The organism is Leifsonia shinshuensis, assembly GCF_031456835.1.
Classification (GTDB): domain Bacteria; phylum Actinomycetota; class Actinomycetes; order Actinomycetales; family Microbacteriaceae; genus Leifsonia; species Leifsonia shinshuensis_C.
The window spans coordinates 2,920,006-3,368,760 of sequence record NZ_JAVDVK010000001.1 but is presented as its reverse complement, the minus strand read 5'-3'; the positions used below and the strand labels follow the sequence as shown (position 1 = coordinate 3,368,760).

The following is a 448,755-nucleotide window of genomic DNA, read 5'->3' as shown; positions in this document are numbered from 1 at the left end:
GAGGGGCGGGGCTGCGCGGTAGGTGGTCGGCGCGGGTGGTTTCGTCGGGCGGTCTCTTCTGTCGAACCGATTCGACCACGCGCTCGTACGCCCCTTGAGCGTAACTGCGCCCGTTTGGAACGGTTGCGGTGTGGCGAACAGCCGCGAACGTGCCGAGAGGCCGCAGCCGGGCGCGGGCACTGGCGCGCCGCATCCCTCGGGGCCCGGCGGGCGAACCGATTCGACGTATTGCGGCCGCGCAGCGCGCCCCCGCGAGGTGCCGCGTGACAGAATCACGGGGACGATCCTGTGATGCGGGGGTCGCCCGCAGCGCCCACAGCGAGGAGGAAGCATGGCAGCGACCATCGGCGACGTCGCCCGCGTCGCCGGCGTCTCGCGCAGCACCGTCTCGTACGCGCTGTCCGGAAAACGCGCCATCTCCGAGGAGACCAGGACGCGCATCCAGGCCGCCATCGACGAGCTCGGCTTCACCCCGAACGCCGGCGCGCGCGCCCTGGCTACCGCGCAGACGAACGTGCTCGGGCTGTACCTGCAGTTCCAGGAGGACGAGTTCGCCCCCGCGATGCTGCAGTACGTGCTCCCCGTCTCCACCACCGCGCGCGAGCACGGCTACGACCTGCTGATGGTGACGGACGCCGACCGCGTCAACGCCGTGCGCCGCACCACGTCGTCGGCGATGATCGACGGCGTCGTGCTGCTCGACGTCACCTACGACGACTCCCGGCTGGAGCCGCTGCGGGAGGCGCCGCAGCCCGCCGTGCTGATCGGCTACGCCCGCAACGGCGAGGGATTCGACTCCTACGACCTCGACTTCGGAGAGGCTGCGCGGATCGTGGTCGACCACCTCGCCGACCTCGGGCACCGCGACATCGTGCTCATCACGCCTCCGCGCCACGTCTACGAGCGCGGCGGCTCCTACGCCTGGCGCTTCCGCGACGCCGCCGTCGAACGCGCCGCCCGCTACGGGATCCGTCTCGTCGCCCACGAGGGCGACTCGCGGCAGCCGGGGATTACGGACTCCCTGGATGCGGCGCTGGCCGCATCCCCCCACGCCACCGCACTGATGGTCCACAACGACGCGACGATCGCCGCACTCCCCGCATACCTCGACAAGCGGGGGATGCGCGTGCCCGACGACCTCTCGGTGGTCGGCGTCTTCTCGCAGGAGTTCGGCCAGGCCTTCTCACTGCCCTACACCGCCGCCGAGACCTCCCCGGACCGTCTCGGGCAGGAGGCGGTGCGCCAGCTCATCCGCCGCATCCACTCGCCCGAGGAGGCCGGGGAGCCGCGCGTCCGCTTCATCGAGCCGGAACTGGTCGACCGCGGCAGCACGCGCCCCGTCGCCTGAGCGCGGCGCGGCCGCGCGCTTTGCGCCGGGCGCGATTCGTGTCGAATCGCGGCTTTGCGGCGAAGCTGCCCGTGATTCGGCACGAATCGTCGCCCGCGCCCCCGCCGACATTCGTCACGAATGTCGCGTAAGGCAGGCGCATACGCGACTTTCGTCACGAATGTCGCGTAAGGCAGGCGCATACGCGACTTTCGTCACGAATGCCGCCACGGCGAGCCGCACCGATGCCCTCCGTTACAGCGGCATTTGCCACGAAGGTCCGCTCAGCCGCGCGCTCAGGCGACATTCGTGACGAACGTCGCGTTGTGCAGGCGCGGAGGCGACATTCGTCACGAATGTCGCGTGACGTAACCGCAGAGGCGACAGTCGTCACGAATGTCGCACCGACCCCCGCCTCACGCGCCCTTTGCCGCGAGATTTGTGCCAAATCGCGGTTTTGGCGGCCAGATTCCCATGATTTGTGCCAAATCGCAGCACCGCCCACCGCGGTAGCGCGCAGGACGGGCCCCATCCCCCAATCGAACCGCTTCGACTTGTGGCGGGCGCGACAGGGCGCTACAGTGATCGAACCGGTTCGACGATGACGGCCTGAGGAGGTGCCCGTGGCGATCACGATCACAGACGTCGCCCGCCACGCGGGCGTGTCCCCGAGCACCGTCTCGTACGCGCTTTCGGGCAAGCGGTCCATCTCGCCGTCCACCCGGGCGCGCATTGACGAAGCGATCTCGGCCCTCGGATTCACCGCCAACGCGGGCGCCCGCGCCCTCGCCACGTCGCAGACCATGGTGATCGGGCTGCTCACGCAGTTCCACCAGGACGAGTTCGCCCCCGCGATGCTCCAGTACGTGCTCCCGGTGTCGGACACCGCCCGCGAGTTCGGCTACGACATCCTGCTGGTCACCGAGATCGACGCCACGGCCGCACTCCGCCGGGTGACGAGCGCCGGGATGGTCGACGGCGTCGTCCTGCTCGACGTCGTCCACGACGACCCGCGCCTCGACACGCTCCGTGCCGCCTCGCAGCCGGGAGCCCTGGTCGGCCTTCCCAAGCGCACCGAGGGCCTCGACGTCTTCGACCTCGACTTCGGGGAGTCGGCGCGCATCCTCGTCGACCACCTGTACGGGCTCGGCCACCGCGAGATCATCGTGGTGTCGCCTCCCAAGCATGTGTTCGAGCGCGGCGGAGCGTACGGCTGGCGGTTCCGGGATGCGGCCCTCGAGCGGGCGGCCCGCTACGGCATCCAGATGCACCCGTACTTCGGCGAGGCGCAGCAGCCGGCCATCGGCCAGAGCGTCAACGCGATCCTGGATGCGCGGCCCACCGCGACGGCGCTGATCGTCCACAACGACGCCACGATCGCTGCGCTCCCCTCCGTGCTCGCCGCCCGCGGCACCCGGGTGCCCGCCGACCTGTCCGTGGTCAGCCTCTACTCCAAAGACTTCGGTCGAGCGTTCTCCCTGCCCTACACGGCGGTGGAGAGCTCGCCCGATCAGCTGGGCCAGAACGCGGTCCGGCAACTGGTGCGCCGGATCACGTCGCCCGAGCTCGCTGGAGCTCCGGTGACGAGGTTCATCGCACCGGAGCTCACCATCCGCGGGAGCACCCGATGAACCCGAGACCACACGCAGCGCCGCACACCGCAGGGCGCTCCCCGCAGACGACACATCAGCACTGCACGATTCAAGGAGGAATACTGTGATCGCACACAAGAGCGCCCGCCTGGTGGGCGCGGCGGTTCTCGCCGCAGCCGTCATCGGCGGCGTCGCGGCCTGCTCGGGCTCCGGCTCGGGCTCCGGCTCCGGCAGCAGCGCCGGCGGCACCTACACGTTCTGGGACCCGTACCCGCAGTTCGACGCCTCGGCCGACTGGACGAAGCTGGTCGAGCAGTGCGGCACGGAGGCCGGCGTCACCGTCAAGCGCACCGGCTACGACACCAGCGACCTGACGAACAAGGCGCTGCTGGCCGGACAGCAGGGCAGCTCCCCCGACCTGCTGCTCGTCGACAACCCCGTGGTTTCGACGCTGGCCGAGGCCGGCATCCTCACCAGTACGTCCGAGAACAAGCTCGACACCGGCGACATCCAGAAGAACATCCTCGCCGCCGGGCAGCTCGACGGGAAGACGTACGGCGTGCCGATCGGCGCGAACACCCTGGCGCTCTACTACAACAAGAGCGTGCTCAACGCCGCCGGTGTCGACATCTCCACCGTGAAGGACTGGAGCAGCCTCACCGACGCCCTGGCCAAGGTCACCGCCGCCGGCAAGAAGGGCATCACCTTCTCGGCGATCGGCACCGAGGAGGGGAGCTTCCAGTTCCTGCCCTGGTTCTGGGGATCCGGCGCGGATCTGAAGCACCTCGACTCCGCCAAGGCGACCCAGGCGCTGACGCTCTGGACGGACTGGGTCAAGAAGGGCTACGCGCCCAACTCGGTGATCAACAACACCCAGACCACGTCGTGGCAGGAGTTCGCGACCGGCGACTTCGCGTTCGGCGAGAACGGCACCTGGCAGCTCGGGAACGTCAAGAAGGCCGGCATCGACTACGGCATCCTGACGATCCCCGGGGCCGACGGCAGCGCGGCCCCCGCTCCGACGGGCGGCGAGTTCATGACGCTCCCCGTCCAGAAGGACACCGCCCGGTACGCCACCTCGAAGAAGATCGCCGAGTGCCTGACGAGCACGAAGAGCTTCGTGAAGACCGACACGACCCTCTCGTACATCGCGCCGACCGAGGCCGCCCAGAAGGAGCAGGTCGCCGCGAACCCCGAGCTGAAGCCGTGGGTGGATGCGGTGGCCGCCGCCAAGGGCCGCACCAGCGACAACCTGGGCACGAAGTACCCGAAGATCTCGCAGCAGCTGTGGGGCGCCGTGCAGAACGCTCTCAGCGGTTCGCAGTCCCCCGAGGCGGCGCTGAAGGCCGCGCAGAGCGCGGCAGAGGCCGCCACCAAGTAACGCACCTCCCCGAAAGTACCGAGACATGACGACGACACAGACAGCGCTGCACGAATCGGTGCGGGGCACAGGCGGGGCGGCCGGCACGGCCGCCCCGCCGCGGGCGCGCACCCGGCGGTCGGGCCGGAGACGGTCCGGCCAGTGGGCCGCCTGGGCTTTCCTCGCTCCCGTGGTGATCTACCTGATCGTGTTCTACGCGTTCCCGCTCTACCGCAACATCGAGCTGAGCGTGCGGGACTACACCGTCCGGTCCTTCGTGCAGGGCGGCGCCCCGTTCGTCGGGCTGGACAACTACGTCAAGGTGTTCCAGAGCCCGACGTTCGGGCCGGCCATCCTGCACACGGCGTTGTTCACCGTCGTCTCGATCGCGTTCCAGTTCACGATCGGCATGGCCCTCGCCGTCTTCTTCCACCAGAACTTCCGGCTCTCGGCCACGCTGCGAGCCCTGTTCCTGGTGCCCTGGCTGCTCCCGCTGATCGTGTCGGCGTCCACCTGGTCGTGGATGCTGAACAGCGACTCGGGCGTCGTGAACGCCGCCCTCGAGGCGTTCGGCCTCCCGGGCATCAACTGGCTGACCTCCCCCGACTGGGCGCTCACCAGCGTCACCATCGCCAACATCTGGATCGGCATCCCCTTCAACCTGGTGATCCTCTACTCGGGCCTGCAGAACATCCCGTCGGACCTCTACGAGGCGGCCTCGCTCGACGGCGCGAACGGCTGGCAGAAGTTCTGGAAGGTCACCTTCCCGCTGCTCCGGCCGGTCTCGGCGATCACCCTGCTGCTCGGCCTCGTCTACACGCTGAAGGTGTTCGACATCATCTGGATCATGACGCGCGGCGGCCCCGGAACGTCGTCCACGACGCTCGCGACCTGGTCGTACCAGCTCGGCTTCGCGTCCACGCTCCCGGACTTCAGCCCGGCGGCGGCGGTCGGCAACGTGCTGATCATCATCGCCCTGGTCTTCGGGATCATCTACATCCGCACGCAGCGAAAGCAGGACATCGCATGAACGGCCGGCGACCCTGGTGGAAGACCGTCGTGGGCGTCGTGCTCACCCTCGTGATGCTGTTCCCGGTCTACTGGATGATCAACGTCTCGCTCACCCCCACGACCGAGATGCGCAAGAGCCCGCCGAACCTGTTCCCGATTCACGCCACATTCGAGGGCTACCAGGCCGTGATCAGCCAGCAGCTGCCGTACCTCGGCACGAGCCTCCTGATCGGGCTCGGCACCGTGATCCTGACGGTCGCCCTGGCGGCGCCGGCCGCGTACTCGCTCGCCAAGCTGCGGCCGCGCGGCCGCGGTGCGCTCAACTTCGTGCTGCTGATCGCCCAGATGATCCCCGGGATCATCATGGCGATGGGGTTCTACGCGATCTACCTGAACCTCGGCATCCTGAACACGCTGTGGGGACTGATCATCGCGGACTCCACCATCGCGGTGCCGTTCGGCGTGCTGATCTTCTCGGCCTTCATGGCCGGCATCCCCGACGAGCTGATGAGCGCGGCGAAGATCGACGGCGCCGGAACGTGGCGCACGTTCCGCTCGATCGTGCTGCCGGTGAGCCGCAACTCCATCGTGACGGTCTCGCTGTTCGCGTTCCTCTGGGCCTGGTCCGACTTCATCTTCTCGTCGACGCTGAACAGCGGCGGTGCGTTGCAGACGATCACCCTCGGCATCTACAAGTACATCGGCAACAACAACCAGGAGTGGAACGCGATCATGGCGACCGCCGTGGTGGCGTCCATCCCGGCGGCTGTGCTTCTCGTCATCGCGCAGAAGTACGTCGCTGCGGGCGTGACCGCCGGGGCGGTGAAGGACTGAGGATGAGCGCCTTCGACGACTTCTCGTTCGACATCGCGGAGATCCCGTTCTCGCGCCGCGGCGCGTGGCTGGACCTGTCGCGCGTCGTCGCCCTGCACACCGTCGCGGACGACCTCCACCTGGTGACGCACACCGGCGGGATGCACGCGGTGCTCCGGCTGGAGCCCCGGAGGGATGGACGTCCCGCTGCCACGGACGTCCGGGCGACGCCGGGCGTGCTTACCTGGAGCGCCGACGGCGGTTTGGTCGAGGCGGCGTTCGACGACGCCGGCATCCGGTTCCGCGGTCGCGGCCTGGGCCTCGCCTTCGTCGCCCCCGACGAGCTGACGCCGTTCACCGGCGCCTATCTGTTCGTGGATCCGCTGGACGGCTCCCCGACCCTCACCAGTTACGAGTCCGGTCGCCGGTACCGCTTCACGGTGCTCCGCGGTGAGCCGGAGGTGGTCGGCGCCGAACGCGTCGGCGTGACGCCCCGCGCCATCGCCTTCGGCTCGGACGACGACTGGGAGGTGCTCGTCGAGGAGCTCGAGACGAGCGCGCCCGCGGTCGCATCGGTCGCCTCCTTCGACGCCGTCGTCGAGGCGCGCCGGGCGGAGTTCCACGCGTACAGCGAGCGCCTCCTCACCGGCACGCCCTTCAGCGTGGACGTGAAGGCCTGCTACGTGATGTGGTCCGCCACGGTCTCCCCTGCGGGCTTCGTGACGCGGGAGGCGGTGCTGATGTCCAAGCACTGGATGGACAAGGTCTGGAGCTGGGACCACTGCTTCAATGCGATCGCCCTGGCCGCCGGCGACCCGCAGGCGGCGCTCGACCAGTTCCTGCTCCCCTTCGACCACCGGGACGCCACCGGCGCGCTGCCCGACTCGATCACGCACTCCGAGGTGCTCTACAACTTCGTCAAGCCGCCCATCCACGGCTGGGCTTTCGCGCAGCTGCGCGCACGGGCGCCGCGACCCTTCGAGCGGGCGCAGCTCGAGGAGGTGCACGCCGGCCTCGCCGCGTGGACCCGCTTCTGGCTGCGCCAGCGCCGTGCGCCGGGCCACGCGCTCCCCTATTACCAGCACGGGAACGACAGCGGCTGGGACAACTCGACCACCTTCGACCACGGCGGCGTGATCGAATCGCCCGACCTGGCGGCCTTCCTCGTGCTGCAGCTGGGGGTGCTCGCGCAGTTGTCCGAGGAGCTCGGGCTACCCGCGTCGGAGTGGATCGAGGCCGAGAGCGAGGTGCGCACCGCCCTGTTCCGTGAGTTCTGGACCGGCTCGGGCTTCATCGCCCGCTCCGTGGCGACCGGAGATCCGGCCCCCGCGACCAGTCTCCTGAACTCTCTCCCGATCGTGCTCGGGGAGCAGCTGCCGGAGGACGTCGCCGACCGGCTGGCCGCATCCATCACCCGGCACCTCACCGAGTGGGGTCCTGCCACCGAGCCGGTCGACTCGCCGCTCTATGAGGACGACGGCTACTGGCGCGGACCCATCTGGGCGCCGTCCACGATGCTCATCGAGGACGGCCTGCGGCGCGCCGGCCACCGCGAGCTGGCGGACCGCATCGCCCGCTCGTTCGCCGCGCTCTGCGACACCTCGGGCTTCGCAGAGAACTTCGACGCGCGCACCGGCGCCGGCTTGCGCGACCGCGCCTACAGCTGGACGGCGAGCGCCTACCTCACCCTCCGTTCCGACGCGCTGGCCCGCGCGGAATCCGCGATCCTGGCTGGAGCAGAATGACCGACACCCTCGACCGCACGCGCCTCGGCGGTCCCGTGAACCCCAGCGCGTCCCTCCTGCGTCCGCTCGGCCCCTCGGAGGTCCGCATCGCCGGCGGCTTCTGGGGCGAGAAGCAGGAGCTCAACGCCGGGTCGATCATCGGCCACTGCCTGACCTGGATGGAACGTATCGGCTGGGTGGGCAACTTCGACCGCGCCGCGGACGGAACCGTCGCCGAGCACCACGACGGCATCGAGTTCGTCGACTCGGAGGTCTACAAGCTGCTCGAGGCGATGGCGTGGGAGCTGGGCCGGACGCCGGACGGTCCGCTCGAGACCGTCTACCGGGAGCTCGTCGAGCGGGTCGCGGCCGCCCAGGAGCCGGACGGCTACCTGCACACCTCCTTCGGTCGTCCCGGTCAGCCCCCGCGCTACTCGGACCTGGAGTGGGGGCACGAGCTGTACTGCTTCGGCCACCTCTTCCAGGCGGCGGTCGCCCGCTACCGCACCGGTCACGATGACACCCTCGTGGCGGTCGCCCGCCGGCTCGCCGACCACGTCTACACGGAATTCGGTCCGGAGGGCCGGGACGCGATCTGCGGGCATCCCGAGATCGAGACGGCTCTGGTCGAGCTCGGCCGCGCGCTCCGCGAGCCGCGGTACATCGAGCTCGCCGGCCTGTTCGTCGAGAGGCGAGGACGCCGGACGCTGAAGACGACGCTGTTCCAGGGCAGCGAGTACTTCCTGGACGATGTGCCCGTCCGCCGCGCGGACGTGCTCCGCGGCCACGCGGTGCGGGCGATGTACCTGTCCGCCGGCGCCGTCGACGTCGCCACCGAGTCCGGCGACGCGGAACTCCTCGACGCCCTGCGGCGCCAGTGGGACAACACGGTCGCCCACCGCACGTACGTCACCGGCGGCATCGGCTCGCACCACCAGAACGAGGAGTTCGGGAGCGACTTCGAGCTGCCCGCCGACCGGGCGTACGCGGAGACCTGCGCGGCCATCGGATCCGTCATGTTCAGCTGGCGCCTGCTCCTGCAGACCGGTGACGCGCGCTACGCCGACCTCATCGAGCGCACGCTGCTGAACGCGGTGCTCGTCTCGCCGCGCGAGGACGGTCGCGCCTTCTACTACGCGAACACCCTGCACCAGCGCGTTGCCGGCAGCGAGCCCGACGAGGACGAGGTCAGCGAGCGCGCCGAATCCAGCATGCGGGCGCCGTGGTTCGAGGTCTCGTGCTGTCCGACGAACGTGGCGCGGACCCTCGCGAGCGTCTCGTCGTACGTCGCCACCGCGACGGACGACGGCGTGCAGCTCCACCTGCTGGCGGATGCGGAAGTGGAGACGACCGTAGAGACCGGCGCGGTCCGGCTGGCCGTCCGGACCGGCGGTTATCCGTACGCGGGCTCGATCGAGATCGACGCGGAGTCGGAGGGCGAGGTCGAGGTGCGGGTGCGCATCCCGGGCTGGGCCGCCGGCGCGGTCGCGCGCTTCCGGGGCGAGGAACTGCCCGTCGTGGACGGCTACGCGCGCGCCCGGGCGCACTTCGTGAGCGGCGACCGCATCCACCTCGACCTGCCGATGGAGCCGCGGCTCACCTACCCGGACGCGCGGATCGACGCGCTGCGCGGGACCGTGGCCGTCGAGCGCGGACCGCTCGTGCTGTGCGCCGAGTCGACGGACCTCCCCTCGGGCGTCGACGTGAGCCGGATCGCGCTCGACGCCGGCGTGCCGCTCGGCTACCTTCCGGACGGCGCGACCGTCGCGATCGCGATCGCCGAGCCCCGGGATGCATCCTGGCCGTACGGTGACGCGGAGAGCGACGAGACGGTCACGACGGCGACGGCCCGGCTCATCCCGTACCACCGCTGGGCAAACCGCGGTCCGAGCACCATGCGCGTGTTCCTGCCGGTGACAGCCGCCCACTGATCGCACCTGAACGACCCTGGTCCTCGAACGGTAGCGACGGTTAGGTTGGACGTGCGCCGACCTGTTCCGCAGCACCATCCCCCACAGCATCGCTTCGCCATTCCTGGAGGGAACCATGGGCACTGTCACCACATCCGACGGAATCGAGATCTTCTACAAGGACTGGGGAACGGGTCAACCGATCGTCTTCAGTCACGGCTGGCCGCTGTCCGCCGACGACTGGGACACGCAGCTGCTGTTCTTCCTGCAGCACGGCTACCGTGTGGTCGCCCACGACCGGCGCGGCCACGGCCGTTCCACTCAGAGCGGCGACGGTCACGACATGGACCACTACGCCGCCGACCTCCGCGCGGTGGTGGAGGCGCTCGACCTGCACGACGCCATCCACGTCGGCCACTCCACCGGAGGCGGCGAGGTCGCGCACTACATCGCGACCTATGGCGAGGACCGGGTGGCCCGGGCGGTGCTGATCAGTGCCGTGCCGCCGATCATGGTGCAGACCGAGAACAATCCCGGTGGTCTGCCGAAGAGCGTGTTCGACGACCTGCAGGCGCAGCTCGCGAAGAACCGGTCCGAGTTCTACCGCGCCCTGCCGTCGGGCCCGTTCTACGGGTTCAACCGGCCAGGAGTCGAGTCGTCCGAGGCCATCATCGAGAACTGGTGGCGGCAGGGGATGATGGGTGGCGCGAAGGCGCACTACGACGGGATCGTCGCTTTCTCGCAGACGGATTTCACCGAGGACCTGAAGAAGATCTCGGTTCCGGTGCTCGTCATGCACGGCGAGGACGACCAGATCGTCCCCTACGCCGACTCCGGCCCCCTGTCGGCGAAGCTCGTTCAGAACGGGACGCTCAAGTCGTACCCCGGCTTCCCGCACGGCATGCCGACCACGCAGGCCGACACGATCAACGCCGACCTGCTGGAGTGGCTGCAGTCGTAGCGGGAAGACGACGTCGCCGGTTCTCGCGGAATGCGGAAGCGGCGACGTCGTCGTGTGGGCAGCGAACTGCTGGGGTCAGCCGCAGCTCGCGTCGACGGCGTTGAAGGCGCTGCCCAGCTCGCTGCTCAGGCGGCGGAGTTCCTTCTCGTCGAGGTTCACCACGGCGGCCGGGTCTTCGGCGACCGGAGCGACGTAGGCGATCAGAGCATCCAGGCTGCGGGAGGCCGCGGTCGCCGATGCGCGCACGTCGGCGTCGGGCACGGTCGCGGCAGCGGTCTTCCAATCGGCGGAGAACTCGCGGAGCGCGGAGACGGCTTTGGGCGGATCCGCCGCGAGCGTCGACAGGTCGCTCAGTGCGGTGCGGGACTCGGTGACGGCGTCGGCGAGGACCTGGCACTGCGCACTGGTCGTCAGCGCCGAGGGAAGCGATCGCTCGAGCGTCGACCCGGCGGAGGTGTGGGCGGCCGCGACCAGAGCGGCGACGAGCCCCCAGGTGATGATGCCGACCACGATGTTCACGGCGCCTATCACGATGGCGCTGATCGCCAGGCCACGGCCGCGCTCGCCCGTGCGGGAGACCTTCTGAAGCGACACGACGCCGAGGATGATGCCGAGCAGGCCGCCGATGAAGGACAGGATGAAGGCCACGATCGCGAGCACGTTCCACTTCGGAGGCGCTGCCGGGTATGCGGGTTCAGAGGCCGGGGCCGCGGGTGCCGCCGGGGCGCCGGGCGCCGGTGGGGTGGTGGATTCGTCGAGCATGGATCACTTTCGTTCGTGCGAAGGGGTCGGGCGGAGAGCTCCTACGTAGGAAGACGCAGAGGCGCACCGTACGTGACGCGAACGGGCCACCTGTCCGCAATTCGCATGCATTACGCGCGATTGAGTAGCGTTCGTGCTGACATACCAGCACCGATACGTTGCGGAGGAACGGGCCGATGACCGTCGATCGTGGAGGGTTCCATGTGCGAGCACGAGACTTCATCCGTGACCGGTTGCGGGAAGGGATCCTGGACGGGACGCTTCAACCGGGCGAGGAAGTGGCCGTAGCGGAGGTGGCGAGCTGGCTGGGTGTCCCGGTGACGCCGGTCCACCCGGCCATGGTGGCCCTGGAGATGGAAGGCCTCCTGGAGGTGGGCCAGTATGCCGCGCGCGTCGCCGTTGTCGACTCGGACCGGATCGACGAGCACCTGTATACGCTCGGTCTCCTGCGCGCTGGTGCGATCGAGTGCACACTTCCGGAGTTGTCGCCGGTCGCGGAGGCCGCGATCGTCGACCTCGTAGACCGAGCACGGTCGGCCGCCGCAGATGGCGACCTCCCCGAACACGACACATCCTCCGCCGAACTCTGGCAGGTGTTCGTGGACGCGTGCCCGAATCAAGCGCTCCGGCGGGCTTACGCCACCACGGCGCCCGGGCTCGTGCACAAGTCCCGGCTCGCCGGTCCGATGTCCCCCGAGAACAGTGACCGATTGGCCGAGGGGTACGACGCCCTCCGTTGGGCGGTGACGACCCGCGGTCTGGCTCACGCCGTCCGGGCCACCCAGCGAGTACACGCGCTGGGAAGCTGAGATCGGGCCACCCGCCTTCCGACGGGTGGCCCGATCGCGTCACCGCAGGTGCCGGGCGAAGAAGCGGGCGGCGTCCTCGCCGGCGAACGCCGGGACGCCGCGATGGCCGCCGAGGTTCGCCTGCAGCGTCTTCTGCGACGAGCCGAACGCGTCGAAGAGGTCGAGCGCGGCCTGCCGGTCGTTGCCCTCGTCGTCCCACTGCAGCAGGACGTGCACCGGGATGGTCACCCGCCGCGCCTCCTCCAGGATCGTCGCCGGGACGTAGCTGCCGGCGAAGAGACCGGCCGCGACGATCCGCGGCTCGGTCACCGCGAGCCGCACCCCGACCGAGATGAAGCCGCCGGAGTACCCGACCGGCCCACCGATCCCGGGGAGCGCGAGCGCCGCATCCATCGCCGCCTGCCACTCGGGCACCGCCGCGTCGACCAGCGGCAGGACCAGCCGGTCGACGAGCTCCGGTGGGACCGGGTCGCCGGCGGCGAGCGTCCGCCGCAGGTCGGAGCGCGCCTGGTCCAGTCCCGCCGACGGCGGCCGGTCGCCGCTTCCCGGCAACTCGATGGCGAGCGCGGCGAAACCGTCGGCCGCGGCGCGCTGCGCCCGGCCGAGGAGCCGCGGATACATCCCGTCGATGCCGCCGGGATGCCCGAGCAGGATCAGCGGAGCGGGAGCGGACGGTGTCGCGGATGTGGGCGTCCAGAGGATGCCCGGGATTCCGTCGAGGGTGAATCGGCGCTCGACGACGCCGGCGCCGGAGCGCGTTTCAGAAGTGAAGTCGAAGGTCATGGTCGTGCCTTTCGGGAGTGCCGGAAGGGCGCCCCCGGACGACCTATCGCCCGACCGTGTCCCCAGAGAGGAGCACCCACGTCATAGCGTTCATGGGTATCACCTCCTCGATCTGCTGCACGGACCGGGGCAGCGTAGCACGGAGCCCGCAGGCCCGTCATCCCCGCCGGGCAGAGACAAGGGCCGGACGGTCGGGAGTCCCCGAACCGTCCGGCCCTTGTCGTCGCTGGTTACGCCCGCGGCGCCTTGCTGGCCTTGACCGCGGCGAAGTACTCGTTCGCCGGCTTCAGGAAGATCAGCACGGTCGCGATGACGCCGACCACCACGCGGGCGGCACCCAGGCCGAACCCGTCGAGGATGCCGAAGAGCGACAGGACGGTGACCACCAGGAGCACGATGCGCGCCCAGTTGGCGCCGCGGCGCATGAACACCGCGAACAGCACGTAGGCGGCGATGTACAGGATGCCGAAGACGATCGCGAAGGTGATGCCGATGCCGACGGCCGCATCCACGGCGCCGTTGGGGACCTGCTGACCCTGCGACTCGATCTGGCGCTGGATCGCGTCACGCGACGCACCGATCGTCACCAGCGAGACGATCAGCGACAGGAGGCTGAGCGCGGCGCCGACGATGTACAGCCAGAACGCGATGTTCACCTGCTGCGGGGGTGCCACCGGCGCGCCGGCACCCGGGGCGGGCGACGACGAGGCGGGGTAGCTCGGGGGCTGGTTGGGGTCGGTCACTGTGGTCTCCTTCGTCGATGCTGATCTGCGGCGGCTGGCCGTCTGGCCGCTGGGCCGCTGCATTTGAGCGCCATTCACGGTATCCCTTCAGGACATTGTTGGCAATGCCTCAGAAAGCTGGCGCGCATCCCGGACGAGGGAGAGTTCGGCCAGCACCGACTGCGCGACCCGGTCGTTCTCGCGGAACGAGAGGGCGTTGGTTCCCGGCCGGGCGAACGCACCGGCGAAGGGCGCGTCGGTGAACGGGCCGATCGCCCAGCGGCGCGGATGCGGTCGGCCCGAGCCGTCGAGGACCCGCGCGTCCGCCGGCGAGACGCGCAGCATCCCGTGCCGGAAACCTCCGTCGCCCGAGCGCGCGAGGTCGCGCAGCGCCGGGTTGTCGGAACGCTGCGCATCGGTCGCCGGGAGCCACGCGTCGACCAGGGCGTCGACGGGGCGGGAGCCGTCGACCGACGCGCTGGAGACGCGGAACGTTCCGGCGTCCTCGTCGGCGTCCACGTCGAAGCGCGCGCCGGCGAACTCGACGATGCCGGCCTCGGAGAGCGCGAGCAGCTCCTCGAGGCGGTGACCGGGCGGCCCGGAGGCGACGTAGCTGAAGTACGCGGGCCACCACCCGTGCAGGTCGCGGGTGCGCGACTCCTCCGTCCAGGCGGCGGAGGCGCCGATCGGCGCGAGCGCGAACATGGTGTGCAGCAGGGCCAGGAACAGCCCGAGGGTCTCCGAGTGCTCCGGGGCGGTCCGGCGGTGCAGGTCGTCGCGCAGGTGGGCCCGCAACGCGTCCTGCAGCTCGGCGCGATCGGCGAAGCGCAGCCCGTCGAGCGGCCGGTCGAAGGCGTCGAGGTGGAGGTGATCGCGCGGGTCGGGAAGCGCGGAGCTCACCAGCTCGTCGTACACGGCGGACCGCAGGTCCACGGTGTCGAGGCGGTCGCGGAAACGCTCCCAGGGCAGCCGGGTGCGCTCGGGATGGCCGGTGAACAGCTCGCGGTAGTAGCCGTGGAGGAGTTCCCGCTCCACGCGCGGGAACACGTCGCGCCGGAAGTCCAGCGTGCCGGGCTCGCGGGTGAGGGCAGCCAGCACCTCGGGCGTCAGGTACCGCAGCGCGGGCTGCTCGCCGACGAGCGCCGAGGAGATCTTCGAGCGGTACGGCACCCCGCGCCGCGAGCCGATCAGGATGCGCGGCTCGCGCCCGCTCGGGCGGTAGCGCAGGCCGCCGGGATCCCGCTCGAAGCGGCCGCCGCGTCCCTCCGTGAGGAGCACGACGAGGTCGACGGCGGCGAGCCCCATCCCGCGGACGGCGACGGGACGGCCGGGGCGCAGGGCCGAGAGGTCGGCGTCGGCCGTGAAGGCGGGCGGCTGGTAGTGGAGGCCGTGGCGCTCCGCGAAGGCGGCGAGCGCCGCCGATTCGCCGGACGGTTCGCTGCCGGTGTGGCCGAGGGCGTACACGACGGAGTCCGCCCGCAACACCGTGCCGTCGGCGAGGCGGACGCGCTCGGCATCGACGCCGGACTCGACCGCGACGACCTCCGACGCGTGTGCGGCGACCACCGCATCCTCGTCGAGGGACGCGATGGTGCGTCGCAGGAACCAGTCCAGGTAGTGGCTCTGCAGCCGGCGGGTCGGAAAGTCTCCGCGCGACAGCCTGCGGAGCTCGGCCGCCACCTCCGGGTCGGCGGGTTCGGCATCCGGCACGCGCCCGTCGCGGACGCCCTCCGCCCACTCCAGCAGCGACGGCCCGGCGACGACCGGTCCCTCGACCGCGCAGGAGGCGTCGGTGAACATGGTGACGTCCTCGGCCATCGAGTTGAGCTTCAGCAGAGCGGACTGCTCACGGCGCCAGATGCGGCCCGGGCCCGGCGGATACGGATCGACGAGGTGCACCACGACCGGGACCCGGTCGGGGGCGACGGACCGCGCCGCGGCGAAGCGCTCCAGCCAGCCGGCGGCCCGCGGACCGGCGCCGACGACCACCACCGAGGCACGGCGCGGGGAGGAGGCAGCGGAGGACATCGCGCCACCCTGCACGGGCCTGGCGGGATCGGACAAGCCACCGTGACGCCGTGTTTCACGCCGCGACGCAAACCGTAACCGAAGCTGTCGCGATCGTCCGGACCGGTTCTACGGTCATCCGCAACATCCACCCACCACCCCGCGATTGGAGGCATCGGTGACCGTCACGAACGTCGACGCCGACGAATTCCGCTATGTCGAGGCCACGGACGAGCTGGCCCGCCCGCTGCTCGCCGAGCTCGAGTACGAGTACGACATCCGCTACGGCGACTTCTTCGGCGAGCGCGCCTCGACCGAGCTGAGCCGCTATCCGGCCGAACTGTTCACCGCCGCCCTTGGTGGCGCTTTCGTGCTGCTGCTCCGCGACGGCGAGCCGATCGCCGGGGGTGCGTACAAGCGCTACGACGAGCGCACCGCCGAGCTGAAGCGCATCTGGACGAGCTCCGCCCACCGGCGGCAAGGCCTCGCCCGCCGGGTGGTCGCGGAGCTCGAGTCGGAGGCCGTCCGCCGCGGGTACACCCGCGTGTACCTCACCACCGGACCGCGCCAGCCCGAGGCGAAGGCGCTGTACCTCGCGGCCGGTTACCGCCCGCTCTACGACACGGCGCTGCCGCCGGAGGAGGTCGGCATCCATGCCTTCGAGAAGACCCTCGGGGTGGAGCGATGACCACCGCGACGACCGCCGCGACCGTCGAGCGGCCGGCGGCAGCCACCCCACGCGAGGCGGCACTGCCCGACGGCATCGACCTCCGGCGGCTCGCCGAACGCCCGGTGCTGCCGCTGCGGCATCCCGGCCGGTGGGTCGCCGCAGCGCTCGTGCTCGTCGTGCTGCTGAACGCGGGCCAGACGCTGTTCACCAACCCGTCGTGGGAGTGGGCGAAGGTCGGCAAGTGGCTGTTCAGCCCGGCCATCCTGACCGGACTGCAGCTCACCCTCGCCGCGACCGCGATCTCCGCCGTGGTCAGCTTCGCGGGCGGCATCGTCGTGGCCCTCGGCCGGCTCTCGGCCAACCCCGTCCTGAGCTCGGTCAGCTGGCTCTACGTGTGGCTGTTCCGCTCGGTTCCGCTCATCCTGGTGCTGATCTTCCTGTACAACCTGGGCAACCTGTACCCGACGATCGGGATCGGCATCCCCTTCGGTCCGCAGGTCGAGGTGAAGACCGTCAGCGTGCTCTCGGACCTGACGCTCGGAGTCATCGGCCTGAGCCTCAGCGAGATCGCCTACAGCTCGGAGATCGTGCGGGCGGGCGTCCTCTCGGTCGACCACGGCCAGCACGAGGCCGCGAAGGCGCTCGGTCTCCCCCGGGCTCGGCAGTTCCGGCGGATCGTTCTGCCGCAGGCGCTCCGGTCGATCGTCCCGGCGTACGTCAACCAGATCATCGGCCTGCTGAAAGCCAGTTCGCTCCTCTTCTATGTGTCGCTGCTCGACCTGTTCGGCGTCGTCCAGAACCTGGGCAGCACGTACCCGACGGACATCATCCCGCTGCTCGTCGTCGCGACCATCTGGTACCTCGTGCTCACCAGCGTCGTGTCGGTGATCCAGTACTACGTCGAGCGCTACTACGCGCGGGGCGCGGTGCGCACGCTCCCGCCCACGCCGCTGCAGCGCCTGCGCCGCCGCGTCGCCGCGATCGGAGCCCGGCGATGACCGCGGGCATCGAGATCGCGAACGCGACCAAGTCGTTCGGCGACCGGCCGGTGCTGCGCGGCGTCGACCTGACGATCGAGGCGGGAACCGTCACCGTCATCCTGGGCCCCTCCGGTTCGGGCAAGTCGACGCTGCTGCGGGCGATCAACCACCTGGAACCGCTGGACGAAGGGTATGTCGTCGTCGGCGGCGAGCTGATCGGCGTGCGCCTGCACCGCGGGCGGCTGAAGGAGCGGAGCGAGCGCGACATCCTGAAGCAGCGTGCGCGGATCGGTTTCGTCTTCCAGAACTTCAACCTGTTCCCGCACCTGACGATCGTCGAGAACATCAGCGAGGCGCCCATCGCGCTCGGGACGCCGCCGGCGCGGGCCCGGGAGCGGGCCCTGGCCCTGCTCGAGCGTGTCGGCCTCTCCGAGAAGGCGGCCGCCTACCCGCGGCAGCTCTCCGGCGGGCAGCAGCAGCGGGTCGCGATCGCCCGCGCCCTGGCGCTCGAACCCGAGGTTCTGCTCTTCGACGAGCCCACTTCCGCCCTCGACCCCGAGCTGGTCGGCGACGTGCTCGAGGTCATCGCCTCCCTCGCCGGCAGCGGCGTCACCCTCGTGGTCGTCACCCACGAGATCGGCTTCGCCCGGCAGGTCGCCGACCGCATCGTCTTCCTCGACGACGGCGTCGTCGTGGAAGAAGGCGCACCGGACGACGTGCTCGACCGGCCGCGCAACCCGCGGACCCGGGAGTTCCTGAGCCGCGTGCTCTGAGCATCCCGGGCCGTTCGCACCATCCCGTTCGCAACACCCACACCGAGGAGAACATCCATGTCACATCGCACCCACCGCCGACGATTCGGCACCGCAGGCGCCGTCCTCGCGTCGGCCGCCCTCGTCGTGTCTCTCGCGGCCTGCTCGGGGCAGGCGTCAGCCGAGACCGACGGGTCCGCCTCCGGCACCGTCACCATCGGTGCCCACACCAACGGCGCGGGCACCGAGACCACCCTGAAGGTGGCGACCGTCGAGAAGGTCCGGGACGAGCTGCCCGCCTCCGTGAAGTCGAAGGGGACCCTCGTGATCGGCGTCGGCGCCCTGCCCGCCGGCTTCCCGCCGCTCGCATTCACCGGCGACGACCAGAAGACCCTCACCGGGTCGGAGCCCGACCTCGGCCGCCTCGTCGCGGCGGTGCTCGGCCTCAAGCCCGAGATCAAGAACGCCACCTGGGACAACCTGTTCGTCGGGATCGACACCGGCGCCACCGATGTCGGATTCTCGAACATCACGGACACGGAGCAGCGCAAGGAGAAGTACGACTTCGCCTCCTACCGCAAGGACGAGCTGGCGTTCACTGTGCTGAAGAAGAGCACCTGGCAGTTCGAGGACGACTACCGCACCCTCGCGGGGAAGACGGTCGCGGTGTCATCCGGCACGAACCAGGAGAAGATCCTGCTCGAGTGGAAGACGAAGCTGGCCGCCGAGGGCAAGACCCTCGACATCAAGTACTACCCGGACGCCAACTCCACGTGGCTCGCCCTGAACTCCGGCAAGATCGACGCGAGCTTCGGCCCGAACCCGACCGCGGCGTACCAGAACACGCAGAGCGCGTCGTCGGCCAACCCGACCCGGACCGCGGGCACCTACTCGGGCGCCGGCGCGAGCCTCCAGGGCCTCATCGCGGCAACCGTGAAGAAGGGCAGCGGCCTCGACAAGCCGATCGCCGACGCCATCAACCACCTCATCGAGACCGGCCAGTACGCGAAATGGCTGAAGGCGTACAACCTCTCGAACGAAGGCCTGCCGACGTCCGAGGTGAACCCTCCCGGACTGCCGCTCGACAACCAGTGACGTGAGGCGGAGGGCCGGGGCGCGTGCGTCCCGGCCCTCCGTGTTCGCGGACGCCCCCGCAGCAGAGACCACGGCCGCTTTCGCCGCGGCGAACATCCGCTTGGCGCACATCATCGTGCAGCCGGACTCGCGGTCCCTGCACGAGATCGCCCGGTTGCTCGACGCCGGACGGTTGACGGTCACCGTGACGCGCACCTACCTGTACGGCGAGGTCGCCCGTGCGCACGTCGACCGGGAAGCGGTGCATCCCGGCGGCAAAGCCGTGCTGACCTTCCCCGCTCGACTAGAGCCGGCCTTGTTGCCGACGCGCGCACAGCGACTCGACATTGTGGAAACTAGGGTCGAGATGTGAATCGCACCGACCGTCTCTACGCACTCGTCGAGGAGCTCAGGGCGGTGGCTCCGCGCCCGAGGAGTGCCCGGTGGCTCGCCGACAAGTTCGCTGTCAGCTCCCGGACCATCGAGCGGGACTTGTCGGCGTTGCAACAGAGCGGGGTCCCCATCTGGGCAGAACCCGGCCGCACCGGAGGCTACTGCCTCGATCCCGGGCACACGCTGGCGCCCTTGGGGTTGACGGTCGACGAGGCACTCGCCGTCATAGTCGCTCTGGGCACTCTGGCCACCAGCCCATTCCGCGATGCGGCCACGTCGGCGCTCCGTAAGGTCGTCGCCGTCACAGACGATCGCAGCCTCAGAGAGACGGCTGAGCTAGCGACCCGCATCCACCTGCTCGGCGAGCGCAGGCCGAATGACGCGCCGCGCGAACTGGCCGACGCACTGCGAACCGGCCAGGTTCTACAGATCAGCTATACCGATCGCAACGGCGTCGCGACCTCGCGAAACGTCGAACCCATGGGATTCGTCGGAAAGGGCAGCGACTGGTATTTGATCGCCTGGTGCCGGCTGCGCGACGGCGTGCGCGCATTCCGAGGCGACCGCATCACCGAGGCGAAGCCTACGGGTGAGCGACCACCGCGGCGCCCGCTGCGCGTGGAGGATCTCGGCATCGTCGAGGGAGAACTCCGGATGGTCGGCGTGAGCGAAAAAACGCCCTAAACGCCGACAGGACGTTGTCGCGCGTCCGGCCCATCCTGAACATGTCGAGCCGAACGGCCGGCCGAAAGGAAGACCATGGACCTCGCATCGATCCGCATCATCACTCACGACGTCGACAGGCTCGTTCGTTTCTACGAAGCCCTCACGGGAACTCTCGCTGCGCGTCCGGCTCCCGTCTTCGCGGAGTTCCGAACGGCCGGCGGCACCCTCGCGATCGCGAGCACAGCAACCGTCGCGATCCTCGGCGACGACGCCCCGAAACCGGGCAGCAACGACACGATCATCGTCGAATTCCTCGTGACGGACGTCGACGCGGAGTTCGCTCGACTGCACGAGGTGATCGAGGACATCGTGCTCGTGCCGACCACGATGCCCTGGGGGAACAGGTCCACCCTTTTCCGCGATCCTGACGGCAACCTGGTGAATCTCTTCTCACGCCCCGCCCCCTGAGACCGATCGTTGTGGACCGATACATTCGATGACATGACCGACATCGACTGGAACTCAGGCACGTGGACGACCGAGCCCGCCCACGTGGTGGTGGCCGACGACGGGATGCGCGTCACCGCCGTGGAGGGAAGCGACGCCTGGCGCATCACCTCCTATGGTTTCGTCCACGACACGGAGCACGCACTCCTCACCTCGTTCGATCAGGACACCGCGATGGAGGTGTCGTTTCTCCTCGACTTCTCGGCTCAGTTCGACCAGGCCGGCATCTTCGTCAAGGTCGACGACAGCACCTGGACCAAGGCTGGTGTGGAGCGCAGCGACGGCGAGGACAGCCTCGGCGCGGTCGTCACCCGCGGCTTTTCCGACTGGTCACTCTCGCCGGTGCCCGGCTGGCATGGTCGGCTTGTCACGATGCGTGCCAGTCGGTCTGGTGACGCCCTGACCGTCCGCGCCCGAGTGGACGACGAACCGTGGCGCCTTGTGCGGGTGGCGCCCCTCGACCCCGGCGCCGCAGTGACCGCGGGCCCCCTGTGCTGCTCCCCGTCGCGGGCCGACCTCACCGTCCACTTCACTGCCTGGCGGATCGGGCCGGCGGACACGAGCCTGCATCCTGACGCCTGAGGCGTGGGCAGCCGCGGCGGTCGGTCTGTGCGGCGCGAACCGATTCGTGCGTACCTCGACCTCATGCTCGCCAGTGCGCCTGCCCGGAGGCGGATCCTTGTCTGACCGGTCGTCTAAGCGCCGAGGTTGTCGAACTCTCGCCGCAGATACTTCGGAGCCTGTACACGCCACGCCTCCGTCACGAGTTCCACAAGATGGTCTTCCTCGATGCCGGCCATTCGGAAGGCGACCTTCGGCTGACCCCAGGGGGTTGTGGTGCGCAGGAACACGTCGGGCGCCATTTCGATAAGAGCCAGCGCGTCCATTCGGTCGGCCACTTTCACCCCGACGACGAGCTCGGCCGCGACTATCTCGCGCATGTCAGCGGGGACGCTCGGCCAGGGATGGCACTCCCACGCATACGGCTTGCCGCGAACGAACCACGCAGCACCGCCCGTCGTCGCTCGCTCCTCGCTACCGGGCAACACGGCGGCGGTCCGGCGCAGGTCATTGAGAGTTGCCACGGCTTTGACCGTAATTCGCACCACCGACACGAAAGCACGAGGCAGCAGTCGGCGATCCGTGATCAGCGGCAGAGCCACGGTCGAGTATTGGGAGGGCGATCATGGCTACGTCTTTGATGCCGCCTGGGGCGTGGATCCAGGAAACCTCTATGTGCCTGCGCCTGAGGATTGGGAAGCTACGACTCCTGAGTGGATGAACGGTCGTCGCGACGAGATCGTGGCGCGCTTAGTCGCTTTCTCTCACCACAATGTCGTCGAGCTTGCACCCAGCGGCGGCGAGCTGTTCCCCTGGCGACTACTGACTGCTTGATCCACTCCACCCACGCCCGCAGGCGGATCCTCGAGCGCACGGCGTTCGGCGTCACCGCGGCAGTTCCTGACTCCCGCAAAATGCCCGGTGGAGGGGCGCCAAACGTTACACGCTCGCTGCGCCCCCCTCTGCCCTGCCGATAGGCCGGTAGGAGGTGCTGCCAGCGACCATGCAAGTTTCAGCACCCCACCGCGATCCGGCTCAGGCCTCGGCCGCAACCAGCGCCAGGTCGCGGAGGCTCTCGGCAGTCTCGACGATCGTCTCGACAGCCGGTCGCGGACGGAAGCCCAGTTCCTGCTTCGCACGCTCGTTGTGGATGACGAGGGGCGTGGGCTCGTCGCCGGGCACCTCCGCCGTCGGGACGCGCGAAGCGAAGGAGCCGAGTTCGGCGCGCAGCGTGTTCGCCACATCCAGGAACGTCATCGTCGGGCCGTCGGCCAGCAGCAGGTACCGCTTGCCCGCCGCCCCCGGAGTCGCCATCGCGGACAGGTGGGCCGCTGCGACGTCGCGGATGTCCGCGATGCCGAACCGCTGGCGCGGGACCGCGGTCATCGTGCCGTCCAGCATCCCGGTGAACACGGCCAGCGACGAGCGGGCGGAGGCGGTCAATGTCGGACCGGCGATCCACGTCGGGTTGAGGGCCACGAGCTCGAGGCCGTCCCCTTCCCGCTCGACGAAGTCCCACGCCGCACGCTCGGCCACCGCCTTCGACAGCGGGTAGGCGGGCAGCCCGGGCGTCTGCGGGTCGGTCCAGTCGGTCTCGTCGTAGTCGCGGACCGGCTTGGGCGAGTAGCCGACGGCCGCGAACGACGACGTGAGGACGACGCGCCGGGCGCCGACGTCCCGGGCCGCGCGGAGCACCCGCAGGGCTCCGTCGCGCGCCGGGATGAGCACCTCGTCCCGGTCCGCGGTCTGGATCATCGGGGACGCCGTGTGGTACACGTCCTCGATGCCGGCGAGAGCGGCGGCCCAGCCGTCGTCCTCGGTGAGGGATGCGGCGGCGAAGGAGAGGCCGCCGTCGTCCACGCCCGCGCGGCGGACGGCGGCACGCACCTCGTCCTCCCGGTCGAGGGAGCGGACGGTCGTGCGCACGGCGGCGCCGGTGGCGAGCAGGTCGGCGAGCACTCGCGTGGCGAGGTAGCCGGTGCCGCCGGTGACGAGGACGGTCGGGGTGGTGGTGGTGCTGTTCATCGGAAGGTCTCCTCGAGTAGGGGAAGGATGGAGTGGAGCTCGGTCTGCGCCTGGGCCTCGGCGTCCGCGTCGGAGCGCTCGCGCGCATCCCACAGGGCCGCCTTGACCCGCAGATAGTCGAGGTGGATGCGGAGCGTCGCGATCTGCTCCTCGACGCGTTCGGTGTGGCGGAGCAGGATGTCGCGCTGCTCCCCCGCCGCCGCGTGGCCGCGTCGGCGGTTCGCCTGGTAGGTGCGCATGTCCTCGATGCCGACGCCCATGGCGCGCAGGCAGGCGAGCACCTGCGCAGCGTCGAGGTCGCCCTCGCCATAGCGGCGGTGGCCGCTCCGCTCATCACGGGCGATCGGGCCGAGCAGGCCGACCTCCTCGTAGTAGCGCAGCGTCGGCTCGCTCAGCCCGCTCTGCCGGGAGACGTCCTGGATGGTCAACGTGGTCATGTGCCCATCAGAACAGACTTCAAGCGCTTGAAGTCAAGCGCGACCGTTACGGGACGTGTCGACGGACCTTGCCCGCCGCCCGGGGCGGTCCGTTACGGTCCACGCATGACCATCGCATCCGACATCACGACGACCGGCTTCGAGGACGCTTGGCGCGCCTGGCACGCGGAGCACGAGGCCGAGCGGGCATCCGCTCACGGCTTCCTCGCCATCACCGCCCTGCACTGGCTGACCGCCGAGCCCACGCGCTACGACGGCCTCCCCGGAGCCTGGTCCACCTCCGCCGACGGCCCGGTGGTCCTGCTCTCCGACGGCGAGAGCCTGGAGGTCGACGGGCGGACCATCACCGGCGAGGTCGGGTTCGGCCCCATCCCGGAGCGCGGCGGACTCGTCGCGAGCTCCGGCGATACCGTCATCGAGATCGCCAAGCGCGGAGGATCCGACCTGCTGCGGCCGCGGCACCCGCAGCATCCGACCCGCACCGGCTACGCCGGGACGCCGTCCTACGAGCCGGACCCGCACTGGGCGCTGCCGGGGCGCTTCACGCCGTTCGACGAGCCTCAGGATGTGACGGTCGGCTCGGTCGCCGAGGGTCTCGAGCACGTCTACTCCTCCCCGGGAACGGTCGAGTTCGAGCACGACGGCGCGACGCACCGTCTGACTGCCTTCAACGGCCCGACCCCCGGCTCGCTGTTCGTGCTGTTCACGGATGCGACGAGCGGCGTCACCACCTACCCCGCCAACCGGTCGCTCGCCATCGCGGCGCCGGACGCCGAGGGACGCGTCGTGCTGGACTTCACCCGAGCCGTCAACCTCCCCTGCGCCTACACGGAGTTCGCTACCTGCCCGCTGCCCCCGGCCGGCAACCGCCTCCCGTTCCCGGTCGATGCCGGCGAGCGGCTCCCGCGGAAGGGCGGCCTCCGATGAGCGGCTTCATCCTCGGCGTCGAGCTGGACGGTGACGGCGCGCATCCCGCCGCCTGGCGCGCGAGCGCCCACGCTCCCGCGGACGTCCTGAGCGCCCGCGTGGTGGCCGAGCGGGCGCAGACCGCGGAGCGCGCGGGATTCGCCTTCGCGTCGTTCGCGGACGCTGCTCTGGCGCCCGAAGCCCCGGAGGGTGTGCGTGCCCGCCTCGACGCCGTGCAACGGGCCGCCTTCGCGGCGCCCCTCACGAGCGCGATCGGCCTGGTGCCGGAGGTCGGCACCGTCTACACCGAGCCGTTCCATGTGGCCACGCAGCTCGCGTCGCTCGACATCGTGTCCCGCGGGCGCGGCGGCTGGGTCGCCACGGCGACGGACGACGAAGGGACCGCGGCCCTCTACGGACGCCAGGGGCAGCCCGGGAAGCCGGGCGACGCCGTCGAGGTGGCCCGACGGCTCTGGGACTCGTGGGAGGACGACGCGGTCATCCGCGACGCCGCCACCGGCCGCTACCTCGACCGCGAGCGGGTGCACCACATCCGCTTCGCCGGGGAGGACTACGCGATCACCGGCCCGTCGATCGTGCCGCGGCCATCGCAGGGCGCCCTGCCGGTCTTCGGTGCCTCGGAGCTGGCAGGGACCGCCGAGCTGGATGTGGCGCTCGTCGAGGCGTCGGCGGGAACCGGCGACGTACGCGAGCTGACGGAGCTGGCCGCGCAGACCGCCCGCCCGCTCCGCGAGGCCGGGCTGCTCGTCGTGCTCGACCTCGACGTCGCACTCGACGCGGCGGGCGTGACCGCCGCCGACCGCATCCACGCGCTCGATCAGCACACCCCGTGGCATTCGAACCGTGGCCGCTATACCGGCGATGCGGCCGGGCTGATCGAGCTGCTCGCCGCACTCGCCTCCGTCGTCGACGGGGTGCGCCTCCACCCCGCGGTGCTCGATACCGACCTCGCCGAGTTCGCGTTCGCTGTCGCTCCGTCCCTCCGCCGCCAGGTGCCGCTCGCCGTCCCGCGCCCGGGCGACACCCTCCGCGACACCCTCGGCCTGCCGGCCGCCGTCAACCGTTACCAGGAGTCCGCATGACCGCACCGACCGTCCTCCGCTTCGGCGTCTTCTTCCAGGGCGTCAACTTCTCGACCGTGTGGACCGAGCCGGAGAGCGGCTCGCAGACGGACTTCGAGAGCTTCCGCCGCCTCGCGCAGACCGCCGAGCGCGGCCTGTTCTCAGCGTTCTTCCTCGGCGAGGGGTTGCGGCTGCGCGAGCACCTCGGGCGTCTGCACGAGCTGGATGTGGCCGGTCGCCCCGACGCGCAGACCCAGCTGGCGGCCCTGGCCGCGGTCACCTCGCACATCGGCCTGGTGGCCACGCAGAACACGACGTACAACGACCCGCTCGACCTCGCGCACCGCTTTGCGAGCCTCGACCTGATCTCGGGAGGCCGCGCCGCCTGGAACGTCGTCACCACCGACAACGCGTGGACCGGCGAGAACTTCCGCCGCGGCGGGTACCTCGACCACGCTGACCGCTACCGCCACGCCGAAGCCGTCGTCGAGGCGGCGAAGGCGCTCTGGGATGCCTGGCACGCTGAGATCGCCTCCAGTCCCGACGCCGCGGCGTGGTCGGACGCCGTGCCGTCCGACGAGGTGGAGGCGCGCACCGGCCACTACACGGCGCGCGGCCGCAGCCGGCTGCCGCAGAGCCCGCAGGGGCGCCCGGTGATCTTCCAGGCCGGCGACTCGGCGGAGGGACGCGACTTCGCCGCCCGTCAGGCCGACGTCATCTTCTCCGCGCACAGCGCCTTCGACGCGGCGCAGACGTTCGCCGCGGACATCCGCCAGCGCACCCTCAAGGCGGGGCGGCCCGCGGGCGACGTCAAGATCTTCCCCGGCCAGGAGTTCATCCTCGCCGACACGGACGCCGAAGCGGAGGAGAAGGCGCGCTGGGTGCGACGGCACCAGGTGACGCCGCAGACCGCGATCGCCTTCATCGAGAACGTCTGGGGCACCGACCTCAGCACCTTCGACCCGGACGGTCCGCTGCCCGGCTTCGACCCGGTCCAGGAGGTGACCGGCGAAACCCGCGGAGCGGGCTTCCGTGCCGCCCAGGCGAAGGCGACCGCCGACGCCTGGCGCGAGCGGGCCGAGGCCGAGGGTCTCTCCATCCGCGAGCTGGTCATCGCCCTCAACTCCGGGCGCGGGTTCGTGGGCAGCCCGGCCACGGTCGCGGCGACGCTGCAGCGCTACGCCGACGCGGGCGTCGTCGACGGCTTCAACATCACCCCGTGGCTCGTCCCCTCCGGCCTCGACGACATCGTCGACCGGCTCGTGCCCGAGCTCCAGGAGCGCGGGATCTACCCGACGGAGTACGCCGGGAGCACCCTGCGCGAGAACCTCGGGCTCGAGCCGGTCGCGGTCCGCGAGGACCGGAGGAGGACGGCCTAGGGCCTGCCGTGTCCGCCGACCGCCATAACGGCCGAGCCGTCCCGTGTCGGATGACCCCACTAGTGTGAGCGCAATCGGGCGCGATCGCGCGCCCGGCAGGAGGGAGCCCCATGACCCGCGTCCGCATGGACCTGTTCGTCTCGCTCGACGGTTACACGCCGTCACCCGAGGACCCGCCGGGCAACCCGATGGGCGAGGACTGGGGGCGCCTGACCGAGGCATACGTGGCGACGCGAACCTTCCGCGAGAAGGTCTTCGGCGACACGAGCCGCGCCGGCACGACCGGGGTCGACGACGCCTTCGCATCCGCCTTCTTCGAGGGCGTGGGCGCCGAGATCATGGGCGCGGCGATGTTCGGGCTTCACTCCTTCCCGGATGACCCGGACTGGAAGGGCTGGTGGGGCGACACCCCGCCGTTCGGCACGCCGGTCTACGTGCTCACGCACCAGGCGCCGAAGGAGCCGATCGCGATGGACGGGGGCACGACCTTCCACTTCCGCGCCGGCGCCATCGAGGACGTGCTCGCGGAGGCGACCGGGGCCGCCGGCGACCTCGACGTCCGCATCGGCGGCGGCTACCGCACGGCGCAGGCGTTCCTGCGCGCCGGCCTGGTGGATGACCTGCACCTGCAGGTGGCCCCGATCTTCCTCGGCCGCGGCAACCGCCTCTGGGACGACCTCGTAGGCCTCGACCGGACGCACACCGTGACATCGCAGGTGGCCGAGAGCGGCGTCATCCACGTGGTCGCCAGGCGCTGACCCGGCTCCCCTACCGGCCTTCCCGCATTTCCAGGATACCGGCCGGGCGGGGGCTTGCCGCAAGGGCCCCCTCATCCACCAGAATGGCTGGTCGCGCGCGGAATCGTGACGCGTGATGCGAGGCGGAAGGTGGGATGCGCATGGGTTCGGAACAGTTCGACGTCATCATCAGCGGCGGAGGCCCGACCGGGATGATGCTGGCGAGCGAGCTGCGCCTGCACGACGTGCGGGTGCTGGTGGTGGAGCGGGATGCGGAGCCGACGACCGCGGTCCGCTCGCTGGGGCTGCACCCGCGCAGCGTCGAGATCATGGACCAGCGGGGGCTGCTCGACCGGTTCCTCGCCGCGGGGACCCGGTACCCGGGCGGCGGCCGGTTCGCCGGCATCCCGAGCCCGCGTCCCGTGGAGCTCGACACGACGCACGACTACATCCTCGGGATGCCGCAGCCGGTCACCGACCGTCTGCTCGCCGAGCGGGCGGCGGAGCTGGGCGCCGACATCCGGTGCGGCCGCGAGGTGACCGGATTCGAGCAGGACGCGACGGGCGTCACGGTCGAACTCGCCGGCGGCGAGCGCGTGCGCGGCGGCTGGCTGGTCGGGTGCGACGGCGGGCGCAGTCTCGTGCGCCGGAAGCTCGGGATCGGGTTCCCGGGCGAGGCGGCGACGACCGAGTGGATCCTCGGCGAAGCCGAGGCGACGGCGCCGGCGGACGAGATCGCCGCGACCTCGGAGCGGGTGCGCGCGACGCACCGCGGATTCGGGATCGGACCGAGCGGCGACGGGCTCTACCGGGCGGTGGTGCCCGCGGCGTCCGTGTCGGAGGATCGTACCGTCGCTCCGACGCTCGAAGAGTTCCGCACGCAGCTGCGCGCGTACGCGGGGACGGACTTCGGCATCCACGCGCCCCGGTCGATCACACGGTTCACGGATGCCACGCGGATCGCCGAGCGGTACCGCTCCGGTCGCGTGCTGCTCGCGGGCGACGCGGCGCACATCCACCCGCCGCTCGGTGGCCAGGGGCTCAACCTCGGCATCCAGGATGCGTTCAACCTCGGCTGGAAGCTCGCCGCCGAGGTCCGGGGCTGGGCGCCCGCCGGCCTGCTCGACTCCTACGAGAGCGAGCGCCGGCCCGCCGGGGAGGAGGTGCTGACCCTCACCCGCGCGCAGAGCGAGCTCATCTCACCGGAACCCGGCCCGCAGGCCGTGCGCCGCATCCTCACCGAGCTCATGGACATCGACGCCGTCGCCCGCACCCTGGGAGCGAAGGTCGCCGGGATCGCGGTGCGCTACGACCTCGGCGACGGGCCGGAGCTCGTCGGACGACGGCTGCGCGACATCCCTCTCTCGTCCGGCCGGCTCTACGATCACCTGCACGACGGTCGCGGCCTTCTCCTCGATCGCACCGGCGGCCTCTCGGCGGCGGGGTGGACGGGGCGCGTCGACCACCTGCCGGACGCCGGGGCCGATCTCGATGCGCCCGCCGTGCTGCTGCGGCCCGACGGTCACGTGGCCTGGGCGGGCTCCGAGCAGACCGAGCTGGACGAGCGGCTGGCCCGGTGGTTCGGGCCGCGGGAGTAGCGCCGCCCGCCGCTCGCCGCCCGTCGCTCGTCGCTCCTCGCCCGTCGCTCCTCGCCCGTCGGTGGCACGCGCTAGCCTGCGACCATGTCGATCGACGTCCTCCCCGCCACGGGGCACTGGGACGACTTCGCCACGTTCATGGTTCCCCGCAAGCCGGGCGGTGGAGGATGCGTCTGCATGTCGTACCGCGACTCCCGCCTCGACATGCCGGGCCGGATCGCCTACATGCACGACGAGTGCCGGACGGAGCCGGGCCCGGGCGTGCTGGCCTATCTCGACGGGGAGGTCGCCGGCTGGTGCTCCGTGGCCCCGAAGTCGACGTATCGACGGCTGATGAACTCGCGCACCATCCCGCACCTCGACGAGGAGCACGACCCCTGGTCCATCGTCTGCTTCGTGGTGCGCGGCGGCTTCCGCAAGCGCGGCCTGATGCACGACCTCCTCGACGGGGCCGTCGCGCACGCCCGCGACTCCGGGGCGGCGATCGTCGAGGGCTACCCGGTCGACACCGGCGGCGAGAAAGTGGATGTGATCAGCGGCTACGTGGGAACGGTCGAACTGTCCATTCCTAGCCACCAGGACTCCCCACTGCTCTCACAGCGGTCATCCTGTGCTTGCTGCAAGTGAGCCGTCTGCGGAGAGGTCCAGATTTACTTGGAGGGTAGTCGCGCATCCGCACGGGCTCGGTCTGCAGGGCGCCTGCGTCGGCGTTGCCGTGCTGCGGGTGTGGAGGATGCTTTTTCCGGCCGTCGTAGCGTCGACCGTGACCGGATACGACGACGCCGACGGGGTGGATGCGTTGATGATGCGCAGGGGCCACGCCGCGGGGGAGTACTTCGAGCCGGTGTTGATGGTCGAGCATTCAGTCCCGAAGCAGACGGTGAGCTCGGTGTCGGGGTGGGCGCTCGCCCAGTCTTTGGCCGTAAAGTTGAGAGTCGGGCCGGCCGGGACGGCGGATCCCGCGCAGCTCACTGTGGTGCATCCGGTCAACGCGAGGGAGAGAGCGAAGGCGAAGCTGAGGAGCGCGGCCGCGCCTTTCTTGCAGTGTGCTCGCACGGCCGCGCTCCTCTCCGCTTAGTGATGCTGGGCGAGCCTACGCCGATCGATCGTGACGGCGTGATGGCTCGGCTGATTCGTTATCCCAATCGATACCATTGGTCGGAGAAGGACGCCCCGTCCGAGGACAACGATCCCGGCGCGGCCAAGGTCTGATTGGCGGTGTTCACCATCGTGACGGGGAATGCGTTGGACGAGCCTGCCGTGTAGGCCAGCTGCCCGTTTGGGGTGAGCTGGAATGCCGCTTGGGAGATCGTCACGTTGCCGAAGTTCGGCAGGGCAGGGTATCCACCGGACGCGAGCGTTGGCCGCTCGACGACCCACTCCGCGCTGCCGGTAGGAGCTGGGGAGGATTGCGTTCCGGTGAGGCACGTGTTCTGGGTGTAGTCGCAGAGTGCGAACGAGGCAGTGCTGTTGGACCAGCTGACCGTCGTGGCCAGGCTATCTCCCGGATTCGGGATGAGATTTGTCACCAGCTGCATCTGCTCTTGCGGGAAGACTTCGAACCAGAAGTAGTCCTGTTGTAGATAGCTGCTGCCGCTGGCCTGGTCGAACTGGAGGGTTCCGTCCTGGATGAGCTGGCATTGGTCGCAGTACCCGCCGAGGCCGGGCCAGATGACGCTCTCTGCAGAGTTGGTGCCGCTAGGCAGGCTAACCGAGGGCTCGGTCCACGCCGCCTGGACGTAGTTGGGCGTGAATCCCGTGGTCGTCACGTATCCCGACCAGTTGAGGGTCTGCGCGCCCGCGGATGCAGGTTCGAGCGTCGGGTGTGGGCGAGCGTGCGCCTTGCACGTGATCGTGGATAGCCAGTGCACGTGGCGGGCAGCCGCTTCCTTGAACAACGGAGTGTCCGTAGACAGGCCGACGTCGGTACCAGAAAGTGCCTGCCCTTCCCGCGCCGGCGTGTGGAGGGTGATCGGCTGTCCACAACCGGTTTCTGTGTGATTCGACACCGTTGGAGAATCCGCCGCATTGGCTGGGGCCGCAGCGAGTGAGAGGGCAAGAGCGAGAGTGAGGCCGCCTGCGAGGCTCGCCACTGAACCAAGTGTTCTCTTCATAGGCCAGACGCTACGGTCTACCCCTCACGGCCGGAAGTCATACGAAGTGCTGACTGGTTGTTAACAAACGTTAAGCGTAATCTCCGCAACGTTCCTCGCGCTAAAGCCCTAGGAGGAAGCGTTCTGCTTCGTCCTCTGACATGAGCATCATCGCGCCTGAGCGCAGTTGCCAACGTGGCAGCAGTTGGTAGAAGCCCGCTGCCACCTAGAGGCGCTGATTGTCTATGCGGGATTTCCAATAGGAGCGCTCGAATGGCTGCACTACAGCAGCGAACTGCCCAGGCCGCCCCTCCTGCTGAAGTGCAACTCGCCAACCGGAACCATTTCCGGGTACTGGCTCCACGACGGAGCCTCCGACGAGAACACCGTGAGTCTCCACGCCGGGCTTAACACCCCGAGAGTTCACGGTCGTTCCCTCGAAGCGCACATACACACCGACAGCATGACCGGTGCCGGTCGCAGAGAGCACGAGCCCAAGTCATTCCAGGGAACGAGGGTCGCCGGAACCGGACATGATCAGCGGAAACGCTCTTACGCCCACTGCGCGGGAGTTTCTGCATCTAGTGCAACTCCCGTCAGTCAAGCGCTAATAATATATCTTATGTCAGTCTAACTTGAGAAGGGAACCGATGACGGCTGCCGTATTCCGAGCACGAAAAACGATCGTTGAGTTGTCCAGGTATTCCATCGTCGTTGCCTTCCTGCGGACGCCGCGCAGGCGATGTCATGGTTTGACCCGGTGTTTGCCGGGTAGACGAAGGAGTCAGGAGCACTCATGTTCACCAAACGCCTATTGGGGCTTGGCGCGGCAGCGCTGCTTGGCCTCACGGGGGTGACCGCCTCGGCGCTGCCAGCATCCGCTGCATCCGAAGCCGTGACCACCGCAACAACCTCGGACACTCCGACGGCACCGGTCTTGGGCGCCACACCGTACGCCGGATGGAACACCTATTTCGGCCTCGGCGGCGACTACACCGAGGCGCAGGTACTCGACGTTGCTGACCACCTTGTTTCCAGCGGGTTGGCGAAAGTTGGATATGACATCGTCTGGCTTGACGGCGGTTGGCAGTCCTCCACGCCTCGCGGCGCCGGCGGACAGCTGCAGGGCGACCCCACGCGCTTTCCGCAGGGCATGGCCGCCCTCGCCGCAGCCATCCACGCCAAGGGCCTCAAGGCCGGCATCTACACCGACGCCGGCCCGTACATCCCCGGCTCCTGCGGCCTGGGAAGCTACGGGCACTACCAGACCGACGCCGACACGTTCGCGTCCTGGGGTTATGACGCCGTGAAGGTCGACTTTCTCTGCGGTATCGCCGCCAACCTCGACCCCAAGACCGTCTACACCCAGTTCGCCGACGCCCTCCGCCACAACAGCAGCGGCCGCCCGATGATCCTGAACATCTGCAATCCGGTGACCTCGCCCGACTGGGGCAATTATCCGGATTCACAGCAATCGACGAACACATGGAGCTACGCCCCGGCGATCGCACAGTCGTGGCGCACCTATACCGACGTCGGCTTCGTGAACTCGATCAGATACGCCGATGTTCTCCGGAACTTCGACGCCAACGCGCGTCATCCGGAGGTAGCCGGACCAGGCCACTTCAATGATCCCGACTACCTCGGCCCGCAACTCGGGATGACGGATGAGGAGTTCCGGTCGCAGATGGCGCTGTGGTCGATTTCCGCAGCTCCGCTGGTCGTCGGCAGCGATCCCCGCACGTTCACCCCGACTACCGTGGCGACCTTGACGAACCCGGACCTGCTCGCCATCGACCGTGACGCTCTCGGCAAGCAGGCGGTGCGCGTTGGCCCGGCCGGCAACGCTGAAGTGTGGGCGAAGCCACTGGCCGACGGGTCCACCGCAGTTGCGCTGGTCAACCGGGGCGACTCTGCCACCGAAATCTCCACCACGCCCGCGGCCGTTGGGGTAAAGGCAGCACGGGTGACTGTCAAGGATGCCTGGACTCACGCGTTCAGTGAAGCAAAAGACGCGATCCGCGCTGACGTGCCGTCGCACGGCGTTGGCGTGCTGATTGTCTCTAAGGGCACTGGACAGCCGGAGAGCCCTCGAGTCCTGGTGAGCGCCCCGATCGTGACTGCGGTCAACGGCGCTTCAGTTACCCCGAGCGCAAACCTCCTGGCTGCTGCCGGATCCAAGTTGAGCGTCCAGGTTGGCGTCCGCAACGACGGAATCACGCCTGCGACGATCGGAAGCATAAGTTTGGTGGCTCCGGAAGGATGGACTGCCGCTGCTGACGCTAACCAGCCGCAGCAGCTCGCGCCTGGCCAGACAGGACGCGTCACATTCGCCGTGACCGTGGCACCGAACGCAGCCGATGGCGATTTCTCGGTTGGCGCGTCAGTGCAGTTCAGTTCTCTGCGCGGTGCGGTCACAGTCACTTCCCCGTCGTCCACCGTGACGGTCGCTCCTGCGCCTCCCTCGGGTTCGAATCAACCACTGTCTCATCAGCCGTGGATCTCTGCGACCAGTGGCTGGATGACGCCGGCGGTCGATCAGAGCGTTGGCGGGGGCAACCCGATCCGCCTCGCAGGGACGACCTATGCGACCGGCCTCGGCGTCGCCAGCCCGTCCGACATCCGCTACTACGTGGGCGGCGTCTGTACCCGGCTGACCGGCGCGGTCGGAATCGACGACGTGGTGAACAATGTCGGCCCGGAGGGCGGCACGGCCACGTTCTCGCTGGTCGCAGACGGCAAGACCGTCTGGGAGAGCGGAACGGTGTCGCGCGGCACGGCGGTTCCATTCGACGTCGACCTGACCGGCGCCCGCGAGCTGGTGCTGCACGTCGGGGACGCTGGTGACGGCGGTTACAACGACCGCGCGGACTGGGCTGCGCCGCTGATCAGCTGCAGCTGAGCACCGCGACGGAACGGGGTGTGGGGATGACCTCACGCCCCGTTTCGGCGTTTAGCGCAGTGCGACTCCCCAGCGGAGGTCCCAGCGGGCGTCTACTCCGAGCCACTCCAGGTCGCTGCCAGAGTTGAGAGCATCCGGAGGAGCAGTCATCGGCTCAAGCGCGACAGCGACCTCCCCCGCCTTCAGGCCGGGCAACTCATCAGTCACGTAGATCTGCGCCCAGCGAAAGCGCGGCTCGGCCCAGACTTCGGCCGCGCGGCCGGTACCTCGATCGCTCAGCGTCAGCCGGACGTCGCCGTGGACGAGGTGCAGCCGCGTGTACGCAGCGTGCGCCGGAGCGGCGACGAGCGGCGTCGGCGTGCGCAGGTCGAAGGACGTGCCCGAGACGGCGAGCTCGCCCCGCGGGAGGTTGTCGTCCCCGAGCAGCAGCGTGCGCTCGGCCTGGACCGTGAGGAGGAGGTCGTCGCTCGCCGCTGTACCGACCCGCAGATACGGGTGGACTCCGACAGCGACCGGCGCCGCTCCGGGCCCCCTGTTCACGACGGAAATGGTCGACGCAATCCCGGAGGGAACCAGTCGATACGAGACGATGACGTCCAGATCGAAGGGGTAACCACGCGGATGTCGCACCGCGGCGGCGAACTCCACGGCGTCCCGCTCGTGTCTGACGACCGAGAACGTAGTGGCCGCGACGAGGCCGTGGAGCGCGTTGCCCGACGAAGGCTCGGTTGGGTCGAGCCGCTGCGGCTCACCGTTGAGGATCCACCGGCCTCCGCGCACGCGGTTCGGCCAGGGGACGAGGACGGCCCCGGACGCACCGACGGGACCGCTCGGCGAGCCACAGACCAAGTCGACGCCGTCCACCCTGAGCTGCTGGAGGCTCGCGCCGACGGGCGACACCAGCGCCTGGGCGTCCCCGCCGGCCTCCCCGCCCAGACGTACTGGCTCAGACCTCTCTGACATGCAGCAGGACGGAGCGGTCCGGATCCAGCGACGGCATCTCTAGCCCGACCAGCCGCAAGACCCGGCCCGGGAGGGTCGTACCGTTGGACAGCCACGGCGGCTGGGCTCCATGCGGTGGTGATCCAACGGGGAAGACGGCTTCCACGAGATATTCGCGCTCGTCGTCGAGGCCCGGAATGCCCACGCGGCCGACCGGCCAGGCGCGGGGTCGTTCCGTGATCGAGAAGGCGAAGAACGCCTCGCCGCGGGTCGGGGTGACGACGCCCTCGAGCCGCGCTGCCGACTCGGTCAGGTCGGCGTGGACGCTCACGCCGCTGTGCAGCAGTGCCCGGTGTTTCTTGTGGAACGCGATCCATCCAGCCAGCGCCGCCTTGGTCGCCTCGTCGGCTGTGATCAGGTCGGTCTCGACGCCGAGGTGGCCCCAGATCGCCTTTTCCGCCCGGTAGGCCATCGGGTGCGAGCGGTGCGTCGTGTGTGACTCCTCCGCGCCGATGTGGGTGCCCTGCAGTTCCGGCGGGACGAGAAGCCCGGTCCACCTCTGGATCTCGAGGCGCTCGTGCGGGTCGTTGCAGTCGCTGGGCCATACGCGCTGCGTCCGCTCCAGGACGCCGAGGTCGATGCGACCGCCGCCGCTGGCGCACGACTCGATCTCGAGCCGTGGATGCCGGCGGTGGAGTTCGTCCATCAGGCGATACGCGGCGAGTGTTTGCGCGCGCAGCCCAGGCCGGCCGGAGGGGGTGTGCCCGGCGTCGAGCAGGTAGCGGTTGTGGTCCCACTTCACGTAGGCGATGCCGACCTCGCCGATGAGTTCGCTCATCCGTTCAAGCACGTAGGCATAGGCGTCCGGGTGCCCGAGGTCGAGCACGTGCTGGTGGCGCGAGGCCAGTCCCGGTCCGTGGCCGGCGTCGAAGATCCACTCGGGATGCTCCCGCGCCAGTCGGGAGTCGAGGTTGACCATCTCTGGCTCGAACCAAAGCCCGAAGTCCATGCCCAGCTCGCGGACACGGTCGGCGAGCGGCTTCAGACCATCGCGCCAGCGCTCCAGGTCGACGACCCAGTCGCCGAGGGAGGTGGTGTCGTCACGGCGGCCGACGAACCAGCCGTCGTCCACGACGAAGCGCTCGGCGCCGATGGCGGCCGCCTCCTCGGCGAACCGCAGGAGGCTGTCGACGTCCTGCTCGAAGTACACGGCCTCCCACGTGTTGACCAAGACCGGTCGCGGCCCGACGGGGTGGGCGGCCGACGCCCGCAGGTGCCGGTGGAAGCGCGCCGCGAGCTCGTCCAGCCCGTCGCCCCATGAGCCGTACTGCCACGGGGTGACGTACTCGTCGGCCTCGGCGAGTTCCACCTCGGCGGGTGCCAGTCCTTCCATAGCCGAGAGGCGACGGATGTTCGCCGGGGTGCGCTCGGCGGCGAGGATCTGGTTGCCGCTCCAGGCGAGGTGCGTCGCCCACACGCGGCCGCTGCGGAATCCAAATCCGGGCTGCCCGGCCGCAAGGAGCAGCGTGTGCTCGAGCCCCGGTTTACCGCCACGGGAGGCGCGGACCCACTCCCCTACGTCGAAGGCTCGCCGCTGCGGGACCCTCTCCAATGACCAACGGCCGGTTAGGTCGAGCAGCTCGTCGGCGTCGGCGGGCACCGGAAGCGCCAGCTCCAGGCCCTCCACGCGGAACGACTCCGCGTGGTCGTTGCGCAACGCGGCGCGCTGACGGACGAGCCCGCTGGCCTCGAGCACCTCGAGTTCGAGGCCGAGCGAGAGTCCGTAGGCGTCATCCCGGGCCGTGACCCTGAGGGCGACGCGCTCGGCCGTGATCGACAGGTCGGCTTCGGTCGTCACGAACACAGGAGCCCAGCGGCGACCGCCCGAGTCGCCGAAGAGTCCCGGCCGTCCCAGCCAGCCCTCGTGAAGCTGCCCGAGCACGGGCACCGGCTGAGGGTACGTCACCGCACTGTCGCCGACCGCCGGCTGAGCGGTCAGGGCGACCTGACGCAACGCCTCGTCGCTCAACTCGCCCAGATCCTCTCCCCAGTGCACAATGCGAGGAAGGCGGTGCTGGTCTAGCTGGACGACGACGCTGGTTCCGCCGGCCCTCAGGTGGACGTTGTCCGAGTCGATACGCATAGGTGCCTATTTCACCGATCCGAGGGCGAGGCCCCCGATGAAGCTCCGCTGGAACAGCAGGAAGACGATGGTCGAGGGGACGGCCGCGACCACCGTTGCGGCGGCGATGACGGACCAGCTGGAGACGTATTGACCCTGAAGGGAGAGGACCGCCGCCGTGATCGGCAGCTTTTCCGACGTCTGCAACAGAGTGATCGACCAGAGGAGGTCGTTGAACACCCACGTGAAGGACAACGCGCCCAGCGCGGCGAGCGCCGGGCGGGTCAACGGGAGGATGACCTGGAGGAAGATGCGGAGGGTGCTCGCGCCGTCGAGGGTGGCCGCCTCCTGCAGTTCGTTCGGGATGGTGCGCATGAAGCCGTAGAGCACGAACGTGTAGAACCCGATACCGAAGGCGACCTGCACGGCGATAAGAGCGCCGAGCGTGTCATAGACGTTCAACTGCTGGGTAATCCGCGCAACCGGGATGAGCAGCATCTGCACGGGCAGGAGGTTGCCCGCGAGCATGAGCAGCAGGATGGTGCGCCGGAACGGGATGCGGAAGCGGCTGAGACCGAACGCCGCGGCCGCGGACAGAAGCAACGTCAGCACAACCGTCGGGATGGTGACGATCATGCTGTTCACGAGCGCCTGGAAGAGGCCGCCCTGGTTCCAGGCCTGCACGTAGGTCGAGAACGTGAACGTGTGCGGCACGCTAGCGATGCCGTTGGCGGAGATGTCGTCGAAAGTGCGGAACGACGTGACCAGGACGACGAGGATCGGCGCGAACCACGCGAGCGAGATCAGGATGCCGCTGGCGTGGAATCCGACCGTCGCCGCGGTCTTGCGGCTGCTGCGGCGGCGGACCGTCGTGCGCACCGGCGCGGTCGCGGAGGTGCGTGCGCGGGAAGCGGTAGTGGTCACGATTCCTTCTCCTCCGAGAGTGCGCGAACGAGGTACGAAACGATGACCGCGATCGCGAGGACGAAGATGACGACCGCGATGGCCGAGGCATAGCCGAGCGCGCGCGACCCGAACGCGGTTGAGAACATGTACGTGCTCAGCAGCTCGGTCGAGTGGTACGGCCCGCCGCGGGTCATCGCCCAGACGATGTCGAAGGAGCGCAGGGAGTCGATGATGAGCACCGACAGCACCACGAGGTTGACGCTGCGCAGCTGGGGCATCGTCACGCTCCAGAACCGCTGCCACGCCGACGCGCCGTCGACCTTGGCGGCCTCCTGGACCGCCGGGTCGAGCGCCTTGAGGCCTGCGATGAAGAGAACCATCACGTAACCGATCTCGCGCCACAGGGCGGCGACGATCACCGCGTACAGGGCCGTGCTGGAATCGCCGAGCCAGACGTGCGTCCAGCTGTGCAAGCCCACCGCGTCCAGGACGTTGTTGAGCACGCCGTTCGGCTGGAAGAACGCACCCCAGATGAGCGCTGTGACGACCAGCGAGAAGACGATGGGGAGGAACAGAGCCGTGCGGTAGATGCCGACGCCCCGGCGCTCCGACTGGAACAGCAGGGCCACACCGAGACCAGCGGCGAACGAGATCCCGCCGAACAGCACGATCCAGATGGCCGTGTTCTTCAGAGCCGTGAGAAAGATGGGATCCGAGAACAGGTCGATGTAGTTCTGCGCGCCGACCGAGGTGGCCGGCCCGACCCCGTTCCAGTGCAGGAACGAGAGGCTGATGCCCTGGAACGCCGGCCAGAACACCCCGACCGCCTCGATGAGGAACGGGACGAGGACGAGGGCGAACACGATCGGCGGCGGAATGGAAATCCGCCGCCGACCGCGAACAGTGGTGAGAGTGGTCACGAAGTCGCCCGGATCTTCTTCGCGGCCGCATCCCAGTCCTTCAGGATCTGGTCGATGTTCTCGGGATGGGCGATGAAGCTGGTCAGCGCCGTGTCGGCCGGGGTCTGCTGGGCGTCGCCCGCGTCACGGTTGTAGAACTGGGTGATCTGCTTGGCCGACTCCAGCATGTCCTTGCCCTGCTTGGAGAGCGTGTCGAGCTGCAGTGTCGCCTTGGTGTTCGCCGGCAGGTACGTGCCCTGCTGGCTCTTGGCCAGGTCGGACTGCGCCTCGGCACTCGCAACGTACTCGAGGAACTTCTTCGTCAGGTTGGGCTTGTTCGTCTTCGAGCTCGCGATGAACCCGTCCGTCGGGCCTTCCTCGGCCACGGGGACCTTCGGGTCGATCATCGGGAACTGGAAGAACGCGAGGTCGCTCAGCTTGTCCGCCGGAACCGACGGCTGAGCCCACGCGCCGAGCAGGTACATGGCGACCTTCCCCTGCGAAAAGTCGCTCATCGCCTGGTTCTGCGTGGTGCCGAGCACAGCCGGGTCGAAGTAGGGCAGCACCTGCTTGAAGGCAGCGAACACCTTCTTCACCTCGGGACTGTCGTACTTTTCCTTGCCGGAGAGGAGTTTGAGGTGGAAGTCGGCGCCGTTGATCCGGAGGTCGAGGTAGTCGAACCAGGCGGACGCCAGCCAGGCGTTGTCGCTCAGGCCCGCGGTGAACGGGGTCACGCCCTGGCTCTTGATCTTCTCGGAGGCGGCCAGGAACTCATCCCAGGTCTTCGGCGGGGTGATGCCCAGCTTCTCGAAGTCGCTCTTGAAGTAGTAGACCCCCCACCAGTAGTAGCCGGTCGGGACGAACACCTTCTTGCCCGAGGAATCCTGGCTCAGGGTCTTCAGGGCGTCGGGGAAGTCGTTGCCGTGGTCCTTCCAGACGCCGGAGAGGTCGAGCAGTTGGTTCTGATCCGCGAAGTCACGCGTTGCCTGCCCGGCGTACCAGGTGTAGACATCCGGTGGGTTCTTGGCGGTGAGGTAGGAGGGCAGCTGCTGGTTGAACGTGTTGGTCGGGATGGTGTTCACCTTGACCTGGCCCTCGCCCTTGGCGTTGAAGTCCTTGACCAGCTGATCCAGCCCTCCCTTCTCCGCGTCGGTGAAGCGGGACTGCAAGATCAGCGGCCCAGACGCGTCCGGTCCCGCCTTGGTCTGCTGCGCCTCACCCGAGGTGGACACGCATCCCGCGAGGAGCGCAGTGGCGGCAACCGTGCTGCCGAGCGCCGCCAGCCAACGGGTGGTCTTTCGGGTCATCTTCGACTCCATTTCGTGAGTGATCGCTAGGAGGCCCGGCCGAAGGAAGATCCTACGACCGAACCTGATCCACGGTATGTCGATGACTCAACGGTTCGTAGCAGAAACCTGCTGTGTATCTGGACATTTCGCTTTTCGTGGTTGAGAATCGTGCAATGCTCATTCCCGACGGCTTCCCCGGTCAGCGCATGTTGGTGCTTCCTCGTCCGCGCGTCCGGGAGTTCCAGAATCAGCCCGGTACCGCAGGGTTGATCGTGACGGACTGCGGTTATTTTCCTCGCGCTGATCTCCATGGGCGCCGCCGTACGCAACCGGTTGGGCAAGCCGTGGTCATGGCGTGTGTCGACGGTTCCGGCTGGTGCGAGACCGAAGCTGGACGATTCCCTGTGAATCAAGGCCAGGTAGTGGTCCTTCCGCCTCGCCAACCGCATGCGTACGGCGCTGACACGAATAACCCCTGGACCCTGTGGTGGTTCCACGCCGCCAGCCGCGAAGTAGAAGACTTCCTGACCGCGGCAGGCATGACGACTGAAAACCCGGTGCGCCGTCCACGCGACCTGTACCCGGTCGTTTCTCTTATCAGCGAAGTGGTCTCGTGGATGGAGCGCGACACGACCACGACGAGTCTGAACGCGGCTGCCGGCGCCGCCTGGCATGCGCTCACCCTCCTCGCATCGGAACGCGTAAGAGGCGACGAAGGCGGGGATGTGATTGAGCACGCGACGGCCTACCTTCGCGCACACATCGCCGATCGAGTGACAGTCCCAGAGTTGGCCGCAATGGCCTCACTCAGCACCTCCCATTTCAGCGCCCTTTTCAAGCGTCATGTGGGTTACCCGGTGCTGCAGTATCAGACCATGTTGAGGATGTCGCGTGCACGCGAACTTCTGGACACCACCTCCGCCACCGTCGCAGCGATCGCCGCAGAGGTGGGGTATCCGGACTCGTTCTACTTCGCGAGGCAGTTCAAGAAAGTGCATGGCATGACCGCGCGGGAGTACCGGGACCAGCACAAGGGCTGATCCCGGCACCGACAAGCTCAGCCGACGTACGCGCCTTCAGCGGAGGCGAGCAGTTCCCTGACCACAGGGGAGGCTGGGTCGCGCTCCGCAAGGGCTGAGAGGATTGCGTTCGCACGAGCCACGTCATCCTTCAGCAGCGCCAGCTCGGCCTCCATGATCGCAACCAGGTCGTCATGGGTCTGCTGAATGTCTTCCCTGAAGATCAGCATCGTGGGTAGAGAAGTTGCGAAATAGTCGATTTTGGCACGCTGCTTTCGTGCAACCTCGACATAGTCGGCGAAGTCCGAGGTCAGCTGTTGGGCGCGCAAGTTGTCGCCCAGGCGTCGGGCCGCTAGAACCGAGTAATAGGACATCGGCGAGTGTGGGACTACGGACATCGTGGTGAAGTCACCGGCACTGCTGGCCGCTGCCCTCCATGCTTGCTTAGCTTCAGCCGTGAGTCTTGCGGCCTGGTTCGCATCGCCGAAGGCCAGGAGAAGGTCAGAGCGGTTCGCTAGCGGGTGAGGGGCTTCCCCCAGCTCCGCCGGAACATGGACAGCTGACTCCAAGGCGCCAACGGCTCCTCGCGCGTCGCCGAGGCGGAGCATCTCGGATGCGGCCGCGCGCTGCGCCAATGTCCACACCCTGATCACCTCCCCTTCACCACCTTCCCATGGGCTGAACCGCCGGGAGGACATCAGATTGATCGCCTCCCCGTGCCGGCCAACGAGAACAAGCAGCTCCGCGTACGCTAGTGCCAGATCATCACGCTCCGCAATCAACTCACCCACGTCAGCCAATGCGTCCAGCCGCTCCTGCGGTGAACTTCCCACACGCCGCGCGAGCTGGTCGGCCTCGAAGCGCAGCTTTGCGTCACCGGGCGCGGCGGCCACCGCGCGCCGATACAGCTGCACAGCCTCGTCCGCTCGACCGCGGACGTTGTAAGCGGCAAGTCCGAGCCCTCGTAGCGCAACCGCATCACCCGGGTTTTCTTCGACAGCCCGGCGAAGGTGGAACTCCGCCTCGTCGTATCGACGGTTGAAGTAGAGCCAGTGACCGAGAATGGCGTGTGCTCGCCCGTCGCCGCTACGTTCAATCCGCCGCTCGAGTAGTCGGGCATCATCTCGGCTCCCTGCGAAGCAGCGGTCGGCCGACACAGTGCGAGCCATCGCCAACGCCTCGCCGGCCTCTCCAATTCGGTCAAGCTCGTCGAGAAGCTCCGCCCGCTCGTATTGGATCAGCACGAGCGGATCGCCTGCGCCGACGACGGGCCGGTCGATCGCTGAGGCGGCCGCCTTGCCCAAGATTCGAAGCGCTTCTGCGGAGAGTCCCAGGGATCGATACTCGCCCGCGAGGTCACGAAGCATCCCCGCGTCCGTCGAATTCTCCTCGCCCGCAAGATCGCTCAGCCACGCGTCAAGCGGGTCGAGGGCCCGGGCCGCGCTGAGCACTCGGGCCGCCTCTTCACCCCGTCCGAGCTTCCGAAGCGCGATGACTCGGATCGCTGCAGCCTGCAGGTGATCGGCATCGAGTCGCGCGGCGAACTCAGCATGCCGGAGTGTGTCGAGCCATCGCTCGGCGCGGGCGGCGATACGGGAGCGGGCGACCGCAGACGGTGCCCTCCACGCGTAGGTCCATGCCGCCTTAGCGAACGCATCGTCAGCTTCACGGTCTCGGCCAGTCTCTGCCAGGACGACCCCGAGCAAGTATGAGGCTTCCCCGTCCGCCGGGTTCGGGTTTCGGCGCGTCTGGCGGCGGAGCGCCGTGCGAAGATGAGCTTCTGCCTCGTCCAATTCTCCGGCGCCAAGGCGCGCACATGCCATTGCAACGTTAGCGCGGGAGTCATCGGGGTCGCGGCGCAGCGCCTCTTGCCAATACGGCTCGGGCGAACGTGTGGCGTGGCGATACTGCGCGAGGTGCACACCAGTCAGGTACAGCTCATCGATCGAGTCGATCTCTGATGGCGCCGGAGGCTCAGTTGCAGTTTCGAAACCACCGGGTGCGGCGTCCCGGTATTTGCTCGTGGCCCGCAGGGTCCCACCGTCGGGTGCGACGGCAAGCAAATCCACGTCTCCAGCTGCCGCGAACGGAACGCTTACGCTGACCGGCTGACCGGGGGCAACTGTGACACGGCCCCTCCACAGAACGTCGCTGTCCGCATTAATCAATTGCAGGTTGACTTCATCGAGCGGTCGCGTCGCAGCAACTCCAACCTTCGCCAGTCGCTCGAGCCCGTCTCCTTCGACGACGACCAAGCTCAGCGCCAGGTCGGTCGACGCCTGCGTCAGCGGGCCGATCCCGTGATACGGGAACCAGAACTGGCTGAACGTCTTCGTTTCCCCAGGGGCAAGGTAGGAGAAGTCAGGCTGATTGTCGGTATAGACACCCGCCATCAGCTCCACATATGCACTCTGGTCGTCGCTGAGGTTTGCGTCCCACGCCCAACCAAACGGAGCGTTGCCCCATGTCCATTGTTTCTTCCCCGGAGCAACATGGTGGTCGGCGACGTGCGCGAAGCCAAGCGCGGTTGAGTGGTCATAGCCGCCAAAGAAGTCATCCTCACTTGCTACGCACATGTACGAGGTGGGAACCGGGATGTTGCGATACCAGTCGATCCGATCAGCGTCGTCCGCGACGAAGTCGGGATTGTTGCGGTCTGCGCGAGCTGCGTAGTCGATGCCGTAATAAGGGCGATCGGCGGCGGGGAAGGAGGTTGCCGCCCGTTTGGCATGATCGGCAACAATGTGCACATCCGTTGGAAAGAAGGACTGATACTGATCGTGCACGCGCACGGCGACATTCGCCCACCAGAGGAACGTCTGGGTGACTTCCGTACGGTTGAACAACCGGACTCGGGCCTCCAGCACGGCGCTGCCGGGCCGGAGGCGAATACCGTGCATCCCTTTCATACGCGCGAACGGGTCGTGGTCGGAGCACCAGACTGTGACGGATCCATCTGGTTCTCGTTCGATCGTCCAATCCATCGGGAGGAAGGTGGCTGGCCGGTGGTGTTGCGGCCAGTTGAATTCGATTCCTCCCGAGATCCACGGCCCAGCCAATCCGACGAGCGCCGGTTTGATTACGTCGTTTCGGTAGAAGAAGTCCTGCCCAGTGGTCTTGTCGATGGCAATGTGTACGCGCCCACCGAGTTCTGGCAGGATGACCAGACGCAAGTACTCGTTCTCCATGTGCACGGCTTGCCACGTGTGGACAGTCGCGTTGTGGCTTACGGACTCTATGAAGGGAAGCGGGTAGACGCGCCCTGACGACCCCTGGTAGACGCGCGACTCCAGGAAGGCTGGCAGTTTCCCCGGTTCGCCCGGCTCGTAAGTGCGAACGGCGACCGGCTCGCCCCAAGCCGCCACGGCGTCATTTCGCTGGTCGTCCGGAACTTCGGGCAGAGGAAAAGAAGTCTGATCATGGAGCATAAGCAGGACCCTATGCGGCAGTGGGTCGAGCGGAGAAGATGCGTTCCCACGCTTCATCTGGACGATTCGCTTCTTCGGCGCATCGACAAGACGGCGATGCGCCGATGTGTGGGACGCTTCGATTCCCTCGCGAGGCACCAGGGAGATTCGATTCAACAAGATTCGGTTACCTGTCCTGGGTAACGCGCTTCTGCGCCCGTTGCTCCGCGTGTTGTTTGGGATAAGCCGTCATCGTTCGCCAGGTGCCCCACAACTCGATGGTCGTGGCTTAGATCGCGGGGCGGGAAGTTGATGATCCAACACTCCTTGATGGTGCCGCCCTCAAGTCGATACGTAGGCTTGCGAACGTAATCCATGCGGGCACCGTCGGCCTCGCGCTCGAGAGGTTCCTCGATTACCAAGGTGACGCGTTCGGTGCTTCCGACGTCGATGATGCTTCCGAATTCCATGTTGAAGGGTGGGAGAAGGTCAATGAACTCCTGAATGCCGCGTATGCCGCGGTGCTCTTTGCGGTCGTAGTAGAGCACCGTCTCGTCGTCATACGCGTCGAAGTGTTTCGCAGGTACCTGTCGTGCCGCCCGCAGCGTCGATCTTTGCATCGGCGCCTCAGACATAATCAACCAGCTAGGCCACGTTTTCTTCAGGGGTCGGCGAATCCATGTTTTGCTCTTCGACAGGCCCACCTGCATGTGGCGATCCTGTTCGACTCCTGCACTCGGGCCGTTCCGCAGATTTGACCGCCAGCTCGGCCCATGAGTCAGGCGGAAGCGCCGGGCATCGAAGTGAATCGGCCTCCGTTTGGCTGGCGATCATTGATGAAGGACAAGCGCCACTACGTCTCGCGGTTCTTTCTCCGAAACTCTAGGTTTGGGTCATGAACTCCGATCAGCTCAGAAACCGCATCGTCGGCGGCGTCGCATTGACCGAATGCAGTGCTGAGGAACCTCTCGCCCGCACCCCTCTCGTGTTCGTTCACGGAGGGCTACACGGATCTTGGCAATGGGCACAGAGCCAGCGCTGGTTCCTCGCCGCTGGCCGCTCCTCGGCGGCCCTCGACTGGTACAACCACGGCACCTCACAAGCGCTCGACACTGTGGCGTGGCTGGACCGCGGCATCACGGATGTGCGCACGGAGATTGGTGTCGCCGTGGAGCAGGCCGGCACCGCGCCCGTGCTCGTCGGGCACAGTATGGGGGGTCTGGCCTCCCTGGCTTACGCTGCCGCTCATCCTGACACCATCGCAGCGCTCGTGCTGTTGACGCCGGTGGTACCGTCACAATTCGCCGGTGCGACGATCGAGTTGCCGGTCGACCTCTCGGCCCCGTGGGGGCCGCCTCCACCGCCCGTCGCTCAGCGTCTCTTCTACGACGGCGCGCCCGAGAGGGAGTGGGGCGAGATCTACGCACAGCTGCAGCCCGAGTCTCCGCGAGCCGTGTGGGAGGCCACGCGTTGGACCGCCGAGGTCGACACCGGCACGGTGACGATGCCCACCCTCGTCGTCGCCGCGCAGCAGGACGAGCTGTGCCCCGCCGACGTCGTCTCCTCACTCGCGCGCGGTCTCGGAGCAGAACTCATTACCCTCGCGCATTCCGGACACGGTGTGACGTTCGGCCTCGCGTGGGCGGAGCTGCAGGAGCGGATCGAGAACTGGATCTCCGACGTGCTCGGCGAGCCGACGCGCTGAACCGCCCCGGTCGAACACCGTCGCCAAGGGTCACACCAAGGAGTGTCCTCCTGCACGCGGGCCCCAGGCGCCGACCCGTCAGTCTTACCGTTGGTTCCTGCGACAGACTGATACAGAAGAAAACGGTCCGTTGGGTCTGCAAGTCGGAGGTCTAACCTGCACATGAGGTCGCTGGACGCCGCGAAAGAGGGTCCTCAGACGGCCGATCTCAGCAATTCGGTGACACTCGTGTCGAGCTTGCGTGCGTGGACCAGCGCTTCCGCCGAGAGCTCGCTTGCGACTGCGCTGGTAAGCGTGTCATAGCGCACGTGCACCCCGTCGGGGCTTTCGAAGATCAGGATCGTCACCGGTGCAAACGCTCCGGCCGCGGGAGATGTTCGCACCATCGACTCCATCGTCACCGGGTTGCCCGCGATGATCCGCACTTCACGGAATCCGATTGCCTGGGGATCCTTTCCGACGACTCCACCGAGATCGAGTTCCAGGAATACCATCAGACCGGAAGGACCCGCTTCCGCGGCGACAGCCGCCTTGAACTCCTCCCAATCGTTCAGTTGGGCTATGTGCCGAACGAACTGGCCGAAGTCCGGATGGCCGAGACCCCGGTGCACGCCGTCGAGCACCTGTTGAAACGGCTTACGGCTGATGAACTCGATGCGCTCAACGGGGACGGTAATGGTGGTGACGTTGGCCATTGTTGCCTCTCAATCAGTCGACCGCGTCGGGAGGGGTGATCGTCCACGAGGACCTGTGTCGTCGCCGCGCGTGAAGATGGTCGAAGGCTACCTTTTCCGTTGCGGTGGCTTCGGTCCCATGCATAGCGTGCATGTCGGTGACCAGGGCCCGACAGGCCTCTCCCAACAGCGCAGTACGCCGTTGCGATCAGTGCCATGCAGGTTTGGCATTGGCTGCGCGCGCCGTCCGCGTCTCAGACTCGGTCTATGACTTCTTCCAGCAAGCCCACTATCGTTTTGGTTCACGGCGCATGGGCGGATTCCGCCAGCTTCGCGGCGGTGGCCGCGACCCTCCAGGTTGAGGGCTACAACGTCCTTTCGGCACCCAATCCCCTGCGGAGCATTGCGTTGGACACGAAGGTCGTGAGTGATTTCATCTCGCAGGCGACCTCGGGGCCTGTGGTCCTCGCGGGCCACTCCTACGGCGGCGTTGTGATCACCGGGGCAGCGGCGGCTTCGCCCCGCGTGAGGGCGCTGGTTTACATCGACGCCTACGCGCCTGACGACGGCGAGAGCGCAACCAGTCTCACCAACGCTTTGCCCGGGTCTCTCCTCAATGTGCCGGACCCGACCGCCGTCTTCGACTTCGTGCTCCCGGCTCCCGACGCCGCACAGGGCGACTACGACAGCTACATCAAGCGTGACAAGTTCCACGAGATCTTCGCGGAGACGCTCCCCAAGACGGAATCGAACGTCCTGGCCGCCAGCCAGGCACCTGCGACGTTGGGTGCCCTGGCAACGCCGTTCACCGGCACCCCCGCATGGAAGACCCTGCCGAGCTGGTACTTCGTCGGCACAGTTGACCGGGTGATCCCGGAAGCACAGCAGCGCGCGATGGCTGAGCGCGCGGGAAGCGTCGTCGCGGAGGGTCACGCCCCCCACCTGTCTATGCTGGCCGAACCCGTGAAGGTTTCGAGGCTCATCACCGATGCGGCGAAGTCGATCAGCGAGAGCTGAGAAACGCGACGTCATCCGTCGGCTTGATCCTTCTCACACCGGCGCCCGCGGATGGGCAGCACCCGTCTGACGCCCGTGCTGCCAACATCGCCGATGTGACGACCTGCCCGACCCGAAGGACGCAGGTCTTACCGGCGACCTTACGCGGCCGGCAAGAACCAAGCAGATACCGAACTCACCGACATCACCACCGTCTGGGGCATCCCGGGGTCCCAGCAAGTAATCGACGTGCGTCCGGCGGCTGTTTAGCTTTGGTTCTCATCCGCCTGGGAAGTCAATGCCCGTGAACCCCGTGCCCGCTCCACACAACGAGGGCGCTGGACCCGGCCCCGAGGACATAGCCGCCGCCATTTCGCAACTCGACCTTGATGTGCGCAATGCTCTGACCCGCGCGTTTTACCTTCAACAGAGCACTGCCACGATCGCGCGCGAACTCGGCACCTCTGAGACCACCGTCAAAGCCCATCTGCACACAGCTCTTCGCACCCTGCTCGGCCGCGCATCGACGTCCCCAGGCGAGATTCCGTAGAAGCACTAGAGAACTCACGTGTTCGAGGCAGACGGAAGTGAGCTGTGTCGTTCAGGCCAGCGCAGGGAAAAGGTCACCCGCGAGTTTAAGGAAATGCCGAACAGCAGTGGAAGCGTTCCCCGGATGCCGGGCGAACGCTACTGTGCGCTGAATCGGCTTTGGCGGTACTGCCAAGTCGAGTCCCTCGGCGCGGCCGATCATTGCGACCGGACGCGGAACGACTGCCACTGTCCGGCCGGAGTGTGAGATGGGCATCAGCAGGCTGCAGTCCGAAACTTCCATACGAGACGTGGGCTGCATGCGCAGCATGTCATAGAGGATCATGCCGCGCGGCTTGGAGACCTGCGAGGGTGGAAGATGGACCATCGTGCGGCCGTCGATCATCGCTGGCGTGACGGCCGGGATGGGCATGGTCGACGGAGTCTCCGTCACACCCGGGCCCAGGACGACGAGAAAGTCCTGGGTGGCGACGCGGTGGGCGACAAGACTGTCCGACACGAGGGGCAGGTCCACGATCGCGAGATCGTGCAGGCCGGCCTCCACCATGCCGACCGCTGCGGCGGTCGTGTTGGCGGACGCTAGGCGAAATTCGACTTCGGGCATGGCTTCGTGGAAACCCGCGATCAGGCTGCCGAGCCCGGTGGTCAGATTCGTCGTTCCCACCAAGCTGAGACTGCCGGACGTATCGGAGCGTGCGCGATCGATCGCCCCTCGGATCGATTGCGCTTCCCGGATGGCTCGACGCGCCGGCTCGATCAGCGCCCGCCCCGTATGCGTGATAACCGCTCCGTGCGGAGTGCGAACGAAAAGGCGCGTGTCCAATTCGCGCTCGAGCTGGGCGACCCGGCGTGTCAGCGCGGGCTGGGAGAGAAACAGCGCAACAGCGGCGGCCGAGAAGGAACCGTTCTCGTAGACGGCCACGACGGCCTCCAGACCTCTCAGATCCACGATGCGTCCTCCGCTCCCGCCCGGGTCAGCAGTGTGATTACTTTAGAAATTCGTCGCTGCAATGTACAGGCCGGCCCCGTTAGGCGACCGATTCGGCGAGGTAGGCCGCCAGCTCCTGGGGTGGGGCGTCGATGATCCAGCATTCCTTGATCACGCCGCCTTCGATCCGGTAGGTGGCGGTGCGGACGTACGTGAATCGCACCCCGTCACTCTTACGCTGAAGGGTCTCCTCGATGACGAGCGTGACGCGCTTCTCGTTGCCGAAGACGTCGATGATCTCGCCGAACTCGATCTCGAAGGGTGCCAGCAGATCTATGAACTCCTGGATCCCCGCCCTGCCCCGGAAGGCCTTGCGGTCGTAGTAGAACACGGTCTCGTCGTCATACGCATCGAAGTGCTCGGCCGAGATCTCGGTGGTGCCGCCGGCGGCGTCGATCTTCGCGTCGGCGCCCCGCACGTAGGCCACGAGCCAGGAGACGTTCGCATCAGGTGTAGGCATCATTGCCCTCTTTCTCATGTCTTCGGCGTTGTTTTCACACCGCTGTTGTGGCCGAGCGGATTCGCTCGAACGCTTCGGTGACGGCGTTCAGATTGCCGTCTTCCCATCGATTCGTCGTCGAGATGGCCGAGATTCTCCACCCTTCGGGTGTCCGCAGGAGTTCCTCCCGGTAGCGGGCGCGGAGCAGGTAGTAGGAACCGCCCGGCGAGTCCTCGAGGAAGTGCTGCGCGAACATGTCCGAGGCGCAGATCGCGACATCCGGTTCGCTCTCGTCGAAGATGACGAGGTGGTTGGTGCTGAGGTGCTGGGTCGAGCGGAAGGCGGGAAGCGCGCCCTTCACCATCTCCACGAATTCGGTGCCGGAAAGTTCTCCCGAATCGGTGCGCACGGTCGCTGCGAAGCACTCGGCGTACAGATCCCAGTCCCGGCTGTCCACGGCGACGCAGTAGCGGACGACCACGTCGACGATTGCTTGGCGGTCTTCCAGCCTGCGCAGTCTGTTGCTGATGTCGTCCATGCGGTACCTCCGTCGAGTGTTCCATCCGGTCGTAACAAGATTATCCGACCTCGGACTATCTGGCAACGGTTATAATCGGGCTGTGAACGCTCCTGACCCGCGCGACTCTCCCGATCCGAGCCAAGACCTCTCCTGGCTCGCCCAACGAGCTGCGGACTCGCTGGCCGAGTCGTTCAACGCGGTCACCCGCGACGCCGGTCTGGTCGACTTGAGGGACTGGCTGGTGCTCGCCCTGATCAGCGACGGTGGAGAGCGCACACAGGGCCAGATCGCCGCCGAACTCAGCATCGACAAGACCACCCTCGTCGCCCTGCTCGACCGACTGGAGGCGGGCGGTCTGATCAACCGAAGCGTCTCGCCGCGCGACCGCCGCGCCCGAATTCCTCAGATCACCGCAAAAGGGTTGGAGGTCAAAGCCACAGTCGCCGTAGCCAAGGAAGCCGCCATCGACCATCGTCTCTCCGCCATCCCCGCCGAAGATCGCGCGTGGTTCCACATGATGCTGGGCCGGATTGTGCAAGGAACGAACCCTGACACCAGCGGCGGGCCGCGTCCCTAAGCCCGTTCGTCCTATTGAAGTCGGGCACCCAGCGGATTGACCATTTCAGGAGCCATCGCTGCTGTACGCGAGTGTGAGCGGTTGGCCGCCGCCGGGGCATGTAGATTCGCTGCGCTGGCTGCCCGCGCAGCGCGACCTCGGCATCAAGATGACCAATTCGCTGCCGAGTCGGTGGGCTTGTAGCGGTCCTTCGCGTGGTCTCATCCGATTGCTTCCCGGATGATGCGCTCGGACGAATTGAAAGGTCCTGCGCCTCTGCTAACTATCGCCGTCCGGCTATCGAAACTGCCGCGCATACCATGCGTTTCCTGCATAAACTTTCCGTCTGCAGCGCCACCATACTCGGAACCATGAAGCCACACACCCGCTCCCGACGCATCAAAGTCGCAGCCGTCGCTGCTGCCATTGCCGGCCTGCTCGCCGTCGCCATCCCAGCCCAGGTCAGCAGCGCCGCGGTCGCCACCAAGCACGCCGCCACCGCTTCCTCCACCACAAAACCGACCATCGTGCTCGTGCACGGAGCGTGGGCCGACGCCTCCAGCTTCGCCCCCGAAACCGCGGCTCTTCAGGCTGCGGGCTACACAGTGCTCGCCGCGCCGAACCCGCTCCGCGGGCTCGAGACGGACACCAAAGCGGTAGCGGACTTCATCCAGCAGCGCACCACCGGCCCCGTCGTATTGGTCGGCCACTCTTATGGGGGAATGGTGATCACCGGAGCAGCGCTTGCCGATCCGGACGTCAAAGCTCTGGTCTACATCGACGCCTTCGCGCCGGACAACAACGAGAACGCTCAGACTCTCACCAACGCATCGCCCGGGTCGCTGCTGAACGTTGCAGACCCGAGCACGGTCTTCAACGTCGTGCTGCCCATACCCGACGCTCAGCAGGCCGACTGGGACAGCTACATTCGCACGGACAAATTCAAGTCGGTGTTCGCTGCGAGCCTCCCCTCCGCAGTCACGGATGTGCTCGCAGCCGGGCAGAGCCCGGTGACCTTCGGCGCACTCGGCACTCCGTTCGTCGGAACGCCGGCCTGGAAGACCATCCCCAGCTGGTTCGTCATCGGCACCGCCGACCGGCTTCTTCCGCCCGCCGAGCAGCGACTGATGGCTCAGAGGGCGCATGGAACCGTCACCGAGGTCAACGCGCCACACCTCTCCATGCTCGCGAAGCCGCTGCAGGTGACGAAGGTGATCCTCGACGCTGCCCATTCCGTCCACTGAACACGCAAGCACGGTGTCCCGCTGACGATGAGTCAGCGGGACACCGTGCTTCTTGCGAGCCTCTAGGCACAGCGGATGGTCTGCACCGTGGCGACCCACCCCACCATGAGGAATAAGTCGCTTCGCAACTCGGGCCGCCCCGGGATTGTGCCTGCTGGAATACGTGGAACTCATGGAACGGCTACTGCGTCACTTGAGGCGACCGGGACGGATCAGGCGGTGCCCGCGACGTCGGTCCAAGCGCGCGACGCTGAGGACCGAGCGACTGCGTCAATAACGCGGGTGGCACGCACGCCGTCGGTGAAGTCAGGGAGTCCCTCTGGGCGCGTACCCCGTATGGCGGAGAACGTGTCGGCCACGAACGCGTTGAAGCAGTCCTGGTAGCCCTGGGCGTGGCCGGCTGGAAGGTAAGAGAGCCGCGATTGGTCTGGTGATAGCGGCTGGGTTCCTCGAGCGGTGATTCTGACACCATCGAGTCCGCCGAGCCAGGCGGTTTCGGGGTTTTCCTGGTCGAATGCGGCTGACCCTTTCGACCCGTCCAGTTCGAACCACAGTCGGTTTCGGCGGCCTGCAGCAACCTGCGAGACGATGACGTTGGCTGGCACGCCGTTGCTGGTGATGAAAGTTGCTATCGCGATGTCCTCCGTCCTCACGGGGGCCCACCACGTACTGGCTTGCCCCTGCGCGAAGGCAGCCGTCGAGCGTACTGGACGGTTTGGAAAGGCGGTCGAGAACACCGCGCTGGTTGATGCGATTCGTTCCCCGCTGACGAACTCCACTAGATCGCACCAGTGCGAACCGATGTCAGCGAAGGCGCGCGAGGCTCCGCCGGCTTTGTCATCCACTCGCCAGTTTCCCGCTCCCGGGTGCAGCAACCAATCCTGGGTGTACGAGCCATGCAGTGCGTTCCAGTCTCCGAATTCGCCCCCGATACGCCGCGCGCGGAGCTCACGAATAATCGGGTGATAGCGGTACACGAAAGGCACGGTCGCCACCAGGTTGGAGGATATTGCTAGGTCCGCCAACTGCTCGGCGTCCTTCACGGAGGTGGCCAGCGGCTTTTCGCAGATGACGTGTTTGCCGCTTCGCAGGGAAGCCTTACTGTATGCGACGTGCGTGCTGTTGGGCGTGCACACCTGCACGAGATCAACGTCGGCGCCGAGCAACGCCTTTAGATCAACGAATTCGGCTGCGTCCCATTGTGCCGCGAGATGCTTGGCGCGCCCCGCCCGTGACCCGAGGAAACCGACGATCTCGCCGCCGGCCGCGCGCACCGCCCGCGCGTGCACCGCGGCGATCATTCCTGTCCCGATGATCGCCGTGCGGATCGGCCGAGGTCTCATCGGGCTGCGTGTGCCGCGCTGCTGAACTCGTCGGCGAGCGATGTCGCGACTTCGGTCGCCGCTCGCCAGGCGAGCGCGAGCATGGTCAGGGTCGGGTTCGCTGCGGTCGCGGTAGGGATCACCCCGTTGCCGCCGAGGTAGAGGTTCTCAATGCCCCACACCTTCAGCTGGGCGTCGCACACGGAGTTGCCGTCGTCGAAGGCCCCCATCCGCACGGTCCCTTGGTAATGCAACGAGGAGCCGCCCGCGGCGAGGGTCGGCTGCTCGTTGAGCGTGCCGATCAGGGCGGCAGAGCGCAGGGAGTTCTCCCGCATCTGCGCGATGGTCATGAGGTCGCGCTCGGTGCGTGAGTACTGGATGGTCATCTTCGGCATGCCGTAGTGGTCGGTCTCGGTGTCACTGAACACCACCGCGTCCTCAAATCGGATGTCTTTCGCCGCGTACCAGGCGACAATGCCAAGTCGCGAGGCTGCGGCGTCCGCTCCGAGAGGAAGGGCGTAGGGCGATCCGGCAAGAGCCATGACGCCGCCCTGCATCGGGCGTGCGTCGGAGAACGGGATCAGGACGTTGCCGAGCCGGGTCGGATCGCGATCGAACCGGGCCGGGTCGAATTCGTCGCTCAGCTGCACGAACGACGCCATCTGGTAGTGCTCGTTGAGGTAGTGACCGAGAGCGTCGGGGCGGATTCCGGAGGCGAACAGGACCTGCGGCGTGCGCAGCCCATCGGCGCACACGATCACGCGGGCAGCACGGACGGTGTAGACCTCTCCCGAGCTGAGGTCGCGGAGCTGCGCCCCGACCGCGACACCGTCATCATCGACGAGAACCCGTCGGCAAAGCGTCTCTGGTCTCAACTCGAAGCCCGGAACCGTTTTTTCGATGTCACCGAGGATCGTGCCCGTGCCCGAGAACGTCAGGCGTCCCCCTTCCCAGCGAATTGCGTTGGGCATGAAGCCGACCGGCGTGAGACCGGGCCCATCGAACTCCGCTGCCATAGCCGCGTAGATCCGGCCGGGCAGGCCCCTTCCGGGAGGTGTCTGTTTCGTCACCCCGAGCACGTCTTCTGCGTGGAGGAGGGCGGCATCCATTTCGGCTCGCGGGATGAAGGGGATGCGCTCTGACTGGTGGGGGCGCGGGGTCGATGCACCCCAGTGGATGCCCATGCCCCCGACACCCGTCGACATGCTCGCCGCCGGCAGCCCAACGTCCCCCGGCCGCAAAGCAGGCTGGGAATCGACGAAGTGCAGGCCGGGGAGGATGGTCTGCCGAAACTCCAGGCTTGGATCGAGCCCCTCGGCGATGTCGATAAGGGCGGCATCGCGCTGAAGACCCGCGTCGGGGCCTTGCGTAAGCAACTGCACGGCCGATCGCTCATCATCAGTCATGTTCTGTGTGTGGTCGCCGCGAATGCCAGGCACGCTCGGACCCGCCTCGACCATGAGGATGCGGGCGTGGGGGGTTAATTCGCCGATGGTGCGCGCATACATCGATCCGGCTGGCCCGCTGCCGACGATCAGAACGTCCACGCGGTCTCGGTTTTCTATTGACATTGCATCTTCCTTGCTGATGGAGCGGATCATCCGGCGGTGACGGACGCGGTGAGTTGCAGCACGCGGTAGGTTTTGCCCCAGGGGTCGCCGCCATCGCCCTCGTATTCGACCGTGAGAGGCCCCTCGTACTGGTGCGCGCTGAGGATGGCAAGAGCACGGGGCAGGTCGATGATGCCGACGGTTCCGTCGTCGCCGACCCGGTGGGCCTTCACGTGCACCAGTTCGGCGCGCCCGGCAAGCGCCTTGATGCCTTCGTATACCGGCTCGAGATCGATGCCCGCGAACGGATCGGTCGGCGCCTCCACGGCGGTGTCGAGCATCGCGGCCATCAGCGGGGCGATGATGGTGTCGAAGTTTCCTAGGTCGAGGAGCAACCCGAGGGATTCCGGTCCCACGGAATCCAGCAGGGCGTTCATCCACGCGGGGTCGCTCGAAGGGCCACCGTGATTCTCGACGAGCAGTCGTACTCCGCGCATGCCGGCGTATCGGCCTAGCTCGACCAGCGCTTCGACGAGATGCCTCGGAGGAACCTCCCCGTGGTGCGCGCTGAACGGCGACCCGGGGTTAATGCGCACGAATCGGAACCCCAGGTCCGCGCACCGTGCGATCCACGTCTTCAGTTCAGTGATGTCAGCGGTTCGCTTGCCGAGGTCGGTCTGCAGCAGATCTCCCGTGTCGACTGCGATGTTCAGCAGCTCGACGCCCGCGCTCCGAGCCGAGGCGGCGAAGAGGTCGAGGTTGGCATCCTCGACACCCGTGAACTGGAACGCCGCCGCTTCGACCGCCCGCACCCCGAATCTCTGCGCAGCGATCGCCGGATAATCGGCGAGCTCGACGACCTTCGGAAAATCGAACACGAGGGTCTGCGGTGCGCCTTCCCCGTCGACGTAGGAGAAGGACGCCGGCCCGAGCTGTTCACGCACGCTGTAGGACGAAACGGACAACAGATTCATGGAGGCTCCCTCTTCGGTGGTCCGGTTCACGCTCTAACCGCCGACGGGCGGGTGATGGCAGCGAAACGGGGGTCGGATTCGCGGCCGACCTCCGGGATGCGGATGACTGCGACGGCGCCGAGGATCGCCGCGATGCCGAGTGCGATGTATAGGGCGCCGAAGCTCCCGAGTGCAAGTAGCGCCGGGGCGACGAACGGAACGATGGACTGCGGGAGGGTGTTGGCCATGTTGACGACGCCGAGGTCCTTGCCCGCGTTCTCCTTGCTGGGCAGCACCCGCACGCAGAGGGCGAGGTCGACCGATGACAGCAGCCCTGTCGCGATGCCCAGACAAGCGATGGCCACGAACACGAGGCTCATGTCGGAGGCGACGGCCATCAGCGTCATGGCGCCGGCCGCGAGGATTCCTGCAGCGATGGCGAAGGGCTTCTGGCGGCCGAGCCGATCGGAGAGCAACCCGGCGACGACGCTGGTCAAGGCGAGAAGGGCGACGTTGATCAGCGACAACAGGAGCACAGAACCAGCCACTGCGGCCGGGGTCACCTTGAATCGATCGATGAGGAAGAATGCGTTGTAGCTGGATGCAGCGATGGCGCAGGTGATGAGGAATCGCGCGAGCCACGCCCATCCGAATGCCGGGTGGTGCCACGGATTGAGCCACAACGATTTCACGATCTCAATCAGACCCAGGCGCCGCTGGCCTGCCGGTAGGCGATGCTGCCGATCACGGAGGAGCAGAACGGCGACGGTGCCGAGCCCGGCCGAGGCCACCGCAGTGACGATCCATTGGGCCGCCGGATCGCTGATTGCGCTCACCGCGGCGATCCCGAGCAGCGGTCCGACGGCGGCGGAGAGCCCTATCACGCCCGAGGCTGTGCCTCGCCGCGTCTGAGGCACTTGATCGGCGATCAGGGCGCTGGTCGCGGCGAGCTGAAAGTTGAACAGGAGCTGGGTCGCACACCAGATGATGGCCATCTGCCACACCGCCGTGGTGAAGCTCATGCCGACCACGGTCAATGATCCACCGACGGCGCCGGTGAGAATCCAGGTGCGGCGTCGGCCGAAGCGCGCAGCCGTGCGATCGCTGATACGACCACCGAGGGGGTTTCCGATGAGGGCGAAGAGCGCACCGAATCCTGTGACGACGCCGAACGCTGCGGCGGCCTCCGGTCCGGCGATGCGGGTGAGGTGGAGGGTCATTAGCAATTGCAGTGGAGTGAGTAAGCCGACGAACGCGCTGACGTTCGAGACGAACAGAGCTGATAGCAGGCGCGGCAGAGGGGTTCGGTCCACCGCAGCCGATCCCACCTCACCTCCTGGGGTGGTAGCGGAAATAGTCATGGGAACACTCCTTTGTGCAAGAGGGATAAACTACGTTTCGGTAGTGACTACCGAAAATAAGCGTCTACCGATGGGAAGTCAAGTCCGATTGCAATACGATGCAGGTATGGGGTTGCGTGAGAAGAAGGCGGCTCGCATGCGGGAGCACATGGTCGACGTGGCAATCGATCTGTTCCTGCGCGACGGGTATGACGAGACGACTATGGAGCAGATCGCCGAACGGGCTGAGGTCGGCACCACGACGCTCTACCGCTACTTCCCTAGCAAGGACTTGCTTTTGCTGGACAGGTTGACCGCCACGTTCAGCTTCGGTGCTTACCTCCGGGCCCGACCGGAGCGTGAGCCGCTGGGATCGGCGATGGCCGAAGCGCTTCGGGCGATGGCGGCTGAGACGGACAATCCAAAGAATCGGGTCGCACAGCTGCGTCGCGTCGTCGATGACATCCCCGCCGTGCGGGCGAAGGTTTGGGTCATCTTCCTTGAAGCTCGCGAAGATCTCGAAGAAGCGATCGCGCAGCGGATGGGGCTGCAGGTCTCCGATTTGAGTGTTCGCACCACCGCGGGGATGATGATGGACATCCTTCAGCTCGTCGACGATACCCGCAAGCGCGCCGACCCGCCGAAGCACTCAGTCGACATCCTCGACCACATCCTGCGAGAACTCCCCCACGCGCACACCGTGCTGCCGGAGTTGTCCTAGCGAGAGAAGTGGAACCCCTGGCGCGCACCGCCACTTGTAATTTGCGAACACGATCCCCACTTCCCTGGGGGCCTGCAGATCACTTGGGGTCGTGGGCATCACGATGTCACTTTCGCCTCTCGAGGCGCGGATGGGGCGGTAATGTCGGCGCGCTGCCGAGGAATGTCATTGTCGGCGTCCGCGCAAAACAGGACGGCCCAATACCCCGCGTCCCGCAAATCGGCGGCTAAGGGTTGCCCCAGCTGGGTCATGTTGACTCTCGCCTCACGAGCCATGCGTCCGAGATGGAATCGTGGGGAGGCTAGTCGTGGTCGGCTCGCTGCCGGAATGGCGAGTGTTACCACCTGGGGCGGGGTCGCACGGAGGCCAGCCCTGCTCGCCGATGCAGAAGAATCGCGCACACGCCTGCACTGCTCCTGCTGGGCGTGCCGCAGCTCCGTCTCCGAGAGTCCGATCGGGGACAACCGATAAAGGTGGACCCAAGTCCACTCCGAGAAGCACCCCTGCCGACGTTAGCGATGCCGAGAACGAACGTCTAAGCGCGGCCGCCACCTTCGCGCGGGGCCATAGCTAGAGCACTCGCCGCCTACGGTAGACAGCCTCCGCGGCCAATGGGGAGCTCGCCGACCGCCGAACGGGCAGCCATCCGATGCTCGATCAATGTTGACCGGGCGAACAATCTATGGCCGCTCCGATGCGTCAGTGCTAAACAGTGATAGCCTATGACGACTGGTATACGGCGAAGACGCGTCCTGGCGCGTCTGTTCAAAGGAGAACGCTCACGATCATCGATTCTGCCGATCTGGACCCCACCTCGAGTTACAAACTCCTGATTGGGACGGTGCTTCCTCGGGCCATCGCCTGGGTCAGCACACGTTCGACCGACGGCGTGGGGAACATTGCGCCCGTGTCGTTCTTCACGGTCGTGGGCCGGATGCCTCCGATGCTCTCAATCTCGTTACAGCCACGCGCTGACGGCGAGACGCTGAAGGACACCTACCTCAACATTCGCGACACGGGCGAGTTCGTGATCAACATGACCACGCTCGAGAATGCTCACCGCGTTCACCGGTCGGCCTTCGAATTCGCCTCCGACGTAGACGAGTTCGAGGCTCTCGGCCTCACCAAGGGCAATTGCGAGGTCATATCAGCGCCCCGGATCCTCGAGGCCCCGGTCGCGTTTGAGTGCACGGTGGACCGGATCATCCCGACGCCGCCCCTGCCCGACCACGTCGTCTGGGGAAGAGTCGAGCGGTTCCATATCCGGGACGATCTCTACTTGCCCGGAGGGCGCATCGACGTGGGCGCGACCGGTGCATTCGGCCGGCTCGCCGCCGAGTACACCCTCGTCGACAACATCTTCACCACTCCGCTAGCCGACGAGGTCGTCGAGCACTGGCGGACACACCGGGCGCCGCGGCTGGACGACCGTCCCGCCGACTACTCGCCCCTCGACACGACGGCATGGTCGCCGTCCGGTTCTACGACAGGAGAGCAAGAATGACTGAAACAATCCACTCGGTGCCCGTAACACGTGATGGCACCGCCGACCCCAGTACGACCACCGCGATCCTGCTGCACGGGTTCCTCGACGACGCAAACGCCTGGGGCGCTGTCGTGGATCAGCTGCAGGGTTCGGTACCCACGGTGCGGGTGGACTTCCCGGGGTCTGGCCAGCGCTCGGGCGAGCCCGGTCCGTTCAGTTTGGATCGTTTCGCCGCCGAGGTCGTGGCGATCATCGATGGCCTTGAATCTCCTGTGGTGCTCGCCGGCCAAAGTATGGGTGCCCAGGTCGCCGAGCTAGCAGCCGAGCGTCGCCCGGATCGTGTCGTCGGTCTGCTGCTTGTCACCCCGGTGCCATTCGGCGGCACGCGGTTGCCCGCCGAGGCAATCGCTCCTTTTACGACGCTCGGTGGAAACCTGGAGGCGCAGCAGGCGGTGCGCCTCCAACTCGCCCCCAACCTCGCGCCCGCAGCTCTGGACGTGCTGGCTGAGGGCGGCAAACGAGTCGCACCGGAGACAGCTGCGGCATATGTGCACGCGTGGAATGACGGAGTTACTGCAGCGTCGCCCGAGACCCAATTCACCGGCTCGGTCATCGTCGTCACCGGCGAGGCCGACGGGTTTGTATCACCGGAACTCGTTCAGGCCGCCATCGTCCCGCACTTTCCAGGCGCCCGCTTCGAGGAGCTGGCCGGGGCAGGCCATTGGCTCCACGTCGAACGTCCGGAGCGCGTTGCGGATCTCCTTCGAGACCTTGTTGACGTTTCCGAGCGTATTGCTGGCGCAAACTGGACCGGCGCGTTCGCCGACAAGTCGGCCGATAGCTTCGCCGCCAGTTTCGCGGAGAACGTTGTCCTGGAGGCGAGCGCGCTGATCGAGCCGATACATGGCCGCGAACAGGTGGCGGCCACGATGGGACGGGCCAGCAACATTTATGAGAATCTCGAATTCACCGCGAGCGCCGATGCCGGGGACACGAGCTATCTACAGTGGACGGCTGTCGCCCTGGGCGGACTGAAAATGAACGGCGTGACCATCCTGACGAAGGATTCGGAAGGACTGATCGTGCACGCCGCCATTCACCACCGGCCTCTCGGTGCTGCAATGCGGTTCTCTGCGGAACTGGGCCGGCGCCTTGAAGGTGTCGTCGATTCCTCACATTTCTATCAGGAGCAGGAGGGCAGCGCTCACGTGGCTTAAGCTCGGTGTATCACTGCACCACAGTGCACCCTTTTCGGAGCTGCAATGACCACAACGCCCACGGCCGCCTGGGCCTCCTCCTCTCGTTACGGCGTAGAGGACGGCCCAGGCGGCCTCGCGTTCGTTGAGGCGTTGCTCAACACGACGTCGGGGAGCCGGCCAGGGCAACCCGATCTTCTGACAGACCAGCCTTCCGCACAGAGTTGGCTGCGTGACGGGCTAGAACAGTTGCGTCACGTCGATTCGCTCGCCCCGACCTTCGACATTGTGATCGACGAGGATGGTGTAGAAACACTCCGTCACCTGCGATCCGAGCTGCGCCTCGCCATCGTCGCATCCTCCGACCCGGGCATGGTCGAACATCCGATCATGAGCGCGAGTACCTCGATCAGTCTCGAATCCGGTGAGGTGAGGCTACACGCCACGGGTGGGGGGTTGGACCTTTTGCGGTCCTACCTGCTCGTGCAGCTGGTGAAGGCCTCGTATCGCGACACGCTGCGGCGGCTGAAGATTTGTGCAGCACCGGATTGCGACATCGCCTTTTTCGACCGCTCCAAGAACTGCAGCAAACTCTGGCACGATGTGGCGACGTGCGGCAACGCTTACAACGCACGCGCGTACCGAGATCGTAAACGAGCACAGCAGCGCGAGCGGGGCACGGCGGCCTGAACCGCCTCCCGCCGGCGGTCGTTTCTACGCGGCGTCCGCAACGCGGGTCACCACGCTGCGCCAGAGCGCCTTCGGGTTCGCGTACCCGGGAAAGCGTCGCATCATCTCGTCGAAGAACTCCTCGCGCGTACAGCCGCCCTGCATGAGCAGCTCGGCGAAAGTGTCGAGGTAGATGCGAGTCCGCTGGACCGCCCCGCCGTCGTCCGGCTTGGTCACGTCCTTGTGGCCCGCCACGGCATAGCGGGGATTCAACGCCTCGATGATGTCCAGAGCGCGATACCAGGACTCAAGGCCGCCATCAGCCGATTCGTTGAGGTACTGATGGCAGTGGTTGTAAACAGAATCACCGGCGATGGCAAGTCGGATCGACGGCACCCACAGCGCCGTCGTCTGGTCGGTGTCGGTGTGCCCGAGTTCGATCGGTAGCAGTTCCCGACCTTCGAGCTCGAGGCCCTCCGGACCGATGATTCGGGGTTCGATGGCACCAGGTGATACTTGGCCGGGGAACCGGCGACCCCAGCGCTCCTCCATGTGCTCCTCCTCGTCTGCGATGTATGCCGCAGTCCCGGCGGTTGAGTAGACCGCCGCCTCGGGGAAGCGTTCGATTAGAGCCGCCGTGCCGCGCCAGTGGTCGGCGTGGCCATGCGTGATGTAGATCGCCGTCAGCCGCTTGTTGAACGCCGCGATCCAGTCGCTGATGACTCGCACATGCTCGATCGTCCACGGGGTGTCGACCAGCACGGCGTCATTTTCGCCGGAGATGAGTGTTGATGACACCGGCGACGCGACGGCCGGGTAGCCGTGCGGCACGGGAGGGGTCCCCGTTTCTGGTGTGGGAGCCGCAACGTGCACGTCGAAGCGAAGGTCCTTGCTCATGAGTTGCCTCTTTCGCTGAAGGGGTGCAGGTACTCGGTGAACCACGCGGCCGCGCCACCTCCGGCGGTCTCAAAGTGGTCCACGTAGCCGCCGAAATGGCCGCCCTCGAACGTTATGAGTCGCTTGGGCTCGCCGGCGCGTTCAAAGGCCGCACGTTGCAGATCTGTCGGGGTCATGGTGTCCTGCGTACCGCAAATCATGAGCAGCGGCGTGGGGGCGATGCGTTCGACCCAAACGCCCGGATCGTACATTTGGGCCTTCAGCGTCGAGCGCAGCGTGATCTTGTGGTCGAACCGACCGAGATCGTCCATTGGGAACTGTTCCTCGTACTCGATCATGCCCGGGTCCTTGTACACGGACGGAACATCCGGATCGGTCGTGACAAGCAGCTGCCGCGCGGGCTCTTCTCCTCGCAAGCGGGCGCGCTCATCGGCGATGAACCGATCCCGCAGCGCCTGGGTAGCCTCAGGAGTGGGATTGCGCCGTAGCCCTTGCTCATACCCGCTGATCGTCGGCACTTGAGCAACTACCGCTTTGATCCGACGGTCGCTGCCGGCGAGCACGAGCGCGTGACCTCCGCCATAGCTGGAGCCGAACAGACCGATCCGGTCAGGATCCACATCGGGCAGCTGCTGGAGGTAAGTGATGACGAGGCGCCAGTCGAGAATCTGCTGCCACGGGTCGATGTCCTGACGCGGCCAGCCGCCACTGCGGCCGAACGTGCGGTGGTCGTGAATGATCGAAACGAAGCCAGCGTCGGCGAACCGCTCTGCATAGTGCATCAGGCCACCTTCAGCGAGGCCGCCGAAGCCGTGCGCCACCGTAACTGCCGGCGAGTCCGCGGGCAGGTCCCGGCGATGCAACACCCAGGCATGCAGGCTGACTCCTCCGTCAACGGGAATCCAGTGTTCGTGGCGCTCGAGTTCGGGAAGGCCCGCTCGATCGTAGGGGGACGGCGTCATCCTGGGAGCCCTTCCGTCGGGGCGCTGAGCCGGGGAACCGATCCGCGCCGATGAATTCGTACCAACTATAACCCGATTGCTTATTACGTCCAAGTGGAACATCTTCGATTCGCGTGCCCGCAAACCGCGCCCCCGCTTCAATTACGAACAACGGTCGCAACCTGCACATGCCGGGGCGACCGGAGGCCAGCCGACAAGAAACGCATGTTCTTCGCCGGCTGGCCGCAGGCGTCGCCTGTCCTCCCGAGTCGTCAGAACAAAGTTGGCGAGCGTGATGGTCGCTAAAGCGACTGGGATGCGAGCCAAGACAATGACGCATCAGCGACGGCGCGCCACCCGGAGTCGAGGACGAGCGAGTGCCCACGGTCTGGGAACACCCGGAAGTCGGTAACAGCCCTCGACCCCGCATACAACCGAAAGGCGGCCTTAGCGACCACCTCCGGCACGGTGTGATCTTTGCCTCCCGCGATGATCAGCAGCGGCCCGCGGTCGGACCTGATTGTGTCCACCGCTGCGGGAGAACTTTTGCTGAAGTTCGCTGCGGACGCTTCAGAGAGCGGCCGACCCGGGCCTGGGATGGTCCATTCCGAATACAGCGAGTTCGACTCGGTCTCGCTGATCGCATTCCCGAAGCCGTAGCGGAACTGCTTGGAAGTGAGGGAGACGGCGCGATTCCTGTTGGCCGGATTCTTCAGCACCGGCAACCCCGAGCGGATTTGCGCGAACGGCAGAGGCTTGACGCCCTTGATCTGGGCGGGATCGATCGCGATGGCGGCGCGGGCCTCCCCGGAGGCGAGGAGCTTCTGGGCGATCAAACCGCCGAAGGAATGGCCGATCACGATCGGCTTCGCCGTGAGAGCCGCGATGGCGCGGCTGTATGAAGCAGTGATCTGCTCGATACCGACCCCTGCGAGTTCGGCCGCATTGGCGCGGGTCTCTGCAACGGTCGCTTTGTCGCCCGGCCATCCCGGGGCGCTCGGCTCGTAGCCTGCCTCGCGGAAGACGTTCTGCCAGGGCAGCCATGCGCTCGAGTGGATCCACAGACCGTGGATGAAGACGACAGGTGTGGAAGTGGGAGTAGACATCGATTATCTCCTTCAGACATGTAGACTAACTAGTAACTCTACGAGAGAATGCCGTACTGACAGCTGGAGCGCAAGCTGGAGAATCGACTTCGGCATCTCAACGGAAAAGAAGAGCAACGAGGTGAATTGAGTGACGACCACCACAACCGCAACCCGAGGCGGCCCCGCCACGCGCGAGCGGATCATCGACGCCGCCACAGAGCTGTTCTACGCGAACGGCCTGCGCGCCGTCAGCGCTGATCGCATCATCGAGAAAGTGGGCATAACGAAAGTCACTTTCTATCGGCACTTCCCGACAAAAGACGACCTGATCGTGGCCTACCTGGAGAAGCGGGCAGCGTGGGAGCGCGGCGCAATCCAGGGTGCCTGTGCCGAGGCAAACCATCCGCTCGAAGCGTTGCGGATGATCGCCAACGGCATTGGCGAGGAAAGCTGCTCGCCCGGCTTTCGCGGATGCCCGTTCATCAACGCGGCGGCCGAATACCCCGACCCCTCGCACCGCGTCCGGCTGGTGGTGGATGCGCACCGGCGATGGTTCAGAGATGCGACCCGCGGACTCCTCGACCAGGTCGGGGTGGCGGACTCCTCCCGCAAAGCCGACCAGCTCGTCATGCTCCGAGATGGCGCAATGGTCGCCGGGTACCTTGGCGACGCGACCACGGTCGCCGCCGCTCTTTGCGCCGCAGGCTGGGCGGTCATCCGGCCTGCGAATCGCTAACGATCTGGCGGGACCTGCGGTCCGGCGCCGAACTGTGCTCGTCGCGAGCATTGAGTGGCGCGCACTGCATCCCAGACGGCTTCCGTCGTGGCTCGGAGCTCGCACCGGTCCTGATCACCATGCGGAGCCGCATCGCCTGATCAAGCGGCAGGGCCGGTCGCGGTGATACTGAGTTCACCTCGGCGATGTCAATTTCGGGGCTGAGCGGGCGGCTCCGCACATCGAAGAGAGACCACGGACCCCTTGGTGGCTAAGGCATGTGTCTTGGCCCTCCGCCTGCTTCGACCGCGGCCTCATCGGACCGGAACAGCCGGGAGACGATGTCGTCCACGCTGGCGTCGCCGAGTGTCCACGGCTCGAAGAGGACTCGAGTGATGATCGGGGCAATTACAACGTCCATCACGTCGCTGACGGTGACAGACGATACGGGGTGCCGGGCGAGCAGCTGCTCAGCTTCGGCGCGCCTGGTGCGCAGGCAGTCGGATGTGCGCTCGCCGGAGGTGGCGACACCGCCGCGAAGGAGGGCGGCGTTGAGCGGCTTTTGGAAGTGCGTCCTGATGCCCTCGGCCCAGCTGATGAGGTCTTTGCGGAGGTCGCCGCGCGTGACCATGGGACGGTCCGGATTCAAGTGATAGGCCGCGATGTCGTTGAGCAACGTGGGAAGGTTGCCCCAGCGGCGGTAGATGCTGGTCGGGTTTACGCCGGCGCGTTCGGCGATCATCGGGACGGTGACCCGCTCTCCGCATTTTTCTTGGATGAGGTCTTCAACGGCGGCGTGCACCCCGTGGATGACCGCCGCACTGCGTCCACCCGTCCGTCTCGCAGGCGTGCTCGTGGACATGAGATGCAGCCTAAAGCAAATGTTGCGGCCTTCGGCTTCTCGGAGCGGAGGTCGTGCGGCCGGGCTGTCGCATGTTCGCAAGATGTACAAAAGGCTTGCTTGGTAATTCCTACTCAACTAGTCTGCTGCCATGAAGGCGTTATCTCCCGTGAACGAGCGATGCGGCGTGGCACGGTCACTGGTCGTGCTCGGCGAGAGATGGACTCTGCTGATCGTCCGCGACGTAATGATGGGGATCACCCGGTTCAGCGATATCCGAGCGCGGTTAGAAGTCGCGCCCGATATCTTGTCCGATCGCCTTGCGAAGCTCATCGAATTAGGGGTGCTCGAGCGGCGCGTCTACAAGGCGGACGGTGCCCGCACGCGGGAGGACTATCAACTCACGCCGATTGGTCGACAACTCAGTGTGGTCCTGTGCGGGTTGCAGGATTGGGGCGACCGCAACGTGCCCAATGGACGTGCACCGTCTTGGCAATACATCGACGCGCGCTCGGGCGAACCGGTGAGGGTCGAATTCGTTGGCCCTGATGGCGTCGTCGAGACAGATCAGGTGACCATGCAAGTCCTCGAACCTGAAACCGACGCAGCGAGTGCGCTTGGAGCTTTGACCCCGACCGCCATCAAGCCGAGGGCAGCGGATGGCTGACCGGCTCAAGACCGGATCGGTCCGCCATTCCCCCGTTGGCGGGCCCATCCTCCCCTCACGTGGAGATAACCATGACATTCATTCTCGACCGAACATCGAGCCGGCACGGCATCCGAGCGGACATTGCCCGCTCGTGGCTGCTTGTCTCGGGTCTGCGACCCGACACGTTCGATGCGGCACACGACTCCGCGGCGGACCAAATCATTCTCGACATCGAGGATGCTGTCGATCCTGCGTTCAAAGCCGGTGCGCGGCGCGGCGTCGTTGACTGGTTCCTCGGCGGTGGGAGCGCCTGGGTGCGCATCAACGCGCGCAGCACCAGGTACTGGCGCGACGACGTCGCAGAGTTGGCCGGTGTCCCCGGCCTTGCCGGTGTGATGCTGGCCAAAACGGAATCTGTCATCGACGTTGAGGACACCGCGCAGCAACTGGGTGGGACAACGCCGGTTATCGCGCTCATCGAGTCCGCACTCGGCATCGAGAACGCCGTGACGATCGCCCAGAGTGGTGGCGTGTTCCGTCTGGCATTCGGCAGCGGCGACTACCGTCGCGACACCGGCGCAAGCGCGGACGATCTCGCGATGGCGTACCCGCGCTCCCGCCTTGTGGTTGCGAGTCGCATCGGGGAACTCCCCGGACCGATCGATGGTCCGACGGTCGTCGCCGGATACCCGGCCTTACGCCAGCAGTCCGAGCATGCGGTCGCATTGGGTCTCACCGGGAAGCTCTGCCTCCGTCTCGACCAGTTGCCGGTCGTGAACGAGGCGATCAGTCCGACAGCCGCGGACGTGCTCTGGGCCCGCACCTTCCTGGAGGACTTCGCCGCGAGCGGCGGAGTGGTTCGCGACGGAAGCGACCTGCCACGCTTGGCCCGCGCCCAGAAGATCCAGGGCCTGGCCCACGCGTTCGGAATCAGCCCGTCTTAGAATCCCGCAGAGCCAGCGCCCGAATGTGCCGCTGTTGGCCGCTGTCCTCCACGGCCGAGACGACATGCGCGCTGCCGCCCACAGAAAAGCTAGTTCGCGGCGCCGTGAGGCCACTTTTCGGGCAGTCTGTCGAGCGAGAGGAAATGGTCGACGATGACATCCACCGGGGAACGACAGGGCGTCAATCGCCCTCATTTCGACGCGTCGGGGCAACGTGACTGATGAGATGCGTTTGAAGGCCGAGGTGCGCGCGGCGTACCCGGATGGGGTGAACCTGAAACAATCTTCCCTGAGCGGGTTGTCTCAATCGAGAAGTGAGGTTGCAGTATATGCGTACTCTCGTTGTCGGAGCCGGTGCTGTCGGCGGATTCTTCGGTGGCTGCCTTGCCCAGTCCGGCGCTGACGTCACCTTCCTAGTCCGGCCCGGCCGGCACAACCAACTCGCCCAGAGCGGCATCCGCATCGCCGAAGCCGTTGGGAGCGAGGTCGCGATACCCGTATTGACGGTGACCGCGGCCGAACTAAGCGGCCCATACGATCTGGTGCTCTTGGCCACCAAGGGAACGGCCCTCGGAGCGGCTGTCAACGACATCGCTCCCGCCGTCGGTGCGGAAACCGTCATCCTGCCCCTGCTGAACGGAATGCGGCACCTTAACGTGCTTCAAACCCGATTCGGCGCTGGTCGTGTGCTCGGCGGCGTGTGCCTGGTTGCGACCGAGTTGCAACCGGATGGGGTCATCCGGCAGGTCGCGCCGGGGGCGAGCATCGCGTTCGGGGAGCTCGACGGCTCCGCGAGCGATCGGGTCCGTGCGGTCGAGGCGCTTTTCGCGCCTGCAGACTTCGAGTCGCGAGTGTCCGAGACGATCGTGCAGGAGATGTGGGAGAAGTGGTTCTTCATGGCCGCCGGCGGAAGTGCAACGATCCTCCTCGGCGGGCCAGCCGGAGCAATCCTCGCCGTCGAGGATGGCCCGGCGATCATCGAGCAGGTAATCGAGCAGGTCGCTGCGGTGATCGCGGCGGAGGGGCACCCGGTCCGGGCGCAGGCCCGTGCGCAGGTTGCGGCGGCGCTCACTACACCTGGCTCACGGTTCGCCACATCCTTGTATCGCGATTTCCGCGCCGGTCGTCGCACCGAGGTGGAGCCGATCCTCGGGGACCTCTATACCCGAGCGCTCGCTCACGCCCTCGACGCGACACTGCTCGGCGCGGCAACGGTCCGGCTCCGTGTTAGCGAGGCTGCAGCGTCCTGAGGATACAGTCGTCAAAGTCCGATAATCAGCGTGACAGTACCGCCTGGTGACTTCGGCCGTCAGGCAGGTTCACCCCGAGCCGAATCTGCGCGTCCGGACCGGGTCCGCCCTTGCGGAGAACGAGTGTCAACGGAGCACGGGGTCGCCGATTCCGGCGGTGAACTGCCGGACCTCCCGAAGTGTGGGGCTGGACTCCCAGTCGCCGGGGGTCATGCAGAGCATCGCTCCGCAGACGTTGGCGCGGTGGAGGCGTGCCGCGACCTCCGATCCGTCGAGGAGGCCGCTCAGGTACCCGGCGACGAAGGCGTCGCCGGCTCCGACCGTGTCGACGACGTCGACGACGAACCCCGGGGCCTCGACCGTCCGCGTCGCGAGCACGGCCGTGGCACCGTCGGCGCCGCGCTTGAGCACGACCTCGGCGGGTCGATGCGCGAGGAGGCGCTCGCACGCGGCCGCGGCATCCGTGCCCGGGTAGAGCAGTTCGAGCTCCTCCGTACCCCCGAACACGATGTCGGCCCGTTCGGCCACATCACGGAGCCACGGTCCCGCCACGGCCGGGGAAGCGAGAGAGGAACGGTAGTTGATGTCGAAGGTCACCACGACGCCGGCCGCGCGGGCGCGGTCGATCGCGACCGAGAGGGTCTCGCGGGCCGACTCGGAGATGAGCGCCGTGATGCCCGTGAGGTGCAGCAGATCGGCCTGTTCGATCCAGCCGTCGGGCAGATCGCAGGCCGACAGCCGCGATCCGGCCGAACCGGCTCGGTAGTAGAGCACGCGGGTCGACGCCGGGGTCGGACGCTCCTTGAGCATGAGCCCCGTTGGTGCGTCCGCATCCACGACGGCGCGCGCGTCGACCCCCTCCGCGCGGATCTCGCGCACGACGCGCTCCCCGAGCGAATCGTCGCCGACCCGACCGAGCCACGTGACGTCGAGGCCGAGCCTGCGCAGGGCGATCGCGACGTTGCTCTCGGCGCCGCCGATGCCGAGAGCGAGGTCGGACGCGTGCCGGAGGCTGCCGATGTCGCGGCTGCGCACGAGGGCCATGGTCTCGCCGAGCGTCGCGACCCGTCGGCGGTCGGACACGGTGGTCATGCCCTGCCGCCCGCGGCGACGGCGACGAACGCCCTGGCCCGCTCGCGCAGGGCGCCGAGGTCGCCGCCCTGGAACGCGTCGCCCAGCAGCGGGCCGCCGACGCTCACGGCCGCGGCACCGGCCGCGAGCCACTGCGAGGCAGTCTCGAGGTCGACGCCTCCGGACGGCACCACCTCGATGTCGGGGAACGGTCCGCGCAGGTCCTTGACGTATCCCGCACCGAGCCGTCCGGCAGGGAACACCTTGACGGCGGAGGCGCCGGCCGACCATGAGGCGAACAGCTCGGTCGGCGTGAACCCGCCGGGCACGAGCGGCACACCGGCCTCCACCGCCGCGGCGAGGAGCGCGGGAACCGTGATCGGGGTGACGAGGTAGCGGGCGCCCGCGTCCACCGCACGCCGGAGCTGGTCGGTGTCGGTCACGGTCCCGATCCCGATGTCGGCGTCGTCGCCGAAGCGCTCGACCAGCCTCGGGAGGTGCTCGATCGTCCCCGGTGTCGTGAGGGTCAGCTCGACGCTGCGGATGCCGGCGTCGATGAGCACCTTCAGCACGGGGTCGTAGTCCTCGGCGCTGCGGGCTCGCGCGACGACGATGAGTCGCGACTGCGCGGTCTTCTGCGGGAGCGAAAGCCGCGCGATGTCACCAGTCATGGACGGTCCCGTCCGTGAGCCGGTTCACGGGGAGGTAGGCCTTGGTGTACTCGAAGGCGGCCGCTGCGTCCTCGTCGAGCTCGACACCGAGCCCGGGCTGCTCCCCCGGGTGAAGGAAGCCGCGGTCGAACGTGAACGACGTCTGGAACACTTCCAGCGTCTGCTCGTTGTGCGGCATGTACTCCTGGATGCCGAAGTTGTGGATCGCGAGGTCGAGGTGGAGCGCCGCCGCCATCCCGACGGGCGAGATGTCGGTCGGACCGTGGATGCCGGACTTGATCCCGTAGATCGCGGCGAAGTCGAGCAGCTTCTTCATCGCGGTGATGCCGCCGGTGTGGGTGACGGCGGAGCGGACGTAGTCGATGAGGCGCTCGGTGATGAGCGTCTGGTAGTCGAAGACGGTGTTGAAGACCTCGCCGATCGCGAGCGGCGTCGTCGAGTGCTGGCGCACGAGGCGGAGCGCCGTCTGGTCCTCGCCCGGGGTGCAGTCCTCGAGCCAGAACAGGTCGTACGGCTCGATGTCCTTCGCGAAGCGCGCGGCCTCGATCGGCGTCATTCGATGGTGGCCGTCGTGGAGGATCCTCAGGTCGGTGCCGAAGTCCTCGCGGATCTTGGCGAAGATCCCCGGCATGTGGTTGAGGTAGTTGCGCGTGTCCCAGGTCTCTTCGCTCGGACGGCCGTTCTCGGCGCGCTTGGCCGGCTCGTAGTCGTAGCGGACGCCCGGTCCGGCCGCCGAGACGCCGTAGATCTGACCGAGCCCCGGCACGCCGGTCTGCACGCGCACGGCGGTGAAGCCGAGCTCCCGATAGCCCGTGATGGCGTTCGCGAGCGCGTCGTAATCGGTGCCGGAGGCGTGGGCGTAGACGCGGACTCCCGAGCGGCTCGCACCGCCGAGGAGCTGGTAGAGGGGCATCCCGGCCTTCTTGGCCTTGATGTCCCACAAGGCCATGTCGACCGCGGCGATGGCCGCCATGGTGACCGGTCCGCGCCGCCAGTAGGGGCCGCGGTAGAGGTACTGCCAGGTGTCCTCGATGCGGTCCTCGTCACGGCCGATGAGGGTCGAGGCGACGTGGTCCCTCAGGTAGGACGCGACCGAGAGCTCGCGTCCGTTGAGGGTGGCGTCGCCCCAGCCGACGATGCCGTCCGAGGTCGTGATCTTGAGGGTGACGAAGTTCCGTCCGGGGCTGGTGATGTTGATGTCGACCTGGTCGATGGTCACTGATCGTCCTTCCTTGTCACATCGCGGCGCGCGGGTCGGTGAGGTCGCGCCCCGTCCACTCGGGCGCCACGACCGCGGCGACCAGTGCACACACGGTGTAGATGCCGAGCAGTACCATCACCGGGATGATGCTGCCGGTCGTCGCGGCGACCCAGGCCGCAGCGATGATCGGGCCGATGCCGGTGGCGATGATGGCGGCGATCTCGCGCACGATGGCCGTCAGCGTGTAGCGGTTCCGCGCTCCGAAGATCTCGGGGATCGAGATGTTCTCCATGGATGCGAGGCCCAGGACCGAGACGTTGTGGATCACGGCGTAGCCGACGAAGATCCAGCCGACCTCCTTCGTGTTGATCGCGAGCATCGTCGGGATGATCAGCACGAGCGAGAGCGACGTCATGATGATGTACATCCGCCGTCGGCCGAACAGGTCGCCGAGCCAGCCGACGAGCGGGATCGTGCCGAAGCCGATGAGCGAGGAGACGATCACGATCTCGGGGCCGACGCCCTTCTGGACGGCGAGCGTGATCGTGATGAAGGAGATCATGTAGGTCTGGATCAGACCCGAGTTGCCGGCCTGGCCGAAGCGGAGGAAGAACGACACGAGCGTCGCCTTGACGGGCTTCTTCCGCAGCGCCTCGAGCGCGCGGAGGTCGTTGCTCTTGGTCGCGAGGTCGACCATCTCGTCGCGTGAGAGCGCCTTGCCGTCGACGACGTCGGTGCGCTCCTCGAAGACGGGGCTCTCCTTGAGGCGGAAGCGCACCCAGACGGCGAACACCATCACGATGGAGCTCGCGATGAAGGGGATCCGCCAGCCCCAGGCGATGACGTCGTCCTCCATCATGACGGCGAGGAGGAGCGCCCAGATCGCCGAGGCGAAGAGCGTGCCGCAGTTCGTGCCGAGCGCGACGAGGGAGGCGATGATGCCGCGGCGACGCGCGGGAGCGTACTCGGCGAGCATGACGCCGGCACCCGAGATCTCCGCGCCGGCGCCGAAGCCCTGCGCGAGACGCAGCACGACGAGCATGATCGGCGCCAGGATGCCGGCCTGCGCGTAGGTGGGCAGGAAGCCGATGAGCGTCGTCGCGAGCCCCATGAGCAGGATCGTGTAGAACAGGACCCTGCGGCGGCCGACCTTGTCGCCCATCCGGCCGAAGTACCAGGCGCCGAGCGGACGCGCGATGTAGCCGACGCCGTAGGTCGCCATGGCGAGGACGACGGCCATGCCGGGCTCCTCTCCGGCGAAGAAGAGCTGGCTGAAGACGAGCGCGGCGGCCAGGGAGTAGAGCTGGAAGTCCATGAACTCCAGCGCGGTGCCCAGCCAGCCTGAGACCGCGGCCCGGACGAGGTCGCCGGTCGATCTCTCGACCGTCTGCGGCGCCGCGGAGGCGTCCACACCGGGGACGTTGGAAGTGCTCATCGTTACTCCTTCGTAAATGAGTGGGGGGAGGTGGAGGTGGAGGGTCAGAGACGCAGGAGGACCTTGGCCGACGCGGACGAATCGCGCGCGACTCGGAAGGCGTCGACGGCGTCAGCGGCGTCGATGGTGTGAGAGATGACGGAATCGAGGGTGTCCGACTCGGCGAGCATCGCGACGGCGTCGTCGATCTCGGTCGAGAAGCGGAATGCGCCGCGGAGCGTCAGCTCCTTGGCGAGCATCGGCGCGAGGTTGACGCCGATCTCGGCGTCGGCGAGCATCCCGACCTGCACGACGGTTCCGGCCCTGCGGGCCGCGCGGACGGCCTGGGTGACCGACACGGGGACGCCGGAGCACTCGAAGACGACGTCGTACGACTCGTCCGCGATGGAGTCGCGGCCGACGAGCACGAGCTCGCTCGCGCCCAGCGCCGTGGCGCGATCGAGGGGCTCGGTGCGCACGTCGCTCGCGCCGACGGTGGCAGCGCCCGCGTGCACGGCCGCCGAGACGACGAGCAGCCCGATGGGGCCGGCGCCGATGACGAGCACGCGCTTGCCGCTGACGTCGCCCGCCAGGTTCACGGCGTGCAGGGCGACGGCGAGCGGCTCTGCGAGCGCCGCGCGCTCTAGCGGAAGGCCCTCGGGGAGAACTCGGATCATGTGCTCTTCGACGATGAGGTACTCCGCGGCGCCGCCCTGGCGATGCGGCATGGTGGCGGCGCTGCCGAAGTAGTCGCCACCGGGCCGCAGGTGCGGCCTGTCCTCGAGACCGGGCACGTCGGCGCCGTAGCGGGCCGGGTGAACCGTCACGGGTGTCCCGGCGGCGAGGCGCCCCGACGGGTCGAGGTCGACGACGGCCGAGAACTCATGGCCGGGGGTCAGCGGCTCCCGGATGGTGTACTCGCCGTTCGCGCCGTGGAAGTAGTAGTGCAGATCGGAACCGCAGATGCCGACGTACCGGACGCGGAGTCGCACCTCGCCGGACGCGGGCTGAGGCACCTCGCGGTCCTCCCAGCGGATGTCTTCCCTGCCGTGGATGGCGAGCGCCTTCATCGTCGCGCCTTCCTCGTGATCGTGGGTCGGGTTCACCGTGCTCATGCCGGGACCTCCGATGCTCGTGACCGCATGTCGGTCTCCGCCGCCGTGACGCTCTCGGTAATCGCCGCCGAGACGCCGTCACGGCCGATCGTGTCGACAAGCTCGCCGACGCGCTCGATGAACGCCGGGCGGTTCGCGAGGTCGGCACCGAAGAGCCGGAGGTCCGTGATCGAGGCCTCGGCCAGGTCGGCCCCGGTGCGTGCCGCCCTGGCGAGCGGGATCAGCCGCTCGCGGGCGGCATCCTTCATCGCGGCCGCGAAGGGACCGGGATCGAATCCGGGCCGGGGCGCGATGCAGGAGAGGTAGGCGGCCACGGTGAGGGCGATCATGTGCGGCATCTCGCCGCGGTCGAGCAGCCGGAGCGCCGGCTCGGGGATGCGCTGACGCAGTTTGACGGAGCCGTCCGTGCCGACCTGGCTCGTCTTGTGCCCGAGTGCGGTGTTGCCCCATCGGAGGAACAGCTGGCGCTCGTACTCCGCGATGTCGACACCCGACGGGACCTGGATCGACGGCGTGTACTCGTGGGCGAGCACCGCGCGCGCTGCACGCTCGGTCGCCGGCCGGCCGACGGCGTCCGGAATCGTCTCGGCGTTCTGCAGCGCACCCAGGTAGGCGATCAGCGAGTGCGTTCCGTTGAGGAGCCGCACCTTCATGTCCTCGTAGCGGCCGACCTCCGTGCTGAAGACCGCTCCCCCGGCTTCCCACGCGGGCCGTCCTGCGGCGAAGTCGTCCTCGATCGCCCACATCGTGAAGGGTTCGGCGGGGACGGGGATCTCATCCCACACACCGAGGAGCGACGACACCTCGCTGCGGAGGGCAGGCGTCGTGGAGGGGACGATGCGGTCGACCATGCTCGAGGGGAACGAGACCGAGGACTCGAGGAAGGCGAGTGCTTCGGCGGCCTCGGTGGCGGGCAGCGCCTCCAGGAACTCGCGGACGAGAGCCTTCGTGCGGGCGCCGTTGGCCGCGAGGTTGTCGCAGCTGAGCACCGTCAGAGGCGCTCCGGATGCCGCGGCCCGCCGCTGGATGCCGCGCGCGAGCTGTCCGATGGTCGAACGAGATTGGCCCCCGCGCAGGTCGGAGACGATGGTCGGGTCGGCAGTGTCGAGGTGACCCGTCGCGGGCGAGGAGCTGTAGCCGTTCTCGGTGACCGTGAGCGTGACAATGCGGATACCGGGGTCGGCGATGCTCTCGACGACGCGCTGGGGCTCATCCGCCGCGACGAAGGCGTCGGTATGCACGCCCGGGATGCTCAGCGACATTCCCTCGGGCGAGATCGTCGCGACCGAGGAGAGGAGATCCTGTGCGCGCATCGCATCGACGACGGTCCGCGATCGCGAGGCGACGCCCACGATGCCCCAGTCACCGCCGTCGGCCGCGACGGCCGCGGCCGTGTAGACCGCCTGGTGCGCGCGGTGGAAACTGCCGAGGCCCAGGTGGAGGATCCCCGCACGGGCGGGGGTCCTGGGGACATGGACAGCGCCGTGGTGCGACCGCGACAGGCGCTGCGGAGTGCCGCTCACGAGTGCACCCCGGTTCGAGGTGCCCGTCGGCGGGTCCTGGGATCTTCGATGATCGGCATGGAAAAGAGTGTGAATGACTTGTACAAAATTGTCAAGACGCATTCCATGTTGCAGGATGAGCCATGATGGAACAACTGTTCCCGCGACACCGGAGAGGCGGCAATGGGTGCGACGCTGACTGACGTGGCGCGACGCGCGGGCGTCTCGATCGCCACGGCATCCCGCGCTTTCGGAGAACCCGATCGCCTCGCGACCGCGACGCGAGACCGGGTGCTCCAGGCCGCCAACGACCTCGGTTACGACAGCCCGCAGGTGGCGACCGCCACCCGCTCGTTCGGCGTCGTCGTGCCGGACGTCGCCAACCCCGTCTATGCGACGCTCCTCAAAGCCATCCACTCCCAGGCGTGGCACGGCCGTCACCGCACCGTGCTTTTCGACACCGACGAGGATCGTTGGCGGGAGCGCGAGCAGATCGAACAGGCGCGCAAGCTCGACGGCATGCTGCTGTGCTCACCCCGGCTGCCGGACGACGAGGTGCTTACGCTCGCCGGAGACACCCCCTTCGTCATCGTCAACCGCCTCATCGAGGGCGCCCCCTGCGTGCTCATGGACATGGAGAACGGGCCGCAGCAGGCGGTCGAGCACCTCGCCGCACTCGGCCACACGCACATCGCCTACGCGGCCGGACCGACAGGATCCTGGGCCGACGGCCAGCGCGCCGCGACGATCACGAAGGCCTGCGAGCGGTTCGGCATCCGCCTCACGCACCTGAGCCACCAGGCTGCGTCGATCGAAGGCGGGCGGGCCGCAGCCGCGCCCGTGATCGCAAGCGGGGCGACCGCCGTCATCGCCTACAACGACCTCGTCGCGCTCGGCCTCGAAGCCGGCATGTCGGACATGGGCAAGTCCTGCCCGGCCGACATCAGCATCATAGGAATCGACGACATCGACATGGCGAGCGCCGTGAAGCCTGGGCTGAGCACGGTCAAGATGCCGATCGAGCGATGTGGCGCGCTTGCCGTCGAGCTCCTGCTTCAGGTCTTGGCCGGTGCCACGCACGCGGAAGCCACAACGCTCGGCTCGCAACTTATCGTCCGAGGAACGACAGCTGGCCCTTCACGCTGAGCGCGCAAGTCGCGCAAATCCGGCGTCGAGCCAACCTGCAAGTAAGGCTGGCGCATTCGCGCGGATGCAGGGGGTCGCTCTCCTCCTGCTGTGTTGACCTATAGTGACCTGGCCAACACATCCGCGCGGGCAGCCTATAGCACGAGTTGATGAACGTGCGCGTCTCTCCCCTTGACGACAATCCATGCGGTGCCGGAACTTCCGTTCGTTGCGCCGACAGCACCGGCCAAGTTATCGCTTCCGAACTCGGTTCGCTTCGTCCATCCCTCCCCAGCTGGAGCTGGAGCTGGAGCTGGAGCTGGAGGTGTGCCATGTGGTTTGCCACAGCGTGTAGTCGCTGGCTCGGACGAACAGGTAAATGCCGCCACTGGTGGCGAGCAAGGTAGGGCTGCCGCTGACGATGCCGCCGACCGGCGAGCGGCAGGAAAGGGCCCTCGGCGGTCGAGCCGCCACGTTTACAGACAGTCAGATCCATTCGGCGATCCGGGAACCCCTACCGGAGCTGGCTCCTTTCTGACTCGGGGGCGAAGGGCGGTTTCGAGCAGGGCTGATCCAGTCGAGCCAATGGCAGCTCGAGCAGATGCGCGGAGAGGGTCTTACCGTGCGGGTCAGCCGAAGCCGAGCGGGTAACTCCCCCGTCGAGCCGGTGCGGAATCACGAGCGAGAACGCGGAGAGCGCCGGTACTGACCGCACCAGGATGGTCGAGGCGTCGACGTGGAAGTGTTCGGCCAGGCGATCCGGTGACACGGCCGCGTTGACGGCGTCGTAGTCGGCAGGGTCATAGGGCGCGAGAACGATGATCGACGAGTCGCCCTTGTCGCCTGCACGGGCATGAGCGATATCGCCCAGGCGGTGGATCGCCGTCACGAGAGCAACACCCTGGTGGCGACGGCTTGGCGATCGATGAGGGTGGATACGATCCCGATGGTCTCCTTGATGGACGTGGTCACGCCACCGCCTCCGAACGGCCCGTTGGTATAGAGGGACTCGACTTCGTCGCACAGGAGGACGGCCCGGACGCGATCGAAAGTTCGGACCGACATCCGGAGGCGCACTTCCGACGGATGAGCTCTGGCACCCGTCCACCAGGGGCGGGTCGCGTCGAGACCGACGAAGCTGACGCTGAGATCGACGGGGTCCAGACCGTACACACGCTCCCACCGCTCGCACACAATGGACGCAGCTAATTCTCCGCGCTCGACGCAGTCGGCTCCGGAGTAGGCGATCTCCGCTACGGCGAGGAAGCCGTCCCGGACGCCCACGCTGACTTTGAGGGTCTCCGGGCGTCCCGCCGGGCGGACGCCGGCCACGTGGACGAGGTCGTCAGCCAGCTCGTCGATGGTTACGGCACTGAAGTCCATCGTCACATCCGGGGTCTTGTAGGCGGAGGGCTCGTCAATCTCGTAGAAGAGCTGCTCCAGCACTGTCCGTCGGTCGATCATCCCCCCGGTGCCCGGGAGCTTGGAGTACACAGCTGAGCCGTCGGAGGACACCTCCGCGACCGGGAACCCGATGTTCCACGCGTCCATCACTTGCTTCCGACGCGTATCGGAGAAATAGCCGCCGGTGAGCTGGCCGGCGCACTCGAGTAGATGGCCGACGAGGCTCGCGTTCGCGACAGCATCGAGATCGTCTAGCGACCACCCGAAGTGGTGGGCGATCGGAGCGACGAAGAGCGCAGCATCCGAGCAGCGGCCTGCAACGACGACGTCGGCGCCATGAGCGAGTGCACTCATCAGCGGCTCGGCGCCGATGTATGCGTTGGCGGAGATGACGCGATCGCGGATGTCCCACAGAGTGTCGTCTGTACCAAGGATGCGTGCCGACTTCAGATCGAGGGTGTCGAGCACGTCGTCGCCGACCACCGCCGCGACGACGCCATCTAGCCCGAGTTCGTCGAGCAGGTCTCGCGTCGCGGCAGCTGCGGCGACTGGGTCCGCAGCGCCGGCGTTCGTCGTCACGACAGCACGCGACGGTAGCAGGAAGGGCAGAGTCCCGGCCAGACGTCGGAGGATGCGCGAGTCGAACCCTGTTCCCGTGCCCTCACGGCGCGCCTGTTGGGCGACCCCGATGGTGCGCTCCGCGAGGCACTCGAACGCCATCGCGTCCAGTGCGCCATCGCGCGCAAGTTCCTCGGCCGGCTGCAGGCGGTCGCCCGCGAACCCGGCTCCAACCCCCATCCGGAAGGTGCTCGTGCTTTTCTCGATCACGGTCGATCGACCCCTTCCCAGCGCTGCAGCATCGACGCGAACTCGCCTTTCGCCGCGTGTCGCGTCGCGCTGAGGCGCATGATCTCGCCCTCCGGCGAACGGAACGGCGCCCAGTCGGGCTCCTCCCCACGAGTGAAACGGCCCGCGGTGCCACGCACCACAGCGCTCCCCGGCGTGAGCGGATCATCGTCGGACAGGTTGCCGAAGAACACACGCGGCGGGATGTCGTGTGACGCGTTCGAGCCGTCGGGCCCGTCGATCTGCGCGAGCCAGGCGCGTCCCCCTGCCGCGTTCTGAGCGAGCGCCGTGCGGGCTGCCGGGAGCCGGTAGATGAAGTCGGTGAGGATACTCTCACGTTTCTCGCCGGGGTCGCCGTCATAGCCGTCCACGATGGAAGCCGGGTCCGGCGCATGCCAACCGGCGATCTCGCGGACGATGGCGCCTTCGTCCGCGGGAACGAACTCAGGGTCCGGTCCACGTAGGCTCGCCACCTCGGCACCGGCGACGATGAGGAGCAGCGGGATATCGACGGCCTCTCCGCGAGCGATGATGTCTTGGGGATGTGCGGAGAGCACAGGCTCGGGCGCTCCGATGTCCAGTACGACACCGAGCGCATCGGGGACGGGGGCGTTCCGCGCGCCGATTTCGTTGGATCCGACGGAACGCTGCGCAGCGATGATGTCCTGCGCACTGAGCGCGAGCAGGTCGGTTCCCGAGCCGGCTCCGGCTGCGCGCAGCAGCTGATCGCCGAGCTGCTCCGCCCGGCGCCGGGGGACGATTCGGGAGGCGCCGCCGGAGATCAGCACCAGCCGCGCGAACGATCGCCGCGCCTCCGGTACCGCCAGCAGCGCAGCGGCGAGGAAGGCGCCGGAGCTTTGGCCGGCCACAGTGAGTTGCGCGGCGTTGCCGCCGAACGCGGCGATGTTCTCCTGTACCCAGGCGAGCGCGGCCACGACGTCCCGGAGTCCGAGGTTCGACGCCTCAGGCAGGCCCCGGTGTGTGAGTGACGCGAACCCCAGCGCCCCTGTGCGGTGATTCGCCGAAACGACGACGAGTCCCTCTTCCGCGGCAAGTCGGGCGCCGTCGAAGGTGGGCACTGCCGAGGAACCGCCGGCGAAGCCGCCTCCGTAGATCCAGAACAGAACGGGCCGTTCGCTCGCCCCCTCGGGTGTCCAGACGTTGAGCGTCAGGCAGTCCTCGGAGAGCGGCAGTCCCTGCGTGTACGGAGAGCGCTCCTGCATCGGAGAATCGCCGAACCGATCGGCGAGAAGAGGCCGGTCCCAGCCGGAATGCGGCTGCGGGGCACGGAATCGGAGATGCCCGACCGGCGGCCGGGCGAAGGGTACGCCGAGGAACGCGGTCACACCGCGACCGGCGTCGACGCCGATGATCTTCCCGGCGGAGGAATCGACGAGACTCTCAGCGCTCACGGGCAAGACTCCCTTCCGCTTGCCGCTCCCGCACGTCGGGAAGACTCGGGATGGCGTCCAGCAGCCGACGCGTGTACTCCGTCCGCGGGGAACGATAGATAGCGTCCCGGTCGCCCTCCTCGACGAGGTCGCCGAGAAGCATCACACCGATGTGGTCGCTGATGAATTCGACGACCGAGAGGTTGTGCGAGATGAAGAGGTATGTGAGTCCGAGCTCGTCCTGGAGGTCCTTGAGCAGGTTGAGCACCTGTGCCTGCACGGAGACGTCGAGAGCCGAGACGGGCTCGTCGGCCACGATGAGGCGCGGCTCGAGGGCCAGCGCACGGGCTATCATGATGCGCTGCCGCTGTCCTCCGGAGAACTCGACCGGCTTGCGCTCGAGCGCAGATGACGGCAGTCCCACGCGGTCGAGCAGAGCGGCAGCGCGTCGTCGCCGGTCGGCGACCGTGTGGAGCCGGTGCACCGCCCACGGTTCGGAGATGAGTTGAAGGACGCTCATCCGCGGGTTGAGGGCACCGTACGGGTCCTGGAAGATCATCTGGACGTCGCGCCGGAACGCCAGAAGCTCTCGGCCGCGGAGTCCTGTCGTGTCACGGCCGTCGAAACGGATGGTCCCGCTGGTGGGCGTGGTGAGATGAGCGACCATGCGCGCGACGGTGGTCTTGCCCGACCCGGACTCGCCCACGAGACCGTAGGAGGCCCCCGCTTCAATCGAGAGCGAAACGCCCTTGACGGCCTGGAAGGTCTGCCGGCGGAAGGGTGGTCCGACCACGAAATCCTTCGTGACCTGATCGATCTCGAGCAGTGCGCTCACGCGGCCACCTCCTCGACGGTCTCACGGATCCACCGGTCGGGGCCGATCTGCCGCATCGTGGTCCGTGGCCACTTCCCAGGGTCGACCTCGCGCAGGTCGCGCAGCCACGGCGCAGTGCTGGTGATCGACGGGAGCCGACGGCGGGTGTCGCCGAGTCGCGGCGACGCTTCGAGCAGTGCCGTGGTGTATGGATGTGCGGGATCTGCCATCACCTCGGCGGTCCGTCCGCTCTCGACGATCTCTCCCGCGTACATGACGGCGAGGCTCTCGCAGGTCTCGGCGACCACTCCGAGGTCGTGGGTGATCATCATCAGGCTCAGGCCCAGCCGCTGCTGCAGGCCGCGGAGCAGGTCCAGGACCTGCTTCTGCAGGGTCACGTCGAGCGCCGTGGTGGGCTCATCGGCGATCAGCAGTTCGGGCTCGCAGGAGATGGCCATCGCGATCATCACCCGCTGCCGCATCCCGCCGGAGAGCTGGCCGATCCGGTTCCCCAGGATGTCGCGCGACTGGGTGAGCCCGACCAGCTCGAGGAGTTCGCGAGCCCGTTCCCGGCGCTGGACGCGGGAGAGGTCGGTGTGGGCGCGCAGTCCCTCGGTCAGCTGAACCCCGATCGGGAGGACAGGGTGCAGCGCGGACATCGGTTCCTGGAAGATGAATCCGATCGAGGAGCCGGCGAGGGCGCGGCGGCGTGCCGGTGGCATCCCGATCAGCTGCTCCCCCCGGAATCGCGCGGAACCGGATGGTGTCAGATTGTCAGCGAGCAGTCCGGCGATAGCGAGGGCTGTCAGGGTCTTGCCGCTGCCCGACTCGCCCACCAGGGCGAGAGTGGAGGCGCGCCCCAGCCGGAACCCGACGTCCCGGACGGCGGGGTAGGCGCCGTCCGAGCGGCGGGCGGTCACCGTGAGTCCTTCGACCGCCAGAGTCGGTTCGTTCTCTGTCACTGTGATTTCGCTCCGTACTGGACTCGAGGATCGACGACGGCGTAGAGGATGTCGATCACCAGGTTGACGAGGATGATCGTGATGCCGCTGAACAGGACGATGCCTTGGATGAGGTTGTAGTCGCGGTTCGACACCGCGTTGAACATGAGCTGCCCGATCCCGGGTATCCCGAAGATGTTCTCCACGACGACGCTGCCGGAGATGAGGCTCGCGGCGAGGAGGCCGACGACCGTGAGAACGGGGAGGGCTGCGAGGCGGGAAACGTGGATCCCGGTGATGCGCGCCTGCCGCACGCCGAGCGAACGTGCCGTTACGACGAACGGCTCGCCGATGACGTCGAGGAGGGACCCGCGCGTGATCCGGCTGACGAACCCCACCTCGGCGAGCCCGAGTGCCAATGAAGGGAGGATGAGCGACTGCAGATGGGGGCCGAAGCCCCCCGATGCGGGTACGTAACCGCCGACCGGGAACCAGCGCAGCGAGACAGCGAACACGATGATCAGTACGAGCGCGATGAAGTAATTGGGGAGCGAGATCCCGAGGATCCCGAGGTTCGTCGCCGCGCGGCCGGCGAATCGGCGCCGCCGGAAAGCGGCAATCGCCCCCAGCACGATGCCGAACACCAGCGCCCACACCAGCGCGAGCGCGGATAGCTCCAGCGTGACGGCGGCGTAGCCGGGCAGGACGGAGAGCACCGGGCGCTGCAGGAAGGAGCTCGTCCCGAGGTTCAGTGTCACGATGTCGCCGAGGAAGTGCCCGAACTGGACGATCAATGGCTCATCGAGTCCCATCTGCTGGCGCAGCGAAGCCACTTGGGCGGCTGTTGCCTGGTCTCCGAGGATGATTGACGCAGGGTCGCCCGGCGCCAGCCGGATAAGCAGGAAGACCAGGATGAGCGGAACGAGCACGGTCGGGAGCAGGGCGAGCAGGCGTTGGAACAGGTACCACAGCATGGGTCAGTGCTCCGTCATCCGCGGGTCGAGGAGGTCGCGCACGTCGTCGATGAGGACGTTGGTCGCCAGCACAGTGCCGACCAGGGCGGCTCCAGGGAATGCCCACATCCACCAGGCTGTGGCCAGGTAGCTGCGCGAGGCGGCGAGGCTGGCGCCCCAGCTCGGCACGTCGGGCGGCAGCCCGGCGCCGATGAAGCTGAGCGCCGACTCCACGAGAATGGCGACCGTGAAGACGATGGCGCCCTGCACCAGGATGGGAGTCATGCAGGCAGGCAGCACGTAGCGGAGGAGGATACGGGTCCGCCCGGCGCCCGCCGCACGAGCGGCATCGAGCATGGGCAGCTCGGCGACCACCAGCGCCGTGCTCCGAACCACCCGCGTCACGCCGGGGAACAGCACGATCATCAGACACAGATTCACCGTGAACAGGCCGGGGCCGAGGATCGCTACCATGGCGAGGGCGAGCACCAGGATCGGGAACGACATGACGCCGTCGACGATCCGCATGACGATCAGATCGAACCATCGCGACATGCTCGCCAGGAGCGCGACGGCGGTCCCGAGGATCGTCGCGCCCAGCCCGCTGACAACGCCGACCAGGAGTGACGAGCGCGCTCCGTAGACGACCTGGGCCAGAACGTCCCGGCCGTAGTTGTCCGTTCCGAACCAGTGCTGCGACGATGGCGGCTGCAGCCGGGCGGAGCCGACGAACGCATTCGGGTCGCCGACCAGCAGGGGGCCGAAGAGGGCACCGGTCACGACCAGCAAGAGGAAACACACGGCCACCACGGCGGGCGGACGCCCGGCCAACCGTCGCCATAGGGACCGCGACCGGGGCCGGGCGACGTCCGGCGCGGTTCCGGACGTCGTCACTGTGCTCGTACTCATCGGATCCGCTCCGGCCCGCCTACTTGGAGGACTTCCAGTAGTTGAAGTAGAGCTGGTTGCTCGCGTTCGCCAGACCGTCCAGCGTGTGGACGTTCTTGGCGACCGCGATCGTCCCTCCCGACACGGTCCCGAACTTGAGGAAGGGCACATCGGTGTAGATCAGGGTCTGGAGTTTGCCCCAGGCCACCTCTCGGTCCGCCGCCTTCGGCGAATTGGACAGGGTCGCGAGTAGCGCATCGCGCTCGGTGCTCTTCCAGCCCCCGGGGAAGGTGCTCTGAAGGTAGGGCAGCAGGAGCGGGTCGGCGTATGTAGGGATCGCCGAGGAGAAGATGTCGTACTTCGTCGGGTCTGTGCGGCGGGCGATGATCGTCGCCTGGTCGACCACCTGGAGGTCGATGTTGAAGCCCAGCTTCTTGAGCTGCTGCTGCGCGGGCACGGCGGGGCCGTACCAGGTCGGGTCGTCCTGCGTCGTGTACCAGGTGATCGGCTGGCCCTGGTATCCGGCCTCCTTGAGCAACTTCTTCACTGTTGCTGCGTCGTGGGCGTTGTACATCCCTTTGGTGCCGGCCTCCGTGTGCCAGGTCTTGTTGTCCTTGGTGAAGATGCTTCCATCCACGTCGAAGTTGGCCGGATCTCCGAAGCCCGCCGCCATGATGTCGGTCATGTTCAGCGCGGCCTGGAAGGCCTGGCGCATCTTCTCGTTCGCCATCACACCGCTGACCTTGTTGAAGACGACCGTCGGGCTCGACTGCTTCGCCATCAGAGAGGCGGTCACAGCAGGGTTGGCCTTGGCGGTGTTGTAGTCGTCGAGGGTGCCGGCCGCCCAGTCGACCAGGCCGGTCTGGACCGCCTGCATGCGGGTGGAGTCGGTCGGGATGGGCTTGAACACGATGGAGTCCAGGTAAGCGTGCTTCGCACCGGTCGCGCCGCTGGATGCGTCTGTGCGCGAGGTGTAACCCGACCACTTCTTGAGCGTGATCTGCTGACCTGCGACGTTGGACGAAACCTGGTACGGACCGGTGCAGTCCAGCGTCGGCAGTGCCTCGGTGGCCGCCCGTCCCCCGACAACCGACGCGGGCATGATGTACGCGGTCGTCAGCAGCGTTGGCACGAGCAGGCTTGGCGCCGTGAGCTTCAGCGTCACCGTATCCGTCGACGTGGCCTCAACCGAAGCGAGCAGCGACTTGAGGATCGACCCGTTGCCCGGTGTCTGCTCATAGCGAGTCAGGCTGGCGATGACATCCTGGGCGGTCAGCGGCTGGCCGTCCTGGAACTTCACCCCGCTCCGGAGCTTGATCACGTACGTCTGCTTGCCGTCGTAGTCGGAGCTTTCCGCCAGCACCGGCTTGACGCCGAACGAGGTGTCGACGTCGAACAGCGGTTCGCACACGTTTCGGGCCACGATCCAGTTGGCCTGGAGCGATGTGGCGTAGGGATCGATCACCGCCGGGAGGGCGGAGACGGCCACCGTCAGCGTACCGCCGGAAACCGGTTTTGCCGACGCGGCCCCGAAGTCGGAGGGCGCGGGGGTCGAGGTGGGGCTGGTGCAGCCGGTTACAAGCATGGCGGCGGCGGCACCGACTGCCGCGAGAGGAATGATCCGCCGGCTGCGTCGGTATCGCGTCAGGTGAGTCTTCATTGCTTCTCCTGTCTGTAGGCATCGTCGCCTCTTCGACGCATTGAATACGTCGTAGCCATTGGATACAGTACATCCAGCCACTAGGATCGTGTCAACATCGGTCGGCCTCAGGGTCGCCGGGCGCGCGAGCAAAGGAGTTCCGCAGATGTCACCAGAAGCGATAGCCGAGCTGATTCGCCGAGCTATTCGCGAGAAGGTCTTCGCCCCTGGGATCCCGCTGGTGCAGGAGGACCTCGCCCAGCGATTCGGCGTCAGCCGCAGTCCCGTCCGCGAGGCGCTCCGCATCCTCGGGACCGAGGGTCTGGTGGTCATCCAACCCGGCGAGGGCGCGACGGTGAGGCGGCTGTCGCGGGCCGACCTCGAGGAGATCTACGATCTCCGGCTCGCGCTGGAGCCGCTCATCGCCTCGGCCGTCATCTCCGAGGCCCGGGGTCGTGACATCGCCCAGCTCGCATCGCTGGTGGAGACGATGGCCGACACCGAACGGCTCGACCAGTGGATGCGCGCGAACTTCGAGTTCCATCAGCGGATGTACCAGATCACCGGCCTGAGCCGAACGGAGGGCATCCTGTCCGGTCTGCTGAGCGCGGTGCAGCCGTACTCGCAGGAGAACATCGGGCAGCTCGGCGGCCGACACGCCGCCGATTCGGAGCACCGCGGCATGATCGAGGCCATCCGCACAGGCGACCAGGCAACCCTGGCCGCGCTGATCATCGCGCACCTGCAGGCCGCACGGGATCGCTTGGCGGAGGCGTACGAAGCCGTCGAAACACCCGACCCGCTTCGCGCGCTACGCCCCGCTCGATGACGTGGACTGGCATGGACAAGACATATGGATCTGCGGCCGACGCGGTCGCGGACATTCCCGACGGCGCCACCCTCGCGGTCGGCGGTTTCGGTCTATCAGGAGTGCCGGTCACGACGATCCGCGCGTTGCTCGAACGCGGCGTGAGCGGTCTCGAGGTGGTCAGCAACAACTGCGGCGTGGACGGCTGGGGCCTGGGTGAGCTGCTCGCGGCCGGGCGTATCCGCCGAGTGATCGCCAGCTACATCGGCGAGAACAAGGAGTTCGCCCGCCAGTACCTCGGTGGCGAGGTGGAGGTGGAGCTCACGCCGCAGGGGACACTCGCCGAGCGCCTGAGGGCGGGCGGCGTCGGCATCCCCGCGTTCTTCACGGCCACCGGCGCGGGCACGGCCGTGTCGGACGGCGGGATGCCTAACCGGTACGCTCCGGACGGCTCCGTCGCGGAGGAGAGCGCGCCTAAGGAGCTGCGACCGTTCGACGTCTTCGGATCGGTGCGCGAATACGTGCTGGAGACCGCCATCCGCACCGATTTCGGGCTCGTGCGCGCCGCGGTCGGCGACCGCCATGGCAACCTCCGCTTCGAGAAGTCGACCCGCAATTTCAACCCGCTGGCCGGGATGGCCGGTCGGGTGACCATCGCCGAGGTGGACCAACTGGTCGAGCCGGGAGTGCTCGGCCCGGACGACATCCACCTTCCGGGCATCTACGTGGACCGCGTCATCGCCCTCACCCCGGAGCAGTCCGCGGACCTTCCGATCGAGAAGGTCACTGTCCGTCCCCGATCCGAGGGAGCCTGACATGGCACGCAGCCGCGACGAGATGGCCGCCCGCGCAGCCCGGGAGCTGGAGGACGGCACGTACGTCAACCTGGGCATCGGCCTGCCCACGCTCATCCCGAACCACCTGCCGGAAGACGTGCATGTCGTGTTGCATTCCGAGAACGGCATACTCGGTGTCGGCCCCTATCCGTGGGAGGGCGAGGAGGATCCGAAGCTGATCAACGCGGGCAAGGAGACGGTCACGGTCCTTCCGGGCGCGAGCTACTTCGACTCGGCCACCTCGTTCGGGATGATCCGCGGTGGCCGCATCGCCACCGCCGTGCTCGGCGCCATGCAGGTGTCGGCGGGCGGCGACATCGCGAACTGGGCTGTGCCCGGAAAGATGGTCAAGGGGATGGGCGGGGCCATGGACCTCGTCAACGGCGCCGAGCGCGTCATCGTGGTGATGGAGCACGTCGCCAAGGACGGTTCGCCCAAGCTCGTCGAGCAGTGCACGCTCCCGCTCACGGGGCGCGGGTGCGTCGACCGGATCATCACCGACCTCGCGGTCATCGATGTCACACCTGAGGGCCTCGTCCTCCGCGAGCTCGGCCCTGACGTCACGACTGAACAGGTGCTCGCCGCCACCGATGCGCCCGTACTCATCGCGCTGGATACCAACGCTCGCGAGCGCTGATTCGTGACCATCGAAATGTTGGCTACACAGCGACTCGGACCCGGGACGAGATTCCCGCCAGAGCTGAACGGCCTGTAGCCACCCTGCGCACCCCGTGAGCGGGGACGATCTCGCCGATACCCGTCGTTATGTCACATTGGGCCAGCCTGATGGAACGCGCAATTCAAGATCTGTGTGCACTGTGGGGACGACTGTTCTGAGTGTTGTGCGCTCAGTCGTCCTAAGCTTGCAGCATGAGCGCAACGCAGGTCACTCCCAATGTGACACGGCGAAAGCCTCGCGAGGATCGCCGACACGAGATCATCAATGCGGCGTGCAATCTCGCGCTCTCCGAAGGCCTCGGTGCCATCACTGCGCGACGGGTTGCTAGCCAGGTAGGCGTCGGGTTCAGCCTGGTCACGCACTACTTCTCATCGATTGACGAACTCGTCAGCGCGGCCTTCTCGAAGGTGGTTGCGGATGAGCGCACCAGCATCGCGGACTACGTGCGCGATCGCGAGACTGTCACAGAGCAGCTCCGCGCCACTTTCGCCGCCTACACCGTGGCCACCCGCGATCCGATCGGGCTCCTGTGGCTCGATGCATGGCGGCAAGCTGCCGACCGGCCCCTCATTCGGGCGGCTGTCGTGCAGCAGATGGAACTGGACCTGGTCGACATGAAGGCGACAATCGACGCGGGTGTCGCCTCCGGCGAGTTCGAGCTTGCTGACCCCTCCTCTGTCGTCGCGATGCGCATCCTCGCGCTTCTCGATGGTCAGGTAGCGGCCTCGGCCGTCCGTGGGGCCTTGGTCGAGTCGACGTTGGACTATCCCGCGGTCGAGGACCTCCTCGCTGCAACGGCAGAGAGAGAGCTCGGTCTTCCCGTGGGTGCGCTCGCAACCGACTGATCACCGCGCCCCCAGGCGGGTTGTTACGACACGGCATCTGTCGAGCTGCCAGCGCCGAACAATCCACCGGCGCCTTATTGCACAACCGTGCAACTGCGGCTATAGTCCACCCAATCGCTAATTGCACACAAGAGCAATTAGTGCCCGGTGTGGGGTGAAGGAGCGGACATGTCGGATTTGGGCGTCGCGGCCGATCGCGTGGGCAGGGTTGAAACGCACGGCGCAGATTACGTACCCGAGAGCGAGCGGCACGGATCACCGCGCTCACTGTTTTCTGTCTGGGCCGGATCGAACATCATTTACCTCTATTTCGTCCTCGGCAGCCTCATGGTGATTCTCGGTCTCAACATCTGGCAGTCAATTCTTGTGGTGGTTGCCGGCAACCTAGTTTGGATAGCGGTCGGCTATCTCGCAATCAGCGGCCCAAGTTCGGGAAGCCCCAGTGAGGTCATCAGCCGGGCATTCTATGGGGTCAACGGCAACCGTGTCATGCAGATCCTGATCGGCTGGTTGGTTGGCGTGCTGTATGAGGCCATCAACCTCTCGGTCGGAGCCTTGGCAGGCGTCGCGCTTGTCACTCATTTTTTCGGCTCGGCACCCGTGCTCCTTCAAGCGGCGATCGTTATTGGCCTTGCCCTCGTCACGTTCACAATCAGCGTCTTTGGTCACGCCACTATCGTGAAGCTCGCCCCCTGGTTCACGTGGATCCTGCTGGCGGCGCTCGTGGTGCTTGCCGTATTCGTCGCCGGGCAGGCGAACTTCGGCTACGAGCCCAAGGGCGGCGCGCTATCCGGGCCGGCCTTGTGGGGCGTTGCCGCAACCTGTTTCGCTCTGATCGCCTCCGCGCCCCTCTCCTGGGCCGTCGGCGCCGACTACTCCCGCTACCTTCCAACCCGGACCAGCGCGAGAGCGACAGCCTTCTGGACCGGTTTCGGCGGCTTCATCCCCTCCACCGGAATCGCAATCCTCGGCGTGCTCGCTGCCACCGCCGTCGACATGAGCAACCCCGAGATCGCAATGGCAAAGCTGGTGCCGCCGTGGTTCTACGTCGTGTTCCTGCTGGTAATCATCGTCGGCTCGATCTCGAACAACGCCCTTACTGCCTACAGCACCGGACTGGCGCTTCTGGCAACCGGGCTGCCGTGGCGACGATCGATCACCATCATCTTCGACGCGGTCGTGGCGATCGCGGTCACGCTCTACGCACTTTTCATCTCGAACTTCCTGGACACGCTCTCGGGGCTGCTCGAGGTGAGCATCGCTGTGTTGGCCCCGTCCATGGCAATCTATGTGGTCGATATCTTCCTGCGACGTAACCGATACGACGGGCCGGCCCTGCAAGTCACGAACTCCAGCAGCCTCTACTGGTTCGCCGGCGGATTCAACATCGGTGGCTTCGGCGCGCTCGTCCTCGGAGCGATCGCCGCCACCTTCTGCTTGAACACCACCTTCTACGTGGGACCCGTTACTCAGGCCCTCGGCGGAGCTGACATCTCCGTATTTGTCGGTGCGATCGTCGGCGGGGGCGTGTACTGGGCGACGCAGCGGCGACGCGTGAAGCTGGCCGCAGATACCCCTCAGTCAACCAGCTCACCTCTGAACGTTGCGCAGGGGGAAAGCGCAACCGCATGAGAGAAATGCACCTCCTTCCAGTCTCCCCGACCTGGTATCGACGAGAGTGGAGCGGCGTCGGCATCGAGCGCATCGATGAGCCGCATGTTCACGAGTTCCTTCGGGCGAACATCTGGCACGTCGTCGGTCGCGACCGTGACCTCGTCGTCGATGCTGGGCTTGGGGTAGCGAGTCTTCGTGAACATCTTCCTCACCTCTTCACACACGACCCCGTGTTGGTGGTCACTCATGCGCACCTCGACCATGTCGGCTCCGCACACGAGTTCGTCGACCGTCGAATGCACCGTGACAGTGTGGTCGACCACAACATGGCAGCGACGCTTCGCGGCCCCGAACTCGCTCACCTACTCGGGGCGGACTGGCCAGGCATGCCGCCGCTGCTCGTCGACGCTACGCCGCCAGGCTTCGACATCGGTTCCTACACCATCACCGCAGCGACTCCCACCGCGACGCTCGAGGACGGCGACACAGTCGATCTCGGCGACCGCCGGCTTCGCGCGCTGCACCTGCCCGGTCATACCCGCGGCAGCCTCTGCTTGTTCGATGAAGAAGCCGGAGCTCTCTTCAGCGGGGACGTCATCTATGACGACATTCTGCTCGATGACCTCCACGAGTCCGACGTCGACCAGTACGTAGCCACCATGCTGCGCCTTCAGGACCTGCCCGTGCAGACGGTCTATCCCGGACACGGCGATCCTTTCGACCGGGCGCGGATGCTCGAGATCATCGCCGATTACCTCCGCACCCGCGCTCCCCAGCTGCTCACCGACGAGCTCCACGTTGGGCCCCTGGATCAAGGCCCAGCATGATCGGACCTATCGACTCCTCGACAACTCCGCGCTTCACCGGGCGTGACGGGTTCGCACGGCTTCCGCGGCTAGACCAGGTGGGTTACGCAGACATTGTTGTGGCGGGCATACCGTTCGACGGTGGTGTCTCCTACCGACCGGGATCACGTTTCGGCCCAAACCATATCCGTGAGGCGTCACGGCTTCTGCGGCCGTACAACCCCGCGTTGGCCGTGGCCCCCTTCGAACGCAAGCAGGTCGCGGACGCCGGGGACATCGCGGTGAATCCGTTTGACATCCGCGAAGCCATCGAGACGATCCAAGCCGGAGCTTACGACCTCACGTCCAGCGGCGGGCGCCTCGTCACGCTCGGAGGCGATCACACCATCTCCCTGCCGCTTCTGCGCGCGGCGGCCGCGCGCCACGGACCCATCGCGCTCCTGCACTTCGACGCTCATCTCGACACCTGGGACACCTATTTCGGCGCAGAGTACACTCACGGGACGCCGTTCCGACGGGCGGTCGAAGAGGGCATCCTCGACACTGAGGCCCTCAGCCACGTCGGCACCCGCGGACCCCTCTACGGTAAGAAGGACCTCGACGACGACCGCCGCTTCGGCTTCGGCATCGTCACCAGTGCGGATGTGTATCGCCAGGGCGTCGACGAGATCGTAGCCAAGCTTCGCGGCCGCATCGCTGATCGGCCGCTCTACATTTCGATCGATGTGGACGTCATGGATCCCGCCTACGCGCCAGGAACCGGTACACCAGAGGCGGGAGGCATCTCGAGCCGCGAGCTTCTCGAAATCATCCGGGGATTCGCTGGCCTGAACGTCATCGGTGCCGATGTAGTGGAGGTGGCACCCGCCTACGACCACGCCGAAATCACCGGGATCGCGGCCTCCCACCTCGCCTACGACCTCGTCTCGATCATGAGCCTGGTCCCTCACCGGACCACCGACTGAGCGCTTCGCCTCCGACAAGAAGGAAGCTCGTGAACCACCTATTGGACACTGTCCTTGTAGCGCCCCATCTGCATTCGTTGGCACAGACTTACCGTGGAGCCACCGCAATCGGGATCAGCCACGGTCGCATCGCGCGCGTCAGCAGCGCGGATTTCGCACACGATTGGATGGCACGCGAGAGGATTCAACTACCCGCCGGCTCAACACTTCTGCCTGGTCTGGTCGTCGGCCATGAGATCGTCGGTAGCGCGGCTGCCGGATCTGGGGCTCTCTGCCAGGAGGCCAGCAAGCCCACCAGGGCCCCAACCGCCAGAGTTGCCAGAATTTTCGACAATCTCGATCGCTATAGGGAAGGGGCGGGTTGAAGCCAGGAGCTTCCGTCCGGGTACGAATACTGCGCGACGGACTCGTCGAACATCTCGGCGCTGTACCCGGGCTTCGACGGGAGCGTGTAGTTGCCGTCGACGACGATGCACGGGTCGGTGAAGTGTTCGTGGAGGTGATCCACGAACTCGGTCACCCGGTTCTCCAGAGTCCCCGAGACCGCGACGTAGTCGAAGATGGAGAGGTGCTGGACCAGTTCGCACAGTCCGACACCGCCGGCGTGCGGGCAGACCGGCACGCCGAACTTCTTCGCCATCAGATACACGGCCAGGATCTCGTTGACGCTCGCCAGCCGCGCGGCATCGAGTTGGCAGAAGTCGATGGCTTCCGCCTGGAACATCTGCTTGAACAAGACCCGGTTCATGCCGTGCTCACCCGTGGCGACCCCGATGGGCGCGACGGCCTTCCGGACGGCGGCATGGCCGAGGACATCGTCCGGACTCGTCGGTTCCTCGATCCACAGCGGCGTGAACTCGGCGAGCCGCTGCACCCATTCGATGGCCTCCGGCACATCCCACACCTGATTGGCGTCGATCATGAGCGCGGCATCCCAGCCGATGACCTCGCGTGCGATCCGAAGCCGACGGATGTCGTCATCCAGGTTTGCGCCGACCTTGAGCTTCACGTGCCGGTAGCCCGCATCGACCGCCTCCCTGAGCAGACGACGGAGCTTGTCGTCGCTGTAGCCGAGCCAGCCGGCACTGGTGGTGTAGCAGGGATAGCCTCCGCGTGCTTCGAGCTCGGAGATGCGCCGAGCGCGGGTCGGCGCCATCTCGGCGAGGATGTCGATCGCCTCGTCGCGAGTGAGCGCGTCGGACAGGTACCGGAGGTCTGCGGCGCCGACGAGCTCCTCCGGTGTCATCTCCGCCAGGAGACGCCACAGCGGCTTGCCTGCGTGACGGGCGGCGAGATCCCAGACGGCGTTCATGACGGCGGCCATCGCCAGGTGCACGACGCCCTTCTCCGGGCCGAGCCAGCGCAACTGGGTGTCGGACGCGAGCAGACGATATGTTGCGCCGAGATCGCCGACGACCTCCTCCACCGAGCGGCCGATCAGCGGAAGCGCCCGCTGGCGAGCGGCCTCGACGCACAGGTCGTTTCCACGGCCGATCGTGAACGTGAACCCGAACCCGCTGAGCTCGGCGTCATCCGTGTCGAGCACGACGTAGGCGGCCGAGTAGTCGCCGTCCTTGTTCATCGCGTCCGAGCCGTCGAGACTGAGCGACGTGGGAAAGCGCACGTCGTAGACGCGGGCGCCGGTGATCGTGGTCACGGTGGGGCCTACAGTGCGAAGACCGACGCCACGGCCCACGGGGCCAGAGCGAGGTCGATCTCGAGGGTCCCGTTCTCCGAGGCGATCAGGGTCTGCCGCTGAAGAGCGTCGCCCTGCTCGCGCAGGTAGGTGGCCTGGGCACGGGAGAGGTTGAGGGGGCGGCCAATGGCACTCCACGCTTCGGCCGCGTCGCCGTGCCCGGGGGCGAGGATCTCGACCGCGAAGACGGCGCCCGGCTCCAGGCCGCCGATGGTGTGCCGCACGCGCTCGTCGGCACCAATTCCGATCAGATCGCGCGTCGCCGCATAGGAGGTGCGCGAGCCGACCGAGCGGCCGTTCATGTCGTCGGGATAGTTGTAGAAGACCGCGGCCAGCTTTCCCGTCGCACTGTGCTGCGAGACGACGCCGCGTTCTGTGGAGGCGATCAGCCGATCGCCCAGCCGGTTCAGCATCTCGAAGGCGTGGAAGGTCGGCTTGTGGATGCCCTGCTCGTTCACCAGGCCGAATCCGCCGTGGAACGGACCGATCCCGGCGCCGCCCTCCTCGAAGATGTCGGTGAAGGTCCAGTAGGAGATGGAGTCGGCCAGGTCTGCGCAGCGGAGATAGGCCCGCGTGATGTAAGTGGCGGCGAACACCGTGTCGTGGATGTGGTCACGGCTCGACGGTGAGCTCGACCACTCGGTGATGTGCACCTCCGCGCCCGGGTAGGCGCTCTGGCCGATCAGCTGCCGAAGCAACGTCAAGTCGTCCGAGGTTGCATCCGCGTAGCGGGTGAGACTGACGGCCTCGCCGTTGGCTCCGAAGGCGAAGTCGGTGGGGTACAGGTGCGTCGAGATGAAGTCGACCGGGAGCTCCCGCTCAGCGCACCAGGCAAGGAAGTCCTCGATCCACACCGGCCGCCAGTCCAGTGCGTCCGGGTCGGATGCTGCGGCGGTGGCGTGCTCAGCCGAGCGGTCCTCGGTCTCTCCCGCGTACCGCTCGTCCGGCACGAAGACGCTGGTCGACGGGCCGCCGACCTTGAGTTCGGGATCGATGGCCTTGATGGCCTGCACCGTCCGGGCATACAGCTCGAAGTACTCGGTCTTCGTTCCGGTCCAGAAATGCGGAACGAGGTTGGGTTCGTTCCAGACCTCGAACCGCCACTCCCGCACTTCGGCGAGACCGTAGCGCTCGATCCAGTGCTCCACCGAACGCACCACCAGTTCCACCCAGCGATCCATGTCCTTCGGCGGGCTGCAGTGCGCACCCCACCAGAACACCGTCTCGGTCTGGGTGGCGAGCTCGCGCGGCATGAAGCCGAGCTCGACGAACGGCCGCACCCCCAGATCGATCAGGAAGTCGAACACCTTATCCACATAGGAGAAAGTGTGCACCGGGGTCTCGAGAGGCACATCCGGCCCGAAGCCTCCGCCATAGGAGCCGCGGTATACGAACATGTCGTCGTGGAAGACGCCGTGGAAGCGGAGGTAGCGGAACCCGAGGCGATCCACGGCCTCACGGAACTGCTGCTGCCAGTCGGCCCGAAGCGCTTCATTGGCCCGGCCCGCCCCCGCGCAGAGGCTCCAGACGGGCGGGAGAACGGTCGACTCGGTGACGCGGTCGTCGACAGTGATGACGGGAAGCGAGGCGGGTGCCATGGGAATGATCTCCAGATGGTGGTGTGGGGAAACTGTGGGTGTGGAGCGACGATCACACGTCGACTTCGTGCACGTACTGCGTCGCCAAAGCCGCCGGATCCTGCCCTTCGCGAAGGGGAAGGACGCGGTAGAGGAGGGCATACGGTCCTTTGTCCGGCGTGTTGCTGTACTTGTCCGGGCGCGTCAGCAGGTCCCAGTTGCCGCCGAGGACGCCTTCCTGCGCAGCGTCTACGCGAACGACGGTCCGCCACGATTCCGGAACCTCGTGCCAGTGACGGTGTCCGGCGAGTTCAGCCGGACTGCTCGGTTGGACGTTGAGGTACATGCTTCCCTCAGCCACCAGCAGCAATCCCCTGCCGGCATCGTCGGTGACGGCAGCCCAGCGGGTATCGGCCTTGTTGCCCGTGTCCTGCGGCCGGCTGTATCGCGTGACCTGATCGGCGACCGATCCCGAGTATCGTCCGAAGAAGGCGGAACTCCGCCGGTCAGCGGTCGACTCCCACGGGCCGCGGCCGTACCATTCGACGGTTGCGAATTCTGCCCGAAGCCCGAATGTCGTACCGACGACCTGCGGATTGGGCGTGCCGGGTACCGGCTCGAACGTCGACAGCACATCCACCTGCCCGTTGCCGTAGATGGTGTACACGATCGACTGCGGCGAGGTGGTGATGCGCTGGCTGGGACGGAACGGCTTCGTGGTGGTGACGCTTCCGCGCACGGTTACGCGGACACCACCAGCAAAGGACGACGTTTCGATCTCGCTAACGGCCCAGTCTTCCCCGACGCCGCGCCACGGTCCGGACGGCTCCGGCAGGGTCGCTCTGAATTCGGGTATCGACAGCTCCGGATCGTTCGGGGCACGCCAGTAGTTCGGCATCAGGTCGCTCGCCAGCATTTCGCGGCCGTCGTATCGCAAAGACGTCAGCCGGCCGGTGGAGCGGTCGATCCTGACCGCGTAGCCTTCGCCGGCCACCTCGATCGATTCCTGTGACTCGCGGACGTGCGGCGAGGGGAGCTCCGCCGACGGAATGAGCGGAGGAGCGGTCGCGACGACGGGAAGGGCATACTGTGCGCGCGCCACGACGTGGCCCGTCTCCGCCCACGACGTAGGAGCGTCGAGAACGATCGAGAGCTCCAGCCGGTATTCGGAACCCGCCCGCAGCTGCTCCGGCAGCGAGCACGGAAGTGTGATGTCCGCCGTTTGCAACGGTCCTATCGGGAGCTCATGGCCGGGGATCGTTCCGCTTCCGATCGCATTTCCATCCTCCGTGACCGCCCATTCCAGTCTGTGACCATCCAGGCTCGTGAACAGGTACTCGTTCGTGATCCTGACGGTCCAGGTGTCCAGGTCCGAGAGGGCGAAGCTCACCGGCTGGTAGGCCAGCTTGGCCTCCTCTACCTTCGGTGTCGGTGTTCGGTCGGACAGCAGCAGGCCGCTCATGTGTGCGCCTTCTTCGTTGGGATCGTCGCCCCAGTCCCCGCCGTAGGCGAGGAATTCCTCGTCCGGCCGTCCAGGGACCTTCCACCACAGCCCCTTGTCGGCCCAGTCCCACAGGAAGCCACCCAGCACCTGGCCCGGATTCTCGCGGATGGCCGCCCACGTCTCATCCAAATAGCCAGACGTGTTCCCCTGGCTGAACGCGTACTCGACGAGCAGGTAGGGCCTCGGATCGCGGCCGGCCCGGTCGATCAGCTCGGGCACCGGCGGGTAGAAGTCACCGTCGAAGTCGGAGATGTCCGAGGGAACGATCGGCGAGCCGGAGCCGTTCGGATCCTGATAGCTCACCGGGCGGGTCGGATCGTACCCCTTGGCCCAGTCGTACATGGCCTTCAGGTTCGAGCCGACTCCTGACTCGTTCCCGATCGACCAGGCGATCACGCACGCGTGGTTCTTGTCGCGGTCGACCAGATTCCGCATCCGCCACAGCAGGGGCGCCCGAAGTTCCGGGCGATCGCCCGGGATATTCGGTCGCCCTTCCGTGTCGACGCGGTTGATGTGGGTCTCGTTGTTCGCCTCATCGAACACGTACAGTCCGTACGCGTCGGCGAATTCGTACCACCGCGGGTCGTTCGGGTAGTGGGAGGTGCGGACGGCGTTGATGTTGTTCTGCTTCATCAGACGGATGTCGGCGACCATGTCGGCCGCGCTGAGGGTGCGACCGGTTCGCGGATTCCACTCGTGTCGATTGACGCCTCGAAGCGAGATCGGCCTCCCATTGATCCGGTACACGCCGTCGACGATCTCGACGCGACGGAAGCCGACGCGGGTGGAGACGCGATCCACGACCGCACCTTCCGCGTCGCAGAGTTCGACGACCAGTGTGTACAACTCCGGGCGCTCAGCGGACCAGAGCCGAGGCGACACCACCGGCTCCGTGAGCGCCGCGGACACATCGCGACCGAGAGCCACCGGCTCAACCCGGGCGGATCGCGACCAGACCTCGACAGCCCCCGCATCCGTTCCGTCGAAGAGCGTCGCCCTGACCTGGAAGTCCTCCCCCGTGTGCGCACCGGAGTAGTCCCGCACCTCGACGGCCAGCTCGAGTGCCGCCTCGGAGAAGTCGTCAGCGAGCGGAGTCCTGACGGTGAAGTCCCGGATGAGGACCGGCGGGCGCGAGACCAGAAGCACACTGCGGAAGATGCCCGAGAGCCGCACATTGTCCTGGTTCTCCAGGTAGGACCCCGTCGACCACCGGTAGACCTCGACGGCCACCACATTGCGCCCGGTGTGCACGTACGGGGTCAGGTCGAACTCGCCACGGGTATAGCTGTCTTCGCGGTATCCGATCCGCTGGCCGTTGATCCACACGTAGTACGCGGACTCCACGCCCTCGAACTGGATGAACGTGCGTCGGCCGGCCCAGCCCTCAGGGAGTTCGAACGTCGTCCGGTACTGGCCGACCGGGTTGTAGCGCGTGGGGGCGTGCGGGTAATCGCCGGTGGGAGCGGGCTGCTCGTTTTTGCCGTTGGCGCCGGTCCAGGGCAGGACCGTGTTGACCCCGATCGGGTAGTCGTACCCGTGCAGTTGCCAGCTCGAGGGAACGGGGATGAGGTCCCAGCCCGTATCGTCGGTGCTCTCGTCAGCGAAGGCGGGCAGTCGCGATTCCGGGTTCGGGGACCACCGGAACTTCCAGTCTCCGTCGAGGCTGAGCAGGAAGGGCGATGCCGAGCGGTCTGCCTGCACCGCCCGCGTCAGCGTGTCGTACGTCACGAGAGTGGCATGAGCGGGTTCACTCCCCCATTCGAAAACCGTGGGGTCGTTCCACTCGGGCGTCGCAGTCATTGTCTCCTCGAATCCGGTCATATGTTCAGGCGCGGCTGCTTAGGCCGCTTTCGCTCAGTCGAGTGGCTTTGCAGCGTCGGACGGGAAGCCCTACCGCGTCAGCGCAGACCGATCGTGAGCAGCAGGTTGCCGTACAGGCGTTCGTCCCCGGTGGCGATGACGACGCCGACGTCGGGAGAGCGCACGCGGTCGTAGAACGCGAACCGGTCGACTCTCTCCATGGGCACGTCCGGGCCGAGCCTGCGTTCATAGTCCTCCTGCGCCGGGGCGGCGACCCCGGGCGGGGTCTGCATCACGGTCGCCGATTCGATGTTGACGACGGTGAGCACGGCGTCGAGCACCGATGCGACGTCGAGCAGGCCGGGACGCAGATTGAGATGGATGAGGCGCACGCCCGGTCCGGTGGCGGTCAGGTACGGGTAGTTCCCGTCGGCGATCAGCACCCCGGAGCCGTGGCCCGACGAGGCGAGCGCCTCCAGGAGCGGAGGATGGACGAGCGGGCCGGTGATCATGCGGACACCTCCGCTGCCGCGCGGCCGGCCGCGCGATCCGCGGCGTAACCATCCCAGCTCGGGATCGTGCCGTCGACGTCCCACAGGTCCAGCCAGCTGCCGGCCCCGGGCCACAGGAACACCTGACCCTTGATGAGGCGGTTGTTCTGTTCCGCCGATCGCAGCTCCTCGAGCTCGGCAGGGGTCAGCGGGTCCTCGATGACTGACCGCAGGTTGGCGATCAGCTGCGACTCCTTCACCGAGAAGGGGATCGGGATCTGGCCGCGCTGCACCGCCCACTTCAGGCAGATCGACGCCGGATGCACGCCGTGCGCACGGGCGATCGACACCACGACGGGATGCTCCATGTCCGATACATCCGAGAGGACGCGGTCGCGTTCGGGTCGCGACGGCGAGCCCAGGGGCGAGTAGCCAACCGGCTGGATGCCGTGATCGAGGCAGAACCGGAAGAGCTCGGGCTGCTGGAAGCAGGGGTGCAGTTCCATCTCGTTCAACGCCGGTGCGATCCGCGCATCGGCGAGGATCGCCGTCAGCTTCGGGATGGTGACGTTCGAGGTCCCGAGGTGCCGCACGATCCCCTCGTCGACGAGGCCCTCCAGCGCGTGCCAGAGCGCCATGTACTCCTCGTGGATGTACGGGCGCGCGTCCGGGTCGCGGTCGGCCGCGTCGGCGAACGGTGCGTGATGGTTCGGGAACGGCCAGTGCACGAACACCGCGTCGAGCACGTCCAGGCGCAGGTCTCGCAGCGAGCGGCGGACCGACGCCACAGCCGCGTCGGGCTCGTGCGCGTCGTTCCACACCTTCGACATCACGAACAGCTCGTCACGGGGCACGCCGCTGGCGATCGCGTCCTGCAGGACCACGCCGACCTGTGCCTCGTTGCCGTACACGGACGCGCAGTCGATCAAACGGTACCCGGCTCGGATCGCGCCGGCCACGGCAGCGGCCACCTCGTCCGGCCCGTAGCGGTCGGATCCGAACGTCCCGACGCCGATCGCGGGCATCACGGCCCCGCTCGCGAGGCGGCGGGTGGGCACGGTGTCGTTCGTGGTCATGTGTGTTCTCCGTTTTCGATGTCAGAGGTTCAGGCCGTGGAAGAAGTCGATGCGCGTCTCGGCTGTCTCCGGCGCCAGCTCGATCCGCACCACGGCGCCGCCGTCTCCGCTGGTCTCGAAGGCGGGCAGCACGACCTCCAGGTGCTCTCCCGTGCGGGTCCACTCTGGCTGCTCGCGCGAGCCCAGGACCCGCACGTCGACGATCGGACGGTCGAGGAACCGGCTGCCCGACCCGAAGCTGCGGATGCGCATACGCCCGTCCTCGGGCCGCACCATCCCGATCGCGTACACGTAGTCGTGGCCGACCTCCGTCATGCGGGTGAAACGGAGGTCCTCCGGGGTGTAGACGGGTGCCGCTTCGTCGGTGAACGAACCGGCGGCGGGAGCCGTCGGTCCCTCGCCGAACACGACCCACGGGCTAGATCCGTAGATCGCCTCCCCGTGCACGGACAGCCAGTCTCCTACCGCCTCCAGCAGTACGACCTCCGACTCGGGGATCGTCCCGTCGGGACGGGGGCCGACGTTGAGCAGCAGGTTTCCGTTCTTCGACACGACGTCGACGAGCTCCTGGATCAGCTCCGAGGGGCTCTTGTAATCGTGATCCTCCACCCAGCCCCACGACGTCCGCGACACCGACGTACCGTTCCGCCAGCCATCGGGCCGGATGCCGCCCATCGTGCCGCGCTCGATATCCAGCATCGCCGAGCCCGGCGCGAACGACTCCCACTTATAGTTGATGACGACGTCGCGGCCCCACTCCGCCGCACGGTTGTAGTAGTACGCGGCGAGTCTGCGGATGTAGGGCTCGAACGACGGCTCTTCGATTCCGGTGTCGAAGGAGAGGATCTGCGGCCGGTAGGAGTCGATGATCTCGACGGTGCGCAGCAGCCAGTCCTCGAGGAACCGCTCGGTCGGGTTCATCTCCTTGCGCAGGGCCGGACCGTACAGGTCGGCGTACGCAGGGTCGCGGACGTCGGAGTCGAACTCCGCTCCCCCGTTCATGAAGAACCAGTGCTCCGCCCGGTGCGTCGACGCACCGGGGATCAACCAGGCCTGGTCGACCGCCGAGAGAAGGTCGCCCATCACGTCGCGCTGCGGGCCGACCTGGGTTACCTTCCAGCGAGAACGCGCCGTGTCGTACATCGCGTAGCCGTCGTGATGCTCGGCGACCGGCACGACGAACTGCGCGCCCGCGCGCTTGAACAGTGCGACCCATTCCTGCGGGTCGTAGTGCTCCATCCGGAAATGCGGGAGGAAGTCCTTGTAGCCGAAGCGATCCTGCGGCCCGTAGGTCGCCAGGTGGTGGTCGAACGCGGGCGTGCCGCGCCGGTACATGGTGCGCGGGTACCACTCGTTCGCGAACGCCGGCACCGAGAACGCTCCCCAGTGCAGCGAAATCCCGAACTTGGCGTCCCGGTACCACTGTGGAGGCCGGTAGCGGGACAGCGACTCCCAGGTGGCGTCGTATGGCCCGGCGTCGATGACGGCGTCGACCATCGCGAGCGCCGGACGGTTGTCCGAGACGTCGACGGGCGCAGGAAGGGTCGAGGGGTCGAGCGGTTCGAGATTCATATGTCTCCGTCGGTGCGGGTCGGCACCCTGTCGATCGCTGTCATGTGTGGTTCTCCGTTCATCGCCGTCAGATGTTGAGGCCGTGGAAGAAGTCGATGCGCGTCTCGGCAGCGGCCGGCTCCAGCTCGATGCGCACCACCGCGCCGCCGGGTCCCGAGGTCTCCGCGGACGGGAGCACGACCTCCAGGTGATCGGCCGTGCGCGTCCACTCCGGTCGCTCGGACGAGCCCAGCACGCGCACGTCCACGATCGGCCGGTCGACGAACCGGCTCCCCGACCCGAAGCTGCGGATGCGCATGCGGCCGTCCTCCGGCCGCACCATCCCGATCGCGTAGACGTAGTCGTGGCCGACCTCCGTCATCCGGGTGAAACGGAGGTCCTCCGCCGTGTACACCGGTGCGGCGGCGTCGGTGAACGATCCGCCGGCGGGAGCGGTCGGCCCCTCGCCGAAGACGGTCCAGGGGCTGGAACCGTAGATCGCCTCGCCGTGAACGGCCAGCCAGTCGCCGACCGCCTCCAGCAGCGCGACCTCCTCCTCGGCGATGGTCCCGTCGGGCCGCGGGCCGACGTTCAGCAGCAGGTTCCCGTTCTTGGCGACGACGTCGACGAGTTCCTGGATGAGTTCGGACGCGTCCTTGTACTCGTGCCCTTCGACCCAGCTCCACGACGTCCGCGACACGGAGGTGTCGTTCTGCCAGACGTCGTCGCGGATGCCGCCCATCGTGCCGCGCTCGATGTCGAGCACCGCGGATCCGGGGGCGAACGCATCCCACTTGTAGTTGATGACCACCTCGCGGCCCCATTCGGCGGCCCGGTTGTAGTAGTACGCGGCGAGGCGGCGGATGTAGGGCTCGAACGACGGCTCCTCGATGCCCGTGTCGAAGTACAGGATCTGCGGACGATACGAGTCGATGATCTCGACCGTGCGCAGCAGCCAGTCCTCGAGGAACCGCTCGGTCGGGTTCATCTCCTTGCGCAGGGCCGGCCCGTACAGGTCGGCGTACGCAGGGTCGCGGACATCGGAGTCGAACTCCGCTCCCCCATTCATGAAGAACCAGTGCTCGGCCCGGTGCGTCGAGGCACCGGTGACGAGCCAGGACCGGTCGACGGCCGACAGCAGGTCGCCCATCACGTCGCGCTTCGGCCCGATCTCCGTGACCTTCCAGCGCGAACGGGCGGTGTCGTACATCGTGTAGCCGTCGTGATGCTCCGCGACCGGCACCACGAACTGCGCGCCCGCCCGCTTGAACAGGGCGACCCACTGCTCGGGGTCGTAGCGCTCCATCCGGAAGTGCGGCAGGAAGTCCTTGTAGCCGAAACGATCCTGCGGCCCGTAGGTCGCCACGTGGTGCTCGAACGCGGGTGTCCCCCGCCGGTACATGGTGCGCGGGTACCACTCGTTGCCGAACGCCGGCACGGAGAAGGCCCCCCAGTGGAGGAAGATGCCGAACTTCGCGTCGCGGTACCACTGCGGCACGCGATACCCCGAGAGCGACTCCCAGGTGGCGTCGAACGGGCCGGCGTCGATGACGGCGTCGACCTGCGCGAGCGCGGCGCGGTTGTCCGACACGTCGACGGGCGCGGGCAGGGTCGAGGGGTCGAGTGGTTCCAGGTTCACGTGTCTCCGTCCGTCGCGGCTCAACGGCCGCCGAAGGCGCCCGCGCCGATCGCGGCCACCAGTTGTCTCTGTGCGAACGCGACGACGAGCACCACGGGGGCGATCGTCATCACGCACGCGGCCATGAGCAGCTGCCATTGCGTGCCGGTCTGGGTCGTGAATCCGGCGATCCCGATCGGGATGGTCCACTTCTCCGCGCTGTTGAGGATGATCAACGGCCAGAGGAAGCTGTTCCAGCTGCCCAGGAAGGCGAAGATCGCCAGAACCGAGAGCGCCGGCCGCACGAGCGGCACGATGACGCTGATCAGGATGCGCCAGGTGGATGCGCCGTCGAGACGGGCGGCCTCCTCCAGCTCCGCGGGGATCTGCAGCATGAACTGCCGGAGCAGGAACGCGCCGAAGGCCCCGAACAGACCCGGCAGGATGAGAGCCACCCAGGTGTCGGCCAGTCCGGCCTGGTCGAAACCGAGGAACAGGGGGACGACGGCGACCTCGCTCGGCAGCGTCAGCGTGATGACGAACAGGAGGAAGATCGCGCTGCGTCCGGGGAAGCGCAGCCGCGCGAACGCGAACGCCGTGAGTGTCGCCACGATCAGGGTGAGCACCGTCGAGATGGCCGCGACGACCAGGCTGTTGATCATCAGCCGCCCGAAGTCGACCTCGGTCCAGGCGTCCACGAAGTTGGACCAGAGCACCTTCGAGCCGATGAAGGTGATCTGCGCCGCGAACACCTCGTTCGCCGGCTTCAGCGCGGTGAAGAACGTCCAGATCAACGGGAACGAGAACACCAGCGCGAACAGCCACGCCGCCGTGGTGTTCGCCGCGAACCCGATGGTCCTCCCGCGACGGCGCCAGCGCGAGCCGGGGGCCGGGAGCCGGTTCTCAGTCATAGTGGACCCACTTCCTCTGTCCCCAGAGTTGGAACAGCGTGAAGACCGCGATGATCACGAACAGGACGGTCGCGATGGCCGACGCATAGCCCAGCTGGTTGTTCGTGAAGGCGGTCTGGTAGAGGTACAGCATGATCGTCATCGTGCTGTTGCCCGGGCCCCCGCCGGTGATCACGTAAGCCTGGGCGAAGGTCTGCCAGGCGCCGATCACGGTGAGCACGGTGGTGAAGAACAGGGCAGGGCTGACCAGCGGCAGCGTGATCGAGAAGAAGCGACGGAACCGGCCCGCCCCGTCGATCCGCGATGCAGCGATGACGTCGGGGCTGATCGAATCGATACCAGCGCCGAGCACGATCATGTTGTACCCGAAGGACTGCCAGAGCGAGACGCCGATCACGACGGCCAGCGCCCAATTCCCGTCGCTAAGCCACGGGATCGGGGCCAGTCCGATCCCCGCCAGCGCCTGGTTCACGGCGCCGTCCTTCTGGAACAGCAACCGGAAGACCGCGGCGTTCGCCACCATCGGTGACAGCGCCGGGATCAGGAAGATCACGCGGAGCCAGTTGCGGCCCGCGATGCGCGTCTTCAGCCACAGCGCCATCGCCATCGAGATCGCGATGTTGGCCGGGACGTAGATGAGCACGAAGATCGCGGTCACCAGGACGCTGTTGAGGAACTGCGGGTCGCTCAGCAGCCGGACGTAGTTCTCCGTGCCGGTGAACTGGGTGCCTCCCAGCAGGGTCGAATCCGAGAAACCCAAGATCAGCGAGGCGACCTGCGGAATGACGATGAATACTGCCAGGCCGATGAGCCCGGGGAGCACGAAGACCCACCCCACCCAGCGGGGGCCCCCGAGGAGCCGGCGACGAAGCCGGCCCCTCGGACGCTCCGGTTGGGCGACGGACCCCTCGGAGACCTCTTCCTCCGCACGGTCCAGACGCACGAACGTCATTGCCCGAGGCCGGCCTTCACCTGCTGCAGCACTTCGGCGACCGTGTTCTTGCCCGAGAACGCATTCACCTCGTACTGCGTCAGAAGGGTGTCGATCTGAGCCTGGTTCGAAGGAACAGGCGACGGAGTCGCGTCACCGGTCATCTGCTTGATGACCGCGGTGAATTCCGGCGACCCGACGTTCTTGGACCAGGCATCGAGCGAGTCGAGCCGTGCCGGGACGGAAGCCTGCGACTTCGTTACGAAGTCCAGCCCGCTCTTGCTCGTCATCGCCTCGATGGCCTTGAACGCCTTCTGCTTGTCACCGCACGTCTTCGTGATGCCGAAGCCCGAACCGCCGATGAACCCCTTCGAAGTGCCGCTCTTGCTCGGAATGACCGCGATGCCGACGTTGTCCTTGCCGAGACTCTGCTGGGCGTGCTGCAGATCCCACAGTCCCTGCATCTCCATGGCCGACTGACCGGTGTTGAACGCGTCGATGTCCGGGAAAGTGCCGCCCGCGGCCGCCTCGAGCGGCTTCGCCACCTTGTACTTGTTCGACAGGTCGACGAGCAGTTGCAGCGCGTCGCGGAAGTTCGGGTCGTCGAGCTTCGGGCCCTTCTCGTCTGCCCAGGGGTGGCCATCAGCCGCCATGAGGGTGCTGATGGGGTTCGAGCCCTGCGGGATCGCGAAGCCGTACACGCCGTTCCGCGTGGTCGCCTTCGCTGCAGCGATGAAGTCGTCGGTCGTCCAGTTGTTGGTGGGCTCAGCCACCCCGGCGTCCTTGAACATCTTCTTGTTGTAGAGGACAACGGTCGGACCGGCATTGAACGGGATGGAGTAGAGCTTGCCGTCGACGCTGAGCTGCTCGAGCATCGCCGAGCTGTACGCCGACAAGTCGACCTTGTTCTTCTTCGCCAGGTCGTCCAACGGCTCCAGCCCCTGCACGTACTGGCCCACCCGGCCGTTCTGGAACGTGACCAGGCACGGCGCGCTGCTGCTCCGCATCACGGTGGGCAGCTTGGTGTAGTAGTCACCGATCGGCGGGCCGGAGAAGCTCACTGCCATGTCTGGGTCGGCGTGCTTGCCTCCGGCGATGTAGTCGCTCCACTGCTGCTTGTCGGCCTTGCCGCCGATCCACGTGTACATCTTCAGCGTCTTGCCGTCGAGGCCCGACGTTCCACCGCCGCCGCCGGAACAGGCGGCGAGAGCGAGGGCCAGAACGCTCGCGACCGCGACGGCGACGCCGACGCGTCCCCGTCGCCTCGGGCTTTTCAACCGTGACTTCATGAACTCCTCCTTGAGTATGAGAGCGAAACGTTACGACTTCAGTGATGGTAAGAGCACCAGGAATGCGAAGTCAATAGATAACACCGGTCACTAAACGTTTCGTTCGCTCGGTTTCAGCAGATCGTGCGCCAGGATGGTCTCGGCGACGGTCATCGTCTTCAGCGCATCGCCGAAGTGCGACGAGGGAAGACGGCGCGAACGCACCGCCTCGATGAATTCGGCGCTCTTGGCGAGGAAGCCTCCGCGGACATGGAGGTCCGGCGAGCCCGCCACCTCGCCGGCATCGAGCTCCTCCCGCCCCTCCGCGTCCCAGATGGTGGCCCCGACCTCGAGGTCGCCTTCCGCCATGATCCCCGGCCCGTGCACCTCCACGCCGAACGTCCTGCGGCCGCTCGTCCAGTTCGTGATCATCACCCCGACGGCGCCCGTGTCGAACTCGAGCGTCGCCGCGACGAAGTTGATCTCGTCGACGATGACCCTGCGCGTCACATCCGAGACGGCGACGACCTCGCCGCCGCAGAGGTGCCGGAGGGTGTCGATCACATGGACGCCGTCGTCCATCATCCTGTCGCGTGCCGACACCATCGGGGTCGGATCGTTCTTGTAGAACCGGCACACGGCATGGACGACCTCGCCCCGCTCGCGGACCCGCCCGACCATGCGCTCCAGGAGCGCGGACGAACGCCGCTGGAAGCCGACCTGGGTGATGCAGTTGTTCTCGTCGGCGAGACGGGCGAGCGTTCTCGCCTGGTGGACGGTCAGGCCCAGCGGCTTCTCGACGAAGAGGTCGAGCCCGCGAGTCAGGCAGTCACACCAGATGCCGAACATGAGTTCGGGGGGACCGATGACATAGACGGCATCCGGGCGCGTCTCGTCGAGCATCGCCGACCAGTCGTCGAACAGAGCGGAGATGCCCCAGCGCTCGCCGGTCGCCCGGAGGCGCTCCGGTGAGAGGTCGCAGATACCCACGATCTCCACGTCGGGCAGCGACGACAACGACGGGTAGTGGACGAGGTTCGCCATCTGGCCGGCGCCGATGACGGCAACGCGCACCGGCCGGGTGCCGCCGGCGGTCATCGGGCCACTCCGGCGCCGGCCGCGGCCCGCAGACTCTGCGCGTATTCGAGATCGCGCGTCACCTTCGCCACGAGGTCGCTCTCGTCGGTGTACTCGGCGGTGAGGCAGATCGGCCCGGCGAACCCGCGCTCCGCGAGGTAGGCGAGCGCGCGACCCCACTCCGCCATGCCGCTGCGGGCGTCGGTGAACACCGGCTCCCAGACCGGGTCCCCGAACGCGGACGCCGGTTCGTCGATCCGCTCGTAGTAGGCGCTCTTGAGATTGACGATGCCGAGCCAGGGCCAGAGCAGTTCCAACCCGTGCTCGGGCCGCTTCCTCGCGAGGGCGTCGTGAGCCGAGTCCCAGATCGCCGCGACGTGGCGGGGGTCGACATCCTGGAGCAGAGCGAAGAGCTCCGAGGAGTCGGCGATGTAGTCGTCGTAGTGCGGCTGGACGGCAACGCGGACCCCGTAGCGTTCGGCGCGCTCGGAGAGACCGGCGAGCACACGGCGGATCTCCGTACCGGTCGCGGCGTAGCCGTTCACCCCGATCGGCACCATGATCCGGATGAACGGCACGCGCGCATCCGCGCAGGCGGCGAAGGTCGCGTCATCCGTTCCGGAGGCGATGCTCGCGACCCTCACACCTGAACGCGCAAGCTCGCGCGCCGCGGCGGGCAGAGCTGTCGACACCTCGTCCGGGGTGACCTGGTAGCCGGGGCGCACCGGAAGCTCGACGGCGTCGAATCCCATCCCCGCGACCAGCTCACCGAGAGCTCCGACCTGCGGCTCGCGCCACGGTTTGGTGAAGACACTCCACGTCGTCTTCGGATCATCATGGGGCATGGCGAACTCCTTTGTCGGGACGTCGGGGGGAATTTTGTGCAACGATACAGTGGTTTGTGCAACGATACAGTGATTCCAAATCACGTCAACAGGAAGTCAGGTGAGAGCGATCGCAACGATCAGGGATGTCGCCCAGGCCGCCGGAGTCTCACCCTCCACGGTCTCGAACCTGCTCAATGCGCGCGAGCACCTCATGCAGCCGGAGACGCGCCGACGCGTGCTCGAGGCGATGGAGTCGCTCTCCTACCGGCCGAGCCGTGTGGCACAGCAGCTCCGCGGCGCCCCCAACCCCACCCTGGGTCTCATCGTCCCCTCCGTGGCCAACCCGTTCTGGGGATCGTGGGCCGCCCATCTCGAAGCGGCGTTCCACGCGCACGGACGGCAGATATACCTCTGCAACAGCGAGCGCGATCCCGAGCGCGAGCGCGCCTACGTCGAGCAGCTCTGGGCCGACGGCATCGAGCACATCGTGCTCTCCACCTCGCTCCCGTCGCTCGAACACCTGCGCCCCGCCATGGACGCGGGCGTGCAGATCATCGCGTTCGACCGCGAACATCAGCAGACGGACCCGCCCGAGCTTCTGAACGTCAGCATCGACAACGAAGCCGGCGCATGGATGGCGACGCAGCACCTCCTCGGGCGAGGTCACACCCGCATCTCCTTCGTCTCCGGTGCGATGCGCACGATCAGCCGCCAGCGGCGCTTCGCCGGCTACCGCCGGGCGCTCGACGAGAGCGGCATCCCCTTCGACGACGCCCTCGTCCCCCGCTCGCCCGACTTCGGGGACGCGGACAGCAGCCCGCTCGCACGGGACGCGGTGCACGCCCTGCTGGCGCTCGACCAGCCGCCGACGGCCCTGGTCGCCGTCAACGATATGTTCGCCCTCAGTGCATCCGCCGCCATCCGGGATGCCGGCCGCGATATCGCCGAATTCGCCGTGGTGGGCTTCGACGACATCCCGATCGGCAAGCTCGTATCGCCCGCCCTGACGACGATCCATCAGCCGCTGCGCGAGATGGCCGAGGCCGTCGTCCGGCTGACGGCCGGCGGAAGCGGCGACCGCGAGACAGGTCCGTCACTCGTCTTCCCGCCGACCCTCGTGGTGCGGGCCTCCAGCGAACGGAGAATCGCATGACCGCATCCGGAGCCCGAGTGCTCGTCGCGGGAGCAGCCGGCGGTGTCGGCCGCGCCGTCGCCCGTGCTGCGGCGGCGGACGGCGCGACCGTCCTGCTGCTCGGGCGCGACCGGAGCCGTCTCGAGGAGGTGCGAGCAGACGTTGCCGCTGTCGGCGAGACCGCGCACGTCGCGGTCGCCGACACGACCTCGGCGCCCCAGCTCAACGACGCCGTGTCATCTCTGCGGCACGACGCGGGCGGCATCGACGTCGTCGTCAACGCCGTCGGCGTCAACCTCAAGGGCCGCCGCCTGGACCAGCTCGAGATCGCCGGCTGGCGGTCGGTGCTGGAGAGCAACCTCGACTCCGCCTTCCTCCTCACGCAGGCGGTACTTCCCGGGTTCCGCGCGGACGGCGGCGGCCTGCTCATCCACATCTCCTCCGTCGCCGCTCTCGTCCCCGACATGTCGGGAGCCGCCTACCAGGCCAGTAAGGCCGGTCTCGCGGCGCTTGCGCGCGCCACCGCGCTGGAAGCCGGTGCCGACGGCGTCCGGGTCACGACGATCTCACCCGGGCTCATCGACACCGACTTCGTCCGCCACCGCCCCACCGCGCCGACGCCCGACGAACTGGCGGGGGCGCTCCGCCCGGAGGACCTCGCCGATCTGTGCCTCGCCGTCATCCGATTGCCCGCCCGGGCGACCGTCAGCGACATCGTCGTGCGGCCTTCCGCGCGCTGATCGGCGTCGACCTCCCCTGTACCGACCGACCGAGACGGATATCTCCATGACCGCACCCTCCACCGCACGAAACGTCCTGATCACCGGAGGCGCGACCGGAATCGGCCTGGGCATCGCCGAGGCGTTCCTGGACGCGCGCGACCGCGTGGCGATCACGACCAACGCCTCGCCCGTGCCCGAGCACGTGGCCGGGCGGGTCGTCGCCGAGCGGATGGATGTCACCGACAGCGCTCAGGTGAAAGCGGCCGTGGCGCGGATAGGCGAGGCGCTCGGGGGCAGGATCGACGTGCTCGTCAACAACGCCGGCGGCCTCGTCGCACGTCGTCCCCTGGAGGACGCGGACGACGAGCACTGGCACCACGTGATCGAACTCAATCTCTCCAGCGTCTTCTACGTCATCCGCGCGGCCCTGCCCGCGATGGCCGAGGGCGGCCGCATCGTGAACATCTCGTCTCTGGCGGCGCACAACGGAGGCGGCCAGGGAGCTTCGGCCTACGCTGCGGCCAAGGCCGGCGTCGAGGGCCTCACCCGCGCTCTAGCGAAGGAACTGGGGCCACGGGGGATCGCCGTCTCCGCTGTAGCCCCTGGCCTCATCCTCGAGACGCCGTTCCATGAGCGCTTCACCCCGAAAGCCGACCAGCGTGCCACCATAGCCGCCACGCCACTTCGCCGAGCCGGCACACCCGCCGATGTCGCCGCGGCGACGATGTACCTCGCGTCGGAGGCAGGCGGCTTCGCGTCGGGAACAGTGGTCGCGGTCAACGGCGCTGCCGCCTTCCACTGAGCGAAGCGACCTCCGCGCCTCCGCGGCGCCTACCGGAAAGAGAGCACACATGCGCATCGTCGTCATCGGAGCAACAGGCCACATCGGCGGCTATCTCGTGCCGCGCCTCATCCAGGATGGGCACGACGTGGTCGCGATCACGCGCGGAAACTCGGCGCCATATCGCGAGGACCCGGCCTGGGAGAGGGTCGAACGCGTGATCGCCGACCGCGAGGCGGAGGATGCCGTCGGCATCTTCGGCTCGCGCGTCGCCGAGCTCGAACCGGACGTGGTGGTGGACATGATCTGCTTCACCCCGGAGTCCGCCCGGCAGCTCGCCGATTCCCTCCGCGGACGGGCGCGTCAGCTGGTGCACGTCGGCACGATCTGGACGCACGGAACCCTCACCGAGGTTCCGGCTCCCGAGGACGCCGTCAAACAGCCCTGGGGTGAGTACGGCACCCAGAAGGAGGCGATCGAACGTCTGCTGCTGGCCGAGTCCCGACGCCAGGACGGCCTTCCGGTGGCGATCGTGCACCCCGGCCACATCTCCGGTCCCGGCTGGCCCATCATCACCCCGCAGGGCACCACCGACCTCGAGGTGTGGCGGACCCTGGCGAACGGGCGTGAGCTCCTGCTGCCGGGATTCGGGCTCGAGACCGTGCACCACGTGCACGCCGACGACGTCGCACAGCTGATCCGACTCTGCCTCGAACAACCGGACGAGGCGAACGGGGAGGCGTTCCACGCCGTCTCCGAGCGCGCACTGACGCTGCGCGGCTTCGCAGAGGAGGCGGCTCGGTGGTTCGGGGCGGAAGCGAGGCTGCGCTTCGTACCGTTCAACGAGTTCAGCGCCTCCCTTCCCGAGGAGCACCGCGATTCCGCCTTCCAGCATGTCGCCCGCAGCCACGCGATGAGCATCGAGAAGGGGAGGCGACTGCTGGGCTATGCACCGGCGTACTCCTCGCTCGCTGCCCTGGCGGAGTCGGTGGAGTGGCTCCGCCAAGCCGGCCGTCTGGGCGACGGCATCCCGCCCGTCCGATTCGGCTGAGACGCCGCCGGGTCGACATCGTCTCTCTCGGCCGAAACGATTCACGCCGCGCTGACGCTGGATTATGCTGAGCGAACGCTACGCTCAGGCATCGGCGACCGTGGAGCTTGTGGGCGGCAACACTAGGAAAGACGGGGATGTGACGACATACAAGGACATCCAGCGGGCAACGGGACTCTCGCTCGCAACGATCTCCAAGTACTACAACGGGCGAAACGTTCTCGAGGCCAATCGAGAAGCCATCGAGGCGGCGGCACGCGAGCTCGACTTCCGGCCCAACCAGTTCGCCCGGACGCTGCGCTCCCGCCGATCCCGGACGGTCGGGGTGCTGCTGCCCGCGCTCGACAACGACTTCCACCTGACGATCATCGCCGGCGTCGAGGAAGCTCTCCGCCCGCGTGGGATCAGCGTCATCGTGGCCGCCAGCCCCGACCCGAGCGAAGATCCCGTCAACCTTCTGATGGACCGGATGGTGGATGGCATCGTCGCGGTCACCCCGCCGCACGATGTGCCCGCACTGCGTGCAGCGGCCGCGCGCGTTCCGGTCGTGATGGTCGACTGGTACATCGATGACGTCGCCGCGGACGGTGTCTTCATCGACAATGCGGCGGCCGGAGCGCTCGGCGGCCGGCACCTCGTCGACCACGGCCATCGCCGTATCGGGCTCGTCGGCGGCGAACCGGTGATCTCCTCGATGCGCCTGCGCACCGAGGGGTTCGAGCGGGCACTGGCTTCCGAGGGGGTTCAGGTGGACCCGTCGCTGGAGCGTCTGGTGCCGCTGACGATCGAAGCGGGCTACCGCGCCGCCCAGGAGCTCCTGGCCCTGTGGCCGCGGCCCACCGCGCTCTTCGCCACGAACTACGAGCTCACCCTGGGCGCAGTCACGGCCGTCAACGATTCCGGGCTGCGCATCGGACGGGACATCTCGGTCGTCGGGTTCGACAGTCGGGAGCTCGCCCAGGCGCTCGTGCCGAAGCTGACGGTCATCGTGCAGCCGACTCGCAAGATCGCCAAGCACGCGGCGCGCCTGATCGCCGACCACATCGAGTCGCCGGACGAGCGCCCCGCCCCGACGATCGAATACCTCGACGCGCACCTCATTCCGGGCGCCTCCGTGACGCGCCTGGACGACTGACGCGCTCGCGCGGACAGCGGGACGTTCGGTCAGAGGGCGCCGAGGAGCCGGGTGAGGAAGGGATTGCGGAAGACGCCCTCGGGGTCGAGGCGCTCGGTGAGGGTACGAAAGTCGTCGAGTCGTGGGTAGAGGTCTGGGACGACCGTGTCTCGGTCGAGGTACAGCTTGCCCCAGTGCGGTCGGGCGCCGAGCGGCAGCAGCGCAGCCTCTAGGGCCGGCAGCACCGCCTCCACCCCGGCTTGGTCGCGCAGCCATGTGAAGTGGAGGCCGACCACGTCGGCTCCGTATGCGCTCGACAGCCAGAGGTCGTCTGCCGCGACCGTGCGGATCTCGCTGATCTGAAGCACGGGGGCGATTACTGGGGCGAGCTCGCGCACTGCACGGATGGCATCCACCGCGTGCGCCCGCGGCACGAGATACTCGGACTGGATCTCTTCGCCGTCGGAGGGTGCGAATTCGAACCGAAAATGGGCAAGCCGCTCGCTCCATGGACCGACGACGCCCAGCTGTTGCGTAGTGTCGCGGGCATCCATCGCTGGAATCATGTGCCGGGGCTCGGTGAGTGCCGGGGCGCCGAAGAAGTCGCCGCCGATAGGCGTGTCTGCGCCGTCGGGCTCCTTCAGCCAGGCGAGGGCGACCGCGTCCTCGTCCCAGGTCGTGAAGAGCGAGACGCTGTAGGCGGCGGAGGTGACGGCATCGAAGTCGTCGAGCACGACGTCCCATGGAACGCCGCCGAAGAGCCGCTGCCGGACGTCGAAGGTCGGGCGGATGTCGAGGGTGACCTGCGTCACCACTCCGAGGGCGCCGAGCGAAACGGCGGCGCCCGCTCCGCGGCCTCTCAGTCTAGAGATGTGACCGTGCAGTTCCTCGAGCAGCGCGCTAGGAAAGGTCGACCGTGAGGCATGACGCCCAATCATTAGGGCGGCCGACCACCCCCGGCTTCCGTGCGAAGCGGGAATCTTGGTACTGCCGATTGCCGCCCACACCCCGCAGGAGTCGGACGGCCACTAGTGCTAGCGTCGCCGCCGCGTGCCGGCTTGGCATCGACCACCCCATCGATCCGACTGTACGAGAGATAGACCCGACGGTAAGGTCATATGTATGGTGCTTGAACCGTCGCCCGCGTCGCAGCTCATTCCTTCGCGACTCCCGGCTGAGCGCCTCGGTGTCGCGGTCGTCGCCGAGTTGGTGGAACTCATCGTCACCGGGCAGCTCGAAGAAGGGGCTCTCCTTCCGCCGGAGGGCCCGCTCAGCGAACGATTCGGGGTGAGCCGCACCGTGCTGCGGGAATCGGTGAAGCGCCTGGAGGAGAAGGGCCTCGTGACCGTATCGCAAGGACGAGGCACCCAGGTGCGCGCTCCCGGATACTGGAACATGCTCGACCCCGTGGTGCTGTCGGCTCTCATCGATAACGACCAGAGCCTCGGTGTGCTCGACCAGCTGACCGTGGTGCGGGCCAGCCTGGAAGCCGCGATGGCCGGCTCCGTGGCCGCTCGGCACTCCCCCGAGGAGCTGCGACGTTTGGAGAATGCACTCACCGCGATGCGCGAGAGCGAGTCCGAGACCGATTCCTTCCGGCAGGCCGACGTCGTCTTCCACTTCGCCCTCATGGAGATCTCGATGAACCGGCTCGCCGAGAACATCGCCAAGCACCTCTACAAGCGCGCCGTCGAATCGAGCCGGTACCAGGGCATCAATCCCCCGGATGCGGTCTCGCGCACGCTGCAGGAGCACGCCGACATCGTCGACGCGATCGCGCGCGGCGACGTGACCGGCGCTGAGAAGGCCATGCACGACCACATCCACACCTCGTGGGAGCGGCGCCGCCTTCCCGACCACGCGCCTCGTACGCGAGCCGGGGCGGCGGCAGTTCAACCGACCGAGTAGATTCTCGGCGGTTGCGCCGCCGAGATCCGCCGCGCTCGAGGCAGGCCCGAAGCGAGCACGGGACACGTCGTCACCACATTCGGGTGGTGGCCCGGTTTCGGCCTGCGGCGCTCGCGCGCCGATACGCCCGCCGGGTGCCGACGCCGTCGAAAGGCGAGCTGTTCGCGCGGCCGGTTACCGGACTCCCTGTGTCGCGCGCCTCTCGCTTCTACTCTAGAAGGACGCGGACGTCCCATGGCCCCAGTTCGATCCGCGCATCGGCCTCCAGCGGCTCGGAGGAGAGGAGATCCGTGACACCGGTCGGCAACTGTATCGAGCGGGCCTCCCACGACCAGTTGTGCAGCACTCGCAGCCGACGCCCCGCGGCCGTTGTCGCTGAGGTCGCCGTGAGCGAACCGGTCGTCAGAGAGTTCCAAGCATCCCTGTCGGCCGGCACTGCCCACGACATCAGCGCACGCGCCAGTTCGGCATTGGGCACGGTACCGACGACGGTGACGCGCCCCAGCCCTGCCTCAGCGGTAGTGATCGCCGGGTACGGGCCGAACGCCGGATGCTGATACCGGGCCAGGATCTGGACCGAGTCGTCCGAGACGTGCAAGTAGTCGACCCACGCTGTGCCGGCGGAGGCGTCGGACAGGTCCAGTGCGCCGTCCGAGCCCGTCACGCGCACCGGGGTCGCCAGGTTGCTGAACTCCTGGTATCCGACACCGGCGATCCCGGCGAGTCGCGCCGGCTTGACGTCCGTGCGCGCTCGGGCTTCGGTGTCTGCATATCCGGTGCGCGGTCCGAGCACCAGGTGTCCGCCAGCCTCAGCGTAGTCGCGCAACCAGTCGAGCAGCGCGTCGCTGGCCACGTAGAGCGCCGGCGCCAGCAGGACGGGCAGCTCGGCCGCGACATCGGCCGGTTCGCGGAGCCGCGTGCCATCGCCCCGTTCGACCAGCTGGACGTCGTGGACGATTCGCACCGGCGCACCGGCCTCGAACGCTCCCCGATAGAAGGCGTTCACTATTCGCTGGTAGCTGCCGGGGTCCTCGGAGCCGTCGTCCCGGGCGAGTGCTGGCTGACCTTCGAGGCCCCACATCGACTCGTTGGACCACAACAAACCCACGGTGGCATCTGGCACCAGTCCGCTCAGGTGACCCTCGGCAGACTTGATCTCTGCACCCAGCGCGGCCAACTGCTCGTATACGCGCCCGGGCCGCTGGTCGTGCGGGAGGATTCCGACCCAGAACGTCTCGTGACCGAAGTGCAATGTGTGCCAGTGCCAATACTCGATCATTCGAGCGCCCCGCGCGATCATCGCCCAGGCCGCCTGCCGCCACTGGCCATCGAACGCGGGCGCGTTCATGGCCGGTCCACCGATCGCCCCGGCATTCGTCTCAGTGACCAGGAACCGCGCCTGCTTCGAGGAGTACATCCGGTCCGCGCTGTGGAAGATCGCCCAGGTCCCGCTCGTAGTCCAGCCGGGCGTGGGATGTTCGGTGGAGGAGAGAGCGAGACCCTCCTGCATCGAGTAGTACGGATTGCCCGCGGTGACATCCAGCGCTGCCGTCAGCTCGGGGTCCTGCACTCCTGGCCTGTCGTATGCGATGCAGGTGGTCACGAACTTCTCGCCGCCGGCGATCTCCCGGACGATCTCCGCCTGCCAGCCGATGAACTCGGTGACCAACCGGGCCTGGAACTTCCGCCAGGCGAGATCGTACTGGGGCTGGGCGTTGTTGTCCGGTCGCCAGAGATCCGCCCAGGTAGTGAGCCGATGCGACCAGTAGACCAGCCCCCACTCCCGGTTCAGGGTCTCCACGTCGCCGTAGGTGCGGCGCAGGTCGTCGACGAAGGCCTGGAACACACCCTCGTTGTACAGCAACTCGAGACCGGGTTCGTTGTCAACCTGGAACCCGATCACTGCAGGATGATCGTGGTAACGCCCGACGACGGCACGGATCACGCGCTCGGCGTGGAAGCGGTAGGCGGCGTGCGTCAGATCCACTTCTTGACGGGCCCCCCACCCGATGCGCTCTCCCGTGCGTCGCTCTCCGGCGATCTCGGGGTATTTGCGCGTCAACCACGGGGGTACGGCGTAGGTGGGTGTACCCAGCACGACGGAGATCCCTCGGGAACGGGCACCGTCCAGTACTGGCTGCAGCCAGTCGAGGTCGAACACTCCATCCTCTGGCTCCCAGGTGGACCAGGTGGACTCCCCCACCCGGATCACGGTGAACCCGGCTTCCTGCATGAGATCCAGGTCCTGGCCGAGCCGAGGGGAGGGCTGGTACTCGTGGTAGTACGCGGCACCGAAGAGCACGCGGTTGTCGATGTCTGTCAAGGCAATGAGGTCCTAATTCGGAGGGGTGGGTGAAGCGGGCGACGCTGAGGTGCCCCCGCGCCTGGACGTCGCGGGGGCACCTCGGTCGTGGTGGAGCGTCAGCTCGCGGTGAACGCGAGCGTCTTGGTGTCGCCGGCCGCGAGGGTCACTTTGTCACATCCGCCGGGCACCGCGGGTCGCCGCCGAAGTTGACGTTGAGATCCGTGCGGTACTTGGGGTCGACGCCCGCCGCGCAGATGACCTGCAACGCAGCGTCGGGCCAGTTGCTCCCGCTGACCTTCACGTTGTTGATCAACTGGTTATTGCGCTGAGCGGCGTTCGGCATCTGGGCACCGCCGGAGTTGTACCAGTTCTCCTTCAGCGTGTTGTCGTTCGTGCCGTTACCCGCGTCGTACGCGTTGGTGAACACCCACGTGTTCAGGCCGCTCAGGACGTTGTGCTGGGAGAGGATGTAGCGGCTACCCTCATCCAGATAGATGCCGACGCCGGAGACGTTGTACATGTAGTTGTTCTCGATCACCGTCCCCGGGCTCGCCGACAGGTTGTAGATGTTGCCCGAGTCGGCGAAGGAGGCCTTGATGTCGTGCACGAGGTTACCCGCGACCAGGTTGTCCTTCAGCGTCGTGGGCGTCTGGTAGAGCGGGTTGTACTTGTAGTACCCGCGGTTGAGGTACGTCTGCGAGCCACCCGCGTCGTTGATCCCCCAGCCGTAGCCGGTGTCGATCGCATAGGCGAGGTTCTCGACCTCGTTGTGGACGATCTGCGCCCGAGTCACGTAGGTGCTGAGAATGCCCGAGTTGTCCTTGTACTCCACGGCGACGTGGCTGATGGTGTTGTTGTCGATGAGGATGTCCTGGTTCGTCATCCGGGGGTCGCTGGGATGGTGCGCGTTCGCACGGATCCCGCCCACGAACAGGGCGTGGCCACCGACCTGAGTGAACACGTTGCCGGTCACGTCGATGTTGCTGGCGCCCAGCCCGATTCCGGTGAGCGTCGCGTTGTCATCGTTGCCGATGCCGAGACCCGACGACCCGAGGTTCCGGAAGGTGTTCCCCTCGAACGTGATGTGGTCGGCGGCGGACACCTGTACGGCGGAAGGCTCCTGGAACCAGGTGTTGCGCGTCCGTTCGTACTGCTCGCAGCCGCGGCTGCAGCTGGTGAAGGCGTCGGCTGGGCGGTAATCGTACGTGCCCTTGAGGTAGCCCCCGTTCTGCTGGCTGGCGTAACCGTCGGCCGAGGACGGGCCGAGCCAGGAGGTCCCAGTGAACGTCAGACCGCTGAACTCGAGGTGGGAGACGGGAGCGTCATAGGTGCCGCCGACGCTGACAAGGGCCTGCACCCGGGGGAGCTCGATGTCGAGGTCCTGCGGGTTAACGCCGTCTGCGGGCTTGTAGTAGAGCTTCCCCGCGTCGGGGTCGATGTACCACTCCCCCGCCTGGTCCAGGAAGCTGAGCGAGTTGTCCAGGTACCAATGCGGCTTGGCGAGCAGCGAGTACTGCGCCGTGTCCCAGCCCCACGTGTTGTTGTCCCAGGCGGGCTGGGCCATCGTGATCGTGTTGCCCGCGATGCTCTGCACCGGAGAGTAGCGGTCGGTGAAGTCGCCGAGCGACTCGAACTCGATCCGGTTCTGCTGCGGCAGGTTCGCCAGGTAGGCGAGTGCCGGGTTGTTGATCGTGATCCCCGTCGGGGTGAGCGTCAGGTCACTCAGCGCCACGCTGGTCGATGCCCGCGGAGCGTCGACGCCGTTGACGTAGAGCTGCCGGGTGTCGAGACCGACCGGCGTGTTCGTGACGTAGATGTTCGCGGCCTTGTCGTACTGCTGCCAGCCTGAGAGTTGGGTCGCTCCCGAGATCGTGGGGTGCGCACCCGCAGCAGCCGTCCAGCGTACGGTGTACCCGTTCTGGCCGCTGTCCTCCGCACGGAACGCGAGCGGGTGGTCGATGCGGTAGGTGCCGTCGGCGAGCACGACGGTGACATCGCCCTTCCCCTTCGCGGCGGTGTGTCGCACGACGTCCTGGACGTGCTCGATCGAGCACGGGAGCTGCACCTGGCACTCCCCTACGTCGCGACCGTCGGGCGACGCGTAGAACACGCTGTCTTTTTCCGGTGGTGCCGCTTGGGCGACCGTTGCGCCCAGGCCGCTCACGACCAGGGCTGCAGCGCCGGCAAATCCGGCAGCCGCTCGCCACCAGCCGTTCCTTCGAGCAGAGACTTTCCGCGTTTGTGACATCAATGTCATGGCTATTCGCTTCCGTGATGTTGAGGAGGGCTGCTTTGCCCCAGGACCCTAGGAAATCATACGTGTGACGTATGCGCAAGAGTCTTCGGCTGACGTGACAGTTAAGCAGCAGTCCGAGCAGCGCACCCGTCGCCCTCGAGCCGCCGACGCGTCGGCGTTCGCGCTGCGCCCTGCGAAGCAGCGGCTCTGGCGTGCGACGGAACCGGTTGTCGGCGGCTCCCAGTGCAACGAGGGGTCACCGAAGTTAACCGGCACGTGTCGCGGAAGGATCCGGCTCAGGGGGCCGCGGGATGGGCGCCGCGCCTGGTCGGCAGCCGACGGCGCCGCCAGGAGTCGATGATGTGAGCCTTCATGGCCGACTGCGCGGCCGCGGCGTCTCCGGCCTCGATCGCGTCGTACACCCGCCGGTGCTCCGAGAGCGTCAGCTCGTGGGCCTCTGCCGCCTGATTGGCAGAGAACCGTACCGTCTGCCGTGCATGCTCGAAAAGGATCCTCGTGATATTGGTCGCCAGGTGGTTGCCCGAGAGAGTCATGACGAGGAAGTGGAAGTCGACTTGGCCCCCTCGAGCGCGCCTCGGATCACCGCAATGTCATCGAGCACGCGGAGCGAATCGTCGTTCTCCAGCATGAGAGAAAGCACGGCCGGGTGGAGGATGTTCCACGAGGCGGGTGGCTGGACCGTCGTGCCTCGACCGGACTCCAGGGTGATTAGGCCCTTGTCCTCGATCCGCTTGACCGACTCGCGGATTACCGTTCGGCTCACACCGAACTGCTTCGCGAGACGCTCCTGAGAAGGCAGCGTGTCTCCAGGCGGAACCTCGCCGCTCACGATCGCGGTCAACAGGTCGTTGACGACTGCCACGCCGAGGTGGGCAGTGGGTGTCCGGGACGACGCGGGCTCCGCTTGCGGGGTGTCCCCGGTCATCACGCGCTCAACCTACCGGCGCTTCGGACCGCATCATGCGCGTTCCGCGCGATCGTCCTCCGCGACGAGGCGCAGCCCCGCCCGATTCGGACGCACGTGAGGCCCCGCTGGAACGAGCCAGCTCGCATCCCGTTGGCTCGCCACGATCCCCTCCTCGTCGATACTCACCCCGTGACCCGGCGCATCGCCCAGCACGATTCCCCCGTCCACGATCTCCTGATCGATCGTCATCCCAAACGGCGAGCCCAGATCCTGCACCTCGGTCACCAGGTGGTTCGGGACCGCGGTTGCGGCATGCGCGACCGCCTGATTGGAGGTCAGCCCCACGGGGCTGATCGGAAGGTCATGAGCATGAGCGAGGTGCGCAACCCGAAGGAAGTGCGTGACCCCCCAGACGCAGCCAACCTGCACGATGTCGACACCGCCGGCATCCAGCAAGGGGCGGAACTGCTCAAGTCCTGTCAAGTTCTCGCCCGTGGCGACCGCAGCTCTGACCGCATTGGACAACCGTGCGTGACCCGGAGCATCCCACCGTCGCAGCGGCTCCTCGACCCAGGTCAGATCCGTGCCGTTTTCGAGCGCCGTCACATATCGCACCGCCTGCTTGAGGTTCCAGGACTCGTTTGCGTCGAGCATGAGAGCGGGGTGACGCGTGTTCGATCGGAGTTCATCTCCGATGATCTGCAGCCGGCGCCGGTCGGCGTCGAGATCGCGGCCGCCTTTGAGTTTGGCGCTGGTGAACCCCAACTCGGCCATGGTCTTGTAGAAGGCGGCGAGCTTCTCGTCGTCCAAGGCGATGTCGAGCCCCGAGGCGTACCCGCTGACAAACCTGTCCCTGCCGCCCAGTACCCGCCAGAGCGGTTCCCCGGCGATCTTGGCCTTCAGATCCCACAGCGCCATGTCCAGCGCGCCGATCCCCCCGAAGGTCGCGCCCGCGTGCCCCGCCTTGAAAACGCGTGCCAGCATTCGATCGTACAGAGCCGTGACCGCGCGCGGATCTTCCCCTTCGAGTGCCGGGAACAGCCGGTCGATGTCCTGATTCGAGCCGGTACCGATTCCGGTGATGCCTGCGTCCGTCTCCAGAATCACGATAGGCACTTCGGTGAGCCCGCTGTCGATGTATCCGTTCACGTCACCGATAGGACGTCCCCAGTCGCGGTATGTGCGGATGCATCGGTAACCAGTGATCTTCATTATCGCCCTTGACTTCCCTTGCCCTAAACTAAAAAGAGCATACATCACATGTTCAATCTGCCCAGTGCGGAATGAATCACGCAGCGGGCGAGCCCCAGAGGAGCATCCATGAAGTCTCGACGAATCGACCGCGGCCTTTCCCTGACAGAGGTCGGCTTTGGTGCCGCGCAGCTCGGCAACTTTAGTCGGGCTGTCTCGGACGAGGACGCTCGCGCGGCTGTAGACGCCGCGTGGGATGCCGGTATCCGGTATTTCGACACCGCGCCGCACTACGGTCTGGGTCTGTCCGAGAGGCGTCTCGGCGCCGCGCTTCGTTCGCGTGACCGTGACACTTATGTGCTCTCCACTAAGGTCGGACGCCTGCTCGAGCCCAATCCGGCGGGAGCGAACAGCCTGGACGACGACGGCTTCCTCGTCCCAGCGCTGACGAAGCGCGTGTGGGACTTCTCGCGCGACGGTGTCCTGCGCTCCATCGAGGACAGCCTCGATCGTCTGGGGCTCGACCGCATCGACATCGCGTACCTGCATGACCCGGACGATCACTGGCAGGCCGCGTCGACGACGGGGATCTCAGCGCTCATCGAGCTTCGCGACCAGGGCGTCATCGGCGCGATCGGAGCGGGTATGAACCAAGCGGCGATGCTGGCGGAATTCATCCGACGCTGCGACGTCGACGTCATGATGGTCGCCGGCAGATACACACTTCTCGACCAGTCGGCGGCGGACAAGCTGCTGCCACTCGCGGAGGAGCGCGACGTCGCGCTCGTCGCCGCGGCGGTCTACAACTCCGGTCTGCTCAGCACGGACCGACCTGCCGATGGTGGGCGTTTCGATTATCGAGAGGCTGACGAGCAGACCCTCGCCCGTGCACGGCGGATCGCCGATCTGTGCGATCTGCACGGCGTCACGCTGCCCGCTGCCGCGATTGCCTTTCCTCTGCTGCAGCCGCAGGTCGCGTCGATCGTCGTCGGCATGCGCAGCGCCGCTCAGGTCTCCTCCACGCTCGAGCGCTACCGTGCGCAAATACCGGCGGCGTTGTGGCAGGAGCTGCGTGACCAGGGGGTTCTGCGCGCATGAACCGCATCGTCGACGCCCACCACCACATCTGGGACCTCACGGCAGCCCACTATCCGTGGCTCGGCCCGGAAGCGGGGCCCCTCTATCGCTCTTTCGAGCTCGACGAGACCGCTGGGGCGAGGCAGAGCCACGGAATCGACGCCGTCATTCTCGTGCAGGCGGCGGACAATGACGAGGACACGGCGCATCTGCTCTCGGCGGCCCGCGCGAAGCCCGATGTTGCGGGGGTCGTCGCGTGGACGCCTCTCGACGATGGCGAAGGCACGCGCAGACGCCTGAGCGAGTGGGCGCACCAGGATGCTCCTGTGGTCGGCATCCGGAGTCTGCTCCACGAACGCCAGGACACCCGATGGATTCTGAGTCCGGCTGTCGAAAAAGGGGTCCGAGCGATCGCCGACGCGGGAGTGCCGCTGGATTACGTGACCGCCGACCACAACGCGCTCGCCCACCTGCCGGAACTGACGGCACGGCATCCCGATCTCGTCGTCGTCGTCGACCACTTGGGCAAGCCGCCCATCGGCGGGGACCGGGAGTCGTTCGCTGACTGGCGACGCTTGTTGCTCGCCGCGGCGCGCTCCCCACGTGTGCACGCCAAGCTCTCGGGTCTCTACCCCGCCGATGGCCCACTGGACAGCTGGCAGGTGAAGGACATCCGTCCGTTCGTCGACACGGCGATCGAGATCCTCGGCCCGTCCCGCCTTCTGATGGGGAGCGACTGGCCGATCTCGGAACTGGCGGGAGGGTATGAGCGCACATGGGATGCGCTGGCCTCGACAGTCGCGTCCCTGAGCGAAAGCGAGAGACGCGATGTGATGGGCGGCACGGCCGATCGGGTCTATGGACGCCGGGGCGCCGAGCGAGGCTCCCTCGACTGAAGCCAGCGGATCGCCGGGCGATCAGTCGAGGTGCCATGCTTCCTCGAGCGGCTGCCAGTTCGGCACGTCCGTGTCCGCCGTGAACGGCAGTTGGCACGGTGCAGTGCGCGCCCACCACTCCTGTAGCACGGGATCGGCCGCCATCCGACGCTGATCCGCGTCAAAGTCCTCGCCGATGTACTCGTAGTAGCCGAAGAGCACATCTTCGATCGCGTAGATCGAGAAGTTCCTGATGTTGCCCTGCCTGGTCATGGCCTCCACGCCCGGCCAGACATCGCGATGCAGAGCGAGATACTCCTCGCGCTTGTCCGGTCGCATGCGGCACACCATCGCATAGCGTTGCATCCGCGTCAGCCCTTCGTTCCGCCGGCAGTCATTCCGGAGACAAGGAATCGCTGCGAGAACAGGAAGATGATCAACACCGGTGCCACCGAGATGATCGTCGCCAGGGCGAGTGTCGGCACCTCGATGTTCACCGTTCCGGCGGAGGTGGGATTGAACAGTGGAACGTTGGAGATCAGCTCGGCGAGTCCCACCTGAATCGGCGCATTCGTGCCGGGCACCATCACGAAGGGCAGGAAGTAGTTGTTCCAGTTGCCGACGAAGTTGAAGAACCCGACCAGGGCGATGACCGGGGTGGCCAGGGGCATTGCGACTCGCCAGAACACCCGGAACTCACTGGCCCCGTCGATGCGGGCGGCATCCAGAAGGTCTCGGGAGATGCTGGTGGAGAAGTAGATGTAGGTGAGGTAGACCCCGAACGGGAAGAATGAGAACGGCAGGATGACCGACAGCGGGTTGCCGATCAGCCGCACGGCGCTCAGCTCGAGGAAGATCGGCAGCACCAGGGCGGTGTTGGGAATGAGCATCACAACCAACGTCGTGACCAGGAGCGTACGACGGAGGCGAAAGTCCGTCAGCGCAAGGGCGTAGCCCACCGGGATGCTGACGACGAGCGTGAGGACGAGCGCCGCTCCAGAGTAGAAGGCGGCGTTTCCCAACCAAGTCCAGACGATGCCGTCCTGGAACGCGGACAGGCTCTGCCAGTTCTTGACGACCGTGCCGATACTCCCGAACATGAACGGGTTCTGGGTCAGCAGCTGCAAAGGTGTTTTCGTGGGCGCCAGCAGAAGCCAGATCAACGGCAACACAAAGAACACCACGAAAACTAGCGCAACGACGATCGCAAGAGCGCGTCCGAGCCAGCCGCGCGGCGACCTCGCCGTTCGGCGATCGCGGGTCAATACGGCATTATTCGCGCTCAAAGAGGCCTCCACGGAAGACGAAGTATGCGGCCAGTCCGACAGCGACCACGAGAAGGATGAGGGAGATCGCCGCAGAGCCGTTGAAGTCGTTCTGCCGGAACGCGTACACGTAGGCGAGCTGGTTCAGTGAATAGTCGCCGGGCACAACGCCCTTGCTGGCTTGAGAGAGGATGGCGGGCTCGACGAAAAGCTGCGTTCCCGCCGCGAGCGTCATGATGCCCATGTACGAGATCCATTTACGCAGCAGTGGCAGTTGGATATACCAGGCGGTCTTCACCGGACCGGCGCCATCGACGCGCGCCGCCTCCATCACTTCCTGACTGATGTTGTTGAGCGCTCCGTACATGATGACGATCCACCCCCCGGCGCCGGTCCAGAAGGAGATGATCGTGAAGATGACCGGAAGATTCTCGAGCGAGACGGTCTGGACGAAGCTGTTCAGGCCGAGAGCGTGCAGGATTCCGGCGGCCGGGCTGACGGTGGGGTCGAGGAGGAACAGCCACAGAATCACGCTGGACGCGCCGGCCAGCGCGCCAGGGATGTAGTACACGAACCGGGTCGACATCGACAGCCACCGAGCGCCGAACGCGTGGACGATCAGTGCGAGGAGGACGACGAAGATCGTCTGGAAGATCAACCAGATCACCAGGTACACCGCGACGTGCTGCACGGCGGGCCAGAATCGGTAGTCGTTGAACACCCTCACGAAGTTGTCGAGGCCGACGAAGCCGTTTTGGCGGGTGAACGCCAGGAAGATGGCGTACAGCGTAGGGAGCAGGCCGAACAGGAGCAGCAGGATGCCGTATCCTGCGCTGAACGTGTAACCCATTCGCGCCTGTGCGCGGTTCGGGTTCTTGCGTCTGGTGCGCGGCTCCCGCCGCCGACCATTCAGCTGGTCGACGGCGGGAGCCTTCACAGTAGAGGTAGCGATGAGCTTCTTCTTTCAGTGATGGACGATCGTTACTTGGAGACGGTGTAACCCTGGACCTGCGCCTCGTTCTTCATCTCCTGCTCCCACTGGGGCGCGACCGACTTGATCGTGTGACCGGCAGCGATCGCGGGCAGGACGACCTTCGAGTACCCGGTCTCGGCGCTGAAGCTCGGGTAGCCCCAGCCGCTCCAGACCTGGCCTGCGGCTTGCACCACCGTGTTCTGGAAGTCTCCGACGAAGTATCCGCCAGTGGCCTGTTTCGCGATCCACTTCTTAGCCGCGGCGGCGTAGGCGGGGTAGCCGCCTGCCAGCTTCACCTGGTAGTCGTCCGAACTCGTGACGAACTCCATCAGGGTCTTGACCGCTTTGAGGTTCTTCGTGTGGCTGGATGCGAACCACGTGCCGCCGCCCACGTTGCCGGTTCCGATCTTCTCGCCCTGCCAGTGCAGGGGCGTGCCAGCGCCGATCTGACCGGCGGGAACGTTGAGGCTGTCGGGGTTCTGGAAGAGGGCGCCGGTGAACCAGACCGGTCCCGGCATGCCGAGCGCCTTACCCTTGTACTTCTGCACGAAGTCCGAGCTGAACACGCTGTCCTTGGTCAGAGTGCCGTTCGCAATCATGTGGTCGAGCATTTCAGTCATCTTCGTCGAGTTCTTAGCCGAGACGTCGCTGTTGAAAGTGTTGCCCTTGACTTGGAAGACGGGAGCCTGTGCACCCCAGTAGTAGACGTCCATTCCGACGAACGCGTCACCCACCGAGCCGAGGATGTAACCCGGGTGCTCGGCAGCGAGCTTGTCGCTCAGCTGCTCATATTCCTCCCACGTCGTCGGGATCTTGTAACCGAACTGATCGAACAGCGCCTTGTTGTACCAGAACACCGACTGGGCCAGATCGTTGCGCAGACCGTAAACGGTTCCGTTGACGGTGAGCGGGTCGAGCGCTCCCGGCGCGAAGCCGTCCAGGAAGTCCTTATCGAACCACCCCTTGTTCAGGGGGGCCGCGAAGGCCTGAACGCCGTTGTTCTCCTTGGAGGCCCACGACGCGTCGTTGTTCTGCGTGGAGAAGACGACGTCAGGCCACCCTGAGCCGGCCTGGTCGAAGAGCGAGATCTTGGTCTGGAAGCTGTTCGAGCCGCTGGCGTTCCCGTCGTACGTCTGGACATTGAGCTTGATGTCAGGATACTTCGCCTCGAAGGCTTTGATCGCCGGTTCGCGGGATGCATCCACCCACACGGTTATTGGGCTGTCCTTGACCTGCTTGGCGGGGGTGAATCCGAACTCGGAGCTGTTTCCGCCGCCGGACGGCGTGCACCCGGAGAGGGCGACGAGCGCAGCGGCAGCCACCGCAACGGCGATTGTTCGGGCGAATCGGGGGAAGCGACGTTGCTGTGAAGCCATTTCGGGTCCTTGTCTGGTCGACGACTTTGACGACGAGCCGCGCTCCGCGGCCCACCACGTCATTAGATCATACATGTGACCTATGCACAACGAGCGTCTCCCGCCCTGCCGAACACGGTGCTAGTCTCATATGACGTCATACCAATGGAGAACTTATGCGCGCTCTGCAATACCTCTCCGCTCAGCAGCTCGCTGTTGCGGATGTACCTGAATATCCGCCCCGCCGGGGCGAGGTGCAGATCTCGGTGGCTTTCGCCGGTCTGTGCGGTACTGATTTGCACATCTATCACGGCCATATGGATGCGCGAGTGGAGACCCCTCTGACATTCGGCCACGAGATGAGCGGCGTGATCACTGCGGTGGGCGAGGGCGTCGAGAACTGGACCGAGGGTGACCGTGTCACGGTCATGCCGCTCTCCTGGGATGGCACCTGCCCGGCCTGTCTCGCAGGCAACGAGCACATCTGCCAGAACCTCGACTTCATTGGGATCGACTCTCCCGGAGCGCTCCAGGAACGCTGGAACGTCCCTCAGGAGACTCTGGTGCGCCTCCCGGCCTCGCTGGCCCTCGATGAGGCGGCGCTCGTCGAGCCGGTGGCCGTCGCAGTGCACGACGTCCGGCGGTCCGAGCTCGTCGCGGGCGACCGGGTGGTGGTGCTCGGTGGCGGGCCGATCGGAGTGCTCATCGCCACTGTGGCTCGCAACGAGGGTGCCGAGGTCGTCGTCGTCGAACTCGACGAGCGCCGCCGGGCGCAGATCGCCGATCTGGGCTTTCGCACGCTCGACCCCGCAGCACAGGACCTCACACAGGCTGTCAACGAGTGGACCGGCGATGCCGGCGCTGATGTGGTGTTCGAAGTCTCCGGCGCTGCCGCCGCGGTCGCCAGTGCCACGTCGCTGCCGAAGGTGCGCGGCACGCTGGTGGTCGTCGCCATCCACCCGCAACCGCGCGCCGTCGACCTGCAGCGGGTGTTCTGGCGCGAACTGCGCATCCTGGGGGCGCGCGTATACACGCGCGCCGACTTCGAGAGGGCAGTTGAACTGGTCGCCGGCGGGGTCATCCCCACCGGCGCGCTGATCAGCCGCATCGTCGACCTGGCGCAGACCAACGAGGCTTTCGGTGCGCTCGAGTCGGGGGAAGCGATGAAAGTGCTGGTTGATGTTTCCGGCACGGGCGTCGCCCGATGACGGCGCTGTTCGACCTAACGGGGACCACTGCCGTCGTCACCGGCGCCAGCCGGGGCATCGGGCGCGCGATGGCGGAGGCGCTCGCGTCAGCGGGAGCCCACATCATCGGGGTGAGCGCGACGCTCACCCCGGGTAGCGATGTCGAGCGTGCGATCACCTCGGCGGGCGGATCGTTCGAGTCGGTCTCGTGCGACTTCGCGGACGCTGATGCCATTCGCTCGCTCGCGGAAGACCTCTCCCCCCGGCGCGTGGACATCCTCGTCAACAACGCGGGAACCATCGAGCGCGCTCCCGCCGCGGACCACCCCATGTCGTCATGGGACCGCGTGCTGCAGGTGAACTTGACGAGCCAGTTCCAGCTCACCCAGCAGGTCGGCCGGGGAATGCTCGAACGCGGACGTGGCAAGATCATCTTCACGGCCTCTCTGCTGAGCTTCCAAGGGGGCATCAACGTGCCCGGGTACACGGCCGCGAAGTCGGGCATCGCGGGTCTGACCAAGGCGCTCGCCAACGAGTGGGCTGCCAGCGGCGTGAACGTCAACGCGATCGCGCCCGGGTACATCACGACCGACAACACCGCGGCATTGCGCTCCGACGCGGACCGCTCGCGCAGCATCCTGGAGCGGATCCCCGCAGGTCGCTGGGGCGAACCGGGCGATCTCGCAGGCGCGACGGTCTTCTTGGCATCCCGCGCATCGGACTACGTCTCGGGCATCGTGCTCCCGGTCGACGGAGGGTGGCTCGGCAGATGAGTGACGTATTCGAGTGGCCTCCGGTGATTCCCGTCGTCGTGATCGAAGACGCTGCTGCGGCAGTCGAACTCGCGCACGCGCTCATGAGCGGAGGAATCCTCTGCGCAGAGATCACCCTGCGTACACCCGCCGGCGTGGCCTCCATAGCCGCTATCGCCTCTACGCTGGGCGACGTGTTCATGGTCGGTGCCGGGACCGTCGTGCATCCGGGCCAACTGAAGGAAGTCGCCGCGGCCGGAGCGCGCTTCGCGGTCAGTCCGGGCTTCGACGACGAGCTCGTCGAACGGATGCAAAGCAGCGGGCTGGAACCACTGCCCGGCACCGCAACCGCGACCGAGGTGCAACGCGCCATGCGGGCAGGAATTGACGCTGTCAAATTCTTTCCGGCGGACCGGTTGGGCGGTATCGAGACGATCCGTGCGCTGTCAGCACCGTTCCTCGGTATGCATTTCATTCCGAGCGGCGGTGTGTCTCCGCAAAACCTTGCGGAGTATCTTCGCCATCCCCAGGTTCCCGCAGTGTGCGGTAGCTGGATGGTGCCCGCGGAGCTGATTCGCGCCGGACGATTCGATACGATCGCGCAGCGGGCGCGCGAAGCGACTGAGTTGGCGGCGACCGCCATGGGACCCGGTCTCGACCGGCAGACAGTCCTGTGATGATGGATTCTGAAGGGACGCCGACCCTCGTGACCCTCGGCGAGACGATGGGACTGTTCCGCGCCTCGCACAGCGGCCCCGGCGAACTGGTCGACCAGTACCACTTCGCGATGGGCGGTGCAGAGAGCAACGTCGCGATCGGCGTCGCGCGGCTCGGCGTCGGAGCAGCATGGATCGGACGCGTCGGCGACGACGCGGCCGGCCGAAAGATACTGAGAGAATTGCGCGCCGAGGGCGTCCGCACCCACGGGATCATCGATCCACTTGCCCACACCGGCCTGATGGTGAAAGAGACACGCATCCCCGGGCACAGTGCCGTGACGTATGCGCGAGCGCACAGTGCGGGTAGCCGCCTGGATGTCGACGACATCGAGGCGAGCCTGCTCTCCGGTGCAGGCGTGCTTCACGTCACCGGGATCACACCCGCGTTGTCCGACTCGGCAGAGAGAGCCGTGTTCCGCGCCATCGATTTAGCTTCCGATGCGGGCGTCGCGGTGTCGTTCGATGTCAATCACCGCAGCGCGCTGTGGCGCGGGCGGAACCCGAGGATCGTCTACCAGCGAATAGCTGAGCGATCCCAGATCGTCTTCGCCGGCGAGGCCGAGGCCGAACTACTGGTCGGCCCCGGCAACCCTGACGCTCTCGCCGAGCGAATCTGCGCGCTCGGACCATCGACGGCGGTAATCAAGCGCGGAGCTGCCGGCAGCGTCACGCTCTCGGAGGGGCGGCACGTGGCGTTTCCCGCCGCACAGATTCGCCCGGTCGACACCGTCGGGGCGGGTGACGCGTTTGTCGCCGGCTATCTGGCCGAGCTACTTCTCGGTGGCGATCTCCTGGCGCGCCTGGAGACCGCCACCCGCGCAGGCGCGTTTGCGTGCCTGGGGCTCGGAGACTGGGAAAGCTATGTGCGGCCCGGCGAGCTAGAGCTAATGGAGCAGGTTGACCCTGTTTCGCGCTGAGCGCGGCCAGTCATCTTGGCGTCACGCTTCGGATGTGGATGAACCGGTCGGCCATTCTGTTTGAACGCTTTTTTGGCGCATGGCGAGCACATCTCAGAGAGCGCCCGTATCCCCCGGAATACTTCGGTGACTTTGCTGCCGCTTCAAAATACAAGCGGGCGCGAGCGGAGGACAGATCAGGCGGCTAGATTGCCCAGCGAGAGCCAAGAGCTCATTCCAGGCCGCGCGTATCGCATCCCGGAGGGATTCCTCGCCCCAAGCCTATCGAGATCACGCAGCCCGACGGGCTGAGCTTCGGGGTCGACGTCCAGGCGATTTAGTGGGAGAACTGGAAGTTCCGGGTCGGTTTCAACGCGCACGAGGTCTGGTGCTCAACAAGGTTACCCTCCGCGACTTCCAGGAGAACCGCTTCTCTGAACCGGGCTCCAGTCGCGGAGATGGCCATCCCGTACGGCGACACCACACCGGCCCGGTTCTGGATCACCTACTTCTCCGCGTGAGCCGCGCTGTGCCCGACCACGGCTGCCACCGCGCTAATGACAGCGGCGAGCCCGAGCGGCGCCGCGATGTTCAGACGGAGAAGAAGGGCGCCGACGAGAGCTCCCAGAGCGATCAGCGCAACGGCCGCGACTCGACGGCGCCAGGGCTGGCCGGAGCCGCCCGCGAGCCGCGAGTCCGCCGCGAGGCCGGTCAGCGTCGAGGTCACCACCACCGTGGTGACATCCTTCACGGCGAGGTGTCGGGCGACTGCGGCCTGGAAACCCATGGTCGCCGCCAGCAGCGTCGTAATGGCGAACTCCCACGGCTTGGGCGGGACTCCTCCCGTCACGATCGTCACCGCCGTGAGCAGCAGGAGGGCGACGGCGACAGCGGTGAACGACCAGCTGGTGCGGGTGTTCCACCCCGTCGACTCCCGACGCAGCGTCCGCCCGCCGATCACCGCGCCGGCCATGAAGGCGAAGAGGGCGATGAGGGGGCCCACCCAGGGCAGGCCGTCCGCACCGGCCAGCGCCATGCCGAGCACCACGACGTTGCCGGTCATGTTGCCGGCGAAGACCTTGTCCAGCCCGAGGTAGCCGACAGCATCCACGATCCCGGTGGAGAAGGGTGAGCGCGAGCATCAGCATCACGGTCAGGTCTCGCTGTCGCGCATTCCCGTCCGCCATCATGCAGCTTCCGCGGGATACGAACGCACGCTGGCCGCACCATCGGAGCGCGGGTCACTCCCCGCATCCATTGACCCGGCGTGCCCGACCACGATGAGGTTGGCGTGGCCCACCAGCTCGCTGAGGCGGGGCGTCGGGGTGATGCTGAGGCCGGTGCGGTCGAGCGAAAGCCGGGCACCAGCGGCGAGATCGTCCTCCGCGTAGACCGCTGACGCCCGGTCCCCGTCTCGCTGCGCGCCGACCACGGCCCGCGGGGCGGAGACCGCTTCGACTGCCGTCATCCCGGCCATCGCCTGGAGCAGGGTCTGGGCATGGATCTGCGGCTGCCCCTGCCCGCCCATCACAGCCGAGACGTAGCGGACAGCCCCGCCTTCGGTGACGATCACCGGCATCAGGGTGTGCAGAGGTCGCTTTCCCGGCGCCAGTGCGTTCGGCGAGTCCGGGTCGAGCGAGAAGCTGGTGCCGCGGTTGTGCAGGAGGATGCCGGTGGCCGGCTCGACGACGGCGGCGCCGAAGGCGTGGTACACGCTCTGGATGAGCGACACCGACCAGCCCGAGGAGTCCGACGCCGCAATGCCGACGGTGTCACCCCGGGGCGGCCGGAAGCCCGGCGCGACCGCCTCCGTCGACGCCTCGGCGGTCTCCTCGAAGAGGGAGGCCGTGCTGCCGTGGCTGAGACGCGGGTCGCCTAGGTACTCGTCACGAACGGCGTTGGCTTCGAAGAATCGTTCCATCATCGTCCCGAACGACGCCCCCAACGGGTCGAGGACACCATTTCTCTCCAGTTCTTCCAGTACGCGCAGGAGCACGAACCCGTGGGTGTTCGGCGGGCTGGTGAGCAGGTCGAGGCCGCGGAAACGGCCGGACAGCGGCTCGGCGATCTCCGGGTGGAAGAGCATGAGGTCCGCGTACCCGATCGGCGAGCCCAAGGCGGTCAGCCCGCCGACGAAGGAGGCGGTCAACGACCCGTCGTAGAGTGCCGATGCGCCCTCACTGCGCAGCGTGTCAAGGGTGTCGGCCAGCGCGCTCTGACGCAGGACGTCCCCCAGAGCCGGCAGGCGCCCGCCGGGCAGGAACACCTCCCCGAACCCCGGGTCGAATCGGATGGCGTCCCGCTCCTCGGCGAACGCCGCAGCCAGCGAGCGCGAGACGGTCATGCCGTCGCGCGCGGCGGAGACCGCGTCGGCGAAGAGTTCGTCCCACGGTCGCTGCCCGCCCATCCGGTGGATCGCGTCCCAGCCGCGCACCGCACCAGGCACCGTAACGGTGTCGATGCCGCGATACGGCAGGGTCTCGCCGTGCGCATCACGGAGCCTGGCCGGGTCGACCGCGTACCCCGTCGGGCCGGAGGCGTTCACGCACAGGGTGCGACCGGAGGGATTGCGTACCAGCGCGATGAGGTCGCCGCCGATGCTGACGTTGTGCGGGTAGACGACGCTGAGGGTGGCGGCGGCGGCAAGCGCGGCATCAAGGGCGTTCCCACCGCGCTCGAAGGCCCGCTCCGCTGAGCGGGTGGCCGCGGAGTGCGGAGTGGCGACAGCGCCGGTGAGGGTGGTGGCAGGCATGGTTCTTCCTTGTTTCGGAGGCAGCGGTGGAGCAGCCGGTTCGCTCAGAGGATCTTCGACAGGAAGGCCTGAGTCCGTGGATGCTGCGGGGAAGCGAAGAGGTCGGCCGGTGTGGCGACCTCGATGATGCTGCCCGCATCCATGACGACGACGCGGTCCGCGACCTCGCGGGCGAACCCCATCTCGTGGGTGACGACGACCATAGTCATGTCGACGGCGGCGAGCTCCCGCATCACGTCGAGCACCTCGCCGATCATCTCCGGGTCGAGAGCACTGGTCGGCTCGTCGAAGAGCATCAGCCGCGGGCGCATGGCCAGCGCTCGGGCGATGGCGACACGCTGTTGCTGGCCGCCCGACAGCTTGTTCGGACGGGCATCGGCCTTGTCGGACAGCCCCACCCTGGCGAGGAGCGCCTCGGCTTGCGCGAGCGCCTCCTTCTTCGCCACGCCACGAACCCGCACGGGGGCGTGCCAGATGTTCTCCAGCGCCGTCATGTGGGGGAACAGGTTGAAGTGCTGGAAGACGAAGCCGATCTCCTGCCGCTGCCGCATGAGGGCCGTGCGGGATGCGGCCGTGCGCTTGCCGTCGCCAGTCACCCGGTAGCCGACCGGCTGCCCGGCGACGAGGAGGTCGCCCCGGTCGATGGTCTCCAGGCCGTTCATGGTGCGGAGGAAGGTGGTCTTCCCTGCGCCGGACGGCCCGACGAGCACGACGACCTCACCCGGCCGGACCTCGAGGGAGACCTCACGGAGGATCTCTCGACCGCCGAGGCTGCGACAGACGTTGTGCGCGCTGACGAGGGGGGCCGCATCCGCGCCCATGGTGTTCGTGTCGTTCACGTCAGAGCTCCTGCTGGGGGACGGCGATGGGGGTGAGCGGCACTCCGCGGCGGCCGCCGAAGAGCCGCTGCCACGGCGAGACCGTCGCTTCGATCCCGACGCGCGCGTTCAACCGCTTCTCGATGGAGGCCTGAACCACCGTCCAGACGGTGGTCAGTGCGAGGTAGTAGATGGCGACGACCGCGAAGATCTCGAAGGTGCGGAACGTGGCCGCGCTGATGCTCTGGGAGACCAGGAACATCTCGGAGACCCCGATGACGCTGAGGATCGACGTGCTCTTCATCAGCCCGTTGAACGAGTTGCCCAGCGGCGGGACCATCAGCCGGAGGGCCTGCGGCAGGATGATCCACCGCATCGCCGAGCCTCCCGACATCCCGAGCGCCTCAGCCGCTTCGCTTTGCCCGATCGGGACCGAGTCGAGGCCGGCGCGGATGATCTCGGAGATGTAGGCGCTCTCGTTGACGACGAGTCCGACGATGGCGGCCTGTACTGCCGCCTTCACCAGGAGACCGCCCAGCTCCACATCCTCGAACCGGAAGACGTTCGCCGCCGCGAACCCGGTGTAGATCAGGACGAGCTGCACGAGCAGCGGCGTTCCCCGGATCAGCCAGATGTAGAAGCTGGCGACGACCTTGAGCGGAGCGAAGCGCGATCGCCTCATCAGTGCGATCACCAGACCGACCACCAGGGCGCCGACCATCGCCAGCACCGAGATCACGATTGTGAGGACGAGCCCCTGCAGGAAGGGTGCACCAGGTGTCAGCAGGTTCTTCCAGAAGAACGCCCAGTCGAAGCTCACGCGTCAGCCCTTCTGTGCGTAGGCGAGCTGGTACTGGCCCCACTGTGTGAGGATCTTCTTGTACTCTCCCGAGCTCACCAGATCGTCGAAGGCTTTCTGGATGGCGGTGTGCAGATTCGAGTCGCCCTTAAGCGTGGCTGCTCCGATGTCGACCGAGTCGGTCGGCTTCCCCGCCAGCTGGATGCCTGCGGTGCCCTGCTTCTGGTAGTAGCCGATCAGCTCGGCCGTGTCCATGTAAGCGTCGATCTGACCGTTCACCAGCTGCTGGAAGCCGACGGTCGCCTGGTTGTTGGTGCTGATGTCGAGCGCGCTCTTTCCTGCGCTGGTGCACTTGGTGGACTGCGCTTCGGCGAGCGACTGCGCGGTCGTACCGACGGTGACCATGACCTTCTTGCCGCATAGGCTGTCGTCCAGTCCGGTCACCCCATTCTTGGAACCCTTCTTCACCGCGACGCCGGACGCCGAGGTCAGGTACGGGACGAAGTCGACGATCTTCTCACGCGCCGGCTTGATGTACAGGGACGACATGATCACGTCGCACTGCTTCGCTTGCAGGCTCGGGATGAGGGCGGAGAAGTCGACCGTGACGAAGTCGGGCTTGAGTCCCAGGCGACCCGCTAGGGCCTTCGCCAGGTCGATCTCGCTTCCGATCAGTGCGCCGCTGGCATCGGTCGAGACGTTCGGCGGCGAGCCGAGGTTGGTCGTGCAGATCGACAACGTGCCTGAACTCCGGATGGCCGGCGGCGCAACCGTTGCGACGGCGGTGCTCCCGCCTCCGGATTGGCCGGAAGCGGCCGAACAGCCGACAAGCGCGAGGGCGGCTGCGGTCGCGACCGCAGCGGCTATGAAGCGTGTGGTGGTGTGCATGGGATCTCCGTCGATGCTCGATGCTCACGGCTCGGATGAGCCGTGAGCAGACTATCAATCGATAGGTTCTTCGTCTATCAATTGATAGATCACGATTGTTGCCAGCCTGTTTCGAGGAGGTCTCGGCTCGGAGAAGAATGAAAAAGCGTACTTCGTTAGCCGCGGTCTACGGCGTCCAGCCGCGACTCCGTGGCCGCACGAACGGCGCCCAGCCGGGCCGGGTCCGAGAGGACGGCGCGCAGGATAAAGTCAGACAGCTGGAGCGGCCGCTCGGACACTGGGGCGGTCGCGTTCGTCTCGCGCTCGCGCATCCCCTCGAACTGCAGGCCGGTGATGGCCCGTTGGATGAACACCGGGTCGACCCCGAGGAACTCCCCCGCATCGACGCCGGCGCTCACGAGCTGCTGCGTCCGCTTGTGGAAGCGCTCGATTTCCAGCCGCTGGTCCTGGAATTCCGGCTCGGTGAAGATTGCATCGCTGTAGTAGCCGCGGGCGTCGTACGGAAGCGTCAGATAGTCGCGCGAACTCGCCGCAAGGAAGAAGTGGAACCGCTCAGCCCAGGATGTGTCGAACGACTCCGCCTGCGCCAGTCGGCCCATGGTCTGCCGTAGATCCGCATCTACCAGTTCGGCGAGGATCTGATGTTTCGCCGAGAAGTGGTAGAAGAGCGATGGCTGGCGGATTCCTACCGCGTCCGCGATGTCGCGGGTGGTGGTTCCGTAGTATCCGTGCCGGCCGAACAGGCGCGCGGCGTGCAACAGGATCTGCTGCCGCGTTCTGGAACCCGTCATGCCTTCACTCTAGCCAGCACTAGTTGGCGGTCCATGGACTAGCGAATCATTTTGTGGCCTGTGGCGAGTGTTCCGCGCGATCACGCATCCTCTGCGCAGTGGCTCAGCACTCGTGAGCTGGCCGTCGCTATTCGGATCTGGCTGCCGTTTGCGAACTTACCGGTTCTTCCGACGCAGGTCGGGGAACAAGCCGTCGACGGGAGCTTCATAGGGCAACGGCTCGCCGCGCTTGTTCTGATCGTTGGAGGCCGCGAACGGTCCGCTGGGGCTGAGCAACACAGGCATGTGGTGGTCCGCGTGGTCGCGCCACCAGAGGCTCATCCCGGTCGCGGGGTCAAGGCGTAGATGTTCCCACGCGCGCCAGAGCGCGTCAAGGCGGCTGAGCGCTTCGGGGTACTCCCACCAGCGAGCGGCCCATTTCATTCCGCCCTGAGCGCCCACGGGGCGCCGGTAGACCTTGATCAGGTATTCGCGCACGAACTCGTCGACTGACCCGTAGAAGAGATCTGGCTCGGGTGTCTCGCCGGTGCTGTCGAGCGCGGTTCCTTGTTCGTCGAACTCGTCGTCGCGCATGTCGTCCTCGTAGCTCACGGCCGGTCCTGTCGGGACCCGGCCGCGTCGAGCCGGGCCTGTGCTCCAGCGGAGCCGAAGCCGCGCCGTGGAGGAGAGGTTCTCGATCGCCGCTTTCGCGTCAGCGACGCGAGAAGGGTCGGTCACCGTGGCGGTGACCACCATGCCGAAGTTCACCAGGCCTGCACCGTTGGCCTCCTCTTCCGCGGTCGCCATCGCGGCCCGCGTTCCCACCACATCTCGTGCGGTGGGACGCTCGCTCGAGGTCATGTTGAAGTTCGCAGCGCGCAGATCGGCTTGCACGATCGCCGCCGCACGGGCGACGTCGATCGGCCGGTACAGCCAGGTCACGCGCTTGCGCGCAATATCCCGGTGCGGGGCCAGGAACCGGGTAAGGATGTTTGCCTGCACGATGCCGCGCGGGGCCTCGGTCATCTGCCAGGTGACCGAGAGCGCTGAATCGTGCCGGTAGCTGTCCCAGTTCGCCTGAGCGCCGGATGGGCCCACGTCCGACCAGCGCAGCTCGAACGGCTCCCCCGACTGGTGGGCGTCGTCGACCAGCTCCGCAATCTCCGGGTCGTACGCGATCCGGATTCGAGAAGCACGGCTTCTCACGGGTCGTGGCGACGCACGCGCACTCAGGAGGCCGGGTGCGCTGGCTGATGAGGCGGGAGCTGGACGCCTGACGCCGGCGTCTGCCGCAGCTCGAGCAGCGGGCAGCTGAACGGGTCCTTGTCCCCCAGCCCCACCCGGTTGATGTGGCGCGTGACGATCGCGTACGACTGCAGCAGCCCGGTCTCGGTGTACGTGACCTCGTGCTCCGCGCAGAACGCGCGGATCGTGGGGGCCGCTCGACGCAGGTGCGGGCGCGGCATCGACGGGAACAGGTGGTGCTCGATCTGGTAGTTCAGGCCGCCCATCAGGAAGTCGAGCGTCCTGCTCCCCCGGATGTTGCGGCTCATCAGCACCTGCCTGCGCAGGAAGTCGAGCTTCATGCCGTGCGGCACCAGCGGCATCCCCTTGTGGTTGGGGGCGAACGACATCCCCATGTAGAAGCCGAACAGGCCGAGCTGCACGGCGAGGAAGACCGCCGCGATCCCCGGCGAGAGCACCAGCAGCACGAGGGTCAGGTACCCGACGATGCGCACGGTCAGGAAGGCGATCTCGACCGGCCGGCGGGCGACCGGTTCGCGGGCGAGCACCCGGCGCACGCTCGAGGCGTGCAGCGACAGCCCCTCCAGCAGCAGGACGGGGAAGAAGAACCATCCCTGGTGCCCGATCAACCAGCGCAGCGCCGCGGGGCGGTCCTGGGCCTGCCGCGGGGTGAAGGCGATCACCGGCAGCTCGATGTCGGGATCGACGCCCTCCTGGTTCGGGTTCGCGTGGTGCCGCGTGTGCTTGTGCTGCCACCAGCCGTAGCTCATCCCGACGAACAGGTCGCCGACGACCAGGCTGGTCCAATCGTTCCAGCGTCCGGAGCGGAAGATTTGCCGGTGCGCCGCGTCGTGCCCCAGGAAGGCGATCTGCGTGAACAGGAACGCGAAGCCGACGGCGGTGAACAGCTGCCACCAGGTGTCCCCGATCAGCACGAACGCGAGCACCGCCACACCGGTCAGCAGCGGCACGAGGATGAGCTTGGTCCAGTAGTAGCCGTAGCGGCGGCGGAGCAGCCCGGACTCACGGATGATCGCGGCCAGCGCCGTGTACTCGTTGCCGGCGTGGGCCGGCTGCGGCCGGCCGGTGGAGACCTCGGACATGATGAACGCCCCGTTCGATGCTGATGGCGTCGAGGTCCGGGGCGCTTCCCTCCAGCGTACGCGCGTCCGTCGGTGCGGCGACTGTGAGTGCCGATATTGGCGCCCCCGTCGTTGCGGCGCGGTTTCGCGGGTACCGTTGGCGGCATGTTGACAGTGATCGTGATCCTGCTGGTCGCCTGGGCCGTGCTGGTGGTGGTCGGGTTCGCCATCAAGGGACTGCTCTGGCTCGCGATCATCGGCATCATCCTCTTCATCGGCACGCTCGTCTTCGGTTTCGTCCGGAGGAGCGCGCGGAGGAAGAAGTCCGTCTGACCTTCGCGTCGGAGTGAGGACCGCGGTCAGCCCGCGCTCCGCCGCACCTCCAGGGCGCGCCCGACTCCCTGGACGTAGCTCTCCGGCGCCTCCCAGGCGGCGAAGTGGCCGCCGCGCGGGAACTCGAACCAGTCGACCACCTCGAAGAACCGCTCCACGAAATGCCGGGGTGCGTTGACGAGGTCCTTCGGGAACACGGTGATGACCGTCGGGATCTCGATCCTCGGCCAGTCCTTCGCGGCAGCGGCGGCGTACGGGGTGAAGGATGTGGCGATCGTCCCGGTGAACCAGTAGGCCGAGATCCAGGTCAGCGCCTCGTCGAGCGTGAACGCCGCCGACAGGTCGCCTCCGGAGTCCGTCCAGTCGACCAGCTTCTCCAGGATCCACGCAGCCAGCCCTGCCGGGGAGTCGCCGAGGCCGGCCGCGAGGGTGAGCGGCCGGGTGGACTGCTCGTGCATGTAACCGCCCTCGCGACGCTGCCAGTCGTGCCCCCGCCTCACGTACGCGGTCTCCTCCGCGGTGAGGTCGTCGGGCAGGCCGACGAGGAAGTGGTACTGCGACAGGTCCGTCAGATGCAGGGCACCGACGTGCCGACCGTGGCGGGCGGCGATGGCCTCGCCCACGTCGCAGCCGACATCGCCGGCCGAGATCACGTAGCGGTCGAAGCCGAACTCGGCCATGGCGTCCGCGACCGCGTCCGCCATCTCGACCGACGACATGCCCCCGTTCTCGACGGGCGCGGCGAAGGGGAACCCCGGCAGGGCGGGGACGACGAGGGTGACATCCCCGAGCAGCGGGAGGATGCGCTCGAAGCGGAGGACGGAGTCCGGCCAGCCGTGCAGGAGCAGCACCACCGGCGCATCGTCGCGGTCGGCGGCCGCGATCATCGCGCGGACGGGCACCGCCGTATGCTCCGTCTCCCACCAGGGCCACGACGCGATCCGGTCCTCGTGGAGGCGCCAGTCGTAGTCCTCACGCCAGTGACGCATCACCTCGGCGACCAGACCCGGGTCGACACCGCCCAGGCCGTCCCGCCGGGGCAGGGGGACCGACCGGAAGCGGTCGATCCGGGCGTGAAGATCCGCGATGGCCTCGTCCGGAACTCGATCGAACGAGTACCGCTTCATCGTCCCTCCCCCTGGGCCGGTGTCCGCGGTGCGGTCATGCGGAGGCCGTCCGGATCCTCACCTCGCGCTCCATGCGCTTCTCGTGGCGCTGCCGACCCTTGGCGGCCTCCAGCTCGCGGCTCTTCGGCGGCGCGTTGGTGACGAGCTGGTCCAGCATCCGCCGCGTCGCCTCGGCGATCTCGTCGATGGCCTGCTCGAACGCCGCGGCGTTCGCCCGCGATGGACGCGTGGAGCCGCTCACTTTCCGCACGAACTGGAGGGCGGCCTCCCGCACCTCGTCGTCGGTCGTCGGGGGCTCGAAGTTGTGAAGGCAACGGATGTTCCGGCACATGCCGAGACGATAGCGCCGATCGAGGAAGGATGCAGCCCCTGCGCTCCGCGCTCGAGGTGACTAGGACTCGTGAGGCTCGCACCTTCCACCGGTTCACGGATGGTGCGAGACTGAGACCATCGCCCCAGACCCCGGCGGTGCTGTCTCCGAATCATTTCGGCGCATCGCCCGGGCCCAGCCCGGACGGCTCCGTTTCGGGTACGGCGCCATCCGGGCTCCGAGGCCCGGAGCAACCACTCCCGAGTCCTCTGCGATGTTCCGTGCGACTGTCGCAGATCCGAGGAGCGACGATGCCCCTCCGGCGGGGGCCCGGTGACCCGAACCCGAGCCCTCGCCGATACCGCGCGGCGTCGTCCCTGCCGTACCGTGGACCCGTGACGACTGATGCCGGCTCCGCCTCGGTGGTGCGACGTGCGGCGGTCGTCGTCAACCCGAGCAAGGTCCAGGTCGCAGCGCTGCGCTCGGCGGTCGCGGCGGCGGAGGCGACGGCCGGCTGGGCGCCGTCCGGGTGGTTCGAGACCAGCCCGACGGACGACGGACGCAGCGCGGTGCTTGCCGCCCTCGCCTCCCATTCGGCACTGATCGTCGTGGCGGGCGGCGACGGCACGCTCCGGACGGCGGCGGAGTCGCTGGCCGGGACGGGCATCCCGATCGGCCTCGTCCCGTCCGGGACCGGCAACCTGTTCGCCCGGGAGCTCGGCTTGCCGCTCAACCTCCGTGCGGCGGTCGACCTCGCCTTCGCCGGCAGCGACCGCATGGTCGATCTGGCGACCGCGGTGCTGGAGAGACCCGACGGCGAGCGCGAGGAGCACGCGTTCCTCGTCATGGCCGGAATCGGCCTCGACGCCGAGATGGCCGCCAAGACGAATCAGCAGTTGAAGGCGCGCATCGGCTGGCTGGCCTACTCCGACCCGATCGCCCGCAGCATCCTGGGCAACAAGCAGTTCGACCTCACGTACGCGCTCGACGACGGCCCGGAGGTGGAGACGCGGGCGCACACGGTCATCGTCGGCAACTCGGGCAGCCTGACGGCCGGGATGCTGTTGCTGCCGAACGCCGTCGTGGACGACGGGATGCTGGACGCCGTGATCATGCGGCCGGGTCGCGGCGCGGGATGGACGGACATCGGCTACCGGTTGGCCTTCAACCGCGTGCTCCACCGCACCGGTTTCGGCCGCTTCGTCGGGCGGTTCTCCCGGGAGACGCGCGCGATCCGGTACGCGCAGGCGCGCACCATGAAGGTCCGGTTCGCCGAGCCGCAGGGCATCCAGCTCGACGGGGATCCGCACGGCGACGTCATCGCGGCGACGCTGACGGTCCGGCATCACGCCCTCGCCGTGCGGGTCCGTCACTGATCTCGCGCCCGGGAATACTTCTCCTCCCCTTTTTGTACTAGTCGATACACAACAAGGAGGAGGAGCCATGAACGAGCTCACAGGCAAGACGGCATTGGTCACGGGCGGGACCTCGGGTATCGGGCTGGCGGTCGCACGCCGGTTCGCCGCGGAGGGCGCGCACGTGATCGTGACCGGCCGCGCGCAGGACAAGCTGGACGCCGTGAAGGCGGAACTCGGCGAGTCCGTGACGACGGTGGCAGCGGACGTCTCATCCCTCGACGCCCTCGACGCGCTCTTCGCGGTCGTCGCGGAGCGCGGAGAGGGTCTGGATGTCGTGTTCGCGAACGCCGGCGGCGGCGAGTTCGCCGCGCTGGAGGAGGTCAGCTGGAAGCACTTCGCCGACACCTTCGAGGCGAACGTCGGCGGCACGGTGTTCACCGTGCAGAAGGCGCTGCCGTTCCTGTCGGCGGGGTCGTCCGTGATCCTCACCAGCTCGAACATCGACGTGAAGGGGAGCCCGTCGTTCAGCGTGTACGCGGCCTCCAAGGCGGCGATCCGCAGCTTCACCCGGAGCTGGGCGGCCGAGCTGGTGGACCGCGGGATCCGCGTCAACGCGATCGCACCGGGACCCATCGCGACGCCCGGGCTGAGCGGCCTGGCGGGCGCGCCGGAGCAGGAGCAGGCGCTGCTGGACGGGCTCGCGGCCGGCGTGCCGATGAAGCGCCTGGGATCGCCCGACGAGATCGCCGAGGCGGTGCTGTACCTGGCATCGTCCCGGAGCTCCTACGTGACCGGTTCCGAGCTGTACGTGGACGGCGGCGCCAGCCAGGTCTGACCGGGACCGGAGCCCGCGGGCATGATGGATGGCGAGGGAGAGGAGCAGCGATGGCAGCGACGAGGGGCAGACCCCGCGAGTTCGACGTGGACGCTGCCCTCGACCGGGCGATCGAGGTGTTCTGGCGCCAGGGTTACGAGGGCACCAGCCTCAGCGACCTGACCGAGGCCATGGGCATCAACCGTCCGAGCCTCTACAACGCCTTCGGCAACAAGGAGGAGACCTTCAAGCGGGCGGTGGACCGGTACGCCGTGGTCGACATGGCGTACGTGGATGCGGCGCTGGCCGCTCCCACGGCCTACGAGGTCGCCGAGCGGTACCTGAAGGACAACGTGGCGGCCGTCACCACCCCGGGACGGCCGCCCGGCTGCCTGTCCATCCAGGGCGGGCTCGCGGGTTCGCCCGAGGACGACCGCGTCATCCGCTTCCTGGCGGAGCGGCGGCAGGCGGGCGAGGCGCGGTTCGCCGAGCGCTTCGCCCGCGCCGTCGCCGACGGCGACCTCCCGGCGTCGGAGGACCCGGCCGACCTTGCGAAGTACCTCAGCACGGTGTCGGCCGGTCTCGCGGTGCAGGCGGCCGCGGGCGCGACCCGCGCTCAGCTCATGGGCGTGGTCACGCGGGCGCTCCGGAGCTTCCCGCGCTGAGGACCCCGGCCCGCTCGCTCCTATGATCGGAAGCGCCGCCGGTCGAGTCTGCCTGTTCGTGACGTCGCTCGACCGCTGACGCCGTCAGGCCTTCGACGCCCTCGCCGCGGGCTCGGCAGCCGACGCGCCCGCAGCCGCATCCGGCCGGTCGGGCCCGGACCGGCCGATGGCACGCAGGCTGCGGTCGAACACCGTGATCAGCAGGAACACGACCGAGATGCCGATCACCACCCAGCCGAGCACGTGGAGGCCGCCCGTCGTCGCGTGCGCGCCGTAGACGTTGCCGTAGACGACGGATGCGACGATCGCGCCCAGGTAGAAGAACGTCCGCAGCAGGCCGGCGGAGGAGGCGATCCGCTCCGGCTGCGCCTGGTGGTACAGGGTGTTCTGGATCGCGAGGTTGTTCAGCCCCTGCGGGATGCCGAGCACCAGCATCGTGACCACCAGGAACCAGATGGGCGTCGCGCCGCCCATGAAGAGGACGAGCACCCCGGCGGCCAGCTGGGCGATGGAGCCGATCAGCAGCTTCCACAGCACCTCCGGGCGACGGCCGAAGGCGAGCGCGACCCCGATCCCGGCGGCGAAGACCGGCAGCAGCACGAGACCGGCCGCGGTCGGGTTCAGCGCGCGTCCCTCCTCGAGCCACTGGGTGAAGCCGTACACGAACAGGTACGAGATCGTCGCCGTCAGCAGCGAACGCGTGTAGGTCAGCAGCAGTGGGCCGTTGCCGCCGAGCACGCGCAGGTCGATGAAGGGCGCATCGACCCGCAGCTCCCACCAGACCAGCGCGGCGCCCGCGAGCAGAGCCACGGCGAGCATCCACAGGGTCGCCACCGAGATGTTCTGCAGGAAGATCAGCAGCGCGAGCATCGCGACAGCGAAGAAGAGGATGCCGAGCCCGTCGATCCGCGGACGCTCGTCGCGCGGCGGCTCGAGTCCCGTCGTCCGCGGGAGCAGGATCCAGCCGAGGATGACGCTGGCGACACCCAACGGGAGGTTGACCGCGAAGGTGGCACGCCATCCCCACGCGCCGATGAGGAGGCCGCCCAGCGTCGGGCCGATCACCGCGACCGTCTGCGTGGTCACCGAGAGGACCGTGAGGATGACAGCGGGCGACGCGACGCCCGTGCGGCGCCCTTCGGCACGGATCAGGTGCATCGCGGCCGGGTAGCCCGCGCACGTGCCGAGGCCGAGCACCACGCGCGCGACGACGAGCCACCAGATGCTGTCGTGGGTCACGGGGATGACGAGGCCGATCGCGCCAGCGACGGCGACCAGCGCGCCACCGGCGAGGAAGAGCCGCTTGACGCCGTAGATGTCGACCAGCCGGCCGACCAGCGGCTGGCCGATCGCCGTGGCGAGATACAGCGCGGACACCAGCCACACCGTCTCGGAGGCCGGGGCGCCGAGCGCGATGCCGATCGGTGCGAGGGCGACCGCGATGATCGCGGTGTTGATCGGATTGAGCACCGCGCCGAGCATCATCGGCGCGAGCAGGCGCCGGTCGAACCGGCCGACAGGCGGCGGCTTCTGCGGCATCAGTCCAGGATCCGTTCGAGGACGGCGGTCGCCGCGGCGAGCGTGATCAGCTCGGCCTCCGACACCTGCGTGGCCAAGGTCTCGTCGAGCCAGGCGAGGCCCGCCTCCTTCTGCCCGGCGACATGCGCCCATCCCTCGTCGGTCAGCTCGACGATCTGGCGCCGGCCGTCGGTCGGGTCCTGGCTGCGTGTGACATAGCCCAGCGCCTCCAGCGCCTCCACGATCGCCGCCATCGACTGCGGCCGCACACGCTCGGCATGCGCCAGTGCGCTCACCGTGGAGACGCCGCCCTTGCTCAGCCGCGACAGCGCGGACGCCTGGGAGGGGGTGATGGCGTCCGTCGTCGCCTCGCGCAGCTTGCGGAGCAGCCGCGCGAGCACCGCCCGCAGGTCGACGGCGATCTGCTGCGGGGTGATGTCGGGTTTCGCGGAAGCCATATCGACAGCCTAGACTGCACAGTTGTAACTGTCCAGATTGGAGAGGACCCCGATGACCACCGCACTGCTGCTGATGGACTTCCAGAACGGCATCGCCGGCCGGCCCGGCTTCGAAGGCACCGTCGACACGGCGGCCGAGGCGCTCGCCGCCGCGCGTGAGCACGGCATCCTGCCGATCTTCGTCCGGGTCGCCTTCCGCCCCGGCTACCCGGAGGTCGCCGCCTCCAACCTCGCCTTCAGCCGGACAGCGGGCGCCGGGGACGCGATGCACCTCGACAGCCCGGCGACGCAGATCACGGACCGTCTCGCGCCACGAGACGGCGAGCCGGTCGTGGTGAAGAAGCGCGTCTCGGCCTTCGCGGGCAGCGACCTCGCGGTGCTGCTGCGCGGCCTCGGCGCGGACGAGCTGGTCCTCACCGGCATCGCGACCAGCGGCGTCGTTCTGTCGACCGTGCGCCAGGCGGCCGACCTCGACTACCGGATCACGGTGCTGGCCGACGCCTGCGGCGACGCCGACTCCGAGGTGCATCGAGTGCTGACGGAGAAGGTCTTCCCGCGCCAGGCGTCCGTCACGACGGTCGCCGACTGGGCCGCGTCGCTTTGACGCCGCCCAGCGGCGACAGCGGTCAGGCCGCCGAACGGTCGGCGGCCGCCCGCCGACGGAGGGACGCGTCGCCGACCTCGGGCCCGCGGTAGACCATGTCCATCGCGCCGATGCTCTCGCCGGGCGGCACGATCGCGTCGATCCGGTCGAGCACCTCGTCGGACAACGAGACGTCGGCCCCGGCGAGGGTGTCCTCCAGCTGCTCCATGGTGCGAGGACCGGCGATGGCCGAGGTGACTCCGGGATGCGCGATGACGAAGGCCATCGCCAGGTGGGTCAGACGGACGCCCGTCTCATCGGCGAGCGCGATCAGCTCCTCCACGGCGGCGAGGCGCCGCTCGTCGCGGAAGTGGCGCATCCCCGTCCGGGTGGAGCGGAAGTTGTCGTTCTCCTGGCCGGCGCGGTAGCGGCCGGTGAGCGTGCCGCCGGCGAGCGGGCTGTAGACCAGCGTCCCCATGCCGTACCGCTGCGCGACCGGGAGGATCTCGCGCTCGATCTCCCGGTCCAGAATGGAGTAGTTGGGCTGCTCGGTGCGGAACCGCTCGTGACCGCGGCGCTCCGACATCCACTGGGCCTCGACGATCTCGGACCCGCGCATGGACGACGAGCCGATCGCGCGGACCTTGCCCTGGCGGACCAGGTCGCTGAGCGCCGAGAGCGTCTCGTCGATGTCCGTCTCGGGATCGGGCCGGTGCAGCTGGTACAGGTCGATGTGATCCGTCCGCAGGCGGCGGAGGGACCGCTCGACGGCCTGCATGATCCACCGCCGCGATGCCCCGCGGTGGTTGATGTCGTCGTCGACGGGGCCCCAGAACTTGGTGGCGAGGACGACCTCGTCCCGACGCCCTGCGATCGCCTCCCCCACCACCTCTTCGGAGTCGCCGTAGCGGTCGGCGGTGTCGATGAAGTTGATTCCGCCGTCGAGGGCGCGGTGGATGATGCGGATGCCCTCGGCACGGTCGGGGTTGCCGAGCGATCCGAGCATCATGGCGCCCAGCGCGTAGGGGGTGACTTTGATGCCGGTGCGGCCGAGCGTTCGATACTGCATTGCCGTGCTCCAAACTGAGTCGATCTCTGCACGGAGGGACGCCGCGCCGTAGGATTCGGAGAAGCGGAACGTCACTCCGGATACGTTCCGACTGTAGCGGAACACTGTTCCGGATACAACACCCTGCGCGTCAGCGCGCCGAAACGAAGGAGCTGCCATGCCCGCACGCACCGGCACGATGGCGAGCGCTGCGACAGACGGCGACACCGGAGCGGCACGCCGCCCGCAGCGCGCGGACGCCCGGCAGAACGTCACCGCGCTGATCGACGCGGCGAAGACGGTGTTCGCCGCGGACGGCGTCGACGCCCCCGTGCGGAGCATCGCCGACCGGGCCGGCGTGGGCGTGGGGACGCTGTACCGTCACTTCCCGCAGCGGTCCGACCTGATCTCGGCCGTCTTCCGCTCCGAGATCGACGCCTGCGTCGACGCGGCGCCCGCCCTCGAGGCCGCCTACCCTCCCGGCGAGGCCCTCGACCTCTGGATCATGCGCTACACGCAGTTCGTGGCGACGAAGCGCGGACTGGCGGCCGCCCTCCACTCGGGTGATCCCGCCTACGAACCGCTCGCCGACTACTTCTCGACGCACCTCGCTCCCACCCTCGAGCGCCTGCTGGCCGCCGCGAGGGCCGCGGGCGACATCCAGCAGGACGTGGATGCGACGGAGCTCCTCGGCGCCGTGGCGAACCTCAGCCACGGCGGCGGACCGGGCGGCGCGGTGACGCCGCGGACCGACCGGATGGTGCGCATCCTGCTGGCGGGTCTTCGGGCCGGATAGCCCTCGCGGGAATCCGCGCGGCCCGTTCGTGCTTGGATGGTTCCGTGCTCCGCACCATGTTCGCATCCAAGATCCACCGGGCCACGGTCACCCACGCCGACCTGCACTACGTCGGCTCGATCACGATCGACCTCGACCTCATGGAGGCCGCCGATCTGCTGCCCGGCGAGCAGGTCGCCGTCGTGGACGTGACCAACGGCGCGCGCCTGGAGACCTACGTGATCGCCGGAGAGCGCGGCAGCGGGGTCATCGGGATCAACGGCGCCGCGGCGCACCTCGTGCACGTGGGAGACACGGTCATCGTCATCTCGTACGTGCAGCTCGAGGATGCGGAGGCGCGCACGTTCGCGCCCCGGATCGTCCACGTCGACGGCGGCAACCGGATCGTGGCCGTCGGGAACGACCCGGCCGAAGCGCTGGGCGGCGACGCGCTGACTCCCCCGCACGCCCTCTGAGCACGCCACGGGCCGGCTTTCCCTAGGATCGACGCATGTCGCCGTTAACGATCCTCGCCTTCGCCGGACTCTGTCTGGTGCTCGCGCTCACGCCTGGACCGGACACGTTCCTCGTCCTCCGCTACAGCATGGGCCGTGCGCGAGACGGCTTCGCGGCGGCGGTCGGATGCTCGCTGGGCTCGCTGGTCTGGGCGGCGCTCGTGGCCGTCGGCCTGGCGACCCTGCTGGAGCAGTCCGCCGAGGTGTTCCGCATCGTGAAGATCGTCGGCGGGCTGTACCTCATTTATCTCGGGGTGATGGCCTTCATCGCGACCCGCCGCAGCGCCCGGGCGGCGGCAGCGTCCGGAGACGAGGGACCGGACCCGCGCAGTGGAGAGCCGGCCACGGCGGGCGTTCGCGGCTGGTCGGCCCGGAGCCTCCTGGCCGGGGCGCTCTCCACCCTCCTGAACCCGAAGGTGGGCCTGTTCTTCCTGGCGGTCGTGCCGCAGTTCGTCCCGGCGCACGCCGGGATCGGCGAGACCATGCTGCTCGGCGCCGTCGACGCGCTCGTCTCGGCGGCCTACCTGGGGGCGGTCGTGCTGCTGGCCTCCCGGATGGTCGCCTGGCTGAAGCGCCCGCGGGTCACCCGGACGCTCGAGCGCGTCTCGGCCGGCATCCTCGCCGCGCTCGGGATCGGCACCGTTGTCGCCGGCGCCGAAGGCTGACAGACGCTTCGGACCCCCGCTACAGCTCCTCCGCTGTGCCGGTGACCCGGATGCGCCCGTCCACCGGGATGTGGACCTCGATCAGCGACGGGTGCCCGGTCTCCGCGCCCTGCTCCACGTGGATGGTCGCCGGCGTCGCGACGTGGCCTCCCGCTCGGAGGTAGGACCCCAGTCCAGCGGCCGCGGATCCGGTCGCCGGGTCCTCGCGGATGCCGCCGCGCGGGAACGGGTTGCGGGAGACGAACCGCTCTGCCGAACACCGTCGGACCACCGGCACCGTGCCGTCCCAACCGAAGCGGTTCTGGACTGCGAGCACGGCCTCGTCGTCGTGATCGAGCGCGGGCAGCACGCCGTCGACGACGAACAGCAGCGGATGCGGGTTGCCGCCCCGGACGAACGCCGGCGGAAGTGCGGGGTCGAGGTCTGCGGGACGGAGCCGCAGCGCTTCCAGGAGCGCGCCGAGCGCCACCTCGTCGAGTGGATGGACGTCGGTCTCGACCGCTGTGAGCGTCGCGGTGCGCGGATCGACCGCGACGGGCACCGCGCCGGCGCGGGTGGCGAACGTGACGGTCTCGCCGGCTCCCCGCCGGGCGAGAGCGACCCCGGAGGCGATGGTCGCGTGTCCGCAGAAGGCGATCTCGTCCCGGGGGGTGAAGTACCGGACGCGGGCCAAGCCAGGTGTGACGTCCATCAGGAAGGCCGTCTCGCTGAATCCCAGTTCCGTCGCGATCGCCAGCATCTCGTCGCGTTCGAGTGCGTCCGCGTCGATCACCACGCCGGCCGGATTGCCCGAGCGGCGGTCGGCTGGGGTCGTGAAGGCGCGATACGACAGGATCTCCATGCCGGGATGCTAGCGGCGGCCCGGGCCGGCGCTCGCGGGCCAATCCGGGACCGGTGGCCCTCTCGATGCTGCGAGGATGGGAGCCGATGACCCGGACAGCCGCCTCCTTCTCGCGTGGACTCGCGCTGCTGGTCGCCGCGACGTTCTTCATGGAGAACCTGGACGGGACGATCATCCAGACCGCCGCGCCGACGATGGCGCGCGAGTTCGGGGTCGCCCCCGCCGAGCTCAGCATCGCGATGGTGGCCTACCTGCTCGCGGTCGCCGCCGGCATCCCGGCGACCGGCTGGCTGTCGACGCGGATCGGCGTGCGGCCGGTGCTGCTGACCGCGATCGTCGTGTTCACCGTCGCATCCGTGCTGTGCGCGTTCGCGCCGACACTCACGCTCCTCACCCTCGCCCGCGTGCTGCAGGGCATCGGCGGCGCGCTCATGGTGCCGGTCGGGCGGCTGGCGGTGCTCAGCGAGACGGAACCGCGCGACCTCCTCGACGCGATCGCCTACCTCACCTGGCCCGCGCTCATCGCACCGGTGATCGCGCCGGCGCTGGGCGGCATCCTGACCGACACCGTCGGCTGGCGCTGGATCTTCCTCATCAACGTGCCGCTCGGGATCGCCGCGGTGATCGCCGGGCTGCGGCTCATCCCGCACTCGGAGCCGCAGCGCGGTGCGCCGTTCGACCTCCGCGGCTACCTGGCGATCGCGTTCGCGCTCGTCCTGCTGACCGCAGGGGCGGAAGCGCTGAGCGCCGACGACCCGCTGCTGGAAGTGGTCGGCGCGGTCGCGATCGTCGCCTCGGCAGGAATGGTCTGGGCGAACATCGCGACCTCGCGCGAGCGGGCGCACGCACTGTTCGACTGGAGCGTGCTGCGCCGCTCCACCTTCCGTGCGGGCAACCTCGGCGGCGGGGTGTACCGGATGATCATCACCGGGGCGCCGTTCCTCTTCACTCTGCTGTTCCAGCTGGCCTACGGGTGGAGCGCGACGGTCGCCGGCCTCCTGGTCATCGCGGTGTTCGTCGGCAATCTCGGGATCAAGCCGTTCACCACACCGCTCATCCGCAGGTTCGGCTTCCGGCGCATCCTGATCTGGTCGAACGCGCTCGGGATGCTGGTGCTGCTCGCCTTCGTGGCGATCGGTCCCGAGGCGCCGGTCGCCCTCCTCGTGCTGCTGCTCATCGTCAGCGGAGTGTTCCGCTCGATCGGCTTCAGCGCCTACAACACCCTCCAGTTCGCCGACATCGAGCCGGACGAGACGACCAACGCGAACACGCTCGCCTCCGCTTTGCAGCAGGTCGCCGTCGCGCTGGGCCTGGCCGTCGTCGCGGTGTTCGTCCGCGCCTCGACCGCGGTCTCCGAAGGCCTCACGGGGTCCGCGCTCCCGGGGTACCACTGGGCGTTCGCCCTCGCTGCGGCTCTGCTGCTGCTCCCGCTGGTGGGCGCGCTGCGGCTGCCGCACGACGCGGGCACCCGGGCGATCGCCGCGCGCTGACGGCTGCCGCCGCCGCGGACTCGGCAGCATTCATCGACTGCCGCACTCAATCCGAGAGCATTCTCCTGTTGGATTCGCGGAACGATCCGCGTCTACCATCGCGGTGACCACGCTTCAGCGGTGCGAAAGGAACGACAGTGCAGTTCAGATACCTGGGCAACTCCGGCTTCAAGATCTCCGAGATCACCTACGGCAACTGGTTGACCCACGGCTCGCAGGTCGAGAACGACACGGCGACGGCGTGTGTTCGCGCGGCCCTGGATGCGGGCATCACGACGTTCGACACGGCCGACGTCTACGCCAACACCGTGGCCGAGAGCGTCCTCGGCGAGGCGTTGAAGGGCGAGCGCCGTCAGTCGCTGGAGATCTTCACCAAGGTGTTCGGCCCCACCGGCCCGAAGGGCCACAACGACGTCGGGCTGTCGCGGAAGCACATCCTCGAGTCGATCGACGGCTCCCTCCAGCGGCTGCAGACCGACTACGTCGACCTCTACCAGGCCCACCGGTTCGACGTGGAGACGCCGCTCGAGGAGACGATGCAGGCGTTCGCGGACGTCGTCCGTCAGGGCAAGGCGCTCTACATCGGCGTGAGCGAGTGGACGGCCGACCAGCTGCGCGCCGGGCACGCGCTCGCGAAGGAGCTCGGCATCCAGCTGATCTCGAACCAGCCCGAGTACTCGGCGCTGTGGCGCGTCATCGAGGCGGAGGTCGTGCCGACCTCGAAGGAGCTCGGCATCTCGCAGGTCGTCTGGTCGCCGGTCGCGCAGGGCGTGCTCAGCGGCAAGTACCGCCCGGGCGCCCCGCTCCCCGAGGGCAGCCGCGCCACCGACGAGAAGGGCGGGGCGGGCGCCGTCAAGCGCTGGCTGAGCGACGACGTGCTCACCCGCGTGCAGGAGCTGACCCCGATCGCACAGGAGCTCGACCTCACGCCCGCACAGCTCGCGGTGGCGTGGGTGCTCCAGAACGACAACGTCGCCACCGCGATCATCGGCGCCTCGCGCCCGGAGCAGGTGACCGAGAACGTGAAGGCCTCGGGCGTGACCATCCCGGCCGAGCTGCTCGGGCGGATCGACGAGGTGCTCGGCGGCGCCGTCGAGCGCGACCCGTCCCACACGGCCACGCGGTCGCCGAAGACGCGGGAGGCGTGACGCCTCAGGCGTGACACCAGACGCGTGACACCAGACGCGTGACACCAGACGCGTGACGAAGGGCGCCCTCCGCGAGGAGGGCGCCCTTCCCTCGTGGACGCTCGGTCGCCCGGCCGCGGACGCAGAGTCAGGCGCGCGGCGCCGCCGTCGGCCAGAGTCGAAGGGTGACGACAGACACCTCGCCCGTCCGGGCCGCCTCCCCCGCATCCCGACCGCTCACGCGCACGCGCTGGGGCGGCCTCATCGTCATGTTCCTCACCAGCTTCGTTCTGGTGACGGCGGAGTTCCTGCCCTCGGGCGTGCTGACCGCGATGGCCGCCGAACTCGGCGTGACGCCGGGGCAGGCCGGGCAGACGGTGACCGTGACCGCGTTCGTCGGGTTCCTGGCCGCACCGACCATCGGCATCCTGATCCCGCGGATGGACCGGCGGACGCTGCTGATGCTCGTCGCCGCCCTCGCCGCCGTGTCCAACCTCGCGGTGGCCCTCGCGCCGTCGCTGTGGGTGCTGCTGATCGCGCGCCTGCTCATCGGGGTGGCGATCAGCGGCTTCTGGTCGATGTCGCTGACCGTCGCCGCGCAGCTGGCCACGCCCGACCGGCTTGGCCGCGCGCTGACGACGGTGAGCGCAGGCATGACGCTCGCCGTCGTGGCGGGCGTGCCGGTCGGCGTCTACCTCACCGCTCTCGTGGACTGGCGGGGCGTCTTCCTGGGCGCGGCGGTGCTCACCGCGGTCGTGGCGGTCGCCCTCCGGATCGCTCTGCCGCCCGTCCCGGCGGCGGAGGCGTCGAGCCTGCGGATCCTCGGCGACACCCTGCGGAGGCCCGGCGTGCGGCAGGGACTGGCCGGCCACATCCTGATCGTGCTCGGGCACTTCATGGCGTACACGTTCATCCGTCTCGCGCTGGACCAGGTGCCGGGGCTGGACACCGAGTTCGCCGCCGCGCTGCTGGTGCTGTTCGGGATCGGCGGGGTGATCGGCAACCTCGTGGTCGGCGCCCTCGCCGACCGGCACCTCGCACTCCTGCGCTACCTGCAGCCGTCGCTCATCGCCGGCGCGATCCTGCTCGCGATCCTCGGTCAGGGGTCGGTCATCCTCGTCGCGGTCGCCGTCGCCGTGTGGGGATTCGGTTTCGGCGCGTGGCCCGCGGTCATCAACACCTGGGCCGGCCGCTACATCCCGGATCGGCTGGAGGCGGCGGGCGGCCTGGTCGTCGCCGGATTCCAGCTGGCGATCACGCTCGGCGCGGGCATCGGCGGGGTGCTGGTGGACAGCATGGACGTGCGGTTCACGTACCTGGTGGCTGTGGCCGTCGTCGCGGTCGGCGTGGTGCTGTTCGGCAGCGCCGGACGCCGCGGCTCGGCCGCGATCCCCGCGGAGTGACGGTTCTCAGCTCGCGCGCTGCCGCCACACGGACGGGACCGCACCGGTGTGGCGGCGGAACGCGCGGCTGAAGCCGGCGTCCGACTCGTAGCCGAGCAGACGGGCGGTCTCGCTCACAGTGAGGCCGTCCTGCGAGAGGTAGGTCATGGCGGCGTCCATCCGCACCTGCGCCAGGTAGCTCGCGGGCGACTGGCCCACCTGCTCGCGGAAGCGCTCCGCGAACGTCGTGCGCGACATCGCGCCGACGGCGGCGAGGTCGCGGAGCGTCCACGGGTGTCCGGGGTTCGCGTGCATCGCGTCGAGCACCCGGTTGAGGAACGGGTCCTGGACGACGGCCGGCCAGTTGTCCGGGACGCAGTCTCCCTCGGCCCAGGCGCGGATCGCGACGGCGACGATGGTGGTCGCCATCCGGCCGCAGATCACGCGGTCGCCGGCTCGGCGTTCACCGGTGCCGCATCCCATCCGGGAGGCCAGCAGCGCGATGCCGGGGTCGAGATCGGCCAGGCGGTGGACCCCGAGGAGGTCCGGGAGCCGATCGAGGGCGTGGAAACCGGCCGTGGGGCGGAGCTCGGAGACGACGACCGTGCCGTCGGTCTCCGCCCTCATCTCGGCGCTCTGCCGCCCGGGCGTGAACACGACGTCGCCCGCCTGGTAGGCGAACGACATCGGCTGCGGCCCTGCCGAGCGCACCCGCACCGATCCATCCACGACGTACAGCAGCGTCGGCCCGGAGAGGGCGACGCGGGTGCCGGGCCGGAGGTCCTCGCGGCGCGACTCCTCCACCTGCCACTCGAGCGTGGCAAGGAGCTCGTCGAGTGTGGCGGGGGCGTGCATCGCGGCGGTCGTCACGAAATCCGGCAACCGCTGAGCGCCGCGAGCTATTCCGCGGTGCGGCCATCCCGTGACCGGCGTCGCGGGTGCTCGTACGATGGGCGCGTGAGCAGGCAGCGCAGGTGGGGCCTCGTCGGGGTGCCGTCGAGCGCCGGGGGCCACACGCCCGGCATGGACGTCGCCCCGGCGGCGATCCGGGCGGCCGGGCTGGTCGGGATGCTCGAGGCGCGCGGGCAGGACGTCCGCGACCTCGGCGACGTGCGGGGCTTCCGGCGCCGGCCCGATCCCGAGCACCTGGACCGGCAGAACATCCATGAGGTGCGGCGCGTCGCACTGGAGACCGCCGCAGCCGTCGCGGACGCGATCTCGGGGGGCCGGACCCCGCTGGTCGTCGGCGGCGACTGCACCGTGACGATGGGCGCGGTCGCCGGCTTCCGCCGTGCGGGCGAGCCGACGGCCCTCGTGTACGTGGACGGCGGCCCCGACCTCTACACACCGGGCCGCATCGACTACGGCAACGTGGATGCGATGGGCCTCGCCCACCTGCTGGCGCTGCCCGGCAGCGACCCGGCCCTGACGAGCCTGGAGGGACCGCCGCCACTGCTGCGTCCGGACGAGGTGGTGCTCTACGGCGATGCGCTCCCGGAGGACCGCGACGACCTCGAACGCGCGATCGCCGAGCAGCTGGGCCTCGTCCGCGTTCCCGCGTCGCGCATCCATCTCGACCCGCGTGCGGCGGCCCAGGCCGCACTGGCCGCGGCGCAGGAAGCCGGGGAACGCTTCCTCGTGCACTTCGACGTCGACGTCCTCGGCCACCAGCACCTCCCCCTGGCGAACATGCCGAACCCCGACGCGCCGCCCTGGGGGCTGACGGTCGATGAGGCCGTCACCGGACTTCAGGTGCTCACGGGCAGTCAGCGGTTCGCCGGGATCGTGCTGACCGAGGTGAATCCGAACAACGCACCGGACGAGCAGACGATGGCACAGTACGTCGAGCTCGTCGTGCGCGGCCTGACCGGGGACGTCGACGGGGTCAGCGCGAGCGGGCAGCCAGCGCCCGCGCCCGCAGCAGGGTGACCAGTCCGAACGCCGAGACGATCGCCCACACGCCCTCCAGCAGGAGGAAACCCCACTGGGCGCCGAGCACCGCCTCGACGGCGAGAGCGCCGGAGCCCACGAGGTTGAGCACGATGTACGGCAGCGAGTCCTGTTTCAGGACACCCCGCTGCGACAGGACGAAGGCGGACAAGACCAGCAGCGAGCCGATGATCTGGACGGCTTGACTCACGATGCGCTCCCTCAGGAAGCGTCGTCTTGGCTGACCGGGTACGGCGCGTCTCGTCCGGAGCGCTGCCCTCGTGACAGCGTTCCTCCATCCTGGCACGCGGGTCTGAGCACAGGCTGCGCAGGCGGAGGGACGTCAGGCGCCGTCCTCGGCGCCGAGTGATCGCCACAGCAGCGCCGCCGCCACCGTCCGGTACGGCGCCCAGGGGACGCCGCGCTGCCGCACCCAGGCGATGCTCGGTGTGGCCTCGAGCCGGTCGAGCCGTCGCACCGCCACGCGGATGGCGAGGTCGCCCGCGGGCATCACATCCCAGCGGCGCAGCTGGTGGATGAGGTACATTTCCGCGCTCCACGGCCCGATTCCCTTGATGCGGGTGAGCGCCAGGACCGCCTCCTCGTCGCCGACGCCCCGCAGCGCCTCCAGGTCCAGCTCGCCGGTCGACACGCTCTGCGAGAGCGCTAGGAGGTAGGCCGCCTTCGAGTGGGAGGCGCCGACCGACCTGATCGCATCGGGGCCGAGCGCGAGGATGCCCGCCGGGGTGGGACGGCCGCGGAGCATATCGGCGAGTCTGTCGTAGATGATGAGGGCGACGTTCGTCGAGATCTGCTGGCCCAGGATGTGCAGCACCAGCCCGGCGAAGTCGTCACCCGTCGTGCGTCCGCCGTCCGGGAACTCGAAGGGATCGGGCGTGCCGAACCGGTCGATGAGAGCCCGCAGTCCGGGGTCGCGGGAGGCGAGTTCGGCGTACGCCGAGGTGAGTTCGGCTGTGGTGTCCTCAGCCATTGCGCAACGCCGCCCGCGCCCCGTTGATCGCCTTGCTGAGCGAGTCGATGTCCACATCACCCTCGTGCCGTTGACCGTTGATGAAGTAGGTGGGCGTGCCGGCGGCGCCGCTCTCGTCCGCCGAACGGATGTCGGCGCGCACGCGGTCGGCGAACGCGTGCGCCTGGAGGTCGTCACGGAACCGGTCGACGTCGATCCCGATCTGGCGCGCGTACTCCTCCAGGTCGTTCACGCCGAGCCGGTCCTGATGGTCGAGCAGCATGTCGTGCATCGGCCAGAAGGCGCCCTGCGCCCCGGCCGCCTCCGCCGCCTCTGCGGCCCGCAGAGCATTGGGGTGCACATCCGTGAGGGGCAGATGGCGCCAGACGACCGCCACATCCGGATGCCGCTGCATCAGCTCCCGCACCGTGGGCTCGCCGCGCTTGCAGAAGCCGCACTCGAAGTCGCCGTACTCCACCACCGTGACCGCCGGCTCCGCAGCCCCGCGCACATGGTCGAGCTCCGGGTCGGGCGGCGCGAGCAGGTCGAGGGTGGGATCCGGCCGGCCGTTGAGGGCCGTCGTCCGCCGGTTGGCGGGGATGAACCGCACGCAGAAGAACACCAGCCAGGTGAGCGCGGCCGACCCGATCACCGAGAGGAAGATGCCGATCTTCGCCTCTCCGAGCTCCGGACCGGTGAGGGCGATGCCGGCGATGAGGAGCGAGACGGTGAACCCGACGCCCGCGGCCGTGCCGCTGCCCAGCACGGACAGCCAGCCGACCTGCGGGTGGATGCGCCCCCGTGTCATCCGGCTGAGCAGCCACGAACTGCCCACGACCGAGATGGGCTTGCCGACGACGTAGCCGAGCACGATGCCGATCGTGATCGGGCTGGTGAACGCGCGGCCCAGCAGGTCCGGCGTGATGGCGACGCCCGCGTTGGCCAGGGCGAAGATGGGGACGACGACGTAGCTCGTCCACGGGCTCAGCCGGTACAGGATGCGCTCGTTCTCGGAGAGGGAGTCCGCCAGTCCGGCCGCCGCGGAGTGCGCCAGCTCCGCGCTCGGGCTCACCCGGTAGTCCCGGAACAGGTCGGTCGCCCGCTCCAGGTCGGCGCGGACGGGCACGTAGGCGCTGGTCGAGAGCCCGATCGCCAGCCCCGAGACCACCGGGTCGATGCCGCTGAGCAGCATGAAGAACCAGGTCAGCACACCCAGCACGACGGCGAGGTTCCGGCCGAGGGTGCGGTTGAGGCGGCGTGCTGCGAGCAGGAGGACGAACGACACCACCGCCGCCATGACGGCCGGGAGCGAGATCGGGCCGCTGTACAGCGCGGCGATCACGATGAGCGCGACGACGTCATCCACCACGAAGGCGGTCAGCAGGAACGTCCGGGTCCGCTTCGGCGCCCGCCGTGCCAGGAGCGTCAGGATGCCGAGTGCGAGGGCCGTGTCCGTCGACATGGTCACACCCCAGGCCCCGGCTGACGCGAGCCCCCGGTTGACGACGAGGAAGATCGCGACCGGCAGGGCCATCCCCACGAGGCCGACGGTGATCGGCAGGATGAGCCGCTTGCGCTCGCGGAGGTCGCCGAGGTCGAACTCGCGCCGTGCCTCCAGCCCGACGGCGAGGAAGAACAGTGTCATCAGCCCGCTGTTGACCCACGTGCGCAGCTCGTAGGTCAGCGACCACGAGCCGACGCTGATCCCGACCCGCTGACGCCAGAACTCCTCGTACCCGCCGATGTTCGCCCACACGAGAGCCGCGATCACACCCGCGACGAGCAGGATGGAGGCCAGCGCACCCGCCCGGAGCACGCCCTGGAAGGTGCGGTGCGGATGCATCATCACGGTGCCGTCCGCGCCGACGCGCGCGTCCGCGGTCACCGCCGACGGTTCAGAGGTCACGCGCCACCGCCTTCATCGTCACTGGAGGCAGAACTCGTTGCCCTCGGGGTCGCGCATCATGATCACGAACTCCTCGTACGGGCCCCAGTTGCCGAGCAGGGTCTTCTCCTCGGTGGCGCCCAGGCCGATCAGGCGGTCGCGCTCGGCCTCCAGCTCCTCGCGGGAGGCGCGGCGGTCGTCGAACGGCGTGATGTCGAGGTGCATCCGGTTGCGCTGCCGGCGCTCGTGGCGGTACCGGCTGAAGTAGAACCGCTGGTGGGCGGGATCCCCGTCCCAGGCTTCGGCACGATCCGCGATCTCCTCGTCCGTCATGCCGGAGGCCCTCAGCGCGGCCACGTCCTCCGGGTCCCAGCCCGTCGGTTCGGGGTAGCCCATCACCGCACTCCAGAACCGGGCCAGCTCGGTGGGGTTCTCGGCGTGGAACGTGACGTTCGCGATCCGGGCGGTCATGCGTCGAGGATAGCCGGGCGACCGGGGCCGCGGGGACTTCACATCGTCTGCCGCATCCCGCCGTCGATCACGACATCCGACCCGGTCATGTTGCCGAGCACCGGGCTGGCGAGCATCGTGATCAACGCCGCGACCTCCTCCGGGGTGGTGAACCTGCCGGTCACCATCGCCTGCTCGGCGCCGTGCCGCACCTCCTCCGGCGAGCCGCCACCCGCGGCGGAGACCGTCTCGGCGACGCCGCCGGTGCCGAGCCAGAGCGCGGTGGCGACCGGTCCCGGACTGACCGAGTTGACCCGGATGCCGCGCGGGCCGAGCTCCTTCGACAGCGACTTCGAGAAGCTCAGGACCGCGGCCTTCGCGGCGCTGTAGTCCATGACCAGCGGATCGGACAGCATCGCGTTCTCGCTGGCCATGTTCACGATGGCCCCGCCGTCCGGGATGAGGTCGAGGAGGGCACGGGTGACCCGGACGGTGGCCAGGGTGTTCAGCTCGTAGCTCGCCAGCCAGTCGTGATCGGTGATCGACGCGAAGCCGCCGGGGCGCGGAGGCGCCGAGCCCACGTTGTTGACCAGCGCATCCACCCGGTCGCCCACCTGATCGCGCAGACTTTCGATCGCCGCGGCGTCGGTCAGGTCCGCGGCGACGAAGCGGAAGCCCGGTTGTGCCGCCAGGGCTTCGGTTTCCGCGGTCGGCGCGTGAGCGATGGCGACGACGTCCGCGCCCTCGGCCAGCAGGGCCCGGACGGTTGCGAGGCCGATGCCCCGGCTCGCACCGGTGACGACGGCGGTCTTCCCATTCAGCTGCAGATCCACGGTGCGACCCTAAGGGGCGGCGCCGGTGCGTGGCTATGGGCGAACTGCAGCGGACGCCTGCTCGGCGTCGGCACCCACGATGTCGTCGGCGTTGGCGGCGATCCACGACATGAGCGGCAGCAGGTGCTCGGTCAGGTCGCGCCCGCGGTCGGTGAGGCTGTAGTCCACCCGGGGCGGGATGGTCGGCTGGGCCGTGCGGAGCACGAAGCCGTCGGCCTCGAGCGTCCGGAGCGTCTGGGCCAGCATCTTCTCGCTGATGCCCTGGACGGTGCGGCGCAGCTCGCCCCAGCGCAACCCGCTCTGCGACAGGGCGACCAGCACGAGGACGCCCCAGGTGCTCGTCACGTGGTTGAGGACGATGCGCGTCGGGCAGGCCGACGGCAGCACGCCGTCGGTGAAGCCGAAGCCGTTGAGTGACGCAAGACTGGTGTCCACGTCAGTAACTTACCAAAAAGTGGGTACCCGCCATGGGGAAGTAATGGAGGGACGGGCCGGTTCCCCTCGATGTCCGATCGAAAGGAACCCCTCATGACCATCGTCGTCACCGGCGCAACCGGCCACCTCGGCCGCCTCACCGTCGACTCCCTCCTCGAACGCGGCGTGCCCGCCGCCGACATCCGGGTCGCCGGCCGCTCCGCCGAGCGGCTCGCGCCGCTGGCTGCTCTCGGCGTCGAGACCGCCGTCATCGACTTCGAGAAGCCCGAGACGCTCACCGCCGCGTTCGCCGGCGCGGACGCCGTGCTGCTCGTGTCCGGCTCCGAGGTGGGCAAGCGCGTGGCGCAGCACCGCAACGCCATCGAGGCCGCCGAGGCCGCCGGCGTCGGACGGCTCGTCTACACGAGCGCGCCGCACGCCACGGACGGCGCCCTCGTGCTCGCCCCGGAGCACAAGGCGACGGAGGAGCTGCTGGCGGCGTCGCCGCTGCCGATGACCGTCCTCCGCAACAACTGGTACACCGAGAACTACACCGGCCTCCTCGACCAGGCCGCCGCGACCGGTGAGCTCGTGGGCAGCGCCGGCGACGGCCGCGTGGCCAGCGCGTCCCGCAAGGACTACGCCGAGGCCGCCGCCGTCGTGCTGTCGACGCCGGGCCACGAGGGCGCGGTGTACGAGCTGAGCGGCGACACGGCGTGGACCTTCGACGAGCTGGCCTCCACCATCGGCGAGCTCCTCGGCCGCGAGGTCGTCTACCGCTCGGTCTCGCCCGAGGAGCACACCGCCATCCTCACCGCCGCCGGGCTCGACGACGGCACCGCCGGTTTCGTGGTGGCCCTGGACGGCAACATCCGCGACGGGGAGCTGGCCGACGCGCAGAGCACCCTCTCGGAGCTGATCGGCCGCCCGACCACTCCGCTGGCGCAGGGCCTCGCCGAGTCCCGCGAGGAGGCGGCCGCCTGAGTCGAGGATCCGAGGGCGTCGCCGGGCCGCGGGGCTCGGCGACGCCCTCGTCCGCCAACGCCGGAACCTTGGAACGCCGAAAAGAAGACTGTGATGGTGAGATATTCTCATGTAAATCTTGTGCGGGTGCCCCCAGGGGCGTAGCGTCACGCCCGCGGACGCCGCTCGGCATCCCTTCGAAGACTGCGGGGGCAACATGCTGAAGACGGTGCGTGCGGCGGCGATCGTGGCGATGGCGGGGGCGCTGTCTCTCGCGGCGACGGCCCTGACGGCGACCACGGCCCAGGCGGGTACGGCGCCGCCGGTGCTCTCGCTCAAGTACGGCGTCGACCAGGCATCGCAGCCGGCCTACCAGTTCGGTGACAACGGCGCAGCACGATTGACGTACGCGACGTTATCGAGAGGGATCTCGGTCGGCACGGCGTCGGTGAATGTGACCGTGACGCCGCCGGCCGGCCAGCCCCTGCGGATGGGCGACTACGCCGTCGTCAACGGCAACCAGTCGGATCCCAGCCGTCCTCAGGTCCAGCTCAGCTCGGGCGGAACGGGTGGCGGGTTCACGGGCGAACTCGACATCCGCGACCTGCAGTGGAACAGCATCGGCCAGCTCTACACCTTCGACCTCGTGCTGCACGGCGTCGGAGAGGTCAGCATGAACGAGCCGCAACCCGGCGGCGTCGATCTGGGCGCACGCACCCTCGCCTTCCCGGCGACACCGATCGGCTTCTCCAGCGTTCCGGCCCAGCAGGCAGAGTGGCTGCACAACACCACGTCGAGCACGGTGGCCATCGGCGCACCGACGTTCACCGGCGTGGGCGCGGCCGACTTCACGGTGTCGCGGAGCACCTGCGCAAGCAGCCTCGCGGCGGGCGCTAGCTGTTCCTTCATCGTCGGATTCTCTCCCAAGGCGGCCGGCCCGCGGACGGCGTCGATGAGGATCGGCGTGGGAGGTTCCACGCAGACCGTGGCCCTGACCGGCGACGCCGCCCTCGGGACGTCGTCGATCACGATGTCCGGCAACGATCCGCTCGACCAAGGCGTCACGCACACCTTCGCCGACGGGCCGTTCATCATCGCGGAGTCCATCGTGAACGACGGGTACGCCTGGACAGCTCTTTCCACAGACCCGTCGAAGAAGGCCCAGATCGTCGTCTCGCCGATCGGCGGCGGCCCCGCCAACAACGGCGCACCCCTCACGGCCGGCATCCACACGACGGCGCCGTGGGATGGATCGGTCCCGACCAGCCAATACGGGTTCCGGGCGACGCTGAACAGCCTCTCGTGTGGCGCCCCCATGACCGGCACGATCGACGTCGAGAACCTCATCGTCGACGCGCTGGGGCTCGTGGAGATGGCGAAGATCACCTACAACGAACGCTGCGCCGAAAACCCGAACAGCAACCCCATGACGGGGACGCTGCTGTGGCAGCTCCGCTCCGACAGCACCGCTCCGACCGCTCCCAGCGGTGTGACCGTCGGAGCGGGATCCGCGCCGACCGTCAGCTGGAAGCCGTCCCCTTCGACGGATGTCGCGCACACCATCGCCAGGATCTCGCCAGGAGGAGCGTCATCCGTCGGCATCCTGGGCGGTGTTCCCCTCTCAGACTCAACCGCCACATCCGCCACTGCGCCCGCGCTCACGGCCGGCCAGTACACGGTCGCCCTCTGGGCGGTGGACACGAGCGGCAATGTCAGCGCACCCGCCACCTCGACGTTCATGGTCGGCACGCCCCAGACGCCCTACACGGTCCCGAGCGCTCCGACCAACGTGTCGGCGACTCCCATGGATGGGGGCGGCGTCATCTCGTTCTCGCCGCCCGCGAGCGACGGCAACCTTGCCGTCACCCAGTACGAGGTCCGCAACGTCAACACAGGCGTGTCGACCATGGCACCGAGCACCGCTCGAAGCGTCACGGTCACGGGCCTGCCGAACGGATCCCATTTCCAGTACACCGTGCGCGCCGTGAACGCGGCCGGCTACGGCGCCCAGGCCGATGTCGTGGTGAGCCCCGTGGCATCCACGACCCCGCCGCCTCCCCCGCCGCCCGCCCCGAAGGAGCTCCTGCCGGATCCCGGGTTCGAGTCCGGCACCGGAGGCTGGAAGGCCTTCGTCACGGGGAACCTCGCCTCCGTCACCACGCCCGTTCACAGCGGTGCGTCCGCTCTCCAGGTGATCGCCCCGAGCGCCTCGCCGGGCCTCGTGGGCCTCACACAGAACACTGTCATCGCGAATTCCATGGCGGGGACCGCGTACACGGCGTCGTGCTGGGTCCGCCCGAGTTCGGCTGGGCTGAGCATCCGGGCCGAGTTCCTGGAGTACACGCAGAACTTCAGCAGCGACGTCCATCTCCCGCTCACCAGTATCGCGTCGCTCCCGGCGGGCGCCTGGACGAAAGTCACGTGGTCGGGTGTCGCGCAGCGCTCGGGCGAACGCATGATCCCTCAGATCTACTCGACCAATCAGACCTCGTCGACCGGCTCGATCGTGTACGACGACTGCTCGGTGATCGCCGGCTGACGTCCAGGCCTGCGACGCGGCCCCGCGCAGAGAGCGGACGCCTCTCGGGGCTTCCACTCAGCCCTTCGCGGATGACGCGAGCGCTGCGTCGATCAGTGTCGCCGCGGCCGCTCGCGCCTGGGCGGCCGCCGTCGGGCTCCCGCTGATGGCGGCCGTCGTCTGCGCGCCCTCCGCCAGGATCGCGAGCTGGTCGGCCAGCGCGGCCGGGGCGCCGAGCTCGTCGACCAGCGACGCCACGTACCGCTGGAAGCGCTCCTTCTGCTCGCGGGCGATCGCCGCCACGGCCGGCGAGACGGCCCCCATTTCGCCGAAGGAGTTGATGAACCCGCAGCCGCGGAAGTCGTCGGTGCGGAACCAGCCGTCGAGGAAGTCGTAGATCGCGAGCAGCTTCTCGCGCGGGGTGTGCGCCGTAGCCGCAGCGCCGGCGATCCCCGCATCCCACACGCCCGAGCGGTAGCGCAGCACCTCTTCGAGCAGGGCGTCCTTCGAGGAGAACTCGGCGTACAGGCGCTTGAGCGGGACGCCCGCCTCGGTGCGGATCGCGTCCATCCCGACGGCGTGGATGCCGCGCTCGTAGAAGAGCCGGTCCGCGACCTCCACGATGTGCTCGTGCTCGGTGACCGTGTCGTTCGTCATCTGTTCACCTCCGGGACTTGCGCTGAGAACCATCGTTCTCTAGTGTAGCCACCAGAAGGCGAGAACGAGCGTTCTCAGCCGAATCGATCAGAGAGGTCATCATGGGATTCATCACCGTCGGTCAGGAGAACTCGGCACCGATCGAGCTGTACTACGAGGACCACGGCACCGGGCAGCCCGTCGTGCTCATCCACGGCTACCCGCTGGACGGTTCGTCCTGGGAGCGTCAGGCGCGTGAGATCCGCGCCGCCGGCTACCGGGTCATCACCTACGACCGCCGTGGATTCGGCCGCTCCTCCAAGGTCGAGACCGGCTACGACTACGACACTTTCGCCGCCGACCTGGACACGGTGCTGACCACCCTCGACCTCAACGACGTCATCCTCGTCGGCTTCTCGATGGGCACCGGCGAGCTCGCCCGCTACGCGAAGCTGTTCGGCACCGACCGCGTGGCAAAGTTCGCGTTCCTCGCCTCGCTCGAGCCCGGGATGCTCGCCAACGGCGTGCCGCAGTCCGTGTTCGACGGCATCGATGCGGCCGCCCGCGCCGACCGGTTCGCGTGGTTCACCGAGTTCTACAAGAACTTCTACAACCTCGACGAGAACCTCGGCAGCCGCATCTCGCAGGAGGCCGTCACCGCCAGCTGGAACACCGCAACGGGCAGCGCACCGGTCGCGGCCTACGCCGTCGTCCCGTCGTGGATCGAGGACTTCTCGGCCGACGTCGAGGCCGTCCGCGCCAGCGGCAAGCCCACGCTGATCGCCCACGGCACCTCGGACAACATCCTCCCGATCGACGCGACCGGCCGCGCCTTCCACGCCGCGTTCCCGGAGGCGGAGTACCACGAGATCGACGGCGCCCCGCACGGAATGCTGTGGACCCACGCCGAAGAGGTCAACGCGATCCTGGTGCCGTTCGTCACCCGCTGATCCGCAAGGGCCCCGCTTCCACCTGGCCGTCGTCGATCAGCCACTGCAGTGCTTCTGCCACGGCGGCCAGGCTGGAGTAGCGGGGCTCGTAGCCGAGCAGGCGTCGCGCCTTCTCGATGCTGCTGGAGGGGCTGCGCGCGATGTGCTCCCACGTCGTCTGCGCGTGCTGCGCCGCCGTGAGCTCCGCGAACCGGGCGTAGGGCTCGAAACGGAGCCGCGGCTCCGCGCCGAACCAGCCGGCGACCGCCGTGGCGAAGCCGCGCAGGGTGATCGCACGATCGGACACCAGGTGGAAGCCGTGGCCGACGGCGGCCTCCGGGTTCTCCAGGGCGAGCTGGAAGCCCTGGGCGACGTCGTCGGCGTGCACGTGGTGCACCGTCTCCAGGCCGAAGTTCGGAAGCACGACCTCCTCGCCCGCGGCGAGCCGGCGGTACACGTCGAGGTCGAGGTTGCCGGCGGGTCCGATCATGTTCCAGCCCGGGCCGGTGATGTGACCGGGATGCAGCACCGCGACCGGCAGGCCGCCCGGGGTCCGCGCCTCCTCCAGCAGCAGCTTCTCGATCGCTTCCTTGTTCACGCCGTACTCGCCGAACGGCTCCCGGTCCTCCTCCTCGGCGGTCGGCACGGCCGTCGCCGGGCCGTGGATCCAGATCGTCCCGCAGCTGAGCAGCAGCTTCACCCGGCCGCGCAGCGCCTCCACCAGCTGACGGGCCGAGTCGGGGGTGAAGCACACCATGTCGATGACGGCGTCCGCCCCCAGCCCGGCGATCGTCGCGCCGAAGGTGCCGTCCGCATCACCGGCGTCGCGGTCGAGATGGATGCGCTCCACCGCATCCCACGCCGGATCCTCATGGTAGGGGGCGCTCGGCCCGCGGGTGATGGCGACCACCTCGTGACCGGCCCGCACGAGGCGGGGCACGAGGTAGCTGCCGACATGCCCGGTGGCACCGATGACGATCACACGCATGGCATCCACACTCTCATGGTCGGGGGTCCGTGGTCGGTCCGGCGTCCGTGCGAACTGGTTGGAGCCCGCCCAGGACGTCGCCGAGGAAGCCCATCACGAGCCGCTCCGCCTCGGGCCGGCGGGTGACTCCCTCACTCGGCCGCCAGCGCCGGTAGAGCTCGACCGCCGCCAGGAGGGCGTCCGCGGCCTCGCGCTGGTCGTATCCGCTGACGGTCGACTGGAGGGCGACCGCGTCATCCGGGGCGATCGACTCGAGCCGGCGCACCCCACGCGGCTCGGCGCCGGCGCGCCGCGACGCCAGGGGTCCGAGCACCAGCTTGCGAAGTGCGGCGACGGTGTCGAGCGTCTCGAACAGCTCCCCGCGCGCGAGCTTGGTCGCCCCGTAGTGCACCCACACCCAGAACCGGTCCTCGGCCCACTGCGGATCGAACCCGCTGCTCAGCTCCGGACTGGCGCTGTCGGCTGCGGGGGTGACGCCCAGTCCGTGGAGCAGCCGCAGCCGATGCAGCACGGTGGCGAACTCCGTCTCCGGGAGGAAGGTGAAGTCCACGTGAAGGACCGGCGGGGCGACCAGCGACACGATCAGCCGGGGCTCGCCCACGTGCTCGCCCGTGAAACCGACGACGACGTCCGTCCAGGAGGCGATCAGCTCGAGACGATCCGACATCACGGCGGCGTGCGCGTCATCCCGGATGGCGAGCACGAGGTCGACATCGGAGAAATCGTCCGGAGTTCCGTGCGCGAGCGAACCGGACAGCGCGATCGCCGTCACCCGATCGTCTGCGGCGATACGCGGGACGACCTCGTCCAGGAAGGTGCGATGGGCCGCGGGGATATCCATGGCCCACACGGTATCCGACGGCGAACCCGATCCCTCGCTCACACCGACACCCACGCGAACCCGTACGCGCCGAGGGTGCGCCCGTCCCACCGCTCGGCGAGCGCCGCTTCCGCGTCGTCACCCAGGTCGAGGTCGAGCTCGACCGCCTGGTCGGACAGGTTGTGGAGGGTGAGGAGCCCGTCCCGGCGCAGTGCAAGGACGGACGGCGCGCCGACGTCCTCCACCGTCCATCCGCCCGCCGCCGCGCCCTTGGCGCGACGCACCTGTGAGATCGTCCGGACCAGCGCGAGCAACGATCCCGGGTCGTCCTCCTGCGCCCGGACGTTCACATCCCGGAACCCGTACGGCCCGTCCACCTGCGCCGGCAGGGTGAGCGGGGACTCCTCCGCGCTCGTGAAACCGCCCCAGCGCGAGTCGTCCCACTGCATCGTGGTGCGGGCGGCGCCGCGCCCCTCGATGCTCAGGTCGTCGCCGACGCCGAGCTCCTGACCGGCGAGCAGCAGCGGGACCCCGGGGAGCGCATACAGAAGGCTCAGCGTCATGCGCACCCGCTCATGCGGCTGCATCATCGGAGCCCAGCCCCGCCGGATGCCGCGCCCGTAGATCAGCATGGACGGGTCGGGTGCGAAGTGCTCGAACGCCTCCTTCCGCTCCTCGTCGCTCAGCTGCTGCAGGTCGAGCTCGTCCGCGTTGTGGACGAAGTTGAGCCGAGCATCGGGCGGGATGGTGTCGTCCAGCCGCCGGAGCGCATCCACGAGCGGCTGAGCCCTGCCGCGTGTGAGCGCGAGGATGAGGGAGTTGTTCAGCGTGAAGTCGATGACCGCCTCGAACCGGCCGCGCTCGACGAGGGCCGCCATGAGCTCGGGCGACTCGTCCGCCTCGGCGATCAGCGCCACATCCTGTTTGACCTCGCGCAGCCGCGCTCTGAGGTGGTCGAAGAACGAGCCGTCGTCCACATCGGTGTCCGGCCTCCCCTTGCCCTGCACGATGAGGAGCGCCGCGTCGATGCGGAAGCCGTCGACGCCGACGTCCAGCCAGAAGCTGAGCACCCGGACGATCTCCTCGAAGACGTCCGGATCGGTGGCGTTCAGGTCCGGCTGGAACGCGTAGAACTGGTGGTGGTAGTACCGGCCCGCCCGCGGCTCGTACGCCCACACGGCGTCGTCCTCCCCCGGGAACATCGGATGGTCGCCCGGCTCGACGGAGTCGTCCTCGCTCCAGATGAAGAACCGTCCGGCGGCGGAGTCCGGGGCCTCGACCGCTGCGCGGAACCAGGCGTGACGGTCGGAGGTGTGGTGCAGCACGGCGTCGATGAGGACGCGCATCCCCCGCTCGTGGGCCCGGTCGAGGAAGGTGCGCAGCGCATCCAGGTCGCCGAACCGCTCATCGACGGCGAGGTGGTCGTCGACGTCGTACCCGTTGTCGCGGCGGGCGCTCGGGTAGAACGGCAGCAGCCAGATCCACGTCACGCCGAGGGAGGCCACATAGTCCAGGTGCTCCGTGGCGCCGGCGAGGTCGCCGAGCCCGTCGCCGTCGGCGTCCGCGAACCTCGACAGGTCGAGCCCGTACACGAGTTCGCCGGGGTCGCCCGCCCAGTCGCCGGTCCAACCGTCGGTCTGGGCAGCAGTGTTCGTCATGCTCCAGTCATACGCCCCTCGCCGGGCCAGGGTGCACCAGACGCCCGTAGAGGTCCGGCCGGCGGTCGTCGAAGAGGTCGATCCTCGGGGAGAGCCGCTTGTCCCGCGACTCGGCCAGGTCGAGGTCGGCTGTCGCCGCACCGCGGCCCGGCCCCGCCTCGGCGATGACGACACCCGCGGGAGAGATGATGGCCGTCCCCTCGGTCCAGTCCACCCCGCGCTCGCGCCCGAACCGGTCTGCGCAGACGATGGCCATGCGGTTGACGAGGGCGGCTGCGACGGCGATGCGCTGTTCCGCGGGGCGCTCGCCCGGCGGGGTGGGCACCAGCGGCCAGTTGGTGGGAACGGCCAGCAGATCGGCGCCCGCCAGTCCGGCGATGCGCGTCCACTCGGGGAACTCGAGGTCGAAGCAGATCATGACGCCGACGCGGCCGTGCGGTGTGTCGACGACGGGCGGCGCCGCCTTCCCGGGAGTGAAGACCTCCTTCTCGCGGTCCCACAGGTGCACCTTGCGGTAGACGGCCCGCACGCCGGAGGCGTCGACGACCGCGGCGCTGTTGTGGACCTCGTCGCCCTCGCCGAGCTCGCTGAAGCCGCCGACGACGACCCCGGCGCCGTCCCTGGCGCCGGCGGCCAGCCGCGCCCACTCGGCGAAGATCTCGTGGTCCGGGCGGATGGAGACCGATCGCGCCTCGTCGCGGTCGCGGAACACGTACCCGGAGGTGGCGAGTTCCGGGATGACGACGATGGACGCGCGCGCGGCGAACGCCTCCGCGATCGCGGTCGCGGCCTTGCGCCGGTTCCCGTCGAAGTCGCCGACCGCGGGGTCGAGCTGAACGGCTGCGATGGCGGTCATGCGATCACCGCTCGGGGGCCGGCGCAGCGTCCGGCTGCCGGCCCGCATCGACGGAGGCGACAAACCCGGGCGCCGGCTCCTGGGAGCCGCGAAGGGCGGCGCGCACGCGATCGGCCACGCCACGGCGCAGGCTGATCGCGAAGCCGATGAGCAACCAGGCTGCGACGATGTAGGGGAAGTAGCTGTACGGGGCTTCGACGCCGACGACGTTCTTGTAGATCGTGTAGAGCACGAGGATGAGCGCCAGGATCGGGATGGCCATCTGCCACTTCGGCGTGCTCACGTCCCGACGGAAGAAGAGGAACCGGAGAGCGCCGGCGGTCGCGAGCACATAGGCGACCAGCAGGGCCAGCGTGCCGATCGTCAGCGACCAGAAGGTCGCATCCAGCACCGCCGCACCGGTCAGGCTCTCGCCGACGATCACGATGAGCGCCAGCACCACGGCCACGGTGATCGCCGTGGTCGGAGCGCCGTTCCTGGAGAGCCGGGCGAGACGCGGGGCGAGCGCCGTATCGCGCGCCAGGGCGAATGCCACACGGGCCGCCCCCGAGAGCGTTCCGAGGAAGATCGCGAACAGGCTGATCACCGCCGTCAGCGTCAGGATGTCGGCCAGCCACGGCCCGACGTACCCGCGGGCGAGATCGCCGTACGGCGCGCCGGCGGACGCGAACCGCTTGACGCCGGCTGCGTCGGTCCCGTAGCCGAGGGACTGGGCGACCGTCGACAGGAGGTAGAAGACGCCGACCAGGATGATGGCGATCTTGAAGGCGCGGGGGATGTCGCGGCGCGGGTTGTCGGTCTCCTCGCCGAGGGTGGCGGCGCCTTCGAACCCGGCGAAGGCGAGGAAGCCGAACACGGCCGCGGCGGCGATCAAGGTGACGTCGGTCCCCGGCGGGAGTTCGAGGAAGCCCCAGTTGAGCCGCAGGCCGCCCGGCGCGGCACCGACTCCGAGCTTCACCAGCACGACGATGTTGAGCACGGTGACCAGGACGGCTCCGGCGAGCTCCGCGTACAGCAGCAGCCGCGTGATGAGCCGCACCTCGCGGCGCGCGAGCAGGAAGACGAGAGCGAGCGCGGCGATCGCCACCCAGAGCCACGGCGGCTGCACCTGGAGGCCCAGGTCGGCCAGCAGCTGGTTCAGGAAGAGCCCGATCTCCATCCCCGAACCCGCCCCGATCGTGACGTAGGCGAAGAAGAGAGCCCAGCCCGCGACGAAACCGGCACGGGGCCCGAGGGTCAGCCCGACGGTGGCGTACACCGATCCCGTGTGGGCGATGTACCGCGAGAGCTTCACGAAGCCGTACGCGACGAGCGCCACGGCGACGAGGGCGAACACGAACGCCCAGACCGCACCGGCCCCGAGGAGCCCCGCCGCTCCGGCCCCGAGCAGGGCCATGACGCCGACCGGGCCGATCAGGCCGATGGAGAAGGCGGCGGCGTCCGCCACCTTCAGCTCTCGTTTGAGCCCGGACGGCTGAGCCGTACCGGCCGCAGAAGGATTCACGCTCATCAGCTTGCTCGCTCTCGGGGGTTCTGGCCGTTTGGGAAAGCCTTCACCGTAGGCGATTCCGAACACAACGGCGAATGATCCTGGCCGATCCATAGGACCGCCCTATGGCAGACCGCCGACACCCCGCGCGACGCCCGGGATCAACGCTGCTGCAGCAACATCCGCTGGGCGAGCCGCGCGATCTCCCGGGTGGCCGGCGACAGCACGTTGCCCTGGCGCTGGATGATCGCGATCGTGTCGTACAGCGGCTCCGCGAAGGAGACGGTGCGGACATTCTCGGGGAAAGCCTTCGACTCGGCGACGGCCCGGGAGACGATCGTGTCCCCGCCGCCCAGCGCCACGATGCCGAGGGCCGACTCCACATGCTCGATCTCGATGCGCGGCGTCAGCGTGATGCCCTCGAGCTGCGCCCGTTCTGCGAGCTGGCGTCGCGTCGGATCCTTCCAGCCGTAGTGCGCGTCGTACAGGACGAGCTCGGTCGCGGCGAGGTCGGCGATCGTGACGGGATGCGCGGTCTTGGCCGGATCCGCTGAGGCGAAGAGCACCTCGTCCTTCATGAGCGGCGTGACGGACAGGCCTTCAGCGTCGATCGGGAGGACCACCAGCCCGGCTTCGAGCTCGCCCGCGGAGACCGCCTCCGCGACCTCCACGCTGTTGAGCCCGATGATCCGCAGTTGGACGCCCGGGTACCGGCTGTGGAAGGTCTCGAGCAGCTCGGAGAGGAAGTAGTAGTTGGCGTTGCGCAGGAGCCCGAAGGTGGCGACCCCACCGCTGAGGGAGGTGAGCGAGCGCAGCGCCCGGTCCGCGCCGTCGGCGCCGTCGACGGCCTGCTGCGCGAACGGGATCAGCTGCTCCCCCGCCGCCGTGAGCACGAGACGGCGGGCGCCACGGGTGAACAGGCGCACGCCGTACGCCTCCTCCATCCGCTTGATCAGTTCCGAGATCGACGGCTGGGTCATCTGCAGTTCCGCCGCCGCCGCCGAGAAGGTCCCCAGGGCGGCCACGCGCAGGAACGCCCGCAACTGGTTCAGTGTCATAGGGCGATCCTATGCCTTCCCCAAGATGATTCGGCCTTGTCCAGGGTCTCGGCGCCGGTGAGGATCGACACCATGAAATTGAGCCCCCGCTTCGTCACCCAGCACTCCTCGCGCTTCACCGCGCTCAAGAGCCCCGGCGTCGACGCTCCGGAAGCCCAGCGCGACCCCCGCGTCGCCGAGACGGTGACCGCCATGCTGCTGGACATCGAGAAGAACGGCATCGACGCCGTCCGCCGCTACGCCCGGGAACTCGACGGCTCCGACGCCGCCGACTTCGAGCTCGGCGCCGCAGACCTCGCCGCCTCCGGCACGCGCCTCGACACCGAGCTCCGCGAGGCCATCGAGCTCGGTTCGGCGCGGACCAAGGAGTTCGCGCGCCTCCAGCTCGACCACCTCTCCGACTTCGAGGCGGAAATCGTCCCCGGGCTCGTCGTCGGACAGAAGTACGTGCCGGTCGGCAATGTCGGCGCCTACCTCCCGGCCGGACGCTTCCCGCTCACCGCGAGCGCCTTCATGACCGTGGGCGTGGCGAAGGTCGCCGGCGTCCCGTCCGTGATCGGCTCCACTCCCCCTCAGCCCGGCGGTGGTGCGAACTCGGCCGTCGCGTACGCGGCCTACGTCTCGGGCATCGACCACCTGTACGTCGTCGGAGGCGTGCAGGCACTCGCCGCGATGGCGTTCGGCCTGCTCGGCCAGGACCCCGTCGACATGATCGTCGGGGCGGGGAACGCGTACGTCGCCGAGGCGAAGCGCCAGCTCTTCGGAACCGTGGCCATCGACCTCCTGGCCGGACCGAGCGAGGTCGCCGTGATCGCGGACGAGACCGCCGACCCGGAGATCGTCGCCGCCGACCTGCTCGGGCAGGCGGAGCACGGGCCGAACTCGCCCGCCGCGCTCGTGACGACCTCCGAGCGGCTCGGCCGCGACGTCATCGCCGCCGTCGACCGCCAGCTCGAGACCCTGTCCACGGCCTCGATCTGCGGTCCCGCCTGGCGCGACTTCGGCTCGGTGCTCCTGGTGGAGTCGAAGGAGGATGCGGTGCTCGTGATGGACGAGCTCGCGCCGGAGCACCTCGAGATCCAGACCGCCGACGACGACTGGTACCACGCACACCTCACGAACTACGGCTCGCTCTTCGTGGGCCCGTGGAGCACCGTCGCCTACTCGGACAAGGGCATGGCGGGAACCAACCACACCCTGCCCACCGCGGGCGGCGCGAAGCACAGCGCCGGCCTCTCCGTCTCGCGATACCTGAAGCCGCTGACCTTCCAGAAGATCAGCCGCGAGGCCACCCCCGAACTCGCCGTGGCCGTCGAGGTCATCTCCGCAAGCGAAGGGATGTCGGCCCACGAGGCGACGGCGACCATGCGCCTGCGGAGTTACGCGAACTGACACCCCTGCGCCGGCGCCGCGTGCGCCGGCGGACCAACCCGAAGGAAGCCATGACCCACCACCGATTCCTGCGCCCGCTCGCCCTCGCGATCGGCGCGACCGTGACCGCGCTCGTGCTCTCCAGCTGCGCCCCCGGAGGCGGAGCCGCTCCCGCCGCATCGTCCTCCACCACCATCTCCGCCAAGGTCACCCCGGCTCAGGTGGCGAAGCTCGGCTCCACCACGCTGTCCGTCTGGGCCGACCAGGCCGAGCAGCCCCTGATGAAGAACTTCATCCCCGCCTTCGAGAAGAAGTACCCGAACGTGAAGGTCGACATCACCTACAAGAGCTTCGACGACCTGGTGGCGACGGTCGTGAACGCAGCGGCGAGCGCCAACGCTCCCGACGTCTTCGAGGGGAACATCGGCTACGCGGTCGACGGCGCCCTCGTGAAGGCCAAGCTGGTCCGCCCGCTCGACGACGTCGCGAAGGTCTACGGCTGGACGTCGGGGACCGGCGCCTCCACGCTCGCACCCGCGAGATGGGATGCTGCCGGGACGACCTTCGGCTCCGGCACCCTCTACGGCATGTCGCCGATCAGCGAGGTGCAGGGCATCTACTACAACAAGAGCAAGCTGCAGTCCCTCGGCCTGCAGCCGCCGACCACCATCGCGGCCCTGGAGAAGGACGCGGCGGCGGCTGAGGCCGCAGGCGAGGTGCCGATGATGCTGGGCAACTCGGACCAGTACGCGGCCACCCACATCTTCAGCGACATCGCCGTCACGACGCAGAAGCCCGCGAGCATCCGCGACTGGATCGGCGGCAAGGCCGGCACGACGTTCCAGACGTCCGGCAACGAGAAGGCCGCCGACACGCTGAAGTCCTGGGTGTCGAAGGGCTACTTCGAGGCGGGATACGACGGCCTCAGCAACGAGGACGCGATCGCCAAGTTCGCGAAGGGGACCGGCGTGTTCTTCGTCGGGGGCTCCTGGAACGGCGCGTCGCTCGACTCGACCGGCTTCGGTTTCGGTTCCCTGGTCTCCGGGGGCGTCGGCGCGACGGCATCCCCGTGGCACATCAGCTCGAAGTCGAAGAAGACCGACGCCGGTATCGCCTGGCTCGACATGCTGCACTCGCCGCAGACCGGTCAGTGGATCCTCGACGGCGGCCGCCTCCCGGTGATCACCGACGGCGTGAAGGCGAGCGACAGCCTGAGCGAGGAGACACTGACCGCCCTCAAGGAGACGATCGCCGCCGGGACGCAGGTCGGCTACTACGACTGGAGCACCACCGACATGCTCTCCGTGATGGGCGGCTCCCTTCAGGAGGTGATGGCCGGCCGCATCTCGAGCGCCGACTTCACCAAGACCGTCCAAGCGGCGTGGGCAAAGGGACACAAATGACCGTCCTCGCCCGCAGCGAGCTCGCCGGCGTCGCCGTCCCCCAGCGGCGCCGGCGACCGGGAGGGCAGGTGAGCTGGTCGAGCCTGCTCTACCTGGCGCCTGCCCTCCTCTTCTTCGGCCTGTTCGTCGTCTACCCCATCGTGACGTCCATCCAGACGTCGTTCTACGTCTACGACGGCCTCACCCCGGCGACGCCCGCCGGGCTCTCGAACTACCTCGCGGTGTTCACCGACCCGGACCTGCGCGCGGCTCTCGGGCACTCGCTCGTCCTGCTGGTCTTCTACGCCGCACTCCCGGTGTGCATCGGACTGGTCTTGGCGGGCGCGATGTCGCGCATCCGGGTCTACGGGCTGACCTTCTTCCGGGCGGCGCTCTTCCTGCCGCAGATCCTCAGCACGGTGGTGGTCGCCGTCGCGTGGCGGGGACTGCTCGCCTCCGACGGCCCGGTCAACTGGGTGCTCCGCCACATCGGCCTGGGCGGCTGGGCGACCAGCTGGCTCGGGAACTTCGACACCGCGCTCCCCTCCATCGGGGTCATCGGCACCTGGGTCGAGTACGGCTTGTGCATGGTGCTGTTCCTGGCAGGCATCGTCACGATCGACCGGTCGCTGTACGAGGCGGCGCGGCTGGACGGCGCCGGTCCGGTCCGCGAGTTCTTCGCCATCACGCTGCCCGCGCTCCGCCCGCAGATCTCGATCGCCCTGATCCTCACGATCACCTTCGCGCTGCGCAACTTCGACATCATCTGGAACACCACGCGCGGCGGGCCCGGCACGTCGACGACGGTGCCGTCGCTGTTCGTCTACCTCGATGCGTTCCAGAACCGTCAGCTCGGTCAGGCGTCTGCGATCGCCGTCGTGCTGACCGTGATCATCTTCCTCGTCGTGACCGTGGTGCAGCTGCTGCTCCGCGAGCGCGGGGACACGCCGCGACGCGCCCGCGGACGGGGGCGGACCTCATGAAGACCGCTCTCCGCGAATCCGTCGGAACGCACGTCATCCTCATCGTCGCGGCTCTGTTCGCCGTGTACCCGCTCGGATCGATCGTCGTCTCGGCCCTCAGTAACCGCTCGGGCTCTGCCATCGACTGGGGCAACTTCGCCGTCGCCTGGACGCGCAGTCACTTCGCCTCTGCGCTGCTGTCGAGCGCGATCATCGCCGTCACGGTCGTCGTCGTCACCGCAGTCGTGTCGTGCCTGGCCGGTTACGCGCTCGCCACGATGCGAGTCCCCGGCGGCCGCCTGCTGATGGCGCTCCTGCTGGTCGGCCTGGTGCTGCCCTACGAGGTGACGGTGCTCCCGCTCTACCAGCTGCTCTCGGGCTGGGGCCTGGTGGACACGTCCTGGGCGCTGATCCTCCCGCAGGTGGGCCTGTCCGTGCCGCTCGGCGTGTTCTGGATGCGCACCTTCTTCGCCTCCGTCCCCACCGAGATCCTGGAGGCGGCACGGATGGACGGGGCCTCGCGGTTCGCCATCCTGCGGCAGGTGCTGCTGCCGATCGCCGGCCCGGCGCTCGCGACGCTGTCCACCATCCTGTTCCTGTTCACCTGGAACGAGTTCCTGCTCGCGCTGGTTCTGGTGCCGGGCAACGAGGCGGTGCAGACGGCGCCGCTGGCTCTGTCGTTCTTCGCCGGCACCGATCGGGCGAGCAACCCGAGCGTCACGGCCGCCGCCGCGGTGCTCGTCGCCCTGCCGATCGTCGTGGCGTACATCGCGCTGCAGCGACGCCTCATCACCGGCCTCACTGCGGGGGCCGTCAAATGACCATCGAGGAGGAACGCATGAGCGGCGCCGACGAGTGGTGGCGGCGCGCCGTCATCTACCAGGTGTATCCCCGGTCGTACGCGGACAGCAACGGCGACGGGATCGGCGACCTGCCCGGGATCACAGCCCGACTGGACCACCTGGCCTCCCTCGGGGTCGACGCGCTGTGGCTGTCGCCGTTCTATCCGTCACCCCAGCGCGACGGCGGGTACGACGTCGCGGACTACCGGGACGTCGACCCGCAGTTCGGCACTCTCGCGGACTTCGACGCGCTGATCGCTGCCACACACCGCCTCGGCATCCGCGTCATCGTCGACCTGGTCCCCAACCACTGCTCGTGGGACCATCCCGCCTTCCGTGCGGCCCTCGCGGCGGCGCCGGGGAGCCCCGAGCGAGCGCTGTTCCACTTCCGGGACGGACGCGGAGAACACGGCGAACTGCCGCCGAACGACTGGCAGAGCATGTTCGAGGGCCCCGCCTGGACGCGCGTCACCGAAGCGGACGGTTCGCCCGGGCAGTGGTATCTGCACCTCTTCGACCCGTCGCAGCCCGACTGGAACTGGGACGACGAACGCGTGCGGGAGGACTTCCGCACGACGCTCCGCTTCTGGCTCGATCGCGGTGTCGACGGCTTCCGTGTCGACGTCTGCGACGCCCTCGTCAAGGCGAAGGGGCTGCCCGACTGGCCGCACGCCGTCCACGGCGTCGTCCGCCCGGTCGACGGGCGGCTCCCTCCGATGTGGGATCAGGAGGGCATCCACGAGATCTTCCGGGACTGGCGGAACCTCCTCGACTCGTACGACGGTTCCCGCATCCTCTGCGCCGAGGCCTGGCTGCCGCCGGAGCGCGCCGCCCGGATCGTCCGCCCGGGCGAGATGCACCAAGCCTTCAACTTCGCGTTCCTGGAGCAGCCGTGGAGCGCCGCCGACCTGCGCAGCACGATCGAGACGTCGCTCGAGGCGAACGATGCGGTGGGCGCTCCCACGACCTGGGTGCTCTCCAACCACGACGTCATGCGTCACGCCAGCCGCTACGGCTACGACGGGGCCGTCGCCCTCGAGTCCGGTGTCGGCGCCGACGACCCGCAGCCGGATCGGGCGCTGGGCCTGCGCCGGGCGCGGGCGGCGACCGCCCTCATGCTCGCGCTGCCCGGCTCCGCGTACCTGTATCAGGGCGAGGAGCTGGGTCTCCCCGAGGTGACGGACCTTCCCGACGACGTGCGGCAGGACCCGGTCTGGGAGCGCTCCGGTCACCGCATCCGCGGCCGGGACGGCTGCCGGGTGCCCCTCCCCTGGACCTCGTCGGGGCCGTCGTTCGGCTTCTCCACCGTGTCGTCGTCCGAGACGTGGCTGCCGCAGCCGGCCTACTTCGGCGGGTTCGCCGCGGCCGGCCAGGAGGGCGACCCGGCGTCGACCCTGTCGCTGTACCGCCGCGCCCTGGCGCTGCGCCGCGAACGAGGCCTGGGCACCGGTCCGCTGGAGTGGGATGAGGACGAGCGACCGGGCACCATCGCCTTCCGCCGCGGTGATCTGCACGTCCTCGCGAACGTCTCCGGCGAGGAGGTTCCGCTGCCCGACGGCGCCCGGGTGCTCCTCGCGTCCGAACCGGCGCTGCCCTCAGGGAGCGTGCCCCGGGACGTCACCGTGTGGTTCATGCGCTGATCGCGGGCGCTCAGGGCGTGACGACGATCTTCCCGCGTGCGTGGCCGGTGCCGACGTGGTCGACGGCCTCGGCGGTCCGTTCGAGCGGGTACGCCGTGTCGATCACGGGCCTCAGCGTCCCGTCCGCGACGAGGGCGGCCAGCTCGCGCAGGTCCTCCGCACGCTCCCGGGCCACCAGGCCCACCAGGTGCTGGCGGGCGAAGCGATCGAGCAGCGCGGCCCCGAGGGTGCGCTGGATGCCTCCGAGGAGCGGTCCGCCCGACTCCCCGCCGACCAGGACCACCGACCCGGTGCTCGCCAGGATGCGCCGCAGGGCGGAGAGCGGCCGGTTCCCCGCTGTGTCGATGATCACGTCATAGATGCGGCCGAGCGTCAGCACATCGGTGGTCGTGTAGTCGAGCACGTCGACGGCGCCCAGATCCCGCACCAGGGCCGCCTTCGGCCCGCTGCACACTCCTGTCACCTTCGCGCCCCGCGCGGCCGCCAGCTGCACCGCGAAGTGTCCGACTCCCCCGGCCGCACCCAGGACGAGGACCGCATCCCCCTCCTGGATCCCCGCCCGGTTCACCGCCTGGAGTGCCGTCACGCCGGATACCGGCAGCGCAGCAGCCTCCTCGAAACCGGTGCCCTCCGGGATGGCGACGAGCTCGTCCGCTTTCGCGACCACGAACTCGGCCAGCGCGCCCTCGGCCGATCCGAACACCGCGTCGCCGGGGCGCCAGCCGTGCGCCGCAGAACCGGGTCCGGATGCCGTGCCGCCCACGGCCTCCACGACACCGGAGAAGCCGAGGCCGCGCACCCGCGCCTTGGGGCCGCTCCAGCCGAATCCGATCGCCCGCATCATGTACGGGCGCCCGGTCGTGAGGTGCCAGGTGCCGGCGTCGATTCCGGCGGCGCGGACCCGGACGAGCACCTCCCCCTCCCCCGGGACGGGCACGGGGATGTTCTCCACCGTCAGGACGCTGGGCGGCCCGTACGCATCCTGGGTCACCGCGCGCATCTGCTGCTGCTTGGTCGTCTCGTTCATCGCCTGCATCTCACTCCTCGGGGTAGTGGAAGACGTCATCGAGCGGCACCCCGAACACCCGCGCGAGCTGGAACGCCATCTCGAGCGAAGGCGAATAACGCCCCTGCTCGATGGCGATGATGGTCTGCCGTGTGACGCCGACCCGGTCGGCGAGTTCCGCCTGGGTCATCTCGCCGGCCGCGAAGCGCAACGCGCGAAGGGAGTTCGTGACACGGGTCGGCTTCACCATGCGGGCATCCCGCGTCGATATGCGACCAGGCGCGCGATGGATCCGACCACGGCGGAGAGCACGAATGCCAGGTAGATCGCGTTGGCGATCCAGAACCAGGGCACCTCCAGCAGCGAAAGCACCAGCGCCGCGACCGCTCCGAGCACCACGAAGGCGCCGCCGATGCGCTCGCCGAACGCGTAGACCTCGCGGTCGCGCTGATCGCGCTTGTCCGCGTCCTTCGGGTTGGTGATCCCCAGCACGATGCTCGCCGCGATGTTGATCACGATCGCGCCGCCGACCGTCCACAGCAGCAACGGCACGTACGACTCGGCGCCGTGCGCCGCCAGCAGGATCAGATAGGTCGCGTAACCGATGACCGCGGTCACCAGGAACACCCAGGAGTTCTTCTCGTCGAACGACACCGGACACCTCGCATGTCGAATTTTCCAGACATTCTGAGAGTAAAGCAGAGGTGACAGCGTGTCAAGAATTTCTTACATGGACGCGGTCTCGTGCCCGCTGTCCGCGGCGCACGGCCGACTGCCACAACGTGTCCTTGTGACCACCCAATCGCCTCCTCGTTCCGCCACCCGTGATGTCTTTCCAGACTGAGAAGACCCCATCCACTTCCCGTGAAGGAGCACGCATCATGGCCGAGAAGACCACCACCGAAGGCGAACCGGTCGAACGCATACCGCTGAACACCTGGGCGATCGCCTTCGGGCTCGCCGGTCTCGCGAAGGTGTGGTCCACCGCCGCGCCCGCTTTCGGTCTCGCCCCCGCAGTCGCGCAGACCTTCTGGGTATTCGCGGCGGTCGCGTGGCTGACCCTTCTCGCCGCCCATGTCGTGCGGGGTCGCAGGTCCACGACGACCCTGATCGCACAGCTCCGCCACCCCGCGCAGGGACCGCTCGCTGCGATCGTTCCGGTCAGCGCGATCCTGCTCGGCGCCGACCTGGCCTCCTGGTCGCTGACCGCAGGAAGGATCGTCGTGCTCGCCGGGATCGCCGTCGCAGCGCTCTTCGCCGGCTGGCTGATCAGCACCTGGCTGGAGGGCCGGCTGCAGTTGGAGGCCATCCACGGCGGATATCTCATCCCGACCGTGGCCGCGGGGTTCGTCGCGTCCGCCGCAGCGGAGCGCGTCGGCTTCGACGCTCTCGCCTGGGCGTGCTTCGGAGTCGGAGCCGTCTTCTGGGCGGTCATGATGACACTGGTGCTGCTCCGGCTCACCGTCGCGCCGGCACTCCCGAACCCGCTCGTGCCCACGATGGCGATCCTGCTCGCACCTCCGGCGGTCGCCGGCATCGCGTGGCTCGCCCTCCATCACTCTCGGATCGACGGCGCGGCGGACGTGCTCGCCGGAATCACCGGGCTCATGCTCCTGCTGCAGCTCGCACTGACCGCGCGGTACCTCCGCGCCGGATTCTCGTTGGGCGCGTGGTCATTCACCTTCCCGCTGGCAGCGGCGGTCGGCTACGCGATCGAGTTCACTGCGGACGACAGCGGCGCGATCCACATGCTGGTGACCGCGATCGGCCTGATCGTCGTCACCGCCCTCGTCGCCCTGGTCTCCGTGCTCTCCGTCCGCGCCTCCCGGCTGCCCACCCGCGGCGGAGTGACGCCGGTCGCTGCTCTCGCCCTCGCGGACGACGAGGACCTCGTGTCCCCGGTCGTACACAGCACCATCGAACGGCGGTGACGGCGAGAACCGGATCCGCCCATTCGCGGCCGCACCGCACCGCTCTACACTCCCCCCACCACCACGCAGAACGAAGGAGAATCACCATGAACGACACACTCATCACCGCCGACTGCACCGGCACCGTCGCGGACGTCACCGCCCGGCTGCAGAGGGAGCTCCAGACTCGCGACGTCGCCGTCTTCGCCACCATCGACCACGCCGCCGGCGCCAGGGCCGCCGGACTCGACATGCAGGACGAGGTCGTCGTGATCTTCGGCAACCCCGCCGTCGGGACGGCTCTGATGCAGGAATCCCCGTCCATCGGATACGAGCTGCCGCTGCGCATGCTCATCTGGGACGATCACGGGACCACGCGGATCGCCTACCGGGCCCCCAGCACGCTCGGTGAGCGATTCGGCATCCACACCGCCGCACCGGTCCTCGCCAAGCTCGACGGTCTTCTCGGAACGCTCCGTGATGCCCTCAGCCGATGACGCATCGTCGGCCAGGGACACCCTGGCCAACCGCCGCACGTTCCTCGCGTACACCCGCACGGCGCTCGCGCTGATCGGCGGCGGCGTCGCCCTCGGGCTGCTCAAGTCGGGCGACGGCACCCTCGTCCAACGCCTGGCGGCGGTGGTCCTGGTGGTCGCCGGCGCCGGCATCACCATCGGCGGCCTGATCGAGTGGCGGCTCGCGGACGCCGCCCTCCGCGCCGGCCGGCCGCTCCGGCGGTCGGGCCTCATACCGGCGACGACCGCCATCGTCGTGCTCGTCGCCGTCCTGCTCCTCGGAACGGCGGCGTTCGGCTGACCCGCCGATCTCCGGCTCCGAACCGATCAGGCGCCCACCGACCGGGCCACGTCCAGCATCCGGCCGACCGCCGTGTTCTCCGCGCTCCCGTGGTCCCACACGGCAGTCAGCGGGCGCACGATCCTCAGATCCTGCACGGCCACACGGAACAAGGAGCCTGCTGCCAGCTGCTCCCGTACGGCCAGGATGCTCAGCACGGCAGCATCCTGACCCGCCGCGACGGTCGCGCGGATCGCCGGTGTGGACGCCAGCTCCATCGCCGAGGCCTCCGGGCGCAGGCCGAGCTCGTCCAGCGCCTTCTCGAGGGTGCGCCGGGTGCCCGAACCGCCCTCTCGAGCGACCAGAGGCGCGGCCGCCAGCTCCTCGGCGGTGATCCCCGAGCGACGGCGGCGCCACGGGTGCGCCGCCCCGACCACCACGATCAGTTCATCGTGCGCGATCACCGAGTGGGAGAGCCCGGAGGGCAGATCGGGGGTCTCGATGAAACCCAGCTGCGCGTCCCCCGCCCGAACCGACTCCACCACGGCGGCGCTGTTCACAGCCGACAGCCGGATGGCGATCTCCGGATGGTCCCGCCGCAGCCGCGACACCCAGAGCGGAGCCAGCGCCTCGGCGATCGTCAGGCTCGACGCGACGTTCAGGGTGGTCTCCCGGCTGGCGTGGAAGGTCTCAGCGGCCGCTTCGAATCGCCGCGCGGCCTCCAGGAGGGGAGCCGCCCAGTCGGCGAGCACGGCACCCGCATCGGTCAGGGAGGTTCCCTGAGGGCTGCGTCGCAGCAGGGGCACGCCGAACCGCTCCTCCAGCGCGGCCATCCGCACCGACACCGCCTGCTGGGTGACGCCGCGCCGTCGCGCCGCAGCGGACAGGCTGCCCACCTCTGCGACCAGGCACAGCAGCTGGAGACTCTCCAGGTCAAGGTTCCGCACGCCGCTCCTCCCTCCGCTGTCCACGATCCCACGAGCGCAGGTCAGAACCGCCCGGGCAACGCGTTCGACGTATCCGTGACCGTGCCGGTCTCGAGCAGCTGCTTCAGCCGGTGGAGGTTGGAGCGCACTTCATCGGCGGGGTGCTTGCGGGCCAATCGCAGCGCGAGCCGGGCGAGGTTCCCGCCCGGCATGGTGAGCTGCTCGCGCACGAGCGTCGACGCTTCCCCCGGCTGGAAGGTGTAGCGCCAGGTGGTCACGCGACCGGCGGTCCGAGTGCGGTAGCTGAACAGTTCGCCCGGGACGTCCTCCACGACCTCCGCGGTCCAGTGGATGCGCATCCCGAGCGGCAGCCCGACGGTCCAGCGGGACCGGAGAGGGCCGAGCACCTCGACGGCGAGCACGTCGCCGAGGAAGCGCGGCAGGTTCCGCGGATCGCGCAGGAACGCGTACACCTCCGCCACCGGCCGCCGGATGTCGACCTCGGCGACGATGCCGGCGGGGCGCGGCGCGCTCACACCGGCTCCTCGACAGGTGGCAGCGGGGTCTCGGACATCCGCCCTCCTCCGGGAGAACCGGTCAGGACAGCGGTATTACACCGCGGCGACCGGCGCGAGCGCCACTCGCGGCTCGGCGGCCATCACCGTCGCGGCCATCTCGCGCGCCAGGCGCACGGCATCGGGATGCGCGTCGAGCTGGGACGTGGAGATCGCCCCGTCGTAGAGCACGCCGACCCGGCGGGCGACGTCTTCCGGGTCGGTGAAGCCCGCCTCGCGGGTCAGCCCGAGGAAGCTCTCGGCGAGCCAGGCGCGGAACGACCTCACGGCCTCCGCTTCGACACTGTCGGGTGCAGCCTCGGCGTAGGCGTTCGCGAACGGGCAGCCGTTGTAGGTGGGAGACAGCGCCGATTCCTCCAGCGCGTCGAACATCGCGAGGATGCGGTCCACCGGGTCGGCGACGCCCTCCTGGTGGCGGGCGATGCGGTCGCGGCGATCCTCCTGGCGGCCCGACAGGTACGCACTGACGAGGTCGTCTTTGCCGGAGAAGTTGTAGAAGAGCGACCCTTTGGCGACCCCGGCCTCGCTGATGAGACGGTCGATGCCCACCGTGTGGATCCCCTCCGCGTAGAAGAGGCGATCAGCCGCGGCGAGTAGCCGCTCGCGCGCCGATCCGGATGCCTTAGTCATGACAAGGATCATATCAGACAGACCTGTCTAAAAAGAGCTTGACTTGTTTGGACAGCTCTGTCTAAAGTGAGCGGAATCCATTTAGACCCATCTGTACAAGGAGCTTCACCCATGTCCCGTCCCCTCGGCTCGAGGACCGCCTTCGTCGGCGTCTCCATCGTCTTCGCCGCGTTCTTCCTCGCCGGGGGCGCCCCGACTCCGTTGCTCTCCCTCCGCCAGGAGCAGTGGGGCTTCTCGGCGGGCATCCTCACGATCGCCTTCTCGGTCTACGCCGTCGCCCTGCTCGTCGCCCTGCTTGTGGGCGGCTCGCTCTCCGACCACACCGGACGGCGCCCGGTCCTGCTGGCGTCCCTCGGGGGCGAGCTCGTCTCCATGGTCGTGTTCCTCGTCGCCCCCAGCATCGGCTGGGTGATCGCGGCACGGGCTCTGCAGGGGCTGGCGACGGGATTGGCGACCAGCGCCTTCAACGCCTCCATCGCCGAGCACGCCCCGGCCCACCTGAAGAAGCTGGCGGGCGGCCTCGCCGGCGCATCCGTGGCCGGGGGGCTGGGACTCGGTGCGCTGCTCGCCGGGACTGCCGTGCAGTTCACGCGCGACGCCAACACCATCGTCTTCGCCGTCCTCACCGCGATGATGGTGCTCGGCATCGTCTTAGTCGCGCTGACCCCCGAGACGTCGGTGAAGCGCCCGGGCGCCGCGCGCTCACTGACTCCGCGGATCGTCCTGCCCGCGCACCTCCGTCGCGACTACGTCGCGGGCATCCCCGTGCACATCGCCGGCTGGATGTTCCCGGCGTTCTTCCTCGGGCTCTCGCCGTCCATCCTGCGCCTCCAGTTCGGTTACGACGGCGGCCTGGTCGCCGGCTTCACGGCCTTCGTCGGGCCGTTCACCTCCGCGGTCGCCGGGTTCGTCTTCGCCCGCTTCGCCCCGCGGCGCGGCACCATCGTCGGCCTCGGACTGCTGCTCGCCGGCATGCTCGTGGTGCTCACGGCGGTCACCACCACGACGCTCCCGCTGCTCTGGGTCGGAGGGCTGCTCGGCGGCGCGGGCTTCGGCGGCACCTTCGGCGGCCAGCTGCGCCTGATCGCACCGCGGGTGGCCGACCACGAGCGGGCCGGCGTCTTCGCGGGCGTCTACACAGCCGCCTACCTCTCCTTTGGCCTCCCGGTGGTCATCGCCGGGCAGCTGGCGCCGCGGTGGGGCATCCTCCCCACATTCGAGGCATACGCCGCCGCAGTGCTCCTCTTCGCCGTCGTCGGGCTCGTCGCCCAGTCCGTCATCGCCCGGCGCGAAGCGGCCGGCCGCGCCATCGCGGCGACAGCAGCCTGACCCGCAGCCCGACCCGACCTACCCACATCAACCCCATCACCGAAACACCCGACGACCCAGGAGGTCACCATCATGAACGAGACCCGCACTGCACCCGCCGGGGGCGCATCCCGCCAGCCGGCCACCAGCATCCCCTTCCGGCTGGAAGGCGTCGTCATCCCCGTCGCCGACTACGACCGGGCCAGGCGCTTCTACCGGGAGCTCGGCTGGCGGGTGGATGCCGACGTCGACGGCGCCGACGGCTACCGTCTCATGCAGTTCACGCCTCCCGGATCGCCCGCGTCCGTGCTCTTCGGCACCCGCGTCACAGCCGCGCAGCCGGGCTCGCTGGACGGGCTCCTCCTCGTCGTCGACGACATCGACGCCGCACGGGCCGACCTCCTCGACCGCGGAGTCGCCGTGAGCGATGTCTTCCACGACGCGGCCGGCGGTCTCGGCGGCGGCTTCCACATCGGGGACCATGGCCGCGCGCCCGGGCATGACCCCGAGCGGCGGTCGTACGCGTCCTACGCTTCGTTCGCGGATTCCGAGGGCAACCGGTGGGTGCTTCAGGAGATCACCTCTCGCCTCCCCGGACGCACCTGGGAGGAGTAGGTGCGCAGCGTCTCGAGGAGGTCCAGCGCGACCTCCGACAGGCTGCCCGGATCGGCCCGGTACACCACGAGCATCATCCCGTCGGTGCCCTCGATCAGCGTCTTCTCCCGGGTCAGCCGAAGCTGACCGACGATGGGATGCCGCCACTCCCCGATGCTCGACCGCTGCGGCGCCGGCATCTCCTCCGCCCACAACCGCCGGAAGCGGGCGCTGCGCACGGCCAGCTCGCCGACCAGCGCCTGTAGGCCGCGGTCCGCGGGCTCGCGTTCCGCCCGATACAGGAGGTACCGGGCCATCGAGGCGGTCACCGCCTCCCAGTCGCCGCCTAGCTCCTTGATCGCTTCGCTCAGGAAGATGGAGAGGGCCAGGTTCGTCCCCGGCTCAAAGCAGTCGGTCAGCGACCGCGCCTGGCTGTTCGATTCGAGGACATCCATCAGCCTGCCTTGCACGTAGGCCGGCGTCTTCATGCGCCGCACCGCGCGCGACACCGCAAGGGGAACCGCCTCAGGTCGCGACGCCGACTCACCCCGCGGCAGCCACCGCCGCACGGCGTTCTCCGCCTGCGCACGGGCGGCGCTCTCGGAAAGCAGTCCGGCGAGGGCGGTCCTGGTCTCGTCCTCGCTCCGGGCGGAGTCCAGTCGCGCGGCCCACTCGCCCACCGCCGACTCGTCCAGCTCGCGCATCCGGTTCAACAGCGTCAGATGGGGCACGTTAACCTCACTTCCTCGATAAGGCCGCGCAGAGCGGAGCCGTGCTGGAGCCGTGGCTCGAAATCAGCCATGCGCCCGGCCTCCCACTGTTATCGGCGTTCGCGTCGTCATGCGTAAGCTCCGAGGTCGTCAACGTCTGCCCCCGATGAGCTGGAGGACACGACTCAGACCCGATCGGTGCTCCGGCGCCTGCGGCTGGTCCTCGGCCTCCTCCTCCGAGGTCGGCGGCGCGAACTGCAGGTAGCCGCACTCCGGGCAGTCGTAAGCGAACTCGTGCACGGCAAGGCCGACACCATAGAACGAGTTCCGCCAGCGCATCATCTCGGCGCGGCAGCGCGGGCATCGCATGGATTCTCCCTCCTCGGCGAATCGTCCTCGACCGGCACCCCGACAGTAAGGCCGACAGGTAGTTAGCGCACGAAGCTTTTGGAGCGTGCTTGTCCCCCACTATTCGCGCTGCGAACGACGGCGCCCGAATTCCGCGTCACGCAGGTCGCTGATCGCGCAGAACCGCCAATCGCTGCTCCGTGAGACTCCCCGGGTCGGCGTAGTAGACCACGAGCAGCTGCCCGGAACGCGTCCCCGCCTGCGCGAGCTTCTGGTAGCGGAGATCCAGCTCACCGACAACGGGATGCAGGATGACCGACCGGCCCGAGTCCTTCGGCCGCACTTCGTGAAGCGCCCACAGCCGGGCGAACTCCTCGCTCGCGCCGCTCAGTTCGGCGATGAACCGAGCGAAGGACGGATCGTCGCGGTCGGCCCCCGAGAGGGCGCGCAGACCCGCAACCGTCCCTTCCGTCATCTCCGACCAGTCGCGCCACAGCCGTCTCACCTCCGGGTCGAGGAACGCGACCCTCACCAGGTTGACCCCCGGCGTGAAGACGGGTGCGAGCGCTCGGGCCATGCGGTTCGAGGCGAGCACGTCGGACAGGCGACCCTGAATGTACGCAGGGGTGGACGTCCAGGCGTCCACGAGCTCCGTCAAACCGTCCGCCGCGCGCTCCACCTGCTCCGCCGCCGGTCTGCGGCGCGGCACCGGGCGCGCGAGAGCGAAAAGGTAGGCCGTCGCGGCGTCGTCCAGCAGCAGCGCACGCGCCAGCCCGGCGAGCACCGAGTCGGACGGATGCTGGTCCCGTCCCTGCTCGAGGCGGAGGTAGTACTCGGCGCTGATACCCGCCAGTCGGGCCGCCTCCTCCCGGCGCAGCCCGGTGACGCGGCGACGCTTGGTCAGCGGGATGCCGACGTCGGATGGATGGATCTGCTCCCGGCGAGCGCGCAGGAACCGACCCAGTGCGTTCTCGTCGGCCGGCTCCATGAGCCAACCGTACCCACTCCACGAGTCGCTCAGACCGTCCCTCCGGGTACCAGGAAAACCCCGGTCAGTCTGGCAGGGACTTTGTCCGGAAGCGGGCCCGTTCAAGCGGGTGACAGTCCACAGACAAGGAGCAACATCATGGCACTGATCACCTCGCCGTTCGGTTTCGCATCCACCGCGGAAGACGTCACCGACGGCATCGATCTCACCGGGAAGCGCGCCGTCGTCACCGGCGCGAGCTCGGGCATCGGCATCGAGACGGCGCGGGTTCTCGCCCTCCGGGGAGCCGACGTCACGCTCGCGGTCCGCAACCTCGACGCCGGCCGCCGGATTGCCGCCGACATCGCCGGGTCGACCGGGAACCCCGCGGTGCGCGCCGCCACGCTCGACGTGTCGGATCTCGGATCCGTGCGGCGGTTCGTCGCAGCGTGGGACGGCCCCCTGCACATCCTGATCAACAACGCCGGCATCATGGCCACGCCCGAGGAGCGCACCGAGTCCGGCACGGAACTTCAGTTCGCGACCAACTACCTCGGGCATTTCGCGCTCACGGTGGGACTGCGCCCCGCGCTCGCCCAGGCCGGCTCCGCGCGGGTGGTGGCAGTGAGTTCCAGCGGGCACCTGATCTCGCCGGTCGTCTTCGACGACATCGACTTCCGGTTCCGCCCGTACGACCCGCTGCTTGCCTACGGCCAGTCCAAGACCGCGTCCGTTCTGTTCGCAGTCGGCGCCGCCGAGCGGTGGGCCGCGGACGGGATCACCGTGAACGCCGTCATGCCGGGCGCCATCGCCACCGGCCTGCAGAAGCACACCGGCGGCCTGAAGACGCCGCCGGAGGGACGCAAGACGGTGGAGCAGGGCGCGGCCACCAGCCTGTTCGTCGCGACGTCCCCGCTCCTCGAGGGAGTGAGCGGTCGTTACTTCGAGGACAACAACGAGGCCCCCGTGGTCCACGACGGAAACGGATGGAAGTCCGGTGTGGCGGCATACGCCCTCGACCGCGACAACGCCGACCGGATGTGGGATCTCGGAACGCGCCTCATCTCCGCCTGATCGAACAGAGGAACACATCATGACCATCTCGACCATTTCGACCATCACCACCGTCGGCTTCATCGGCCTCGGCGACCAGGGCGCGCCTATGGCGCGCGCCCTCGCGGACTCCCGCTTCGCCCTACGCGTCTGGGCTCGCCGAGCGGCGTCGCTGGACACCCTCCGTCCCGGCTCCTTCACCGCAGACGCCTCGCCGGCGCAGCTCGCCGCGGCGAGCGACATCGTCCTGCTCGTGCTGCGGGACGACGCGGACGTGGACGACATACTCGACCGGCAGGGGCTGCTGGCCGCCATGCGCCCCGGCGCCATCATCGTCAACCATGGGACCGGCGACCCGCAGGCCGCCGCCCGGTTCGCGCAGCATGCCGGCGAACGCGGCATCACCATGCTGGACGCACCCGTCAGCGGCGGAGGGCCGGGCGCCGAGAGGCGCGAGCTGGCCACCATCGTCGGAGGCGACCGCCTGGCGTTCGAGCGGGCACTCCCCGTCTTCGAGACGTTCTCCTCCTCCGTGGTCCACATGGGTGGTCCGGGCTCAGGGCAGGTCGCGAAGCTCCTGAACAACGCCCTGACGATGACCAACCTGAAGAACGCGGAAGACGTGCTCTCGATGGCTGCAGCTATCGGCGTGGACATCGCGGCGTTCCGGAGCCTTCTGGCGACCAGCAGCGGCGGAAGCTTCGTCATGCAGGCCCTGGGCGATCAGATCACCCCGGAGATCGCGCCCCACCTGCAGGGTCTGATGCGGAAGGACATCGAGCACTTCGCGGACGCGGTCGGCCGGCTCGGCGTGGATGTCTCCACTGTCCGCGACCGGGGGCTGGCCGGGGCGGAAGGTCTCGAGGAGGCCTCTCAGCTGGTGTGGGCGGCGCTCGACGACAGGTCCTCTCTGACAAACGGCTGAGCCCGACTGGACGATCGCCGGAAGCGCGTCTACCGTCGTTGGTCGGTCTGCGCCGTCACGCTGCACGGACCGCGGAAGGAACCACCGTGACCCCCCAGCTATCGTCGTCGCCGCAGCTCAGCGCGCGATTCTCCCCGGATGCGACCGGCGAACTGATCGTCGACGGGGCCCGGGAGGGCTTCGCCGAGCAGAGCACCGAGCGCCTGCGCGAGGCCGTGCTCACCCGCGTCGGCGAGATCGCCGCCTCCGCCGGCCACCCGGTGCGGCTCACCGTCTCCGACGAGGAGGGGGACTGGCTCCTCGCCGTTCATCCCGACGGCAGCATCGGCGACGAGGAGGCGCTCTCCGCGGCCGCAGCGGCAGACCCGGTGCCGGCGCCCTCGCGTGACGTCCCCGCCCGCGAATCGTTCCTCTACACGGAGCGCCCCCGGGCCGACCGCGCCCGGCAGGGCGTCCGTGGAGCGCTTGCCCGCGCGGGACTCCCGCTCTCGCCCTCGGCCGCCGAGCTGCGCGAGCGGGCCGAGCTCGACGCGGTCAGCCGCCACTGGGCGGGACCGCGCACCATCGCGATCGTCAACGGCAAGGGCGGCGCGAACAAGACGCCGACGACGGCGCTGCTGGCGGCCGTCTTCGCCCGCAACGGAGGCTCGGGGGTGCTCGCCTGGGACAACAACGAGACCCGTGGCACGCTGGGCTGGCGCACCGAGAAGGACGACCACGACTCCACCGTCCAGTCGCTGCTGCCCGCCGCGGACGCCCTGCTGTCGGCCGGCGCCCGCACCGCCGACATCGGGCACTACGTCCACCACCAGAACGCGGACAAGTACGACGTGCTGCGTTCGAACCCGACGATGCTCGCGACGGAGCAGCGGATCTCGAGCGCGGACTTCGACCGCCTGCACACCGTCGCGACCAAGTTCTACCGCCTCGTGATCATCGACAGCGGCAACGACGAGTCGGCCGAACGGTGGCTGCGGATGATCGACCACACCGATCAGCTCGTCATCGCGACGACCGCGCTCGGCGAGCACGCCGAGGCTGGTGCGCTCCTCCTGGAGGCTCTGCTGCAGCGCGATGCGAAGTCAGCCCGGCTGGCGCGCGACGCCGTCGTGATCGTCTCGCAGTCCGAGCGGACCGGTCCCGCCTCCGACGCGCGCCGCGTGGCCGCGGGCTTCGAGCCGCTGGCCCGGCGCGCTGTCACCATCCCGTTCGACCCGGAGATGCACGGCGGGCGACTGTCGTTCGAGACCCTGGCGCCGCGCACTCGGCGCGCGTGGCTGCACGCGGCGGCGGCAGTGGCCGAGGGGCTCTAGAACCCGAACCAGCGCCGGCGCGCACTACGAGACGACGGTGAACTCCGTCCACTCGACCGGGGAGCCGTTCTCCGCACGTTCCCGCAGCTCGATCCGGTAGCCGTCCGGCGTCGGCTCGACCCCGAGTTCCGTCCGACCGCCGTCCGCCGAGTGGGCCATCGCGGTGACACGCTCCGCGTGCGGCCGGAGCAGCTCGATCGGCCCCGGGTCCAGGCTGACGATGCCCAGCGACGACGACCCCTCGAGCGACTCCTCGGTCCGGCCGAGGATCGCGGCACGCGCCTCCGTCCGGACGATGCGCTGCTTGCGGACCACACCGCTGCCATCCCACCGGGTCGGCCGGGTGACCAGCGCCGTCAGAGCATCCCCTTCGTAGCGCGCCCACGAGGAGGAGCGAGCTCCGGTCGATCCGCCGAGGTAGGCGGGCGTGAGCGGTTCCGTCGCGAACTCCGTGGAGGGGCGGGTCAGGGCGGCGAGACCGTTGTAGCGGGCGATGTCGAGGTCGGTCGGGGTGGAGTCTCGGGGGTCCCCGTGGAAGCTGCCGAGGGATCCGATCGGCCCGAAGGCGGCGGTGTCCAGCCAGATGTCCTGCATCTGCAGCCAGTCGTACCCTCCGGAGCCGTAGCTGGGGACGCCGATCTCCCCGAGCAGCGAACTGAAGAAGATGCGACGGTTCGCCTCGGCGTGGTACTCGTCGGCGTTCAGGTACATGTCGTCCGTGGAGTGCAGGTCGACGAAGTCGGCGAGGAGCGGCGAGAGGTTGTAGTACATCACCACGACGTCGGGGTCGACCTCGCGCATGGCGCCGATGACGAGTTCGAGCGCCTTGACGAGCAGCAGCTCCCCGCCCCAGGAGCGGATGCGGGGAGCGGCGTTCGCCAAGGCGGGCAGCTCGTAGCCGAAGTCGAACTTGACGAGGCTGGGCCGGTAACGCGACATGAACGCACGGGCGCGGTCGGCGAGCACCGCACGGACGGGCTCCTGGGAGACGTCGAACAGGTAGTAGCTGTGACCCTGGTTGCCCCGCTTCACCGGCGCACCTGCGCTGTCGCACAACATGTGCTCGGGCAGCAGGCCGTGGGCGGCGGGGGCGTCGCAGCGAAGGAACGCGGCCCACAGCCCCACCTGCATCCCGTCATCCCGCACGCGGTCGAGGAACGCCTCGAACCGCGGGAACCGTTCGGCATCGTGCTCGAGGAGGCCGTACTCGCCCTCCCACTTGTCGTCGATGACGAAGACGCCGGGGCGCATGCCGCTGGCCCGCACGTCCTCGTAGATGGATTCGAGGGCCGCCTGATCGAAGTGCTCGACGGCCGTTCCGGCGGCGCACTGGGCGCCCCAGGTGTTGAACTGCGGCCGGGCCAGCGTCGCGCGCTGCGCCGCCGTGCGGGTGCGCGGCCGCACGATGCCGCGCGCACGCAACGCCCGGTAGTAGTCGCGGATGGCCGAATCGTAGGAGTCGGCGACGGTCAGCGCCCAGGATGCGCCGACCTCGATCGCGCCGCTTCCCGTCGTGAGGAAGCGCCACTGATCGGAGTGGGTCCGCAGCCACGGGCTCATCCGTCCGTTCTTCTGCCGGAGCAGCAGATCGCCGGCCGGCACGGCGGTGAGGCCGAGGCAGAAGGCGGCCGAGAGCCGCCGGGTGAGCGCGCCGCGCTCGCACATGGACCCCTCGATGCTGAACCCGGCGACGTAGTGGACGGGCAGACCCCACTGGGCCGCGACGATGTCGTCGCAGTCGTTCGACCCGCGGCCCAGCCACGTCGTCACGTCGAGCCGCAGCTGGGAGGGGACCACCGGTCCGAGAGCGGAGGACTCGCTCGACCCGGGGTGGACGATGTAGTCGCACTCCATCCCCGGGACGGGTCCGTCTGCCGACCACTCCGCGAAGGAGAGCACCGAGACGACGTCTGCGTGGCGCGCCGACTCATAGCGCGGCGCGTCGAACCAGATGCCGTCCTCCGCCAGGCGCACGCGCAGCGTCAGGAGGTCTCCCCCGTTGACGTTCTCGTAGCGCACCGTCAGCTCGTCGCCGTCGAAGTCCGCGCTCCCGACCGCCCCCGCTGAGGTGGATCCGGTGCTCAGGATGACCGCCGGCTGGAGCCGCGCGGAGAGCACGAGCAACCCGTGACGGTCGAGCACGGAGAACCGGTCGGTGGCCGGAGACCACTCCCATCGGTAGCTTGCCCGGGCGACGACGATCGGCTGAGTGTCAGACATGGGACCCACGCTACGGAGGAGCTTCCGGGACTTCTTCCCGCCTGACCGCTATAAACTCCGGGAAACTATGCTCCCCACCGTTCAGCAGCACTCGTTCGGCTTCACGGCCCGGCACGACCAGCCCGGTCCGATGGCCGGCGCCCACCGGCACGACGACGTCGAAGTGAACACCGCGGGCGGCGACGTGGCGTACCTGCTCAACGGCGTCCAGACGCTGATCCCCGCCGGCCGCGCCGCCATCTTCTGGGCGGCGCGCCCCCACCAGCTGGTCGAACTCCGGCCGGGCACCCGCTTCACCTGGCTGACGGTGCCGCTCCCGGTCTTCCTCGGATGGGGGCTTCCCGACGGGTTCGTGTCCACACTCCTGAGCGGTGGAATGATCATCCCCGACGTCGACCCGCTCGAGCTGGGGGCCCGGTTCCCGGTGTGGGTCGAGGAGCTGGGGAGCGCGTCGGCCTTCGTCGACCGGACGGCGCGCCTGGAGGTCGAGGCGTTCGTGCGCCGGCTGTCCGTGGCGCGCGACACCCGCACCGCATCCACCCCCGTCACCACCGGCGCGACGGAGCGGGTCGCTGCAATGGCGGCCTTCATCGCGGCTCGTTTCGCGGAGCCGATCGGCGTCGGGGATGTCGCGGGCAGCGTCCACCTGCACCCCAACTACGCGATGGCACTGTTCAAGCGCGTGGCGGGGATCAGCATCGGCGGCTACCTGGCCCAGTGCCGGCTCGCCGAAGCGCAGCGCCTGCTCGTCGCGACGAGGCTTCCGGTCAGCGACATCGCCGTGGCAGCGGGCTTCGGGTCATCGAGCCAGTTCTACGAGCGCTTCCGGGCCGCGTGCGGCACGACGCCGGCGCTGTACCGACGTCAGAACAGCGGCTGGAGCGAGAGGGCCGAGGTCACGCGGACTCCCGCCAGATGACCTCGGTGTCGAGCATCGTGCCGCCCGGAGCCGAGGGCTTGCCGTCGAGCTGGTCGAGGACGCGCTGGGCCGCCATCTGCCCGAGGAGGTCGGCGGGCTGCCGCACCGTCGACAGCGGCGGCTGGCAGCGCAACGCCCAGGCGCTGTCGTCGAAGCCGACGATGCCCACATCCGCCGGCACCGACCGCCCGGCCTCGCGGAGGGCGTCCAGAGCGCCTGCGGCGATGGCGTCGGACGCCGCGAAGACGCCGTCGATGTCGGGCGCTCGTTTCAGCAGTTCGCGCATCCCCTCGAGCCCGGTCCGGTATGAGTACAACGGCGAGTCGACGACGAGTTCGGGATCGAAGCGCTCGCCCAGCGCGCTGCGGAACCCTGCCAACCGGTCCCGGCCCGAGTCGCGGTCCAGCGCTGCCGCGATCATGCCGACGCGACGTCGGCCCGTGAGCAGAAGCCGCTCGGTGATTGCGTGCGCGGCGTGCACGTTGTCGATGCCGACGTACGCGATGCCCTCGAGGTCCGGTGGATGCCCGACGAACGCTGCCGGGATGCCCATCGCCGTCACTGCCCGCCCGATGGGGTCGCCGGCCCGGGCCGAGATCACGATGACACCGTCGACGAACCCGCCGCCGAGATAGTCCGCCACGCGGTCGCTGTCCCGTTCCGAGTCGATGATCAGGGACACCAGCTGATAGTCGGCCTTCGAGAGCACCGAGTTGGTGCCGAGCAGGATCGCCCCGATGTTGGGGTCCTCGAGGAACAGCGGGTGCGGCTCGTGGACGATGAGCCCCACCGCTCGGGACCGCTTCGTCTTCAGGTTCCGGGCCGCCGTGTTGGGAACATAGCCGACCTGACGGATGGCGGACTCGACGGCCGCGCGCGCCTCCTCGGAGACGTAGGGCTCGCCGTTGATCACGCGGGAGACGGTCCCGCGCGACAACCCGGCGGCGGCGGCGACATCGTGGATCGTCGCCGCCTTCGGCCGGGTGCGTTCTGGTGGCATGGTCACACAATAGTTGCGCGAAGGCCCGCATGGTGCCGCGACTGTGCACGTTCCCAATTCTTCGCGTTCGCGCTTGACAGCGTCGCTGCGGTCGACTTAGTCTGTGCACGTTCCCAGAGCCTCACGCGGTTCCCCCTATCGAGACTCTGGGAACGTTCACAACCCAGACGACGAGGAGGTCGGCGTGACGCTCGACACGGTGCGCACCGCGCTCGCGGGGCTGACGAGGAACGCCGACGATTCGGGCAGCCGGATCGTGTTCGGCTGCGACTACAACCCCGAGCAGTGGGACCGCTCCGTGTGGGCGGAGGACATCCGCCTCATGGTGGAATCCGGCGTCTCGCTGGTCGCGATCAACGTCTTCGGCTGGGCCCAGGTCCAGCCGAACCCGGACGAGTTCGACTTCTCCGACCTCGACGCGATCATCGACATGCTCCACGAGGCGGGGATCGGCGTGAACCTCGGCACCGGGACCTCGTCCCCTCCCCCGTGGCTGACCACGCTGCACCCCGAGATCCTCCCGGTCTCGCAGGACGGCCTGCGGGCGTGGCCGGGCGGACGCCAGGCCTACTGCCCGAGCTCCCCCGTGTTCCATGCGGCGGCCGAGCGGCTGGTAACCGCGGTCGCCACCCGGTACGGATCGCATCCCGCCGTCCGGCTCTGGCACGTCTCGAACGAACTCGGCTGCCACAACGCCCTCTGCTACTGCGACGTCTCCGCCGAGGCGTTCCGCGGCTGGCTCCAGCGGAAGTACGGGACCACCGACGCTCTCAACCGGGCCTGGGGCACCGCGTTCTGGAGCCAGCGCTACGGCGACTGGTCCGAGGTCCTCCCCCCGCGTCGCACGCTCTCGGCGGGGAACCCCGCGCAGGCGCTCGACTTCGCCCGGTTCTCCTCGGACGAGGTGCTCAACCTGTACACGATCGAGGAGCGCATCCTGCGCTCGCTGTCGGACGCCCCCGTGACCACCAACTTCATGGTGACCTCCCACATCCGCACCCAGAACTACTGGGAGTGGGCCCCCCACGTCGACCTGGTCGCCAACGACCACTACCTCGACCACCGCCTCCCCGTTCCGCACCAGGAGTTGTCGTTCGCGGCCGACGGCACGCGGGGTCTCGCGGGCGGACATCCGTGGCTGCTGATGGAGCAGTCCACCGGCGCGGTGAACTGGCAGCCGCGCAACATCGCCAAGGAGCCGGGTGAGCTGGTCCGCAACTCGCTCGCCCACGTCGCCCGCGGCGCCGACGGCATCTGCTTCTTCCAGTGGCGGGCGTCCGCCCAGGGCACCGAGAAGTTCCATTCGGCGCTGATCCCCCACGCCGGCACGGAAAGCCACAAGTGGCAGGAGGTCCTCGAGCTCTCCCGCACGCTGCACGCGATCCGGGAGGTCGTGGGCAGCGAGGTCGTCGCCGACGTCGCGATGGTCTTCAGCTGGGAGGCCTGGTGGGCGACAGACCTCGACTCGCACCCCTCCGAAGAGGTGCGCTATCTCGACCAGGTCCACCGCATGTACCGCGCTCTCTGGGAGGCGGGGATCACCGTCGACCTCGTCGCTCCCGACGCGGACCTCAGCGGCTACCGGATGGTCGTCGTCCCCTCCCTCTACCTCGTTCGCGATCACGAGGCCGCCAATCTCCGCGACTACGTGGACGCGGGCGGCACGGCGGTCATCTCGTTCTTCTCGGGCATCGTCGACGAGGACGACCGCGTACGACTCGGCGGCTACCCCGGCGCGTTCACCGAGCTGCTCGGCATCCGCACCGACGAGTTCTTCCCCCTGGCCGACGGGGCCGAGCGGAGGCTGGACAACGGCGCCACCGCGACCATCTGGACCGAGCGCATCGCCACGACCACCGCGACCGCCGTCTCCACCTACCAGGACGGCCCGCTGGAGGGGGAACCGGCTCTCACGGTCAACTCCTTCGGATCCGGTCGCGCCTGGTACCTCGGCACCGACCTCGACCACGAGCACCTCCGGGACCTGCTCCACGAGGCCGCGATCGGCGCTGGCGCGTCCCTCCCCCAGGACCACGTCGCCGGGATCGAGACGGTGCTCCGTCGCGGACCCGAGGCGGACTACCACTTCTTCATCAACCACACTCGGCTGCCGCACACGCGCATCATCAGCGGCCACGAGCTGATCACGGACCAGCCGGTCACCTCCCTGGAGGTCCCCGCCGGCGCCGTCCGGGTCGTCCGAACCGAGCGCACCGAAAGCTGAGGACACAGCGATGACAGCGACGTCACCCACCACCACGACCCCCGCCGCCCGGCAAGCCGCCCCGCGGCGCCGGGGCCGGGGACTCTGGAAGGCCCTTCTCGTCTTCGTGGCACCCTTCGGAGTCCTCTACCTGCTCTTCTACGCGGTGCCGATCGCGTACGCGATCTACCAGTCGCTGCTCACGGTGCAACGCCAGGGCACGTTCGGGCCGGCCACCCAGGTGTTCGGCGGACTGACCCAGTACGTGCAGGTGTTCCAGGACACCGCGTTCTGGACGTCCGTGGGCCGGGTGCTGCTGTTCGGCGTGGTCCAGGTCCCGGTCATGCTGCTGCTGGCCCTCGTCTTCGCCCTGCTGCTCGACTCGCCGCTGCTCCGGGGGAAGAAGTTCTTCCGGCTGGCCTACTTCGCCCCCTACGCCGTGCCCGGCGTGATCGCAGCGATCATGTGGGGGTTCCTCTACTCGCCGTCGCTCTCCCCGTTCTCGACCATCACCCAGAACGTGGACTTCCTCGGCTCCGGGCTCGTGCTGTGGTCGATCGCGAACATCGTGACGTGGGTCTACGTCGGCTACAACATGCTGATCATCTACTCGTCGCTGCTGGCGATCCCGCAGGAGATCTACGAGGCCGCGAAGCTGGACGGCGCGAACAACTGGCAGATCGCGGTGCGCGTCAAGATCCCCCTGGTGATGCCGGCGATCATCCTCACCGCGGTGTTCTCGATCATCGGCACGCTCCAGCTGCTGGCTGAACCGCAGACCCTCCGCACCTTCAGCACCGCCATCAACAGCACCTACACGCCGAACCTCACGGTGTACACGACGGCGTCCATCCCGAACTACAACCTCGCCGCGGCGATGTCCGTCGTGCTGGCCCTGTTCACGTTCGTGCTCTCGTTCGTCTTCCTGAAGCTCACCCAGAGAAGGGCCTTCGCATGACCAGCATCACGGCCGCTACCCGGCGCGTCCAGCGCGGTGACGCCCCGCCGCGAGCTGCGGGCCGCGAGAACATCGTCTCCCGCACCGGCGCCATGCTCGTCATGGCGGTGTTCACCTTCTACTTCCTCATCCCCATCTGGTGGCTGCTGGTCTCGTCCACCAAGACGCGGGGCGAGTTCACCAGCACGGCTGCACTCTGGTTCACGCCGAACGGGTTCTCGACCTTCCTCGACAACCTCGGGACGCTGTTCACGTACGACTCGGGCGTCTACGTGCACTGGCTGGTCAACAGCGTGCTGTACGCCGGTCTCGGCGCCTTCCTGGGGACGCTCGTCGCCGCGATGTGCGGCTACGCCCTGGCCAAGTACCGGTTCCGGGGCCGCGAGGCACTCTTCAACGGGGTGCTCGCCGGGGTCCTGGTGCCCGCGACCGCGCTAGCGCTTCCCCTGTTCCTCATCTTCTCGCAGGTGCAGCTGACCAACACGTTCTGGTCCGTCTTCCTGCCCAGCATCGTGAGCCCGTTCGGCGTGTACCTGGCCCGGATCTTCGCCGCCGCCAGCGTGCCCGACGAGCTGCTCGAGGCCGCCCGCCTCGACGGCTCCAGCGAGGTGCGCACATTCTTCACCGTCTCCGTGCGCCTCATGTCGCCGGCGCTGGTGACGATGTTCCTCTTCCAGTTCGTCGCGATCTGGAACAACTTCTTCCTGCCGCTGATCATGCTGCGGGATCAGACCCTGTTCCCGGTGACCCTCGGTCTCTACGCCTGGAACAGCGCGATCGGCCAGGCCCCCGAACTGCGATCACTGGTGATCGTCGGTGCCTTCGTGTCGATCGTCCCGCTGGTGATCGCCTTCCTGAGCCTGCAGCGGTTCTGGTCCGGCGGACTCGCCGCGGGAAGTGTCAAGTGATCACACCCCTCCACACAAACAACACAAAGGACACATGATGAAAGCTCGGACAAGGATGATCGCCGCCGCCGTCGGCATCACCGCAGCTCTCGCCCTCACGGCGTGTACCGGACAGAGCTCCACCGGGTCGGGCACCGCGGCCGCCGGCGGGGACTGCAAGCCCTCCTCCGGCAAGGTCAATCTGACGTTCACCACCTGGGTGCCCGGGATGGACAAGGTCGTCGACCTCTGGAACAGCAAGAACCCGGACATCCAGGTCAAGTTCCAGACCGGACCGTCGGGGAACGCCGGGACGTACCAGAACTTCTTCAACCAGATCAAGGCGGGCAACGCGCCCGACCTCGGTCAGGTCGAGTACGACGCGCTTCCGAACTTCCGCGTGCAGGACGGCCTGACCAACATCGCCTCGTGCAAGCCCGTCGCCGACGCCAAGAACGACTTCGTCGACTGGACCTGGAACCAGGTGACGTTCGGCGAGGACAACGCCGTCTACGCGATCCCGCAGGACACCGGCCCCATCGCCATGTTCTACCGCAAGGACCTCTTCGAGCAGGCCGGCATCGCCGTGCCGACCACGTGGGACGAGTACGCGAAGGCGGCCGCTGAGATCAGGGCCAAGGGGGCGTACATCACCAACTTCCCCAAGACCGACGTCAACTGGTTCGCCGGCATGGTCTGGCAGGCCGGCGGCGAGTGGTTCAAGAACAACGGCAACGAGTGGACCGTCAACCTGACCGACGACAAGTCCAAGCAGGTCGCCGACTACTGGCAGAAGCTCATCGACGCCGGACAGGTGTCGAAGCTCGCGTCCTTCTCCGACGACTGGAACAAGTCCTTCGACGACGGACAGCAGTGGACCTGGGTCTCGGCGGTGTGGGGCGCCTCCACGCTCGAGACCGGAGCGCCGAACACGGCGGGCAAGTGGGCGGTCGCGCCGATGCCGCAGTGGTCCGCGGGTGACAAGAAGGCCGGCGACTGGGGCGGATCCTCGACGGCGGTCCTGAAGGGCTCCAAGCACCCGTACGAGGCCGCCAAGTTCGCGATGTGGCTGAACACCGACCCGGAGGCACTCGCCCTCGAGAACAAGCTCGGTGGCCTGTACCCGGCGGCGAAGGACGGGGCCAACCTCGACGCCTTCACCTCCGGCCAGCCGTTCTACGGCGGTCAGAAGATCTACGACGTGTTCAAGCAGGCCTCCAGCGAGGTCGACCCCAACTTCACGTGGGGTCCGACGATGACCCAGACCTACACGGACGTGTCCGACGGGTTCGGGGCCGCGCTGGGCGGCAACGGCACGCTGCTGGATGCGCTCAAGACCGGCCAGCAGAAGACGATCGACGCGCTGAAGGCCCAGTCGATCCCGGTCAAGGGCTGACGACCGCATCGAAGCGGAGGGCGCCGGGGTGATCCCCGGCGCCCTCTTCTTTTGCGTCCGAAGCTCAGCGTCGCCGGGCCCACCAACCGACGACCCGGAGGTCGTCGACCCCGAAACGGCCGACCGGGAGCGCGACTCGAATGCTCTCGTCGTCGAAGGGCCGTGACGGACGGAGGCCGACGGGCAGCTCCGGTGCGAACGGCGCAGGTTCGCTCACGCCTTCGTCCAGCATGCGCGCCTGCGCTTTCGCCACGAGCGGCACAACCATCGTCCATTCCGTGAGCCGGGCGAGAGCTTTGATCGTCCAGACGGGCGCAGGGAAGAAGACCGGGCGACGTTCCGCGACTCGAGCGATTCGACGGACTGCCTCGCCGAGCGTCATCTCATCCGCGCCCATGACGGCGACAGTCGACTTCGGAACTCGCCCCTCGAGAGCTGCGATCAGGACGTCGACCGCATCGTCGACGGGTAGCGGCCGGACGGTGCGCTCGCGGAATCCGACGGTCGCGAACATCGGCACGGTGCGCACGGCGCGGGCGACATGGTTCACCATGTGGTCGCCCGGCCCGTAGATCATGCCGCACTTCAGGATCGTGTGATCGATGCCGGATTCGCGCACCAACTCTTCCGCCGCCCATTTGGTGTCGTGGTAGCCGGATCCCGAATCGGGGCGTGCTCGCAGGAAGCTGACCATCACGATGCGCTTCACGCCGGCGCGTCGGGCCGCTTCGACGACCGCTCGGGTGCCCTCGACATGGACGCGCTCGAACGTCTGGTCGCCCAGTTCACGGTTGATTCCGGCGCAGTGGGCGACAGCATCGCACCCGGCGAAGGCAGCGGCCAACGCATCCACATCGGTGATCGACACTCCTGTGCGGCGCGAGACCACGACGACGTCGGCGGGGTCGAGCCTCGCGGCGAGATGGCGCCCGACGAATCCGGTGCCCCCGGTGATGGCTATGCGCACGTTCTGCTCCTTCGCTTATTAGCAACGAAGCTAAACTGTATCTAGCAATAGTGCTATATTGCAACCATGACAGACAGTGCGACCGAGATCTTCGCCGCTCTCGCGCATCCGACCCGGCGGCAGATCCTCCAAGACCTCAAGGACGGCGAACTCGCCGCCGGCGAGATCGCCGCACGGTTCAACGCGACGGGCCCGACCATCTCGCGCCATCTGAGCGTTCTGCGCCAGGCAGGGCTCGTCACCGAGCGCCGGGACGCGAACCGCATCCTGTACTCACTGGTGAGCGATCGGCTGGCGCTGTCTGTGGGCGACTTCCTCTCGACCGTCTGCCCCGAGCAGATCGTGCTGCGGGAGGTGCGCAAGCGCGGCTCGGGCCGCACCAGCGACCGCGCGGCGGAAGCGTAAGGGGCAGCCCCGCTCCTGCCCCGCTCGGTGAGCGGCGACCTGGATGTCGTACACCCCGCAAGCGCTCAGCCACCATCCTCGATCGCCCGTTCTCCTGCGGGCGGGCGACGCCTCTGCTCGCGGCGGTCCAGCTCGTCGCGGAGCGCGACAAAGAAGCGGTCGATCTCGCCGAGACGGCGGGTGTACTTGAGCGCCTCGGCGCCGGCGACCCGTCCGACCGCGTCGAACTCCACACGCGTATGGGTCTCGTCCACCGGAACGAAGCGCAGCTGCGGCGCGAAGAGCGCGTAGCCGCCCAGGATCTGCGCGAACGGGTCCCGCAGGCTGGTCCCCCGCAGCGCGTCGCGGACGAAGTCCTCCACATCCTCGACCGGCACGGGCACGACCTCGCTCGGGATGTGCCGCGGAACGAGGGCCTTCTTCCGCGAGCTGCGCAGACCCCGCCGCTTCCGTGGCTCGAGCTCACTCACATGTGAAGCGTACGGCGGTCTGCGGACTCCCGACACGGTTGCCGGCGGCGAAGGCGTGCGCCGCCTCTCATGTCGACCGGCCCACGATCTGTGACGGCGCGGCTCAGTGCAGCACCGAGCCGCCCGCCACGTCGAGGGTCGCCCCCGAGATCCATCCCGACTGATCGCTCGCGAGGAACAGGCACGCGGCGGCGACATCCTCCCGGGTGCCAAGCCGGCGGATCGGGTGCGCGTCGATCATCCGCTCCTGCATCTCCGCGGGGATCCGCTGCCGGTTCCGTTCGGTCAGGATCGTCTCGGGGGCGACGCAGTTCACGCGGACCCCGCTCGGCCCCGCCTCGGCCGCCAGCCACTGGGTGAGGAGCTCCACGCCCGCCTTGGCCGCCGCATAGGCGACCGGTGACTGCGGGGTCGGACGTCGCGCGGCGGCGGAGGAGATCGTGATGATCGAGCCGTGTCCGCGCTGCTTCATCACCGGGAGCACGGAGGCGATGGTGGCGAAGGTCGCGGTGAGGTTCGCATCCACGGCGCGCCGCCACTCCTCGATGCTCATGGCTTCGAGGGGGCCGGGGCGAACGGGATTGCCACCCGCGTTGGCGACCAGGATGTCGATGGGCCCGAGCGCCCACTCGATCGTCTCCACCATCCCCTCGAGGTCTGGCGCGGACGTGACATCGCCGAGGACGACGGACGCGCGTCCCCCGGCGGCGGTGATGCGCTCCTGTACCGCCTGCGCCGCGCGCTCGTCCCGGCCGTGTACCGCGACGGCCGCCCCGGCCTGCGCGAACGCCACCGCGATCGACTCGCCGATCCCGCGAGAGCTGCCGGTGACCCAGGCCACCCGCCCGCCCAGGCGGTTCACCGTCCGACCTCCGACGCGCTCGGCGCCGTGCCGGCACGGTCTCCGCGCCGCGGGACATCGTGACGGTCGCGGGGCAGCAGGAATCCGACGACCGACAGCCACGCGAGCCCGAGGAAGCGGCAGACCGGCAGCAGGAACGCCAGCTGCGGGATGAGGAGGGCGAAGAACGAGAGCTCGCTGAGACCGGCCAGGATGAGACCGGCCCACGCCAGCCACCGCGGGGCGAGCCCGAGGATGAGGGCCGGTACGGCGATCCCGGCGATCAGCAGCCCCAGGCCGGTGACGAACCCGACGCCGCCGAGCGCGTAGACGACGTAGTCGAGGGTGTGCAGGAGCGCGGGTGGGCGACCGGCGACCGGCTGGCCGAGCGCCCAGGCCAGGAGCCCGGAGATCGAGAGAAGGATGGATGCGGCGATCCCGCCGACGAGGGCGATCGTAGGCCCGGGAACCCGGATGCCGAGGCGCTGCATCCGTGCATAGACGGTCGCCGCGTAGATGCCCAGCGGAACGGACGCGGCGAACACGAGGAAGCCGGTGACCGAAGCGGCCGCGGAGTGCTGCACGAAGTACCCGCTGACGGCGGCCGTCGATCCGAGGGGCGACGGGAAGGGGGTTCCCGAGGCCAGCAGCGGCGGCACGAGGACGGATGCGATCGTCAGCGCGAGGCTGACGACGGCGAGCACGCCGGCGTTCGGCCCATCCGGTCGGCGCCGTCGGGAAGTCGTTGTCTCGGTCATGCTCAAATGCTTCACCATGTGAATCATTAAGTCAATGCTCTATTCTGATCCCATGACCCCGGCGAGACGCCCCGCGCGCATCGGATTCCTCCTCACCCAGCTGGGCTCGCTGGCCGCCGAGAGCTTCGCCGCGCGCGCTCGGGAGCTCGGCATCACCCCGCCGGAAGCCGGCGCGATGCGCATCCTGGGCCGCGGTGCGGACATGAACCAGCGCGAGCTCGCGGAGAAGCTCGGCGTGGCCCAGAGCCGGGTGGTCGCGCTGGTGGACTCGCTCGAAGCGGCCGGGCTGATCACTCGCGAGCGCAGCACGACCGACCGGCGCAACTTCGTGCTGCACGTCACCGACCCGGGGCGCGAACTGCTCGCCCGGCTGAGGAGCGCCGCCGAAGCGCAGGAGGAGGAGCTGACGGAAGGCCTGAGCGCGGACGATCGCGACCGCCTGTACGAACTGCTCCTCCGGCTCGGGGATGCGCGGGGGCTCGATCGGGACGTCCACCCGGACTACCGCGGGGGCTCCGCTCACACCGATCGCTGAGACGCACCCTCCGAGTCGGCTCCCCGCAGGTCGGCAGCCGCCGCCGCTCCCGCGGCTCGCACTCTCTCCAGGAAGCCGGCGATCACATCCAGCTCGTCGGCGGAGAAGTCGGCGCAGACCTCGTCGAAGCGCGAGTTCATGCCCGCGTAGAGCGCGAAGACTTCGGCGTTCCGGTCGGGGAGCACGCGCACGACCACGGCGCGCCGATCCTGCGGATCCCGTTCGCGCGCGATCCATCCCCCGCTCTCCAAGCGGTCCAGGATGCCCGTCAACGTCGCGGGGTGGAGTTCCGCCAGCTTGGAGAGCGCTCCAGGACTCAGCGGACCGTGGATGGAGATGAGGTCCAGGCAGTCGAAGTCGGCATCCTTCACGCCGGCCCGCGCGGCGACGTGGTGATTGAGCACCGAGAGCTGGACGCGGACATCCCGGACCGCGCCGCGCAGCACGTCCGTGCGATCGGCAGGACTATTTATTACGAGATTCATATGGTATCGTCCTCATACAATCGGTTGTCTGAAGCATACCGGAAGGGCTGCCGCAATGAGGATCGTCGTATTCGGGGCGAACGGGCCGACCGGCCGCGTGCTCGTGAGCCAGTCCCTGCAGGCGGGCCACACGGTCACCGCCGTGACCCGTCGGCCGGATGCGTTTCCCCGGTTCGGCGCCGCACTGCGGGTGGTGGCCGCCGACGTCCATGACGTGGATGCCGTGAGCACGGCCGTCGCTGGACACGATGCAGTGCTCTCCAGTCTCGGGGTCCCGTACAGCCGCGGGCCCGTCACGGTCTACTCGGAGGGCGCCGCCCACATCCTCTCAGCCATGGAGCGTCACGCGGTCCGGAGGCTGGTCTGCGTGAGCGCGAGCCTGGTCGAGCCGCAGCTGGGACCCCACGGCGGGTTCCTGGTCGACAAGGTCGCCGGGCCGCTCGTCCGGTACTTCGGCCGGACGGTGTACGCCGACATGGCGCGGATGGAGGCGCTCGTCCGGGCCTCCGATGCGGAGTGGACCATCATGCGCCCGAGCGGCCTGTTCGAGACCACGCAGGTGACGGAGTACCGAACGGCGGAGGACTACCTGAACGCGTCGTTCACCTCCCGAGCGGACCTCGCCGACGCGATGCGGAAGCAGCTCGACTCCGACGAGTTCGTGCGGAAGGTCTGCGCCGTCGGCACGTTCGACGAGAAGCCCAGCCTGCTCCGACTGCTCCTGCGCGAGGGTTCGAGCCGGCGTGGCCTTCCGATGCCCGATCATTCGGCAGACGCTCTCACGCGAGCTGACGCGCCAGCGCCGCCGCCTGGTGCCGGTGCCCCACCGTCTCGTACCCGACGACGACGACCGCGGGCGACAGGGCGATCAGGATGAGGCTCACGCCGATCGGAGCGCCCGCCGCCGCCAGCCACACCGCCGCGACGAGCGCAGCGACGGTGCCCAGGAACAGTCCGAGGTGGAACGGATCCCCTTCGTGCACGAGATACGTGTACAGCAGGAACAGGACCACCGAGAACACGAGCACCGGAACCGCCGCGCTCGCCACGGCGCCGGCCACCCCGAGCTCGCCGACCCCCTCGATCTCGTACGCGACGACATGCAGCCCGGCTCCGGTCGCTGCGATCGAGGCGAAGAGCAGGATGTGGCTGTACCCCCAAGCCACCGCCCGACGGCGGTGGCGGCGGAGGATCTCCGACGACGGGATGATGAAGTACGTCCACCAGAGCCCGAACGTCAGCCCGACACCGGCCAGGGCGACCAGGGCGGCCTGGACGCTCCACCCCTGCTTCTCGACCAGCGCGGCGACCGACGTGACCGTCCCGAACAGCACCTCGCCGAGCGCGATGATGGTGAGCAGACCGTAGCGTTCGGCGATGTGGCCGGCGTTCCAGGGCGTCCCGCCGAGCCGCACCTCGGCGAGGACCGGTCCGCCCAGCTCGATCACGTACAGCAGCGGCGCGATCAGCAGCACCGTCTCGAAACTCGGCCGCGCGAGCGCCAGCAGCACCCAGCCGACCTGGGCCGTCGTCACCGACGCCGCGTAGACGAGGGCGACGCGGCGCCGGGGCGGGTCCTGCGCGGCAGCCCGGAGCCACTGGGCCACCAGCGCGATGCGCATCACGACGTAGCCCGCCACGAGCACACCGACCGCGAACCCCTCCCCCGCGTCGACCGACGCGAACAGCTCGGGCAGCCCGAGCGCCAGCACGACCACGCCGACCATCTGCACCATCGTGGTCACGCGATAGAACCAGTCGTCGGTGTCGTAGGCCGACGCGAACCAGGAGAAGTTGATCCAGGCCCAGCAGATCGCGAACATCGCGAATGAGAAGGCGCCGATCCCCGGCCACACGTGCCCCTCGGCGAGCAGGTGCGCGAGCTGGTCGCCCGCCTGACCGAACGCGATCACGAAGGTCAGGTCGAACAGGAGCTCCAGCGGTGTCGCCGAGCGGTGGGACTCGCCGGGGTCTCGCCCCGTCATGCGCAGCATCCGGTGACCGAGGTCGTCTCGCGTGCTCTCGGACATTGCGCCTCCCGGATGGACGCCCGGCCCCCGCAGCCGGGTGGCCCTATTCTGCGCCGCGGCCCCGCCGCCGGCCAACGGTTCCGACCTGACCGGCGCTCAGTACTCGATGCGCCCCGACCGGTTGTGGAACTCGCCGGTCGGCCCGTCCGGACCGATCGTGGCCAGCATCACCGTGGCATCCGTCCCCTCCCGGACGGTCTGGTGCCCGCTGTACCCGTTGAACTCTGTGGCGGTGTAGCCCGGGTCGCTGGCGTTCACGCGGAACCCGGGCAGGCTCTTCGCGTATTGCACCGTCAGCGCGATGACCGCCGCTTTGGCCGCGGCGTAGGGGATGCCCAGCACGGGGTACTCGTCGTGCCCCGGCGTGGACAGCCATCGCGGCCAGCCCACGCCCGAGGCGACGTTTACGATGACCGGCGCCGCCGAGCGGCGGAGCAGGGGCAGGCACGCCTGAGTGACGCGGATGAGGCCGACCACATTCGTGTCGAGGGTCTGCTGCATCGACTCGGCGTCCAGGTCGTCGGCCCCGCCACGCGACGGGCCGAGCACGCCCGCGTTGTTGACGAGCACGTCCAGCTCGGGCAGGGAGGCGACCGCCGCATCCACACTGCCCTGGTCGGTCACGTCGAGGGCGACGGGGATGGCGCCCAGCGATCGCGCCGCCTCCCCGCCATCGGTGTCGCGCATCCCGGCGTAGACGGTGTGCCCGGCCTCGATGAGTCGGCGGGCGGTTTCGAGGCCGAGGCCGCGGTTGGATCCTGTGATCAGTGTCGTCGTCATGCTCCGATCCTCCGCGCCCGCCGAGAGGATGCCCAGGCACCGCTCGTCGGGGGTACCGGCAGTACCAGGATGGCGCGGGCGCCCGGACGTACGATGTTCGCATGAGCGAGTTCGCGGTCGTGCTGCGGTCCTGGCGGGACCGGGTCGACCCGGTCGAAGTCGGACTGCCCGCAGGCCCCGGCAGACGCACCCCGGGCCTGCGCCGGGAAGAGCTCGCGGCGCTCGCCGGGGTGAGCGTCGACTACATCGTCCGCCTGGAGCAGGGACGCGCGACGAACCCTTCGCCTCAGCTCCTCACCGCGCTGGCCCGGGCGCTCCGCCTCTCCGGCGAGGAGCGGGACCACCTGTTCCGAGTCGCCGGGGCGGTGTCGTCGCCGGCAGGCAACGTGCCGAAGCACCTCACGCCGGGCGTGCAGCGCATCCTGGACCGGATCGGGGATGTGCCCCTCGCCGTGTTCTCGGCCGCCTGGGACTTCCTGGTCTGGAACCCCCTGTGGGCGGCTCTGCTCAAGGACCCGTCCGAGGTCACGGGCCTCGACCGCAACCTGGTGTGGCGGCACTTCACCCACGGCCACCCGGGCGTCGAGTTCGACGACGTGCACGCCGAGGAGTTCTCGTCCGACCTCGTCGCCGACCTCCGTCAGGCCCACGGCCGCTATGCCGCCGACCCCGACCTCGGCCGGCTTATCGCCCGGCTGCGGGCGGCCTCCCCCGACTTCGACCGCCGCTGGGGCGAAGCACGCGTGGCCGCGCACCGCTCCAGCCGGAAGACGATGACGGACACGATCGTGGGCGCGATCACCGTGGACTGCGACGTCCTGACCGTGCCCGACGGCGACCTGCGCATCGTCGTCTACACCGCGGCGCCCGGCACCGACGATGCAGCCAAGCTCGACCTGCTCCGGGTCACCGGGGTCGAACGGTTCGCCCCGGCGCCGACGCTGTCCTGAGCGCCGCTGTCATACGCCGAGTAGTACCGGCGGAGATCGAACATCGTCCCCTGAACGGCGGCCTTCACCGACACACCCCCGATCGCGAGACGCGCGGCTGGATTGCGGCGACACTGGCCACGTGCAGCATCTGCGAATCATCGCCCCCGCCGACCTGGTCGACCAGGTGCTCACCACCCTCGAGGACAGCGTTGCGACGACCAGCATCGTCCGCATCCCGAAGGCCGCCACCCGGCCTGCCGGCGACCTGGTGCTCTGCGATGTCGCCCGCGAAGGCTTGAGCGACCTTCTCGACCGGCTTCAGCAACTCGGTGTGCAGCACGAGGGTTCGATCTCCGTCGACGACATCGGCGTCGAGATCTCGGATGCGGCGAAGCGCGCAAGCCGAGCCGCCCCCGGCCACGCCGCCGACGCGGTGGTGTGGCAGGAGATCGAGCAGCGCACGCACGAGGAGACCAGCCTCTCCCCCACCTTCCTCACGTTCATGTCGGTCGCCACCATGATCGGCGCGATCGGCGTGGTCTTCGACGAGCCGATCCTCATCGTCGGCGCGATGGTCGTCGGCCCGGACTTCGGCCCGCTCGCCGCACTCTCGGTGGGGCTCGTGCGGTGGCGAGGCCGGATGATCGCGCAATCCGTTCTCGCTCTCGCCGTCGGGTTCGCCGTCGCCATCGCGATCACCATGCTGTTCACCTGGCTTCTCACCGCGCTGCACCTGATGTCACCGGCCGATCTGCTGCACTCCCGGCCGCTGACGGATTTCATCTGGAGACCGAACGCGCTCAGCTGGGTGGTCGGCCTCCTCGCCGGCGTCGCCGGTCTGCTCTCACTGTCGACGGCGAAGTCGGGTGCGCTCATCGGGGTGCTGATCTCGGTGACGACGATCCCGGCCGCCGCGAACGCCGCCGTCGCCCTCGCGTACGGGGCCGCCGAGCAGGCCGTCGGTGCGCTCATCCAGCTGGTCGTCAACCTCGCCGCGATCACACTCGGCGGGGTGGCGACCCTGGTCGTGCAGCGGGTGAATCAGCGGCGGCGTACCGCTCGGTCCCCGGAAGCCGGCACGGGCGGTGCGGGCCGCGGCATCCGGAGCTAGGGTGACTCCCGTGGGCGCCGCCGCTCTCCCTTCCCGTATCCCGGCGCTGGTCATCGGGGCCGGCCCCGCCGGGCTCTCCGCCGCCGCCGAGCTGAAACGCGCGGGCATCGAGGCCGTCGTCATCGACAAGGCCGACCGGGTGGGATCGAGCTGGGCCGGCCACTACGACCGCCTGCACCTGCACACGTCGCGACGGCTCTCCGGGCTGCCCGGCTTCCGCATCCCGCGCCACTACGGTCGCTGGGTCGCGCGCGACGACGTTCTGCGCTACCTCGCCCAGTACGCTGCCGTGCACGAGCTCGACGTCCGGTTGGGTGTCACCGCTCTCTTCGTCGAGCGGGCCGGAGACCACTGGCGGGTTGCGTGGAGCAGAGAAGACGAGCGCGGCGCCATCGCGGCCGACGCCGTCGTCATCGCGACGGGTTACAACCACAGCCCCAAGGTCTCCGACTGGCCCGGACTCGACGCCTATCGCGGCACGGTGCTGCATTCGAGCGCGTACCGTAACCCGCGATCCCTCGGCGCCCGCGACGTGCTCGTCGTCGGACCCGGCAACAGCGGCGCGGAGATCGCGGCGGACCTCGCCGAGGCGGGAGTCACGGTGTCGCTGGCGGTCCGCACCCCGCCGAACATCGTGCGTCGCGCGGTGCTCGGCATCCCCAGCCAGGCCCTCATCCTGTCGATGGCGGCATTCCCGCTGAGGGTGCAGGATGCGCTCGCGGGCGGGCTGCAACGCGTGGCCGTGGGCGACCTGCGCGCGTACGGCATCCCGAAAGCGTCACGCGGGATCGCCACCCAGCAGGCCCGCGATGACGTGACGCCGACGCTCGACGTCGGCCTGCTGCGCGCGCTCAAAGCCGGCCGTGTGACAGTGGTGCCGGCGGTCTCGCGATTCACCCCGGATGCCGTGGTGCTCTCCGACGGCACCGAGCTGCACCCCGAGGCTGTCGTCCTCGCCACCGGGTTCCGCCGCGGCCTCGAGCCGCTGGTCGGCGACCTCGGCGTCCTCGCCCCGAACGGTCGTCCGCTGGTGAACGCAGACGCGCAGCTTCCCGCGCACCCGGGCCTGTTCTTCCTCGGGTATTCGAATCCGCTGACCGGCAACCTCCGCCAGCTGGGAATCGACGCCAGGAGGATCGCGATCGCGATCGCGAGGCTCCCCCGCCGAGCAGGCCACCCGTGAGCCACTAGTGCGAGAACACCAGCCAGTTGACGACTCGCATCCGTCAGCGGCGGAGGGTCTCCCGGTACGGCGGCAGGGGCTCGCGGTTCTGGAAGGTGAGGATCGCCGGGTTCACGATGAGCCCGTCCTGGATCTCGATCGCACGACGGATGGTCGGGTCGGCCTGCCACGCGTCGGGCCCGGCCATCACGACCTCCAGGAACGGCGTCAACGCCTCTCCGATCTCCCAGGTCGCCGAGTCCCAGAGGTAGGACGGACTGTGGTCGACGGCGTAGTACTGCACACGGTCGCCGACCTCGAAGATGGGGTCGGCGAAGGTGGTCGAGCGCGCCCAGCTGAACCCCATCCCCTCGTCGCAGGAGACGTCGACGATCAGGCTTCCGGGGGCGAACGCCTCCAGATCGTCCTCCGTCAGGTAGGTGAGGGGCGCGTTCGGATCCTGCAGGGTGCAGTTCACGACGATGTCCGCCTGGGCGAGGAACGGGGCGAGCGGCACCCTCTCGGCGTCGGTGATGACGTGGCTGAGGAACGGAGCGTCGTCATCGTGGTCGAACTGCACGATGCGGACGGAGTGGATGGGCGAGCCGACCGCGGCGACCTCCCGGTTGGTGAGGACCTGCACGTCGTGGATGCCGTGGGCGTTCAGCGCGGTCACCGCGCCGCGGGCGGTCGCCCCGAATCCGATGACGACGGCGTTGAGGCGCCGGCCGTAGTCGCCGGTGCGGCCGACCAGCCCGAGAGCATGGACCACCGAGCAGTACCCTGCGAGCTCGTTGTTGACGTGGAAGACGTGCAGGGCGAAATTGCCGCTGCTCGTCCAGTGGTTCATCGCCTCGAAGGCGATCAACGTCAGGCGCTTGTCGATGGCCCGCTGCGTGATCTGCGTGTCTTGCACGCAGTGCGGCCACCCCCAGAGCACCTGGCCGTCGCGCAGGTCGTCCAGGTCGGAGGGCTGCGGCTTGGGCAGCAGCACGATATCGCTCGACGCGATCACGTCGGCGCGGGAGGCGATGCGTCCGACCAAGGGACGCAACGCGTCGTCGGTCGCGCCGAACCGGGAGCCGTACCCGGTCTCGAGCACGATGCGCTCACGTAGCTCGGCCGGGATGCGGTCGAGGCGTGCCGGATGCAGGGGCAGCCGCCGCTCGTCCGGCTTCGCGGAGGTGGCGAGGACGCCGAGCGTCAACGGTACGGAAGAACGGGAATCGGCCGACATGGTGGCTCCCTCATGGGCGCCACGGTGGCTCCGTCGTCTCAGACTACGCCCGCGACGTCGCGGCCCGGGTGCCCACATGGACACCCGGGCCGACGACATGCTCTTCCGCGCTCACTCCCCCACGTTGATGCGGACGACCTGCCCGCTGTGGCCGTTCATCCCGGTGGCCGGCATGATCGACCAGTTCGACACGTAGGCGCTGCCGCCGCGGAAGGCGAAGCCCGACGGGAAGAACAGCTGTCCGACCCCGTAGGTGGTGCGCTGCCCGCTCGGGCTGATCTTCACGAGCGCCCCGGTCGGGTCGCCGGTCGGGCTCGGGTTCAGTCCGTTGATCTGGAACTCCGTGACGTAGAAGTTGCCAGATCCGTCGAAGCCGCAGCCCTGGATGGTGCTGAAGCCCGTCCACTTGACGCGTGCGGTGCCGTCCGGCCAGACCTGCCAGACGCGAGCGCCACCCGGCGCGTACGTGCCGCCCAGCAGCTCCGTCACGTAGAACGAGCCTTCGGGAGCCTTGGCGACGCAGGTGCTCACGCCGTCCGTGACCGACCCGGCCGGAGCGGGCATGAACGCCACCGTCGAAACGGCGCCGTACTTGTCCACCTTGGCGAGGATGTTGGCGCCGGCGTCCGCGACGTAGCGGGTGTTGCCGACGGTGATCACCGAGTTCGGGTTGGCGTCAGGGAACTGGTCCGGGACCAGGTCCTTGTGCGCGGCGGTCCAGGCGTAGTCGGCATCCCCCGTGGAGGCGATCGACGACCAGGTCCCTGACGACGGGTCCAACGCCACCGTGCGACCGAGCTGCGCCCGCGCGGCGTCCACGATCGGGTTGCCCGGCGGCAGCGGCGGGATCGGCGCGGTGTTCAGCGCGATCTGCCCGGTCACCCACCTCCCCTGCGCGTCGACGGACACCAGGCCTTCGGCAGCTGCGCCGGACTGGTCGGCAGCCGAGAAGAACCCGGTGATGGGATGCGTCAGCACGCCGTTCTTCCACACCCCGAGTTTGCCGGTGAGGCCCGCGTACTGGTCCCCTTCGGGTCCGCCGCCCAACGGCAACGACCCGCCGTGCCCGGCTTCGGCGATGAACAGCTGCCCGCCCGTCCCGAACGACAGGCCACGTGGGTTGTCCAGCCCCGAGACGACCACCTGCACCGACCCGGCCGGCGGCTTCGGGGCGGTGACGGTGGTGGCCTCAGCGGAGGTGGCTCCGGCGGCGACCAGCGCCGCGACGAGCAGCGCGGGCATCCCCGCGCGTATGGCGATGTGAAGTGATCTCATCGACATGACTCCTTATCTCCATCGATACGGCCACGTCTTCCCCCCACAAACAGTCGAGAAGCTAGCACTGGGAGTTGGGGCGGGGATAGCCCGACATCCCTTCCGGCACGGCCTCGATCGCATGCATCGAGCCCTTGCTCACGGGCAGGTGAGCAGAGGAGCCGTGAGCCGGTCAGCGTTCTGGGCGCCTGGCGCAACGCGACGGGTCAGGAGGAGATCGACGAGCTCTTCGCCTACCTCGCCGCGAGCTTCTCCGACTGCACATCGTCGACGATGGATCTGGTCGCCTTCGATGTGGTCGGCGACATGGCCTACACAGCGGCGCTTGAACACACCTCCGTCTCCGTGGACGGACGACCCCGCACCTACACGTTGCGGGCGACGCAGGTGTACCGGCGTGAGGACGGTCAGTGGAGGGTCGCCCACCGTCACGGCGACACTCTCATCGACGGCGATGCCCAACCGCCCTCGGATGAATCCCGTCCACCCTCCTGAAGCTCTGTTCAGGAGGCCCGCTCGACGGGCGCCTGGAGTTCGGTCAGCCAGTCGGGGCCCGGGATGTGGCCGGTGGCCCGTACGTACACCTCGCGGGTGGGGCCGACGATGCGGTAGCCGTCGGCGACGAGGCTCTCGATGAGCGCCATCCACGAGTCGCCGATGCCGGACATGTCGCCGTGGTGCATCAGCGTCGCGGCCAGGGGCACCGCAGGCAGCTCGACGATGTCGTAGCCCTCGCCGGGCTGGGGAGGTGTCTCCGCAGGGTAGGAGATGTTCACCTCGAGCCGTTCGTCGTCCCGGGCTTCGTACCAGAACGTGGAAGGCGCGAGGATCGGACGCCCCGCCGCCTCCAGAGCCCGATCGAGCGATTCGATGAGCGGCCCGACCACCGGCCCCACGAGTTCCGGCCCCATCCCGGGCGCGGTGCCGCTGACAGCGTAGACGGTGGCCGCCTCCAGGGGGCGGTATTCGACGAGTGTGGACATGATTCGTGTTCCTTCCAGTATGTCGAGGCGCCGCTCGAGCCGGTCGAGCCGGTCGCGGTCCTGGGCGATTCCCGCCACCAGCTCGGCCCGGCGTTGCCGCAGCGCCGCCGTCAGGGCGGGCCGCGGGTCCGTCGAGGCGAGCACGGCGGCGATGGCGTCCAGGCCGCTCCCGAGCTGTCGCAGCTCGACGATCAGGAGCAGGCTCGCAAGCTGCACGTCCGAATAGAAGCGGTACCCGTTGTTCTCGTCGACGTGCGCCGGTGGCAGCAGGCCGATCGCGTCGTAGTGCCGCAGCATCCGCACGCTGATTCTCCCGATCGCCGCGAATTCCCCGATTGTGTACATGATGGAGGCCACACTCCAGCCTGACACGGTGTCAGGGTCAAGCCCCATGGCGCGCGGCAGGGCGACGGGAGGACCATGGGCGTGTGGCCCGATTCGCCATCGATGCGCCCACGTGCGTCGCCCTCCTCCGGCGCGACATCGTCCTCAGCTCCGGGCACCAGCTCGTGGCACCGGCTGCGCTGCGATCGGATGTCCTCGCGCTGCTGTTCGACGAGGTCCGGGAGACGAACCTGACGGAGGCTGAGGGGCGCCGTGAGCTGGACCTGTTCGCCGAGATGAAGATCCGGCTCCTCGGAGACCGGGTCTCACGGGCGACAGCGTGGAAGATCGCCCATGACCTCGGATGGGCCGACCCGCGACCCGCGGAATACCTTGCCGTGGCGCACCTGCAGGCCGACTTCCTGGTGACGGATGACGCGCGACTGCGCGACGGTGCGCGGGGGATCACCCCTGTCGCCGGCCGGGACGCACTCACCCGGCGCTGACGAACTCAGCGAGAGAGGCACTCCTGCGGCTTGCATCTTGTGCCCCCGCCCCGCCACCCAGCAGACTGCGACCCAGCGTTACCTTCACCCGCAGACTGGTTCCTCGACCCGAAGGAGTCGCACCATGCCCCTGACCTCCGCCGAACGGGACGAGATCGACGCCGCCAACGCCTCCGGGCGGATCCCCGTGGTGTTCGTCCACGGATTGTGGCTGCTGTCCAGCAGCTGGCAACCCTGGCGCGACCTGTTCGAGGAGCAGGGGTTCGCCGCGATCGCACCGGGCTGGCCCGACGATCCGGAGACGGTGGAGCAGGCGAAGTCCGATCCGGATGTATTCGCCGGCAAGATGGTCCGTCAGGTCACGGACCACTACGCGGAGGCGATCGACGCGCTGGATCAGGCGCCGGTGGTCGTCGGCCACAGCTTCGGCGGTCTCATCGCGCAGAAGCTGGCCGGCGAGGGGAAGAACGCGGTCACCGTGGCGATCGACCCGGCCCAGTTCAAGGGGGTGACGGCCCTGCCCGCGTCGGCGCTCAAAGCAGGTGCGCCCGCCCTCCTGACCTTCAACCATTCCAAGCACGGCGTCACTCTCACCTACGAGCAGTTCGCGTACGGCTGGACCAACGCCGTGCCGGAGGAGGAGGGCCGGGCGCTCTACGAGAAGTACCACGTGCCGGCGTCGAAGGTGCCGATCTTCCAGGCCGCCACCGCCAACTTCAACCCGTTCGCCGAGACCAAGGTCATCACCGACAACCACGACCGCGGGCCGCTGCTCCTCATCGCAGGGGCGGACGACCACACGGTGCCGCAGTCCGTGGTCGAGAACGAGTACCGCATCCAGCTGAAGAACCCCGAGGTGACGGAGCTCGTGGTCATCCCGGGTCGCGGGCATTCGCTGATCATCGACTCGGGATGGCGGGAGGTGGCCGACGAGACGCTCGAGTTCGTGCAGCGTCACGTCGCGCGCTGACGCCGCCCGCTCGTCTCCACCGAATCCGCACAAGTTAACCTCTCGCTGATCCCCGAGGCGGGTGATTGCGTGGGCGCTCAGGATCAGCAGGAGCACGTGCTCCTGCTCGACGAGAACGGACGCAACATGTCGGCACGCAACACAGTGGTTCGAGCAATGCACGATCTGGGGTTGGCGGCCTGGTTCGGCGGCACCTTGATGGGAGCTGTCGGGCTCAATGGTGGCACCGCGAAAGCGAAGGACCCGTCGGAGCGGCTCCGGCTCTCGTCGGCGGGATGGGCGAAATGGGCGCCCGTGCAGCTCGGCGCGATCATCGTTCACGGAATCGGTGGCGTCGGCCTGATCGCCGGCAACAAGGAACGCCTGGCCGCCCAGTCGGAAGCACGCGGCAACACGGTCGTCAAGCTGGCGATCACCGGGCTCGCCGGAGCTGCGAGCCTGTACTCGGCCATGCTCGGCAAGACGATCGGCGAGAACGCCGATCAGGGCGCCGAAGGCGTGACCGAGCCGGACCCGACGGCGTCGGAGAAGCTCGCAGCTGCTCAGAAGAAGCAGCGCATCCTGCAATGGGTGCTTCCGGCGCTCACCGGTGCTCTGATCGTGCTCGGCGCGCAGCAGGGCGAGCAGCAGCGACCGGTGGCGGGATTCCTCGAGAAGTTCACCCGTCGCTCCTGAGCCCGCGCACTGCGGCGCGGGAGTCAGTCGGCGAGTTCCTCGAGCCGGAATCCCACCTTCAGAGTCACTTGGAAGTGGGCGACACGTCCGCCCTCGACTTCCCCGCGGGTTTCGGTCACTTCGAACCAGTCGATCTCGCGGACGGTCCTCGACGCTCGCTCGATCCCGTTGCGTATCGCCGCATCCGTCCCGTCGGGCGACGTGCCCACGATCTCGATCACTCGGTATGTGCGGTTCGTCACGGCCACGCTCCCAACACTCGGTGTGCCTCCGGATGGGATCAGTCTGCCGCGTGGCCGGGCGGCGCCGCTAGATGGCCGTCCTCGCGAGCGCGTCAGACCGCTTGCCGGGACGGCACCTCCGCCGTCGCGCCATCCCGAGCCGGGCTCGCCGGCGCAGTGGATGCCCGCACCTGGAGGACCGGCGGAAGCACCACGGGGTCCGGAGCGCTCTCACCGTCGTCCAGCACCTCGAGCATGAGCGCGAGCGCGGCCTGCCCGACCGCCGCGAAGTCCTGGCGGACCGTCGTCAGCGCCGGGCGGACGTACGGCGCCTCCGGGATGTCGTCGAAACCGACGACGCTGATGTCCTCCGGGATGCGGTAGCCGCGCTCCGCCAGTGCGCTGATGAAACCGATGGCCATCTGGTCGTTCGCGATGAAAGCGGCGGTGAACGGCTCGCCTACGGGGAACGTCCTGCCGAACTGGTATCCGCTGGCCGCCGTCCAGTCGCCGAGGCCGTGCGGACGCGCCACCAGACCGTGGTCGGCCAGCTCCGCCCGCCACCCGTCGATCCGCGCCTGCGCGTCGGGCGAATGGGTCGGGCCGGCCAGGTGGGCGATGTCGCGGTGCCCGGCGTCGATGAGGTGGCGTACGGCCTGCCGCGCCCCGGCGGCCTGGTCGATCGCCACCGAGAAGGCGTGGCCGGGAGCAGCAGTGTCGATGGCGACGACCGGGATGCCGACCTCCGTCTCGTAGATGGCGTCGAGCACGTACCGGTTGTCGCAGATGAGCACGACCCCCTCGACGTTCTGCCGCACCAGGGTCTCCACCGCCTGACGCACGGCCCCGCCCTCCCCGCTCGCCATCTCGATCGTGAGCACGCCGTACTGCGCCGCCCGCGCCGCCTCGTTGAACGCGACGACGGTCTGCGACGGCCCGTATTCGCCGGCCGACGCCTGGACCAGCCCGACCATCCTCGACCGCTTGGTGACGAGGGCGCGCGCTGCGGGCGAGGGCGTGTAGTGCAGCTGCCGGATGGCCTCCTCCACGCGTTTGCGCGTGGCCGGGCGCACGTTCGGGAGGTCGTTGAGCACGCGCGAGACCGTCTGATGCGACACGCCGGCGAGCCGGGCGACATCGAAGATGTTCGCCTTCCGCGCGTTATCCGGTTGCTTCGCCACTTGTCCGTCCGTCAGCCTGCTACTCATTATGGCTGGCAGGCGGAACGGCGCCCGCCATGCCGTCGGGGGACGCGGCGTACGCGATGAGCGCCAGGACGTTGTCGATCGTCAGCCCGTCGTTCGCGATGTCGGCGACGAGTTCGCGATCCCGCAGCACGACGATGCGACGGCCGAGCCGGAGCACTTCCTCCAGCTCGGCCGAGATGTACATGACGCCCATGCCGTTGGCGGCCAGTTCGAGGACAAGGCGCTGGAGGTCCACCTTCGCGCCGATGTCGACCCCGCGGGTGGGCTCGTCCAGGATGAGCAGCTTCGGCGCCATGGCGAGCCACCGCGCCAGGAGCACTTTCTGCTGGTTCCCTCCCGACAGGGTTCCGGCGAGCGCCTCGGGATCCGCCGGGCGGATGTGGAGCGACTCGATGTAGCTGCGCGCCAGCTCCGTCTGGCGGCTCTTCGACAGCGGCCGGAACCATCCGCGGTCGGACTGCAGCGACAGCACGATGTTCTCGCGGATCGTCAGCTCCGGCAGGATGCCGTCTGCCGCCCGGTTCTCGGGCGAGTAGATCACCCCGGCCCGGATAGCGTTCCGTGGCGAGGCGAAGCGCCGTCGCCTGTTCTCGACGACCAATGCGCCGCCGTCGGGCTGATCCGCCCCGCCGAGGAGCCGGGCGAGCTCGGTCCGGCCGGAACCGAGCAATCCGGCCACGCCGACCACCTCGCCCTCGTGAACCTCCAGGTCGAACGGCTCGATCGCGTTCGCGCGGCGGAGCTGGTGCGCCTCCAGAAGGGGCGGCGCCTCCTCGCCGTCGACCTCGCCGAGCGGCCGGCGATGCTGACCGGTCAGCTCGTCGATGTCGCGTCCGACGATCTTCTTCACCAGCTCGATGCGCAGCAGCTGATCCGGCTGGTACTCCCCTACCAGCTGGCCGTCGCGCAGCACCGTGAGTCGGTCGCTGATCTCGTAGACCTGCTCGAGGAAGTGCGACACGAACAGGATGGCGACTCCCTGCTCCTTCATCGCCCGGATCACCCGGAACAGGTCGGTGACCTCGTCGTTGTCGAGACTGGACGTCGGCTCGTCGAGCACCACGATCCGGGCGTCGGCGGCGACGGTGCGCGCGATCGCCACGAGCTGCTGCACGGCGAAGGAGTGCGAGCTGAGCGGCGTGCGCGGGTCGATGTCGACGTTGAGCGCCTCCAGGGCCTCCGCCGCGAGGAGGTGCGTGCGCTTCCAATCGATCGAGCCGCCCCGGCGGGCTTCCCGGCCGAGCATGATGTTCTCCCCCACGCTGAGCGTGGGGATGAGGTCGACCTCCTGGTAGACCGCGCTGATCCCGGCGCGCTGCGCGTCCACCGGGCCGGCGAACCGGACCGGCTCGCCGAACAGCCGCAGCTCGCCGGAGTCGAACCGGATGGCGCCCGTCATCGCCTTGATCAGCGTCGACTTGCCTGCGCCGTTCTCACCGAGGAGCGAATGCACCTCGCCCGGGAACATGCGGAACGTCACCCGGTCGAGTGCGTTGACGCCCGGGAAGGCGACGGAGATGCCCTCCATCTCGAGCACCGGGCTCTGCTGCGTCATCGCACCTCACACGTCGGACCGTCCGCCGACTGCACTCTAGCGGTTCGGGTCACCTGCTCCGTCGCCGGGAGACGATGAAGCGCTGCAGCACGACGAAGAGCAGGAGCAGCGAGCCGATGACGATCTTCGTCCACCAGGAGTCGACACCGATGTAGGTGATGCTGATCTCGATGAGCCCGTAGACCATGACGCCGAGCAGCGAGCCGATCACGTACCCGCTTCCGCCGGTGAGCACCGTCCCGCCGATGACGACCGCGGCGATGGCGTCGAGCTCCATGCCCAGGCCGGTCAGGCTGTAGCCCGACCCGGTGTACGAGGCGAAGATCCAGCCGGCGACTCCGGCGCACGTCCCGCTGATCACGTTCACGGCCAGCCGCACGCGGCGCACCGGGAGACCCATCAGACGAGCGGACTGCTCGTTGCCGCCGATCGCATAGACCGTCCGGCCGAAACGCGTGTAGTGGAGCACCCAGAACGCGACCGCGACGGTGAGCAGGGCGAGCACGACGGTCGGCGTGATGTACCAGCCGCCTCCGAGCTTGATCCGGGTGGACTGCAACCACAGCACCGTCGGGTCCGTAATCGGCAGCGACTGGAGGCTGACGACGTACGCGAGCCCGCGGGCCAGGAACATGGCGGCGAGGGAGGCGATGAACGGCTGGATGTCGAAGACCTGCACCATGATCCCGATCACCAGTCCGATGACCGAGCCGCTCAGCACCATCACCGGGATGACGACGTACGCCGGCCAACCGGTGTGCAGGAGCTGGGCTCCGAGGATCCCGCTGAACGCGACCACCGCGCCGACCGACAGGTCGATGCCGCCGGTGATGATGACGAAGGTCATCCCGACCGCCAGGACGATCAGGTAGGCGTTGTCGAGCAGCAGGGAGGAGATCAGCCGCGGTGTGATGAAGTTGCCGAACAGGATCTCGCCGGCGACGAACATCGCGACGAGGATGCCCGCGGTCGCCAGCACGGGCAGCCACGCGACGAGCCGCACCTGCCAGCGGTGGCGGCGGCTGTACGTGGTGATCCTCGGCGTGCCCTCGGTGGGCGGGGCCGTGATGCTGGTTGTCATTGTGCGACCGGGACCCTTTCTGCGTTGACCCGCGCACCGGCACGGGCTCGACGGCGGGTGGCCAGGTACTCGCGCACCCGGCGGGACTGGATGAGGCAGACCGCGATCACGACGATCGCCTTGAACAGCGGGGTGACCGCGGGCGGTACGCCGAGGAAGGTGATCGTGGAGGTGAGCGTCTGGATGATGTAGACGCCGACCACGGTGCCGGAGAGCAGGAACTTGCCGCCGGCCAGCGAGGTGCCGCCGATGACCACCGCGAGGATCGCATCCACTTCGGTGTTGAGCCCGGCGTTGTTGGCGTCGGCGGCCATGATGTTCGAGCTGTAGAGGATGCCGGCGACACCCGCCATCAGCCCGCTCACGCCGTACACCGCCCAGACGATGCCGCGGCTGCGGACGCCGGCGAGCCGGCTCGCCTGCGGGTTGATGCCCACCGACTCCAGCAGCATCCCGAGTGCGCTGCGCCGCACGATCACGCTCACCAGCACGACCGCGGCGGCCGCGACGTAGAAGGCGAAGGGGAGGCCGAAGACGTATCCGGACGCGAAGAAGGCGTACGGCGCGCTGGTGATCGTGGTGATCTGCCCCTGGGTGATCAGCATCGCGATGCCGCGGCCCGCGAGCATCAGCACGAGGGTGGCGATGATGGGCTGGATGCCGAGCCCGGCGACGAGGAAGCCGTTCCACAGCCCGCAGACCAGGCTGATCGCCACCGCGGTGAGCACGGCGACCGCGACGACGCCGGGTGAATTCGGGTCGGGCGAGTCGGCGATGATGCTCAGCGCGACCGCTCCCGAGATGGCGATGACCGCGCCGACCGACAGGTCGATGCCGCGGGTGGCGATGACGAGGGTCATCCCGAGGGCGACCAGCATGAGCGGCGCGCTGTTGCGGAGGATGTCGATCAGCGAGCCGTACAGCTGCCCGTTCTGGACGCTGATGCTGAGGAAGCTGGGTCGCGAGATCGTGTTGATGGCGACCAGCACGATGAGCGCGAGGATCGGCCAGAACAGCCGGTGGTGGAATGCGCGCGAGATCATGCGGGTGCCGGTCCGTTCGCGATGAGGGTGACGATGTCGTCCACGTCGATGCCTTCCTGGTTCTCGATCTCGGCGATCGTCTGACGATCGCGGAGCACGTAGATGCGCTGAGACAACCGGGCGACTTCCTCGAGCTCTGACGAGATGAATAGCACAGCCATCCCGTCGGCAGCGAGCTTCGTCACCAGTTTCTGGATGTCGGCCTTCGCCCCGATGTCGATGCCGCGGGTGGGCTCGTCGAGGATGAGGATCTCGGGCTGGGTGGCCAGCCAGCGAGCCAAGAGGACCTTCTGCTGGTTGCCGCCGGAGAGGTTGCGGATGAGCGCGTTCGGGTTCGCCGGCCGGATGTCGAGCATGGAGATGTACTCGCTGACCAGGGTGTCCTGCAGTCCGCGCGGCAAGGGCCGCGCCCACCCGCGTTTGGCCTGGAGACCGAGCACGATGTTCTCGCGCACGGTCAGATCGCCGACGATCCCCTCGCTGCGGCGGTCCTCCGACGAGAACGCGAGGCGGTGATCCACTGCGGCGCGCGGGCTGCCGATGTGCGCGGGCTTGCCGTTGATCCAGGTGGAACCGCTGTCGGGCCGGTCGGCGCCGTAGAGGATGCGGGCGAGCTCGGTGCGGCCCGAGCCGAGCAGGCCCGCGAGTCCGACGACCTCCCCCTCGTAGAGTTCGAGGTCGAAGGGCTGGATCTGGCCGCGGCGGCCGAGGCCGAGCACCTTGAGCGCGGGTTCGGTGTCACGCTCGATACGAGTCTCGGCCGCGCGATGCTCCAGCTGTTCCAGCTCGGCGAGCTCGCGGCCCAGCATCTTGCCGATCAGCTGGTCGCGGGGCAGCTCCGACACGGGGTATTCGCCGACCAGCCGGCCGTTGCGGAGCACCGTCAGCCGGTCGGAGATCTCGTACACCTGGTCGAGGAAGTGCGAGACGAAGAGGATGGCGACGCCGCGGTCCCGCAGCTGGCGGATGACCGCGAACAGGCGCTGCACCTCCGAACTGTCGAGGCTGGAGGTGGGCTCGTCGAGGATGAGCACCGAGCTGTCGATGACGGTGGCCCGGCAGATCGCGACCAGCTGCTGGACGGCGATGGAGTGGCTCGACAGCGGCGACCGGGGGTCGATGTCGAGGTTGAGCGCGGCGAGGTGGTCGGCGGCCCGGCGGTGGGTGGCCTTCCAGTCGACGCCCCACGGCCTGCGCACCTCGGCGCCCAGCATGACGTTCTCGCCCACGGTCAGGTTGGTGCAGAGGTTGACCTCCTGATACACGGTGGCGATGCCCGCGGCCTGCGCGTCGGCAGTGCCGGCGAACTCGACGGGACGCCGGTGGACCGTGATGCTGCCGGAGTCCGGCGTATAGACGCCGGTGAGGGCTTTGATCAGGGTGGACTTCCCCGCCCCGTTCTCCCCCATCAGGGAGTGCACCTCCCCCGGGAACAGCCGGAAGGACACCTCCTGCAGGGCTTTGACCCCGGGGAACTCGATCTCGATGTCGCGCATCTCGACGACAGCGGTTGCTTCGGTGGTCACGTCGACCCTCCTGTTTCCAGACGTGGTGGATGGTGGCCGCGGCCCGTCGGACCGCGGCCACCGGGGTGGGTCAGTAGGGACGGGTGGGGAGGGCCTTCTCCGCGGCCGCCTGGTCGAACGCCTCGTCCTTGGCCAGGTAGAGCTTGTCCACCTTCTTGCCGGCGACCGCGGCCTTCACGACCTCCGCGACCTTGTCGCCCAGCAGCGGGTTGCACTCGACGACGTAGTTGAACTGTCCGTCGGCGAGCGCCGTCAGACCGTCCTTGGTGCCGTCGATGGTGACGATCTGGATGTCCTTGCCAGGGGTCAGACCGGCCGCCTTGATGGCGTCGAGGGCACCGAGTCCCATGTCGTCGTTCTGCGCGAAGAGCACGTTGATGCTCTTGCCGTACTTCTGCAGGAACCCTTCCATCACGGTCTTGCCCTCGGAGCGGGTGAAGTTGCCGGTCTGCGAGTCGAGCACCTTCACGTCGGTGCCCTTGATGGCCTGGTTGAAGCCGGTGGTGCGGTCGTTCGCCGCCGCGGAACCCGTGGTGCCTTCGAGCACGACGAGGTTGGCGGACTTGCCCGCGAAGTTGTCGGCGACCCACTTGCCGGCGGTCTCGCCCTCCTTCTCGAAGTCGTCACCGACACGGGAGGTGTAGAGGCTGGGGTCGGAGTCGACCGAGCGGTCTTCGAGAATCACCGGGATCTCGGCGTCCTTCGCCTCCTTGAGCACGTCATCCCACCCGGTCTCGACGACGGGGGCGAAGACGATCGCGTCGACACCCTGTGTGATGAAGCTCCGGATGGCGGAGATCTGGTTCTCCTGCTTCTGCTGCGCGTCGGAGAACGTGAGCTTGAACCCGTTGTCGGAGGCCAGGGCCTCTTTCAGCGACTTCGTGTTGGCGGTGCGCCAGCCGCTCTCGGCGCCGACCTGCGAGAATCCGATCTTGATCGGGCCGGAACCGGAGTCGCCGGACGCGCCTCCCGCTCCGCTGGAGCATGCCGAGAGGGCGAGCGCTGCGCCGGCCGCGAGGGCGATGACTCCGAAATGACGTCGTTTCATACTTCCCAAACCTCCTTGTTCAGGGAGGCATCAATGCCTCTGGTGAGTGTGACTGCATCCGGCCGCGGCGGCGGCCGATGTGATGATGTTAGCCTTCACAATTTTCACGCGCAATAGTCAACTGGGGCTGATCTGGGGCCGTACATGCGGGAGAGACGTCATCACATTCGCACCTCCGCATCGCGGGCCTGACGTTCAACGAGACGCTTCGGCTGCGGTACGCAGGCCCATACGTCAATAGAGTTGGACCACACTCTTTGACGATCAGAGGAGCCTCGTATGCGAACGGTTCGCCTGGGTAGCAGCGGTCTCGAGATCAGCGGTGTCGTGCTGGGGATGATGTCGTACGGCGATCCGGAACGCGGCAGCCACCCGTGGAGCGTCGGCATCGACGAGGCCCGGCCCTTCGTCCGCCGAGCCTTCGAGGCCGGCATCACCGCCTTCGACACGGCGAACGTGTACTCCCTGGGCTCCAGCGAGGAGATCACCGGTGCTCTGCTGGCCGAGCTCGGCTCGCGGGAGGACGTCCAGATCTTCACCAAGGTGAACGGCCGGATGCGGCCCGGCCGCAACGGCGCAGGACTCTCGCGCGCCGCCATCATGCACGAGATCGACGCCTCCCTCACGCGCCTCGGGACCGACTACGTGGACTTGTACCAGATCCACCGATTCGATCCGACCGTGCCCATGGAGGAGACCATGGAGGCCCTCCATGATGTCGTCAAAGCGGGCAAGGCCCGCTATATCGGCGCCTCGAGCATGTGGGCGTGGCAGTTCGCCGAACTCCAACGGGTCGCCGACGTGAACCACTGGACCCGATTCGTCTCGATGCAGGACCAGTACAACCTGCTCGATCGCGAGGAGGAGCGCGAGATGCACCCGTACTGCCGAGCCACCGGCATCGGGGTGCTGCCGTGGAGCCCGCTGGCGCGCGGCCGGCTGACCCGCCCGTGGGACTCCTCCGGCTCCGGCACCCGCGCCGACACCGACGAGTTCGGCAAGACGCTATACCGTGCGCACGAGGAGTCGAACCGCTCCATCGTCGACGCCGTCGCCGCGGTCGCGTCCGAGCGGAATGTGCCGATGGCGCAGGTGGCGCTGGCCTGGGTCGCCGGCCGGCCCGCCGTGACGGCACCCATCGTCGGTGCGACGAAACCGCACCACATCGACGACGCGGTGGCAGCCCTCGAGCTCGAGCTGACGGAAGACGAGGTGGCCCGGCTGGAGGCGGCGTACACGCCCCGGGAGCCCGAGGGCTTCTGACGATCGTTTCCGCCTCAGCCACCTGTCGGGATCGTTGTCCTAGCGCGAGTCGTCCGTGTCTCCTCGGGCCTTCACGGCCGCGCGGCGGCGGATGCCGACCAGCATGCCGCCGATAAGGAGGACCGCCAGCGCTCCCAGCAGCGGCGGGAGAAGGTCGGAGCCGGTCGTAGCGAGACCGGCAGGCGTTCCGTCACCGGATGCGACGGTCGGCGCTGCGGCGACGGGGTCGATCTGCACGGTGATGGACGCGGTCGCGCACGTCGTCGGGTCGGCGGCCAGGCAGAGCCGGTACACGAACGCGTAGTGCCCTGCGGCGATCCCGGCCGCAAGCCGGACATCACCACCCGGCTCGATGGCGATGCCGGCGGGTGCATCCACTGCGGACGCGAGCACATCGGCGGCGGTGCTCGGCTGGCCGTCGACGGTTCCCGATCCGATCACGGTGCCCACACCTCCTCCGGCCGGCGTGCCACTGAGGTGCTGCGGCGAGGCGGCGAGCGCCGGTGCGGAGACCGTCACGTGGACACGACCGGTGTCGCACAGCACCTCGTCGGGCGACGGCGCGCAGACCTGGTACGACCACTCGTCGCCGCCGGCGAACCCGGCATCCGGGGTATACCGGAGGACGCCGCCACCGACAGAGGTGACCTCGCCGTGCTTAGGCGGGGTGGTCACGGCGAAGGCGGAGCCGGGCGCGGTTCCGGATGAGAGGTCGACATCCACCGGGTGGCGGTAGGCGGTCGTGACGTTTGCGTCGGCCGCTGCCGGGCCGATCACGAGTGCGAGCGTCACGGGCGCCGAGCGCGCTCCCGTCGTGTCGGCCACCGAGTACTGGACCGCGGCCGAGGCTCCCACCCTGCCCGCCGCCGGGGTGAAGGTGACCGAGCCGTCGGCAGCGACCGTGGCGTCGCCTTCGGCCAGGGTGACGGAGGTGGTCAGCGCGCCGGTCGCGGGATCGATCAGGCGCAGAGTGGATGCGTCGACGGGCGCATCGCCGGGCGCATCGTCGGCGGCGGGTTGAGCCGTCACGGCCTGGCCTGCTGTCGCGCGGAGCCGGTCGTCGGTGGCCGTCGGCCCGACCGACAATGCCGCGCTGAACTCGGAGGTGCTGCCTGCCGCATCCGTGGCCGTCGCGGTCACGACGGCCTGCGGACCGATCGTCGCGGGGAAGGTGACGTCGAAGGCCGCGGCCCCGGTCGCATCCGTGGTGAGCTGCGAGGAGCCGAGAGGCTCGGCGCCCTCGCCGTGGCCGCTGGTGTCGCGGGTGGGGCTCAGGTAGAAGTCGAGTGTGTAGGTCGCGTTCGCCGCGCCCGTGTAGACGCCGGTCACATGCGTGGAACCGCGCTGCACCCGGTCGAGCACCGGATAGTCGATCAGGGAGTTGGGCCCCGTCCGCAGCACGCCGGCGGGTCCGTTGGGCGTCACGCCGTCGTCGGCCAGGTCGATGCCCAGGCCCGTGTTGCCATCGATCGCGTTGCCGCGGACGGTCACCCGGGAGCCGGTGTCGGTTGCGCCGCTCACGCCGATCGCCACGCCGTCGCCACTGTTGCCTGTGATGGTGTTGGCGTCGGTCGCCGACGCGCCCCCGATGGTCACGTCGCTCGCACCGACGGTCGAGACACCGTCCCGGCCGTTACCGGTGATCGTGTTGCCGGTGATGGCGACCGGTCCGGCGAACATGCTGTTGCCCGTGCCGCCGACAAGGGCGATGCCGTCCGTGCCGTTGTCGCGTATCTCGTTCCCCTCGATCAGGAGCCCGCTGTTCCCCCGCTGGACCGTCACGCCGGTGCCGGTACCGTTGGCGATGATGTTGCCGGTGATCTGCGCACCGGTGGTGGAACCGACGCCGATGGCCGTCGCGTTCGGCCCGGAGACTCCCCCGGCGGCATCCACTCCGAATCGGTTGTCGGCGATGACGAGTCCGCTGGACAATCCGCCGACACCGAAGGCGTAGTTGTTGCTGCAGTTGATGCCGACGGTGCTACCACCGAACGCGTTGCGACGGATGGTGACGTCGGACGGGCCCGCCTCGGCCGAGAGGTTGTTGCGGCAGATCACGCCGCTGCCGTCGGGGTCGATGGCGCCGTCCGGCGTGATACCGAAGAGGTTGTCCTCCACGGTCAGTCCGTCCGGGTAGCGGAAGGCGCCGCTGACGGCGGTCCGATTGCCGACGACACCCCTCGACGTTCCGGTGATCGAGAGGCCGCGGACGGCGACGGGCACCGGCGTCTTCGGGACCAGGAAGGTCGAGCCCTTGATCTGGATCCGCGGCGAGGGCGTCACGCCGGGTCCGCAGACGGCGCCAGGCTGCGAGCATCCGTCGATCGAGACCGAGGCGGTGATGGTGCCGAGCTGCGGGAGGGCCGTCAGTGGAGCGATGAGGTGCGGACCGGTTCCGGGAATGGCGAAGGTGATCGTGTGCGTCCCCGCCGTGCTGTTCGCGTCGGTCATGGCCTGTCGGAGCGACCCCGCCCCGCTGTCGGCCGTGGTCGTCACGGTGAAGGTGGCGGCCTGGCTCGGCGCGGCCGGCACGAGGGCGATGCCGAGTGCCAGGGCCGCTGCGGCGAGCAGCCCGCCCGTGTTGCGCACGACCCGGTCCTGTCGGATCGGGGGCCGTCGGATGGGGTCGGGCGAAGAGGCGCTGTTCTGACTCACGGAACTCCAACCGGTCTGTCCGGGACCGATCGCGATCAGCGGTCCCGTTGGGCCTGACGAGGAGTAGACGAACTCGTCGACTCTCCGGGCTGAATCTAGCGGTGGTCTTGCCCAACGGGCGCGATTTCACACCCGGTTCACCCTGCGAGTCGATCGCCCGCCGTACGGCGTCGACCGAGTCGCGGATGACCTCCTCCCGCGCCGACCTCATCTCCGATCCCTTCCGGTCTCAGGCGGCGCGCACGACGAACGGGACGCCGTCGGGATCGCGGAGGGTCATCGCACCCGAGCGGTCCGTAACCGGATCCGTTGCTCCGAGCCCGAGCAGCCGTGCCACCTCGTCCTCAAGATCGCCAGACGGTGCGGTCACGGTGAAGTACTGACGATCTATGGGCTTGCCCGCCTCGATGGGCTCGCCGCTCCAGGCGAGCTTGGTTCCGCCTGAGGGCGCCTGGATGGCGACTTCCTCGCCGCGATCCCACACGACCGGCCAGGCGAGCGCGCGGCTCCAGAACAGGCCGGTCGCCTGCGTACCCTCGCACGTGACTTCACCGAGCGGTCCGCATCCCGCCAGGTACGCGTTGTCGTCCTCGATGACGCAGAATTCGTCTCCGACGACGTCCGCCATGGCCGCGTAGCTGCCCGCCGGCACGTGGCCGTTGCCGCGCAGCCTCGCCCCGTACTCGACGCATGCGGCGATCGACTCGCTCTGCCGGCGCTCGGCGCGGCTGAGGTGGAGATGGAGCCGATTGCGCAGCGCGCCGTGCGGTTCGCCGACGGCGAAGCGGAGTCCGACCTGTGTGTCGTCGCCGGGCAGCAGGATGCCACCGTGGTCGTCGCGCGGCGACCGGCCGAGCACGGCTCCCCAGAAGGATGCGTCTCGGGCAGGGTCGCCGGAGAGGAAGGTGACGGAGTGGAATCGGACGCCCATGAGCGCGAGGGTAGTCCTCGCCACCCGTCCGCCGACACGGCTCAGGATGCCGCTTGCGCTCCTCTTTCGGCTACCTTGTTGCCCACATCGACCCGTGCCAGCCCTTCCCAGAAAAGAGCCTCGCATGTCCGCCACCTACACCTGGGACGTCTTCTCGACTCTCGACGGCTACGGTTCCTACGCCGACCACGGCATCGACTGGGGCGGCTATTGGAGCAAGCAGGGCCCGGAACTGCTCGAGCATCGCGCCGCGATCTTCGCCACCGAACAGCGGATCGTCTTCGGAGCCACCACCTTCCGCGAGGTGGCGGGGATCCTCACCTCGGGCGAGGACCCCAACTCTCAGGACGAGTGGAACGTGCGCCTGATGCGGTTGCCGGCGACGGTCATCTCCTCGACACTGCACGACTCCCCGGGGCTGGCACGACGCCACGATCGTCAGAGGCGACGCTGTCGACACCATCAGCAGGCTCAAGGAGGAGTCCACGGTGCCGCTGCGCTCCCTGGCCAGCATGACGCTGAACTGGGCGTTGATGGCCGCCGGACTGGTGGATCGCCTGCAGGTGACCATCTTCCCGGTCATCACCGGGAGCAACGGGATCAGCCCCATCCTCCGCGGAGCCGGCGACGTCGATCTCGAACTTCTGGAGAGCCGCACGCTGGACCATGACATCCAGGAGCTGACTTACCGCCCCACTCCGCGGTGATCAGTGGGATAATTGCGTCATCGCAACTGAGGAGGCGATCCAGATGAGTGAACGCGACAGCCTGGAGGGACGCTACACACAGGCACAACCGGAAACGGCGGGCGCCCGCCAGGTCCACGGGCAATACACGGAAGAAGAAGGAGCAGGACCCGAGCCGGACATCGTCGGCACCTACGTCGGAGCCGAACGAGCTGGCAGCGTGCCGCTGGTGCGCAGCGCACATCAGCGCATCGGAAACTATCCCAAAGCCGATCACGAGGAGGCAACCGAGGATTCATTCTCCGACGAATCGTGATCGGGCACGATCGCATACGGCTCCGCCGCCGGCGTCTAGCAGCCTCGTTATCGGCCGACATCGATGGGTGTAAGCCGATGACCGAGGAGCAGAAGGCGGAACGCCGTACCCTCATTGCCAACAACAAAGCCTGGGCGTCCGCCGAAACCGTCCGCCGCGAATGGCTGACCACACCGCTGTCCCGCAAGACCCTCCCAAAGGACACCCCGGTGATGATCGCGACCGGGCTGACGGTCCACCGGCACGCGGTCAGCAGTGCCACCCGCGACGACAACGAACTCGCCCACCACCTCCCGGGCATCGAGAAGACCGGGTACTTCGAAGCCGACAAACTCGCCGCCCTCATCGAAAAGAGCCCGGCGAAAGCGAAGGACGTCGCCCTGGCGATCGTGCTCGGCGCCTGCGAATCCGTCACCAGTGAACCATCCTGGCGATACCACCAGCGCCGACGCCGCCTACCTCACACAACTCGCCACCTGGGGATACAGGCTCAGCGACGTCGAAGAAATCATCACCACGACTCCGGGCGAGGCGCCCACCGAGGAGTACTGAACCAACCGCAGTTCAGCTGCGCTGGCGCATCATCTCTGCGGCCGGCTCCGGCGTCACTACCGGGCCGCCCCGATCCGACACCCGGTTGAAGGCAACGAAGTCCTGCACGCGCTCCGCCGACCGGTCCCGGCGGTCGGCCAGAAGGCGCTCATTCCAGCGGACGGGACAGCGGCACTCTACCCAGAGAGAAAAGGTGAGCCCACCGCTCACTGGGAATAATGCACAGCCCGCAGGTGGGGCCCGTCCGAAAAGCTGAGACAGAAGGCCGCCATAGGTGCGGCCCGGCGAAAGGGTGAGAGAACAAGTGAAGAAGGCGTTGCTGCTGCCGCTGGCGCTAATCGAAATAGGCCTCCTGTCCGGGTGTGCAGGGCTTCGCGGGACGAGCGCCGACGACAGCATCGCCGACCAGGCGGCCGACGAGCCGTCGGCCCAGGTCGGGGAGTGCGAAGCTAAGGACTACACCGAGGGCGGGGTGAACATCCAGATGATCATCAACAACGACACCGACCAGGTGCTGACCCTGGCCAGTGACGGCCTGAACGGCTCCCTCAAGCACTGGAACGCCCAGCCGCAGGCGACCGTGCCCGCCGGTGGCTGCGAGATCATCACGGGCTACAGCCACAACATGTTCGCCGAGTTGTCGATGTACGTCGAGTACCGCACCGGATCGGGCGAGACGGCGATGTTCACCGCTCAGGCGAACGACTCGACCGGCGCCAACCACACGAACGGAACGGGTGTCGTGAAGCGCGACGGGTCCCCCGCGCAGGATCTCAGGATCGACGCCAGCATCTCCACGCCGAGCTCCTACGACTGGGCCACCGCAACCGAGACGATCGAGCCGCTCGGCTAGATCGGTTCACCCTACAGCCCTCCATCGACTCGAGCGTGGTCTCGCACTGGCTGAGACCATCACGGCGTCGCGTGGGGATGGACGGACTTCCTCGAATTCCGGTTCGGTGCCGTGCTCGGCGCCAACCTGATGGAGGTCGTGGCGTACGACGAGGTCCAGGTTGTGGGGCCTTGCGCCATTGACCACGAGGAGATTGAGCCGGAGATCCTCGCCCTGCCCGCACCCCACGAATTCACGGAACCACGGAATCGGATTCGCCGGCCGACCGACGCCTGGCCGACCCCTCGTCGAAGTTTGAGGCCGGTCGCACATCGCCGACGAACGCACCGCGACACGCCGGCTCGAACAAATCGAGCCGGCCGGGCACGGGCGCGCTTCCATGAAAGGGGAGGCTCGCACATCAAGTCGTCGACACGTTCACGCAGCTCGAGGAAGACACGGTCGGCGACGCTCGCGGCGCCTGGCGAAGGGACGGTGAGGAGGGTCCAGGGCGGGGGGTCACCTGCCGGGGCTGCCGAAAGTGAGGCTGCACGGTCTAGTTGGGCGACTTGGCTTGGATGTGAGGAACTCGGCGATGAGGCGGCGTCCAGCCCTTGCCGTCGCTTGAATGCGAGCTGCGCGGGTACGGATGCGGCGGAACGGTGCCCGGCTGTTCGGCGGTGACTGCCGGCGCGCATGATTGAGGGCGGTGATGGCGTGCGCGAACGCGTGCGAGCTGGGGTCGCTAGCGACGCGCCAGATGATGTCAGCCATTAATGTACTCCCGGAGGTTGGCGCGGCGACGAGGTGGGCGGGATCCCAGCGCCGTCAGATGGTCGCCGGGATCCCGCGGCGTCACGCTTGGCGTGCGCCGGTGGCGACGTCGGGGGTGAATCGTCGCCATGCTGCCGCGGAACGGTGAACCCTAGACCCATCCCCCGTCACCGCGGCTGGTGATCCGGCGGCGGTGGAGAGGCTTGCGAAAGGGGGACCCGCTCTCACCGCCGGCGGTGTCCTTTTGACTCTTCCATGGTGCCTGACCCCGGCCGTCGTGGCCTCATTCTGCTCATACTGTGCACAGCCGATGGGTCTACCCGCGGGCACGGCCGCCGGGTATGGTTCGCAGGACTGTGAAGCCGGAACGGAGGGTGGCATGGCTGAGCTGATGATCGACTACATCACCTCGCTCGACGGGTACGGGTCTGCGGAGGGCTGGCCAGGACTGTGGGGTATGGGCGGCCCGGAGTACTTCGAGTTCCTGGCAGAAGACGCCCGTGAGCGGTACACGCTGCTGATGGGTTCCCGCACGTACCGGCTGTTCCAGGGGTTCGCGGAGACAGGAGAGGAGGACGTGTCCTCGCTGACCGACCGGCAGAAGATTGTTTTCTCCCGGACCCTGACGGAGCCTCTCGGCTGGGAGAACACGGCCGTCGTCAACGGCGACGCCGTGGAGGCGGTGCGGCAGCTGAAACAGGGCGACGTCCCGCTGCGGACCCTGGGAAGCCCGAGCCTGTGCCGTTCCCTGCTGTCGGCAGGCCTGGTCGACCGGTATCGCGTGGTCGTGTTCCCCGTCGTCAACGGAGTCACGGGTGCCGACAGAATCTACGACGGCTGGCCGGACGTGGTGCTGCAAACGACTGGGCTCCGCACCTTCGACAGCAGGCTGCAGCTGTTCGAGGGGGTTCCGACGCACATCGGGGAAGGCCCGCCGTCGGGTCCGTGACGGGATCTTCTCCCTGGCGAAGCGCCAGCGGCCGGAGAGCCGCTACTTCAGCTCGGGGCGCCCCAGGGTGCCGTACCGCTGGTCTCGGACGGCTTTGCCGGCCGCGACGAGCTGCTCGAGGTATGGGTGTCGTTGCGTTTGATCGCCGTTGGGGCGCCTTCGGGGGAGGTGCAACGGGCACTCAGACCCCGGCCATCGGAATCACCTGCGAGTGGGCGAGCTGCGCGGCCCCGTAGGTGCTGCGGCCGCTGCGGCGCAGGGGGTCGATGAAGCTGCGGATGAGGGCGCCCTGACCGATCCGGCGATGGCCGGTGTCCTCGATGTTCCAGATGGTCACGTCGGCGATCCAGAAGACGCTCCCGTCCTTGCGGACCCGCCTGCCCTGGTATCCCGCGAAGTAACCGGCCTCGTCCAGCGCGCGGAACAACCGGGACCGCTCTTCCTGGTCGATTCCAGGCGCGGCGGAAAGCCGGGACGGCATCCCGATCATCTCCGCGGGCTGGTATCCGAACTCGGCAGCCGCCGCGTTGTTCGCGAAGACGAACAGCGGGTCGGCGTCGGCGTTGTGGGCGAACAGTCCGAACGGCGCCTCCTGGAGAGCCCGGCCGAGCGGAACGGCACCGTGACCGTCGATGGGGAACCGGCCGCCCGTGAACGTCTCATACGAGGAGACGAGTTGAGAGAGGAACTGCTCGTCAGCTGCGGTCGCCTGCATAGTCGGTGTCCTTCCGTGGGGGTTCGCTGTCCTCTCAGGCTCGTCGGCTCGCGCATCCCCGACCGGGTTGCGGTCATACTGTTCACGGCTCCGCGAGACCGGTACGGCATGGCAGTCCGGGACCGGTCACGCTACGCTGACCTCGTGATCACCACCGTCTTTCAACGGAGGTCCCCCATCCGACGATCAGCGCTGCCCGTGCAGCGGTCTCGCGTATCCGCCAGCGTGGCCGCGGCGCCCGGCTCCCAGTTGCGGTGTACCGGTGCGGTGACTGCGGGGCCCGGCATCTGACCAGCCACCGGCTGTCCCGGTCATGGGCTCGGCGGTACCAGTAACGGCACTCGCTGCGGTAATCAGTATGAGCACAACACCGGGCGGACCGGACAACTCTGTGACCGTTGAGGAAGAGGCACCACCGTGGACGCCTCAGCTTCGACTACGTCATTGGAGACCATCGTGAAAAAGATCTACCAGGCGGCGATCGCCGCAGCTGCCGCGGCCGCCCTTGCCCTCACCGCAGCCTCTGGCGCCACAGCTGCCCCCGCCAACGGCGAGCTCCAAGCCCCGAACCAACTCATCACCCACGTCACGCCCGACTACCGCTGCACCACCTCCTACGAAACCAACAACAATGCAGGGTTCATGCAGATCCGCACCCGGCTCTCCTGCTCCCGGATCGCCCCCGGCGTTGAGCTGCGAGCGGCCGCGATGATGCTCAACTACAGCGGCCCGGGCACCCCGGTCCCGGACTACGCAACCGCCCACACGAAGTGGATCGGCTCGAACGACTACGGGTACGTGTTCTACTCCGGGTGGAGCACCGTCGGCCTGTACAGCGGCAACCCGGGCGTGCTCAACACGTTCATCGAGCAGCGGTAACCGCCGAAGCGGACCTCCTGCGCAAAGGGAGGGCCGACCGAAGCCTCCGTACCGCCCCGGAAGCGGGCGCGGTGATGTACGCCCCGATGGACGACCCGCGATCTAGGATGACGTCGTCAGACTACGAGGAGCGACCGTGACCTGGTTCTACGAGCTGCCTGATGTCATCGCCCTGCCTGCCTTCGTCATTTTGTTCGTCGCCGGGTCGTGCGCGATCGTTTTGCTGCTGCGACCGTTCGTGCGACGCAACGCGACGGACCCCGTCCAGTGGGACAGGGTGCTCGGCTACGTCGCCGGCACCTTTGGAGTGTTCTTCGGGATCCTTCTGGGGCTTGTTGCGGTTTCTGTATACAGCGACTACACGGACACGCACTCGGCGACTCTCGAGGAAGCGTCGCGGCTGGGCGCCCTGTATCGCGGCGTTGCCGCGCTACCGCAGCCGCTACGTGGCGAACTGCAAGACGATCTGAAAACCTACGTCCACACAGTGATCGACGGCGATTGGCCACAGCAGAGCCGCGGCCAGCTCCCCGACAAGAGCACCCCGGTCGTCGATGAACTGGAACGAGGCATCTATTCGTTCTCTCCGGAGAACGCACGCGAGCAGGCGCAGCTCACCCAGCTCTTGGCAACATTCGACGGCTTCGTCGAATCACGCCGCGCCCGGACGGACGCCACCACCCTCCAACTGCCGCCGCTGTTCTGGCTGGTGATCTGGGTTGGCGCGGTCATCAACGCCATACTCATTGCGTGCATCGACGTGAAAAGCGTCCGCCTGCACCTCTTGATGGCGGCCCTCCTCGCCCTGTTCATCGGACTCGTGATGTTTGTCACCGCCGACATGGACCACCCATACGCCGGCACGATCGCTGTCGACCCGGGCGACTTCTCTCGGCTGCTCCAGCAGTGGGGCGCCCGAACCTGACGCTCGCTCTCGTGCTCAAGAACCTGGTCAAGACATCAAGAACTCTCGCCGGAAGGCACAAGAAACAGTTGTTCACCGAGGGCGAGAGCCATAACCAACATCGCCGTCCCCGCAACGGCACCGAAGAGAAGAAGGCTCAGGCCGAAGCGCGACAAGAACAGCGCCGCCGGTAGGCGGCACTCCAACCCCGGCGGCCGGGCGGCACGCCGCCGGTCCAGTCAATCCGGGAGGTGCCGTGGGCTACATGTTGTACGACCAGGTGCGGATCGAGTTCCCGGACCGTGAGCTCGCGCACCTGCAAGTCGTCATCCTGTCCAAGCTGCGGCGTCATGAGTCCTTTGCGATGAGTTGGCGGGAGCCGGCCGCGACCGGAGGCGGTCGCAGCACGATCTGGTTGGATTCCGCCCATGCCCTGTACTTCCGTTTCGATGGTTCCCGGTGGCCGGAGCTGTCCCACGAGTGGGTGGAGCGGTTACGGGTATCGGCGTCCTCTCCGACCGGGCTGCTGGTCACCGACGAGGACGGCGACCTGGTCTCCGGAACGAGTGTGCTGCTAAGAGGAGCCTCCGGGCGTTAGAGCCCGTACTCGTCGAAACTCGGGAACACAAACTCAGCTCCAACCGCCCCCGCTGCTTCATATTCACTCGTTTCCTGGCGGTGCACGATTCGCAGGTCCATTCCTGGTGAGAGGAGCACATCCACCATCCCGGCACCCGTCGTAACGGTCAGAAATCCGCCGCCTGAGCGCACCAGCTGGACGATCTGGTCGCGGGCCGCCTCCAGGTTCTCATCGGGAAGACGGTAACAGTGTCCGTTGATTTCAAGCGTGGAGTTCGACATCGGGTTCCTCTCGCCGAAGAAGAACACTTTATGCCGGAGAGAGTGAGGTCGTTCACCCCCGATTCAGGGGGTGAACGACCTCATTCAGCACGGCTGGAGCGGTCCTCGATGTGGGTGAGTAGGTAGGTTGCGGTGGATGGTTCGCACCAGCTGCAGCGCTCCCACACTTCGACCAGGTCACCGTCCGGAGCCCGGATAGGACGACGAATAGTCACCGGCGGCACGGCTAAGTCGGCGGACGGCGGAAGGATCAGGCTCTCTGGCTCACCGTCGGGATCTCCAGAGATCAGAAACGCGACGATCTGGTGCATTATCAGCCTCGGTTGTCGGGAATTGTTGGACTCTACGCCGCAACTCGCGCCGGCGATAGCCGAACTATTCTCGGCAGCACCGGTTCATCGTTCGGCGAGTCTTTCGAGAACCGGGTCGTCTTCGTCCGTCCTCGTCCAGAGACGGTCTCGAACTCCGATCGCGACAGTGGCTTGGACTCTGAAGCGTCGGAACCCGCCGCCCCCACCATCGATTTCGCGGCTGCGACGGCTCAGGCGGCGCGGCGGTACACCACCACCTTGCACCCCGCCGGTCGCCGTCAGGGGCACCCACGTGGGGCTTCGATGCTTGAAGGCGAGCGTGTCGCACTCTCCGGCGCAGCGGCAGTCGCGCGGGCCCTTTCCGTCACCGCCGCCACTGACGCAAGCCCGATAGCGGACGGCTTCCAGGCGCCGGCGGGCACTTGACCCATGGCGACGACGACCACCCGGGCACGACGTCGTTCGACGTCGTGAACGTGACGGGGCCCCAACGATCGCGGCAACGTCTTCTCCTCGGGTTGGGAGACGGTGGGCATGTTCGGCGCGAACCCGCGCGTGAAAGGGACGTACGTCGAGAAACGCTAGGTCACCCGGACGGCAGGGCCTGGAGGACAGCTCGAAGGAGGTCGGTCGCGCGATCAGGAGTCGTGAAGGACGGTGACACGACCGAGATCCAATAGCCCGAGTCGGTGAAAGCCTCGATGTCGCCGCTGGCGGTGCCGCCGCTGTCGGCGACGTAGACGGACACATTGGGCGACGTCCCGAGAATTGTCGACGGTGTCGACGACGCGGCGACCGCGCTCTGCTCGCCGGCGAGACGCTGGGGAGCGAGGTGCACGAGAGCTACCGAGACGCTCGAGCCGTCCGCGCCGAACCAGTCGCAGAATATCCCGCCCGCCGAGCCAATTTTGGCCGGATAGGTGCCCTCCTGCGGAGACGATGCGTTGGCTAGCTTCAGACTCGTCCCCAGTTGTGAGATCGCCGGGTTCACCTCCGGCTGCAGGTTATTGCAGTCGATTCCCTTAGCGGATTCTGCAGACGGCGTCGAGCTGGAGTGGGACGAGGATGTCGGGGTCGATGCCGGAGCTGTGGCCGCACAGCCTGTCAGGAGCAGTGCAGCTCCGGCGAGGGCGGCGCATGCCGCCGGCTTTGTGTTCGAGATCGCCATTTCTGTGTGTGAGTCCTCTCGCTGCTTTTGGCCTTCGAATGGTCGGCTCACTGGTGTGGCCTTCGTATCCAGCCTCGGGCAAACGCCGAGCGTCTCGCCTGTGCGTAACTCACAGTTCGTGGGCTCGCAGCGGGCGCGACCACTATGACCACAACGCGCATCGTTCCGGGGGTGATTTCTAGTCTCATGTCACGCATACACGCGACGATCCGGACGGCCGGGCACTGCGTAGAAGGAGCAAAGACATGCGACACTTTCTCGGCAAGGCTGCCGCCGCGACCATCTTTGCGTTCGCCCTCGTCGGTGGAGCGATCTATCCTGCCGCCGCAGCGGCACCGGACACTATCGGCGATGCTTCCGAGGCCAACCAGATGCGATACGTTTCCATGACGGTGACCAACAACACCGGCCAACGAATCAAGCCGCACGCGACTGGTCTCCTCAAGGGGTCCCGCTTCGTCAACGGGTTCCCGACGCATCTCGACCCGGGTCAGAGCGTCCTCTTGGCGGCCGAGAGCGGCTCGGATTACCCCGGGTTCTGGATCCAATGGATGGGCGAGAACGGTTCGCTTATCCAACTTCAAGCGGACACGGATCGTCGCGAGAACGTAGCCTCCTGGAACTCGACATTTGGTGGTGACGGAATCATCATGCAGGTGAGCGACGTACGCGCCCCCAGGGACAAGACCGCACCCGACTTCCGGATGTCAGTCACAGGCTGCGTGGGCGGCAACTGCGCGACCCAGGGACGCAATGCGTATTACCTGGGCGGACCAATATGAGTGGTGAGCGCCGCTCGGAGCGGGCGCCACTCACCGGGCGGTGTAGCCACCGTCGACGAAAAGCGTCGTCCCCGTGATGTATGAACCGGCGTCGCTTGCCAGCAGCACTACGACGCCCGCCAGCTCCTCAGGTCGGCCCCAACGGCCCAATGCCGTCGCATCGCTGAACGCTTGCAGATTGTGGGTGGCACCGGCGGCTTCCGTCAGCTCGGTCCGGAAGGGACCTGGTGCGATGCAGTTGACGGTGATCCCGTCAGGGCCGAGGTCGAGGGCCGCCCCGCGAGCGAAGCCGCGTAGACCGGCTTTCGCGGCCGAGTAGGAGCCTCGGCCCGGCAGGGAGACTTCGCCGAACGTGGAAGAAATGTAAATGATGCGGCCGGCGCGCTTCGCGCGCATTCCGGGAACGACCGCCCTGGTGAGGGCCATCGCTGCGCTCAGATCGAGTTCGAGGATGCCGTCCCAGGATGCGTCGTCGATCGCGTCGACGGGTTGCAGATGCGACGATCCTGCGTCGTGCAGAAGGATGTCGATCGGTCCGGCGAGTTCCGCAGCGCGGCCGATGGCTTCTGCAGCCGCTGACCGATGCGAGAGATCGCTTACGAGGGTGTAAATCGGACCTCCGACTTTTTCGAGCGCGGCCTTCGCCCGGGTGAGTTCGGTCTCGGAGCGTGCGAGGAGTATCGTGGTCGCTCCTGCGGCGGCGAGACCGCGGGCCATGGCATGCCCGAGTCCCCGGCTGCCGCCCGTGACCAGCGCGACTCGGCCGGTGAGGTCGAACGGCAGGGTTGCCGTGTCGATCTCCATCGTTGCCCTCACTTGGAGCCCTGACCACCAACGACCATGCGGTCGTCGAGCCAGTCGAAGATGCGCTCGCAGGTGACGGTACGCGCCAGAGGCTGGCAGTGCTCATCGGCCCCCTCGGCACCGGTGAACCGGATCACTTGCGACACGTCCCGGGTGAGGGCGGCCAGCCGCTCGGCCTGACCGGGCCAAAACTTTTCTCCGTCCGGGCTGGTGATCAGCAACGGGGTAGTTATCTGCTCCGCGACCGAGGTCATGTCATACTGACGCACTGCCTGAATGGTCTCGGCGTAGCCTGTCGTGCCGTATGGGCGGGCTCGGAACAGCCACGTCCGCTCGATCTCGGGGGAGAATCGCATGCCGATTCCCATTTCCTCGTCGAACTTCTTGTCCTCGCCTGTATCGAGCAGTCGGCTCAGGCTGTGGGGAAGCTGCGACAGCCACGAGGCCGAGACGTCAACGACCCCGGGGTCGACGATCGCCGCGACGAAGCGGTGTTCGAAAGCGAGTGCGCGGGCAACCCAGTAGCCGCCTTGGCTGACGCCGTAGACCGCGATGCGGTCGGCGTCGACACCGTCCACCCCACCGAGAAAATCGACTACCGGCGTCAGCACGTGCTCCCAATCGGGTCGGAAGGGAACATTGCGTTCGAAAAGCTGCGACTGCTGTCCCGGCCCATCGAAGACGAGGATGTTGTATCCCCGCTTCAGCGCGGCCGCGCCTGTAGAGCCCCACAGAGCTGCGAGGCAACCGTCGCTTCCGTTCACCATGACAAGCGTGACCCTGCTTCCCGAGCCGCCAGGTCGGAAGAACCAGCCAGGGAGGGACGCGCCCTCGTAGGGAATGTCGACGCGCTGGACGCTGGTCGAGGTGTAGCTGACGAACGACTCCCACGCATCGCGCTGCTCCCGGAAGGAGGGCACCAACTCGGAGGAGTCCTTAAGAGCGCTGGCGGCGTTGACGGCGACGCTGAAGTAGTTGGAGGCACGCAGGAACCGGCCGGCCGCGGTTTGCCGATGCCCGGCGGATGCGGCCGCCTGAGCCGCCTCCGCGGTGCGCTGTCCGAGCTCGTGCCAGACACGGAACCACCCGGTGTGGTCCTCCCCGCGGATACCCGACACGGCGGCGAGCACTTCGCCGAGGTCGGAGGCACCCCCGACGGCTTGACCGAGGACGTTGCGGATCTCGAAGTCGAAGTCGGGGTTCTTCGAGAAGGGTGCGATGGGTGAGCTGTTCTCCTGCATGCTGACAGTTTCGACGTTCGACGCGAGCCAGCGACTGTGCATTCCACCTAGTGGTCGGGGGAGAAGGATTCGGGACTAGAATCCTGCTCGGATCGGTCACCAGGGGGTTGGAGGCGGGATGCGCGGGTGGTGGGTCGATGCACTGGCCTGATGCGGTCGAACGAGTGGTCCGTAGCGCCGTCGAATCCGCGGTCTCCGGCACTCCGACTGTCCTCGACATCACCGGCGAGACCGGATATGGGAAGAGCACCCTCGCACGCCAGGTGGCCCGCGAGTTCCCGCCTGAGCGGGTACTCCGTGCCACAGGCTACGAGAATGACCAGGCCGACACGTTGGGGGTGATCCGTCAGCTGGACTCTGATATCGCGGACAACGATCCCAGCCCACTGCGCACGGCCGCGCGTCTTGGGCGGAAGATCGACGAGCTTCAGCTCACCGGTCCCGTGGCGCTCATCATCGACGACATCCAATGGGCTGACCCGGAGTCGATCGACACTCTCGCCGTGCTCCTTGAGCGTATGGCAGGAGACCGCGTCCTCGTGGTGACGACACATCGCGCTGCCGGCCGTGCCCACCAGCGTTGGCTGGCGGCGGCCGAACGGGCACCGCGCGTCTTTCGAGTCGGGCTCACCGGTATGGACGATGCCGCCACTTTGGCGACGGTCGTGGAGATCGAACCCGACGCCGACCCGGCCGTCGCTCCTATCCTTCGGGAGCACACCGCGGGAAGCCCGCTGTTCATCCGCTCCCTGCTCCATGAGCACCGCGCCGATGAGCTCCTGAGCATGGCCGAGCGCGGATCGCTGCCGGCTCCGAGCGACTTGATCGTCTCCCTTCGCGAGCGACTAGCCGCCATGGACGCGGAGCTGGTCGATGTCCTCGAAGCTCTGGCGGTACTGGGAGACGCCGGAGCCGACGTCTTCGTCGTGGCGGCAGTAGCCGACGCCCAGGATATCGACCGGACCCTGGTGAGCCTGCGTTCAGAATTGCTCGTATCGCTGACGACGGACCCGGTGCGAGCCGCGCGGATCGCGCACGGGGCACTGAGGGCGGCCGTCTACGACAACATCGATCCCGCGGTGAGGAAGCGATTGCACGGACGAGCGGCCGCGCGGGTCCCCTCTCCCCGGGCGCGCCTCGAGCACCGACTGGCAGCAGCGACAGCCGCGGACGACGGCTTGGCCGCCGACCTTGACGCCTTCGCCGACGAACTGCACGCTGAGCGCCGATTCCGACAGGCCGCGCGGATCCGCCGCAAGGCCGCCTTCGTCAGCGGGTCGCTCCAACCGAGGACACGGCGCGAACGCGACGCCGATTTCGAGTCGATCCTCGCACTCGATCTGGACGACGTCGCCCTCGACGGCAGTGCTGCCGGAGCCGACCCTCGCTCGCGCTTCACCCTCGGGGCTCGTCGGTTAGTCGAGCGCGAGTACCCCGAGGCGTGGTCGCTGCTGAACACCCTGAGCGATGACGAGCTGGAGGAATTCGACGAGCTCACGGAGTACCGGGCGAGAGTCCTCAGAGCTTGGGCGGCCATCTCGGCGGGTCGGCCGGAAGCGTCCGCTCTGGCAGATCTGGAGATCGCTCGGCGATCCGCGCATCCCGATCCCGCACTGGGCGCCTATTTTTCCATCGCATACGGCCAGGCTTCCTACGCCGCTGAGCCGCCCGACGACTACGACGAACTGCTCCGTCTGCTCGACGCCGACCGGTCGGACCTGGCGTCCACCTCCGAGGGGCTCGCCCGGCTCGCCTGGCGCGGCACATCAATGGCCGTTGTCGGAGTGCAGCGCACCGCGATCGCCGACCTCGACGTGGTCCGCTCGCGGCTCGGCGACGGCATCTTCGATTTCGGCGACGGCGCGTTCTTCGGGTTTCAAGGCCTGGCCTACTTTATCGACGGGCAGTGGGGGCGCTCGTCGATCACACTTGAGCTCGCACGTACGTTCACTATCGTGCGGCCCGCCCCGGTGACAGCGGCGGTCCTCCCCCTTGCCGGCTTAATCGCGGGGGACCGGGAGCGCACCCTCCGTGACCTCGATGATTCTCGCGCAATCCTGCTTGCCAGCCCCCAACTGGCGGCGGTGCGTCTGCTGGATATGATCGAGATCTTCACGCTCGCGCTGCTCGGCACTTCGGCGGAACGCGCGGAATGGCTCGGGCGTCGGACGAGCAACTTCGGGCGACCCGAATTCGCGGCCGACGCACCGACCATCTGGTGCGTCGCCCAGGCCATCGCGGCAGGGTGGGCCGGATCACCCGAGGCAGCCGCGGAGTGGGCGCCGGTGCTGCGCGGTATGCCCTTCGTCCGCTGGGCCGGCGGCGTGGCGACCTGGCTTGAAGCGATGCCCGCCCCCGATCCCGAGTTCGCGGCGCGCATTGCTCCGATTACCCGTGTCGGCCTGCCGGACGCGCCGTTCCTCCAAGCCCTCCTCGAACTCGAGTTGGCGCGGAGGTCGACGGGCGCGGTCAGGCGTGATGCCGCCGCCCGTGCGGAAGCCCTCATCGTCGCCTTCGGGGGAGACCGGGTCGTCCCGTTGCTCTTCCCGGACTCGCCGGCTGACCCGGGCAGCTCGTTGGAAACCGTGGACATTGATGGAAGCGCTGTGGTTCGCCCGGAGCCGACGCCGTCCGTGTTGGCCCCCCTCTCGGAGCGGGAACGCGAGATCGCGACCCTGCTCCTCGAGGGGCTCAGTTACGCGCAGATCGGCAGGGAGCTGTACATCACACGTTCGACGGTGTCGTTCCACCTGACCCGGATCTACGCGAAGACCGGCACGACCTCACGCCATGAGCTGGTGCAGGCGGCACGTTCGACACCCCAGCCCGCCTGACCAGAACTCAATAGGCTCAGGCGACAACCGGTGCCCTGCACCCGAGCCGAGCGCGGCGATCGGCCGCCTCACGGTCATCAACCGTCGGTAGACCGGACAATCGGCGGGTCGGTCGAGGTGCTGGTGGTGCAGTTCTGGTTGCCGGCACAGGTGTCGACGGTGACATCGGCGGTGGGGGTGTCGCCTTTCCCGATCGAAATGGAGTTGAGGCTTAGCCCAATGTTGCTCGCGATGGAAGCCGACGACCAGTTCGGGTTGACCTTGGGTACGTCACTGTCCACGAGCAGCGTAGACCCTGTCGGTGCGCTGAGCTTCACCCACATTTGGACGCCGTTTCCCGAATTCGTAGCTTCGAAGGTGGCGTCTGTTCCGGCCTTGATGGTCGTGGGGTAACCGGTCTGGACGGTGCCCCCGTTATCCGCGGTGACGCTAACTACGGTGAGGTCAAGCGTGCTCGAGTTGTGAATGACCTGCGTGAGGGAGTACGCAGTGCTACCAATATCATCCTTTGTGCCGGCTGAAAGCTGCAGCGAGCATCCCGCCAGAGCCGCTAGCGGCATGAGAGCTAACAGTCCTAGCGCAGCCTTGTGGGTTCTCGTGCGCATGCCCATGGGGTCCTCCTAGTGATTGATCGCGTAGACAGCGAAAATATGTTCGTGACCGCGTCAAGCTGCGGCCTTCTGACGCCGCGTGAAGCGGCACGTTCACGCTATGGGCGAGGGCGCACAGGCCGACTATGTATCGTGTCTAGTCGTTTCTCTGCGTGCGGTTGCCCCTCAAGCTAGGGGGCCCGGCGAGCTAGCATTGGCGGCCCCGTCATAGTCGGTTGACACGGCAAGATCGTGCCATCTCCGCTGCTCGAGGGCGACACAGCCTAGTTTGTTGGCGATGGCCGTGAAGGAGTCCCGGCCGAGCTGGATGCGCCTGGGTGGTTCGGCCACGGTTGCCACTCGAACGATTGCGGCAGCGGCCTTGACGGGGTCGCCCGGCTGCGAATGATTGATCTTCGCGGCAGCCGCCTGCATCGCGCCGGCGGTGTCGACGTAATCCTGGATCACAGTGGGCTCACTGTGATCCAGTGCAGCGTCCAGGAAGTCAGTCCGGAAATAGCCGGGTTCGATCAACGTAACGGTGATACCCAGCGGCGCGAGCTCATCTGCCAGCGCCTCCGAGAACCCTTCGACGGCGAACTTGGTCGAGGCGTAGATTCCCCAGCCGGCCGAGCCGACGAATCCGCCGACCGACGAGACGTTGATGATGCGCCCTGCACGTTGCCCGCGTAACGTCGGCAGGACGGCGCGTAAGACGTTCAGGGTGCCGAAGACGTTGGTGTCGTACACGGCTCGCGCGGCGGCATCCGTCGCTTCCTCGACCGCACCGAGGAGCCCGCGTCCGGCGTTATTGACGACGACATCGATGCGTCCGAAGCGGGCGATCGCGGTTTCGACGGCGGTACCGATCTGAGCTTCGTCGGTGATGTCTGCGGCAACGGTGAGGAGACCGGTTGCCTCCGGGAATCGCTGAAGGATGCCGTCAGTATGGCGAGCGATTGCGACGACCTGGTATCCGGCGGCTAGCGCCTGGGAGACGATCTCGACTCCGAAGCCTCGAGAGGCTCCGGTGACAAACCATACGGTCATGACTGGATGCCCTCCTGTAGGTGCGGCCGCGTAGGTATGGAAGCGTGCGACGCTGCATGCACCGGTAGAACTAGAGTGGCCCCGTTTTCGACAGGTATCACTGTTCGAATTGCACAGTTCTCTACCGAAGGCACCTAGCCCACGACGCCCGCAACGCGGTCGAGTGCCCGTATCACCGTTTCCTGCACATCCGGGTCGGTTACCGCCTTCGGTAAATCGATCGGGCGCAGGCCCTTGGTGTAACCGCCGTGCCAGCTCGGATCAGTCGCTGCCGCGGCGATCCGCTCTCCGCCTTCGGCGGCCGTGCCGGGAGCGAGCGGGCCGGCGAGCTTAGTGACGACCCATCCTGGGTCGACTGCGCCGACGCGCAGGTCGGGACGCCGGCGAGCCCACGCCACCGCGAGGAGCACGTCCAAGGCCTTGCTGTTGGCGTACGCCGATTCGGGATCTACCTCTGCCCCCAGCTCGGCAGGATCGACCCGGCCGTTGGCCGCGAGGCCGCTTCCTAGGAAGAGGATGCGGCTACGCACCTGATCGTGCATCAGGGTAGTCAACAGGTGGGGAGCGATGACGTTGATCGCGAAGGTGGGCTCGAGACCGGAGGGGGTGCGCGGGAGGGGCGTGCGGGCCCAGACCCCGGCATTGTGGACGAGGACGTCCACGCTCCCGATTTGGCGCGGTAGATCACGCACCGCAGCATCGTCGGCGAGGTCCGCGACGACCAGGCCGACGTCCCCGGAGAAGCGGCGCAGGGCATTCTCGCCGCGCTCTCGCGAGCGCGCGTGGACGATGACGCGGTGCCCGTCCTCTGAAAGGATGCGGGCGGCCTCGAAGCCGATTCCATCCGTGGACCCCGTGATGCACACAGTCGTCATGTTCTCTGCCTCTCATACTGGGCATTTCTCACAGTCAGACGATCGCCGCTCACGCGCAGACTGAGTGAAACGAAAGGATTCCCATGTCGGCTCGACAGGAAAAGCAGATCGCCCTGGCGCAGATCATGATCGCGATCACCGCGGCCATGATGATCGCAGTAGCGGTCAGCCTGCTGGTCGCGGCTACAATCCGCTGACATCTTCACCGCTCGTCCGACCGGCGTGGTCGTGGATGCCGTTGAGCTGGTACTCGATCTCCGGCCTGCCAGGAGTGCCGTAGCGGTTGCAGCGGGTCGCGTCGCCGATGTCGGCGAGGTGATCCAGATAGCGACGGGCCGTCGGGCGCGACAGCTCGGCCCGTTGCGCCACCTGCACGGCGCTCAGCCCGCCGTCGCTCTCCCTGAGGACCCGTCGCACGAGCGACAAAGTCTGCGAACTCAGACCTTTGGGCAGGGCCACATTCCCCGCGTTGCTGCGCAGCTGAGCGAAAGCCGCGTCGACGGTGCCTTGATCGGCGTACCGGACCGGGACGCTCTCCCGGTAGGCCTTGTACGCCCGGAGCTTTTCCGCGAACGCGGCGAAGGTGAACGGCTTGATCAGGTACTGGACCACTCCCAGAGCGACCGCTGAGCGTACAGTAGCTGCATCTCGCGCCGCCGTGATCGCTATGACGTCGGTCTCCACACCGGCAGCCCTCATAGAGCGACAGAGGTCGATGCCGGTCATGTCCGGAAGATGCACGTCCAGCAGGAGGAGGTCGATGCGCCGGCCGGCTTCTCTGGCTGCGCGGAGCACACGGATGGCGGCCCCTCCGGTACGCGCGATCGCGGACACAGAAAAGCCGTCGAGTCGTTCGACGTACGCGGCGTGCGCGTCGGCGGTGATCGCCTCGTCTTCGACGATGAGGACCTGGATGTCGTCGGTCATCGAGCAATCGCCTCCTCTCTCACGGGAAGTGTGACGGTGAAGACGGCGTCGTGCACCTCGATGGTGCCCCCGAGGCGCCTCACGGTCTGCCTCACAAGAGCGAGACCGATACCGCGCGTGCCGCCCTCTGCCTTGGTCGTGACGCCGAGTTCGAACAGCTGGGCGACCTCGCGCGGTTCCGGCCCGGGTCCTGAGTCGGACACCGCGATGACGAGTTCGCGCTCGTTTCCTCGGATCCCGACCGTCACTTCGGCATGCGGCTGATGGGCGACGGCGTCGATCGCGTTGTCGATGAGATTCCCGACGATGGTGATGAGGTCGCGCGGTGCGATCGTGTGCTCGTCCAGGGCGCCTGTTGCCGCGATCTGCAGGGTGACGCCACGTTCTTTGGCCTGCGCTGACTTCGCCAGCAGCAGCGCGGAGATGACGGGCTCGTCGGCGATGTCGACCATCGTGTCCGCGAGCGCCTGCGCGATGCCGACCTCGGAACCGGCAAGCTCGATGGCGTCGTCCGTCCGCCCGAGTTCCATCAAGGCGATGATGGTGTGGAGGCGGTTGGCGAACTCGTGGGCTTGGGCGCGCAGGGCGTCGGTGAGGACGGCGTTGTTCTCCAGCTGACCGGTGAGCTCCTGAAGCCGAGTGCGATCGCGTACTGTCACGACGGCACCCACGATCCGGGTACGATCGTGGCCGCGTCCGGCGACGGGCTCGCTGTTGATGAGCAGGACTCGATCGTCCGTGACGATCGCCGCGTCGTCCAGCCGCCCCTCGCGGGAGACGAGCTCCACCAGGGCGGCGGGGGCGTCCAGTTCGGCCAAGCTCGAGGGGTTGTCGATGCTCGGGGCGTGCCGCAGCCCGAGCAGGCGCGCCGCGCGATCGTTGGCGAGCACGACCCGGTGCCGGCTGTCCAGCAAGAGGAGTCCCTCGTCTAGGGCATGAAGGGCGCTCTCGTAGAACTGGGACATCCTGCTGAGCTCCTCGGCCCCGCGCCCATGGGTGACCCGGCGCAGGTAGCGGCTGAGTATCCATGTCCCGAAGCCGGCGATGAGGAGGAAGGCCAGCGCGGAGAGGCTCAGCACGAGGATGCGTGAGCCGAGGGAGGACTGGACGTCGTCGAGGTCCACGCCGGCCACCACCACCCCCGCGACAGCGCCGTCGGGGTCGCGGACCGGCACGACGGAACGAACTGCAGGACCCAGGGGACCGGTGTAGGCCTGGCTGTACGACTCTCCGCGCAGCGCAGGTCCATACTCCGAGAACGATGTGCCGATGCCGTCCGGAACCGAGTGACTGTAGAGTTCCCCATCGGCCCCGAACATGCTGAGAAAGCTGATGTCCGAGTCGTGCACCAGCTCCTTGCCGTACGGCCCGAGCACCGCACCGGGATCGGTGCCCGAGAGCGCAGAGTCGATGTACGGATTATGTGCGATGGCCTTCGCCGCCGCCATGGAGCGGCCGGCGGCGGCGCGTTCGGCGTCCGTCGCGGATCCGTTCAACGTGAGGAGGAAGACCACGACGGTGACGACCACGATCGCGACCCCCTGCCAGAGGAAGAGCCGCGTCGCCACAGAGCCACGCCGTCGCTTCAGCATGGCGGACGGAGTTGGACCGGACCAGGCCGCAGCTGCGTCAGCAACCGGGTGACCGATTCCATTTCGAGGATGCGCAGTAGCTGGTGCAATTGCACCCGGAGCTGGATGACCTCCATCGCCGCGTCCCGGGCGCAGGTCGCGCTCTCCAGGTCGCTCGCTGCGTGGCGCAGTGCGACGACGCGGCCGAGGATGGCGACCCCAGAATCCGGCGCTCCCGAAGCGATCATGCCCATGGCCGCGCCGGTGGCCTCCTCGAGAGCGGGATCCAGCCGGTCGCGGAACCACTCGCCGACGGCGCGACGGTGTCGACGAGCGGCCACCTCGTCGGAGATCTCGGCAGCCTGCAAGAGCCCGTTCGCGTGAGCGGCGAGGGAGACGGCGAGCTCGTTGTGCCGCACCAGGATCGCCGAAGCCAGTCGGGCGGTGTCGAAGTCGCGGTCGTCGGCGGTCGAGTGGTTCACGGAGCGCTCCTGGAAGGTGTGACGGCGGTGTGCGCCCGGCCGCTGTCCGACGGCGGCGGGGAAGCGCCGGTGAAGAACCGTTTCTCCCACCGCCGCCGGAGTCTTCGTCCGCCGGGGTGACTCCAGATTGCGATGCCTTCCCCGCTCGGTTCGACTTCTGGTCGTAGTGCTCATCGAGCACCTGCCGACTCGACTGCGGCGGAGTACGAGCGACCGGTGCGGATCCGGCCGTCCGGGTCGATCCGCTGGACGACCGCCCGCAGCCGGCCGGCATCCGACTCGCCCCAAAGACGCTGGAACGCACCGGGCTCCGGGTCCGGTCCATAGAAGCTCAACTGCGCGCCGTCGCTCGTGGCTCCCGCCCGTTCGACGACGTCGTCGACGAGCCGGCGGTACCGCTGAGGATCGGCCAGATCCACGGGCGAGCTCGCCCAGACGTGGAAGGTCGTGCTGCGCGCCGTCGCGCTGTTGGGAGCGGCGGTCGGCCGGGACATCGCTCCGCCCAGGTGACGGATCTCGATCGCCGCGGGAGCGAGGCCGTCCTGCGGAGATGCCGAGGCCACGATCGACGCGATCGCGTCGTCGTCGAGGTCGTGCCTCCCCCCGCCGCGGTATGCGACCGGCATGGGCGCGACGGGGTCGCGGTGGATGTCCGGCAACTGGTCGGGGGTCATGCGATGCGTGTAGTCGTTCAGCACCGGCGCGGCAGCCAGCATCGGGGCGAGGATGGCTCGTCCCGCCGCCTCCAGAGAGGACACTGTCGGATCGATGTGCGCGATGCGGAGGTGCACCACGTACTGCCCGCGGAGGAGATCGGGCAGCGCGGGTACCGGAGGAAGGTGCAGCAGAGCGATGGAGGTGCTGGTGCGCTCATCCAGGATGCCTACCCACTCCCGGTATGCCGTCAGCACCTGCTCTGCGTGCGCGCCCGAGAAGTACACTCCACCGCCGAAGAGGGCGGGCACCTCGACGGTCTCGAATTCGAGTTCGGTCACGAGACCGAACCCGCCTCCGCCGCGTAGCGCCCAGAACAGTTCCGGGTCGCTTTCCGCGGTCACATCGATCGGTGTGTAGTCGGCGTCGAGCACCCGAATCCGACGGACGCGATCGGCGCCCATACCGAAGCTGCGGCCGATGGGACTCAGGCCGCCGCCAAGGGTGTAGCCGACGACTCCGACACCGGGCATCGCGCCACAGACGCCGGTCTGACCGTGCGGGTTGGCCAGGGCCTGCACGTCCGACCATCGGGCGCCGGGCTGGACCATCGCGGTGCGAGAAGCCGGGTCGAACCGGACCCCGCCGAGGCTTGCGGTGTGGAGGAGCAGCGAGTCGTGCTGATCGTCGAGGATGCCGTGACCGGTGTTGAGGACGCCGACGTGAAGTCCGTGGTCACGGGCCCACTGCGCCGCGGTCGTAATGTCGGCGGTGCTCGCCGGGATGACCGTCACTGGCGAGGCGATTCGGATGGATGCGTCCCACGGGGCCGTCTCGGCCGGGTAGCCCGGGTCGCCGGGGAGGAAGGCGTGGCCCGTCAGTCGGTCCCGGAGGTCGGCGACGGCGGACGGCGACAGTGCAGAGCTCACGAAGTCTGTCCTTTCGAGTTTGTCAAGGACAGAGCCTCTGTCCGTGGCTCCAGTCTGGGATCGGCGCTCCCAGCTACGACTGGCCACAATGCCTAGTCCGCAGCCGAAGCCGGCCACCGCGATCAGAATGCGCACAAAGCGCGAGGTGTCGCTTGAGCGACCTACGCGGAACGGCCTCCCCCTAACCGCAGAAATTGAGCACCGATGTCTACGCCGGCTCTGGCCGTAACCCGCGCCCACCAGGCGAAGAAAACGACCGAGCGTCAGCTGAACCCCGGCGATCTCCTGCTGCTCAATGCCTGGAGTGCGACGCAGATGGTCGAGATTCTCGAGATGCGCTGACGTCGAGTGAGGCGGTGGCGCTCAGGCGATCGCGGCCGTGTACCCCAGACCGGAGCCGATGCGGTCGGCGGTCTCGACGACGATCGCCGCGAGCTCCCCCTGTCGCTCATCCAGCCGGAGCGCGGTGGCGGGGCCGGAGATCGACATCGCCCCTATCACCGCCCCCTGAGCATCCCGAATGGGGGCGGCGACACTCGCCCGGCCCAGCGCGAATTCGTCGACATCGACTGCGAAGCCGCGCCGCTCGACCTCGTCGACAGCCTCATTGAGAGCATCCAGGTCGGTGATCGTCGCCGATGTGTAGCGGACCAGTTCTCCGAGCAGCGCTGCTCGCTCTTCGACCGGGACGCTGAGAAGAAGGCACTTGCCCATGCTGGTCGCATGCAGCGGATCGCGGCGCCCGGCGATCGTGTGGTTCCTGGGGGCTTCGGGGCCCTCGAAGTTGGCCAGATAGAGAACGCTGTTTTCTCGTCGGATCGCGACATTGGCGCCCAAACCGAGGCGGCCGGCGAGGTTCTGCAGTGTTTGCCGCGACCCTCGGAACAGCGGGTGCTGGTTGAGCGCCACTCCCCCCAGCGTGATCATGTCCGGCCCGAGCCTGTACAGGTTTGCGACCGGATCGCGCTCGAGAAGACCGGCAGCTTCCAGCGTGCTGAGCAGCCTCGAGGCGGTGGATTGGCCGATCTGCGCCGCGCGGGCGACATCGGAGACGCGCTGCGGCTGACCGTTTTCGAAGACACGCAGGATCGCGACCGCTTTTCCAACGCTCTGGATGTTTCCGGGAGGTGCCTGCATGTCTCCAGCCTAGAGGAATTCGAAGGGAATATGCATATTATGCACAGGGAATGCAAATCGAGCCTGGGGGCTCCGACGGCCACCACACCGCCGGCGCCCCCTGCGTCCGCTCACGGCAGGAGAGCGAACTCTTTCGCGCGCCGCCGCTCGAGGCGGCGGTCGTGCACAATCGATACGCCCGCGGCGCCGAAATAGAGGCACACCATCGGCGCCGCGAGCAGAAGCATGGAAAAGACGTCGGCGGCAGGTGTGGCCACCGCCGTGAACAGGGCGATCGCCATGATCGCGAGGCGCCACGCATGCAGGATGGTGGAACCTGACAGGATGCCGATGCGGTTGAGGATCACCAGGAACGCCGGCAGCACGAAAGCTATGCCGACGGCGAGCACGAGCTTGAGGACGAAGTCGTAGTAGCCGCCTGCGGTGACCAGCGTCGCGGATGAATCAGGCGCGAATCCGGCCATCAGTTCGACAATGTGGGGCAGCACCCACACCCCCGCCGACGCGCCGGCCGCGAACAGCGGCACGGACAACCCGACGAAGAGCAGGCCGGCCCGGGTCTCCGCTCGCGTGAGCCCGGGGACGACGAACGCGAACACTTGGTACAGCCAGACCGGCGCCGAGAGAATCACGCCCAGCTGGATGGCCAGCTGCATACGCAGATCGAACGCACCCGTGATGGTGTCGAAGTTGATCGCGGCGACGCGACCGTGCTCGGCCGCGAACGCGTGGATCGGCGAAGAGAGAAAGGCCCAGACCGGTTCGGACACGAGCCAGCCGATCACGGCGCCGACGAGGATCGCCGCGCCGGACACGAACAGCCGTCGGCGCAGTTCCGCGAGATGCGAGGCAATCGGCATCGCGGCCTCACGGCGCACGGAACGCGCCGCCCGAACCCCTCTCTCAGGCGCGCGGCGAAGCGTCGGCATCGCCGACCTCGGTTGCGGGCACGTCGGCGCTCTTGACCTCCGAGCGGAAGATGCGCATCGACTGGCCGAGACTCCGCGCGAGCGCCGGGATCTTCGGCGCGCCGAAGAGTAGCAGGACGACAGCGAGGATGAGGACGGCGTGCCATCCGTTGAGATTCGCGAGCATGTTAGGACCTCCGTGACGGATCGGGTGTTTTATCGGTGTGTGAATCGTCCCGCAGCGCATCCTGGATGATGCGTCGTGGGTCGTACTGCCGGGGATCGAGTTTCTCCCACTCGATCTCCCGGAATTCAGGACCGAGCTCATCGCTCAGCCGCTCGCGCGCGGTACCGGTGTAGTCACGCACACGCCTGGTGAGTTGGGCCAGAGCCGCTGCGGCTCGCGGGAGACGCTGAGGTCCGATGACGAACGCGGCGATTACGCCGATCACCACGAGCTTGTCCATCGTGAGTCCGAACATGTGCACCCTCCTAAGCTCCGACGTAGCCGACGGCCGAACCGATGCGCTCGGCAGATTCGATCGCCGCAGTTGCGTACTCGCTCTCACGTTCATCCAGCCGCAGCACAGAGAGCGGGCCGGAGATGCCGAGCGCTCCGCGAACGGCTCCTCCGGCGTCCCGGATGGGAGCCGCCAGACCGGCGCGGCCCAGTCCGAGCTCCTCGATCTCTGTGACATAGCCACGTCGCTCCGCGAGCGACAGCTCAGCGTCGAGCCGTCGATGGTCGGTGATCGTCCGCGCCGTCAGAGGTCGGAGGTTCCCGAGCAGGGACCCGCGTTCGCCCGGCAGCAGCCCGAGCAGCAGACATTTGCCGACCGCCGTGGCGTGAAGCGGGTCGCGCTGGCCGGCGAGCGTGCGATTGCGCGGGGCGTCCGGCCCTTCGAAATCCAGCAGGTAGAACGCGGCGTCGCCACGCCGCACCGCCACCGCAACACCAACCCCTAGGCGGAACGCAAGGTTCTGAGCGACCTGCCGGGAAGCGCGGAACAGCGGGTGCTGGTTCGCGGCCACGCCGGCGAGCGTGATCAGGTCGGGGCCGAGCGAGAAGTGCCCAGAGCCTCCGTCCCGCTCGATGAAAGCGGCCGACTCGAGGGTGGCGAGTAGTCGCGAAACCGTCGACTGGCCGAGGTGGGTCGCATTCGAGATGTCGCCGACGCGCTGCGGCTGGCCCCCCGCGAGCACGCCGAGCACAGCGACCGCCTTCTCGACGCTGTGGTTGCTTCCGCGCACCATCGACACGAAGATCACCTCCTTGTGGGGCCGCCCGTCTCATCAGAAGTTCGCGACCAAGCTTGAGCGTAGCATGCGTACTGTGCCATAGTCATGCACAGTACGCATCAACACAAGCAGAATATGGATGGTCAATGCAGATCAAGTCCGCCTACGCCCCGGCACGACCGGGTCGCCTATCAGAACTCCGCTTCGTGACGCTGCTCCTTCTACCCGGGACCGCGCTCCTCGTCGGCGTCGTCCTCTACCCGCTCCTGCGCTCGCTTGCTTCGGCCTTCTTCTCCGAGAGCCTCGTCTACCCCGGCGCAACCTGGGTCGGATTCAAGAACATCGCTGATGTCCTGCGCGACGGCTTCTGGAGCCTCCTCGGCCAAACCCTGATTTTCACGGTCGGATCGACGATCGTGCCATTCGTGCTCGGAATGGCGCTCGCCCTGGTGCTCAACCAGCGCTTCCGCGGACAGCGGTTCCTCCGCGGCGCCTTCCTCATCCCCTGGTTGCTGCCCAGCGTCGTGGTGTCCTTCCTCTGGATGTGGATCTTCGACGCCAACTACGGCGTTCTGAACGGAGTGCTGCAGCAACTGCACCTGATCAACCACCCGGTCGCCTGGCTCTTCAACACCGACACAGCACGGACCGCACTGATCGTCGCGAAGTCGTGGAACTCGTTTCCGTGGATCATGGTGATGCTCCTCGCCGGGCTGCAGACCGTTCCCGGCGAACTGCATGAGGCCGCCTCGATGGACGGCGCCGGCACCGTCCGCCGCTTCTTCACCGTCACGTGGCCGCACATCCGCGGCGTCGCGGGCCTCGTCGTCCTGCTTGAGTTCATCTGGAACTTCCAGCACTTCGACACCATCTTCGTACTCACCGGCGGCGGTCCCGCCGGAAGCACCCAGACCTTCGCCACCCAGGTCTACGACACCGCCTTTAAGGCGTACGACCTCGGCCACGCGGGCGCGCTCGGACTGCTCTGGATGGTGCTGCTGCTCATCCTCGTCGTGGTCTACGTGCGCTTCTCCGAACGCGGCGAGAAGAACTGAGAGGGACCAGCATGACCACGATGCTCGACACCGAAGCCGCTGTCGCGGACTCCCTGGCACCGGAAGCCGCCGCACCCCGGCGGGGCAGGAAGGGCCGCCCGCGCTGGGCTCTCTGGATCGCCCTCGTCGTTCTGGCGCTCTTCACGTTCCTGCCGATCTACTGGCTCGCCGTGACGTCTCTGACCCCCACCGATCAGGTGTTCGCCTACCCCCCGAAGCTGGTGCCGAGCGCCGTGACGTTCCAGCACTACGCGAGCGTGCTGGCGAACCCGGCCATTTTCGGATACCTCTGCAACAGCATCCTCGTCTCGATCATCACGGCCGTGCTCTCGGTCGTCGTGTCGATGTACATGGGATACGCGTTCTCGAAGTTCCGCTTCCGGGGACGCAAGTCACTGATGTACTTCGTGCTCTCGAGCCAGATGTTCCCGCAGGCGCTCCTGCTGGTGACCCTGTACGTGGTCTTCGCCCAGTTCGGTCTGCTGAACACCTACCAGGCGCTGATCATCTCGTTCACGACGTTCACCCTGCCGCTGTGCGTCTGGATGCTCAAGGGGTTCTTCGACACGCTGCCCGACGACCTGATCGAAGCGGCCAAGATCGACGGCGCGGGCCCGTGGCGCACCTTCCATTCGGTCGTGCTCCCGCTGGCCGCCCCGGGCCTCGTCGCCGCCGGCCTGTTCGCCTTCGTCCGTGGGTGGAACGACTTCATGTTCGCGCTCACGCTCGCCGGTCCCGAGAAGCAGACCCTTCCGCCAGGACTCGTCAACACGTACATCAGCGAGGCGTCGACGTCGTGGCCCGAACTGATGGCAGCGTCCCTGCTCGTCTCCGTGCCCGTCGCCGCGGCGTTCATCCTGCTTCAGCGCTACCTCGTCGGCGGAATCACCGCCGGCGCTGTCAAAGGCTGATCCCCTCACAAGCCACCACAAAACCCACCCATTCCGCACTTCAAAGGAGAATCATGACTGCACAGCTGTCCCGCAGGGACATGTTCCGCTACGCCGGCATCGGACTCGGCGGCATCGCGCTGGCCAGCCTCACCGCGTGCTCGACCGGCACGGCTGGCGCCGGTGCCGGCGCGAGCATCACACCCGGCAAGCCCACCGACTTCTCGTTCGCCTCCTGGGGCATGTCGGAGCCGGCGACCAAGCTCGCACTGGCTCCGTCGATCGACGCCTTCGCCAAGAAGGACGGAGTCTCGATCAAGACGCCGAGCTATCCCTACAACGACTACTTCAACCAACTCACGCTGCAGGTGCGCGGAGGCCAGTTCACGGGCGCAGCACAGCTGGACGTGGCGTGGCTGTCCAGCCTCGCCGCTCTGGGCAAGCTGAACGACCTGGGCTCGCTCACCAAGGGCCGCGGTTACACCGACGCAGCGCTGAAGGCGGGCAGCTTCAACGGGAAGCAGCTCGGGCTCCCCTGGACCATCGCGGCGATCGGACTCATCACCAACACGGAGCTCTACCAGAAGGCGGGAGCAAACCCCGCCCCCGCCACCATCGAGGAGTTCGAGGACGGCCTGCGCGCGCTCAAGGGGCTCGGCGGCGGTCTGGTGCCCTACGCGGCGTCCACGAAGACGGCCCAGCTGAAGGACATCGTGACGTGGATGCAGACTTTCGGTTCGCCGATCATCGAAAAGGGCAAGTGCACCATCGGCGACGACGCGTCGGTGAAGGCGGTCACCTGGTATAAGAAGCTGTTCGACGACGGCCTGATCGCGGCCGACGTCGACCGCGCAGCGGCCCGGTCGCTCTTCGCGCAGGGCAAGACCGCCGTCTACGACGACGCTCCCGTGGGGCGCGCAGGCATCATCGCGAACAGCCCGGACAAGTCCATCGGCAGCAAGATGTCCCCGCTTGCCCGGCCTGTCCTCAAGAGCGGGTCCACGCCCATCGAACTGCTCTGGGGCCACCTCGTCGTCGTGGTCAACGGCACCGGAGCGGGGACTGCGGGCGAGTTCGCCCAATGGCTGACAAGCGACCCGGCCCAGACGGTGAGCTACTTCACCGCCCTCGGCCTGCCGCCGACCACCTCGGACGCGCTCGAGTCGTCCTCGGTCACCGGGAACGCGTTCGTCAACGCCTTCACGGAGAAGGTCACCAAGGACGCGGCAGCCTCCCCCCTCTGGAAGTACGTGCAGTACAGCCAAATGGAGACCGCGATCGCCGAGCAAGTGCAGGCGGTTCTCATCGGTTCGGCCAAGCCGGCCGACGCGATGAAGGTCGCCGGACAGAAGGTCCAATCCCTCATCGGCTGATCCCGCCTCCCCCGCACACCCAGAACCCGTCAAGAAGGACGTGACACCCTCCCATGCTCGAACGAACAGTGAACACCGACATCGTGGTCGTCGGCGGCGGACTCGCCGGCGTCTGCGCGGCGATCGCCGCGGCTCGGCTGGGCCGGTCCGTGGCATTGATCAACAACCGGCCGGTGCTCGGAGGCAATTCCTCGTCGGAAGTGAGGGTCTGGGTGTGCGGGGCGACCGCGCACGGCATGCAGCGATTCGCCCGGGAGAGCGGGGTCATCGGCGAGCTCTACGTCGAGAACCAGTACCGCAATCCCAGCGGCAACCCCATCCATTGGGACGAGGTGGTGCTGGATGCTGTACGCGCCGAACCGAACATCCAGCTCTTCCTCAACACCGACGTCCGGCGCGTCGACGCCGAAGCACGCGACGGAGAGCGAGTCGTGACCGCCGTCCACGGCTGGACGATGGGATCCGAAATCAACACGGAGTTCATCGCACCTTACGTGATCGACGCCACCGGCGACGGACTCGTCGGGTTCCTCGCCGGTGCCGAACACCGGCTCGGCCGGGAGGGCCGGGATGAGTTCGGCGAAGATTGGGCACCGGAGACTCCCGACGACGAATTCCTGGGCTCGACGCTCCTCTTCTATACGAAGGACGTCGGCCAGCCCATCGAGTTCGTGGCTCCTGACTCGGCGAAGGACATCAGCACCACGCCTATCGCGGAATCACGGATCATCCGCAGCGGTGACAGCGGCGCGCACTACTGGTGGATCGAGTGGGGCGGTGAGCTCGACATCGTGCACGACAACGAGCGCATCCGGGATGAACTGCGCTCCGTGATCTTCGGCATCTGGGACTACATCAAAAACTCGGGCCGTTTCGATGCCGCGACCCTGGACCTGGAGTGGGTGGGAGCCCTCCCAGGCAAGCGGGAGTACCGCCGCTTCCTCGGCGACCATGTGCTCACGCAGAACGACATCCTGGACCAGGTCGACTTCCCCGACGCGGTCGCCTTCGGCGGCTGGTCGATCGACCTTCACCCCGTCGAGGGCATGTACGCCACCGCCTCAGGCGCGCACCAGCGCTACTCCGACGGGATCTACGGCATCCCCTTCCGCAGCTATTACTCGCGGAACGTCGCGAACCTGCTGCTCGCCGGACGCGACATCTCGGCGACGCACGTGGCTTTCGGTTCATCGCGTGTCATGGCAACCTGCGGTGCGGGAGGAGAGGCAGCGGGCACTGGTGCCGCACTCGCGCTCGAGCTGGGCGTGCGACCGCGTGAGCTGGCGACCACTCACAGCAATCAGCTCCAGCAGGTGCTGCTACGTCAGGATGCGTCGCTGTTCGGCGTGCGCAACCTCGACGAGGCCGACCTCGCCCGCAACGCCAACGTGACCGCGTCTTCCTCGCTGCGCCAGGTGGATCCTTATGCGCTCGGCTGCGACGAGGGCGAGTGGCTGCCCCTCGACCTCGACCTGGGCGTGCTCGTGCCGGTGGACCCTCGGCTGGACGCCGTTGAGGTCTACGTCAGAGCCGAGAACCCCGGGAGCTTCACAGCCTCTCTCTGGTCGACCGGGCGGCGACAGAATGCGGTTCCCGTCACAGAGCTCGATCGGGTCTCCGTCTTGATGGAGTCTGCCGGCGAGCAGTGGCTGCGACTGCCGCTCACCTGGTCGCCCACCCAACCGGAGAACCTCGTCGTGGTGCTCCACGCGCATGACGGAGTGGCCGTGCGCCGGGTCGCGGCAAGCATTCCCGGGGTGCTCGCTCTCACCCATCGCACGGAAGACGACGGCGACGAGAACGTGGCTGTCGACGGTGACCAACGGCTCGTGCAGTGGCCCGCCCACATCCTCAGGGGCAACGGCTTGCGCGTACGCCTCGACCCGCCCACCGACGCCTACGCTCCGGCTCGGGCGGTGGGCGGCTACCAGCGACCCTACGGAGGCCCGAACATCTGGGCGTCCACACCCATGAACGACGGTGAGCCCGAGTGGCTTCGGCTCGACTGGGCGGAGCCGCAGACCATCCGCAGCGTTCGACTCGTTTTCGACGACGACGTGGATGTCGAGCTCAACACGCTCCACCACCACCGCACCCCGCACCGGGTCTTCCCGCAACTGGTACGCGACTACCGCATCGAAGCCCTCGTCGATGGCGCATGGAAGACCGTCGCCGACATCGCCGGGAACCGTCGCCGTCACCGCATCCACACCCTCGACGGGCCTGTCGAGACATCTTCTCTGCGGGTGGTGGTGACGAGCACGAACGGCGACCCGCTGGCCCGCGTCGTCAGCGTCCGGGCCTATGCATAGGGCGGGGTGCCCCCGCCCGACGAGCGCACCCCGCTTGATGACCGCGGCCGTTTCCCGATCCGGCCGCGGTCAGCACCCGACGGTGGCGATGAGACACAGAAGGGGACCCGGATCCCAGCACCACCGTTGTCCGGTGCGATTCCATCCTGGATCCCCGGGAGGCGCGCTCGCAGGTTCTGCTCGTAGTGATCGCGACCTCCGCGGCACACATACGCCGAACGGCCGGCCCGTCATCTGACGGACCGGCCGGCCTGCGGTGAAAGCGATCGCGCTAGCAGGCGGTCAGCTTCTCGACGGCGGGCGAGAGCGCGGCCTCGCCGCCCAGGAGCGTGACGTGCGACACTCCGAGGGACGTGATCGAGGAGAGCACCCCCTGCGGCACGCATCCACCCGGCGAGAGCGACAGCGGTCCGTGGAAGGAGCCCGCCCATGCTCCGCCCGACAGGGCGTCCGGGAAGTTCGTACCGGTCGCCAGCAGCATCCGGTCCGCTCCGCTCTTGGAGAAGAAGGCCGCGTTGATCGCCTCCGACGTCCCGTAGCGGTCGCTTCCGGCGAGGCGGGTGGTCGTCGCCACCGTTCCCAGCCCGGACTGGATACCCGGGGAGACGACAGCGGTGCCGCCAGCGATCCAGATGTTCTTGACGCCCAGACCCTTGGACCCGAGCAGCGCCCGGGTGTCGGTGTCGATGTCCGAAGCGCCGCCGTTGACGAGCACGACCGGTCCGCGTGCACCGATGGCGGCACCCGCCGAAAGGGCGTCCGGGAAGTTCAGTCCGGTGGCGACGACGGCATCGGAAGCCCCCTGCGAGCCGAACCCGAACTGGGCGATGGCGCGGGAGGTGGCGAACCGGTCCGCACCGCCGACCCTCACCGTGTCCGGCACAATGGCCGCGAGCGAGGCCAGCACCGAGTCGGACACCACGGCGTTCCCGCCCACGACGACGACCCGCTTAGCACCGAGGCGCCGGATCTCGTCCGCGACTCCGCCGGGCAGCGCGCCCGGAGCGGTGAGGAGGACGGGGCCTCCCAGTTTGGCGGCGGCCGGACCTGCCGACAGGGCATCGGCGAAGGAGTTCCCGCTGGCGACGAAGACCACCTTGGCGGAGTCGTCTGCGAACGCCTCCCGCGAGACCTGGACGGAGGTGTCGTACCGGTCGGCCCCCGAGACGCGGTCGACCACGAGCTCGCCCGTGCTGACGGTCAACTTCTGGGCTGCGGTCGTCACGGCGCCGACGGCGTTGGTCGCCGTGACGGTGTAGCTGTACTCGCCGACGGTCTTGGGCTTACCCGAGACCATCCCAGTGGCGGTGTCGATGCTCAGGCCCTCGGGCAGACCGGCGGCCGAGTAGGTCGGCGCCGGGGAACCGGTCGCCGGGAACGAGGCGCTGTAGTCGGATCCGACCCGCGCCTCCTGCGGGGAGGTGATCGTGCCGAACACCGGCGCGCTGCCCACTGTGAGGTCGACGTGCTGCGTCGCCGTTCCAGATGCATTCCGGGCGGTCACGGTGAACGAATGCGTGCCCGGCGCGCTCGGGGTGCCCGCGAGCGTCCCCGTGGTCGCGTCGAACTGCAGGCCGGGGACCGCGCTGTCGCTGCTGATCGACAGCACCGGCGCCGGCACGCCGCTCGCATGGAAGGCGAATCGGAAGGACTGGCCGAGCGGGGCGCCGGTGGGAGCCTCGCTTGTGAAGGCGGGCGCACTAGGCGCGACCGCGACCCCTAGCGGGACAAGGCCATCGAACGGGGTAACACGCTGGGATCCGTCCTTCGCGACGATGCGGATGGCCCCGGCACCGGTGTTCGCGACGTAAAGGCTGCCGTCCTCGCCCACGGCGACGCCGCTCGGCATCGACCAGGCACCGGAGATCGGCGTCTTCGTGTTGCCAGGACCGATCTTGAGAACCTGCGACGGCGTGCCGGGGACCGTGGTGTAGAAGTTGCCAGATGCGTCGATCGCCAGACCCTTCGCTCCCGCCGCGGATGCCACCGGCTGCTCCTGCCCCGTCGTGAGATCGACGTGGACGATCGAACCGGTCTGCGCGCGGTAGCCGAACAGGTCGCCGTCCGCGCCGACCGCGAGGTCGTTGAGGGGACCGGTGACGGGGAACTCGACGGTGCCCTGAGCCCCCACGCGCACGATGCGCTGATTGGCGGAGTCGTAGACCGAAACGGTGCCCTGCCCATCGACCGCGAGCGCACCGGGAACGGTACCGCTGGGGAGCGGGACGACATGCGGGTCGAGGGACGCATCAATGCGGTACAACGTGTGTGCCCCGGTGTCGGAGACGTAGATGTCGCCATCGTTGCCGATTGCAGCGCTGGTCGGATCGACCCACTGATCGAAGCGGACGTCCGTCGGCTCCGTGTCGCCATGGCCGACGATCACACGCTTCAGCGCGGCGTCCGAACCGCTGTGACCGAAGGCCACATACGTGGGCGCCGGCGCCGGTTCGGTCGCGGCGCCCGCCGGAACCGAGCCGACGGCGACGATGCCGGACGCGGCGAGAAGAGAGGTAACGCCGAGCGCGAGAGCGCGACGCCGGCGCCGACGCGGCGCTGCAATGGCGTCCGGACGGTTCGATCCGATCCGGTCCGTCGGAGGTGGTGTGCACGTGGTCATGATGGGTCGTCCTTCTGTGATGTCTACGGTGACCCGCGGGAACGGGTGGGACAACCGTAAGAAGGGACGATCAGGTGGCGCGCGTTGTGTTCATAGTGCTCGCAGTCAGCGAGCGGGATAGGTGAGGCCGATGCGCTCGCGTATCAGGTCCACGGTGCCCATGATGGCGACGCTCTCATCCAGAGGGAGAACCGGGTCGCCCGCCTGCCCATTCGCGATGACGCTCTCGATCGCACGTGCCTGGAACTGCATTCCTCGACCCTCGATCACTGACCGGTACTCCTCGATCACCGTCCCACCCGCATCCACCAGACGGAAGCCCGTCGGTGCGAAGAACGGAGCGTCCAGCTCGATGCGTGCCTCTGTGCCGACGACCACGGCGTTGTTTAGATTCGCAGCGTCCAGTTCGCACGTCAGAGCGGCCGTCGCCCCTGTCTCGTAGGTGAGGAGCATTGACGTCTGGCGGTCGACCCCTGTCGACGTCAGATGTGCCACAGCTTCCACGCCGATCGGCGCGCCCAGCAGGTCCCACGCGAAGGAGACGGGATAGATGCCGGAGTCCAGGAGTGCGCCGCCGCCCAGGCGTGCGTCGTACATCCGGTCCGTCGGCGGCGCCACGACGCGTCGGCCGTGGTGCGCGACGACCGTACGCAGTTCCCCCAGGGCGCCGGCAGCCACGAGCTCACGGATGCGGTTCATGTGCGGCAACCACCGCGTCCACATGGCCTCCATCGCCACAAGACCCGCCGAGCGGGACGCTGCGGCGAGCCGACCAGCCTCGTCCGCGTCCATCGTGAACGGCTTCTCCACAAGCACGTGCTTCCCAGCGGAGAGCGCCAGAAGCGCGTTCGGGAGGTGCAGCACATGGGGAGTGGCGACGTACACGATGTCGACAGCGGGATTCCCGACCAGCTCCTCGTAGCTGCCATGCGACTGTGGGATCTCGTGTTTCTCCGCGAACGCGGCCGCCACTTCCGGCCGGCGGGAGCCGACGGCGGCCACGACGTGACCATCCCTCTGCAAATCGCCGACCATCAAACTCGCGATGACGCCGGTTCCCAGGATCCCCCAACGCAGTCCGTCCGACCGGATCATCTCACCGACCCCCGAATCGTTCGACGAGAACGTCGAAGACCGCATCGGTCCCCGCGTCGACGATCTGCCGTTCGGGATGCGCGTTGTACCAGGCGACGATCTCCCGCGCACCCTCGTCGAAGGTCTGCGCTGGGCCCAGCCCTGAAACGAGTGCCTTCAGCTTGGAGTTGTCGAAAACCATCGCATGGGCTTTGTCCCCGACGAGGGTCGCCGACCAATCGGGCCGTATAGCGCCCAGCGTTTCGGACGGGACATGGACCAGGCGCGGCTCCACACCTGCCGCCTCGGCGAGCCACGTGTAGATCTGGTCCCAGGTGGGCGCGTGGTCGCCGGTGATGTGAAATACGTCTCCGATCGCGGCTGGGTGGCGGAGCAGGCCAGAGAATGCGGTCGCGAAATCCCTCGCGTGCGTGATCGTCCAGGGTGTGGTGCCGTCGCCGTGGACGATCACCGGCTTGCCGGCGCGCATGCGCGCGATGTCGGTCCAGCGGCCGAGGGTCGGGATGGACGTCTGGTCGTAGGTGTGCGACGGCCGGACGATGGTCGCGGGAAACGACCGCTCACGGAACGCGGCGACGAGGACGTCCTCGCACGCGATCTTCGCGCGGGCATAGGCGGAGTGGGGGTTGCGCAGCGGGGCGGACTCGGTGACCGGCAGACGCGCGGGAGGCTTGAGATAGGTGGACGCCGAGCTGATGAAGACATACTGGGCGACGCAGCCGTCCAGCAGATCAATCCGCGAGCGAACGTCCTCCGGGTCGAACGCGAGGAAGTCGACCACGATGTCAAAGCCACCTGACTCGGTGAGTAGACGGGAGCGCTCGGGATCCCGGATGTCACCGACCAGCGACCGCACTCCGTCCGGGATCTCGTGATCATCGCGCACGCCACGCGTGAGAACCGTGACTTCGTGACCAGCCCGGTTCGCCGCGCTAACGCAGTGCGAACTGATGACGCCAGTGCCGCCGATGAACAGAACCCTCTGGTGACGCATGTAACGATCCTTCCACAGAACGCATATTCCATGCATCCCTCGCATTTAACTTGCATACGGGGATAAAATGCCCGCATGTCGCCTGCAGCCCGTCGGCCCACGATCCGCGATGTCGCTGCGCTCGCTGGCGTGTCGGCGCAGACGGTCTCTCGAGTGGTCAACGGTTCGCGCGCGGTGAGCCCGAGCACGCGCGATCGCGTACTCACAGCCATCCGGGAGCTCGGGTATCAACCGGACTCGACTGCGCGAGCACTGCGCAATGGGCTCGACCCCGACCTATCCACCCTCTTGGCGGAAGCGGAACGCCGAGGCGACCTGCGCTTGTTTGTCCCAGCGGTCGAAGCGGCGCGCCGGATGCGGTGATCAGCGCTCACGCCTCCAGTGGCCCACGGTCGGGATGGGCGAGGAAGCGTGCCCGGGATGGGAGGGCGCCGTTGAGCGCCAGCACCACCAGCTCGTTCCGCCCGGCTCTCGTCGCTGGCTCCGGCGCATACAGGGACTGCTGCGGACCCCGCGACCAGAAGCGACCGAGCGGCCACCCGTTGAGCCATGCCATGCCCTTGCCGAGCCCGGCCGTCGACAGGTGGAGGTCGGCGACCTCCTCAAGCTCGAACACCGCGCGCGCGACCACCGGACCGACCACCGAGGGACGATCACCACCGCCACGCTCGAGATACTGACCAGGATGCTGCGTGTCCACCCGCAGCACTTCCCACCCGCGCACTTCGGCGCCGTTCAGCGTCACCGGACCGATAAGTCCTTTCGCCTCACCGATCCGCGGACCGTAGTTCACCCTCCCCTGATCCTCCACGAGGATCTCCAGTACACCTTCACCATCTGGCACATCGACGGCGCGGTCGTTGTGCTCGCGCTCGAGTACGGCGATACTGCGACCGTCGAGCAGCACGTGGGCACGGTCGCGGATTTCGCCGAATCTCAGCACTCCTCCTCGAACGTTCGTGCGGTACAGCACAAGTCCCCGGTAGGCGCCAAGCTCATCCATCGTCGGCGCTGTATCGAAACACTCCCCGGCGTCCCCGGCCAGCACGGATAGGAGCCGCGCCGCGGTATCGAACGCGACCTCGAACTCGGGCGAGGCCGCCGGGTCGCGACGCATCAGCGGCGGCACCTCGGTATACCGGGAAAGCACCCGGCGGAAGGCGTCGTACTTCTGAGTACGCACGCCGTTCTCGCTGAGCGGGGCGTCGTAATCGTAGGAGGTGGTCGTCGGCTCGTAGTACCCCTTGTGGTTCGCACCGTTCGTGAGACCGAAGTTGGTGCCTCCGTGGAACATGTAGATGTTCACCGAGGCTCCGGTCGACAGGATCTCGTCGAGCTGCCTCGCCGCCTCCTCCGGATCGGTCGTGTTGTGCCGGCCACCCCAGTGGTCGAACCAGCCGTCCCAGAACTCGGCGCACATCAACGGACCATCCGGCTGGTGGCGCCGCAGACGGGCGAGCCTGTCCCTGCCATTCGACCCGAAGGATGCGGTTTTATGCAGTCCAGGAAGGCTGCCATCCGCGAGCATCTGATCGGTCGGCTGGTCGATCGTGGTGAGCGGGACGGTGATGCCCGCGGCACGCATCCAGTCAGCGAGGGTGGACAGGTACCCCTTGTCCGACCCGTAGGCGCCGTATTCGTTTTCGACCTGCATCAGGATGATCGGTCCGCCCGAGTCCACCTGCAGCGGCGCAAGCAGCGGCAGAACGTGCGCGAAGTACTCCCCCACCGCGTCGAGGTAGGCCGGGTCGGATCGACGGATGTGCTCTCCGCAGTCGCGCGTGAGCCAGCCCGGCAGACCGCCGTTGTCCCACTCGGCGCAGATGAACGGGCCGGGCCGCACGATGGCGTGCATCCCGGCGTCCTGTACGAGCCGGAGGAAGCCAACCAGGTCGAGCCGGCCGTCGGTGTCGAATCGACCGCGCTCGGGGGCGTGCTCGTTCCACGCGACGTAGGTCTCGATGGTGTTCAGTCCCATTTCGCGCGCAGCGACGATCCGGTCCTCCCACTGGCCGGGGTGGACGCGGAAGTAGTGGATGGCCCCGGAGAGAATGCGGAAAGGAGAGCCGTCGAGGAGGAAGTCGCTTTCTCCGATGGTGAAGGTCGTCATACTGTCCGATCTACAAATCATTTGTCCTTTGGGCCATGTTAGCCGTTGGCAGATGCTATTCTTTTTCCACGGCTTAAGTCGAAGGAGTATGAGCGGGATGCAGCAACACACCGTCGTGTCGGATGTGACAGTCATCGGCGGTGGTCTTGCCGGCGTGGCGGCGGCGATCCGGGCCGCTCGCTCCGGCGCCACTGTCGCCCTCATCAACAATCGGCCGGTACTCGGCGGAAACTCCAGCTCCGAGATCCGGGTATGGGTCTGCGGTGCCACCGCCCACGGCGCACAGAAGTTCGCGAGGGAGACCGGTGTGATGGGCGAGCTGTTCCTCGAGAACCAGTACCGGAACCCGGAAGGCAACCCGTTCTACTGGGACCAGGTCGTGCTGGACGCGGTCCGGGCGGAGCCGCTGATCTCTCTTTACCTCAACACCGACGTGACCGAGGTCCACGCCGAGGGGCCCGACGACGAGAGGATCATCCGATCGGTGACCGGGTGGCAGCAGGGGTCCGAGAAGCGCATCGTGTTCTCCGGCCCGGTCTTCGTCGACGCGAGCGGCGACGGACTGGTCGGCCACCTCGCGGGAGCCTGGTACGCGTCCGGACGCGAGGCCGCATCGGTCTACGGCGAGGAGTGGGCGCCCGAGGTTCCTGACGACAACATGCTCGGGAGCACGCTCTTCTTCTACACCAAGGATGTGGGCGAGCCTGTCAGATTCGTGCCGCCCTCGATCACCAAGGACATCGCCGCGACGAGCATCCTCGCCCACCGCCGGATCGACACCCGGGCCAACGGATGCGACTACTGGTGGATCGAATGGGGCGGTGAGCTGGATGCCGTCCACGACAACGAAGCGATTAGGGACGAGCTGTGGGGCGTCGTCTACGGCATCTGGGATCACATCAAGAACTCGGGCCTCTACGACGCCGATACGCTGACGCTGGAGTGGGTCGGCTCCGTACCGGGCAAACGCGAATACCGACGCTTCGTCGGCGACTACGTGCTCACGCAGAACGACATCATGGAGCAGACCCGATTCCCGGACACGATCGGCTTCGGTGGCTGGTCCATCGACCTGCACCCGCCGGGAGGCATGTACTCGACAGACGAGGGCTCGAAGCACCTCTTCACCTCCGGCGTCTACCACATCCCCTTCCGCTCGCTCTACTCGCGCAACGTCACGAACATGCTCATGGCGGGACGCGACATCTCCGCCAGCCACGTCGCCTTCGGCACCACCCGGGTCATGGCGACCTGCGCGGTCACCGGGGAGGCGGCCGGCGCAGGCGCCGCCCTCGCGGCCCGCTACGGCGAGCCGCCTCGCACCATCGGTAGCGAAAGGCTGACGGAGTTGCACGAGTTGCTGCTTCGCGGAGACGCCTCGATGCTCGGCGTGCCGTGGGAGGCGGCCGACGACCTCGCACTGACGGGGGAGGTCAGTGCCTCATCGACCCTCACGGAGCTCGCCGTCGCGGTCGAGGAAGATGCCGTGTCCTACCCGCTGGACGAGCACGACTTCGGGCTGCACCTTCCAGTCGATCCGCGTCTAGACCGGATACGGATTCTGATCGAGGCCGAGGGTTCGACCAGCGTCACCGTGGAGTTGTGGAGTACCGCGGGCGGCGAGAATCACATCCCGGTGAGCTTCATCGACCGCCGCGAGGTGGAGGTACAGGGCGGCTTGAGCATGCTGGAAGCGGACTTCGGATACGAGCCGGCGGAGCCGGAGGATGTGGTGGTCCTGATCCGCCGTGCCGCCGGACTGTCGGTCGTGGTGAACCCCCGCCCAGCGCCCTACGGCACCCTCGGGCTGCTCAGCCGGACACCGGCTACCGACCTGCATCGGCCCCAGTCCAATGCATGGTCGGCCGCCGAGCTGCGACGGCAGTCAGTGGTGTTCGAGGCGACACCGTTCACCCGGGCTTACAGGCCGTCGAACGTGTCCGGCGGGTTCGCCCGGCCGTACCGCGGGCCGGCGCTCTGGTCGTCTGCGGAGATGGCGGGCGACCAGCCTGAGCACCTCGAGGTCCGCTGGAAGGAAGCCGTCAGCATCGGACGGGTCGAGTTGGTCTTCAACGACGACGTGGACGAAGACCTCGTCAACCTGCACCACCACCGCACGCCATTCCCTGTCATCCCCGAGCTCGTCCGCGATTACCGCGTCGACGTGGAGACCGCCGACGGATGGCGTACGGTCGTCAGCGTGACCGGTAACCGGGTGCGGCATCGCGCGCACGACGTGGCACTCGACGAGCGCATCTCGGCGCTGCGGGTCGTCGTGGAGGCCACGAACGGGTCGGCGTGGGCCACCGTCGTGGGAGTCCGCGTCTTCCGATGACGCGGTTCGGCAGCTCAGCCGGGCAGCATGAACGAAGCGCCGCGACGCTGAGCGACCAGCATCCACAGCACGCCGCCCACGAAGCCGTCGCTGGCGCGTCCCGCGAAGTATTCGGTCCAGGTGCGCCCGCCGCCGGTTCCCGTGAAGAGGACGATGTCGGAGGCCGCGCCCACTGCCCCATCGGGGGCCCCTGTGATGGCGATGGTCGTCGCGCCGTGCGCGGCGGCCTCAGCCAGGAATGCTTGCGCGATCTCGCTGTCGCCGTTGCGCGAGATCGCGATCGCAACCCCCTCCGGGCCGAGCAGGCTGGCGCCGACTCTCGCCCCGTACGCGCCGTCGTGCATCCACACGGGCACACCGAGGCGCATCAGGCGCATCTGGAGCTCGTCGGCGGGCGGATGGTCACCCCATTCTCCGAAGATCTCGACGCGGTCGGCCGACGCGATGAGGTCGGCAGCCCGAGCGATCCGCGCCAGGTCGACGTTGGCCAGGGCGCTGCGCAGCGCTCGGAACTGGTGCCCGGCGAGCACGTTCATGATCGTCTCCGGCGGATCATCGGGTGCCACGTCGGTTCCGATGTCGCTCGCCCAGCCCGCCTGCAGCTCACGGCCGCTTTCGCTCGCGATCGCGGCCCGGAATGCCGGAAACCCGGAGTATCCGAGCGAGGACGACAACCGCGTGACGGTCGCCGGCTGTGTTTCAGCGCGGGTGGCGAGCCACGTGATCGACTTCCGTCCGGCCTCGAGCGGATCGGCGAGGACGACCTCGGCGACACGAAGGCGCGCCCCCGTGAGCGTTGGCAGCGCATCACGGAGAAGCTGAAGCGGGCTGGGTTCAGCGGCGGTGGTCATTCGGGGCCTCTCTGCGTCGTGCGACTCTGCAAATAATTTACCGAATATAGACGAAGGAGTACGAATGCGTTTCTGGTACGGAGCGGATTACAACCCTGAACAGTGGCCCGAGGATGTGTGGGCTGAGGACATCCGCCTGATGCAGGAGGCGGGAGTCACGGTCGCGACGGTCGGCGTCTTCTCCTGGGCGCAACTCGAGCCCGAAGAGGGACGCTTCGAGTTCGGCTGGCTCGACCGGGTCTTCGAGCTGCTCCACCGTGCGGGCATCCGCGTCGACCTCGCCACCGCGACCGCCAGCCCTCCGCCGTGGTTGACCTCGGCGTACCCGGAGGTGCTTCTCACCGACGAGTGGGGCCATGTGCTGTCGCCGGGAAGCCGACAGCACTTCAACCCGAGCTCGTCCACGTATCGGCGACTGTCTCTCCGGCTGGTGCGTGCGCTTGCCGAGCGCTACGGACGACACCCGGCACTCATCACCTGGCACATCGGCAACGAGTTCGGCAATGACAACCCGCGCGACTTCGGCGACGAGTCGGCCGCGGCCTTCCGCCACTGGCTACAGCGGAAGTACGCAACCATTGACGAGCTCAATCGGCGCTGGGGAACCGAGTTCTGGTCGCAGCGCTATTCGGCCTTCGAGGAGATCCTTCCTCCGCGAGCCGCTCCGACGTTCCGGAACCCTGCCCAGCTGCTCGACTTCGACCGATTCGCATCGGACGTCCTCCTGGAGAATCACCGCGCCGAAGCCGAGGTTCTCCGGGCGCACAGCCCGGGCATCCCCATCACCACGAACTTCATGGGCATGTTCAAGCCGGCCGACTACTGGTCGTGGGCGGACGACGTCGACTTCGTAAGCGACGACGCCTATCCTGACCCGGCCGATCCCGGATCGTGGAAGGACGCCGCCCTACAGCGCGACCTGATGCGCTCGCTGAAGCCGGGCACTCCGTGGGTGCTGATGGAGCAGGCGACGGGCGCCGTGAACTGGCGGGCACTGAACGCCCCCAAGCGCCCCGATCAGATGCGCGCGCTCTCCTACCAGGCCATCGCGCGGGGCGCCGACGGAATCATGTTCTTCCAGTGGCGGCAGTCCCAGCGCGGTGGCGAGAAGTTCCACTCCGGCATGGTCCCTCACGCGGGAACGGATACGCGCATCTGGCGCGAGGTCGTCCAGCTAGGCGGTGAACTGAAGCGGCTGGAGCAGCTGGCAGGATCCTCGGTGGGGCGCCAGGCGGTCGCGATCGTTGCCGATTGGGACTCGTGGTGGAGCCTCGAGCAGGAGGCGACGCCGGCCCGGATCGACTACAAGGCGCGGGTGTCCGCATGGCATCATGCCCTGCTCGACCTCGGGGTGAACACGGACTTCGTGGGCCGCGACTCCGACCTGTCCCCGTATCGTGTGGTCATCGCTCCGGCGCTGTTCGTCGCCTCGCAGTCGACGCTCGAGGCGCTCGATCGGTACGTGCGCGCGGGCGGCACGCTCCTCGTCGCGGCACCGGCCGGGCTCACGGACGAGGACGCGGCGCTGAGCGACGGCGGCTTCCTCGGGAGCCTGGCCGGGACGCTCGGAATCCGGATCGAGGAGCTCGCACCGCACGGGCCGCACGACCCGGTATCGCTCAGCGGGGCCGTCGAGGCGACAACCCTCGCGTGGTCCGAGGTCGTGCACGCGCGGGGAGCGGATGTCATCGCGGTGTTCGAGGGCGGCATCGTCGACGGCGGCCCCGCCCTCACGCGTCGCGCAGTGGACGGCGGCGTCGGCTGGTACCTGGCCGCCGATCCCGACGTCGCCGGCATGCGCGACGTCCTCCGACTCGTGCTCGAAGACTCCGGGATCGCTCCCGCGACGCTACCCGCCAGCGTGGAGCTGGTGCGCCGAGCCGATGCGACGTTCGTGATCAACCACGGCAGCACACCAGTCACCGTGGACGTCGCGGGAACCGACCTTCTCTCGGGGCAGCGCCTGGAGTCGCCGACGCTGGAACCGTTCGGCGTCGTCATCGTCACAGGCGACTGATCCGGGAACGACGAAACGGCCGGCGATCCTTCGATCGCCGGCCGTCTCGCGTACGGGTGATGGTTACTTCACCGAGAAGCCCTGCTGGGTGCCGTAGTCCTTGAGCTTGCTGCCCCAGGCCTCCAGTCCCTTCGCGAGCGTCGTCTTGCCGGTGTAGGCCTGGCCGACGGTGTCACCGTAGATGGTGTTGGCGTACGCCTGGTACGGGAGGTACTGCCAGCCGGAGACGGCGGCCTCGGCCGACTGGGCGAAGATCTTGTTGATCTGCTGTCCGCCGAAGTACTCGTTCTTCGCGTCGAGGAACGAGTCCGACTTCAGGTCGGCCACCGTGGCCGGGAACTGTCCCGCCTGGATGGACAGCGGCACACCGTCGCCGGTCTCCATGAACTTCAAGAACGCGGAAGCCACGAGCTGGTGCTGCTTGGGGCTCTGCTTGAGCATCGCGTACCCGCCGCCGCCGTTCATGGCGCTTGCCTTGTCGCCCGCCGCGTAGGTGGGGAGCGGTGCCACCCGCCACTGACCTGCGCCGGTGGGAACGCCCGACTTCAGGCTGCCCGCCATCCATGCACCGCTCGCGAGCGACGCGATCTTGCCGTTGGCGAGCCCCTGGTACCACTCGTTGCTGAACCCGGAGACCGGCATCAGAAGCTTGTCGTCGATGAGGGGCTGGTAGAAGTCGGTGAATTTCTTCGTCGAGTCGGCGCCGAGGTCCACGGTCACATCCGAGGTGCCGGAGGTCTTGAAGGGCTTCGCTCCGGACTGCCACAGCATGCTGGTCGTGAAGCCGGCGTCGCCCGCGTCCGCGGCGAGGTAGACGCTCGGGTCGGCCGCGTGGATCTTCTTGGCGGCGGCAGCATACTCGTCCCACGTCTTCGGGACGTCGATGCCGAACTTGTCGAAGACAGCCTTGTTGTAGAAGAGCGCCATCGGGCCGGCGTTGTGCGGCAGCTCGTAGAGCCCGCCGTTGACGTTGGTGGAATTCCAGATCGCCGGCGTGAACTTGTCCTTCAGGTCGCCCCAGCCGAAGGTCTTGTCCAGGTCGACGAGACTTCCCTCCAGCGCGAACTGCGGGAGCACCTGATACTCGACCGTCGCGAGGTCCGGAGCGCCCGATCCCGCCTTGATGGCGTTCTCGAGCTTGGTGTAATGGGCGGCTCCGGTTCCGACGTTGACGACGTTGATCGTGACGTTCGGGTATTTCTGCTCGAACGCCTTGACGATCCCGGTCAGCGTCGTGGCCCAGGTCCAGATGGTCAGCGTGGTCTTCTTCTTGAGGGCCGCCTGGATCTCGGACTGCGAGACGGCAGAAGAGGAGGGCTGCTCGGAGTTTCCGCCGGAGCAGCCTGCGAGGCCTGCGGTGACGGCGAGTCCGACGGCGGCAGTCACGGCGAGCTTCCTCGCTCCGGACCGCCAGCGGCTGTGGGTTGTCATTTCGAGTGGTGCCTTTCTGCGGTGAAGGGTGGGTGGGAGGGAAAGAAGGGTCAGGTCACGCCTTGACGCTTCCCGCGGCGAGGCCGGACTGCCAGAACCGCTGGAGGAAGAGGAAGGCGACGATGATCGGGACGATCGTCAGCAGCGAACCGGTGATGACCAGGTTGAAGACGGCGTCTCCGCCGGCGGTGTTCGCCTGCTCGCTCCATTGGTTCAGGCCGACGGTCAGCGGGTACCACCTCGGGTCGCTCAGCATGATCAAGGGGAGGAAGTAGTTGTTCCACGTGCCGACGATCTCCAGCAGGAGCACCGAGACGACGCCGGGCGCGAGCAGTCGGGACGAAATGGTGAAGAAGGTACGGAACTCACCGGCGCCGTCCATCCGTGCCGCCTCCAGCAACTCGTTGGGTACCGCCTCCTGGGTGTAGCTCCACGTCAGGAAGAGTCCGAACGGAGTGACCAGCGACGGGATGAACACCGCCCACGGCGTGTTCGTCAGCCCGAGCTGACTGAACAGCAGGAACGTCGGCACGGCCAGAGCGCTGCCGGGCACGGCGACCGCCGCGATGATCACGGCGAACGTCGCCCGCTTGCCGGGGAAGTCGAACTTCGCCAATCCGTATCCGGCCAACGTCGCCAGGAACGTCGAACCGCACGCCCCGACCACCGTGTAGAGGAGAGTGTTCAGCATCCAGCGCGCGAACATCCCGTCGTCGTAGGTGAAGACCTGGACGATGTTGTCCCACAGGGCGAACGGCCCGGCGAACCACAGGCCGAAGCTCGAGAACAGGGCGCCCTGGGTCTTCGTGGAGTTCACCAGTAACCAGAACAGAGGCAGCAGGCTGTAGACGAAAAGGATGGTCATGGCGGCCGTGAGCAGCCACGACTTCTTCGGGCGGAGCGAGCTCCGCCGGGCGGAGAACGCGCGCGGGGTGTCGGGATGCGCCGTATCGCGGCGCTCGGCGGTTGCGATCGCCATCGTCAGGCCTTCCTGCTCGCGACGCGCTGGATCACGTAGGCGACGACCATCGTGATGACCCCCATGACGATCGCCACGGTGGCCGAGGAGTTGAACTGCTGGCCGGCGAACGACAGGTTGTACGCGTACATGTTTGGGGTGAAGTGACTGCTGATCACGTTGGGCGCCAGCGACTTCAGGATGTTGGGCTCATTGAAGAGCTGGAATGCGGCGATCGTCGAGAACACCAGGGTGACTGCGACCGCCGGGCGGATTGCGGGGAGCTTGATCGACCCGATCACCCGCCACGCGCCGGCGCCGTCGAGGTCGGCGGCTTCGTACAACTCGGTCGGCACCACCCGCAGTGCGGAGTAGAAGACGAGCATGTTGTAGCCCATGGTGAGCCACACCATGATGTTGCCGATCGATGCGAGCACGAGGTTGCTGGACAACGGGTCCGGCAGCGTGATGCCGAGGAAGCGGTCGATGTTGCCCACGAGACCGAACTGCGTGCCGTACATGTAGCCCCACAGCAGGGCCGCCACGACGCCGGGGACGGCATACGGCAGGAAGATGGCGAGCCGGAACAGCCGGGGCGCGTGGAGCCGGGCCGAGTCGATGGCGAGCGCTGCCAGCAGCGCCAGGCCGAGCATCACGGGGACGAAGACGATCAGGTAGAGGCTCACCCGCAGGAGCGCATCCCAGAAGTCAGGGTTCGTCAGCTGCTGGAGGTAGTTGGTCAGCCCGACGAAGGTGTTGCCGCCGATGAGCCGGTGCTGGAACAGGCTCAGGTACACCGTGTAGACCAGCGGTGCGACCAGCACGAGGAGGAACGCGAGCATGAACGGGCCGACGAAGGCCCATCCCACCCAGGAGCGTCGTCGCCGGGTGCGCTGCTGTGCTCGCTGCGGGACGATCCGCGTCGACATCGTCGTCATGTGATTCCTTCTGGTCGTGCAGGGGCGGGAGACGCGCTCCCGCTCGTGACACGAGGGTGCCACGAGCGGGAGCGACTTGTCAAATTATTTTCATTATGCGCCGCGTATCGGCGTCTTTATGTCCACTAATTTGCTCATCGCAGCGCTATTGCGGCAGCACCGAGACGTTGTCGAGGTCTAGGTACCCGGTCGAGCCGTCTGCCTGCACTTTGATGGTGACGACGCCCGCCGAAGGGAGGGTGAAGGCGATGTCGGCACGGGTGAAGGTGGTCGCTGCAGCCGTCAGGTCCTTCGTCGGCGCGGACACCGAGGCGCCGCTCACGCTCGCGGTCGCGTGCGAGGCGGTGCCGCTCGACTTGTAGTCGAACGAGAAGTCGTAGCTGCCGGCAGGCAGCGTCAGCTGCTGCGACACGTATCCACTGAAGACACCCTTCCCGCCGGTCGTGACGTCGTCGATCACCATCTGCTGATTCGTGACCGTGCTCCCGGTCGCCTCGAGGTGCGCTGACCCGGACACGGTCCAGTTTGGGGTGTTGCCCGGGTGATTCGTCGTGGTGTTGCGCGTATCGGCGACGTTGCGCTGGTCGAACCGCCCGTTCGCGACGGCGTTCCAGGTCATCGTCCCCGCACCGGCATCAACGTAGACATCGGTGGCGCCGTGGAGTGTCGGAACGCCTGCGTCGAAGGTCAGCGGATACCAGGCCTTGCGCCCTGTGCCACTGGGGAACTGACTCTTCTTGGAGGCGTCCACCCACGGGTAGTACTGCGAGAAGCGATCGCCGTTGTAGAGGTAGGACGTGCCGGAGGAGCCGACGATCGGGACGATCGATTCGAACTGCGTGCCGAAGGAATCCACGGTCGAGGAAGGCGCATTGGTGACGGGCTTCCACGAACTGCTCCAGTGCACGAGGTCGGAGCTGGTCAGGTAGCTGGTCGGCGTGGCGTTGAAGCCCTCCATTCCCGAAGCGAACAAGTAGTAGGTCGCGCCGACCTTGACGATCCCCGGTGCCTCATGCCGATTCTGGCCGCCCAGGCTCACGTCATCGGGAATCGTCCACTGCGGATTCCCCACCGTGCGCCAGTCGCTGCTCAGGGGTGCGATGTTCAGATCGACATTGCGCGTCAGATGACTGTCGCCGACATAGACGAGATAGGCGTTGCCGCCTTCGACGAAGACGGAACGATCACCGCTGGTGTAGTCGTCGTCCGGTGACCCATCGCCATGGTGCACATACTGCTTGCCGAGGTACTCATATGTCCCGTCGATGGTGTCGCTCTCGAACACAGCCTGACCGGTCCCGAGGTCGACGACCGTACCATCAGCCTTCGTCACCTTCTTGTCGCCGTTGACCTCCACCCAGATGATCCACTTGCCCTGTGGACTGTGGATGAGCTGCGGCCGGCCGAGCCACGAGCTCCCGTCACTGGTGACCAGGCTGGTCACCCGAAGATCATCCGGGTCGGCGCCGGCGGCGAGCGTCACGTTGAGTTGCGACGGATCGTCGGACTGGGTGACCAGATGCTTACGGAAGGTCCACGTCTGCAGGTCACCCGAGCTGTAGAGGTTGATGGACTTCGCCACCTGCTGGCCCGAGTAGCGCGAGTTCATCTCCGCTCCCACCCAGTACCAGAGCCCGTCATCCGGATTCTTGAAGACGTTCCCGCCCTGCGCGCGGATCTCGTTACCGGACGTATCGCGCCATACCGTGTCGTTAGAGATGTGCGGGCCGGCCGGTACGGTAGCCGACGCCGGTGCCGAGACGAGAGCGATCGTTGTGACGGCGGCGGACACAATACCGAGAACCGCAAGATGTCTGCGTGGTGACTTCACCTGAACTCCTTCGTTCGGTTTGCAAATAATTAACGGCGACGGTACTCCCGATGGAATTTATCCGTCAATCATTTGTCGCAACGTCTGCACCCGCGTCGCGCCACGCCTCGGCCGCTACGGCCGCATCGCTGGTCAAGCCGGCACCGACCACCATTCCGATCGCTATGGCGAGCAACGAGACGACGAACTCGCCGAGGACGACAGCCCCATGCCCTCCCCTCTCCGCTGCCGTCCCCAGGCCGACGAAGCCCAGGGCACCGGGAACCAGCAGCCAGTACGCGCACGTCAGCATGACGCTTGATGGGGGCGCCGAGCGCATTCGCCGGAAGAGGGACACCGCGAAGATGACGACGATGGCACCGACGAAACCAGAGAACTCGGCCCCCACGAGTGCACCGGAGAGTTGTTGCGCGCCGTAGGCGATGACGAGAGCGGCCAGGATCCAGACGAACGATTTTCGGGGTGCGACGGAGAACAGGAGGTATCCCGCCGCTGTGAGGGGGATGCCGACCCACGCCGCCCACCTGCCCAGTTGCGGCGAACTATGGATGATCGGGTGTGCGCCGGTCATCGTCAACGCGGCATACACGCCGAAGGCGAGGAGCCCGAGCTGGGCTGCGCCGTAGACGAGACGGCTGGCGCCTGCGACGACCTGCGCGCTGGTGAGTTCCACCGCGGCGAGCGTCATCGTTAGACCCGGGATGAAGCTGACCAACGCCGGGGCGACCAGTCGAACAGGGTCTTCGTCGATCATCGGCGCGACCAGCCCTCCGGCGACGGCGGTCATCCCGAACGCCGTCACCGTCGGCAGCAGCAGTGCGAGGGTGCGGACTCGCGATCCGAACTCGACGATCACGCCTACCAGGAGTCCGAAAATCAGATAGACCGGTATCGCCGCGGCGACCGGATCGAGCACCATCCCGAAACCGAGGCTGAGAAGCGTGTGGCCCGCGATGCGGACGGCGGAACCGAAGCGCGGTCGGGAGGCGCGGATCCGGCTCAGCTCGGCGAGGACATCCACAGGGGCCGGTCGAGTCTCGATCGCTCGGGTGATGAGCTGCTCTACAGCTCCGGTCTGATCGAGGCGCAATGGGCGCCCGGTCGACGCGTGAAGCGTCGTCCGCTCTGGAGCGCTCCCCGCGTCCTCGACCAGCACGAGAGTCGGAAGCACATAGGAACGGATGTCCTCACGTCCGTAGCTTGCGGCGACGTCATGCAGTATGCGCTCCACGGCGCTGGTCGCTCGGGCCGACTGGAGCAGCGCGGCCCCCAACCCGCCCAGCATCTCAGTCAGCGAGGCGACTGTCACACGGGCCGTGGTAGGGGCGGGCACAGCGAGGGCTCCGGCCACGGACCGCACGCGCCTGATCATGTTCATCGCCATACCCGTGCCCGCGGCGACCGTTCTCGGTGCGACGGCTTCATCGACCCGCAGTGCGTACGTCTCGAAGTGGGAGCAGTGCCGCTTGACCGATACGCCGGCCCGGCGCGTCGACGACGTTCCAGATCGTGGCGTCCTCGATCCAGAAAGTGCTTCCGTCCTTGCGGACTCGTCGCCCGCTGTACCCCTCGACGAACCCGAGCCGGCTCAGTCGAGAGAACAGTCCTGCACGAGCATCGCGGTCCGCTCCCGGGGCGGCCGAATATCGCGAAGGCATCCCGATCATCTCGTCCGGGGCATACCCGAAGGCGGCTGCAGCGGCTGCGTTCGCGAAGACGAAATGCGGATCGTCAGCGGCGTCGTGAGCCAGAAGACCGATATCGGCGCCCATGAGACGGCTGCCCAGATGCTGCTCCTGCTGCAGCCCGACGGGGAAGGGCCGACCGACGCTCGCCTCATACGACGCGACGAGGTCGCACAGAAACTTCTCTTCAGCGGCGGTACACATAGGACCCTCTTCCAGACGCGATTTCACCTCACCGAGTGTCACGCGACGGTGCCGCGACGCGACTGTCCGTTTCTCCTAGTCGCGTTGTTCGGTCAGCAAATTACTTGCATATATTCCGTTTGCTGCCATACATTCTGCAAATAACGTTCACGCCCGGACGTCCCTCGATGAAGAAGGAAACCTATGGGTCACTCGAAACGACGAGCTCGGATCGTCACGTCGGCGCTCACTGTCACTGCTCTGGCATTCGCCGCTTGGGGGGCGACAGCGCCCGCTCAGGCTGCGGACCTCTCCCCCACGATCGCGAACGACACGGTCTGGATGGACAGCGCGGGAAACCCGATCCACGCGCAGGGCGGAAACGTCCAGCTCTACGAGGGCACTTACTACTGGGTTGGAGCCGACCTGGCCAACCCGAAGTCCATCAATCTCTACTCTTCGACGGATCTCACGACCTGGACCCTGGACAAGGCCCTCCTCACTCAGGCGACCGGGATCCCCGGCGACACGCTCGGCGACCTGACACCCGGCAACTGGCTCGGCCGCCCTCAGTTGACGCACAACCCGACGACCGGGAACTGGGTGCTCGACTTCGAAGTTCCCCGTACCAACTCAGCGGGGACGCAGCGCAACGCCATCGCCTTCGCGACCAGCCCTACGATCGACGGCACCTACAGCTACCTCGGTTCCATCCTTGTCAACGGCAACACGGTAGGCGACCACTCCGTGTTCGTCGATGGGCCCGATGCCTACCTCGTCTATGTCGGTGACAACGGCACCAGCATCAACGCCACCCAGAGCATCGCTAAACTGAACTCCTCGTGGACCGGTGTGGCGTCGATCACGTTCAACGAGAGCAACTACGACCACCACGAAGCACCCGCCATCATCAAGGTCGGCTCGACCTACCACTGGTTCGCCTCCGGCATGTACTGGTGGGCGGCCACGGCGACCGCCCACCGCAGCAGCACGAGCCTCGCATCCTGGGGCGCCTGGACACCGGTTGCCACCGTGCCCGCGTCATCCAACTCATTCGGAACCCAGTTCGAACAGATCATCCCGATCGTCGGATCCACAGGAACCTCGTACCTTTACAACGGCGACCGGTACTCGCAGTTCTACTCGGGAAACGACAAGGCGCCTGGAGGAATCGGACGGAACGCCTGGTACCCGCTCATGTTCTCCGGGAACACCCCCACTCTTGTCGGAGCAACGGATGTGAGAGTTGACGCCGCGGCCGGCACTTTGGACTACAACTACGTCGCCAACGGACGCTTCGACCAGGACATCGCGGGCAACACCATTCCGCAATGGTCGACCACCGGCTACGCGACCGGAGTCTCCAAGGTGCAGAACACCGCATCGAGCACGACGAACCGTCAGCTCACTCAGTCGGCGTCCGGCGGTTACAGCGCGTGGGCATCTCAACAGATCACCCTGCCGGCCGGAACGTACACATTCAAGGCCGATACTAAAAGCAGCGGCGGAGAGACCAGCGCGTACCTGGTGGTGAAGAACTACGGCGGCAGCGAGATCCATCTCGACCTTGCCGCCGCTCAAAGCTCGTGGCAGACGAAGACGACGACCTTCACGGTACCGACAGCGACGGTCATCACTATCGGAGTCTGGTCGTCGGGAACCGGCGGGCAGTGGCTGAACGTCGACAACGTCTCGATCTGGCGCAACTAGATGGCGTGAAGCCCGCAATCCGACATCGTCCCGAATTGGGAGTCAAGTTGAGATGCGGTTTGAGAAGTCTGACTTTTCGTCCGCTAGCGAGAAGCAGGGGAACCTCGAGCTTCCGCGGATCTGATAGCAAGGCGCGACTCGAACCCGGGACGCCACGGTGCGATACGACTCAGCGTGGGCCACCCGCTGCGTCGGGCCGCGTCGCAGACCCGTACCGTCACGTCACCGACGAGTAGCGGAGTAAGCCCACGAACACCTCTCAAGCGTTGCACGGTCACCGAACCGCCTCTTACCGGGCTGCGTCTCGAACCGCCGTCCGAAGCCGCTCTTCCCATCGCCTTTCAAACTCGAGCTAGATTCAACGGTCGCCCTGAGGGGCTGAGGGGCTAGCTGGCCGGTTTGATCGTCGCTGTCACGGTCGCGAAGTCGTACCCGCCTAGCGGATGCGGAGTGATGCTGGAGTCGATCGCGAGGTCGGTTGCAGGCGTCCCGTCTCGTTGGACGACATTCGTACCCGTGGTGGTGTTCTTGTCGGAGTTATTGTCCGCCTGGGCTGCGAACATGGCCGTGTCACCCGAACCTGTCGCGTACTCGACGTACATCGAGAGCGTAGAAAATTCGTCGTGGGAGTACCCGGTGATAATTTCACAACTTCCCGCGGGCAGCGTCGTTTGCGGTCGCTGATTCCAGTGGTCGAGTTCACCGCTTAGCCCGTAACTGTTCAAGGTCAGCGGCTGGCCGGTTTGGTTATTGATGACCAACTGGATATTCACGACGCCGGCAGTGTAGGTGGTCGGGTTGCACGAACCTGCTTGGGCGTATACGGGGCTATCAATGTCGTCCCCCGTTCCGGCCGGCAGCTGAAGCGAGCATCCCGCAAACGCCGCTGCGGACGCTAGAGCGAAAAGTCCCAGCACGGCATGCTGTGTCCTTTTCCACACACCCATAAAATCCTCCAAGAAGCTGACCGTGAAAGAGATCACGTTTCGGAAAGTCACGTTAGTCAGGCGGCTGCCTGCGCCGGCTATGCAAACTGTCTAGTCATCGGATCTGACGAGCTTGAACGCCGACAAAGACCGTAAGTTCGCAGATCAGAGCGTGCACGTGTCCCACAGGTTAGAGGCGGATTGCAGACGTTTAGACCGTGTCGAGCCGTCTGCTCACGGGTGTCAAACCTTGATCTCTTCTGAACGGCTCCCCCAGGCACTGGAACGCCCAGCGGTAAACGACCGTGCCCGCCGGAGGCTGCGAGACTGTCACGGACTACAGCCACAACATGTTCGCCGAGCTATCGATGTAGGTCGAGTACCGCCCGCATCGGTCAGTGCTCGACGCCGTCGAGACTCCGGAAGAACCGCAGCACGGCCGGCAACGCGCTGTTCGCTATAGTGCCGTGGGTCGCGCCGGGGACGACGTCGTACCGGACATCCGCGCCCGATCGCTTCTCGTGGTCGACGAACGCCTCGGTGGACTCCGGTCGCACCAGTTTGTCGCTCGACCCTTGTGCAACCAGTAGCGGCACCGGAAACACGACGGCGCCCGGGGTGTTCTCGGCCAACAGACCGGCCCACGGCTGTGTCGTCTCCGGATCGCCCGACAGGAAGCGGCCCACCAGCGGGGCGGCCACCTTATGCAGTGCACTGTTCTGGGTGATCAGACAGCGATCGTTGATCGCAGGCAGCGCTGCGATCGCCTGCGGTGTCAGGATGCCGTCGAGCGGGACGTCGTAGACGTCCGAGTACGCGGCGAACGCGTACGAGCCGATACTGACGCCGGAGATGTCGCCGATGTCTGCCCGCAGCAACGACGCCAGGTCGGTAGCAGGAGCGGCGACGGCGACACCGCGGACATCCAGCTCGGGCGCATACTGCTTCCACAGCTGGGCGGCGAACAGCACAGACTGGCCGCCCTGCGAGTGCCCCCACAGTAGGACGCGGTCGCTCGCGGCCGAACCGAGCAGGGCGCGGGCGGCCCGCGCCGCGTCCAGTACGTTGCGCCCCTCGGTATCACCGACGAGGTAGGAGTCGGGACCCGGGACGCCCATCCCCGTGTAGTCGGTGGAGACCACCGCGTAGCCCTGCTTCAGCAGCCCGGTCAGCCCTTCCATCCACACGTACGGGTCGACTGAACGCGAGGGCGCGCACTTCTCGGCGCTCCCCGTCGTCGCGTGCCCCCACGACACGATCGTCCGCCCGCCAGCTGGAGCAGCGCCCTCGGGGACCACCAGCATCCCGCTGTTGAGGACAGCGCGACCCTGGAGGTCGGTCGAGCGGAAAAGGATGCGCCACGCGTTCGCCCGCTCGGGAGCACCCGGTACGACCTCCCAGCGAACCACCGTCCCCGATGCGCCGACAGCGCTGGGAGGATCGTCGTAGAAATGGCCCGTGTACGGCCGCGCGAAGAGGTCCTCTTCACCCCGCAGTTCCTGTGAGCACCCAACCAGCACCGCCGCGACGACCGCGACGGCACCTACGCCAGCGCACGCGCGAAGCGCTCTCCCCCGGATGTGCACAAACCATGGTCGCACAGCGTTGGAACCGCCGCCAGATGCTCGCCAGAACGAGCGGGCACACCACCTCACGTCGCATCATCCTCGCCGTAAACCTGGGTGCGGGCAGTTGGCAAAGACCCGGATTCACGAGATCGCACATATCAATTCCGTCGCCGGCCTCGCCGGGTTAGACACCAACGGCAACAGCATCCGATACACCACCGGCGGGCGGCCGAAAGCATGAACTCCATCGGCGAAAGTGCAGCGCGCGTGCTGAGAACGGCGCACGATTCGCGGATGCCGTAGAGCACCGAGGTCAAGCCATCGAGAACGACTTCGGCGCGTTACAACCGCGAGTCTCGCCGTGTCTGCCGGCGCCAACGTCAAGGCGGTCCAACGCATGCTGGGGCACGCTTCAGCCGCGATGACGCTGGATGCTTACGCGGACCTAGTCAAAATGACGACCTCGATGAGGTCGCATAGCGACTCGATGAGGCAGCCTCGACAGCACTGAATCACACAGCTGCGCACTCACGTTCTATCGCCCGTGCGGATGACCAGAAGGGACAAGAATGAGCCTCAATGATTTGGAGTGTGTCCAAATCATGTCCAAATCGTTCCGGAAACCGGAGAACGGCGGCTGATGATCAGCCGCCGTTCCCAGTGTTTTCAACCTATGTAGCGAGGGCGGGACTCGAACCCGCGACACCACGATTATGAGCCGTGTGCTCTAACCACCTGAGCTACCCCGCCGTGGCATCCCCTGTCCGGCGACATGTCGCGAGACGGGAGACGGAGCCCCCTGTGGGAATCGGACCCACTACCTCTTCCTTACCAAGGAAGTGCTCTACCAATGAGCTAAGGGGGCGGAGCCGGTGCCGGCACGAGGTCCGGCTGCTTTCGGCAACCGTACGAGGATACCATCTGCGGCGACGTGCTCCGAACCATGACGGACCCGGCTCCGCCCCGGGGTCAGGCCGCCTTCGCGGCCTCCGAGGCGCCGTCGAGGGAGGCGAGCTCGTCGTCCGTCAAACGGAGGCCGACGGAGGCCAGCAGGTCGGGCAGCTGGTCGGTGGTGCGGGCGCTCGCGATGGGCGCGGTGATGGTGGGCTGGGCGGCCAGCCAGGCGAGGGCGACCGACGCCACGGAGGCGTCGTGCGCGGCCGCCACGTCGTCGAGAGCGGCCAGCACAGAGCGGCCCGTCTCGTCCAGGTACTTGGCGGCGCCGCCCGCGCGCGGGCTGTCCACCGTGACGCCGTCGCGGTACTTGCCGGTCAGGAAGCCGGCCGCCAGGGCGAAGTACGGCATGACGCCGAGGCCCTCGCGCTCGGCGATCGGGCGGTACGACGTCTCGTAGGCGCGCTCCACCAGGTTGTAGTGCGGCTGCAGCGCCACCGCGCGGTGCAGGCCCTCCCGCTCGGTGATGCGGAACCACTCCTCGATGCGCTCCGGCGAGTAGTTGGAGATGCCGATGTAGCGCACCTTGCCCGCGTCGACCAGGCCCGACAGGGCGGCGACCGTCTCCTCCAGCGGCACCGACTCGTCGTCGAAGTGCGCGTAGTAGAGGTCGATGTAGTCGGACTTGAGGCGCTCGAGCGACGCGTCAGCGGCTCGGCGGATGTTGTCGGGCGCGAGGCCCTTGAAGTCGGGGTGCTGGCTGACCTTGGTGGCGAGGACGACCTGGTCGCGGTTGCCGCGGGCGTCGAACCACTCGCCCAGGATGCGCTCCGAGTCGCCACCCGTGTTGCCCGGCACCCATGCCGAGTAGCCGTCCGCCGTGTCGACGAAGTTGCCGCCGGCGGCCGTGTACGCATCCAGGACGTCGAACGAGGTCTGGCGGTCGGCCGTCCAGCCGAAGACGTTGCCCCCGAGCGAGAGCGGGAAGACCTCGAGGTCGGATGAGCCGATCGTGCGGCGGGATGCAGTCATATGCGAGTCTCCTTCGTTGAGTCGGTCATTCCACGCTAACGCGGTCGTCCGGGGGCTATTCCGGGTGTTCCTGAAGATGTGGAAAGGTGACGACGGGCACGTACTGTGGACGGGTGACGATCGTCCACGATTCACGCGACGCGCTCCGCGCCGACTGCTCGCAGTGCGTCGGCCTGTGCTGTGTGGCGCTGGCCTTCGCGCGATCCGCCGACTTCGCCATCGACAAGGCGGCCGGCGATCCCTGCGTCAACCTGGCCGATGACGATCGCTGCCGCATCCACCCCGAGCTGCGCGAGCGCGGCTTCCGCGGGTGCACCGTCTTCGACTGCTTCGGCGCCGGACAGCAGGTGACGCAGCACACCGTGGGCGGCGCGAGCTGGCGCGACGACGCGGACACCAGGTCGACGATGTTCGGCGTCTTCCCGATCATGCGGCAGCTGCACGAACTGCTCTGGTACCTGGAGGACGCGCTCGCGCTCCCCGCCGCGGCACGGCTGCACCCGGCTCTCCGGCAGGCGCGCGGCGACGTGCGCGCCCTCGCGGACGCCGATCCCGAGACCATCCTGGCCGCCGACATCGAGGAGCTGCGTGCCCCCGCCGCCCAGCTGCTCCGCGAGGCGGCACGGCTCGCCCGCGAGTCCGGCCCGATCGGCGCCGGCCCCCGCCGCGTCGCCCGCACCCGCATCCGCCCCGGCGCCGACCTCCTCGGAGCCGACCTCCGCGGCGCCGACCTCCGCGGGGCCGAACTGCGCGGCGCGCTGCTGATCGCCGCGGACCTCCGCGACGCCGACCTCGCCCGGGCCGAGCTCATCGGCGCCGACCTCCGCGATGCCCGCCTCGACGGCGCGGATCTGCGCGAGGCGATCTACCTCACCCAGGTACAGGTGAACGCGGCGACCGGCGACGCGCGCACCCGCCTGCCGGAGACGGTCACCCGGCCGTCGCACTGGCGCTGACCCGACGCCGTCCGTCACGGACTGCAACCGCTTCCACCCCAGTCGCTATACTCCCCCTGTGCCCGCGCGTGTCGCGGGCATCGGCGGTCGCAAGCGCTTCCACCGCAGGCGACGCAGACCGAAGCGAAGGACTCCAGGAGGTGGGATGGCCGGCATCGACGACGTCGCGCGTCTCGCCGGCGTCTCCACGGCCACCGTCTCGCGCGCGCTGAGCGGCAACGGGCCCGTCTCGCAGACCACGCGCGCACGCGTGGTTCGCGCCGCCTCCGACCTCGGCTACGTCGTGTCGTCGGACGCGTCGAGCCTGGCCTCCGGCCGCACGCGCAACATCGGCGCCGTCGTGCCGCACCTCAACCGCTGGTTCTTCACCTCGGTCATCGAGGGCGCCGAGCGGGTGCTGCTCCGCGAGGGCTACGACCTCACCCTCTACAACCTGGGCGGCGACGGCGGCGAGCGCCGCCGCGTCTTCGACCACCACCTGCTCCGCAACCGGGTGGATGCCGCCTTCACCGTCTCCCTGGAGCTCTCCGAGGAGGAGGCGGGCCGCCTGCTCGCGCTCGGCAAGCCCCTGGTCGGCGTCGGCGGACCGCTCGCCGGCGTCAGCACCGTCACGATCGACGACGTGGCCGTCGCCCACCTCGCGACCGACCACCTGGTGTCGCTGGGCCACCGCCGCATCGCCCACATCGGCGCCTCCCACGAGTTCGACCTCGACTTCCACATCCCGACCAGCCGCCGCCTCGGCTACGAGCAGGCGCTGCGCGAAGCGGGCCTTCCCGTCGACGAGCGCCTGCACCGCGCCGCCGACTTCACCCTCCCCGGCGGCTATGAGGCCGCGAAGCAGCTGCTCGGCACGCCGCACGACCGCCCGACGGCCATCTTCGCGGCGTCCGACGAGATGGCGATCGGCGCCATCCTGGCCGCCCGCGACCTCGGCCTCTCGGTGCCGCGCGATGTCTCCGTGATCGGGATCGACGACCATCCGCTCTCCGAGTTCTTCGGCCTGAGCACCGTGGCGCAGCATCCGGTGCGGCAGGGCGAGCGCGCCGCCGAGCTGCTCCTCGCGGCCCTGGAGGGCGCCCGCCGGCCCGGCGGGGCCCCTGCGCCCGAGCCCGTCAGCCACACCGCTCCCGCCGACCTGATCGTCCGTTCCAGCACCGCCGTCCACCCCTGACCACCAACCGATACGAACACGAGGTGACCACCATCGCCGCATCCGCCCCGAACACCGCTTCCGCGCTCAGCCCCTCGGCCCCCGGCCGCGAGTGGTGGCGCTCCGCCGTCATCTACCAGGTGTACCCCCGCTCCTTCGCCGACTCCGACGGCGACGGGATGGGCGACCTCCCCGGCATCACCCGCCGCCTCCCCGCACTCCGCGACCTCGGTGTCGACGCCGTCTGGCTGTCGCCGTTCCAGCGGTCGCCGCAGCGCGACGCGGGCTACGACGTCTCCGACTACCGGGACGTGGACCCGCGCTTCGGCACCCTGGACGACTTCGACCGGATGCTGACGGAGGCGCACAGCCTGGGCCTGCGGGTCATCATCGACATCGTCCCGAACCACTCGTCCAGCGATCACGTCTGGTTCCAGGAGGCGCTGAAGGCCGCTCCCGGCAGCCCGGAGCGCGCGCGGTACATCTTCCGCGACGGCAAGGGCGAGAACGGCGAACTGCCGCCGAACAACTGGGAGTCCATCTTCGGCGGCGGCGCCTGGACGCGCATCACCGAGCCGGACGGCACCCCCGGCCAGTGGTACCTGCACCTCTTCGACAAGTCGCAGCCCGACCTCGACTGGGAGAACCCCTGGGTCTGGGAGCAGTTCCGCGGCATCCTGCGCTTCTGGCTGGACCGCGGCGTCGACGGCTTCCGGGTGGATGTGGCGCACGGCATGGTGAAGGAGGCCGGCCTCCCCGACTACACGCCTCCCGCCAACATGGGCAGCATGGGCGGCATCGCGCTGGAGCCGGAGATCGCGGCGCACGCGCAGAACGAACCGCCGACGCCGCCGTACTTCGCGCAGGACGGCGTCCACGCGATCTACCGCGACTGGCACAAGGTGCTCGAGGAGTACGAGGGTGACCGCGTGCTGTGCGGCGAGGCCTGGGTGGAGCCGCTCGACAAGCTGGCCCGCTGGGTGCGTCCCGACGAGATGCAGCAGACGTTCAACTTCGCCTACCTCGAGACCCCGTGGGATGCGGCGGCGCTGCGCAGCGTGATCGACCGTTCGATCGCGGCGTTCAGCAGTGTCGGCGCCCCGAGCACCTGGGTGCTCTCGAACCACGACGTCGTCCGCCACGCCACCCGCCTGGCGCTGGAGGGCGAGAACCTGCAGGGCCACGGCATCGGCCCGAAGACCCAGGGCCTCCCGGACCCGGCGTTCGCGCTGCACCGCGCCCGCGCGGCCACGGCACTCATGCTCGCTCTGCCGGGATCGGCCTACCTCTACCAGGGCGAGGAGCTCGGCCTCCCCGAGGCGATCGACCTGCCGGACGACGCCCGCCAGGACCCCACCTGGTTCCGGACGAACGGCGAGCGTTACGGTCGCGACGGCTGCCGCGTCCCCATCCCGTGGGAGGGCGATGAGGCCTCGTACGGCTTCGGGCCCGGCTCGGCCAGCTGGCTGCCCCAGCCCGCGGTCTGGGCGGAGTACACGCGTTCCTCGCAGGAGGGCGTCCCCGGGTCCACGCTCAGCATGTACCAGCAGGCGCTGGCGCTGCGCGGTCGCCACGACCTCGCCTTCGGCGCCCCCGAGTGGTTCGACCTGGGCGGGAACACCCTCGCCTTCCGGTCGGGCGACGTGACGGTCGTCGTCAACTTCGGCACGGAGCCGGTCGAGCTGCCCGAGGGCGAGGTGCTGCTGGCGAGCGGCGAGCTGGACGGGCGGATGCTGCCCCGCGACACCACCGCCTGGCTCGTCTGAGTCCGGAAGGTCACTCCCACCCGGCGTAGAACGGCTCGACCCGTGGGTGGAGCTGGTCGAACAGGCCCGGCGCGGCCGCCACGAGCAGGCGGCGGTCCGCCGGGCCGCCGCCGATCCCGGCGACGCGCGCGCCGGCCTCGTCGGCGATGAGGCCTCCCGCCGCGTGGTCCCACGGGTTCAGGCCGCGCTCGAAGTAGCCGTCGAGCCGGCCGGCGGCCACGGCGCAGAGGTCGAGCGACGCGGCGCCGATGCGTCGGATGTCGCGCACCTCGCCGATCAGGTCGGCGACGAGTGACGCCTGACGGCGGCGCACCTCCGCGTCGTAGCCGAACCCGGTCCCGACGAGCGCGAGCGGCAGGTCCACCCCCTCCGTCACGTGGATGCGCTCCCCGTTGAGGCGCGCGCCTCCGCCGGCCGAGGCGGTGAAGACCTCCTTGGTGACCGGGTTGACGACGGCGCCGGCGAGTGCGCGCCACGTGCTCGGGTCGGGGTCGCCCTCGACGACCGCGATGCTGACCGCCCAGGCCGGGATGCCGTAGAAGTAGTTGACCGTGCCGTCGATCGGGTCGACCACCCAGGTCAGTCCGCTCTGGCTGCTGCTGTCGCCGGACTCCTCGCCGAGGAAGCCGTCGCGCGGGCGCGAGGCGGCGAGCGCATCCCGGATCAGCTTCTCCGTCTCCCGGTCCGCCCGCGTCACGATGTCGCTGAGCGACGACTTCGAGGCCGCGATCTCGACCCCGTCGCGCCGCCGCTGCAGCGCGAAGGCGGCCGCCCGGCGGGCGACGGTGGCGGCGATCTCGAGCAGCTCGGCGTTGGAGGTCATGCCTCCAGCCTGTCAGACGCGCGCACCCCCGACGAGGCCGCGAGCCGATCGTCGGAGATTTCGCCCCGTCCGTCGGAGATCCCACACCGATCGCGCCGAAACTCCCGCTACAGAGCGTTGCGTCGGAGATTTCGGCACCAGTTTCCGACGATCGTCACGCCGCGACCCGACGAGAAAACCCCCGGCCGGAGCCGGGGGTACACCGCAGTGGGCTAGGGGTTCGCGAGACGAATCTTCACGCCGCTCTGAAGGGCGCCGGTAGTCACGGCGACGTATTCGGCCGCCATCAAGGGCACCTCATCCACACTCCGGGCTTGAGTGAGGCCTCCAAGTTCCGGGATGTGTACCATCCACCAGCCACCGTCGCGGGTGACCGAGACCTCGTACTCGTGATCCAGCACGATCTCTATCTCATCCTCGGCCTCACCTGTGACGAAAGCGATAGCCTCCTTGATCTCGCCAGCGTCCCTGAGCTGGGCTATCTGTGAGATCGCGCCGGGCGCCTCCGTCGCCTGAAGCACCCACCACTCACCGGAACGCTCTGCCGTGACGGTGTACCGAGACATGACCTCAGGCTAGGACCAACCGCCGACAGAAGCAGCGACTTGCCCGATCGACTCGCACTCTGGAGTCGGGGTCAGACGACGACTGCGAGAAAAACAAAGGGGACCCGGTGAGTCCGAGTCCCCTTGTCTATTGCGGTGGCGAGTGAGGGATTCGAACCCCCGAAGTCGTAGACAGCTGATTTACAGTCAGATCCCTTTGGCCGCTTGGGTAACTCGCCAGGGCGCTCCCGACCACCAGTGTTCTCGTGACCGAAGGCGCCAGACAAGAATAGCCGCCGCGCGCCCGCACACGAAATCAGCGGCCGCCCAGCCGGCGCGGGGCCCACGCTCACGCGGCCAGAGCCACCACCGGGGGCTGGTTTCCGGCCGCAGCCGCCGCCGCGGGCGCCAGCTCGGTCGTCGTGACGAGCGGCCGCTCGGCCGCGTGCTCGGGCACCAGGCTGAGCACCTGCCCGACGCCGAACTCCGCCGCCACGCGGGTCAGGAGCTCGCCCTCGCTGACGCCCAGCACCCGGCAGAGCGCGGCGAGGATCTCCGACGACGCCTCCTTGCGGCCACGCTCGATCTCCGAGAGGTAGGGGACGGAGACGCGCGAACTCGCGGAGAGCTCGCGCAGCGTCGTCCCCTGCTCCGTCCTGATCCGGCGGAGCACCGAGCCGATCGCGTGCCGCAGAAGCATGCGGCCAGCCTATGTCGGATGGGGCGGGACCGCACCGGAATGTTTCGCGCGTTCTGCTCTGGGCATAACACCGCGGTTCAGTTGTCAGGCGCCGCCCCGATCCCGGCGCGCGATCGCGACACCCCGGCGTGGCAACGACCGATGTCGGTGGTCCAGCGCACAATCGAGGCATGAGAACGTTGGAGATTTGCGAACGGTGCGACGGCACGGGCGCCGACCCGACGCAGCACGTCGAAGAGATCACCCTGTGCATCGAGTGCGGCGGCGACGGCTGCCACGTCACCTACTACGTCGAGCTCGCCCAGACCGCTTGAGATCCCTCAGGCCGCGGCGGCCTTCGCGGTCGCCAGGTCGTCGAACAGCTCCGTGTTGAAGCGGAACGCCAGCGCCACCTCGCCGATCACGCGGTCGCGCTCCTCGTCCGTCCACTCGACCGCGTCCAGTTCGTCGCGGTAGGTGTCCTTGAAGAGCTTCGGCTTCGCGATGTCGGCGAAAAGGTAGAAGCCGACCCCGTTGGTCTCGAACCCGTACTGCCGCTGCAGCAGCGTCCGGATGATCTGCCCGCCCGACAGGTCGCCGAGGTAGCGCGTGTAGTGGTGGGCGACGAAGCCTCCGGGCCAGGTGCGCCCGACCTCGCGGATGCGCGCGGTGTAGCGCAGCGTCGACGGTAGCGGTGCCACCCGCTCCCGCCACTCCTCACCGAGCAGGAACTCGAGGTCCGTCTCGATGGCCGGGAGGCGGGTCAGCTTCGGGCTGATGAACCGTGTCGCGACCGGATCCGCCGCCATCCACTGGGCCGCCTCCTCCAGCGCCTCGTAGATGAAGTAGTGCTGGGACAGCAGCATGATGTAGTCGTCGCGCGACCCGCGGCCGCTCATCAGGTCCTGCATGAAGACGGCGCCCTCGCTCTCCTGGTGGACGCCGCGCGTGCGCTCGCGCAGCGCCTGCGAGAAGGGGATGGGCTGCGCCATTCGGTCTCCAAACTGAGGTAAGCCTTACCTCAGCCTGACGCACGCCCGCGGTGGACGTCAAGGCGGCGGGCACCCCGCTGCGGCGGCCGCTCCCTCGTAGACTGGGGGCAGCTCAACACGGGAAGGACGGACATCATGGCAGACTCCTCGTTCGACGTCGTCAGCAAGGTCGACAAGATGGAGGCGGACAACGCCGTCAACCAGGCCCGCAAGGAGGTGGACCAGCGTTACGACTTCAAGAACGTCGGGGCGTCGGTCGAGTGGAGCGGCGAGAAGGTCCTCCTCAAAGCCAACACCGAGGAGCGCGTGAAGGCCGTGCTCGAGGTGCTCGAGTCCAAGTTCATCAAGCGCGGCATCACCCTCAAGTCGCTCGACACCGGAGCGCCGTACGCGTCCGGCAAGGAGTTCCGCATCGAGGTCGGGCTCAAGAACGGCATCGAGCAGGATGCGGCCAAGAAGATCAACAAGCTCATCCGCGACGAGGCACCCAAGAGCGTGAAGTCGCAGATCCAGGGCGACGAGCTGCGCGTCAGCTCGAAGAGCCGCGACGACCTGCAGGCCACGATGGCCCTGCTGAAGAACGCGGACCTCGACGTGGCCGTGCAGTTCGTCAACTTCCGCTGAGTCAGCACGCGACCAGGCCGGCGGGGCCGGGCCGCGGTGGTCAGTTGAGCGCCGAGGTGAGCCGCGCCAGACCGTCGAGGAACGTCGCCTTGCCCGGCTGGTGACGCCACTCGTCCAGCGTCAGTTCGCGTCCGGCATCCCGGTACCCCTGCTCGACCTCGCGCATCCCGGCGACGAACGACCGGCCCCGCACCAGCAGTGAGGACTCGGCGTTGAGGCTGAACGAGCGGATGTCCATGTTGCTCGACCCGATGAAGGCGATGTCGTCGTCGATGGACAGGTGCTTGGCGTGCAGGATGTACGGCGCCGGGTAGAGGAAGATGCGCACGCCCGCTTCGAGCAGGTCGCTGTAGTACGAGCGCTGTGCGTGATAGACGAGGCCCTGGTCGCCGATCTCCGAGACGAACAGCTGCACGTCCAGCCCCCGCTCGCAGGCGGTCGTGATGGCGTAGACCATGGCCTCGTCGGGGACGAAGTACGGGCTGGTGATGATGACGCGTTCGGTCGCCCCGTAGATCAGCGACAGGAACATCCGCAGGTTGTTCTCCGTCGGGTACGCCGGGCCGCTCGGCACCACCTGGCAGACCAGCTCCTCCGCCGACGCCGTCCGGGGCAGCACCGCGGCGGGGACGTGCTCCTGCTCCACGAACTCGCCGGTCTCGATCATCCAGTCCGACAGGAACACCGCGTTGACCGAGGCCACGACCGGCCCGGTCAGCCGCGTCATCAGCTCCTGCCACTGGAGGCCGCGCTTGATGTTCTTGGGCAGGTCGTAGCTGCGGTCGATGAGGTTCTGCGACCCCATGAACCCGACCTGGCCGTCCACCACGACCAGTTTGCGATGGTTGCGCAGATCCGGACGCTGGTACTTGCCCTTGAACGGCATCACCGGCAGCATCCACGCCCACTTGACGCCGATGCGATCGAGTTCGGCGAACGTCTCCTTGCTCCCGGGGATCTTCTGCGACGGGAGGTGGTCGGCGAGGAGCCGGACGGTGACGCCGCGGGCGACCGCACGCTCCATCGCCGAGAAGAAACCCCGGGTCGTGTCATCCCAGGCGACGATGAAGAACTCGACGTGCACGAACGAGGTCGCCGTGTCGATCTCCGCGGCCATCGCGTCGATCGAGCCGCGGTAGTCGCGCAGCAGCTCCGCGGAGTTGCCGCCGATGGCGGGTAGTGCGGTCAAGGACAGGTTCTGCTCGACGACCCGCTGGAACCACCGCGGCCAGCCCGCGGCCTCCTCCGGTTCTGTGCGGCCCGCGACCCGCTCGGCGATGATCGCGTTGATCCTCCGCTGCTCGTCGCGGCGCTTCCTCGGCAGCCGGAAACTCCCGATCAGGAGGAACAGCAGGATGCCGACGTACGGGATGAGGAAGATCGCCAGCAGCCACGCCATCGCGGCGGTCGGCTTGCGCCGCCGCGGGATGATGATGAGCGCCGCGATCTTGATGGCGAGATCGACGAGCGCCGCGATGATCCAGACGAGGTTGGTTCCTGTGGTGTCCATGGCAACGGGCGCCTCCATTCAGGGGCGGACGCGACCTGCGACACGAGGGCCTGCCGTCCGACGTGGCCACACCATAGCGGGAGGGCAAATCATCTGGCGATGCAGGAGATCCCGGGCGTCAGCGCTCGTCGAGGTAGCCCTGCATCCACCGCTCGAGCGACGCGTACGCCGCCTGGCGCACCTCCGGGCGCGACAGGAACACGTCGTGCAGCGCATCCTGCACCCAGGACACGGTGATCGTCGGCCCCAGCCACAGCGCGCGCTCGGCGATGTCGCGGACGACCAGCACCACATCCGACCGCAGCATGTCGGGCGACCAGAACGGCAGCAGCGTCGACCGCGCGGAGAGCAGGGTGAGCACCGGCGCCTGGATGCTCAAGCCGGCGGCGACGCGGGCGTGGCCGGCGAGGATCGCGGTCAGCCACGCGGGATGCACGGGGAAGCCGCGCACCGGACGCCACGCCAGGTCGTAGTCCCACTCGCCGTCCATCGTCCGTGAGACGGTTCGCGTGTAGAACCCGAGGTCGACGTTCGGCATGGGCGCGTTCGGCACCAGCTTCGCCCGGAGGTCCACCAGCGGGGTCAGCGCCGCACGCCCGGCGGAGTGCGCCTGGAACTCGAGCCACGGGCTGTTCAGGATGAGCGCATCCGCACGCCCCGGGTGCCGGTCGGCCCACAGGCTCAACGTCAGCCCTCCCGTGGAGTGCCCGAGCAGGATCAGTCGCCGGCGGGCCGTCGCGTCCTCGCCGTGCCCCATCGCGTCCAGTGCCGCCGCAATGTCCTCGTCGTAGACCGCGAGGTCATCGACGAAACCGGGCGTCTGCCCCTCCCGCAGGCTGCGGCCGTACTTGCGCAGGTCGAGGGCGTGGAAGCGGGCGCCCTGGTCGTGCCAGAAGCGGGCGAGCTCGGTCTGGAAGAAGTAGTCCGACCAGCCGTGCACGTACAGCACGTCGGCATCGGCGGCGGGCCCGCGGTGGAGGTGCAGCCGGGGACGCGGCGAGTACCGCACGAGCGTCGCGACGACGTCGCCCTCGGTGTCCGTCCCGAGCGGGAGGGTCAGCTGCTCGAACGGCTCACCGAGGACGTCGGGTCGCCATTCGCGCGCGTCGCTCATGCCGGGGGCGGTGGCTACTCGGCCTGTCCGGACGGCTGGCCGGCGGACGCGGAGCCGCTTCCAACCGGTTCGCCGTTGGAGACGCGGACCATGTCGTCGCGAGGGACGACCTTGATGCGCACCCGGCCGCGCTCGGCGCCGAGCGCCTGCTCGTGCGCGTCGAGGTTGTGCCAGCCGTCGAGCGTCGTGTACTCCACACCGCGCTCGCGCAGCAGGTTCTCCACAGATTGCTCGGACGGGTCGGCGGGAGACCACCAGTTTCCCTGATCGTTGATCACATGCTTGATCGTCTCCATCGCATCCGACTTGGTGTGACCGATGAGTCCGACCGGACCGCGCTTGATCCACCCCGTCGCATACACGCCGTACATGCGCTCGTTGTCGCCCTTGCGCAGCACCTGGCCCTCGTGATTCGGGATCACGCCGTGCTTGCGGTCGAACGGGATGCCCGGGAGCGGCGACCCGAAGTAGCCCACCGCCCGGTAGATGGCGTCGATCTCGAGCTCGCGGATCTCGCCGGTGCCACGGACGCCGCCCTCCCCGTCGGGAGCGGTGCGCTCGTAGCGCAGGGCGCGGACATTGCCGTGCTCGTCGCCGACGACCTCGAGGGGCTTGGCGTAGAAGTGCAGGTGGAGGCGCCGCGAGGCACTGCCGACCTCGCGCTTACGCCACTGCTGCAGCACGCGGTCGATCACCATGACCTGCTTGTTGCTCTGGATCGCGGCCTTCGACTGCTCGTCGTAGTCGAAGTCCTCGTCGTAGAGGATCATGTCCACATCGCGCAGCTCGCCGAGTTCGCGCAGCTCCAGCGGCGTGAACTTCACCTGCGCCGGTCCGCGCCGGCCGAACACGTGCACGTCCGTCACCGGAGAGTTCTTGAGCCCCTCGTACACGTTGTCGGGGATCTCGGTGGGCAGGAGGTCGTCCGCGTGCTTCGCCAGCATGCGGGAGATGTCGAGGGCCACGTTGCCGTTGCCGATCACGGCCACCGACTTCGCCTCGAGCGGCCAGGTGCGCGGAACATCCGGGTGGCCGTCGAACCAGCTGACGAAGTCCGCGGCGCCGTACGAGCCGTGGAGCTCCATGCCCGGGATCTCGAGGTCCGCATCCCGGACCGCGCCGGTCGCGAAGATGACGGCGTTGTAGTGGCGCTTCAGGTCGTCGAGGGTGATGTCGCGGCCGAACTGCACATTGCCGAAGATGCGGATGTCACCGCGGTCGAGCACCTCGCGCAGTGCGGTGATGATGCCCTTGATGCGTGGGTGGTCGGGGGCGACGCCGTAACGGACGAGGCCGTACGGGGCGGGAAGCTGCTCGAACAGGTCGATGGACACGTCGAAGCCGCGCTCCGCCTTCAGCAGGATGTCGGCGGCGTAGATGCCCGCCGGGCCGGCGCCGACGATGGCCAGTCGCAGTTTGGTCATTCGTTGATTCCTTCTGGTGTCGCGTCCGGCTCAGCTCGAGCGCTCGACGATGGTGTCCGCGAACCGGACGAGTGCCTTCTTCACCGGGCCGTCCGGCAGGGGCTCCAGAGCCTCCACCGCTTCGCGCGCCCAGCGGTGCGCCTCCTCCAGCGTCTGACGCGTCACGTCGTGCTCGCGCAGCGCCGCGATCGCGTCCATGGCCTCGGGAGTCACCTCGCCGTCCTCCGCGGAGCCCATGACGTCGCGCTCGAGGCGCTCGAGCAGGGCCGCGGCCTCCGGGTCCGAGACGGCGCGCTCGCGCAGGCGCAGCACGGGGAGGGTCGCGACACCTGCGCGCAGGTCGTTGCCGGGGGTCTTGCCGGTCTCGGCGACGCCCTGACCGGACAGGTCGATGACGTCGTCGATGAGCTGGAACGCCACGCCGATCTTCTCTCCGAAGGTCACGACGGGCTCTTCGTACGACGTCGGGGCGTTCGAGAACACGACGCCCATCTGAGCGGCCACGGCGATGAGAGAACCGGTCTTGTCCTTCAGGACGCCGATGTAGTGCTCGACCGGGTCCTCGCCCTCCTGCGGGCCGATGGTCTCGTGGAGCTGGCCGAGGCAGAGCCGCTCGAAGGTGTCCGCCTGGAGCTGGATGGCGCGCTCGCCCAGCGCGGAGACCAGCTTGCTGGCGCGCGCGAACAGCAGGTCACCGGTGAGCACGGCGACCGAGTTCCCCCACACGAACTGGGCGCTGGGGACGCCGCGGCGCATCTGCGAGTCGTCCATCACGTCGTCGTGGTAGAGCGACGCCAGGTGGGTGATCTCCACCGCCTCCGCGGCCTGGAGGACATCGGGGTTGGTGCCGTCGCCGAGCTGCGCGGCGAGCAGGGTGAGCATCGGGCGCACGCGCTTGCCGCCGGCCTCGAGCAGGTAGCGGGCCGTCACGTCGGCAAGGCCATCGGCGAAGCGCATCTCGCGCAGCAGCCCGTCCTCGACGTGGGCGAGGCCGTCGTCGACGGCGTTGGCCAGCTCGCGGTCCTCACCGCGGATGAAGATCCGCTCGGTGAAGCCGAGCTGACCGGTCAGCGACGCGCGCCGCACGGCCGGGACACTTCGTGGCACTACTCCCCCTCGGACGGGACGGTGGACGCTGACGGTTCTGAACCGGCCGCGCCGGTGGATGCCGGCTTGGCGGGCGCGGCCTTCGGCTTCGCGGGAGCGGCCTTCGGCTTCGCGGGCGCGGCCTTCGGCTTGGCGGGCGTCTTCGGCTTCGCAACGGGCGCCGCCTCCGGCTCCGGGACGGCCACGCGCTCGGGCTTGAAGCCGCGGTGCAGCGCGACGATCCCCGCAGTCAGATTGCGGAAGGCCACCCGCTCGAAACCGGCCTCGCGCAGCCACCCGGCGAGCGTGCGCTGGTCGGGCCAGGCTTCGATCGACTCCATGAGGTACTCGTAGGCGGCCGGGTTGGAGCTGGCGACGCGGGCGAGCACGGGCATGCCGTACTTGAGGTAGGCGGAATAACCGGCACGGATGGGAGCGAGGGGTGGCTGGGAGAACTCGCACACGACCACGCGACCGCCCGGCTTCACGACCCGGTAGAACTCGGCGAGCGCCTTCTTGGGGTCGACGATGTTGCGCAGGCCGAACGAGATGGTCACCGCGTCGAACGACTCGTCGTCGAACGGGAGCGCCATGGCGTCCGCCTGCACGAACCGGACGAACGGATTACCGGCCTGGCGCCGGCGCCCGACCTCGATCATCCCCTCGGAGAAGTCGGCCGCGACGACGGAGGCTCCGTTGCGGGCGAGCGAGGCGCTCGACGTCCCCGTTCCCGCGGCCACGTCGAGGATCGTCTCGCCCGGGCGGGGGTCCACGGCTCGCGTCGTCGCCACGCGCCACAGCGCCGCATTGCCGACCGACAGGACGGCGTTGGTCCGGTCGTAGCGCGTCGACACCTGGTCGAACATGGCGGCGACCTGGGCGGGCTGCTTGCTGAGGTCGGCCTTACTCACTCCACCAGCTTAGGCTGCGGCGTCCGCGCGGTGCATTCCGGCCCCCGAATGCACGCCGAATGGTCAGCGAGCGCCGGGCGGGACCGGGCCGGTGGCATCCCAGGGCATCGCTCAGTAACGCTGCCCCAGGGCCTTGGCCTTGAGGGCGTCGAACTCCCCCGCGCTGATCACGCCCTGATCGAGCAGGGTCTGCGCCTGCTGGATGTCCGCGGCCGGTGTCGCGGACGGTGTCGGATGCTGCCCCCAGCTGTCGTCCTCCGGGACCGTCGCCCGGCGCGCCATGTTGCGGGCGGCCATCCCGCGCCCGCGCGCGATCAGGTACACCAGCAGCCCGATGCCGGGAAGGAAGATCAGGAAGATGACCCACAGCGCCTTCCACCAGCCGTTCAGCTCGGTGTCTCGGAACAGGTCCACCAGCACGGTGAACAGGACCATCAAGAACGCGACGAACGCGAAGATATAGAAGACGTACAGAAACGCATTCCAGAACGAACCCATCTCAGGCCCCTCTCATCGGCCACACGGTAATGCCGCGCCGGTGATCGTGGCTAGCAGGCATTTGCAGACCGCGGCGGGGCTACCATGCGTGCCAGGAGTCACGGGCCCGGCGATCGTGCCCGTGGGAGGAGGCCGGACGTGAGCGACGACAGCAGCTGGACCGAGGACCCGTACGAGGTGCTGCGGGTGCAGCCCGGATTCCGCCTGTCCGATCAGGACACCGACGCCTCTCCCGGCTTCGACGGCGGCAAGAAGGAGGGCGAGAAGGACCTCGCCGAGGGTGCCGGGCGCCTGGCCGACCTCCAGGAGAAGCTGTTCGCGTGCGGCCGCGAGGGCGAGCCCCGGTCGGTCCTCCTGGTGCTGCAGGCGATGGACACCGCCGGCAAGGGAGGCATCGTCTCCCACGTCATCGGGTCCATGAACCCCGGCGGCGTGCACTACGCCGGGTTCGGCAAGCCGACGCCCGACGAGCTGGCGCACGACTTCCTCTGGCGTGTCTGGCGCGAGGTCCCGGCCGCCGGACAGGTCGGCGTCTTCGACCGATCCCACTACGAGGATGTGCTCATCGGCCGGGTCCGTTCGCTCGCCCCGCCCGAGGAGCTGGAGCGGCGCTACGGCGCGATCAATGCGTTCGAGAAGGAGCTCGCGCAGTCCGGGACCACCATCGTCAAGGTGATGCTCCACCTCGGCAAGGAGGAGCAGAAGAAGCGGCTCGCCTCCCGGCTCGAGCGGCCCGACAAGCTGTGGAAGTTCAACCCCGCCGACGTCGACGAGCGGCTGCACTGGGACTCGTACCAGGAGGCGTACCAGGTCGTCTTCGACCGGACGACCAGCGCCTACGCACCCTGGTTCGTCGTCCCCGCCGATCGCAAGTGGTACGCCCGCGCGGCGGTGCAGCGCATCCTCATCCGCGCCCTGGAGGGGCTGGGCCTCGAGTGGCCGGTGCCCGACTACGACGTCGAGGAGCAGAAGCGCCGCCTCGACGCGTCCTGACCGCGCCGGCGGATCAGCCGAACGCCTCCACGATCGGGCGGAACTTCATCGACGTCTCGGCGAGCTCCCGATCCGGGTCGGAGTCGGCGACGATGCCCGCCCCGGCGTATGCGGTCAGGTCCCCCGTCGGCGTCAGCTGGGCGCAGCGGAGCGCGATCGCCCACTCGCCGTCGCCGTCCCCGCCGACCCAGCCGACCGGTCCGGCGTAGCGTCCGCGGTCGAACGGCTCCAGCTCCCGGATGAGCGCGAGCGCCTCGCGGCGGGGCGTCCCGGCCACGGCGGCGGTGGGGTGCAGCGCAGCCGCGAGGTCGAGGGAGCTGGACCCGTCGCTGAGCATCCCGGCGATGTCGGTGGCCAGGTGCCAGAGGTTCGGGAGCTTCAGGGTGAACGGCTCGTCGCTGGCCGCGAGGTCCGCGCTGTGCGGGCGGAGCGCATCCATCACACTGGTGACCGCGAAGCGGTGCTCGCCCTGGTCCTTGGCGCTCGCGACGAGTTCGGCTGCGGCGGCGGCATCCGCTGCGGCGTCCGGTCCGCGCGAGATCGTCCCGGCGAGCACGCGCGCGGTCACGGTTCCGTGGTGGACGCGGACCAGCGTCTCCGGCGACGAGCCGACCAGGCCGTCCACGGCGAAGGTCCAGCAGTCGGGGTACCCGAGCGCGAGCTCGACGAGCGCACGACGGAGGTCGGACTCGAGCGGCAGATGGCCGCGCAGATCGCGGGCCAGCACCACCTTCGAGAGGTCCTGCTCGCGGATCCGCTCGACCGCGTCCGCGACCGCCGACCGATAGCCGTCGGACCCGAGCTCACCCGGCAGCAGGCTCAGCCGGTACTCGTCGCCGAACGCCGTCGGGCGCGGGAGCCGGTCGTTCTCCGCGCCTCCGGCACGGCGGATGCGGGTGATCCAGCTGCGGCTCCCCCGGCGGCCGATGACGATCTCGGGGACGATCAGGGTGCTGACCGCGGAGCTCTCATCATCGAACGCGAAGGTCCCGAAGGCGACGAGGCCCGTGCCCGGGGTGCGGACGTCGTCCGCGACCGTCGCGGCCGCCGCGGTCGCGCGCCAGGCGGCCGACGCCTGCTCGATCCGGTCCGGCCCCGTGAAGTCGAGGCGGAGCACCTCGCCGATGCCGGCCATCCCCTCGCCTTTGCGCAGCCAGAGCAGGGGCGTGCGGGAATCGAGGAAGGGGATGAGCTGGCGGACGTCGTCGAGCGGTGTGGTCTCGGCCTCGAGGACCGTCGCGCCAGTCTCCCACCGAGTCGTCGGTGCGGATGTCACCCGCTCAGCCTACGCCCGGCAGACTGAGCGCCCGTTGGACGCCGGATGGGGACTTGATGGGCATTGCGGTCGCCGATATCGCCTGGATTACGCGCGTTCGACACTCTGCACATCAGCACCGTGACCCGATAACCCGGGATGTAACATACATCCATGCCCGTGCCCGTGACCGGAGTCGCCAGCCCTCGCCGGCTCATCCGTGACGAAGTGTTCCTGCGCCTCCTCGACGCCATCGTCGGGGGCGACCTGCTTCCCGGCGAGCAGCTCTACGACGCCGAGATCGAGCGGTGGGTGGGCGTCTCCCGCACCCCCGTCCGCGAAGCACTGAATCAGCTGGCCACGATGGGTCTCGTCGAGATCCTCCCTCAGCGGCGCACGCGCGTCACGCCGATCGAGCCGGAGCGGGTCCGCCAACTCATCGCCACGGTCGGCGTGGTGGTCGCCGGCGTCGTCCGCGACGCCACCCCCCTGCTCACCGACAGCGACCGTGCGGCTCTCCGCGACGCGGCGGAGGAGACCGACCCGGCGTCGCTCGTCCGCACCGGCCTCGCCGCGGACGGATTCCTCGGCGTCTTCGTGCGCCGCCTCGACAACGGCACCGTCGCACGCCTCTTGAAGCGGCACCTGCCCGAGGTGCAGCGGGCGCTGAACGCCACCCCGGGCACGGCCGCCTTCCGCAAGGCCCGGCCGTCGGTCACCGCGCTGATCGACGCGGCGGTCGCCGGCAAGGCCGAGAAGGCCGGCCGCGCCGCAGCGCAGCTGTTCGACCCGGCCCTCGTCGGCGTCGCGGACGAGTTCACCACGACCACGAAGGAGCTCCGCTGATGCCGTTGCCCGTGAACGACACCGCGCCGGTCGAGCGCCGGCTGCTGCGCGACGTGGTGTACACGCGGCTCTACGACGGCATCCTCGACGGCACCCTGGAGCCCGGCGAGACGCTGCTCGACGAGAAGCTCACCGCCTGGCTCGGCGTCTCGCGCACGCCCATCCGTGAAGCGCTGATGAAACTGGCCGACATCGGGCTCGTCGAGATGGCGCCCAACCGGTACACCCGGGTCGCCCCCATCGACCTGAAGGCCATCGACGAGGCGATCTACACGACCGGACTGCTGCACGAGCACGCCGCGCGCACCATCGTGCCGACGCTCTCCAACGTCGCCGTCACGCGGATCGAGAAGGCGCACAAGGACGTCAAGAAGGCGGCGAAGTCACGAGAGCTCCCCGCGCTCGGTCACGCCTTCAACGACTTCTTCCTCGAGCTGGCACGCGCCGGCAGCAACGAGGTGCTCGTCTCCGTGAGCGAGGGACTCAGCCCGCAGCTGCTCCGCTACATCTCGGTGTGGGACCGGCCGTTCGGCGTCGACGACCTCCCCGCGGCCCTCGGCGAGGTGCTGGCCGCGATCAAGGAGCGCGACGGCGACGCCGCGGGTGACCGGGTGAAGGCCCTCTACGCACGGACGCTCGCGCAGTTCCTCTCCGACTACCGCCGCAACGACGCCGACATCGATCGCACGCCCGTCCTCTGAGACCGGCTCATCGATCGCGGCTCGCGGCCTCGCGGCTCGCGGCGAGCGCCGCTCAGACCTCGAAGTCGACCGCCGCACGCCCCGCGACGACGGAGCGGATGAAGCCCGCGACCTCGAGGTGAGCCGGGTGCTCCTGGTAGACGGCGATGTCGTCGAACGAGTCGAAGTCGCTGATGAGCACCACGTCGAAGTCGTCGCCGGGCGCGGCGCTCACGCCGACCTGCAGCGAGCGCAGCTGCGGGATCACCGCAGGGAGCGACTCCAGCCCGCGCTTGATGGTCGCCGCGTGCTCCGCCCGCACGGCGGGATCGGAGGTGGCGAGCTTCCACGAGACGACGTGGCGGATGGTCATCGGGCCTCCAGCAGTGCGGTGCGCAGGCGGGCCGGGTCGACCCGCCAGTAGGTGTGGACGCGTCCCTCGATCAGCACCACCGGGATCTCCTCCACGTACTTCGCGTGGAGGGCGGCATCCTGGAGGATGTCCTCCTCCGTCACCGCGACCTCCGGTGCCTCCGCGGGCAGGTCGTCGATGACCGTGCGGATGACCTCCCTGGCGTCATCGCACAGGTGGCAGCCGGGCTTGCCGATGAGAGTGAGGGAGACGGTGGACACGCCTCCACTCTAGACGGTACAGCAAAAAGCGCCGGGCCGAATGGACCGACGCTTGAGCCGCAGACCGGAGGTCTACTTCTTGTTGCGACGCTGGTGGCGCGTCTTGCGAAGAAGCTTGCGGTGCTTCTTCTTCGCCATACGCTTGCGACGCTTCTTGATAACGGAACCCACGTAGACCTCACAAAGAATCAGGGGTATGCCGCGGGGCGCGCGGCGACACGAAGTGACAGTCTACCCGACGTCACGCCGAGTCCGCGACGCCGCCTTCTCGGGAGGTGGCCGTCTGCAGCAGCTGCTCGACGGCGGACTCGGGCACGCGGAACGACCGCCCGAAACGGATCGCCGGCAACTCGCCGGCGTGGACGAGACGGTAGACGGTCATGCGGGAGACACGCATCATGTCGGCCACCTCGGCGACCGTCAGGAAGCGCACATCCTTCAGATCGTGTGCCATGGTCCCGTCCCTCTCCTGCCCGTCATGGTACTCGGGACGGTCAGTCCTTGCGCCACTTCTTCGGAGTCACGCGCTCGGTGGCCGACGAGACCCGGTGCCGGGTGTCGGCGAGCACCTTGCCGACCGTGCTCGCGAAGTCGCGCGTCTCCTCGGCCAGGCGGACGCTCAGCGCCACATCCTCATCGGATGCCGTGAACGGAATGACCCAGTCCTCCACGGCTTCGAGGGGCCCGGCGTCGAGCCGGTAGTAGCGGTGCTGGCCGAGCTCCCGCACCGAGACGAGACCCGCCTCGCGCAGCACTTTCAGGTGCTTCGACACCGTCGGCTGGCTCAGTTCGAGCGTCGCCACGATCTCCGACACGGATATATCGCCTGCGGAATGCGTCGCATCCCCGCTGCGGTCGAGCAGCACGCGCAGGATCTCGCGCCGCGTCGGATCGGCGATCACGTCGAAGATGTCGGCCATGTCCCCAGGCTAGCCATTCCCCCGGCGCAGTACCATGTCCGAAGCCCGCCCCTGCACAGGAAGACGACGGGAAGGACCAGACATGAGCACCACCCGGACGGTCCGCGGACGCCCCGCCACCCCCAGTGAACGCGTGCGCGACGTCGTCAACGGCTTCGCGGCACGGAGCCCGTCGCGGTTCGCCATCCTGGTGTTCGCGCTGCTCATCCTCGTCTTCACGCTGCTGTTCTCGCTGCCGATCTCCTCTGCGAACGGCCAGTGGACAGGCCTCGCCGACTCGCTCTTCACCGCCATGTCGGTGATCTGCGTGACCGGCCTCTCGACCGTCGACATGGCCACCCACTGGTCCTACTTCGGCCATTTCCTGGTGTACATCGGCGTGCAGGTGGGCGCCGTCGGCGTGCTGACCATGGCGTCCATCCTCGGGCTGGTGGTGTCGCGGAAGCTCGGCCTGCGCGCCAAGCTGATGGCCGCCGGCGACAGCAATCCGCTGCGCGTGCACGGCGGCCCGGTCGACGAGGGACAGGCGGTGCGACTCGGGGATGTCGGCAAGCTGCTGACCACGGTCGCCCTCAGCATGGTGGTCATCGAGGGCGCGGTCGCGCTGCTGCTCTTCCCACGGATGCTCATCGCGGGGATCGACGTGGGCACGGCCGTCTGGGAGTCGCTGTACTACTCGGCCATGGCGTTCACCAACACCGGCTTCACGCCGAACACCGAGGGCATCGACGCCTTCGCGACCGACTACTGGTTCCTGAGCGCGCTGATGATCGGCGTGTTCCTCGGGGCCATCGGGTTCCCGGTGATCCTGGCCATCGCCTCCAACCTCCGGCTCAAACGGCGCCGGTGGTCCATCCACGTGAAGCTGACGCTGCTCACGTCGCTGATCCTGCTCGTCGCGGGCGCCGTGCTCTACATCGTGCTCGAGTACGACAACCCGAAGACGTTCGGACGCCTGGATGCGGGTCACACGATCTTCCAGTCCCTGTTCCTCTCGACGATGGCACGCTCGGGCGGCTTCTCGACCATCCCGATCGACGACCTCCACGGGTCGAGCCTGCTGGTCACGGACATGCTGATGTTCATCGGCGGCGGGTCCGCATCCACCGCCGGGGGCATCAAGGTGACGACGCTCGCCGTCCTGTTCCTGGCCGCTTTCGCCGAGGCGCGCGGGGTGGAGCCGATGGACGCGTTCCGCCGGCGCATCCCGACCGACGTCCTGCGCGTCTCCGTCGCCATCGCCCTGTGGGGAGCGACGATCGTCGCCGTGTCGACCATCCTGATCACGCAGATCACGAAGGCGCCGCTCGACCACGTGCTCTTCGACGTGATCTCCGGCTTCGCCACCTGCGGCCTCACGACGGGACTGACGGAGCGGTTGCCGGACGCGGGCATCTACATCATGGCCGCGACGATGTTCTGCGGGCGCGTTGGTACAGTGACTCTCGCTGCCGCCCTCGCCCAGAGGCAGCGGCGGCAGCTGTACCAGAACCCGGAGGAGAGGCCGCTCGTTGGTTGACCGGATCAAGCACAACGCCCCCGTGCTGGTGATCGGCCTCGGCCGGTTCGGCGCGGCGACCGCCGGGCAGCTGGACCGGCTCGGCCGCGAGGTGCTGGCGATCGACACGGACGCGGGGCTGGTGCAGAAGTGGGCCGACCGGGTCACGCACGCGGTGCAGGCGGACGCCCGCTCGATGGACACGCTGCGGCAGATCGGCGCGGAGGACTTCTCGATCGGGGTCGTCGCGGTCGGCTCGTCGATCGAGGCCAGCGTGCTCATCACGGCCAACCTGGTCGACCTGAAGGTGCCGCAGATCTGGGCGAAGGCGATCTCGAAGTCGCACGGCAAGATCCTGGAGCGGATCGGCGCCAACCACGTCATCTACCCGGAGGCGGAGGCGGGCGAGCGCACTGCGCACCTGGTGTCCGGGCGGATGCTGGACTTCATCGAGTTCGACGACGACTTCGCCCTGGTCAAGCTGTACCCGCCGAAGTCGATCCGCGGGATGCGCCTGGGCGACTCGGGCGTGCGCTCCAAGTTCAACATCACGGTCGTCGGCGTGAAGAGCCCCGGCCGTCCCTTCACCTACGCGACCTCCGACACCGTGGTCTCCGACCACGACCTCGTCATCGTCTCCGGGGCCTCCGCCGACATCGAGCGCTTCGCCTCCCTCGACCCCTGACTGCCCCCCCTCCCTCGTCTCTCCCTCGCCTCTCCGCCCTCCGTCGAGTACACGAAAAGCGCACGCGACTCGCCGTATTCGCGTGCACTTTTCGTGTACTCGACGGTGGGGGCTGTGGATAAGCCGCGGGCGGGGCGCGCGGACGGTTGAGTGGAGGCATGGATGAGATCGGCACGCGCACCCGGGACCTGATGGCGCATGGGACGTCCCGACGTCAGGTCTACGGGACGCGGATGCATCGGCCTTTCCATGGGATGCGGACGGAGGCTCCTCCCGAGGACCATCTCGCGCAGTGCCGGGCCGCCAGCGTGGTGCTGCCGCCGTACTCGCTGTTCAGCCACCGGTCGGCGGCGATGATCCACGGGCTCCCCCTGCCGATCTGGGCTCTGCCCGAGAAGGTCGAAGTCGCGGTCTTCGAGCCGAACCGTCCACCACGGCTCCGCGGCGTGCGCGCCCATCAGCTCACCGCGGACGAGCACCGCTGGTCGGTGGTGGATGGGCTCCGAGTCGTCAGCGCCCACGACACCTGGGCTCAACTGAGCAGCCTGCTCCCCGTCCCCGACCTCGTCGCGATCGGCGACTACCTCATCACCGGCGACGAGCCGTACTCCGGGCTCGCACCGCCGGCGACGCGGGCGGACCTGGACGCGGCGGTCCACCGTCACGGCCGTCGCCGGGGCGTCACCGCCCTCCGTCAGGCGCTCGAACGGGTGCGGTACGGATCACTCTCGCCCCAGGAGTCGCGGCTCCGGGTGGCTCTCGAGGACGCGGGCCTTCCGTCGCCCGAACTGAACCATGTCGTCCACTCACCGGTGGATGGGCGACGCGAGGCAATGATCGACCTGGCGTATCCGGACGCTCACGTCGCGATCGAGTACCTCGGCGATCACCACCGCTCCGACCCGGACACCTATCGCCACGACATCCGCCGCCGCGAACGCCTCATCGAACTCGGCTGGGACGTGATCTTCGTCACCGCCGCCGATCCGTTCGACGCGGTCGCCCTCCGCGTGCGCCGGGCGCTCCGCCGATCGAGTACACGATAAGTGCACGCGACACGCCGCCAGGGCGTGCACTTTTCGTGTACTCGACGGAGGGGGGACGGGCGGGGTTAGCCGGCGGCTAGTTCGCGGGCGCGGGCCAGGGCGGCGTCGGTTGCGCGGGCGAAGAGGGTGGGGAGGTCGGCGGACTGGAGGACGGCGATCGCGCGCTCGGTGGTGCCGTTCGGGCTGGTGACGCGGCGGCGGAGCTCGGCCGGGTCCTCGCCGGACGAGACGAGGAGGTCGGCGGCGCCGAGGAAGGTTCCGTTCACGAGCGTGGCCGCCTGCTCCGAGGTGAAGCCCTTCTGCACGGCGGCCTCCGTCAGGGCCTCGATGAGGAGGAAGACGTAGGCCGGACCGGAGCCGGAGATCGTGCTCAGCGCATCCAGCTGCGACTCCGGCACCTCGACGACCTCGCCGACGGTCTCGAACAGGGCGCGGACGAGCGCGAGGTCGCCGGCGTCGGTGTGCGTGCCGGCGCTGACGCCGGTGACGGCCTTGCCGACGACGGCCGGCGTGTTCGGCATGGCGCGGACCACGGACACGGTGTCCGGGAGCAGCGACTCCATCGTCTCAGCGGTCACACCGGCGGCGACGCTCACGACGACCGTGCCGGGCGCCAGCGAGTCGCGGATCTCCGCGAGCAGGTCGCGCACCATGGCCGGCTTCACGGCGACCACGACGACGCCCGCGCCGTCCACCGCGAGGCGGTTCGCGTCGGCGCGGGTCTCGGTCGCGTAGGCGGTCACGCCCGGGGTCCCGGCCAGCTCCGCAGCGCGCGCCTCCGACCGGTTCGTCACGCGGATGCCGGCGACCTGCACGCCGGGTGCCAGCAGCCCGCTGAGGATCGCGCGGCCCATCGAGCCCGCCCCGAGCATCGCGATGGTCGGAAGGGTCACGTTCTGCGCGTCGTCCATGGCTCCATCCTAGGATTGGAGACATGAGCGCATCAGGTGGGACCAGGGCCATCGTCGCCGCCTTCGCGGCGAACCTCGGAATCGCGCTGACGAAGTTCATCGCGTGGGTGTTCTCCGGCTCGTCGTCGATGCTGGCGGAGGGCGTGCACTCGCTCGCCGACTCCGGCAACCAGCTGCTGCTCCTGCTGGGCGGCCGCCGGTCGCGGCGCAGCGCGGATCGGGAGCATCCCTTCGGCTACGGCCGCGAGCGGTACGTCTACGCCTTCGTCGTCTCGATCATCCTCTTCTCGGTCGGCGGCGTGTTCTCCATCTACGAGGGCATCGAGAAGCTGACGCACCCCCATCCGCTCGAGAACGCGTGGCTGCCCATCCTGGTGCTCGTCATCGCCATCTGCCTGGAGTCGTTCTCGCTCCGCACCGCCGTGCACGAGTCGCGGCCGCACAAGAAGGGGATGTCGTGGCCGCAGTTCATCCGGCGCGCGAAGGCCCCTGAGCTCCCTGTCGTGCTCCTCGAGGACGTCGCCGCACTGACCGGCCTCGTCTTCGCGCTCATCGGCGTCGGCATGACGATCATCACGGGCGACAGCGTGTGGGACGGCATCGGGACGCTGCTGATCGGCGCCCTGCTGGTCGCGGTCGCCGTCGTGCTCGGCATCGAGACGAAGAGCCTGCTGGTCGGCGAGGGCGCGAGCGACGCCGACGCCGCAGCGATCGAGCGGGCCATCACGTCGGGCGATGAGGTCGAGCGGATCATCCACATGAAGACGCTGTACCTCGGTCCGGAGGAGCTGATGGTCGCGGCGAAGCTGGCGTTCTCGGGCGAGCACCGTCTCGCCGACGTCGCCGCCGCGATCGACACCGTCGAGCGCCGCATCCGCGACGCCGTGCCGGCCGCCCGGGTCATCTACATCGAACCCGACGTCTGGATCGACCCGAACGATCGGGCGCCCGCCACCGACACCATCGTCATCAAAGGACTCGAGTGACCCGCACCGCCGTCATCCTGCAGCACGACCCGAGCATCCACCTCGGCAACATCGGGCCGGTGCTCACCGAGCACGGCTATGACCTTCGGATCGTGGATGTGACGACGGAGGACGTGTCGTCCATCGACCCGGCGGAGGCGGACCTCGTGGTCGTGCTCGGCGGGGAGATGGGCGCGTACCAGACGGACGAGTTCCCGTTCCTGCAGGCCGAGCAGGAGCTGCTCCGCGCGCGGCTCGGCGCCGAGCGCCCGACGCTCGGCGTGTGTCTGGGCGCACAGCTGATGGCGGGCGCGCTGGGCCGCCGGGTCTACCGGGGTGACACCACCCAGATCGGTTACCGCCGCGTCGACCCGACGGAGGCGGGGGCCGCCTCGCCCATCCGGCACTTCGACGGCGTCCCGGTGGTGGAGTGGCACGGCGACACGTTCGAGCTCCCGGAGGAGGCGACGCTGCTCGCGTCGTCGAGCGACTACTCCAACGAGGCGTTCGCGATCGGCGGCTACGCGCTCGCGGTGCAGTTCCATCCCGAGGTCACCGACGAGATGCACGAGTCCTGGGTCGCCGACGGCTACAACGAGCTGGATGAACTGGCGATCGACCCGGATGCGCTCCGGCGCGACCGCGAGGCCTACAACGCCCGGATGCAGGAGGCGTCGCGCGCGGCGTTCTCCGAGTGGCTGGAGAGCCTTCCCGCCTGAACGCGGCTCAGCGCTTCGCGCGGAAGAAGTCGAGCAGCAGCTCGCCGCAGTCCTCCGCCAGCACCCCGGCGAACACCTCGACGCGGTGGGTCAGCCGGCGATCGCGCAGCACGTCGTAGACCGAGCCTCCCGCTCCCGCCTTCTCGTCCCACGCGCCGAACACGACGGTCGGCACGCGCGCGGCGAGCACGGCGCCCGCACACATCACGCAGGGCTCCAGGGTGACGACGAGCGTGCATCCCTCGAGGTGCCAGTCGTCGCGCGTAGCTGCGGCCTCCCGCAGGGCGAGCACCTCCGCGTGCGCGGTCGGGTCGTGCCGCAGCTCGCGCTCGTTCCGGCCGGTGCCGATCACCCGGCCCTGCTCGTCGATCACGAGGGCGGCGACCGGGACGTCCCCTGTGCCGAACGCCAGCCGCGCGTCGGCGATGGCGCGCCGCATCCACTCCTCGTAACGGGTGGGGACGGTGAGGCTCACGGCTGGATGCTCCCGGGGCTGCGGGCGGACGAGTTCGGCTAGCCTTGAGCCTATGCGAGTGCACGTTGCGGACCACCCACTCATCACCCACAAGCTGACGGTGCTCCGCGACAAGAGCACCCCGTCGCCGGTGTTCCGCCAGCTCACGGAGGAGCTCGTCACCCTGCTCGCCTACGAGGCGACGCGTGGCGTGCGCGTGGAGCCGGTGGAGATCGAGACGCCCGTCACGACGACGACCGGCGTCGCGCTGAGCGAGCCGCGTCCGCTCGTCGTCCCCATCCTGCGCGCCGGACTCGGGATGCTGGAGGGCATGGTGCGCCTGATGCCGACCGCCGAGGTGGGCTTCCTGGGCATGGTCCGCAACGAGGAGACGCTGGAGCCGACCACGTACGCCGAGCGCCTGCCGATGGACCTCTCCCACCGGCAGTGCTTCGTGCTCGACCCGATGCTCGCGACCGGCGGTTCGCTCGGCGCCGCCATCGACTTCCTGTTCCAGCGGAACGCCGTCGATGTGACCGCGATCTGCCTGCTCGCCGCCCCGGAGGGTCTCGCGGCGTTGGAGAAGGCGACCGAGGGCCGCAACGTCACCATCGTGCTGGGCTCGCTCGACGAGCGCCTGAACGAGAACGGCTACATCGTGCCCGGTCTCGGAGACGCCGGAGACCGCCTCTACGGCACGGTCTGATCGCCTGCAATAAACCGTAACCATTTGACACCGCGCGTCACGATCGGTTTTACTGTCCAGCATGACTGACAACGCGCGTACCCTGACCTCCTTCGAGGCCCTTGGGAATGCCGGCATGATGATGGCCGGCCGCGACTCGGTCATGTGTTGCCGAATGTGTCGCTAATCTGACGACCCTTCGCCGAGCAGTCGCCCTCCGACGTCACCCCGTCGCGATCGGGCGCACGCTCCCCGGGAGCGCCACACTCACGCTCCCGCGCATCGGCCCCTCTCTGTAGGGCCACAACACAACACTCCCCGCACAATCCCTGCACCTCCGCGTACCCGCGGAGTCTCGTCGCACCGGGATGCGGAACATCATCACTAAGGACGCGATCCCCATGTCTCTGGCCACCATCGACACCGCCTACCCCCGCACCTCCTCCGTCTCGCCGGTCAGACCGGTCCGAGCCGCCGCTCCGGCTCCCGCCGCTGCCGCTACCGCCGCTCCCGCCGAGCAGGCACCCCGCATCCGCGCCGTCCCCGAGGGGACCGAAGCCCGCGGGTTCGTCCTCTACGTCGGCATCGACGAGGCCAAGGCAGCCGCCGACGGCACCGACCTCGGCCGTATCGTCGAGGCGCTGAAGCGCCTGACCGCCGAGGTCGCGCCCTCCGCCGAGACCTACGCCGCCGTGGCGCTCGCCCCGGCCGGCGCCGGCGGCCGCGACGTGGACGTCGTGCGCCTCGCCCTGCAGGACCCGTCGGCGGTCGCGAAGCACCGCCAGGCCGTCACGATCGACGAGGACGAGGACCGCGCCGCCTCCGGCGTCGTCGTCGACATCTCGCGCAAGCGTCTCGTGCTCGACAACCAGACGGTCGCGCTCACCTACAAGGAGTTCGAGCTGCTGCAGTACCTCGTCCTGCGCGAGGGCCGCACGATCGAGCGCTCCGAGCTGATCAGCTCGCTGTGGAGCGACGCGGACGAGGACGAGGTGCCCAACGAGCGCACCATCGACGTGCACGTCCGCCGCCTGCGCGCCAAGCTGGGCCGCTACGAGGACATCGTGCGCACCGTCCGCGGCGTCGGCTACCGCTTCGACCGTCACGCCGACGTGTCCATCCGCTACGCGAGCGCGCCCTCCCCCGACCTGTTCTGATCCGGCCGTTCTGGCCCGGCCGGCCCGCTGACTGCGGTAGCCAGAGGGCCGATCGACGATGCAGTAGGCTCGCCGACGGGAGCGCGGAAGCGCCGGGGAACGACCCGCACGCGCGGCCCGCAGGGGGAAATCCGGCGTGGATCCGAGACGGAACAACTTCGACGTTCTGAGGCTGCTGTTCGCGACGCTGGTGATCTTCTCCCATTCGTTCGCGCTCGTCGGCCAGGCGGAGCCGGTGCTCTGGGGCCGGACGCTCGGCAACCTCGGCGTCCACGGGTTCTTCGTGATCAGCGGCTACCTGATCGTGCAGAGCTTCCTGCGCAGCCGGTCACTGCTGCAGTACGGCATGAACCGGGTGCTCCGCATCGTGCCGGGGCTCGTGGTGGCGCTCATCCTGTCGAGCCTCATCGCGCTGAGGCTGCACAGCTTCGCCAACAATCCGGTCCCGTACATCTCGAACGGGCCGGTGTGGACACTGACCTGGGAGGTCGTCTGCTACGCGGCGGTGGCCGTGCTCGGCATCGTCGGGGCCCTCAACCGGACCGCCTTCCCCGCCGTCTTCGCGGCGGGCTGGGTGCTCTACCTGGCGGGCATCGGCGACACGTCCGACTTCATGCTGGCGATCGTGCCGATGTTCCTGATGTTCGCGGCGGGTGCGCTCTTCGCCCTGTACCTCACGAAGATCAGGCTGGAGGTGCTGATCCTCGCGCTGATCGGTCTCGCGCTCACGGCGGACTTCGGCGTCTTCTCGGCCGTCGTGCGCTTCGTGATGGCCGGGGTGCCCTTCCTCTACGGGCCCGACGTGAGCCTTGGCGAGATCCACCGGGTCATCTATCTCGCATCCTTCCCGGTGGTCGTGATCTGGGTGGGCAAGCTGGCCCGGCCGTCGCTCCCGCTGCGGAACGACATCTCCTACGGCACGTACATCTACGGCTGGCCCGTGGCGCAGGTGCTGGTGTTCGCCGCGCTCAAGTGGGCGCTGCCGCTGAACCCGTGGCTGCTGTTCCTGGCGACCATGCTGATCACCCTGCCCATCGCCTACCTCTCGTGGAGGCTCATCGAGAAGCCGGCGCTCGGGCTGAAGCGGCGCTTCCGCAAGCGCGCTCCTGCTCCCGCTCCGGAGCCGGAGTCCGCGGGGCCGGAGTCCGCGGAGGAGGAGCGGCCGGAGCCGGTCGGCGTCTGACCGGGCCGGCTCCGGCCGCGCGGGTCAGCGCGAGCGTTGGTAGACGCGGAAGGCGCTCGTCGCCCAGGCGGCCATGACGACCGCGAGGGCCAGGAGCAGCCCGGCATGCGCCCACAGAGCGCCCCAGTCGGGATGCGCGCTGAGCGCCTGGCGTCCGACGATCACGGCCCACTCGAACGGGTTGTACGCCGCGACGTTCTGCACCCATTCCGGCGACAGCTTCGTGTTCATGATCGCGGAGCTGAGGAACATGAGCGGCAGCGTGATGAGCTGCGAGATGCCGATCAGCGCGGTCTGCTCGCGCGCCAGCAGCGCGACGGCGTTCGACAGCGAGCAGAACACCGCGGTCAGGAGCACGACTCCGAGCAGCAGGAGCAGGATGCCGGCCAGGCCGCCGTCGAACCGCGCCCCCGCCCAGAACGCGATCGCCAGCACCACGAGCGACTGCGCGACCGCGAGGATCGACTGGTACACGAGGGTGGAGACGATCATCGCCCCGCGGTTGGTCGGCGAGGTGAGGAAGCGGTCCATCACGCCGCGGTCCATGTCCTGGATGTAGACCGTACCCGACCAGGCGCTTCCGAACAGGGCCAGCATCATGACGACGCCCGGCGTGAGGTACTCGAGGTAGCTCTGGCCGACGCCGAAGCCGGGGATCTCGATGACCGACTTGAACAGCTGCCCGAACAGCAGCAGCCAGATCACCGGCTGCACCAGATTCATCACCAGGAAGGCCGGCATCCGCCACGCCGCGCGCAGCTGACGGCCGGTCAACAGGAGCGTGTGACGGAAGAAGGTCGGGCCGCCGCGGCGCAGGGTCCGGGACGGGGTGACGGCGATGGTGGTCACGATGCGCTCTCCAGAACGGACTCGGCGGACTCCTGCGCCCGCGTGAAGGTGCGGCCGGTGTGCCGCAGGTAGACGTCGTCCAGGCTCGGCCGGGCGACCGTGGCGGAGGCGACGGCGACGCCGGCGGCCTCCAGGGCGGCGAGGGCGAGCGGGAGCGTGGCCGCTCCGCTGTCGGCGCGGGCGCGCAGCGTCCGTCCGTCTCCCCCGATCTCGCGCAGCGCATCCACCCGGTCCAGGGCGGCGAGCGCTGCGGTGGGGTCGGCGTCGCCGCGGAGCTCGACGATGATCGCGTCGCCGCGGAGCCCGTTCTTGAGCTCCTCGGGCGTGCCGCCCGCCACCACCCGGCCGTGGTCGACGATCGCGAGGCGGTCCGCGAGCCGGTCGGCCTCGTCCAGGTAGTGGGTGGTGAGCAGCACCGTCAGCTGCTCGTCGGCCGTCATCCGCTCCAGCTCCAGCCAGAGCTCGGCGCGGGCCTCGGGGTCGAGTCCGGTGGTCGGCTCGTCCAGGAAGAGCACCTCCGGCCGGTGCATCAGGCCGATCGCGACGTCCAGCTTGCGGGCCATGCCGCCGGAGTATGACTTCACCTGCCGTCCGGCGTGGTCGGTGAGGCCGAACCGCTCGAGGAGCTCACGGGCGCGGGCTGTGGCCTCCCGCCCGGAGAGCCCCTGCAGCCGCCCGGCCAGCACCAGGTTCTCGGCGCCGGTGTCGGACGGGTCGGACACCGGCTTCTGGGCGACGAAGCCGATGACCCGCCGCACGCGGGATGGATGCCGGGCCACGTCGATCCCGGCGACGTACGCGGCGCCCGAGTCGGGGCTCGCCAGGGTGGACAGGATCTTCATGGTGGTCGACTTGCCGGCTCCGTTGGGGCCGAGCAGACCGAAGACGGTCCCGGCCTCGACCTCGAAGCCGAGGTCGTCGAGGGCGCGGACGGCGGGCTTGCCCCTGCCGCCGCTGTAGGTCTTCACGAGATGGGCGGCGGCGAGCGCCGGCCCGGTTGCGGGTGCCATGGTGGCTTTCCTCTCTTTTTCGATGGCAGCCACCGGCACGGGGATATCCTTGAAGACAGCCCTCGGTGACTGTTGACGCAGGTTCCTCACGGAACGACTGAAGGTGTGGATGGCCGGAGAGTTGCCGCTCTCCGGCCATCGTTCATGCTCGCCCGAGTTATGTAATCGGTTCGGGGTCGGCCGCCTCCTTCCCGAAGGCGCCGGCGGCGATGCGCTCGGTCAGCTCCTCCATGCCGACTCCGTCGGCGAGCAGCCGGTGCAGCTCCTCCCAGGCGTCGTACCCGCCGATCGAGCGGTCGCGGATGCGGGCGGCGAGGTCGGCGACGAAGGCGCGCTCGGCCTGCAGCACGGCCACCCGGTAGTGGAACTCGACCATGAACAGTTCGGGCAGGCCTTTCGTCTGCTCCTGCAGCAGACGGCGCGCGGCCAGGTCGTCGTCGATGCGGTCGCGGCGGCTCTCCAGCAGGCCGGCCGCCACTTGCGGCGGCAGCATCGGCAGCAGCGAGAGCCCGGTCTCGATCGCCGGGTACTCCTTGACCGGCAGCTCGATCAGCTCGCGCAGCCATTCCTCGGCCTCTCGGCGACCCGACTCGGTGATGGCGTAGACCACGCGCTCCGGCCGGTTGCCCTCCCGCTCCGTCTGCGCGACCTCGATGAAGCCGTGCTTCTCGAGCGACTTGATGACCGAATACAGGGAGCCGAAGTTCAGCCGGATGCTGTCCTCCTTGCCCCGCTCGCGCATTGTGGTGGTCATCTCGTACGGATACATGGGGCGCTCCCAGAGGCACGCCAGCACGGCGAGAGCCAGCGGATTCGCCACAGCTCGCTTCGCCACAGGACACCTCCGATCGATTACTCGAAACAGAGTATTCGATTTCGGATGATCACGTCCAGCGCTTTCGCAGCTTTTCCGTCACGAACGCCTGCGGCCTCCGTCGTAATGAGCGGCGGGCGCAATCGCGCCGCCGCCCATCCACCCCAGCGAAAGAGAACGCATGTCCACTGCCACGTCCACCGCCAAGCTGAACACGATGTCCATCCTGGGCTTCGTCTTCGTCTTCATCGCCAGCCCGCTCGCCGTGATCTTCGGCGCTATCGCCCTCTCGCAGATCACCCGCACGGGTGAGCGCGGCCGCGCCCTCGCGCTCTGGGCCATCGCCCTCGGCGCACTGAAGCTCGTGTTCGGCTTCGTCCGCGTCATCCTCGCCGTCACGATCGGCTGGGATGCGGGCTTCTTCACGTACGTGTGGTGACGTCGCCGGTGCACCCTCGTGATCAGCGGACCGTCGCTCGATAGAAGATCGTCTGCACCGGGATCGTGGTGGGGGCGGCCCCGTATTCGGCGTCCAGCCGCCGGGCCACCTCCGCCACGACCGCGTCGAGGTCGGCGGATCGGCGCCGCAGCTGGTCCGCGACGGGGTTGCCCCGGATGAGGCCGTCGGCGAATCCCTCCCAGGAGACGACGGGTGCGTCGTGGGGCACCACGTCGATCCGCACGGACCGGAATCCGGTGGACTGCGCGAGGGTGCGCAGGGCCTGAACGTCGCTCAGCCGGAACGGCACGCTGTAGAACGGCGGCGGGTCGTCCGGGAAGGTCTCCGCGAGGAGGCCGTCGACGATCGCGGCGAAGCGGTTCTCGGCATGACTGTCCCAGACCGAGAAGTGGAAGACACCGTGTGGCACCAGGACGCGCCGCGCCTCGCGGAACGCCCTCGGCAGCTCGGGCACGAACATGATGCCGAACTGGCAGGCGACCGCGTCGAACGACGCGTCGGGGAACGGAAGCGCCTGCGCGTCGGCCACCTCCACCCGGGCGGTCGCGGGCAGCGCCTGCCGTGCGAGCTCGAGCATCTCGGCGTTGAGGTCGGTGATCACGAGCTGGGCGTCCCGGTTCCGGGCCGCGATGGCAGCGGACGAGATGCCGGTGCCGGCCGCGGTCTCGAGGATGCGCCGCGGGCGCCCCTCGGCGACGGCCGCCCCCAGCACGTCGGCGTAGTGGCGGAACAGCACCGGTCCGAGACCGGAGTCGTAGTGTTCGGGGATCGAGCCCTGGAAGGCCGTGGAGTCGTCCACGAGCCCGACCATAGCGCCCAGCGTCCCGCTGGAGAACGCATAAACAATTCGCAGAAAAAATAACGACTTGGTAACTAGATGCCGTTACCTCTTCGTTATATAGTTCAAGAGCAATGGTTGTTTGCTGTGGCAGCCATCGCGGAATGTGATTGCAGGACACTCTTGGTGCAAGGGAGAGGGCCGGCCGCTAGCCTCTGCGGTCGGCCCTCAATCTTTTCCCCCGCCCGTCCTCTCATGCGCCTCCCCTCCTCCCGTCCCGTGGTGGCACGGATGCTGACCAACGCTCATGATGAGAAGATGCGAATGCATTGAGCAGGTGCGGGAGGGTGTGCCATGGCCGAGACGGCGACGCAGGGATCGACGAGTCGCGCGCGGATCAGCGCGGTGGCCGCCTGGGAGTCGTTGTTCCGCGCACAGGTCGCTGTGATGCGGACGCTCGCGGCGGAGTTCCCGACGCGGGACATCTCGTTCAACGAGTACGACGTGCTCTTCAACCTGTCGCGCCAGCCGAACCGCGAGCTCCGGCTGCGCGATCTGAACAAGCACGTGCTGCTCACCCAGCCGAGCGTGAGCCGTCTCGTCGACCGGCTCGTCGCCCGCGGGCTCGTCGCCAAGGAGCCGGAGCCCTCGGACGCGCGCGGCACGCTGATCCGCCTGACGGACACCGGATTCGAGATGTTCCGGCGGGTCGCCGTCGACCATATGAAGACCATCACAGATCGGGTCGGAGGCCGTCTCTCGCCCGAGGAGCTCGAGACCCTCGCCGATCTGTGCGACAAGCTGCGCGATCCCTCCTGACCCCATCCCCGCCCGGATCCCTCCACAGGTTCGGGACACCTTCGCTCTTCCCCCAACCTGAGCGCACGCCTGCCGGAGCAGCGAGCGGCGACGCGTAAGATTGCCGCCACGGACGCACGGTTCTAACGAGGAGAAGACGCATGAGATGGGGATGGGCGCCTGCCCTTGTCGGCTTCGTCGCCTTGAGCGGCCTGGCGGGGGTGCTCGCCGCCGCGGCGGTGACGCCGGCGGTGGCCCTGACGGGCTCGGCGGCCGATTCGACCATCAGCGTCTTCGACGGCCTGCCCGAGTACATCAAGGTCGAGCCGCTGGCTCAGGCCTCCACGATGTACGCGCTCAGCAACGGCCAGCAGGTCCCGATCGCCACGTTCTACTCCCAGAACCGCATCGAGGTCGGCTGGGACGGCATCTCGCAGAACCTCAAGGACGCGGCCATCGCCACGGAGGATCCGCGCTTCTACGAGCACGGGGGCGTCGACGTCACGGGAACCCTGCGCGGCGCGGTGCTCACGGCGCTGCACAAGTCGGTGCAGGGCGGATCGTCCATCACCCAGCAGTACGTGAAGAACATCCTCGTGCAGCGGTGTGAGAACAAGCAGCCGGACCCGACGGCGACCGACGCGGCGCAGAAGAAGCAGCTGGCCGCGTACGAGACCTGCTACGACGACGCGACCAAGGTCGACCCTTCGCGCAAGCTGAAGGAGATGCGCTACGCGATCGGGCTCGAGAAGGAGTACTCGAAGAACGACATCCTGCAGAGCTACCTGAACATCGCCCTGTTCGGCGGCCGCGTCTACGGCGTGCAGTCGGCGGCCGAGTACTACTTCGGGGTGCCGGCGAAGGACGTCAACGTGCAGCAGGCGGCCACGCTGATCGCCATCCTGAACAACCCGGACAACCTGCGCATCGACCGCCCGGACGACAAGGAGAACGGCGCGGCCAACGGTTACCAGGAGACGCTCGACCGGCGCAATTACGTGCTCGACCGGATGCTCGCGAACGGCAAGATCACCAAGGAGGAGCACGACGCGGCGCGTGCCACCAAGGTCGAGCCGAAGATCACCCCGACGCAGAACGGCTGCATGACGGCGCAGCAGTACAACGCGGCGTTCTTCTGCGACTACGTCGAGCGTGTGATCGAGCAGGACCCGATCTTCGGCAAGACCGAGGACGACCGCTCCAACTTCCTGACCCGCGGCGGTCTCAAGATCTACACGACCCTGAACCTCGACCTGCAGAACCAGGCGCAGGCGGCGGTCAGCGCGTACATCCCGCCGACCAGCCCGCGGCTCGACCTCGGCTCGTCGAACGTGGCGGTGGAGGTGGGCACCGGACGCGTCGTGACCATGGTGCAGAACCGGCCGTACGACAACACGGCGCAGCCGGCACCCGGCACGACGGCGGTGAACTACAACACCGACTACGACTACGGCGGGTCCGAGGGCTTCCAGACCGGATCCGCGTACAAGGTGTTCGACCTCCTCGAGTGGCTGCAGGAGGGGCACTCCCTCTACCAGACGGTGAGCGGGACGCAGCACCTGTTCCCGCAGAACCAGTTCCACGCCAGCGACCCGTGCAACGACATCGGCGGGGCGCCGTGGCCGGTCGCGAACGACGAAGGCGAGACCGTCACCGCCACGACGGTGATGAACGCGACGGCGCAGTCCATCAACACGGTGTTCGCCAAGATGGCGACGCAGCTGGACCTCTGCGGCATCAAGGAGCGCGCGCAGGACCTCCTGGTGCACGGCGCGGACGAGCAGGCCAACAAGTTCATGGCCAACCCGTCGTCGGTGCTCGGCACGAACTACATCGCGCCGCTCACGATGGCCACGGCCTATGCCGGTCTCGCCAACAACGGCGTCGCCTGCAGCCCGGTCGCGATCGACAAGATCGTGAACGCCGACGGCACCGAGCACACGGTCCCCAAGTCGCAGTGCTCGACGCATCCGATCGACCCGCAGGTCGCCGCGGCGGCGATCTTCGCCCTCCAGGGCGTGCTGCGCGGCGGCGGCACGGCGGCGTCCGCGAACCCGGGCGACGGCATCCCGATCTTCGGCAAGACGGGCACGACCGACAACTCGGTCGAGAACTGGCTGGTCACCTCCTCCACCAAGGTCGCTCAGGCCACCTGGGTGGGCAACGTGCAGGGCGGCGTCGCGCTCCGCAGCCAGAGCTTCCAGGGCGTCGGCGGCGGCAACGTCAAGTTCTCGATCGCCAAGCGCGTCATCACCGCCCTGAACGCCGCGTACGGCGGAGCGGCCTTCCCGTCCCCGATCGGCAAGTACACGACGGCGCCCGCGGTGCCCAAGCCGGCTCCCACGGCGCCGAGCGCGCCCGGGGCTCCGGCTCCCGCGCCGGGCGCCGGGCCCGGGAACGGGAACGGCGGCAACCCTCCGGGCAAGAAGCCCTGAACCCGCGTCCGGGCCCCACTCCGAGGGCCCGGGCCGGGCACCTACGCCACAGGTCATAGCGGCCGAGCTGTCTATCCATCGGGTGTGATATTCGGACTAGTGTTATCGCGTGGGACGCACACCAGATCCGAATCGCAAGCCGGAGCTCCTCGGCCGCATCATGGACCATGTCGCGACCGAACCTCTCTCGCGGATGACCTTCCGCAGCCTGGCGACCGCGCTCGGCGTCAGCACCTACTCGTTCGTCTACCACTTCGGTTCGCGGCAGGAGATGATCGACGCGATCCTCGAGGAGGGCGTGCGCCAGCAGTCCGAGTCGCTGACGGGCGTCGACGTGACGGCGTTCGACCGCGACCAGTTCCGCGACTGGTACAAGGAGGCGTTCCGCCACTCCCTGCGCGAGAACAACCGCACCGCACTGCGGCTGCAGTTCGAGGCGGGCGCCCTCGAGCCGATCGACCCGGACATCGGCAAGCGCGTCACCACGTCGTTCGTCCACTGGCGGGACACGGTCAAGACGTGGCTCAAGAAGCAGGGCATCGAGAGCCGTCGCGCGGGAGTGCTCGCGCACTGGCTCGTCGACTCTGCGGCCGGCCTGCACTTCGGCTTCCTCATCACCGGAGACCGCACCGGCACGGTTCAGGCGTTCGACGTCTTCCTCACGGCGTTCCTGCGCGAAGCCTTCGGCGACTGACCCGGGCCGCGACCGGACCAGGCCGCCACGGAACGGAGCGCGACCGGCTCAGACCGACGGCCGCTCCGCGACCGCCTTCACGCCCTCGAGCATCTTCGCCCAGTTCGCGCGCGAGTGCTCGGCCGCCTCGCGGGTCGGGTTGTTGTCCTGGTCCAGCGTGATCCGTGTGCCGCCGGGGATCTCATCCAGCTCGAAGCGGAGCGTGTGGTAGTTCTCCGGCTCGTCCGGCAGGCCGCTCAGCGGGCTGAAGTGCGTCAGCACGATCCGCCACGGCTCCTGCAGGTCCTCCAGTTCGATCACCCGGCCGTGGTCCTCGAAGCTCTGGCCCTGCCACTCGCCTCGCCACACGATCCGCGAGCCCAGGCGCCAGTCGGACACCACTTCGGCGCCGAACATGATCTCGGGATGCGCTCCGTTCGAGGTCAGCACCCGCCACACCGTGCGTCGCGGAGCCTCCACATCGATCTCCGCCCTCGCCACGTACTCGCCCATGTGCGCCTCCCGTCCGATGGTGCCGCCCATCCCACACCACGGCGCGCCGCCGCGCAAGGCACGGATCGAGCGGGCCGCCCCGGACCCGGCGCACTCAGCGACGGGCGAGGACGACCGCCTCCCACGGACGCAGGCGCCCCGATGCGGCGGAACCGGTCCCGAGATTGGCCAGCACGACCTCCGAATCGGCCCATCCGGGAAGCTCCCGGGGATCGAACTGCGCGTCGTCGCCCGTGAGGTTCGCGAGCACCAGCAGCGACTCGTCGCCGAGGGAGCGCGTGTAGGCGAAGATCTGCGGATGCTCGGAGAGCGCCGGCTCGTAGTCGCCGGTCGCCACCACCCGCGACCGATGGCGCAGCTCGATGAGGGCACGGTAGTGCGCGAACACCGAGCCGGGATCGCCGACTTCCGCCTCCGCGTTGATCTCCGCGGCGTTCGGGTTGACGGTGATCCACGGCGTTCCCGCGGTGAAGCCGGCGTTCGGGCCGCCGGTCCACTGCACCGGCGTGCGCGCGTTGTCGCGGCTGGTCCGCCGCAGCGCGACCAGCACATCCTCGGCGGGCTCGCCCTGGATGTCGACCGCCTCGGCGTAGTGGTTGAGCGTCTCGATGTCGCGGAAGTCGTCGATGGAAGCGAACGGCACATTCGTCATCCCGAGCTCCTCGCCCTGGTACACGTACGGCGTCCCGCGCATCAGGTGCAGCACGGTGCCCAGCGCCTTGGCGGAGGCGACCCGGTGCTCGCCGTCGTCGCCGAAACGGCTGACGACGCGCGGCTGGTCGTGGTTGTTCCAGTAGAGGCTGTTCCAGCCCAGCCCGGCCAGCCCCTCCTGCCACTTCGACAGGTTGCCCTTGAGGTCGAGCACCGACACGGGCCGGTAGTCCCACTTGCCGCCCGGCCCGTGGTCGAGGTCGACGTGCTCGAACTGGAACACCATGTCGAGCTCCGCGTTCTGCGGGTCGGTGAACCGGCGGGCCTGCTCGATGTCGACGCCGGGCATCTCGCCGACGGTGAGGTAGCGGTCGCCGCGGCCGGTGAACACGCGCTGGTGCATCTCGTGGAGGAACTCGTGGATGCGCGGGCCCTGACCGAAGTACGGATAGCCGTTGCCGTAGAGCCCGCCGGCTGGGATCTCGCCGTCGGGCAGGTCGGTGACCTTGGAGATGAAGTTGATGACGTCCATCCGGAAGCCGTCGACCCCCCGGTCGAGCCACCAGTTCATCATGTCGTAGACGGCCGCACGCACCTCCGGGTTCTCCCAGTTGAGGTCGGGCTGCTTGCGCGAGAACAGGTGCAGGTAGTACTCGCCGGTCTGCGGATCGAGCTGCCAGGCGGGGCCGGAGAATGCCGAGCCCCAGTTGTTCGGCTCGGCGCCGTGCTCACCCGGCTGCTTGCCGTCGCGGGCCGGCCGCCACCAGTACCAGTCCCGCTTCGGGTTGTCGGTCGACGACGCCGACTCGATGAACCACGGGTGCTCGTCGGAGGTGTGGTTGACGACGAGGTCCATCACGAGCTTCATCCCGCGGGCGTGCAGTCCGTCGAGCAGCTCGTCGAAGTCGGCGAAGGTGCCGAACAGCGGGTCGATCGCGCGGTAGTCGCTGATGTCGTAGCCGTTGTCGTCGTGGGGCGACGCGTAGATCGGGGACAGCCAGACCACATCCACGCCGAGCGTCTTCAGGTAGTCGAGGTGCTGGATGATGCCGCGCAGGTCGCCGATGCCGTCGCCGTCGCTGTCCGCGAAGCTCCGCGGATAGACCTGGTAGACGACCGCCGACTGCCACCACTTGTCGTTCACGCGCCCACCCTACCGGGCGGGACGGATCACTCCCGCAGCGCGACTCGGCGGCCGGTGCGCGCGGATTCGCGTGCGGCCAGGGCGACCCGCAGCGCCTCCACCGCGGCCTCGACGGGAGCGCGCGTCGGCGTCTCGGCGGTGTCGACGCAGCGCACGAAGTACCGCGCCTGCTCGGCGAAGGCGTCCCCGGCGTCCGGCTCGGCCGCATCCACCCCGGCGTCGCCGACGACCTCGAAGCCGGTGCGGAACGGCGAACCGGGAGGAAGATCCGACACGCTGAGCAGCTGGGCGGCACCGCCGCCGGCGTACTCGATCGTCGTCACGACCGGCGCGCCGAAACCGGCTCCCGACAGCGGCACACTGGTCACGGCGACCGCCCGCCCGAGGTGCAGCGCCGCCTGGTCGATGTCGTGGATGGCGAAGTCGACGAGCATCCCGCCGGACCGCGCTTCGTCCTCGAGCCAGTCGTAGCCCGCGGGCCGGCCGGAGATGCGGGAGGCCCGGACCACGCGCGGGCGTCCCACCGAGCCGGCCGCCACGCGTTCCGCGAGGGCGGCGTAGCCCGAGAAGAAGCGGACCACGTGAGCCACCATGAGGAGTCCGGAGGCGCGGGATGCCGCATCCTGCACCCGCAGTGCGTCGTCCATGGTCAGCGCGATCGGCTTCTCGAGCAGCACGTTCCGGCCGGCCTCCAGCGCCTGCACCGCGAGATCGGCGTGCGACGGCGTGGGCGTGCAGATGGACACGATGGTGACGTCCGGATCCGCCAGCACCTCGTCGAGTGCGGTGGCCCAGCGGGCGTCCGGCGCATCGGCCAGGTCCGGCCGGTGTCGCGGAGAGACGACCCAGCGGACCGGCACCCCGGCGCTCCGCCAGGCGGCCGCGTGCGCGCGGCCCATCCGGCCGGCGCCGACGATCGCGGCGGCATGGCGCGCGGCACCGTGCCGCGCGGCGGCGTGCTGCGGCGAGCCGTCCGTCATCGCACGACGAGGTCGACGCGCGCCGGGTCGAACACCGAGTCGAGGATGAGCCGGCCGGCACCGCCGATGCCTGCGTTCTCCTTGGCGACGCTCACCGCGATGTCGAGCTGGTCGGTGATCATCGGAAGGCAGGCGGAGTAGATGGCGGAGCGGACACCGGCGACGAACGCCTCCGCCTCCCCGAGGATGCCGCCCAGCACGAGGCGCTGGGGGTTGAAGAAGTTCATGATGGTGGCGAGCACGCCGCCGGTGCGGAGTCCCGCCTCCCGCAGCTCCTGCGTGGCACGGGGATGCGCGTCCCGCGCGAGGGCCAGCACCTCCCGGGTGTCGGAGATGTCGACGCCGGAGGCGCGCAGCGCCTGCACGATCGCCGCGCCGCCGGCCACCGCATCCAGGCACCCGATGCGGCCGCAGGAGCAGAGCACGTCCGGCGCGCCGGGCACCGTGACGTGGCTGATGTCGCCCGCCATGCCGTGGTGCCCGTGATAGACGCCGCCGAAGGCGACGATGCCGCACCCGATGCTCGATCCGGCCTTCACGAAGACGAGCTCGCCGACCTCGCCGCCCAGCCGGTCGTACTCCCCCAGGGCCATCAGATTGGCGTCGTTGTCAACAGCGGCCGGGAGACCGCTGATCGCGGTCAGCTCGGCGGCCACATCCACGCCGTTCCAGCCCGGCATGCGCGAGGGCGACACCATGCGACCGGTGGTGGAGTCGACGGGGCCGGGCAGGCCGATCCCGAATCCGCGCAGCGTCTGGCCGGGCGCCGCGTTGGCGGCGGTGAGCTCGCGCCCGACGGCGGCGATCCAGCCGAGCACGGCCGCGGGTCCCTCGGCGATGTCCATGCGTTCGGTGCGGGACGCGATCAGGCGGCCGGAGAGGTCGATCAGCCCGAATGTCGCGTGGTGCGAGCCGAGGTCGGCGGCGCAGACCACGCCGGTCGACGCATCCACCTCGAGGGCGCGCGGGCGGCGGCCGCCGTGGGAGACGCCCGCCCCGGCCTCGCGCAGGTAGCCGGCGGCGATGAGAGCATCCACCCGCTGGGAGACGGTGGAGGGCGACAGTCCCGTGCTCCGAGCCAGGTCGGCGCGCGAGCGGGAACGCCCGGAGCGGACGAGGTCGAGGATGCCTCCCGGCGTGCCGGGGCCGGTCTGAACCGGCGTCCCCTCGATCGTGCTCGTCATGGCATCCCCTCGACGGCGAGCGTCCATCGCCCGCACTGCGTTGAGGATACTGTACCGACTTTGTTCGATATCGCATGAAGTAAATTCGATATTGCGGTTATCGGCGAACACTTAGTACGCTCATCGAAACCTGCCCGACAACGATGCGAGGAACGATGACAGCAACCGACGCACGGCCGATGGTCAGCCTGCGCGGAGTCGACAAGCACTTCGGCGACCTCCACGTGCTGCAGAACATCGACCTCGACGTGGCCGAGCGTGAGGTCGTCGTCGTGGTGGGTCCGTCCGGATCCGGCAAGTCGACGCTGTGCCGCAGCATCAACCGCCTCGAGACCATCGACTCCGGGGAGATCCGCGTCGACGGCGAACTGCTCCCCGCCGAGGGAGCGCCCCTCGCGAAGCTCCGCGCCGAGGTCGGGATGGTGTTCCAGTCGTTCAACCTCTTCGCGCACCGCACCATCCTCGACAACGTCACGCTGGCGCCGCTCAAGGTCCGCAAGCTCGGCAAGGAGGCGGCGAAGGCGCAGGCGATGGAGCTGCTCGACCGCGTCGGCATCGCCGACAAGGCGGACAGCCACCCGGCACAGCTCTCCGGCGGCCAGCAGCAGCGTGCGGCCATCGCACGCGCCCTGGCGATGCAGCCGAAGGTCATGCTGTTCGACGAGCCGACGAGCGCCCTCGACCCGGAGATGGTCGGCGAGGTGCTCGACGTCATGACCTCCCTGGCGTCCGAGGGCATGACCATGATCGTGGTCACGCACGAGATGGGCTTCGCACGCCGAGCGGCCGACCGCGTCGTCTTCATGGACCGGGGCCAGATCGTCGAGCAGGCCCCGCCCGCACAGTTCTTCGACTCGCCGGCCACCGCGCGGGCGCAGTCGTTCCTGGCCTCCGTGCTGTCGCACTGACCCCCGCGTCGCACGAGGCCGCGCACCACCGCTCCACATCACACCCCGTCCACATCAGAAAGGGATGCATCCCATGACCCGCAGCATCCGCAGGAAGAGCGCCGTCGCCGGCGTCCTGCTCGCGGCCGTGACGCTCGCCGTCACCGCCTGTTCCGGAAACACGGCACTGCCCGGCAGCGACGCCAGCTCGACCGCGTCCGGAGACTCCGTGCTCGCCGGCGCGCCGGTCGCCAAGGCCGACCTCATCCTCTCCGGCTCGACCATGGAGAAGATCAAGAAGCGCGGCAAGCTCATCGTCGCCGAGGCGCTCGACGCCCCGCTGCTGTCGCAGCAGGACCCGACCGACCCGTCGAAGGTGAACGGCTTCGACGCCGAGCTCGCCAAGCTGCTCGCCACCTACATCCTGGGCAAGCCGAACGTGGAGATCGTTCCGCCGGCGTCCGAGACGCGTGAGGCGATGCTGCAGAACGACACGGTGGATGTCGTGTTCAACACGTACACGATCACCGAGGAGCGCGCGAAGCAGGTCGACTTCGCGGGTCCGTACTTCGAGTCCGGCCTGGCCGTCGCCGTGAAGAGCGACAACAAGGACATCTCGAGCTACAAGGACCTCGACGGCAAGACCGTGATCGTCGGCGCCAACACTCCCGCTGTCACCGAGGTGCCGAAGATCGCCCCGAAGGCGACCGTCACCGCGTTCGGCACCGACCCGGCCGCCGTGCAGGCGCTCATCCAGGGCCGCGGCGACGCGTACGTGCAGGACTACACCCTGCTCGCCAGCGACGCAGCCAGCGAGAAGCAGATCAAGGTCGTCGGGCAGCCCTTCACCAAGGAGCCCTACGGCATCGGCCTCAAGCACGGCGACGACGACTTCAAGAAGTTCGTCAACGACTGGCTGAAGACCATCCAGAAGGGCGGCCAGTGGGGCAAGGCGTGGAAGACCACGCTCGGCACCGTGACCGACTCCGACGTGCCGACCCCGCCGGAGATCGGCTCCGTCCCCGGTTCCTGAGCCCCGGCTCCTGAGCCCCGGCTCCTGAAACCCCGGAGGCGACGCCTCCGACCAGACCGGCCGGGTGCGCGTGTGAGGCGACCCCCACGTCCGCGCGCATCCGGCCACCTCACCGGGCATCCCGCCCTCCCCCGCCTCCTCCCCGATCCGCTGCGACGAGAGACCGATGAACCCCCTGATCGACAACCTCGGACCCCTGGTCCAGGCGCTCGGCACCACCCTGCTGATGGCCGTGGTGGCCGGCGTCGGCTCCATCGTCCTCGGGGTGCTGGTGACCATCGCCCGCGTCAGCCCGATCCCCGTGCTGCGCGCCGCGGCGTTCCTCTACGTGCAGTTCTTCATCAACGTGCCGCTGCTGGCCCTGCTCCTCCTCGCCGTGTTCGCGCTTCCGGATGCGGGCATCCTGCTGCCGCTCACGCCGACGGCCATCATCGTGCTCACCGTCTACGAGGCCGCGTACGTGGCCGAGGCCGTCCGCTCGGGAGTGAACACGGTCCCGGTCGGACAGGTGGAGGCCTCCCGCGCGCTCGGTCTCACCCTCTGGCAGTCGCTGCGCTACGTCGTCGTGCCGCAGGCGCTCCGCGCCGTCGTCCAGCCGATCGGCAACGTGATGATCGCGCTCGCGATGAACACGGCTCTCGCCGCCGCGGTCGGCGTGGTCGAGCTGACCGCCGCCGTCAACAAGGTGAACCTCGTCGCGGCGCAGCCCATCCTGATCTTCTCCAGCGCCGGACTCGTGTACATGGCCATCGCCCTCGCCATCGGCCTCGCCGCCGGCTGGGTCGAACGGAAGGTGGCGATCGTCCGATGACCGCCCAGCTCATCCCCGACCGCCCGGCGCCCGGGCGCCGCTCCACGCGGCGCGCCGCGGGCCGCTCCACGCAGCGGTACGGCGCCTCCTTCATCTACGACGTGCCCGGCCCGCGCGGCCGCCGCCGCATCCTGCTCGGGTCGATCGTCAGCATCGTGCTGTTCGCGATCGTGATCGGCGCCGGGCTCTGGCAGTTCGCCTCCCACGGACAGCTGGCGCCGGAGCGCTGGGCGCCCTTCACGGAGTGGCCGATCTGGCAGTACCTGCTGGTCGGGCTGCTCGGCACGCTGGAGGCGGCGGCGATCGTCGCAGTGCTCGGCGCCCTGCTGGGCGTCCTGCTCGCCCTCGGCCGGATCAGCCACGTGCGGTGGATCCGCTTCCTCTGCGGCCTGTACATCGAGATCGCCCGTACCGTTCCCGTGCTGCTCGTGATCTACCTCATGCTGTTCGGCCTGCCCCAGATCGGCATCAACCTGCCGACCCTGTGGAAGCTGGTCGTGCCGCTGACGATCGCGAATGCGGCTGTCTTCGCCGAGATCATCCGCGCGGGCATCCTCAGCCTCCCGCGGGGTCAGCGCGAGGCCGCCCTGAGCCTCGGGATGCGCCCGGCGCAGGCGATGGCGTACGTGGTCCTCCCCCAGGCGGTGCGGAACGTGACGCCGTCGCTCGTGACGCAGTTCGTCAGCCTGCTGAAGGACACGTCCCTCGGCTACATCGTCGCCTTCACCGAGCTGCTCTACCGCGGCCAGGTGCTCGCCTCGTACCTGCACCTGCTCATCCCGACCTACGTCGCGGTCACCGTCATCTACCTGATCGTCAACGGCAGCCTGTCGGCGTTCGCCTCACGGCTGCAGCGCGGTTCGCGGCGACGGACGGCGACGCCCGCGGCCGTCCAGCCGATCCTGCCGTCCCTTCCCGTCGTCTCGGCCGTGGAGGGCGACGACCCTGACGTGGACTCCGCCTCCCTCCCCGTCTCGAAAGGCGACCATGACTGACGCCGCGCCCACCGTGTCCATCCCCTCGTCCGCCGGTTCGCCCGCGCTGGCCGAGCTGGCGGTGGTGCGCCGCTCGGGCCTCATCGAGAGCAGGCACTTCGGCAGCCTGGTCGCCCTCGACCCGTCCGGAGCGCCGCTGATCGAGCTCGGTGACGTGGATGCCGTGGTGCTGCCGCGCAGCACCGTGAAGCCGCTGCAGGCGCTCGGGTGCCTCACCGCAGGGGCCGAGCTCTCCGGCCCGGCGCTCGCCATCGCCGCGGGCAGCCACACCGGTGAGGACGAGCACGTGCGGCTGGTGCGGGAGCTGCTCGCGCGCGCGGGCGTCGACGATGCGGCGCTCGGCTGCCCGGTCGACCGGCCGGAGGACGAGGAGACGTTCGAGCGGATGGTCCGCGACGGCGAGGGCCGCTCGCGGGTGCGGATGAACTGCTCCGGCAAGCACGCCGCCATGCTGCTTGCCGCCGCCGCCAACGGTTGGCCGACCGCTGGGTACCTGGACCCTGCGCATCCACTGCAGCAGCACCTCCGCGAGACGATGGCCCGCCTCACCGGAGTGCCGGTGGGTCACGACGCGATCGACGGCTGCGGCGCTCCCCTGTTCGGCACCAGCGTGCGCGGGATCGCGCGCGCCTTCGGCCGGCTCGTGCAGGCCGACCCCGGGACGCCCGAGCGCGCCGTCGCGGACGCGATGCGGGAGCACCCGTACTACGTCGGGGGCACCGGGCACCAGAACACGACACTGATGGAGACGGTCCCCGGCGCGCTCGCGAAAGGCGGCGCGGAGGGTGTGATCGGGGTCGCGGCGGCGGACGGCACGTCGGTCGCGATGAAAATCGTCGACGGCAGCCCGCGCGCGACCACGCTGATCGCCCTGCGGGTGCTGGAGGCGCTGGGCACGCCGATCGACGGCGCCCGCGCCCTGGTCGACCTGCCGGTGCTCGGCGGCGGTGTGCCGGTCGGCGCGATCGAGCTCGGTGCGGACCTCGAGGCGGCGCTGGGGCGCCTCGCGTGACCTCGGTCGAGATCTGCCTGGACGACCTCGCCGGCGTCCGGGTGGCGGAGGAGGCGGGCGCCGACCGCGTCGAACTGTGCGCCGCGCTGGCCGAGGGCGGCATCACGCCCTCGATCGGGACCGTCGGCGGTGCGCTGCGCGCCGCCCTGCGGATCGGCATCCAGGTGCTCATCCGCCAGAGGCCCGGCGACTTCGTGTACGACGAGGACGAGCTGCAGGCGATGGTGGACGACATCCACTCGATGCGCGCCCTGCCCAACCCGTCGGGGGTGACGCTGGGGTTCGTGCTCGGCGCACTTCGGGCGGACGGGCGGATCAATGCGGACGCCACCCGGCGGCTGGTGGCGGCGTGCGGAGAGGCGCCCGTGACGTTCCACAAGGCCTTCGATCAGCTGCCGGACCGCGCGGCGGCCCTCGAGCAGCTCGTGGACCTCGGCGTCAGCCGGGTGCTGACCTCCGCCGGTGCGTCCAGCGCCCTCGAGGGCGCCGACGGGCTCGCCCGGCTGGTGGAGCAGGCGGGCGACCGCATCGCGGTCCTCGCCGGTGGCGGCATCCGCCCGGCGAATGCGGCCGAGCTGGTCGAGCGCAGCGGGGTGCGGGAGGTGCACCTGCGCGCGCCGCTCACCGTCGCGACGGTGGCCGCTGGAGCGCCGACCGCGTACGACCATGGTTCGCGCGAGGTGACCTCGGGTGACGTGGTGCGTGCGGTGGTGGATGCGGTGTCCGGCGCTGGCGCTGGCGCTGCGCCGACCGCCGCTGGGGAGCGGCTCGCATGAGCGCGCTGCCTGTCGTCTTGGCCGTCGACCTGGGCGGCACCGCCATGAAGGGCGCCGTCGTCGCCGAAGACGGGGCCACGGTCTCCGAGTCGACGCGGGCGACGCCCGCCGACGGCATCCTCACCGCCCTGGTCGGCATGCTCGACGACCTCCGGCGCGCTGCCACCGAGGACGGGCACGACGTCGTCGGGGCGGGAGTGGCGACGCCCGGGATGCTCGACGAGCAGCGCGGGCTGGTGCACTACGCCTCGAATCTGGGGTGGCGGGATGTGCCGCTGCTCGACATCCTGCGCTCCGAGCTGAGTCTGCCGGTCGCCGTCGGGCACGACGTGCGCGCGGCAGGGCTGGCGGAGCGGAACAGCGGGGCGGCCCGCGGCTACGGCGACTTCGCCCTGGTGCCGATCGGCACGGGCGTCGCCGCCGCCCTCGTCTCGTCCGGCGGCGCCGTCACCGGCGCGACCGGCGCCGCCGGCGAGTTCGGCCACATCCCGGTCATCCCGGGCGGAGAGCCGTGCACGTGCGGACAGCGCGGCTGCCTGGAGGTCTACATGTCCGGGGCCGGCGTCGCGCGCCGGTACCGGGCGGCCGGAGGCGAGGCGCTGAGCACCCGGCGGATCGTCGAGCGCCTCGGCCGGGACCCGCTCGCCGACCGCATCTGGTCGGAGGCACTGGACGTGCTCGCACAGGGGCTCAACATCCTCACCCTGCTGCTCGACCCGGGCCTCGTGGTGCTCGGCGGCGGGGTGTCGCACGCCGGGGACGCCCTCTTCGGCCCGCTCGGCGAGCGGATGAGCGCCGGGCTGGCGTGGCGCGAGCGCCCGCCGGTCGTGCGCAGCGCGCTCGGCGGCGACGCCGGCCGGGCCGGCGCGGCGCTGCTCGCGTTCGACGCGGCGCGCTGACGCGGCGGCGCGGCACGGCGTCCCGCCCATCGAGGGGTGGGGGGGGGGGCCGGGGGGCCGCCCCCCCCGACGGCGGGGGGGGGGGGGGGGGGGCGGCCCCGCCCCCCCCCCCCGGGGGGGCCCCCCCCCCCGCCTCCCCCCCCCCCCCTTTGCGGGGCGGCCCCCACCCCTGGATGCGCGTGCGCGACGGAGGGCCGCGAGCGGTGAGAGGATGTGCCGGTGGGCGGACGGGGAGTCGCGGCGTATGCCGCCGATGCGGCTGCAGCGCTCGTCGTCACCGCCGCCGCGGCGGCCGCCTGCGCGACGGTGTGGTGGGCAGGAGTCGCACTCTCCGGCGGCACCGCCTCCGGCGGCGGCGCGCAGCTGACCAGCGCTGCGGTGCTCGCGACGGTGGTCGCCCTGAGCCTCGGACGGCGCACTTTTGCGACGCGGGCGGAGTTCGCGCGGTCGGCCGTGCTGCTGCCCGTGATCGGGCTCGTCGCCGGCGCCGTCGGGTGGCTCCTCGTGGCGGTGCCTCCGGTCGGCGCGGCCCTGTTCGTGGCGGGGATGAGCATCCCGATCTGGATGCGCCGGTTCGGGGAGCGAGCGGCGCGGCTCGGCGGCCTGATCGCACTGCCGCTCACCGCCATGCTGGTCGCCCCCGTGCAACCCGCGCCCGACGCGCAGCCGTGGCGCACCACCGTGCTCGTGCTCCTCGCCGGGATCGTGGCGACGCTCTGGGTCGGCCTCGCGCGGGAGATCCTCCTGGTCCTGCCCGGGCGGAAGCGCTCCGCGCGCGACACAGCGCCCGCCGCGTCCCCGCCCCGGCCGCCCCGGCCGCCCCGCGACGGGTCCGCCTCATCCGGGTCCCGACCGAACGCGCGGAGCCGCCGCCTGCCCGCCAGCACCCGCATGGCCCTGCAGATGGCGGTGGCCCTGACGGCGGCGTTCGTCGTCGGCTGGATCGTGTTCCCCGACCACGCGATGTGGGTGGTGCTGACGGCGTTCCTCGTCTGCTCCGGCAACCGCGGTCGCGGCGACGTGCTGCACAAGAGCGCTCTGCGCATCCTGGGGGCCCTCGGCGGCACGATCGCGGCCGTCGCCCTCACCACCGTCGCCGCCTCCCACGCGGCCCCGGAGGCGTCGGGATTCGCGGGGGTCGTCGTCATCTTCGTTGCGCTGTTCGTCGGAACCTGGCTGCGGGGTTACAGCTACGCCTTCTGGGCACTGACGGTCACGCTGGTGCTCTCTCTGCTCCAGCAGCTGACCGGCACCGCCACGCTCACCGGGGAGACCGGGATGCTCGCCGAGCGGATGCTGGCGATCGTGGTGGGCGCGGCGCTCGGCATCGCCGCGAGCTGGTTCGTGCTGCCGGTGCGCAGCATCGACGTTCTCCGCCAGCGCCTCTCGGAGCTCCTCGCAGCCCTCGCCGACGCGGCCGCGGTCGATCCCGAAGATCCGTCGGCGCGCACGGCCGCCCGGCAGCAGGTCGACGCCGCGGTCGACCGCATCCGTCAGCTGGCGCCGGCCCATCGCGCCACCCGGCTGGTGCACGCGGCCCGTCCGCGAAGAGGCGAGCGCCCGACGCTTCCGATCGACTGCATCGACGCGGTGGAACCGCTCCCCGCGGCGTTGGACCGCTTCCTCACGCGACGCCCGGGGCACACCGCCGACCAGGACGCGGACGCCACGTCCCGGGTACGGGCCGCCGTCGCCCGAGCCCGCGCCGCGCTTGCGGAACCCGTCGACCCTGCACGTCTCCGCGCCGGGCTATCCGGGGTCACCAGGGCACTGGGAAGCGACTGAACGCACCCTGATTTAAGTTGTGCACAACTTGGTTGTGTGAAACGATAACGGCATGCCCGTGACCGATGAGATGGTGTGCTTCTCGCTCTACGCCGCGACGCGTGCCACCACGCAGGCGTACCGTACGCTCCTGGAGCCGTGGGGGCTCACCTATCCCCAGTATTTGGTGCTCATCACCCTGTGGGTGGAGGGCGACCAGACCGTCGGGTCGCTCGGCGACCACCTCCAGCTGGACTCCGGGACCCTGTCCCCGCTGCTCCGCCGCATGGAGGAGGCCGGCCTCGTGCGCCGCGAACGCCGCAGCGAGGACGAGCGGGTCGTCACGGTGACCATCGGCGAGCGCGGGCAGGAACTGCGTCCCCAGCTCGCGCACATCCCCGCCCGGATCGCGGCCGGGACCGGCCTGCCGGACGCGCAGGCGGCCGAAGCGCTCATCGACACCCTGCACCGGCTCACGGAGACCATGCACGCCGCGGCGCAGCAACCCGCCCCCGCGGCGAACTGAACACGTCCGGCGCACTGACACGTCCGGCGAATTGAACACGTCCGGCGAACCGAAACACCTGAAAGGCACAGATGAACGTCCTCTACACCGCAGAAGCCCTCTCCACCGGCGCCGGCCGCGACGGCCGGGTCGCCACCAGCGACGGCTCCTTCGCCCTCGACCTGGCCGTGCCCAAGGAGATGGGCGGCTCGGGAGCGGGCACCAACCCCGAGCAGCTCTTCGCCGCGGGCTACGCCGCGTGCTTCCACTCCGCACTGCAGGCGGTCGCGCGCAGCCAGAAGGTGAAGCTCGACGGCTCGTCGGTCGGCGGCCGCGTCGAGATCGGACCGAACGGCGAGGGCGGCTACCAGCTGTCCGTGCTGCTCGAGGTCGTCCTCCCCGGCATCGAGGCGGAGCAGGCCCAGGCCCTCGCCGACGCCGCCCACACCGTGTGCCCCTACTCGAACGCGACCCGTGGCAACATCGACGTTACGATCACGGTCTCGGAGGACTGAGCGATGAAGGCACTGATCCACGACGAATTCGGCGACCCGGCCGAGGTCCTGTCCGTCGACGAGCGCCCGCTCCCCGAGCCCGGCGCGGGCGAGGTCCGCGTGAGGATGCTGCTCTCGCCCATCCACAACCACGACCTGTGGACGGTCCGCGGCACCTACGGCTTCAAGCCGGAGCTCCCCGCCCAGGCCGGCACCGAGGCGCTGGGCGTGGTGGATGCGCTCGGCGAGGGCGTCGACCAGCTCACGGTCGGCCAGCGGGTCGTCACCGGCGGCACCTTCGGCGTGTGGGCGGAGTACTTCGTCACCCGCGCGGCGGGCCTCATCCCCGTCCCGGATGCACTGCCGGACGAGTCCGCCGCGCAGCTCGTGTCCATGCCGTTCAGCGCGATCAGCCTGCTCGAGTCGCTCGACCTGGCGGAGGGCGACTGGCTGATCCAGAACGCCGCCAACGGAGCCGTCGGCCGCATGGTCGCCCAGCTCGGCGCGGCTCGCGGCATCAACGTCGTCGGGCTCGTCCGCCGGGCCGCCGGAGTCGAGGAGCTGCGGGCGCAGGGCATCGAGCGCGTGATCGCGACCGACGACGCCGACTGGCGGGAGCAGCTCGCCGCCCTGACCGACGGCGCACCGCTCCGCGTCGGCGTCGACTCGGTCGGCGGCTCGGCGGCCGGCGACGTGCTCTCGACGCTCGCGGTGAACGGCACACTCGTCGTGTTCGGCGCCATGGCGTCCCCGACGCTGGAGCTCGCCTCGGGCGACATCATCTTCAAGCAGGCCACCGTGAAGGGCTTCTGGGGAAGCGTGGTCAGCCGCGAAATGCCCGCCGACCAACGCAACCGGCTGTTCCAGGAGCTGTTCGCCCGCACCCAGGACGGCACCCTGACCCTGCCGGTCGCCGGCGTCCACACCCTCGCGGACATCCGCGCCGCCGTCGAGGCGAGCGGCCGGCCCGGCCGCGTCGGCAAGGTCCTGCTCCGCCCGTGAGCCCGGCCGGGGTGGGCACGGGCCGATAGCCTGGGCTCATGCTCACCCCGCCGGTCACGCCGAAGAAGCCCGTCGAACGCATCCACCACGGCGACGTCTACGTCGACGACTACGAGTGGCTCCGCGCGAAGGACGACCCCGCGGTGACCGCCCACCTCCACGAGGAGAACGCGTACACCAACGCGCGCACCGAGCACCTGGCGCTGCTGCGGGAGCAGATCTTCGACGAGATCAAGGCGCGCACCCGCGAGACCGACCTGAGCGTCCCGGTCCGCGAGGGCGACTGGTGGTACTACACCCGCACGGTGGAGGGGAAGCAGTACGGCATCCACTGCCGCGCGCCGATTGCCTCCCCCGACGACTGGGCGCCGCCCACCCTCGACGACGACGCCCAGCGCAACGGCCTCCCCGGCGAGCAGATCCTGCTCGATGACAACGCAGAGGCCGAGGGTCACGACTTCTACGCGCTCGGCAGCTTCGACATCAGCGCGGACGGCACCCGGCTGCTGTGGGCGGTCGACACCGAGGGCGACGAGCGCTACACGCTCCGCGTCCGGTCGCTGGCCGACGACGGCGTGACCTTCCCCGACGAGATCACCGGCACGGCGGGCGGCGCGCTCTTCGACCAGACCGGCGCCTACATCTTCTACACGACCGTCGACGACTCCTGGCGGCCGGACACCGTCTGGCGCCATCGCGTCGGCGACGGGCCGGACGTGGACGACGTGCAGGTCTTCCACGAGCCGGACGAGCGGTACTGGATCGGCGTCGGCCTGACCCGCAGCCGGCGGTTCCTCGTGATCGAGGCCGGCTCCAACATCACCAGCGAGGCGTGGCTGCTGCGCTCCGACGACCCGACCGGCGAGTTCACGGTGGTGTGGCCGCGCGTCGAGGGCGTCGAGTACGACGTGGAGCACGCGGTCGTCGGCGGACACGACCGCCTGCTGATCGTGCACAACCACGAGGCCGTCAACTTCGAGCTCGTCAGCGTCTCGGCCGACGACCCGCAGGGGCCGCGCCGGGTGCTCCTCCCCCACGACCCCGCCGTGCGGCTGGAGGGTGTGGATGCGTTCCGCGACTTCGTGAGCGTCGAGTACCGCCGCGAGGGGATGACGCGAGTGGCCGTCGCGCGCGTGCCCGACCCGGCCGGGGAGCATCCCGGCGACGACACCCCGCACGAGCTGCACTTCGACGAGCAGCTGTTCACCGTGGGGGTCGGCGGGAACCCGGAGTGGACGCAGCCGTTCCTGCGCCTCGGCTACGGCAGCTTCGTCACGCCCTCGACGGTCTACGACTACGACGTGCGGACGGGCGAACTCGCCCTGCGCAAGCAGCAGCCGGTGCTCGGCGCGTTCGACCCGTCCCTGTTCGAGCAGCGCCGGGAGTGGGCGATCGCCCCCGACGGCGCCCGCGTTCCGATCTCGCTGGTCTACCGCAACGACCTCGTCACCCCGGGCGAACCGGCGCCGCTGGTGCTGTACGGCTACGGCTCGTACGAGGCCAGCATGGACCCGTCGTTCAGCATCCCGCGCCTCAGCCTCCTCGACCGTGGCGTCGTCTTCGCCATCGCGCACGTGCGCGGCGGCGGGGAGCTCGGCCGGCTCTGGTACGAGAACGGCAAGAAGCTACACAAGAAGAACACCTTCACCGACTTCGTCGCCGCGGCCCGGCACCTCGTCGACCGCGGATGGACGGAGCCGTCGCGCCTGGCCGCACAGGGCGGCAGCGCCGGCGGCCTGCTGATGGGCGCCGTCGCGAACCTGGCCCCGCGCGACTTCGCGGGCATCCTGGCCGAGGTGCCCTTCGTGGATCCGCTGACCAGCATCCTCGACCCGTCGCTGCCGCTCACGGTCATCGAGTGGGACGAGTGGGGCGACCCGCTGCACGACCCGGAGGTCTACGACTACATGAAGTCGTACTCTCCGCTGGAGAACGTGCATGAAACGCACTATCCGCGCATCCTCGCCATCACCAGCCTGAACGACACCCGCGTGCTGTACGTAGAGCCGGCCAAGTGGGTGGCGAAGCTGCGCGAGGTGGATGCGGACCCGCTGCTGAAGATCGAGATGGCCGCCGGTCACGGCGGGGTCTCCGGGCGCTACGCCGCCTGGCGGGAGCGGGCGTTCGCGCTCGCGTGGCTGCTCGACGTCGTGGGGGCGCACCCGTCGGGTGAGTGAGGAGGGCGCCGTGACCCGGGCGTGACTGCGCCGGTTCGGAACGTCTAAGCCGGGTCGACCGGGCGCAATCGTTCCGAACGACCGCAGTCAGCCGCGCCGCGCGGCGGCCGCGGTCAGCAGGCGTCGAACCAGGAGTTGCTGTTCAGCACCGCGTCGCCGCCCACGGCGACCAGGCGCGTGACGCCCGTGTCCTGCATGGCGGAGAGGGCGCTGACCGGGGCGCACCACCCCGTGGCGAGCAGCAGCGGTCCGGGATGCGCGACCGCCAGCACCGCCGCCGTCAGGGCGTCCGGGAAGTTGAGACCGCTCGCCATGTAGGTGACGCCGGTGTGCGGGAGGGTGCGCGCCAGCTCGGCCGCCGTCGAGAAGCGGTCCGACCCCGCGACGCGGTCCGCCGGGACGCCGAGGGTGGAGGCGAGGCCGTCGGTGACCACGTCCGAACCGCCGACCACGGTGGCGTGCGTCGTGCCCCATCGGCGGAGCGCATCCTTCGTCGCCGTATCGGCGGCACCGAGCCAGCCGTTCACGAGCAGCACCGGCCGACCGGTCTGCGCGGCGGCGGCGGCAGCGGCCAGGGCGTCGGGGAACGCGTTGCCCGTCACCACGTAGACGTCGGGCGCGCTCGTGCCGAAGGCGTCGTCGATGATGGCGCGCGACACCTCGAAGCGGTCGGCGCCGCCGATCCGGCGGACATCCGGCGAGAACGGCAGCGCGCGGATCGCGGCGACCACGTCATCCGTGATCGCCTGGACGCCGCCCACCACGATCACCTGCTGCGGGTGGAGGCGGACCAGCTCGGCCGCCACGTTCGGGTCGAGTGCGCCGGGGCGCGTGAGGAGGAGCGTGCCGTGCTTCTTCGCTGCGGCGGCGCCGGCCGAGAGCGCATCCGGGAACGTCACGCCGGAGGCGACGTAGGCGACCGGCACGCCGGCCGCAGAATCGGGGAACGCGCTCTGGGAGACCGCCACCGACGTGGCGAAGCGGTCCGAGGAGGCGACGCGGGACCAGCCGCCGGAGAGCGGGAGGTCGATGCCGACCGGATCCGTCTGCTGCTCGATGGTCACGCTCGGCAGTCGCGTGGTCACGACGGCACGGAGGTCGCGGCCGACATCGGCCACCGTCGACGTGTACGTCGCCGAGGTCGCGCCCGGCATCGGAAACGGATAGCCTCCGGGGCTGCCGCCGCCGAGCCCGTTCCAGCTGGTCCAGCTGTACGTGTCGGTGCCGCCGCTCGGAGCAGCGAGCGACGCGGTCAGTGCCGACCCGGCGGTGGCGAAACCACTGGTCACGGGGCCGGTGATCGTCGCCAGCGGCGGACGGGTGGCGGGCACCGCGACGTTGAAGCAGGTGAAGACGGCGGTGTACGGCTGCGCGTTGATGTTGTACAGGCGGGCGCAGACGTTGACGAGACCCGTGCCGGGAAGGTAGCCGGAGCGGAAGTCGAAGCCCTGATTCGGCCCGGCGGTCGGGTAGACGCGCGGGACGTCCGGCCGCGGATACGCGAAATCGTGGTTCTCGGCGTACCCGATGCTCACCCGGGCGCCACCGGGAGCAGCCGCTGTGAACTCGATGCCGGCCGTCGTGAGGCCGTTCGCCCCACGGTCGTTGAGGTCCGCGGCCCACCCGGTGAGATGCAGCATCGGCCGGGAATCGGTGCCGACGTACGACACCCTCACCGTGTCGATGGACCCGGCCGGCGCGAGCGGAAACACCTGCCAGGCGGCGGCGGGCGCCGCGGGCAGCAGAGCTGCGGCGAGGACGGCGAGCGCGCCGGCGACGGCGACGAGACGGACCTTCATCGAGAGACTCCCCCAACGACGTGTCATGGGTGGCCCTGCGTGCACCGTGCACGCTCCGACCCGTCGCTGGAGTGAGCCTAGCGGCACACGGGCGCGAGCCACGAACGGCTCAGCCGAGATCGTCCGGGTCCTTGCCGGTGCGCTCGCCGGTCTCCAGCGCCGCGATGGCCGCGAGGTCCTCGGCGTCGAGCACGAAGCCGAACACGTCGAGGTTCGAGCGGATGCGCTCCGGCGAGGTCGACTTCGGGATGACGACGTTGCCCAGCTGCAGCTGCCAGCGGATGACGACCTGCGCGGGCGTCACGCCGTGCTTGTCCGCCAGCCGGTCGAGCGTCGGATCGCCCAGGATCCGCCCGCGAGCGAGCGGCGACCACGCCTCCGTCACGATGCCGTGCGCGGCGTCGTAGGCCCGCACTTCCTCCTGCGGCAGCCACGGGTGCAGCTCGACCTGGTTCACGGCCGGGACCGTGGCCGTCTCCCGGGCCAGCCGGTCGAGGTGGTGCGTGTGGAAGTTGGCCACGCCGATGGACCGCGCGCGGCCCTCGTCGCGCACCCGCTCCAGCGCGCGCCAGGTCTCGACGTAGCGGTCGCTCTTCGGTGCCGGCCAGTGGATGAGGAACAGGTCGATCGTGTCGAAGCCCAGAAGCTCCAGGCTCCGGTCGAACGAGCGCAGCGTCGAGTCGTAGCCGTTGTCCGTCCACCACACCTTGCTGGTGACGAAGACATCCGACCGGTCGAGGCCGCTGCGGCGGATGCCCTCGCCCACCCCGCGCTCGTTCTCGTAGAAGGCCGCCGTGTCGATGTGGCGGTAGCCCGCATCCAGCGCCGCCACCACCGCATCCGCCGTCTCGGAGTCCGGGATCTTGTAGACACCGAAGCCCAGCTGGGGGATCGCGTTGCCGTCGTTGAGAGTCAGCTGCGGGATGGTCGGCATGGGTTCATTCTGCCGCTCCCCGCGCGTACAGGTGAGGAGAGGAAAGGAGAACGACACATGGCATTGGACGACAAGACCATCGCGTTCCTGGTGGGCCCGGAGGGCATCGAGCAGGCCGAGCTGGTGCAGCCGTGGACAGCGGTCAGCGACGCCGGCGGCACGCCGAAGCTGATCTCGAAGGAGCAGGGCACGGTGCAGGCCTTCAACCACCTGACCCCGGCCGACACGTTCCCGGTGGATGTGACCCTCGACGCCGCGAGCGCCGACGACTACGACGCCCTGGTGCTCCCGGGCGGCGTCGCGAACGGCGACCAGGTCCGGACTTTCCCTGAGGCGGTGTCGCTGGTCAAGGCGTTCGCCGACGCCGGCAAGCCGATCGCGGTGATCTGCCACGGCGGCTGGGTGCTCATCGAGGCCGGAGTGGTCGACGGACGTACGCTGACCAGCTGGCCGAGCCTCCAGACCGACTACCGCAACGCGGGCGCCACCTGGGTGGACCAGGAGGTCGTGGTGGACGACGGACCGTTCACGCTGGTCTCGTCGCGCAAGCCCGACGACCTCGAGGCGTTCGACCGCGAGATCCTGAAGGCCTTCGAGTAAGAAGCCGTGAGTGTTCCCTGGCAATGGCCTCCATGGCGGTTGCCTCCCTCCACGGGATGCGGGAACGTAGTGCACTCCTGGACCATCGAACGGAAGGAGAGCTCATGCTCACCCTCACGGAGAACGCCAGCACGATCGTCAAGACGCTGACCGAGCAGTCCCCCGAGGAGACCGCCGGGCTGCGGATCAGCAGCAGCAACCCCGATAACACCGCCTTCGCGGCGGCCGTCACCCCGGAGCCGGAGGCTTCGGATCAGGTGGTCGAGTCGGGCGGCGCCCGCATCTTCCTCGAGACGCAGGCCGCCGAGGTGCTCGACGACAAGGTGCTCGACGCGCAGGTCGACGACCAGGGAGCCGTCAGCTTCGCGATCGGCGCGACCGCCTAGTCCGCCGCTCACGAGAAGGCCCGGAGCCGTTCGGCTCCGGGCCTTCGTCGTTCGCGGGGCGGACCGGCGTCAGGCGACGTCCGTCCGCTCCGCCGGCGCCGGGTCGGCGGCGCCGGTCTCGGTGGCGGTCTGGCCTGCGGTCGCTCCGCCGTCCACATCCGCGCCGGGTGCGTCTTCGGCCGGGGGCACCAACTCCTCGGCCACGATGGGATGCGGCGCGGTGCGGTCGTCCGGCAGCCCCCACAGGGGCTCCCCCTCGCCGGCGTCCAGCAGGAATTCGGCCGCCGACGTCCAGAACGGCACGATCTTCATCGGCGGGATCTCCTCCTCGCCGGGGAAATGCGCCGCGAAGTGCACCTCCGGGTCGCCGTTGATCGGCTCCGAGGCGGCGATCAGCCCGTAGTAGTTCTCGTCGTCGACCACGCGCCAGCGTCCGGTCCGGCCGTGCTCCGGCTCCAGCCGCACGGTGTACCCGCCGTACTTGAAGTCGGGGCCCGGGGGCAGGGAGGCGCGTTCGTCCTTCGTCATGCTTCCGTTCTACGGCCGGAACACGACGGCGGCAACTCGTTCACTTGCCTAGCGAATCGGTGTAAGGCCACGGCAGGGCCCACGTGTCAACTCCTCGACTCCCCCGAATGGGTGGCATGGACTGGGCGCGACGAAAGGAGCCCACATGCTGGCAATGACCTATCGCGGCCCGTACAAGATCCGGGTCGAGGAGAAGGACCGACCGAGGATCGAGCATCCCGGCGATGCGATCGTCCGGGTGACCCTGGCCGCGATCTGCGGCTCCGACCTGCACCTCTACCACGGCATGATGCCGGACACACGGATCGGGCACACGTTCGGCCACGAGTTCATCGGCGTCGTCGACGAGGTCGGACCGGACGTGCAGAACCTGAAGGTGGGCGACCGCGTGATGGTCCCGTTCAACATCTTCTGCGGCAGCTGCTACTTCTGCGTGCGCGGGCTGTACTCGAACTGCCACAACGTGAATCCCAACGCGACCGCGGTCGGCGGCATCTACGGGTACTCGCACACGACGGGCGGCTACGACGGCGGCCAGGCCGAGTACGTGCGGGTGCCGCTGGCGGATGTCGGGCCGACCGTCATCCCCGACTGGATGTCGGACGAGGACGCCGTGCTCCTCACCGACGCGCTGCCGACCGGCTACTTCGGCGCGCAGCTGGGCGAGATCGAGGAGGGCGACACCGTCGTGGTGTTCGGGGCCGGCCCGGTCGGCCTGTTCGCCGCCAAGTCGTCCTGGCTGATGGGCGCCGGGCGCGTGATCGTGATCGACCACCTCGACTACCGGTTGGAGAAGGCGCGGTCGTTCGCCCACGCCGAGACGTACAACTTCGTCGAGGAGGGCGACATCGTCCGGATGCTCAAGCACACGACCGACGGCCTCGGGGCGGACGTCGTCATCGACGCGGTCGGGGCCGAGGCCGACGGGGCGGTGCTGCAGCACGTCACCTCCTCCAAGCTGAAGCTGCAGGGCGGCTCGCCGGTCGCGCTGAACTGGGCGATCGACTCGGTGCGCAAGGGCGGCACCATCTCCGTGATGGGCGCCTACGGACCGCTGTTCAGCGCGGTCAAGTTCGGCGACGCGATGAACAAGGGGCTGCGCATCAACACCAACCAGTGCCCGGTGAAGCGGCAGTGGCCGCGCCTGTTCGAGCATGTGCGCAACGGCTACCTGACGCCGAGTGACATCGTGACCCACCGCATCCCGCTGGAGCACATCCAGGACGGGTACCACCTGTTCTCGTCGAAGCTCGACGGCATCATCAAGCCGCTCGTGGTGCCGAGCGCCGCGTAGGACGACCACCGCCGAAGTAAGGAGACCGACATGCCGTACGTGGCGAGTGACCACACAAAGAAGTACGACCCCGAGGCGCTGCGCCAGAGGATCCCCGGCTGGGGCGTCGACAGCGACCCGGCCGACCGCCCATCGCACCCGCGCGAGCGCCTCGAACCGCCGGAGGCGACGGGCGCCCACTGGACCATGCCCGTCCAGCAGGAGCCGACGAGGGGCCGCGAGCGCTCGGTGGAGCACGAGCGGCTGACACCGGTGTTCGGCACGGCACAGCCACTGCACGGGCTGTCCGGCGCCATCCGCCGATTCGCCTACGACCGCTACAGCGAGGGCCAGACGGCGCACTGGCTGGTGCTCGTCGCCGGCGACCGGGTGGATGCGATCACCGAGCACCTGAGGTCGTTCGCGTCACGCCGCCCGGACGACCCGATCACCGAGTCGGGCGTGCTCGGCGAGGTGGGCCACCATCCGATCTCGTCCCGGTTCGGGGTGCAGCGCGCCGACCTCAGGCACACCTGGCTCGACCCGATCATCGTGGTGGGACCGTGGGTGCTCGCCGGAGTGTTCGCGGTGCGGACGGTCGCGAAGCTCGTGGGACGCCGCTGAGCCGGCCGGCTCGTGGATGCGGTGGGGCCGCGCTCTGACCGGGTGGAATCCCCCGGTCAGAGCGTCGCCGTGAGCACTCCGCCGTCGGCCCGGACAGCGGCGCCGTTGGTCGCCGACGCGAGCGGGCTCGCCAGGTAGGCGACCAGCGAGGCGATCTCATCCGGGTCGATGAAGCGCTCGAGCAGCGTGGTGCGGTTCTGACCGATGATCGCGGCCTTCACCGCGTCGACGGGGGCCGACTGGGATGCAGCGATCGCCTCGACCGTGTCGGCGACGCCGTCCGAGTAGGTCGGGCCGCCGAGGACGGTGTTGACCGTGACGGCGGTGCCGCGCGTCCGCTTGGCCAGGCCGTTGCTGAGCGCGATCATCGCGGCCTTGGTGACGCCGTAGTGGACCATGTCGGCCGGGACGTTGACGCCGGACTCGCTGCTGATGAACAGCACGCGGCCCCACCCCCGCTCGATCATGCCGGGAAGAGCGAGGCGCGACAGGCGCACGCCGCTCATCAGGTTGACCTCGAGGTAGCGCGCCCACTCCGCGTCGTCGATGGTCTCGAACTCCGCGAGCCCGAACATCCCGACGTTGTTGACGAGGATGTCGATCTCACCGAGTGCGTCCGAGTCCAGGAGCGCGCCCATGCGGGCCGGGTCGGCGAAGTCGACGACCACGCCCGAATGCTCGACCCCCGGGTGCGCGGTCCGCAGCCGCGTCACGGCCGCCTCCAGAGTCTCCGGATGCCTCCCGCTCAGGATGACCCGTGCGCCCTCCGCGGCGAGCCGATCCGCTACGGCGAATCCGATGCCCCGTGTCGATCCACTGACGAATGCGCTTCTGCCCGCGAGCTGGAGGTCCATGCTCGATCCTTCCTGCGGCATCTCGTGCCGGGTCGATGACTTGCTTAGGCAAGTGACACTACCTCTGCTGACTTGCTTGAGCAAGTCCGTTAGACTCCGGTCATGACCGCAGCACTCCCCCCGTCCGGTCTCGATCCCGATCAGCTCGAAGCCTGGGCGGCGATCGCCACACTCCTCGAGCGGCTGCCGGCAGCGCTCGACGCACAACTGCAGCGCGACAGCGGTCTCACCCACTACGAGCACGGCCTGCTCTTCGCGCTAGACACGGCGCCCGACCGCACGCTGAGGATGAGCACGCTCGCCGGATACGCCAGCAGCACCCTGTCGCGCCTCTCGCGTGCGATCTCCCGATTCGAGAAGAACGGCTGGGCGCACCGGCAGACCGACCCGGCGGACGGCCGATTCACGCTCGCGATCCTCACCGACGCCGGGCACGAGCTGGTGGGCCGGTCCACGCCGGCGCACCACGCGCTCGTTCAGGAACTGGTCTTCGACCGGCTCACCCGGGCCCAGGTCGCGCAGCTCCGGCAGATCAGCGCACGGATCAACGCCGGGATCGGCCCGGCGCCGACGTGGGTGCCCCCGAAAGCCGACGGCTGACCGGCCGGGCGTCGCGGGAATCCGTACATAGCAGCGCGGGATGAACCACGCGTTCTAGTCGCACATCCGTGCGCAACCGTCAATCGACTGCCGACCCCGGAGCGGCCGTCATTGGATGGTCTGCAGTGCACGGGCGGCCTCAACCCCGCTCGGCCGCCCGTGCACCATTCCGCTGTCGCCGCGGCTCGCGTTACGGCGCCGCCAGCTCCTCGGCCACGTCGGACCGGCTCTGCTGCTGCTCCTCGCGGTCCTGCTCGGCTTCGGCGTCGCCGCCGCGGAACTGCGTCATGTACAGGTCGTAGTACGCGCCGCGCCGGGCGAGCAGGGTGGCGTGGTCGCCCTGCTCGACGATGCGGCCGCTCTCCATGACCAGGATGGTGTGCGCATCCCGAATGGTGGACAACCGGTGCGCGATCACGAACGACGTGCGGTCCGTGCGCAGAGCCGCCATCGCGTGCTGCACCAGCAGCTCGGTGCGGGTGTCCACGGAGGAGGTGGCCTCGTCGAGGATGAGCAGCGACGGGTTCGCGATGAACGCCCGGGCGATGGTGATCAGCTGCCGCTCGCCGGCCGAGACGTTGCCGCCCTCGGCGTCGATCACGGTGTCGTACCCGTCGGGCAGCTGGCGCACGAAGCGGTCGACCATGGTGGCCTTGGCCGCCGCGATCACCTCGTCGTCGGTGGCGTCGAGACGTCCGTAGCGGATGTTCTCGCGGATCGTGCCCGAGAACAGCCAGGCGTCCTGCAGCACCATCCCGACCTGGCCGCGGAGTTCGGCCCGCGACAGGTGCGTGGTCTCGATGCCGTCGAGGCGGATGGCTCCGCCGTTCAGCTCGTAGAACCGCATGATCAGGTTGACCAGCGTCGTCTTGCCCGCACCGGTCGGGCCGACGATCGCGACCGTGCTGCCCGGCTGGACACTGAGCGACAGGTCGGTGATGAGCGGCGTCTCCGGCTCGTAGGAGAAGTCGACGTGGTCGAGCTCGACCCGGCCGTCGGCCCGCTCCGGCAGGTGCTCGGTGGCCGTGTCGGGCGTCTGCTCCTCGGAGTCGAGGAACTCGAACGTCCGCTCCGCCGACGCGACACCGGACTGCAGCATGTTCGCCATGCCGGCGATCTGGCCGATCGGCTGCGAGAACTCCCGCGAGTACTGGATGAACGCCGTCGCGTCGCCGATGGTCAGCTGACCGGCCGCGACCTTCAGTCCGCCGACCACCGCGATCAGCACGTAGGAGAGGTACGACACGAAGTTCATCGCCGGCATGATGCTGCCGGAGACGAACTGCGCGCCGACCTGCGCCTTGTGCAGGGTGGCGTTGCGGGAGTCGAACTCGGCGAGCATGACCTCGTCGCGGCCGAACGCGCGCACCAGGTCGAGCCCCGAGTACGACTCCTCGATGTGCCCGTTGAGCGCGCCGGTCGAGGCCCACTGCGTGGTGAACAGCTTCTGCGAGCGCGACCCGATCACTCCGGCGATGACACCGGAGAGCGGGATGGAGATCAGCGCGATCAGCGCGAGCTGCCACGACACGATGAACATCATGATCCCGATGCCGATCACCATCAGCACGGACTGGATGAGCTGCGAGAACGCCTGCTGCAGAGCCGTCTGGATGTTGTCGACGTCGTTGGTCACGCGCGACATCAGGTCACCGCGCTGCCGGGTGTCGAAGTAGCTGAGCGGCAGCCGGTTGAGCTTCGCCTCGACGTCCTTGCGGAGACCGTAGACGACCCGCATCACCAGGGCGTTGAGCAGGTAGCCCTGCCACCACTGCAGCAGCGACGCGACGAGGTACATCGTCAGCACGATCAGCAGCAGGCGCCCGAGCTCGGTGAAGTCGATCCCCTCGCCGGTGGTGACGCCGGAGGCGGCCACGACGTCCGCGAGCTGGTTCTGGCCCGAGGCGCGCAACTGCTCGATGACCTGGTCGACCGGCACCCCCGGAGGGAGCTGCGAGGCGATGACGCCCCGGAAGATCACGTTGGTCGCATCACCGAGGATCTTGGGCGCGATGACGACGAGCACGACCGACACGACCGTGAGGAGGGTGACCCACGCCATCCCGAGCCACTCGGGCTTCAGCAGGCTCATGAGCCGCTTGAAGGACGGCCAGAAGTTCTTCGCCTTCTTGGCCGGCGCGCCGCCGAACATGTCGCCGTCGGCCTCGGTGGGCGTGAAGTCGTACTCCTCCTCCAGCTCGTCGAGGACGATGTCCTTCGCGGTCGGCGTCTGCCCGTCCTCCGGGCGGCCGCCGCGCTTCTTGCGTTCCGTGGTGCGCGCCATCTCAGGCCACCTCCAGGCTCAGCTGCGACTCGACGATCTCGCGGTACGTCTCGTTCGTCTCGATCAGTTCGTCGTGGGTGCCCTGGCCGACGACCTGTCCGTCGTCCATGACGATGATCGTGTCGGCCTCGCGGATGGTGGACACCCGCTGCGCGACGACGATCACCGCGGCATCACCGGTGGCGTCGTCGAGCGCTCGTCTCAACCGGGCGTCCGTCGCGACGTCGAGCGCCGAGAACGAGTCGTCGAAGAGGAACACCTGCGGCCGCGCCACCAGCGCACGCGCGATGCACAACCGCTGGCGCTGGCCGCCCGAGACGTTGGTGCCGCCCTGGGCGATGCGCTCGTCGAGGCCGTGCTCCTTGGCGCGGACGAAGTCCTCCGCCTGAGCGATCCGCAGCGCCTCCCACAGCTCGTCGTCCGTCGCGTCGGGACGCCCGAAACGGAGGTTGCTCGCGATCGTCCCCGTGAAGAGGTAGGGACGCTGCGGCACGAGCCCGAGCACGCCGGCGATCTGCGCGCGGCTCAGCCCATCGACCTCGACGCCGCCGATGCGGACGTGGCCCTTCTGCGGCGTGAAGAGGTTGGCGATGACCGACACGAGCGTGCTCTTGCCGGACCCGGTCGATCCGACGATCGCGGTCACACGGCCGGCCTCGGCGGTGAACGACACGTCGTTGAGCACGGGCTTCTCGGCCCCCGGGTAGCCGAACGTCACGCGGTCGACCTCGACCCGTCCGTCGCGCGGGGCTCCGGCCGCCGCTCCGCCCTCGGCGGAGCTGCTCGGCACCGCGCCCAGCACCTCCTCGATGCGCTCCGCGCAGACCATGGCGCGCGGGATCATCATCGCCATGAAGACGCCCATCATGACGGCGACGAGGATCTGCAGCAGGTACTGCAGGAACGCCGTGAGCGCCCCGATCTGGATGTCGCCGGCATCCACCCGGTGCCCGCCGAACCACAGCACGGCGACCGTCGCCGCGTTGAGGATGAGCATGATGACCGGGAACATCAGCACGAACACGTTGCCGACCTTCACCGAGATCCGGGTGAGCGCGGCGTTGGCGTCGTCGTAGCGGTCCGTCTCGAACTTCTCGCGCACGAACGCGCGGATGACGCGGATGCCGACGATCTGCTCGCGGATCACGCCGTTCACGCCGTCGATCCGCTCCTGCATGACGCGGAACATCGGCAGCAGCACCGCCACGAGGATCCCGACCACGACGAAGAGCACGGCGACAGACACCCAGATCAGCCACGACAGCCCGGCGTCGACGCGCACCGCGAAGATGATGCCGGCGATGCACATGATCGGCGTCGACACCATGAAGTTGAAGGTCATGAGCAGCAGCATCTGCACCTGCTGCACGTCGTTCGTGTTGCGGGTGATCAGTGTCGGGGTGCCCCAGCGCGCGAGATCGAGCGAGGGGAGCGCATCCACTTTGCGGTAGAAGGAGCGGCGGATGTCCTGGCCGGCGGACATCGAGGCGCGGGCCCCGAAGTAGGTGGCGGCGACGGCGGCGATCACCTGCACGAAGCAGACGACCAGCATCATGCCGCCGGTGCGCCAGATGAAGTCGGTGTCGCCCTTCACCACGCCCTTGTCGATGATGTCGGCGTTGAGGGTAGGCAGGTAGAGGGCGGCCATGGTCGCGATCAGTTGGAGGACCACGACCGCGGTCACCGCGCGCCAGTACGGGCGCACGAAGCGAAGCGATAGGCGAAGCAGAGTCACAGTTGTTCCCGGGTGTGCTGTGTGATGGATATGACCGCCGGTGATGCGGCATGACCGACGCTAGCGGGGATTGAGGACGCGGAGTGGCCTCAATCCGAAAAGCGGTCAGACGGCGGTGTAGTGGAGATGCAGGACGCCGTTGTCGTAGGCGTCGTGGTGGCGCAGCCGCAACTGCGCGGGCGTGCTGCCGTCGGGGAAGAGGCGTGCGCCCGTGCCCCGGACGAGCGGATAGACGAAGAGGTGGAGGGACCCGAGCAGCCCGTCGGCGAGCAGCGAGCGGACGAGCGACCCCGAGCCGCTGACGTACACGCCGCCGCTGAAGGAGTCGGCGAACTCGCGGATGCGCGCGGGATCGTAGGCGCCCAGCGACCGCGAGTTGCGCCACGTGCCCTCTGCGGTCTCGTCGTCGAGCGACGAGCTGACCACGGCCTTCGGGCTGTCGTTGAAGAACGGCGCCCCCGGGTCGTCGGCCGCGGTGCGCTGCGACCACACCGGGGCGAACATCTCGAAGGTGCGGCGGCCGAGCAGGATGGCGTCGGAGGCGCGGGTGAGGCGTCCGATGTCGTCGCCCATCTCCGGATCGAACCCGAACTCGGCGGTCCAGCTCGGATCCTCGAACACACCGTCCAGCGAGACGAACTCGTGCACAGCGATGCCACCCATAAGATTCCCCCTTGTCGCGGACCAGCATAGAGGCTGGCGTGCCGTCGTGGAACGGCCTGGCGGGATCCGCTGTCAACCCCTGCACCGCCGTCGGCGCCGCGCGTAGACACGGAGCAGAACGATGGGAGGCCCCGTGACCCGCACCATTGCCGTGACGCCCGACCGGCGGCGGGCAGCGCCGCGCCTGACCCCCGAGGTGGTGCCCGGCGTGCACCGCCTCGAGCACGCCTTCACCAACTGCTACCTGCTCGCCGACGGCGACATGTGGACGCTCGTGGATGCGGCGTTCCCGCACACGTGGGGGCCGCTGATCCGCTCGGCCCACGAGCTGGGCCTCCGGATGCGCGACCTGCAGGGCATCGTGCTCACGCACGGCCACTTCGACCATGTCGGATTCGCGAAGCGCGCGATCGAGGAGCTCGGAGTGCCGGTGTTCGTGCACGCCGGCGACAGACGGCTGGCCGCCCACCCGTACCGGTACCGGCGCGAGCACACGCCGTTCGTCTACCCGCTCGTCTACCCGCGATCGCTGGGCCCGGTCGCCGGCATGATCCGGGCCGGCGCCCTGAAGGTGAAAGGCGTCGAGGAGGTCTCCGAGCTGCCCGGCGAGGGCGTCCTCGACCTTCCCGGGCGCCCGGAGGTCGTCTTCACGCCGGGGCATACCTTCGGCCACTGCGCACTGCTGCTGCCGGATCGGGAGACGCTGCTGAGCGGGGACGCGATCGTCACGCTCGATCCGTACAAGGGCATCCCGGGCGCGCAGATCATCGCGGGCGCGGCCACCGCCGACTCGGCGCAGGCGCTGCGATCGCTCGACGCGATCCGCGCGACGGGAGCGCGCGTGCTGCTGCCGGGCCACGGGGAGCCGTGGCTCGACGGGGTCGACGCCGCGGTGGCGTCGGCCCGGGCGATCGGGCGCAGCTGACGCGCGGCCGGGCCCCCGGTCAGGCCGCCGGTCCGAGGACCTCCAAGAGCCCGCCCTCGCGGACCGCCGCGAGCGAGAGCACCTTGTAGCCTGCCGCGTCGAAGAACACCGTGAGCCGATCGCGCTCGGTGTGCATCACGACGCCGGCGCCCCAGGTCTCGTGCGAGACGCGCGCGGCGAGCGGGAACGGGTCCTCGCCGGCCGCGTCATGCTCCTCCGCCCAGCGGTAGGCGCTGCCGGATGCGCAGGTGTCGCAGTTCCCGCACGGCTCGGGCAGCTCCTCGCCGAAGTACCCGAGGAGGAACTGCCGGCGGCACATTCCCGTCTCGGCATACTCCTGCATCAGCTGCGACCGGGAGTGCTCGATCCGCTGCCGCGCCTCCGACTCCTCGACCGCGCGGGAGGCCGCCTCCCCCGGTCTGACGTCCTCCGCCGTCAGTTCGTCGTCGTTCCCGCCCAGCACCCGCGCGTCGCGCAGCAGCCCCAGCAGACGGCCGAGCGAGCGGACACTGATCCCGGTCCGTTTGGCCAGGTCGGAGCGCGAGAGCCCCGGCTCCTTCTTCACCGCGGCGAACACCCGGGCGAGCTCGTCCGCATCCGGGCCGCCGCCGGAGAAGAACTTCGTCAGCGCGAAGTCCTCCGGCCGGTAGTGCAGGGTCACGACGGCCGGTTCGCCGTCGCGGCCGGCCCGTCCGGCCTCCTGGTAGTAGCTGTCGAGAGAGTCCGTCACCGAGGCGTGGACGACGAAGCGGACGTCGTGCTTGTCGATGCCCATGCCGAAGGCGCTGGTCGCGGTGACCACCCGGGCCCGGTCGTCCATGAACCGCTCGTAGACGTCGTCGCGCTCCGCCCGCTTGAGCCCCGCGTGGTAGGCGGCGGCCGCGACCCCATCGCCCTCCAGCTGCTCGGCGTACAGCTCCGCGTCCTTCCGCGTGGCGGTGTAGACGAGTCCCGACCCGTCCAGCTCGCGGACGTGCTCCACGACCGCCGTGCGCTTCTCCGAGTCCTCCTCGTAGCGGCGGACCTCCAGCCGGAGGTTCGGCCGGTCGAAGCCGGTGGCGAAGAGCCGCGGACGCCGCATCCCGAGCCGTTCCGCGATCTCGGCGCGCACCGGCGGGGCTCCCGTCGCCGTCATGGCGACGACCGGCGGATGGCCGAGCTCGTCGATGACACCGCCGAGCAGGAGGTAGTCGGGGCGGAAGTCATGACCCCACGACGAGACGCAGTGCGCCTCGTCCACGGCGAACAGCGACACCGGCAGCGCGGCCAGCCGCTCGCGCACCTCCGGGTTGGCCAGCTGCTCGGGCGCCAGGAAGGCGAACCCGGGTTCACCGGACTCCAGCGCCTCCCAGTCCCGCTCGCGCTCCCGCTGTCCGGCGGAGGAGTTGATGGCGAACGCACGCGGCACATCCGTCGCCTCGCCGAGGGACCGCACCTGGTCCTCCTGGAGCGAGATCAACGGCGAGACGACGATCGTGACGCCGCCCAGGACCGTGCCGGTCACCTGGTACAGGGACGACTTGCCGTACCCGGTCGGCATCACGGCGAGCACATCGCCGCCGGCGAGCAGCACCTCCATCGCCTCGGCGAGCCGGGGCCGCAGCGGGTCCCAGCCGAACGAATCGCGGGCGACGTCCTGGATGCGCGACATGAGGTCACCGTAGCCGGTCGAGCCGGGCGTGATCTGACGGGTCCGTTGCGTCATCGGGTGTAGGCGCGCTCCTGATCCTGCTCGTCGGCGACCCGCACACCGTGCCGGTAGGCGAGCTCGCCGCCGAGGAAGCCGGACACGCCGACGACGAGGATGCCGATCAGCGCCAGCACGAACCCGGCGACGCTCGGGCTGCTCGGGTCGCCCGCACGGACGATCGCGCTGATGACGAAGAGCACGACCGCCGTCGAGTTGAAGGCGAGGTGCCAGAGCGCCGTGCGCCGGACCCTGGTGCCGGCGGGCAGTTGCGAGAAGTCGAGCAGCCCGAAGACCGCGGCGACGACCGCGCCGATGATGCCGATGACCACGAGCCAGAGCGCTCCGGTCGCGAGCGCCTCCGGGGCGGCGCCGAGCAGCGCGGCGATGTCGAAGACCACCGCAGCGGTCCATGCCCCGATCGGAATGGTGACGACGGTCGCGTGGAACGGGTGCCCGTACGGCCCCGCGATGACGGAACGTGGACGCTTGGCGCGCCGGAATCCGGTGCCCGTGTCGGTGTCGTGGGTGGACATGGGTGCTCCTCTCGAGAGATGCGGCCATGATCGGACGATGCGGCGCGGAGCGGCAGACCCTTCCCCGCCGGGCACCGGGCGCGTATGGTCCCCGACGCATCCCCGTCGCGCGCGCCCGTCTCCCGCACTGCGAGCTGTCAAGGCCTGCCCCAGAACCTCCGCGCCGCCTACGGTGACCGGCATGAGCGCATCCCCTGTCGTCGTCATCACCGGAGCATCCAGCGGGCTCGGGAGGGCCACCGCCCTCGCCTTCGCGCGGCGCCACGCCCGCCTCGTCCTGGTGGCACGCGGCGCTGCCGGGCTCGAAGACGTGGTCGCCGAAGCCCGGGCGCACGGTGCGCGGGATGCCGTCGCCGTCGGGGGCGACACCACGGATCCGGCGACGGGCGACCGCGCAGCGGACACGGCCATCGCGCGCTACGGACGGCTCCACCTGTGGGTGAACGCCGCAGCGGTCAGCTCCTACGCCCGGTTCTGGGAGCAGCCGGCCGCCGAGTTCGAGCGGGTGCTCGACGTCGACATCCGCGGGTACGCCAACGGCGTGCGCAGCGCGTTGGGGGTGATGAGGTCGCAGCGCTCGGGTGTCATCGTCAACGTCGCGTCCATCCTGGGCGAGGTGCCCCAGCCGTACAGCGCCGCCTACTCGATGTCGAAGGCGGCGGTGATCGCCTTCGGGCGCAGTCTGCGCTCCGAGCTGGCCCTCGCGAAGTCGCCGGTGCACGTCGTCACGGTGCTCCCGCCGGCGCTCGACACCCCGATCTTCCAGCACGCCGGCAACCGCTCGGGCCGTGAGGTCCGGGCGCTCCCGCCGGTGTACCCGCCGAGCCGCGCGGTCGACGAGATCCTCGCCGCCTGGAAGCACCCCGCCCGTGGCGAGCGCACCGTCACGGCCGCCGGGCGCACCCTGGTCCGTCAGCACACGAAGCGGCCTGCGACCGTGGAGGCGGCCATCGCGCGCCAGACGGAGCTCGGGCAGTTCCGCTCGAAGCCGTCCGGGCCGACGACCGGCAACCTGTTCTCCCCCTCCGGCGAGCCGCTGAGCGTCAGCGGTGGATGGGGCGGCCGCCGGGCGCAGACCCGCCGGCTCCTGACTGGTGCGGCCCTGATCGCCGGAGCGGTCGCCGTCGTCCGCGCGGTGCGGACGCAGCGGGACTGAGCGCCGCCGCGTCCGCCCGTCCGGTCACCCCGGAACGCGCCGACGGCCTACTGGACGGACCAGCCGCCATCACTCGGCAGCACGGCGCCGTTGATGTTCACGCCGTCGTCGCTCAGCAGGAACGTGATGGATGCGGCCAGCTGCTCCGCGGTCGCGATCGTCGGGATCTGCTGCTGGAACGGCGTCAGGCGCGCCGTGCCCGCCTCCGAGGGATGCGCCGGCATGGGGATGCCCGTCGCCACCCCGCCCGGAGCCACCGCGTTCACCCGGATGCCCTGCGGTCCGTACATGAACGCCGTGCTGCGGGTGAGCCCGACGACCCCGTGCTTCGAGACCGTGTACGCGGTGCCCGAGGCGTTGCCGCGGAGCCCTGCCTCGGAGGCCACGTTGACGATGGATCCGGCGCCCGCGGCCAGCATCGCCGGCAGCACCGCGCGGGTCAGCTTGAACCCGCCGGTCAGGTTGATGCCGATGGTGCGGTCCCACACCGCATCCGAGGTCTCGTGGGCCGGCGAGAAGTCGTCGTTCACGCCGGCGATGTTCGCGAGCGCGTCGATCCGCTCGCCTGCGGCGGCCACGATGGCGTCGATGTCCTCCTGGCGTGTGATGTCGCCGACAACAGTCTCGACGGAGCCGTCCGGAAGGGACGCGGCGAGGTCCGACAGCCGCTCCGCGGTGATGTCCACCGCGATCACGCGACCGCCCTCCCGAGCGATCCGGGAGGCGGTGGCCCGGCCGATCCCGGACGCCGCCCCGGTCACGATCACCGTGCGACCGTCGAAGCGGCCGGGCGTGACCTTCTCGACCCATCCGGTCTCGACATCCTCCGGCATGACGCCGTCGTTGGCCTGAAGCACCAGTCCGTCGACGACGGACTGCGGGAGCTGGCCCTGGCTCATGGCCACGAGCTGCTGGAGCGGGAGGCCGCGCACCGGCGCGAGCATCTCCTCGTTCACGCCGGACTGGGCCAGCAGCCCCTGGATCAGTGGCGCGCCCTTCGGGTGGGCCAGCCACTCTCCGATGGTGCTGTGCGCGGTGAGCGGTTTCGGGTCGGTCATCGTCGTCCTCCTCGTTCGGGATGCTCGGGTGTGTCGAGCGTGGAATCGATTATGACACCGAGTGCCACATAGCACGCTGGGAGAACGTCGTAGCGGATCCGTGACCTCTGGGGGCTTGCCCGGCGGCTCAGGAGGCGTATCCGTGGGTTACATCGATCCGCTGCGCGAAGGAGGCGACCATGGAGACGGTTCTCGCCGTGCTCGAGCGCGAAGACACCGCGTTCGAGATCGAGTTCGAACGCACCAGCGAGCCGCCGTTCGAGCTGCGCCTCCCGTCGCACATCGGCGGGGCTGCGGTGATCGACGTGTTCGACCTGTGCGACTCCACCCTCTGGCCGGAGCTGATCCGCTACCGCTTCACGGAGTGCGTGCCCGTCGTCATCGGATCGCCCGACGACTTCTGAGCCCGCGGGAGCGGACTCGATCGCTGCATACCGCCGTCCGCGGGCCGCTGGCTATGCTGTGCGCCATGAGCACCAAGAGCAGGCAGGGACCGCATCAGGAGGAGACGCTCCAGCTCGGCGAGAAGCGCGGGCTGTGGGGCGCGTTCGCCGGCCTGATCACCGCGGTGCTCATCGCCTACCCGTTGTCCGCGTGCATCGCCTTCGCGACGCATCCCGCCACCCAGAAGCTGTTCGGGGGACGGCTGGAGTCGGCGTCGGCCGGCGGGTTCGCCGCCTTCTGGTGGGTGCTCGCGCTCGGCTGCCTGGCGCTGCCGTTCATCGTCGGTTTCGGGATCGCCCGGCTGTCGGCGCGCGCGGTGATCGTCATCGCCACGATCGTCGTGCTGTTCCTGATCGCGGTCATCGTGCTGGGTCAGATGTTCGCGTTCTAGGCGCGCTGCCTCACCTGGTCGTCGGGCCGCCCGGGCGCCGACGCGTCAGGCCGTCGTGAGCACGACCTTGGCGCCGGCGGGAGCCGCCTCTGCCGCACGGTGCGCCTCCCAGATGTCCGCGAGCGGCTGGACCAGCGGCTCGGCGACGCGCAGCGACCCGTCTGCCGCGTCCGCCAGCAGGCGAGCGAGGGTGCGCCGGTAGGCGTTGCGCCGGGTCGCCACGTACAGGGGCGCGCTGCACACGCGCTCCCGCCGGTCGCGGGCCGCGGCCGCCGCGCCCCGCAGGGCGTCGGAGCGCTCGTGCCCGGCACGCCCGGCGAAGCCCGTGCGGACCAGCACGCCGTCGGCGGCCAGCACGTCGCGGTCCCGTTCCGTCCCCGTGTGGTCGATGACCGCATCCACCGCCCCTCCCGCCGCCTGCCGGACGAGCGCGGGCCAGTCGCGGTCGGTGTGGTCGACGACGTGCGCGCCGAGCGCACGGACCCGGTCCGCCGTCCGGGCGGACGCGGTGCCGACCACGGTCGCGCCGGTGCGCAGGGCCAGCTGCGCGGCGAGCGCTCCCACCGCGCCGGACGCGCCCTGCACCAGGACGCTGCGGGCCGGGCCCGCGAGCTCCAGCGCGTGCGCCGCGGTGATCGCGTCGAGCGGCAGCACGGCCGCCGTCGCCGGGTCGAGCCCGGGCGGCACCGCGACCAGCAGCGTCGGCGCGAGCGTGAGGAACGTGGCGTGCGCGCCCATCAGCGGCAGGACGCCGGCGACCACCGCACCCGAGCGGAGACCCAGGGCGAGCGACACGGCCGACTCCGTGAGGAGCTCGCCGACGAAGTCGTAGCCGGTCACAAATCCGGGGACGGGATGCAGGATGTAGCCGCCGCGCCGGGCGAGCAGATCCGTCGCCCCGAGGGACGCATGCGTCACCCGGACGACGACCTCGTTGCCGCGGGGCGGACGGATCGGCGCGCGGGCCAGCACCATCGCGGAGGCGTCGCCGAACCGGGACACGCGGGCCACGAGGCGCGACGGTCCCGTGTCCCCCGCGCGGATCATCGCGTGGTCAGCCGGCGCGGCGCTGCAGCAGCGCCGCGCGCTCGGGGTGCTTGTCGAACCAGTCGCCGACGTACGAGCACATCGGCACGATGTGCAGCGTCCCGTTCTTCTCGATGTCGTCGACCGCCCACTCCACCAGCTGGCCGGCGTACCCCTTGCCGCGCTGGTTCGGCGCCGTGTACGCCCGCGTCAGCGAGATGGCGTCGCCCAGGATGCGGTAGTCGAGCACCGCAGCCAGCTCGCCGTCGACGTGCATCGCGTAGCGGCTCTCATCCGTCTGGTCGCTGAACTCCGTGGTCATGGGCCCATCGTACGTCCGCCGTCGCGCGGGGGAAGCGGGGTAGGGTGAAACCGTGGGATCCCGACCCGCACCCGAGGGTTCCCGCGCGTTCCGCGACCGAGGTCACAGCAGCCCAGGCCGCCGGCGGCACCCGCCGTCCGTGCGACTCGAGAACCCTGGAGTCCACCCGTGACGTTCGACACCCCGTCGCCCTCCCTCGCGCCCGCGTACCAGGCCCTGCTCGAGCAGGTGCCGATCGGCGAGCACTCCGTGATCGAGGCCGAGACAGTGGCCTACGAGCACGAGGGACTGGCGCTGGAGGGCTACCTGGCCCGGGATGCGCAGGCCGACGAGCGCAAGCCCGCCGTGCTGGTGCTGCACGACTGGTTCGGCGTCGCAGACAACGTCCGCATGCGCGCGCAGATGCTGGCCCGGCGCGGATACGTGGCCTTCGCCGCGGACCTCTTCGGCGCGGACGTGCGGCCGGCGACCGGCTACGACGCCTCCGCCGAGGCCGGGAAGTACTACCGCGACCTCCCGCTGCTCCGCTCGCGCGTGGCGGCCGGCTTCAGCTGGCTGCGGCAGCATCCCGCCGTCGACCCGGCCCGTCTCGCGGTCATCGGCTACTGCTTCGGCGGGACGGCGGCGCTCGAGTTCGCCCGCACCGGCGCACCGGCGCGCGGCGTCGTCTCGTTCCACGGCGGGCTGATCGCCCACGACCCGTCCGACGCCGGCCAGATCGCCGCCTCCCTCCTGGTGCTGACCGGCGGCTCGGACCCGGTCGTGCCGGACGAGGCCGTCGTCGCCTTCAAGGAGGAGCTGCGGGGTGCGCCGCACGTGGACTGGCAGGTGACCACCTACTCCGGCGCCCCGCACGCCTTCACCATCCCGGGCCGCGACAACTACCGGCCGCTCGCCGACGCGCGCAGCTGGCGCGAACTGGTGTGCTTCCTGGACGAGGTGTTCCGGTGAGAGGGGCGGTGCGCTGATGGAGCATCCCCTGCTGTTCGAGCCGGGCGACCCGTTGGTGGAGCGGGTGCGTGCGCTGTGCCTGCGGCTCCCGGAGGCCGTGGAGACGCTGAACCACGGGCGCCCGTCGTGGAAGGCGGGCACATCCGGGCGCGCCTTCGCCGTGCTCGGGGCGACGATGGACCGCACGGACACGCTGGTCTTCAAGCCCGATCCGGCGGAGGCGCCGGCATGGCGTCAGGACCCGCGCGTGTTCGTCCCGAAGTACTGGGGCCCGAGCGGCTGGCTGGCGATCGAGCTGGACCGCGGGGCCGGCGACTGGTCGGAGACGTCCGAACTCATCGAGACGTCGTACCGCCAGGTCGCCCTCCGTCGCCAATTGGCGGTCTTGGATGGGGTCATGTAAGCTCTAATCCGGTCCGCGTGCGGATCATGCGCCACTAGCTCAACGGATAGAGCATCTGACTACGGATCAGAAGGTTGGGGGTTCGAATCCCTCGTGGCGCACTGTGCTGAAGCACAGAACACTGGTTGAGACAGTGAATGCCCCGCTCCTCGTCGAGCGGGGCTTTTTCGTGCGGTCGGTTCCTGTTGATCGTCGGAGAACGGGTCCCAAATCTCCGACACAGGGCTCTGCGGAGGGAGTTTCGCGGCGATCGGGCTCGGATCTCCGACGAACGGGCGCAAATCTCCGACGATCGGAGAAGGCAGCCGGGCCGGTGCCGGGGGGCGGTCAGCCGGCGGCGGGGGGCGCCGTGCTGGCGCGCACCACGAGGCGCGTGTGGAGCACGGAGGAGCGCACCGGCTCCGGGCGGTCCTCGATCTCGGCGATCAGCAGTTCGAGGGCGCGGCGGCCGATCGCCTCGAACTCCTGGTGAACGGTGGTGAGCGGCGGCCAGAACGAGTCCGACTCGGCCATGTCGTCGAAGCCGACGACGCTGACCTCCTCGGGCACCCGCCGTCCCGCCTCGTGCAGTGCGCGGAGCACGCCGAGCGCCATCTGGTCGTTCGCGGCGAATACCGCGGTGATCTCGGGACGCGCGGCGATCTCCTGGCCGTGGCGGTATCCCGAAGCCGTCGACCAGTCGCCGCGGAACACGTCGGGGATGGGTGCGCCCGCCGCCTCCAGCGTCCGCCGCCACGACTCCTCGCGGCGGGCGGCCGAGTACGACTCCGCCGGGCCCGAGATGTGCCACACCGTGCGGTGGCCGAGGGCGAGGAGGTGCTCCGTCGCCTGGCGGGCGCCCTCCGCCTGGTCGGTGTCGACCTGGGGGTAGTCCGGCCGCTCGGTCGAGTCGACGACAACCACCGAGAGGCCCGGCGGCAGCTCGACGTCGCCGCGGTCGACGATGTGCGCCTCCAGCACGACGATGATGCCGTCGACCGCCTGCTCGAGCAGCCGGCTGAAGGCGATGCTGACGTCCTTCTGGGTCGGATGCTCGACCGGCACGACCGTGATCGAGTAGCCCGCGGTGGCGGCCGAGACCGCGATCGCGTCGAGGGTGCGCATGTTGCCGTAGGAGGAGAGCGTGAACATGACGACGCCGATGTTCCTGAACTGCCCGGAGCGGAGCGCCCGCGCGGCGCGGTTGGGCCGGTAGCCGAGCGCCTGCATGGAGGCGAGCACGCGCTCCCGAGTGGACTCCTCGACGTTGGTGAGCCCGTTCGCGACCCGCGACACCGTCTGTGTCGACACCCCCGCGTGCAGCGCGACGTCGCCCAGCGACGGGCCGCGCTTACGGGATCCCGTGCGGGCGGACGGCGTATCGGCGAGCGACTCGGTCATGATCTCCATTTCGTTGCAACTCCGACCTTGCGGCATGTTGACGTCAACATGCTAGAGTAAGCGCCACGATGTTGACGTAAACATCGCCAAGACCACCAACTCGGGAACCACATGACAACGACGTCCCTCACGCAGGCCGGCACCGCGGGCGGCAGCCGCCGCCTCCGGCGGAGCCGCCGCGACTGGCGCGGCTGGGCCTTCGTCGCCCCGTTCATGATCGTCTTCGCGGCCATGATCATCGCCCCGGTCGTGTACGCGCTGTACCTCAGCCTCTTCCGTCAGCAGCTCATCGGCGGCAACGCCTTCGTCGGCCTCGGCAACTACGTCGCCGTCTTCCAGGACGCCAAGTTCTGGCAGTCGCTCGGCCGGGTCACCCTGTTCCTCGTGGTGCAGGTGCCCGTCATGCTGGCGCTGTCGCTGGTCGCCGCTCTGGCGCTCGACAGCGCCCGCCTCCACGGCGCGGCGTTCTTCCGCATCGCGCTGTTCCTCCCCTACGCGGTTCCCGGCGTCGTCGCGGCGCTGATCTGGGGCTTCATCTACGGCGACCAGTTCGGCCTCACCGCCAGCCTGAACGCGCTGCTCGGCACCGGGCTCGCACCGCTGAGCGGCCAGTGGGTGCTGGCGTCGATCGGCAACATCGTCACCTGGGAGTTCATGGGCTACAACATGCTCATCTTCTACTCGGCGCTGCGCGTCATCCCGACCGAGCTCTACGAGGCGGCGGAGATCGACGGAGCCGGGGCCTTCCGCACGGTGTTCAGCATCAAGCTCCCGGCCATCCGCGGCGCCCTGGTCATCGCCACGATCTTCAGCATCATCGGGAGCTTCCAGCTCTTCAACGAGCCGAACCTCCTCAAGCAGCTGGCTCCCAACGCGATCAGCAGCTACTTCACGCCCAACATGTACGCCTACAACCTCTCGTTCGCCGGGCAGCAGTTCAACTACGCCGCGACGGTCGCGATCGTGATGGGCGTCGTCACCGCCGTGATCGCCTACGTCGTGCAGCTCCGCGGCACGAGGAAGGAGCTCCGCTGATGGCCTCGCTGACCGAAACCGGCACCGGCACCGGCACCCGGAACGCCCGCTCCCGCACCGCCCCCTCCCGGGCCGCCGCCCGCAGCAAGGCGGGAGCGTCGTCCGGCCGCCGCATCCGCAAGTCGCCCGTGCTCACGGTGCTCATGGTGCTGTTCGTCATCTACTCGTTCGTGCCGCTGGTCTGGCTGATCGTGAACGCGACGAAGAGCCAGCCCGACCTCTACTCCACGTTCGGGCTCTGGTTCGGCAAGGACTTCAACCTGTTCCAGAACATCGCGGACACCTTCACCTACCGCGACGGCATCTTCGTGCAGTGGCTCGGCAACACGCTGCTCTACGTCGTCGTCGGGGCGGGCGGGGCGACACTGCTCGCGACGGTCGCCGGCTACGGTCTGGCCAAATACGACTTCCCCGGCAAGCGCGCGGTCTTCGCCGTCGTGCTCGGCGCGATCGCGGTCCCCGGCACGGCGCTGGCCGTTCCCACGTTCCTGATGTTCAGCCAGGCCGGGCTGACCAACACGCCGTGGGCCATCATCCTGCCGTCCCTGATCAGCCCGTTCGGGCTCTACCTGGTGTGGACCTACGCCACCGAGGCCGTCCCGACGGAGCTGCTCGAGGCGGCGCGGATGGACGGAGCGGGTGAGTTTCGCACCTTCTTCACGATCTCGCTGCGGCTGCTCGCGCCCGGGATCGTCACGGTCGCCCTGTTCGCGATCGTCGCCACCTGGAACAACTACTTCCTGCCGCTCATCATGCTGAGCGATCCGACCTGGTACCCCCTCACGGTCGGCCTCAGCCAGTGGAGCGCGCAGGCGACCGGGGTCGGCGCCCAGCCGATCTTCAACCTCGTGATCACCGGATCGCTCATCACGATCGTCCCGATCGTGGCCGCGTTCCTGGTGCTCCAGCGCTACTGGCAGTCGGGTCTGGCCGCCGGAAGCGTCAAGCAGTGACACCATCCCAGCCCACCCCTCGCACCCTCATTCCACGAAGAAGTGAAAGGAAGCCCATGAAGCGCACCATCGGGTCCCGCACCCTGCGCAGGACCGTCGCGGCCGCGATCGTCAGCACCGTCGTCGGCATCTCGCTCGCCGCCTGCTCCGGCGGCGCCTCGTCCTCCGGCGGGAGCGCCTCGGACATCGACTCCGCCCTCAAGCAGGGCGGCACGATCACCTACTGGTCGTGGACGCCGTCCGCCGAGGCGCAGGTCGCCGCCTTCGAGAAGAAGTACCCGAAGGTGAAGGTCAAGCTGGTCAACGCCGGCACGAACACCACCGAGTACACCAAGCTTCAGAACGCGATCAAGGCGGGATCGGGGGCCCCCGATGTCGCGCAGGTCGAGTACTACGCCATCCCGCAGTTCGCCCTGTCCGACTCCCTCGTCGACCTGAAGCAGTACGGCTTCGACTCGCTGAAGAGCGACTACACGCCCGGACCGTGGGGCTCGGTCAACGTCGGCGGCAAGCTCGTCGGCCTGCCCCAGGACTCCGGCCCCATGGCGATGTTCTACAACAAGACGCTGTTCGACAAGTACGGCATCGAGGTCCCGAAGACGTGGGACGAGTACGTGGCCGCCGCCCAGAAGCTGCACGCCGCCGACCCGAACGCCTACATCACGAGCGACTCCGGTGACTCCGGTTTCACCACCTCCATGATCTGGCAGGCGGGCGGGCGTCCGTTCAGCGTCGACGGCACCAAGGTGTCGATCGACCTCCAGGACGAGGGCACCAAGAAGTGGACGGCGACCTGGGACAAGCTGGTCGAGGGCAAGCTGCTGTCGACGGTCCCCGGCTGGAGCGACGACTGGTTCAAGGCGCTCGGCAACGGCTCCATCGCCACGCTGGTCACCGGCGCGTGGATGCCCGGCGTGCTCGAGTCGTCGGTGAAGGACGGCGCGGGCCAGTGGCGCGTCGCCCCCATCCCGACCTACGACGGCACCCCGGCGAACGCCGAGAACGGCGGAGGCGGCCAGGTCGTGCTCAAGCAGAGCAAGAACCAGGCGCTCGCGGCCGGCTTCCTGAAGTGGCTGAACAACGACCCGGAGAGCATCAAGGTCTTCCTGAAGTCGGGCGGTTTCCCCTCGACCACGAAGGACCTGGAGTCGTCCGACTTCCTCGCCAGCGCGCCCGACTACTTCGGCGGCCAGAAGATCAACGAGGTGCTCGTGGACGGCGCGAAGAACGTCTCGACCGGGTGGCAGTACCTGCCGTTCCAGGTGTACGCGAACAGCATCTACGGCGACACCGTCGGTCAGTCGTACACGTCGAACTCCAGCCTGAACCCGGGCCTGCAGGCCTGGCAGAAGGCGCTGGTCGACTACGGCAACCAGCAGGGCTTCACCGTCACCGGCAAGTAGCCCGTTGTTCCGGTGGCCGGCCGCGCGCGTCGCGGCCGGCCACCTCCGACTCTCATCCAGGAGAACCATGACCACCTTCGAGATCGTGGGTGACGACTTCGTCCTCGACGGCGAGCCGCACCGCATCCTCTCCGGCGCACTGCACTACTTCCGCGTGCATCCGGACGACTGGGCCGACCGCATCCGCAAGGCGCGCATGATGGGGCTCAACACGATCGAGACGTACGTGCCGTGGAACGCGCACGAGCCGGTCCCCGGCGGATGGCGCGCCGACGGTCGGCTCGACCTGGAGCGGTTCCTGCGGACGGTGGCCGACGAGGGGATGCACGCCATCGTCCGCCCCGGCCCCTACATCTGCGCGGAGTGGGACAACGGCGGGCTCCCCGCGTGGCTGTTCACCGATCCGGAGGTGGGGATCCGGCGCTCCGAGCCGCGATTCGTCGCGGCGCTGTCGCGCTACCTCCGCAACGTGCTGGACATCGTCCGCCCGCTCCAGGTCACCGAGGGCGGACCGGTGCTGCTGGTGCAGGTCGAGAACGAGTACGGCGCGTACGGCGACGACAAGGAGTACCTGCGGCAGCTCGTCGAGGTGATCCGCGGCGCCGGGATCACCGTGCCGCTGACCACGGTGGATCAGCCGCAGGACGACATGCTCGAGAACGGGTCGCTGCCGGGCCTGCTGAAGACCGCCTCCTTCGGCTCGCGCTCACGGGAGCGCCTGGCCACCCTGCGCCGCCACCAGCCGACCGGGCCGCTGATGTGCTCGGAGTTCTGGGACGGCTGGTTCGACAGCTGGGGCACGCACCACCACACGACGCCGGTCGCCGAGTCGGCGGCCGACCTCGACGAGCTGCTGGCGCTCGGCGCCTCGGTCAACCTCTACATGTTCCACGGGGGCACGAACTTCGGCTTCACCAACGGAGCCAACGACAAGGGCGTCTACCAGCCGATCGTCACCAGCTACGACTACGACGCCCCGCTCGACGAGTCCGGCGAGCCGACCGAGAAGTTCTGGGCGTTCCGCGACGTGATCGCCAAGTACGCGGAGCTGCCGGAACTCGAACCGGTCGTGGCCGCCGCGGCGCCGTCGTTCACGGTCCCGTTCGACGCCGCCGTCCCGCTGTGGGCGGTCGCCGACCGGCTCGGCGAGTGGTCGCACACCGACGAGCTGCCGACCTTCGACGAGCTGGGCCACTACAGCGGCCTCGGCCTCTACCGCACCGAGATCGACACCGCGGAGCCCGCGGTGCTGGAGTTCGGCGAGGTGCGGGACCGCGCCTACGTCTCCGTCGGAACCAGCCGCCTGGGCGTGCTTGCGCGCGACCACCACGACAGCGCCATCGCGCTCTCCCCCAGCCGGGGAACGCTCACGGTGCTGGTCGAGGACCAGGGACGCGTCGACTACGGCCCCCGCATCGGCGAGCCGAAGGGCCTGATCGGCCCGGTGCACCTGAACGGCGAGGAGCTGAGGCGGTGGAGCGTCCTTCCGCTCCAGCTGTCCTCGATCGAGCCGGTGCGCGACGCCCTGGACGGTGCCGCCGGGGCGCCGGAGCGGCTGGCCGGTCCGGTCTTCGCCCGCGCCGGCTTCGAGCTGGACGAGCCGTGTCCCCTCTTCCTCGACACGACGGGATGGGGCAAGGGCGTCGCCTGGATCAACGGCTTCAATCTCGGCCGCTACTGGACGCGCGGCCCCCAGCAGACCCTGTACGTTCCGCGCGGGGTGCTCCGCACTGGTGCCAACGAGCTGATCGTGCTGGAACTCGAGTCGGCCGCCGAGTCGGTCGCCGCGTTCGTCCCCGAGCCGCGGCTGGGCCACACGGAGGTCTGACCGGCTACAGCCCCGCGGCCGCCGGCGCGTCCACGGCCGGGCCGGCCGCGGCACGGCCGCGCACGGTCAGCACCGCGACGCACACCACGATCGCCGCGAACAGCACCAGGCTGACCGGTCCGGTGCCCAGCGCCATGCCGCCGCGCGCGTGCGACACGGCGAGGCCGTCGGAGAGCGAAGCGCCGAACGGGCGGGTAAGCACATACGCCGTCCAGAAGGCGGCCGTCGCACCGAATCCCCACCACCGGTAGGCGATGCCCGGAATGGCGAAGAGGATGCCGAACAGCAGCGCCGAGGCGAAATAGCCGAGGCCGAGCGTGGTCGCCGTCAGGTCGCCGACCGCCGTTCCGAGGGCGAACGTCACCAGGACCGCGGACCAGTAGAACCCCTGGCGCGCCGGGGTGTCGATGCGGTGCACCGAGAGCGTCCGCTGCGTCCGGTACCAGAGGGCGAACACAGCGGTGAGGACGACCGCGAACACGAGGGTGGACACCAGGTACGGCACCCCGAGCTCGACGTGCAGCACGTCGGCGACCATGGTGCCGAACACGGCCACCATCAGCACCGCCGACCAGTACACCCACGGGATGTACCGGCGCACCGCGAACTGCAGCCCGAGCGCCGCGGCGAAGAGGCCGAAGGCGCCGCCCACCACGACGACCGGATCGATGGTCTTGACCAGGAAGTCGGACGCGGTCTCCCCCATCGCGGTCGTCAGCAGCTTCGTCACCCAGAAGAGCGCGGTGACGGCGGGGACGGTGTTGCGCATCCCCCCAGCATCCCGAACCCCGGGCGCCCCAGCCTGAGCGGCGGGGGCGAACACCTGAGAGGGCTCAGAGGCTGAGAGACCGCGACCCGACCGGCTACCGCCCGGGCGCCGCGTGAGGCGTCAGCGCGTGCTGCAGGGCGAGCGTCGCCGCTCCGCCCGCCGCGGCATCCAGCCCGGGGTCGGCCAGTTCGATGACGACGGGGTGGATGGTGCGGGTGCGCGCGAACCTCGACACGGTGTCACGGATCTCGCGGACGTACAGGGCGCCGGCGTCGGCGAAGCCCGGGCCGGCCAGGACCACGCGGTCGAGGTCGAGCACGTTCACGATGGACAGCACGGCGGCGGCCACGTACCGCGCCGACCGCTTGATCAGCTCGCAGCACCGCGGCTCGCCCTGGGCGGCCGCGCGGGCGATCGCCTCGAAGTCGGCGCGGAAGCGCTGCGGGTCGCCCGTCAGACCGAGCTGCGCGGCGAGGTCGTCGTCCTCGAGCGCCTGCGCGACCACCGCGCGGGGGGCGGCGAGCATCTCCAGGCAGCCCCGGGCCCCGCACCAGCACTGCGGACCGTCGATGTCGATCACCATGTGCCCGATCTCGCCGACGTTCGAGGAGGCGCCGCGCGCGACGCTTCCGCCGACCATCAGACCGAGGCCGAAGCCGTTCGAGAGGTACAGCGTCGCGAAGTCCTGCGTCGCGGGCACCCGCCCGGCCCAGTACTGGCCGAGGGCGGCGCAGGCCGCGTCGTTGTCACGCACGACGGGGAGGCCGATGCGCGGCTCGAGCGCCTTGCTCAGCGCGAACGACTCCCACTCGGTGGAGGTGATCGAGAGGCGCTCCGCACCCGCGCCCAGGTCGAGACCGGCTCCGGCCACACCGACGCCCACGACCGACTCCAGGGCGATGTCGAGCTGCACCAGCAGCTGGCCCAGCTCGCGGGCGATGCGCACGACGTCCTCGCTCGGACCGGCCTGCTCGATGCCCGGCGACACGAGCCGGCCGATGACCGTGCCGGCGAGATCCGTGACGACGTAGGTGAGGCGTCCGGCGTCGAGCGACAGCCCGACGGCGAAGCGGCCGGTCGAGTTGAGCTCCAGGAGGCTGCTGCGCTTGCCGCCCGTGGACTCGCTGAAGCCGGTCTCGATGACCAGGCCGTCCTCGATGAGCGACTTGACGATGCGGGTGATGGAGGTGGCGGTCAGCCCCGAGCGCTCCGCCAGCTCTGTGCGCGTGACGGTCCCGCCGGAGCGGACCATGTCGAGGACGGCGCTGCGGGTGTTCGCGGACGACGGGCCGAGCCGCCGTGCCGCGCTCACGTCGTCTCCCGCACGACGACGACGGGCTGGGGCGCCGCGACCGGGACGACGTCTCCGTCGTGGATGGCGGCGAGCGCCGCCGTGCCGAGCAGTGCGCCGATCTCGCGGCCGTGTCGGTCGATGGCGGTGATCGGCCGGCTGGCGCTCTGGCACACCAGCGAGTCGCTCCAGCAGATCAGCGACACCGCTTCGGGCACCAGGATGCCGTGCTCCTCGAGCGCGTCGAGGGCGGCGACGGCATCGTGGTCGTTGTCGAAGATGAGCACGCTGGGGGCGTCGGGCGAGCTCTCGCCGGCGACCCGCAGGGCCTCGGCCACGACGTCGGGGGTCTGGAGCGTCTCGATCCGCCGCTCGCCGCCGTCTGCGGCCTCGCCGGCTTCGCTGACCAGCGGGTCCGGCTCCGACTGGCTTGTGATGTAGACCCAGCGCCGGGCCGGGTGGCCGTCGAGGTACGCGGCGAGCGCCCGCGACGCGGCCGACGCATCCACCGTGACCGCCGGGTAGTCCACCTCGTGCGCGACCGGCGCGAGCGCGACGAACGGCATGTCGATCTGCCGGAGCAGCCGGATGCGCGCGTCGTCCTCATCCGCACCGAGCACGATCACGCCGGCGATCCCGCCGACGCGCGCCCACAGGCGGTACGTCCGCAGTTCCGACTCCTCGTCGTCCACCGAGCGGGTGATGAACCGCATCCCGGCCGCGAGCAGCGGACCGGCGATCGCGCGCACGATCGCCGAGGCGACCGGGTCGCGGTCGCGGCCGTGCCGGATCACCAGACCGATCGACGCCGCCTGATCCGTCATGCGTTCACCGCCTCCCCCTCGTCTGGAACGGAACCCTCGGATACGAAGTCTGCCGGATGCGGCCGCTCCGCCACGACTTCCCGTGTCACTTGATCGCGCCCGCGGCCATGCCCCGCTCGAACTGCCGCTGCAGCGCGATGTAGGCGATGATCGTCGGGATCGCGGTGATCACCGACGCGGCGAGGATCTTCGGGGTGTCGTCGTTGTACTGCCGGCGGAAGAACTCGGGCAGCTGCGTGACCACGCCCATCCCGTCGTCGATGAGGAACACCTTCGGCAGGAGGTACGAGTTCCAGGCGTAGATCAGCACGAGCACCATGAGCGCGACCGCGATCGGCCGCGACAGCGGCACCAGGATCGACCAGAACACCCGCCAGGTGCCCGCGCCGTCGATCCGGGCGGCCTCGAACACCGCGTCCGGGATGCCGTCCACGTAGCCGCGGGCGATCAGCACCGTGAACGGGATCTGCAGGGCGGCGATCGGGAGGATCACCGACCAGTACGTGCCCAGGAGCCCGAGCCGCACGGCCGTCGTATAGAGAGGAGCGATCAGCACGACCTCGGGCAGCGTCAGGGCCGCCATCATCAGCCAGAAGTAGACCTCCTTGCCGCGCACGCGCAGCTTGGAGAAGCCGAACGCCGCGGCGAGCGTGGCGAGGTAGACGATCACGATCGAGGCCGCCGCGATGATGATCGTGTTGATGAAGAACTTGGGGAAGCCGGGCACCTGCACCACCGCGAGGTAGTTGCCCCACCCGGCGCCTTCCAGGCTGGTCTGCAGCATCGTGTACAGCGGGATGACGAACGGCACGACGGCCACCGTCAGCACCAGCTGGAGGATGATGCGCGAACGCCGCGAACGCGTCTCAAACATCGGCGGTCTCCTTCCGGCGGCGGGGCCGCACCCGGGTCAGCCGCTCGCGCCCGCGCAGCTGCATGAAGATGGACACGGCCACCGCGATCAGCAGCACGAGGATCGACAGCGCCGAGGCGTAGCCGAGGTCGCGGTCGGTGCTGGCGGTCTCCGAGTAGATCATCGTTCCGAGGAACTCGGACGAGTGGGCCGGCCCGCCCTGGGTGATGAGCCACGGGTTGTCGAACAGCTTCAGGGCGGTGATGAAGTTGAGGATCGCCAGCGAGACGATGATCGGCCGGAGGGTCGGCAGGACGATCGAGAACAGCACGCGCAGGTTGCCCGCGCCGTCCAGCCGTCCGGCCTCGATGAGCTCCGGGTCGATCTGCGACATGCCCGCGTAGAGCAGGATGAAGCCGTAGCCGATCGCGCCCCAGCAGCCGACGAGGGTGACGACCAGGAGTGACGTCGTGGACTGCCCGATCCACGGCTGCTGCAAGGACGAGAGCCCGAAGAAGCCGAGGATGCTGTTGACCGTCCCGTCGCTCTGCCAGACCTCGATCTGCGCCGGGGCGAGCGTGGCCGGCGCGACGACGACGGGGATGACGACGAGCACCTTGTAGACGTTCGCGAACCGCACCTTCGAGTGCATGGCAGCGGCGAACAAGGTGCCGCCGATGACCTGCACGACGAATACGACGACGAAGTACACGAAGGTGTTGCGCAGGGAGGTCCAGAGCACCGGGTCCTGCAGCGCGGTGAGGTAGTTGCCCAGCCCGACGGGCGTCATGAGCGCCCGGCCGCCCGGCCAGGAGAAGAAGGACAGGTAGCCCGAGTAGATGATGCTGTAGTAGATCAGTCCGACGGAGATGGCGAACGCCGGGAGGATCCAGCGGAAGCCCCCGGGGAGGAGGCGGGCGCGCCGTGTGGGGCGCCCGCCTCTCTGCACCGCGGGTGTCTGTCGGCGGGATCCGATCTCGAGATCCGAGACGGTCATGGAGTCGATCCGTTCTGCCGATGGCGGGTGGTGCTGCTTACTTGGTGCCGACCTTGCTCGCCACGGAGGCCGCCTGCTGGTCGTCCGCGATGCTCTTGATCGACTTGTCCACCGAGGGGTCCAGCACCTGCTGGATGGCGACCACGATCGCATCGAGCGACTTCTCCGTGGTCTGCCACTGGCGCGACTCGGTGGTGTCGGCGCTGTCCTTGATCAGGGTCTCGATCGCGGGACGCTGGACCGAATCGTCGACGAGCTTGATGGAGGACCACTCCGGCGTCGTGCCCTTCAGCGCGGGGAGCAGGTCGAGCGCGTTGGCGACGTTCTGCTGTCCGTCCTTCTTGAGCGTCATCCAGGCGACGAAAGTCTTGGCCGGCCCGATGTTCTTCGAGCCGGAGTTGATCGCCAGGCCGTAGTCCGCCTCACCGAAGTAGGTGCTCTTGTGGCCTTCGCCTGCGACGTCCGGGAACTGCGCGGGAAGCTGCACGAAGCATGTCGGGTTGCTCACGCCGGCCGCCTCCATGGCGGTCTTGCACGAGTCGGCCCCGGAGTACTGGGTGTACCAGAAGCCCATCTGGACCATCGCGGCGTCGCCCTTCATGAACTCGTTGTTCGCGAGGGGGTACTGCGGGCCGTCGAGGGCGTTCGGCGCGATGATGCCGTCGTCCTTCATCTTCTTGATGATCTCGAGCACCTTGACGCCCTGCTCGTCGTTCCACTTGGCCTTGCCGGTGGCCGCCTTGATGAAGAAGCCGGGGTCGACCGTGTTCGCGATCGAGTGGTACATCTCCGTCGGGAACGTGTCCTTGCCGCCCGCGCCCATCGTGAAGCAGGTCTTGCCGATGGCGGTCACCTTCTTGCAGGTGTCCACCCACGACGCGTAGTCGGTGGGGACCGAGGCGCCGGCCTTGTCGAGGATGTCCTTGTTGTACCAGAGGAAGCCCGCGGACATGCCGCCGAGCGGGAGCGAGACGAACCGGCCGTCGGAGCTGGTCAGCTGCTTGACGTAGTCGCCGCCGATCTGGTCCTTCCACCCGGAGCCGAGCGTGTCCTTGGCGAGCGACGTGAGGTCGAGAGCGTACGGGCCCCACGTGTCCGGCGAGCCGCCTGCCGGCGAGAGGTCGAAGACGTCCGGCCCCTTGCCCGAGTCGAGGGCCGGCGTGATGGTGTTGCGGTAGTCGACGTTCTCGAAGTTCTTGTACGTGACCTTGATGTCGGGGTACTGCTTGTTGAACTCGGCGATGTACTTCTCGGCCACCGGGGTGTCGGGCGTCCAGCCCCACCATGTGACCGATCCTGACTTCGCCGGCTTGACGTCCGAGCCCTCGTCACCGGATGAGCCGGTGCAGCCCGTGATCGCCAGGGCGGCGGCCGCTGCCACCGCTGCCGCGGAAATGAGCCGCGTACGCATCATTGTGATTCCTCCACCTCGTTGTGCTGATCGTCGTGCGGGTCGAGCGCCCGGGCCGCCCGGCTGATCACCGGAGGGAGTCGTAGCGGCGCACGTTCGGGGTGAGCCTACACACGGGTTTCCGACGAACGCAATAGTTAAAACCTTTTTGTCACAAACTGGCCGTTCATCGGTATTGTGGCGGTGAAGTACCGGCAAATCAGGCGAATGCGCTTAGTTGCATACGTTGAGATAGTCCGGTACCGTGACCTCCGCCCGACAGCTGGGCACCGTTCAGCGCAGAAAGGACCCTCCCGTTGGCCATCGAATCCGTCCTCATCAACGTCACCGATGTCGCACGCGCCGTCGACTTCTACCGGCGTCACCTCGACGCCGTCGTGATCGACGCGACCGACGATCGCGCTGAGCTCGACCTGGTGACCGCCCGACTGGTGCTAACCCGCGTCGACGCCCCCGCGGAGTCCACGTGGGTCGGCGACGACCTGCAGCGCGGTTTCCGTCACGTCGGGTTCAAGGTCTCCGACCTCGACGCCCGCGTGGATGCGCTCCACGACGCGGGCGTGCCGTTCCACCTCGAGCCGATCCACGCCGAGGGGGATGTGCGCATCACCTTCTTCTTCGACCCGGACGGCACCCTCCTCGAACTCGTCGAAGGCCCGCTGCAGTACCACGAGGTCTACGACCGCGAGGCCGTGGAGCAGGACTGGGCGCTCGGCGACCCCGAGCGCCCGCGCTTCGACCACGTGGCGGCGACGGTCGACGATCTGGACGCCACCACGTCGCACTACGGCCGGCTCGGCTACCTGCTCATGTCGGGCATCCACCAGCCCAGTGACGACCGCGGGTTCGAGATCAACTTCCTGCGCGACGGCGACAGCTCGCTCGAGATCTTCACCTACGAGCGCGCCGAGAAGGCGCAGCGCGCACCCCAGCTCGACGCCCCCGGCTTCGCGGCCGTCGTGTTCTCGGGCGACGAGGCTCCTGGCGACGAGGTCGCCACCCTCCCCGACGGCCGGCGGATCCACACCGACGCCGACGGCCTGCTCTACGCGGTCGCGTCCGCATGAGCGGCGCGGCCCTCCGGCCGCTCGGCGCGACCGGGCTCGCCGTGAGCCGCGTCACCCTCGGCGGCGCGCCGCTCGGCAGCATGCCCGAGAACTTCGGCCACGAGGTCGCCGAGGCGGACGCGATCGACCTCGTCCAGGAAGTGCTGCGCAGCGGGATCCGCACCATCGACACCTCCAACGGGTACTCGGAGGGCCGCAGCGAGGAACGGATCGGCCGGGCGATCGCGGCCTTCGGAGGGCTTCCCGATGACGTCCTCGTGATCACGAAGACCGACCAGCGCGACGGCGACTACAGCGGGGAGCGCGTCCGCCGCTCTCTCGCCGAGAGCGCCGAGAGGCTCGGGATCAGCCCGCTCCCGCTCGTGCACCTGCACGATCCCGAGTTCCACGACTTCGCCGCGATGACCGGGCCGGGCGGCGCCGCGGAGGCGCTGGTCGCAGCCAAGGAGCGCGGCGAGGTCGGCCACATCGGCCTGGCGGGAGGCGACGTGCACGCGATGCGCCGTTACCTCGACCTCGGCGTGTTCGAGGTGCTGCTGGTGCACAACCGCTGGACGCTGGTCGACCGCAGCGCCGGGCCGCTGCTCGACCGGGCTGCCGAACTGGGGATCGGGGTGGTGAACGCCGCGGTGCTCGGCGGCGGCATCCTGGCCGACGAGAGCGGCCGCAAGACGGACTACGGCTACCGGCCCGCCAGTGCCGGGACGCTGTCCGCGATCGCCCGCATGCGGGAGGTCTGCCGACGCTGGGACACCACCCTGGCGGCCGCGGCGATCCGCTTCTCCACCCGCGACGAGCGGTTCGCCAGCACCATCGTCGGCATCAGCCGACCCGAACGCATCCCGCAGACCCTCGACGCCGCGGCGCTCGATCGCCCGCAGGAGTTCTGGGATGAGCTCGAGTCGCTCCTCCCCTCGCCCGAGAACTGGCTCGACGCGCGACCCGCGCACTGACCGCATCCACCCACTCCGAAAGCCGAGGCACCGATGCCACTCGTCCGAATCGACATGCACAGACCGCTCGCCGACCTGCGACCGCAGATGAGCGAGGCGATCAACTCCGCCCTCGCCGACGGCTGGGGGATGCCCGCCGACGACCTCTTCCAGATCTTCCAGCTGCACGACGAGGGCGACCTCTTCTACAGCCGGACCTTCCCGGATGCCGACCGCTCGGACATCGTGTTCATCAGCATCCTCGCCTACACCGGATACTCTCCAGAGGTGAAGCAGCGCGGCGCCGGTCTCATCGTGGACCGGCTGGCGGCGCTCGGGATCAAGAGGGACGACATCCTCATCTCCCTGTACGAGAACGGCGACGGCGACTGGCTCGCCCCCGCGAAGGAGCAGTGACCATGCGCAGAAGCGACCTCCCCGAGGACTTCGTCGTCGGGACGGCGACGGCCTCGTATCAGATCGAGGGGGCCACCCGCGAGGACGGGCGCGGCGAGAGCATCTGGGACACGTTCGCGCGCGTCCCCGGCGCCATCGCCGACGGCAGCACCGGCGACGTCGCCGACGACCACTACCACCGCTGGGCGGAGGACGTCCGGCTGATGTCCGACCTCGGCGTCGACGCGTACCGGTTCTCGATCGCGTGGCCGCGCATCCAGCCCGACGGCACCGGCGCGCCGCTGAAGGCGGGCATCGACTTCTACCGCCGCCTCGCCGAGGGGCTCCGCGAGCGGGGCATCACGCCGTGGGCGACCCTCTACCACTGGGATCTGCCCCAGGCGCTGGAGGACCGCGGCGGCTGGCTGCAGCGCGACACGGCGATGCGCTTCGCGGACTACGCCGCGCAGGTGGCCGACCGCCTCGGCGACGTGGTCACCGACTGGATCACGCTGAACGAGCCCTGGTGCTCGGCGTTCCTCGGATACGCGAGCGGTCACCACGCCCCCGGCCGGACCCTCGGTTCGACGGCGTCGCACGCGGCGCACCACCTCCTCCTCGGTCACGGGCACGCGCTCGAGGCGTTGCGCGCGAGCAGCTCGACCGCGCGGGTGGGCACGACGCTCAACCTCTACTCGGTCCAGCCGGCAGGCGACTCCGACGGGGATGCGGACGCCGCCCGCCGCATCGACGGCCTCAGCAACCGGCTGTTCCTCGACCCCGTGCTGCGCGGCTCCTACCCCGCCGACGTGCTCGACGACCTCGGCGAGACGGCCTGGTTCGCCGAGAACGCCACCGACGACGACCTGCGCCGCATCTCGGCGCCGATCGACTTCCTCGGCATCAACTACTACAGCCGGCACACGGTCGCCTCCGGCTCCACCCCCGCCGCGGGCGCCCCGGCGAGCGCCTACCCGGGCAGCGAGCACGTCCGCTTCGTCCGCACGGGAGCGCCGGTCACCGAGATGGGCTGGGAGATCCACCCCGACGGGATGGTCGACGTGCTCCGGCAGGCGCACGAGCTCGCCCCCGAGCTGCCGCTCTACATCACCGAGAACGGCGCCGCCTACCCCGACCGGGTGGACGAGGACGGCGTGATCGACGACGGCGCACGCACCGAGTACCTCGAGGCCCACTTCGAGGCGGCACGGGATGCCGTCGCCGAGGGACTCCCGCTGCGCGGCTACTTCATCTGGTCGCTGATGGACAACTGGGAGTGGGCGTGGGGCTACTCGCGCCGCTTCGGCCTGGTGCACGTCGACTACCGGACGCAGAAGCGCACCCCCAAGCGCAGCGCCCGGTGGGTGGCGGATTTCCTCCGCGACGCGGTTCCGGCGTCCCGGGGCTGATCCCCGGGACGCCGGGCCGTCGGTCCGGGCTCGCCCGCTAGCTCTGGCCGCGCCCGGTCTTCTGCTGCAGGCGGTCGATCTCGGTCGACGCCTGGGCCTTGGTCAGGTCGGCGGGGATCTCCTCGCCGGCCTCGCGGGCGAGCGTGTCCAGGTAGCTGCGCTGGGAGGCGGTCATCGGCTCGTCGCCGGTGACCCACTCCGACGGGTCCTTGCTCGCCGGGTTGGCGTCGTCGTCACGGGCCCCCAGCACCTCGTCGGGTCCGTTGGTGGTGTCGCTGGTGTCGGTCATGCGGCAGACAGTACGCCGCCGGTCCGACACTCCCCACCCCGGCGGGAGGGCCTGAGTCAGCGGCGCAGGATGCTGGGCCGCGGGAGGCCCAGCTCCTCCAGCAGGTCGCCCAGCATCCGGTCGAGCTCGAAGCCCGCCTGCGCGACCTTGTTGTTGCCGAACCCGCCCAGCGCACTGCTCGGCTGGTCGACGCTGAGCACGGTGCCCCCGCTGCGCGAGGCGTGCAGCTCGACGCGCAGCGGCGTGTACAGCAGCGTCGCCGGGTCGTGCCGGAACATCCGGGCGGCGGTCGCGTAGTCCCCGATCAGGTAGACGGCGCTCGGGATGTCGGCCCCGCCCACGCGCATCACCGGCGTCGGGTGCTCGGTCCAGAACCGGACGAACCGGTGGATGCCCGGCCCGGCGGTCTCGGACGTCAGCCGGCGCCACTCGGCGCCCTCGGAGACGAGCTCGCGCACCCGAGCCGTGTCGAGCGGCGGCACCTCCGCCTCGAAGGCGCGGCGCAGCGTCCCGAAGGCGACCGCCACCTCCAGCTCGATCCGGTTCACCGTCACGGGGATGATGCGTTCGGTCGCGGGGAGGGCCATCCCGCCATTCTCCCTCGCCGGCCTCGGACGCGCCGCCGGGGGTCAGCCGAGGCCGGTCACGCCGTGCGGCGGGGGCACCTCCGGCAGGTCGGCCGCGGTGCCGTCCTCGCCGAGCCGCGCGAAGTACGCCCGCTCCCGCTCCAGCGTGTCGGTCTCCGGGGCGCCGTAGCGGGTGGGGTCCGGCCGATGGGCGTCCTCCTCCACCGTCAGCAGCCCGTCCGGGTCGCGGGGGTCGCGCACGCCGGTCAGTCGCTCGTCCATCGTCGAGCCGTCGTCGCGCCGCCGCTGACTCTCGTCGCTGATGCCTGCATCCATACCGCCACCATCCCCGCCGTGACCGGGCGGGGCAAGGGGTCGGGACGGTCTGCCCTCGCCCCCGGCTGCCCTGGCCCCGGGCTGCCCTGGTCTCAGGCAGCCCTGGTCTCAGGCCGGCCGGCTCGCGCGCACGGTGTAGCTGAGCGGTGCCACGCCGCTGAGCGCGGCGAGCGCGAACTCGCCGTCCTCGCGCTGCACCATCTGCCCGGGGAGCGCCTCCCACGGGACGCTGTCGTGCTCCTCCAGCAGGTCGATGCGCAGCCCGGCGGCGATCAGCGCCGTGACGATCTCGCCGAGCCCGTGGTTCCACTCGTACGTCCGCGTCGCCGTGAGAGGGCGCGTGGTCTCCACGTAGGTGGAGTCGTCGTCCCACTCGAGCGGCTGCTCCCGTTCGAAGTACGGGAACCGGAGGTGGAGATCGTCGTCGAGCCGCTCATCCATCGACCAGAGGATGGGATGCCCCTCGCGGATGAAGAGGGACCCGCCTGGCGCGAGCAGGTCGGCCACCACGCGCGCCCAGCGGTCCACGCTCGGCAGCCAGCACAGCGCGCCGACGCCGGTGTAGACGAGGTCGAAGGTCCCAGGCTCCAGCACCGACGCCGCGTCGTACACGTCCGCGACGACGAAGTCGACGTCGTCTCCCGTGTCGGTGACCAGCCGCCGCGCCTCATCGATGGCGTTCGCCGAGAAGTCGAGCCCGGTGACGCGTGCGCCGAGCCGGGCGAGCGAGAGCGTGTCCGTGCCGATATGGCACTGCAGATGGGCCGTCCGCAGCCCCGCGACCGGACCGAGACGCGGGAGGTCGAACCGCACCACCCCGGAGATCGCCTCGCGGTCCTCGATGTACTGCGACACCCGGTAGCCGTGCGGCCCCCGGTCGGCGTGCAGCACCGCGCGCTCGTCCCAGTTGGCGCGGTTCGCCTCGGTGAATTCGGACATGACCGTCCCGTCCCTCCGCCCGGGCGGCGCCGAGCCTGTCAGCCTAGCGGAGCGGTCGGCTCCTGCGAAGGGGCGGCAGAGGTCGGCACCCGGCCGCGCGTCCGGCGGCTCACCCGGCGCGGCGCGGCCTCGTCGCCGCGGTCGGCCCGGACGAGCGCGATCCCCCCGAGGATGAGCAGCCCGCCGAACAGCTGGGTCAGGCTGAGCCGCTCGCCGAGCAGCAGCCAGGCGTAGAGGGTGGCGGCGACGACCTCGAGGAGCCCGGTGAAGGACGCGAGACGCGACCCGAGGATCTCCGTCGCCGTGATGCTGGCCGCGTACGCGATGGCGGTCGCGACCACGCCGACGACCAGCAGCGGCACCCACCAGGCGGTCGGGTTCCCGAACAGCGGCACATCGGCGAAGCTCACCGTCACCGGCAGCAGCCCGGTGGCGCCGACCGCGGCGAGCGCCGCCGCCCCGAGCAGCAGGCCGCCGGAGGCCAGCGCGACCGGCGGCAGCCCGTCGCTCGGGCGCGCCGCGATCACGTAGAACGCCGCACAGCCGACCATCGCGGCGACCGCCAGCAGCAGGCCGAGCGGGTCGATCGCGCCCGCACCTCCGGGCGACACGACGAGCACGAGACCGGCGACGGCCACCACCGAACCGGCCAGCACCACCAGCCGCGGCGCCTTCCTCGTGCGCGCCCAGACCACCGCGACCAGGAGCACGGGCGCCAGGTACTCGACCAGGATCCCGGTGCTGACGGGGATGCGCTGGATCGCCGCGAAGTAGAGCACCTGCGTCCCGGCGACGCCCACCAGCGCCATCCCGAGCAGCCGCCAGCGCCCGCGCCAGACCGCCGCCCAGCGCCCGCGGACGGCGACGAGCGCGAACGGGAGCAGCACGACGCCGCCGATCAGGGCGCGCATCGTGACCGCCGCGACCGGCGACCATCCGCTCTCCAGCAGCGGTTTGATGAACGCTCCCGACATCCCGAACGTCGCGGCCGAGATCACCGAGACGAGGAGGCCGAAGGATGTGGAGCGCCCGTGCTGCATGAGACTCACCTGTCAGGATCGTAAGGGATGATGGTCCTGACGCTAGTCCCGTCGCGAGTAAGGAGTCAACTTGCATTTTGCCCCTGACACTGTGGATGCGCTCGAGTTCGCCGTGCTGCTCTGCAACACCGCCCCGGACGCCTCCCGCAGCGGCGCCGACGAGCTCGCGACCCCCGCCGACCTGGTGACGCTGCTCACCGAGAGCCGCTACTCCGGACGAATCGACGGCGACGAGGCGGAGCTCGCCGACGTGCACGAGACGCGCGAACGTCTGCGACGCACCTGGTCGCTGGACCGCGACGCGGCGGCCCTCGAGGTGAACGCCATGCTCGCCGAGGCGCACGCCCTCCCCTACCTGATGCGCCACGACGGCTTCGACTGGCACCTGCACGCGACGGCCCAGGACGCGCCGCTCGCGGAGCGCATCCGGGTCGAGATCGCCCTCGCCCTGGTCGACGTCATCCGCTCCGGCGAGACCGGCCGCCTGCGCGTCTGCGCGGCCGACGACTGCGCGGGCCTGCTGCTCGACCTCTCCCGCAACGGCTCCAAGCGCTTCTGCAGCGTGCGCTGCGGCAACCGCATGAACATGATCGCGTTCCGCGCCCGCCAGGACCGCGACGCGTAGCGCGCGGCGCCGCGGCGCCGCCGCCTTCCGTCGGAGATCCGCGGCCGTACGTCGGAGATCCGGCCGGAATCCGCGCGAAACTCCCGCCGCAGAGCGTTGCGTCGGAGATTCGGGACCCGTTCTCCGACGGTAGCCGGCCGGGCGTGTCCACCCCCGACCAGCCCCGACCGGCCCCCGCCTCAGAAGTCGCGCAGGTTCGCCCGGATCCCGCCGTTGCCGTACTCGGTGCGCAGGATGCCGCGGCGGCGCAGCACCGGGACGAGCTCGTCCAGGTAGCGGTGGAGCGTCACCGGGTGCAGGTCGCCCGAGAAGATGAAGCCGTCGTTGTCGGCCTCCTCGCCGATCTCCTCGATGAAGTCGGCGATCTGCTCGGCCGTCCCCACGAATCCCTGACGGTCGGCGATGCGTCCCTTGACGACCTTCGGCGCGATCAGCTCGCGCAGCGTGACGCCCTCGCGGATGCCCTGCTTGCCGAACAGTCCCTTGATGCTGCCCTGCGAGACGTGGTCGCCGAAGACCGAGACGTCGAACGGCTCGTCCAGCGAGAGCACGGTGAGGTCGGTCTCGAGGTCGCTCGACTGGCCTGCCAGGGCGCGGTACAGCTCCTCGTCGGTGGGATGCTTCGACGCCTCGACGACGCGTCGCGCCTCCTCGTCGCTCGGGACGACCTCCGGCTTGAACACGAACAGCACCTTGATGGAGTCGGGGTCGCGTCCGGCGGCCACGGCGGCCTCGCGCACCTTCGCGCGGTAGTCGCGGATGCTCTGCGCGTCGAGCGGGGCGAGCGCGAGCTGCACGTCGGAGTGCGTTCCGGCGAACGCGATGCCGCGCGGTGAGCCGCCCGGGGAGACGATCGCAGGGTCGCCCTGCGAGAAGGGCACGGCGTTCAGCGGTCCGGCGAGACGGAAGTACTCCCCCTCGTGCTCGAACCCGCGGATCTTCGAGCCGTCCGCGAAGTGCCGCGTCGCCGCATCGTGCACCAGGGCTCCGTCGTCCCAGCTGTGCCACAGCCGGCGGATGACGGTGAGCCACTCCTCGGCGCGGTCGTAGGCGGCGTCGTGCGACAGCGGGGGCAGGCCGAGGTGGCGCGCGCTGCCCACATCCGTCACGACGTTGACGCCCAAGCGGTGATCGCTCAGGTGGTGGAGGGACGCGAACTGCCGCGCGGCCACGTACGGCGGGTACGCGCCCGCGTTGATCGTCGGCGCGACGCCGAGGTGGCGCGTGGCGTCGAGGAGGTACGGCGAGAGGATGAGCGGGTCGTGCTTCGGGCCGCCGTACGCCTCGCGGACGCGCAGGTCGATGGTCTCCGGGAAGCCGAGCGAGAGCGCGTCCTCGATGATGACCAGATCGAGCCCGGCCTGCTCCAGCTCACGTGCCGACTGCTGGTACAGGTCGGGGCGCGTCCAGTCGTAGCCCCACTCCCAGTAGGGGTGGCCCCAGCCCTGGGGGCCGAAGCCGCGGCTGAAGAACCAGCCGAAGTGCTGCAGGCGTGCCATGTGGTCCTACCGTCCTGCGGCGGGGACCGCCGCGTCCGTCGCGAATGCATGGGCCGGGAGGGCGTCCGCCGAATCCCCCGCCGAACTCGCCGAGACCGCCGCGCCCTCCGACGCCGCCGCGCCCGCCGCCACCGCCGCGAGCCCGCGCGCCAGGTCCTCGATCAGGTCGTCCGCATCCTCCAGCCCGATGGACAGCCGCAGCAGGCCGCCGCCGATCCCGAGCTCCTCGCGCACGTCCGCGGCGAGGTGACCGTGGGTGGTGGATGCGGGGTGCAGGATGAGCGACCGCACGTCGCCGATGTGGGTCATCCGGCTGAACAGTTCGACCGCGTCGTAGAACCGCTCGGCCGCTGCCGCGCCGCCGGCCAGCGCGAAGCCGAGCACGGCGCCCTGCCCGCGCGGGAGGTACCGCTGCGCGAGGCCGTACGCCCGGTGCGATGCGAGCCCCGCGTAGTCGACGCGGACGACCTCGGGCTGCGCCTCCAGCCAGCGGGCGACCGCCAGGGCGGTGTCCGACTGCCGCTGCACGCGCAGCGAGAGGGTCTCGATGCCCTGCTGGATGAGGAACGCGTTCATCGGCGACAGCACGGGACCGAAGAGGGAGGCGACGACCGAGCGCGCGAACGCGGCGTACGCGCCGTCGCCGTGCACGTCGACGTAGCTGCGTCCATCCAGCCACTCGTCCGGTCCGGTCAGGTGACGGAACGGCGACGCGGCCCAGTCGTAGCCGCCCTGGTCGACGACGATGCCGCCGAGCGTCGAACCGTGGCCGCCGAGGTACTTGCTGGCCGAGTGCACGACGATGTCGGCGCCGAAGTCGCCCGGGCGCAGCAGGTAGGGCGTGGCAAGCGTGTTGTCGACGACGAGCGGGAGCCCGTTCTCGTGCGCGACGGTCGCGACGCCCGCGACGTCGAGGATCTCAGTGCCGGGGTTGGCGATGGACTCGCCGAACAGCACCCGGGTGTTGGGGCGGACGCGCCGGCGCCACTCGTCGAGGTCCGTCGGGTCGTCGACGAATTCGATCTCGATGCCGAGGCGCTTGAGGCCGTTCTCGAAGAGGCCGCGGGTGCCGGAGTAGATGCTTTGCGCCGAGAGGATGTGGTCACCGGCCTGCACGAGACCGAGCAGGGCGACGGTCAGCGCCGCCTGGCCGCTGCCGACCGCGATCGCCTCGCGGCCGCGCTCCAGCCCGGCGACCCGGCGCTCGAGGGCGGCGGTCGTCGGGTTGCCCGAGCGGCTGTACGTGTAGCCGGCTTCGTCGCCGCCGAAGCGCCCCTCGGCCTGGGCGAAGCTGTCGAACTCGAACCCGGCGGTCAGGTAGATCGGCGTCACGCGGGCGCCGTGAGCGGCGTCACGGGACTCTCCCGCGTGGACCTGATGGGTGGTGAACTCCGGCATCCCCCTATGGTGCGGCACCGCCCGGCCGCACCGTCCTTCTGTTGCGGAAAGCTACGGGAGGGCGGGTGGCCGCTTTCTTCCGCCACCGCGTGCGAAACGGTACAGTGGATGCGATATGCGAACACAGTGTTCGCATAATGAACGACTTACGACGAAGTGAGGCTCCCGTGCAGTTCCACCACCACGGCTACGTTTCCGGCGACCCGCGCATCCACGAGCCCGCCGGCACGGGGATCGACCGGCCCGCCGAGCTCCCCGACGAGGTGGATGTGCTCATCGTCGGATCCGGCCCCGCCGGGATGATCGCAGCGGCGCAGCTGGCGCAGTTCCCGAACGTGGTCACGCGCCTCGTCGAACGGCGCCCTGGACGTCTCGCCATCGGGCAGGCGGACGGCATCCAGGCGCGCAGCGTCGAGACCTTCCAGGCCTTCGGCTTCGCGGAGCGGATCATCGCCGAGGCGTACCGCATCACCGAGATGGCGTTCTGGAAGCCCGACCCCGCCGACCCCTCCCGCATCGTCCGCACCGCGCGGCCCGTGGACGACCCCACCGGCGTCAGCGAGTTCCCCCACCTCATCGTCAACCAGGCCCGGGTGCTCGACTACTTCGCCGAGGTCGCGGCGAACTCGCCGTCCCGTCTAACGCCCGACTACGGCTTCGAGTTCGTCGGCCTGACGGTCGGGGAGGGCGAGCATCCCGTCGCCGTCACGCTCCGCCGCACGGCCGGGCCGGATGAAGGGTCCGAGCGGGTCGTGCACGCGAAGTACGTCGTCGGCGCCGACGGCGCGCGCAGCCGCGTGCGCGAGGCGATCGGCTGCCACCTCGCCGGCGACCAGGCGAACCACGCCTGGGGCGTCATGGACGCGCTGGCCGTCACCGACTTCCCCGACATCCGGACGAAGTGCTCGATCCAGTCGGAGGCGGGCAACATCCTGCTGATCCCCCGGGAGGGAGGCTACCTGTTCCGGATGTACGTCGACCTCGGCGAGGTGCAGCCGGGCGACAACGGCGCCGTGCGCTCCACCAGCATCGAGCAGATCATCGCGAAGGCGAACGCCATCCTGCACCCGTACACGCTGGACGTCCGGAACGTCGCGTGGCACAGCGTCTACGAGGTCGGCCACCGGCTCACCGACCGCTTCGACGACGTGGAGCCGCACGAGCTGGGCACGCGCACCCCGCGCGTCTTCATCACCGGCGACGCCTGCCACACCCACAGCGCCAAGGCCGGCCAGGGCATGAACGTGTCGATGCAGGACGGCTTCAACATCGGCTGGAAGCTCGGGCACGTGCTCGACGGACGCGCGCCGGAGTCGCTGCTCGCCACCTACTCCGCCGAACGCCAGGTGGTGGCGAAGGACCTCATCGACTTCGACAAGCAGTGGTCGACGCTGATGGCGAAGAAGCCGGAGGAGTTCGCGAGCCCGTCAGAGCTCGAGGACTTCTACGTGCGCACGGCCGAGTTCCCCGCCGGGTTCATGACGCAGTACGCCCCGTCGCTGATCGTCGGGGAGGCCGCGCACCAGGAGCTGGCGGCGGGCTTCCCGATCGGCAAGCGCTTCAAGTCGGCCCCGGTGGAGCGGGTGTGCGACGGCAACCCGGTGCACCTGGGCCACCACGCCCGCGCGGACGGCCGCTGGCGCATCTACGTCTTCGCCGACGGGGCGGCCGCCGGGCAGCCCTCCGCCGTCGCCGACCTCGCCGAGTGGCTGGCGACCGCCCCGGACTCCCCGCTCGCCGCGACACCGGAGGGCGCCGACCCGGACGCCTGGTTCGACGTGAAGGTCGTCTACCAGCAGGACCACACGGCCGTCGACCTCGGCGTCGTGCCGCCGCTGCTCCTGCCGCGGGTGGGACCGTTCGGCCTCATCGACTACGAGAAGGTGTACGCGGCGGACCCCGCCCAGGACATCTTCGCCGAGCGCGGCATCGACCGTCGCGGTGCGATCGTGGTGGTGCGTCCCGACCAGTACGTGGCACACGTCCTGCCGCTGACCGCGACCGCGGAGCTCGCGTCGTTCTTCGCACCGATCCTGCGCACGGCGGTCAGCGCCTGAGGCGGGGGCTCACCCTCCGACGCTGACGCCCTCGCGGGCGCCGCCGATCCCCAACTTGCCCGAGCTGCCGAAGCCGCCCTTCAGCGGCGCCCGCTCGCCGGCTGCGGCACCGGCGGGGGCGCGCTGCACGACATCCGGTTGGAGGTTGGCGCTCGTCCACGAGAAGCCGCCGTTGCGGACCGGCGCCCAGGATGCGACGCGGCTGCTGTTCCAGATCGACGCGCCCCAGAGGATCGGGCCGATCCAGGGCGCGTGGTAGTGGCCCGGGTAGGCGGACGAGGACTCGCACAGCGACTCCGGGTCGTCGTCGACCTGGGTCCCCTCGGCGCGGAGCGCATTCAGCTGCTCCGTCACGTCGGCGATGCAGTCCTCCCGGGTGCGGTACTCGGGGCGCCGGGCGTCGTCCGGCAGCACGTAGTGCGTGCCGTCGGAGGCGACCCGGACGGTCCCCTGCTCGTCCGCGCTGCACCCGGCCAGGAGCAGAGTGGCGGCCGCGAGCGTCGTCACGCCGGCGGCGACGCGGGGGACGCTGCGGTGGGCGGCGGCGATGCCGCGCAATTCGATGGGACCTCGCTTACGCACGATCGCCGTCCTCCACGCCGGCCTCGATGAAATGGGGGACGAACTCGGCGAGATCACCGGTGATCGGGCCGCTCGTCTCCCTCAGGTCGATCCCGGCCGGGCTGTCACCGACGACCCAGGACCCGATCACCGCCGTCTTCCCGGGGATGGGCGCGAACGTCGCACGCTCCTGGAAGACGAACCCCTCGTCCCCGTACGGGCCGTCCTCCTCGGCGACGACCGCGCCGTCGGCGTCGTGCAGCGACACGTTGGCACCCTCGCGGCCGAGCCGCGGCTTGCGGACGTAGCGCCGCCCCGCGAGCGCCGCAGGGTCGGCGTACGCGGGCAGGAGATTCGGATGCCCCGGGAAGAACTCCCACAGCACGACGAGGAGCTGCTTGTTGCTGAGCAGCAGCTTCCACGGCGGCTCGACCCACTGCGTGGTCCCCCTGCTCTGGAGGAGGAAGCCGCCGAACTGCTCGTTGACCATCCACTCCCACGGGTACAGCTTGAAGATGTGGTGGACGGGCTCGCCGTCGGCGTCGAGGAAGACAGCTGCATCCACATCCCACTGCAGGTCCTCGATGAAGACCAGCTTGGGGTCGAAACCGGCGGCCGCGGCGGTTTCCGCCATGTACGCGACCGTCTCGAAGTCCTCGACGATGAGCGTGCCGTCGCCGGAGTCGTGCAGCGACGCGAGGTGCAGGCGCGCGCCGGGGGGCGAGTCCCCAGCGCGCGCGGCGGATGTGCTCCCACTGCTCGACCAGCTGCTCGTGCAGCGAGTTGAACTGGTCGGACCCCTCGCCGCGCACCTCGGTCAGCCACTGCCACTGGGCCACCGCGGACTCGACGAGCGACGTGGGGGTGTCGGCGTTGAACTCGAGCAGCGAGACGGTCCCCTGTCCGTCGTAGGCGAGGTCGAACCGGCCGTAGACCGTGGGGTCGTCGGCGTCCCAGGATTCGGCAACCAGGTCGTGGAACCGCGACGGGATGCCGAACTCGGCGAAGCGGCGCGCGCGCACGATGTGCTCCACCGCATCCATGCACCGGTCGAACAGCTCCTGGGTCGCTGCCTCGATCAGCTCGACTTCGGCCATCGAGAAGGCGTACGCGGCCGTCTCGTTCCAGTACGGGCGGCCGCCCTCGGAGGGGAGGTCGTAGAACGTGAATCCGATCCGGTCCAGTCGCGCCCGCCAGTCCGGCCGGGGTGTCGTCTCCAGACGCCGCATCCGGTCCCCCTCCCGCCGGCCCGACGCTCGGCCACCACAGCGTAACCGAAACGGTGTCGTCGGCGGCGGCGGTCTAGCCTGACGGGGTGACCGCCTTCGCGACCCTCGCCGGCGGGGTGCACGCCGTGCGCATCCCGATGCCGGCCGGAGGGCTGCCCTTCAGCCTCGCGTACCTGATCGAGGACGCCCGCGGACGCCTGCTGGTCGTCGACCCGGGGTCGCCGACCGCCGAGGCGCAGGCTGCCCTCATGGGGGCGGTGGATGCGCTCGGCCGGCGCCCCGCGGACGTGGCCGCAATCGTACTGACCCACCTGCACGCCGACCACGCGGGCGGGGCCGAGGAACTGCGGCGGCGGACCGGCGCGCCCGTGCTCCTGCACCGCCGGGAGCAGGAGGCGCTGGACGCGCTCGCGAGCGGTCCGCCCGCACCCGACCTCGACGCGTGGGGTGTCCCGGCCGAGCGGCGGCCCGAGCTGCAGGCGGCCGCCACGGCGCCGGTCGTGCCGTCGCTGCGCCGCGCGGACGGCCTGCTCGAGGACGGCGACCTGCTCGATGTGCCGGGCCGGCGCCTGCGCGTGCTGCACACTCCCGGTCACACGCCGGGCTCCGTCTGCCTCCACGATGAGGATGCAGGGCTCGTCCTCAGCGGCGACCACGTGCTTCCGACGGTGAACACGGGGCTCGGGCTCGGCGGTCCGAGCGCCTCTAACCCGATCGCGGACTACCTCGCGTCGCTGCGCCGGGTCGCCGCGCTGGACGGGCCCGACGTCCAGGTGCTGCCCGGGCACGAGCATCCCTTCACGGGCCTCGCCGACCGCTGCGCGGTGCTGGCCGAGCACCACCTCCGCCGCGCGCGGGAGGTCGCCGCGCATCCCGGCGGCACGGTCTGGGAGGTGGCCGCCTCACTCACCTGGACCGGTGGCTGGGACGCCCTCCGCGGCTTCACCCTGCTGTCCGCCCTCTCGCAGACCGCCCTGCACCGCGACTTCGTCGCCCGCGCGCCCCTCCCCTGACCCGCGCCCGCGCCCGCGCCGCCAGCCCCCATCGTCGAGTACACGAAAAGTGCACGCTTAACCCCCCTAAACCGTGCACTTTTCGTGTACTCGACGGAGGGGGGATGCGCGTCAGCGGAGGTCGGACTCGATCGCGGCGGCGGCGGCGCGCAGGCGGGCGCCGATCGCGGGCGCGTCCACGTCGTTCGTGACGTAGACGACCGCGAGGGCCGCGACCGGCTGCCCGGGCGCACGGACCGGGACCGCGATGGATGCCAGGCCCGCGATCACCTCGTCGTGACTGGTGGCGTAACCGCGCTCGTGGGCGAGGGCGGCCTCGTCGCGCGGGTGCTCGCCCGGCAGCTCGCGCCACTGCGCCTCGGTGAGCGCCGACTGGATGGCGATGCCGGGAGCCCCGGAGGCGAGCGGATGCCGCGTCCCCGGCCGCTGCGCGACGGTGGCGTGCGCGTGCGACGGCTCCACGGTGACCAGCGTGACCACCTCGTGCCGGTCGAGCACCGCCAGGAACGCCGTCATCGACAGCTCGTTCGCGACGGCGGTGAGCTGCGGCAGCGCCGCGGACTGCAGGTCGCGCGACACCGACCGGGCGAGGCTCGCCATCCGGGGCCCGAGTTCGACCGCGCCGGACGCATCCCGCACCACCAGGCCGTGGTCCTCGAGCGTGCGGAGGATGCGGTACGCGATCGAGCGGTGCAGGCCCAGCCCCGCGGCGATGGCCGGGATGCTCATCGGCTCCCCGGCGTCGGCCAGGAGTTCGAGCATCCGGATGCCGCGCGACAGTGTCTGCAGCGGAGGCGTCGCGGCCTGGGCGGAGCGGGCATCGTCGATCGAGGGCACGTGTTCGATTATAGAAACGACCACGCGGCGCCGGGCTGCGGTCAGACGGAGACCGGCTGCCGCGTGTTCACCACATCCACCCGGGCGTCGATGAACGAGTGCACGCTCTCGTGGATGTGGTACTGCGTGTGCGACAGCCGCACCTCGCGCGCATGGAGCAGCGCGCGGGCGGCGGCACGACGGGCGCGCAGCCGGCCGAGCGAGACGGCGGCGCCGACCAGCACCGCGCAGGCGAGCACTGCGGCGGCAGCATCCACGAGGGCCATCCACGCCGGCGCGGCCGCGAGGGCGAGCCCCCAGCCGCCGGCCACGAGGGCGAGCAGGACGCCGCTCGTCCAGAGCGTGGTGCGGGCGAGGGCCAGGGGATGCGCGGCCAGCAGGGCACGCGCCTCGGCGGTCTCGCGCTCGTGCTGGCGGCGGCGCTCTTTCGCCCAGTGCAGGTCGCGCTCGTGGCGGCGGGCGAGGAGTTGAGCCCGGTCGTGGGCAGGGTTGTAGGAGGTGGTGTGCACGATACGTCCTTTGCAGCGTTCGGGTTCTCCCGCGGGGCCGGGTTCGGGTTCGGCGTCCGCGGGGCTACAGGCAGTAACTCGGGTGTGTGACATCGCGAGCCTAGCCAGAAAGACCGTTCTGTGGGTCGTTTGGAGGACACGGGTTTGTCCCCCAATTCGGGCGTCACATGCCTGCAATGCGACGCTGTTAGGGTGTGGGCTTCCGAAGCAGTCCGAAAGGGGAGCGGATGCGTAAACCGGTGCTCGTCGTGGCGCTCGTCGTCGCGGCCCTGATCATCGCGGGGGGTCTGACCCTCGGGCTCACCCGGCCCGCGGCGGCTCCGACCGCGGCCACGGCGTCCGCCCCGGCGCCGACCGCGACGCCGACTCCCGACGCTCCGCGCGCCTTCGCCTCGACGCGCCTGTACCTCGATCCGAACACCGAGGCTGCCGCCGCACGCACGCGGATGGACCAGCAGGGCGACACGGCCTCCGCACTGATCGCCGGCCGGATCGCCGACATCCCGACGGCCGTGTGGCTCGGCGAGTGGTTCCAGGGCGACCGGTTGGTGACCGAATTGCGGAACGATGTGGCGGACGCGCGCGCCCAGCAGGCGACCCCCGTCTTCGTGGCGTACGCCATCCCGAACCGCGACTGCGGCGGCTACTCGAAGGGCGGCCTCGCCCCCGACCAGTACCTGCCATGGATCCGCACCATCGCCGCGACGCTGGCGGACAGCCACGCCGTCGTCCTGCTCGAGCCGGACTCGCTCGCGATGCTCGCGGACCCTAAGTGCGGCGACTCCGCCTCCGTGCGGCTCCCCCTGCTCAAGGCGTCGGTCGGCATCCTCGAAGCCGCGGGCATCGCCACCTACCTCGACGGCGGCAACGCCCGCTGGCTCTCCCCCAGCGCTCAGGCCGCGTGGCTCGAGAAGGGCGGCGTCGCGGGCGCGCACGGCTTCTTCACCAACGTCTCGAACTTCGACACCACCCAGCGGGAGCGCGACTACGCGGGCAAGCTGTCGTCCAAGATCGGCTGGAAGCACTACGTCATCGACGTCTCGCGGAACGGCAACGGCTGGACCGGCACCTGGTGCAACCCGCCCGGCGCCAAGCTCGGCCAGGACCCGAAGGTGACCGAGGGCGACGGCGGCAAGCTCGACGCCCTGCTGTGGGTGAAGCACCCGGGTGTGAGCGACGGCAGCTGCAACGGCGGACCGGCCGCGGGCGTCTGGTGGCAGGAGGGTGCCGAGGCGCTCGTCCGCGGCGGCAAGGGGTGACGATGGATGGATGCGCGCAGCTCGCCGAGGCCTGCGCCCGTGTCGCAGCGCGCACGTCCGACCCGGCGCAGTTCCTGCGCGAACTCGGTCACGAGGCGGCCGGCGTGCGGCGCGGACCGCGCTGGCCGCTGGACGCCGGACGCGGCGGCTCGAACCGCATCCGCGGGCGCGGCTTCCGCCGCCACGTCGACGACGGAACCGACGGGCAGGCCCGGCACTTCGCGGGCATCGTGGCCGTCGCCGCACGCCTGGGCACGCGCACGACCCGCTGGCTGTCCATCCATGTCGGGCGGGATGCGCCCGAGTCGGCCGACGGCCGGCTCACCGACCACGCCCTCGACTTCGTGGGCGGCCTGCGCTCGGGCGAACTGCAGCCCGCCGACGCCGCCGACTGGGTGCGGTCGACGATCTGCGGTCAGGGCAGCGGCCTCACCAGCCGCTGAGCGCGGCTACCCGCTGGGCGGCAGGTGCTTGCCCCGGTGGATCTCGTAGAGGCTCGCGTGGCCCGGAGAGTCGGGGTCGTCGACGATCGGCTGGTCCGCCATGAACAGCCGGATGACGTGCGCCAGCTCACCGGGGTGGCTGAAGTTGATCGCGTGCGCGGCGCCCTCGATCCGCACGACCAGCACATGGTTGTCGGTGGCCGACGCGATCTCCTGCACGCGGTCCGGGTGCGGCAGCAGCGGGTCGCGGTCGCCCAGGACGACGAGGGTCGGGATGTGCAGCTCCAGCAGGCGGTCGAGCGACGGGTACGAGGTGAGCGCGCTGAACATCTTGAAGGTGCTGGGCACGCCGAACCGGAGGTAGTCGGGCGTGGCGACCCGCACCATCCGTGGCGGTTCGCGTCCGCCGTCACGGGTCAGCTGGCCGACGGCGCGCCGCAGGGGCCGGTTGTAGGCGCCGCCAGCCGGCGACACCAGGACGGCTCGGTCGATGCGGTCCGGGAAGTGGTGCGCGAACTCGAGGATGACCGGGCACCCCATCGAGTTGCCGACCAACGTGGCCTTCTCGATGCCCCGGTCGTCGAGGAACCGGACGGCGTCCCGCGCCAGGTCCGGGATGTCGAGACCGTTCGGCGACTTCCCGCTGCGGCCGAACCCGGGAAGGTCCGGGACCAGCGTGTGGAACTCCTGGGCGAGCCGCTCCGCGGTCGGCAGCAGGTACCGGCCGGACAGCCCGAACCCGTGAACGTGCATCATCGCCGGCGCATCGGGCGGATCCGGCGATTCGCGGTAGAACACGTCGACGCCGTCGACCACGGTCCAGCGCTCGGCGAGACTCGACGCCGGATGCCGGGGCAGGCGCTTCGGCGCGCTCTTGGTGCTCATGGCGCGATCCTGCTCGGCCGACACCGGGTCGCGCAATGCAGTACCGGCCCGGGCGGCGACGTCAGCCCGCTGCGGCTCGGAGTCCCGAGTAGTCGATCAGCCGCTCGAGTCCTACGGTGACCGGCGACTCGTGGCGGCCGACCACCACGACCCGCGCGCCGGAGGCGACGGCCGCCTGCAGGCCGGCGTCCGCATCCTCGAACACCACGCACTCGGAGATGGGCACGCGGATGCGCTCGGCGGCGAGCACGTAGCCCTGGGGGTCCGGCTTGCCCCGCGCGACGTCCTCCGCCGCGATCAGGACCGGAGGGAGGGGGACGCCGGCCGCGCGCATCCTGCCGATGGCCAGTTCGCGCGGCGCGCTGGTGACCACGGCGACGGGCACGTCGTCGGAGAGCAGCCGGTCGAGCAGCGCGGCCGCGCCCGGCACCTCGACGATGCCGTCGGTGCGCGTGATCTCCTCCGCCACGAGTCCGCGGACGAGCCCGTCGCGGGACTCGACGCTGAGCTCGGGGAGGAAGTGCGCGACGGTGTCGACGGCCTGACGGCCGTGCGCGTACGCCAGGAGTGCTGCGGGGTCGAGGCCGTGTCGCCGGCCGAAGGCGGTCCAGACCGACTCGACGACCGCCGTCGAGTCGACGAGCGTCCCGTCCATGTCGAACAGGAACCCGGCCGCCTCGATCTCATCCACGCTCCGAGCATAGGAGACGCGGGTGACGCGAGGCGGCCGGGCCGGCCGCGCGGAGGGGCCCATCCCACCTGACCCCTCCGCGACGTTCACACCAGCGCGGCGGAGAAGCGCGCGGGGCGGAACGTGTCCAGCAGCGGCGAGGCCTCGCCCGTCAGGATCTCGCGGGCGAGCAGTTCGCCCGCGATGAGCCCGAGCGTGGCGCCGCTGTGCGTGAAGGCGACGAAGTAGCCGGGGATCTGCTCCAGCTCGCCGAGTACCGGCTCACCGTCGCCCGGGATGGGCTTCCCGCCGATGCCGAAGCCGTCGAGCTCGAGGCGCGGGTTGCCCGCGAGCACGCGGGACGCCTCCTCCAGCAGGCGGTCGACGATGCCGTCCGGGACGGTGACCGAACCGTCGTCGCCGACGACCAGCGCCTCCTCCGACCACGCCGAGTCGAGCGCGAGCGCTCCGGTCGGCGTCGGGCGCACGGCGACATTCGGCGTGTTGAGGACGGCCGTCAGCTCGGTCTCCACCGGCTTGGTCCACACCAGGAGGGCCGTGGGGCTGCCGTCCTCGATCGTCACGCCGTGCTCCGCGACCTGGGCGGGGACGCCCGGGCCGGTCGCGAGCAGCACCGCGTCGGCGTCGAAGCGACGCCCGTCCGGCGTGACGGCGCCGACGGCGCGGCCGTCCTCGACCACGACCTCGACGTGACCCGCGGCCGTGATCAGCGTGCCGCCGCGCGAGGTGAACTCGGCGGCGAGGAAGGCGACGAGCGACGGCAGGTCGACCCAGCCCTCCCCTGGGTTGAAGATGGCGCCCTCGGACGCGACGGCGGCCGGGTCGACGCCCGGGGTCCACGCGGCGACCTCGTCGGCCGCCAGCCACTGCGCGTCGTAGCCGATGGCGCGCTCGTGCTCGAGGACCGGGCGGAACGACTCGCCCTCCGGCGCCCAGGTGAGCCCGCCGTCGAACCGGAGGAACCCGGACACGTCGGCGCGCGCCGCGAGGGTGCGGTAACGGTCGATGCCGAGCTGGCGCAGCGCGTGGTACTCCGGCGAGCGCAGGCCCGCGGTGTTGAGCCACGAGAGGGAGCGTCCGCTCGCACCGCTGGCGAGCTCGCCCTCGGTGAGCAGGGTGACCTCGGCGCCGGCGCGCACCAGCTGGGTGGCGGTCGAGACGCCGAGGACACCGCCGCCGATGACGACGACGCGGGAACGGATGGATGGTGCGGTCATGGTGCTCACTTTCGGTTCTGCGAGTGGATGGTGTCGATCAGTTCGAGGGCCGCGAGCGACTCCCGGGGGTCGACGGGAAGGGGCGAGCCGTCGCGCAGTGCGGCGGCGAGGCCGCGATAGAAGGCGGCGTAGTCGCCGGGGACGAGGGAGACCTCGTCGGGATGGGAGTCGGTGCCGACCCGCGCGGGCGCGGTCGCCCGCCCGAGCCGGGGGTCGCCGGGCCGCATGCCGCCGCCGAGCTGTCCCTCCTGCGGGTCGAGGCCCCAGGAGACGAAGCCGGCGCGCGAGCCGAGCACGCGGAACCGCGGCCCGGAGATGGGCGCGACCGCGCTCATCCACAGGTGGCTCGTGGTGCCGGAGTCGTGCTCGAGCACGACGAACGCGTCGTCGTCGGCCGCTCCGCCGCGGCGGTCGCCGATCTCGGCGTGCGCGACGCGCGCGGGGCCGAAGAGGAGGAGGGCCTGGTCGATCAGGTGCGAGCCCAGGTCGAACAGGATTCCGCCGCCCTCGGACGCACCGGTCGTGGACTTCCACGAGTCGTCGATGGCGGGCTTCCACCATTCGAACCGCGACTCGAAGCGCCGCACGTCGCCCAGCGACCCGTCGCCGGCCAGCCGGCGCAGGGTGAGGAAGTCGCCGTCCCAGCGCCGGTTCTGGAAGACGGTGAACGGCACGCCCGCCGCCTCGGCCCGCTCGATCAGCGCGCGACCCGTTGCGGCGTCCGGCGCGAACGGCTTGTCCACGACCGTCGCGAGGCCGGCGGCGACCGCGGCGGTCGCCTGCGCGACGTGCAGCGGGGTGGGCGAGGCCACGACCACCAGGTCGAGTCCGGGATGCGCGAGCAGCGCATCCACGTCGGGCACCGCCCGCGCCCCCGGGTGGTCGGCCGAGAGCCGCTCGGTCTGCGACGTGACGACCGCCGCGAGTTCGAACGCCGGGTCCGCCGCCAGGAACGGCGCGTGGAAGACGCGCCCGGCGACCCCGTACCCGATCAGTCCGACGCGCAGGGGCTCGGCGCCGCTCACAGCACCTCCGACAGGAAGCGCTGCAGGCGGGGGCTCTGCGGCCGGTCGAACAGGTCGTCGGGGCGCCCCGCCTCCACGACGCGTCCCTCGTCCATGAACACGACCTGGTCTGCGACCTTGCGGGCGAAGTTCATCTCGTGGGTGACGACGACCATCGTCATGCCGCGCCGGCCGAGGTCGGCCATGAGGTTGAGGACGCCCTTGACCAGCTCGGGGTCCAGCGCGCTCGTCACCTCGTCGAACAGCATCACCTGCGGCTCCATCGCGAGCGCCCGGGCGATCGCGACGCGCTGCTGCTGGCCGCCAGAGAGGTCGCGCGGGCGGTGGTCCATGCGCTCGCCGAGCCCGACCTCGATGAGGCGTTCCTCGGCGACCCGCTGCGCCTCCGCCTTCGGCATCCGCTTCACGGAGCGCAGGGCGAGCATGACGTTCTGCAGCGCCGTGTGGTCCGGGAAGAGGTTGAAGTGCTGGAAGACGAGACCGATCCGGCGGCGCAGCGCATCCGGCTTGCTGCCCAGGATGCTCTGCCCGTCGAGCAGCACGTCGCCGCTCTTCGGCTCGTGCAGCCGGTTGATCCCCCGGAGCATCGTCGACTTGCCGGAGCCGGACGGCCCGATCACGCAGGTCGTGGTGCCGGGGGCGACCGAGAGCGAGACGCCCCGCAGCACGTCGATGTCGCCGTAGGCCATCGTCAGGTCGACGAGGTCGAGCGCCGATCCGCGGAAGTCCGGGGTCTGCTGCGCGGGCAGCGGAGAGGTGTACGTCATGTGTTGCTCCCGAGGGTGAGGGGGGCGGGCGGCTGGACCTCGTCCAGCTCGTCGAGCCCGCTCTTCGGCGGCGCCGGCTTGCGGCGCCCGGTGCGGAACCGGTTGTCGAAGTAGTTGACGAGGTGGGTGAGCGGCACCGTGATGACCAGGTAGAAGAGGCCGGCCAGCACCAGGGGCGACAGGTTGCCCGTCAGCACGGCCGCGTCCTGGCCGACGCGGAACAGCTCCCGCTCCCCGACCAGCAGGCCGAGGAAGTACACCAGGCTGGAGTCCTTCACGATGGCGATGAACTGGTTGACGAGCGCGGGGAGCACCCGGCGGATGCCCTGCGGCACGACCACCAGGCGCATCGCCTTCGCGTAGCTGAGGCCGAGCGCGCGGCACGCCTCCAGCTGGCCGCGGTCGACGCTCTGGATGCCGGCGCGGAAGATCTCGCCGATGTACGCGGCCGCGATCAGCGACAGCGCCAGGATGCCCAGCGGGTAGGGCGACGGTCCGAAGACCGCCTGCGAGAACCGTGCGAACCCCTGCCCGATGAGCAGGATGGTGAGGATCGCCGGCAGACCCCGGAACACGTCCGTGTAGACCCGGGCGGGGATGCGGAGCCAGCGGGAGGTGGAGATCCCCATGACCGCGACCACCATGCCGAGCACGACGCCGATGACGGTCGCCGCGATCGAGATGATCAGCGTGTTGACGAGTCCGACACCGAGGAGCTGCGGGAAGACCTGCAGCATCGACGGGATGTCGAAGAAGGTGTGCGTGATGGTGTTGAGCCAGTCCATGGGGATCTCCCTGAGCTCCTACTTCGACGGGGTCGGCGTCGAGGTCTGCTCCGCCTTCGGCAGGTACTGCTCGGGCATCGGCGAGCCCGGGAACCACTTCTGGTAGAGCTTCTTCCAGGTGCCGTCCTCCATCGCGGCGTGGAGGGCGGTGTCGAGCGCCTTCTTCAGAGCCGGGTTGCCCTTGGCGATGGCGAAACCGGCCGGAGCGTCGAACGAGGGGATGTCCTCAGCGTCCTTCAGCTGCGGGTACTGGCCCACGTAGCTCTTGGCCGCCTCGTAGTCGAGGAAGTGCGCATCCACCGAGCCGCTGTTGAGGGCGGAGACGGCGGCGTTGTTGTCGGGGAAGCGGACGAGGCTCGCCTTGGGGAAGTTCTTGACGGCGTACGCCTCCTGCAGGGTGCCCTGCACGACGCCGAGGCGCTTGCCCGCGAGGTCCTTCGCGGAGTCGATGCCGCTCGACTTCGTGGTGAGCACCGTCAGGTAGCCCGCGAGGTAGCCGTCGGAGAAGTCGACCGTCTTCTCCCGCTCCTTCGTGATGCCGATGGCCGCGACGCCGACGTCGAACTGGTGGTTCGCGACGGCGGCGAGAAGGCCCGAGAAGTCCTGACCGGTGAAGACCGCCTTGCCGAGGTGGGCGCGCTTGGCGACGTCGGTGAAGAGCTCGACGTCGAAGCCGGTGAAGTCGCCCTTGGCGTTGGTGAAGGTGTACGGCTTCGAGTCGCCGAGGCTGGCGACGCGGACCGTCCCCGCCTCGATGAGCCCGTACGGGTTGTCCTTGGTGGAGCTGCCTGCTGCGCCGCCGGCGCTGCAGCCGGCGAGGACGAGGGCGGCCGCGGCCGCGGCGGCCAGCAGTCCGGCCGGCCGGAGGAAGGTGCGTCGTTTCACTGCGGGGTCCAATCGTCTGGGGGATGGTCGGCGAGAGACAGGACGTGCGATCCTCGTCGATCGGTGGTTGCTGAGACCGGTCTCTGGGGATTACGCTGAGACCGGTCTCAGTTGGTTTTCTGGGACGCTACAACACGTCTCCGGGTTTCGTCAACACCGAGGACGCGACCAGGAAGGGCTCACCGAATGTCCCCACGACCCGGGTCCCGCCGCGCCGTCACGGTGGCCGACATCGCCCGGGCGGCGAAGGTCTCGAAGGCCACGGCCGCCCGAGCGCTCGGCGACTACGGGCAGGTGAGCGACGCGGTGCGGTCGCGCGTCCTGGCCGCGGCCGAGGAGCTCAACTACCGGCCGAACGCGCTCGCACGCTCGATGAACACCGGTCGCTCCAACACGATCGGCGTGGTCGTCGGCGACATCGAGAACCCGTTCTTCGCCCACGCCATGCGCGGCATCTCCGACGTCGCCAACCGCGAGGGCTACGACGTCATCCTCACCAACTCCGACGAGGACGTCGAGGCCGAGCAGGCCGCAGTGGATGTGCTCCTCGACAAGCAGGTCGACGCCCTGATCGTCGCGCCCGCCTCCTCCGCCCGGGTCGGCCACCTCGCCGCCGTCGGCGCGGCGGGGCGCCCGCTGGTGCTGCTCGACCGGCGCGCCGACGGCCGCCCGTACGACTCGGTGACCGTCGACAACCGGGCGGCGGCGGCCCGGGCGACGGCCGAACTGCTGGCCGAAGGCCACCGGCGCATCGCCTTCATCTCCACCCACGACCACCCGGCGGGCGTCTACACCCCGGGCGACACCATCACCATGTCGAGCGTCGCCGACCGCGTCGCCGGCGTGATGGAGGCGCTCACGGACGCCGGCATCCCCTCGCCCGAGCAGAACATCCGGCTGGACGCGCGCCGCCGCGGCGTCGAGGCGGTGGCCCGCGACCTGCTCGAGGGCGACGACCCGGTGACCGCCGTCATCGCGTCGGACAGCCTGATCGCCATGACCGTCTTCCAGACCATCCGCACGCTCGGCCTCAGCATCCCGGGCGACGTGTCCCTGATCTCGTTCGACAACCCGGAGTGGACCGGCATCACCACGCCGCCCCTGACCGTGGTGGAGCAGCCGATCTACGAGCTGGGCGCCGCCGCCGCGCGCCTCGCGCTGCAGCGCATCCACGGCGAGCGGGTGGACGACGCGGCCGTCGTCTTCGACGCCGACCTGCTCCGCCGCGCGTCGGTCGGCCCGGCGCCGCGCGCGGGCGCGCCCGTCGCTGCCCTGTCGGAAACGGAGGGTCGCAACACCCCGTAAAGCCTCCGCTATAACGGCGTGTTGCGACCCCTCGATCCGGCTGGGCCGCGGGTCAGCGGCCCGTCTCCCGGGCGGCCTGCGCTGCGCGCAGGTCGGCCAGCCCCCGCTCGGTCTCGCGTGTGACCGTTCCGCCGCGCGCGAGGATCGCCGCGGGCAGCCAGTCGCTGAGCACGAACCGCTTGCGGACGACCGGCTCCCCGCCGTTGGTCCGGGCCGGATGCCTGACCCAGCCGTGCTCCATCCCCTGTGTCCATGTCGTGTTCGCCATGACCTTCACCTTACGAGCGCAAAGATCCGGACACGAGATGGCTTTAGGTCTATCTTCGCAAAGATACGGCCACTAGACTGCGGGCATGATCCGATCGGTCGCTGTGCCCCTCATCGACGAGTTCGCCATGTTCGAATTCGGGGTCGTCTGCGAGGTCTTCGGGCTCGACCGCAGCTACGCGGGACTCGAGCCGTTCGACTTCCGGGTGTGCACCATCCACCCCGACACGGCAGTGACGAGCCCGGTCGGCGTCCGCGTGACCGCGCCCTACGGCCTCGAGGCGATGGACGACGCCGACCTGATCGCCGTGCCCGCCGCCACGGTGCGAGACGAGTACCCGCAGGAGTTCCTGGATGCGCTGCGCAGAGCGTACGACCGTGGCGCCATCCTGCTCAGCGTCTGCTCCGGCGCATTCGCCCTCGGAGCCGCCGGCCTGCTCGACGGGCGCGACTGCACCACGCACTGGCGGTTCTCCGACGAGCTGCAGCGCCGCTTCCCGGCCGCCCGCGTGGACCCCGACGTCCTCTTCGTGGACGACGGCCGCATCATCACCTCTGCCGGCACCTCGGCCGGGATCGACGCCAGCCTGCACCTCGTGCGCCGGGAGCTCGGGAGCGCGGTCGCCAACACCATCGCCCGCAACATGGTGGTGCCGCCGCAGCGCGACGGCGGCCAGCGCCAGTACATCGACAAGCCGGTCAGCGACTGCGAGGACGACACCTTCAGCGAGCTGATCGACTACCTGACCGAGCGCCTCGACGAGTCGCACACGGTGGGCAGCCTCGCCGAGCGCACCCATATGTCCACGCGCAGCTTCTCACGCCGCTTCGTCGCCGAGACCGGCGTGCCCCCGATGCAGTGGCTCACGACCCAGCGCATCCTGCGCGCGCGACTGCTGCTCGAGACCACGGACCTGCCGATCGACGAGGTCGCCCGCCAGTGCGGCTTCGGGAGCGCGACGCTCCTCCGTCACCACTTCGACGCCGAGGTGGGCGTCCCGCCCACCCGCTACCGGGCGGCCTTCGCCCGGGCGTGATGCCGCGGCGCCAGGTCGTCGCCGCGGTAGTGCCGCAGCAGGCGCCAGTTGCGCAGCGCGAAGTCCGCGCAGATCGCCACGGTCGCCACGCCGCAGACGATGACGCCCCACGCGCGAGGGTTCTCGCCCTGGGTGGGGATGGCCACGGCCAGCGCGACCGTGGAGACGAGCGCCAGCACAGCGAGCAGGCCTCCGATGGCCGCCCTCCGTCCCGCTCGGGTGCGGTCCGTCCGGTCTCCCATGCTCCGGAAATTACTCCGCGGATCGGGTGAACGAAAGTCGAATCACAGGGAAACGGGCGATGAATCGCCGCGCGCGGACCGAGACGGATCCGGACAGCACGAAGCCCCCGCCCACGTGGACCCGTGCGGGGGCTTCGTACGGTTTCAGCAGCCTCAGTCCTTGAAGGCGTCCTTGATCTTCTCGCCGGCCTGCTTGACGTCGGCCTTGGCCTGGTCGCCCTTGCCCTCGGCTTCGAGGCGCTCGTCGCCGGTGGCCTTGCCCGCAGCCTCCTTGGCGTTGCCGCCCAGCTTCTCTCCGGCGTTCTCGATCTTGTCGTCGAGTCCCATGACGTCCCCTTTCAGTGGTCCGTTTCGTCTTCGACGCTCCCACCGTTGTGGAGCCGGGTCTACCCCGCGGGCCCCACCTCGCACCAGACGCTCAGGAGATGCTGTCGCGCTGGTCGAGGGACTCGACCGCCGCGGCCATCCGCCCCAGGAACTCGCGCACCACCTCGGCCTCGCGCGGGTCGAGCTCCCCCGCCGCCGCGAGCATGCGCCGGTGCATCGCCTGCAGCGTGTGGCGCACCTCCTCGTCGGCGCCCGGCGTCGCGACGATGACGAGCGAGCGCCGGTCGGTGGGATGCGGCTGCCGCGCCACCCAGCCGGCGATCGTCAGCCGGTCGAGCATCACGGTCACCGATGACGACTTCAGGTGCAGTTCCGCACCCAGCTCGGCCGGCGTCGCGGGCACTCCCCCGCTCTGCCGCTTCAGCAGGAACCGCAGCGCGCGCAGGTCGTTCTCGCCCATCCGCATGGACTCACGGGTACGACGACGCATCGCCTGCTCGGCTGCGCGGTAGTCGCGCAGCGCGTTCAGGACCTCTACGGTGTGCGGGTCGGCACGGTCGTACCAGTAGCCCCCGCCGGTCTGTGCATCGATACCCCGATTTTACGCGGTGGTCCGAGGCGATGCAGCCCGGGGATGCGGCCGGCCGGTCGCGCCGGCGGCGTCGATGTGGTCGACCGCCTCGCGCATCCTGCGCAGGAAACCGATCACGGTCTCCGCGTCTTCCGGGCTCAGCGAGGCGGCGACGTCGACCAGCTCCTGGCGCATGTCGCCCAGGATGGCGCGCTGCAGCTCGTCCTCGGGCACGGCCGGGACGACGATGAGCGCACGGCGGTCGAATGGACTCGCCTCCCGGCGGATGTGGCCGGCGCGTTCGAGACGGTCGAGCAGTGCCGTGACGGATGAGCTCTGGATGCCGAGGTACTCCGCGAGCTCCTTCGGCCCGACCGAGCGGCCCTGCTCCTGCGCGCGGAGCAGGTAGCGCATCGCGGAGACGTCGTTCTCGCTCATGCGGAGGACTCCCTCGGAGCGCCGGCGCATGGCGGACTCGGCGGCGCCGTAGGCGCGCATCGCCTCCAGCACCTCGAGGCCGGGCGACCGGTCGTCGGCTTCCTCGCGATACCAGTAGTGGCGCGCCGATTCCTGCGTATCGGACGTCATGCCTTAACGATAGAGCACCTACAATCTAGATTCTCTAGCGTTTGGCCGGGTGCGCCGCCGGTTCGGGCATCACGAGCAGTCCGTTGGGCCGGTGCGTTCCGTCCATCAGCGCGTCGAGCCAGTCCCGGTTGAGCGGAGCGATGGTCGACTCGTCGTAGCGGAAGCGGATGTGGAGCCCGTTGTCGACCCAGATCGCCTCCCGGCCGCCGTCGCCGTCGGGCACCCAGCTGAGCGTGAAGCTCTCCCGGCGGCGGAGCTTGGTCGTGATGACGACCTGGAGGTGCGCCAGCAGCCGATCCCCGAACAGGTAGTCCGTCGCACCGTAGCTGAGCACGCCCATTCCATCGCTCCCATCCCGTTCGACCGTCCGTACGGACGGTATGTAGTTAGTCTATCCATATAGCTTGCTTGTCTAGCAATACGCCCCGCTGCGGAATTCAAGGCCTTCGCGCGCCCGCGTGATCCCCGGAGAATGAACACTGTGAGCACCTACCGTCTTCAGATCTCCCCCGACTTCACGCTTCGCGACGCCACCCAGGTGCTCGACTACATCCAACGGCTCGGCGCGGAAGGGGTCTACCTCTCGCCGCTGCTCGAAGCCGAGCCCGGCTCGATGCACGGCTACGACGTCGTCGACCACAGCCGGGTGGACTCCTCGCGCGGCGGCCCGGAGGCGCTCTCGGAGTTCTCGGACGCCGCCCACGCGCGCGGGCTCAAGGTGCTCGTCGACATCGTCCCCAACCACATGGGCGTCGCGACGCCCGCCGTCAACGCCTGGTGGTGGGACCTGCTGACCCTCGGCCGCGACTCGCGCTACGCCTCCTACTTCGACATCGACTGGGAGTTCGGGAACGGCCGTCTGCGCCTGCCTGTGCTCGGCGACGGTCCGGACGAGGAGGACGCCCTGCGCGTCGAGGACGGCGAGCTGCGCTACTACGACCACCGCTTCCCCATCGCCCCCGGGACCGGGGACGGCTCGCCGCGCGAGGTGCACGCACGGCAGAACTACGAACTCATGTCGTGGCGGCGGGCCGACGCCGAGATGAACTACCGCCGCTTCTTCGCCGTCACGACGCTCGCCGGACTGCGGGTCGAGGACCAGCAGGTGTTCGACGACACGCACCGCGAGATCGGCCGGTGGTTGCACGAGGGTCTCGTGGACGGCCTCCGCGTCGACCACCCGGACGGCCTCCGCGATCCCGGCCAGTACTTGGAGCGCCTGCGCGCCCTGGCCGGCGACAAGCCGATCTGGGTCGAGAAGATCATCGAGGGCGACGAGCGGATGCCCGACTGGCCCGTGCAGGGAACCACCGGCTACGACGCCCTCGCCGTGATCGACCGCGTCTTCGTCGACCCGGCGGGCGAGGGCCCGCTGACCGCCCTGGCGGGCGAGTTCGACGACCGGGAGGAGAACCAGGACTGGATCGAGCTGGTCCACCGCCGGAAGCGCGCGGTCGCTGACAGCATCCTCCGCTCCGAGGTGCTGCGAGTGGTCCGGGAGCTGGGCGAGGGCTTCGACGAGGAGGTCGCGGATGCGGTCGCCGAGCTGGCCGCCTGGTTCCCGGTGTACCGCAGCTACCTCCCGTTCGGCGCCGAGTACCTGGAGGAGGCGCGCCTCGCGGCCGCCGAGTCCCGGCCCGATCTCGCGCCGATCATCGCCCGCATCACCGACCGCCTCGGCGACCGCTTCGAGCAGACGACCGGCGCGATCATGGCGAAGGGTGTCGAGGACAACGCCTTCTACCGCTTCACCCGCCTGGTCTCGCTCACCGAGGTCGGGGGCGATCCGTCCGAGTTCGCGCTCTCGCCGGAGGAGTTCCACCGCCGCCAGGCCGACCGTCAGCGGCGGCTGCCCGACTCGATGACCGTGCTGTCCACCCACGACACCAAGCGCGGCGAGGACACGCGCGCCCGCATCTCCGCGCTGGCGGAGCTGCCCGGCCGCTTCGAGCGCTTCCTGCGGACGGTGCGCGAGCACGTCGGGATCGGCGACGGGTCGCTGGAGAGCCTGCTGTGGCAGTCGGTAATCGGCGCGTGGCCGGCGTCGCGGGAGCGGCTGCAGGCGTACGCCTTGAAGGCGGCGCGCGAGGCGGGCGCATCCACCGCCTGGACCGACCCGGACGAGGCCTTCGAGCAGCGCATGGCCGCGGCCATCGACGCCGCCTTCGACGACGAGCGGGTCCGCGCGGAGGTGGAGGCCCTGTCCGCCGTGATCGACGGACCGGGCGCGAGCAACGGCCTGGGCGCGAAGCTGCTGCAGCTGACGTCTCCCGGGCGCCCGGACGTGTACCAGGGCTCGGAGCGCTGGGAGCGGTCGCTGGTCGACCCGGACAACCGCCGCCCGGTCGAGTTCGACGCCGCCGCGGCCCTGCTCGCCCACATCGACGAGGGATGGCAGCCCGAGATCGACTCGTCGGGCGCGGCCAAGGTGCTGGTCACCTCGCGCGCCCTCCGGCTGCTGCGCGACCGTCCCGAGCTGTTCACCGGCTACCGCCCGGTGTACGCGGAGGGATCGCGCGCCGGCCACCTCATCGGGTTCGACCGCGGCGGGGCCATCGCCCTCGCGACGCGGCTCCCGGTCGGGCTCTCCGCCACCGGCGGCTGGGCCGACACCACCATCGACCTCGGGGAGGCATCCATGCGCGACGAGTTCACCGGCGCCGAGTACACGGGACGCGTCCCGCTCAGCGCCGTGTTCGAGCGGTACCCGGTCGCCCTGCTGGCGGTGACGCGATGACGGCGGCGACGCCGGCCACCCGGCGCTTCCCGGTCTGGGCGCCGAGCGCACGCAGTGTGGATGTGGTGATCGACGGCCTCGGGACGTTCCCGCTCACCCCGGTGCCGTCGACCTCGGACACGCCGGCCGGAGGCTGGTGGGAGCTCGCCGAGCCGCCCGCGCTGCCCGGGCACCCGGTCGACTACGGGTTCCTCGTCGACGGCGAGGGCCCGTTCCCGGACCCGCGGTCGCTGCGACAGCCGCGTGGCGTGCACGAGCTGAGCCGCGAGTTCGACCCGCGCGCACACGAGTGGACGGACGGGGCGTGGGAGGGACGCGACCTCGTCGGCGCGCTGATCTACGAGCTCCACATCGGCACGTTCACCCCCGAGGGGACGCTGGACGCCACCATCGCCCGTCTCGACCACCTCGTGGAGCTGGGCGTCGACGCGGTCGAAGTGCTCCCGGTGAACGCCTTCAACGGCACGCACAACTGGGGCTACGACGGTGTGCTGTGGTACGCCGTGCAGGAGCAGTACGGCGGGCCGGAGGCCTACCAGCGGTTCGTCGAAGCCTGCCACCGGCGCGGACTCGCCGTCGTGCAGGACGTCGTCTACAACCACCTCGGCCCGAGCGGCAACTACCTGCCGAAGTTCGGCCCCTACCTCGGTCAGGGCGCCAGCACGTGGGGCGTCAACATCAACCTCGACGGCCCGCTGTCGGACGAGGTGCGCCGCTACATCCTGGACAACGCCGAGTACTGGCTGCGCGAGATGCACGTGGACGGGCTGCGACTGGATGCCGTGCACGCCCTCCAGGACCACCGGGCCACGCATCTGCTCGAGGAACTGGCCGTGCTCGCCGACGAACTCGGCGGCGAGACCGGCCGCCTGCGGACGCTGATCGCGGAGAGCGACCTCAACGACCCGAAGCTGATCCGCACCCGCTCGCACCACGGCTACGGGCTCCACGCCCAGTGGGACGACGATGTGCACCACAGCATCCACGCCAACCTGACCGGTGAGGACACCGGCTACTACGCCGACTTCGCCGAGCCCGAGGCGCTGGTGAAGGTGTTCGGCCACGGCTTCTTCCACGACGGCACCTGGTCCAGCTTCCGCGAGCGCCGCCACGGCCGCCCGCTCGACCCGGACATCCCCTTCACGCGCCTGGTCGCGTTCAGCCAGGACCACGACCAGATCGGCAACCGTGCCGCCGGCGACCGGCTCACCGCCACGCTCGACCCCGGCCGCCTCGCGGTCGCCGCCGCACTGACGCTGCTCGGCCCCTTCACGCCGATGCTGTTCATGGGCGAGGAGTGGGCGGCGGCGACCCCCTGGCAGTTCTTCACCTCCCACCCGGAGCCGGAGCTCGGCAAGGCGACGGCGGAGGGCCGCATCGCGGAGTTCGCGAAGATGGGCTGGGACCCGGCCATCGTCCCCGACCCGCAGGACCCGCAGACCTTCCAGCGCTCGAAGCTCGACTGGTCCGAGCTCGACCGCCCGGAGAACGCCCGGATGCTCGACTGGTACCGCACGCTCACCGCTCTGCGCCGCAGCATCCCCGCCGATGCGCCGGCGACGGACGTCGCCTACCGCGACGGCGTCTTCCGCTTCGCGCGCGCGGGCCTGCTGGTCGAGGTGAGCCTCTCCGGAACCGGCCTCGGCGAGCCCCCCGCGGACGCCGTCGCCGCCTTCGGCGAGGCGGTGCGGGTCACCCGCGCCTGACGACGTCGCCTACGAAGCAAGGCGACTGCTGACGAGCCGGTTGAGGCTCACGTGCTCCTCGGCCGCCTGGATGGCGAGTTGCCGGTGCAGCTCGGGCGGGATGCGCACCTTGAACTCGCCGCTGTAGCGTCGCTCGGCGAACGGCTCGGGGATCGGTTCGCCGGAGTCCTGCAGATCCTCGATCACGTCTTCGACGAGCGCCACGATGCCCCGCAGAGCTTCGTCCTGCGTCGGCGCCAGCCACGACAGTGAGGGCATCTCGGCCACCTGACCCACGAACTCTCCATCGTCGGCCGACCAGAGAACCCGGTAGGTGTAATGCGTGAAGTCGGTCACCGCTGCTCACTCTCCCATCGCTCGATCGCCAGAAGAACCTGGATCACCTGATATCTCTTGGCTCGCCCTCGATCATTCTGGATGTTGACGCGAGGGTCGCCGCTCCACGGTGTTCTGAACACCATGTGACTCGAACCCGACTGGCGCGGCTCTCCGAAATAAGCGACGCAGACCTTCACCAGATCATCGAACCTGACGTCCGTCGGGTTTCGCCTCATCCGCAGGAGGACCTTCGCGAGGTGGGGCACACTCAATGGTGCCACTAATGACACCACCCGTCAACCGCCGCCCCGCCGCTTATAGACCCGGCCGCCCGCTGTCAATGCCTGGCTGGACCCGCCGGTCCGCAGGTATCGTGGCGGTCTACCGCCGATCGGAGGCACCGTGCCCCACCCCTGCCCCCTGCTCCGCTGCTCCGCCCGCAGCAGCGCCGCGCCGCTGACCCGCGGAGCGGCCGAGTGACCGCCTCGACCCCGTACCCGCTCGGCATCACACTGGGTGAGGGCGGCGCGAACGTCGCCGTGTACAGCGAGCACGCCGACAAGGTCATCGTGTCGCTCTTCGACGGGCGCGGCCGGGAGACGCAGACCGTCCTCCCCGAGCGCACCGGGCACGTCTTCCACGGCTTCGTCCCGGGACTCGTTCCGGGCGCCCGCTATGCGTACCGCGTCGACGGACCCTGGGACCCGGCCAACGGCCTCCGCTTCTCCCCCGCGAAGGTGCTCCTCCCGCCCCAGGCCCGCGCGGTCACCGGCTCGTGGGACAACACGCAGGCTGTCTTCGGCCACCAGCTGGGCCGGCCCAAGCGCCGCAGCGACACGAACGGCGCCCGCCACGTCGCCCTCGGCGTCGTCATCGACCGGCAGGAGTTCGACTGGGGCGACCACGAGCGTCCGCACACCCCCCTCAGCGAGACCATCATCTACGAGATGCACGTGAAGGGCTTCACGAAGCTGATGGAGTGGGTGCCGGAGGAGTTCCGCGGCACTTACGCCGGCCTCGCGCATCCCGCCGCCGTCGAGTACCTCAAGAACCTCGGCGTCACCGCGGTCGAGCTGCTTCCCATCCACCAGTTCGTCCAGGATGCGCATCTGCAGGAGAAGGGCCTCCGCAACTACTGGGGCTACAACTCCATCGGCTTCTTCGCCCCGCACAACGAGTACGCCGCGACCGGCGACACCGGCCACCAGGTGGACGAGTTCAAGGGCATGGTCAAGGCGCTGCACGCCGCCGGCATCGAGGTCATCCTCGACGTGGTCTACAACCACACCGCCGAAGGCAACGACCTCGGGCCGACCTACAGCTTCAAGGGCATCGACAACCCGTCCTACTACCGCCTGGTCGACGGGGACGCCGCGCACTATTTCGACACCACCGGCACCGGCAACAGCTTCAACGTCAGCCACCCGGCCGCGCTTCAGGTGATCATGGATTCGCTCCGCTACTGGGTCGAGGACATGCACATCGACGGCTTCCGGTTCGACCTGGCCACCACGCTGACCCGGCAGGGCGGCGACGCGAGCCTCCACAGCGCGTTCCTCACGCTCATCCAGCAGGACCCGACGCTCGCCCAGGTGAAGCTCATCGCCGAGCCGTGGGACGTCGCCGGCTACCAGCTGGGCGGCTTCCCGGCCGACTGGTCGGAGTGGAACGGGAAGTTCCGGGATGACGTGCGCGACTTCTGGCGGGGCACTCCCGGCGTGCTCTCCACCCTGTCGCAGCGCGTGCTCGGCAGCCCGGACATCTACGAGGACTCCCGCCGCGCCCCGCTGTCCAGCGTCAACTTCGTCACCGCGCACGACGGCTTCACCCTCGCCGACCTCACCAGTTACAACGAGAAGCACAACGAGGCCAACGGCGAGGACAACCGCGACGGCGAATCGGACAACCGCTCGAGCAACTACGGCGTCGAGGGCCCGACCGATGACCCCGGCATCAACGCCTTCCGCATCCGTCAGCGCAAGAACTTCCTCGCGACCCTCCTGCTCTCGGCGGGCGTCCCGATGATCCTCGGCGGCGACGAGATCGGCCGAACCCAGCAGGGAAACAACAACGCCTACTGCCAGGACAACGAGATCTCGTGGTTCGACTGGGAGCACGCCGACTGGGAGCTGCACGAGTTCACCTCGAAGCTCATCCACCTGCGCCGTGACGAGCCCGCGCTGCGTCCGGTCTGGTACCGGCACGCCCCCGACGTGGGCGGCCCGGACGTCGTGTGCATCCTGCGCGCCGACGGCGAGCCGTTCTCCGACGAGGACTGGGCCGACCCGGAGGCCCGCTCGATCGCGTTCGAGCTCCGCCACGAAGGCTCCGACTCGTTCCTGCTCATGCTCAACGGCGCGGGAAACGGCGTCGAGTTCGTCCTCCCCGAGGCGACCGGTGCGCACTGGGAGCTGGAACTGTCGAGCGACCCGGAGCTCCAGCTCCACGACGGCGACAGCGTCATCCTCGGCGAGTCGTCCTTCGCCCTCCTGAGGTCGCGGAACAGCTGATGCCCGAGTCCACCATCCCCGCACTGCTGGGCCGCTATCGGCCGCAGCACGTGATCGGCCGCGGCGGCGAGGCGAGCATCTTCCGTGCCGTCGACGAGCTGCTCGGCCGCGAGGTCGCCATCAAGCTCTACCGCTCCGGCGGCGAGGAGGAGATGGCGCAGTACCGAACCGAGCAGGCGGCGCTCGCGCGGCTGAGCCACCACGGCATCGTGTCCCTCATCGACGCCGGCATCGACTACTCCGCGCCGAAGGACCCGCGGCCGTTCCTCATCATGGAGCTGGTCTCCGGCACCGACCTCGCCGAGGCACTGGCCCAGCGGGAGCTGACGCTGGAGGAGATCGCCGAGGTCGCGTACGACATCTCCGAGGCGCTGGAGTACGTGCACGCGCACGGCGTGGTGCACCGCGACATCAAGCCGTCGAACATCATGCTCGTCTCCTACGGCACCACGACGTTCCGCGCCCGCGCCCGGCTCACCGATTTCGGCATCGCCAGCGGCATCCGCGGGGTCCCGTCGCAGCCGGACGAGGGCAAGACGACCGGCACCGCCGCCTACCTCAGCCCCGAGCAGGCGATGCGCCGGCCCGCCACCCCCGCGAGCGACATCTACTCGCTCGGCCTGGTGCTGCTCGAGTGCTTCACCCGCTCGGTCACCTACCCCGGCGCTGCGGTGGAGTCGGCGCTCGCCCGGCTGGAGCACGAGCCGCCGGTCCCCGACGATCTGCCCGACGACTGGACGCGCATCCTGCTCGCCATGACCTCGAGCGACCCGGCCGCCCGCCCGACCGCTGAGCAGCTGACGCCCATGTTCCGCGAAGCGGTCATCTCCGCCGCCGGACTGCAGCAGAAGGTGTGACCACGCAGCCCCAGGATGCGACAGCCGGGCATGCGGCGGGCGCGGCGATCGAGGATCACGCCGCCATCGGCGACGGCCGGACGGTCGCGCTGATCGACCGCTCCGGCACGGTGGACTGGCTGCCCCTCCCGAGCCTCGACTCCCCGCCGGTGTTCGCCGCCCTCCTCGATCCCGAGCGGGGCGGCCGGCTCGTCCTGCGGCCGGTGAGCGAGTTCACGTCGCGCCGACGATACCTGCCGGGCACGAACGTGCTCGAGACCACGTTCACCACCGCCTCCGGCACGGTTCGCGTCACCGACGCCCTCATCACCGGCGTCGCCGGACGGCTCCCGTGGGTCGAGTTCGCCCGACGCGTCGACGGGGTGGACGGCATCGTCGTCATGGACTGGGCGGTCGAGCCGGGGACGGTGCTCGGCGGCGCGAGCCCCTGGGCCGAGCACATCGACGGCAGCCGCATCCTGCGCGTCGGCACGGTGAACATCGGCGTCACCGGCCTGACGGACGGCGAGGACGACCCCGAGGCGCCGCGGTTCGGGGGCCGCATCCGGGTCGGCGAGGGAACGCGCCGCACGCTGACGATGGTCGCGACCGACGACGAGCCGCTGCACCTGCCGGTGCCCGGCAACGTCGACATCGGCATCGACCGCACGACCTCCAACTGGGAGCTGTGGTCGAACACCTTCTCGTACTCCGGCCCGTGGGCGGACGCGGTGCAGCGCAGCGCGCTCGCGCTGAAGCTGCTGCTCTACGCGCCCACCGGCGCGATCGCCGCCGCGGCCACCACCTCCCTGCCGGAGACGCCGCGCGGCGGCAAGAACTGGGACTACCGGTTCGCCTGGGTCCGCGACACCGCCTACGCGCTCCGCGCGCTCGAGCGCTTCGGCCTGCGCGAGGAGACCCACGCCGCGATCTCCTGGCTGCTCCGCGCGGTGAAGGGCGACCCAGCCGAACTGCGCGTGCTCTACGGCCTGCGCGAGGAGTCGTCCGCCGACCCGGTCGAGCACGACGTGCCCGGGTGGCGCGGCATCGGGCCGGTCGTCACCGGCAACCGCGCCGCCGAGCAGCTGCAGCTGGGCGTCTACGGCGACCTGCTCAGCGTCGCACTCGCCTACGCCGCGGCGGGCAACGTCCTCGACGTGCCCACCCGACGGCTCGTGTCCGACGTCGCCGACCGCGTCTGCGACGTGTGGCGCGAGCCGGACTCCGGGATGTGGGAGCTCACCGAGCTGCGCCACCACACCTCGTCGAAGATGGGATGCTGGCAGGCGCTCCAGGCGGCCCTGCAGCTGGCCGAGCTCGGCCAGGCCGCGGGCAACCCGGCGCGCTGGCGACGGGAGGCCGACCTCATCCACGATTGGGTCGACGAGCACTGCTGGTCCGACCGCCTCGGCGCCTACACGATGGTCGCCGGCGAGGACGAGCTGGATGCGTCGGTGCTGCTGCACGCGCCGAGCGGCTTCGACCGCGGCGAGCGGATGCGCTCCACGATCGCCGCGCTGCGGCGCGAGCTCGGCAGCGGGCCGCTGCTTTTCCGCTTCACCGGCGCCCGCGCCGAGGGGGAGGCGCCGTTCGTGGCGTGCTCGTTCTGGCTCGCCGCGGCGCTCGCGTGCGTCGGCGACGTCGCGGACGCCACGTCCGTCATGGACGACCTGGTCGGACGGGCGAACGACGTCGGCCTGTACGCCGAGATGATCGACGAGGACGGCACCTTCTGGGGCAACTTCCCGCAGGCGCTGTCGCACCTCGGCCTGATCGACGCCGCGCTGACGATCGCCGACCTCCGCCGGTAGCCGAGCCGCGTTAGGCCGGTCGCGCTGCTAACGCACCGCGTCGCTGGCGGCCCCCACGTACTCCGCCAGGTGCCGCCCGGTGAGCGTCGACCGGTCGGCGATGAGCTCGGCGGGCGTCCCCTCGAACACGATCCGCCCTCCGTCGTGGCCTGCGCCGGGACCGAGGTCGATGATCCAGTCCGCGTGCGCCATCACCGCCTGGTGGTGCTCGATGACGATGACCGACTTTCCCGCATCCACCAGCCGGTCGAGCAGCCCGAGCAGCTGCTCGACGTCGGCCATGTGCAGGCCGGTCGTCGGCTCGTCGAGGACGTAGACGCCGCCCTTCTCCGCCATGTGTGTGGCGAGCTTCAGCCGCTGCCGCTCCCCACCCGACAGCGTCGTGAGCGGCTGGCCGATCGTCAGGTAGCCCAGCCCGACATCCGCGAGGCGTTTCAGGATGGCGTGCGCAGCGGGCAGCTTCGCGTCGCCCTCCGCGAAGAACGCCTCGGCCTCGCTGACCGGCATCGCGAGCACCTGGCTGATGTCGCGGCCGCCGAGCGTGTACTCCAGCACCGAGTCGTCGAAGCGGCGCCCCTCGCACACTTCGCAGACCGTGGAGACGCCGGCCATCACGCCGAGGTCGGTGTAGATCACCCCGGCGCCGTTGCAGTTCGGGCAGGCGCCCTCGGAGTTGGCGCTGAACAGCGCGGGCTTCACGCCGTTCGCCTTCGCGAACGCCTTGCGGATCGGCTCCAGCATGCCGGTGTAGGTCGCCGGGTTGCTCCGCCGCGAGCCGCGGATCGCGCCCTGGTCGACCGAGACGACGCCGTCGCGCGGCGCGACCGACCCGTGGATCAGCGAGCTCTTGCCCGACCCGGCCACACCGGTCACGACCACCAGCACACCCAGCGGGATGTCGACATCCACCCCCTGCAGGTTGTGCTCGGAGGCGCCGCGGACCTCGAGGGCGCCCTTCGGCGTGCGCACCGACTCCTTGATGCGCGCCCGGTCGTCCAGGTGCCGTCCGGTCAGCGTGCCGCTGCCGCGCAGCCCCTCGACGGTGCCCTGGAAGACGACCTCGCCTCCCTGCGCCCCCGCCCGGGGACCGAGGTCGACCACGTGGTCCGCGATCTGGATCGCCTCCGGCTTGTGCTCGACCACCAGCACCGTGTTGCCCTTGTCGCGCAGCTGGAGCAGCAGCTCGTTCATCCGCTGGATGTCGTGCGGGTGCAGGCCGACGGTCGGCTCGTCGAAGACGTACGTGATGTCGGTGAGAGACGACCCGAGGTGACGGATCATCTTCGTGCGCTGCGCCTCGCCACCGGAGAGCGTGCCCGACGGCCGGTCGAGCGACAGGTAGCCGAGCCCGATCTCCACGAAGGAGTCGAGCAGGTGCTGGAGGTTCCGGAGCAGGGGCGCCACGGACGGCTCGTCGAGCGACCGCACCCAGGCCGAAAGGTCGGTGATCTGCATCGCGCAGGCGTCGGCGATGCTGACCCCGGCGATCTTCGACGACCGCGCGCTCTCACTGAGCCGCGTCCCGCCGCACTCCGGGCACGCGGTGAAGGTGACCGCCCGCTCCACGAAGGCGCGGATGTGCGGCTGCATGGCGTCCACATCCTTCGACAGCATCGACTTCTGCAGCTTCGGGACAAGTCCCTCGAAGGTCAGGTTGATGCCGTTGATCTTGACCTTGGTGGGCTCGTGGTACAGGAAGTCGTTCCGCTCGCTCTCGGTGAAGTCGCGGATCGGCTTCGCCGGGTCGAAGAACCCGGACTCGCTGAAGATGCGCACGCCCCAGCCGTCGGCCGTGTAGCCCGGGACGGTGATCGCGCCCTCGGAGAGCGACTTGCTGTCGTCGAACAGCTGCGTGAGGTCGATGTCGCTGACCGAGCCCATGCCCTCGCATCGCGGGCACATCCCGCCGAGCTGACTGAACTCGCGCTTCTCCGTCTTGCCGCCCACGGTCAGCGCGCCGCTGCCGGTCACTGAGGGGATGTTGAACGAGAAGGCCTGCGGCGACCCGATATGCGGCTGCCCGAGCCGGCTGAACAGGATGCGGAGCATCGCGTTGGCGTCCGTCACCGTCCCGACCGTGGAGCGTGCGTTCGCGCCCATCCGCTCCTGGTCGACGATGATCGCCGTGGTCAGCCCCTCGAGCACGTCGACGTCGGGACGCGACAGCGTCGGCATGAAGCCCTGGACGAAGGCGCTGTAGGTCTCGTTGATCATCCGCTGCGACTCGGCCGCGATGGTGCTGAAGACCAGCGAGCTCTTGCCCGAACCGGAGACCCCGGTGAAGACGGTGAGCCGGCGCTTGGGCAGCTCCACATCCACGTTCTTCAGGTTGTTCTCCCGTGCCCCCTGCACGCGGATGACGTCATGGCTGTCGGCCGTCGCGGTCATGTCGAGTCCCTCCATCGAGCCTGACCCACGGTATATCAGGAGCCGTCGTCTGCGGCCACGATGCGGTAACGGAGCCGGGCGAACTGCCCGACGGCCTCCGCCGACTCCAGCCGCAGCCGGTCGGACTCCACGCGGCGTGGGAAGAGCGGCGCGCCGCCGGTGAGCGCGACCGGCGCGATCGACACGGCCAGCTCGTCCAGCGCTCCGGCGTCGAAGAACTGACCCGCCAGGTCACCCCCGCCGACGACCCAGATGCCCCCGTCGCCGCCCGCTTCGCGGATCACGGGCAGCGCATCGGACACGGACCCCGAGACGAAGCGGATGTCCGCGCCCTCGGGCACCGGGAGATCGCGGTGCGTGAAGACGAACGTGGGCCGGGTGCCGTGGAACTCCTGCCACTTCTCCGGATGCTCCAGCACCCCGGTCTCACGCAGCACCCACTCGTACGTGGTGCGCCCCTCCACCATCACCGTCGCGTCGCTCGGGACCAGCCCTTCCGCGGGCTCCTCCCCGCCGGGCACCGCGAACAGCCAGGCCAGCGAGTCGTTCTCGTCCGCGATCCACCCGTTGAGGGTCGCGGCCGTGTCGAAGACGATTCTCCCCATGCCGCCGACGGTACCGGGGACCACCGACACGGTGGGAGCATGGGGCCCATGGATGCCGTCGACGCCCTGAACGAGATCGCCTTCTGGCTGGAGCGCGAGCTCGCCCCGAGCTTCAAGGTCCAGGCCTTCCGCCGCGCGGCCGCGACCATCGACGGCGTCGGCAACGAGGAGCTGGCCGCGCGCGTGGCGGACGGGCGTCTCAAGCGCACGAAGGGCATCGGCGACCGCACGTTCCAGGTCATCGCGCAGGCGGTCGAGGGCGACGTGCCCGGCTACCTGGCGGACCTGCGCGAGCGGAATGCGGCTCCGCTCGACAGCGGCGGCCTGGAGCTGCTCGCCCAGCTGCGCGGCGACCTGCACAGCCACACCGAGTGGTCGGACGGCACCGTCCCGATCGCCGTCATGGCCGCGGCCGCCGCGACCCTCGGCCGCGAGTACCAGGCGATCACCGACCACTCCCCCACCCTGACGGTCGCGAGCGGCCTCTCCGCCGAGCGGCTGGAGGAGCAGCTCGGCGTGATCGCCGACCTCGACACCGGGTCCGTCACCCTGCTCACGGGCATCGAGGTCGACATCCTCGAGGACGGCACGCTCGACCAGACGCCCGCGCTGCTGGACCGGCTGGATGTGGTGGTCGGCAGCGTCCACTCGAAGCTCCGCTCCGACAAGCGGACGATGACGAAGCGGATGCTCGGCGGCATCCGCGACCCGCACACGAACGTGCTGGGCCACTGCACCGGCCGGCTCGTGCAGGGGTCGCGCGGCACGCGTCCGCCGTCGGAGTTCGACGCCGATGCGGTCTTCGCGGCGTGCGCCGAGAACCAGGTGGCCGTCGAGATCAACTCACGGCCGGAGCGTCAGGATCCGCCGGACGAGCTCATCCAGCGCGCCCTCGACGCCGGCTGCCTGTTCTCGATCGACACCGACGCGCACGCGCCGGGCCAGCTCGACTTCCTCGCCTACGGCGCCGCCCGCGCGGTCGGCAACGGCGTCCCCGCCGACCGCATCATCACCACCTGGCCGCTCCCTCGCCTCCGCGCCCACCTCGCGAAGCAGTAGCCCCCGGATCGTCGAGGTGCACCTTGTTGCGCCCGACACGCCGCACGACTGCGCAACGACGCGCACCTCGGCGACGGGGACGACGCAGAGGGGATGCGGCGACCGCGGGGTCAGAGACCCCAGGCGGAGGACGGAGCCTGCACGATTTCGACCGGGCGCGTGCTCCAGTGGGTGCCGTTGCCGTAGTGGCTGGTCGCCCACGGCGACGCCCAGATCGCGGCCGCGGTGGTGTCCGCCGACGTCCCGGCCTCGAGCCCGGCGACGATCTCCGGGTAGCCGCGCTGCAGGTTCTTCGCGCAGTACTCGGCCGCGGTGATGAGGTCCGGGTAGCTTCCCAGACCCGCGCCTCCGCCCGAGCCGTAGCCGTTGTTGAGCGGGTTGTTGCGGTTCCACCAGTCAGGCGGACCGTTCTCCTGCCGCATCCAGCGCAGCATCACGGTGACGTTCGCGTCGGTCTGCGGCCAGCCGCCGAACATGAGCACGAGCTTCGCCCAGGCTTCGTTGGTGCCGACCCGCGCCAGGGTCTGGAGCCCGTCCGTCGCGCTCAGGTTCTCGCGGTTCACGACGGGAGCGGCGATGGTCGCATCCACCAGCAGGTGCTGCGGCGGCGCGGCGACCGGCGCCTCCCCGGGCGCGGCCGGGGCCAGCGTCGTGTCGGGAGCGATCCGCAGGGTGGAGGCCAGCGCGTCGTCGGTGGGCACGATCGAGAATCCGCAGACGAGGCCGATGACGGCCAGCGTCACGCCCACCCGGTGGCGCAGCGGCAGCACGGGCCGGCGCTTCCCCTTCGGCAGCCGGATGCGCACCCGCTGCGACGGCACGGCCGCGCGGCGGCCCGCCGAACGGCGGCCGCGGGGGCGGAGGGGGGCGGATGCGGACTGCATACCGGATGAAGGGTACCAGCGTCCCCTCGGAACGCCAGCGGGAATCTCAGCCGGAGCACCAGCCGGAACGCGGCGCGAGCCCTACCGCGTGACCTCGTTGAGCCGGCCCAGCAGCTCGGCCAGGCGGCGCACATCCTCTTCGCCCCACTGGCGCAGCCCCCGGTACAGCGTGGCCTGGTCGGCCGCGCGCACCTCGTTGACCTTCTCGATCGCCTCCGGGGTGGCCGCGATGAAGCTGGCGCGCCGGTCGGCGGGGTCGGTCCGGCGCTCGACGAACCCCATGTCTTCGAGGAGTCTCAGCTGCCGGCTGACGACGCTCTTGTCCGTGTACAGCATGCTGGCCAGCGCACCGGCGTGGGTGGGGCCGCTGCGCACGATGGTGGTGAGCAGCTTGTAGCCGCCCGGCTGCAGGTCGGGGTGGATGCGCTCCGCGCGGTCGCGCATCGCCGTGCCCACCTGGTTGAACAGCCGGGTGAACTGCTCCTCGACCTCCGAGATCGCCGCGTCGGTCGCCTGCTCCGCCGCGGCGGGGAGGGTGGCGGCGGAGCCCGCCGCCACCCGCTCCGTGTTGTCCATGGCCGCGATCATAACGCGCTGCTCTAGCGGCCGTTCCCAGCGGTGGGCCCGGCCGGAGCCGTGCCCGGCGCCTCGCGGCGGACCGCGGTGACCGACCCGGTCGCCGGCGCTCCGATCAGCGCCTCGGCCACTTCGAGCGCGTTCACCTCGGCCGCCTCGATCGGCGTCTCGCCGCCCTCGCCGTTCTCCTCGCGCATCCGCTCGATGGCGGTCTTGCTGCCGAGGCGGATGTTCGGCAGGAACAGGATCGCGATGACGCTGATCACCGCGAGCGGAACCGCCACCAGGAAGATGTCCGCGACGGACTGGCCGTACACCGACTCCACGATCGTGCGGATTGGCAGCGGCAGGGTGTTGACCTCCGGCAGCGTGCCGCTCTGCAGCGACTTCGCCGCCTCGACGCCCTTCGCGCCGAGCTTGGCGACGGCGGCCATCAGGTCGTCCTTGCGCTCGGTCATCAGGTTCGTCACCGTGGTGCCGAGGATGGAGCCCATGACCGAGACGCCGATCGTGCCGCCGAGGCTGCGGAAGAAGGCGACGTTCGAGCTCGCCGCTCCGAGCTGGTCGGCCCGCACGGTGTTCTGCACGATGAGCACCAGGTTCTGCATGACCATGCCGACACCCGCGCCGAGCACGAGCATGTAGACGGAGACCAGCCAGTAATTCGTGTCGTACTCGATCGTGCTCATCAGGTAGAGCCCGACGGTCAGCAGCACGGATCCGGCGATCATGAAGCCCTTCCAGCGACCGAACCGGCTGATCAGGTTACCCACGATCATCGAGGAGAGCAGCAGGCCGAGGATCATCGGCAGCGTCAGCAGACCCGACTCGGTCGGCGTCGCGCCGCGCGCCAGCTGCATGTACTGGCCGAGGAACACCGAGGTCCCGAACATGGCGACGCCCACCGAGATGGACGCGATGACCGCCAGCGTGAAGGTGCGGTTCTTGAACATCCCCAGTGGGATGATCGGCTCCTTCACGACGAGCTCCGTGACGATCGTGGCGATGATCAGCGCGATCGCGCCCCCGACCATCCACATGGTCTCGGCACTCCACCAGTCGAAGTTCTTGCCGGCGAGCGACACCCAGATCAGCAGCAGCGAGACGCCGCCCGCGAGGAAGATCGCGCCGAGGTAGTCGATGCGCACCTTCCGGGCCGGTCGCTTGGGCAGGCGCAGCGTGAGCTGCAGCAGGATGATCGCCACGACCGCGACCGGCACACCGACGAAGAAGTTCCAGCGCCAGCCGACCGAGTCGGTGAGCAGGCCGCCGATCAGCGGGCCGCCGACCGTGCCGACCGCCATGATGCCGCCGAAGAGGCCCATGTACCGTCCGCGCTCCCGCGGGCTGATGATGTCGGCCATGATGATCTGGCTGAGCGCGGTCAGACCGCCGGCGCCGAGTCCCTGCACGACGCGGAACCCGATGAGCATGTTGGTGTCCTGCGAGAAGCCGGCCATCGCCGAGCCCGCGACGAAGATCACGAGAGCGAGCTGGATGAGCAGCTTGCGGTTGAGCAGGTCGGCGAGCTTGCCCCAGATCGGCGTGGACACCGTGGTCGCGAGCAGCGTGCTCGTCACGACCCAGGTGTAGGCGGTCTGGTCGCCGTGCAGTTCGGAGATGATCCGCGGCATCGAGGTCGAGACGACCGTGCCCGCGAGGATCGAGACGAACATCCCGAGCAGGAGTCCGGAGAGGGATTCGAGCACCTGCCGGTGCGACATCGCGGCCGGTGCCCCATCCCTGGTGAGCGTGGTTGACATGTGGATCCTTCGCACAATTGGTTGACTGCGATCAACCATAGATAATTAGGTGACCGAAGTCAACTAACATCGTGCAGCACTGCATTATTTCCGACGGTGCAAAGTTTCTCGGCTGAGGGACCTCGAAGGGTCCGCGGGCGCTTCCCCAGGCTCCGGCGGACGGCTGTCCCTACCCTCGGAGGATGGCCTCCCGTCGCGCACGCCCCTGGTCGCTGCTCACCCCCGTCCACTGGATCCTGTGGAGCGTCGTGCTCTTCGCCGTCACGATCGCCCTCGGGCTGGCCGCCAAGGCCGTCCCGGCGCTGCGTATCGACGGGCTCGACGCGGCGGTCAACCGCGTCTACTCGCCGCTGCTCGACGATGCGGCGCTGGTGCTCGACCGGCTCGACAGTCCCCCGGTCGTGGCCGCCATCCTGGTCGTCGTCTTCGTCGCCTTGCTGTTCGCGGTGGGATGGCGGCGAGCGCTCGGCGCGTGCGTCACCACCGGCGCGGGCTGGCTGACGACGCTGGTCATCAAGACGGTCGTCGCCCAGCCCCGGCCGACGACGGGCGGGCTGACCCACATCCTGCACATCTCCCCCGCCACGCTCAGCTACCCGAGCGGCCACGTGGTCTTCGCCGCCGCGCTCGTGACTGCGCTGGCCATGGTGGCAGGTCGCGCGCTCGTCCGCGCTCTCGTGATCGTCGTCGGCGTGCTCTTCGTCCTGGCGGTCGGCTGGTCGCGGCTGTACGTCGGCGTGCACTACGGGACCGACGTCGTCGGCGGGATCCTGAACGGCGTCGCGGGCGCGGTGCTCGTCGCCGGTCTCTGGAACCTCGCCACTCGCGGCCGCGCCTCGCGACGCGAGGATGCGCGAGCGGAGTACGCACTCGCGGACTAGGTAGTGGTTCGGTAGTCCGACGGTCCCGCGGGGGCCGTTGCGCAGGGGATCGTCGGAGAACCGATCCCCGAACCGAAGGACCGCGATGCTCCGCAGACTCTCCACCACCGCTCTCACCGCCCTCCTCCTCGTGGGGGCGACGAACGCCGCGGGCGCGAACGCGGCGCCCGCTCGCGCGGCTGCGCAGTCGGAGGGGCTCAGCCTGACGCCGCAGGCACTGCGCATCGTGCCGGACACCCGGTCCGAGCTGCGCGACCTCCCGCCCGCACCGCGCGTCGACCCGGCCGCGCCGGAGGCCGCCGTCGTCGCACCCCCGGTCGAGGAGCCTCCCGCCGCTCCCGCGCCCGTGGCACCGCTCGCCGCCTGGCCGGTGGACCCCGGCCTGCCGATCACCGACGGGTTCGGCCCGCGCGAGGCGCCCACGGCCGGCGCATCGACGAACCACCGCGGCATCGACGTCGGCGCGCCCGCCGGGACCCCGGTCGTCGCGGCGGCGGCCGGCACCGTCACCCAGGTGGTGGCCGTGGACTCCGGCGGCTGCGGCATCGAGATCGTGATCCAGCACGACGCGCCGGTCGGCTTCGTGAGCACCCGCTACTGCCACCTGCTCGACGGCTCGCCCCTGGTCGAGGTCGGGAGCGTCGTGGGCGTCGGACAGCAGATCGCCGCCGTCGGGAGCACGGGCGTCTCCACCGGGGCGCACCTCCACTTCGAAGTGCTGCTGCCGGGCGGCGAGGCGATCGACCCGCTGCCCTGGCTGGGGCAGCACACCGTCCCCGCCGTCTGACGCTCGGCAGCCGCAGGCGGCCGCCGGGTATGACGCTCGCGTCAGCTCCTGGCGGCCGCGCGGGTCTCTGCCGAGGGGGACCCCGTAATCCCGTCGAACTTTTTTCGCAGGGCCGCGTCACGATCGCGTCCCCCCTCCGTCTAGGTAGGTAAACCCCTGCCCTGCCCGTAAGGACCCGACCCTTATGACCCAAGAACTCGACGACCTCTCCGACGCCGATCTGCTCGCCCGCGCCCGGGAGAAGGACGCGGCGGCCTACGGCGTCCTCTGGAAGCGGCACTGGAACGCCGCGCGCGCCATGGCCACCTCCATCACCAACCGCTTCGAGCCCGACGACCTCGCCTCCGAGGCGTTCGCACGCATCCTGAAAGCCGTCGAGAAGGGCAATGGACCGCGGAGCGGCTTCCGTTCCTACCTCGGAACGACCGTGCGCAACGTCGCCATCGACTGGTCGCGTCGCAAGTCGTCGCCCAATCTCGAAGACCCCGATGCACTGGAGGACTGGTCCTACAGCGAGCTCACCGCGCTCGACAAGATCGAGCGCGAGACGATCGCCAAGGCGTTCTACGCACTGCCCGACAGTTGGCAGGAGGTGCTCTGGTACACGCAGGTCGAGGAGATGTCCCCCCGCGATGTCGCTCCCCTGCTCGGCCTCTCGCCGAATGCCGTGTCCGCCCTCGCCGTTCGCGCCAGGGAGGGCCTCCGCCAGACCTGGATCAACGCCCACCTGGCGGAAGCAGGGCCGGGTGACCCCGCACACGCGTGGACCATCAAGCGGCTGGGCAGTCACGTGCGCGGACGGCTCTCGAAGACCGACCAACGCCGGCTTCTGCGTCATCTGCAGGAGTGCTCGTCGTGCTCGGACGCGGCCGGCGAGGCGGATCGGGTCGGATCGCGGCTGGCGCTCGCCGTCCTGCCGCTCGTCCTGGGCGTCGGTGGGGCCGCCGCGTACACCGAATGGGTGCACGGCTCGAGCGCCGCCGTCGCCGCCACACTGCCGAGCGCGCTTCCGTCCCTCCCGGGCGGAGGCGTGAAGGGTCTGCTGACCGCCGCGAGCCAGCACCCCGGCCTCACGACCGTCGCCGCGACCGCGGCGAGCTCATCCCCCACCCTGGCCTCCGTCGCCACGAGCGTCATGGTGGCGGCGGTGCTCACGGCGGGAACCGTGCTCGGCAGCCAGCCGGCGGAACCCGCGCTCGGCGAGAGCCCGTCGGCGCTGACGGACACGCAGACGCCGTCGGCGCAGGCCGATCCGGTGGATGCCGTGGAGCCGGCCGAACCGGCGCCGGAGGACCCCGGCGCGGTGTCCGAAGAGGAGCAGGACGACACTGCGGAGATCCCCGCCGACGAAGAGTCGACACCTCCCGACGCCGATGAGGTCGAGGCTGACAACACCGAGGTCGACAACACCGAGGTCGACAACACCGAGGTCGACAACACCGAGGTCGACAACACCGAGGAGACCGGCGGCACCGAGACGTCGCCGATCGATCCCGGCGCGCCGACCAGCTCGCCCGGGCGCGAGGCGGCGATCCGGTCCGTCCCCGCCGACGACACGCTGCTCGCCTACCGGCTCGACGACGGTGCGGCGCCGACGGCCGTCGACTTCGTCCACGAGCGCGAAGCCCGCTACGACCGGCCCGATGCCGCCGGCACGTGGTCGCTCTGCGAGCAGACGCGCCGTGACCCCGCAGACGTGTTCAGCATCCAGATCTGGTTCAAGACCGCTGTCGGCGGCGGGCGCCTCATCGGATACAGCGACTCCGAGCGTGGACCGTCCGCGCACTACGACCGCCATCTCTTCCTGGCCGACGACGGCCGCGTCGTCTTCGGTGTGTTCCCGGGGGCCGTCCACACGGTCGCCTCCGCACGGAGCTACGCCGACGACCGGTGGCACCAGGCGACCGCGACGCTCTCCCCCGCCGGGATGGCGCTCTACGTCGACGGCGAACCGGTCGCGAGCGACCCCTCCGTCACGCACGCGGAGGACTTCGCGGGCTTCTGGCGTGTCGGCTACGACACCCTCGGCAACTGGGGACCGGACACCCCGAGCCGGTACCAGTTCTCCGGAGAGCTCGCGTACGCCGCGGTCTACTCCGTCGCGCTGACGCCCGCGCAGATCCAGGCGCAGTGGGAGCTGAGCGATTGACGGCGAGCCCGTCATGATCCGGCGGAACCTGCGTCTTCTTCGGTTGAGAGCATGAATCGGGCTTCGCGCTCTCACCGGGTTGCGGTGCGCATGCACCGTCTCCTCGTGGAGTGGCCCGGCCTGTGGTCGGGTACAGCAGGCACTGGGCCACTCCACGTCCCGATACGGCACAGTGCCCGACAAGCACAGTGCCCCCGATAAGCACAGTGCGCCCAACGCGGCGCCGTGACTCGAAAGGATGAGGATCGTGGCACCCACGTTCAATCCGCGCGAGCGTGCAGCGCGGCTGATCAGCGTCATCACCGACGGCTGGCGAGGGGAGGTCGTCACACCGCTCATCCCGCGCGACCCGGCAGAACCCCTGCGGTCGGCTCTGCTGAACGAGCGGTCGGAGCGCCTGAACGAACTGCGAACGCTCGACTTCCGCGTCTACGACACCGTGCGGATCGAGGAGCCGGGCCCGTCGGACAGCTACCGGATCATCGACCGCTTCAAGAGCAGCTTCGACCCGCAGCTGGCGCTCTGACGGCTACGAACCGCTTCCGAGGGTGACCTCGGTCGTCGTGCTCTTCCCGTCACGCTCGTGGGTCACCTTCACCTGATCGCCCGGCTGATGCGTCAGCTGGATCGCCGTCAGGTCGTCGATGCTGCCGACCGGCTTCCCGTCGACCCGGGTGATGATGTCGCCCGGCTGGATCCCCGCCTGATCGGCCGGGCCTCCGGGCGTCACGGACTGCACGTACAGCCCCGTCTGTTCGCTGCCCTGCTGTCCCGCCTGGATCGGAGCGACGCCGATGCCGAAGGTCGGGTACACGACCTTCCCGGTCTCGATGATCTGCTGCGCGATCGGGATGGCCACCGCCTCCGGGATCGCGAACCCGATCCCGACGCTCCCGCCGCCCGCGACACCGTTGGCGCCGGGCACTGTCGCAATGGCGGAGTTGACGCCGACGAGCCTGCCCTCGCAGTCCACCAGCGCACCGCCGGAGTTGCCGGGGTTGATGGACGCGTCCGTCTGGATCGCATCCGCCAGCACGGCGTTCCGGTCGGTGTCGCTCTGCACCGGCACGGTCCGGCCGAGCGCGCTCACCACGCCGGTCGTCACGGTGCTGGACAGCCCGAGCGGCGCGCCCAGCGCGACCACCGGCTGGCCCACCTGCAAGGTGGTCGAGTCGCCCTGCTGGATGACGGGCAAGCCCGACGCATCCACCTTCACGACTGCGACGTCGGCACGCGGCGAGCGCCCCACGAGCTTCGCCGGGTGGGTGGAGCCGTCGCTGTAGAGCACGGTGATCTCCGCGCCCTCGGCCGCCGGTGCGATCACGTGGTTGTTCGTCAGGATGTAGCCGTCCGACGTGATCACCTCGCCGCTCCCGGTGCCGCCGGAACCGTCCGCTGCAGAGACTCCGATCGTCACGATCGTCGGCAGGACGTCGCGGGCGACCTGCTCCGCGTCGCACACCGACTGCGTGGACACCGTCGGCGCGCGCGACGCCGTCAGCGCACTCCCCAGAGTTCCGGCACCCCGGATGGCGAGGCCGCCGAGCGTTCCGGCGCCGAGCAGGATGACGGCGCCCAGGACCGCCAGGAGGACGATCGCCCACACCGGGAAGTGGCCCGGCCGCTGCTCTTTTCCGTTGTCGGCTGAGGTCATGGGTTCCCCCGTCTCTGCTCCCACATCGGTATGGTGGACGCCCGGCATCGGCAGGGATAGACAGTTCCGGCCGCGAACGGTGGGTCCGAGGGCGTCGCAGTGGTTCATCCACGTAGCCAAGGCACCCTGTTCAGGAGAAGCTGGCCTCGTGCCCGGGGCGGCGGGCAGGACGGGGGTGAGTGTGGACGACGGCGACGACATCCCGGCACGCCGGCTCGGCGCCTGGCGCCGAGCCTTCGACGACCCGGAGGTGGAACGGGTCGTGATCGTGGGTCAGACGGTCCGAGTCTGCCTGCGTTCGGGCGTCGAACTGGAGTGGTGTCTCGACGAGCCGGAGACGTTATGAAATTCGCGCGAAATGGGTAGTGCGCATCCCCCCGTTCGCGGTGCACCATGTTGTCACCGACACCGGCGGCCCCGACAGCCGCCGCTGCGGAAGGAGGCACGCAGATGCTTGACGACAAGGACTACATCCACCCGCCCCACCCGCCGCGGCTCCGCGAGCACGTCGGTCTCATCCGGTGGCGCCGCAACGCTCAGGGCGACTGGGTGACCGAGACCATCACCGGGCAGTACGCCGGCGGCGACTCGCACCGCTGGGTCGTGCGGCTCTACTCCGGCATCGAACTCGAGTACGACCTGGAGACGTGGGCCCCCTACCAACCGCACCTGTAGCGAGCGGCCTTGGGGGGTCACGTGGTCGCATCCAGCGCAACGCACCATCTTCCGGCGCGCTTCGAGCCAATCACCGGGCGGCGCGACGAGACCTCGCTCGTGCGCCGGCTGCTCCAGGGCTCCACGCGGCTCGTCACCGTGACCGGCGCGCCCGGCGTGGGAAAGAGCACCGTGGCGGTCGCTGCCGCGGCCAGCATGGAGCGGTCGGTCGCCGGGCTCTGGTACGTCGACCTCCGCGACCGGTCGGGCGAGGTCGCGACAGCGATCGCGCACGAGCTCAAGGCGGACCCCGGGGCGGATCCGGTCGGCTCGTTGATCGCCGCCATCGGCGACGACGACCTGCTCCTGGTGCTGGACAACGCGGATGCCACCGTCGCCGAGACCTCTGCTCTGATGGAGTCGCTGCTGAGGTCGTGTCCGGCCCTCCGGGTCATCGTCAGCAGCCGCGAGCCGCTCTCCACCCGGGGGCAGTCGCTGGTGGCGCTCAGCCCGTTCCCCTGGGAACGGCTCGCCGCATCCAGCGACGCCGTCCGGCTGTTCACCGAGTGCGCGATGCGCGAGGACGCCCTGTTCTCCGTGGACCCGGACACTCTCCCGTTCGTGCTGCGCATCTGCGAGGCGACCCGCGGGGTGCCTCTCGCCATCGAGCTGGCGGCCGCGCAACTGCAGTTCATGGATGTCCGGACGCTCGCCGACCGCATGGACGACCAGCTCGAGACCCTGGAGCCCGCGGACCCCGCCGCACGCTCGCTGCGGGCGGCCGTCGTGGACAGCTGGGACCGCTGTCCCCCCGAGGAGCAGCGCGTGTGGGCGGACCTGTCGGTGCTCGCCCCCGGCTGGGACCTCGACCTCGGCGAAGCGATGGCTGCGCTCAGCGCCGGCGCCGGGAGAGCCACCCGGGTGGTGAAGCAATTGCTGCGTCGGTCGATCATCCACCGGCGCCGCAACGACGACGGGGTGCGCTACGAGCTCCTTCCGGCCATCCAGGAGTTCGGGCGTGCGCACTGCGCGGATGTCGAGGCGGCGCAGGTGCAGTTCGTCGCGTCCATGATCGAGCGGCTGCAGAGCGCGGAGGACCACTGGTTCTCCGACCACCAGGGCGAGATCCTCCGACGTCTGCGGGGCGACGTCCCCAACATCCGGCAGGCCGTGGCTACCGCCGCCGCGCTCGGCCGGACCGACGACGCCATCACGATCGCGTGCACGGCATGGCGGCAGGCGTGGTTGATCCACGGCAGTGTGGATGAGCTGGGTACCTGGTTAGGCGTCGCCCTCGGCTCCGGCGCGGCGACCCCCACGTGGGGATCGCTCGGTCACTCCTTGCGATCGTGGGTGTTCGCCATGACGGAGAAGCCCGGGCTCGCCCGCGGCGAGCTGGACGCGGCGCGGGTCGCATACGAGACGGTGGTCGCGTCGGGAGACCCGCGTGATGCGCGTGCCTGCCGGGTCGCCCTGCTTGCCGCGGCCGAGCCGGCGGAGCCGGACGACGCGGAGGCCGTGCTGCTCCTCGAGGAGGCGATGCGCGAGCAGGGCGAAGAGGCGTACCGCTTCGGTCGTCACAACGTTCCCCAACGGCTAGCGGCGCGCTTGCTGGCGCAGGGGCGCTGGGAGGAGGGACGACGACTCGGCGACGAGCTCCTCGAGCGGGGTGCCGCCGTCGGCGATCGGTTCGAGCGCTCGTTCGTGCTGACCACCCGCGCCACCGCTGCGTCGGCCGCGGGCGACTACACAATGTCGGAGACGGACGCCCGCGAAGCGCTTCAGCTCAAGCGAGGTCTGGGGAACGGGCTCGGCGTCGCCCAGGCGCTCGAGCTGCTCGCCGACGTCGCGAGGGAGAAGGCCGACCCGGTGCGCGGCGCGACGTTGCTGGGATGCGCGGCGGCACGCTGGCGGGAGGCCGGGGCTGTGCGCGCCAACTACGGGCCCTACTTCTACGATCGGGCCACCACGGAGCGCGACCTCCGGCTGCGTCTCGGCGATCCGGCCTTCGAGCGCGCGTTCGCTTACGGGATGGAGCTGAGCGAGGACGAGTCCGTGGACTTCGGCCTGCGGAATGTCGTCGAGGCGCGGCTCCGCACGAGCACCCCGCAGGCAGCGGCCGGAGCGCCCGGCCTGACACCACGCGAGGCACAGGTGGCCTCGCTGGTCGCCGAGGGCGACACCAACAAGACGATCGCGCGCAAGCTCTTCGTGTCGATCCGCACCGTGGAGTCCCACGTCCAGAACGCGCTGGTCAAGCTCGGGCTCCGCTCCCGCACGGAATTGGCCGTCTGGTACAGCGATCACGCGGAGTACCGGCGAGCGGGATGACCGCTCGCCCGGAGGACGCGGCCGGGGCGCGCATCCTCCGGGGCGGACATCTCAGGCGGCGACCGCGTAGTCGTCGCGGGTGGCGGCGAGGGACTCGCGCAGGCCCCGGCGGGCGCGGGCGGCGAGGGCGGTGGCCGCGCCGACGGTCATCCCCATCGTCTCGGCCACGGTGGCCATCGGCAGCCCCTGCAGGCAGGACAGGTGCAGCACCTGCTGCCACCGCTCCGGCAGCTGACGGAACGGCTGCTCGAGGTCGCCGAGGTCGGTGACCTCGAACTCATAGCTGCCCAGGGCGGTGTCGGGCGTGAAGGGCACCATGGTGGCGCGGGAGTCGCGCCCGCCCCAGGTGGCGGCGACGTTACGGATCGCCGTGCGCAGGTAGTGGGCGAACCCCTCCCGCGGACCGTTTCCGTTACGAAGGGACGTGAGCACCTTCGCGAACGCCTCCTGCACGATGTCCTCGGCGTCGTACCGCGCCGTGGTCGAGCGGGCCACGTGGTGAGCCCAGCCCTGGTAGCGGTTCCAGATCTCCCCGAAGTGCGCGTGCTCACCCTCGCGCACCAGGCTCAGCAGCTCCAGGTCGGTCGGACGGCGCGTGGTCGCGGTCGCGGCGGTGGTCGCGGTCATCGTGGCTCCTCGGTCGGGGTCCGGACCGGGAGGCTTCCCGATCCATGACCCCAGACTCGATTCCGCGCCCCACCGGCCAGAACGGCGGAACTACCGACCCGCTACCGAGATACGGAGAGGCTGTCCGCGTCCGCCGCCTCGAAGTCCGGGAGGCGCTCGGCGCCGCCGAGGAGCGCGCCGAGAGCCGCCACCGTGCGCGCGGCCGCGTGACCGTCGCCGAAGGGGCTGGCCGCGTGCGCCATGGCGGCGTGGCGCACGGGATCGGTCAGGAGCACGGCCGCCTCGTCGACGATCGTCTCGACGTGCGTGCCGACCAGCCGCGACGTGCCGGCCAGCACCGCCTCGGGCCGCTCGGTGGTCTCACGGAGCACGAGCACCGGCGAGCCCAGCGCGGGTGCCTCCTCCTGCACGCCGCCGGAGTCGGTGAGGATGAGGGTCGCGCGGTCCATCAGGTGGACCATCTCGGGGAAGGCGACGGGGGCGGTGACGAGGATGTTCGGCGCCGTGCCGAGGGCCGCCAACAGGTGCTCGCGTACAGCGGGGTTCGGGTGCGCCGGGAGCACGAAGACGTGGTCGGGGAAACGGGCCGCGAGCACGCGCACCGCGGTCCCGATGCGCCGCATCGGCTCCCCGTGGTTCTCGCGACGGTGCGCGGTGACGAGCACCAGCGGTGCGTCACCCGCCAGGGCGCGGGTCAGCGCCGGGTCGCCGAACGCGGGAGCACGATCGAGCATGAGGTGCAGGGCGTCGATCACCGTGTTTCCGGTGACGGCGATGCGCGCCTCCGGAACGCCGGACGCCAGGAGGTTGCGCTTGGCGTGCGCCGTCGGGGCGAGGTTGAGGCTGGCGATCTGCCCGATGATGCGACGGTTCGCCTCCTCGGGGAACGGGTCGAAGAGGTCGCCGCTGCGCAGCCCGGCCTCGATGTGCACGACTGGGATCTTGCGCTCGAAGGCGGCGAGCGCCGCGGCCATCGCCGACGTGGTGTCTCCCTGAACGAGCACTGCATCCGGTACGTGCCGGTCGAGCAGCGGCTGCAGGCCGGTCATGGTGCGGACCGTGATGTCGTGGAGGGTCTGCCGCGGCGTCATGATGCCGAGGTCCGCATCCGCCGACACCCCGAACGTCGTGTTCACCTGGTCGAGGATGTCGCGGTGCTGCCCGGTGAGCACGACCGTCGGGCGGAAGAGCGGCGACTGCTGCAGCGCACGGACGACGGGCGCCATCTTGATGGCTTCGGGACGGGTGCCGTAGACGGGCATGACGGTGTGCACGGGTGGAGTCCTCTCGTCGGGGCGACGGCGACGATGCGCCTGTGCCTTAAGAGACGAGCGATGACGGCCGACCCTGACGCGCGATCGGGAGGTGCGCGCCGCGATAGCGTTGCGGCATGAGCCTGACCGTCGAGAATCAGCCCGATCAGTCCCGCTACGCGCTGCTGCAGGACGGCGAGGTGATCGGCGTCGCCGAGTACGAACTCCGCGACGACGCGATCGTCTTCACGCACACCGAGGTGGATGAGGCCAAGCGCGAGAAGGGGATGGCATCGACCCTCGTGCGCACGGCGCTCGACGATGTCCGCGACAACTCGGACCGCCGGGTGATCGCCACCTGCCCCTACGTGCGGCGCTGGCTCAGCGAGAACCCCGACTACGCGGCGCTGCAGCAGCGGTAGCGCGGCCGTCCTCGCTGGGGGCGCGGCCCTCGGCCCGCTGTCCGTTGCCCGCGGTTCCGAGGTCGAGCGTGATCTTGCCGCCCTCCCAGCCGGTGTCGCCGCGATCGCCCGGGAGCGGCGCCGGTGCCGGCAGGAGCGACTGCCGGTCGAGCTCCTGCTGGGCCTCGTGGCGGGCAGGGGCGAAGATCTCGTCGAACGAGCCGCCGATGGCGCCGCTCATGGTGCCCGAGCCGCGCTGGGCCTTGTTGGAGAGGTCGATCCAGCCGAGTTTCACGGCAACGACGATCGCGGCGATGAACGCCACGACGATCCCCACGACCCACCAGTTCACGCATCAAGGGTACCGGAGCACCTGTGCGGTTCCTGGACAGTGACCGCCACCACGCAGGGGCGAGACCGCGTCAGGGAACGCGGTACAGCCACTCCTCGGTGGCGAACTTGTCGGCCACCAGCTGCTCCGCCGCCGCGTACTCGGCGTCGGTGAGGTCGCCGTCGGTCGCGCCGTACAGGTTCCGGAACGTCAGCTTCATCTGCTCGATGATCTCGGCGCGGCTGAGGCCGGTCTGGCTGCGGAGCGGGTCGACGCGCTTGGCGGCGCTGGTGATGCCCTTGTCGCTGATCTTCTCGCGGCCGATGCGCAGCACCTCGGTCATCTTCTGGCCGTCCATGTCGTAGCTCATGGTGACGTGGTGCAGCACGGCGCCGGAGCCGAGCCGCTTCTGGGCGGCCCCGCCGATCTTGCCGGACGGGCTGGTGATGTCGTTGAGCGGCTGGTACACGGCGTCGATGCCGAGCGACTTGAGCGCGATGATCGCCCACTCGTCGAGGAACGCGTAGCTGTCGGCGAAGCTCATGCCCTGCACGAGGTCGGCCGGCGCGTAGATCGAGTAGGTGACGACCGAGCCGGCCTCCATGAACATGGCCCCGCCGCCGGAGATGCGGCGGACCACCTGGATGCCGTACTTCTCCGCGTTGTCGGGGTCGACCTCGTTCTTGACCGACTGGAAGCTGCCGATGACGACGGCCGGCTCGTCCCACTCCCAGATGCGGAGGGTCGGACCGCGCCGCCCCTCGCCGACCTCGGTGGCGAGCACCTCGTCGAGTGCCAGGTGCATCTGCGGCGAGACGGCCTTGGCGTGCACGATCTGCCAGTCGTAGTCGCGCCAGCTCGTCGCCTTGGCGAGAGCGCGCCGGACGGTCACGGCGACGGCCTCCGGGGAGAAGCCGAGGAGCGTCGCGCCTTCGGGGAGCGCCTCTTTGACGGCGGCGGCGATGGTCTTGGCGTCGGCCTCCGCGGGCAGTCCGTTCACCGCGGCGTCGATGGCGTCCAGCGCGGAGTCCGGCTCGAGGAAGAAGTCTCCGGCGAGCTGGAAGTCCGAGATCCTCCCGTCGACCACCTCCAGGTCGACGACGACGAGCTTGCCACCAGGGACCTTGTACTCACCATGCATGGCATCAGCCTACGTCCGCCGGGCGGACGGGTGTCAGCTCGGCGGAGTGCCCGCTCCCCCGGTTGGGTTGCCCCACTCGTCGAGCTGCTTGCCGGGGCGGCGGGCGAGCGTGACGCCGAGTCCCGCGATCAGGAGCACGAGCAGCAGCGCGAGGATGATGAAGATCGCGGTCAGGACTTCGGCATGGTTGTTGACGGTGGCCGGATTGTCGATCGGCGCGAAGCGCGCAAGCCCGAGTGCGGCGTACGAGAGCATGGTGACCTCCTCGCGTCCAGTGTCCGGGCGGAGGCCACGGCACGATAGACAGTGGTCAGTACAGCGGTGGCCGGCCCGTCCGCTGTTCTCCGGAGTCCCGGAGGTGCGAAAGGGCCCGCGTCGCGTTCGGCGTGGTGGCGGATGCGGTGTTGAGCAGGGCCTCGGTGCCCGCATCGAGATAGCCGAAGTTCTGCCGGTGCTCGATGAAGCGCCGCGCACGCTCCCCGAGGTCGCGGATCTTCGCCCACAGCGACGAGTCGATGTCGTCGTTCCAGGCGGAGTGCAGGATGGGCGCGTGGCCCGTGACCGCACGGAGTCCGGCCGCGCCGTCGCAGCCGAACACGGTCGCTCCGAAGGCGGGCGCCCGTGGGTCCGTGCGCGAGAACCGGCCGAGCGAGGCCTGCGGGTCCTTCGACGACTCGCCCGCGTAGACGGCGCGGGCGTGCAGGGCCTGCGCCCCGCCGACGGCCGTCTCGATCCCGGCCGAACCGAGGAAGACCACCGATTCGACACCCAGGTCGTCGGCCGCGAGCGCGTCGCCGACCAGCGTGGTGCCGTAGGAGTGACCGACGACGTTCACCGTCACCGCCTCCCGGTCTGCCGGCCGCACCGCGCGGAAGGCCTGGAGGTCGCGCACCAGGTGCGGTGCCCCGCGTTCGGCGTAGAACCCGCGTGCCGCCTCGATGCTGGGCGGCGGAGGTGGAGGCAGGTAGCCCATCCACGCGACGACCGCCCGCTTCTTCGGGGCGCCGACCGAGCCTTGGGCGGCATAGAGGTTCTGCGCCGCCAGAGTCCACAGCGGCATGTCCGTCGTGTACGTGCCCATCCCCGGTACCTGCCAGGTGACGTTCTCCGCGGTGTCGAGGTTGCCGACGCTGATCGCCGCCAGCGGCGGCTGGTCCGCGGTCAGTGTGATGAGCTGGCGGCGCGGCTTGGCCGGCTTGAGGGCCTTCGCGATCGCCTCGTAGGCCGCCAGCGTCTGCGCGACCGTGGCATCCGTCGGCGACGTGCGCAGGCGCTGGCGCGTGAGCGCCGTGCGGATCTCCAGCGCCCTCCGATTGAGCGTGTCCCGGAGGCTGTAAGGCAGCCCGTCCAGATTGCCGGCGACGGGCGGAAGGGTGTCGCGGATCTCCTTCTGCCCCGCCGGACCAGCCTCCGTCCACATCTGCGCCACCTCGGCAGGAGTCGATTCCCGCAGAGACGTCAGCCACAGCTCGAAGTCGGGGTCCGGATGCGCCCCCAGACCCTCGGCGCTCAGGGCGCTCTCGGATGCCTCCACCCCCGGCGCGGCGTGCGGCGGCGTGAAGATGGCGATGCCGACTATCGACAGGGCTGCGAGCGCGAACGCGAAGGCGCGCCGCACCATCCGCGCTCCGCGACGGGCGGATCGTCGCGCTGCTGCCGCCATGACGTCTCGCTCCCCTGAGGGGCGCCCAGCACATCGCGCGCCGACCGTCGGCGCAGGCACCCGCAGGTTAAGACGTCGCCGCGGGCCGGTCGTGACGCCGGCCGGTCGTGACGCACTGCGACCGGACGGACGCTCAGCTCCGGCTCGGGAAGCGCTCCACCAGCCACTCGGTGAGATCGGCGAAGACCTCCGCGCGATTGGTCTCGTTGAAGATCTCGTGGCGCGCACCCTCGTAGACGATGGTGGTCACGTCGCTGAGCCCGGACCGGTTGCGGTACGCCCGCTCGAGCTTCCGGGCGCTCACCGGTCCGCCGAGCGGATCGTCGGAGCCCACCTGGATCAGCACGGGGAGGTCGTGCGCGAGGTGCCGCGACGGGCGCCCCAGCAGTCTCGCGGCGTCGGCCATCCCGAACAGCTTCTGCAGCGGTGTCAGCGTGGTGAGCGGGTCGTCGATGAAGGCCTGCGCCACCGCAGGGTCGCGGCTCAGCCACTCCGCGCCCGTGGTGCCGAGGTGGGCGTGGCGCTTGTTGAGGTCGCCGCCGTTCATCGAGCCGAGCATCCGGTAGGCCGTGCCGGAGAGCACCACCGCGTCGTATTCGTCGCTGTGCCGGTTCAGCAGCAGCTGCCCGATGAGCGACCCCCAGCTGTGGCCGACGTAGGCCAGCGGCAGCCCGGGGTTCTCGTCGCGGATGAGGTCGCTGAACGCGTGGACGTCCTTCACGGCGGCACGCAGTCCCCCGGGGCCGAGGCGCCCGAGGCGGCTGGCGTCGCCCTTCCACTGCTCCATGCCGGTGCGTCCGTGGCCGAGGTGGTCGTCGGCGTAGACGAGGAAGCCGACGGCCGCGAGGTGCGCGCCGAGGTCGCGGTAGCGCCCCGCGTGCTCGCCGACGCCGTGGGCGAGCTGCACCGCTGCCGCGGGCCGCGACCCCTCGGGCGGCGGCGCGTACACGTCGAAGTGGATGCGGACGCCGGCTTCGCCCTCGAAGGTCCGGTCCTGTTGGGTCTGCACGCGCTCATTCTGTCGCACGCGGCACGATGCGAGGGGGTTTAGTTAGCGCATCTAATTTGTTAGGCTAACTATGCATGAACGGACGAGTCTCAACCCACGACCTGAGCAGCGTCCTCCGCATCGCGGTGGCGCGCCTCTCCCGCCGCCTCCGCGCCGAGAAGGAGGACGACGAGCTGAGCGACTCCCAGACCGCCACGCTCGGCTATCTGGTGCGCGAGGGATCCGGCACGATCGGCCGTCTCAGCGAGGTCGAGCGCGTCAAGCCGCCGTCCATGAACCGCACGGTGAACCGTCTCGAGGCGGCCGGCTACGTCGAGCGCACCTCCGACGCCGCCGACGGCCGCAAGGTGATCGTCGTCCCGACCGACCGCGGCGTCCAGCTGGTCGCCGAGACCCGCCGGCGCCGCGACGCCTGGCTGCACCAGCGGCTCGAGAGCCTCAGCCTCGAGCAGCGCGAGACGCTGGCGTCCGCCGCGAAGATCATGCGGGAGCTCGCCGACTCGTGAGTTCCATGTTCCGCTCCCTCGCCGGGGTCAACTACCGGATCTGGGCGGCCGGTGCGATCGTCTCCAACGTCGGCACGTGGATGCAGCGCACCGCCCAGGACTGGATCGTCCTGACCCAGCTCACCCACAACAACGCGTCCGCCGTCGGCTTCGTGATGGCGCTGCAGTTCGGCCCGCAGCTGCTCCTGCTGCCGGTGACCGGATGGGCGGCCGACCACCTCGACCGGCGCAAGCTCCTGATGGCCACGCAGGGTGCGATGGGCCTGCTCGGTCTCGGGCTCGGCATCCTGACCGTCACGGGGATGGTGCAGCTGTGGCACGTCTACCTCTTCGCGCTGCTGCTCGGCGTCGTTGCCGCGTTCGACGCCCCGGCCCGGCAGACGTTCGTCTCCGAGCTGGTCGCCGGGCCGAACCTGTCGAACGCCGTGGCCCTCAACTCCGCCTCGTTCAACGCCGCCCGGCTGATCGGGCCGGCGGTCGCGGGCCTGCTGACGGCGGCGGTCGGCGCAGGATGGGTCTTCCTCATCAATGCGGCCACCTTCGGGGCGGTTCTGCTGTCGCTCGCCATGCTGCGCCGTGAGCAGCTGTACCGGGCGGAACGCGCGAAGCGCACGCGCGGCGGACTGATCGACGGGTTCCGCTACGTGCGGCGGCGCCCCGACATCCTGGTGATCCTGGTCATGGTCTTCCTGATCGGCACCTTCGGGCTCAACTTCCCGATCTTCATCTCGACCATGTCGGTGACCGTCTTCCACCAGGGCGCGGGCGAGTACGGCCTCCTCTCGTCGATCATGGCGGTCGGGTCCGTGGTCGGCGCCCTGCTATCCGCTCGTCGCGACCGCCCGCGGGTCTCCCTGCTGTTCGCCGGTGCCGCCTTCTTCGGCTTCGGCTGCGCGCTGGCCGCGGTGATGCCGACCTACTGGCTGTTCGCCCTGGCGCTGATCGTGATCGGCGTCTCGTCGCAGACGCTGATGACCACGGCCAACGGAACGGTGCAGATGACGACCGACCCGCTGCTGCGCGGCCGGGTGATGGCCATCTACATGGCGATCTTCATGGGCGGAACCCCGGTCGGCGCGCCGATCGTCGGCTGGGTCGCCGACACCTTCGGACCGCGCTGGGCGATGGGCGTCGGCGCCGCCAGCGGATTCGCCGCCGCGCTGGTCGGCGTCTTCTACCTCATCCGGTACCGGGGCCTCCGCGTCCGCTTCGCCGGCATCAAGCCGAGCTTCGTGCTCGCCCCGCGCGAGGTCGTGCGCGAGGAGCTGGTGGAGACCGAGGCGACGGTCACGCGCACGTCCTGACGCCGGTGCGATACGGTGCGGGAGTGTTCCCTGTCATCGAACCCTTTGCGCACGGGTGGGTGGAGAACCCCGACGGCGACAGCATCTACTGGGAGACGAGCGGCAACCCGGACGGCATCCCGGTGCTCTGGCTGCACGGCGGCCCCGGCTCCGGGCTGGCAACGGGTGGTTACCGCACGCGCTACGACCCCGAGCGGTTCCTGCTGGTGGGGATCGACCAGCGCGGGTGCGGACGCAGCACCCCGTCCGTCGCCGACGCGCCTGAGCGGCTCGCGCGCAATACGACCGGCGGCCTCATCGCCGACATCGAGCTGGTGCGGGAGCGGGTGGGCGTCGACCGCTGGATCGTGACGGGCGCCTCCTGGGGGTCGACCCTCGCCCTCGCGTACGCGCTCGAGCACCCCGGCCGAGTCCGCTCGATCGTGCTCGGCGCGGTGACCACGACCGGCCGCGACGAGGTGACCTGGCTCACGGAGACCATGGGCCGGCTCTTCCCCGAGGCGTGGGAGGCCTTCGAGGCCGCCTCCGGGCGCCGCCCTGGAGAGCGCGTGGTCGAGGCTTATGCGCGCATCCTGGCAAGCGGCACTCCGGAGGAGCGGATGCGCGCGGCGGACGCCTGGGACGCGTGGGAGTCGACGCACGTGTCGCTGGACCCGAACGTCGTACCCGGCCCGATGCGCGAGGACCCCGTCCAGCGGCTGGTGTCCGGCACCCTGGTCACGCACTACTGGGCGAACGACGCGTTCCTCCCCGGCGATCGCGCCATCCTGAAGCGGGTCTCCGAGTTGGCCGCCATCCCGGCCGTGCTGATCCACGGCCGCCACGACGTCAGCGGCCCGGTCGTCACGCCGTGGCTGCTCCACCGCGAGTGGCCCGCGAGCCGTCTGATCGTCATCGAGGGCGAGGGACACTGGGGCCCGCAGGTCTCCGAGACGGTGTCCCGGGCGATCACCGAGATGGGCGACGCGTGACCGACGACGGGATGGAGACGCTCATCCGGCGCGCCCTGGCCTTGGCTCCCGCCGACGGCCGGGTCGTGCTGGGCATCGCGGGGAGCCCCGGCTCGGGCAAGACCACTCTGGCCCGCACGGTCGCCGCCGGCGTGAACCGGCTGGCCGGCGCCGGGACCGCGGTGCACCTGCCCATGGACGGCTTCCACCTGGCGAACGCGACGCTGGACGCGCTCGGCCGCCACGACCGCAAGGGTGCGATCGACACGTTCGACGGCTGGGGATTCGCCGCACTCCTGGAGCGCGTGCTGGCCGAGCGGACGAACCCGGTCTACGCGCCCTCCTTCGAGCGCACCGTCGATGAGCCGGTCGCCGGCGCCATCCCGATCCCGCCCGGAACCCGGCTGGTCGTCGCCGAGGGCAACTACCTGCTGGTCGACCAGGACCCGTGGTCCCGCATCCCCGCCCTCCTCGCCGAGAGCTGGTTCGTGGCGACACCGGAGGACGAGCGGATGCGGCGCCTGGTCGACCGTCACACGCGGCACGGGCGCACTCCGGAGGCCGCGGCCGCGTGGGCGCGCGACGTCGACGGCGCGAACGCCGTGGTGATCGAGGCGTCGCGACCTCGCGCCACACTGGTCGTCGACGGCACCACCGGTCTCCCAGGCAGCCCGGCATAGCCTGGTGGTATGACCGCCCCGACCGAGTCCTTCGACCGCCTGACCGTCTTCGGCGCCGACTGGTGCCGCGACTGCATCCGCTCCAAGTCCCTCCTCGACCGCCTCGGCGCCGACTACGAGTACATCGACCTGGTCGCGCGCCCGGAGGAGGCGGACCGCGCCCAGCGGATCAGCGGCCGCACGAACATCCCCGTCGTGGTCTTCCCCGACGGCCGCCATTTCGTCGAGCCGACCGACCAGGAGCTCGAGGCCGCGCTCCGCGGCTGAGCTCGGCTGCTGGCTGGCTCCCCCGCGAGGTGGGATGCTGGCCGCATGACCGATCCCGACGTCGCGCAGCTGCGTGCCGGGGCCCACGAGCGCGCCCTGAGCCGGCCCCGCGTGCCGTTCGACGGTGCCGTCGAGGATGCGGCGGGGGGCGTCCCGAGCCGCCGCTACCGACCCGCGAGGGCCGCGCATCCGGAGGTCGTCGTCGTCTTCCTGCACGGCGGGTACGGCATCCTCGGCGACCTCGAACTGCAGGACGGCTACTGCCGCCGCATCGCGCAGACGCTCGGGGTCGGCGTGCTGTCCGTCGCCTACCGACTGGCCCCGGAGGCCACGATCGCCGAGTCCGCCGCCGACGCGGTCGCCGCGGTGCGGACGATGCGCGATGAGGGCGCCCGCCGGGTCCTGCTCTGGGGCGACTCGGCCGGAGGCGCCGTGGCCCTGGCAGCGGCGCGTCCCTCCACGGCCGATGCGCTGGTCCTGAGCAACCCGAACGTGGATCTGAGCCTGTCGCGGTACGACGACGCCGCGCCCGGCGGGCCCGGCCGCGAGCTGTCGGAGTGGGCGTTCCTCCGCTGGACGCGCTCCGCGCGGCTCTCCGACGCCCCGGATCTCGCCGCGGACGCCGCCGGACTGCCGCCCGTGTTCGTCGCCGTCGGCTCGGAGGACTCCTTGCTGCCGGACGCCCGGCACCTCGTCGAGCGCTGCGCCGCCGCCGGCGTCCCCGCGACGCTGCGCGTGGTGGACGGCGCCGCGCACGGGTTCATGGGCAGCCCGGACGACCCGGTGGTCGAAACGGTGATCCGGGAGGCATCGGCCGTCGTGCTGGGCTCGTCCTGATTGATCGCCCAGGCCGCGCAATCCCATCCATATCACCTGTTGGACAACTGACTCCGCCTGGCGGAGAGTGGCGGTCATGGAGTACACACACCTGGGCCGCTCCGGCCTGAAGGTCTCGCGCCTCGTCCTCGGCACGATGAACTTCGGACCGCAGACGACCGAAGAGGATTCCCACCGGATCATGGATGCGGCGCACGACGCCGGCATCAACTACTTCGACACCGCCAACGTCTACGGCCAGCACAAGGGCCGTGGCGCCACCGAGACGATCGTCGGCAATTGGTTCGCCCAGGGAGGCGGCCGGCGCCAGAAGACGGTCATCGCGACGAAGCTGTACGGCGACATGGGCGACTGGCCGAACGAGAACCGCCTGTCGGCCCTCAACATCCGCCGCGCCCTCGACGCCAGCCTCAAGCGGCTGCAGACGGACTACATCGACATCTACCAGTTCCACCACGTCGACCGGGACACCCCCTGGGACGAGATCTGGCAGGGCATCGAGACCGCGATCGCGCAGGGCAAGATCCTGTACGCCGGCTCCAGCAACTTCGCGGGCTGGCACATCGCGACCGCCCAGGCGGAGGCGCGCAGGCGCAACCTGCTCGGCCTGGTCAGCGAGCAGTCGATCTACAACCTGCTCACCCGCCAGATCGAGCTGGAGGTGCTGCCCGCCGCCCAGGCCAACGGCGTCGGCGTGATCGCCTGGTCGCCGCTGCACGGCGGGCTGCTCGGCGGCGTCGTCCGCAAGCAGAACGAGGGCAAGCGCCGCCTGGAGGGCCGCGCCGCGGAGACGCTGGAGAAGCACCGCGACGCCATCGAGGCGTACGAGGACTTCGCCGCCGAGCTCGGCCACGAGCCGGGCGACCTCGCGCTCGCCTGGCTCCTCACCCGCCCCGGCGTCACGGGGCCGATCATCGGCCCGCGCACGCAGGAGCAGCTCGACGGGGGTCTGCGCGCCCTCGAGATCACGCTCGACGACGCCGCCCTCGCGCGGCTCGACGAGATCTTCCCGGGCCACAAGACGGCCCCCGAGGACTACGCCTGGTGACCCCGGGCATCCACCACACGGAAGGACAGCAGTGAAGACTCGTACCATCGGCGACGTCGAGGTCTCGGCAATCGGCCTGGGCGGCATGCCCATGTCGATCGAGGGCCGCCCCGACCGGGAACGTTCGATCAAGACCATCCACGCCGCGCTCGACGAGGGCATCACCTTCATCGACACCGCGGACGCGTACCACCTGGAGGCCGGCGAGGTCGGCCACAACGAGGAGCTGATCGCGGAGGCGCTGCGCAGCTGGGACGGCGACGCCTCAGCCGTGCTGGTCGCCACGAAGGGCGGCCACCTCCGCCCCGGCGACGGCTCGTGGACGCTGAACGGGCACCCGGACTACATCAAGCAGGCGGCGCGGGAGTCGCTGCGCCGGCTCGGCGGCGACGCGATCGGGCTCTACCAGTTCCACCGTCCGGACCCCGAGGTCCCGTACGCCGACTCGGTCGGCGCCGTCCGCGACCTGCTCGACGAGGGCATCATCCGCATGGCGGGCATCTCGAACGCGAACCCGGACCAGATCCGCGAGGCCCAGGACATCCTGGGCGGACGGCTGGTGTCGGTGCAGAACCAGTTCTCGCCGGCCTTCCGGTCGAGCGAGCCGGAGCTGCGGCTCGCCGACGAGCTCGGCATCGCGTTCCTGCCGTGGAGCCCGCTCGGCGGCATCTCCTCCGCGGGCGAGCTCGGCAGCCGGTTCGAGCCGTTCAAGGACGTGGCGGACGCCCGCGGCATCAGCCCGCAGGTCGTCGCCCTGGCCTGGCACCTGGCGCAGAGCCCGCACGCCATCCCGATCCCCGGCTCGTCGCGTCCGGAGACCATCCGCGACTCGGTGACCGCGGTGGATGTGGAGCTCACGCCCGAGGAGCTGCAGGCGCTGAACGCGGCCTGAGCCGCACCGCCGGTCAGTCCGGCTCGAGCTGCGTCAGGAAAGCGGACGCGGCCGGGCTGGGCTGATCGGCGACCGCCACGGCGACGCTCCAGGCCGGGGCGTCCTGCAGGCGGACCGCGCGGAGTGCCTCGGGCCGCTTGCGCGCAAAGCTCGCGGGGACGACCGCCACCCCGAGGTTGTAGCCGACGAGGTCGAGCAGCGGATGCACGTCGTTGACCTCCATCGCCGCCCGATAGTCGAACCCGGCCGCGGCGAACGCCCGCCGGGTGAGCGACTGGGCGGCCCAGCCCTCCTGGAAGCCGACCAGGGGCTCGCCCCGGAGCCGCTCGAGGGGGATCGATTCCTCCGCGGCGAACGGATGCTCCGGGTGGCAGAGCACGAGCATCTCCTGCGTGCTCAGCGGCCGCAGCACCACCCCCGCCGGCGTGTGGCCGGTGTCGACCACCAGGGCGACGTCGGCACGGCCGCCGGCCACATCCTCCACCAGCTCCTCCGAGCCGGAGTAGCGCAGCCGCACCTCGACGCCCGGGTTCGCGGTCCGGAACGCGGCGAGCTCGGCGGGCAGATCGACGGAGCCCAGGCACGGCTCCGCGCCGATCGTCAGCCGTCCGCTGAGCAGACCGCGCACGGCGGCGACCGCGTTCCGCGCCGCGGCGGCGCTCGCCAGCGTGCGGACCGAGTCCGCGAGCAGCGCCTGGCCGGCGGCGGTCAGCTCCACGCGCCGGGTGCTCCGGACGAAGAGGGAGGTGCCCAGCTCCTGCTCGAGCGAGCGGATGGACGCGGACAGGCCCGACTGCGAGATGCGCAAAAGCTCGGCGGCGCGGGTGAAGTGGCGCTCCTCGGCGACGGCGACGAAGTGCTGGAGTTGGCGGAGTTCCATTCAGCGATCGTACTGCTCAATCGCCGTCGGCCCACATCCAGCAGCGATGTTGCCCGTCAGCTACGCGGCGGAGGCCGCCGGGGCGACCTCCTCGCCGGGGATCGTGTCGAAACGGAAGGTCCGGCGGAACCGGTCCACGAGTTCCGGCCCGCCCGCGAGCACGTCCAGGTGCGGCATCCCGTCGCCGAGGAGCGCGCCGAGTTCGTCGCGCTCGAGCTGGAACTCCACGACATCCACGGGAGGCGGCAGGTCGACCCGCCGCTGCGGCTGCGGCAGCGCGTCCGGCCCCACGTCCAGCACGTCGAGCACGCGCCCCGCGACGAGGACGCTGACGGAGGCGTCCCCGACGTGGATGAGGTACTCGGTGGCGGGCAGCGTCTCCGCCTCCTCCACGCGGAACGCAGCGCGCAGCGTCACACCCAGGGCGTCGGTCGTGAGCACGTCCCCCTCGGCGCCCTCCTCGGGCACCGCCCAGCCCCAGCGTTCGAGCGCCAGCACCACCGGCTCGAGCTCGCGCCCGAGGGCGGTCAGCTCGTACCCGCCGCGGACCGTCGGCACGCGACGGATGACCCCGGACTGCTGCAGCTCCTTGAGCCGGTCGCTCAGGATGTTCGTGGGGATGCGCGGGAGCCCCGCCTTCAGATCGCTGTAGCGTCGCGCGCCGGCGAGCAGGTCGCGGACGATGAGCAGTGCCCACCGTTCGCCGACCCGCTCGACCGCGCGCGCCACTCCCCCGGACTGGCCGAAGCCCCGTGGTGACCGTGCCGCCATGCGCGGCCGTCAGGCCTGGGCGGGAACGTCGGCGCCCTGCCCGGTCATGTACGCCTCCGGCCCCTTCTCGGCGGCTTCCGGCGCCATCCAGAGGTAGGACAGGTTGTTGCCGTCCGGGTCCTCGAGGTCGCGGGAGTACATGAAGCCGTAGTCCTGCGCGGGGCGCGGCTCGTTGCCGCCCGCCTCGATGCCCTTCGCGACGATCGCGTCCACGCCCTCGCGGGAGTCGGCGCTCAGGGCGATCGATGCCCCGGCCTGGCTGTGCGGGTCGATGATCTGCTTGTCGGTGAAGGTGGCGTAGAACTCGCGGGTCTGCACCATGAAGTAGATGGTGTCGCTGAGCACGACGCAGGCCGCGTTCTCGTCGGTGAAGAGCGGGTTGATCGTGTAGCCGAGCGCCTCGTAGAACGCCTTGGAGCGGTCGAGGTCGGCCGTCGGGATGTTGACGAAGATGTTGGTGGCCATGATGTCCTCCTGTGGATGATCCGGTGTCGGAATACGCCTAGCTTGCTCTTTGCAAGTTCACTTGTCAAGAACAAGTAAACCGCGTTTGCGAAGCGAGGCGATCGCCTCTCGCATCTCCCGCGCCAGCCGCACCCGGCCATCCGCCTCCGCGGCCTCCAGCGCGAGCGTCTGGGCGGCATCCGCACCCGAGAACCAGGACGCGACCGTCACCCCGTGGCCCGGCCGCGACACGACCCTCACGGCGTCGCCCGCGCCCACGCTGCCCGACTTGACCACCGAGAGGTAGGCGCCGGGCCGGCCCTCCTCGGTGAAGCGCTTCACCCACTGCGGCTCGCGCATCCGGCGCTGGAACGTCGCGCAGGGCTCGCGCGGGCACGTCACCTCCACGATCAGCTCGTCGCCGATCGCCCAGCGCTCCCCGATCTCGGCGCCGTTCACGTCGAGGCCGGCGGTGCGCAGGTTCTCGCCGAACAGTCCCGCCGGGATCGGCCGGTCCAGCTTCCCGGCCCAGACCGCCGCATCCTCCTCGGCGTAGGCGTAGAGCGCCTTCGACGGGCCGCCGTGGTGCTTCCGGTCCGCCTGCACGTCGCCGAAGAGCCCGAGCCGCCGCACCCGCAGGCGCCGGTTCGCGGGCCGCTTGTCGATGGCGGTGACGCCGATCCCGGAATCGGGAAGCAGCTGCTCCACCCGGCACACCGCGAGAATCTCTGCCATCGGCCCAGTATGTCAGCGCACCCCGCGCATCATCCGCAGAACCCAGGGGCTGATCACGGCGAGCAGGATGCCGATGACCACGGCCACGCCGCCGATGATGCTGAAGTAGACGCCCTCCGTCTCCGGCTTGTACAGCTTGGCGAGCTGCCCCGCCATCGCCGTGCCGAGCGCCACCGACAGGAAGTACAGCGCCACCATCTGCGCCTGGAACGAGCGTGGTGCGAGCTTCGTGGAGGCGGATAGCCCGACCGGCGAGATGAGCAGCTCCGCGATCGTGAAGACGAGGAGGATGCCGACCATCGCGAGCAGCGGCGTGCTGTTCTTGCCGCCGCCCGCCCAGAACAGGAAGAGGAAGAACGCGAGGCCCATCACTACGGTTCCCGCCGCGAACTTGATCGGGGTCGACGGCTGCTTCTCGCCCCACTTCGTCCAGATCGCGGCGAAGACACCGGACAGCAGGATGATGAAGATCGGGTTGATGGACTGCACCCACGAGACCGGGAACTCCCACCCGAAGAGGTCGCGGTTCAGCCGCTCGTCGGAGTAGATGGTCACCACGGTGAACTGCTGCTGGTAGAGCGACCAGAACGCCGCGTTCGTGATGAACAGCGGGATGAAGGCGAGGATGCGGCTGCGCTCGTCGCTGTTCAGCAGCCGCGAGGACAGGATCACGACGAAGTAGGCGATGGCGGCGACGATCGTGACGCCGATCACCCAGAGCGCCAGGTTGAAGGCGTTGATGACGTGCGTGAGCACCAGGACGACGATCACGATGATCCCGGCCACCCCGATCCCGATGACCAGCGGGTAGCGGCGGCGCTCCAGCGGGTTCGGGACATGGCGGGATGCGTCGGGCAGTCGCTTCCGGCCCAGCGAGTACTGGATGAGGCCGATCGCCATGCCGACCGCGGCGAGCGCGAAGCCCCAGTGGAAGCCGAGCGTCGTCTGCAGCAGCCCGGTCAGCAGCGGCCCGAAGAAGGCGCCGAGGTTGATGCCGAGGTAGAAGAGGGAGAAGCCGGCGTCGCGCCGCGGGTCCTTCTCCTCGTAGAGCGTCCCGACGATGCGGGTCGCGTTCGCCTTGAGTCCGCCGCTGCCGAGGGCGACGAACAGCAGGCCGACGAGCACACCGGCGACTCCGGGGATGAGGGCGAGCGAGATGTGCCCGGCCATGATGACCACGGCGCTCCAGAACAGCACCCGCTCGGAGCCGAACAGGCGGTCCGCGAGCCACGCACCCAGGATGGTGGCCAGGTAGACCGCGCCACCGTACGCGCCCACCACGCCCGCGGCGGTGGGCTGATCGATCCCGAGGCCGCCGCGCTCCACCGAGTAGTAGAGGTAGATGAGCAGGATGCCCTGCATGCCGTAGAAGGAGAAGCGCTCCCACATCTCGACGCCGAAGATGTTGGCGAGCGCCCGCGGCTGCCCGAAGAAGCCGTGGCTCGCGTCGTCGTCGCGGCGGGCCGGCGCGGTGTCGGTTTCGCTCATGGCGCCCATGCTCCCACCGTCGGCGCGGCTTCGAAACGCGGCAGATGGCGAGACATTGCGTCGATGCGCACAATTCGGTCACATCCTTGACGCAGACGCAACGATCCGCCATAAACTCGGCCCGTGGACAACCTCGATCGCAGCATCCTCGACCTCCTGCGCCAGAACGCGCGTGCCGGCTACGGCGACATCGGCTCGGTGGTGGGGCTCTCCGCCTCCGCCGTGAAGCGTCGCGTCGACCGGCTGGTCGCCGACGGGGTGATCCGCGGGTTCACCATCCAGGTCGACCCGGCGATCGACGGCATGAGCACCGAGGCGTACGTGGAGCTGTTCTGCCGCGGGACGGTGTCCCCCGAGGAGCTGCTGCGCATCCTCTCCGCGGTGCCCGAGGTCGTGGACGCCGGCACCGTGACCGGCAGCGCGGACGCGATCGTCCACATCCGCTCCCGCGACATCCCGAGCCTCGAAGCCGCTCTCGAGAAGGTGCGGCTGGCGCCGAACGTCGACCACACGCGGAGCGCGATCGTGCTCTCCCGGCTCATCAACCGCGGCAACGCCTGACTGTCGCGAATCTTCAAGACGTCCGGCCCCGACCGGACGAGAGTGGCGGCATGAGCACGACAGCACGGGCCGACATCCGCATCGACGCCTCCCGCGAGCGCCTCTGGCAGGCGCTCACGGACCCGGACACGATCTCGCGGTTCCTCTTCGGCAGCCGCGTCGAGACCGACTGGCGTCCGGGCAGCCCGATCGTCTACCACGGCGAGTGGGAGGGCAAGCCCTACGAGGACAAGGGCGTGATCCTCGAGATCGAGCCGGAGGACCGCCTCGTCACCAGCTACTACAGCCCGCTCAGCGGGAAGCCGGACGTCCCCGACAGCTACCAGACCGTGTCGTACCTGCTCACCGACGACGGCGCGGCGACGCGCGTGACGATCACGCAGGACGGCTGCGCCGACGAGGCGGACGCCGAGCGGATGGCCGCCAACTGGGGCGCCGTGCTCGAGAGCCTCAAGAGCGTCGTCGAAGAGCGCTGAGCGCGGCCTGCGAGAACCTTCAGAGCCGCCGGGTCCCGTCGCGCCGCCATCCGAGCGGCGACACGGCCAACAGTGGCACGATGGGCGCATGAAGCTGCTCGTTGTCGAAGACGATCCGGACATGGGCGGCCTCGTCCAGCGCGGCCTCGCCGCCGAGGGCTACGAGGTCACCCTGGTCAACAACGGCGTCGACGCTCTGATCGCCCTCCGTGGCGACACGTTCTCCGCCGCCGCGATCGACGTGATGCTGCCCGGGATGAGCGGATTCGAGCTGTGCCGTCACATCCGTGAGGCGTCCAACCCGATGCCGATCCTCCTTCTCACCGCCCGCGACGCCATCGAGGACCGCGTCCACGGGCTCGACTCCGGCGCCGACGACTACCTGACCAAGCCGTTCGCGTTCGCCGAGCTGGCGGCGCGCGTCCGGGCCCTGCTGCGCCGCGAGCCGACCGGGATGCGCCCCCAGGTGACGGTCGGACGCCTCACCATCGACTCGCACGAGCACCAGGCGCTCGTCGCCGGGCACGAGATGCCGTTGAGCCGGCGGGAGTTCACCCTCCTGCGCCTGTTCGCGACGAACCCGGACAAGACGCTCTCCCGCGCGGACATCCTGGAGTCGGTCTGGGGGACGACCGAGAACATCGGCACCAACGTGATCGACCAGTACGTGTCGTACCTGCGGAAGAAGCTGGACGCGGCCGGCGCCGGGCTCTCCATCGTGACCGAGCGCGGGCGCGGCTACCGCCTCGACGCCCGCAACGCGGCCGACCCGAAGAGGACAGCGGGCGCCGACGCGGCCGCTCACGACGGCGCATCGACTCCGTGAATCGCCTGCGGCGCCTGTCGATCTCGGCGCGCATCACGATCGGCAGTCTGGTCGTCGCCGCCCTGTTCGCCCTGCTCGCGGTCGTCGTCATCCGGATCGGTGTGTCGTCGATCCTCCACAACGCCACCCTCACCCTCCTCCACAACGACGTCACCGCTCCCGTGGAGGGGCTCCCGACGAACCCGGACGGTCCGTTCGACCTCCCGGGCGGCGGTCAGGAGCTGGCCGTCGTGTCCTCGGACGGCAGCATCCTCGCCTCCACCATGCCCGAGGGGCTCGAAGACCGGATCGGCCGGCTGATCAGCCAGGGAGACGGCGCGCACGACGTCGAGGCGGGCGGCGAGCACTACCTCGTGCTCACGCGGAGCGTCGCCACCTCCGACGGCGTGCGGTACGTGCTGGCGGCCCGGAACAGCGAGACGACGGACCTGCTGCTCGACCGCCTCACCGCTGCGCTCCTCGTCGGCGCGGGCGTGCTGATCTTCGCGTTCGGCGGCGCCTCCTGGCTGCTGGCGCGCACGGCGCTGCGCCCGGTGAGCCGGATGCGCGAGCAGGCGGACCGAATCGCCGCCTCGACGCCCGACGAGGCGGGCCTCCTGCCGGTCGGCCCCGCGCAGGACGAGCTGTCCGAGCTGGCGACGACCCTGAACGACCTCATCCTGCGCCTGCGCGCGTCGGCGGACCGGGAGCGGCAGATGGTGTCGGA

At 69.0% G+C, this 448,755-nt stretch carries 449 protein-coding genes, 4 tRNA genes, 2 pseudogenes and 1 riboswitch (2 of these 456 cut by a window edge); of the genes and pseudogenes, 210 read left to right on the top strand and 245 right to left on the bottom strand.

Annotated features, from left to right (window positions below; all coding sequences use genetic code 11):
* The 9 genes from J2W45_RS16480 to J2W45_RS16440 form a co-directional block, all read left to right on the top strand.
* Positions 1-22 carry the final stretch of a DUF7882 family protein gene (locus tag J2W45_RS16480; protein WP_310134022.1) on the top strand. Its footprint begins 332 nt before the window's first position, so 22 of the gene's 354 nt are visible here — the last part of the coding sequence; the start codon falls outside the window, past its left edge; the stop codon is at positions 20-22.
* A gap of 309 nt (positions 23-331) precedes the next feature.
* Positions 332-1,348: a LacI family DNA-binding transcriptional regulator gene (locus J2W45_RS16475; RefSeq protein ID WP_310134019.1), complete on the top strand. Its 1,017-nt coding sequence runs from the start codon at positions 332-334 to the stop codon at positions 1,346-1,348.
* 602 nt (positions 1,349-1,950) lie between these two features.
* Complete coding sequence (locus tag J2W45_RS16470; protein WP_310134017.1) at positions 1,951-2,958, top strand: LacI family DNA-binding transcriptional regulator; 1,008 nt, start codon at positions 1,951-1,953, stop codon at positions 2,956-2,958.
* An 85-nt stretch (positions 2,959-3,043) separates the two neighbouring features.
* Positions 3,044-4,300 carry a sugar ABC transporter substrate-binding protein gene (locus J2W45_RS16465; RefSeq protein WP_310134015.1) on the top strand — a complete coding sequence of 419 codons (1,257 nt, stop codon included), beginning with the start codon at positions 3,044-3,046 and terminating at the stop codon, positions 4,298-4,300.
* Positions 4,301-4,325: 25 nt separating this feature from the next.
* Positions 4,326-5,309, top strand: a complete 984-nt coding sequence (locus J2W45_RS16460; RefSeq protein ID WP_310134012.1) for a carbohydrate ABC transporter permease — start codon at positions 4,326-4,328, stop codon at positions 5,307-5,309.
* Positions 5,306-6,124, top strand: a complete 819-nt coding sequence (locus J2W45_RS16455) for a carbohydrate ABC transporter permease (RefSeq protein ID WP_310134011.1) — start codon at positions 5,306-5,308, stop codon at positions 6,122-6,124. The genes J2W45_RS16460 and J2W45_RS16455 overlap by 4 nt, the downstream gene beginning before the upstream one ends.
* 2 nt (positions 6,125-6,126) lie before the next feature.
* Complete coding sequence (locus tag J2W45_RS16450; protein WP_310134008.1) at positions 6,127-7,848, top strand: amylo-alpha-1,6-glucosidase; 1,722 nt, start codon at positions 6,127-6,129, stop codon at positions 7,846-7,848.
* On the top strand, positions 7,845-9,758 hold the full coding sequence (locus J2W45_RS16445) for a glycoside hydrolase family 127 protein (RefSeq protein ID WP_310134006.1): 1,914 nt from the start codon (positions 7,845-7,847) through the stop codon (positions 9,756-9,758). The genes J2W45_RS16450 and J2W45_RS16445 overlap by 4 nt, the downstream gene beginning before the upstream one ends.
* Before the next feature lie 115 nt (positions 9,759-9,873).
* Entirely contained in the window at positions 9,874-10,698 is an 825-nt protein-coding gene (locus J2W45_RS16440) for an alpha/beta fold hydrolase (protein WP_310134001.1), read from the top strand.
* A 75-nt stretch (positions 10,699-10,773) separates the two neighbouring features.
* On the opposite strand, the gene J2W45_RS16435 is transcribed toward J2W45_RS16440, so the two are convergent.
* On the bottom strand, positions 10,774-11,460 hold the full coding sequence (locus tag J2W45_RS16435; RefSeq protein ID WP_310133999.1) for a DUF4190 domain-containing protein: 687 nt from the start codon (positions 11,458-11,460) through the stop codon (positions 10,774-10,776).
* A gap of 176 nt (positions 11,461-11,636) precedes the next feature.
* On the opposite strand from J2W45_RS16435, the gene J2W45_RS16430 reads away from it, so the two are divergent.
* Positions 11,637-12,269 carry a GntR family transcriptional regulator gene (locus tag J2W45_RS16430; protein ID WP_310133998.1) on the top strand — a complete coding sequence of 211 codons (633 nt, stop codon included), beginning with the start codon at positions 11,637-11,639 and terminating at the stop codon, positions 12,267-12,269.
* A 39-nt stretch (positions 12,270-12,308) separates the two neighbouring features.
* On the opposite strand, the gene J2W45_RS16425 is transcribed toward J2W45_RS16430, so the two are convergent.
* From J2W45_RS16425 to J2W45_RS16415, 3 genes are all read right to left on the bottom strand, one after another.
* Complete coding sequence (locus tag J2W45_RS16425) at positions 12,309-13,052, bottom strand: dienelactone hydrolase family protein (RefSeq protein ID WP_310133996.1); 744 nt, start codon at positions 13,050-13,052, stop codon at positions 12,309-12,311.
* A gap of 230 nt (positions 13,053-13,282) precedes the next feature.
* The gene (locus J2W45_RS16420) at positions 13,283-13,795 is read right to left on the bottom strand and encodes a hypothetical protein (RefSeq protein WP_310133995.1); all 513 of its coding nucleotides are present in this window, start codon (positions 13,793-13,795) and stop codon (positions 13,283-13,285) included.
* A gap of 87 nt (positions 13,796-13,882) precedes the next feature.
* Positions 13,883-15,802, bottom strand: coding sequence for an FAD/NAD(P)-binding protein (locus J2W45_RS16415; protein WP_310133994.1), 1,920 nt, complete (start codon positions 15,800-15,802; stop codon positions 13,883-13,885).
* 157 nt (positions 15,803-15,959) lie between these two features.
* Here J2W45_RS16415 and J2W45_RS16410 point away from each other — a divergent pair, with 157 nt between their 5' ends.
* The 8 genes from J2W45_RS16410 (at position 15,960) to J2W45_RS16375 (ending at position 21,405) form a co-directional block, all read left to right on the top strand.
* The gene (locus J2W45_RS16410) at positions 15,960-16,469 is read left to right on the top strand and encodes a GNAT family N-acetyltransferase (protein ID WP_310133991.1); all 510 of its coding nucleotides are present in this window, start codon (positions 15,960-15,962) and stop codon (positions 16,467-16,469) included.
* A complete protein-coding gene (locus tag J2W45_RS16405; protein WP_310133988.1) occupies positions 16,466-17,449 on the top strand; it encodes an amino acid ABC transporter permease in 984 nt (327 codons plus the stop codon). Before J2W45_RS16410 ends, J2W45_RS16405 begins: the two co-directional genes overlap by 4 nt.
* Positions 17,446-18,204 (top strand): amino acid ABC transporter ATP-binding protein, encoded by a 759-nt coding sequence (locus J2W45_RS16400; protein WP_310133985.1) that lies wholly within the window; start codon positions 17,446-17,448, stop codon positions 18,202-18,204. Before J2W45_RS16405 ends, J2W45_RS16400 begins: the two co-directional genes overlap by 4 nt.
* A gap of 57 nt (positions 18,205-18,261) precedes the next feature.
* On the top strand, positions 18,262-19,278 hold the full coding sequence (locus J2W45_RS16395) for a transporter substrate-binding domain-containing protein (RefSeq protein WP_310133982.1): 1,017 nt from the start codon (positions 18,262-18,264) through the stop codon (positions 19,276-19,278).
* Positions 19,279-19,318: 40 nt separating this feature from the next.
* A complete protein-coding gene (locus J2W45_RS16390) occupies positions 19,319-19,630 on the top strand; it encodes a zinc-binding dehydrogenase (RefSeq protein ID WP_310133980.1) in 312 nt (103 codons plus the stop codon).
* Positions 19,627-20,334 carry a helix-turn-helix transcriptional regulator gene (locus tag J2W45_RS16385; RefSeq protein WP_310133978.1) on the top strand — a complete coding sequence of 236 codons (708 nt, stop codon included), beginning with the start codon at positions 19,627-19,629 and terminating at the stop codon, positions 20,332-20,334. Before J2W45_RS16390 ends, J2W45_RS16385 begins: the two co-directional genes overlap by 4 nt.
* A gap of 75 nt (positions 20,335-20,409) precedes the next feature.
* Entirely contained in the window at positions 20,410-20,784 is a 375-nt protein-coding gene (locus J2W45_RS16380; protein ID WP_310133974.1) for a VOC family protein, read from the top strand.
* Positions 20,785-20,817: 33 nt separating this feature from the next.
* Positions 20,818-21,405 (top strand): DUF1349 domain-containing protein, encoded by a 588-nt coding sequence (locus J2W45_RS16375; protein WP_310133972.1) that lies wholly within the window; start codon positions 20,818-20,820, stop codon positions 21,403-21,405.
* A gap of 113 nt (positions 21,406-21,518) precedes the next feature.
* Here the strand turns inward: J2W45_RS16375 and J2W45_RS16370 are convergent, their stop codons facing one another.
* The 3 genes from J2W45_RS16370 to J2W45_RS16360 form a co-directional block, all read right to left on the bottom strand.
* Positions 21,519-21,986, bottom strand: a complete 468-nt coding sequence (locus J2W45_RS16370; protein ID WP_310133970.1) for a hypothetical protein — start codon at positions 21,984-21,986, stop codon at positions 21,519-21,521.
* 433 nt (positions 21,987-22,419) lie between these two features.
* Complete coding sequence (locus J2W45_RS16365) at positions 22,420-23,409, bottom strand: NAD-dependent epimerase/dehydratase family protein (protein WP_310133967.1); 990 nt, start codon at positions 23,407-23,409, stop codon at positions 22,420-22,422.
* Positions 23,406-23,846: a MerR family transcriptional regulator gene (locus tag J2W45_RS16360; RefSeq protein ID WP_310133965.1), complete on the bottom strand. Its 441-nt coding sequence runs from the start codon at positions 23,844-23,846 to the stop codon at positions 23,406-23,408. Before J2W45_RS16360 ends, J2W45_RS16365 begins: the two co-directional genes overlap by 4 nt.
* Before the next feature lie 105 nt (positions 23,847-23,951).
* Here J2W45_RS16360 and J2W45_RS16355 point away from each other — a divergent pair, with 105 nt between their 5' ends.
* The 7 genes from J2W45_RS16355 to J2W45_RS16325 all read left to right on the top strand — a co-directional run bounded on the left by J2W45_RS16355 (position 23,952) and on the right by J2W45_RS16325 (position 30,626).
* On the top strand, positions 23,952-24,773 hold the full coding sequence (locus J2W45_RS16355) for a DUF1684 domain-containing protein (RefSeq protein ID WP_310133963.1): 822 nt from the start codon (positions 23,952-23,954) through the stop codon (positions 24,771-24,773).
* The gene (locus J2W45_RS16350) at positions 24,770-25,855 is read left to right on the top strand and encodes an LLM class flavin-dependent oxidoreductase (protein WP_310133961.1); all 1,086 of its coding nucleotides are present in this window, start codon (positions 24,770-24,772) and stop codon (positions 25,853-25,855) included. Before J2W45_RS16355 ends, J2W45_RS16350 begins: the two co-directional genes overlap by 4 nt.
* On the top strand, positions 25,852-27,213 hold the full coding sequence (locus J2W45_RS16345; RefSeq protein ID WP_310133958.1) for an NtaA/DmoA family FMN-dependent monooxygenase: 1,362 nt from the start codon (positions 25,852-25,854) through the stop codon (positions 27,211-27,213). Before J2W45_RS16350 ends, J2W45_RS16345 begins: the two co-directional genes overlap by 4 nt.
* A 110-nt stretch (positions 27,214-27,323) precedes the next feature.
* The gene (locus J2W45_RS16340; protein ID WP_310133956.1) at positions 27,324-27,971 is read left to right on the top strand and encodes a dihydrofolate reductase family protein; all 648 of its coding nucleotides are present in this window, start codon (positions 27,324-27,326) and stop codon (positions 27,969-27,971) included.
* A gap of 140 nt (positions 27,972-28,111) precedes the next feature.
* Complete coding sequence (locus J2W45_RS16335; RefSeq protein WP_310133954.1) at positions 28,112-29,548, top strand: FAD-dependent monooxygenase; 1,437 nt, start codon at positions 28,112-28,114, stop codon at positions 29,546-29,548.
* Between the two features lie 84 nt (positions 29,549-29,632).
* The gene (locus J2W45_RS16330; RefSeq protein WP_310133951.1) at positions 29,633-30,175 is read left to right on the top strand and encodes a GNAT family N-acetyltransferase; all 543 of its coding nucleotides are present in this window, start codon (positions 29,633-29,635) and stop codon (positions 30,173-30,175) included.
* Between the two features lie 136 nt (positions 30,176-30,311).
* Entirely contained in the window at positions 30,312-30,626 is a 315-nt protein-coding gene (locus J2W45_RS16325; RefSeq protein ID WP_310133949.1) for a hypothetical protein, read from the top strand.
* Positions 30,627-30,684: 58 nt separating this feature from the next.
* Here J2W45_RS16325 and J2W45_RS16320 read toward each other — a convergent pair whose 3' ends face one another.
* Positions 30,685-31,662 (bottom strand): G1 family glutamic endopeptidase, encoded by a 978-nt coding sequence (locus J2W45_RS16320; protein WP_310133947.1) that lies wholly within the window; start codon positions 31,660-31,662, stop codon positions 30,685-30,687.
* Between the two features lie 775 nt (positions 31,663-32,437).
* Between J2W45_RS16320 and J2W45_RS16315 the strand changes: the two genes are divergently transcribed.
* On the top strand, positions 32,438-34,543 hold the full coding sequence (locus J2W45_RS16315; protein ID WP_310133945.1) for an NPCBM/NEW2 domain-containing protein: 2,106 nt from the start codon (positions 32,438-32,440) through the stop codon (positions 34,541-34,543).
* A gap of 51 nt (positions 34,544-34,594) precedes the next feature.
* On the opposite strand, the gene J2W45_RS16310 is transcribed toward J2W45_RS16315, so the two are convergent.
* From J2W45_RS16310 to J2W45_RS16290, 5 genes are read right to left on the bottom strand one after another with little or no spacing between them, the layout of a single operon-like run.
* A complete protein-coding gene (locus J2W45_RS16310) occupies positions 34,595-35,506 on the bottom strand; it encodes an aldose epimerase family protein (protein ID WP_310133939.1) in 912 nt (303 codons plus the stop codon).
* On the bottom strand, positions 35,490-37,628 hold the full coding sequence (locus J2W45_RS16305) for an alpha-galactosidase (protein WP_310133937.1): 2,139 nt from the start codon (positions 37,626-37,628) through the stop codon (positions 35,490-35,492). The genes J2W45_RS16310 and J2W45_RS16305 overlap by 17 nt, the downstream gene beginning before the upstream one ends.
* A gap of 6 nt (positions 37,629-37,634) precedes the next feature.
* The gene (locus J2W45_RS16300) at positions 37,635-38,531 is read right to left on the bottom strand and encodes a carbohydrate ABC transporter permease (protein ID WP_310133934.1); all 897 of its coding nucleotides are present in this window, start codon (positions 38,529-38,531) and stop codon (positions 37,635-37,637) included.
* A complete protein-coding gene (locus J2W45_RS16295) occupies positions 38,528-39,376 on the bottom strand; it encodes a carbohydrate ABC transporter permease (protein ID WP_310133932.1) in 849 nt (282 codons plus the stop codon). The genes J2W45_RS16300 and J2W45_RS16295 overlap by 4 nt, the downstream gene beginning before the upstream one ends.
* A 53-nt stretch (positions 39,377-39,429) precedes the next feature.
* Entirely contained in the window at positions 39,430-40,719 is a 1,290-nt protein-coding gene (locus J2W45_RS16290; protein WP_310133930.1) for an ABC transporter substrate-binding protein, read from the bottom strand.
* 155 nt (positions 40,720-40,874) lie between these two features.
* On the opposite strand from J2W45_RS16290, the gene J2W45_RS16285 reads away from it, so the two are divergent.
* On the top strand, positions 40,875-41,741 hold the full coding sequence (locus J2W45_RS16285) for an AraC family transcriptional regulator (RefSeq protein ID WP_310133928.1): 867 nt from the start codon (positions 40,875-40,877) through the stop codon (positions 41,739-41,741).
* A 17-nt stretch (positions 41,742-41,758) separates the two neighbouring features.
* Here J2W45_RS16285 and J2W45_RS16280 read toward each other — a convergent pair whose 3' ends face one another.
* Together J2W45_RS16280 and J2W45_RS16275 are read right to left on the bottom strand one after the other, a co-directional pair.
* Positions 41,759-45,148: a DUF5107 domain-containing protein gene (locus tag J2W45_RS16280; protein WP_310133925.1), complete on the bottom strand. Its 3,390-nt coding sequence runs from the start codon at positions 45,146-45,148 to the stop codon at positions 41,759-41,761.
* 152 nt (positions 45,149-45,300) lie between these two features.
* Positions 45,301-45,837 carry a hypothetical protein gene (locus tag J2W45_RS16275; protein ID WP_310133923.1) on the bottom strand — a complete coding sequence of 179 codons (537 nt, stop codon included), beginning with the start codon at positions 45,835-45,837 and terminating at the stop codon, positions 45,301-45,303.
* 185 nt (positions 45,838-46,022) lie between these two features.
* Between J2W45_RS16275 and J2W45_RS16270 the strand changes: the two genes are divergently transcribed.
* Positions 46,023-46,832 (top strand): alpha/beta hydrolase, encoded by an 810-nt coding sequence (locus J2W45_RS16270; protein WP_310133922.1) that lies wholly within the window; start codon positions 46,023-46,025, stop codon positions 46,830-46,832.
* A gap of 194 nt (positions 46,833-47,026) precedes the next feature.
* On the opposite strand, the gene J2W45_RS16265 is transcribed toward J2W45_RS16270, so the two are convergent.
* Positions 47,027-47,527 carry a DUF302 domain-containing protein gene (locus J2W45_RS16265; RefSeq protein ID WP_310133920.1) on the bottom strand — a complete coding sequence of 167 codons (501 nt, stop codon included), beginning with the start codon at positions 47,525-47,527 and terminating at the stop codon, positions 47,027-47,029.
* A 246-nt stretch (positions 47,528-47,773) separates the two neighbouring features.
* Here J2W45_RS16265 and J2W45_RS16260 point away from each other — a divergent pair, with 246 nt between their 5' ends.
* A complete protein-coding gene (locus J2W45_RS16260) occupies positions 47,774-48,523 on the top strand; it encodes an alpha/beta fold hydrolase (RefSeq protein WP_310133918.1) in 750 nt (249 codons plus the stop codon).
* A 277-nt stretch (positions 48,524-48,800) separates the two neighbouring features.
* Positions 48,801-49,052: a sigma-70 family RNA polymerase sigma factor gene (locus J2W45_RS18435; protein ID WP_396427097.1), complete on the top strand. Its 252-nt coding sequence runs from the start codon at positions 48,801-48,803 to the stop codon at positions 49,050-49,052.
* A 51-nt stretch (positions 49,053-49,103) separates the two neighbouring features.
* On the opposite strand, the gene J2W45_RS16255 is transcribed toward J2W45_RS18435, so the two are convergent.
* From J2W45_RS16255 to J2W45_RS16245, 3 genes are all read right to left on the bottom strand, one after another.
* Positions 49,104-50,000: a LysR family transcriptional regulator gene (locus tag J2W45_RS16255; RefSeq protein WP_310133917.1), complete on the bottom strand. Its 897-nt coding sequence runs from the start codon at positions 49,998-50,000 to the stop codon at positions 49,104-49,106.
* A gap of 79 nt (positions 50,001-50,079) precedes the next feature.
* Positions 50,080-50,499 (bottom strand): hypothetical protein, encoded by a 420-nt coding sequence (locus J2W45_RS16250; RefSeq protein ID WP_310133915.1) that lies wholly within the window; start codon positions 50,497-50,499, stop codon positions 50,080-50,082.
* A 34-nt stretch (positions 50,500-50,533) separates the two neighbouring features.
* Positions 50,534-51,016, bottom strand: a complete 483-nt coding sequence (locus tag J2W45_RS16245) for a nuclear transport factor 2 family protein (RefSeq protein ID WP_310133913.1) — start codon at positions 51,014-51,016, stop codon at positions 50,534-50,536.
* An 82-nt stretch (positions 51,017-51,098) separates the two neighbouring features.
* Between J2W45_RS16245 and J2W45_RS16240 the strand changes: the two genes are divergently transcribed.
* Together J2W45_RS16240 and J2W45_RS16235 are read left to right on the top strand one after the other, a co-directional pair.
* On the top strand, positions 51,099-51,575 hold the full coding sequence (locus J2W45_RS16240; RefSeq protein ID WP_310133911.1) for a MarR family winged helix-turn-helix transcriptional regulator: 477 nt from the start codon (positions 51,099-51,101) through the stop codon (positions 51,573-51,575).
* 299 nt (positions 51,576-51,874) lie between these two features.
* Positions 51,875-52,798 (top strand): alpha/beta fold hydrolase, encoded by a 924-nt coding sequence (locus tag J2W45_RS16235; RefSeq protein WP_310133909.1) that lies wholly within the window; start codon positions 51,875-51,877, stop codon positions 52,796-52,798.
* Positions 52,799-53,010: 212 nt separating this feature from the next.
* On the opposite strand, the gene J2W45_RS16230 is transcribed toward J2W45_RS16235, so the two are convergent.
* Genes J2W45_RS16230 through J2W45_RS16215 form a run of 4 tightly spaced genes read right to left on the bottom strand, consistent with a single transcriptional unit; the run spans position 53,011 to position 57,984 of the window.
* Positions 53,011-54,141 carry a Gfo/Idh/MocA family protein gene (locus tag J2W45_RS16230; RefSeq protein WP_310133907.1) on the bottom strand — a complete coding sequence of 377 codons (1,131 nt, stop codon included), beginning with the start codon at positions 54,139-54,141 and terminating at the stop codon, positions 53,011-53,013.
* A complete protein-coding gene (locus J2W45_RS16225; protein WP_310133904.1) occupies positions 54,138-55,667 on the bottom strand; it encodes a GMC oxidoreductase in 1,530 nt (509 codons plus the stop codon). Before J2W45_RS16225 ends, J2W45_RS16230 begins: the two co-directional genes overlap by 4 nt.
* 50 nt (positions 55,668-55,717) lie before the next feature.
* Positions 55,718-56,644: a sugar phosphate isomerase/epimerase family protein gene (locus tag J2W45_RS16220; RefSeq protein WP_310133903.1), complete on the bottom strand. Its 927-nt coding sequence runs from the start codon at positions 56,642-56,644 to the stop codon at positions 55,718-55,720.
* Positions 56,645-56,670: 26 nt separating this feature from the next.
* Positions 56,671-57,984 carry an MFS transporter gene (locus tag J2W45_RS16215; RefSeq protein WP_310133901.1) on the bottom strand — a complete coding sequence of 438 codons (1,314 nt, stop codon included), beginning with the start codon at positions 57,982-57,984 and terminating at the stop codon, positions 56,671-56,673.
* Positions 57,985-58,090: 106 nt separating this feature from the next.
* On the opposite strand from J2W45_RS16215, the gene J2W45_RS16210 reads away from it, so the two are divergent.
* The 4 genes from J2W45_RS16210 (at position 58,091) to J2W45_RS16195 (ending at position 62,056) form a co-directional block, all read left to right on the top strand.
* Positions 58,091-58,684: a TetR/AcrR family transcriptional regulator gene (locus tag J2W45_RS16210; protein ID WP_310133899.1), complete on the top strand. Its 594-nt coding sequence runs from the start codon at positions 58,091-58,093 to the stop codon at positions 58,682-58,684.
* Between the two features lie 712 nt (positions 58,685-59,396).
* Complete coding sequence (locus tag J2W45_RS16205; protein WP_310133898.1) at positions 59,397-60,188, top strand: flavin reductase family protein; 792 nt, start codon at positions 59,397-59,399, stop codon at positions 60,186-60,188.
* The gene (locus J2W45_RS16200; protein WP_310133896.1) at positions 60,185-61,387 is read left to right on the top strand and encodes an alpha/beta fold hydrolase; all 1,203 of its coding nucleotides are present in this window, start codon (positions 60,185-60,187) and stop codon (positions 61,385-61,387) included. The genes J2W45_RS16205 and J2W45_RS16200 overlap by 4 nt, the downstream gene beginning before the upstream one ends.
* A gap of 45 nt (positions 61,388-61,432) precedes the next feature.
* Positions 61,433-62,056, top strand: a complete 624-nt coding sequence (locus J2W45_RS16195; RefSeq protein WP_310133894.1) for a CGNR zinc finger domain-containing protein — start codon at positions 61,433-61,435, stop codon at positions 62,054-62,056.
* Between the two features lie 24 nt (positions 62,057-62,080).
* Here J2W45_RS16195 and J2W45_RS16190 read toward each other — a convergent pair whose 3' ends face one another.
* The 3 genes from J2W45_RS16190 to J2W45_RS16180 all read right to left on the bottom strand — a co-directional run bounded on the left by J2W45_RS16190 (position 62,081) and on the right by J2W45_RS16180 (position 64,979).
* Positions 62,081-62,932 carry an MBL fold metallo-hydrolase gene (locus J2W45_RS16190; protein WP_310133892.1) on the bottom strand — a complete coding sequence of 284 codons (852 nt, stop codon included), beginning with the start codon at positions 62,930-62,932 and terminating at the stop codon, positions 62,081-62,083.
* Positions 62,929-63,996 carry an alpha/beta hydrolase gene (locus J2W45_RS16185; protein WP_310133890.1) on the bottom strand — a complete coding sequence of 356 codons (1,068 nt, stop codon included), beginning with the start codon at positions 63,994-63,996 and terminating at the stop codon, positions 62,929-62,931. Before J2W45_RS16185 ends, J2W45_RS16190 begins: the two co-directional genes overlap by 4 nt.
* Positions 63,997-64,175: 179 nt before the next feature.
* Positions 64,176-64,979: an alpha/beta hydrolase gene (locus tag J2W45_RS16180; protein WP_310133887.1), complete on the bottom strand. Its 804-nt coding sequence runs from the start codon at positions 64,977-64,979 to the stop codon at positions 64,176-64,178.
* A gap of 130 nt (positions 64,980-65,109) precedes the next feature.
* Here J2W45_RS16180 and J2W45_RS16175 point away from each other — a divergent pair, with 130 nt between their 5' ends.
* The gene (locus J2W45_RS16175) at positions 65,110-65,697 is read left to right on the top strand and encodes a TetR/AcrR family transcriptional regulator (RefSeq protein ID WP_310133885.1); all 588 of its coding nucleotides are present in this window, start codon (positions 65,110-65,112) and stop codon (positions 65,695-65,697) included.
* A gap of 250 nt (positions 65,698-65,947) precedes the next feature.
* Here J2W45_RS16175 and J2W45_RS16170 read toward each other — a convergent pair whose 3' ends face one another.
* Positions 65,948-66,538 (bottom strand): TetR/AcrR family transcriptional regulator, encoded by a 591-nt coding sequence (locus J2W45_RS16170; RefSeq protein WP_310133884.1) that lies wholly within the window; start codon positions 66,536-66,538, stop codon positions 65,948-65,950.
* A 130-nt stretch (positions 66,539-66,668) separates the two neighbouring features.
* Here J2W45_RS16170 and J2W45_RS16165 point away from each other — a divergent pair, with 130 nt between their 5' ends.
* The 3 genes from J2W45_RS16165 to J2W45_RS16155 all read left to right on the top strand — a co-directional run bounded on the left by J2W45_RS16165 (position 66,669) and on the right by J2W45_RS16155 (position 69,360).
* Positions 66,669-67,184: a winged helix-turn-helix transcriptional regulator gene (locus J2W45_RS16165; protein ID WP_310133882.1), complete on the top strand. Its 516-nt coding sequence runs from the start codon at positions 66,669-66,671 to the stop codon at positions 67,182-67,184.
* A 65-nt stretch (positions 67,185-67,249) separates the two neighbouring features.
* A complete protein-coding gene (locus J2W45_RS16160; RefSeq protein ID WP_396427123.1) occupies positions 67,250-68,110 on the top strand; it encodes an HpcH/HpaI aldolase/citrate lyase family protein in 861 nt (286 codons plus the stop codon).
* Between the two features lie 329 nt (positions 68,111-68,439).
* The gene (locus J2W45_RS16155) at positions 68,440-69,360 is read left to right on the top strand and encodes a 2-dehydropantoate 2-reductase (RefSeq protein WP_310133877.1); all 921 of its coding nucleotides are present in this window, start codon (positions 68,440-68,442) and stop codon (positions 69,358-69,360) included.
* A gap of 126 nt (positions 69,361-69,486) precedes the next feature.
* Here J2W45_RS16155 and J2W45_RS16150 read toward each other — a convergent pair whose 3' ends face one another.
* From J2W45_RS16150 to J2W45_RS16125, 6 genes are read right to left on the bottom strand one after another with little or no spacing between them, the layout of a single operon-like run.
* Positions 69,487-70,452, bottom strand: a complete 966-nt coding sequence (locus J2W45_RS16150; RefSeq protein WP_310133876.1) for a sugar kinase — start codon at positions 70,450-70,452, stop codon at positions 69,487-69,489.
* Complete coding sequence (locus J2W45_RS16145) at positions 70,449-71,102, bottom strand: bifunctional 4-hydroxy-2-oxoglutarate aldolase/2-dehydro-3-deoxy-phosphogluconate aldolase (protein ID WP_310133874.1); 654 nt, start codon at positions 71,100-71,102, stop codon at positions 70,449-70,451. The genes J2W45_RS16150 and J2W45_RS16145 overlap by 4 nt, the downstream gene beginning before the upstream one ends.
* Complete coding sequence (gene manD / locus J2W45_RS16140; RefSeq protein ID WP_310133871.1) at positions 71,092-72,321, bottom strand: D-mannonate dehydratase ManD; 1,230 nt, start codon at positions 72,319-72,321, stop codon at positions 71,092-71,094. Before manD ends, J2W45_RS16145 begins: the two co-directional genes overlap by 11 nt.
* 16 nt (positions 72,322-72,337) lie before the next feature.
* A complete protein-coding gene (locus J2W45_RS16135) occupies positions 72,338-73,738 on the bottom strand; it encodes an MFS transporter (RefSeq protein ID WP_310133869.1) in 1,401 nt (466 codons plus the stop codon).
* Positions 73,739-73,782: 44 nt separating this feature from the next.
* Positions 73,783-74,832 (bottom strand): L-idonate 5-dehydrogenase, encoded by a 1,050-nt coding sequence (locus J2W45_RS16130; RefSeq protein ID WP_310133865.1) that lies wholly within the window; start codon positions 74,830-74,832, stop codon positions 73,783-73,785.
* Positions 74,829-76,355: a mannitol dehydrogenase family protein gene (locus J2W45_RS16125; RefSeq protein ID WP_310133863.1), complete on the bottom strand. Its 1,527-nt coding sequence runs from the start codon at positions 76,353-76,355 to the stop codon at positions 74,829-74,831. Before J2W45_RS16125 ends, J2W45_RS16130 begins: the two co-directional genes overlap by 4 nt.
* A 162-nt stretch (positions 76,356-76,517) precedes the next feature.
* On the opposite strand from J2W45_RS16125, the gene J2W45_RS16120 reads away from it, so the two are divergent.
* Positions 76,518-77,480, top strand: a complete 963-nt coding sequence (locus J2W45_RS16120; RefSeq protein ID WP_310133861.1) for a LacI family DNA-binding transcriptional regulator — start codon at positions 76,518-76,520, stop codon at positions 77,478-77,480.
* Positions 77,481-77,973: 493 nt separating this feature from the next.
* On the opposite strand, the gene J2W45_RS16115 is transcribed toward J2W45_RS16120, so the two are convergent.
* Genes J2W45_RS16115 through J2W45_RS16080 form a run of 8 tightly spaced genes read right to left on the bottom strand, consistent with a single transcriptional unit; the run spans position 77,974 to position 86,185 of the window.
* Positions 77,974-78,348, bottom strand: a complete 375-nt coding sequence (locus J2W45_RS16115) for an AtuA-related protein (RefSeq protein ID WP_310133858.1) — start codon at positions 78,346-78,348, stop codon at positions 77,974-77,976.
* The gene (locus J2W45_RS16110) at positions 78,345-79,691 is read right to left on the bottom strand and encodes an acyclic terpene utilization AtuA family protein (RefSeq protein ID WP_310133856.1); all 1,347 of its coding nucleotides are present in this window, start codon (positions 79,689-79,691) and stop codon (positions 78,345-78,347) included. Before J2W45_RS16110 ends, J2W45_RS16115 begins: the two co-directional genes overlap by 4 nt.
* Positions 79,688-81,121: a carboxylesterase family protein gene (locus tag J2W45_RS16105; protein ID WP_310133853.1), complete on the bottom strand. Its 1,434-nt coding sequence runs from the start codon at positions 81,119-81,121 to the stop codon at positions 79,688-79,690. The genes J2W45_RS16110 and J2W45_RS16105 overlap by 4 nt, the downstream gene beginning before the upstream one ends.
* The gene (locus J2W45_RS16100; RefSeq protein WP_310133851.1) at positions 81,111-81,935 is read right to left on the bottom strand and encodes an ATP-binding cassette domain-containing protein; all 825 of its coding nucleotides are present in this window, start codon (positions 81,933-81,935) and stop codon (positions 81,111-81,113) included. The genes J2W45_RS16105 and J2W45_RS16100 overlap by 11 nt, the downstream gene beginning before the upstream one ends.
* Entirely contained in the window at positions 81,932-82,876 is a 945-nt protein-coding gene (locus J2W45_RS16095; protein WP_310133850.1) for an ABC transporter ATP-binding protein, read from the bottom strand. Before J2W45_RS16095 ends, J2W45_RS16100 begins: the two co-directional genes overlap by 4 nt.
* Positions 82,873-83,829, bottom strand: a complete 957-nt coding sequence (locus J2W45_RS16090; protein ID WP_310133849.1) for an ABC transporter permease — start codon at positions 83,827-83,829, stop codon at positions 82,873-82,875. Before J2W45_RS16090 ends, J2W45_RS16095 begins: the two co-directional genes overlap by 4 nt.
* A 3-nt stretch (positions 83,830-83,832) precedes the next feature.
* A complete protein-coding gene (locus J2W45_RS16085) occupies positions 83,833-84,717 on the bottom strand; it encodes an ABC transporter permease (RefSeq protein WP_310133847.1) in 885 nt (294 codons plus the stop codon).
* Between the two features lie 19 nt (positions 84,718-84,736).
* Complete coding sequence (locus tag J2W45_RS16080; protein WP_310133845.1) at positions 84,737-86,185, bottom strand: ABC transporter substrate-binding protein; 1,449 nt, start codon at positions 86,183-86,185, stop codon at positions 84,737-84,739.
* A 316-nt stretch (positions 86,186-86,501) separates the two neighbouring features.
* Here J2W45_RS16080 and J2W45_RS16075 point away from each other — a divergent pair, with 316 nt between their 5' ends.
* The 7 genes from J2W45_RS16075 to speB all read left to right on the top strand — a co-directional run bounded on the left by J2W45_RS16075 (position 86,502) and on the right by speB (position 92,888).
* A complete protein-coding gene (locus J2W45_RS16075) occupies positions 86,502-87,164 on the top strand; it encodes a GntR family transcriptional regulator (protein WP_310133842.1) in 663 nt (220 codons plus the stop codon).
* 11 nt (positions 87,165-87,175) lie between these two features.
* Entirely contained in the window at positions 87,176-87,958 is a 783-nt protein-coding gene (locus J2W45_RS16070) for a CoA transferase subunit A (protein ID WP_310133841.1), read from the top strand.
* A 1-nt stretch (position 87,959) separates the two neighbouring features.
* Positions 87,960-88,616 (top strand): CoA transferase subunit B, encoded by a 657-nt coding sequence (locus J2W45_RS16065; RefSeq protein ID WP_310133839.1) that lies wholly within the window; start codon positions 87,960-87,962, stop codon positions 88,614-88,616.
* A 233-nt stretch (positions 88,617-88,849) separates the two neighbouring features.
* Complete coding sequence (locus tag J2W45_RS16060; RefSeq protein ID WP_310133837.1) at positions 88,850-89,503, top strand: TetR family transcriptional regulator; 654 nt, start codon at positions 88,850-88,852, stop codon at positions 89,501-89,503.
* Between the two features lie 168 nt (positions 89,504-89,671).
* Positions 89,672-91,135: a purine-cytosine permease family protein gene (locus tag J2W45_RS16055; protein WP_310133836.1), complete on the top strand. Its 1,464-nt coding sequence runs from the start codon at positions 89,672-89,674 to the stop codon at positions 91,133-91,135.
* Positions 91,132-91,944, top strand: coding sequence for an MBL fold metallo-hydrolase (locus tag J2W45_RS16050; protein WP_310133835.1), 813 nt, complete (start codon positions 91,132-91,134; stop codon positions 91,942-91,944). The genes J2W45_RS16055 and J2W45_RS16050 overlap by 4 nt, the downstream gene beginning before the upstream one ends.
* Complete coding sequence (gene speB / locus J2W45_RS16045; RefSeq protein WP_310133833.1) at positions 91,941-92,888, top strand: agmatinase; 948 nt, start codon at positions 91,941-91,943, stop codon at positions 92,886-92,888. The genes J2W45_RS16050 and speB overlap by 4 nt, the downstream gene beginning before the upstream one ends.
* 343 nt (positions 92,889-93,231) lie before the next feature.
* Here speB and J2W45_RS16040 read toward each other — a convergent pair whose 3' ends face one another.
* From J2W45_RS16040 to J2W45_RS15985, 12 genes are all read right to left on the bottom strand, one after another.
* Positions 93,232-94,545, bottom strand: coding sequence for an L-fuconate dehydratase (locus J2W45_RS16040; RefSeq protein WP_310133832.1), 1,314 nt, complete (start codon positions 94,543-94,545; stop codon positions 93,232-93,234).
* 8 nt (positions 94,546-94,553) lie between these two features.
* Positions 94,554-96,182, bottom strand: coding sequence for a GH39 family glycosyl hydrolase (locus tag J2W45_RS16035; protein ID WP_310133831.1), 1,629 nt, complete (start codon positions 96,180-96,182; stop codon positions 94,554-94,556).
* Positions 96,183-96,234: 52 nt separating this feature from the next.
* Positions 96,235-99,486 carry a glycoside hydrolase family 2 TIM barrel-domain containing protein gene (locus tag J2W45_RS16030; protein WP_310133830.1) on the bottom strand — a complete coding sequence of 1,084 codons (3,252 nt, stop codon included), beginning with the start codon at positions 99,484-99,486 and terminating at the stop codon, positions 96,235-96,237.
* Between the two features lie 77 nt (positions 99,487-99,563).
* The gene (locus J2W45_RS16025; RefSeq protein ID WP_310133829.1) at positions 99,564-99,977 is read right to left on the bottom strand and encodes an RbsD/FucU family protein; all 414 of its coding nucleotides are present in this window, start codon (positions 99,975-99,977) and stop codon (positions 99,564-99,566) included.
* A complete protein-coding gene (locus J2W45_RS16020; RefSeq protein ID WP_310133828.1) occupies positions 99,974-101,032 on the bottom strand; it encodes an aldo/keto reductase in 1,059 nt (352 codons plus the stop codon). The genes J2W45_RS16025 and J2W45_RS16020 overlap by 4 nt, the downstream gene beginning before the upstream one ends.
* Positions 101,033-101,053: 21 nt before the next feature.
* Positions 101,054-102,604: an alpha-L-fucosidase gene (locus J2W45_RS16015; protein ID WP_310133827.1), complete on the bottom strand. Its 1,551-nt coding sequence runs from the start codon at positions 102,602-102,604 to the stop codon at positions 101,054-101,056.
* A gap of 67 nt (positions 102,605-102,671) precedes the next feature.
* Positions 102,672-104,222, bottom strand: coding sequence for an alpha-L-fucosidase (locus J2W45_RS16010; RefSeq protein ID WP_310133826.1), 1,551 nt, complete (start codon positions 104,220-104,222; stop codon positions 102,672-102,674).
* Between the two features lie 20 nt (positions 104,223-104,242).
* On the bottom strand, positions 104,243-105,112 hold the full coding sequence (locus J2W45_RS16005; protein WP_310133824.1) for a carbohydrate ABC transporter permease: 870 nt from the start codon (positions 105,110-105,112) through the stop codon (positions 104,243-104,245).
* Positions 105,105-106,064, bottom strand: a complete 960-nt coding sequence (locus tag J2W45_RS16000; RefSeq protein ID WP_310133817.1) for a carbohydrate ABC transporter permease — start codon at positions 106,062-106,064, stop codon at positions 105,105-105,107. Before J2W45_RS16000 ends, J2W45_RS16005 begins: the two co-directional genes overlap by 8 nt.
* A complete protein-coding gene (locus J2W45_RS15995) occupies positions 106,061-107,332 on the bottom strand; it encodes an extracellular solute-binding protein (protein ID WP_310133815.1) in 1,272 nt (423 codons plus the stop codon). The genes J2W45_RS16000 and J2W45_RS15995 overlap by 4 nt, the downstream gene beginning before the upstream one ends.
* Before the next feature lie 90 nt (positions 107,333-107,422).
* Positions 107,423-108,409: a Gfo/Idh/MocA family protein gene (locus J2W45_RS15990; RefSeq protein ID WP_310133813.1), complete on the bottom strand. Its 987-nt coding sequence runs from the start codon at positions 108,407-108,409 to the stop codon at positions 107,423-107,425.
* Positions 108,406-109,233, bottom strand: coding sequence for a sugar phosphate isomerase/epimerase family protein (locus J2W45_RS15985; protein ID WP_310133812.1), 828 nt, complete (start codon positions 109,231-109,233; stop codon positions 108,406-108,408). The genes J2W45_RS15990 and J2W45_RS15985 overlap by 4 nt, the downstream gene beginning before the upstream one ends.
* A 100-nt stretch (positions 109,234-109,333) precedes the next feature.
* Between J2W45_RS15985 and J2W45_RS15980 the strand changes: the two genes are divergently transcribed.
* The 5 genes from J2W45_RS15980 to J2W45_RS15960 all read left to right on the top strand — a co-directional run bounded on the left by J2W45_RS15980 (position 109,334) and on the right by J2W45_RS15960 (position 114,036).
* Entirely contained in the window at positions 109,334-110,368 is a 1,035-nt protein-coding gene (locus J2W45_RS15980; RefSeq protein WP_310133810.1) for a LacI family DNA-binding transcriptional regulator, read from the top strand.
* Entirely contained in the window at positions 110,365-111,087 is a 723-nt protein-coding gene (locus J2W45_RS15975) for an SDR family oxidoreductase (RefSeq protein WP_310133809.1), read from the top strand. The genes J2W45_RS15980 and J2W45_RS15975 overlap by 4 nt, the downstream gene beginning before the upstream one ends.
* Before the next feature lie 46 nt (positions 111,088-111,133).
* A complete protein-coding gene (locus J2W45_RS15970) occupies positions 111,134-111,871 on the top strand; it encodes an SDR family NAD(P)-dependent oxidoreductase (RefSeq protein ID WP_310133807.1) in 738 nt (245 codons plus the stop codon).
* A gap of 49 nt (positions 111,872-111,920) precedes the next feature.
* A complete protein-coding gene (locus J2W45_RS15965; protein WP_310133806.1) occupies positions 111,921-112,901 on the top strand; it encodes an NAD-dependent epimerase/dehydratase family protein in 981 nt (326 codons plus the stop codon).
* 139 nt (positions 112,902-113,040) lie between these two features.
* Positions 113,041-114,036, top strand: a complete 996-nt coding sequence (locus J2W45_RS15960) for a LacI family DNA-binding transcriptional regulator (protein ID WP_310133804.1) — start codon at positions 113,041-113,043, stop codon at positions 114,034-114,036.
* Positions 114,037-114,065: 29 nt separating this feature from the next.
* Here the strand turns inward: J2W45_RS15960 and J2W45_RS15955 are convergent, their stop codons facing one another.
* Positions 114,066-114,827: a D-arabinono-1,4-lactone oxidase gene (locus J2W45_RS15955; RefSeq protein ID WP_310133802.1), complete on the bottom strand. Its 762-nt coding sequence runs from the start codon at positions 114,825-114,827 to the stop codon at positions 114,066-114,068.
* A gap of 310 nt (positions 114,828-115,137) precedes the next feature.
* On the opposite strand from J2W45_RS15955, the gene J2W45_RS15950 reads away from it, so the two are divergent.
* Positions 115,138-115,923, top strand: a complete 786-nt coding sequence (locus J2W45_RS15950) for a FadR/GntR family transcriptional regulator (RefSeq protein ID WP_310133800.1) — start codon at positions 115,138-115,140, stop codon at positions 115,921-115,923.
* A 208-nt stretch (positions 115,924-116,131) separates the two neighbouring features.
* On the opposite strand, the gene J2W45_RS15945 is transcribed toward J2W45_RS15950, so the two are convergent.
* The 5 genes from J2W45_RS15945 to J2W45_RS15925 form a co-directional block, all read right to left on the bottom strand.
* Positions 116,132-118,246 (bottom strand): beta-galactosidase, encoded by a 2,115-nt coding sequence (locus tag J2W45_RS15945; protein WP_310133799.1) that lies wholly within the window; start codon positions 118,244-118,246, stop codon positions 116,132-116,134.
* Positions 118,247-118,391: 145 nt separating this feature from the next.
* Positions 118,392-120,338 carry a right-handed parallel beta-helix repeat-containing protein gene (locus J2W45_RS15940; protein ID WP_310133798.1) on the bottom strand — a complete coding sequence of 649 codons (1,947 nt, stop codon included), beginning with the start codon at positions 120,336-120,338 and terminating at the stop codon, positions 118,392-118,394.
* 422 nt (positions 120,339-120,760) lie between these two features.
* The gene (locus tag J2W45_RS15935; RefSeq protein WP_310133796.1) at positions 120,761-121,018 is read right to left on the bottom strand and encodes an FCD domain-containing protein; all 258 of its coding nucleotides are present in this window, start codon (positions 121,016-121,018) and stop codon (positions 120,761-120,763) included.
* Positions 121,015-121,410 carry a FadR/GntR family transcriptional regulator gene (locus tag J2W45_RS15930; protein WP_310133793.1) on the bottom strand — a complete coding sequence of 132 codons (396 nt, stop codon included), beginning with the start codon at positions 121,408-121,410 and terminating at the stop codon, positions 121,015-121,017. Before J2W45_RS15930 ends, J2W45_RS15935 begins: the two co-directional genes overlap by 4 nt.
* 33 nt (positions 121,411-121,443) lie before the next feature.
* Positions 121,444-122,541 (bottom strand): mandelate racemase/muconate lactonizing enzyme family protein, encoded by a 1,098-nt coding sequence (locus J2W45_RS15925; RefSeq protein WP_310133789.1) that lies wholly within the window; start codon positions 122,539-122,541, stop codon positions 121,444-121,446.
* Between the two features lie 171 nt (positions 122,542-122,712).
* On the opposite strand from J2W45_RS15925, the gene J2W45_RS15920 reads away from it, so the two are divergent.
* Both J2W45_RS15920 and J2W45_RS15915 read left to right on the top strand, forming a co-directional pair.
* A complete protein-coding gene (locus tag J2W45_RS15920) occupies positions 122,713-123,681 on the top strand; it encodes an aldo/keto reductase (protein WP_310133786.1) in 969 nt (322 codons plus the stop codon).
* A complete protein-coding gene (locus J2W45_RS15915) occupies positions 123,678-124,556 on the top strand; it encodes an amidohydrolase family protein (RefSeq protein ID WP_310133785.1) in 879 nt (292 codons plus the stop codon). Before J2W45_RS15920 ends, J2W45_RS15915 begins: the two co-directional genes overlap by 4 nt.
* A gap of 21 nt (positions 124,557-124,577) precedes the next feature.
* On the opposite strand, the gene J2W45_RS15910 is transcribed toward J2W45_RS15915, so the two are convergent.
* The 4 genes from J2W45_RS15910 to J2W45_RS15895 all read right to left on the bottom strand — a co-directional run bounded on the left by J2W45_RS15910 (position 124,578) and on the right by J2W45_RS15895 (position 128,095).
* A complete protein-coding gene (locus tag J2W45_RS15910) occupies positions 124,578-124,886 on the bottom strand; it encodes an L-rhamnose mutarotase (protein ID WP_310135073.1) in 309 nt (102 codons plus the stop codon).
* Positions 124,887-124,906: 20 nt separating this feature from the next.
* Positions 124,907-125,800, bottom strand: coding sequence for a carbohydrate ABC transporter permease (locus J2W45_RS15905; RefSeq protein ID WP_310133782.1), 894 nt, complete (start codon positions 125,798-125,800; stop codon positions 124,907-124,909).
* A gap of 7 nt (positions 125,801-125,807) precedes the next feature.
* The gene (locus J2W45_RS15900) at positions 125,808-126,650 is read right to left on the bottom strand and encodes a carbohydrate ABC transporter permease (RefSeq protein WP_310133779.1); all 843 of its coding nucleotides are present in this window, start codon (positions 126,648-126,650) and stop codon (positions 125,808-125,810) included.
* A 131-nt stretch (positions 126,651-126,781) separates the two neighbouring features.
* Entirely contained in the window at positions 126,782-128,095 is a 1,314-nt protein-coding gene (locus J2W45_RS15895; RefSeq protein WP_310133776.1) for an ABC transporter substrate-binding protein, read from the bottom strand.
* Positions 128,096-128,304: 209 nt separating this feature from the next.
* On the opposite strand from J2W45_RS15895, the gene J2W45_RS15890 reads away from it, so the two are divergent.
* Genes J2W45_RS15890 through J2W45_RS15875 form a run of 4 tightly spaced genes read left to right on the top strand, consistent with a single transcriptional unit; the run spans position 128,305 to position 131,703 of the window.
* Positions 128,305-129,336, top strand: coding sequence for a zinc-dependent alcohol dehydrogenase (locus J2W45_RS15890; RefSeq protein WP_310133773.1), 1,032 nt, complete (start codon positions 128,305-128,307; stop codon positions 129,334-129,336).
* Complete coding sequence (locus J2W45_RS15885) at positions 129,333-130,088, top strand: SDR family oxidoreductase (protein WP_310133772.1); 756 nt, start codon at positions 129,333-129,335, stop codon at positions 130,086-130,088. Before J2W45_RS15890 ends, J2W45_RS15885 begins: the two co-directional genes overlap by 4 nt.
* Positions 130,085-130,744 (top strand): bifunctional 4-hydroxy-2-oxoglutarate aldolase/2-dehydro-3-deoxy-phosphogluconate aldolase, encoded by a 660-nt coding sequence (locus J2W45_RS15880; protein ID WP_310133769.1) that lies wholly within the window; start codon positions 130,085-130,087, stop codon positions 130,742-130,744. Before J2W45_RS15885 ends, J2W45_RS15880 begins: the two co-directional genes overlap by 4 nt.
* Positions 130,744-131,703 (top strand): sugar kinase, encoded by a 960-nt coding sequence (locus tag J2W45_RS15875; protein WP_310133767.1) that lies wholly within the window; start codon positions 130,744-130,746, stop codon positions 131,701-131,703. Before J2W45_RS15880 ends, J2W45_RS15875 begins: the two co-directional genes overlap by 1 nt.
* Positions 131,704-132,187: 484 nt before the next feature.
* Here J2W45_RS15875 and J2W45_RS15870 read toward each other — a convergent pair whose 3' ends face one another.
* From J2W45_RS15870 to J2W45_RS15835, 8 genes are all read right to left on the bottom strand, one after another.
* Positions 132,188-132,793 carry a YoaK family protein gene (locus J2W45_RS15870; RefSeq protein ID WP_310133764.1) on the bottom strand — a complete coding sequence of 202 codons (606 nt, stop codon included), beginning with the start codon at positions 132,791-132,793 and terminating at the stop codon, positions 132,188-132,190.
* Between the two features lie 75 nt (positions 132,794-132,868).
* Positions 132,869-134,434, bottom strand: a complete 1,566-nt coding sequence (locus J2W45_RS15865; RefSeq protein WP_310133761.1) for a gamma-glutamyltransferase family protein — start codon at positions 134,432-134,434, stop codon at positions 132,869-132,871.
* Positions 134,435-134,478: 44 nt separating this feature from the next.
* On the bottom strand, positions 134,479-135,255 hold the full coding sequence (locus tag J2W45_RS15860; RefSeq protein ID WP_310135072.1) for an amino acid ABC transporter ATP-binding protein: 777 nt from the start codon (positions 135,253-135,255) through the stop codon (positions 134,479-134,481).
* Between the two features lie 19 nt (positions 135,256-135,274).
* Entirely contained in the window at positions 135,275-136,072 is a 798-nt protein-coding gene (locus J2W45_RS15855; RefSeq protein ID WP_310133760.1) for an amino acid ABC transporter permease, read from the bottom strand.
* 3 nt (positions 136,073-136,075) lie between these two features.
* A complete protein-coding gene (locus tag J2W45_RS15850) occupies positions 136,076-136,939 on the bottom strand; it encodes an ABC transporter substrate-binding protein (protein ID WP_310133757.1) in 864 nt (287 codons plus the stop codon).
* 155 nt (positions 136,940-137,094) lie between these two features.
* A complete protein-coding gene (locus J2W45_RS15845) occupies positions 137,095-137,730 on the bottom strand; it encodes a TetR/AcrR family transcriptional regulator (RefSeq protein WP_310133755.1) in 636 nt (211 codons plus the stop codon).
* A 156-nt stretch (positions 137,731-137,886) separates the two neighbouring features.
* A complete protein-coding gene (locus tag J2W45_RS15840; protein ID WP_310133753.1) occupies positions 137,887-138,915 on the bottom strand; it encodes a DUF4913 domain-containing protein in 1,029 nt (342 codons plus the stop codon).
* 23 nt (positions 138,916-138,938) lie between these two features.
* Positions 138,939-140,057 (bottom strand): fatty acid desaturase family protein, encoded by a 1,119-nt coding sequence (locus J2W45_RS15835; RefSeq protein WP_310133751.1) that lies wholly within the window; start codon positions 140,055-140,057, stop codon positions 138,939-138,941.
* A gap of 144 nt (positions 140,058-140,201) precedes the next feature.
* On the opposite strand from J2W45_RS15835, the gene J2W45_RS15830 reads away from it, so the two are divergent.
* The gene (locus tag J2W45_RS15830; protein WP_310133749.1) at positions 140,202-140,369 is read left to right on the top strand and encodes a hypothetical protein; all 168 of its coding nucleotides are present in this window, start codon (positions 140,202-140,204) and stop codon (positions 140,367-140,369) included.
* A gap of 26 nt (positions 140,370-140,395) precedes the next feature.
* On the opposite strand, the gene J2W45_RS15825 is transcribed toward J2W45_RS15830, so the two are convergent.
* Together J2W45_RS15825 and J2W45_RS15820 are read right to left on the bottom strand one after the other, a co-directional pair.
* Complete coding sequence (locus tag J2W45_RS15825) at positions 140,396-141,496, bottom strand: epoxide hydrolase (RefSeq protein ID WP_310133747.1); 1,101 nt, start codon at positions 141,494-141,496, stop codon at positions 140,396-140,398.
* 34 nt (positions 141,497-141,530) lie between these two features.
* Positions 141,531-141,827, bottom strand: a complete 297-nt coding sequence (locus J2W45_RS15820) for a DUF2277 domain-containing protein (RefSeq protein WP_310133745.1) — start codon at positions 141,825-141,827, stop codon at positions 141,531-141,533.
* 374 nt (positions 141,828-142,201) lie between these two features.
* On the opposite strand from J2W45_RS15820, the gene J2W45_RS15815 reads away from it, so the two are divergent.
* From J2W45_RS15815 to J2W45_RS15805, 3 genes are all read left to right on the top strand, one after another.
* Positions 142,202-143,182 carry a diacylglycerol/lipid kinase family protein gene (locus J2W45_RS15815; protein ID WP_310133742.1) on the top strand — a complete coding sequence of 327 codons (981 nt, stop codon included), beginning with the start codon at positions 142,202-142,204 and terminating at the stop codon, positions 143,180-143,182.
* Positions 143,183-143,249: 67 nt separating this feature from the next.
* A complete protein-coding gene (locus J2W45_RS15810; protein ID WP_310133739.1) occupies positions 143,250-143,999 on the top strand; it encodes an SDR family NAD(P)-dependent oxidoreductase in 750 nt (249 codons plus the stop codon).
* 50 nt (positions 144,000-144,049) lie between these two features.
* Entirely contained in the window at positions 144,050-144,643 is a 594-nt protein-coding gene (locus J2W45_RS15805; protein ID WP_310133737.1) for a TetR/AcrR family transcriptional regulator, read from the top strand.
* An 84-nt stretch (positions 144,644-144,727) separates the two neighbouring features.
* On the opposite strand, the gene J2W45_RS15800 is transcribed toward J2W45_RS15805, so the two are convergent.
* Both J2W45_RS15800 and J2W45_RS15795 read right to left on the bottom strand, forming a co-directional pair.
* Entirely contained in the window at positions 144,728-146,182 is a 1,455-nt protein-coding gene (locus tag J2W45_RS15800) for an MFS transporter (protein WP_310133735.1), read from the bottom strand.
* Positions 146,182-146,619: a MarR family winged helix-turn-helix transcriptional regulator gene (locus J2W45_RS15795; protein WP_310133734.1), complete on the bottom strand. Its 438-nt coding sequence runs from the start codon at positions 146,617-146,619 to the stop codon at positions 146,182-146,184. Before J2W45_RS15795 ends, J2W45_RS15800 begins: the two co-directional genes overlap by 1 nt.
* A 52-nt stretch (positions 146,620-146,671) precedes the next feature.
* Between J2W45_RS15795 and J2W45_RS15790 the strand changes: the two genes are divergently transcribed.
* Positions 146,672-147,223, top strand: coding sequence for a cysteine hydrolase family protein (locus J2W45_RS15790; protein WP_310133733.1), 552 nt, complete (start codon positions 146,672-146,674; stop codon positions 147,221-147,223).
* Between the two features lie 22 nt (positions 147,224-147,245).
* Here the strand turns inward: J2W45_RS15790 and J2W45_RS15785 are convergent, their stop codons facing one another.
* Complete coding sequence (locus J2W45_RS15785) at positions 147,246-148,271, bottom strand: aldo/keto reductase (RefSeq protein WP_310133732.1); 1,026 nt, start codon at positions 148,269-148,271, stop codon at positions 147,246-147,248.
* A 157-nt stretch (positions 148,272-148,428) separates the two neighbouring features.
* Between J2W45_RS15785 and J2W45_RS15780 the strand changes: the two genes are divergently transcribed.
* Genes J2W45_RS15780 through J2W45_RS15770 form a run of 3 tightly spaced genes read left to right on the top strand, consistent with a single transcriptional unit; the run spans position 148,429 to position 150,205 of the window.
* Positions 148,429-149,046 (top strand): TetR/AcrR family transcriptional regulator, encoded by a 618-nt coding sequence (locus tag J2W45_RS15780; protein WP_310133730.1) that lies wholly within the window; start codon positions 148,429-148,431, stop codon positions 149,044-149,046.
* Between the two features lie 44 nt (positions 149,047-149,090).
* Positions 149,091-149,501, top strand: coding sequence for an aspartate 1-decarboxylase (panD, locus tag J2W45_RS15775; protein ID WP_310133728.1), 411 nt, complete (start codon positions 149,091-149,093; stop codon positions 149,499-149,501).
* 35 nt (positions 149,502-149,536) lie between these two features.
* Entirely contained in the window at positions 149,537-150,205 is a 669-nt protein-coding gene (locus J2W45_RS15770; RefSeq protein WP_310133725.1) for a LysE family translocator, read from the top strand.
* A gap of 19 nt (positions 150,206-150,224) precedes the next feature.
* Here J2W45_RS15770 and J2W45_RS15765 read toward each other — a convergent pair whose 3' ends face one another.
* Complete coding sequence (locus J2W45_RS15765; protein WP_310133723.1) at positions 150,225-151,046, bottom strand: PhzF family phenazine biosynthesis protein; 822 nt, start codon at positions 151,044-151,046, stop codon at positions 150,225-150,227.
* Positions 151,047-151,132: 86 nt separating this feature from the next.
* On the opposite strand from J2W45_RS15765, the gene J2W45_RS15760 reads away from it, so the two are divergent.
* From J2W45_RS15760 to J2W45_RS15750, 3 genes are all read left to right on the top strand, one after another.
* Positions 151,133-152,536: an MFS transporter gene (locus tag J2W45_RS15760; protein WP_310133722.1), complete on the top strand. Its 1,404-nt coding sequence runs from the start codon at positions 151,133-151,135 to the stop codon at positions 152,534-152,536.
* A 137-nt stretch (positions 152,537-152,673) separates the two neighbouring features.
* Positions 152,674-153,684, top strand: a complete 1,011-nt coding sequence (locus J2W45_RS15755; protein ID WP_310133721.1) for an aldo/keto reductase family protein — start codon at positions 152,674-152,676, stop codon at positions 153,682-153,684.
* 164 nt (positions 153,685-153,848) lie between these two features.
* Complete coding sequence (locus J2W45_RS15750) at positions 153,849-155,066, top strand: MFS transporter (protein WP_310133720.1); 1,218 nt, start codon at positions 153,849-153,851, stop codon at positions 155,064-155,066.
* A 6-nt stretch (positions 155,067-155,072) separates the two neighbouring features.
* Here the strand turns inward: J2W45_RS15750 and J2W45_RS15745 are convergent, their stop codons facing one another.
* Positions 155,073-155,915 carry an AraC family transcriptional regulator gene (locus tag J2W45_RS15745; protein ID WP_310133719.1) on the bottom strand — a complete coding sequence of 281 codons (843 nt, stop codon included), beginning with the start codon at positions 155,913-155,915 and terminating at the stop codon, positions 155,073-155,075.
* 87 nt (positions 155,916-156,002) lie between these two features.
* On the opposite strand from J2W45_RS15745, the gene J2W45_RS15740 reads away from it, so the two are divergent.
* The gene (locus J2W45_RS15740) at positions 156,003-156,974 is read left to right on the top strand and encodes an arginase family protein (protein ID WP_310133718.1); all 972 of its coding nucleotides are present in this window, start codon (positions 156,003-156,005) and stop codon (positions 156,972-156,974) included.
* On the opposite strand, the gene J2W45_RS15735 is transcribed toward J2W45_RS15740, so the two are convergent.
* The 6 genes from J2W45_RS15735 to J2W45_RS15710 form a co-directional block, all read right to left on the bottom strand.
* The gene (locus J2W45_RS15735) at positions 156,931-157,185 is read right to left on the bottom strand and encodes a CBU_0592 family membrane protein (protein WP_310133716.1); all 255 of its coding nucleotides are present in this window, start codon (positions 157,183-157,185) and stop codon (positions 156,931-156,933) included. The two genes, J2W45_RS15740 and J2W45_RS15735, sit on opposite strands and share 44 nt — an antisense overlap.
* Positions 157,186-157,200: 15 nt before the next feature.
* A riboswitch (guanidine-III (ykkC-III) riboswitch) is annotated at positions 157,201-157,269 on the bottom strand.
* A 48-nt stretch (positions 157,270-157,317) separates the two neighbouring features.
* A complete protein-coding gene (locus J2W45_RS15730) occupies positions 157,318-157,965 on the bottom strand; it encodes a DNA-3-methyladenine glycosylase family protein (protein ID WP_310133714.1) in 648 nt (215 codons plus the stop codon).
* Positions 157,958-159,850, bottom strand: coding sequence for a Na+/H+ antiporter NhaA (locus J2W45_RS15725; protein ID WP_310133713.1), 1,893 nt, complete (start codon positions 159,848-159,850; stop codon positions 157,958-157,960). The genes J2W45_RS15730 and J2W45_RS15725 overlap by 8 nt, the downstream gene beginning before the upstream one ends.
* A gap of 18 nt (positions 159,851-159,868) precedes the next feature.
* A complete protein-coding gene (locus tag J2W45_RS15720) occupies positions 159,869-160,300 on the bottom strand; it encodes a VOC family protein (protein WP_310133711.1) in 432 nt (143 codons plus the stop codon).
* A 38-nt stretch (positions 160,301-160,338) separates the two neighbouring features.
* Positions 160,339-161,112: an SDR family NAD(P)-dependent oxidoreductase gene (locus J2W45_RS15715; protein WP_310133709.1), complete on the bottom strand. Its 774-nt coding sequence runs from the start codon at positions 161,110-161,112 to the stop codon at positions 160,339-160,341.
* Between the two features lie 33 nt (positions 161,113-161,145).
* Complete coding sequence (locus J2W45_RS15710) at positions 161,146-161,547, bottom strand: winged helix-turn-helix transcriptional regulator (protein ID WP_310133706.1); 402 nt, start codon at positions 161,545-161,547, stop codon at positions 161,146-161,148.
* Between the two features lie 93 nt (positions 161,548-161,640).
* Between J2W45_RS15710 and J2W45_RS15705 the strand changes: the two genes are divergently transcribed.
* The gene (locus tag J2W45_RS15705) at positions 161,641-162,510 is read left to right on the top strand and encodes an SDR family oxidoreductase (RefSeq protein ID WP_310133704.1); all 870 of its coding nucleotides are present in this window, start codon (positions 161,641-161,643) and stop codon (positions 162,508-162,510) included.
* 196 nt (positions 162,511-162,706) lie between these two features.
* A complete protein-coding gene (locus J2W45_RS15700) occupies positions 162,707-165,028 on the top strand; it encodes a fibronectin type III domain-containing protein (RefSeq protein ID WP_310133702.1) in 2,322 nt (773 codons plus the stop codon).
* A 57-nt stretch (positions 165,029-165,085) separates the two neighbouring features.
* Here J2W45_RS15700 and J2W45_RS15695 read toward each other — a convergent pair whose 3' ends face one another.
* Positions 165,086-165,664: a TetR/AcrR family transcriptional regulator gene (locus J2W45_RS15695; RefSeq protein ID WP_310133700.1), complete on the bottom strand. Its 579-nt coding sequence runs from the start codon at positions 165,662-165,664 to the stop codon at positions 165,086-165,088.
* A gap of 101 nt (positions 165,665-165,765) precedes the next feature.
* On the opposite strand from J2W45_RS15695, the gene J2W45_RS15690 reads away from it, so the two are divergent.
* A complete protein-coding gene (locus J2W45_RS15690; protein WP_310133697.1) occupies positions 165,766-166,593 on the top strand; it encodes an alpha/beta fold hydrolase in 828 nt (275 codons plus the stop codon).
* Here J2W45_RS15690 and J2W45_RS15685 read toward each other — a convergent pair.
* The 6 genes from J2W45_RS15685 to J2W45_RS15660 all read right to left on the bottom strand — a co-directional run bounded on the left by J2W45_RS15685 (position 166,583) and on the right by J2W45_RS15660 (position 173,441).
* Entirely contained in the window at positions 166,583-167,560 is a 978-nt protein-coding gene (locus tag J2W45_RS15685; protein ID WP_310135071.1) for an NAD-dependent epimerase/dehydratase family protein, read from the bottom strand. The two genes, J2W45_RS15690 and J2W45_RS15685, sit on opposite strands and share 11 nt — an antisense overlap.
* A gap of 13 nt (positions 167,561-167,573) precedes the next feature.
* Entirely contained in the window at positions 167,574-168,401 is an 828-nt protein-coding gene (locus tag J2W45_RS15680) for a hypothetical protein (RefSeq protein ID WP_310133695.1), read from the bottom strand.
* A gap of 38 nt (positions 168,402-168,439) precedes the next feature.
* Positions 168,440-170,038 carry an alpha-amylase family glycosyl hydrolase gene (locus J2W45_RS15675; RefSeq protein WP_310133690.1) on the bottom strand — a complete coding sequence of 533 codons (1,599 nt, stop codon included), beginning with the start codon at positions 170,036-170,038 and terminating at the stop codon, positions 168,440-168,442.
* Between the two features lie 7 nt (positions 170,039-170,045).
* A complete protein-coding gene (locus tag J2W45_RS15670; protein ID WP_310133688.1) occupies positions 170,046-170,894 on the bottom strand; it encodes a nitrilase-related carbon-nitrogen hydrolase in 849 nt (282 codons plus the stop codon).
* Between the two features lie 4 nt (positions 170,895-170,898).
* Positions 170,899-172,398, bottom strand: coding sequence for an APC family permease (locus tag J2W45_RS15665; RefSeq protein WP_310133685.1), 1,500 nt, complete (start codon positions 172,396-172,398; stop codon positions 170,899-170,901).
* A 146-nt stretch (positions 172,399-172,544) separates the two neighbouring features.
* Positions 172,545-173,441, bottom strand: a complete 897-nt coding sequence (locus J2W45_RS15660) for a LysR family transcriptional regulator (protein WP_310133682.1) — start codon at positions 173,439-173,441, stop codon at positions 172,545-172,547.
* 72 nt (positions 173,442-173,513) lie between these two features.
* Between J2W45_RS15660 and hisD the strand changes: the two genes are divergently transcribed.
* Genes hisD through J2W45_RS15635 form a run of 5 tightly spaced genes read left to right on the top strand, consistent with a single transcriptional unit; the run spans position 173,514 to position 179,638 of the window.
* Positions 173,514-174,833, top strand: a complete 1,320-nt coding sequence (gene hisD / locus J2W45_RS15655; protein WP_310133679.1) for a histidinol dehydrogenase — start codon at positions 173,514-173,516, stop codon at positions 174,831-174,833.
* Between the two features lie 50 nt (positions 174,834-174,883).
* On the top strand, positions 174,884-176,215 hold the full coding sequence (locus J2W45_RS15650; RefSeq protein WP_310133676.1) for an ABC transporter substrate-binding protein: 1,332 nt from the start codon (positions 174,884-174,886) through the stop codon (positions 176,213-176,215).
* The gene (locus tag J2W45_RS15645) at positions 176,212-177,177 is read left to right on the top strand and encodes a carbohydrate ABC transporter permease (RefSeq protein ID WP_310133673.1); all 966 of its coding nucleotides are present in this window, start codon (positions 176,212-176,214) and stop codon (positions 177,175-177,177) included. Before J2W45_RS15650 ends, J2W45_RS15645 begins: the two co-directional genes overlap by 4 nt.
* The gene (locus J2W45_RS15640; RefSeq protein WP_310133671.1) at positions 177,174-177,977 is read left to right on the top strand and encodes a carbohydrate ABC transporter permease; all 804 of its coding nucleotides are present in this window, start codon (positions 177,174-177,176) and stop codon (positions 177,975-177,977) included. Before J2W45_RS15645 ends, J2W45_RS15640 begins: the two co-directional genes overlap by 4 nt.
* Before the next feature lie 17 nt (positions 177,978-177,994).
* Complete coding sequence (locus J2W45_RS15635) at positions 177,995-179,638, top strand: glycoside hydrolase family 13 protein (RefSeq protein ID WP_310133669.1); 1,644 nt, start codon at positions 177,995-177,997, stop codon at positions 179,636-179,638.
* Between the two features lie 10 nt (positions 179,639-179,648).
* Here the strand turns inward: J2W45_RS15635 and J2W45_RS15630 are convergent, their stop codons facing one another.
* Genes J2W45_RS15630 through J2W45_RS15620 form a run of 3 tightly spaced genes read right to left on the bottom strand, consistent with a single transcriptional unit; the run spans position 179,649 to position 181,298 of the window.
* A complete protein-coding gene (locus J2W45_RS15630) occupies positions 179,649-180,665 on the bottom strand; it encodes an NAD(P)-dependent alcohol dehydrogenase (RefSeq protein WP_310133666.1) in 1,017 nt (338 codons plus the stop codon).
* Between the two features lie 10 nt (positions 180,666-180,675).
* Positions 180,676-180,894, bottom strand: a complete 219-nt coding sequence (locus J2W45_RS15625; protein ID WP_310133663.1) for a helix-turn-helix transcriptional regulator — start codon at positions 180,892-180,894, stop codon at positions 180,676-180,678.
* Positions 180,888-181,298: a hypothetical protein gene (locus tag J2W45_RS15620; protein ID WP_310133661.1), complete on the bottom strand. Its 411-nt coding sequence runs from the start codon at positions 181,296-181,298 to the stop codon at positions 180,888-180,890. The genes J2W45_RS15625 and J2W45_RS15620 overlap by 7 nt, the downstream gene beginning before the upstream one ends.
* Positions 181,299-181,525: 227 nt before the next feature.
* On the opposite strand from J2W45_RS15620, the gene J2W45_RS15615 reads away from it, so the two are divergent.
* From J2W45_RS15615 to J2W45_RS15605, 3 genes are all read left to right on the top strand, one after another.
* Positions 181,526-182,575, top strand: a complete 1,050-nt coding sequence (locus J2W45_RS15615; protein ID WP_310133659.1) for an SLAC1 family transporter — start codon at positions 181,526-181,528, stop codon at positions 182,573-182,575.
* A gap of 86 nt (positions 182,576-182,661) precedes the next feature.
* Positions 182,662-183,051, top strand: coding sequence for a DUF302 domain-containing protein (locus tag J2W45_RS15610; RefSeq protein ID WP_310133656.1), 390 nt, complete (start codon positions 182,662-182,664; stop codon positions 183,049-183,051).
* The gene (locus J2W45_RS15605) at positions 183,035-183,370 is read left to right on the top strand and encodes a DUF202 domain-containing protein (RefSeq protein ID WP_310133652.1); all 336 of its coding nucleotides are present in this window, start codon (positions 183,035-183,037) and stop codon (positions 183,368-183,370) included. Before J2W45_RS15610 ends, J2W45_RS15605 begins: the two co-directional genes overlap by 17 nt.
* Positions 183,371-183,396: 26 nt before the next feature.
* Here the strand turns inward: J2W45_RS15605 and J2W45_RS15600 are convergent, their stop codons facing one another.
* From J2W45_RS15600 to J2W45_RS15590, 3 genes are all read right to left on the bottom strand, one after another.
* Entirely contained in the window at positions 183,397-184,296 is a 900-nt protein-coding gene (locus tag J2W45_RS15600; protein WP_310133650.1) for a LysR family transcriptional regulator, read from the bottom strand.
* 41 nt (positions 184,297-184,337) lie between these two features.
* Positions 184,338-184,811 (bottom strand): SRPBCC family protein, encoded by a 474-nt coding sequence (locus J2W45_RS15595; protein ID WP_310133647.1) that lies wholly within the window; start codon positions 184,809-184,811, stop codon positions 184,338-184,340.
* 75 nt (positions 184,812-184,886) lie between these two features.
* Complete coding sequence (locus tag J2W45_RS15590) at positions 184,887-185,480, bottom strand: TetR/AcrR family transcriptional regulator (protein ID WP_310133644.1); 594 nt, start codon at positions 185,478-185,480, stop codon at positions 184,887-184,889.
* A gap of 111 nt (positions 185,481-185,591) precedes the next feature.
* Between J2W45_RS15590 and J2W45_RS15585 the strand changes: the two genes are divergently transcribed.
* Together J2W45_RS15585 and J2W45_RS15580 are read left to right on the top strand one after the other, a co-directional pair.
* Positions 185,592-186,809, top strand: a complete 1,218-nt coding sequence (locus J2W45_RS15585; protein WP_310133642.1) for an MFS transporter — start codon at positions 185,592-185,594, stop codon at positions 186,807-186,809.
* A 72-nt stretch (positions 186,810-186,881) separates the two neighbouring features.
* Positions 186,882-187,403: a VOC family protein gene (locus J2W45_RS15580; protein ID WP_310133640.1), complete on the top strand. Its 522-nt coding sequence runs from the start codon at positions 186,882-186,884 to the stop codon at positions 187,401-187,403.
* Here the strand turns inward: J2W45_RS15580 and J2W45_RS15575 are convergent.
* From J2W45_RS15575 to J2W45_RS15565, 3 genes are all read right to left on the bottom strand, one after another.
* Positions 187,358-188,113 carry an MmyB family transcriptional regulator gene (locus tag J2W45_RS15575; protein ID WP_310133638.1) on the bottom strand — a complete coding sequence of 252 codons (756 nt, stop codon included), beginning with the start codon at positions 188,111-188,113 and terminating at the stop codon, positions 187,358-187,360. The two genes, J2W45_RS15580 and J2W45_RS15575, sit on opposite strands and share 46 nt — an antisense overlap.
* 129 nt (positions 188,114-188,242) lie before the next feature.
* A complete protein-coding gene (locus J2W45_RS15570; RefSeq protein WP_310133635.1) occupies positions 188,243-188,392 on the bottom strand; it encodes a hypothetical protein in 150 nt (49 codons plus the stop codon).
* 205 nt (positions 188,393-188,597) lie between these two features.
* Complete coding sequence (locus J2W45_RS15565) at positions 188,598-189,428, bottom strand: helix-turn-helix transcriptional regulator (protein ID WP_310133633.1); 831 nt, start codon at positions 189,426-189,428, stop codon at positions 188,598-188,600.
* A gap of 138 nt (positions 189,429-189,566) precedes the next feature.
* On the opposite strand from J2W45_RS15565, the gene J2W45_RS15560 reads away from it, so the two are divergent.
* The 3 genes from J2W45_RS15560 (at position 189,567) to J2W45_RS15550 (ending at position 192,698) form a co-directional block, all read left to right on the top strand.
* The gene (locus J2W45_RS15560; protein ID WP_310133632.1) at positions 189,567-190,481 is read left to right on the top strand and encodes an SDR family NAD(P)-dependent oxidoreductase; all 915 of its coding nucleotides are present in this window, start codon (positions 189,567-189,569) and stop codon (positions 190,479-190,481) included.
* A gap of 19 nt (positions 190,482-190,500) precedes the next feature.
* A complete protein-coding gene (locus tag J2W45_RS15555) occupies positions 190,501-191,385 on the top strand; it encodes an NAD(P)-dependent oxidoreductase (protein WP_310133630.1) in 885 nt (294 codons plus the stop codon).
* 86 nt (positions 191,386-191,471) lie between these two features.
* Entirely contained in the window at positions 191,472-192,698 is a 1,227-nt protein-coding gene (locus tag J2W45_RS15550) for a MinD/ParA family ATP-binding protein (RefSeq protein WP_310133628.1), read from the top strand.
* A 24-nt stretch (positions 192,699-192,722) separates the two neighbouring features.
* Here J2W45_RS15550 and J2W45_RS15545 read toward each other — a convergent pair whose 3' ends face one another.
* A complete protein-coding gene (locus J2W45_RS15545; RefSeq protein ID WP_310133626.1) occupies positions 192,723-194,918 on the bottom strand; it encodes an alpha-galactosidase in 2,196 nt (731 codons plus the stop codon).
* 67 nt (positions 194,919-194,985) lie between these two features.
* Here J2W45_RS15545 and J2W45_RS15540 point away from each other — a divergent pair, with 67 nt between their 5' ends.
* Positions 194,986-195,837: a helix-turn-helix domain-containing protein gene (locus J2W45_RS15540; protein ID WP_310133624.1), complete on the top strand. Its 852-nt coding sequence runs from the start codon at positions 194,986-194,988 to the stop codon at positions 195,835-195,837.
* Here the strand turns inward: J2W45_RS15540 and J2W45_RS15535 are convergent.
* Entirely contained in the window at positions 195,815-196,837 is a 1,023-nt protein-coding gene (locus J2W45_RS15535) for a LacI family DNA-binding transcriptional regulator (protein ID WP_310133621.1), read from the bottom strand. The two genes, J2W45_RS15540 and J2W45_RS15535, sit on opposite strands and share 23 nt — an antisense overlap.
* A gap of 184 nt (positions 196,838-197,021) precedes the next feature.
* Between J2W45_RS15535 and J2W45_RS15530 the strand changes: the two genes are divergently transcribed.
* Genes J2W45_RS15530 through J2W45_RS15515 form a run of 4 tightly spaced genes read left to right on the top strand, consistent with a single transcriptional unit; the run spans position 197,022 to position 202,281 of the window.
* Positions 197,022-199,061: a beta-galactosidase gene (locus J2W45_RS15530; RefSeq protein WP_310133619.1), complete on the top strand. Its 2,040-nt coding sequence runs from the start codon at positions 197,022-197,024 to the stop codon at positions 199,059-199,061.
* A 10-nt stretch (positions 199,062-199,071) separates the two neighbouring features.
* Positions 199,072-199,998, top strand: coding sequence for a carbohydrate ABC transporter permease (locus J2W45_RS15525; protein WP_310133617.1), 927 nt, complete (start codon positions 199,072-199,074; stop codon positions 199,996-199,998).
* Complete coding sequence (locus J2W45_RS15520) at positions 199,995-200,906, top strand: carbohydrate ABC transporter permease (protein ID WP_310133614.1); 912 nt, start codon at positions 199,995-199,997, stop codon at positions 200,904-200,906. The genes J2W45_RS15525 and J2W45_RS15520 overlap by 4 nt, the downstream gene beginning before the upstream one ends.
* Before the next feature lie 37 nt (positions 200,907-200,943).
* Positions 200,944-202,281, top strand: coding sequence for an ABC transporter substrate-binding protein (locus J2W45_RS15515; RefSeq protein ID WP_310133612.1), 1,338 nt, complete (start codon positions 200,944-200,946; stop codon positions 202,279-202,281).
* Between the two features lie 64 nt (positions 202,282-202,345).
* On the opposite strand, the gene J2W45_RS15510 is transcribed toward J2W45_RS15515, so the two are convergent.
* The gene (locus tag J2W45_RS15510; protein WP_310133609.1) at positions 202,346-203,248 is read right to left on the bottom strand and encodes an NAD-dependent epimerase/dehydratase family protein; all 903 of its coding nucleotides are present in this window, start codon (positions 203,246-203,248) and stop codon (positions 202,346-202,348) included.
* 66 nt (positions 203,249-203,314) lie between these two features.
* Here J2W45_RS15510 and J2W45_RS15505 point away from each other — a divergent pair, with 66 nt between their 5' ends.
* Positions 203,315-203,653, top strand: a complete 339-nt coding sequence (locus J2W45_RS15505) for a metalloregulator ArsR/SmtB family transcription factor (RefSeq protein WP_310133607.1) — start codon at positions 203,315-203,317, stop codon at positions 203,651-203,653.
* 65 nt (positions 203,654-203,718) lie between these two features.
* Here J2W45_RS15505 and J2W45_RS15500 read toward each other — a convergent pair whose 3' ends face one another.
* The 3 genes from J2W45_RS15500 to J2W45_RS15490 form a co-directional block, all read right to left on the bottom strand.
* A complete protein-coding gene (locus J2W45_RS15500) occupies positions 203,719-204,123 on the bottom strand; it encodes a hypothetical protein (RefSeq protein ID WP_310133605.1) in 405 nt (134 codons plus the stop codon).
* A gap of 103 nt (positions 204,124-204,226) precedes the next feature.
* Entirely contained in the window at positions 204,227-204,985 is a 759-nt protein-coding gene (locus J2W45_RS15495; protein WP_310133603.1) for an SDR family NAD(P)-dependent oxidoreductase, read from the bottom strand.
* The gene (locus tag J2W45_RS15490; protein WP_310133600.1) at positions 204,982-205,722 is read right to left on the bottom strand and encodes a hypothetical protein; all 741 of its coding nucleotides are present in this window, start codon (positions 205,720-205,722) and stop codon (positions 204,982-204,984) included. The genes J2W45_RS15495 and J2W45_RS15490 overlap by 4 nt, the downstream gene beginning before the upstream one ends.
* 52 nt (positions 205,723-205,774) lie before the next feature.
* On the opposite strand from J2W45_RS15490, the gene J2W45_RS15485 reads away from it, so the two are divergent.
* Entirely contained in the window at positions 205,775-206,257 is a 483-nt protein-coding gene (locus tag J2W45_RS15485) for a MarR family winged helix-turn-helix transcriptional regulator (protein WP_310133596.1), read from the top strand.
* Here the strand turns inward: J2W45_RS15485 and J2W45_RS15480 are convergent.
* Positions 206,242-206,742 carry a MarR family winged helix-turn-helix transcriptional regulator gene (locus J2W45_RS15480; protein ID WP_310133595.1) on the bottom strand — a complete coding sequence of 167 codons (501 nt, stop codon included), beginning with the start codon at positions 206,740-206,742 and terminating at the stop codon, positions 206,242-206,244. The genes J2W45_RS15485 and J2W45_RS15480 overlap by 16 nt on opposite strands.
* 55 nt (positions 206,743-206,797) lie before the next feature.
* On the opposite strand from J2W45_RS15480, the gene J2W45_RS15475 reads away from it, so the two are divergent.
* Entirely contained in the window at positions 206,798-207,619 is an 822-nt protein-coding gene (locus tag J2W45_RS15475) for an NAD(P)-dependent oxidoreductase (RefSeq protein WP_310133593.1), read from the top strand.
* Here the strand turns inward: J2W45_RS15475 and J2W45_RS15470 are convergent.
* Both J2W45_RS15470 and J2W45_RS15465 read right to left on the bottom strand, forming a co-directional pair.
* Positions 207,522-208,772: a low temperature requirement protein A gene (locus J2W45_RS15470; RefSeq protein ID WP_310133590.1), complete on the bottom strand. Its 1,251-nt coding sequence runs from the start codon at positions 208,770-208,772 to the stop codon at positions 207,522-207,524. The two genes, J2W45_RS15475 and J2W45_RS15470, sit on opposite strands and share 98 nt — an antisense overlap.
* Before the next feature lie 96 nt (positions 208,773-208,868).
* Entirely contained in the window at positions 208,869-209,552 is a 684-nt protein-coding gene (locus tag J2W45_RS15465) for an SDR family NAD(P)-dependent oxidoreductase (protein ID WP_310133586.1), read from the bottom strand.
* Positions 209,553-209,653: 101 nt separating this feature from the next.
* Here J2W45_RS15465 and J2W45_RS15460 point away from each other — a divergent pair, with 101 nt between their 5' ends.
* The 3 genes from J2W45_RS15460 (at position 209,654) to J2W45_RS15450 (ending at position 212,778) form a co-directional block, all read left to right on the top strand.
* Complete coding sequence (locus J2W45_RS15460) at positions 209,654-210,502, top strand: helix-turn-helix transcriptional regulator (protein ID WP_310133583.1); 849 nt, start codon at positions 209,654-209,656, stop codon at positions 210,500-210,502.
* Between the two features lie 121 nt (positions 210,503-210,623).
* Positions 210,624-211,595, top strand: a complete 972-nt coding sequence (locus J2W45_RS15455) for a DUF389 domain-containing protein (RefSeq protein WP_310133581.1) — start codon at positions 210,624-210,626, stop codon at positions 211,593-211,595.
* Between the two features lie 10 nt (positions 211,596-211,605).
* Positions 211,606-212,778 carry a flavin-containing monooxygenase gene (locus tag J2W45_RS15450; protein ID WP_310133578.1) on the top strand — a complete coding sequence of 391 codons (1,173 nt, stop codon included), beginning with the start codon at positions 211,606-211,608 and terminating at the stop codon, positions 212,776-212,778.
* A 43-nt stretch (positions 212,779-212,821) separates the two neighbouring features.
* On the opposite strand, the gene J2W45_RS15445 is transcribed toward J2W45_RS15450, so the two are convergent.
* Both J2W45_RS15445 and J2W45_RS15440 read right to left on the bottom strand, forming a co-directional pair.
* Positions 212,822-213,994, bottom strand: a complete 1,173-nt coding sequence (locus tag J2W45_RS15445) for a N(5)-(carboxyethyl)ornithine synthase (protein ID WP_310133574.1) — start codon at positions 213,992-213,994, stop codon at positions 212,822-212,824.
* A gap of 111 nt (positions 213,995-214,105) precedes the next feature.
* Entirely contained in the window at positions 214,106-215,269 is a 1,164-nt protein-coding gene (locus J2W45_RS15440) for a ScyD/ScyE family protein (protein ID WP_310133572.1), read from the bottom strand.
* Positions 215,270-215,293: 24 nt separating this feature from the next.
* Here J2W45_RS15440 and J2W45_RS15435 point away from each other — a divergent pair, with 24 nt between their 5' ends.
* The gene (locus tag J2W45_RS15435) at positions 215,294-215,764 is read left to right on the top strand and encodes a nuclear transport factor 2 family protein (protein WP_310135070.1); all 471 of its coding nucleotides are present in this window, start codon (positions 215,294-215,296) and stop codon (positions 215,762-215,764) included.
* A gap of 8 nt (positions 215,765-215,772) precedes the next feature.
* On the opposite strand, the gene J2W45_RS15430 is transcribed toward J2W45_RS15435, so the two are convergent.
* Complete coding sequence (locus tag J2W45_RS15430) at positions 215,773-216,597, bottom strand: MerR family transcriptional regulator (RefSeq protein WP_310133569.1); 825 nt, start codon at positions 216,595-216,597, stop codon at positions 215,773-215,775.
* 83 nt (positions 216,598-216,680) lie between these two features.
* Between J2W45_RS15430 and J2W45_RS15425 the strand changes: the two genes are divergently transcribed.
* The 3 genes from J2W45_RS15425 (at position 216,681) to J2W45_RS15415 (ending at position 218,727) form a co-directional block, all read left to right on the top strand.
* A complete protein-coding gene (locus J2W45_RS15425; RefSeq protein WP_310133567.1) occupies positions 216,681-217,082 on the top strand; it encodes a hypothetical protein in 402 nt (133 codons plus the stop codon).
* A 124-nt stretch (positions 217,083-217,206) separates the two neighbouring features.
* Positions 217,207-218,052, top strand: a complete 846-nt coding sequence (locus J2W45_RS15420) for an alpha/beta hydrolase (RefSeq protein ID WP_310133565.1) — start codon at positions 217,207-217,209, stop codon at positions 218,050-218,052.
* Positions 218,053-218,121: 69 nt separating this feature from the next.
* Entirely contained in the window at positions 218,122-218,727 is a 606-nt protein-coding gene (locus J2W45_RS15415) for a hypothetical protein (RefSeq protein ID WP_310133562.1), read from the top strand.
* Positions 218,728-218,750: 23 nt separating this feature from the next.
* On the opposite strand, the gene J2W45_RS15410 is transcribed toward J2W45_RS15415, so the two are convergent.
* The 7 genes from J2W45_RS15410 to J2W45_RS15380 form a co-directional block, all read right to left on the bottom strand.
* Positions 218,751-218,975, bottom strand: coding sequence for a dodecin (locus tag J2W45_RS15410; RefSeq protein WP_396427096.1), 225 nt, complete (start codon positions 218,973-218,975; stop codon positions 218,751-218,753).
* A gap of 86 nt (positions 218,976-219,061) precedes the next feature.
* Positions 219,062-220,129 (bottom strand): LacI family DNA-binding transcriptional regulator, encoded by a 1,068-nt coding sequence (locus tag J2W45_RS15405; protein ID WP_310133560.1) that lies wholly within the window; start codon positions 220,127-220,129, stop codon positions 219,062-219,064.
* A 19-nt stretch (positions 220,130-220,148) separates the two neighbouring features.
* Entirely contained in the window at positions 220,149-221,711 is a 1,563-nt protein-coding gene (locus J2W45_RS15400) for a sugar ABC transporter ATP-binding protein (RefSeq protein WP_310133557.1), read from the bottom strand.
* A 49-nt stretch (positions 221,712-221,760) separates the two neighbouring features.
* Complete coding sequence (locus J2W45_RS15395; protein ID WP_310133555.1) at positions 221,761-222,792, bottom strand: ABC transporter permease subunit; 1,032 nt, start codon at positions 222,790-222,792, stop codon at positions 221,761-221,763.
* Entirely contained in the window at positions 222,789-223,835 is a 1,047-nt protein-coding gene (locus J2W45_RS15390) for an ABC transporter permease (protein ID WP_310133551.1), read from the bottom strand. Before J2W45_RS15390 ends, J2W45_RS15395 begins: the two co-directional genes overlap by 4 nt.
* Positions 223,832-225,331 (bottom strand): sugar ABC transporter ATP-binding protein, encoded by a 1,500-nt coding sequence (locus J2W45_RS15385; protein ID WP_310135066.1) that lies wholly within the window; start codon positions 225,329-225,331, stop codon positions 223,832-223,834. The genes J2W45_RS15390 and J2W45_RS15385 overlap by 4 nt, the downstream gene beginning before the upstream one ends.
* Positions 225,332-225,431: 100 nt before the next feature.
* The gene (locus J2W45_RS15380; RefSeq protein WP_310133549.1) at positions 225,432-226,409 is read right to left on the bottom strand and encodes an ABC transporter substrate-binding protein; all 978 of its coding nucleotides are present in this window, start codon (positions 226,407-226,409) and stop codon (positions 225,432-225,434) included.
* A gap of 279 nt (positions 226,410-226,688) precedes the next feature.
* Between J2W45_RS15380 and J2W45_RS15375 the strand changes: the two genes are divergently transcribed.
* Positions 226,689-227,672, top strand: coding sequence for an aldo/keto reductase (locus J2W45_RS15375; RefSeq protein WP_310133547.1), 984 nt, complete (start codon positions 226,689-226,691; stop codon positions 227,670-227,672).
* A 39-nt stretch (positions 227,673-227,711) separates the two neighbouring features.
* Here J2W45_RS15375 and J2W45_RS15370 read toward each other — a convergent pair whose 3' ends face one another.
* The gene (locus tag J2W45_RS15370) at positions 227,712-230,261 is read right to left on the bottom strand and encodes a right-handed parallel beta-helix repeat-containing protein (protein WP_310133544.1); all 2,550 of its coding nucleotides are present in this window, start codon (positions 230,259-230,261) and stop codon (positions 227,712-227,714) included.
* 295 nt (positions 230,262-230,556) lie between these two features.
* Positions 230,557-231,258 (bottom strand): VOC family protein, encoded by a 702-nt coding sequence (locus tag J2W45_RS15365; protein ID WP_310133540.1) that lies wholly within the window; start codon positions 231,256-231,258, stop codon positions 230,557-230,559.
* Positions 231,259-231,746: 488 nt separating this feature from the next.
* Between J2W45_RS15365 and J2W45_RS15360 the strand changes: the two genes are divergently transcribed.
* From J2W45_RS15360 to J2W45_RS15340, 5 genes are all read left to right on the top strand, one after another.
* Entirely contained in the window at positions 231,747-231,965 is a 219-nt protein-coding gene (locus tag J2W45_RS15360) for a dihydrofolate reductase family protein (protein WP_310133537.1), read from the top strand.
* 43 nt (positions 231,966-232,008) lie between these two features.
* On the top strand, positions 232,009-232,260 hold the full coding sequence (locus J2W45_RS15355) for a hypothetical protein (protein ID WP_310133535.1): 252 nt from the start codon (positions 232,009-232,011) through the stop codon (positions 232,258-232,260).
* A 77-nt stretch (positions 232,261-232,337) separates the two neighbouring features.
* Positions 232,338-232,901: a hypothetical protein gene (locus J2W45_RS15350; RefSeq protein WP_310133532.1), complete on the top strand. Its 564-nt coding sequence runs from the start codon at positions 232,338-232,340 to the stop codon at positions 232,899-232,901.
* Between the two features lie 215 nt (positions 232,902-233,116).
* A complete protein-coding gene (locus J2W45_RS15345; protein ID WP_310133529.1) occupies positions 233,117-233,665 on the top strand; it encodes a hypothetical protein in 549 nt (182 codons plus the stop codon).
* A gap of 1,132 nt (positions 233,666-234,797) precedes the next feature.
* On the top strand, positions 234,798-235,367 hold the full coding sequence (locus J2W45_RS15340) for a dihydrofolate reductase family protein (RefSeq protein ID WP_310133526.1): 570 nt from the start codon (positions 234,798-234,800) through the stop codon (positions 235,365-235,367).
* Between the two features lie 181 nt (positions 235,368-235,548).
* Here J2W45_RS15340 and J2W45_RS15335 read toward each other — a convergent pair whose 3' ends face one another.
* The gene (locus tag J2W45_RS15335) at positions 235,549-236,082 is read right to left on the bottom strand and encodes an MEKHLA domain-containing protein (protein ID WP_310133524.1); all 534 of its coding nucleotides are present in this window, start codon (positions 236,080-236,082) and stop codon (positions 235,549-235,551) included.
* Between the two features lie 456 nt (positions 236,083-236,538).
* Between J2W45_RS15335 and J2W45_RS15330 the strand changes: the two genes are divergently transcribed.
* The 4 genes from J2W45_RS15330 to J2W45_RS15315 all read left to right on the top strand — a co-directional run bounded on the left by J2W45_RS15330 (position 236,539) and on the right by J2W45_RS15315 (position 238,463).
* Positions 236,539-236,961, top strand: coding sequence for a hypothetical protein (locus J2W45_RS15330; protein WP_310133521.1), 423 nt, complete (start codon positions 236,539-236,541; stop codon positions 236,959-236,961).
* A 136-nt stretch (positions 236,962-237,097) separates the two neighbouring features.
* Positions 237,098-237,886, top strand: coding sequence for a bestrophin-like domain (locus J2W45_RS15325; protein ID WP_310133518.1), 789 nt, complete (start codon positions 237,098-237,100; stop codon positions 237,884-237,886).
* A gap of 11 nt (positions 237,887-237,897) precedes the next feature.
* Entirely contained in the window at positions 237,898-238,059 is a 162-nt protein-coding gene (locus J2W45_RS15320) for a hypothetical protein (protein WP_310133515.1), read from the top strand.
* Positions 238,060-238,130: 71 nt separating this feature from the next.
* Positions 238,131-238,463 (top strand): DUF7882 family protein, encoded by a 333-nt coding sequence (locus tag J2W45_RS15315; RefSeq protein WP_310135064.1) that lies wholly within the window; start codon positions 238,131-238,133, stop codon positions 238,461-238,463.
* Here the strand turns inward: J2W45_RS15315 and J2W45_RS15310 are convergent.
* From J2W45_RS15310 to J2W45_RS15300, 3 genes are all read right to left on the bottom strand, one after another.
* On the bottom strand, positions 238,460-238,726 hold the full coding sequence (locus J2W45_RS15310) for a hypothetical protein (RefSeq protein ID WP_310133511.1): 267 nt from the start codon (positions 238,724-238,726) through the stop codon (positions 238,460-238,462). The genes J2W45_RS15315 and J2W45_RS15310 overlap by 4 nt on opposite strands.
* Before the next feature lie 80 nt (positions 238,727-238,806).
* Complete coding sequence (locus tag J2W45_RS15305; protein WP_310133509.1) at positions 238,807-239,037, bottom strand: hypothetical protein; 231 nt, start codon at positions 239,035-239,037, stop codon at positions 238,807-238,809.
* 586 nt (positions 239,038-239,623) lie between these two features.
* Positions 239,624-240,028, bottom strand: coding sequence for a hypothetical protein (locus tag J2W45_RS15300; RefSeq protein WP_310133506.1), 405 nt, complete (start codon positions 240,026-240,028; stop codon positions 239,624-239,626).
* A 422-nt stretch (positions 240,029-240,450) separates the two neighbouring features.
* Between J2W45_RS15300 and J2W45_RS15295 the strand changes: the two genes are divergently transcribed.
* The gene (locus J2W45_RS15295) at positions 240,451-240,987 is read left to right on the top strand and encodes a hypothetical protein (RefSeq protein ID WP_310133503.1); all 537 of its coding nucleotides are present in this window, start codon (positions 240,451-240,453) and stop codon (positions 240,985-240,987) included.
* Between the two features lie 30 nt (positions 240,988-241,017).
* Here J2W45_RS15295 and J2W45_RS15290 read toward each other — a convergent pair whose 3' ends face one another.
* Both J2W45_RS15290 and J2W45_RS15285 read right to left on the bottom strand, forming a co-directional pair.
* A complete protein-coding gene (locus J2W45_RS15290) occupies positions 241,018-241,791 on the bottom strand; it encodes an SDR family NAD(P)-dependent oxidoreductase (protein ID WP_310133501.1) in 774 nt (257 codons plus the stop codon).
* Between the two features lie 8 nt (positions 241,792-241,799).
* The gene (locus J2W45_RS15285) at positions 241,800-243,032 is read right to left on the bottom strand and encodes an alpha/beta hydrolase family protein (RefSeq protein ID WP_310133498.1); all 1,233 of its coding nucleotides are present in this window, start codon (positions 243,030-243,032) and stop codon (positions 241,800-241,802) included.
* A gap of 137 nt (positions 243,033-243,169) precedes the next feature.
* Between J2W45_RS15285 and J2W45_RS15280 the strand changes: the two genes are divergently transcribed.
* The gene (locus J2W45_RS15280) at positions 243,170-245,866 is read left to right on the top strand and encodes a helix-turn-helix transcriptional regulator (protein WP_310133495.1); all 2,697 of its coding nucleotides are present in this window, start codon (positions 243,170-243,172) and stop codon (positions 245,864-245,866) included.
* Positions 245,867-245,943: 77 nt separating this feature from the next.
* Here J2W45_RS15280 and J2W45_RS15275 read toward each other — a convergent pair whose 3' ends face one another.
* From J2W45_RS15275 to J2W45_RS15245, 7 genes are all read right to left on the bottom strand, one after another.
* Complete coding sequence (locus J2W45_RS15275; protein WP_310133493.1) at positions 245,944-246,477, bottom strand: hypothetical protein; 534 nt, start codon at positions 246,475-246,477, stop codon at positions 245,944-245,946.
* A gap of 165 nt (positions 246,478-246,642) precedes the next feature.
* Entirely contained in the window at positions 246,643-247,506 is an 864-nt protein-coding gene (locus J2W45_RS15270) for an SDR family NAD(P)-dependent oxidoreductase (protein WP_310133490.1), read from the bottom strand.
* A 134-nt stretch (positions 247,507-247,640) separates the two neighbouring features.
* Positions 247,641-248,381, bottom strand: a complete 741-nt coding sequence (locus J2W45_RS15265) for an SDR family NAD(P)-dependent oxidoreductase (protein WP_310133488.1) — start codon at positions 248,379-248,381, stop codon at positions 247,641-247,643.
* A 183-nt stretch (positions 248,382-248,564) separates the two neighbouring features.
* On the bottom strand, positions 248,565-249,308 hold the full coding sequence (locus J2W45_RS15260; protein WP_310133485.1) for a response regulator: 744 nt from the start codon (positions 249,306-249,308) through the stop codon (positions 248,565-248,567).
* Positions 249,305-250,876: a sensor histidine kinase gene (locus tag J2W45_RS15255; protein WP_310133482.1), complete on the bottom strand. Its 1,572-nt coding sequence runs from the start codon at positions 250,874-250,876 to the stop codon at positions 249,305-249,307. Before J2W45_RS15255 ends, J2W45_RS15260 begins: the two co-directional genes overlap by 4 nt.
* A gap of 17 nt (positions 250,877-250,893) precedes the next feature.
* A complete protein-coding gene (locus J2W45_RS15250; RefSeq protein ID WP_310133479.1) occupies positions 250,894-251,361 on the bottom strand; it encodes a hypothetical protein in 468 nt (155 codons plus the stop codon).
* Between the two features lie 170 nt (positions 251,362-251,531).
* Entirely contained in the window at positions 251,532-252,944 is a 1,413-nt protein-coding gene (locus J2W45_RS15245; RefSeq protein WP_310133477.1) for an FAD-binding oxidoreductase, read from the bottom strand.
* Positions 252,945-253,148: 204 nt separating this feature from the next.
* Here J2W45_RS15245 and J2W45_RS15240 point away from each other — a divergent pair, with 204 nt between their 5' ends.
* A complete protein-coding gene (locus tag J2W45_RS15240) occupies positions 253,149-253,286 on the top strand; it encodes a hypothetical protein (RefSeq protein ID WP_310133474.1) in 138 nt (45 codons plus the stop codon).
* Between the two features lie 21 nt (positions 253,287-253,307).
* Here J2W45_RS15240 and J2W45_RS15235 read toward each other — a convergent pair whose 3' ends face one another.
* The 5 genes from J2W45_RS15235 to J2W45_RS15215 all read right to left on the bottom strand — a co-directional run bounded on the left by J2W45_RS15235 (position 253,308) and on the right by J2W45_RS15215 (position 256,243).
* A complete protein-coding gene (locus J2W45_RS15235) occupies positions 253,308-254,081 on the bottom strand; it encodes an IclR family transcriptional regulator (protein ID WP_310133472.1) in 774 nt (257 codons plus the stop codon).
* Between the two features lie 110 nt (positions 254,082-254,191).
* Positions 254,192-254,959: a twin-arginine translocase subunit TatC gene (gene tatC / locus J2W45_RS15230; protein WP_310133469.1), complete on the bottom strand. Its 768-nt coding sequence runs from the start codon at positions 254,957-254,959 to the stop codon at positions 254,192-254,194.
* Positions 254,960-254,984: 25 nt separating this feature from the next.
* The gene (gene tatA, locus J2W45_RS15225; RefSeq protein WP_310133466.1) at positions 254,985-255,176 is read right to left on the bottom strand and encodes a twin-arginine translocase TatA/TatE family subunit; all 192 of its coding nucleotides are present in this window, start codon (positions 255,174-255,176) and stop codon (positions 254,985-254,987) included.
* Between the two features lies 1 nt (position 255,177).
* Positions 255,178-255,471 (bottom strand): Sec-independent protein translocase family protein, encoded by a 294-nt coding sequence (locus J2W45_RS15220; protein ID WP_310133463.1) that lies wholly within the window; start codon positions 255,469-255,471, stop codon positions 255,178-255,180.
* Between the two features lie 10 nt (positions 255,472-255,481).
* On the bottom strand, positions 255,482-256,243 hold the full coding sequence (locus J2W45_RS15215; RefSeq protein WP_310135062.1) for an IclR family transcriptional regulator: 762 nt from the start codon (positions 256,241-256,243) through the stop codon (positions 255,482-255,484).
* Positions 256,244-256,374: 131 nt separating this feature from the next.
* Between J2W45_RS15215 and J2W45_RS15210 the strand changes: the two genes are divergently transcribed.
* Genes J2W45_RS15210 through J2W45_RS15195 form a run of 4 tightly spaced genes read left to right on the top strand, consistent with a single transcriptional unit; the run spans position 256,375 to position 261,858 of the window.
* The gene (locus tag J2W45_RS15210) at positions 256,375-257,283 is read left to right on the top strand and encodes a carbohydrate ABC transporter permease (RefSeq protein WP_310133462.1); all 909 of its coding nucleotides are present in this window, start codon (positions 256,375-256,377) and stop codon (positions 257,281-257,283) included.
* 20 nt (positions 257,284-257,303) lie between these two features.
* Positions 257,304-258,194 (top strand): carbohydrate ABC transporter permease, encoded by an 891-nt coding sequence (locus J2W45_RS15205; protein WP_310133459.1) that lies wholly within the window; start codon positions 257,304-257,306, stop codon positions 258,192-258,194.
* Between the two features lie 53 nt (positions 258,195-258,247).
* Positions 258,248-259,546, top strand: a complete 1,299-nt coding sequence (locus J2W45_RS15200) for an extracellular solute-binding protein (protein WP_310133457.1) — start codon at positions 258,248-258,250, stop codon at positions 259,544-259,546.
* A gap of 53 nt (positions 259,547-259,599) precedes the next feature.
* On the top strand, positions 259,600-261,858 hold the full coding sequence (locus J2W45_RS15195; RefSeq protein ID WP_310133456.1) for an FAD-dependent oxidoreductase: 2,259 nt from the start codon (positions 259,600-259,602) through the stop codon (positions 261,856-261,858).
* Positions 261,859-262,129: 271 nt separating this feature from the next.
* Here J2W45_RS15195 and J2W45_RS15190 read toward each other — a convergent pair whose 3' ends face one another.
* From J2W45_RS15190 to J2W45_RS15180, 3 genes are all read right to left on the bottom strand, one after another.
* Entirely contained in the window at positions 262,130-264,478 is a 2,349-nt protein-coding gene (locus J2W45_RS15190) for a cell wall-binding repeat-containing protein (protein WP_310133454.1), read from the bottom strand.
* Between the two features lie 105 nt (positions 264,479-264,583).
* Positions 264,584-265,573 carry a Gfo/Idh/MocA family protein gene (locus J2W45_RS15185; RefSeq protein ID WP_310133451.1) on the bottom strand — a complete coding sequence of 330 codons (990 nt, stop codon included), beginning with the start codon at positions 265,571-265,573 and terminating at the stop codon, positions 264,584-264,586.
* 1 nt (position 265,574) lies between these two features.
* On the bottom strand, positions 265,575-266,567 hold the full coding sequence (locus J2W45_RS15180; RefSeq protein ID WP_310133450.1) for an NAD-dependent epimerase/dehydratase family protein: 993 nt from the start codon (positions 266,565-266,567) through the stop codon (positions 265,575-265,577).
* Positions 266,568-266,642: 75 nt separating this feature from the next.
* On the opposite strand from J2W45_RS15180, the gene J2W45_RS15175 reads away from it, so the two are divergent.
* Positions 266,643-266,930 carry a LacI family DNA-binding transcriptional regulator gene (locus tag J2W45_RS15175; protein ID WP_310133448.1) on the top strand — a complete coding sequence of 96 codons (288 nt, stop codon included), beginning with the start codon at positions 266,643-266,645 and terminating at the stop codon, positions 266,928-266,930.
* Positions 266,931-266,937: 7 nt separating this feature from the next.
* Here the strand turns inward: J2W45_RS15175 and J2W45_RS15170 are convergent, their stop codons facing one another.
* The gene (locus J2W45_RS15170; RefSeq protein ID WP_310133445.1) at positions 266,938-268,677 is read right to left on the bottom strand and encodes a glycoside hydrolase family 35 protein; all 1,740 of its coding nucleotides are present in this window, start codon (positions 268,675-268,677) and stop codon (positions 266,938-266,940) included.
* Between the two features lie 97 nt (positions 268,678-268,774).
* Here J2W45_RS15170 and J2W45_RS15165 point away from each other — a divergent pair, with 97 nt between their 5' ends.
* Positions 268,775-271,012 (top strand): FAD-dependent oxidoreductase, encoded by a 2,238-nt coding sequence (locus J2W45_RS15165; RefSeq protein ID WP_310133442.1) that lies wholly within the window; start codon positions 268,775-268,777, stop codon positions 271,010-271,012.
* Between the two features lie 14 nt (positions 271,013-271,026).
* Here J2W45_RS15165 and J2W45_RS15160 read toward each other — a convergent pair whose 3' ends face one another.
* Positions 271,027-271,863, bottom strand: coding sequence for a MurR/RpiR family transcriptional regulator (locus J2W45_RS15160; RefSeq protein WP_310133440.1), 837 nt, complete (start codon positions 271,861-271,863; stop codon positions 271,027-271,029).
* Positions 271,864-271,927: 64 nt separating this feature from the next.
* On the opposite strand from J2W45_RS15160, the gene J2W45_RS15155 reads away from it, so the two are divergent.
* The gene (locus J2W45_RS15155) at positions 271,928-273,880 is read left to right on the top strand and encodes a beta-galactosidase (RefSeq protein WP_310133438.1); all 1,953 of its coding nucleotides are present in this window, start codon (positions 271,928-271,930) and stop codon (positions 273,878-273,880) included.
* A 63-nt stretch (positions 273,881-273,943) separates the two neighbouring features.
* Here the strand turns inward: J2W45_RS15155 and J2W45_RS15150 are convergent, their stop codons facing one another.
* From J2W45_RS15150 to J2W45_RS15125, 6 genes are all read right to left on the bottom strand, one after another.
* On the bottom strand, positions 273,944-275,266 hold the full coding sequence (locus J2W45_RS15150) for an ABC transporter substrate-binding protein (RefSeq protein ID WP_310133436.1): 1,323 nt from the start codon (positions 275,264-275,266) through the stop codon (positions 273,944-273,946).
* Positions 275,267-275,366: 100 nt separating this feature from the next.
* The gene (locus J2W45_RS15145; protein ID WP_396427095.1) at positions 275,367-276,290 is read right to left on the bottom strand and encodes a carbohydrate ABC transporter permease; all 924 of its coding nucleotides are present in this window, start codon (positions 276,288-276,290) and stop codon (positions 275,367-275,369) included.
* A 2-nt stretch (positions 276,291-276,292) separates the two neighbouring features.
* Complete coding sequence (locus tag J2W45_RS15140) at positions 276,293-277,207, bottom strand: carbohydrate ABC transporter permease (RefSeq protein WP_310133433.1); 915 nt, start codon at positions 277,205-277,207, stop codon at positions 276,293-276,295.
* Positions 277,208-277,352: 145 nt separating this feature from the next.
* A complete protein-coding gene (locus J2W45_RS15135) occupies positions 277,353-279,038 on the bottom strand; it encodes a glycoside hydrolase family protein (protein ID WP_310133430.1) in 1,686 nt (561 codons plus the stop codon).
* Positions 279,039-279,102: 64 nt separating this feature from the next.
* Complete coding sequence (locus J2W45_RS15130; RefSeq protein ID WP_310133428.1) at positions 279,103-280,389, bottom strand: threonine/serine exporter family protein; 1,287 nt, start codon at positions 280,387-280,389, stop codon at positions 279,103-279,105.
* Positions 280,390-280,459: 70 nt separating this feature from the next.
* Positions 280,460-280,954 carry an MEKHLA domain-containing protein gene (locus tag J2W45_RS15125; RefSeq protein ID WP_310133426.1) on the bottom strand — a complete coding sequence of 165 codons (495 nt, stop codon included), beginning with the start codon at positions 280,952-280,954 and terminating at the stop codon, positions 280,460-280,462.
* Between the two features lie 294 nt (positions 280,955-281,248).
* Between J2W45_RS15125 and J2W45_RS15120 the strand changes: the two genes are divergently transcribed.
* Positions 281,249-282,616 carry a family 43 glycosylhydrolase gene (locus J2W45_RS15120; protein WP_310133425.1) on the top strand — a complete coding sequence of 456 codons (1,368 nt, stop codon included), beginning with the start codon at positions 281,249-281,251 and terminating at the stop codon, positions 282,614-282,616.
* A gap of 386 nt (positions 282,617-283,002) precedes the next feature.
* On the opposite strand, the gene J2W45_RS15115 is transcribed toward J2W45_RS15120, so the two are convergent.
* The gene (locus J2W45_RS15115) at positions 283,003-283,599 is read right to left on the bottom strand and encodes a hypothetical protein (RefSeq protein ID WP_310133422.1); all 597 of its coding nucleotides are present in this window, start codon (positions 283,597-283,599) and stop codon (positions 283,003-283,005) included.
* A 338-nt stretch (positions 283,600-283,937) separates the two neighbouring features.
* Positions 283,938-284,951 carry an alpha/beta fold hydrolase gene (locus J2W45_RS15110; RefSeq protein WP_310133419.1) on the bottom strand — a complete coding sequence of 338 codons (1,014 nt, stop codon included), beginning with the start codon at positions 284,949-284,951 and terminating at the stop codon, positions 283,938-283,940.
* A 496-nt stretch (positions 284,952-285,447) separates the two neighbouring features.
* On the opposite strand from J2W45_RS15110, the pseudogene J2W45_RS15105 reads away from it, so the two are divergent.
* Positions 285,448-285,590, top strand: a pseudogene (locus J2W45_RS15105) (site-specific integrase); the annotation flags it as partial.
* Between the two features lie 196 nt (positions 285,591-285,786).
* Here J2W45_RS15105 and J2W45_RS15100 read toward each other — a convergent pair.
* The 3 genes from J2W45_RS15100 to J2W45_RS15090 all read right to left on the bottom strand — a co-directional run bounded on the left by J2W45_RS15100 (position 285,787) and on the right by J2W45_RS15090 (position 287,036).
* Positions 285,787-285,860: transfer RNA gene (locus J2W45_RS15100), tRNA-Met, on the bottom strand.
* A gap of 43 nt (positions 285,861-285,903) precedes the next feature.
* Positions 285,904-285,975 (bottom strand) — tRNA-Thr (locus J2W45_RS15095).
* A gap of 104 nt (positions 285,976-286,079) precedes the next feature.
* Complete coding sequence (locus J2W45_RS15090; protein ID WP_310133417.1) at positions 286,080-287,036, bottom strand: aldo/keto reductase; 957 nt, start codon at positions 287,034-287,036, stop codon at positions 286,080-286,082.
* 113 nt (positions 287,037-287,149) lie between these two features.
* Here J2W45_RS15090 and J2W45_RS15085 point away from each other — a divergent pair, with 113 nt between their 5' ends.
* The 3 genes from J2W45_RS15085 (at position 287,150) to J2W45_RS15075 (ending at position 290,911) form a co-directional block, all read left to right on the top strand.
* Entirely contained in the window at positions 287,150-287,992 is an 843-nt protein-coding gene (locus J2W45_RS15085; RefSeq protein ID WP_310133415.1) for a pentapeptide repeat-containing protein, read from the top strand.
* A 145-nt stretch (positions 287,993-288,137) separates the two neighbouring features.
* Positions 288,138-289,166 carry a LacI family DNA-binding transcriptional regulator gene (locus tag J2W45_RS15080; protein WP_310133413.1) on the top strand — a complete coding sequence of 343 codons (1,029 nt, stop codon included), beginning with the start codon at positions 288,138-288,140 and terminating at the stop codon, positions 289,164-289,166.
* Between the two features lie 23 nt (positions 289,167-289,189).
* Positions 289,190-290,911 carry a glycoside hydrolase family 13 protein gene (locus J2W45_RS15075; protein WP_396427094.1) on the top strand — a complete coding sequence of 574 codons (1,722 nt, stop codon included), beginning with the start codon at positions 289,190-289,192 and terminating at the stop codon, positions 290,909-290,911.
* Between the two features lie 10 nt (positions 290,912-290,921).
* On the opposite strand, the gene J2W45_RS15070 is transcribed toward J2W45_RS15075, so the two are convergent.
* The 4 genes from J2W45_RS15070 to J2W45_RS15055 form a co-directional block, all read right to left on the bottom strand.
* Positions 290,922-291,734 (bottom strand): inositol monophosphatase family protein, encoded by an 813-nt coding sequence (locus tag J2W45_RS15070; RefSeq protein WP_310133411.1) that lies wholly within the window; start codon positions 291,732-291,734, stop codon positions 290,922-290,924.
* A 212-nt stretch (positions 291,735-291,946) separates the two neighbouring features.
* Positions 291,947-292,300 carry a hypothetical protein gene (locus J2W45_RS15065; RefSeq protein ID WP_310133407.1) on the bottom strand — a complete coding sequence of 118 codons (354 nt, stop codon included), beginning with the start codon at positions 292,298-292,300 and terminating at the stop codon, positions 291,947-291,949.
* A gap of 136 nt (positions 292,301-292,436) precedes the next feature.
* Positions 292,437-292,518 (bottom strand) — tRNA-Tyr (locus J2W45_RS15060).
* A 110-nt stretch (positions 292,519-292,628) separates the two neighbouring features.
* Positions 292,629-292,979 carry a helix-turn-helix domain-containing protein gene (locus J2W45_RS15055; RefSeq protein WP_310133404.1) on the bottom strand — a complete coding sequence of 117 codons (351 nt, stop codon included), beginning with the start codon at positions 292,977-292,979 and terminating at the stop codon, positions 292,629-292,631.
* Between the two features lie 170 nt (positions 292,980-293,149).
* On the opposite strand from J2W45_RS15055, the gene J2W45_RS15050 reads away from it, so the two are divergent.
* Positions 293,150-293,293 carry a hypothetical protein gene (locus tag J2W45_RS15050; RefSeq protein WP_310133401.1) on the top strand — a complete coding sequence of 48 codons (144 nt, stop codon included), beginning with the start codon at positions 293,150-293,152 and terminating at the stop codon, positions 293,291-293,293.
* Positions 293,294-293,299: 6 nt separating this feature from the next.
* On the opposite strand, the gene J2W45_RS15045 is transcribed toward J2W45_RS15050, so the two are convergent.
* A complete protein-coding gene (locus J2W45_RS15045; protein ID WP_310133397.1) occupies positions 293,300-293,950 on the bottom strand; it encodes a biliverdin-producing heme oxygenase in 651 nt (216 codons plus the stop codon).
* Positions 293,951-294,085: 135 nt separating this feature from the next.
* On the opposite strand from J2W45_RS15045, the gene J2W45_RS15040 reads away from it, so the two are divergent.
* Positions 294,086-294,574, top strand: a complete 489-nt coding sequence (locus J2W45_RS15040; RefSeq protein WP_121263440.1) for a YajQ family cyclic di-GMP-binding protein — start codon at positions 294,086-294,088, stop codon at positions 294,572-294,574.
* A gap of 40 nt (positions 294,575-294,614) precedes the next feature.
* Here J2W45_RS15040 and cls read toward each other — a convergent pair whose 3' ends face one another.
* The 6 genes from cls to J2W45_RS15010 all read right to left on the bottom strand — a co-directional run bounded on the left by cls (position 294,615) and on the right by J2W45_RS15010 (position 301,117).
* The gene (gene cls / locus J2W45_RS15035; RefSeq protein ID WP_310133393.1) at positions 294,615-296,084 is read right to left on the bottom strand and encodes a cardiolipin synthase; all 1,470 of its coding nucleotides are present in this window, start codon (positions 296,082-296,084) and stop codon (positions 294,615-294,617) included.
* 118 nt (positions 296,085-296,202) lie between these two features.
* Positions 296,203-297,198 (bottom strand): alpha/beta hydrolase, encoded by a 996-nt coding sequence (locus J2W45_RS15030; protein WP_310133390.1) that lies wholly within the window; start codon positions 297,196-297,198, stop codon positions 296,203-296,205.
* A gap of 14 nt (positions 297,199-297,212) precedes the next feature.
* Entirely contained in the window at positions 297,213-298,622 is a 1,410-nt protein-coding gene (locus J2W45_RS15025; protein ID WP_310133387.1) for an FAD-dependent oxidoreductase, read from the bottom strand.
* Between the two features lie 30 nt (positions 298,623-298,652).
* Positions 298,653-299,729 carry a polyprenyl synthetase family protein gene (locus tag J2W45_RS15020; protein ID WP_310133384.1) on the bottom strand — a complete coding sequence of 359 codons (1,077 nt, stop codon included), beginning with the start codon at positions 299,727-299,729 and terminating at the stop codon, positions 298,653-298,655.
* On the bottom strand, positions 299,729-300,619 hold the full coding sequence (locus J2W45_RS15015; protein WP_310133383.1) for a demethylmenaquinone methyltransferase: 891 nt from the start codon (positions 300,617-300,619) through the stop codon (positions 299,729-299,731). Before J2W45_RS15015 ends, J2W45_RS15020 begins: the two co-directional genes overlap by 1 nt.
* Positions 300,620-300,730: 111 nt before the next feature.
* Positions 300,731-301,117 (bottom strand): PLDc N-terminal domain-containing protein, encoded by a 387-nt coding sequence (locus J2W45_RS15010; protein WP_310133381.1) that lies wholly within the window; start codon positions 301,115-301,117, stop codon positions 300,731-300,733.
* 138 nt (positions 301,118-301,255) lie between these two features.
* Here J2W45_RS15010 and J2W45_RS15005 point away from each other — a divergent pair, with 138 nt between their 5' ends.
* Positions 301,256-302,110: a polyphosphate kinase 2 family protein gene (locus tag J2W45_RS15005; protein WP_310133380.1), complete on the top strand. Its 855-nt coding sequence runs from the start codon at positions 301,256-301,258 to the stop codon at positions 302,108-302,110.
* A 13-nt stretch (positions 302,111-302,123) separates the two neighbouring features.
* Here J2W45_RS15005 and J2W45_RS15000 read toward each other — a convergent pair whose 3' ends face one another.
* Complete coding sequence (locus J2W45_RS15000) at positions 302,124-303,386, bottom strand: isochorismate synthase (protein WP_310133377.1); 1,263 nt, start codon at positions 303,384-303,386, stop codon at positions 302,124-302,126.
* A gap of 153 nt (positions 303,387-303,539) precedes the next feature.
* On the opposite strand from J2W45_RS15000, the gene J2W45_RS14995 reads away from it, so the two are divergent.
* Positions 303,540-304,211 carry a GntR family transcriptional regulator gene (locus J2W45_RS14995; RefSeq protein WP_310133375.1) on the top strand — a complete coding sequence of 224 codons (672 nt, stop codon included), beginning with the start codon at positions 303,540-303,542 and terminating at the stop codon, positions 304,209-304,211.
* A complete protein-coding gene (locus J2W45_RS14990; protein ID WP_310133372.1) occupies positions 304,211-304,912 on the top strand; it encodes a GntR family transcriptional regulator in 702 nt (233 codons plus the stop codon). The genes J2W45_RS14995 and J2W45_RS14990 overlap by 1 nt, the downstream gene beginning before the upstream one ends.
* Before the next feature lie 52 nt (positions 304,913-304,964).
* On the opposite strand, the gene J2W45_RS14985 is transcribed toward J2W45_RS14990, so the two are convergent.
* The 5 genes from J2W45_RS14985 to J2W45_RS14965 form a co-directional block, all read right to left on the bottom strand.
* Positions 304,965-305,264 (bottom strand): Dabb family protein, encoded by a 300-nt coding sequence (locus J2W45_RS14985; protein ID WP_310133370.1) that lies wholly within the window; start codon positions 305,262-305,264, stop codon positions 304,965-304,967.
* Positions 305,261-305,524, bottom strand: coding sequence for a glutaredoxin family protein (locus J2W45_RS14980; RefSeq protein ID WP_310133369.1), 264 nt, complete (start codon positions 305,522-305,524; stop codon positions 305,261-305,263). Before J2W45_RS14980 ends, J2W45_RS14985 begins: the two co-directional genes overlap by 4 nt.
* Positions 305,525-305,596: 72 nt before the next feature.
* Positions 305,597-305,695: a 30S ribosomal protein bS22 gene (locus tag J2W45_RS14975; protein ID WP_003792170.1), complete on the bottom strand. Its 99-nt coding sequence runs from the start codon at positions 305,693-305,695 to the stop codon at positions 305,597-305,599.
* 70 nt (positions 305,696-305,765) lie between these two features.
* Positions 305,766-305,978: a helix-turn-helix domain-containing protein gene (locus tag J2W45_RS14970; protein WP_310133368.1), complete on the bottom strand. Its 213-nt coding sequence runs from the start codon at positions 305,976-305,978 to the stop codon at positions 305,766-305,768.
* 40 nt (positions 305,979-306,018) lie between these two features.
* Entirely contained in the window at positions 306,019-306,444 is a 426-nt protein-coding gene (locus J2W45_RS14965; protein ID WP_310133366.1) for an ArsR/SmtB family transcription factor, read from the bottom strand.
* Positions 306,445-306,526: 82 nt separating this feature from the next.
* Between J2W45_RS14965 and J2W45_RS14960 the strand changes: the two genes are divergently transcribed.
* From J2W45_RS14960 to J2W45_RS14950, 3 genes are all read left to right on the top strand, one after another.
* Positions 306,527-307,963 carry a TrkH family potassium uptake protein gene (locus tag J2W45_RS14960; protein WP_310133363.1) on the top strand — a complete coding sequence of 479 codons (1,437 nt, stop codon included), beginning with the start codon at positions 306,527-306,529 and terminating at the stop codon, positions 307,961-307,963.
* Positions 307,956-308,627 (top strand): potassium channel family protein, encoded by a 672-nt coding sequence (locus J2W45_RS14955; protein ID WP_310133360.1) that lies wholly within the window; start codon positions 307,956-307,958, stop codon positions 308,625-308,627. Before J2W45_RS14960 ends, J2W45_RS14955 begins: the two co-directional genes overlap by 8 nt.
* 158 nt (positions 308,628-308,785) lie before the next feature.
* Positions 308,786-309,673 carry a hypothetical protein gene (locus tag J2W45_RS14950; protein ID WP_310133357.1) on the top strand — a complete coding sequence of 296 codons (888 nt, stop codon included), beginning with the start codon at positions 308,786-308,788 and terminating at the stop codon, positions 309,671-309,673.
* Positions 309,674-309,738: 65 nt separating this feature from the next.
* Here J2W45_RS14950 and proC read toward each other — a convergent pair whose 3' ends face one another.
* Positions 309,739-310,584 (bottom strand): pyrroline-5-carboxylate reductase, encoded by an 846-nt coding sequence (proC, locus tag J2W45_RS14945; protein WP_310133356.1) that lies wholly within the window; start codon positions 310,582-310,584, stop codon positions 309,739-309,741.
* 23 nt (positions 310,585-310,607) lie between these two features.
* Here proC and J2W45_RS14940 point away from each other — a divergent pair, with 23 nt between their 5' ends.
* Together J2W45_RS14940 and J2W45_RS14935 are read left to right on the top strand one after the other, a co-directional pair.
* Positions 310,608-311,570, top strand: a complete 963-nt coding sequence (locus tag J2W45_RS14940; RefSeq protein ID WP_310133352.1) for a cation diffusion facilitator family transporter — start codon at positions 310,608-310,610, stop codon at positions 311,568-311,570.
* Positions 311,567-312,268 (top strand): glutamine amidotransferase, encoded by a 702-nt coding sequence (locus J2W45_RS14935; protein ID WP_310133350.1) that lies wholly within the window; start codon positions 311,567-311,569, stop codon positions 312,266-312,268. The genes J2W45_RS14940 and J2W45_RS14935 overlap by 4 nt, the downstream gene beginning before the upstream one ends.
* 7 nt (positions 312,269-312,275) lie before the next feature.
* Here the strand turns inward: J2W45_RS14935 and tadA are convergent, their stop codons facing one another.
* Positions 312,276-312,743: a tRNA adenosine(34) deaminase TadA gene (gene tadA / locus J2W45_RS14930; protein WP_310133348.1), complete on the bottom strand. Its 468-nt coding sequence runs from the start codon at positions 312,741-312,743 to the stop codon at positions 312,276-312,278.
* Between the two features lie 52 nt (positions 312,744-312,795).
* Between tadA and upp the strand changes: the two genes are divergently transcribed.
* The 3 genes from upp (at position 312,796) to J2W45_RS14915 (ending at position 315,747) form a co-directional block, all read left to right on the top strand.
* Positions 312,796-313,428: a uracil phosphoribosyltransferase gene (upp, locus tag J2W45_RS14925; protein WP_310133346.1), complete on the top strand. Its 633-nt coding sequence runs from the start codon at positions 312,796-312,798 to the stop codon at positions 313,426-313,428.
* Between the two features lie 380 nt (positions 313,429-313,808).
* On the top strand, positions 313,809-314,564 hold the full coding sequence (locus J2W45_RS14920; RefSeq protein ID WP_310133343.1) for a winged helix-turn-helix domain-containing protein: 756 nt from the start codon (positions 313,809-313,811) through the stop codon (positions 314,562-314,564).
* 136 nt (positions 314,565-314,700) lie between these two features.
* Complete coding sequence (locus tag J2W45_RS14915; RefSeq protein WP_310133341.1) at positions 314,701-315,747, top strand: acyltransferase family protein; 1,047 nt, start codon at positions 314,701-314,703, stop codon at positions 315,745-315,747.
* Positions 315,748-315,771: 24 nt separating this feature from the next.
* Here the strand turns inward: J2W45_RS14915 and J2W45_RS14910 are convergent, their stop codons facing one another.
* The 3 genes from J2W45_RS14910 to J2W45_RS14900 form a co-directional block, all read right to left on the bottom strand.
* Positions 315,772-316,596 (bottom strand): ABC transporter permease, encoded by an 825-nt coding sequence (locus J2W45_RS14910; protein WP_310133340.1) that lies wholly within the window; start codon positions 316,594-316,596, stop codon positions 315,772-315,774.
* Positions 316,593-317,606, bottom strand: a complete 1,014-nt coding sequence (locus tag J2W45_RS14905; protein ID WP_310133338.1) for an ABC transporter ATP-binding protein — start codon at positions 317,604-317,606, stop codon at positions 316,593-316,595. The genes J2W45_RS14910 and J2W45_RS14905 overlap by 4 nt, the downstream gene beginning before the upstream one ends.
* A 157-nt stretch (positions 317,607-317,763) precedes the next feature.
* Positions 317,764-318,441, bottom strand: coding sequence for a PadR family transcriptional regulator (locus J2W45_RS14900; RefSeq protein WP_310133336.1), 678 nt, complete (start codon positions 318,439-318,441; stop codon positions 317,764-317,766).
* Positions 318,442-318,601: 160 nt separating this feature from the next.
* Here J2W45_RS14900 and J2W45_RS14895 point away from each other — a divergent pair, with 160 nt between their 5' ends.
* Positions 318,602-318,859, top strand: coding sequence for a DUF4190 domain-containing protein (locus tag J2W45_RS14895; RefSeq protein ID WP_310133334.1), 258 nt, complete (start codon positions 318,602-318,604; stop codon positions 318,857-318,859).
* A 22-nt stretch (positions 318,860-318,881) separates the two neighbouring features.
* Here J2W45_RS14895 and J2W45_RS14890 read toward each other — a convergent pair whose 3' ends face one another.
* Positions 318,882-319,679: a class I SAM-dependent methyltransferase gene (locus tag J2W45_RS14890; protein ID WP_310133332.1), complete on the bottom strand. Its 798-nt coding sequence runs from the start codon at positions 319,677-319,679 to the stop codon at positions 318,882-318,884.
* A 333-nt stretch (positions 319,680-320,012) separates the two neighbouring features.
* Here J2W45_RS14890 and J2W45_RS14885 point away from each other — a divergent pair, with 333 nt between their 5' ends.
* From J2W45_RS14885 to J2W45_RS14875, 3 genes are all read left to right on the top strand, one after another.
* The gene (locus J2W45_RS14885) at positions 320,013-320,477 is read left to right on the top strand and encodes a MarR family winged helix-turn-helix transcriptional regulator (protein WP_310133331.1); all 465 of its coding nucleotides are present in this window, start codon (positions 320,013-320,015) and stop codon (positions 320,475-320,477) included.
* Between the two features lie 140 nt (positions 320,478-320,617).
* Positions 320,618-322,891, top strand: coding sequence for a transglycosylase domain-containing protein (locus J2W45_RS14880; protein WP_310133329.1), 2,274 nt, complete (start codon positions 320,618-320,620; stop codon positions 322,889-322,891).
* 109 nt (positions 322,892-323,000) lie between these two features.
* Complete coding sequence (locus J2W45_RS14875; protein WP_310133327.1) at positions 323,001-323,585, top strand: TetR/AcrR family transcriptional regulator; 585 nt, start codon at positions 323,001-323,003, stop codon at positions 323,583-323,585.
* A 48-nt stretch (positions 323,586-323,633) separates the two neighbouring features.
* Here J2W45_RS14875 and J2W45_RS14870 read toward each other — a convergent pair whose 3' ends face one another.
* From J2W45_RS14870 to J2W45_RS14855, 4 genes are all read right to left on the bottom strand, one after another.
* Positions 323,634-324,107 (bottom strand): SRPBCC family protein, encoded by a 474-nt coding sequence (locus J2W45_RS14870; RefSeq protein ID WP_310133324.1) that lies wholly within the window; start codon positions 324,105-324,107, stop codon positions 323,634-323,636.
* Between the two features lie 64 nt (positions 324,108-324,171).
* Entirely contained in the window at positions 324,172-325,872 is a 1,701-nt protein-coding gene (locus J2W45_RS14865; RefSeq protein ID WP_310133321.1) for an alpha-glucosidase, read from the bottom strand.
* 26 nt (positions 325,873-325,898) lie between these two features.
* On the bottom strand, positions 325,899-326,852 hold the full coding sequence (locus J2W45_RS14860; RefSeq protein WP_310133319.1) for a Gfo/Idh/MocA family protein: 954 nt from the start codon (positions 326,850-326,852) through the stop codon (positions 325,899-325,901).
* A complete protein-coding gene (locus tag J2W45_RS14855; RefSeq protein WP_310133316.1) occupies positions 326,849-328,036 on the bottom strand; it encodes an ROK family transcriptional regulator in 1,188 nt (395 codons plus the stop codon). The genes J2W45_RS14860 and J2W45_RS14855 overlap by 4 nt, the downstream gene beginning before the upstream one ends.
* A gap of 155 nt (positions 328,037-328,191) precedes the next feature.
* Between J2W45_RS14855 and J2W45_RS14850 the strand changes: the two genes are divergently transcribed.
* The 12 genes from J2W45_RS14850 to J2W45_RS14795 all read left to right on the top strand — a co-directional run bounded on the left by J2W45_RS14850 (position 328,192) and on the right by J2W45_RS14795 (position 340,391).
* Positions 328,192-328,944 (top strand): amino acid ABC transporter ATP-binding protein, encoded by a 753-nt coding sequence (locus J2W45_RS14850; RefSeq protein WP_310133313.1) that lies wholly within the window; start codon positions 328,192-328,194, stop codon positions 328,942-328,944.
* Positions 328,945-329,017: 73 nt separating this feature from the next.
* Complete coding sequence (locus J2W45_RS14845; RefSeq protein ID WP_310133310.1) at positions 329,018-329,956, top strand: glutamate ABC transporter substrate-binding protein; 939 nt, start codon at positions 329,018-329,020, stop codon at positions 329,954-329,956.
* A 166-nt stretch (positions 329,957-330,122) separates the two neighbouring features.
* A complete protein-coding gene (locus tag J2W45_RS14840; protein WP_310133307.1) occupies positions 330,123-330,767 on the top strand; it encodes an amino acid ABC transporter permease in 645 nt (214 codons plus the stop codon).
* Positions 330,764-331,762 (top strand): amino acid ABC transporter permease, encoded by a 999-nt coding sequence (locus J2W45_RS14835; protein WP_310133304.1) that lies wholly within the window; start codon positions 330,764-330,766, stop codon positions 331,760-331,762. Before J2W45_RS14840 ends, J2W45_RS14835 begins: the two co-directional genes overlap by 4 nt.
* Positions 331,755-332,774 carry an asparaginase gene (locus J2W45_RS14830; protein ID WP_310133302.1) on the top strand — a complete coding sequence of 340 codons (1,020 nt, stop codon included), beginning with the start codon at positions 331,755-331,757 and terminating at the stop codon, positions 332,772-332,774. The genes J2W45_RS14835 and J2W45_RS14830 overlap by 8 nt, the downstream gene beginning before the upstream one ends.
* A complete protein-coding gene (locus J2W45_RS14825) occupies positions 332,771-333,550 on the top strand; it encodes a copper homeostasis protein CutC (protein WP_310133299.1) in 780 nt (259 codons plus the stop codon). The genes J2W45_RS14830 and J2W45_RS14825 overlap by 4 nt, the downstream gene beginning before the upstream one ends.
* Positions 333,547-334,449 carry an ROK family protein gene (locus J2W45_RS14820; protein ID WP_310133296.1) on the top strand — a complete coding sequence of 301 codons (903 nt, stop codon included), beginning with the start codon at positions 333,547-333,549 and terminating at the stop codon, positions 334,447-334,449. Before J2W45_RS14825 ends, J2W45_RS14820 begins: the two co-directional genes overlap by 4 nt.
* Before the next feature lie 219 nt (positions 334,450-334,668).
* On the top strand, positions 334,669-336,234 hold the full coding sequence (locus J2W45_RS14815) for an FUSC family protein (RefSeq protein ID WP_310133293.1): 1,566 nt from the start codon (positions 334,669-334,671) through the stop codon (positions 336,232-336,234).
* Positions 336,235-336,286: 52 nt separating this feature from the next.
* A complete protein-coding gene (locus J2W45_RS14810; RefSeq protein ID WP_310133290.1) occupies positions 336,287-336,739 on the top strand; it encodes a MarR family winged helix-turn-helix transcriptional regulator in 453 nt (150 codons plus the stop codon).
* Positions 336,740-336,810: 71 nt separating this feature from the next.
* Positions 336,811-337,233, top strand: coding sequence for an organic hydroperoxide resistance protein (locus J2W45_RS14805; protein ID WP_310133289.1), 423 nt, complete (start codon positions 336,811-336,813; stop codon positions 337,231-337,233).
* A gap of 3 nt (positions 337,234-337,236) precedes the next feature.
* Complete coding sequence (locus tag J2W45_RS14800) at positions 337,237-338,214, top strand: zinc-binding dehydrogenase (RefSeq protein WP_310133287.1); 978 nt, start codon at positions 337,237-337,239, stop codon at positions 338,212-338,214.
* 38 nt (positions 338,215-338,252) lie between these two features.
* Positions 338,253-340,391, top strand: coding sequence for a S9 family peptidase (locus J2W45_RS14795; RefSeq protein ID WP_310133284.1), 2,139 nt, complete (start codon positions 338,253-338,255; stop codon positions 340,389-340,391).
* Positions 340,392-340,504: 113 nt separating this feature from the next.
* Here J2W45_RS14795 and J2W45_RS14790 read toward each other — a convergent pair whose 3' ends face one another.
* Together J2W45_RS14790 and J2W45_RS14785 are read right to left on the bottom strand one after the other, a co-directional pair.
* Positions 340,505-342,190: a cell wall-binding repeat-containing protein gene (locus tag J2W45_RS14790; protein WP_310133282.1), complete on the bottom strand. Its 1,686-nt coding sequence runs from the start codon at positions 342,188-342,190 to the stop codon at positions 340,505-340,507.
* A 109-nt stretch (positions 342,191-342,299) separates the two neighbouring features.
* Positions 342,300-343,124, bottom strand: a complete 825-nt coding sequence (locus J2W45_RS14785) for an aldo/keto reductase (RefSeq protein WP_310133280.1) — start codon at positions 343,122-343,124, stop codon at positions 342,300-342,302.
* Positions 343,125-343,181: 57 nt separating this feature from the next.
* Here J2W45_RS14785 and J2W45_RS14780 point away from each other — a divergent pair, with 57 nt between their 5' ends.
* Both J2W45_RS14780 and J2W45_RS14775 read left to right on the top strand, forming a co-directional pair.
* Positions 343,182-343,724, top strand: coding sequence for a type 1 glutamine amidotransferase domain-containing protein (locus J2W45_RS14780; RefSeq protein ID WP_310133277.1), 543 nt, complete (start codon positions 343,182-343,184; stop codon positions 343,722-343,724).
* A gap of 104 nt (positions 343,725-343,828) precedes the next feature.
* A complete protein-coding gene (locus J2W45_RS14775; RefSeq protein ID WP_310133275.1) occupies positions 343,829-344,110 on the top strand; it encodes a Fe-S cluster assembly protein HesB in 282 nt (93 codons plus the stop codon).
* A 69-nt stretch (positions 344,111-344,179) separates the two neighbouring features.
* Here the strand turns inward: J2W45_RS14775 and J2W45_RS14770 are convergent, their stop codons facing one another.
* A complete protein-coding gene (locus J2W45_RS14770) occupies positions 344,180-344,638 on the bottom strand; it encodes a hypothetical protein (protein ID WP_310133272.1) in 459 nt (152 codons plus the stop codon).
* Between the two features lie 145 nt (positions 344,639-344,783).
* Between J2W45_RS14770 and J2W45_RS14765 the strand changes: the two genes are divergently transcribed.
* Entirely contained in the window at positions 344,784-345,932 is a 1,149-nt protein-coding gene (locus J2W45_RS14765) for a zinc-dependent alcohol dehydrogenase (protein WP_310133270.1), read from the top strand.
* Between the two features lie 30 nt (positions 345,933-345,962).
* Positions 345,963-346,535, top strand: a complete 573-nt coding sequence (locus J2W45_RS14760; protein WP_310133267.1) for a hypothetical protein — start codon at positions 345,963-345,965, stop codon at positions 346,533-346,535.
* Positions 346,536-346,591: 56 nt separating this feature from the next.
* Here the strand turns inward: J2W45_RS14760 and J2W45_RS14755 are convergent, their stop codons facing one another.
* Entirely contained in the window at positions 346,592-347,389 is a 798-nt protein-coding gene (locus tag J2W45_RS14755; protein ID WP_310133265.1) for an SDR family NAD(P)-dependent oxidoreductase, read from the bottom strand.
* A 102-nt stretch (positions 347,390-347,491) separates the two neighbouring features.
* Here J2W45_RS14755 and J2W45_RS14750 point away from each other — a divergent pair, with 102 nt between their 5' ends.
* Positions 347,492-347,989, top strand: coding sequence for a MarR family winged helix-turn-helix transcriptional regulator (locus J2W45_RS14750; protein ID WP_310133263.1), 498 nt, complete (start codon positions 347,492-347,494; stop codon positions 347,987-347,989).
* A gap of 190 nt (positions 347,990-348,179) precedes the next feature.
* Here J2W45_RS14750 and J2W45_RS14745 read toward each other — a convergent pair whose 3' ends face one another.
* From J2W45_RS14745 to J2W45_RS14735, 3 genes are all read right to left on the bottom strand, one after another.
* Positions 348,180-350,273 (bottom strand): ABC transporter ATP-binding protein, encoded by a 2,094-nt coding sequence (locus J2W45_RS14745; protein WP_310133261.1) that lies wholly within the window; start codon positions 350,271-350,273, stop codon positions 348,180-348,182.
* Position 350,274: 1 nt separating this feature from the next.
* Positions 350,275-352,008: an ABC transporter ATP-binding protein gene (locus J2W45_RS14740; RefSeq protein WP_310133259.1), complete on the bottom strand. Its 1,734-nt coding sequence runs from the start codon at positions 352,006-352,008 to the stop codon at positions 350,275-350,277.
* A 105-nt stretch (positions 352,009-352,113) separates the two neighbouring features.
* The gene (locus J2W45_RS14735; RefSeq protein WP_310133256.1) at positions 352,114-352,671 is read right to left on the bottom strand and encodes a dihydrofolate reductase family protein; all 558 of its coding nucleotides are present in this window, start codon (positions 352,669-352,671) and stop codon (positions 352,114-352,116) included.
* 133 nt (positions 352,672-352,804) lie between these two features.
* On the opposite strand from J2W45_RS14735, the gene J2W45_RS14730 reads away from it, so the two are divergent.
* Positions 352,805-353,596 carry an MBL fold metallo-hydrolase gene (locus J2W45_RS14730; protein ID WP_310133253.1) on the top strand — a complete coding sequence of 264 codons (792 nt, stop codon included), beginning with the start codon at positions 352,805-352,807 and terminating at the stop codon, positions 353,594-353,596.
* A gap of 19 nt (positions 353,597-353,615) precedes the next feature.
* Here J2W45_RS14730 and J2W45_RS14725 read toward each other — a convergent pair whose 3' ends face one another.
* Together J2W45_RS14725 and J2W45_RS14720 are read right to left on the bottom strand one after the other, a co-directional pair.
* Complete coding sequence (locus J2W45_RS14725; RefSeq protein WP_310133251.1) at positions 353,616-355,301, bottom strand: RecQ family ATP-dependent DNA helicase; 1,686 nt, start codon at positions 355,299-355,301, stop codon at positions 353,616-353,618.
* Positions 355,298-355,819 (bottom strand): DUF2231 domain-containing protein, encoded by a 522-nt coding sequence (locus J2W45_RS14720; RefSeq protein WP_310133248.1) that lies wholly within the window; start codon positions 355,817-355,819, stop codon positions 355,298-355,300. The genes J2W45_RS14725 and J2W45_RS14720 overlap by 4 nt, the downstream gene beginning before the upstream one ends.
* A gap of 181 nt (positions 355,820-356,000) precedes the next feature.
* Between J2W45_RS14720 and J2W45_RS14715 the strand changes: the two genes are divergently transcribed.
* On the top strand, positions 356,001-356,975 hold the full coding sequence (locus J2W45_RS14715; RefSeq protein WP_310133245.1) for an SDR family NAD(P)-dependent oxidoreductase: 975 nt from the start codon (positions 356,001-356,003) through the stop codon (positions 356,973-356,975).
* 47 nt (positions 356,976-357,022) lie between these two features.
* Here J2W45_RS14715 and J2W45_RS14710 read toward each other — a convergent pair whose 3' ends face one another.
* Positions 357,023-358,033 carry an SDR family NAD(P)-dependent oxidoreductase gene (locus tag J2W45_RS14710; RefSeq protein ID WP_310133243.1) on the bottom strand — a complete coding sequence of 337 codons (1,011 nt, stop codon included), beginning with the start codon at positions 358,031-358,033 and terminating at the stop codon, positions 357,023-357,025.
* Between the two features lie 179 nt (positions 358,034-358,212).
* Between J2W45_RS14710 and J2W45_RS14705 the strand changes: the two genes are divergently transcribed.
* Together J2W45_RS14705 and J2W45_RS14700 are read left to right on the top strand one after the other, a co-directional pair.
* Positions 358,213-358,437 (top strand): hypothetical protein, encoded by a 225-nt coding sequence (locus J2W45_RS14705; protein WP_310133241.1) that lies wholly within the window; start codon positions 358,213-358,215, stop codon positions 358,435-358,437.
* Between the two features lie 65 nt (positions 358,438-358,502).
* Positions 358,503-358,868, top strand: a complete 366-nt coding sequence (locus J2W45_RS14700) for a hypothetical protein (protein ID WP_310133239.1) — start codon at positions 358,503-358,505, stop codon at positions 358,866-358,868.
* A gap of 45 nt (positions 358,869-358,913) precedes the next feature.
* On the opposite strand, the gene J2W45_RS14695 is transcribed toward J2W45_RS14700, so the two are convergent.
* Both J2W45_RS14695 and J2W45_RS14690 read right to left on the bottom strand, forming a co-directional pair.
* The gene (locus J2W45_RS14695) at positions 358,914-359,879 is read right to left on the bottom strand and encodes a zinc-binding dehydrogenase (protein ID WP_310133238.1); all 966 of its coding nucleotides are present in this window, start codon (positions 359,877-359,879) and stop codon (positions 358,914-358,916) included.
* A 43-nt stretch (positions 359,880-359,922) separates the two neighbouring features.
* The gene (locus J2W45_RS14690; protein WP_310133237.1) at positions 359,923-360,216 is read right to left on the bottom strand and encodes a GNAT family N-acetyltransferase; all 294 of its coding nucleotides are present in this window, start codon (positions 360,214-360,216) and stop codon (positions 359,923-359,925) included.
* 168 nt (positions 360,217-360,384) lie between these two features.
* Here J2W45_RS14690 and J2W45_RS14685 point away from each other — a divergent pair, with 168 nt between their 5' ends.
* The 3 genes from J2W45_RS14685 (at position 360,385) to J2W45_RS14675 (ending at position 361,671) form a co-directional block, all read left to right on the top strand.
* Positions 360,385-361,167, top strand: a complete 783-nt coding sequence (locus J2W45_RS14685; RefSeq protein ID WP_310133235.1) for a dienelactone hydrolase family protein — start codon at positions 360,385-360,387, stop codon at positions 361,165-361,167.
* 16 nt (positions 361,168-361,183) lie between these two features.
* Positions 361,184-361,570, top strand: a complete 387-nt coding sequence (locus J2W45_RS14680; protein ID WP_310133234.1) for an MmcQ/YjbR family DNA-binding protein — start codon at positions 361,184-361,186, stop codon at positions 361,568-361,570.
* Between the two features lie 28 nt (positions 361,571-361,598).
* Positions 361,599-361,671, top strand: a tRNA-Arg gene (locus J2W45_RS14675).
* A gap of 226 nt (positions 361,672-361,897) precedes the next feature.
* Here the strand turns inward: J2W45_RS14675 and J2W45_RS14670 are convergent.
* Entirely contained in the window at positions 361,898-362,950 is a 1,053-nt protein-coding gene (locus J2W45_RS14670) for a LacI family DNA-binding transcriptional regulator (RefSeq protein WP_310133231.1), read from the bottom strand.
* Between the two features lie 111 nt (positions 362,951-363,061).
* Between J2W45_RS14670 and J2W45_RS14665 the strand changes: the two genes are divergently transcribed.
* The 4 genes from J2W45_RS14665 to J2W45_RS14650 all read left to right on the top strand — a co-directional run bounded on the left by J2W45_RS14665 (position 363,062) and on the right by J2W45_RS14650 (position 368,169).
* Entirely contained in the window at positions 363,062-363,985 is a 924-nt protein-coding gene (locus J2W45_RS14665; RefSeq protein WP_310133229.1) for a carbohydrate ABC transporter permease, read from the top strand.
* Entirely contained in the window at positions 363,985-364,938 is a 954-nt protein-coding gene (locus tag J2W45_RS14660; protein WP_310133227.1) for a carbohydrate ABC transporter permease, read from the top strand. Before J2W45_RS14665 ends, J2W45_RS14660 begins: the two co-directional genes overlap by 1 nt.
* A 56-nt stretch (positions 364,939-364,994) precedes the next feature.
* Positions 364,995-366,341: an ABC transporter substrate-binding protein gene (locus tag J2W45_RS14655; protein WP_310133224.1), complete on the top strand. Its 1,347-nt coding sequence runs from the start codon at positions 364,995-364,997 to the stop codon at positions 366,339-366,341.
* Positions 366,342-366,408: 67 nt separating this feature from the next.
* The gene (locus tag J2W45_RS14650) at positions 366,409-368,169 is read left to right on the top strand and encodes a glycoside hydrolase family 35 protein (RefSeq protein ID WP_310133223.1); all 1,761 of its coding nucleotides are present in this window, start codon (positions 366,409-366,411) and stop codon (positions 368,167-368,169) included.
* A 4-nt stretch (positions 368,170-368,173) separates the two neighbouring features.
* Here the strand turns inward: J2W45_RS14650 and J2W45_RS14645 are convergent, their stop codons facing one another.
* The 6 genes from J2W45_RS14645 to J2W45_RS14620 form a co-directional block, all read right to left on the bottom strand.
* Positions 368,174-368,938, bottom strand: coding sequence for a COG4705 family protein (locus J2W45_RS14645; protein WP_310133221.1), 765 nt, complete (start codon positions 368,936-368,938; stop codon positions 368,174-368,176).
* 94 nt (positions 368,939-369,032) lie between these two features.
* Positions 369,033-370,250 carry an ROK family transcriptional regulator gene (locus tag J2W45_RS14640; protein ID WP_310133220.1) on the bottom strand — a complete coding sequence of 406 codons (1,218 nt, stop codon included), beginning with the start codon at positions 370,248-370,250 and terminating at the stop codon, positions 369,033-369,035.
* Complete coding sequence (locus J2W45_RS14635) at positions 370,247-371,053, bottom strand: substrate-binding domain-containing protein (protein WP_310133218.1); 807 nt, start codon at positions 371,051-371,053, stop codon at positions 370,247-370,249. The genes J2W45_RS14640 and J2W45_RS14635 overlap by 4 nt, the downstream gene beginning before the upstream one ends.
* Positions 371,054-371,138: 85 nt before the next feature.
* Positions 371,139-371,927 (bottom strand): carbohydrate ABC transporter permease, encoded by a 789-nt coding sequence (locus J2W45_RS14630; RefSeq protein ID WP_310133217.1) that lies wholly within the window; start codon positions 371,925-371,927, stop codon positions 371,139-371,141.
* Positions 371,920-372,903 carry a carbohydrate ABC transporter permease gene (locus J2W45_RS14625; protein ID WP_310133214.1) on the bottom strand — a complete coding sequence of 328 codons (984 nt, stop codon included), beginning with the start codon at positions 372,901-372,903 and terminating at the stop codon, positions 371,920-371,922. Before J2W45_RS14625 ends, J2W45_RS14630 begins: the two co-directional genes overlap by 8 nt.
* A gap of 37 nt (positions 372,904-372,940) precedes the next feature.
* A complete protein-coding gene (locus J2W45_RS14620; protein ID WP_310133211.1) occupies positions 372,941-374,317 on the bottom strand; it encodes an ABC transporter substrate-binding protein in 1,377 nt (458 codons plus the stop codon).
* A 293-nt stretch (positions 374,318-374,610) separates the two neighbouring features.
* Between J2W45_RS14620 and J2W45_RS14615 the strand changes: the two genes are divergently transcribed.
* From J2W45_RS14615 to J2W45_RS14600, 4 genes are read left to right on the top strand one after another with little or no spacing between them, the layout of a single operon-like run.
* Positions 374,611-375,381, top strand: a complete 771-nt coding sequence (locus J2W45_RS14615; protein ID WP_310133209.1) for a VOC family protein — start codon at positions 374,611-374,613, stop codon at positions 375,379-375,381.
* Positions 375,378-376,334: an aldo/keto reductase gene (locus J2W45_RS14610; RefSeq protein ID WP_310133206.1), complete on the top strand. Its 957-nt coding sequence runs from the start codon at positions 375,378-375,380 to the stop codon at positions 376,332-376,334. The genes J2W45_RS14615 and J2W45_RS14610 overlap by 4 nt, the downstream gene beginning before the upstream one ends.
* Positions 376,335-376,367: 33 nt before the next feature.
* Positions 376,368-376,730 (top strand): tautomerase family protein, encoded by a 363-nt coding sequence (locus J2W45_RS14605; RefSeq protein ID WP_310133204.1) that lies wholly within the window; start codon positions 376,368-376,370, stop codon positions 376,728-376,730.
* A 2-nt stretch (positions 376,731-376,732) separates the two neighbouring features.
* Entirely contained in the window at positions 376,733-378,118 is a 1,386-nt protein-coding gene (locus tag J2W45_RS14600) for a GH1 family beta-glucosidase (RefSeq protein ID WP_310133201.1), read from the top strand.
* A gap of 37 nt (positions 378,119-378,155) precedes the next feature.
* On the opposite strand, the gene J2W45_RS14595 is transcribed toward J2W45_RS14600, so the two are convergent.
* The 5 genes from J2W45_RS14595 to J2W45_RS14575 form a co-directional block, all read right to left on the bottom strand.
* A complete protein-coding gene (locus J2W45_RS14595; protein ID WP_310133200.1) occupies positions 378,156-378,407 on the bottom strand; it encodes a DUF3072 domain-containing protein in 252 nt (83 codons plus the stop codon).
* Between the two features lie 56 nt (positions 378,408-378,463).
* Complete coding sequence (locus J2W45_RS14590) at positions 378,464-378,994, bottom strand: hypothetical protein (protein WP_310133197.1); 531 nt, start codon at positions 378,992-378,994, stop codon at positions 378,464-378,466.
* Positions 378,995-379,036: 42 nt separating this feature from the next.
* On the bottom strand, positions 379,037-379,309 hold the full coding sequence (locus tag J2W45_RS14585) for a hypothetical protein (RefSeq protein WP_310133196.1): 273 nt from the start codon (positions 379,307-379,309) through the stop codon (positions 379,037-379,039).
* Between the two features lie 108 nt (positions 379,310-379,417).
* Complete coding sequence (locus tag J2W45_RS14580) at positions 379,418-380,248, bottom strand: class I SAM-dependent methyltransferase (protein WP_310133194.1); 831 nt, start codon at positions 380,246-380,248, stop codon at positions 379,418-379,420.
* Positions 380,249-380,286: 38 nt separating this feature from the next.
* Positions 380,287-381,288 (bottom strand): EamA family transporter, encoded by a 1,002-nt coding sequence (locus J2W45_RS14575; RefSeq protein ID WP_310135055.1) that lies wholly within the window; start codon positions 381,286-381,288, stop codon positions 380,287-380,289.
* A 70-nt stretch (positions 381,289-381,358) separates the two neighbouring features.
* Between J2W45_RS14575 and J2W45_RS14570 the strand changes: the two genes are divergently transcribed.
* Positions 381,359-381,913 (top strand): CGNR zinc finger domain-containing protein, encoded by a 555-nt coding sequence (locus tag J2W45_RS14570; protein WP_310133193.1) that lies wholly within the window; start codon positions 381,359-381,361, stop codon positions 381,911-381,913.
* Between the two features lie 179 nt (positions 381,914-382,092).
* On the opposite strand, the gene J2W45_RS14565 is transcribed toward J2W45_RS14570, so the two are convergent.
* Positions 382,093-383,412 carry an NtaA/DmoA family FMN-dependent monooxygenase gene (locus tag J2W45_RS14565; protein WP_310133192.1) on the bottom strand — a complete coding sequence of 440 codons (1,320 nt, stop codon included), beginning with the start codon at positions 383,410-383,412 and terminating at the stop codon, positions 382,093-382,095.
* 6 nt (positions 383,413-383,418) lie between these two features.
* Entirely contained in the window at positions 383,419-384,810 is a 1,392-nt protein-coding gene (locus J2W45_RS14560; protein WP_310133191.1) for an O-acetylhomoserine aminocarboxypropyltransferase/cysteine synthase family protein, read from the bottom strand.
* Positions 384,811-384,977: 167 nt separating this feature from the next.
* On the opposite strand from J2W45_RS14560, the gene J2W45_RS14555 reads away from it, so the two are divergent.
* Positions 384,978-386,867, top strand: a complete 1,890-nt coding sequence (locus J2W45_RS14555; RefSeq protein ID WP_310133189.1) for an FAD-binding monooxygenase — start codon at positions 384,978-384,980, stop codon at positions 386,865-386,867.
* 9 nt (positions 386,868-386,876) lie between these two features.
* Here the strand turns inward: J2W45_RS14555 and J2W45_RS14550 are convergent, their stop codons facing one another.
* The 3 genes and pseudogenes from J2W45_RS14550 to J2W45_RS18430 all read right to left on the bottom strand — a co-directional run.
* Positions 386,877-387,449 carry a hypothetical protein gene (locus J2W45_RS14550; RefSeq protein ID WP_310133187.1) on the bottom strand — a complete coding sequence of 191 codons (573 nt, stop codon included), beginning with the start codon at positions 387,447-387,449 and terminating at the stop codon, positions 386,877-386,879.
* Complete coding sequence (locus tag J2W45_RS14545) at positions 387,442-388,092, bottom strand: glutathionylspermidine synthase family protein (protein ID WP_310135053.1); 651 nt, start codon at positions 388,090-388,092, stop codon at positions 387,442-387,444. The genes J2W45_RS14550 and J2W45_RS14545 overlap by 8 nt, the downstream gene beginning before the upstream one ends.
* Positions 388,093-388,231: 139 nt before the next feature.
* Positions 388,232-388,657: pseudogene (locus tag J2W45_RS18430) on the bottom strand (glutathionylspermidine synthase family protein); the annotation flags it as partial.
* 86 nt (positions 388,658-388,743) lie between these two features.
* On the opposite strand from J2W45_RS18430, the gene J2W45_RS14535 reads away from it, so the two are divergent.
* Positions 388,744-389,670, top strand: coding sequence for an MBL fold metallo-hydrolase (locus J2W45_RS14535; protein WP_310133182.1), 927 nt, complete (start codon positions 388,744-388,746; stop codon positions 389,668-389,670).
* Positions 389,671-389,781: 111 nt separating this feature from the next.
* On the opposite strand, the gene J2W45_RS14530 is transcribed toward J2W45_RS14535, so the two are convergent.
* Together J2W45_RS14530 and J2W45_RS14525 are read right to left on the bottom strand one after the other, a co-directional pair.
* Positions 389,782-390,432 carry an IclR family transcriptional regulator gene (locus tag J2W45_RS14530; RefSeq protein WP_396427122.1) on the bottom strand — a complete coding sequence of 217 codons (651 nt, stop codon included), beginning with the start codon at positions 390,430-390,432 and terminating at the stop codon, positions 389,782-389,784.
* A gap of 116 nt (positions 390,433-390,548) precedes the next feature.
* Positions 390,549-391,016, bottom strand: a complete 468-nt coding sequence (locus tag J2W45_RS14525) for a hypothetical protein (RefSeq protein WP_310133179.1) — start codon at positions 391,014-391,016, stop codon at positions 390,549-390,551.
* A gap of 227 nt (positions 391,017-391,243) precedes the next feature.
* Here J2W45_RS14525 and J2W45_RS14520 point away from each other — a divergent pair, with 227 nt between their 5' ends.
* Entirely contained in the window at positions 391,244-392,275 is a 1,032-nt protein-coding gene (locus tag J2W45_RS14520; protein ID WP_310133178.1) for a glycoside hydrolase family 6 protein, read from the top strand.
* Between the two features lie 2 nt (positions 392,276-392,277).
* On the top strand, positions 392,278-392,718 hold the full coding sequence (locus J2W45_RS14515) for a hypothetical protein (RefSeq protein ID WP_310133176.1): 441 nt from the start codon (positions 392,278-392,280) through the stop codon (positions 392,716-392,718).
* Between the two features lie 6 nt (positions 392,719-392,724).
* On the opposite strand, the gene J2W45_RS14510 is transcribed toward J2W45_RS14515, so the two are convergent.
* The 7 genes from J2W45_RS14510 to J2W45_RS14480 form a co-directional block, all read right to left on the bottom strand.
* Positions 392,725-393,603 carry an alpha/beta fold hydrolase gene (locus J2W45_RS14510; RefSeq protein WP_310133174.1) on the bottom strand — a complete coding sequence of 293 codons (879 nt, stop codon included), beginning with the start codon at positions 393,601-393,603 and terminating at the stop codon, positions 392,725-392,727.
* Positions 393,604-393,664: 61 nt separating this feature from the next.
* Positions 393,665-394,294 carry an HAD-IA family hydrolase gene (locus J2W45_RS14505; RefSeq protein WP_310133172.1) on the bottom strand — a complete coding sequence of 210 codons (630 nt, stop codon included), beginning with the start codon at positions 394,292-394,294 and terminating at the stop codon, positions 393,665-393,667.
* An 86-nt stretch (positions 394,295-394,380) separates the two neighbouring features.
* Positions 394,381-395,511 carry an NAD(P)/FAD-dependent oxidoreductase gene (locus J2W45_RS14500; protein WP_310133170.1) on the bottom strand — a complete coding sequence of 377 codons (1,131 nt, stop codon included), beginning with the start codon at positions 395,509-395,511 and terminating at the stop codon, positions 394,381-394,383.
* A 5-nt stretch (positions 395,512-395,516) separates the two neighbouring features.
* Positions 395,517-396,536, bottom strand: a complete 1,020-nt coding sequence (locus J2W45_RS14495; RefSeq protein ID WP_310133168.1) for a Gfo/Idh/MocA family protein — start codon at positions 396,534-396,536, stop codon at positions 395,517-395,519.
* Positions 396,533-397,303: an amino acid ABC transporter ATP-binding protein gene (locus J2W45_RS14490; RefSeq protein ID WP_310133166.1), complete on the bottom strand. Its 771-nt coding sequence runs from the start codon at positions 397,301-397,303 to the stop codon at positions 396,533-396,535. The genes J2W45_RS14495 and J2W45_RS14490 overlap by 4 nt, the downstream gene beginning before the upstream one ends.
* On the bottom strand, positions 397,300-398,088 hold the full coding sequence (locus tag J2W45_RS14485) for an amino acid ABC transporter permease (protein WP_310133164.1): 789 nt from the start codon (positions 398,086-398,088) through the stop codon (positions 397,300-397,302). The genes J2W45_RS14490 and J2W45_RS14485 overlap by 4 nt, the downstream gene beginning before the upstream one ends.
* Before the next feature lie 18 nt (positions 398,089-398,106).
* On the bottom strand, positions 398,107-398,973 hold the full coding sequence (locus J2W45_RS14480; RefSeq protein ID WP_310133161.1) for an ABC transporter substrate-binding protein: 867 nt from the start codon (positions 398,971-398,973) through the stop codon (positions 398,107-398,109).
* A gap of 186 nt (positions 398,974-399,159) precedes the next feature.
* Here J2W45_RS14480 and J2W45_RS14475 point away from each other — a divergent pair, with 186 nt between their 5' ends.
* Positions 399,160-400,278: a LacI family DNA-binding transcriptional regulator gene (locus J2W45_RS14475; RefSeq protein WP_310133159.1), complete on the top strand. Its 1,119-nt coding sequence runs from the start codon at positions 399,160-399,162 to the stop codon at positions 400,276-400,278.
* A gap of 52 nt (positions 400,279-400,330) precedes the next feature.
* On the opposite strand, the gene J2W45_RS14470 is transcribed toward J2W45_RS14475, so the two are convergent.
* Positions 400,331-400,546 carry a hypothetical protein gene (locus tag J2W45_RS14470; protein ID WP_310133155.1) on the bottom strand — a complete coding sequence of 72 codons (216 nt, stop codon included), beginning with the start codon at positions 400,544-400,546 and terminating at the stop codon, positions 400,331-400,333.
* A gap of 85 nt (positions 400,547-400,631) precedes the next feature.
* Here J2W45_RS14470 and J2W45_RS14465 point away from each other — a divergent pair, with 85 nt between their 5' ends.
* Positions 400,632-401,582 (top strand): GlxA family transcriptional regulator, encoded by a 951-nt coding sequence (locus J2W45_RS14465; protein ID WP_310133153.1) that lies wholly within the window; start codon positions 400,632-400,634, stop codon positions 401,580-401,582.
* Here J2W45_RS14465 and J2W45_RS14460 read toward each other — a convergent pair.
* From J2W45_RS14460 to J2W45_RS14440, 5 genes are all read right to left on the bottom strand, one after another.
* Positions 401,555-401,824 carry a hypothetical protein gene (locus J2W45_RS14460; RefSeq protein ID WP_310133150.1) on the bottom strand — a complete coding sequence of 90 codons (270 nt, stop codon included), beginning with the start codon at positions 401,822-401,824 and terminating at the stop codon, positions 401,555-401,557. The genes J2W45_RS14465 and J2W45_RS14460 overlap by 28 nt on opposite strands.
* A 153-nt stretch (positions 401,825-401,977) precedes the next feature.
* The gene (locus J2W45_RS14455) at positions 401,978-402,151 is read right to left on the bottom strand and encodes a CsbD family protein (RefSeq protein WP_310133148.1); all 174 of its coding nucleotides are present in this window, start codon (positions 402,149-402,151) and stop codon (positions 401,978-401,980) included.
* A gap of 91 nt (positions 402,152-402,242) precedes the next feature.
* Positions 402,243-402,611, bottom strand: a complete 369-nt coding sequence (locus tag J2W45_RS14450; RefSeq protein ID WP_310133146.1) for a MarR family winged helix-turn-helix transcriptional regulator — start codon at positions 402,609-402,611, stop codon at positions 402,243-402,245.
* A gap of 141 nt (positions 402,612-402,752) precedes the next feature.
* On the bottom strand, positions 402,753-403,310 hold the full coding sequence (locus J2W45_RS14445) for a MarR family winged helix-turn-helix transcriptional regulator (RefSeq protein ID WP_310133144.1): 558 nt from the start codon (positions 403,308-403,310) through the stop codon (positions 402,753-402,755).
* Between the two features lie 34 nt (positions 403,311-403,344).
* Positions 403,345-403,650: a DUF7882 family protein gene (locus J2W45_RS14440; RefSeq protein WP_310133142.1), complete on the bottom strand. Its 306-nt coding sequence runs from the start codon at positions 403,648-403,650 to the stop codon at positions 403,345-403,347.
* Positions 403,651-403,782: 132 nt separating this feature from the next.
* Here J2W45_RS14440 and treY point away from each other — a divergent pair, with 132 nt between their 5' ends.
* Together treY and treZ are read left to right on the top strand one after the other, a co-directional pair.
* Positions 403,783-406,047 carry a malto-oligosyltrehalose synthase gene (gene treY, locus J2W45_RS14435; protein WP_396427093.1) on the top strand — a complete coding sequence of 755 codons (2,265 nt, stop codon included), beginning with the start codon at positions 403,783-403,785 and terminating at the stop codon, positions 406,045-406,047.
* On the top strand, positions 406,044-407,753 hold the full coding sequence (treZ, locus tag J2W45_RS14430; RefSeq protein ID WP_310133139.1) for a malto-oligosyltrehalose trehalohydrolase: 1,710 nt from the start codon (positions 406,044-406,046) through the stop codon (positions 407,751-407,753). Before treY ends, treZ begins: the two co-directional genes overlap by 4 nt.
* A gap of 9 nt (positions 407,754-407,762) precedes the next feature.
* Here the strand turns inward: treZ and J2W45_RS14425 are convergent, their stop codons facing one another.
* Positions 407,763-408,089 carry a type II toxin-antitoxin system HicB family antitoxin gene (locus J2W45_RS14425; protein WP_310133137.1) on the bottom strand — a complete coding sequence of 109 codons (327 nt, stop codon included), beginning with the start codon at positions 408,087-408,089 and terminating at the stop codon, positions 407,763-407,765.
* A gap of 458 nt (positions 408,090-408,547) precedes the next feature.
* Between J2W45_RS14425 and glgX the strand changes: the two genes are divergently transcribed.
* The 3 genes from glgX to J2W45_RS14410 are packed head-to-tail and all read left to right on the top strand — an operon-like array spanning position 408,548 to position 413,228.
* Complete coding sequence (gene glgX, locus J2W45_RS14420) at positions 408,548-410,581, top strand: glycogen debranching protein GlgX (RefSeq protein WP_310133135.1); 2,034 nt, start codon at positions 408,548-408,550, stop codon at positions 410,579-410,581.
* Positions 410,581-411,438 (top strand): serine/threonine-protein kinase, encoded by an 858-nt coding sequence (locus J2W45_RS14415; protein WP_310133133.1) that lies wholly within the window; start codon positions 410,581-410,583, stop codon positions 411,436-411,438. The genes glgX and J2W45_RS14415 overlap by 1 nt, the downstream gene beginning before the upstream one ends.
* Positions 411,435-413,228, top strand: a complete 1,794-nt coding sequence (locus J2W45_RS14410) for a glycoside hydrolase family 15 protein (protein ID WP_310133130.1) — start codon at positions 411,435-411,437, stop codon at positions 413,226-413,228. Before J2W45_RS14415 ends, J2W45_RS14410 begins: the two co-directional genes overlap by 4 nt.
* Before the next feature lie 27 nt (positions 413,229-413,255).
* Here the strand turns inward: J2W45_RS14410 and J2W45_RS14405 are convergent, their stop codons facing one another.
* Together J2W45_RS14405 and J2W45_RS14400 are read right to left on the bottom strand one after the other, a co-directional pair.
* Positions 413,256-415,616 carry an excinuclease ABC subunit UvrA gene (locus J2W45_RS14405; protein WP_310133128.1) on the bottom strand — a complete coding sequence of 787 codons (2,361 nt, stop codon included), beginning with the start codon at positions 415,614-415,616 and terminating at the stop codon, positions 413,256-413,258.
* A gap of 35 nt (positions 415,617-415,651) precedes the next feature.
* Entirely contained in the window at positions 415,652-416,221 is a 570-nt protein-coding gene (locus J2W45_RS14400) for a dihydrofolate reductase family protein (RefSeq protein WP_310133125.1), read from the bottom strand.
* Positions 416,222-416,269: 48 nt separating this feature from the next.
* Here J2W45_RS14400 and J2W45_RS14395 point away from each other — a divergent pair, with 48 nt between their 5' ends.
* On the top strand, positions 416,270-417,280 hold the full coding sequence (locus J2W45_RS14395) for a PHP domain-containing protein (RefSeq protein ID WP_310133122.1): 1,011 nt from the start codon (positions 416,270-416,272) through the stop codon (positions 417,278-417,280).
* A gap of 110 nt (positions 417,281-417,390) precedes the next feature.
* On the opposite strand, the gene J2W45_RS14390 is transcribed toward J2W45_RS14395, so the two are convergent.
* The 3 genes from J2W45_RS14390 to J2W45_RS14380 all read right to left on the bottom strand — a co-directional run bounded on the left by J2W45_RS14390 (position 417,391) and on the right by J2W45_RS14380 (position 420,464).
* Positions 417,391-418,164: a hypothetical protein gene (locus tag J2W45_RS14390; RefSeq protein WP_310133119.1), complete on the bottom strand. Its 774-nt coding sequence runs from the start codon at positions 418,162-418,164 to the stop codon at positions 417,391-417,393.
* A gap of 81 nt (positions 418,165-418,245) precedes the next feature.
* Positions 418,246-418,740 carry a MarR family winged helix-turn-helix transcriptional regulator gene (locus J2W45_RS14385; protein ID WP_310133116.1) on the bottom strand — a complete coding sequence of 165 codons (495 nt, stop codon included), beginning with the start codon at positions 418,738-418,740 and terminating at the stop codon, positions 418,246-418,248.
* Positions 418,741-418,763: 23 nt separating this feature from the next.
* Positions 418,764-420,464, bottom strand: a complete 1,701-nt coding sequence (locus J2W45_RS14380) for an MDR family MFS transporter (protein ID WP_396427121.1) — start codon at positions 420,462-420,464, stop codon at positions 418,764-418,766.
* A gap of 221 nt (positions 420,465-420,685) precedes the next feature.
* Here J2W45_RS14380 and J2W45_RS14375 point away from each other — a divergent pair, with 221 nt between their 5' ends.
* The 4 genes from J2W45_RS14375 (at position 420,686) to J2W45_RS14360 (ending at position 424,846) form a co-directional block, all read left to right on the top strand.
* Positions 420,686-421,384, top strand: coding sequence for a phosphatase PAP2 family protein (locus tag J2W45_RS14375; RefSeq protein ID WP_310133113.1), 699 nt, complete (start codon positions 420,686-420,688; stop codon positions 421,382-421,384).
* 85 nt (positions 421,385-421,469) lie between these two features.
* Complete coding sequence (locus J2W45_RS14370; protein ID WP_310133112.1) at positions 421,470-422,171, top strand: M23 family metallopeptidase; 702 nt, start codon at positions 421,470-421,472, stop codon at positions 422,169-422,171.
* 184 nt (positions 422,172-422,355) lie between these two features.
* Complete coding sequence (locus J2W45_RS14365; RefSeq protein ID WP_310133110.1) at positions 422,356-424,320, top strand: sigma-70 family RNA polymerase sigma factor; 1,965 nt, start codon at positions 422,356-422,358, stop codon at positions 424,318-424,320.
* Between the two features lie 247 nt (positions 424,321-424,567).
* Positions 424,568-424,846, top strand: a complete 279-nt coding sequence (locus J2W45_RS14360) for a hypothetical protein (protein WP_310133107.1) — start codon at positions 424,568-424,570, stop codon at positions 424,844-424,846.
* A gap of 3 nt (positions 424,847-424,849) precedes the next feature.
* Here J2W45_RS14360 and J2W45_RS14355 read toward each other — a convergent pair whose 3' ends face one another.
* Positions 424,850-425,974, bottom strand: coding sequence for a S1C family serine protease (locus J2W45_RS14355; RefSeq protein WP_310133105.1), 1,125 nt, complete (start codon positions 425,972-425,974; stop codon positions 424,850-424,852).
* A 175-nt stretch (positions 425,975-426,149) separates the two neighbouring features.
* Here J2W45_RS14355 and J2W45_RS14350 point away from each other — a divergent pair, with 175 nt between their 5' ends.
* From J2W45_RS14350 to J2W45_RS14340, 3 genes are all read left to right on the top strand, one after another.
* Entirely contained in the window at positions 426,150-426,320 is a 171-nt protein-coding gene (locus J2W45_RS14350; protein ID WP_310133102.1) for a hypothetical protein, read from the top strand.
* Between the two features lie 104 nt (positions 426,321-426,424).
* Entirely contained in the window at positions 426,425-426,649 is a 225-nt protein-coding gene (locus tag J2W45_RS14345) for a hypothetical protein (protein WP_310133100.1), read from the top strand.
* A gap of 21 nt (positions 426,650-426,670) precedes the next feature.
* A complete protein-coding gene (locus tag J2W45_RS14340; protein WP_310133099.1) occupies positions 426,671-428,959 on the top strand; it encodes a helix-turn-helix transcriptional regulator in 2,289 nt (762 codons plus the stop codon).
* Positions 428,960-429,010: 51 nt separating this feature from the next.
* Here the strand turns inward: J2W45_RS14340 and J2W45_RS14335 are convergent, their stop codons facing one another.
* Both J2W45_RS14335 and wecB read right to left on the bottom strand, forming a co-directional pair.
* Entirely contained in the window at positions 429,011-429,586 is a 576-nt protein-coding gene (locus tag J2W45_RS14335; RefSeq protein WP_310133097.1) for an RNA polymerase sigma factor, read from the bottom strand.
* A gap of 101 nt (positions 429,587-429,687) precedes the next feature.
* Positions 429,688-430,860 (bottom strand): non-hydrolyzing UDP-N-acetylglucosamine 2-epimerase, encoded by a 1,173-nt coding sequence (wecB, locus tag J2W45_RS14330; RefSeq protein WP_310133095.1) that lies wholly within the window; start codon positions 430,858-430,860, stop codon positions 429,688-429,690.
* A 116-nt stretch (positions 430,861-430,976) separates the two neighbouring features.
* Here wecB and J2W45_RS14325 point away from each other — a divergent pair, with 116 nt between their 5' ends.
* Positions 430,977-431,261, top strand: coding sequence for a GNAT family N-acetyltransferase (locus J2W45_RS14325; RefSeq protein WP_310133091.1), 285 nt, complete (start codon positions 430,977-430,979; stop codon positions 431,259-431,261).
* On the opposite strand, the gene J2W45_RS14320 is transcribed toward J2W45_RS14325, so the two are convergent.
* The 5 genes from J2W45_RS14320 to J2W45_RS14300 form a co-directional block, all read right to left on the bottom strand.
* Positions 431,221-431,592 (bottom strand): hypothetical protein, encoded by a 372-nt coding sequence (locus J2W45_RS14320; RefSeq protein ID WP_310133088.1) that lies wholly within the window; start codon positions 431,590-431,592, stop codon positions 431,221-431,223. The genes J2W45_RS14325 and J2W45_RS14320 overlap by 41 nt on opposite strands.
* Positions 431,593-431,662: 70 nt before the next feature.
* The gene (locus J2W45_RS14315; protein ID WP_310133085.1) at positions 431,663-432,712 is read right to left on the bottom strand and encodes a lipoate--protein ligase family protein; all 1,050 of its coding nucleotides are present in this window, start codon (positions 432,710-432,712) and stop codon (positions 431,663-431,665) included.
* A gap of 33 nt (positions 432,713-432,745) precedes the next feature.
* On the bottom strand, positions 432,746-432,967 hold the full coding sequence (locus J2W45_RS14310; RefSeq protein ID WP_310133083.1) for a hypothetical protein: 222 nt from the start codon (positions 432,965-432,967) through the stop codon (positions 432,746-432,748).
* 55 nt (positions 432,968-433,022) lie between these two features.
* Positions 433,023-434,375: an alpha/beta hydrolase gene (locus J2W45_RS14305; protein ID WP_310133080.1), complete on the bottom strand. Its 1,353-nt coding sequence runs from the start codon at positions 434,373-434,375 to the stop codon at positions 433,023-433,025.
* A 133-nt stretch (positions 434,376-434,508) separates the two neighbouring features.
* The gene (locus J2W45_RS14300) at positions 434,509-435,384 is read right to left on the bottom strand and encodes an alpha/beta hydrolase (RefSeq protein ID WP_310133079.1); all 876 of its coding nucleotides are present in this window, start codon (positions 435,382-435,384) and stop codon (positions 434,509-434,511) included.
* 74 nt (positions 435,385-435,458) lie between these two features.
* Here J2W45_RS14300 and J2W45_RS14295 point away from each other — a divergent pair, with 74 nt between their 5' ends.
* The 8 genes from J2W45_RS14295 (at position 435,459) to J2W45_RS14260 (ending at position 441,868) form a co-directional block, all read left to right on the top strand.
* Positions 435,459-435,890 carry a MarR family winged helix-turn-helix transcriptional regulator gene (locus J2W45_RS14295; RefSeq protein WP_310133077.1) on the top strand — a complete coding sequence of 144 codons (432 nt, stop codon included), beginning with the start codon at positions 435,459-435,461 and terminating at the stop codon, positions 435,888-435,890.
* Positions 435,891-435,895: 5 nt separating this feature from the next.
* Positions 435,896-437,194, top strand: coding sequence for an MFS transporter (locus J2W45_RS14290; RefSeq protein WP_310135048.1), 1,299 nt, complete (start codon positions 435,896-435,898; stop codon positions 437,192-437,194).
* Positions 437,195-437,217: 23 nt separating this feature from the next.
* Positions 437,218-438,165, top strand: a complete 948-nt coding sequence (pip, locus tag J2W45_RS14285) for a prolyl aminopeptidase (protein ID WP_310133075.1) — start codon at positions 437,218-437,220, stop codon at positions 438,163-438,165.
* Positions 438,166-438,176: 11 nt separating this feature from the next.
* Positions 438,177-438,824, top strand: coding sequence for a nucleoside/nucleotide kinase family protein (locus tag J2W45_RS14280; RefSeq protein WP_310135044.1), 648 nt, complete (start codon positions 438,177-438,179; stop codon positions 438,822-438,824).
* A gap of 9 nt (positions 438,825-438,833) precedes the next feature.
* Positions 438,834-439,091: a glutaredoxin family protein gene (locus J2W45_RS14275; RefSeq protein WP_310133073.1), complete on the top strand. Its 258-nt coding sequence runs from the start codon at positions 438,834-438,836 to the stop codon at positions 439,089-439,091.
* A gap of 45 nt (positions 439,092-439,136) precedes the next feature.
* A complete protein-coding gene (locus J2W45_RS14270; protein ID WP_310133069.1) occupies positions 439,137-439,928 on the top strand; it encodes an alpha/beta hydrolase in 792 nt (263 codons plus the stop codon).
* 76 nt (positions 439,929-440,004) lie between these two features.
* Entirely contained in the window at positions 440,005-440,976 is a 972-nt protein-coding gene (locus tag J2W45_RS14265) for an aldo/keto reductase (RefSeq protein WP_310133066.1), read from the top strand.
* A 31-nt stretch (positions 440,977-441,007) separates the two neighbouring features.
* On the top strand, positions 441,008-441,868 hold the full coding sequence (locus J2W45_RS14260; RefSeq protein ID WP_310133064.1) for an aldo/keto reductase: 861 nt from the start codon (positions 441,008-441,010) through the stop codon (positions 441,866-441,868).
* Between the two features lie 13 nt (positions 441,869-441,881).
* Here J2W45_RS14260 and J2W45_RS14255 read toward each other — a convergent pair whose 3' ends face one another.
* The 5 genes from J2W45_RS14255 to J2W45_RS14235 are packed head-to-tail and all read right to left on the bottom strand — an operon-like array spanning position 441,882 to position 446,195.
* Complete coding sequence (locus J2W45_RS14255; protein ID WP_310133063.1) at positions 441,882-442,748, bottom strand: LysR family transcriptional regulator; 867 nt, start codon at positions 442,746-442,748, stop codon at positions 441,882-441,884.
* Between the two features lie 60 nt (positions 442,749-442,808).
* Positions 442,809-443,519, bottom strand: a complete 711-nt coding sequence (locus tag J2W45_RS14250) for a winged helix-turn-helix transcriptional regulator (protein ID WP_310133060.1) — start codon at positions 443,517-443,519, stop codon at positions 442,809-442,811.
* A gap of 9 nt (positions 443,520-443,528) precedes the next feature.
* On the bottom strand, positions 443,529-443,984 hold the full coding sequence (locus tag J2W45_RS14245; RefSeq protein WP_310133057.1) for a VOC family protein: 456 nt from the start codon (positions 443,982-443,984) through the stop codon (positions 443,529-443,531).
* Positions 443,985-444,041: 57 nt separating this feature from the next.
* A complete protein-coding gene (locus J2W45_RS14240; RefSeq protein WP_310133054.1) occupies positions 444,042-444,698 on the bottom strand; it encodes an MOSC domain-containing protein in 657 nt (218 codons plus the stop codon).
* 12 nt (positions 444,699-444,710) lie between these two features.
* On the bottom strand, positions 444,711-446,195 hold the full coding sequence (locus J2W45_RS14235) for a peptide MFS transporter (RefSeq protein WP_396427092.1): 1,485 nt from the start codon (positions 446,193-446,195) through the stop codon (positions 444,711-444,713).
* Positions 446,196-446,309: 114 nt separating this feature from the next.
* On the opposite strand from J2W45_RS14235, the gene J2W45_RS14230 reads away from it, so the two are divergent.
* The 4 genes from J2W45_RS14230 to J2W45_RS14215 form a co-directional block, all read left to right on the top strand.
* Positions 446,310-446,747 carry an Lrp/AsnC family transcriptional regulator gene (locus tag J2W45_RS14230; protein WP_018189220.1) on the top strand — a complete coding sequence of 146 codons (438 nt, stop codon included), beginning with the start codon at positions 446,310-446,312 and terminating at the stop codon, positions 446,745-446,747.
* A 50-nt stretch (positions 446,748-446,797) separates the two neighbouring features.
* A complete protein-coding gene (locus J2W45_RS14225) occupies positions 446,798-447,223 on the top strand; it encodes an SRPBCC family protein (protein WP_310133049.1) in 426 nt (141 codons plus the stop codon).
* An 88-nt stretch (positions 447,224-447,311) separates the two neighbouring features.
* A complete protein-coding gene (locus J2W45_RS14220) occupies positions 447,312-448,049 on the top strand; it encodes a response regulator transcription factor (protein ID WP_310133048.1) in 738 nt (245 codons plus the stop codon).
* On the top strand, positions 448,046-448,755 hold the 5' end (the start) of the coding sequence (locus J2W45_RS14215) for a sensor histidine kinase (protein WP_310133045.1). It continues 715 nt past the right edge of the window; 710 of the gene's 1,425 nt are visible here — the first part of the coding sequence; it begins with the start codon at positions 448,046-448,048; its stop codon lies beyond the right edge, outside the window. The genes J2W45_RS14220 and J2W45_RS14215 overlap by 4 nt, the downstream gene beginning before the upstream one ends.

Excerpts from the sequence above, each read along its gene's own strand:
- J2W45_RS15390 (WP_310133551.1), bottom strand. The coding sequence starts at position 223,835 with ATGATCTCGCGCGCATTCCACCACCGGCTGTTCTGGCCGATCCTCGCG.
- J2W45_RS15270 (WP_310133490.1), bottom strand. The coding sequence starts at position 247,506 with ATGACCGTATGGTTTGTCACCGGAGCCTCTCGAGGCTTCGGAGTCGAG.
- J2W45_RS16235 (WP_310133909.1), top strand. The coding sequence starts at position 51,875 with ATGCGTTTCCTGCATAAACTTTCCGTCTGCAGCGCCACCATACTCGGA.
- J2W45_RS16120 (WP_310133861.1), top strand. The coding sequence starts at position 76,518 with ATGGGTGCGACGCTGACTGACGTGGCGCGACGCGCGGGCGTCTCGATC.
- J2W45_RS16215 (WP_310133901.1), bottom strand. The coding sequence starts at position 57,984 with ATGACTATTTCCGCTACCACCCCAGGAGGTGAGGTGGGATCGGCTGCG.
- J2W45_RS16350 (WP_310133961.1), top strand. The coding sequence starts at position 24,770 with ATGAGCGGCTTCATCCTCGGCGTCGAGCTGGACGGTGACGGCGCGCAT.
- J2W45_RS14275 (WP_310133073.1), top strand. The coding sequence starts at position 438,834 with ATGACCGCCCCGACCGAGTCCTTCGACCGCCTGACCGTCTTCGGCGCC.
- J2W45_RS15200 (WP_310133457.1), top strand. The coding sequence starts at position 258,248 with ATGACTGCACAGCTGTCCCGCAGGGACATGTTCCGCTACGCCGGCATC.
- J2W45_RS16445 (WP_310134006.1), top strand. The coding sequence starts at position 7,845 with ATGACCGACACCCTCGACCGCACGCGCCTCGGCGGTCCCGTGAACCCC.
- J2W45_RS14660 (WP_310133227.1), top strand. The coding sequence starts at position 363,985 with ATGGCCTCGCTGACCGAAACCGGCACCGGCACCGGCACCCGGAACGCC.
- J2W45_RS14415 (WP_310133133.1), top strand. The coding sequence starts at position 410,581 with ATGCCCGAGTCCACCATCCCCGCACTGCTGGGCCGCTATCGGCCGCAG.
- J2W45_RS14380 (WP_396427121.1), bottom strand. The coding sequence starts at position 420,464 with ATGTCGCACCGGCAGGTGCTCGAATCCCTCTCCGGACTCCTGCTCGGG.
- J2W45_RS16135 (WP_310133869.1), bottom strand. The coding sequence starts at position 73,738 with ATGAGCACTTCCAACGTCCCCGGTGTGGACGCCTCCGCGGCGCCGCAG.
- J2W45_RS14650 (WP_310133223.1), top strand. The coding sequence starts at position 366,409 with ATGACCACCTTCGAGATCGTGGGTGACGACTTCGTCCTCGACGGCGAG.
- J2W45_RS14530 (WP_396427122.1), bottom strand. The coding sequence starts at position 390,432 with ATGCTCGAACTCCTGGCCGACGCCGGGGAGCCGATGAGCATCCCGGCC.
- J2W45_RS15350 (WP_310133532.1), top strand. The coding sequence starts at position 232,338 with ATGACCGAGGAGCAGAAGGCGGAACGCCGTACCCTCATTGCCAACAAC.
- J2W45_RS15485 (WP_310133596.1), top strand. The coding sequence starts at position 205,775 with ATGACCCCGGCGAGACGCCCCGCGCGCATCGGATTCCTCCTCACCCAG.
- J2W45_RS15155 (WP_310133438.1), top strand. The coding sequence starts at position 271,928 with ATGCGTTTCTGGTACGGAGCGGATTACAACCCTGAACAGTGGCCCGAG.
- J2W45_RS14705 (WP_310133241.1), top strand. The coding sequence starts at position 358,213 with ATGGAGACGGTTCTCGCCGTGCTCGAGCGCGAAGACACCGCGTTCGAG.
- J2W45_RS16285 (WP_310133928.1), top strand. The coding sequence starts at position 40,875 with ATGCTCATTCCCGACGGCTTCCCCGGTCAGCGCATGTTGGTGCTTCCT.
- J2W45_RS15195 (WP_310133456.1), top strand. The coding sequence starts at position 259,600 with ATGCTCGAACGAACAGTGAACACCGACATCGTGGTCGTCGGCGGCGGA.
- J2W45_RS15445 (WP_310133574.1), bottom strand. The coding sequence starts at position 213,994 with ATGTCGGCCGATTCCCGTTCTTCCGTACCGTTGACGCTCGGCGTCCTC.
- J2W45_RS14405 (WP_310133128.1), bottom strand. The coding sequence starts at position 415,616 with ATGACCGCGACGGCCGACAGCCATGACGTCATCCGCGTGCAGGGGGCA.
- J2W45_RS14750 (WP_310133263.1), top strand. The coding sequence starts at position 347,492 with ATGACCGCAGCACTCCCCCCGTCCGGTCTCGATCCCGATCAGCTCGAA.
- J2W45_RS16455 (WP_310134011.1), top strand. The coding sequence starts at position 5,306 with ATGAACGGCCGGCGACCCTGGTGGAAGACCGTCGTGGGCGTCGTGCTC.
- J2W45_RS16435 (WP_310133999.1), bottom strand. The coding sequence starts at position 11,460 with ATGCTCGACGAATCCACCACCCCACCGGCGCCCGGCGCCCCGGCGGCA.
- J2W45_RS15520 (WP_310133614.1), top strand. The coding sequence starts at position 199,995 with ATGACCAGCATCACGGCCGCTACCCGGCGCGTCCAGCGCGGTGACGCC.
- J2W45_RS16395 (WP_310133982.1), top strand. The coding sequence starts at position 18,262 with ATGTCACATCGCACCCACCGCCGACGATTCGGCACCGCAGGCGCCGTC.
- J2W45_RS14625 (WP_310133214.1), bottom strand. The coding sequence starts at position 372,903 with ATGACCGTCTCGGATCTCGAGATCGGATCCCGCCGACAGACACCCGCG.
- J2W45_RS16085 (WP_310133847.1), bottom strand. The coding sequence starts at position 84,717 with ATGAGTACGAGCACAGTGACGACGTCCGGAACCGCGCCGGACGTCGCC.
- J2W45_RS15660 (WP_310133682.1), bottom strand. The coding sequence starts at position 173,441 with ATGACACTGAACCAGTTGCGGGCGTTCCTGCGCGTGGCCGCCCTGGGG.
- J2W45_RS15295 (WP_310133503.1), top strand. The coding sequence starts at position 240,451 with ATGCGACACTTTCTCGGCAAGGCTGCCGCCGCGACCATCTTTGCGTTC.
- J2W45_RS14295 (WP_310133077.1), top strand. The coding sequence starts at position 435,459 with ATGAACGGACGAGTCTCAACCCACGACCTGAGCAGCGTCCTCCGCATC.
- J2W45_RS15340 (WP_310133526.1), top strand. The coding sequence starts at position 234,798 with ATGGCTGAGCTGATGATCGACTACATCACCTCGCTCGACGGGTACGGG.
- J2W45_RS14475 (WP_310133159.1), top strand. The coding sequence starts at position 399,160 with ATGTCCCCACGACCCGGGTCCCGCCGCGCCGTCACGGTGGCCGACATC.
- J2W45_RS14720 (WP_310133248.1), bottom strand. The coding sequence starts at position 355,819 with ATGTCCACCCACGACACCGACACGGGCACCGGATTCCGGCGCGCCAAG.
- J2W45_RS15830 (WP_310133749.1), top strand. The coding sequence starts at position 140,202 with ATGTTGACAGTGATCGTGATCCTGCTGGTCGCCTGGGCCGTGCTGGTG.
- J2W45_RS14610 (WP_310133206.1), top strand. The coding sequence starts at position 375,378 with ATGAGCGGCGCGGCCCTCCGGCCGCTCGGCGCGACCGGGCTCGCCGTG.
- J2W45_RS15845 (WP_310133755.1), bottom strand. The coding sequence starts at position 137,730 with ATGACGGGTTCCAGAACGCGGCAGCAGATCCTGTTGCACGCCGCGCGC.
- J2W45_RS15420 (WP_310133565.1), top strand. The coding sequence starts at position 217,207 with ATGCCCCTGACCTCCGCCGAACGGGACGAGATCGACGCCGCCAACGCC.
- J2W45_RS15215 (WP_310135062.1), bottom strand. The coding sequence starts at position 256,243 with ATGGTGCGCGGAAGCAACCACAGCGTCGAGAAGGCGGTCGCTGTGCTC.
- J2W45_RS16200 (WP_310133896.1), top strand. The coding sequence starts at position 60,185 with ATGACTGAAACAATCCACTCGGTGCCCGTAACACGTGATGGCACCGCC.
- J2W45_RS15070 (WP_310133411.1), bottom strand. The coding sequence starts at position 291,734 with ATGACCTCCAACGCCGAGCTGCTCGAGATCGCCGCCACCGTCGCCCGC.
- J2W45_RS15525 (WP_310133617.1), top strand. The coding sequence starts at position 199,072 with ATGACAGCGACGTCACCCACCACCACGACCCCCGCCGCCCGGCAAGCC.
- J2W45_RS14580 (WP_310133194.1), bottom strand. The coding sequence starts at position 380,248 with ATGTCCGAATTCACCGAGGCGAACCGCGCCAACTGGGACGAGCGCGCG.
- J2W45_RS14335 (WP_310133097.1), bottom strand. The coding sequence starts at position 429,586 with ATGACCGCGACCACCGCCGCGACCGCGACCACGCGCCGTCCGACCGAC.
- J2W45_RS15690 (WP_310133697.1), top strand. The coding sequence starts at position 165,766 with ATGGGATTCATCACCGTCGGTCAGGAGAACTCGGCACCGATCGAGCTG.
- J2W45_RS16400 (WP_310133985.1), top strand. The coding sequence starts at position 17,446 with ATGACCGCGGGCATCGAGATCGCGAACGCGACCAAGTCGTTCGGCGAC.
- J2W45_RS16130 (WP_310133865.1), bottom strand. The coding sequence starts at position 74,832 with ATGAGCACGGTGAACCCGACCCACGATCACGAGGAAGGCGCGACGATG.
- J2W45_RS14760 (WP_310133267.1), top strand. The coding sequence starts at position 345,963 with ATGCCGTACGTGGCGAGTGACCACACAAAGAAGTACGACCCCGAGGCG.
- J2W45_RS16150 (WP_310133876.1), bottom strand. The coding sequence starts at position 70,452 with ATGACCACCGTGTCCGACCGCCGACGGGTCGCGACGCTCGGCGAGACC.
- J2W45_RS15090 (WP_310133417.1), bottom strand. The coding sequence starts at position 287,036 with ATGACTGCATCCCGCCGCACGATCGGCTCATCCGACCTCGAGGTCTTC.
- J2W45_RS14245 (WP_310133057.1), bottom strand. The coding sequence starts at position 443,984 with ATGGCCACCAACATCTTCGTCAACATCCCGACGGCCGACCTCGACCGC.
- J2W45_RS14605 (WP_310133204.1), top strand. The coding sequence starts at position 376,368 with ATGCCACTCGTCCGAATCGACATGCACAGACCGCTCGCCGACCTGCGA.
- J2W45_RS15990 (WP_310133813.1), bottom strand. The coding sequence starts at position 108,409 with ATGACCGCCGGCGGCACCCGGCCGGTGCGCGTTGCCGTCATCGGCGCC.
- J2W45_RS15860 (WP_310135072.1), bottom strand. The coding sequence starts at position 135,255 with ATGGGCGCGGATGCGGCCCCCCTCGTCAGCGCGCACAACGTCTGTCGC.
- J2W45_RS14390 (WP_310133119.1), bottom strand. The coding sequence starts at position 418,164 with ATGCAGTCCGCATCCGCCCCCCTCCGCCCCCGCGGCCGCCGTTCGGCG.
- J2W45_RS15920 (WP_310133786.1), top strand. The coding sequence starts at position 122,713 with ATGAAGTCTCGACGAATCGACCGCGGCCTTTCCCTGACAGAGGTCGGC.
- J2W45_RS15585 (WP_310133642.1), top strand. The coding sequence starts at position 185,592 with ATGTCCCGTCCCCTCGGCTCGAGGACCGCCTTCGTCGGCGTCTCCATC.
- J2W45_RS15055 (WP_310133404.1), bottom strand. The coding sequence starts at position 292,979 with ATGCTTCTGCGGCACGCGATCGGCTCGGTGCTCCGCCGGATCAGGACG.
- J2W45_RS14805 (WP_310133289.1), top strand. The coding sequence starts at position 336,811 with ATGAACGTCCTCTACACCGCAGAAGCCCTCTCCACCGGCGCCGGCCGC.
- J2W45_RS14365 (WP_310133110.1), top strand. The coding sequence starts at position 422,356 with ATGACCCAAGAACTCGACGACCTCTCCGACGCCGATCTGCTCGCCCGC.
- J2W45_RS16155 (WP_310133877.1), top strand. The coding sequence starts at position 68,440 with ATGCGTACTCTCGTTGTCGGAGCCGGTGCTGTCGGCGGATTCTTCGGT.
- J2W45_RS15610 (WP_310133656.1), top strand. The coding sequence starts at position 182,662 with ATGAACGACACACTCATCACCGCCGACTGCACCGGCACCGTCGCGGAC.
- J2W45_RS14455 (WP_310133148.1), bottom strand. The coding sequence starts at position 402,151 with ATGGGACTCGACGACAAGATCGAGAACGCCGGAGAGAAGCTGGGCGGC.
- J2W45_RS14370 (WP_310133112.1), top strand. The coding sequence starts at position 421,470 with ATGCTCCGCAGACTCTCCACCACCGCTCTCACCGCCCTCCTCCTCGTG.
- J2W45_RS16415 (WP_310133994.1), bottom strand. The coding sequence starts at position 15,802 with ATGTCCTCCGCTGCCTCCTCCCCGCGCCGTGCCTCGGTGGTGGTCGTC.
- J2W45_RS15800 (WP_310133735.1), bottom strand. The coding sequence starts at position 146,182 with ATGCCGCAGAAGCCGCCGCCTGTCGGCCGGTTCGACCGGCGCCTGCTC.
- J2W45_RS15765 (WP_310133723.1), bottom strand. The coding sequence starts at position 151,046 with ATGGAGATCCTGTCGTATCGCGCCTTCACGACCCCAGCCGACCGCCGC.
- J2W45_RS14880 (WP_310133329.1), top strand. The coding sequence starts at position 320,618 with ATGAGATGGGGATGGGCGCCTGCCCTTGTCGGCTTCGTCGCCTTGAGC.
- J2W45_RS16000 (WP_310133817.1), bottom strand. The coding sequence starts at position 106,064 with ATGACGTTCGTGCGTCTGGACCGTGCGGAGGAAGAGGTCTCCGAGGGG.
- J2W45_RS14235 (WP_396427092.1), bottom strand. The coding sequence starts at position 446,195 with ATGGGCGCCATGAGCGAAACCGACACCGCGCCGGCCCGCCGCGACGAC.
- J2W45_RS14635 (WP_310133218.1), bottom strand. The coding sequence starts at position 371,053 with ATGACGGATCAGGCGGCGTCGATCGGTCTGGTGATCCGGCACGGCCGC.
- J2W45_RS16245 (WP_310133913.1), bottom strand. The coding sequence starts at position 51,016 with ATGGACGACATCAGCAACAGACTGCGCAGGCTGGAAGACCGCCAAGCA.
- J2W45_RS16180 (WP_310133887.1), bottom strand. The coding sequence starts at position 64,979 with ATGTCTACTCCCACTTCCACACCTGTCGTCTTCATCCACGGTCTGTGG.
- J2W45_RS14305 (WP_310133080.1), bottom strand. The coding sequence starts at position 434,375 with ATGGCGGCAGCAGCGCGACGATCCGCCCGTCGCGGAGCGCGGATGGTG.
- J2W45_RS15820 (WP_310133745.1), bottom strand. The coding sequence starts at position 141,827 with ATGTGCCGGAACATCCGTTGCCTTCACAACTTCGAGCCCCCGACGACC.
- J2W45_RS15810 (WP_310133739.1), top strand. The coding sequence starts at position 143,250 with ATGAACGAGCTCACAGGCAAGACGGCATTGGTCACGGGCGGGACCTCG.
- J2W45_RS14515 (WP_310133176.1), top strand. The coding sequence starts at position 392,278 with ATGGATGGATGCGCGCAGCTCGCCGAGGCCTGCGCCCGTGTCGCAGCG.
- J2W45_RS15285 (WP_310133498.1), bottom strand. The coding sequence starts at position 243,032 with ATGCAGGAGAACAGCTCACCCATCGCACCCTTCTCGAAGAACCCCGAC.
- J2W45_RS16320 (WP_310133947.1), bottom strand. The coding sequence starts at position 31,662 with ATGAAGAGAACACTTGGTTCAGTGGCGAGCCTCGCAGGCGGCCTCACT.
- J2W45_RS15385 (WP_310135066.1), bottom strand. The coding sequence starts at position 225,331 with ATGCGCGACATCGAGATCGAGTTCCCCGGGGTCAAAGCCCTGCAGGAG.
- J2W45_RS14345 (WP_310133100.1), top strand. The coding sequence starts at position 426,425 with ATGCTTGACGACAAGGACTACATCCACCCGCCCCACCCGCCGCGGCTC.
- J2W45_RS14775 (WP_310133275.1), top strand. The coding sequence starts at position 343,829 with ATGCTCACCCTCACGGAGAACGCCAGCACGATCGTCAAGACGCTGACC.
- J2W45_RS14240 (WP_310133054.1), bottom strand. The coding sequence starts at position 444,698 with ATGGCAGAGATTCTCGCGGTGTGCCGGGTGGAGCAGCTGCTTCCCGAT.
- J2W45_RS14680 (WP_310133234.1), top strand. The coding sequence starts at position 361,184 with ATGGAGCATCCCCTGCTGTTCGAGCCGGGCGACCCGTTGGTGGAGCGG.
- cls (WP_310133393.1), bottom strand. The coding sequence starts at position 296,084 with ATGGACACCACAGGAACCAACCTCGTCTGGATCATCGCGGCGCTCGTC.
- J2W45_RS15760 (WP_310133722.1), top strand. The coding sequence starts at position 151,133 with ATGACCCGGACAGCCGCCTCCTTCTCGCGTGGACTCGCGCTGCTGGTC.
- J2W45_RS15460 (WP_310133583.1), top strand. The coding sequence starts at position 209,654 with ATGAGCGAGTTCGCGGTCGTGCTGCGGTCCTGGCGGGACCGGGTCGAC.
- J2W45_RS15280 (WP_310133495.1), top strand. The coding sequence starts at position 243,170 with ATGCACTGGCCTGATGCGGTCGAACGAGTGGTCCGTAGCGCCGTCGAA.
- J2W45_RS15900 (WP_310133779.1), bottom strand. The coding sequence starts at position 126,650 with ATGGGTTACACGTTCAGCGCAGGATACGGCATCCTGCTGCTCCTGTTC.
- J2W45_RS16280 (WP_310133925.1), bottom strand. The coding sequence starts at position 45,148 with ATGCTCCATGATCAGACTTCTTTTCCTCTGCCCGAAGTTCCGGACGAC.
- J2W45_RS14450 (WP_310133146.1), bottom strand. The coding sequence starts at position 402,611 with ATGGGCGAGAACGACCTGCGCGCGCTGCGGTTCCTGCTGAAGCGGCAG.
- J2W45_RS14970 (WP_310133368.1), bottom strand. The coding sequence starts at position 305,978 with ATGGCACACGATCTGAAGGATGTGCGCTTCCTGACGGTCGCCGAGGTG.
- J2W45_RS15630 (WP_310133666.1), bottom strand. The coding sequence starts at position 180,665 with ATGAACGAGACGACCAAGCAGCAGCAGATGCGCGCGGTGACCCAGGAT.
- J2W45_RS14670 (WP_310133231.1), bottom strand. The coding sequence starts at position 362,950 with ATGACCGAGTCGCTCGCCGATACGCCGTCCGCCCGCACGGGATCCCGT.
- J2W45_RS14820 (WP_310133296.1), top strand. The coding sequence starts at position 333,547 with ATGAGCGCGCTGCCTGTCGTCTTGGCCGTCGACCTGGGCGGCACCGCC.
- J2W45_RS16060 (WP_310133837.1), top strand. The coding sequence starts at position 88,850 with ATGAGCGCAACGCAGGTCACTCCCAATGTGACACGGCGAAAGCCTCGC.
- J2W45_RS14595 (WP_310133200.1), bottom strand. The coding sequence starts at position 378,407 with ATGACCGACACCAGCGACACCACCAACGGACCCGACGAGGTGCTGGGG.
- J2W45_RS14590 (WP_310133197.1), bottom strand. The coding sequence starts at position 378,994 with ATGGCCCTCCCCGCGACCGAACGCATCATCCCCGTGACGGTGAACCGG.
- J2W45_RS16065 (WP_310133839.1), top strand. The coding sequence starts at position 87,960 with ATGGCACGCAGCCGCGACGAGATGGCCGCCCGCGCAGCCCGGGAGCTG.
- J2W45_RS16305 (WP_310133937.1), bottom strand. The coding sequence starts at position 37,628 with ATGCGTATCGACTCGGACAACGTCCACCTGAGGGCCGGCGGAACCAGC.
- J2W45_RS14385 (WP_310133116.1), bottom strand. The coding sequence starts at position 418,740 with ATGGACAACACGGAGCGGGTGGCGGCGGGCTCCGCCGCCACCCTCCCC.
- J2W45_RS16020 (WP_310133828.1), bottom strand. The coding sequence starts at position 101,032 with ATGACCACGAACGACACCGTGCCCACCCGCCGCCTCGCGAGCGGGGCC.
- J2W45_RS16230 (WP_310133907.1), bottom strand. The coding sequence starts at position 54,141 with ATGAGACCTCGGCCGATCCGCACGGCGATCATCGGGACAGGAATGATC.
- J2W45_RS14795 (WP_310133284.1), top strand. The coding sequence starts at position 338,253 with ATGCTCACCCCGCCGGTCACGCCGAAGAAGCCCGTCGAACGCATCCAC.
- J2W45_RS14620 (WP_310133211.1), bottom strand. The coding sequence starts at position 374,317 with ATGATGCGTACGCGGCTCATTTCCGCGGCAGCGGTGGCAGCGGCCGCC.
- J2W45_RS15290 (WP_310133501.1), bottom strand. The coding sequence starts at position 241,791 with ATGGAGATCGACACGGCAACCCTGCCGTTCGACCTCACCGGCCGAGTC.
- J2W45_RS15805 (WP_310133737.1), top strand. The coding sequence starts at position 144,050 with ATGGCAGCGACGAGGGGCAGACCCCGCGAGTTCGACGTGGACGCTGCC.
- J2W45_RS14445 (WP_310133144.1), bottom strand. The coding sequence starts at position 403,310 with ATGACGTCCGATACGCAGGAATCGGCGCGCCACTACTGGTATCGCGAG.
- treZ (WP_310133139.1), top strand. The coding sequence starts at position 406,044 with ATGACGGCGGCGACGCCGGCCACCCGGCGCTTCCCGGTCTGGGCGCCG.
- J2W45_RS14470 (WP_310133155.1), bottom strand. The coding sequence starts at position 400,546 with ATGGCGAACACGACATGGACACAGGGGATGGAGCACGGCTGGGTCAGG.
- J2W45_RS16355 (WP_310133963.1), top strand. The coding sequence starts at position 23,952 with ATGACCATCGCATCCGACATCACGACGACCGGCTTCGAGGACGCTTGG.
- J2W45_RS15440 (WP_310133572.1), bottom strand. The coding sequence starts at position 215,269 with ATGAGATCACTTCACATCGCCATACGCGCGGGGATGCCCGCGCTGCTC.
- J2W45_RS16290 (WP_310133930.1), bottom strand. The coding sequence starts at position 40,719 with ATGACCCGAAAGACCACCCGTTGGCTGGCGGCGCTCGGCAGCACGGTT.
- J2W45_RS15310 (WP_310133511.1), bottom strand. The coding sequence starts at position 238,726 with ATGTCGAACTCCACGCTTGAAATCAACGGACACTGTTACCGTCTTCCC.
- J2W45_RS14950 (WP_310133357.1), top strand. The coding sequence starts at position 308,786 with ATGGATGAGATCGGCACGCGCACCCGGGACCTGATGGCGCATGGGACG.
- J2W45_RS14400 (WP_310133125.1), bottom strand. The coding sequence starts at position 416,221 with ATGGGGAGAATCGTCTTCGACACGGCCGCGACCCTCAACGGGTGGATC.
- J2W45_RS16195 (WP_310133894.1), top strand. The coding sequence starts at position 61,433 with ATGACCACAACGCCCACGGCCGCCTGGGCCTCCTCCTCTCGTTACGGC.
- J2W45_RS14905 (WP_310133338.1), bottom strand. The coding sequence starts at position 317,606 with ATGGCACCCGCAACCGGGCCGGCGCTCGCCGCCGCCCATCTCGTGAAG.
- J2W45_RS14490 (WP_310133166.1), bottom strand. The coding sequence starts at position 397,303 with ATGACGTACACCTCTCCGCTGCCCGCGCAGCAGACCCCGGACTTCCGC.
- J2W45_RS14395 (WP_310133122.1), top strand. The coding sequence starts at position 416,270 with ATGGATGCCGTCGACGCCCTGAACGAGATCGCCTTCTGGCTGGAGCGC.
- J2W45_RS15080 (WP_310133413.1), top strand. The coding sequence starts at position 288,138 with ATGGCCGGCATCGACGACGTCGCGCGTCTCGCCGGCGTCTCCACGGCC.
- J2W45_RS16055 (WP_310133836.1), top strand. The coding sequence starts at position 89,672 with ATGTCGGATTTGGGCGTCGCGGCCGATCGCGTGGGCAGGGTTGAAACG.
- J2W45_RS14995 (WP_310133375.1), top strand. The coding sequence starts at position 303,540 with ATGCCCGTGCCCGTGACCGGAGTCGCCAGCCCTCGCCGGCTCATCCGT.
- J2W45_RS15170 (WP_310133445.1), bottom strand. The coding sequence starts at position 268,677 with ATGACGACCTTCACCATCGGAGAAAGCGACTTCCTCCTCGACGGCTCT.
- J2W45_RS15365 (WP_310133540.1), bottom strand. The coding sequence starts at position 231,258 with ATGGGCGTCCGATTCCACTCCGTCACCTTCCTCTCCGGCGACCCTGCC.
- J2W45_RS14985 (WP_310133370.1), bottom strand. The coding sequence starts at position 305,264 with ATGACCATCCGCCACGTCGTCTCGTGGAAGCTCGCCACCTCCGATCCC.
- J2W45_RS16265 (WP_310133920.1), bottom strand. The coding sequence starts at position 47,527 with ATGGCCAACGTCACCACCATTACCGTCCCCGTTGAGCGCATCGAGTTC.
- J2W45_RS14830 (WP_310133302.1), top strand. The coding sequence starts at position 331,755 with ATGACTGACGCCGCGCCCACCGTGTCCATCCCCTCGTCCGCCGGTTCG.
- J2W45_RS16165 (WP_310133882.1), top strand. The coding sequence starts at position 66,669 with ATGAAGGCGTTATCTCCCGTGAACGAGCGATGCGGCGTGGCACGGTCA.
- J2W45_RS14250 (WP_310133060.1), bottom strand. The coding sequence starts at position 443,519 with ATGGCGGCACGGTCACCACGGGGCTTCGGCCAGTCCGGGGGAGTGGCG.
- J2W45_RS16190 (WP_310133892.1), bottom strand. The coding sequence starts at position 62,932 with ATGAGCAAGGACCTTCGCTTCGACGTGCACGTTGCGGCTCCCACACCA.
- J2W45_RS15475 (WP_310133593.1), top strand. The coding sequence starts at position 206,798 with ATGAGGATCGTCGTATTCGGGGCGAACGGGCCGACCGGCCGCGTGCTC.
- J2W45_RS15675 (WP_310133690.1), bottom strand. The coding sequence starts at position 170,038 with ATGACGAACACTGCTGCCCAGACCGACGGTTGGACCGGCGACTGGGCG.
- J2W45_RS15400 (WP_310133557.1), bottom strand. The coding sequence starts at position 221,711 with ATGACGCAGCAGAGCCCGGTGCTCGAGATGGAGGGCATCTCCGTCGCC.
- J2W45_RS15785 (WP_310133732.1), bottom strand. The coding sequence starts at position 148,271 with ATGCAGTATCGAACGCTCGGCCGCACCGGCATCAAAGTCACCCCCTAC.
- J2W45_RS15555 (WP_310133630.1), top strand. The coding sequence starts at position 190,501 with ATGACCATCTCGACCATTTCGACCATCACCACCGTCGGCTTCATCGGC.
- J2W45_RS16440 (WP_310134001.1), top strand. The coding sequence starts at position 9,874 with ATGGGCACTGTCACCACATCCGACGGAATCGAGATCTTCTACAAGGAC.
- J2W45_RS14870 (WP_310133324.1), bottom strand. The coding sequence starts at position 324,107 with ATGGGCGGCACCATCGGACGGGAGGCGCACATGGGCGAGTACGTGGCG.
- J2W45_RS15065 (WP_310133407.1), bottom strand. The coding sequence starts at position 292,300 with ATGTCTCGGTACACCGTCACGGCAGAGCGTTCCGGTGAGTGGTGGGTG.
- J2W45_RS16185 (WP_310133890.1), bottom strand. The coding sequence starts at position 63,996 with ATGTTCCACTTGGACGTAATAAGCAATCGGGTTATAGTTGGTACGAAT.
- J2W45_RS15650 (WP_310133676.1), top strand. The coding sequence starts at position 174,884 with ATGACCCACCACCGATTCCTGCGCCCGCTCGCCCTCGCGATCGGCGCG.
- J2W45_RS15580 (WP_310133640.1), top strand. The coding sequence starts at position 186,882 with ATGAACGAGACCCGCACTGCACCCGCCGGGGGCGCATCCCGCCAGCCG.
- J2W45_RS16360 (WP_310133965.1), bottom strand. The coding sequence starts at position 23,846 with ATGACCACGTTGACCATCCAGGACGTCTCCCGGCAGAGCGGGCTGAGC.
- J2W45_RS15685 (WP_310135071.1), bottom strand. The coding sequence starts at position 167,560 with ATGCGTGTGATCGTCATCGGTGCCACCGGGCATGTCGGCAGCTACCTC.
- J2W45_RS15935 (WP_310133796.1), bottom strand. The coding sequence starts at position 121,018 with ATGACTCTCTCGGGCAACCACCTGGCGACCAATATCACGAGGATCCTT.
- J2W45_RS15030 (WP_310133390.1), bottom strand. The coding sequence starts at position 297,198 with ATGAGCGACGCGCGCGAATGGCGACCCGACGTCCTCGGTGAGCCGTTC.
- J2W45_RS14560 (WP_310133191.1), bottom strand. The coding sequence starts at position 384,810 with ATGCCGGAGTTCACCACCCATCAGGTCCACGCGGGAGAGTCCCGTGAC.
- J2W45_RS15050 (WP_310133401.1), top strand. The coding sequence starts at position 293,150 with ATGAGAACGTTGGAGATTTGCGAACGGTGCGACGGCACGGGCGCCGAC.
- J2W45_RS16005 (WP_310133824.1), bottom strand. The coding sequence starts at position 105,112 with ATGACTGAGAACCGGCTCCCGGCCCCCGGCTCGCGCTGGCGCCGTCGC.
- J2W45_RS16375 (WP_310133972.1), top strand. The coding sequence starts at position 20,818 with ATGACCGACATCGACTGGAACTCAGGCACGTGGACGACCGAGCCCGCC.
- J2W45_RS14315 (WP_310133085.1), bottom strand. The coding sequence starts at position 432,712 with ATGCATGGTGAGTACAAGGTCCCTGGTGGCAAGCTCGTCGTCGTCGAC.
- J2W45_RS15335 (WP_310133524.1), bottom strand. The coding sequence starts at position 236,082 with ATGCAGGCGACCGCAGCTGACGAGCAGTTCCTCTCTCAACTCGTCTCC.
- J2W45_RS16340 (WP_310133956.1), top strand. The coding sequence starts at position 27,324 with ATGACCCGCGTCCGCATGGACCTGTTCGTCTCGCTCGACGGTTACACG.
- J2W45_RS16330 (WP_310133951.1), top strand. The coding sequence starts at position 29,633 with ATGTCGATCGACGTCCTCCCCGCCACGGGGCACTGGGACGACTTCGCC.
- J2W45_RS16030 (WP_310133830.1), bottom strand. The coding sequence starts at position 99,486 with ATGACCGGATTCGAGGAGACAATGACTGCGACGCCCGAGTGGAACGAC.
- J2W45_RS15275 (WP_310133493.1), bottom strand. The coding sequence starts at position 246,477 with ATGGGCATGCGCACGAGAACCCACAAGGCTGCGCTAGGACTGTTAGCT.
- J2W45_RS15375 (WP_310133547.1), top strand. The coding sequence starts at position 226,689 with ATGCGAACGGTTCGCCTGGGTAGCAGCGGTCTCGAGATCAGCGGTGTC.
- J2W45_RS16380 (WP_310133974.1), top strand. The coding sequence starts at position 20,410 with ATGGACCTCGCATCGATCCGCATCATCACTCACGACGTCGACAGGCTC.
- J2W45_RS15975 (WP_310133809.1), top strand. The coding sequence starts at position 110,365 with ATGACCGCATCCGGAGCCCGAGTGCTCGTCGCGGGAGCAGCCGGCGGT.
- J2W45_RS15850 (WP_310133757.1), bottom strand. The coding sequence starts at position 136,939 with ATGCACACCACCACACGCTTCATAGCCGCTGCGGTCGCGACCGCAGCC.
- J2W45_RS16430 (WP_310133998.1), top strand. The coding sequence starts at position 11,637 with ATGACCGTCGATCGTGGAGGGTTCCATGTGCGAGCACGAGACTTCATC.
- J2W45_RS15545 (WP_310133626.1), bottom strand. The coding sequence starts at position 194,918 with ATGTCTGACACTCAGCCGATCGTCGTCGCCCGGGCAAGCTACCGATGG.
- J2W45_RS15040 (WP_121263440.1), top strand. The coding sequence starts at position 294,086 with ATGGCAGACTCCTCGTTCGACGTCGTCAGCAAGGTCGACAAGATGGAG.
- J2W45_RS15480 (WP_310133595.1), bottom strand. The coding sequence starts at position 206,742 with ATGAATCTCGTAATAAATAGTCCTGCCGATCGCACGGACGTGCTGCGC.
- J2W45_RS15930 (WP_310133793.1), bottom strand. The coding sequence starts at position 121,410 with ATGACCGGGGACACCCCGCAAGCGGAGCCCGCGTCGTCCCGGACACCC.
- J2W45_RS15635 (WP_310133669.1), top strand. The coding sequence starts at position 177,995 with ATGAGCGGCGCCGACGAGTGGTGGCGGCGCGCCGTCATCTACCAGGTG.
- J2W45_RS15505 (WP_310133607.1), top strand. The coding sequence starts at position 203,315 with ATGACAGACAGTGCGACCGAGATCTTCGCCGCTCTCGCGCATCCGACC.
- J2W45_RS15825 (WP_310133747.1), bottom strand. The coding sequence starts at position 141,496 with ATGAAGCGGTACTCGTTCGATCGAGTTCCGGACGAGGCCATCGCGGAT.
- J2W45_RS14485 (WP_310133164.1), bottom strand. The coding sequence starts at position 398,088 with ATGGACTGGCTCAACACCATCACGCACACCTTCTTCGACATCCCGTCG.
- J2W45_RS18435 (WP_396427097.1), top strand. The coding sequence starts at position 48,801 with ATGCCCGTGAACCCCGTGCCCGCTCCACACAACGAGGGCGCTGGACCC.
- J2W45_RS16250 (WP_310133915.1), bottom strand. The coding sequence starts at position 50,499 with ATGCCTACACCTGATGCGAACGTCTCCTGGCTCGTGGCCTACGTGCGG.
- J2W45_RS14855 (WP_310133316.1), bottom strand. The coding sequence starts at position 328,036 with ATGACGAGCACGATCGAGGGGACGCCGGTTCAGACCGGCCCCGGCACG.
- J2W45_RS14325 (WP_310133091.1), top strand. The coding sequence starts at position 430,977 with ATGAGCCTGACCGTCGAGAATCAGCCCGATCAGTCCCGCTACGCGCTG.
- J2W45_RS15395 (WP_310133555.1), bottom strand. The coding sequence starts at position 222,792 with ATGACAACCAGCATCACGGCCCCGCCCACCGAGGGCACGCCGAGGATC.
- J2W45_RS15970 (WP_310133807.1), top strand. The coding sequence starts at position 111,134 with ATGACCGCACCCTCCACCGCACGAAACGTCCTGATCACCGGAGGCGCG.
- J2W45_RS16035 (WP_310133831.1), bottom strand. The coding sequence starts at position 96,182 with ATGGCACCCGCCTCGCTTCCCGTCATCACTGTCGACGACCGCGTCACC.
- J2W45_RS14290 (WP_310135048.1), top strand. The coding sequence starts at position 435,896 with ATGTTCCGCTCCCTCGCCGGGGTCAACTACCGGATCTGGGCGGCCGGT.
- J2W45_RS14585 (WP_310133196.1), bottom strand. The coding sequence starts at position 379,309 with ATGGATGCAGGCATCAGCGACGAGAGTCAGCGGCGGCGCGACGACGGC.
- J2W45_RS15605 (WP_310133652.1), top strand. The coding sequence starts at position 183,035 with ATGCCCTCAGCCGATGACGCATCGTCGGCCAGGGACACCCTGGCCAAC.
- J2W45_RS14885 (WP_310133331.1), top strand. The coding sequence starts at position 320,013 with ATGGCCGAGACGGCGACGCAGGGATCGACGAGTCGCGCGCGGATCAGC.
- J2W45_RS15950 (WP_310133800.1), top strand. The coding sequence starts at position 115,138 with ATGGTGCTTGAACCGTCGCCCGCGTCGCAGCTCATTCCTTCGCGACTC.
- J2W45_RS15315 (WP_310135064.1), top strand. The coding sequence starts at position 238,131 with ATGTTGTACGACCAGGTGCGGATCGAGTTCCCGGACCGTGAGCTCGCG.
- J2W45_RS15190 (WP_310133454.1), bottom strand. The coding sequence starts at position 264,478 with ATGACCACGTGCACACCACCTCCGACGGACCGGATCGGATCGAACCGT.
- J2W45_RS14725 (WP_310133251.1), bottom strand. The coding sequence starts at position 355,301 with ATGACGCAACGGACCCGTCAGATCACGCCCGGCTCGACCGGCTACGGT.
- J2W45_RS14810 (WP_310133290.1), top strand. The coding sequence starts at position 336,287 with ATGCCCGTGACCGATGAGATGGTGTGCTTCTCGCTCTACGCCGCGACG.
- J2W45_RS15790 (WP_310133733.1), top strand. The coding sequence starts at position 146,672 with ATGACCACCGCACTGCTGCTGATGGACTTCCAGAACGGCATCGCCGGC.
- J2W45_RS15515 (WP_310133612.1), top strand. The coding sequence starts at position 200,944 with ATGAAAGCTCGGACAAGGATGATCGCCGCCGCCGTCGGCATCACCGCA.
- J2W45_RS14225 (WP_310133049.1), top strand. The coding sequence starts at position 446,798 with ATGAGCACGACAGCACGGGCCGACATCCGCATCGACGCCTCCCGCGAG.
- J2W45_RS14375 (WP_310133113.1), top strand. The coding sequence starts at position 420,686 with ATGGCCTCCCGTCGCGCACGCCCCTGGTCGCTGCTCACCCCCGTCCAC.
- J2W45_RS15965 (WP_310133806.1), top strand. The coding sequence starts at position 111,921 with ATGCGCATCGTCGTCATCGGAGCAACAGGCCACATCGGCGGCTATCTC.
- J2W45_RS14645 (WP_310133221.1), bottom strand. The coding sequence starts at position 368,938 with ATGCGCAACACCGTCCCCGCCGTCACCGCGCTCTTCTGGGTGACGAAG.
- J2W45_RS15565 (WP_310133633.1), bottom strand. The coding sequence starts at position 189,428 with ATGGAGCCGGCCGACGAGAACGCACTGGGTCGGTTCCTGCGCGCTCGC.
- J2W45_RS14600 (WP_310133201.1), top strand. The coding sequence starts at position 376,733 with ATGCGCAGAAGCGACCTCCCCGAGGACTTCGTCGTCGGGACGGCGACG.
- J2W45_RS15885 (WP_310133772.1), top strand. The coding sequence starts at position 129,333 with ATGACGGCGCTGTTCGACCTAACGGGGACCACTGCCGTCGTCACCGGC.
- J2W45_RS15145 (WP_396427095.1), bottom strand. The coding sequence starts at position 276,290 with ATGGCGATCGCAACCGCCGAGCGCCGCGATACGGCGCATCCCGACACC.
- J2W45_RS15640 (WP_310133671.1), top strand. The coding sequence starts at position 177,174 with ATGAAGACCGCTCTCCGCGAATCCGTCGGAACGCACGTCATCCTCATC.
- J2W45_RS16260 (WP_310133918.1), top strand. The coding sequence starts at position 47,774 with ATGACTTCTTCCAGCAAGCCCACTATCGTTTTGGTTCACGGCGCATGG.
- J2W45_RS14280 (WP_310135044.1), top strand. The coding sequence starts at position 438,177 with ATGGAGACGCTCATCCGGCGCGCCCTGGCCTTGGCTCCCGCCGACGGC.
- J2W45_RS16025 (WP_310133829.1), bottom strand. The coding sequence starts at position 99,977 with ATGATCACCGGCCCGCTCGTCCATCCTCCGCTCCTGGAGGCGCTCGCC.
- J2W45_RS15430 (WP_310133569.1), bottom strand. The coding sequence starts at position 216,597 with ATGTACACAATCGGGGAATTCGCGGCGATCGGGAGAATCAGCGTGCGG.
- J2W45_RS15880 (WP_310133769.1), top strand. The coding sequence starts at position 130,085 with ATGAGTGACGTATTCGAGTGGCCTCCGGTGATTCCCGTCGTCGTGATC.
- J2W45_RS15560 (WP_310133632.1), top strand. The coding sequence starts at position 189,567 with ATGGCACTGATCACCTCGCCGTTCGGTTTCGCATCCACCGCGGAAGAC.
- J2W45_RS14655 (WP_310133224.1), top strand. The coding sequence starts at position 364,995 with ATGAAGCGCACCATCGGGTCCCGCACCCTGCGCAGGACCGTCGCGGCC.
- J2W45_RS15780 (WP_310133730.1), top strand. The coding sequence starts at position 148,429 with ATGCCCGCACGCACCGGCACGATGGCGAGCGCTGCGACAGACGGCGAC.
- J2W45_RS15730 (WP_310133714.1), bottom strand. The coding sequence starts at position 157,965 with ATGGCTGAGGACACCACAGCCGAACTCACCTCGGCGTACGCCGAACTC.
- upp (WP_310133346.1), top strand. The coding sequence starts at position 312,796 with ATGCGAGTGCACGTTGCGGACCACCCACTCATCACCCACAAGCTGACG.
- J2W45_RS14790 (WP_310133282.1), bottom strand. The coding sequence starts at position 342,190 with ATGAAGGTCCGTCTCGTCGCCGTCGCCGGCGCGCTCGCCGTCCTCGCC.
- J2W45_RS16090 (WP_310133849.1), bottom strand. The coding sequence starts at position 83,829 with ATGCTGTGGTACCTGTTCCAACGCCTGCTCGCCCTGCTCCCGACCGTG.
- J2W45_RS14690 (WP_310133237.1), bottom strand. The coding sequence starts at position 360,216 with ATGACCACGGAGTTCAGCGACCAGACGGATGAGAGCCGCTACGCGATG.
- J2W45_RS16075 (WP_310133842.1), top strand. The coding sequence starts at position 86,502 with ATGTCACCAGAAGCGATAGCCGAGCTGATTCGCCGAGCTATTCGCGAG.
- J2W45_RS15175 (WP_310133448.1), top strand. The coding sequence starts at position 266,643 with ATGTCGCCTGCAGCCCGTCGGCCCACGATCCGCGATGTCGCTGCGCTC.
- J2W45_RS15205 (WP_310133459.1), top strand. The coding sequence starts at position 257,304 with ATGCTCGACACCGAAGCCGCTGTCGCGGACTCCCTGGCACCGGAAGCC.
- J2W45_RS15490 (WP_310133600.1), bottom strand. The coding sequence starts at position 205,722 with ATGACCGAGACAACGACTTCCCGACGGCGCCGACCGGATGGGCCGAAC.
- speB (WP_310133833.1), top strand. The coding sequence starts at position 91,941 with ATGATCGGACCTATCGACTCCTCGACAACTCCGCGCTTCACCGGGCGT.
- J2W45_RS14895 (WP_310133334.1), top strand. The coding sequence starts at position 318,602 with ATGTCCACTGCCACGTCCACCGCCAAGCTGAACACGATGTCCATCCTG.
- J2W45_RS14940 (WP_310133352.1), top strand. The coding sequence starts at position 310,608 with ATGAGCGCATCAGGTGGGACCAGGGCCATCGTCGCCGCCTTCGCGGCG.
- J2W45_RS14460 (WP_310133150.1), bottom strand. The coding sequence starts at position 401,824 with ATGGGAGACCGGACGGACCGCACCCGAGCGGGACGGAGGGCGGCCATC.
- J2W45_RS14860 (WP_310133319.1), bottom strand. The coding sequence starts at position 326,852 with ATGACGGACGGCTCGCCGCAGCACGCCGCCGCGCGGCACGGTGCCGCG.
- J2W45_RS16315 (WP_310133945.1), top strand. The coding sequence starts at position 32,438 with ATGTTCACCAAACGCCTATTGGGGCTTGGCGCGGCAGCGCTGCTTGGC.
- J2W45_RS15210 (WP_310133462.1), top strand. The coding sequence starts at position 256,375 with ATGCAGATCAAGTCCGCCTACGCCCCGGCACGACCGGGTCGCCTATCA.
- J2W45_RS14630 (WP_310133217.1), bottom strand. The coding sequence starts at position 371,927 with ATGTTTGAGACGCGTTCGCGGCGTTCGCGCATCATCCTCCAGCTGGTG.
- J2W45_RS14700 (WP_310133239.1), top strand. The coding sequence starts at position 358,503 with ATGAGCACCAAGAGCAGGCAGGGACCGCATCAGGAGGAGACGCTCCAG.
- J2W45_RS16365 (WP_310133967.1), bottom strand. The coding sequence starts at position 23,409 with ATGAACAGCACCACCACCACCCCGACCGTCCTCGTCACCGGCGGCACC.
- J2W45_RS16475 (WP_310134019.1), top strand. The coding sequence starts at position 332 with ATGGCAGCGACCATCGGCGACGTCGCCCGCGTCGCCGGCGTCTCGCGC.
- J2W45_RS14220 (WP_310133048.1), top strand. The coding sequence starts at position 447,312 with ATGAAGCTGCTCGTTGTCGAAGACGATCCGGACATGGGCGGCCTCGTC.
- J2W45_RS16050 (WP_310133835.1), top strand. The coding sequence starts at position 91,132 with ATGAGAGAAATGCACCTCCTTCCAGTCTCCCCGACCTGGTATCGACGA.
- J2W45_RS15910 (WP_310135073.1), bottom strand. The coding sequence starts at position 124,886 with ATGGTGTGCCGCATGCGACCGGACAAGCGCGAGGAGTATCTCGCTCTG.
- J2W45_RS14440 (WP_310133142.1), bottom strand. The coding sequence starts at position 403,650 with ATGGGCGTGCTCAGCTACGGTGCGACGGACTACCTGTTCGGGGATCGG.
- J2W45_RS14255 (WP_310133063.1), bottom strand. The coding sequence starts at position 442,748 with ATGGAACTCCGCCAACTCCAGCACTTCGTCGCCGTCGCCGAGGAGCGC.
- J2W45_RS15470 (WP_310133590.1), bottom strand. The coding sequence starts at position 208,772 with ATGTCCGAGAGCACGCGAGACGACCTCGGTCACCGGATGCTGCGCATG.
- J2W45_RS16070 (WP_310133841.1), top strand. The coding sequence starts at position 87,176 with ATGGACAAGACATATGGATCTGCGGCCGACGCGGTCGCGGACATTCCC.
- J2W45_RS15240 (WP_310133474.1), top strand. The coding sequence starts at position 253,149 with ATGTCTACGCCGGCTCTGGCCGTAACCCGCGCCCACCAGGCGAAGAAA.
- J2W45_RS15700 (WP_310133702.1), top strand. The coding sequence starts at position 162,707 with ATGCTGAAGACGGTGCGTGCGGCGGCGATCGTGGCGATGGCGGGGGCG.
- J2W45_RS14265 (WP_310133066.1), top strand. The coding sequence starts at position 440,005 with ATGGAGTACACACACCTGGGCCGCTCCGGCCTGAAGGTCTCGCGCCTC.
- J2W45_RS14780 (WP_310133277.1), top strand. The coding sequence starts at position 343,182 with ATGGCATTGGACGACAAGACCATCGCGTTCCTGGTGGGCCCGGAGGGC.
- J2W45_RS15705 (WP_310133704.1), top strand. The coding sequence starts at position 161,641 with ATGACCATCGTCGTCACCGGCGCAACCGGCCACCTCGGCCGCCTCACC.
- J2W45_RS15720 (WP_310133711.1), bottom strand. The coding sequence starts at position 160,300 with ATGACCGCCCGGATCGCGAACGTCACGTTCCACGCCGAGAACCCCACC.
- J2W45_RS14665 (WP_310133229.1), top strand. The coding sequence starts at position 363,062 with ATGACAACGACGTCCCTCACGCAGGCCGGCACCGCGGGCGGCAGCCGC.
- J2W45_RS15025 (WP_310133387.1), bottom strand. The coding sequence starts at position 298,622 with ATGACCAAACTGCGACTGGCCATCGTCGGCGCCGGCCCGGCGGGCATC.
- J2W45_RS15625 (WP_310133663.1), bottom strand. The coding sequence starts at position 180,894 with ATGGTGAAGCCGACCCGTGTCACGAACTCCCTTCGCGCGTTGCGCTTC.
- J2W45_RS15305 (WP_310133509.1), bottom strand. The coding sequence starts at position 239,037 with ATGCACCAGATCGTCGCGTTTCTGATCTCTGGAGATCCCGACGGTGAG.
- J2W45_RS15185 (WP_310133451.1), bottom strand. The coding sequence starts at position 265,573 with ATGATCCGGTCGGACGGACTGCGTTGGGGGATCCTGGGAACCGGCGTC.
- J2W45_RS14310 (WP_310133083.1), bottom strand. The coding sequence starts at position 432,967 with ATGCTCTCGTACGCCGCACTCGGGCTTGCGCGCTTCGCGCCGATCGAC.
- J2W45_RS14500 (WP_310133170.1), bottom strand. The coding sequence starts at position 395,511 with ATGACCGCACCATCCATCCGTTCCCGCGTCGTCGTCATCGGCGGCGGT.
- J2W45_RS15465 (WP_310133586.1), bottom strand. The coding sequence starts at position 209,552 with ATGACGACGACACTGATCACAGGATCCAACCGCGGCCTCGGCCTCGAA.
- J2W45_RS15890 (WP_310133773.1), top strand. The coding sequence starts at position 128,305 with ATGCGCGCTCTGCAATACCTCTCCGCTCAGCAGCTCGCTGTTGCGGAT.
- J2W45_RS14920 (WP_310133343.1), top strand. The coding sequence starts at position 313,809 with ATGTCTCTGGCCACCATCGACACCGCCTACCCCCGCACCTCCTCCGTC.
- hisD (WP_310133679.1), top strand. The coding sequence starts at position 173,514 with ATGAAATTGAGCCCCCGCTTCGTCACCCAGCACTCCTCGCGCTTCACC.
- J2W45_RS15590 (WP_310133644.1), bottom strand. The coding sequence starts at position 185,480 with ATGACTAAGGCATCCGGATCGGCGCGCGAGCGGCTACTCGCCGCGGCT.
- J2W45_RS14965 (WP_310133366.1), bottom strand. The coding sequence starts at position 306,444 with ATGGCCGACATCTTCGACGTGATCGCCGATCCGACGCGGCGCGAGATC.
- J2W45_RS15235 (WP_310133472.1), bottom strand. The coding sequence starts at position 254,081 with ATGCAGGCACCTCCCGGAAACATCCAGAGCGTTGGAAAAGCGGTCGCG.
- J2W45_RS16145 (WP_310133874.1), bottom strand. The coding sequence starts at position 71,102 with ATGACTGGTGACATCGCGCGGCTTTCGCTCCCGCAGAAGACCGCGCAG.
- J2W45_RS14960 (WP_310133363.1), top strand. The coding sequence starts at position 306,527 with ATGAGCACCACCCGGACGGTCCGCGGACGCCCCGCCACCCCCAGTGAA.
- J2W45_RS14800 (WP_310133287.1), top strand. The coding sequence starts at position 337,237 with ATGAAGGCACTGATCCACGACGAATTCGGCGACCCGGCCGAGGTCCTG.
- J2W45_RS14840 (WP_310133307.1), top strand. The coding sequence starts at position 330,123 with ATGAACCCCCTGATCGACAACCTCGGACCCCTGGTCCAGGCGCTCGGC.
- J2W45_RS15540 (WP_310133624.1), top strand. The coding sequence starts at position 194,986 with ATGCTCCCCACCGTTCAGCAGCACTCGTTCGGCTTCACGGCCCGGCAC.
- J2W45_RS14850 (WP_310133313.1), top strand. The coding sequence starts at position 328,192 with ATGACAGCAACCGACGCACGGCCGATGGTCAGCCTGCGCGGAGTCGAC.
- proC (WP_310133356.1), bottom strand. The coding sequence starts at position 310,584 with ATGGACGACGCGCAGAACGTGACCCTTCCGACCATCGCGATGCTCGGG.
- J2W45_RS14270 (WP_310133069.1), top strand. The coding sequence starts at position 439,137 with ATGACCGATCCCGACGTCGCGCAGCTGCGTGCCGGGGCCCACGAGCGC.
- J2W45_RS16425 (WP_310133996.1), bottom strand. The coding sequence starts at position 13,052 with ATGACCTTCGACTTCACTTCTGAAACGCGCTCCGGCGCCGGCGTCGTC.
- J2W45_RS15985 (WP_310133812.1), bottom strand. The coding sequence starts at position 109,233 with ATGCCCCATGATGATCCGAAGACGACGTGGAGTGTCTTCACCAAACCG.
- J2W45_RS16405 (WP_310133988.1), top strand. The coding sequence starts at position 16,466 with ATGACCACCGCGACGACCGCCGCGACCGTCGAGCGGCCGGCGGCAGCC.
- J2W45_RS15795 (WP_310133734.1), bottom strand. The coding sequence starts at position 146,619 with ATGGCTTCCGCGAAACCCGACATCACCCCGCAGCAGATCGCCGTCGAC.
- J2W45_RS16270 (WP_310133922.1), top strand. The coding sequence starts at position 46,023 with ATGAACTCCGATCAGCTCAGAAACCGCATCGTCGGCGGCGTCGCATTG.
- J2W45_RS15865 (WP_310133761.1), bottom strand. The coding sequence starts at position 134,434 with ATGCCTGCCACCACCCTCACCGGCGCTGTCGCCACTCCGCACTCCGCG.
- J2W45_RS15670 (WP_310133688.1), bottom strand. The coding sequence starts at position 170,894 with ATGACCGCCATCGCAGCCGTTCAGCTCGACCCCGCGGTCGGCGACTTC.
- J2W45_RS16275 (WP_310133923.1), bottom strand. The coding sequence starts at position 45,837 with ATGCAGGTGGGCCTGTCGAAGAGCAAAACATGGATTCGCCGACCCCTG.
- J2W45_RS15695 (WP_310133700.1), bottom strand. The coding sequence starts at position 165,664 with ATGACGAACGACACGGTCACCGAGCACGAGCACATCGTGGAGGTCGCG.
- J2W45_RS14355 (WP_310133105.1), bottom strand. The coding sequence starts at position 425,974 with ATGACCTCAGCCGACAACGGAAAAGAGCAGCGGCCGGGCCACTTCCCG.
- J2W45_RS14845 (WP_310133310.1), top strand. The coding sequence starts at position 329,018 with ATGACCCGCAGCATCCGCAGGAAGAGCGCCGTCGCCGGCGTCCTGCTC.
- J2W45_RS16210 (WP_310133899.1), top strand. The coding sequence starts at position 58,091 with ATGGGGTTGCGTGAGAAGAAGGCGGCTCGCATGCGGGAGCACATGGTC.
- J2W45_RS14835 (WP_310133304.1), top strand. The coding sequence starts at position 330,764 with ATGACCGCCCAGCTCATCCCCGACCGCCCGGCGCCCGGGCGCCGCTCC.
- J2W45_RS14735 (WP_310133256.1), bottom strand. The coding sequence starts at position 352,671 with ATGGGTGGCATCGCTGTGCACGAGTTCGTCTCGCTGGACGGTGTGTTC.
- J2W45_RS16170 (WP_310133884.1), bottom strand. The coding sequence starts at position 66,538 with ATGTCCACGAGCACGCCTGCGAGACGGACGGGTGGACGCAGTGCGGCG.
- J2W45_RS15220 (WP_310133463.1), bottom strand. The coding sequence starts at position 255,471 with ATGTTCGGACTCACGATGGACAAGCTCGTGGTGATCGGCGTAATCGCC.
- J2W45_RS14990 (WP_310133372.1), top strand. The coding sequence starts at position 304,211 with ATGCCGTTGCCCGTGAACGACACCGCGCCGGTCGAGCGCCGGCTGCTG.
- treY (WP_396427093.1), top strand. The coding sequence starts at position 403,783 with ATGAACACTGTGAGCACCTACCGTCTTCAGATCTCCCCCGACTTCACG.
- J2W45_RS14565 (WP_310133192.1), bottom strand. The coding sequence starts at position 383,412 with ATGGCACGCCTGCAGCACTTCGGCTGGTTCTTCAGCCGCGGCTTCGGC.
- J2W45_RS15835 (WP_310133751.1), bottom strand. The coding sequence starts at position 140,057 with ATGTCCGAGGTCTCCACCGGCCGGCCGCAGCCGGCCCACGCCGGCAAC.
- J2W45_RS16335 (WP_310133954.1), top strand. The coding sequence starts at position 28,112 with ATGGGTTCGGAACAGTTCGACGTCATCATCAGCGGCGGAGGCCCGACC.
- J2W45_RS15995 (WP_310133815.1), bottom strand. The coding sequence starts at position 107,332 with ATGAAGTCACGGTTGAAAAGCCCGAGGCGACGGGGACGCGTCGGCGTC.
- J2W45_RS14715 (WP_310133245.1), top strand. The coding sequence starts at position 356,001 with ATGAGCGCATCCCCTGTCGTCGTCATCACCGGAGCATCCAGCGGGCTC.
- J2W45_RS15165 (WP_310133442.1), top strand. The coding sequence starts at position 268,775 with ATGCAGCAACACACCGTCGTGTCGGATGTGACAGTCATCGGCGGTGGT.
- J2W45_RS14745 (WP_310133261.1), bottom strand. The coding sequence starts at position 350,273 with ATGGCGCGCACCACGGAACGCAAGAAGCGCGGCGGCCGCCCGGAGGAC.
- J2W45_RS16345 (WP_310133958.1), top strand. The coding sequence starts at position 25,852 with ATGACCGCACCGACCGTCCTCCGCTTCGGCGTCTTCTTCCAGGGCGTC.
- J2W45_RS15140 (WP_310133433.1), bottom strand. The coding sequence starts at position 277,207 with ATGACGACGATGTCGACGCGGATCGTCCCGCAGCGAGCACAGCAGCGC.
- J2W45_RS15120 (WP_310133425.1), top strand. The coding sequence starts at position 281,249 with ATGGACAGCGCGGGAAACCCGATCCACGCGCAGGGCGGAAACGTCCAG.
- J2W45_RS15045 (WP_310133397.1), bottom strand. The coding sequence starts at position 293,950 with ATGGCGCAGCCCATCCCCTTCTCGCAGGCGCTGCGCGAGCGCACGCGC.
- J2W45_RS15260 (WP_310133485.1), bottom strand. The coding sequence starts at position 249,308 with ATGACCGACGACATCCAGGTCCTCATCGTCGAAGACGAGGCGATCACC.
- J2W45_RS16310 (WP_310133939.1), bottom strand. The coding sequence starts at position 35,506 with ATGTCAGAGAGGTCTGAGCCAGTACGTCTGGGCGGGGAGGCCGGCGGG.
- J2W45_RS16460 (WP_310134012.1), top strand. The coding sequence starts at position 4,326 with ATGACGACGACACAGACAGCGCTGCACGAATCGGTGCGGGGCACAGGC.
- J2W45_RS15875 (WP_310133767.1), top strand. The coding sequence starts at position 130,744 with ATGATGGATTCTGAAGGGACGCCGACCCTCGTGACCCTCGGCGAGACG.
- J2W45_RS15180 (WP_310133450.1), bottom strand. The coding sequence starts at position 266,567 with ATGCGTCACCAGAGGGTTCTGTTCATCGGCGGCACTGGCGTCATCAGT.
- J2W45_RS14520 (WP_310133178.1), top strand. The coding sequence starts at position 391,244 with ATGCGTAAACCGGTGCTCGTCGTGGCGCTCGTCGTCGCGGCCCTGATC.
- J2W45_RS15680 (WP_310133695.1), bottom strand. The coding sequence starts at position 168,401 with ATGGATATCCCCGCGGCCCATCGCACCTTCCTGGACGAGGTCGTCCCG.
- J2W45_RS14510 (WP_310133174.1), bottom strand. The coding sequence starts at position 393,603 with ATGAGCACCAAGAGCGCGCCGAAGCGCCTGCCCCGGCATCCGGCGTCG.
- J2W45_RS15645 (WP_310133673.1), top strand. The coding sequence starts at position 176,212 with ATGACCGTCCTCGCCCGCAGCGAGCTCGCCGGCGTCGCCGTCCCCCAG.
- J2W45_RS15380 (WP_310133549.1), bottom strand. The coding sequence starts at position 226,409 with ATGAAACGACGTCATTTCGGAGTCATCGCCCTCGCGGCCGGCGCAGCG.
- J2W45_RS14465 (WP_310133153.1), top strand. The coding sequence starts at position 400,632 with ATGATCCGATCGGTCGCTGTGCCCCTCATCGACGAGTTCGCCATGTTC.
- J2W45_RS14755 (WP_310133265.1), bottom strand. The coding sequence starts at position 347,389 with ATGGACCTCCAGCTCGCGGGCAGAAGCGCATTCGTCAGTGGATCGACA.
- J2W45_RS15160 (WP_310133440.1), bottom strand. The coding sequence starts at position 271,863 with ATGACCACCGCCGCTGAACCCAGCCCGCTTCAGCTTCTCCGTGATGCG.
- J2W45_RS16015 (WP_310133827.1), bottom strand. The coding sequence starts at position 102,604 with ATGAATCTCGAACCGCTCGACCCCTCGACCCTTCCTGCGCCCGTCGAC.
- J2W45_RS14770 (WP_310133272.1), bottom strand. The coding sequence starts at position 344,638 with ATGACGAAGGACGAACGCGCCTCCCTGCCCCCGGGCCCCGACTTCAAG.
- J2W45_RS16450 (WP_310134008.1), top strand. The coding sequence starts at position 6,127 with ATGAGCGCCTTCGACGACTTCTCGTTCGACATCGCGGAGATCCCGTTC.
- J2W45_RS15265 (WP_310133488.1), bottom strand. The coding sequence starts at position 248,381 with ATGACGACTGTGTGCATCACGGGGTCCACGGATGGAATCGGCTTCGAG.
- J2W45_RS15355 (WP_310133535.1), top strand. The coding sequence starts at position 232,009 with ATGAGTGAACGCGACAGCCTGGAGGGACGCTACACACAGGCACAACCG.
- J2W45_RS15535 (WP_310133621.1), bottom strand. The coding sequence starts at position 196,837 with ATGCCACCAGAACGCACCCGGCCGAAGGCGGCGACGATCCACGATGTC.
- J2W45_RS15010 (WP_310133381.1), bottom strand. The coding sequence starts at position 301,117 with ATGGGTTCGTTCTGGAATGCGTTTCTGTACGTCTTCTATATCTTCGCG.
- J2W45_RS15770 (WP_310133725.1), top strand. The coding sequence starts at position 149,537 with ATGTCGCCGTTAACGATCCTCGCCTTCGCCGGACTCTGTCTGGTGCTC.
- J2W45_RS14710 (WP_310133243.1), bottom strand. The coding sequence starts at position 358,033 with ATGACCGACCCGAAACCGCTCACCGCGCACAGCACCATCGGAGAGTGG.
- J2W45_RS14575 (WP_310135055.1), bottom strand. The coding sequence starts at position 381,288 with ATGCAGCACGGGCGCTCCACATCCTTCGGCCTCCTCGTCTCGGTGATC.
- J2W45_RS15915 (WP_310133785.1), top strand. The coding sequence starts at position 123,678 with ATGAACCGCATCGTCGACGCCCACCACCACATCTGGGACCTCACGGCA.
- tatA (WP_310133466.1), bottom strand. The coding sequence starts at position 255,176 with ATGCTCGCGAATCTCAACGGATGGCACGCCGTCCTCATCCTCGCTGTC.
- J2W45_RS14765 (WP_310133270.1), top strand. The coding sequence starts at position 344,784 with ATGCTGGCAATGACCTATCGCGGCCCGTACAAGATCCGGGTCGAGGAG.
- J2W45_RS16220 (WP_310133903.1), bottom strand. The coding sequence starts at position 56,644 with ATGAATCTGTTGTCCGTTTCGTCCTACAGCGTGCGTGAACAGCTCGGG.
- J2W45_RS15615 (WP_310133659.1), top strand. The coding sequence starts at position 181,526 with ATGGCCGAGAAGACCACCACCGAAGGCGAACCGGTCGAACGCATACCG.
- J2W45_RS14785 (WP_310133280.1), bottom strand. The coding sequence starts at position 343,124 with ATGCCGACCATCCCGCAGCTGACTCTCAACGACGGCAACGCGATCCCC.